Here is a 461,373-nt window from a genome sequence, read left to right on the forward strand (position 1 = left end):
ATCGTGTACGACTACCTGACCAGCCACGGGATCGACGCGAGCCGTCTGGAAGGCCCGATTGGTCACGGCGAAGACAACCCGATCGGCGACAACGCGACCGACGCGGGCCGTGCGCAGAACCGTCGCGTGGAATTGCAGGTCCAGCAGTAATCGGACTTGTTGCAGTGTCACGAAAAAGCCCGGCGCATGCCGGGCTTTTTTTGTGGGTACTGCGGCCACGGATGACCGTCCGTTTGGTTCTCGTGATCATGGATGATTGCAATGGGGTGTTCCGACGCCATTTGAGCTTGCCGATGACTCGTGTACGACAATCCGAACCGCTAGGCGGCAAACGACACGGTGTTGCCCGCGCACTGAGCAAGCTGGGTGTGTGTTCGCGCAGCCAGGCCGAGGCGGCGGTGCGGGCAGGGCGTGTTGGCGTGGATGGCCGGCCGGTGCACGATCCCGAGCATCCGGTGGATGCGGCTCGCCAGAAAATCAGTCTGGATGGCGTAACCGTGGTGGCGACCCAGCGCGTCTATCTCGCCCTCAACAAGCCGCGCGGCATCGTGGTGAGCGCAGCGGACGAACGCGGTCGCGATACCGTATATGACCTGTTGCGTGACGCCGGTTTGCCATGGTGCGGGCCGGTCGGCCGGCTGGACAGGGCCAGCGAAGGCCTGCTGCTGCTCAGCAATGACAGCGTATGGGCGGCCGGCATCACCGAACCGAGTACGCATCTCGACAAGACCTACCACGTGCAAGTGGTGGGGCGGCCAGACGCCGATGCTCTGGCGGCGATGCTGGCCGGTGTTCGCGATGGTGCGGATTTGCTCAAGGCGCGCAGGGTCGCGTTGCTGCGTGCGGGCGAGAAGAACGCCTGGCTGGAAGTGCTGTTGGACGAAGGCCGCAATCGGCACATCCGCCGCCTGCTGGCGGCGCTGGGCTTCGAGGTGCTGCGGTTGGTGCGCGTTGCCATCGGGCCCCTGCAGCTTGGCGAGCTTGCCAAGGGGCAATGGCGCCACTTGAGTGCCGCCGAAGTGGCGGCACTCAGGACGCGTTGAGCATCAGATCACGCCAAGCTGTTTACCCACCTTGGTGAATGCCGCGATGGCGCGATCCAGGTGTTCGCGCGTATGCGCCGCGCTCATCTGCGTGCGTATGCGGGCCTGCCCTTGGGGCACCACTGGGTAAAAGAAGCCAGTGACGTAGATGCCTTCGTCTAGCAGGGCAGTGGCCATCGCCTGTGCCTTGGGTGCGTCGTAGATCATCACGGGTACGATGGGATGCACGCCAGGCTTGATGTCGAAGCCGGCCTTGGTCATCTGCTCGCGGAAGTAGCGGGTGTTTTCCTGCACCTTGGCGCGCAGATCCCCCGCGGAGGCAAGCATGTCGAATACCTTGATCGCCGCAGCCACCACATGCGGCGGCAGCGAGTTGGAGAACAGGTACGGCCGCGAGCGTTGGCGCAGCATCTCGATCATTTCGGCGCGGCCGGTAGTGAAGCCGCCCAGTGCACCGCCCAGCGCCTTGCCCAGCGTGCCGGTGAAGAGGTCGATCTTGTCCATCACGCCGTTGACTTCGGCCGAGCCACGGCCGGTTTCGCCGAGAAAGCCGGTGCAGTGGCATTCGTCGATGTGTACCAACGCGTTGTACTTCGCGGCCAGCGCGGTGATCTGGTCGAGCTTGGCGATGAAGCCGTCCATCGAGAACGCGCCGTCGGTGGAGATCAGCTTGGTGCGCGCGCCGGCTGCGTCGGCGGCCTGCAACTGCTTCTCCAGGTCGGCCATGTCGCTGTTGGCATAACGGAAGCGCTTGGCCTTGCACAGGCGGATGCCGTCGATGATCGAGGCGTGGTTGAGCGCGTCGGAGATCACCGCGTCTTCCTCGCCCAGCAGCGGCTCGTACAGGCCGCCGTTGGCGTCGAAGCAGGCGGCGTAGAGGATGGTGTCCTCGGTACCGAAGAAGCCGGCGATCTGCTTTTCCAATTGCTTGTGCAGGTCCTGCGTGCCGCAGATGAAGCGCACGCTGGCCATGCCGAAGCCGTGCGTGTCCAATGCATCCTTCGCGGCCTGGATCACGTCGGGATGGTCGGCCAGGCCGAGGTAATTGTTGGCGCAGAAATTCAGCACCTTGCGGCCGCCTTCCAGCTCGATTTCCGCGGACTGCGGCGAGACGATTACGCGCTCGGCCTTGAACAGGCCCTGCTCGCGGATGGATTTCAGTTCGCTGGCGTAGCGCGCTTGGCCGGGGTAGCTCATGGTGGAGTTCCGCTCATAGGGAAAGCGCCTATTGTCGGCCTTTTTGCGAGCGCCATCCATGGCGGCCGTACGCGTGGCCGATGCGGATGTGATGCAGAGACCACATCCGGCGATTTTCCCCGTGACGGAGGCCTCTGGTTTTCAGTGTAGGCCGAAGTCGACACGCGTGGTCTTGCCCGCGTCATCGATGCCCTTGGCATCGACCTTTGGCGCCAGCACGAACACGCGATTGTCGGCGAGCTTGCCGCGCAACGCGGCGCGCACCGCATCGGCCCTGCGTTCGGCAAGGTGGCGCAACGCGTCTTCGTCCACCGGCATGTTGGTTTCCAGCAACTTGCGCATCACGTCCGAGGGCTGCGATTTGGTGAGGCCGATGGCGTCGCGCGGCTTGGGGAACTTGGCGTGCTTGTAGGCCTTCTTCAGGTATTTGTCGTACTGGTCCGGTGTGAGCTTGGCAAGGTCGGCGCCTTCGCCAGCCTCCTGTTGCACCAGGTCGTCCACCATCACCTTGCGCAGGCCGCTTTCGTCGAACTTCGGATCGACACGGCCAGTGACGTCCAGCTTCAGAGCGGTTTTCTGCTGGAGGATCTTCACAATCTGGTCCAGCTTTTCCTGCGCCTTGGCGTCCAGCACGGCCGAGCCGGGGGCGAATTCCACATAGCCCAGATCCTGCTGCTTGCCGCCGCCACCCATGGCCGAGGCGATCAGCCGGAACGGGGAGGTCACCGCACGGCCGATCAGGTTGACGAAGGCATGCCAGATCAGTCCGCCCACGCTGAACTGCGGGTCGTCCAGCGAGCCGGATACCGGCACGTCCACGTCGATGTTGCCGTCGGCATCCTTCAGCAGCGCCACCGCCAGCTTCACCGGCAGGTGGCTGATGCCGGGGCCCTGGATGGCGTCGCCGAAGGTGAGCTGGGTAATGAAGATATGGTTGTCGGCGTTGAGCTTGCCGTTGTCGAGCTGGTAGTGCACGTCCATCGTCAGCCGGCCCTTGGTGATCGGATAGCCGGTGTACTTGCCCGAGTACGGCGACAGGTGGGTGAGCTCCACGCCATCGGCCTTGCCCTTCACGTCGAGGGACGCCGTCGGTGCCAGCGGGTTGATCGTGCCGGTGATGTTTACCGGCGCGTTATCGTCGAGCTGGCCCTGCAGGTCCATGTCGGCGGGCGGGCCGCCCGCAGTGCCGAACGCGCCAACCTTGCCGGCTAGGTCGGTGATGTTGGCCGTGTAGTTCGGCTTGATGAAGTTGTCGGTGTAGTTGAGGTAGCCGCGTGCCAGCGTGATGCCGCCGATCTGGATGTCGGCGGCGGGTGCCGCGGCGGTGCCGGCGGGGGTAGGCGAGGCTGTGGTAGCGGCAACCTGCGGTTTCGCCGCGGGTGCCGCGGGGTTCTGTCGCGTCTGGGTCACCGAGACGGGAGCGGCGGCCGGGTTGGCTACCACGTCCTGCATATTGGTGCGGCCATTCGTATTGATGATGACGCGGGCATAGAAATCGTCCAATGCCAGACCGGCTACCGACACATGCGGCACGTCTTCGCCCATGTGCACCGTCAGGCCGCTGGCGTCCAAGGAGTTCCAGCGCAGGAAGTCGTCGCCGGTGAGCTTGTCCTGCACGCGCACGTTGCCCAGCGTGACGCGGCCGCGCCAGTCCATCAGCGCCTGTGGCTGGTGGTCGCGGTAACGCAAGCGACCATCCGCGCTGAGCGTGGCGCTGGTGAGTGTCACGTTGAGCGGCACCGTGGCCAGCGATTGCAGCGGGGCGATATCGAGCCGCGTGGTGCGTACGCGCAGGTTGGCATCCAGCGGTTGCGGGCGCAGCGTGCCGTCCACGCGCAGGCTGCCGCGGCCGATGCCACCTTCCAGTGCCAGCTTCAACGGCTTGCGCATGTCGCTGGAAAGATCATCGAAGTTGGCGTGTGCCAGCTTGAGCGCGGTGCGGTTGTTCTTGCCGGCAATGTGCGGATCAGTGAGCGCCAGCGTGCCGTCGATGCCGACGTGGGCGATGCTCCAGTGCCAACTCGGCGAGGGTGGCGATGGTTTGCGCGAGCCATGCGTCGGCTCGGACTTCATCAGGTCGGTCAGGTCGATGTTGCCGTTCTGCAGGCGCCGCGCCTCGACCTGCAGGCCGTGCAGGGTTACGTGATCGAGTTGCGCTGTGCTGCTGGCGAGATCGAGCTGCGTGATGCCGGCTTCCAGCGATTGCCATGCGAGCGGCGTGCGCTTGCCCTGCTGCAGGGCGAGGTCGTTGATCGTTGCAGTGGTGGTTTGCAGCGTGAGGTTGAAGACCTTGCCCCAGTTGGCTTGCAACTGGCCGTCCGCATTCAGCGTGCCCTTGGTCAGCTCGGCGTCGAGCATCGACGGGGCCAGCGACAGCAAGGGCGGCAGGCCTATGCCTTTCATGCCCAGCTTGCCGTCGTAGTGGCCATTAGCCACATCGAGTTTGCCGCTTGTGGAGAGGTTGCCGCCGTTGAGCGAGGCGGCAGCAATATCGAGTATTGCAGGTGGCGCGGCGACCGTGGATAGCCCGCGCAATGTGCCGTAGATATTGTTCAGCGCTAGCGAGGCTGGTTTGCGGCCACTGGCGTCGGTGTAGTCGAGGTGACTGACTCCCAATGTCAGCGCGGCGATGCTCACCTCAGTGGTCGGTGCGGCGGGTTTGGTAGGTGGTGTGGGTTTCGCGGCATCGCCCCCGGTCAGCGCATCAAAGTTGCTGTGGCCTTCGGACGTGCGGGTGTAGTGCAAGGCGAGGCCGTACAGTTGCACCACACCGAGGCGATAGCGCGACAGCAGTGGCTCCACGTCATCCAGTGTGGCCTTGGCGAGAGCTAGTTCGAACAGCGGCGCACCTGCCGGCGTGGTCAGTGCGAAGCCGTTCAATTGCAACTGGCCGCCAAGACGAATCTGCGGGCCGGACTTTGCCTGCACGAACTGCAGATCGAGCTTGCCGGACAACTGGCCGCTGGGTATCGCCACCGGCAGCTTCGCCGGCACGTAGCCGAGGTAGCGCGGCAGATCGAGGTGATCCAGCGAGAAATTGATGTCCGACTCGAGGCTGTCCGAGAACGGCTTGGTCTGGCCGGCGACGCGCAGCGGGCTGCCGTCTACGTTCATAGCCAGCAGCGGCTGCACGAATACGTCGGTGTCGCGCGGCAGGTTGGCGATGAAAGGGATGCCGACCTGCAGGTGGTCGATGCGGTGCGTGGCGTTGGACACCGCGTCGGCGAACGTGATGTCACCGTCGGTCACGCTGATGTTGGACAGCGCGAAGCGCGCGGGTTGGCTGTCCGGCTTCGGCGGTCCGCCGGAGAACTTGGCGATCAGGTCGGAGAAGTTGAACTGCTGCGGCGCGGTACGCGCAATGTGCAGCTGCGGATGCTGCAGCGAGAGTTCGTCGAGGATTGGCGCCATGCGGAACAGCGAAGTCCACGAGGCATTGACCACGGCGCGGTCGATGTCCACGAACGGCGAATGACCGTCGCGGTCGCCGATGTGCAGCTTGTCCAGTTCCAGCCGCAGGGTGAACGGATCCAGGTGCACCGCGTCCACGCTGACCGGGCGGTCGAGCAGGGCGGTGAGCCGGGTCTGCAGCTGGCTCTTGATGATCGGCGGCGCGACCAGGAAACCGAGCAGGCCGAACACGACCAGCACGATGGCAATCACCAGCGCGGTCTTGCGCGTGCGCCGCGAGCGATACAGCCGTTCGGCGCGGTCGCGCGCCATCGCCAGAGGGGAAGCTGCTGGGCGAGGATCGTTCATGATCGCGGTATCCCGTTGCGCGTCGACCGTGAAAGTTTACGTGAAAGGAAAATCGGCGGCGTGGCCCACCTCCTTCGCGCTTCGCTGCGGCTTGCATGGTCTGTTGCAGGGAGTGGAAACCCACGCCAAACGCAAAGACATGCACCAATTGACCGCTTCAATCCCCGGGAGTAGAAGTCCGGATAGCCACGACAACGCGGCATTTGCAGGAGCGAAGCCATGAAACGTGCAAATGGTGTATTGCTTGGTCTTGCCGTGTCGATGTTGTTCGGAGCGAGTGTCGCCGCCCACGATGCTTCGCCGGCAAGCCTTCCCCAATCGGCAGCCAGTGGCGCCACCCAGGCGCAGTCCAGCGCGGTCACGAATATTCCCCTGCTGGTGATCGTGACCAACAAGGGGCAGGTTCGCGACATCCAGCATGCGCAGCGCCTGCCCACGCAGGTGAACCGGTTGCTCTGGAGCAGCGTGCAGGACTGGACCAGGTCACCCGCACGCGTCAACGGCAAGCGTGTCACGGCGCAGGTTTACATGGATGTGACCTTGCACGCGGAGCCGCGGGCCGACGGCAGCTCCAGCGTCTATTTCACCTTGGCCTCCGTCGGCCCGGTCATGCGCGGCTACTGGAAAATGCGCGGCGACCGCATCAACGGTCCGTGCGAGAAGGTGACGGGCAACATGACCGCTGGCGTCGGCGGTGCTGGCGCCTGGTGCACGTTCAAGCTCACAGCGGGAATTCCGTCGACGGCGACCGAGGCACCTTCCGCCAAATGACGACCATGAAAAACGGGCCGGCTTCAGGAGCCGGCCCGTTTCGCTTGCGTCAATGCATCAGTTCCAGGAACAAACGACCTTGCCGCAGGTGCCGGCGTCCATCAGGTCGAAGCCCTTCTGGAAATCGTCAATGTGGATCTGGTGGGTCAGCACCTTCTGCAGCGGGAAGCCGGTGAGCACCATCTGGGTCATCTTGTACCAGGTCTCATACATCCTGCGGCCGTAGATGCCCTGCAGGGTGAGGCCCTTGAAGATCACCCTGTCCCAATCGATGCCGGCGCCCTTGGGCAGGATGCCGAGCAGGGCGACTTTGCCGCCGTGGTACATGCAGTCGAGCATGTCGTTGAAGGCGCGCGGGTTGCCGCTCATTTCCAGGCCCACGTCGAAGCCTTCCATGTGCAGATCCTTCATCACGTCCTTCAGCGAGGTGTTAGCCACGTTCACCACACGGGTGGCGCCCATGTCCGCCGCCAGCTTCAGGCGGTAGTCGTTGACGTCGGTGACCACCACGTTGCGCGCGCCCACGTGCTTGGCGATGCCGGCGGCGATGATGCCGATCGGGCCGGCGCCGGTGATCAGCACGTCCTCGCCGATCAGGTCGAATTCCAACGCGCAGTGCGCGGCGTTGCCGTAGGGGTCGAAGAACGCGGCCAGCTCGGACGGGATCTGGTCCGGGATCGGCCACAGGTTTGAGGCCGGCATGGTCATGTATTCGGCGAACGCGCCGTTGCGGTTCACGCCGATGCCGATGGTGTTCGGGCACAAGTGCTGGCGGCCTGCGCGGCAGTTGCGGCAGTGGCCGCACACGATGTGTCCCTCGGCCGAGACACGGTCGCCCACCTTGTAGCCGGTGACGCCGGGACCGATTTCCACGATGCGGCCGACGAACTCGTGACCGATGGTGAGGCCGGGCTTGATGACGCGCTGGCTCCACTCATCCCATTTGTAGATGTGCAGGTCGGTGCCGCAGATCGCGGTTTTTTCCAGCTTGATCAGCACTTCGTTGGGGCCGACCTCGGGCACCGGCACCTCTTCCATCCAGATGCCTTTCTCGGCGTGGCGCTTGACCAGGGCTTTCATCGTCTGCGGCATGGGGGATCCAATGGCTGGCCCGAACGGGCGGGGAAGACCACGATTATAAATCCATGGCCGGCATCGCCGCCCACAGGCCGGTTACTGGTCGACGCGCACGTAGTTGCGATGGAACACCACCGGCCGCTGCAGGAAGCCGGGTTGCCATTGTTCGGTGACTTGCAGCGTGTGGCCGTCGGCGGAACGCGACCAGATTTCGTTGAGATGACTGCCGTCGTTGAATTGCAGGGTGAACTGCAGGCCCTGGCCGGCGTCCAGCCGGTGGGCGATCGCATTGCCGTCAAGCGTGTGCTGATCATGGCCGTTCAGCGGCATGGCCAATTGTTCGCCATTCTCCAGTCGTGTCTGCAGAGCATTGGCATCCTGCTGGACGATCAGCACGGAGTCGTTGGCCAGCGTGGGCGGCAGCTTGAGCAGGTCGGCATCGTCGGACGAGTTGCTCGATGATGCGCTGTCCGTCTTGTTGCCGCCGCGACCGTGGCCACCACCCATGTGGCCGCCGCCCATGCCTCCACGGCCGCCACCATGGCCCCCATGGCTGCTCGGCTGGGATGTGCTGGCGCTGGACGATGCACCGGCCGGCGCCACGGTAGGCGACTGTTCGCGCCGCAATTCGCTGCGCAGCATGGCAGTGACCTGGTCCGGGCCATCGCTGCCCTGGTCGCTGAGGCGCCACAGGCCATTGAAGTCGGGCAACGTGGTGATCTGCTGCGAGATGGCCCAGGTGCTTGCGGCAAGCAGGGCAACGGCGGGGAGTGCGGATGTGAGGGCATTGGGCTTGGGCATGCAGAGGCAAACGCGCGAGTCGATATGCCGATTACCTGCGAGCTGCGGTTCTATCCACAGCGGATGTGGATACGCGCGGGACAAGCATGTGGACAACTCCGGTTCGCGCCGCTGCGACAGACACTTGCCTCGCATTGATGAAGTTTTGCGCAGGTGCGTTCGGCTACGCTTGCGCATCCTTTGCCGCATCGCCACGCATGAGCCTCGACGCACGTCCCCTCGCGGTCTTTCTGATGGGCCCTACGGCCTCTGGCAAGACCGCGCTTGCCTGTGAGCTGGCGGATCGCTTTCCGCTGGGGCTGGTCAGCGTGGATTCGGCGCTGGTGTATCGCGGCCTCGACATCGGTGCGGCCAAGCCGGATGCGGCCACGCTGGCGCGTTATCCGCATGCCCTGATCGACATCCGCGATCCGGCCCAGCCTTATTCGGCGGCGGAATTCTGCGACGACGCGCTGGCGGTCATGCGCGAAATCACGGCACGGGGCAGGGTGCCGCTGTTGGTGGGGGGCACCGGGCTGTATTTCCGAGCCTTGCAGCACGGACTTTCCGAATTGCCCGAAGCCGATCCGGTGATCCGTGCGCGATTGACGGACGAAGCCGCGCGTATCGGTTGGCCGGCCATGCATGCGCGACTGGAGCGGCTCGATCCTGCCGCCGCAGCGCGCATCGGCCCCAACGACGCCCAGCGTCTGCAGCGCGCCCTTGAAGTGATCGAGTTGAGCGGACGGCCGTTGTCCGAATTGCAGCGTGGCGGTCATGGCGAGGTGTTTCCCTGGCGCGTACTCAAGCTGGCACTGTTGCCGACGGATCGTCGGCCGCTGCATGCGCGCATCGCGCGGCGCTTCGATGCCATGCTTGCCGACGGCTTTCTCGACGAGGTGCGCGTTCTGCGCGAACGCGGCGACCTGCATGCCGACCTGCCCGCGATCCGTGCGGTGGGCTACCGGCAGGGCTGGGAATATCTGGCCGGCCAAGGCAATGCCGTCGACTTCCGCGATCGCGCCATCTTCGCCACCCGCCAGTTGGCCAAGCGGCAGATCACCTGGCTGCGTGCCGAGCTGGATGCGCGCGTGTTCGATCCGGAGCTTGCGCCGCCGCTCGTGCAGGCTACCGAAGCGGCGCGCCTGTTTCTCGGGACAGCGCACTGAAGCGGTGACCATTCCGTGCGCCGCGACCCGGAAAACCCCCTTCCTTCAAGCCCTTGAACCCGGTTAACATCGATTCCGTTGAACCGGGGCGCCTTTGGCGTTTTTTCCCCGGTTCGGGTGCCGCTTAGGGGAGAACAAGAAATGTCCAAGGGACAATCGCTGCAGGATCCTTTTCTCAACGCCTTGCGTCGCGAGCGCGTGCCGGTGGCCATTTATCTGGTGAACGGCATCAAGCTGCAGGGCACCGTCGAGTCCTTCGACCAGTTCGTGGTGCTGCTGCGCAACCAGGTCAGCCAGATGGTGTACAAGCATGCCATCTCCACCGTGGTGCCCAGCCGCAATGTGCGCATCGGCACCGGCCATGAAGGCCACGAGGCGCATGTCGATGCCGCTCCTGCGGGCGACGCCACGGATGCTTGATTGACGGCCGGCTGGCCCACATGAAGGTGGGGTCGTCCCGACTCCGCCCAATCGCAAAGGCCACCATCCCACGTGTTTGATCGTCAGAAGAAAGGCGAACGCGCCGTACTCGTGCTGCCGCACGCGCGTGGCGGCGGCGATGCCGAACGCCGCGCGGACGAGTTCGCGGAACTGGCCAGGTCGGCCGGTGCCGAGGTACTGGGCAGTGTCTCCGCGCGTGTCGAGGCGCCCAATCCGCGTTTCTACGTCGGCAGCGGCAAGGCCGACGAAGTGGCCGAGATGGTGCGCGCGCTGGGTGCCGACCTCGTGCTGGTCGACCACCTGCTCAGCCCGGTGCAGGAGCGCAACCTCGAAAAACACCTCAGTGCGCGCGTGGTCGACCGTGCCGGCCTGATCCTCGACATCTTTGCACAGCGTGCGCGCTCGCACGAGGGCAAGCTGGAGGTCGAGCTGGCCCAGCTCAAACACGTCGCCACCCGGCTGGTGCGCGGCTGGACGCATCTGGATGCCCAGCGCGGCGGTGCGATCGGCAACCGCGGCCCCGGCGAGACCCAGCTGGAAACCGACCGTCGCCTGCTCGCCGAACGGGTGAAGCAGCTCACCAAGCGCCTCGAAAAAGTGCAGACCCAACGCGGCCAGCAGCGCCGCGCGCGCCTGCGCAACACGGTGCCGCGGGTGGCGTTGGTGGGCTACACCAACGCCGGCAAGTCCACCCTCTTCAACGCGCTCACCGCTGGCGGGGTGTATGCCGCCGACCAGTTGTTCGCCACGCTCGATCCCACCGTGCGCCGGCTTGAGGAGCTGACCTGTGGCCCGGCAGTGATCGCCGACACCGTAGGCTTTGTCCGCGAATTGCCGCATGACCTGGTCGCCGCGTTCCGCGGCACCTTGGCCGAGGCGCGCGACGCCGATCTGTTGCTGCACGTCAGTGACGCCGCCGACGAGGAGCGCGAAGCGCTGCGTCGCGTGGTCGACCAGGTGCTGGAGGAAATCGGCGCGGGCGAGGTGCCGCAGCTGCGCGTCTTCAACAAGATCGATTTGATGGGAAGGGACGACGGTGCCAGTACCGCCACTCCTCAGGAAGGGGCGGTTTCGGATGCGATGGCCCGCGAAAAGGCCATGGAGCCCCGCATCGATCGCGATGCTTCCGGCAAGCCGCAGGCTGTATGGCTGTCTGCCGCCACCGGCGCAGGCATCGAACTGTTGCGCCAGGCGCTGGGCGAACTGCTCGGCGGCGAACGGGTGCAGTCCGAGTTGCGCCTGCCGCTGACGGCTGGGCGGCTGCACGCGCGGCTCAAGGCCATCGGCGCGATCGCCGGCGAACAGGTGGACGAGCATGGCTGGTGCCTGCGCATCGACGCCCCACGCAGCGTGATCGCGCCGCTCAACGGTGGCAGCACGGCGGAAAACGAGCTGCTGCGCGGCTTGCTGGGTAGCGCGACATCCTGATTTCGCGCGGCTCTGCTAGAATGCCAGCCGTTTGTGCGACCGAAAAAGTCTGGTCGCCACATCGACGGCAATCCCTTTACGCCTCATGCGATTTCCTTTACCCACGATGCGTTCCGGTGCAGCTTGCCGGCCTCCCAAGCGCCCCCCAGGAGACTGACAATGGCTTGGAATGAACCCGGCGGCGGGCAGCGCGACCCTTGGAACCGGCAGCGTCCCAACGATGCCGGCCTTTCGCCGAACCGGTGGCTGAAGAACTTCGGCAAGCATTTCGGCAAGCTGGGTCGCGGCCCCGGCGGCATCCTCATCGCGATCGTCGTGATTGCCGCAGTGTTCCTGCTGATGAGCAGCTACACCATCATCGACGCGCGCCAGGTCGGCGTGGTGCTGCGTTTCGGCGAATACTCGCGAACGCTGCCGCCGGGCTTCCACCTCAAGCTGCCCAGCCCCGTCGAGACAGTGGACAAGGTCGAGGCCACGGGCATCCGTTCGGTCAACGACCGTGTTTCCATGCTCACCCGCGACGAGAACATCATCACCATCGACTTCACCGTGCAGTACCAGGTGGACGATGCGTACAGGTACCTGTTCTCGGTGAGCGACCCGGACGGCAGCGTGAGCGCGGCCGCCGAGGCTGCGGTGCGCTCGGTGGTCGGCGGCAGCGACATGGACCAGGTCCTCTCCGCCGATGGTTCGACCCTGGTGACCGAGGCGCAACAGGCGCTGCAGAAAACGCTGGACGGCTACAACAGCGGCCTGCGCGTCACCGAGGTGAGCTTCCAGAACGTGGCGCCGCCGGCCGAGGTGAAAGATGCCTTTGATGACGTGAACAACGCACGCGAAGACAAGCAGAGCATCGAGAACGCCGCGCTGGCCTACGCCAACAAGGTGGTGCCGGTGGCGCGCGGCGACGCGGCGCGCATCGCCCAGGAGGCCGAAGGCTACAAGGCCGAGCGCATCGCACGCGCGCAGGGCGATACCGCGCGCTTCGACCTGCTGCTCAAGGAATACAAGGCCGCACCTGCAGTGACGCGCAAGCGCCTGTGGCTGGAGACGATGGAAGAGGTGGCAGCCGACAACACCAAGGTGGTCGATGGCTCCGGGGGTCGCAACATCATCAACCTGCCGGCCACCCATCGTGCGCACGCCGCTTCGGACGACGGCAGCAAGGCCGCCGCGGTAGCGGCACCCGCAGCGGCGGCCTCCGCCAGCGATGCCGCCTCGGACAAGGGAGCCCAGCCATGAAGAGCGTCGTTGCGATCCTCGTCGTCGCCCTGCTGGCGTTGCTCGGTTTCAACAGCGTGTTCGTGGTCGACGAAGGGCAGAGCGCGTTGCTGCTGCAGTTCGGCCGCATCGTGCACGCCGACTACCAGCCCGGCCTGCACGTCAAGCTGCCGGTGATCCAGCAGGTGCTGCACTTCGACAAGCGCATCCTGTCGCTGGATGCGCAGCCGGAGCGCTATTTCACTTCCGAGAAGAAAAGCGTCAATGTCGATTTCTACGTGAAGTGGCGCATCGCCGACAATGCGCTCTACTACCGCGCCACCGGTGGCGACCAGTTGCAGGCCACGCAGCGACTCACCCCCGTCGTCAAGGATGCGCTGCGCTTCGAGTTCAACGCGCGCACCTTGCAGGAGCTGATCTCCGGCGGCCGCAAGGACATCACTGAGCGCGTGCGCCAGCAGACCGATGCCTCGGCGCGCAAGAACCTCGGCATTGCCGTGGTCGACGTGCGCATCAAGCGCATCGACCTGCCGGACGAAGTGAGTGAGTCGGTGTACAAGCGGATGAAGGCTGAACGCCTGCAGCTCGCCAACGAGTTGCGCTACACCGGCCAGGAAGCGGCGGAGAAGATCAATGCCGACGCCGATCGCCAGGGCAAGGTGCTGCGCGCCGACGCCGAGCGCGATGCCGCCAAGGTGCGTGGCGAAGGCGATGCCGAGGCAGCCGCGATTTATGCGCAGTCGTACAACCAGGATCCCGAATTCTTCGCGTTCTACCGCAGCCTCGCCGCCTATACGAAGGCGTTCAAGGACGGCAACAGCGTGCTGATCCTGAAGCCCGATTCCGAATTCCTGCATTATTTCGGCAACCCAGACGCGGCCAAGCATTGACGCCATCGCGGCCATCGGCGAGCTATTTCAACTTTGCAAATTGAGTGAGAACACCATGGGCAAGTCAGTCGTAATCCTCGGCGCGCAGTGGGGCGACGAAGGCAAGGGCAAGATCGTCGACCTGTTGACCGAACGGGTAGGCGCGGTGGCACGCTTCCAGGGCGGCCACAACGCTGGCCATACCCTGGTCATCAAGGGCAAGAAGACCGTGCTGCACCTGATCCCGTCGGGCATCCTGCGCGATGACGCGCTGTGCCTGATCGGCAATGGCGTGGTGCTGTCGCCACAGGCGCTCAAGCAAGAGATCGAGGAGCTGGAAGCGCAGGGCGTGGAAGTGCGCTCGCGCCTCAAGATCAGCCCGGCGACCCCGCTGATCATGCCGTACCACATTGCCGTCGATAAGGCGCGCGAAGCCGCCGCAGGCAAGAGCGCCATCGGCACCACCGGCCGCGGCATCGGCCCGGCCTACGAAGACAAGGTGGCACGCCGCAGCGTGCGCGTGGCCGACCTGATGTATCCGCACGAACTGCCGGAGAAGATCAAGGCGGCGGTGGAGTACCACAACTTCATCCTCACCCAGTGGCTGAAGGCCGAGCCGGTCGATTACCAGACCGTGCTGGACGACGCGCTGGCCTATGGCGAATTCATCCGCCCGATGGTCGACGACGTCGCCACCATCCTGCACGACGTGCGCAAGGAAGGCGGCCATATCCTGTACGAAGGTGCGCAGGGCGCGCTGCTCGACATCGACCACGGCACCTATCCCTACGTCACCTCGTCCAACACCACCGTGGGCGGCGCACTCGCCGGCACCGGCGTGGGCGCGGGCGACATCGACTACGTGCTGGGCATTTGCAAGGCCTACGCCACGCGCGTGGGTGGCGGCCCGTTCCCGACCGAACTGCACGACGAGATGGGCGAGCGCCTGCGCAAGGTCGGCAACGAATACGGCGCCAGCACCGGCCGGCCGCGCCGCTGCGGCTGGATCGACCTCGTCGCGCTCAAGCGAGCGGTGAAGATCAACGGCATCAACGGCCTTGCCATCACCAAGCTCGACGTGCTCGATGGCCTGGAAACCATCAAGGTCTGCATTGCTTACGAATACCGCGGCAAGCGTCGCGAACTGGCTCCGCTCGATGCGGATGGCTGGGATGAGTGCAAGCCGGTGTACCTGGAGTTCCCGGGTTGGGAAGAGTCCACCGCCGGTATCCGCGAGTGGGACAAGTTGCCGCCCGCCGCCCGTGCCTACCTGCGTTCGGTGGAGGAACTTTCCGGCTGCAAGCTCTCCATCGTCGCCACCGGCGCCGACCGTGACGACACCATCGTGCTGGACGATCCGTTCGCTTGATCGACGCGTGCAAGGTGTGAAGCAAAAGCCCCGCCTTGCGGGGCTTTTGCTTGGGTACACTCGCTTGGATCGGCTCCACGCGCCCCCATTTTGGTTTGCGTCGATCCCGAGTGGAGACTTGCCATGTCCGTGTATCGCAAGACACCCGATGCCCTGGCGCGCCTGACGCCCGAGCAATATCGCGTCACGCAGGAGAACGCCACCGAGTATCCCGGTACGGGCGAATACCTGCACCACACCGCAGCAGGCATCTATGTGGATGTGGTGTCGGGCGAGCCGTTGTTTGCTTCCACCGACAAGTTTGAATCGCATTGCGGCTGGCCCAGTTTCACCAAACCGCTGGAGCCGGCGAGCGTCCGCGAATTGCACGATACCTCGCACGGTATGGCTCGCACCGAGGTGCGCTCGTCGCAGGGCGACAGCCATCTGGGGCATGTCTTTCCGGATGGCCCTGTCGAGCGTGGCGGTTTGCGTTACTGCATCAATTCCGCCTCGTTGCGTTTCGTCGCGCGCGCCGAGATGGAAGCCGAGGGCTACGGCGCTTGGCTGGACCAGGTGGAGGGCGAATGATGGCCTCCGAACGCGCCGTACTCGCCGGAGGATGCTTCTGGGGCGTGCAGGAACTGCTGCGCAAACAGCCGGGCGTGCTGTCCACCCGCACGGGTTATGCCGGCGGCGACGTGCCCAACGCCACCTACCGTCACCACGGCACGCATGCCGAGGCGGTGGAGATCGTGTTCGATCCCGCGCGTATCGGTTACCGCGAGCTGCTGGAATTTTTCTTCCAGATCCACGATCCGAGCACACCGAACCGGCAGGGCAACGATCGCGGCAGCTCGTATCGGTCGATGATCCTGTATGCCGACGAGACGCAGAAGCGCGTCGCCGAGGACACGATTGCCGACGTGAATGCCTCCGGCCTGTGGCCGGATCGCGTGGTCACCGAGGTCCAGCCGCTTGGCGATTTCTGGATGGCCGAGCCGGAGCATCAGGACTATCTGCAGCATTACCCCACCGGCTACACCTGTCATTTCGTGCGCCCGGGCTGGCGCCTGCCGCGCCGGACGGACGGTATCGGAAGCTGATCGCATCAAGACTGCTGACGCCGGCAGTCGCCCTGATCGACAGCACGATGTGGCGCTGGCTGTTCCGTCCAACGAAGAAGGCCCCGCAGGCGGGGCCTTCTTCGTTTTGTCAGCAGCGGAGGCTCAATGCCCCTGGGCGCCGGCCTGCGCGTTGCCGCTGGCCTGTGCCGAGGCGGAGATGCCGCCGCCGAGCGAACCGTTGGCGCTGGCCTGCCCACTGGCGCCAGTCGTGCCGTTCGCGCCGAAGCCGGAACGGGTGTTGGCGCGGGTATTGCCGCTGACGTTACCCGTGGCCGACGTACTGGCCGTCGTGTTGCCGACGGCGCCGGCAGTCTGCGTGCCCAGCGCGCGGACCGAGGACATGCCGTTGACAGCGGCCTGCCGGGCCGAGCCGATGCCCGACTGGGCGGCACCCTCGGCTTCCGTGCGCGCATTGCCGGCTGCAGTCCGCGCGCGATCCACGGTGCTCATGGCGTCCTGATTGGCCGTCGAAGCAGCCGAACGTGCCTGGTTCGCAGCCGCGCCTGCGTCCTTGCTCGCAGCGGAGCCATCGATGCTCCCGGAGGCGGATGCCCCCAACCCGGCCACGCCGTTCAATGTAGCCTGACCCGCACTCGCGCCAGTGGCGCCGGCGAGTTGGCCGGAGCCGTTGGCGGCCGCCTGGCCGCTCGACCGGTTGGCGGTCTGCGTCACGGCATGCGTGGCGGTCGACGCGGTGTGCTGATGCAGGTGCTCGGCACGCAGCTCAGCCGTGCTCGGATTGATGCCTGGCATGCCGAGGTTGCCTGCGCCTTGCGCGGAGCCGCCGAGCTGGCCGCTTCCCATCGCTCCGTGGAGTTGACCGGTGGCACTGCCGACGAGGCCGCCGCCCAGATGCTGGGCATAGGCGTTGGTCATCGAGGCCAGGGCAAGCGCGCCGGTGCACAGGGCGACGCCGAGGGTCTTCTTGCTGAAGGTCGTGTTGCGCATGGTGGAGCCTCCTGCCAGCGGCGAATCCGCGGCTTCCAGAGACCACTACGAGTGCCGGCGGAGCATCCTTCCATGTCGCGCGGCTGTGGTTGTTTCGTGTTCAGTTTCAGGGCAGGAGCAGGCCGTGGCCGCAACGCGAGCCGCTGTCATGGGTATCGGGAGCGCGGGCTTCGCCGATCAGGTTCAGCAATACCTGGGCCGCCGCGCCGGGCCGAGGAGCATTCAGCGCGTGGGCGGCCTTGCGCGCCACGATGGGTGCCGCGAACGACGTACCGCGCAGCATGCCGCGGCCGCTGCCGACCACGCCCGGCGCGCAGAAGGCTACCTGCTTGCCGCTGGCGGACTCGGGCAGCACGCGACCGTCCGCATCGACGGCGCCGACGCCGATCACGGCGGGGTAGGCCGCCGGAAACAAGGGCGGTGCGGCGGGGCCGTCGTTGCCGGCCGCAGCGACCAGCACGTGGCCGCGCGCGATCATCGCCTGCACCGCGCGCGCGAGCACCGGGTTGTCGGGGCCGACCAGGCTGATATTGATCACCGCCACTTGTTCGCGATCCATCCATGCAAGGGCATCCACCAACCCGGCGGTGGCGCCGCCGACCTCGTCACCGCACCACAGGTCAGCGGCATGCAAGGTGTCCGTGTCGCCGGCGACCAGACGAACGGCGACGGCCGTGCCGTGTCGCGAGGCGGTCGGCGTGCTGCAGCCATGCGTTTCGACGCGCGCGTGTGCCAGCGCGGGATCGGCGGGGTCGATCCCGCCGTCGATCATCCCGATGTCGCGTACCGGCGTGGCAGGCATGGGCGAGGACGAGCTCGTGGCAGGGGCCGTGTCGCTGCCGCCCGCCGGGAGGTAGAGATGCTGGTACGCCAACGTCGCATCCGGCGCAGCCCGTTGCAGGATGCGCATGGCTTTTCGCGTACTGCGGTCACGGCTGTCGTGCAGCACGACAAGGTCCAGCCCGAGCGTCGCATCCGTGGTCGTCTGGCGATCCACGGTGAAGCCCTGCGCCTGCACGGCATCGAGTTGGGGGCCTGACATGCCCATGGCCAGAAACTCGCCGCGCAGGATAGGCGCGCCTTGGGGATCCACGGTGACGCGCTGCGGCTCCCGGCGCAGCAGCGCCTCGACCTGCGTCTTCAGGCCAAGGGTCTGCGACCGCCGCAGCAGGTCATCGGCATTTTGCAGGTCCACGCCGGGCACGGTGCCGGGCAGGGGCGTGGCCGGAAGCGGCAGGTTAGGCAGTCTCTGCTGCACCGGGCCCAGCAGTTGCGCATGCACGGGGGGGCTGCCGCCCAGCGCGAGCACGAGGGCCAGCACCGGAATGGACAACGCGGAAGCACGAGGCAAGTGCATCGCCGGACACCTCGGGAGCGACGGGGCCGGATGCTAGCATGCGTTTTCTTTACGCCCTCGAACCGCCCGGTGCGCGCGAGGGAAGGAATCCGTCCCTCCAGGCGTAGTGGAAGGTGATGCGTGCATTCGAGCGATGCCGTGCGCGAAGGGCTGATTGAACTGCTGCCGCGCCTGCGACGCCTGGCGCGGGCGCTGGCAGGGCAGGCGGCCGATGCCGACGACCTGGTGCAGGTGGTGCTGGAGCGCGCGCTCGCGCGATCCGTGCAATGGCGGCCGGATGCTGCGCTGGACAGGTGGGTGTTCGCGATCGCGCGCAATGCCTGGCGGGACGAGTTGCGTGCGCGTGGCAGAGAGCAGCATCTGTTCGCGCCGGAGGAGGCCGGCGACACGGTAGCCGATGGCAGCGAGGCGCGGCACGCGCAGCAGATGGAACTGGCGCAGGCACTGGCGACGCTGCCGCCGGACCATCGCGAAGTGGTGGCGCTGGTGCTGGTCGAGGGCTTGTCCTACGACGAGGCTGCCGTGTTGCTGGAGGTGCCGGTGGGAACCGTCACCAGCCGCCTGGCTCGCGCCCGTGCCACCTTGCAGGCCCATCTCGGGAACGACGCATGACACCGATAGACGACGAGATCTTGCAGGCTTACGTGGACGGCGCGCTCGATGCGGCGGATACCGCGCGCGTCGATGCGGCGCTGGCGCAGGACGATGCGCTGGCCTGCCGCGTGCGACAGTTGCGTGCCCTGGATGCGCAACTGCGGGCTGCGTTCGATCCGGTGCTGGACGAGCCGATACCCGGGCGCCTGTCTGCCCTGCTGCAGCCAACGGCTGCACGGGCCACGCCGTTCACCGTGCTGGAGGGTGGGCGCGATGCGGGTGCCGTTCGTCGTCGTGCGACCCGCCGTTGGTTGGTGCCGGGCGCCGCGCTGGCGACATCGGTGGCTCTGCTCGCCGCAGGCCTGTGGTGGCAGGCAGACAGCGGTTGGGTGCGCACGCAAGACGGACGGCAGTTTGCGGCAGGCGCGCTGACCCGCGCGCTCGACAACCAACTGGCGAGCGAGCCGGATGCACACGCCTCGGTCGCGATCGGCCTCAGCTTCCGCAGCAAGGACGGACAGGTCTGCCGTAGCTTCACCGTCCGCACGCCACCGGTGCGTGCCGGACTGGCCTGCCACACAACAGCGGGTTGGGAATTGCCCGTGCTGGGGCCGGCGGTTCCGTCCGAAGGCGGTGAACTGCGGCAGGCCGCGAGCGATCTGCCGCCCGCCGTGCAGGCTGCGATCGATGCCCGCCTGAGCGGCGAGGTCTTCGACGCGCAGCAGGAACGGGCGGCGCGCGCAGAGGGGTGGCGCTGAAGCACCGGGCATCGCGGCGAGAGCGCCTAACGCTCCTTCGCGAAATTCGCCGTACGCATGCAGAGATCGAAGGCGACGTTGCGCAGGCCGATGCCGGTGCTGTCTACGGCGTAGGCCGGAGCCACGGCTGCACGTACCCTGCAGTCGCGCACGGCATGCCAGTGCAGCGCGTCGTGATCGATGGGGGGCGTGGCGCAGGCGGCAAGGCAAAGGCAGGCCAAGCCGGCAATCGTCAGCTTCTGCATGATGAATTTTCCGAAGTGGCTGGGGTTTGGACGCGCGGCACGTGTGTGACGAGCCGTGCGCGATGGATCACATGTTGCGGAACAGCACCATGAAGGGCTGGCTCACGGTGAGGGTCTCGGGGCGTTGCTTGAGGCGCACGGTGCCTTTGCCGCTGTCGTCGCGGACGATGGAGGCGATGGCTTTCAGGTTGACGATGGTGGAACGGTGGATCTGTTTGAACACGGCTGGGTCGAGTTGCTCCAGCAGTTCGCGGATCGGCTTGCGCAGCAACGCCTCGCCGTCGGCGGTCATCGCCACGGTGTACTTGTGGTCGGCACGGAAGTAGGCGACATCGTCCACCATGATCAGCCGCGTCTCGCGGCCGGTGCCGGCGGTGATCCAGGTGAGCGGCGGCGCAGCACCGGCTTGCGCGGCGCCTTGCGCCAGCTCACGCAGCAGCAGGACGAGGTCGCCGCGCGCGGCCTGGCCGGCGGTGGCGCGACGCTTCAGCCGTTCTATGGTGGCGGCCAGGCGTTCGACCGTGATGGGCTTGAGCAGGTAATCGATCGCGCCACGCTCGAAGGCATCGATGGCGTACTGGTCGTAGGCGGTGGTGAACACCACCTGCGTGGCGGGGCTGGCTTCGGCGGCTGCGGCAGCCACTTCGAGGCCGCTGAGACCGGGCATGCGGATGTCGAGGAAAGCCACGTCCGGCTGCTGCGCGGCGATGGCGTCCAGTGCGTCAGCGCCGTTCTCGCACTCGGCAATCACATCGAGCTCCGGCCACGCCTCGCCGAGCAGGCGGCTCAATGCTTCGCGCAGCAGCGGTTCGTCCTCGGCGATCACGGCGCGGGTCATGGCCGTGATTCCGTCGGGCTCGCTGCGGCCTGTTGCGCCGGCACGGTGAGCGTGGCGGCGACGCCCTCGGGTACGTTGGCCACCACCGCCAGCGAGGCGCGCGGGCCATACACGAGCTGCAGCCGCTCGCGCACGTTTTTCAGGCCGATGCCGGTGCCGCCGCTCGCTGCGCCGAAGCCCTGGCCGTCGTCGGCCACGGTGATCGCCACGCTGCCGTCGTCGCGGCGCGCGAGGATCCATACGCTGCCGCCACCGGGCTTGGGCTCCAGGCCATGCTTGATCGCGTTCTCCACCAGCGTCTGCAGCATCATCGGCGGCAGGGTGATGCCGCGCAGCGCGTCGGGCACTTCGATCTTCATTTCCAGCCGCGCCCCCATACGGATCTTCAGGATTTCGAGATAGGCGCGGGCGCGTTCCAGCTCTTCGCCCAGCGTGGAAAGCGTTTCCTCCGCGCTGGGCAGCGAGTGGCGCAGGTACTGGATGAGATGGCCGAGCATGCGGTCGGCCTGCGCCGGTTCGGTGCGCGTGAGGTATTGCGCGCTGGTCAGCGTGTTGTAGAGGAAATGCGGTTCCACCTGCGCGTGCAGCAGGCTGAGCCTGGCCTGCGCCAGTTCCTTGTCCGTGGCGGTCTGCGCGGCGGCCTGCTGTTCGCGGCGGCGGCGTTCGGCCACCCGGCGGGCGAGGGCGCGGGAGATCGCTTCGGCATTGACCAGGTTGGCGCCGTCGTCCACGCGGAACCAGTCGGTCCACGCGCCGCTTTCCGGTTCGCACACCAGGGTGACGCTGCCGATGCCGTTGCCCGGCGTCACCGTGGCGAAGATCTGGTTGCGTCGGCTGCCCAGCCAGCTGAAGGGATTGAGCCAGCCGACGATGGCGCGGCCATACGGATTGGGACGACGCACCTTGGCGCGCACCTGCAGGCTGTCGCGGGCGCTTTCGATTTCCTCGGTGTAGGGCAGTTCGCGGATCGTCGCATCCAGCATGTCGAATGCCTCGCCGGCCTCGAACGGCAATTCGATCTGGCGGCGCTGGCGGTTGCCCAGCGTGTCCAGGTTCGCGTGGCCGGCGATCAATCGCACGCGGCGCAGGTGGGAGAATGCGCCGGTCACCACCAGCACCAGCACCACGACGATAATGATCTGCGGCAACGGTTCCGTGCCGCGAAGCGGGCCAGTGTTGACCATCAGGATCACGACGAAGAACAGGGCCAGCAACCAGGCCACGACTAGGCGCGCTATGAAGAAAAGACCCTTGATCACGACGGTGTCCCCAGTGATTGATCGGGAACGAGCATAGCGGCCGATTTCGCGGGTTTTCCCACGCATCCGACCAAGTCGGGTTCGGCGGGTGCGGAACGCGCGAAAGGCGGCGCGAAGCATGGACGGCAGGCATGACTTCCGGCCGTTCCTGGCTGTCGCCGCCAGCGCCACCATGGGCGGCAATTCATTCCCGATGCCCTCCAAGGAGAGGTTCCATGCGCAAGTCCCTGGTTTCCGCGATCGCTATGGCGCTCGCCGTGTCCGCCGGCAGCACGTTGGCGATGCCGGCGCAGCCGGCAGCTGCCGTGTCGTCACAGACTCCCACGCAGTTGCCGCGCAATGTGCGCCCCACGCACTACGCGGTGGCCATCACCCCGCATGCGGAGAAGATGAACTTCGACGGCCAGGTGACCGTGGATGTGCAGGTGCTCAAGTCCAGCACCAGCATCACCCTCAATGCCGAGGGCATGACGTTCTCGTCGGTGACACTGGAGCCGGCGTCGGGCAAGGGCACCGCCGTGACGGCCAAGGTCGCGGTGGACGAAAAGACGCAGACCGCCACCTTCAGCTTCGACAAGCCGGTTGCGCCGGGTAGCTACAAGCTGGCGATGAACTACGTCGGCACCATCGGCACCCAGGCCAACGGCCTGTTCGCCATCGACTACCCCACGGCGTCGGGCAACAAGCGCGCGCTGTTCACGCAGTTCGAGAACTCCGACGCGCGCCGCTTCATCCCGTCGTGGGACGAGCCGAACTACAAGGCCACGTTCGACCTCAGCGTCACCGTGCCGGGCAACGAGATGGCGGTGAGCAACATGCCGGTGGCCTCCAAGGCCGACGCCGGCAACGGCCTGCAGAAGGTGACCTTCCAGACCTCGCCGAAGATGTCCACCTACCTGCTGTTCTTCGGGCTGGGCGAATTCGACCGCGTCACCACCACCTCGGACGGCACCGAGATCGGCGTGGTGATGCAGAAGGGCAAGGGCGCGCAGGCGGCCTTCACGCTGGATTCGGCCAAGGCCGTGCTGCACGACTACAACGACTACTTCGGCATCAAGTACCCGCTGCCCAAGCTGGACAACATCGCAGCGCCAGGCAGCAGCCAGTTCTTCTCGGCGATGGAGAACTGGGGCGCGATCTTCACCTTCGAGTACGCCATGCTGCTCGACCCGTCGTTCTCCACGCAGGGCGACAAGATGGAGGTGTTCAACACCGCCGCGCACGAAATGGCGCACCAGTGGTTCGGCGACCTGGTGACCATGAACTGGTGGGACAACCTGTGGCTCAACGAAGGCTTCGCCTCGTGGATGGCCGAGCGCGAAACCGAGAAGGTGCATCCCGAGTGGAACACCGTGCTCGATACCGTGGGCACACGCGAAGGCGCGATGTCGGTCGACGCGGTGGCCACCACGCATCCCATCGTGCAGAAGATCGACACCGTGGAGCAGGCCAGCCAGGCCTTCGACACCATCACCTATTCCAAGGGCGAGGCGGTGATCCGCATGCTCGAGGCCTATGTGGGCCCGGAGAACTGGCGCCAGGGCGTGCACAATTACCTCAAGGCCCACTCCTACGGCAACACGGTGTCCGACGACCTGTGGCATGCGGTGGACGGCGCGGCTCCCGGCAAGCACATCACCCAGGTGGCGCACGACTTCACCCTGCAGCCGGGCGTGCCGCTGATGAAAGTGGACTCGGCCATGTGCAGCAATGGCGAGACCACCATCAAGCTCACCCAGGGCGAATTCACCAAGGATCGCCCGAACAAGCAGCCGTTGCGCTGGCACGTGCCGGTCATCGCGCAGGTGGTGGGCAACCCCGCCGCCAGCACGCTGGTGGACGGTTCCGCCACGCTGAAGCTGAAGGGCTGCGGTCCGGTGCTGGTGAACGCGGGGCAGAGCGGTTACTACCGCACGCTCTACGCGCCGGCACAGCTCGCCGCGCTGAAGCAGGACTTCACCAAGCTCGCGCCAATCGACCAGCTCGGCCTGATGAGCGACACCTGGGCGGAAAGCATGGCCGGCCTCGAGCCGGTGTCGGACTTCCTCGACATGGCCAAGGCCACGCCGGCCAATGCCGATCCGGAAATCTGGGCGGAAGTAGCCGGCAGCCTCGTGGGGCTGGACCAGTACTACCGCGGCGACCAAGCACGTCAGGATCGCTTCCGCGCCTATGCCGTGGCGCAGCTCAAGCCGGTGTTCGCGCGCGTGGGCTGGGACGCCAAGCCGGACGAGAGCACCTCGACCACGCTGCTGCGCACGCAGCTGATCGGCGCGCTGGCCGCGCTGGGCGACCAGGAAATGCTGAAGGAAGTGCGTCGCCGCTTCGACGCACAGGCCACGGATCCGAAGGCGGTGCCGGCAGCCTTGCGCAAGACCATCTTCGCCATCGTGGCGCAGCATGCCGACGCGGCCACCTGGGACAAGCTGCATGCCCAAGCCAAGGCCGAGAAGTCGCCGATGATCAAGGATCGCCTGTACGGCCTGCTCTCCGTCGCCGAGGACAAGGCGCTGGCGCAGCGTGCGCTCGACCTCGCACTCACCGATGAACCGGGTGCCACCAACAGCGCCGGCATGATCGGCGGTGTGGCCTGGCGGCACCCGGAAATGGCCTACGACTTCGCCATGGCGCATCGCGCGCAGGTGGACAAGCTGGTCGATTCCACCTCCAGCAGCCGCTACTACCCGATGCTGGGCGGCAGCTCGTTCGACCCGTCGATGATCGAGAAGATCAAGGCCTACGAGACCACCATCGATCCGTCCGCGCGTCGCCCGGCGGACAGCGTGATCGCCAACATCCAGTACCGCATGATGATCCGCAAGGATCGCCTGCCGGCGGTGGATGCGTGGCTGGCGAAGAACGGGGGGTGAGCGTTCTCACAAGTGACACGACAAGGCCCCGCATGCGGGGCCTTGTTTTTGGTTGCTGGGGCGATGCGATTCGGTGTTGCTCGAGCGAGCTTTTGGTAATTGCCGACTAACCAGCCTGGTTACCTTCATTTCGCTAGTATCGACCAGTCATCGAATACAGGAACCGCACGTCCGTTTTCGGCCAGAAGCGGACAGTCAACGCCTGAGTTAAGCGGCGCGCGGTACGCGCGTCCGATTGGACGACTTGTTAGGCATACGCGCTACGAACCGACTCTATTTTCGCTGCCACCTCTTTAGGCGAAAGCTCAAGCCCCGACACTAGGACCCTTATGGGGTGCCGAGAAAGTGCGATATTTGCGCGCATATACCTGCCTAGATATTTCTTTGGATCTACGACCTTTATAGCCAAAATGGCTCCGCGCCGACCCCCATAAGAAATCTTAGTATCTTCAATTTCTGGCCATGGTATTTCAATTTCACGAAGCCACCCACCTTTGATACCGAGTCCTTTGGCCGTGATCACTAGCGCAACTTTGGGCCTTTCAATGAAAGACATAAGCCTGCTGAAAAGCATTGCGCCGGCGCACAACAGGGCTACTACTACAGACGCACCTAAGTCGACTGAGATAGAGAATGAGACAAAAATAAGAACCATTGCTGGAACAGCAATCGCCCAAAATTGTTCACTCTTTGCACGGTGCACTATCAGCTCTTCCATCGCACTGACCTAATCCCTTTTTGCCTAACTATCGAGTATACGGACACGCCCGTCCGTTTATACATCCCCGGTGGCGCAACGGGATTCTTGCGCAACTCATTAGTTCTTGCAGCGGCTTATCTTTGCCACGCCCGGCAAACAACTGAACGCAAAGCCGGACAGAGGCGCCCGGCCCTAGAACGGCAGCTTTGGGTCGAAAGCCGCCAATGGCTTTGGCGAGCAGCATCATGTCGTTGCCGCCTCGATGGCGTTCAGCGCCGCCTCGACATTACACCGCGGCGTGCCGATGTTCATGCGCACGAAGCCGCCGCCGCCGGGGCCGAAGTCGGTGCCGGGGTTCAGGCCGAGCTTGCAGCGTTGGATGAAGAAGTCGCGCAGCACATCGTCGTCCATGCCCAGCCCGCGGCAATCCAGCCACAGCAGGTAGCCGGCTTCGGGCGAATGCAAGCGGATTGAAGGGACGCGCGTGCGCAGGCGGTCGGCGACGAGGTCGCGTGTGTCGCCCAGGTAGGGCTTGAGCGCATCAAGCCACGCATCGCCTTCGCGCCACGCGGCTTCCGCCGCGGCGATGGCGAAGGGGCTGGCGTCGCCCAGATGCATGGCGGCAACCGTCTTGCGCAATGCGGTGCGCAGGTCATCGCGCCTGGCTACCAGCATAGATAGCGCCAGCCCCGAGAGGTTGAACGTCTTGCCGGGCGAGAGCAGGGCAATGACGCGGTCGTCCACCTGCGCCAGACTGCCCAGCGGGCAATAGCCGGCACCGGGCAACGCGAGGTCGCCGTGCACCTCGTCGGCAATCACGGTGATGCCGTGGCGGCGTGCGATGCGCAGTACTTCGCCGAGCTCGTCCGGCGACCAGGCACGGCCGCCCGGGTTGTGCGGGTTGCACAGCAGCAGGGCGCGCGCGCCGTCGCGGGCCTGCTGTTCGAGTTGCGCGAGGTCCATCGCGTAGCGGCCGCCGGTTTCGCGCAGCGGGTTGTGCAGTAATCGTCGGCCGGCATCCTCCACGGCACGGAAGAAACCGGGGTAGACCGGCGGTTGCACAATCACCGCATCGCCCGCGTTGGTGCATGCCTGCATGGCGGCGGACAACGCGGCCAGCACGCCGGAAGCCGGCACCAGCCAGTCGCGCTCGACGTGCCAGCGATGGCGGCGCATGCACCAGCCGACCAGTGCCTGCTGCAGGCTTTCGGGGTATTGCGTGTAACCGTAGATCGGGTGTCGGGCGCGTTCCTGCAATGCCTCGACCACGCACGGCGGTGCGGCGAAATCCATGTCGGCCACCCACAACGGGCTGACCTCGTCGCTGCCGAATTTCTGCCGGCGTCCGTCGAACTTCAGCGCATGGCTGCCGCGGCGGTCGATGGGCTGGTCGAAGTCGAAAGTCATGGGCGGCCTGCTGGTGCGTGGCTCGTCACCCCGGCGAAAGCCGAGGTCCAGTGCCTTTGCCTCATGCGGGAAAGGCACTGGATGACTCGCTGCGCTCGCCCCTTTGGGGCCGCCCTACGGGCCTTCTGCGCGCTGCGCGCTTGTCCTGCTTGCGCAGGAATGGCGGTGAGGTAGTCCCTGTGCCAGGGAGGCACGTCACGCGCGCCGCCGCCACAGGGTCACCTCGGACAAGGTGTGCTGGAACTTGCGCCGCGTCTCGCGTATCACGAAGGGTACTTCGCGTGGCTCGCCCAGCCGCTCGAAGTGCTGGCCGAGGATCGCGTCCAGCCCGTCCAGCGTGGTGAAGCTTTCGCCGTCCCTCTTGAAGCCGCCCACCCATTCCGCGCGCGGCGTGTGCTCGGCCAGCCACGTGTAGGGCGAGGCGATCATCAAGATGCCGCCAGGGTTCAGCCGTTCGTGGATGGCTTCGAGGAATTGCGCCGGGTTGTACAGGCGGTCGATCAGGTTGGCGGCGAGCACGAAGTCGTAGCCGCTGAATTGCGGCTTGAGGTTGCAGGCGTCGCCCTGGAAGAACTCCACCTTGGCCGCGGTGTCCGCCAGGCCCAGTTCGGCGAGGTTGCGCGACTTGTATTCGACCAGCTCGCCTTCGTCCTGCAGCAGGTAGCGCAGGCTGTCGCCGCCTGCCAGCGCTACGCCCTGGCCGATGAAGCGCGCGGAGAAATCCACGCCGGTCACGTGGCCGAAGTGGCGCGCTAGCTCGAAGCTGGCGCGGCCCGAGGCGCAGCCGAGATCGAGTGCCTTGCGCTTCGGCGAGCCGTCGAGCATACCCATCGCCAGGTCGACCAGTGCCTTGGAGAAATTCGGCACGCCGAAGTAGCTGTCGCCGTAATGGAACTCGGCGTATTCGCTGAGCAGTTTGTCGGTTTCGTAGTGCGAGGCGGGGGCGGGTTTCATGTTTTTGGACACCACGTAACGGAAGCCTGCGTGCTGGAAGAAATGGCGGCGGAAGGCGTAGCGCGAAGCGGCCTCGGCCTCGTTGCCGGTGGCGATCCACGAGCCGCCCTTCATCAGGTTGTGACGTCCGTCGAAGGTGGGGGTGGTGAAGTCGTCGTAGATCGGGTGCACCGCGAAACCTTCGAACGGATAGATCGGCGTTTCCGTCCATTGCCAGGCATTCCCGGCCACGTCGAAGAACTCGCCCTGCGCGAAGCGGTTCACCGCGCAGGACGAGGCCCAGTGTGCGAGGTTGAGGTTCGCGCCCGGCGTTTCCCCATGCGGTGCGCCGCGACGGCTTTCGGCGTACAGGCGGTACCACTCGTCTTCGGTGGGCAGGCGCACCGGCTGGCCGCTATGTGCGGATTTCCAGCGGCAGAACGCCCTGGCTTCGTGGTAGTTCGTTTCCACCGGCCAGTCCCATGGCATGGCCACTTCCTCGGTCATCAGGCGCAGCTTCCAGCCGTCCGCCGAGCTGCGCCAGAACGTGGGATGGTTGGCCTTGGCGAATTCGCGCCAGCCGTTGCCTTCCTCGTCCCACCAGCCGGCCTGGGCATAGCCGCCGTCTTCCACGAAGGCGCGGAATTCACCGTTGCTCACGAGGAAGCGGCTGGCCTCGAAGGCCGCCACCTCGGCTTCGTGCCGACCGTATTCGTTGTCCCAGCCGTAGGTCGCGCTATCGATGGAACGGCCCAGCACGACACTGCCTGCCGGTACTTTCACCAGCGTGTTTTCCGGCGCTGCGCCGCTCTCCGTGCATGGCCGCCATGCGGGATGCGGCTTCACGTAGGCGAGCTTGTGCTGGCGGACCAGCACCGACGAGGTTTCCAGGTGGATGCGTTCGTGCTCGATGCCCATCACGATGGTCCACCATGGATGGTCCCAGCCGATGGGCATGGTCAGCGGCGCTTCGTCGATCAGGCGCAGCACCAGCGCGCGCACCTTGTCGCGGTAGGCCTTCACCTCGGGCACGCCGGGCCAGTCGTAGTGGGTGTCGTCGAGGTCGTCCCAGCTCATCTCGTCCACGCCCACCGCGAACACGGACTCGAGGTGCGGGTCGATGCGCTGCTCGATCATGCGTGCAAGCAGCAGCTTGTTGACGAAGAAGGTGGCGGTGTGGCCGTAGTAGAAGATCAGCGGGTGGCGCAGGGTGATCGAAGGTTCGTACCAGGCTGCGTCGACGGCGAGCGTCTCGAACAGCGACTCGTAGCGGTCGAAGGTGCTGGTGAAGTAGTCGCGCAGCACCTGGCGCATGCGCACGGGATTGGCTTCATGCAGGTTCGGCGTGCGCGGCAGCGGCGCGGTCGCGGCGGAGCGCTGGCTGGGTTCGGCGAGCGTGGAAGCGTTCATGGCGATGACCTCTCGATCCCGGGGAATGGATGGGCGTCAGGCACAGCGGAGTTCGCATTCTGGCACGTGGCAACCGGTGTGATCCGGTCTTGCACCAGGCGGACCCATCCCGGCTACATGCGGGGAGCCGTCGGCGATTCAATGCCGCACCAATAAAAAGCCGCGCACGGGGCGGGGCCGGATACCGTAGGAGCGCATCCTGTGCGCGATCGGGTTCTTCGCGAAGAGCGTTTCGCGCACAGGGTGCGCTCCTACGCGTTGTCGCCAGGCGCTTGCGCCTCGACTTCTTTCTTGTAGGCATCCACCGGGATGCAGGCGCACATGATGTTCTTGTCGCCGTAGACGTTGGCGACGCGGGTCACCGGCGACCAGCACTTCTGCAGTCTCAGCGAGGGCAGCGGGAAGGCGGCCAGCTCGCGCGGGTAGGTGTGGTCCACTCGCTGGCGCTCACCGCGAACGCGGTGAGCGGGGCGTAGCGCAGCGGGTTATCGTCGCGGTCCAGCTTGCCTTCCTCCACCGCGCGGACCTCGTCGCAGATCCGGATCGGTGCAATGCCACCTGGGTGGCATCGCGCAGGCCTGCTGTGCTCATCAGCGTGATGTACATCCACACGATCGGAGGGATCGATGCGCTGCCGAAGAGCGTCTGCCTTGTGCTACTTTCCGGCCAGCATGATGCGGAGGCGAGGCGTCCTTGGCATGGGACGCCGAGCGAACAGCAAGAGTCCATGACAGGGGAAAGCCATGCGGATGCTGTTTGGAATGGTGACGCTGATGGCGGCGATGCTGCTGAGCGCAAGTCATGCCCTTGCAGCGGATACCCAGCCGTTGGCGGTGACGACGCAGCTGCCCACGGATGTGCGTCCGACCCATTACGATCTCGCCATTACGCCTCACGCGCGAGCCATGCGTTTCGACGGCAAAGCGGTGATCGCGCTCGATGTACTGCGTCCCACCGCACACATCACGCTCAATGCGCTGGACCTGGATCTGACCCGAGCGGTGCTGAGCGGCGGCCCTGATCGCGCACACTTCGATCCACCGCGCATCATGCAGGACAAAAAAGCGCAGACGGCTACGTTTGCCTTTCCCGCCAGCCTGCCGGTGGGCCATTACCAGCTGAGCATCGACTATGCCGGCGTCGTCAACACGCAGGCGTTCGGCTTGTTCGCGGTGAATTACCAGGGCAAGCAGGGCCCGCAGCGCGTGTTGTACACCCAGTTCGAGAATGCTGATGCGCGGCGTTTCTTTCCATGCTGGGACGAGCCGGCCTACAAGGCCACGATTGCATTGACCGCGATCGTGCCGAAGGGCGAAATGGCAGTCAGCAATATGCCAGTTGCTGCGCAGGACGATGTCGGCAGCGATCTGCAGCGGGTGCGTTTTGCCGTCACACCGCCGATGTCTACGTATCTGCTGTTCTTCGCCCTGGGCGATTTCGAGCGCATCAGCACCCGGGTGGACGGCACGGATATCGGCCTGGTGGCCCCGCGCAGCGCGGTGGCGCAGGGCCAATTCGCGCTCGCATCCGCACGTGCCATCCTGCCCGAATACAACGCCTATTTCGGTGTGCGCTATCCCTTGCCGAAGCTGGATATCGTGCTTGCGCCAGGCAGCAGTAGCAGTACTGCGGCGATGGAAAACTGGGGCGCAATCCTCTCGTTCGAAGACTACATGCTGCTCGATCCGGCCATTTCCAGCGAGATGAACAAGAGCACGGTATTCAACACGCTGGCGCACGAGATGGCGCATATGTGGTTCGGCGACCTGGTCACCATGCGCTGGTGGGACAATTTGTGGCTGAACGAAGGCTTCGCCAACTGGATGGCCCTGCGCGCCACCAGCAAGCTGCATCCGGAGTGGGAGCAGGACGTCTACAACGTGTGGTTCAGCGAAGGTGTCATGGGCATCGATGCGCAAAAGACCACGCATCCGATCATTGAACCGGTCACTTCGCCCGAGCAAGGCCAGCAGGCCTTCGATTCGATCACCTATGCCAAGGGCGAGGCGCTGATCGGGATGCTGGAGCGCTACATCGGCGAAGATGCCTGGCGCCGCGGCCTGCAGCGGTATATCGCGCGGCATGCCTACGGCAATACCGTATCCGAAGACCTGTGGCAGGCCATGGCGGGCGAGACGACCGAGCCGGTCGCCGCTATCGCGCATGATTTCACTACCCAGCCGGGTGTGCCGCTGCTGCGTGTGGCCGATGCGACATGCCAGGACGGCCAGACCACGGTGCAGTTGAGCCAGGGCGAGTTCTCGGTGGACCAGCCGGACAAAGCACCGTTGCACTGGCGGGTGCCGGTGATCGCCCAGGTGATCGGGCAGCCGCGGGTTCGGCAACTGGTGGTGGGCGGTGCGACGCTGAAACTGCCGGGCTGTGGCGCATTGCTGGTGAACGCGGGACAGAGCGGTTACTACCATTCCCTGTACTCGCCGCCACTGCTGGCGGCGATCAATGCGAATTTCCAGAAGCTTTCGCGCACGGATCAGATGGGCGAGTTCGACAACGCCTGGGCTTTGTCGATGGCCGGCATACAACCGGTATCCGAGCCGTTCGAGCTGGTGAAGGCGGCGTCGCCTGCCAGCAACCCCATGTTCTGGTGGGATGTCGCCCGGCACCTGTCCGAATTCGATGCGAATTTTCGTACCGATCCGGCCGCGCGTGAGCGCTATCGCCGGTTTGCCACGGCACGGCTGGAGGCGGTGTTTGAGCACGTGGGCTGGCTGCCCAAGCCGGGCGAGCGGGCGTCGTACAAGGTGCTGCGTACGCAGCTGATCGCCGCCCTGGCTACCTTGGGCGATGCGCGGATCACCGCCGAAGCACGGCAGCGCTTTCTCAACCTGCCGAAAGCATCCTCCGGCGATTTGCGCCAGAACGTGCTCTACGTGGTTGCGCGCCAGGCCGATGCGGATACGTGGAATCGGCTTCTGGCCATGGCCAGAAATGAGGGAGCACTGCTGGTACGGCAGAAGCTCTATGAGATGCTCGCCCTGCCCGAAGACGAGGGACTGGCGACACGCGCGCTTAATCTGGCACTGACCCCGGAGATCGGCACCAACGGCAGCGCGATGTTCACCAGCGTGAGCTTTCTGCATCCGGAGCTGGCTTTCGATTTTGCGGTGGCGCATCGCGTGCAGGTGGATGCGATGGTCGGACCCAATGACCGTGCAGAGTTTTACCCTGATCTGGCCTGGGGATCGAACGATCCGAAGATCATCGACCGCATCCAGGCGTTCGCCGCGGCGCACATCGCGCCCGATGCGCGCAGCAGTGCCGATACAGTGATAAACATCATTCGCCACGGTGCCGAAGTACGGAAACGGCAGACGCCGCAGATCGATGCCTGGTTGAAGCAGAACGGATGGTGAGGCTGACGCAGCGAACGGCTGCGACGGTCTTCAAGTTTGCATCATCGTGTGTTCCCCGCGCCTGAGCCGTCGTTCCCGCTTTCGCGGGAACGACGGCCTATACCGACGCCGCGCAACAAGAATGCAGTTCCCCAAAAGCAAAACCCCGCCGGGAGCGGGGTCTTGCTTTACTTTGCGCCGCGATGTGCAGACTTACGCCTCGATCTCTTCCTTGTACGCATCCACCGGGATGCAGGCGCACATGATGTTCTTGTCGCCGTAGACGTTGTCGACGCGGGCCACCGGCGACCAGTACTTCTGCAATTTCAGCGAAGGCAGCGGGAAGGCGGCCAGCTCGCGCGGATAGGCGTGCGTCCACTCGCTGGCGCTCACCGCGAACGCGGTGTGCGGGGCGTGGCGCAGCGGGTTGTCGTCGCGGTCCAGCTTGCCTTCCTCCACGGCGCGGATCTCGTCGCGGATCTGGATCATCGCGTCGATGAAGCGGTCCAGCTCGTGCTGCGATTCGCTCTCGGTCGGCTCCACCATCAGCGTGCCGGCCACCGGGAAACTCAGCGTGGGCGCGTGGAAGCCGAAATCGATCAGGCGCTTCGCCACGTCTTCCGCGCTGATGCCGGTGGCGTCCTTGATCGGGCGCAGGTCGAGGATGCACTCGTGCGCCACCAGGCCGTTGCGGCCGGTGTACAGGGTGGGGTAGTGCGCGGCGAGGCGCTTGGCGATGTAGTTGGCGTTGAGCAGCGCCACCTGGGTGGCCTTGCGCAGGCCCGCCGTGCCCATCAGCGTGATGTACATCCACGAGATCGGCAGGATCGAGGCGCTGCCGAAGGTGGCGGCGCTGACCGCCGGGCCGTTGCCGGTGCCCTGCGTGCGCGCGCCGTCGTTGCCCAGCGCGCCCGGCAGGAACGGTGCGAGGTGCGAGCGCACCGCACACGGGCCCACGCCCGGGCCGCCGCCGCCGTGCGGGATGCAGAAGGTCTTGTGCAGGTTGAGATGGCTGACGTCCGAGCCCCACTTGCCGGGCTTGGCCACGCCCACCAGCGCGTTCATGTTGGCGCCGTCGGTGTACACCTGGCCGCCGTGCTGGTGGACGATGTCGCAGATCGCCACCACGTCTTCCTCGAACACGCCGTGGGTGGACGGGTAGGTGAGCATGATCGCTGCGAGGTTGGCCGAATGCTTCTCGGCCTGCACGCGGATGTCTTCCAGGTCGACGTTGCCGTTGGCGTCGCACTTGGTCACCACCACGCGCATGCCGCACATCTGCGCGGAGGCCGGGTTGGTGCCGTGAGCGGATTCGGGGATCAGGCAGATGTCGCGATGGCCTTCGCCGCGCGACTGGTGGTACGCGCGGATCGCCAGCAGTCCTGCGTATTCGCCTTGAGCGCCCGAGTTCGGCTGCAGGCTCACCGCGTCGTAGCCGGTGATCTCCACCAGCTGCGCTTCCAGCCCGGCGATCAGTTCTTCGTAGCCCTGCGTCTGCGCGGCGGGCGCGAACGGATGGATGTTGCCGAATTCCGGCCACGTCACCGGGATCATCTCGGCGGTGGCGTTGAGCTTCATCGTGCACGAGCCCAACGGGATCATCGTGCGGTCCATGGCCAGGTCCTTGTCGGCCAGCGCACGCAGATAGCGCAGCAGTTCGTGCTCGCTGTGGTGGGTGTTGAACACCGGGTGCGTGAGGAAGGCCGAGGTGCGCCGCAGCGCCTGCGGGATCAGCGAAGGCGCACTGGTGTCCAGCGCGTCGATGCTGGGCAGCGTGGCGTCGTCGCCGCCGAAGATGCGCCACAGCAGCTCGATGTCGGTGCGGGTGGTGGTCTCGTCCAGCGAGATGCACAGGTACTCGCCCCAGGCCTTGCGCAGGTTGGCGCCCAGCGCCACCGCGCGCGCTGCGATGGCGTCGGTGCGCTCGCCGGTCTTCAGGCTGATCGTGTCGAACGCGGTCTCGTGGTGGCTGGCGGTGAAGCCGAGCTGCTGCAGGCCGGCCCTGAGGATGGCGGCGAGGCGCGCCACGCGCGTGGCGATGCGGGTGAGTCCTTCCGGGCCGTGGTAGACGGCGTACATCGAGGCCATCACGGCGAGCAGCACCTGCGCGGTGCAGATGTTGCTGGTGGCCTTCTCGCGACGGATGTGCTGCTCGCGCGTCTGCAGGGTGAGGCGGTAGGCCTTGTTGCCTTCGGCGTCGATGGAGACGCCGATCAGGCGACCCGGCATCGAACGCTTGTATGCATCGCGGCAGGCCATGAAGGCGGCGTGCGGGCCGCCGAAGCCGAACGGCACGCCGAAGCGCTGCGAGTTGCCGATCACGATGTCCGCGCCCATCTCGCCCGGCGGCTTGAGCAGGGTCAGTGCCAGCAGATCGCTTGCGAAGATGGCCAGTGCGCCCTTGGCATGGACCTTCGCTACATCTTCGCTCCAGTCCATCAACCAGCCGCTGCTGGCCGGGTATTGGATCAGCGCGGCGAAATAGTCGTCCGCGGCGATCGCGGCGTCCCATTCCTCGGCGGAGTTGACCAGTTTGACCGTCAAGCCCAGCGGCTCCGCGCGCGTCTGCATCACCGAGATGGTCTGCGGATGTGCATCGCCGGACACCACGATCACGTTGCCCTTGGCCTTGGCCGAGCGCTTGGCCAGCGTCATCGCCTCGGCCGCCGCGGTGGCTTCGTCCAGCAGCGAGGCGTTGGCGATCTCCATGCCGGTGAGGTCGGCGCACATGGTCTGGAAGTTGATCAGCGCTTCCATGCGGCCCTGCGAGATCTCCGCCTGGTACGGCGTATAGGCCGTGTACCACGCCGGGTTCTCCAGGATGTTGCGCAGGATGACGTTGGGCGTGTGCGTGCCGTAATAGCCCTGGCCGATGAAGCTCCTGAACACCTTGTTCTTGTCCGCGATGGCACGGATCTTCGCCAGCGCCTCCACCTCGCTCATCGCGACGGGCAACGCCAGAGGCGCGGCGGACTTGATCTTCGCGGGCACGATCGCGTCGGTCATAGCCTCCAGCGAGTCATGGCCGACGGTGCGCAGCATGTGCGCGATCTCGGCGTCGTTGGGGCCGATGTGGCGCGCGATGAAGGCGTCGTGGTTTTCCAGCTCGCGCAGGGAGGGAGTGTTCTGGCTCATGAAGGGCGTCCGAAGTCTGCGTGCATGCCGCACGCGGGCGCCCCTCTGTCCTTTTGCCTGAGAGTTTGGAGGCGTGAACCTCGTGCCCCTTCGGCGGCGGATCGAACCGCTCTCTCCAGAGTGCTGTTGCGCAGGATGGTATGGGGCCTGAGCGATTACGGGCGTTGCGCCTTCGGCAGCGGTGCGCTCTCGTGGAGCGGCCGCTTCTCCCACCATGCGTTTCGCCGGCAATTATACAGGGGAGGGCCAAGCGTAGCGCTATGCTCCGGGTTCCCCATTTCCCGGAGCCGCCATGATCCGCATTGGCGAAATCGACCATGTCGTGCTGCGCGCCATCGACGTCGAGGCGATGCGGCATTTCTATTGCGATGTCCTGGGTTGCCGCGAAGAGCGCCGGCAGGACGAGATCGGCCTGCTGCAGCTGCGCGCCGGTGCGTCGTTGATCGACCTGGTCGGGGTGGAGGGCAAGCTGGGTCGCCATGGCGGCGCGGCGCCGGGCAGGGAGGGCCACAACATGGATCACCTTTGCCTGCGCGTTGAGAAGTACGACGAAGCGGCGATCCTCGCGCATCTCGAGGCACATGGCGTGCGTATCGGCGAGCTGGGTATGCGCTACGGCGCGCGTGGCGAAGGGCCTTCGATCTATTGCTACGACCCGCAGGGGAACATGATCGAGCTCAAGGGGCCGGCATCGGATATCTAGCCGGCCGTGGCACCCAGTGCCGCAGCCAGGTCGCCGCAATCGACGAAATGCCAGTCGGCCAGATCAGGCCATGGGTTCAGCGGCAAGTTCACCAGCACGGCCTGTGCGCCGGCAGCGCGGGCACAAGCCAGGTCGTAGGCATAGTCGCCAACCATGGTCAGCAGGGCAGGATCGATTGCCCAATGTTCGGCCAGGCGGTGCAGCCCGGCGGGGTCGGGCTTCGGTGGTGCGTCTTCGCGGCCCAGCACGTCGGCCGGGTCGAAGCAGTCGGCCAGGCCAATCGCCTCCAGCGAAAGCAGGGCCAGTTCGCGCAGGTTGCGGGTGAGGATGCCGAGCCGGCAGCCGCGCGCCGCGAGCGAGCGGACCAGTGCGATCGCGCCCATGGCAGGGCGCGAAGCCACCGCAAGCCCGCGCTCGTGCTCAAGCAGCCACACGCGCTTCGCATCGGCTTCGTGCGCAGGCAGTGCGGCGATGTGAGCAAGGATGTCTTCGTGGTCGCGAACGCCCAGAGCCTGGCGGATCGCGGCGAAGTCGTGCACGGCGACGGTCAGCGTGCCATCGAGATCGAAAACCCAATGACGCCGGGAGGCAAGGACATGCGGCGAGGACGTCATCGGCAGCTCACCCATTGCGGCGCGTGCGAATCGCAAAAACGACGAAGCCCGCATCGCTGCGGGCTTCGTCTACAATTGGTGCCCAGGAGAGGACTCGAACCTCCACGGTTTTACCCGCTAGTACCTGAAACTAGTGCGTCTACCAATTCCGCCACCTGGGCAGGTGTCGCGCGTGCCTTTCGGGCTGCGTGAGCCGCGTAGATTAGGCATCTGCCCAGCTCCTGTCAACACTTTGTTGACGCTTTCCATTTTTCGGTTGTGCCGCTCGTGGCGCAGCCATCCATACAAGGTAATTTCGTGACCAAGAAGAACAACAAGAACATGCAAGACAAGCGCGCGAGCGCGAAACCGCCGGCCGGCAAGCGCAAGGGCGCCACGCGCGACCCGCAGGCCGAGCGCGAGGCGCAGCGCTACGAGCGCCCCATCCCCAGCCGCGAGGCCATCCTCGCCCTGCTGGAGGAGCGCGGCGAACTGCTCACCGAGGCGCGCATCGCCGAGGTGCTGGCGCTGCACGAATCCGACGACCTGTTCGCGCTGCACAAGCGCCTCGGCGCGATGGTGCGCGATGGCCAGTTGCTGCTGGGGCGCCGCGGCGGCTATGCGCCGGCGAAGAAGCTCGACCTGATTCCCGGCGTGGTGCTGGCCAATGCCGAGGGTTACGGCTTTCTGCGCCCCGACGAGGGTGGCGATGATCTTTACCTCTCGCCGCAGCAGATGCGCGGCGTGCTGCATGGCGATCGCGTGCTGGCCAGCGTGGTCGGCGTGGATCGGCGCGGACGTCGCCAGGGCGCGATTGCCGAAGTGCTGCAGCGGCGCTCGCCGCGGCTGGTGGGCCGCGTGGTGGTGGAGAACGGCGTGACCCTGGTGGCGCCGGACGACCGCCGCCTGCACCAGGACGTGATGATCCCGCCCGGCGAGACGCAGGGCGCGCGCGCCGGCCAGATCGTGGTGGCCGAAATCACCGATCCGCCCACGCCGCATCGCGGCCCGTTGGGCGTGATTCGCACCGTGCTGGGCGAACGCCTGCAACCTTCGCTGCTGATCGAGATGGCCATCGCCAGCCACGACCTGCCGCATGAGTGGCCGGCCGAGGTATTGCGCGATGCAGCCGAGGTGGAGCCCGAGGTCACCGCCGCCGAGCGCGAAGGCCGTGTCGACCTGCGCAAGCTGCCGCTGGTGACCATCGACGGTGCGGATGCGCGCGACTTCGACGATGCCGTATACGCCGAACCCAAGCGTGGCGGCGGCTGGCGGCTGGTCGTCGCCATCGCCGACGTGTCGCACTACGTGCCGGTGGGTACTGCGCTGGATCGCGAGGCGTACGAGCGCAGCACCTCCACCTATTTCCCCGGCTTCGTGGTGCCCATGCTGCCGGAGACGCTGTCCAACGGCATCTGCTCGCTCAATCCCAAGGTGGAGCGGCTGTGCATGGTCTGCGACATGGTCGTCGACGCCGACGGCGAAGTAGCGAAGTCGAAGTTCTATCCGGCGGTGATGCGTTCGCACGCGCGGCTCACCTACGACCAGGTGTGGCAGGCCGTGGGTCTGCGCGAGCCCGGCGCCCTCGACGCGGTGTCCGACGTGCTGCCGCAGCTGGAAAACCTGCATGTGCTGTACAAGGCGATGGCCGCCCAACGCAAGCAGCGCGGCGCCATCGACTTCGAGACTCCGGAAGTGAAGTTCCGCCTCGACCAGCGCGGCGAGGTGGAGTCGGCCGGCGCCACCGAGCGCAACGACGCGCACAAGCTGATCGAGGAATGCATGATCGCCGCCAATGTGCAGGCGGCGCTTTTCCTGGAAAAGAAGAAGATTCCCGCACTGTTCCGTGCCCACGAGCCGCCGCCGGCGGAGAAGTACGAAGACCTGCAGCAGTTCCTGCGCGAGTTCAAGCTGCGCATGCCGCCCGTGGAAGAGGTGACGCCGGCCGATTTCGCCGATGTGCTGCGCCTGGTGGCCGAGCGCCCCGAGCGCGAGCTGATCCAGAGCGTGCTGCTGCGCGCGCAGAGCATGGCGGCCTACCAGCCCGACAACCGCGGCCACTTCGGCCTGGCGCTTTCGGCCTACGCGCATTTCACCTCGCCGATCCGCCGTTACCCGGACCTGCTGGTGCATCGTGCGATCCGCTACGCGCTCACCGGCGGCAAACCGGCCAGCTACGAATACACGCCCGCGCAGATGGCCACGATGGCGGTGCATTGCTCGCAGCGCGAGCGCCGTGCCGAGGAAGCCGAGCGCGACGTGGACGAACGCTACAAATGCGCATGGATGGCCAAGCACGTGGGCGAGGAGTTCGCGGGCGTGGTCACCGGCGTTACCTCGTTCGGCCTGTTCGTGGAACTGGACGAATCCAAGGTGTCCGGCCTCGTCCACATCAGTCAGCTCAGCAACGACTATTACCACTTCGACCCGCAGCGCCACATGCTGAAGGGCGAACGCAGCGGCGCGCAGTACCGGCTGGGTGATCACGTGCGGGTGCAGGTGCTGCGCGCCAGCCTGGAAGACCGCAAGATCGACTTCCGGCTGGCCGCACCGCGCGCTTCCGTCACGCCGCCCACGCGCGTGGCTCGGGCCTACGATTATGCTGCGTCGGGCGAGCGCTATTCGCTGCCCGGCAGCAAGGCGCCGGGCATGGTCGGCAAGGCGGCGAAGGCGATTGGCCGCATGTTCGGCCGGCGCGAGCAACCGGTGTCCCCCACCGTGCCGCCGCCGCGCGATAATCCGCCGCCCGCTGCCGCGCGTTCGCGCAAGCCGGCAGGGCAGGTTGCCGCGGCGAAGGCCGACGGCAAGCCGCACAAGAGCACACAGAAAGCGCCGCGTGCCACGAAGAAATCGGCCGCGCGGCCACCGAAACCGAAAGGCAGGAAATGAACGAACACTGGATCGTCGGCATCAACCCGGTCGATGGCGCACTGAACAACGATGCCGCGCGCGTGTGCGAGCTGCTGGTCGAAAACGGCCAGCGCAACCCGCGCGTGCACGAACTGGCCGAACGCGCCAAGGCACTGAAGATCCCGGTGCATCATCGCCCGCGCGAGCAGCTCGACAAGCTTGCCGGCGAAGCGCGCCATCAGGGCGTGGCGGCGTTGTACGAAGCGCCCGCGATGGCGACGGAAGGCGACCTGCCGGAATTGCTGGAGCAGGCGGGTGGCTCGGCGCTGGTGCTGGTGCTGGACGGCGTCACCGATCCGCATAATCTCGGCGCCTGTCTGCGCAGTGCGGCGGCGGCCAATGTCACCGCCGTGATCGTGCCGAAGGATCGCGCCGTGGGCCTCACGCCGGTGGTGCGTCGCGCCTCGGCGGGCGGCGCGGATCGCGTGCCGTTGATCGCGGTGACCAACCTCGCGCGCACGCTGCGCGTCCTCAAGGATGCCGGCGTGTGGATCACTGGACTGGCTGGCGATACTGACCAGTCGATCTACGGCATCGACCTCAAGGGGCCGGTGGCGCTGGTGATGGGCAGCGAAGGCGAAGGCCTGCGCCGGCTCACGCGCGAGACCTGCGATTTCACGGCGAAGATCCCGATGCCGGGCGCGATGGAAAGCCTCAACGTTTCCGTGGCTACCGGTGTCGTATTGTTCGAAGCCCTGCGGCAACGGAGCGCATCGCGATGACCTTCCACTGGTACGACTGGACCGGCTACCTCGGCGTGCTGCTGGTGCTGCTGGCGTACTTCCTGCTGCAGGCCCGCAAGCTGCATGGCAACAAGCTGGGCTACCAGCTCATGAATATCTTCGGTGCGTTCGGCGTGCTGCTGTCGCTGACGTTCGGCAGCTTCAACTGGTCGGCGTTCCTGCTCGAGGTGGCATGGATCGCCATTGGCATCTACGGCATTGCGCGTGGGGTGAAGCTGAGGCGCCTCGAGCGCTGAAATGCGTCGCACGCATTGCTTGTCATGCCGACGCAGGCCGGCATCCAGCAGCGATCAGCTTGTACGAGCCGCACAATCCCTGGATGCCGGCCCGCACCGGCATGACGATTCCGGTAGTCGGCTGTGGAACCTGCCTCAGTCCCCGCGATCGCCCAGCTTCGGCATTTCCGGGTTCGCCGTGAGGTCGCGCTTGTTGCGCTGGGCGGTGAGCGGCTCGCCGGTGACCTGGTACCACACGTTCTCGGCGATATTGGTGGCGTGGTCGCCGATGCGCTCGATGTTCTTGGCCATGAACAGCAGATGCGTGCACGGCGTGATGTTGCGCGGATCTTCCATCATGTACGTGAGCAACTGGCGGAAGTAGCCGGTATAGGCGTCGTCCAGCTCCACGTCGTCCTTCCACACCTGATAGGCACGCTCGGCGTCGCGGTCGCGGTGGGCGCGCAGCACTTCGCGCACTTCGGCGGCAGCCAGTTCAGCGAGGTGGGCCAGGCCGCTGGTGGGGTTGATCGGGGCGGCCATCGACAGCGGGATGGAGCGCTTGGCCACGTTCGCGGCGTAGTCGCCGATGCGCTCGATGTCGGCGGCGATGCGCAGCGCGGCGAACACGTTGCGCAGGTCGCCCGCCATCGGTGCGCGCAGCGCCAGCAGGCGCACCACGTCGTGGCTGATTTCCTGTTCGAGCTGGTCGATGGCGTCGTCGTTGCCCACCACGTGCTGGGCGGCGCGTTCGTCGCGGCGTTCCACCACGTCGATCGCTGCTTCCAGCTGGCTCACCGCCAGCTCGCCCATGCGCACCAGCTCGCCGGTGAGGCGCGCCAGCTCGTCGTCGTAGCTCTTGATGATGTGTTCTTTGCCAGTGCTCATGGTGTACCTCGTGGTTGTTCCCTTCTCCCTCCGGGAGAAGGTGCCCGAAGGGCGGATGAGGTTCGGGCGGAGTGCTGTGCCAAGGGTTCCCGAACCCTCTCCCGGAGGGAGAGGGCTTCGATGGATCAGCCGAACCGCCCGGTGATGTAATCCTCGGTCTGCTTCTTCGAGGGCTTGGTAAAGATCTTCTCGGTGACATCGAACTCGATGAGGTCGCCCATGTACATGAAGGCGGTGCGGTCGGAGACGCGTGCAGCCTGCTGCATATTGTGGGTGACGATGACGATGGTGTAGTCGCGCTTGAGTTCCTCCACCAGCTGCTCGATGCGGCCGGTGGCGATGGGGTCGAGTGCCGAAGTGGGTTCGTCCAGCAGCAGTACCTCGGGCTTCAGCGCGATGCCGCGCGCGATGCACAGGCGTTGCTGCTGGCCGCCGGAGAGGCCGAGCGCGCTCTTGCCGAGCTTGTCCTTCACCTCGTCCCACAGTGCGGCGCGGCGCAACGCCTGCTCCACGCGTTCGGCCATCTCGGCCTTGCCGAGTTTTTCGTGGTGGCGGATGCCGTAGGCCACGTTCTCGAAGATGGTCATCGGGAACGGCACCGGCTTCTGGAACACCATGCCGACCTTGCTGCGCAGGCGGTTCATCGAATACTTCGGGTCGAGGATGTTCTCGCCGTCCAGCAGCACTTCGCCCTTGGCTTCCAGCTTCGGGTAGATCGCGTAGATGCGGTTGAAGATGCGCAGCAGGGTGGACTTGCCGCAGCCGGAAGGACCGATGATCGCGGTGACCTGCTTTTCCGGGATATCCATGGCGACGCCCTTCAGCGCATGGGCACCGTTGTAGTAGAAGTGCAGGTCGCGCACCGCGATCTTGGTACGCGTGGCGGAAGCCGCGGCGGTGTTCGCCGTGGCGTTCGCGGCACTCGCGGCGAGGTCAGTCATAACGCACCTTGTGGCGGGAGAACAGCATTCGGGTCAGCAGGCTGAGCGCAAGCACGAACAGCGTGATCAGCAGGGCGCCGGCCCAGGCGATGGCATGCAGGTCGGGGCTGGGGTCGTTGGTGTACTGGTAGATCGCCACCGGCAGGCTTTCCATCTTGTCCAGCGGATGCACGGTCATGAAGTTGTTGCCGAAGGCGGTGAACAGCAGCGGTGCGGTTTCGCCCGCCAGGCGCGCCAGCGCCAGCAGAACGCCGGTGACGATGCCGGAAGTGGCTGCGCGCATCAGCACCTGTATGGTCATCTTCCACTGCGGGATGCCCAGCGACAGCGTGGCCTCGCGCAGTGTGCCCGGCACCAGCTGCAGCATTTCGTCGGTGGTGCGCACGATCACCGGCAGGCCGATCAGCGCCAGCGCCACCGAACCGGCGAGGCCGGAGAACGACACCGAACCATGCGTGAGGCTGGACATCGGCAGCACCACGATCACGTAAACGAACAGGCCCAGCACGATGGACGGTGCCGACAGCAGGATGTCGTTGAGGAAGCGGATGGTGGCGCCGAGCCGGGTGCGGTTGGCGTATTCGGCGAGGAAGGTGCCGGCGAGCACGCCGATCGGCGCGCAGATCAGCAGCGCCATGACATCCATGATCAGGCTGCCCACGATGGCGTTGGACAGGCCGCCCTGGTCGGCGTAGGCGGTGATCCGGGTGAACAGGTGCGGAGTGATCGCGCCGAGGCCGCTCTTCAGTGTGGTCCACAGGATCCACGCCAGGAACAGCAGGCCCAGCAGGGTGGCGCAAGCGCTCAACACCAGCGCCACCACGTTGACGATGCGACGGCGCAGGTAGACGGAGGCGGCCATCAGTTGCCCTCCTTGCGCGACAGCCGGCGCAGCATCAGGCGCGCGATCAGCAGCACGATGAAGGTCACCACGAACAGCAGGAAGCCCAGCGCGACCAGCGCCGAGCGGTGCGTGCCCACCGCCTCGTTGAACTCGTTGGCGATGGAGGAGGAGATCGAGGTGCCGGGCATCAGCAGCGAGCCGCTGAGGTCGTAGGCGTTGCCGAGCACGAAGGTCACCGCCATCGTTTCGCCCAGCGCGCGGCCGAGGCCGAGGAAGACGCCGCCGATCACCGCCGAGCGCGTGTAGGGCAGCACGATGTCCCACACCACTTCCCAGGTGGTCGAGCCCAGCGCGTAGGAGGATTCTTTGAGGCGCACCGGTACCGTCTGGAACACCTCGCGCATCACCGAGCAGATGAAGGGCAGGATCATCACCGCCAGCACGATGCCCGCGGTGAGCAGGCCCAAGCCCAGCGGCGGGCCTTGGAACAGCTTGCCGACCAGCGGCAGCTTGCCCAGCGTGTCGGAAAGCGCCGGCTCGATGTTCGCCATGAACGGCACGAACACGAACAGGCCCCACATGCCGTAGATGATCGACGGGATGCTGGCCAGCAGTTCGATGGCAGTGGCTACCGGGCCGCGCAACCAGTTGGGAGCGATCTCGGTAAGGAACAGGGCGATGCCGAAGCTCACCGGCACCGCCAGCACCAGCGCGATCAACGAGGTGACCAGGGTGCCGTAGATCGGCGCCAGTGCGCCGTAGTCGTCGGTGACCGGATTCCAGGTGTCGCTGGTGAGGAAATGGAAGCCGCCCTTGAACAACACCTCGCGCCCGCCCCACAGCGTGGACAGCGCGGCGCCGAGCAGGGTCGCCAGTACCAGCAGCGCACAGCACTTCAGCAGCGTGCGGAACCATGCGTCGTGGCGCGCGTCGCGGCGGCTGCGTTGGTCGACGTCGGTGGCTGGGATCGATGACATGCGATGTTCGCGATGAGGTTTCTCCTTCTCCCTTGGGGAGAAGGTGGCCCGAAGGGCCGGATGAGGGTTCGGGCATGGCGATACGTATCGCCATGCCCGAATCTTCTTCCCAACCCCTCCCCCGGAGGAGGAGGGGTTTCGAGGCTTGCGCTTACTGCTTGATCTCGGTCTTCCAGTAGTTCTCGATCTGGCCGACCAGGTTGGTGGGCAGCGGCACGTAGTCCAGCGAGCGGGCGGCGTCCTGGCCGTTCTCGTAGGACCACTTGAAGAAGTCGAGGATGACCTTGCCGTTGGCGGCGTTCTTCGGCTGCTTGTACACGATCACCCACGAGGTGGCGGTGATCGGCCACGCACCGGCGCCCGGGGCGTTGGTCATCAGCAGGTTGAAGTTCTTCGCGCTCGCCCAGTCGGCGGTGGCGGCGGCGGCCTGGAAGCTGGCCGTGTTCGGCTGCACCACCTTGCCGGCGGCATTCTTCATCACCGCGTAACCGATGTTGTTCTTCAGCGCGTAGGCATATTCCACGTAGCCAATGGAATTCGGGATCTGGCGGATGTACGCCGACACGCCCTCGTTGCCCTTGCCGCCGATGCCGGTCGGCCAGTTCACCGCCGTGCCTTCGCCCACCTTGGCCTTCCAGGTGGCGTCGACCTTGGAGAGGTAGTCGCTGAAGTTGAAGGTGGTGCCCGAGCCGTCCGAGCGATGCACCACGGTGATCTTCGCGTCGGGCAGCTTCACGCCCGGGTTCAGCGCGGCGATGGCCGGGTCGTTCCACTTGGCGACGGTGCCGAGGAAGATGCCCGCGAGCGTCTTGCCGTCCAGCACCAGCTTGCCCGGGGCGACGCCGGTGACGTTGAACGCCGGCACGATGCCGCCGATCACGTCGGGGAACTGGGCCAGGCCGAACTGGCCGAGTGTGGTTTCGTCCAGCGGCATGTCGCTGGCGCCGAAATCCACCGTGCCGGCCTTGATCTGGGCGATGCCGCCGCCCGAGCCGATGGACTGGTAGTTGACGCGGTTGCCGGTCTTCTCCGCGTAGGCGGCCGACCACTTGGAGATCACCGGATAGACGAAGCTGGAGCCCGCGCCGGTGATGTCGGTGGCTTGCGCGGACAGGCTGCCCAGCGCACAGGCGGCGGCAAAGGCGATGGCGCCGAGGCGGAACATGGAACGGGAAGAGGTGAACACGTGGTGGCTCCTTGGTGTGCACGGGGCGTGCGCCCGGTTGCCCGCCATTGCAGCGTCGGCGTGTTGCAATGAAATGAGATGAATGTTTCAGGCAGATGACAATCCGGCAGGCGAGGGCCTCCGGAGGCAGGGCAGGCTCTCAGCCCGCGTCCAAGTCGACCCGGTTGCGTTCCAGCGTTTCCAGTTGCCGCCAGCGATTGACGATGTCACAGAACAGCATGGCGGTGATCTCGGCATCGTAGATCGCCGAATGCGCCTCGCGGGTGTCGAAGTTGCGGCCCGAGGCCTGCACCGCCTTGCCCAGTACGGTCTGCCCGTAGGCCAGGCCACCCAGCGTAGCCGTGTCGAAGCAGCTGAAAGGGTGGAAGGGGTTGCGCTTGTTGCCGGTGCGGCGCACCGCGGCGTTGACGAAACCCAGATCGAACGCGGCATTGTGGCCGACCAGGATCGCGCGCTGGCAGCCGTTGTCGCGTACCGCGACGCGAACCGCCTTGAAGATGTGTTCCAGCGCCAGTTGTTCGTCCAGCGCGCCGCGCAGCGGGTTGCCTGGGTCGATGCCGGTGATTTCCAGCGCGCGCGGGTCGAGATTGGCACCGGGGAAGGGATGCACATGAGCTTGCACGGTGGGCAGCGGATGTACGAAACCCTGCGCATCCATGCCCACGGCGACCGCGGCGATTTCCAGCAGGGCATCGCGCTCGGCGTCGAAACCGCCGGTCTCCACGTCCACGATCACCGGAAGAAAGCCGCGAAAACGTTCGGCCATGCGGCTGGCCATGTTGTTGAGTAACCCCATTGATGAAGCATATCAGCCGTTGCGCACCGGCCGCGAATGCGGTGGGGCACTCAGGGGAGGTGCGCTGTCTTCGATCTGTAACAAAACATCCACATGGCAGTAAAACGGCCAACGCATTCTTTACGTCGACCCCGCTTGGTTGCCAGGGGCTTGAGTGGCGCAACCGTGGCGGTTCAATTCGACCAAGTGGAGAAATTACATGCGTTCCAAGATCCTCGCAGTGGCGATTGCCGCTGGTCTGGGCGTAACCAGCGTCTCGGCGATGGCCCAGACATCCGGCAATCAGAAAGTGACGCTGACCGCCAGCGAACTTGCGCAGATGAAGGCCGAGATCGCGGCGCTGCAGCAGAAGGTCGACGATCTGCAGTCGCAGTCGTCTGCCCAACAACAGCAGCAGCAGCAGACAGCGCAGACCGTACAGGCCACCCAGCAGCAGGTGCAGGCGACGCAGGCCCAGGTGCAGCAGGCCGAGCAGACCGTGGCGACCAAGCTCGGTGACACGCTGGGCGGCTCCGGCGGCGTGAAGTGGACCTTCGGCGGCTTCCTGGCGGCTGAAACGGCGTATCGCTCGCGCGACACCGCCGATGACGTCGCCACCAAGTTCACCGCCGTTCCGTTCATGGGCGGCACGAGCACCGCGCCGATCAACACCAGCACCGGTGCGACCACCAGCTATCCGGTGACCAACGCTAAGAACAGCCAGTTCCTTTACAGCGCGCGCCAGAGCCGCATTTCGATCATGGCGCAGGGCGACATCAACGACTCCACCCATGTGACCGGCTACTACGAGACGGACTTCCTCGGCGGCGCGCAGACGGCAAACATGAATGAGAGCAACTCGTTCAACCTGCGCATGCGCCAGCTGTGGACCAACGTGGATTGGGACGACTACGGCCTGCACCTGCTGGGCGGCCAGGCCTGGTCGCTGCTGACCCTCGACAGCAAGGGCATCACCCCGCTCAAGGAAGTGCTGCCGCCGACCATCGACGCCCAGTACCAGGCGGGCTTTACCTGGGCTCGCCAGGCACAGCTGCGCCTCGTGAAGGATTGGGACAAGACCTGGTGGCTGGGTATCTCGGTGGAAAATCCGCAGACGGCGGGCATCGGCTCCGTGGCCGGTCCGGGCTCCAAGGGATATGCGACGTCGACCGCGACGGTTGGCGCCGGCAGCCTGTATGACAGCCTCAACTCGGTTTCGCTCAACAAGTTCCCGGACGTCATCGTGAAGTTCGCGGCTGATCCGGGCTGGGGCCACTACGAAGTGTTCGGCATCACGCGTGAATTCACCACCCGCGTCACGCCGACGACCGCCAACGGCGGCCCGGCGGCGACCAGCAACCAGACGGCGCATGGCGGCGGCTTTGGTGTGGGCATGGTGCTGCCGCTGGTTCCGAAGGTGCTGGACTTCCAGTTCTCGGGCATGACCGGCAAGGGCATTGGCCGCTACGGCACCACCGGCTTGAACGACATCACCTACGACCCGAGCGGCGCTCCGCATCCGCTGAAGGAAAACATGCTGCTCGCGACGCTGACCTGGCACGCCACCGACGCGCTCGATGTGTATGCCGCCGGCGGCCGCGAACAGCAGGACAGCTATCTGACCGCCGGTGCAAACGGCAAGGCCTTCGGCTACGGCAGCGAGCTCCTGGGCTACAACAACAGCGAATGCATGACCTACGGCGCGCCCAGCGATTGCACGGGCCAGACCCGTCAGGTCGCCGAGCAGACGCTCGGCTTCTGGTGGAAGTTCTACCAGGGCAAGTTCGGCAAGGTGCAGTTCGGCACCCAGGTCTCGCATGTCACGCGCAAGCTGTTCAGCGACATCAATGGCAACGCGCCGTCCGCTCCGGACAACATGGTGTTCACCAGCCTGCGTTACTACCCGTTCTGATCAGCGGGCGACGGAGAAGCGTCAAGGTTATCGTAAGGAGTTCTACCCTGGGACGGAAAACGGCGGGCATGATGCCCGCCGTTTGCTTTTGTGCTTTCTATTGATGCTTCTGCCTTTTGTGCTATCGCAATTGACAAGGCGGTTTCGTCCACCTGCCGGTGGCCGAGTTACTTTTCTCTTGCATGGCCAAGAGAAAAGCAACCCAAAGAGAAGGCCACCCCGAGGCGACGCTCTCCGGGCATCCTGCCCTCCGCCTTAGGGCCGACTTCGCCGTTCGCCATCGTTCCTGCGACCGCGTGGGCCAGCAAAGAGAAGTAACTCGGGCGCCGGCAGGCGACCGAAACCGCTTTGTTCCTTGCAGCAGGCGTTCAATACCGCCCACCGAAACCGAAAGAAAGCTCGACGCTTCCTACGGCTTCGCCGGCGGCTTCTCCAGCATCGCCACCTTCCATCCACCACCCAGTGCGCGCACCAGCGCCACGCTGGCCTGCAACCTGCGCGTGCGCACCTGTTCCGCGGCGCGTTTGGCGTTGAGGTAGGCGGTCTGCGCGGTGACCACGTCCAGATAGTTGATGATGCCCTCGGTATAGCGGTTGGTGGCGATTTGCTGGGCGGCCTGCGCCGCGCTGGCGGCGGCATCCTGGTCGTGTGCTTCGTGGGTGAGTCGGGTGAACAGCGAGAGGCTGTCCTCCACCTGTTCGAAGGCGTCGAGTACGGTGAGCCTGTATTGCGCGGAGGCTTCATCGAACTCGGCGTGTGCCTGACGCGCGCGCGCGCGACGCAGGCCGCCGTCGAACAGGGGCAAGGAGACGAAGGGGCCCAATGCCCAGATGCGGTTGCCGAAGGAGAACAGGTTGCCTTCGCCGGTGTCCTGCCAGCCGTACATGCCCGAGATGCCGATGTCGGGGAAGAACGCCGCGCGCGCCACGCCGATGCCGGCATTGGCGGCGAAGGTGCGCCGTTCCGCCGCGGCGATGTCGGGCCGCCGCTGCAGCAAGGTGGATGGCACCGAGGCGGGGATGGTCGGCGGCTGTATTTCTTCCTGCGAGGCGGGCAGCGTGAAGTCAGGAGCGGGCACGCCGATCAGGGTGGCGATGGCGTGTTCGGTCAGCGCGCGCTGCGCCGCCACCTCGTCGATCTGGGCGTGGGCATCGGACAGCTGGTTCTGCGCGCGCGCCACCGACAGGCCGGAGGCGATGCCGCCCTGCATGCGGTTGCGAGTGAGGGTCAGGCCTTGCTGATAGGCCTGCAGCGAGCTGTCCAGGATTTTCGCCTGGAGGTCGTAACCGCGCAGTTGGATGTATTCGTTCGCCAGCCGGGCTTGCAGGCTGAGCTTGGCCGACGCCAGGTCCGCTTGCGCAGCTTGTGCCTGCGCGTGGCCGGCGGCGACTTCGTTGCGGATACGGCCCCACAGGTCGAATTCGTAGCCGGCGCCGAATTGCGCGGTATCGTCGTCGTATTCGTTGGGCTGGTTGGAACCGCGCAACGGGCGGTTGTTCGATTGACGGTCGTCGCTGGTGCTGCCGCCGACACCGAGGTGCGGGAACAGTCCCGCACGCGCTTCGCTCTCGAATGCGCTGGCGCGTTCGTAGCGAGCCAGCGCGATCGCGAGCGACGGACTGTTCGCATCGAGCAACTGCTCGAGCCGGTCGAGCTCCGGGTCGTTGAACACCGTCCACCAGTCGCCGCGCGGGCTCATATCCGCGGGTGCTGCACGTGTCCACAGGCCGGTGCCTTCCTTGTACGCGGCGGGCACCGGTACCGCCGGTGTCTTGTAGACAGGGGCCAGCGAGCAGCCGGCCAGCAGGCCGGCGAACACCAGTGCCAGCGCCGCCGGTCGAACGCGGCGCATGGCCTTGGAACTTGTCCGTACACTCCCGTCCGCACTGAGCGTGGCGCCAATGCGCGACGCGGGGAGTGGCCATGGATGGCGAGGTTCCGAGGAGCGAGGAAGTCGAATTGCTGTCGACCGCGGCATCTCCGGTGTTTCGACCGCACGAAGCTTCGCTTCGCTGCGCTCGACACGAACGGTTTTGGAGTCCTCATTCGTCGCCATGCGACGACTCCTTGCCGGAAGCCACGCGCACGGTGTCGCCGGCGGCCAGCGAATCGGGCGGATTGTCGATGATGCGGTCGTCCGGCTGCAGGCCGCGGTCGATTTCCAGCGCGCCGCCCAGATCCATCGCGATGTGCACGTCGCGCATCACCACTTTGTTGCCGGGACCGAGCACGGCGATCTGCGGGCCCTGGGCGCGGAAGATCAGCACGGTGGAAGGCACGCTGGTGACGGCCTGGCTGGTGGCCAGCGGCAGCTGCACGTCGGCGTAGTCGCCGGGCAGCAGCTTGCCGTTGTCGTTGGCCACTTCGAATTGCGCCAGCAGCGAGCCGGAAGCCTGGCTCACCGCGTCGGAGGAGCCGATCAGGGTGCCCTGGTAACTCTTGCCCGGATGATCCGGCACGGTCAGCGAGACGGTCATGCCCGGACGGATCGACGATGCATAGCGCTGCGGCACCGCAACGTACAGGCGCATCTTGTCGGTGTCCGCCACGGTGAACAGCGGCAGTGCGGACTGGCTGTCGGCAGTCACCAGATCGCCGATGTCGGTGTTGCGCGCGGTCACCGTGCCGGCGAACGGTGCGGTGACGTTGCGGAACGCTTCGAGTGCGGCGAGGCGATCCAGGTCGGCCTTGGCGGAGAGCACGTTGGCGCCGGCCACGGCCGCCTCGCTGGCCTTCTCGTCGGCTTCCTGCTTGGACACCGAATTGGAGGAAAGCAGGTGCTGCCAGCGCTGGCTGGTCACCTTGGCGAGTTGCGCATTGGCTTGCGCACGCACCAGCACGGCCTTGGCCTGTTCGTATTGCTGGTCGAGCTCGGGTGTGTCGATCACGGCCAGCGTTTCGCCGGCTTCGACGTGGCTGCCGATGTCCTTGTTCCAGCTCTTCACGTAGCCGGAGACCTGCGCATGGATCGGCGCGCTGATCCATGCGTCGATGTGGCCGGGCAAGGTCATCGTGTGCGCACCCATCGAGCCGAGCGGTGCGGCCAGCGCCACGGTGGGGATGGCCTCGGCATCCACCTGCTTCACCAACTGGTGGTAATCGTGCGCGCGAAGCGCCAGGCCGATCGCCGCGGTGACCGCGGCGACCACCAGCAGGCCGATCACCGCCGGGCGCAGGCGCAGCGTGCGCGGATGCGCCGGTGGGGCGTGTTCATGCGACATGGGAGGCTTCTCCGAGCTGCGGAATGGCGGAGGGCGCGTGCTGTTCGCGCCCATGGACGATGCTGAAGACCACCGGGACGAACACCAGCGTGGCGCAGGTGGCGAACATCAGGCCGCCGACCACGGCGATGCCCAGCGGCGAGTTCTGCTCATGGCTCAACGACATCGGCAGCATGCCGATGATCATCGCCAGCGCGGTCATCAGCACCGGACGGAAGCGCGTGAAACCGGCTTCCAGCGCGGCCTTTGTCGCGTCGCCGTGCTCGGCCAGCCGCTCGCGGCAGAAGCTCACCACGAGAATGGAGTTGGCGGTGGCGACACCCATGCACATGATGGCGCCGGTAAGCGCGGGCACCGACAGCGTGGTGTGGGTGGTGAACAGGATCCACACGATGCCGGCCAGCGCGGCGGGCAGGGCGGTGATGATGACGAACGGATCGAGCCAGGACTGAAAGTTGACCACGATCAGCAGGTAAATCATCACTACCGCACCGAGCAGGCCGAACAGCAGACCGTTGAAGGCCGTGTTCATCGTGTGCACCTGGCCGCGCAGCGTGACCAGCGTGCCCTTCGGGCGGCTGCTGGCGAACTGGTCCAGCACCTTCTGCACGTCGCCGGAGACGCCGCCGAGGTCGCGGCCCTGCACCGAGGCATAGATGTCGAAGGTGGGCAGGATGTTGTAGTGCGAGACCACCGCCGCGCTGGGGCCGCGGGTGAAAGTGGCGACATTGCTCAGCACCTGGCTGTCCTTGCCGGCCGAGGCGGTCACCGGCAGGCGCAGCAGGTCGGCCATCGAATCCATCTTGTACTGCGGCGTGGAGGCGACCACCGCGTAGGACACGCCGTTGTGCGGATCGAGCCAGAACACCGGCGCCACCTGGCTGGAGCCGGCCAGCGAGGCGACCATGCTGTTGGTGACGTCACGCTCGGTGATGCCCAGCGTGTCGGCGCGGGTACGGTTTACCTTCACGTTGATCTGCGGATAGCTGGTGCTCTGCTGCAAGCGCACGTCGGCGATGCCGGGGATGTCGCGTAGCCTGCGCATGATCTTCGTCGCATAGGCCTCGTTCTCGGCGCTGTTGCGGCCGGTCACCGTGACGTCCAGCGGGGCCGGCGCGCCGAAGTTGAGGATCTGGCTGGTCATGTCCGCGGGCAGGAAGGAAAACGTCGTGCCAGGGAACTCCCGCGGCAGCAGCTTGCGCAGCTCCGCCACGTAGCCGTCGGTGGGCGCATGGCCTTCGCCGAGCACGATCTGGATGTCGCCGTCCTGCGGGCCGATCGAGCCGGTGTTGCTGTAGATCAGGTTGGTGTTGGACAGCGGCAGGCCGATGTTGTCGATCATCGTCTTCAGCTGGTCTGGCGGGATGACTCTGCGGATCGCGGCCTCGATGTGGTCGAACTCCGCCGCGGTCTCCTCGATGCGCGTGCCCATCGGCGCACGCACATGCAAGGCGATGGCGCCGGAGTCCACCGAAGGGAAGAAATCGCGGCCGAGGAAGGGCACCAGCGCGAACGAGGCAAGCACGAAGGCCAGGAAGCCGCCCACGAACACCCAGCGCAGCTTCAACGCCGTGGCCAGCAGTGCGTAGTAGCTATCGCGTACGCGGGTAAAGCCGTGCTCGAACTTCTGCTGGAACGCCACCAGACCGCGCACCAGCGCACCGTGGCCACGCCGGTGGTGCTGGTCGCCCTCGTGATGGTTGATGTACGGGTCTTCCGGGTGGTCGCCGACGCCGTGCTCGGTGTGGTACGTCTTCAGCAGGTACATCGCCAGCGTCGGCACCAGGGTGCGCGACAACACGAACGACGACGCCATCGCGTAGATCACCGCCAGCGCCATCGGCCGGAACAAGAAGCCGGCAATCCCGTTCAGCATGAACATCGGCACGAACACGATGCAGATGCACAGCAGCGAGACGAAGGCGGGTGTGACGATCTGCTTCGCACCGTCCATGATCGCGGTGCGCACATCCTTGCCCTGTTCAAGGTGCCAGTTGATGTTCTCGATGGTCACCGTGGCGTCGTCCACCAGGATGCCCACCGCCAGTGCGAGGCCGCCCAGCGTCATCACGTTGAGGGTCTGCCCGGTGGCCGACAGCAGGGCGATGGCCGACAGCACTGCCAGCGGGATCGACACCGCGATGATGACGGTGGAGCGCCAGCTGCCGAGGAACACCAGGATCATCACCGAAGTCAGCAGCGCGGCGATGATGCCCTCGCGGGCCACCGAAGCGACCGCGTCCTTCACGAACACCGACTGGTCGGCGAGCTGGGAGATCTTCAGCGACTTCGGCATCGTCTCCTTGATCAGCGGCATCAGCTTCTTGACGCCCGCCACCACCGCCAGCGTCGAGGCGCTGCCGGTCTTCAGGATCGGCATCAGTACCGCGCGACCGCCATCCACGCGCACGATGTTGTTCTGCGGCGGCGAGCCGTCGCGTACGTGCGCCACGTCGCCGATGGTGATGGTGGCGCCGTTAACGGTGCGGATCGGCAAGCTGTTGAGCATGTCGATCGCGGTGGGGCTGTTGTTGAGCTGCACGTGGTATTCGTAGGTACCGATCTTCGCGGTGCCGACCGGGATGATCTGGTTCTGCGCCGCCAATGCGTTCGCCACGTCCTGTGCCGACAGGCCCTTGGCCGCCAATGCCTGCGGGTCGAGGTCGATCGTCACCTGGCGCTGCTTGCCGCCATAGGGCGTGGGGATCGCTACGCCGTTCACCGACACCAGGGTCGGGCGCACTTCGTTCTGTGCGATGTCGCGGATCTTCGCCTCGGACAGCCCCTTGCCCGAGAACGCCATCTGCAGCACCGGCACGGTGGAGGCGTTGTAGTTGATGATGGTGGGCGGCGTGATGCCCGGAGGCATCTGCTTCACCACCGTCTGCGAGATCGAAGTGACCTGTGCGGTGGCGGTGCGGATGTCGGTGCCCGGCTGGAAGAAGATCTTCACGATCCCGGCGCCGGGCAGCGATTGCGACTCGATGTGCTGGATGTTGTTGACCGCGGTGGTGAGCTGGCGTTCGTAGTAGTAGATGACGCGGCCGGACATCTGGTCGGGCGGCAGGCCGTTGTACGACCACACCACGCCGATCACGGGGATGCCGATGTTCGGGAAGATGTCCGTCGGCGTGCGAAGCGCCGCCAGCGGGCCGATGATCAGGATCACGATAGCGAGCACGATGAACGTGAGCGGGCGCGCGAGTGCGGTGCGGACGAGGCCTAGCATGTCGTGTTCCGGAGGGGGCGGACGGCAGCCCGGACGTTCCGGGCTGCATGACATGCTGGCAGCGCATCCTTATGCGAACCTTTTGGCTTACGTGACGGGACAGGTTCGTTCATCGCCGGGATGGTTGAGCGCCGCTTTTTCGGGTGGCAGATGCGTGCGGGCTAACACAAGATTGTCATGAATGAGTGCGGCCACAATTTCGATCCGGAGCGGACGCCACGTTCTCGGATTCCGTGCATGCCGCATGAGGGAGAACCATGTCATTCGACTGGAAATCCGTGGGACGGATGTCAGCCGGGCTCATGGCAGTCGTTCTGGCCACTTGCGGGACAGGTCTGGCCATGTGGCAATCCCACCAGGATCGAGTGAAGCAAAAACTAGGACAGAGCACGCTGCTGCCAATGACGGCAGGATTGGGGTCGGGGCTAGCGATCGGTCCCGTGGACCCGGACCTTCATTGCGTCACCTTGCCGGCAGGCATAAGACTTCTTCCCGGGCACGTAAGCATGGAGACGATGGACAGTCGCTACCATGGGCCCGATTGGTCCGTCGTCAGCGAACACATAAAGCCGGGTGACGACATTTATGCGTACGACAACATCGTGCATGCGCCTCCCGGCATGGCGTTCCCCGGCAACGGCGGTGGCTTTGTGGTTCTGCGCGGGTGGTGCCTGGTCGGGCGGATCATCACCTGGGTGGAATAGCTGATGCCCGCTTCGACGCGCCAGGTCTTTACGGGTGCGTGCTGCCCAACAGGAATTCCACCCGCACCCGCAGCCCCTTTCCGAACGGCGAATCGAGCAGGTCGATGCGGGCATCGTGCAGTTGGGCGGCGCGGCGCACGATGTTGAGGCCGACGCCGTAGCCGCCTGCGGTGTCGTGGGTTTCGCGCCGGAAGCGTTCGAATACCGTTTCGCGGTGTTCGGCAGGGATGCCGGGGCCATCGTCGCTGATGTCGATGGTGGCGACGTCAATGGCATGGCTGAGCGCGACTTCGACCTGGCCGCCCTGCGATACATAGCGCATGGCGTTTTCAATCAGGTTGCGCAGCATCGCGGTCAGCGCCACCTCGTGCCCGGGCACGCGCAGCGGCGTGCCGTCGTGCAGCAGGCTGAGGGTGATGTCCTTGTCGGCGATCAGTGGCGCGAGTTCCTCGATCACCGAGGTGACGATGGCGGTCAGGTCCTGGGGCGAGCGTTCCGTGGCTGCCGCGCCGGCTTCGAGCTGGGCCATCGAGAGGATCTGCTCGATGCGCCGCGCAAGACGGGAGGCGCCTTGCCGCGCGTGTTGCAGGGCGGCGCGGGCGTCGTCCGGACTGCTGGCGATGGCCGCGCTGTCCAGTTGCAGCATGGTGGCGGCCAAGGGCGTGCGCAGCTCGTGCGCCATGTCGGCGGTCATGCGGCGTTCGCGTTCGATGGCATCCTCCAGCCGTTCGAGCTGCTGGTTCAGCGTGGCGATCAGCGGGCGGATTTCTTCGGGCGCCAGCTCGATCGCCACCGGCTGGCGGCTGCCGGGCGTGCGTTGCGCCAGTTGTCCGGTGAGTTCGTCCAGCGGCCGCAGACCGCGTCGTACCGCCCACAGCGCCAGCAAGGCGAGCAGGGGCAGGCCGATCAGCAGCGGCAGGCCGTGTTCCAGCATCAGTCCGCGGTCGATGTTCAGGCGGTTGTCGTAGCGTTCGCCGATGCGGATCAACAGGCCTGCGCGGTTCTGCAGGATGAAGGTACGCCAGAGATAGCCGTCCAGCGTGATCTTGCCGAAGCCGGCTTGCTCGGCGCGGGGCGGTGGCAGGCTGGCGAAGTTGGCGGTGCTCACCATCGGCCGGCCGCGGCCGTCGTAGACCTGGAAGCCCACGTCGGGTTCATAGTTGCGGCGGTGCACGGCGACGATGAGGGCGCGGCCAATGTCGGCGTCCTTGGCGATGGCGGCGTGGTTCGCGCCGGCGTCGCTGTTCTCGATCAGCACGCCCAGCGTGCGTCCGGCTTCCGCGAGCCGGCCGTCGAGCAGCTCGTTCATCTCGCGCCGCTCGCGCTGGTAGCTGATGATGCCCAGCGGGATGAGCACCGCCACCATCACCGCGATGATCAACCAGGTGAGACGGTGGCGCAGGCTGAGCGGTTTCATGCGGAGGCGTTCACTTCGGCTCCCGCGGCAGCATGTAGCCGATGCCGCGCACGGTGCGGATGGTGTCCGCACTGAGTTTGCGCCGCAGCCAGTGCACTTGCACCTCCAGCGCGTTGCCCTCCACCGGATTGTCGATGCCGTACACCGAGTTTTCCAGCGTCTCGCGGTGCACGATGCGGCCTGCGCGTTCCATCAGTGCGCGCAGCAGGGCGAACTCGCGACGCGTCAGCGTGACCGCGGCCCCGCGGAACGCCACGTCGCCGGTGGCGAGGTTCATCCGCAGGTCGCCGGCTTCGATGATGTTGTCGGCGAGCCCGCGGGTGCGGCGGATCAGCGAGCGTATGCGTGCCGACAGTTCCTCCAGGTGGAACGGCTTGACCAGGTAGTCGTCGGCGCCAAGGTCGAGGCCCCGCACGCGGGCTTCGAGGCCGTCGCGCGCGGTCATCACCAGGATCGGCGTGCGGATGCCCTTGCGGCGCGCTTCGGCCAGCACGTCGAAGCCGTCGCGATCCGGCAGGCCGAGGTCGAGCAGCACCAGGTCGGCGCTCTGGTCGTCCAGCCCCAGCATCGCCTCGCGGCCATTGCGCAGCCAGGTCACCGCGCAGGATTGCTGCACGAGGGCATGGCGGATGGCCTCGCCGAGTTCGGCGTCGTCCTCGACCAGCATGATGTGCATGGGCTTGTCCGTGATGGTTGCGGTGGCATTGTTGCCGCATCTTGGACGCCTAGGCTTACACCAACCTTAAGAGCTTTCAGAGTCTTCAGCCTGCCGGCGTCTTGTCCTTGTAGCGGCACAGGTCGCGGATCACGCAATTGGGACAATCCGGCCTGCGCGCCTTGCACACGTAGCGGCCATGCAGGATCAGCCAGTGGTGGGCGTCCTGCTTGAACTCGGCGGGCACCACCTTTTCTAGCTTGTCCTCCACCGCGCGCACGTCCTTGCCGGGCGCGAGGCCGGTGCGGTTGGCGACGCGGAAGATGTGCGTGTCCACCGCGATGGTGGGTTCGCCGAAGGCGGTGTTGAGCACCACGTTGGCGGTCTTGCGGCCCACACCGGGCAGCGCCTCCAGCGCCTCGCGCGTGCGCGGTACTTCGCCGCCGTGCTGCTCGACAAGGATGCCGCACAGCGCGATCACGTTTTTCGCCTTGGCGTTGAACAGGCCGATGGTGCTGATGTACTTCTTCAGCTTTTCCTCTCCGAGCTCGAGGATGGCCTGCGGCGTGTTCGCCACGGGATAGAGCTTTTTCGTAGCCTTGTTCACCCCGACATCGGTTGCCTGCGCAGACAGCACCACGGCCACCAGCAGCTCGAACGGCGTGCTGTAGTCCAGCTCGGTGGTGGGATGCGGGTCCAACTCGCGCAGGCGGGCGAACAGCTCGACCACGTCGGCGCGTTTCATGGGCATGGCGAGCCGCCCCGCGCCGACGTCGTCATGCCAGCGGAAGCTGGCATCCAGTGCCTTGGGTGCTCGCGAGAGGCGCTGGATTCCGGCCTGCGCCGGGGTGACGGCGTGGAGGATGGTCGTTTCATGGCGTCTTGCCCTGTTTGGCGCGTGCCCGTGCCAACGCGGCCAGCACTGGGTTGGTGGATGCGGCGGTGTCCACGGCGGCCTTGCGCGCGGCCAGTTCCGCCTCGCGCTCGGCGGCTTCGCGCGCCAGCCGCGCTTCGCGTTGCCGGAAATGTCCGCGCGCCGCGTCGGCATGCGCCTGGTCGATCTGCGCCAGCGGCATGGGTTCCAGCACGATGCAGTCCACCGGGCAGGCCGGCACGCACAATTCGCAGCCAGTGCAGTCGTCGGTGAGCACGGTGTGCATCAGCTTGGCCGCGCCCACGATGGCGTCCACCGGGCAGGCCTGGATGCACTTGGTGCAGCCGATGCACTCGTCCTCGATCACCCGCGCCAGCATGCGCGGCTTCTCGATGCCGTTGGCGGGGTTCAACGGCAGGGCGGGGCGGTTCAGCAAAGTGGCCAGCTTCGCGATGCCGGCTGCGCCGCCGGGCGGGCACTGATTGATCTGCGCCTCTCCGCGTGCGATGGCCTCGGCGTAGGGGCGGCAGCCGCGATAGCCGCATTGTTCGCATTGCGTCTGCGGCAGGAGCGCGTCGATGCGGTCGGCGAGGGACGGCAGTTCAGTCATGGCGTCCATGCGCTGCGGCCTTGTCCGACGACACGCTCAATTCGGCATAAGTGTCCGGGATCGCTTTCCAGTGGTAGCCGCACGACTTGCAACGTTCCCGCCACTTGAGCGCCGGCCATATCGGCAGGCCGAGGAAGCACCCGAAAAAGAAGGCCCAGCCACGGTAGTTGGGGTTTCCTTCGATGTCGGTGCTCTGGCAGCGGGGGCAGCAATCGTCGCAGTCGAGGCGATAGTCGCCGCGCCGCCAGTGATCGAGAACACCGCGGGCCTGCACCAGGCACGCGTCGGGCACCATGACCAGGAAGCCGCCGAATGCGATCACCTGGTACCACTTGAGCCGGGACAGGCCATTCTCGAAAACGAAGGCGATGCATCCTTCCTCGCGCAGCAGGCCGGCGACGATCTCCGCCTCGGCATGGTCGTAGGATCGATGGACGCACCGCATGCGTGCTGAGGTCAGCGCACCGTGGCGCCGGGCTTCGCGCCCTGATCGGCGTCGAGCAGAAACAGGTCGCTGCCGCCGTCGCCGGCGGAGAGGATCATGCCTTCGGAGAGGCCGAAGCGCATCTTGCGCGGCGCGAGGTTGGCGATGAACACCACGTTGCGGCCGACCAGTTTTTCTGGCTCGCCGTAGGCGGCGCGGATGCCGGAGAAGATCTGCCGCTTGCCCAGCGCACCGGCATCCAGTTCGAAGCGCAGCAGCTTGTCCGAGCCTTCCACGAATTCGCAGGCCAGCACGGTGCCGACGCGCAGGTCGAGCTTGGCGAAGTCGTCGATGGCGACCGTGACCGGTGCATTCGTGGCGGGTGTTTCGGTTGGTGCGGCGGGCTTGGCGGTGTCGTTCATGGGCTTTTTCTTGGGTGGTTCGGCGGCAGGCGCCGGTGCGCCCAGCGATTCCCTGGAGGCTTCGACCATCGCCTCGACCAACTTGGGGTCGAGGCGCGCGAGCAGCGGTTCGAAGGCATGGATGGCATGGCCGTGCAGCGCGCTGCGCGCATCGGCGAAGGTGGCGATGGGCGCAGCGAGGAATTGCTCGGCGGCGGCCACGGTGGCGGGCACGATGGGCTTGAGCACGCCGGCGAGCAGGCGAAAGGCGGCCAGCGCGAACGAGCACACCTGGTGCAATTCGGCACGGCGCGCGTCGTCCTTGGCCAACGCCCATGGCGCCTTCGCGGCGATGTGGCCGTTGACCAGGTCGGCCATCAGCACGAAGCGGCGGGTGAGTTCGGCGAATTCGCAGCCCTCGTACAGGGCGTCGATGCCCTCGTAGTGCGCAAGCAGGTCCTGCCACAGCGCGGAGTGCGCCGCATCGAACGCATCGGCGAGCCTGCCGTCGAAGAACTTGTGCACGAAGCCCGCGGTGCGGCTGGCGATGTTCACCCACTTGCCGACCAGGTGCGAGTTGACGCGTTCCTCGAAGGCCTTGAGGTCGAGGTCCACGTCCACCGGCGTGTCGTTGAGCAGGCTGGCGAAGTAGTAGCGCAGGTACTCGGGGTTGAGCCCGGCATCGAGGTAGGTGCGTGCCTGGATGAAGGTGCCGCGCGACTTCGACATCTTCGCGCCGTTCACCGTGAGGTAGCCGTTCACGTGCAGCGCAGTGGGCACCCGCATCTGCGCGCCGTGCAGCATCGCCGGCCAGAACAGGCCGTGGAAGTTGATGATGTCCTTGCCGATGAAGTGGTGCATCTCCGCGGTGCTGTCCGGTCCGAGGTACTCGTCGAACTTCATGCCGGAGCGGTCGCACAGCGCCTTGAAGCTGGCGAGATAGCCCACCGGGGCGTCCAGCCACACGTAGAAGAACTTGCCCGGTGCGTCGGGAATGGGAAAGCCGAAGTAGGGTGCGTCACGCGAGATGTCCCAATCCTTCAGGCCGCCGTCCAGCCACTCGCGCAGCTTGGCGGCCACACCTGCGTTCGCCACCGGACGGCCGCCGGAGTACTTGCCGGCGAACCAGTCGCGCAGCAGGCTCTCGAACTTGCCCAGCTCGAAGAAGTAGTGCTCCGAGTCCTTCAGTATCGGCGTGGCGCCCGACATCACCGAATACGGGTTGATGAGGTCGGTGGGCGCGTAGGTGGCGCCGCAGTTCTCGCAGTTGTCGCCGTACTGGTCGGGCGTGCCGCACTTCGGGCAGGTGCCCTTGATGTAGCGGTCGGGCAGGAACATCTGCTTTTCGGGATCGAACAGCTGCTGGATGTTGCGTCGGGCGATGTAGCCGCCGTCGCGCAGTCGCGTGTAGATCAGCGAAGCCAGCTCGCGGTTCTCGTCCGAATGCGTGGAATGGTAATGGTCGAAGGCCACCCCGAAGGCGGCGAAATCGGCCTCGTGGCCGACACGGATGCCGGCGATGAAGGCTTCGGGCGTCATGCCGGCCTTCTCCGCGGCCAGCATGATCGGCGTGCCGTGCGCGTCGTCGGCGCAGACGTACGACACCTCGTTGCCCATCATGCGCTGCGCCCGTACCCAGATGTCGGCCTGGATGTAACCCAGCAGGTGGCCCATATGCAGAGGGCCGTTGGCGTAGGGCAGGGCGTTGGTGACGAGCAGGCGTCGTGACATGGTGGGCAGAGCCGTCTGGGAAGCCCCGCATTATGACATGACGGATGTTTTTCCCGGCCGTGGGAGGCTTGTGTGCACCAAGCCGTTCCCCACCCTCCCGTGCGGGGAGGGTGAGGTATGCCCGAGGATGCTCAGTGGCTGGTCACGCTCAGCGTGATGGGGCCTGCCAACTCGGTGTAGCCGCCGTTGTAGCAGTACCAGACGTTGTACGTGCCCGGCGACAGGCTGGAGGTATCGAACGTTACGGTACCGCTGCCGTTGGGCGCGTACTGCCAGCTGGCGGAGCTGCCGTGGCCGGGACTGCTGCCCGTGGCGTAGATGCCGATCCAGTTCTCGCTGTTGAGCTGGCTGGCCGGCGTGGCGTAGTCGAAGTGCACGTAGGTGCCCGCGCTCACGCTCGGCATGGTGCTGGCGAGGCTGGGCGTGGTCACGGCGGTGGTGGTCACGAAGGCATCGTTGATCGGTTGTGCGTACTGGTCGTTGTTGGTGAGCGGTGCGATGCCCAACGCGTTCTCGACGGTCCGGCCGACACTGAAATGGTTGTAGCTGGCATTGCTGGCGTAGCCGGCCTGCACCGCGCCCGGCGAGCCAAACAGAATGGTGGCGATGTGATTGCCGCTGGTGGACTCCGATTCGTCCCAGGTGAGGATCAGCAACGAGCGCTGTTGCGTCCACGCCGGCGAATTGAAGATGGGCTGCAGGGTCTGCTGCAGCCAGCCGTTCTGCACCTGCAGACTTTGCGCCGATCCGTTGCCGGAGGATTCGCCATCGTAATAGTCGTCTGCGGCGATCCAGGAGAAGTTCGGCGTGCTGGCAGCCGACTGCAGGTCGGTGGTGAGCTGGGTGGTGTCGAACAGATGCGCCGCGCAACGCGTGGGGTTCGAGGAAATGTCGGTGAAGTTGATGAACGGCGCGTCGTCAGGCTCGTAGTAGCTGTCGTTGTTGTTGCTGGTGTTGCACGGCGTGCCCATGCCCTGTTCATAGGCCTTCCAGGTCTTGCCGATCCCTTCGAGCCGGTCGCCGATGTGCTGCGCCGTCACCTTGATGTTCGGATAGTAGATGGCACCCTTCACAAAAGTGTCGCCGCCGGCGATCGCCAGGTAGTTCTCGTCGCTGGGGTGGTACACGCCGCTGTAGTTGTCGAGCAGCGTGCCCTGGCGGGCAAGGCTGTTGATGAAGGGCGCGTCGGTGGTGTCGCCGATCACTTGGTCGTAGTCGGTGTTTTCCATCATTACCACGAAGACGTGATCGAAGGCCGGTACCTGCGAGGCCGGTGCCTGCAAGGTGGGCGCCGTGACCGGCGTGGACAGCGTCAGCGAGAGATTGTCGGCGTAGCCGATGTTGTAGGACGCCGAGGTGTCGTTGAACTGCAGCAGCACCGAAATCGTGCGCGTGCCGGCCGGTACGTTGCCGGTGGCGGACTCGGCCAGGAAACCGGTCTTGTCGCCGCGTGCGGACGCGTTCGCGCCGGCAAGCTGCGCGGGCGTGCCCAGCGGATTGCCGTGAGCATCGAGAAAGGTCGCCGTAACCACAGCCTGCCCGTTGTAGCTGGTGTAGCCGCCGAGCCAGCCCGAAAGCGCATAGGTGATGCCGCCGCCGTCGATGGCGCTGGCGGCGCTGGACACGTCCACGTTCTGGCGCAGTGCGGAATCGCCGTAGGGGCCGTCGGCGATGAAGGCATTGCCGCCCGAAGCGTTGCCCGGCGTGCTGAAGCTGCCGATCGAGTAGCACACGGTCGACGGGCTGCCTTGCGTCACCGTCCAGCCCGGCACGGTATTCACTGCCGACCAGTCGGCGGTGCAGGTGCCCGATTCGCCGTTGCCGTTCACCAGCAGGTTGCTGCTGGCGCCGGCTAAGGCGGATGTGGCGAACAGGCCGCTGAGGCAGGCCGCTGCCAGCAGCACACCTGCGTTCGACTTGCGTTGATGTCGCATAGCCCCTCCCTTTGTGGTGTGAGAAGGGCTGGACAGTGCGAGGGAGTGGTTGCGGATGCGCGACGGCTGGATGACAGCGTGCGGCTCATGCGGCGCAATGCGATGCGTTGCGCAGACGGAGTGTCGACTGCTGCGTAAAACGCGATTTTCCGGGATGCTCTCCGCGATCCGGAGAAAGCGTGCGTTTATTGGGTGCGTTCCGCGCGCGGTTGCGCCCCGCCAGGACGGCGCCGAACCCTTGGCGGGAATCCCGCCAAGGGCAATCGCATCAACGCCTCGGGTTATTACGGCGCATTCACGAAGGCCTTCCAGGCCGAATACAGGTTGCCTGCGTTCACCGAGCCGAGACCATTGGCGAAGCTCCAGCCCGGCTGCGCCGCATAGGCCGCGGTGGTCGGGTTGTACTTCGTCGCGCTGGTCGAAGTCAGCCCGATCTTGGTGGATCCGTAGAACCCTTCGAAGTTCGCTATCGTGCCGTAGAAATAGCAGTCCGGCGTGGTCTCCGCGAACGCTTCGACCTCGATGCACTGCGTCGAATTGCCGCCGCCGGTGATGTTGTGGAACACGCATTTGGCGGTGCCCTTGGTGCCGTTGTCGGCATCGCATTGCGCAAGCGTGGACGGCACGGCTCCCGTCGCATCTCCGTATTCGCTCCTGGCCAGCGCGTACAGCGTGGGTGCAGCGTTGCCCTGATCGGTCGACAGACCAGCCTTGGACATGCCCTGGTCGATCAGTGCCTGGATGCCTGCGAACATCGGCGACGACAATGATGTCCCGCCCTCCAGCACCACCGGGGTCGTGAAGTTCTGCGCGCACGGGTAGTCGCCGGTGCAAAGGATGACCCACGAATAGCCGCCATAGGAGCCGGCGAACAGCGAGACGTCGGGCAGGTCACGCGACTGGTCCTTGGCGGCCCCATGCACCTGCCGCTGCCAGGCCGGCTTGCGGTCGACCGACGAGGGACCGCCGCTGCCGCTTTCGGAGGTTGCGTACAAGCCCTCCGGGTCGTAGATCAGCGCGTTCTTGCAGAACTGCAGCGCCGTCAGTCCCACCAGTTGCTGGGCCGCCGTGGTGTTGCCGCAGGACTGGTTCCAGGTGATCTCCGGCACGTAGGACAAGGCCGAGCCATACACCGTGTTGAGCGTGCTGCTGAAGTACTTCTTGGTCGTGCCGTCGAGCACGTCGGCGGTATCCGAGCCGCCGACACCAGTCACGTTGGGCGAGGTGGCAAACGAGTTGGCGTCCACGCCAACGCCATTGATGATGGAGCCGTTGAAGCTCGGGTTGGATCCGGAATCGCCGGTGGAAACAAATACCGAGATCCCTTCCGCGTCGGCCTGGGCCCACATCAGGTCGATCGCCGTCTTGCTGGCGGTATCCGTATAGCCTTCCCCGTATCCATAGCTGGCACTGATGATGTCCGGCCGAGAAGTGGCATTGATCAGGTTGTTCGCCGCCGTATACACGCCGCCGAAGAAATTGGTGCTGCCGGCGTCGTTGCAGGTCGCCACCCAGATGTTGGCACCGGGTGCCATCGCCGTGGACCACTCCGAGTCCAGCACGGTCTCGATGCTTTCCTCGTCGCCTGTGGCATTACCCGGGTCAGTGCAGTTGCCCGTGGATGGCGTCAACTGCGGCTGGAACTGCATGAACGTGCCGCCATAACTGCCGAGGTTGAACTGGCTGACGAAGTTGGGCCAGTCCGAAACATCCATGTCGCTGTCCTCGACCACGGCAATATTGATGCCTTTGCCGGTCAGGCCTTTGTTGTAGAGCGCGGTGGTGTTGTACATCGTGTTCAAGTCATACGGCACGAAACCGCGCGCACCGTTGGTGAACGCCAACGCCATCGGGTTGACCTGGGAGTTCGTGCTGGACGCAGACGCTTGTTTCAGCGTGAAGTTCCGCTTGCCGGCGTTGAACTGCCCTACTTGCGGGGCCACGTGCAACGGTTGCGGACGGAAATCGTTCAAGCCCGCGACACCGACGATCACGTTCTGCAGCGCTGAAGGAATGCTGATGTCACTCGCGTTGGCGATGTGGCTGACCTTGTTGACGGTATAGCGGTTCATTTGCGTATGGAATGCCTGGCGCACCTGGCCAGCCGTGCCGCTGAAATCGATCTGCGACTTGTTCGGATACACACCGTTGACTGTAAAGCCCTGTGAAATGAGCCAGGACTTCACGCTATTGATGTCCGCGTCGGTGATGCCGAAGTTCTCGCCGAATTCGGCGGGCGTCACCCATTGATGGAACTTGGGCGATGAAGGATCGTGCTGCGCAGCAATCAACGACTGCAGTGCCGATTTGCGCAACGCGCTGCGCTGCAGGATGAGCTGCATATGGTTCATGGGCAGCGAGTCAGCCACTGCGGCAGTCGGCGTCAGGGCGCTGATCAGGGCCAGGTGGGTATTGCCCAGCGTGGACACGACGCGATTGTCGACAGTCTGGGTGACACGCGGCGCCTCGGCCGTGTTCAGGCCGGCCAGTGCGGTTGAAGCTTGCGCCACGGCGATCGCCGGCAACGAGGCGAGGGCGACGGCAATGGATACACTCAGCATCACGCGTTCAGTTTTCACGTCTTTTCTCCAAAGAAATGCCAGATGAAAAAAACGAGTCCCCTGTCCCCTGTGATGAAACGGATCATTTGACTGGATGGATTTGTCGAGATCTGCCTCCCTTGCGTCGAACGTGTGCCAGCGGAAGAGCCATCGGATCGCCGTACGGACCCGACGCAGCCACATACGGCGGTCGCGCTGACTGAAAATTAACAACACCCCGTGCCCGGCCGAACGGCCGACAGCATTTCGGAGCATGCGCTCGAACCAGCGACGCAGTCCAGTGCATCGGCCCTTCGTTTACATTCGTGCCTGTCCTGGACGGTGACGAGTGACGATGGATACAAGAAAAGACATGATCGATACCGTGGTATTCGACCTCGGCGGCGTGCTGATCGACTGGAACCCGCGTTACCTCTATCGCCGGTTGTTCGACGACGAAACGGCGATGGAACGTTTCCTCGCCGAAGTCTGCACCAGCGCATGGAACGAGCGGCAGGACGCGGGGCGCTCCTGGCACGAGGCGGTGGACGGCTTGAGTGCGCAGTTTCCGCAGCACGCTGGCCTCATCGCGGCTTATCGCGATGGGTGGGAAGAAATGCTGGGTGATGCCATCCAGGGCAGCGTGGATTTGCTTGCGGAGCTGAAGGAGCGCGGTGTGCGTCTGTATGCGCTGACCAATTGGTCGCATGAAACCTTTCCGCGCGCGAAGAAGATCGAGAGGTTCGGTTTCCTGCACTGGTTCGAAGGTATCGTCGTTTCCGGGGAGGAGCAGCTGATCAAGCCGGATCCGCGCATCTATCAGCGGCTGTTCGAACGCTATTCGATCGACCCTGCACGCGCGCTCTACATCGACGATGCGCGCCGCAACGTCGATGCGGCGTCAGCGCTGGGCATGCATGCGTGGTGGTTCCGCGACTCCGATGGCCTGCGTGGGTGGCTGGCTTCGCACGGGCTGCTACCGGCGTAGGCATCCTGCATAGCGGCACCACGCGCGGAAACAATGCCGCGGGCGAACGGGAAACGCAGGTCAGCGGGTCAGGGCGGCCTTTGCCGTTGGCATTGATCGATCCTCGCGCCGGATCGCATGTGACTACTGCCCCGCGTCTGGACGGCTATCGGGTAGCGTCGTGACGCGGGTTGCACGCCCGTCGTGGCATTGTCATGAAACCGGCGTAGGTGCCGGAATGCTGGCGCTGTTTTGTTGACGCACTGCCTCGATGTGTTGCGGCAAGGCGAGTGATTCATCGTCGCCACGGCCTGCCTGGACATGCTGCAAACCCCTATTCCCAATGTCATTACGCTTCTTTACACGGTGTTGCATACGCGACAGCCGACTCTGGTCAACAAATTGCTAGAGGCTGTCTCGCGTGAGCTCCCTCCGGGGGCGTCTGCGTTACTCGCCGCATGGATGAGGCTTGGTGTGATGAAAGCCGCCAGATCCGACGGCTTGATCGGCAGTCCAACTTCGCACGAGAACCCTCCATGACGATCAATTCGATTTCAAACAACAATCCCTGGCTGACCCAGCTCAGCCAGTCCGCCAGCACCAACGCGGCCAGCGGCAGCGCCAGCACGACGGGTTACGCGCCGCCGCCGGGCGGCCTGTTCAGCTCGATCTTCCAGGCGCTGTCCACACTGGGTGTAGGCAGCAGCACGAGCGCTTCGAGCAGCGGCGCCGGCACGACGACGGGTAGCAGCACGGCCGCTACTTCCTCGACCTCGACGCAAAGCCCCCAGCAAGCCATGTCGGCCTTCATGCAAGCCCTGATGGGCGCGTTGCAGGCGCAAAGCGGCCAGGCCGCCGGCACGGCTTCCACTACTACCGACGGCACCGCTGCCGCGGGGGCCGCGGCGGGGTCATCGTCTACTGCAGCGGCCAGCCCGGCGGCTGCCGGCACCGATGGTGCCGACCAGAGCGGCTGGCATCGCGGCGGTCACCACCACCATGGCGGCGGCCAGATGCAGAGCGACCTGCAAAGCCTGATCAGTCAGCTCGATTCGAGCAGCGGCAGCTCTTCCACATCGACTGCGTCCGCCGCGTCCACCGCATCGTCGTCGTCCACCTCAGGGACCTCCAGCAGCGTGCTCGGTTCGCTGGAGCAAAGCTTCCAGAATCTGGTCGGCTCGCTGGGCGGCGCGGCCAGTGGCGCCACGCTGGGCAATTTCCTGCAGACGCTTTCCAGCGACCTGGGCGGGACGTCCGCTTCCGGCGCGATGGTCAGCACCCAGGCCTGACCCCTAGAGGTACAAGTCCTCATGCCTGCACCGCGCTTGTGCGCTGCATCGGGCTTGGGCGGCAGGATGACTGGATCGGCATGAAAAACGCGGGCCATGGGCCCGCGTTCCGTCGTTGCCGCAGACCAGCTGTGCGCAACGATTTATTGTTCTCGCTTCCACACCTGGCTGCGCCCGAGCAGGGAAAAGCCGATGTAGCCGTGCACGTCGAGTTTCTGGCCGCCGTCCTTCAGCGTGAGCTTCACCTTGTAGATCCTGCCGTTCTTGGGATCGAGGATACGGCCGCCGTCCCACACGTCGTAGTCGCGGGTCACGCCCCACATCACGGTCATGCCGATGATGGGCTGGTCCTTGCGCGCGCCGTCGCATTGGGTGCACTTCGGCGGGTTGCCGTCGCGCGCGATGTCCTCGGGCGTGGCGTTCATCACCTGCAGCACCTTGGCCTGCAGCTCGCCATTGGACTCGGTGATCTGCAGGATCGAGGTCGGTTTGCCGGTGACGTCGTCCACCTGCTGCCAGGTGCCCACCGGCGTGCTCACGTCGGCGGCGGAAACGGCTCCCGTGGCCAGCAGCAGGCCGCAGGCGAGGGTGAGGCGGACAGCATGTTTCATGGTGGCATTCCCCGTGCGTGACAGTATGGTTCGAGCCTGCCGGTGCCGGCCGGAGTCGTCAAGTTGCATCGCGCCAAGCTTTGCCGCATCAGACGAGGCCGTTGTCATGGCTGGCATAATGCATGGCTCCCCACCCCATCCAGACATGACATGACGCAGGCGAACGAAACCCTGGTGCGCCGATTGCTCGGCGAACTGACCGACCCTCACACCGGTGCTTCGCTGGCCGAGGTCGTTCGCGCAGTGGGCGTGGACGGGACGCGGGTGTCGGTGGACCTGCAGCTCGGCTACCCTGCGGGGAGTGCGGCCGAGGCCTTGGCCGCAAGGGCGAAGCAGGCACTGGAAGCCGATCCCGCCATCGAATCGGCTGCCGTGTCCGTCACCAGCCGTATCCAGTCGCACAAGGTGCAGGGCACGCTGGCGCCGCTGCCCAACGTGAAAAACGTCATCGTGGTGGCTTCGGGCAAGGGCGGCGTAGGCAAGTCCACGGTGTCGGCCAACCTCGCGCTGGCGCTCAAGGCCGAAGGCGCCAAGGTGGGCGTGCTCGACGCCGACATCTACGGTCCCAGCCAGCCACGCATGCTCGGCATCAGCGGTCGGCCGGAATCGCCCGACGGCAAGAGCATCACGCCGATGCAGGCGCACGGTTTGCAGGCCATGTCCATCGGTTTTCTCGTGGACGAGGAGACGCCGATGATCTGGCGCGGCCCGATGGTGACCCAGGCGATGATGCAACTGCTTACCGACTCGCGCTGGGAGATGCTGGATTACCTCATCGTCGACCTGCCGCCCGGCACGGGCGACATCCAGCTCACGCTGTCGCAGAAGGTGCCGGTGGCCGGCGCGGTGATCGTCACCACGCCGCAGGACATCGCCCTGCTGGACGCACGGAAGGCGCTCAAGATGTTCGAGAAGGTGGAAGTGCCGGTGCTCGGCATCGTGGAAAACATGGCCACCCATGTCTGCTCGAACTGCGGCCATGAGGAACACATTTTCGGCGAAGGCGGCGGCGTGCGCATGGCCGAGCAGTATCACGTGCCGTATCTCGGCTCGCTGCCGCTGGACATCCGCATCCGCGAACAGGCCGATGGCGGCACGCCCACCGTGGTGGCGATGCCCGATTCCGATCTCGCGGCGCGCTACCGCGAGATCGCCCGCAACGCTGCCGGGCGGTTGTCGCGCCAGCCGCGCAACAAGTCGCTGGGGCTGGGCAAGATCGTGGTGCAGGGTTCCCCCGCCGCATGAGCATTCCGCGGCGCGTGCTCTGCCTGTGCGGCAGCCTGCGCCGCGTTTCCTCCAACCGCGCCACGCTGGAGGCCGCACGCCAACTGGCACCCGCGTCGCTGGAGCTGGCGATTTACGATGGCCTTGCCACGCTGCCGTTGTTCAACCCCGACGACGAACGCGATCCCTTGCCCGCTTCCGTGCTGGCGTTGCGTGAGGCGGTCGGTCGCGCCGACGTGTTGCTGATCGCCTGTCCCGAATACGCCCATGGCGTGCCCGGCGCGTTCAAGAACCTGCTGGACTGGCTGGTGGGCAGTCTGGAATTCCCCGGCAAGCCCGCGCTGCTGCTCAATACCTCGGCGCGCGGCTCGCACCACGCGCAGGAGGCACTGGCCGAGATCCTGTGCACCATGTCCGCCGAACTGCTGACGACGCAGCCCATGCCGGTGGCCTTGCCGGGGGCCGGCTGCACGGCGGAACAGGTGCTGGACAGCGCGGAGCGCCGTGCGGAACTACATAAGGTATTGGACTGCCTGGACTCGGAATTGGGCTGATTTGCCTTGCATGGCGTGCATGACTTTGCTCGTCATCCCGGCGCAGACCGGGATCCAGTAGCGAACACGCTTGCCCAGGCCAGACAGTCACCCGATCCCAGCCTTCGCCAGGATGACGAACGTGGGGCCCTTCGTTTCGTGTGAGCCCTCAGTTTTTCAGATACGGCGCGTGTGGCCGCACCGTCTATCGCATAGGCGGGAGTGGCTCCCAAGCCCTCGACACAGCCTGCTTGTAGTTCCGGCGTATCAAGCCAGGCCATTTCGCTTGGTTCCTTCTCTTGACTCCGGGCATCCTGCCTTCCGCCCTTCGGAACAGCGAAGAGAAGGAACTCGGGCGCCGGCAGGTGATCGAAACCGCTTTGTTCCTTGCGACAACGCAAGCCCCCGCTCCCCAAATCGAAAGCAGCAAAGGCCATGAACCGGCCCCGCGCTGGCGCACCGCCTCCCCGACCATGTATTTTTGCAGTTTTACGCTTGGCCTACCCGGGCCCCACGCCGACCGCGGAGTACACGTGAGCATCAAGTCCGACAAGTGGATCCGCCGCATGGCCGCAGGCCACGGCATGATCGAGCCGTTCGAGCCGGGCCAGGTGAAGCTTGGTGCGGATGGCAACCGCGCGGTCTCGTGGGGCACCTCCAGCTACGGCTACGACGTGCGCTGCGCGCGCGAGTTCAAGGTGTTCACCAACATCAACTCCACCATCGTCGACCCCAAGGCGTTCGATCCGAACAGCTTCGTGGACGTGGTGTCGGACGTGTGCATCATTCCCCCCAATTCCTTCGCGCTGGCGCGCACGGTCGAATACTTCCGCATCCCGCGCGACGTGCTGGTGGTGTGCCTGGGCAAAAGCACCTACGCGCGCTGCGGCATCATCGTCAACGTGACGCCGCTGGAGCCGGAGTGGGAAGGGCACGTCACGCTGGAGTTCTCCAACACCACGCCGTTGCCCGCAAAGATCTACGCCAACGAGGGCGTGGCGCAGATGCTGTTCTTCGAATCCGACGAATCCTGCGAAACCAGCTACCGCGACCGCGGCGGCAAATACCAGGGCCAGCAGGGCGTGACCCTGCCGCGTACCTGAACAGCCATACCGTCCCCGCGCGCCGGCGTTGCCGCGCGCATTAAAATTGCCAAGTCACACGATCGCTTTTCGCAGGAGAACCCGATGATCCGTTTTTCCACCATCCTGACCCGCGCTGCCGCCGCGCTGGTCTTCGGCAGCGTGCTCGTGCTCGCCGGCTGCCACACGAACAGCATCAAGACGCAACAGGCGCAGACGGCCCAGTGGAAGGGCAAGTTCGACACAACGATCGAGGCCTACAAGGAAGGGCAGTTCGTGATCGACGGCGCGGTACTTTCCGCGGTCGATGCCGGCAGTCACTTCGCCTATCTCAAGGACACGGGCAAGATGCCCAAGACCATCCTGCTGGTGCCCAGCGACGATTCCAAGGTGCGCAAGGTGCACCTGCAGTACATGGCGCGCATGTCGATCGACTACGGTTTCACCGTGTACTACGACAAGGACGGCCAGCTCACTGAAATCAACGCGATCAACACCACCGCGCGCGAGCTTGAGGACCACCACGCGCCGGCGACGATCAGCAACGGCCAGGAGTGCAAGACCGCTGCCGGTTGCGATTCCGTCGACCAGGCGGCACAGCAGCAGGGGCAGGGGCAAGGGCAGCACTGATCGGCCCAGCGATTGGCAGAAGAGCCCGCGGAGCGATCCGCGGGCTTTTTCGTGAGGTGGCATCCGGCCTATTTCAACTCTTCGATGTGCCTCTGCATGTCGTCCTTGCGCATGGGGTCTGTTTCGGCAGGCAGCATTCCCTCGAGGATCGCAAGCTGAGCGGCATCGAGCGCCTTCTTGGCCGACGTCCTGACGTCCGGCACAACGCCCACGCCTTCCCAGTCGCCGTGCGTCACCGGATTGATCGGACGTCCCGACGGCACGAACATCATGAAGTGTGCGTCGAGGCGATGCGGTGCACCGGCATGCGCGGCACCGGCCGTGGTTTCGCCGACAAGCCTGGCGCGGCCGGCATTTTTCAGCGCATAAGCGAAGTCTTCGCAGCCCGAGATGGTGTCGTTGCTGGTGAGCAGATAGAGCGGGCGCGCCTGGCCGTAGCGTCTGCCGGGCACGCTCGCCGTCGTCCAGCGTTCCTCCGTGCGGTTCTCGTCGCGGAAATAAATGTCGTTGAGATGGGTCGGCTTGTCGAACAGATAGCTGGCCAGCAGCATCACGGTGTCCGGGTCGCCACCCCGGCATTCGCGCAGGTCGACGATCAGGGCATCGGTATCGCCGAGCAGGGTCATCGCGGCGGCGATGCGACTGGCTGCCTGTTGCGGCCGGCCGAACGCATGCAGTTCGAGCAGGCCGATGTTGAAGTGCAGCCGGCCGACATTGGCGAAGCCGTAGTTGACCTGCTTCTGGTGCAACGCCTCTTCGGCCTGCTCCTGCGGCGACAGGCCGCCGTCCGGGCTCTCGGCAATGGCTTCCTGGAAGTAACGGACTTCCAGGTGCTTGTCGTGGGTCTGGCCCTGCAAGGCATCGGTGAGGACGTCGGCAAATTTCTCTGCGCTTCCGATGCCGTCGAAATCCCCGCGTGACAAGCGTGCGCGCAGGTCTTTTCCGATCATGGCGGCCTTGTCCGGAAAGACATAGCCGCGGTCGAGATTGGCGATCACGTTGTTTATGACCTCGGCGCGCGTCGCCTTGTCGATGACCATGTCCTTCTGCGGCGGCTCGTGCGGAGGGCCTGCATCCGGCCACGCCAGCGCGGCGATGCTGCCCAGCGCGGATATCCCGACGATGGCCGCAGCGGTGGCGATCTTGGCTTTTTTGTTCATCCCACTTTCCTCCCGGTATGTGCGTCGACGACCGACAGGGCCAAGCCTGCGACCACAATGTGGGGGAATCGTGTGCGCCGGCTTCGGCGCGGCCCGCGTCTTACAAGTCGACGCGATAGCCGAGTCCATAGATCGAATGGATGATCTCGACGCCCGGTAGCGCCGTGGCGAGCTTGCGCCGAAGGTTTTTGATGTGCGTGTCGATGGCGCGGTCGCTGACGTCGAGGTTGTCGCGCCGGGCGATGTCCAGCAGTTGCGCACGCGAGAACGCCGTGCCGGGCCGTTTCGCCATCGCTGCGAACATGTTGTATTCGCTTGGCGTCAGGTCGAGCGTCTGTGGTCCGATGCGTGCAGCGTGCGCCGCTTCGTCGATCTCCACGAGCGGGCGTCGTGCCTCAGGGCCGTGCGAACGGCGCAGGATCGTCTTGATGCGCGCGACGAGTTCCCTGGGGCTGAACGGCTTGCAGACGTAGTCGTCGGCTCCCGCTTCCAGGCCGAGCAGGCGGTCGATCTCCTCCACTCGCGCGGTTAGCATGAGGATAGGCACGTCGGAAAACGCACGCACGGCGCGGCACACGGCGAGGCCGTCGAGCCCGGGAAGCATCAGGTCGAGCACGATCAGGTCGGGAGGAGTGCGGCGGATGCCGGCGAGGGCGGCGATGCCGTCGGCGATCACCTCGGCCTTGAACCCGGCGGCGACCACGTAGTCGGCGACTATCGCCGCGAGGTCGCCTTCATCTTCCACGATGAGAATCGTCGGGCTCATGCGCCGTGCAATTTCAGGATGATGGTTGCGCGCAACCCGCCGAGCGGCGACGGGGCGAATTCGAGGCGGCCGCCGTGCGCGGCGAGAATCTGCCTGCCCAGTGCCAGGCCCAACCCACTGCCACCGGAGGCCCGGCTGCGCGAAGCGTCCATCCGGAAGAACCGCTCGCCGAGACGGTCGAGCGACGAGCCGGGTATGCCTGGAGCGGAGTCGTCGATGGTCATGCGCACTTCGTCGGCGGACGCGGTGCCGGCCAGTACGACGTGGCCGCCGGCCGCGGTGTAGCGCGCGCTGTTCTCGAACAGATTGGCGGCGACCTGACGCAGGCGATCGGCATCGCAGATCACGAGGGAGTGGGCAGGTGCTTCGCCGATTTCGGCACCCAGTCCGGCGGCGTGGAATCGATCAGCGAAATCATCGAATACCTCGCGCATGAGCAGCCATGCGTCGTGCGGTGCCATGTCGTAGGCGGTTTGCCCGATGTCGGCGCGGGCCAGTTCGTACAGGTCGTCGACAAGCTTGCCCAGCGAACGCACCTGGCGCTCCATCAGGGCGAGGCTCTCCGGCGTGACGGCGCGGACGCGATCCTGCAGGCTTTCCACTTGCGCGCGAAGTACGGCCAGCGGCGTGCGCAGTTCGTGCGACGTCTCCGCGATCCATTGCCTGCGCGCGCGTTCCGCATCTTCGAGCCGGGTGGCCAGGTGGTTGAAGGCGCTGGCGAGCTCGCCGAGTTCGTCGTTGCGGCGCAAGTCGATGCGGGTGTCGAATCGCGCCTGTTCGAGCTGGCGCGCACCCGCGGCAAGCCGCGCAATCGGCCGACGCAGATGCGCCGCGAACAGCGCTGCGATCATCGCACTCAGTAGCAAGCCGGCCATGCCAACGAACAGCAGGTGGTTTTGCTGGTCGATCAAAAACGCCACGGCCAGTGCATCATCGGGATTCTGCGGCTGCGCCACCACGAGCGAACCGATCCGCTCGCCATCGACGATCAACGGGTGCGCGATCCGGTCTGGCGAGACCAGGGCGACCGTCATGGGATTGGCCAGCACGCCAGCCAGGTAGTTTCCCTGCCGGTCCACCAGGCCGAGGCGGTGGACGACGCCTGCCGCATCGGATTTCGCCTGGAATAGGGCTGCGGTTTCCAGCGAATGCGCATATGCGTCGGACAGCCACGCCTTGCGTTGCGCAGCATCGGCCGGCAGGAACGACCAGTCCTGATGCACCTGGTATCGGGCTTGCAGCGAGGTGCCCAGGCTGTCGAGGAAGCGCGTATCCGTATCGGGCAGGCCGCCGGAGAAATTGTCCAGCAGCTTCCAGCGCGCCAGTTCGATGCCAAGCGCACCGAGCGAAAGCATGGTCAGCCAGACGGTGAAGAACAGACGGTGGCCGATGGACAACTTCAAGGGTGCGAAGTCACTGGCGGCCAGGAGGCACGTCAGCTGGCTTAGTGCGATCCAGGGCATCGCGCAATGCGTTTAACCGGTTCGTCAGGGCCTCGCGATCGTACGGTTCGCGTTTGCCGTGGCCCCATGCCGGTCCGGGCCATGCCGCATCGTCTTGCGTGCGGGCCAATACGTGCAGATGCAACTGGCGCACGATGTTGCCCAATGCGCCGAGGTTGAGCTTGTCGCAGGGTGCCACCGCGCGCAGCGCAGTGGCGCACCAGTTCGCCTCGCGCCAAAGCAGCTGCTGTTCCGCATCGGTGAGATCGGCGACTTCCACCTTGTCCGCGCGGCGCGGTACCAGCACCAGCCATGCGAAGCGCGCATCGTCCATCAGGCGCAGCTCGCATAGCGGCAGCATGGCAACGTGGCGGGTGTCGGCTTCCAGCCGTGGATCGAGCGCAAATGCCGCCTCGCTCATGCGCCGGCCAGCTGCTGGTCGAAGAAGGCCAGTGTGCGTTGCCACGCCAATGTTGCGCTGGGCTCGTGGTAGTGCGGATCGCCGTCGCGGTTGAACGCATGGCCTGCGCCGGGATAGACGAAGGTATCCATCTGCGGCAGTTGCTCGCGGTGCTGCGCCACCGCTTCGGGCGGGATCGACGCATCGTTCTCGCCGAAGTGGAACATCACCGGTGCCTTCGGCGTTTCCACCAGGAAAGGCACGTTGCGTGCACCGTAATAACTCACTGCAGGCAATCCCAGCCGCAACGCGGCGAGCAGGGCGATCGTGCCGCCCCAGCAGTAGCCGGCCACGCCGACCTTGCCGGAGGAGGCGATGGATTCGGCGGCGCTGGCGACGTCCTCCAGCGGGCGGTCCAGCCCCAGCTCGTAAACCAGGGCCTTGCCGCGTGCCATGCCCACCTCGTCGTAGTCCAGTTCCAGCCAGGACTCCAGATGGTCGAAAAAAGCCGGCGCGATGGCGGTGTAACCGGCGGCGGCGAAGCGATCGGCCACGCTGCGGATGTGGGCCGTGACGCCGAAGATCTCCTGTACCACCACGATGCCGCCCTTCGGCTTGCCCTCGGGCTGGGCAAGGTAGCCGCCGATGCACTGCGTGCGCGAGGTGGGGATGTGGATGTGCTGACCCATGGCGGTCGTCTCCCGAGCGGCGGTTGCCGGGATTCTAACCGGCGCGCGTGCCGGTGGTGGGTGAAGGTGCGCTGCCCTGGCCTCCAGGCCGGTCATTCCGGCCTTGGCCGGGACGACCGGCCTGTATCCGGTGCCTTGGCCCAGGCTGCATGGCCGTATAATTCGCCGTTTCCCCATTCCCCACGGTTGTCGCCGCCATGTCGCAGGCCACGCAGAAAATCGGTTTCGTCAGCCTTGGTTGCCCCAAGGCGCTGGTGGATTCCGAGCGCATCCTCACCCAGCTCAAGGTCGAGGGCTACGAGATCGTGCCCAGCTACGACGAGGCCGACGCCGTGGTGGTGAACACCTGCGGCTTCATCGACGCCGCGGTGCAGGAGTCGCTGGACTCCATCGGCACGGCTCTGCACGAGAACGGCAAGGTGATCGTCACCGGCTGCCTCGGCAAGCGCGCCGAGCTGATCCGCGAAGCCTACCCGGACGTGCTCTCGATCAGCGGCCCGCAGGACTACGCCAGCGTGATGCATGCGGTGCACGAGGCGCTGCCGCCGGTGCGCAACAAGTTCCTCGACATCGTGCCGGACACCGGCGTCAAGCTGACCCCCAAGCACTACGCGTACCTGAAGATTTCCGAAGGCTGCAACCACCGCTGCAGCTTCTGCATCATCCCCTCGATGCGCGGCGATCTCGTCTCGCGTCCGGTGGACCAGGTGCTGCTGGAGGCCGAGAAGCTGGTGAAGGGCGGCGTGAAGGAGCTGCTGGTGATCTCGCAGGACACCAGCGCCTACGGCGTCGACCTCAAGTACGCCGAGCGCGAATGGCGCGGCAAGGCGTACCGCACGCGCATGACCGAGCTGTGCGAAGGCCTGGCTGAACTCGGCGTGTGGACCCGCCTGCACTACGTCTACCCGTACCCGCATGTGGACGAGGTGATGCCGCTGATGGCCGAGGGCAAGATCCTCCCGTACCTCGATATTCCGTTCCAGCACGCCAGCCCGCGCATCCTCAAGCTGATGAAGCGCCCGGGCAACATCGACAAGACGCTGGAGCGCATCCGCAACTGGCGCAAGCAGGTGCCCGACCTCACCATCCGCAGCACCTTCATCGTCGGCTTCCCCGGCGAGACCGACGCCGAGTTCGAGGAATTGCTCGACTTCCTGCGCGAAGCCGAACTCGATCGCGTGGGCGCCTTCGCCTACTCGCCGGTGGACGGCGCCAAAGCCAACGAACTGCCGGGCGCCGTCTCCGAGGAGCTGAAGGAAGACCGCCTCGAACAGTTCATGGCCGTGCAGGCGGAGATCTCCGCCGCCAAGCTGCAGCGCAAGATAGGCCGGACCATCAAGGTGCTGGTGGACGAAGCGAACGCCGAGGGCGCTGTTGCCCGCTCGGCCGCCGACGCGCCGGAGATCGACGGCAGCGTGCTGATCTCCGACGGACAGGGCCTCAAGCCCGGCCAGTTCGTCGACGTGGTGGTCGACGGCGCCAGCGAGCACGATCTCACCGCGCGCCTGGCGCATCCGACCCTCAAGATCGTGTAATCACCCATGCGCTACATCGCGCCCGTTCGTGACGCGGTCGATCCGCAGGTGTTCGGGCGGATGCCGCTGGCGGCGTGGCGCGAGTACAGCGGATTGATCGGGGGCCGCGACTGGCCTTCGATCGAGGCGCTCAACGGCTGCCGTCCTGCGGGCATGCACGAACGCTTCGCGGCGCAGAACCGCGAGCTGCTGGCTGACGATCAGCACTATGAACAGCGCATCGCCGAGCGCGGCGAGATCGCCACACGCGAAAACAACTGGCACGACCTGTTCAACGCCCTGGTCTGGCTGCGTCACCCGGCGCTCAAGCGCGCGCTCAACGCGCGGCAGATGGCCGAAATCGTCCACATGGGCACGAAGCAGCGTTCGCGTGCCCAATACGCGCTTACCCACTTCGATGAAGCCGGTGTGGTGATCGCGCTTCGCGATCCGGCGTTGCTCGCGCTATGGGACGCCCACGACTGGCACGGCCTGTTCTGGCGCGAGCGCGCCGCATGGCTGGACGGCCGCATCCAGGTGGAACTGTTCGGCCATGCGTTGCTTGAACACGCGTTGACGCCGAGGCAGTTGCTGGTGGGGAAGGCACTGGTGGTCGTTGGCCCGGACCTGTCGACCGTCGCGGCTCTCGAGGCCTGTGCACAAGCGATTCGTGCGGGCAAGGTACTGTGCGATCCGCTGGAGCTGAGGCCCTTGCCGCTGGCTGGGGTGCCCGGTTGGCATCCGGACAATACGCAGGAAACATTTTGCCATGAGGCTGCGTGTTTCCAACCTGCAAGGGCAGGGCGGCGCTACCCTGCAGCGCTTGAGCTCCGGGACGAAGCGGCTTGCGCCGCCACTTGCGGGCGTGACGGATGAGAAGACGGACCTGAGCCTGCCCGGTTCGATGCGGCACCCCAGGAGAATCGTATGGATGGGATCTGCCAGATCACGCCATTTCTGCATGTGCCGGACATGAGTGAAGCCCTTTCCTTCTTCCATGACATTCTCATGTTCGAGGTCAAGTACCGCCATGGCGACTATGCCTACCTTGAGCTTGAAGGTTGTGGGCTGCGCCTGCTTGAAGAGCCGACGCGCAAACTCACCCCTGACGGAAAGGCCAGGGTCGCCATTTGCATCGATGTCGCGGATGTTGATGCGTTGCATGCGAAGCTCGGTCCCGCGCTCGCCACACTGCCGCCTGATCGTTTAGAGCCGTTGAAGGACATGCCGTATCGCCAACGGGAGTTTCAGGTGCGCATGCCGGACGGCGACTGGCTCAACTTCACGGCGCCCATGGCGTGAATCTCCAGCAAAGCCCGGGCCGACCTGGTTGATTTGCACGTCTGAAGCGGCCCGGGCAATTCCGTTGGAGTGCGTGGACGCCAAGCGTACGATGGCCCGGTGTTGTCGCACTGCAGGCTTTCCAAATGTCACAAGCCCGATCTCCCGTTTCGAGGAAAAGCCGCATCCAGGGCGCCCTGATGGGTGCCTTCATCGGTGATGCGTTGGCTCTCGGCCCGCACTGGTACTACGACCTCGACGCGCTCAGGCGCGACTACGGCGATTGGGTCGGCGACTACACGGCGCCGAAGCCGGGGCGCTATCACGAGGGCCTGCCGGCGGGCGCTTCCTCGCAGGCTGGGTTCATCCTGGCGTTGACGCTGCGCTCGCTGGTGAGCTGCGGGGGTTACGACGAGGCGGATTTTTGCGACCGGATGGATCGCGAGCTGTTTCCGTTGCTGGACGGCACGCCGATGGCGGGGCCGGGTGGCTACACCAGCCAGTCGATCCGCGAGGCGTGGCGCAAACGCCGCGCCGGCCTGCCCTGGGGGCAGGTGGCAGGGCTGGCGGACAATACCGAGGCGGCGGAGCGGGTCCTGACGATCGCACTGCGTTATGCGGGTGAGCCGGCGCAACTGGCGCAGCATGTCAGCAGCAACGTGGCGCTTACCCAGCGCGATCCCACGGTGGGTGCGATGACGCTGGCGTTTGCCGTGGTGCTGGGACAGCTGGCGAACGGCGTGGCGCTGGACGCGGACTTGTCCGGTCGGCTGATGAGCATGGTGAAGTCCGGCGAGCTGCCGTTCCACACCGTGACCAGCGGTGAGCTGGACGTACCGAAAGATGCGGAGGCGCCATTGCAGGCTGGGCAGTTTGCTTCGCCTGATGCCCTGCTCACGGTGTCGTCCATCGCGAAGGCGGCGCACGATCCCGCTGTCGCGATCGAGCCAGCGTCGAAGGTGGGTCTGGTCTACGGCCTGCCATGCGCGGTGTACCACCAATTTCCCGCGGCCTATTACCTGGCAGCACGTTTCCAGGGCGACGTGGAGCAGGGCGTGCTCAACGCGGTGAACGCGGGCGGGCAGAACCAGGCCCGCGCCATGCTCACCGGTGCGCTGTGCGGCGCGATCGGCGGGATCGAGGCGATACCAGGGCGTTTCATCGCGGGGCTGGAAAAAGGCGCGGAATACCTGGCGCTGGCGGAGGCTCTGGCGCTTCAGTCGGATTGACCTGGCGCCGGGAGGCTGCTGATGAAACGTACGTGGACCATCATCGGCGTGCGCGATGTCGCCCGCAGTCTCGCGTGGTACCAGCGCCTGTTCGGCCGGCCCGCGACGGCGCCCGAGCACGACTACTTCGGACAGCTCGTCGACGCGGACGGCACGGTGCTGCTCTGCCTGCACGCGTGGGGCGTGCACGACCATCCATCCCTGGCCAGCCCCGACCTCGCCACGCCCGGCAATGGACTGCTGCTGTTCTTCCGCGTGGATGATTTCGATGCTGCGCTGGAACGGGCGGGCACCTTGGTATCCAGGCTTCAAGAGGAGCCGGCCCAGAATTCGGCCACCGGAACCATGGAGTTCTCGATTCGCGATACGGACGGGTATTACGTCACGATCAGCGCGCTTTCATGATCCGGCGGTGCACCACGTGGGATATGCCGCCAATGGTATATGGCGCATCTCGACGATCACGAGAAATGTGAGCGTCAAAATAAAAAAGAGGCGCACCGCGCCTCCCACTGTCAATTTATACCGTCCGTGGGGACTTGCGGCAAGACTCGAGGCGAAAACTAGAATCGCGGCCCTGTCGATAGGGCAGGATTGCGAGAGGCGATCAGGACGATGTGTAATGACGAATGGGTCCCCGTTTCCCCCGCGAATTGCCATCTGCTGACTGGTCCGTTCTACCACGGTACAAAAGTCAGTTTGTCGGTCGGCGATCTGTTGACGGCGGGTTTCAGGTCCAACTACGACGACAGCGTCGTGATGAACCACATCTATTTCACCGCGGTGCCCAAGGGCGCCGGTCTTGCTGCGGAAATGGCCAGGGGCGAAGGCAGGCCGCGAGTTTATGTCGTGGTGCCGACAGGAGGGTTCGAAGATGACCCGAACGTCACGAACAAGAAATTCCCGGGCAACCCGACACGGTCATACCGAAGCGGGCATCCCTTGAAGATCATTGGCGAGCTTGAGAGCTGGGAACCCCACGACCCGGAATTCATCCGCCAGTTGAGGAGCCGTGTCGAAACAGGCATGGGCGAAATCCTCAATTGAGGGGGCGAAGGAAATCAACTGCCATGAAGGCGATTGGTTCCGCGGCGCATGCCGTCACTTCGCACACGCTTCGTAGTCGACCTCGACCACCAGGAACCGCGTGTGCCCGCCGGGCAGTTCCGCCTCGAACTCGTCGTCCAGCCGCTTCTTCAGCGCCGCGCGGGCCAGCGGCGAATCGATGCTGATCCAGCCCAGCTTCGCGTCGGTCTCGTCGGGGCCGACGATGCGGTAGCGGACTTCCTCGCCGTTGGCGAGGTTCTCCAGCGCGATGACGGCGCCGAAGAACACCGCCTCGCGATCCGCGGGTGCGCCTTCGGCCACCTTGAGTGCGGGGATGCGCTTGCTGAGATAGCGCACGCGGCGGTCGATCTCGCCGAGTTGCTTCTTGCGGTAGGTGTACTCGGCGTTTTCCGAGCGGTCGCCTTCGGCGGCGGCGGCGGCCAGGGCCTTCACCACCTCGGGGCGCAGCGTATGCCAGAGATGGTCGAGCTCGGTCTTGAGCTTCTCGAAACCGGCGCGGGTGATGATGGCCGTGGAGCCGGGCGAGGGTGGGCGCCAACGACTCATGCGCTGGCCTCCCCGTGACCGCGCAGCAGTTGCCACGCGGCGCCAAGCAGCCAGCCCAGCATCAACAGGATCAGCGCCTTCTGGCTGAGGCCGCGAGGCAGTGCGCGCCAGAATGCCTGGACCCAAAGCAGTACGAAACAGAGCGCTGCATAGGGGAAGGCGGGGCGGAACCAGCGCCGCCAGCGTGCGTCGCCGCGCAGCCGCCAGCTTTGCAGCAGCATGGCGGTGGCGGTGCACAGGAAGGCGGTCTGCGCCGCCACACCATGCACGTAGCCGTGCAGCGTGGGCGGATGGTTCCACGTGTCGGTGGTTACGATGGCGGTGAGTGCCAGCGCCGCACCGCCCATGACGAACAGCAGCAAGGGTGCGGCGCTGCGCGCAGCGGGAGCGAGTTCGGAATAGGCGCCCACGCCAAGCAGCGCCAAGGCCAGCGCCATCGCGTAGTAGCCGGCCCGCACCATGCCGCCCCAAGGGCCGATCAGGTAGAAACTGTTGGGTACGCGCATCCAGTCGAGATCGGGGCGCAGGCATTGCGCGGCGATGCCGGTGGCGAGGAAGGCCAGCATGCCGGCGAGTGCGATGGCGGCAGCGGGCTTGCCGGTGCTCATGCGGTGCCCGCCAGTTGCCGTTGCAAGGTGGCGATGTCGTTGCGCAGCGGATGTTCGGGCCACGCGCTCGCCAGCTTTTGCAGCAGCACCATGGCTTCGGTGCGGCGTTCGGCCTGGGCACCCAGCAAGCGTGCGGCCAGCAGGCCGTAATGCGGCGCGCGTTCGTCGCGCGACCAGTGCGCGAGGTAGCCGCGGCCCAGGTGAATGGCGAGGCGTTCCATGCCAAGGCGCGCGGCGAGGTCGGCCAATTCGCCGCAGGTGCGCGGGTCGTCGGGGATGAAGGCGGAATCGGCGGTGCAGCATTCCTGCAGCACGCCCAGGGCGCGACGTGCCTCGTTTTGCGCGACCAACGCGGCGATCCAGATCTGGCCATGTACCAGCAGGTCGTCGCGCAGGCCCTGGCGACGCAGCAGCTCGCGGTAGAGCTGGTGTACCGGCGCGGGTGCGGTGCGCTTGCGCAGGCGTTCGGCCAACTGGTGCAGCGCTGCGGTGGGATCGCTCTCGGCCAGCGTGCGTGCGGCGTCCACCAGTTGGCTGTCCTCGTCCTGGCCGATGGCCTTGGCGAGTTTCGGTGCCTCCGGTTCCAGCCCGAAGCGTTCGTGGCGCTGGTGGATCAACACGCCCATCAGGTGGAAGGCCAGCACGATCAGGTAGGTATAGGCGAAGCCGAACAGCGGTAGCGCCAGGAAGTGCGGCAACAGGTTGGAGGTAAGCGTAGCCACTGCGATAAGCGCGCCCAGCAAGAGGTTGATCGCCACCGGTATGAAATAGGCGCCCTCGAAGCCAAGCGCAATGCGCCACCAGGTCGCCGGGTTCAGCGCATGCAGCACATTGCCCTCGAAGGCCAGCGACATGTCGATGGCCGGCAATGCCAGCACCAGCACGGGAACCAGCAGCCACAGCGTGGCCGGGGCGAGCAAGCCGCAGGCGACGAACAGCGCGCCTGCCACCAGATGGATCAAGGTGAGTGCCCAGCCGGCCGTGCCGGCTTCGTCCACGCCGACATCGGGCGGGTTGGCATAGCCGTTCGCGGTGTACTGCATGCAATCGGCGGCATAGCGCCAGGTGGCGGCCCACACCAGCAGGTTGGCCAGCATGCCGATGGCGGGCAGGTAGCTGGCGTAGTGCGCAATAGCCAGTGCCGTGCAGGTGGCTAGGCCGGCGCCGCGCAACGGGTAGCTGAAGCTTGCGGCAAGGCGTTCACCGAACGGGGTATTGGCGGGCACTACTTCGATGCGCGGCATCGCGGGAGCCTCAGTGCTTGCCGTCGGTGCGGACGCCCACGAGTCCGCTCCTGCCACGACGCGAGTCGGAATCGGTGCGGGTGTGTTCGTTGCCGTCGGGCGAAGGGTCGATCATGAGCAACTCCGTTGTTCCGCGTCTAAGCGGAATTGTAGCCACGGCTTGCGGGGCGCCGGTTCATTGAGTATGCCGATCCCGCCGGCTATGGTGTCGGACTTTCATCGGATGGTTTTTGTCATGCGGTCTGCTCGTCTTGTTCGATCCCTGCGCCTGGCTCCGTTGGCGTCTTCGATGGCATTGCTGGCGGCATGCGCCAACCCGGGATCGGTCAAGCCAACGGCGACGGTGACGGCGTTGTACGCCCAGCTGGATCAGGCTACGCAGGGTTATGAGACGGCATTGCAGCAGGTGCGCGCCGGCAACGACGCCGCGGGGCAGCAGACGCTGAACCAGGCAATCGACACAGTGAAGAACGCTTCGGTCCACTGCGGAAGTACCCCCGGATGCGATCCGCAGCGCTTCTTCTCGGCCTACGACCGCATGCTGCGCCTGAAGGATGGCAGTTTCATCGGCGACGAGAACGCCGACGGCGATCCGCAGACCGGCATGGCGCTGGATCAGCACGGCCCGGCCGCGCTGCCGGAGGCGCAGCGCAGCGTGATCCTGCTGCACGGCCAGAAGCTCTCAGAGCTGATCGCGATGAACGGCGCGGTGAAAGCCGCGTTGCAGATGTGGCTGACGCAGTGGCGGCCGAACCTGATCGATGCCTGGATCAGCTACCAGTACATGCGCAGCGAGATGTGGCCGGCGTACCAGAAGGCCGACCTGCCCGAGGCGTTGCTGTTCGGCATCATGGCCAAGGAATCGGGTGGCAAGGTGCATGCGGTGTCGCGCTCAGGCGCGGCGGGCCCGCTGCAATTCATGTATGCCACCGGCATGCGTTTCGGCCTCACCACCGACGACGGCTTCGATCTGCGCTTCGATCCCGCCGCTTCGGCGCGCGCGAATGCCGAGTACATGGACGAGCAACTGAAGGTGTTCAACGACAACCTCGAGTTGACCATCGCGGCCTACAACACTGGCGAAGGGCGCATGAGCCGGCTGGTGGGCGACGACACCAAGGTGAGTTTCTACGACCCGCGCATCTACAACCAGCTGTCGCAGGAGACCCGCGACTACGTGCCTTCGGTGCTGGCGGCGGCGTGGCTGTTCCTGCACCCGGACAGCTACAACCTGCGTTTTCCGAAGATCGATGGCGAACCCGGCAGCATCACATTGAAGCGACCGGCTTCGCTGAGCGAACTCACCGTGTGCCTGGGTTCGGCCGGCGGCATGGAGGAAGGCTGGTTCCGCACACTGCGTAATCTCAACCCGCGGCTCGACCCGCAGCAGGAGCAGCCGGCTGGCGTGGTCCTGCAGGTGCCGAAGCTGCTGGAACAGCCGTATGCCGCGCGCTGCGTGGACGGCCCGTGGCCCATCCTGGCAGGCGACCTGCATGCCGCTGCCGCACCGGTGGTGGCCGATCCTCTCGCGCCAGCGCGTGCCGCGGGGGCGGTCCGGACGCGTAGCTACAAGGTGCGCCGCGGCGACACCCTGGTGGGCATCGTGCGCCAGCTGCGCTGCTCCAGCGTGCAGGAAGTCGCCGAAATGAACCACCTGCGCCACCAGCACATCACGGTGGGTCAGGTGTTGACCATGCCGGAGTGTCGCTGAGAGATTTGACTCCTCGTGCAGGCGATCAGGCGGAAGCGCTGGCACTCATCCAGCTTTTGACCGGATCGACCGTCGGGCGATGCAGGCGCTTCAGTTCGGTCAGCAACTGCAGCACCTGGCGGTGCTGTGGCAGCAGGCGGTCCTGCGGCGAGTGTTTGGTTTCGTGATAGGCCACGGCCAGCCACAGAGCGACGCCGCGCAGGGCCACTTCGGGATTGTCCGAGCGCGCCCGTTCATAGCCGGCGGCGGTGCCCTGGCCCCATGGCAGGTAGCGCGCTTCCGGTGCCGTGCCGTAGAGATGCGGGAACTCGCTGCGCGCGGCCTGGCCGATCTCGCGCAGGGTCAGCACGCTCAGCTGGGTGCGGCTGCGCTGGGGCAGGGCGCGCACGCAGCGTTCTATTTCGCGCAACTGGCGGGTGAGTTGGTGTGCGCGGAAGAACGCAATGGCTGGGCTCAGCAGTCGCATGGAATTTCCGTCCCCTCACGCCGCATGGTCGCGGCCGACGACGGGAGGATAACGATCCGGTGCTGCCGAGTGCGCCCAGTGCGTCACAAAACGACGCGCTGCGTCAGCCTTGGGGCGCGGAGCCCAGTCGTTGCCCCACGCGTACCGCCTGTTGCGGCGCCAGCGCGTCCAGCTCGGCCATGCCTTCGGGCAGCAGCAGGATCACGGTGGAGCCCATGTTGAAGCGGGCCATCTCGGCGAAGCGTTCCAGCGTGATGTTCTGTCCGGCGAACGACTTGCGTCGGATCGAAGGCGCATAGGGCGGTATCACCAGTCCGTCCCACACCGTGGCCACCGACGAAACGAGGATGGCACCCACCATCACCACCGTGAACGGACCGCGCGTGCTGTCGAAGTGGCAGACCAGCCGTTCGTTGCGTGCGAACAGCCGCGGAATGGCCTCCACTGCGAACGGCGCCACGCTGAAGATGCGCCCCGGCACGTGCACGGTTTCGCGCAGCGTGCCGGTCAGCGGCATGTGCACGCGGTGGTAGTCGCGCGGCGACAGGTACACGGTGACGAAGCGGCCATTGCGGTACGGCGCGGCAGCGGCTTCGTCGCCCAGCAGTTCGGCGGCGCTGTAGTCCTGCCCCTTGGCCTGGAAGATGCGCCCGTCCACGATCTGGCCGGCCTGGCTGATGCGTCCGTCGGCGGGCGAGAGCAGGGCGGCAGGATCTGCATCCGCTTGCCGCGCGCCAGGCTTCAGCTTGCGGGTGAAGAAGGCATTGAAGTGCTGGTAGGCCAGCGGATCGGGCTGCGCCGCCTCGGTCATGTCCACCTCATAGTTGCGCACGATGGTGGAGATCAGCCAGTTCTTCCACGGCGCGAAGGTCCAGCGCGTACCCCAGTAGACCAGGCGCGACAGGAAGCGGTGCGGAAGGGCGTATTGGAGGAATACCTTGAAAGTCATCCGACCAGTATACGGGTGGCGGCGCCTCCCTTTGTGGGTTCTCCCTTCCGCCGGGAAAGGGTTTCGGGCGCGGGGCCGTATAATTGCCGACCCTTTGCATTGCGCACGCCAGGACCAGGCCAGTGACCGCCGAACTTGCAACCATCATCGACTTCATCCGCTACGGCGCCAGCCGCTTCTCGGCCGCCGGGCTGACCTTCGGCCACAGCCACGACAACCCCATCGACGAAGCCACCCACCTGGTGCTGGCCAGTTTGCACCTGCCGCCGGACATTCCGCCGGCCTATGGCGCGGGCCGCCTCACCGCCGAGGAGCGCGCCAATGTGCTGGCCTTGATCGAACGTCGTGTCAACGAGCGCCTGCCGGTGGCCTACCTTGTGGGCGAGACCTGGTTCGCCGGGCTGAAGTTCAAGAGCGACCGTCGTGCCCTGGTGCCGCGCTCGCCCATTGCCGAACTGATCGAGTCGGGCTTTGCGCCCTGGCTGGACGAACGCCACGTGGAGCGCGCGCTCGACCTGTGCACCGGCTCCGGCTGCATAGGCATCGCGATGGCCGAGTACAACCCGGAATGGCAGGTGGACATCGTCGATGTCAGCGACGACGCGTTGTCGCTGGCACGCGAAAACATCGTGTTCCAGCACGTCGAGTCGCGCGTCGAGGCGGTGAAGTCCGACCTGTTCGAAGGCGTGCGCGGGCGCAGGTACGACCTGATCGTCTCCAATCCGCCCTATGTCACCGAAGACGAATACGCCGCGCTGCCCGGCGAGTATGCGCACGAGCCCAAGCTCGGCCTTACCTCGGGCGAGGATGGCCTGGACATCTGCCTGCGCATCCTCGACGAGGCTGCCGACCTGTTGACCGACGACGGCTTGCTGATCGTCGAAGTGGGCGAAAGCGAGCATGCGCTGGCCGCGTTGCTGCCCGAGGTGCCCTTCGTGTGGATCGAGTTCAAGGTGGGGCAGATGGGCGTGTTTGCGCTGGAACGCCGCGACCTGGTCGAACACAGGGCGGCGATCCATGCTGCTGCCGTCGCGCGGCGCTGATTCGGTGCTGCTGGAAACGGCCCGCCTGCGGCTCGACAGTTTGCGCGGCGAGGATGCACAGGCGCTGTTCGCCTATCGCGCCGACCCGTCGGTGAGCCGTTACCAGGGCTGGCGTCCGACTTCCCCCGATGAGACGGTGCGTTTCATCGAGCGCGAGCAAGCGGTGGCGTTCGATACGCCGGACAGCTGGTTCCAGTTCGCCCTGCGCCTGCGCGACAGCGGTGAACTCGTCGGCGACCTGGGCCTGCATTTCGTAAATGCGGATACGGTTGAATTCGGCGTCACCTTGTCGCCGGCCCAGCAGGGGCGCGGGTTGGCCGCCGAGGCGGTACGCGCCGTGCTGGCACTGGTGTTCGACTCCCTGAAGCGTCACCGCGTCTACGCTTCGGTCGACCCGCGCAACCTCGCTTGCGTGAAGTTGCTGGAGCGCCTGGGCATGCGCAAGGAGGCGCATTTCCGCGAGAGCTGGCGCGAGGGCGATATCTGGGTGGATGACGTCATCTATGCGATGTTGGCGGGAGAGTGGAGTGCTCGCATGTGAGGTTTTTGCTGCTGTTGGAGAGGTTTCCTCGCGTTCTTGCTGGTAATGGAGCGGTTTGGCCCCGCCGCGCGGCCTGACCGTCCCCGCCTCACCGCCTCCGAGGGAGGGGCGTGGCGAAGCAGCGTGTTCCCGGCGCGCAGAAGCCACGGTCAGAGCAGGACAAAACCATGCAGGGCAGTGCCAAGCGCTCGCGCTTTTGCTTGTCATCCCGGCGCTGGTCGGACAAGAACGCAGTGCGCAGAACGTCCGCAGGCGCCCCGCAGGACGAGCGTGGCGGGTCATTCAGCCGCGACCACGATTATCCAAGCCACGTTGGCACTGGGTGACCAGTCTCGCTAACACAGTTAAGCTGTAAAGCTTGCTTCCACCCGAATGGACGTCCAAACCCCGTGTCCAGCAATTCCTTCGGCAAGCTCTTCACCGTCACCACTTTCGGCGAAAGCCACGGCCCGGCCATCGGTTGCGTGATCGACGGCTGCCCGCCCGGCCTGGCGATCAGCGAAGAAGAATTTCGCCAGGACCTTGATCGCCGTGCCACCGGCAAGAGCCGCCATACCTCGCAGCGACGCGAAGCGGACGACGTGGAGATCCTCTCCGGCATGTACGAGGGCAAGACCACCGGCACGCCCATCGCGCTGCTGATCCGCAACACCGACCAGCGCAGCAAGGATTACGGCGACATCGCCTCGACCTTCCGGCCGGGGCACGCCGACTACACTTACTGGCAGAAATACGGTATCCGCGATCCGCGCGGCGGCGGGCGCTCTTCGGCGCGGGAAACCACGATGCGCGTGGCCGCGGCGGTGGTCGCGAAGAAATGGCTGGCCGAGCGCCACGGCGTTCGAGTGCGCGGCTATCTTGCCCAGCTGGGCAGCCTTGCACCGTCGGACTTCGATTGGAATGCGGTCGAGCAAAATCCCTTCTTCTGGCCTTGCGCCGAGCAGGTGCCTGAGCTCGAAAAGGCCATGGACGCGCTGCGCAAGTCGGGCGACTCGGTCGGTGCGCGCGTCAGCGTGGTGGCCGAAGGTGTGCCGCCGGGCTGGGGCGAGCCGATCTACGGCAAGCTGGATGGCGACCTGGCGAGCGCACTGATGTCGATCAATGCCGTGAAGGGCGTGGAGATCGGCGACGGTTTCGCCGCGGTTTCCCAGCATGGCAGCGAGCACCGCGACGAAATGCGTTTGGACGGCTTTACGTCCAATCACGCGGGTGGCATCCTTGGCGGCATCAGCACGGGACAGGCCGTGGTGGCCTCGATCGCGCTGAAGCCCACCTCCAGCATCCTGATCCCCGGCCGCAGCGTGAACCTGGCCGGCGAACCGGTGGACGTGGTCACCAAGGGTCGACACGATCCCTGCGTCGGCATCCGCGCCACACCCATCGCCGAGGCAATGATGGCGCTGGTGCTGATGGACCACGCCTTGCGCCACCGCGCGCAATGCGGCGACGTGGGCATCGTTGCGCCGCGCATCCCCTGAGGCGCCGGTACGCTGGAGTGAGCATGGCAGGCAACAAACCGGTCGTCTGGGTGTCGCGCCCCACCTTCGAGAGCGAGATCGCGCGACTGTGGCCGCATTTCGAAGTGCACGAGGAGTCGCAGGAGGTGAAGTTCACCTCCGCCGAACTGGCGACCAGGCTGGCTGCTTGCGACGCCGCCATCGTGGGCCTGAAGGAGCGCATCGGAGCGGCCGAGCTGGCCGGAGCGAAACGGTTGCGCATCGTCGCCAACCTCGGCGTGGGCTACGACAACCTCGACGTGGCCGCGCTCACTGCGGCCGGCGTCGCCGCCAGCAACACCGCCGACGTGCTCAACGAGAGCGTGGCCGACTATGCCTGGGCGTTGCTGCTGGGTGCCGCGCGACGGATCGGCGCCGCCGAACGCTGGCTGCGCGCCGGGCAGTGGCGGGCCACCGAATTCAGGGGCTGGCTGGGCACCGACGTGCGCGGTCGCACGCTGGGCATTCTCGGCATGGGCCGCATTGGACAGGCCATCGCACGGCGTGCGCAGGGCTTCGGCATGCCGGTGCTCTATCACAACCGTTCGCGCCTGCCCGAAGCCATCGAGCGCGAATGTCGCGCCCGCCTTGTGGACAAGGCCACGCTGCTGCGCGATTCCGATTTCCTGGTGCTGGTGCTGCCGCTGACGCCGCAGACACGCCATGCCATCGGTGCCGCAGAACTGGCGCAGATGAAGCCGACCGCGGTGCTGGTGAACGTGGCGCGCGGCGGCATCGTGGACGACGCTGCGTTGGCGGCCGCCCTGCGCGAGGGTCGGCTCGCTGCCGCCGGCCTGGATGTTTTCGAGGGCGAACCGCATGTGCACCCAGACCTGCGCACCCTCGACAACGCGCTGCTCAGCCCGCATATCGCCAGCGCCACGACCGATACGCGCCGCGCCATGACCGCGGTGGCGGTGGACAATGTGCTGGCGTCTTTCGGTCACGGTCCGCACGCGGGCCATCCGCCGAATCTCCTGAATCCCGAAGCGCTGGCTACGGCCGGCGCGACTTCCCATCCCACCCGAAACTAACCTGACGAGCAGCACCCGATGAGCAAGAAGAGCAGTTACAAGGTTGCGATGATCGGCGCCACCGGCGCCGTGGGCGAGACGCTTCTCGCCATCCTCGCCGAGCGCAACTTCCCGGTCAGCGAGCTGGTGCCGCTGGCCAGCGAGCGTTCGGCCGGAGGCAAGGTGGAGTTCGCAGGCAAACAGGTGACGGTGAAGAACCTTGCCGACTACGACTTCGACGGCGTGGACATCGCCTTCTTCTCGGCCGGCGGTTCGGTGAGCAAGGCGCATGCGCCGCGCGCCGCGGCGGCCGGCGCGGTGGTGATCGACAACACCTCCGAGTTCCGCTACCAGGACGACATCCCGCTGGTGGTGAGCGAGGTGAACCCCCACACCATCGCCCAGTACACCACCCGCGGCATCATCGCCAATCCGAACTGCTCGACCATGGGCATGCTGGTAGCGCTGGCGCCGATCCATCGCGCGGTGGGCATCGAACGCATCAACGTGGCCACTTACCAGTCGGTCTCCGGCGCGGGCCGTTCGGGCATGGAGGAACTGGGCAAGCAGACCGCGGCCTTGCTCAATTTCCAGGACGTGGAGTCGAAGAAGTTCTCCAAGCAGATCGCCTTCAACGTGATCCCGCACATCGACGACTTCCAGCCCAACGGCTACACCAAGGAAGAAATGAAGATGGTGTGGGAGACGCGCAAGATCCTGGAGGACGACTCCATTGCGGTGAACCCGACGGCGGTGCGCGTGCCGGTGTTCTACGGGCATTCCGAGGCGGTGCACATCGAGACCCGCGACAAGATCACGGCCGAACAGGCACGCGAACTGATGGAGCAGGCCGAGGGCGTGGTGGTGATGGACGAGCGCAAGGCCGGCGGCTATCCCACCCCGGTGGGCGACGTCGCCGGCAAGGACCCGGTCTATGTGGGCCGCATCCGCGAGGACATCTCGCACGAGCGGGGCCTCGACCTGTGGATCGTCTCCGACAACATCCGCAAGGGTGCGGCGTTGAACGCCGTGCAGATCGCCGAACTGCTGATAGAAGACTATCTGTGAGGCGTGGGGCATGCAGTTGGGTGCTGGCCGGTCTGCTGATAGTGGCTGGGCCGGTCTGCGCACAGACCCATGGGTCTGCGCGTCAGGTGGCGACCGCGGTGGCCAGGCAGCAAGCCGAGGTGCAGCGCTTGCAGAAGGACGTGGCCAAACAGGAATCCGGCAGCCAGGCGGCAGCGGAAAAGCTCAGGCGGCAGGATGCGGAAATCGCCGAATTGCGGCGCCAGTTGCAGGCGGTCCAGCAGGCAAGAGAGGCGGTCGGCAAGGGGCATTGAGCGTCCCCGGGCCGGTCGGGCGTCTTCTCCATTGCTGGAATGCGCGATAGCAATGCGTCGCAAGTCTGCGATCCGCCTATTGTTGATCCGCTTGCATCTAACTAAAGTGCAGCATCGTCCGGCCGAAGCGCCGCCATTGTGGCGGCCTCCCCGGACACTGCGGCTTGTTCGGGGGAGCACCTGATGAATCGTTCGTTGAAACTGCCCTTGCTGGTGGCTCTGGCTCTTGGCAGCGGCCAGGCGTTGGCCATGGACCTGGGGCAGATCCAGGTCAAATCGGCGCTGGGCCAGCCCTTGCTGGCGGAAATCCCGGTACAGCAGGCCTCGCCGGCCGAGCTGCAGCAGCTCAATGTGCATCTGGCATCGGGTGACGCTTCCACCGGGATTCCCCTGCATTTCGCCGTGGTCGACGGCGGCGACGGCCACAAGGTGATCCGCATCACCAGCGAAACGGCTGTCAACGATCCGTTCCTCGACCTGCTGGTCGAGGTCCATGGCGGCAATGGCAAGAGCGTGCGCGAGTTCACCATCCTGCTCGATCCGCCGGGCAGCAGTCCCGCGCCGCAGCCTGCGCGCGTTGCACACGCGGCGAAGCCGGCTGCAGCACCGCGTCAGGCGAGCAGCGCTGCCGGTACGCCATCGTCGGGGCAGGCGGCCAATGGGCGCTGGACGGTCGAGCGCGGCCAGACCCTGTCCACGGTGGCCCACCAGACGGCGCCGGCTGGCGTCGACGTCAACCAGATGTTGCTGGCGCTCAAGCAGACCAACCCCGATGCGTTCTATCGCGACAACATCAATGCGCTGAAGGCAGGCGCGGTGCTGCGCATTCCCAGCAAGGCCGAGGCCGAGGCGATCGCGATAGCCACCGCTGCCGAGGAAGTGCGTCGCCAGAACGGCGACTGGCGCAGCGGTACGGTGGGCAGCGCGCCGACCAACGTGGCCGATGCGGGTACGCGTGCCGGCACCTCCAGTTCGCCCACGGCGACCGGCACAACGGGCGACCACCTGGCGCTGGTGCCGGCCAAGCAGGGCAGCAAATCGGCCACCGACAACAGCGACGCCCTGCGCCAGGATCTGCAGCGCAGCAAGGAGAGCCTTGCCACCCTGCAACAACAGGGCGATGACCTGAAGTCGCGCTTGAAGGACCTCAGCGACATCAACAGCAAGAACCAGCGTCTGCTCGCGCTCAAGGACAACGAAATCGCCGAGCTGCAACAGAAGCTGGCCGCGGCGCGCAAGGCGGCTGGTGCGCCGGCCGAGCCGGCGAACGCGGCGCCGGCGGCAACCGCGCCGGCCGCCACCGCATCGAAGACCGCGACCACTCCGGCCAGCATCGCCCCGCTGCCGGCAACACCGGCCGGCAGCGCGACAGCGGCCATGCAGGCGGCAGCGCCTGCCGCCGCCGCAACGGCACCCGCGGCGAGCAAGCCCGAACAGGCAGCCGCCCCAGCCAAGGCCGAACCTGTCAAGGCAACGCCGGCCAAGCCGGCCGCCAGCAAACCGGCGCCGTCCGACGACGAGCCCTGGTACTCGCAGCTCTGGGCAGAGGTGGCAGGTGGCGTCGTCGTCCTTCTGCTGGTGCTGTGGGCCTTGCTCGGTCGCCGCAAGGCGAAGCCTGCGTCCTCGTTGCCGAAGCTGGCGCCGTCGCTGGCCGATCGCTTTGGCTCGGAGCCGTTGCATGACGCCGACGACGTCGACCAGAACCTGCTGCTCGATCAGCTGGCCGAGCATCCCGACGACATCGGCCTGCACCTGGAGCTGGTCAGCCTGTACTACGGTCGCCGCGACATCGACCATTTCGAGGCGGCAGCTGAAGCCATGCATGCCCACGTTTCCGACCCGCAGCAGGAGGAGTGGCAGCAGGTAGTGCGCATGGGCGAGGACCTGGTGCCTGGCCATCCACTGTTCGCGCACCATGATGGCGCGTCGACGGAAGAACATGAGGCCCACCACGGTTTCGACATCGACCGTTATGCCGCCGAGCCCGTCGCGGCGCCCGCGCCGGCCGGCCCGCCGCCGATGCCGACCAGCCCGGTCAAGGTGAGCGAGTACAACTTCAACTTCGACCTCACGCCTCCGCACGAATCGGCGGCCAAGCACGTCGACGACACCAAACCCGCCGACGAGGCCAAACCGGTCGAGCAACATGCCGCCGCGGACGAAGATGCGACGGTGGTGAGGTCGAGCTGGCAGTTCGACGAGCCGGAGGCCGAACTGCAGCCCGCCGGCCATGATATCGAGTCGCGCGATTTCAGCGACGATCCGGCGGACACCAAGCTGGACCTGGCACGTGCCTACCTCGACATGGGTGATCCCGAAGGCGCCCGCGCCATGCTCGAGGAAGTACTGCACGAGGGCAGCCAGATGCAACGCGACGTGGCCAAGCGCCTGCTCGACGACCTGCACTGATAGTTTCATTGCATTGGTAAAGCACGAACGGGCCGGCTATGCCGGCCCGTTTGATTTTCGCGATCAGGGGCGATCGCAGGGAAGATGCCTGTTACGCTCTCCGCTTTGAATCGACAGCACGATCCATGCGCATCGCCCTGGGCATCGAATACGACGGCACCGACTTCCTTGGCTGGCAACGCCTCACCCATGGCAGCACGGTGCAGGGCGCGTTGGAACAGGCTTTGTCGAAGGTCGCCGCGCAGCCGGTCGAGGTGACCTGCGCAGGGCGAACCGATGCGGGTGTGCACGGCCGCTGCCAGGTGGTGCATTTTGACGCGCCGGTGGAACGCGAGATGCGCGGCTGGTTGCTCGGCGCCACTTCCAACCTGCCGCACAGCGTGGCTGTGCTGTGGGCGCAGCCGGTGGCGGAGGATTTCCATGCGCGCTTTTCCGCCCGCAGCCGGCGTTACCGCTATACCGTCCTGAACCGGCAGGTGCGTGCGGCGCTGGACGCGCGTTATGTCACCTGGGAACGCCTGCCGCTGGATGCCGCTCGCATGCATGCCGCCGCACAGGCGCTGGTGGGCGAACACGATTTCTCCGCGTTCCGCGCAACCTCATGCCAGGCCGCCCATCCGCGCCGTTGTGTGCTGGCGGCAGGCGTGCGGCGCGAGGGCGAGCAGGTGATCGTGGAGATCGAGGCGAATGCCTTCCTGCACCACATGGTGCGCAACATCGTCGGATCGCTGCTGCCGGTGGGGCGTGGCGAGCAGCCGGTCGAATGGGTTGCCGAGCTGCTGGCTGGCCGCAATCGCGAAGTAGCCGGGCCTACCGCGCCATCATCGGGCCTGACCTTCCTCGGTCCGCGTTACGAAGCGCACTGGGGCCTGCCTGCGGAGGTATCGCAATGACCCGCATCAAGTGTTGCGGCATGACCCGCACCAAGGACGCCTTGCTCGCTGCCCGGCTGGGCGCGGATGCGATCGGCCTGGTGTTCACCGCGCGCAGCAAGCGGCGGGTGGCGCTGGAACAGGCGCGGGCGATCCGCCAGGCCCTCCCGCCGTTCGTGGATGCCGTGGCCTTGTTCATGGACGACGAGGCTGCCCTGGTCGAGGAAGTCATCGCGACGGTGCAGCCCGATCTGCTGCAGTTCCACGGCGGCGAGGCCGACGACTGGTGCGCGCAGTTCAGGCGCCCGTACCTCAAGGCCATCGCAATGGGTGAGGGCGCTGCGGCGTTGCCGCGCCTGCACGACTACCCTCGCGCCGCCGCGCTGCTGCTGGACGGCCATGTCGCGGGCGAAGCCGGCGGCAGCGGCAAGGCATTCGACTGGTCGCTGCTGCCGCGTGGCCTTGCGCAGCCGGTGATCCTTGCCGGTGGCTTGCATGCGGGCAACGTCGGCGCGGCGATACGTGCGGCGCGGCCGTGGGCGGTGGACGTGGCCAGCGGCGTGGAGTCGGCGCCGGGCATCAAGGATGCCGGCAAGTTGCATGATTTCATCGCGGCGGTGCGCGCCGCGGACGAAGGGGAAGGCTAGCCATGAGCGAAGGTTCCAGCACGGTGCCGACACCGACCGCGATGGAGGAGTGCCGGGTCGACGCCGATCATCCGTTCGATCCGCGCATCCTGGTCGACCGCGACCGTCCGCTGGTGATCCGCGGCCTGGTGCGCGATTGGCCGCTCGTGAAGCTCGGACTGCAGTCGGACACCGCCTTTGCGCAGCGGCTGGCCGAGCTGGACAACGGCACCGACGTCAGCACCCTGATGGTGGCGCCGGAGGCCGACGGCATCGTCGGCTACTCGGCGGACCTGGGCGAGATGAACTACCAGCACTTCAAGGTGCCGGTGACCATGGGCCTGCAGCGACTGGCCAGCTACAGCCGGCGGGAGAACGCGCCGGCGCTGGTGATCCAGAGCGCGCGCGTGCGCGAATGCCTGCCGGGCTTGCTGGAAGACCACCAACTGCCGTTCCTCGATCCCTCGGTGGAGCCGCGCCTGTGGGTGGGCAACAAGGCCACCACACCCACCCATTTCGACTCGATGCGCAACATCGCCTGCGTGCTGTGCGGCGCGCGGCGTTTCACCCTGTTCCCGCCCGAGCAACTGCCCAACCTCTACATCGGTCCGCTGGATTTCGCGCCCACCGGCGCAGCGATCAGCCTGGCGCGACTGGACCGGCCCGATGACCCGCGCTATCCGCGCCTGAAGCAGGCGCTGGCCGCCGCGCAGGTGGCCGAACTCCACCCCGGCGACGCGATCTACATGCCGCCGCTGTGGTGGCACAACGTGGAATCGCTGCAGCAGCTCAACGCGTTGATGAACTACTGGTGGAGTCCGGTGGACGTGCCCGGCTACAACTCCGGCTACGCGCGCGCGGCGCTGTTTCATTGCCTGCTGGCCTTCCGCGAACTGCCTGCGGCGGAACGGGAGCAGTGGCGCAGGCTGCTGGACTATTACGTGTTCGGCGGCGAGGAAACCGTGGCGCACATCCCAGAGCATCGCCGTGGCGTGCTGGGGCCGCAGACGCCGGAGGTCGTGGAGAAGCTGAAGGAGGGGGCGCGGCAGAATCTCTGACCGCGCCGTTTCACGCCTCAGCCAATTCGTGGCGCAGCCAGTCCGCCAGCGCCGCGAACCGTGCATCGTCGGTGCGCCGGGTTGAAACCAGCGCCCAGCGCGCGGAGGTTTCGCGAAACCCCCACGGTGCAAGCAGCCGCCCGCTGGCGAGGTCGTCGGCCACCAGTGGCTGCGGCGCGATGGCCACGCCCAGCCCCGCTGCCGCGGCTTCCAGCAGGAAGTAGAGATGGGGCAGGGCCTGGGCCTGCTGCAATGATTCGGGCGGCAGGTCCATGGCGCGCGCCCATTCCGGCCACGCCTGCGGGCGCGAGGCGGTATGCAGCAGCGGTTCGTCGCACAGCGCGCTGGCGGGCAGCTCGCGCAGACGGTCGGCGCCGGGATAGCGCGGGCTGAGCACGGGTCCGATACGTTCCGGCGCCAGCTCATGCACCTGCCAACCGCTGGGCCACGGCGGCGCGGCCAGCAACAGGGCAGCATCCACGTTGGCCAGATGGTCGACCACAGGTTCTTCCTGCACAGCCAGATGCAGCGTCAGTGCAGGGAGATCGTGGCGCAGGCGCTCCAGTCGCGGAATCACCCAGCGCGCGAGCACGCTGCCGGAACAGCCGAGAACGCAGGCCGCGGCAGCGCGCTTATTCCGCAACTGCAGCCAGCCCTCGCGCAGTTGCCCGAACGCGGTGCTGCACTGTTCGCGCAGCTGCTGGCCTATCGCGGTGAGCGCGACGCCACGCCCTTGCCGGGCGAATAACGGCTGGCCCAGAGCTTCTTCCAGCGCGCGGACCTGCCGGCTGACGGCCCCATGAGTGACGTGCAATTCCTGTGCGGCAAGGCTCATGCTGCCCAGCCGCGCGGCGGCCTCGAAAGCACGCAGGGCATTCAGCGAAGGCAGGTCGCGATCCGACATGCTGTGAGTCTAGCTCAAGTATCGAGGCGATCTTTTCGCTTTTTCATGGGATGCCAAGGCGTTAAGGTGTGAGCCTGTCGCCGCGCTTCCTTTTGGAGTTCCCATGCCCGAGATCCGGGATTTCCACGCCTTCCCCGACGCCCAGGGCCGCTTCGGCCAGTTCGGCGGCAGCTATGTCGCCGAAACCCTGATGGCGCCGCTGGCTGAACTGACCGAGGCCTACCTGCGCCTGCGCAAAGATCCGGCCTTCGTCGCCGAGCTTGATCGCGACCTCACGCATTACGTGGGCCGGCCCAGCCCGGTGTATTTCGCCGAGCGGTTGACCAGGCACGTGGGCGGTGCGCGCATTCTGCTCAAGCGCGAGGACCTGAATCACACTGGCGCGCACAAGATCAACAACACCGTGGGCCAGGCGCTGGTAGCGCGGCACATGGGCAAGACCCGCATCATCGCCGAGACCGGCGCAGGCCAGCATGGCGTGGCCAGCGCCACGGTGGCAGCGCGGCTGGGGCTGGAATGCGTGGTCTACATGGGCGCCACCGACATCGAGCGGCAGAAGATCAACGTCTACCGCATGAAGCTGCTGGGCGCCGAAGTGGTGCCGGTGACTTCCGGCTCGAAGACGCTGAAGGACGCGCTGAACGAGGCGATGCGCGACTGGGTCACCAACGTGGCCGACACCTTCTACATCATCGGCACCGTGGCCGGGCCGCACCCGTATCCGCTCATGGTGCGCGACTTCAACGCCATCGTCGGCCGCGAGGCGCGTGCGCAGCTGCTGGAGCAGTACGGCCGCCTGCCGGATGTACTCACTGCCTGCGTGGGTGGCGGCTCGAATGCGATCGGCCTGTTCCATGCCTTCCTCAACGATCGCGACGTCCGCATCGTCGGCGCCGAGGCAGCGGGCGAGGGCATCGCCACCGGTCATCATGCGGCGTCCCTGGCCGCCGGCCGGCCCGGCGTGCTGCACGGCAACCGCACCTATGTGCTGTGCGACGACGACGGCCAGATCACCGAGACGCATTCGGTGTCGGCGGGCCTGGACTACCCAGGCGTCGGCCCCGAGCACGCCTTCCTCAAGGACGCCGGTCGTGCCGAATATGTCGGCGTCACCGACGACGAGGCTCTGGAGGCCTTCCACCTGCTGGCGCGCACCGAGGGCATCCTTGCCGCGCTGGAATCCAGCCACGCGGTCGCCCAGGCGATCAAGCTGGCGCGCGAATACCCGAAGGACGGCATCGTGCTGTGCAACCTCTCCGGCCGCGGTGACAAGGACGTGCACACCATCGCGGCGCGTGAAGGAGTGCAGGTATGAATCGCATCGACCGCCGTTTTGCGGCGCTGAAGTCCGCCGGCCGCACCGGCCTGATTCCCTTCGTTACCGCCGGCGATCCGTCGCCTGGACATGCGGTGGCGCTGATGCACGCACTGGTCGAGTCCGGTGCCGACGTGATCGAGCTTGGTGTGCCGTTCTCCGATCCGATGGCCGATGGCCCGGTGATCCAGCACGCCAGCGAGCGTGCCATCGCCAAGGGAGTGGGCCTGGGCGACGTGCTGGGCTGGGTCACCGAATTCCGCCGGCGCGATGCCGATACGCCGGTGGTGTTGATGGGCTATCTGAACCCCATCGAGATCCACGGCTATGCGCGCTTCGCGGCGGAAGCCGTGCAGGCCGGCGTCGACGGCGTGCTGCTGGTGGACTGCCCGCTGGAAGAGTCCGAAGTGCTGGCGCCGCTGCGCGCGGCCGGTCTCGCGCAGATCCTGCTCGCCGCGCCCACCACGGCGCCGGACCGCTTGTCGAAACTGTGCGCGGCGGCCGAGGGCTTTCTCTACTACGTATCGTTCGCCGGCATCACCGGCGCCGCGCGATTGAGCACCACGGATATCGCGGCGCGCGTGGCGGACGTGCGTGCGCACGCGAAGGCGCCGGTGGCCGTCGGCTTCGGTGTGCGCGATGCGGAAAGCGCGAAAGCCATTGCCGCTTTCGCCGATGCGGTGGTGATCGGCAGCGCGCTGGTGGAGCGGTTGGCGGGCGCGGCTTCGGTGGATGAGATTGCCGAGCGCGTGCGTGCGTTCCTGCAACCCATTCGGGATGCGCTCGACGCGCATTGAGTTGCGTTCTTCAGCGACTTTTCTGCGCACGATGGACGATCTCGAGAGTCACTTCGGGCTCCGCTGAAGGAGCGCACCACACGCCGGCGTCCGGTGCTTCCAGCGATCTCGGCTAGAATGCGCGCTTCACTAGAGGCATCGCTATGAACTGGCTGCAGAAAATCATGAACCCGCGTGCGCACACGCAAGGCTCCGGTGCAGGCAAGGGCAAGGTGCCCGAGGGCGTGTGGGAGAAGTGCGCAGGCTGTGGCTCAGTGCTGTACAAGCCGGAGCTGGAGCGCAACCTGATGGTCTGCCCCAAGTGCGGGCACCATCACGCCATCCGTGCCCGTACGCGCCTGCTCGCATTGTTCGACGAAGGCTCCACGCAGGAACTGTGGCCGAGCATGGAGGCCACGGACCCACTCAAGTTCCGCGATTCCAAGAAATACCGCGAGCGCATCGTCGCCTCGCAGAAGAGCAGCGGCGAGAAGGACGCGCTGGTCGCGATGAACGGCCGCCTGAAGGGCCGTCCGCTGGTCGCTACCGCATTCGAGTTCGGTTTCGTCGGCGGCTCGATGGGATCGGTGGGCGGTGAGAAATTCGCCCGCGCGGGCGAGCGGGCGCTGGCCGAGAAAAGTGCGCTGGTGTGCTTCGCCGCCAGCGGCGGCATGCGCATGCAGGAAGGCCTGTATTCGCTGATGCAGATGGCCAAGTCCTCCGCCGTGCTGGCCAAGCTGCGCGATGCCGGCGTGCCCTACATCAGCGTGCTGACCAATCCGTCCACCGGCGGTGTCTCCGCCAGCCTGGGCATGCTGGGCGACATCAACATCGGCGAACCGAAGGCGCTGATCGGCTTCGCCGGCCCGCGCGTGATCGAGCAGACCGTGCGCGAAACTCTGCCCGAAGGTTTCCAGCGTTCCGAGTTCCTGCTGGAGCACGGCGCCATCGACATGATCGTCGACCGCCGCGAGATGCGCGACAAGCTCGCCGATCTGCTCAACCTGCTGGAGAAGGCGCCGCGCGCGGCGTAACGACGGCTTCGCATCCGATGACGCCGCCTGCGGGCGGCGTCGTTCGTTTCGCGGGGAAGGGCGTTTGACCTCGGTCGTGATGATGATGAGACGGTGGGCTCGCGTCCATTCGCTTGCGCTGTTCGCGCTCATGTTTTTGGCCACGACTGAAAAGGCCAGCGCGGCTGCGCGCGAGTCACTGACGCTGCAAACGCCGACTGGAAGCGTGCTGGTCGAGTGTTTCGCCGATAAGGCGGATTTCGCGCGCCCGACGGTCCTTGTGCTGAGTGGCAGCAAGGGGTTCTGGTCGCCGGCTTATGAGGAGATCGGGCGAGCGCTTCGCAGCGAGGGTTTGCGAGCTTGCCTGGTGCACTTTCTTTCCCCGAAGGATGTGAGCGCCATCGGTCGTGCGGGTAGCTCCGATGCCCGCGAGCGCTACTACGCCAAACACCAGTCCGGATGGATCGCAACGATCCGTAGCGTAGCGACTTACTACCATGCGCAGTCTGGGCATGCTGGAAAGGTCGGACTGCTCGGGATATCGCTTGGCGCGGAGATAGCCTTGGCGGTCTCGGCCAACAGTACGGACATCGACGCGCTTGTGATTGTCGATGGCGGATTCCCGGAGGGTTACGCACACCCTGTGCATGCCTTGCCACCGCTCCGTCTGATATGGGGCGACGGGGATAAGACCTTTCCCTTGGCGGTGGGAGCAGGACTCAAGCGAATGGCGAGGCGTCTCGGCGACGAGGCCGACTTCGATATCTACAAGGGCGGACCTGCCTTTTTTCTCGATGCGGCAACACCACAGGCCTGCGCGGCTCATTTGAACGCAGCCCGCTTTTTCGCATCGAGGCTGTAGCGAGGCCAGGTTTCCCCGGCGGCGCGGTGTTTTCCACAGTCAATGTGGATGCCTGCCGAACAAAGCTGTGGACAAGCCGTGTTCACGGCTTTGGCAACAGATACTTGGCACGCATTGACGAATTTCTGCGCAAGCCTTTGCGCGTTTTCCACAACAAATGTGGAAGCACATGGGCATAGCCTGTGGATAGGTGGTGCAAGTGCTTGAGCGCACAGTGGCGCGCGACGCGATGCGCAGATTTTGCTCAGACAAGCATGGTCGTGGCGTGCACCAGCCACAACGACAGTGTGCCAAGCGCACCGCCGATGCCGATCGCAGCGAGCACGTCGCTGGGGTAGTGCAGGCCGAGGATGACACGCGATGCGGCGACCAGCGTGGTGAAGGTCAGCAGCAGCGGTGCCAGCAGCGGGTACCAGGCCAGCGCCACCATGGTGAAGCCCACCGCCTGCAAGGTATGGCCGGAAGGGAAGCTGAATTCGTCCAGCGGCGGCACGTGTGCGATCACGCCGGGGCAGGCGCGGAAAGGGCGCGGCCGGCGCGTGTACCGTTTCAACAGGCGATACAGCTGCAGGGCAGCAATGCCGGTGGCGGCCATGTGCGCGGCCGCGAACAATCCGCGCCGTCCCTCCAAGACGGCCAGGGCCAGCATCAGCGCGTACCAGAACATGCCGTCGCCGAGCCGGCTGACGGTGCCGAAGAACACGCCCACTGCGCGGCGCGTGCCCCAGCGGTTCGCCGCCACGCAGACGCGACGGTCGAAGGCAACGGTTCTAGGCATGGACGATGACGGCATGGTGCTCATGGCGCTGCTCCTCAGCCAGTTCTCGCAACAAGGACTCGAATTCGCGGATGACCTGATCCGGCGACAGGCGCGCCATGCTTTCGTGCGCGCGGCGACCCATGTGGCGGATCAGCCCAGGGTTGCCGGCCAATGTGGCGGTGGCAGTGACGAATGCGTCCGCATCGGCGGGCGCGATGCAGTAACCGTTGTAGCCGTCGCACAGGTGCTCGCGTGCCGCGCCTTCGCGATAGGCGATCACCGGCACTCCGCAGGCCAGCGCTTCAAGGATCACGTTGCCAAAGGTTTCGCTGAGGCTTGGGAAAGGGAACAAGTCTGTGCTGGCGATGTGCCGCGCCAGTGCTTCGCCACGTTGGGTGCCGGCGAAGACGAAATCCGGGTTTGCCGCCTGCAATGCAGCGCGCGCGGGGCCGTCGCCCACCCACACGAAGCGCATGGCGGGCAGTTGTTGTTGCGCAGTACGGAAGGCCCGCACAGCCAGCTCGAGGTTCTTCTCCGCTGCGATGCGGCCCACATACAGCATCACCGGTGTGCCGGCGTCGACGCTCCATTGCGCGCGCAGCGACGGATCGCGCTGGCCGGGATGAAACAGTTGCGTATCCACAGCGCGGCGCAGCAGGCGTGCATTGTCCACGCCGAGCGAGGCGAGCTCCTGTGCCAGCGCTTCGGTGGGCACGAGGGTGGCGGCGGCGCGGCGGTGGAAGCGGCGCAGGTGGCCGCGCACCAGCGGCGTGAGCCAACGCAGGCCGTAGTGGCTGGCATAGCTGTCGAAGCGCGTGTGGAATCCGGAGGCGACCGGGATGCGCAGGGCGTTCGCCACGCGCAGCGCCGAACTGCCCAACGGGCCTTCGGTGGCGATGTAGATGGCGTCCGGGCGTTCCTGCGACCAACGCTCGCGCAGGGTCCGTCCTGCGGGCAGGCCGAAGCGCAGGCCAGGGTAGCGGGGCAGGGCCGCGCCACGGGCGAACACGGTTTCGAAATGGGCATCGGCGGCACTCGGGCACGCCTGACGCGGACGCACCACTTCGACTGTGTGCCCGCGTGCCACCAGACCGGTGGCGAGACCGTACACGGTGAGCGCGACGCCATTGATCTCCGGTAGCCAGGTTTCGCTGACGATGCCGATGCGCATGACGTTGCTCTCGCGTGACCTGCGTACAGCTTCGCGCCGCGGCTTTGCGCAAGGGTGGCGAATACATGACGGGCGGATGACGGTCGCGGTTTTCAGCGGCCGAAGTACACCGCTATCCCGAGTCCGGCTTCCCACTCGGGCGCAGCGCCATCGAGGCGATGGCGCATGCTGGCATCCAATTGCACGCGTGGCGTAAGCATCCATGCCAGGCCGGCGCCGGCGCGGCTGCCTTGGCCAACGCCGGACACGTCCATCACGCCGAATTCGACGTAGCCGCTGAATCTCGGCGTGAAGGCGTAACCATCGCTGACGGCGAGTTGGCGGCTGTCGTGGCCGCCGCTGCGCACGTTTTCCAGGTACAGCGCGAGGCCATTGCGTTCGTCCAATTGCCAGTTGAACTCGGTGCCCAGCAGGTACTGGCGGCGCGGGTTGCGAAAGTCGCTCGCGCCATCAGTGAATTCGATGCTGCCCAGCAGCCCCCAGCTGAAGTTGCCGCGTGCGGGCGGGGCGAATTTCAGCGCCAGGGTGCTGTCGCCGCGTCCGTAGTCGACCGCATCGCCTTGGCTGAGTCGGTTGTAGGAGCTGCCGAATTGCAGTTCCAGCGATTGACCGATACCCAGCCGCAGCAGGCTGTCGGCGGTGTATTGAGCGCTGTCACCGCTGCTGGCGCGGGCGAGACTCCAGTCCGGCAGACCTTGTTCCAGCGTGATGTCGCCGGCGCCCAGCACGACCGGAGTGAAGCCGAGACCGGGACGGTCGTAACCGGGGTTGTCCAGTGCTGACGCAGTCGAGACAAATCCCGCCAGCAACAATGACGGCACGCCGAGCCAGCTGCGGTATCGGCTAAAATCCATGGTTTCTACGCGCCCCCCAGTACATTCCATGACCGTCCGCACCCGTTTTGCCCCCAGCCCCACCGGTTTCCTGCACATCGGCGGCGCACGCACCGCCCTGTATTGCTGGCTGGAGGCGCGGCGCCGCGGCGGCGAGTTCCTCTTGCGCATCGAGGATACCGATCGCGAGCGCTCCACCGACGAAGCGGTGCAGGCAATTCTCGATGCTATGGCATGGCTGCATCTTTCCGCCGACGAGGCTCCGGTTTACCAGACCCAGCGCCTGGCCCGCTACAAGGAAGTGGCCGCGCGCCTGCTGTCCGAGGGCAAGGCGTACTACGCCTACGAGAGCAAGGAAGAGATCGAGGCGATGCGCGAGGCGGCGATGGCGAAGGGCGAGAAGCCCCGCTACAACGGCCATTACCGCGACCGAAACGAGCCGTACCGCGAGGACCCGAACCGCGTGATCCGTTTCAGGAACCCGCTGGAAGGTTCGGTGGTGTTCGAGGACAAGGTGAAGGGCCGCGTGGAGTGGGCCAATGCCGAGCTGGACGATCTCGTCATCTTCCGCTCCGACGGCTGGCCCACCTACAACTTCGCCGTGGTGGTGGACGACATCGACATGGGGATCACCGAAGTGATCCGCGGCGACGACCACGTCAACAACACGCCGCGCCAGATCAACATCTACCACGCGTTGGGCGCGCCGGTGCCGGAATTCGCGCACCTGCCGATGATCCTCGACAAGGAGGGCAAGAAGCTCTCCAAGCGCACCAACTCGGTGAGCGTGATGGAGTACCGCGAGGAGGGCTACCTGCCGCATGCCATCCTCAATTACCTGGTACGCCTCGGCTGGTCGCATGGCGACCAGGAAATCTTCTCGCGCGAGGAGATGACCAGGCTGTTCGATGTCGCCGACGTCAACAAGGCTGCCTCGCGCTTCGATACCGAGAAGCTCAACTGGCTCAACCAGCACTACCTCAAGACCGACGATCCGGCGGCGCTTGCGCCCGAATTCGCCTGGCACCTGGCGCGTGCCGGCATCGATGCCGTGCACGGTCCGCAGCCTGCCGACGTGATCGTGGCCTTGCGCGACCGCGTACATACGCTGAAGGAAATGGCCGAGCGCGCGAAGATCTGGTACGGCCCCGTCACCGATTGGGACGACAAGGCTGTCGCCAAGCACCTGAAGAACGACGGCGCGGTCGCCGTGCTGGAAACGGCGAAGACGCTGCTGGCCGGGGTGGAGTGGCGGCCCGAGCCCATCCATCAGGTCATCGAGCAGATGGCTGCGAGGCTGGAGCTCGGCATGGGCAAGATTGCCCAGCCGCTGCGCGTGGCGATCACCGGCACGCAGGTATCGCCGTCCATCGACCATACCCTCTATCTTTGCGGCCGCGACGAGGCGCTGCGGCGCATCGACCATGCGCTGACGCTGGCGCGCGGCTGAAACAGACGGCCTGGGCAGGCATCCCATGGACGAACTGCTTGCCCGTGCAACGCATGGCGTCGACCCGAATTCTCCGGGTGCGTTCTGGCAGGTTTTCCTGAACCTGTGGGCGATGGTGCCGTGGACTGCGCTGTTCTGGTGGAACCTCGCATTCGTGGCGGTGGGGGCGCTGTTGGGCTGGTGGCGCGGGCGCCTGTGGGAAGGTGTCGCCTGGGCCTGGTTTCTGGGGCCGATCGGCTGGCTGGTGATCTGCTACCGCCCACGCGCCAAGCCCCGGGTCGAACCGCCTCCGCTGAGACGCTGACACGTCACATTGCGCGCAGCGTCGGGCATGTATGATCCCCCGCAAGGAGAATCCACTTGGCCCATGAAGCCGCCGGCAAGCCGCACGCCCATCATTCGCATCCGCACGACGCGAAGGGTTTCGTGCGTGAGGTCGCGCATGTCAGCGAGGAACGTGGCCTGCGGCTTACCCCGCTGCGCATGGAAGTGCTGGAGCTGGTCGCCGCCGCCGAGAAACCGGTGAAGGCTTACGACCTGCTCGACCAGCTGCGCGAACGCCACGGCAATGCGGCGCCGCCCACGGTGTACCGTGCGCTGGATTTCCTGCTGGAACAGGGCTTCATCCACAAGCTGTCGTCGATCAATGCCTTCGTTTCCTGCCATCATCCGGCCGAGGCGCACCAGGTGCCGTTCCTGATCTGCGACGTCTGCTCTGGCGCCGAGGAAGTTTGCGACCAGCGCGTGGCCGAGCTGATCGAGGCGCAGGCCAAGGTGCTTGGTTTCCGCGCCCAGGCACAGACGCTGGAAGTGCATGGCGTCTGCAAGCGTTGCCGCAAAACCTGAAGCCGTCCCGGTCGCCAGCGGACGCGGTCGCTTGTGTGGTGTCGATGTTATAAAGTAACATTTCGGATATGGACAGGATCGAAAGCTCCGCCAATAACGACGGCTTGCTGCTGCACTCGGGTGACGCGGGTGCCGTCGTCGTGGGCGGGGCATCGAAGTCCTCGCGCTGGTGGCAGCTTGCCGACCGCGTGGGCGCCGCGGCTTCATTCCTGTGCGCGATCCACTGCGCGCTGTTGCCATTCGTGCTTACCGTATTGCCGCTGCTCGGGCTGGGCTTCCTGGCGGGGCATCGTTTCGAACGCGACTTCGTGATGTTTGCCGCCTCGTTGGCGCTGTTTGCCCTGATCGGCGGTTATCGCCGGCACCATCAGCCGCTGTCGCTGTTGCTCGCCGTGCCAGGGTTGCTGCTGCTGCTGCTCGGCGTCGTCTGGGTGTCGGAAGAGCGGCACATCATCGTGCACAGCGTGATGGTGACCTGCGGTGGGCTGCTGGTGGCCTCGGCGCACTTCATGAATCTCTATATCGACCGCCGGCATGTGCATGCAGTAGCGCATGTGCACGGCGCGCAATGCGTGCATTGAGTTCCGGCTGACCGCCAAGCGTGGCATGCGCGGCCTGCAGTATCCCGACGGTTTCGGCTACACCGTTTCCGGCCGAGCGGTATTGGAAATCCGCGCGGTGATTGTGTAACGCGGCCGGCGTTTCCTAGCATTTGCGAATGAGCAACGTGCATCCCTGCAAACACGATCACTCGAGTCCTCACGCTGTCGATGCGCGTGATCACCGGCATGACCATTCGGCGCATGCCGACCCGCGTGGCCGCAAACTCCTGCTCGCCTTCGCGCTGACCACCATCACGATGCTGGCGGAGGTGATCGGTGGCCTGTGGTCGGGCTCGCTGGCGCTGCTTACCGACGGTGGCCACATGATGGTGGACGCGCTGGCGCTGCTGATGGCCTACGTCGGCGCGCGTCTTGCGCTGCGGCCAGCCGATGCCCGGCGCAGCTACGGCTACGGGCGCATGGAGGTTCTGGTCGGCTTCGTCAACGCCATCAGCCAGTTCGTGCTGGTCGGCTGGGTGGCGTGGGAAGCGACCCAGCGGCTGCTGCACCCGGGCGAGATCCTGTCGGGCATGATGCTGGCAGTGGCCATCATCGGTTTGCTGGTGAACGTGCTGGTGCTGCGCAGCCTGCACGGACACTCGCACGACGACGTGAACCTGGCCAGCGCCAGCCTGCATGTGCTGGGCGACCTGCTCGGTTCGGTAGCGGCGGTGCTGGCGGCGTTGGTGGTCCGTTGGCTGGGTTGGCTCTGGGCCGATCCGGTGCTGTCGTTGCTGGTGGCCGTGCTGATCCTCGGCAGCGCCTGGCAGTTGCTGCGCCGTTCCGCGCACATCCTGCTAGAGGGCGTGCCGGACGGCATGGACTGGACCGAGCTGGAAGCTGCGTTGAACGGTGTCGATCCGGCGATCAGCGGCGTCCATCACCTGCATGTGTGGCAACTGGCTTCCGGTTCGCGCATGGCCACTCTGCATGCCGAATTGCATGACCCGGCCGATGCCGCGCAGGCGCTGCGCGCAATCAACCGGTTGCTGCAGGAACGCTTCGGCATCCAGCACGTTACCGTGCAGATCGACCCCGAGGACTGCCTGGACCCGCCCCGGGGTTGTGCCGGCCATGGCCACGGTTAAGCCTGGCGCGGGCGGCTATGGTGCCGTCGCCGGCACTGCTATCATGGCAGGCCATCATGTTATTCCTGAGGAGATTCCCATGGGCAAGGGTGATCGCAAGACCCGTCGTGGCAAGACCTACCGTGGCAGCTACGGCAATACCCGCGTGCACGGCGCCCAGCCGGCGGTGGTTGGCGCCAAGCCGACCGTGACCAAGCCGGCTGCCGCAAAGAAGGCTGCGCCGAAGAAGAAGTCGGCCTGAGCCGCTTTCGCCGCGCATCACGAAGAACCCCGCCTTGTGCGGGGTTTTTTGTGGGTGCGTTCCCGGCCCGGAGTCGTTGGCGCAAGTGAGTGGTGACGCTTCGCTGAACAAGGGGCAGGCCCAACGACTTGCGCCGGGCATCTTTGCTACTTACAATGGCCATCCAATGTACTAACGCATTAATACATTATGAAACGTCGATCGCTGGATCCCGAGATGCCCGTCGAGTCGGCCGAACTCAGCCTGTGCCAGGCGCTGCTGTCGCTGAAGGACGCGGATGAGATGAATGCCTTCCTCCGCGACTTGTGCACGCCGGCCGAACTCGAAGTGCTGGTGGACCGCTGGCGCGTGGTGCCCTTCCTGCTGGACGGGGTGGCGTACCGCGAGATCCACGAGCGCACCGCGGTGAGCATCACCACCATCGGCCGGGTGGCGCGCTTCCTCAACCAGGGCAATGGCGGTTATCTCGCTGCCGCGGCGCGGGCGACGCGTCGCCGTGCCACAACGAAGAAGGAACGCGCATGAAACCCCGCGACCGTTTGCGCATCGCGATGCAGAAATCGGGCCGGCTCACCGAGCCGGCGCTGGAGCTGCTCAAGCGTTGTGGCCTCACGTTCCGGCAGAGTCGCGACAAGCTGTTCTGCTTCGGCGAAGGCGAGCCGGTGGATTTGCTGCTGGTGCGCGACGACGACATCCCCGGCCTGATCGCGCAGGGCGTGTGCGAACTGGGCATTGTGGGGCGCAACGTGCTCGACGAGTTCCGCCTCACGGCCGGCCGCGAGAGCGAGCCACTGGCCGAGTTGCGCCCGCTGGGTTTCGGCCGCTGCCGGCTTTCCATCGCCGTGCCGCAGGAGTTCGATTACAGCGGGCCCGCGCAACTGGCCGCCCGGCGTATCGCCACTTCGTACCCGGGGCTGCTGGGCGCATGGTTGCGCGAGCATGGGGTTGAAGCCGGCGTGGTGACCCTGGCCGGCTCAGTGGAAATCGCGCCGAAGCTCGGCACCGCGGACGCGATCTGCGACCTGGTGCAAAGTGGCGGCACGCTGGTGGCTAACCAGTTGCGCGAGGTCGATGTGTTGCTGGAAAGCGAGGCCGTGCTGGCTGGCCCGCAGAACATGCCCGCCGACGAGCGCGGCGATCTGATCGAGCTGCTTCTGAAGCGGTTGGATGGTGTGATCCAGGTGCGTGAATCCCGCCTGCTGCTGCTGCAAACCCCGCGCGCCGCGCTGGATGCGGTGACCCGGTTGCTGCCCGGTGGCCCGCAGCCGACCTTGCTGCCGGTGGCCGGCCAGCCTGACCAGCTGATGCTGCAGGCGCTGTGCGCGGGCGAGGTGAGCTGGCGCCAGCTGGAGGAGATCAAGAAGGCCGGTGCGCGCGAGATGTTCGTCCTTCCCGTCGAGAAAATGCTTGCATGAAAGGCCGGCTGCCATGAACTGGATCGATTGGGATTTGCTCGACGAACCGGGCCGCTGTGCCGCATTGGCGCGGCCTGCGCAATCGCGCGCGGCGGAGCTGCGCGAAGACACGGGCCGCATCATCGCCGATGTCCGTGCCCGTGGCGACGAAGCCCTGCGCGAACTGAGCGCGAAATACGACCGTTGCGCCCTGACGGAACTCGAAGTCGACGAGGCCGAGTTCGCCGATGCTGAGGCGTCGCTGGTACCCACCTTGAAAGCGGCGATCCGCGAAGCCGCCGGACGCATCGAGGTCTTCCACCGTGCAGCTGCACCGCAAGCGGTGGGCGTGGACACTGCGCCCGGGGTGCGCGTGGAGCGCATGCTGCGCCCCATCCAGCGCGTAGGCCTGTATGTGCCGGCAGGCAGTGCGCCGCTGCCTTCCACGGCCTTGATGCTGGGCGTGCCCGCGCGCATTGCCGGTTGCCGCGAAGTGGTGCTGTGCTCGCCCGCGCGCGCCGACGGCCGCTGCGATGCCGCGGTGCTGTATGCCGCGCGCCTCACCGGTGTGCACAAGGTGTTCAAGCTGGGTGGCGCGCAGGCGATCGCCGCGATGGCCTATGGCACGGTTTCCGTACCGAAGTGCGACAAGCTGTTTGGTCCTGGCAACGCATGGGTGACCGAGGCCAAGCTGCAGGTGTCGGCCGAGCCGGAAGGCGCAGCGATCGATATGCCGGCCGGTCCGTCCGAGGTGCTGGTGATCGCCGACGCGGAAGCCAATCCGGTTTTCGTAGCCGCCGATCTGCTGTCGCAGGCCGAACACGGCCCGGACTCGCAGGTGATCCTGGTCAGCGAGTCCGCCTCGCTGCTGGATCGCGTCGAGAGGGAAGTCGCGCGGCAATGCGCCGACTTGCCCCGCGCGGAGATCGCCCGGCAGGCGCTTGGGCAGAGCCGCCTGATTTCGGTGTCGTCGCTCGCGCAGGCGATCGAGGTGAGCAACCGTTACGCGCCCGAGCACCTGATCCTGCAGGTGGCCGCGCCGCGCGCGCTGCTGGCCGGTATCGAAAGCGCCGGATCGGTCTTCCTCGGCGCATGGACGCCCGAATCGGTGGGCGACTACTGCAGCGGCAGCAATCACGTGCTGCCCACCTATGGCCATGCGCGCAGCTACAGCGGCGTGTCGGTGGCCAGCTACCAGAAGCAGATCACCGTACAGGAGCTTTCGGCCGACGGGCTGCGCACCATCGGTCCATGCACCGCCGTGCTGGCGGCTGCCGAGCAACTTGAAGCGCACCGCCGTGCGGTGACTTTGCGATTGACCGAACTGGAGACGACGAAATGAGCGTGCTCGATCTTGCGCGGGCGGAAATCCGCGCCCTGCAGCCGTATTCCTCGGCGCGCATGGAGGCCAGCGGCGGGCGGCTGCTGCTGAACGCGAACGAATCGGCGTGGGCGCCGACCGGCGATGTGGGCACCGGCTGCAACCGCTATCCGCAACCGCAGCCGTCGGCTCTGGTGGATGTGCTGGCGCGTCTGTACGACGTGCGCCGCGAACAGCTGCTGGTGGGCCGTGGCAGCGACGAAGCCATCGACCTGCTGGTGCGGGCATTCTGCCGTGCGGGGCGCGATGCGATCCTGATCCAGCCGCCGACCTTCGGCATGTACGCAGTGAGCGCGCGCATCCAGGATGCCGCCGTGGTCGAGGTGCCGCTGCGCGGCGACTTCACGCTGGATGTGGATGCCGTGCTGGCTGCGGTCACCGATGCAGTGAAGCTGGTGTTCGTCTGCACGCCGAACAATCCTGCCGGCAGCGTGGTGTCGCGCGACGACATCGAGCGCCTGGTGCGGGCGCTGGACGGACGCGCGCTATTGGTGGTGGACGAAGCTTATGTGGAGTTCGCGGACGAAGGCAGCGTGGCCGACCTGCTGGACCGCCACGACAACCTTGCCGTGTTGCGCACGCTCTCCAAGGCCTGGGCGCTGGCCGGTGCGCGTATCGGTTGCTTGCTTGCGCATCCGGATGTGATCGCGTTGCTGCGCCGGATCATGCCGCCGTATCCGTTGCCGCTGCCCAGTGTGGACGCAGCCCTGCTCGCGCTGTCCGGGTGGGGCCAGGCGAACGCCCGCGCGCACATCGACGTGGTGCGCAGCGAGCGTGCGCGCATGCGCGCGGCGTTGGCCCGGCTGCCGGGTGTGCGTGACGTGCTGCCTTCGCAGGCGAACTTCCTCACCGTGCGTTTCGACGATGCCGAGGCCGCGTATCGACGCCTGTTCGACGCCGGCATCGTGGTGCGCGACGTACGCCGCTATCCTGGCCTGGGCGATGCGTTGCGTATCACCATCGGCGCACCGGCGGACAATGCACAGGTGCTGGCCGTGCTGGCCAGCTCGGCGACGGTGCGGGGCGCGGCATGAGCGGACGCAAGATCCTGTTCGTCGACCGTGACGGCTGCCTGATCGAGGAGCCACAGGACGAGCAGATCGACAGCTACGAAAAGTTGGCGCTGTTGCCGGGCGTGATCGCCGCGCTGCAGCGCTTCGCCGCTGCGGGCTACGAGCTGGTGATGGTGACCAACCAGGATGGCCTCGGCACGGCGAATTTTCCGGAGGCGGACTTCCAGGGGCCGCAGGAGTTGCTGCTGCGCATCCTGTCCTCGCAGGGCATACGCTTCCGCGAGGTGCTGATCGACCGCAGTTTCCCGCACGAGGGCCTGGACACGCGCAAGCCCGGCACCGGCCTGATGCGTGGCTGGCTGGCCGACGACAGCTGGAGCCGTGCGGCTTCGGTAATGGTGGGCGATCGCGAAACCGACCTGAAGTTTGCCGCGAACATCGGCGTGCGCGGTTTGCGTGTTGGGCCGCAAGGCACGACGTGGAGCGAGGTGGCACACCTCGTGCTGGATGCGCCGCGCATCGCCGAGGCGGTACGCAATACCAAGGAAACCCGGATCCGCGTGCGCGTCGACTTGGACAAGTTGGCCGAGCCGAAGGTGCATACCGGCCTGGGCTTCTTCGACCACATGCTGGAGCAGATCGGCAAGCACGGCGGTTTCGCGCTGGAGCTTTCCTGCGACGGCGACATCCACATCGACGAGCACCACACTGTCGAGGATTGCGCGCTGGCTCTGGGGCAGGCGCTCAAGCAAGCGCTGGGCGACAAGCGCGGCATCGGTCGCTACGGGTTCTGCCTGCCGATGGACGAGAGCGCGGCGGAGGCGCGGCTGGATCTTTCCGGTCGTCCGTACTTCGTGTTCGAGGGCAATTTTCCGCGCGAACGCGTGGGCGAAGTGGCGGTGGAGATGGTGCCGCACTTCTTCCGTTCGTTGTGCGAAACGCTGGGTGCGAACCTGCATCTCGCGGTGCGCGGCGACAACGCGCACCACATGGTCGAAGCCTGCTTCAAGGTGGTGGCGCGCACGCTGCGCCAGGCGATCCGCCGCGAAGGCGACGAATTGCCCAGCACCAAGGGGGCGCTGTAATGACCGTGGTGCTGGTCGATGCCGGCGGCACCAATATCGGATCGGTGCGTTACGCACTGCAACGCCTCGGCGTGGATGCGGCGCTGACCTCCGATGCCGCGGCGATACGCGCCGCCGACAAAGTGATCCTGCCCGGCGTGGGTGCGGCGGGGCCGGGCATGGCGCGGCTGCGCGAGCTGGGCCTGGTCGAGCTGATGCGCTCGCTGACCCAGCCGGTGCTCGGCGTGTGTCTCGGCATGCAACTGCTCTGCGCGCATTCGGAAGAGGGTGATACCGAGTGCCTCGGCCTGATCCCGGCCACGGTGTGCCGCTTCGCGGAGCGGCCCGGCTTGCGCGTTCCGCACATGGGCTGGAACGGCCTGACCGTGCAAAACGCGCATCCACTCCTGCAGGACCTGTCCGACGGCGAGCAGGCGTATTTCGTGCACAGCTATGCGGTGCCGATGAACGAGTGGACCCTGGCTTCGGCGAATTACGGTGAACCGTTCTCCGCCGTGGTCGCGCGCGGCAACTTCCACGGCATGCAATTCCACCCCGAGCGCTCCGCCGCCGTCGGCGCCAGGCTCCTCAAGAATTTCCTCGCCTTATGACGGGTGTCGTATGACTTTTGCCGTGATTCCCGCCATCGACCTGCGCGGCGGCCGTGTGGTGCGCCTGAAGCAGGGCGACTACGCGCAGCAGACGACCTATTCGGACGATCCGCGCGCCGTGGCTCAGCGCTACGCCGAGGCCGGTGCGCGCTGGCTGCACCTGGTCGACCTGGACGGCGCACGTTCGGGCAGCCTCGACAACCTCGCGGTGATCGAGGCCATCGCCCGCGACGGTATGCAGGTGCAGGCTGGAGGAGGCGTGCGCGAGGAGGCCGATCTGCAGCGCCTGTTCGATGCTGGCGTGGCGCGCGTCGTGGTGGGCAGCGTGGCGATCCGTGATCCCGAGCGCGTGGCTGGTTGGCTGGGAAAGCTCGGCGCCGAGCGGCTCACATTGGCGCTGGATACCCGCAACGCCGAAGGCCGCTGGACCTTGCCCAGCGCGGGTTGGATCAAGGCGGAAACGCGCACGCTGGACGAGCTTGCGCCGTGGTATGCCGCGCATGGCGCCCGCCATCTGCTGTGCACCGACATCGAGCGCGACGGCATGCTGGCCGGCTTCAACCTCGGCTTGTATCGCCACCTTGCCGGCATCGTGCCGCAACTGGCGGTGCAGGCCTCGGGCGGTGTGCGTTCGCTGGATGACATCGTCGCGGCGCGCGAAGCCGGCGCGCGCGGCGTGATCCTCGGGCGTGCCCTGCTGGAAGGTCGCTTCACCGTGGCAGAGGCTTTGGCATGCTGAGCCGACGCATTATCCCCTGCCTCGACGTACGCGATGGCCAGGTGGTCAAGGGCGTGCGCTTCCGCGACCACGTGGCGATGGGCGGCATCGTGGACCTGGCGCTGCGCTACCGCGACGAAGGCGCCGACGAACTGGTGTTCTACGACATCACCGCCAGCCCGGAAGGGCGCAGTGTGGACCGCGGCTGGGTGGAGAAGGTGGCGCGGGTGATCGACATCCCATTCTGCGTGGCAGGCGGCATCCGCTCCGTGGACGACGCGCGCGCCGTACTGCATGCGGGCGCGGACAAGGTGTCGGTGAACTCCCCGGCGCTGGAACGGCCGGAGCTGGTCGCCGAGCTGGCCGCTGCCTTCGGCGTGCAGTGCGTGGTGGTGGGTGTCGATTCGCTGCGCGACGCCGACGGCGAGTGGCGCGTACGCCAGTACACCGGCGACCCGTCGAAGACGCGCGCCCTGGCGCGTCGCACGTTGGACTGGGTGGCCGAGGCGCAGCGCCTCGGTGCCGGTGAGATCGTGCTCAACTGCATGGGCAGCGATGGCGTGCGCCAGGGCTACGACCTCGAACAGCTCGGCGCGGTGCGTGCGCTGTGCCGCGTGCCGCTGATCGCGTCGGGTGGCGCCGGCACCATCGAACATTTCCGCGATGCTTTCGTCGAAGCCGACGTGGACGGTGCGCTCGCCGCGAGCGTATTCCACTCCGGCGCGATTGCGATTCCCGAGCTCAAGCGCTACCTGCAAGGGCAGGGCGTGGCCGTGCGAGCCTGTTAACTCGTCATTCCGCCTTTCGCCGGAATGACGGAGAAACCATACTTTCCTGTATGCCTTGGCGCATATGACTGCAGGTACCGCCCATGAGCGACATCCAGACTGATCTAGCGCGACTCGACTGGCCCAAGGGCGACGGCCTCTTGCCCGCCGTCGTGCAGCACTGGCTGACCGGCGAGGTGCTGATGCTCGGCTACATGAACGCCGATGCCCTGGCGGAAACGCAGCGCAGCGGCCACGTCACGTTCTGGAGCCGCAGCAAGCAGCGTCTTTGGACAAAGGGCGAAAGCTCCGGTCACGTGCTGGCGCTGAAATCCATCCGCGTCGACTGCGACGCCGACACGCTGCTGCTGCAGGCGGAGCCGCACGGGCCGACTTGCCACAACGGAACATCCAGCTGCTTCGGCGACGACGTACGGCCGCCACTGGGCTTTCTGGCCGAGCTCGATGTGCTGGTCGCGCGGCGCGATGCCGATCGTCCGCAAGGCAGCTACACCACCCGATTGTTCGAAGGCGGCGTCCGCCGCATCGCGCAGAAGGTAGGCGAGGAGGGCGTGGAGACTGCGCTCGCCGCCGTAGCGCAAGGCGAAAAGGAGCTGCTGGGGGAGGCGGCGGATTTGCTGTTCCACCTCGTCGTGCTGTTGCGTGCGCGCGGGCTATCGCTTGCCGATGCGGCAGGCGTGTTGGAGCGGCGTCACGCCGCGCGTTGAGGCGTCGCCCCAGAGCTCCTTCAAGCTCTCCGCATTAACTGTATTGCCTGGACAGCGAGCCACAGAAGCAGCTCAGCTTTCGGATATCGCGTGGCAGTCCGCCTGTCGCCTAGGAGAAACGGCTTCCGCGACCCTCTGCACAACTTGCTTGTAGCTCCGGCGTATCAAACTAGGCGGCTTCTGGTTCCTTCTCCCTTGACCATGGGCATCCCGCCCTCGGCACCTCGCGCCGGCTTCGCGGCTCGTCACCACTCCTGCGATGGTATGGGTCGGCACAGGGAAGGAGTTCGGGCAGCGGCAGCGATCGAAATCATCTTCTTACTTGCGACAATGCAGGGTGAGGTCCCCAGTGAATCGGAGATTGTCAGGAAGCCTCAAGGATTCGCCGCGGTGGAAGCGGGCGCTGGCGGCGCCGGCATAAACGGTACGGAGGCGCCGGGCACAACGCCCTTGCGCCAGGCATCCAGTTCGCCTTCGATGCCGTCCCCTACATAGCTCTGCGGTTCCGAGGGCGTGAGCTTGTCATGCTGCTCCCACTGCGCGATCTCGGTTTTGGCCTGGGCGAAGGCATCCACGAAGTTGTCGGTACGGTTCAGGGCATCAACCAGGAACGCGTGGCCGAAGTAGGTAAGGTCGGACTCGGTCCCGCAGCCGAACGAGCTGCGGTCGGTGCGCGCGGAAGTGAGCACCAGCGTGCCGCTGGTGGACAACGGAGGAATGAAGCCGCCGGAATAGCAGGCATTGACCACCACCACCTTCCACTTGAACGGGTGCTCCTTGAGGATCTCGGCGAGGTCCTGCGCACCGATCTGGTCCAGCGGCAGCGGATCCATGTCCACCAGCAGTTCGTGGTCGTCGCTGCCATGGGTGGTGACGTAGAGCATCAGGATGTCGTCAGGCTGCATCACCTTGGAAAGTCCGGTCAACGCGGCTTCGAGGTTGTTCCAGCCGGCAATGGGATGCGTGGAAAGCGAGGCCGGGTTGTTCTCCAGCACCAGCGCGTGCGCGCTGGCGCCGAAGCGTTGGCGGAACAGCTTGGCGGCATATTCGGCTTCGTTGCGGAACACGTCCTGGCTGCCGTCGCCGGCAAAGGCGACCAGGTAGAGGTTGGGCTTGCCGGGAACGCGCGGACCCAGTTTCGCCAGCTCGTCCTGCAGCATCTTGGGCTGGGAGTACAGCACCTGCTCGGGCGTGGGGGCCTGCTGCGGCCAATTGGCGTCGCCCTCGCTGTCCTCGCCGTCGTCGGCGGACGAACTGGACGAAGCGACACTGCCGGCCGCGGCCACCGTCGTGCCGGCAATGGACGGCGGCGCGGCGTGGCTGGGCAGCCACTGCATCAACAGCAGGCCGGCGGCGAAGGCGAGCAGGGCGGTAAGGACGGTGCGCATGCGGCGGCGGGCTCAGAGGGTGATGGCGTCGAAATCGGCGTAGGCGGGGTGGCGTGGTTCGGTGGGTATTGCCTGCGGTGGACGCAGCAGCCAGCCAGTCTGGAAGCCGGCGGCTCGGGCGGCGTCCAGTTCTTCGACGATGTCGGAGAGGAACAGCAGATGTTGCGGTTGCTCGCCGATGGCCCCGGCGATTTTTTCGTAGGAGTCCTGCTCGCGCTTCGGGCCGGTTTCGGTGTCGAAATAGCCGGCGAACAGCGTGGTGAGGTCGCCACTCTCGCTGTGGCCGAAGAATAGCTTTTGCGCCGGCACCGAGCCGGAGGAATACACGTACAGGTGCAGGCCCTTTGCGCGCCACGCGCGCAACTGCGCCGCCACTTCGGGATAGACATGGGCGCGGTAATCGCCGGCCTCGTAGCCTTCCTGCCAGATCATGCCTTGGAGGGCCTTCAACGCGGTGAACTTGCGATCCTCGTCTATCCAGCGCAGCAGCAAGTCGATCACTTCCTTGCGACTGGCCTCGATGTAGTTGGCTTCCTTCGCCGCTTCGTGCAGCCAGTGCTGCACCTCGGGCCGGTCGGCGTGGGTCTCGACGAAGGCGGGCAGGCGCTTGCGCGCATAGGGAAACAGCACGTCTTTGACGAAGCTGATCGAACTGGTGGTGCCTTCGATGTCGGTGACGATGGCGCGGATTTCGGGCATGGCTGCTGCTTGGGGCGGTGAACGAACAGTTTACCCGGCCTTGCGCGTCAAACCTTTTCCTGGGAGGAAGGCAAGGCTCAGGTTGTGACGGGTTGCATGCGCGGGAAGCCTGCTGCGATGTCGCTGCCGGTGAAGTTGGCCACCCAGCCTTCCTTGTTGGTGAACAGGCGGATCGCCACGAAATAGGGCGCCTCGCTCATGTCGAACCAGTGCCGGGTGCCGTCCGGCACGCCGATCAGGTCGCCCTGCTCGCACAGCACCTCGTAGACCTTGCCGGCTATGTGCAGGGTGAATTGGCCGGCACCAGCCACGAAAAAGCGCACCTCGTCCTCGCTATGGGTGTGTTCGGAGAGGAACTTCTGGCGCAGCGCGGCGCGATCCGGGTGATCGGGCGCGAGGCTGATCACGTCCACCGACTGGTAGCCTTCCTCGCGCATCAGGCGGTCGATGTCGTTGCGGTAAGCAGCGATCACCGTGTCCTGGCCGGCGCCGGGAGCGATGGGCTGGTTGGCAGCCCACTGTTCGAAGCGCACCCCCACCTTGCCCAATTCGTGGGCGATGGCCGCGTGCTCGGCATGGAGGGACAGTGGTGTTGCCGGATGGTTTTCGTCGAAGATGCGCAGACGGCTCATGCGTTGAGTCTCCGTAGGTCGAGTTCGCAGCCCAGCAGGAATTCCAGTGCCTCCAGATGGCGTCGCGCCTCGGCCATGTCGCGGCCCCAGGTGTAGATGCCATGGCCATCGATCAGGTAGGCCGCGAGCGGCTTGCCGGCGTCCAGCCATGCGTCGACGCGCGCCACCAGCTCGGGCATATGCTGGGTGTTGGGAAACACCGGGATTTCCAGCACGCTTTCGTGCGTGGTGTGGCCGGCGATGGCCTTCTGCAATTCCCAGCCCTCCAGCCGAATCAAGCCGTCGCGCGCGAACAGCCGAGACGCCACGCTCTGCGTGCGCGAATGGGTATGCAGCACGGCCTGTGCTCCCGGCCAGCGCCGGTAGATCTGGGTATGCAGCGCGGTTTCCGCGCTGGGGCGGGCGTCGGTGCCGACGGCATGGCCTTGCATGTCCACCAGCATGATGTCGTCGCGGCCCAGCTTGCCCTTGTCGCGGCCGGAGATGGTGATCGCGGCGTGTTCCGCATCGATGCGCATCGAGAAGTTGCTGCTGGTGGCAGGCGTCCATCCGGCGAGCGCCAGTTCGCGAGCTGCATCGGCAATGGCCTCGGCTCGCGCTGCGAAGAGGCCGGGTGGAATCGAGTCGGGCAGCTGTTGGCTCATGCAAATGGACGTCCAAACGAGTGCGAAACTATATCACGCATGAAGGGGTCGCCCTGCGGCAACGTGTCTGCACCGAATGCGATCCATTCGCGCCTCGATTTGGACGGTGGGCGTAGCATTCCGGATGTTTCCACCATCACGCGTGGTGGGGGCGTTGGCCCATGACGGAGGTTTCCGATGTCTCGTGACGAAAACAACGAATCGCGTCGCCGTTTCCTTAAGTTGGCTGCCGGCACCACGGCGGCCGTGATGGCAATAGGCGGTCTGCCGCGCGTGGTCCGCGCTGCCGATCTGCCGCACGTGGACGATTCCGACCCGACCGCCAAGGCGCTGGGTTATGTGGAGGATGCCAGCAAGACCACCGATCCCAAGCACAAGGCCGGCGACGCGTGCGCCAATTGCCAGTTTTACTCCGGTGGTCCGACCGGCTACGGCCCGTGCGCACTGTTTCCGGGCAAGGCAGTCAATGCGAAGGGATGGTGCGTGTCGCATTCGCCGAAGGCGAAGTGACCGAGCGATTCAGTCCGTTGCATCGGTGATTTGCGTGAAAGGCCGGCACGAGTTGCCGGCCTTTCTTTTGCGCGTGTTCGGCGCGGGGATCGATTGCCAACGGCTGCGTCGTGCAGTCGTGGAATGCGAAGGGAAGGGCGGCGGGAAAAGTGCTGCCCGGCGCGTCAGGCTTGAGGAGCTACCCACCTGACGCGCCGGGCGGCGATCCGGGGCCCACTGCCAAGTGATCAACCCTCGGACTGAGGATCATACCCCCGGCCGAGGCGAATGGGCTGTGGATAGTCGAGGCTCTTTCGGAAATATTCCGTTAAGTCATTCAAAGACAAGGATTTGTTTTTGAATTTGAAGTGTTCCCTGGTGCGGCGGCACTTCGAGACTGGGCCAGTCATGATCGGCATTGATGGCCGAAAAAGGAATGGTTTTCGGCACATTTTGCCGAAGTTCCGGTTCAGGCACTGGCCTGGGTGCGGCGCAGTTTGCTGTGCCGGTAGCCGTAGCCGAAGTAGATCGCCAGGCCGATCATCGTCCAGCTGATCATCAGCAGCCAGTTGAACCAGGACATGAAACTCAGCAGAGCCAGGCAGCTCAGCACGCCGGCGGGACAGATCACCCACGCCCACGGCACGCGGAAGCCGCGATGCAGCTGCGGGGCGGTGTAACGCAGGATCAGCACGCCCGCGCACACCGCGACGAACGCGATCAGTGTGCCCATCGAAGTGAGGTCGGCCAGCAGGTCCAGCGGAAACACCGCGGCGAGGATCGCGATGCCGACGCCGGTGATCACCGTGTTGATGTGCGGCGTGCGGTGGCGCGGATGGATGCGCTCGAGCACCGGCGGCAAGAGGCCGTCGCGCGCCATGATCATGAAGATGCGCGGCTGCGCGATGATCATCACCAGGATCACGGATGACAGGCCGATCAGGGCGCCGATCTCCACCACCCAGCGCAGCCATGCCAGCTGCGGGATGTTCTTGATGGCGGTGACCACCGGATCGGGCGTGTCGAGCTGGGTGTAGGAAATCAAGCCGGTCAGCACGGCCGCCATCGCCAGGTAGAGCACCGTGCAGATCACCAGAGAGACCAGCGTGCCGAAGGGCAGGTCGCGCTGCGGGTTCTTGCATTCCTGCGCGGCGGTGGAGGTGGCCTCGAAGCCGATGTAGGCAAAGAACACCATCGCCGCGCCGCGCATGATGCCCGACCAGCCGTACTTGCCTGACGCCACATTGTCGGGGATGAAGGGATGCCAGTTGGCCGGGTTGATGTAGCGGTAGCCGGCCACCACCACGATAATGATGAGGCCCACCTTTAGCGCCACCATCAGCACGTTGAGGCCGGCTGATTCCTTGATGCCGACGTAGCACAGTGCCGTCAGCGCCATCACGATGGCGACTGCGGGCAGATTCATCAGATGGCCGGTTGCCACGAGGTGGCCATCGGTGAAAGCGAGCGGTGCATCGGTCAGCGTTGCGGGCAAATGGATACCGACTTCGCCGAGGAGACTGACGAAATAGCCGGTCCAACTGGCCGCGACGGCGGATGCGGAGATCCCGTACTCCAGCACCATGTTCCAGCCGATGAACCATGCCACCAGTTCGCCCAGCGTGGCGTACGCATAGGAATAGGAACTGCCCGAGATCGGGATCAACGTGGCGAACTCGGCGTAGCACAGCGCGGTGAAGCCGCTGCAGATCGCCGCGAGGATGAAGGAGATCAGCACCGCCGGGCCGGCATGCTCGGCTGCCGCCTGTCCGGTGACCACGAAAATGCCGGTGCCGATGACGGCGCCGATGCCCAATGCGGTGATCCCCCAGGGGCCGAGCGTGCGCCTCAGTCCAATGCCATGCGCGCCATCGGCGCTGGAGAAATCAATCTTGCGGGCGAGCAGTTGCTTGAACATGGGACTTCCAAACAAGGAACCGGCACGACGTGGTCGTGCCGGTAATGTGGCGAATGACTTGTGCCTGCGCGAATCAGTCCGCTTCGGTACCGTGGGCCAGGTGGCTCTTGCGGTAGCCGTACAGGTAGTACACCACCAGGCCGATCGCACCCCACACGAAGAAGGTGATCTTGGCTTCGCTCGACAGATTGAGGAACAGCAGCAGGCAGCCGATCACCGCCAGCGGACAGATCACCCACGGCATCGGCGTGCGGAACGGACGCGGACGATCGGGCTGCGTACGGCGCAGTATCAGTACACCCAAGGCGACCATGATGAAGGCGAACAGCGTGCCCGAGTTGGTGATGTCAGCGAGGATGCCGACCGGGAACAGCGCTCCGAACAGCGAGACGAAGGTGCCGGTGATCAGGGTGATCACGTGCGGCGTGTGGAAGCGCGGGTGGATCTTGGCGAGCGAGTGCGGCAGCAGGCCGTCGCGCGACATGGTGAAGAAGATACGGGTTTGGCCATAGGTCATCGTCAGGATCACCGACGGCAATGCGATGCCGGCGGCAAAGGCGATGAAAGCGGCGACTGTGTTGTGGTTGAGCAGGCGCACCACATGGGCCAGCGCCTCCTTGCTGCACACCAGCGCCTGCGAACCGTCGCAGGCCGCAGCAAACGCTGGAGTGCCCGGCTCAAGCGCCAGACCGTTCGGGCCCAGCATGGGCTGCGCACCTACTGAACCCACGGCACCGTAGCTCACGAGAAGGTAGTAGACGGTGCACACGCCCAGCGAAGCGATCAGGGCGATCGGGATGTTGCGATTAGGGTTCTTAGTTTCCTCGGCAGCGGTGGAGATGGCATCGAAGCCGATGTAGGCGAATACGATGGAGGCCGCCGCGCCCAGTACGCCGATGCCTCCCATCGGGCTGCCCCAGCCGTTCGGCACGAAGGGCGTGAAGTTCTGGTCCTTCACCGCCGGCAGCGCGACGAAGATGAAGGCGGTAAGGGCGGCAATCTTGATCAGCACCAGCACGGTGTTGACCTTGGCGGACTTCGAAGTGCCGACCACCAGCAGGCCGGTGACCGCCAGGCCGATCAGGCAGGCCAGCAGGTTGAAGCTGCCGCCATCCATCGGGCCAGCCTGCAGGAAGTGCGGCAGCCCGTACCCCGCATGCGCGAGAAGGCCGTTGACGTAGCCAGCCCAGCCCACGCATACCGTACTTGCTGCGATGGTGTACTCCAGCACCAATGCCCAGCCCACGATCCACGCGACGCCCTCGCCAAGCACGCCGTAGGTATAGGTGTAGGCCGAGCCGGCCACCGGCACCATCGCGGCGAGTTCCGCGTAGGCCAGCGCGGCGAATGCGCAGACCACCGCGGCGATCACAAACGCGATCATCATGCCGGGACCGGCCTTCTGGCCCGCCTCGGCGGTGAGCACGAAGATGCCGGTGCCGATGATCGCGCCGATGCCCAACATGGTGAGCTGGAAGGCTCCGAGCTGGCGGGTGAGGCTTTTCTTTTCCGCCGTGGCGATGATCTGATCGATCGGCTTGATGCGTTTGAACAGCATGTGTTGCTCCCCGGGAAACTACGGCGTCACGCTCGAACGGAAACGCGACGAAAAGGGGCGCGACGAGCCGACGGACGCCCAACCATAGCCGAGCGGTTGGAGGGGGACAAGACGCGATGCAGCTAGAATGCGCTTTGTTTTCCGCGCCTCTGCCACAAGTCATGCCACTTCATTTTCCGCATATCGCTACCGCGCTGGACGACTATCTCGCGCGGCATCCCGAAGAGGGCGAGACCGTCGCCGACTTCGAGGTGTTCCTCGCCTCCCACAGGGCCGTGTTCGAGCGCGGCCATGCCGTCGGTCATTTCACCGGGTCCGCCTGGCTGACGAGTGCGGACGGCGAGCGCGTGCTGCTCACGCATCACGCCAAACTGCGGCGCTGGCTGCAGCTCGGCGGCCATGCCGATGGAGACAGCGAACTGGCGCGCGTGGCCCTGCGCGAAGCCGAAGAGGAATCCGGTCTGGGCGATTTGACGGTCGAGCGGGAGATCTTCGACATCGACCGCCACCGCATTCCCGCGCGCGTCGGTGAGCCGGAGCATTGGCATTACGACGTGCGGTACGTGGTGCGCGCCACCGGCAGCGAGGAGTTTGCGATCAACGCGGAATCGCTGGCGCTGGCATGGCAGCCGGTACGCGAGATCGTGCGTAATCCGCAGGCCGATGACTCGCTGCGGCGCATGGCGGGCAAGTGGCTGGCGCGCTCACCGTAGATGCTCTTCGTGCGCGAATGCTCTGGCGCTTCGATCGGAGCACAAGGCAATCGCGCACAGGGTGCTCCTACCCGTAGCGTTCTGGCGCGGGATTGAGGTGTCCGCAATCCTGGCAGGTGCGCGCCTCGCGTGAGCGGTAGAAACGTTCGAATACGGGCGGGAAATCGCGCTCGATGCTGTCGAGGACGAAGTACTCCTCATACAGCTTGTGGTTGCAGCGCTCGCAGAACCACAGCAGGCCGTCCTTCTCATGTGGCAGACGCCGCCGCTCGATCACCAGGCCGATGGAGTCGGCCATGCGTTGTGGCGAATGCGGCACGCGCGCCGGCAGGTAGAACATCTCGCCGGCATGGATCGGGATGTCGCGCGCCACGCCGTCGTCCTGCACTTTCAGCACCATCTCGCCTTCGAGCTGATAGAAGAACTCGGGGCCTTCATCATGGTGGTAATCGGTGCGCGCGTTCGGGCCGCCCACGATCATGACGATGAAATCCCCGTCCACGATGCACTTGTTTCCCACCGGCGGCTTGAGCAGATGGCGATGCTCGTCTATCCAGCGTTGCAGGTCGAAGGGGGCAGTAAGGGCCATGGAGGATCGGTCGAGTGAGAGGCCAAGTATCGGCGGAGCACGGGTGACGATAGCGCGATTTAAGGCGCCCAATCCAGGCTATGGGCCAGCGAACGGCCGGTGAGGCGGTAGCCGTCCGGGCTGAGGTGGATGAGATCGTGCCCCATCAGGCTGGGGTTGGCATGCGCCCAGCCATAGCTGCCGCCCGGGCCGCCCATGAGATCCTGCCAATTCCACGCCACGCAACCGAAGCGGCTGCCCACGTCGCGCTGTATCTGCTCGATGCGCTGGTGGATGCGGCCGTAGGTGAGCAGCGGCAGCGTGCCGCCCTTGCCCTGGCGCAGCACGCCGCGATCGGGCGGCCCGACGAGCACGCAGGACGCGGCGGGAAATACCTGCCGCAGGTTGCCCAGCGCCCGGCTCAGCATGGTCGCGTACTTGTCTCCGTCGAAATCAGGGTCGGCGCCTTCGTTCGTGCCGTATTCCAGCACCACGCCGTCGTAACTCACGCCGTGCAATGCCTGAGCAAGCGCTTCCGGATTGGCGTTCGCCCAGCCTTTGGCGGTGGCAGACGGGATGCCGAAGAAATCGAACGCGACGTCCGGTACTTGCGTGCGATCGAGAATGAAGCCCTGCAATACCAGCTTGCCTCGCGATAGGCGCAGCTTGAGGGTGGAGATCGGGGCGTCGGCGCGTAGCGCCACCATGTGGCTGGTGGCCGCTGCGGGCAGGGACACCGTACGTTGCACGCGGTCGTCGATGACGTAATCGATGGATGCTCCGGCGGGGGCGCTGTAGACCAGTTGCACCTGTTGCACGTCGGTTTGCCGCGCCGCGTCGCGCAGATCGAGCCAGAGATAGCTGTCCGGGCCGGCATCGACAGTGCGATTGGCCAATGCCGGCCCGATATCCAGCGTCGTCGGCGAGGTGTAGGCAATCTCGGTCGTCCAGCTTGAGCCGATGCAGTAAGCGCGCAGGCCGGGCAGCACGATGTTGGCGCGGCCCATGGTCGGCGGCAGGAAGCGTGCTTCCACGCTGAGCCCCTTGTCGCGCAAGGCCTGGATCAGGGTGGGTGCGAACGGACCGCCGGCAATATGGCTGTCGCCCCAGAAGGCAATGCGACGCGGACGGGTGGCGCTACCCGGTGCGAATCCGGCAATGGTTCCGGCAGCCAGCAAGGGTTGTGTGCGGATGACCGTGCGGGCCAGCGACCCGAGCTCGGCATCGCTGGGCATCTGTGAGCCCACCAGGGCAGCGCGACCGCCGGGATTGGTCGCGGACGGCTTGGGCTGGGCCGGCGACGTGTTGGGGCACACCAGGTCGTTGACGCCACCCACGGGCGGTGCGCCATCCTGCGCCATCAACGGCCGGCAGAAAGACAAGGCAAGCCAGCCAGCGCACCAGGCACTGATCGTCAATAAGCGCGAAACAGATGCCATGCGCCACGTACTCCGGTTATTCAAGAATCCATGCCTGCCAAGGATCCGGGCAGGCCGTTCTGCTTCAGGTAAATGAGGTGTTTCCTGTGCAGCTTCCTGCTGTAGATGCCGTCGGGCGCATCGCCAAGGATGCGTTGCAGGTCGCGCACCACTTCGCCGCGTTCGCCAAGATGGAAGGTCTGGGAAAGCACGCTCTCGCGAGTGTAGGTGTTAGGGGAGCTGGAATGCGGGCGACCCAGCGCCGCTACGCAGCGCCAGCGGACGAAACCGACCGGTTTGATGACCTCGCCCTGCGGATTCGCCCATCCCTGCGTCGAAATGCGGTTGGCCACTTCGATCTGCTGTGCAGGCGTCGCTTCCGCCGGGGTCGGGGCGAATTCGTCGCCGCCCCAGGTTTTCCAGTCATCCTCCGAAATCCCAAGGCCGCCCGAGCGGTGTCCGTTGTTTTTCCAGTTGGCGTCGGTTTCGCACAGCGCCATCTTGCGCCAGTAGGCGTCGCTGGCGGCTGACTGGGCGGCGAGCACCAGGGTCGGCGAGAGGTCGCCTGCCATGTTGGCACTTGCTTGAGACACGAGGGCGGTGTCCGTTGCCGGCGTGTTGTCTCGCGCCAGATGCCCGGTGCGCATGATCTCCGTGATGAACGCGCGCTGCCCGATGGTGGTCAGGTGCACGCCGTCGGAGACGAAGTAGTCGGGCTGGTTTTCGGAGAGATCACTCCAGCGGACTACCACGACGTTGGGAAATTCCGGTGCGACGTGGTCGATGAGCGCGTTGTTCGCTTCCATCCAGCGCCGCGGCACGTGCGTGTTGACCAGCACCACGCGCTTGCAGTCCGACAGCATGGAGAGGATCTGCCGCAGTTGTTCCTCGGTGACGTACCCGTTCGTTCCCAGGTGCACCAAGGCGACGGCACGCAGCGACTCGGCGTTCTTGAGCGCCTTGAGCTGGCGGATGACGTCGGCGGCCTGCCACCCCATCGTGGCGTGCACGTCCACGCCGGGCAGGGTGACCTTCAGCAGCCTGCTGGAACCCAGCAGCACCGAATCGCCTATGGCAGTGAGATCGCCACCGGTGTACGTCTGGACGGTGGGTTCATCCGGTAGCGTCGGCAGGACCGGCGGAACGATTGGCTCGATGGGAATTTCCACCGACGTGGCGGAAAGAGGGGCGAGCTTGCCTTGCAACGCAATGGGCGTTGCCGGCGCATCCAGTGACAGCGCTTCGCGCACGTCCAGTGCGGGCCTCGCTTCGGCAGGGGCGTGCCGCAGGGTCGCGCCCACGGAGCCGAAGGCCAGAGCCATCGACAACGCGATGGCCAGTCGCCCCGACCAGGCGTGGCGACGCTTGCCGGCGAAGATGCGTTCGAGCGCGCCGCGCCGCACCGGCATCTCCAGCCAACGGTAGGATAGTTCGGCGACGGCGAGCGTGAGCATGATGCGCAAGACAAGCGTCTCGCTGTGGCCCAGCCTGCGCAGGTCGATGTCCGGCCGCGTCAGCATGAAGATGGGCCAATGCCACAGGTAGATGCCGTAGGAACGCTCGCCGAGCCAGCGCATTACCGGGTTGTCCAGGCAGCGGCCGAAGGCCATGCCGGGATGGGTGGCCACGGCGATCAGGGTGATGGCCGCGGTGGCTGCTCCCAGGAAGCCCCAGGGATAGAGCACAGGCGAATTCTCGCCCATCACGGCGAACAGCATGATCATCAGGGCGAGCGCCCAGAGGCCGAGCAGCCAGCCAAGGATGCGTAGTGCGATGCCCGGATGTTCGGCCGGCGAAGGTTGCCAGAGCAGCCCAAACGCCGACCCAAGCAGCAAGGCGAAGCCATGGGTGTCGGTCCCGAAATACAACCGGGACGGATCGCCCTGTCCGGGGTAGCCCATCCGCTGCGCAAGCACCACCATCCAGGTCGCCGAGGCGATGGCAAGCAGGATGGCGACGGTCGCCAGCGCGCGCCGGCCAATGCGCGGCAACACGATGAAGGCCAGCGGTGCCCAGGCGATGTAGAACTGCTCTTCGATCGCCAGCGACCACAAGTGCTGCAGCAGCGGCGGCCGGCCGGTGGCTTCGAAGTACGAGGTCTGGCTGCGCAGCAGTTCCCAGTTGGTGGCGTAGAAAAACGAGGCGAAGGCATCGCTGCGCAGGTGGGGCAACGCGTCGCGCGCGACCCGCGCCGCGACGGCCACGACGACAGCCATCATCAGCCAGGCGGCCGGAAGCAGGCGCTTGGCGCGGCGCCAATAAAAGTTGCGCAGACCGAGCCGTCCCGTATCGTCCACCTCGCGGGCGATCAGACCGGTGATCAGGAAGCCCGAGATGACGAAGAACAAGTCGACTCCCAGGTAGCCGCCGCGGGCCCAGTAGAAGTCGGCATGGAAAAGCACGACGGCCGTGACCGCGATGGCCCGGAGGCCATCGAGTCCGGAAAGGCGTGCAGCGGGGACTGGAACAGCTTGCGTGGAGACAACGGCCACCCCTGGATGGCCTTCCACTTCCTGTGGGTACTCGGCGACTAGCATGGAGCTGTTCTTGGGTTGGAGGATGGTGCGAAAAGGATGGTCGCCCATTGTGCTGGGGCGGCGGCCAAAACGGGCGAATTCGGGGCGGCTTGGGGCGCCCTCCCGGTCAAACCTCCAGCGTGGCGAGGTCGCCCTTTTCCTCCAGCCAGGCCTTGCGGTCGCTGGCGCGCTTCTTGGCGAGCAGCAAGTCCATCAGCTTCGCGGTGCCGTCGTCGCCCTCCACGGTGAGCTGGACGAGGCGACGGGTGTCGGGATGGATGGTGGATTCGCGCAATTGCGGCGGGTTCATCTCGCCCAGGCCCTTGAAGCGGGTAACGCTGACCGTGCCCTTCATCTTCTCGCGCTCGATCTTCTGCAGCATCGCCTGCTTTTCGTTCTCGTCGAGGCAGTAGAACACCTGCTTGCCCACATCGACGCGGAACAGCGGCGGCATCGCCACGAACACGTGGCCCTCGCTGACCAGATGCGGGAAGTGCTTGAGGAACAGCGCGCTGAGCAGGGTGGCGATGTGCAGGCCGTCGGAGTCGGCATCGGCGAGGATGACAACCTTGCCGTAGCGCAGGCCGGCGAGGTCGTCCTTGCCTGGGTCGCAGCCGATCGCGACGGCGAGGTTGTGCACTTCCTCGGAGGCCAGCACCGAGGTCGATTCCACTTCCCAGGTGTTGAGGATCTTGCCGCGCAGCGGCAGGATCGCCTGGAACTCCTTGTCGCGCGCCTGCTTGGCGCTGCCGCCGGCGGAGTCGCCCTCCACCAGGAACAGCTCGGTGCGCGAGAGATCGGTGGAGGTGCAGTCGGCCAGCTTGCCGGGCAGGGCGGGGCCTTGCACGATCTTCTTGCGTACCACCTGCTTGGCGGCCTTGAGCCGCGCGCTGGCACGCTCGATGGCGAGCTGGGCGATGCGTTCACCGCTGTCCACGTTCTGGTTCAGCCACAGGCTGAAGGCGTCGTGCACCACGTTCTCCACCAGCGCGGCGGCATTGCGCGAGGAGAGGCGCTCCTTGGTCTGGCCGGCGAACTGCGGATCGAGCAGCTTGGCGCTGAGCACGAAGGCGAGCCGCTCCCACACGTCTTCCGGCGCCAGCTTCACGCCGCGCGGCAGCAGGTTGCGGATGTCGCAGAACTCGCGGATGGCATTGGTGAGGCCGGAGCGTAGGCCGTTGACGTGGGTGCCGCCCTGCGCGGTAGGGATCAGGTTGACGTAGCTTTCTTGCACCAGCTCGCCTTCCGGCAACCAGGCCAGCGCCACGTCCATGCCTTCGGTGTCGCGCGCGATGTGATGCACGAAGAGATCCGCCGGCAGCGCCTCGCCGCCGTCGAGTTCGCCGCGCAGGTAGTCGCGCAGGCCGTCCTCGTAGAGCCATTCGCTGGTCTCGCCGCTGGCTTCGTCGGTGAGCTTCACCGCGAGGCCGGCGCACAGCACGGCCTTGGCGCGCAGCAGGTGCTTGAGTTTCGACAGCGAGATCTTCGGCGAGTCGAAGTATTTCGGGTCGGGCCAGAAGTGCACGGTGGTGCCGGTCTTCTTCTTCGGCACCGTGCCGATCACCTGCAGCTCGCTCACGCGGTCGCCGTGCTCGAAGGCCATGCGGTATTCGTTGCCGTCACGGCGGATGGTCACTTCCACCCGCTGCGACAGCGCGTTCACCACCGACACGCCCACGCCGTGCAGGCCGCCGGAGAAGTTGTAGTTCTTGCCGCTGAACTTGCCGCCCGCGTGCAGGCGAGTAAGGATCAGTTCCACGCCCGGAATGCCTTCCTCCGGATGGATGTCCACCGGCATGCCACGGCCGTCGTCGGTGACCTCGACCGAGCCGTCCGAGTGCAGCACCACCTCGATCGCTTTCGCGTGGCCGGCCAGCGCCTCGTCCACCGAGTTGTCGATCACCTCCTGCGCCATGTGGTTGGGGCGGGTGGTGTCGGTGTACATGCCCGGGCGGCGCTTGACCGGGTCCAGGCCGGAAAGGACTTCAATGTCGGCGGCGTTGTAGCGACTGCTCATGCGTGGGGAATATGCCGGTGGAAACGCCGCAGCATGGCTGCGGGTGGGTGGAGGGTCAAGCCGTTCGACGTGGCGCGATCAAAGTGGAGCGCAATGCCACTCCAGCCAGGCGAGGTCGGCACCTTCCAGCAGCGGCGCCAGTGCCGCGCGCACGGTGGCATGGTAGTCGTCCAGCCACGCGCGCTCGTCGGGGCCAAGCAGGCTCGGTTCCAGTGCACGGCGGTCGAACGGGCACAACGTGAGCGTCTCGAAGGCGTAGTAGTCACCGAACTCGGTGCGCTCGGCTTCGGCTACCACCGCGAGGTTTTCGTGGCGGATGCCGTGGCGACCCGGCTTGTACAGGCCAGGTTCGATGGACGAGATCATGCCCGGCTCCAGCGCCACCAGCGCGCCGCCGGAAATCGGCGGCCGGATGGACTGCGGACCTTCGTGCACGTTGAGGAAGTAGCCCACGCCGTGCCCGGTGCCATGGCCATAATCGCAGCCGGCCGCCCACAGCGGCGCGCGCGCCAGCGCATCGAGCTGCGGGCCGCTGGCGCCTTTCGGGAAGCGGGCGCGGGACAGCGCGATCATGCCCTTCATCACCAGCGTCGCGTCGCGTCGCTGTTCGGCCGTGGTTTCGCCCAGCGCCAGCACGCGGGTGATGTCGGTGGTGCCGCCGAGGTATTGGCCGCCGGAGTCGATCAGCAGCAGGCCCTTCGCCTGCAGCGTGCTGTGCGACGCCTGCGTGGCGCGGTAGTGCGGCAACGCGCCGTTGGCCTGGTAGCCGGCGATGGTGGCGAAACTTTCGCCGATGAAGTCCGGCTGCGCGGCGCGGGCGGCGTGCACGAGGCGGTGCACGTCCAGTTCGGTGAGCGGCTTGCCTTGCGCGAGCTGGTGCTCGATTTCACGGAACGCGCCGGCCAGTGCGGCACCGTCGCGGCGCATCACCTCGCGCACGTGGTCCAGCTCGGCCGGTGTCTTCAGCGCCTTGAACGCAGTGCTGGGGTTGGCGGCTTCGGTGCGTTGCACGGCGGCAGGAATCGTGTTGCTGATCGCGCAAACCACGCGACCGGCATCGAACAGCAGCGTGTCGGCCTTGCCCAGCTCGGCCAGTGCGCCGGTGATGCCTTCGTAGGACGCGATGGCAATGCCATCGGCGGCGAGCTGCGCCACCAGTGCGTCGTCGAACTTGCCGCGCTCGGCGAACAGCGTGGCCTTGCCTTCGGTGGCCACCAGCAGGTGGGCGAGAAACACCGGGTTGCACTCCACGTCGCTGCCGCGCAGGTTGGTGAGCCAGGCGATGTCGTCGAGACTGGAGAGCAGGTGGTGCGTGGCGCCGTGCTTGCGCATGGCGCTGCGCAGTCGCGCGAGCTTGTCCGCGCGGGCGGTGCAGGCCCAGGCGATGGGATGCTCGACGATGCGTGCATGCGGGAGACCGGGACGATCGTCCCAGATCGTGCCAGGCAGGTCGAGATCGGTGCGCACGCGCACACCGTGTTCGGCCAGCTTGCCTTCCATCGAGCGCAGGCCGGCCAGCGACACGCTGTCGCCGGCCACGGCGAGGGTTTCACCGTGATGCAGGTGCGAAGCCAGCCAGTCGAGGTGTTCGGCCGTGTGCGCCACGCGCAGCTTCATCAAGGCGACACCGGTGCCGGCCAGTTGCTGTTCGGCCTGCGAGAAGTAGCGTGAGTCCGTCCACAGGCCCGCGTGTTCGCGCGTGACGATTAGCGTGCCGGCCGACCCGTCGAAGCCGGACAGCCATGCGCGCGCCTGCCAGCGTTCGGGCAGGTATTCGGACAGGTGCGGGTCGGCGCTGGGGACGATCACGGCGGCGACGCCGTGCTGCTGCATGGCCGCGCGCAACGCGGCGATCCGGGCGGGGATGGGCGTGTTCATGCGCGGCACTTTAGCAGGCGCGACAGCGCGGCCCGCCAAATCTCACAACAGATGAATTCGGTCGCCCGGACATCTCGCAGCGAAGGCCGTCTGCCGCTAGAATATGTATTTCCAGCACGGCTGCATCCCATGACCCCCCTGATTTTCGTCACCGGCGGTGTGGTGTCCTCGCTTGGCAAGGGCATCGCCGCGGCGTCGCTGGCCTCCATTCTGGAAGCGCGTGGCCTCTCGGTCACCATGATGAAGCTCGATCCCTACATCAATGTGGATCCGGGCACCATGAGCCCGTTCCAGCATGGCGAGGTCTATGTCACCGACGACGGCGCCGAGACCGATCTCGACCTCGGCCACTACGAGCGTTTCGTCCATACCCGCCTCACCGGCAAGAACTCCATCACCACCGGCAAGATCTACGAGAGCGTGATCCGCAAGGAGCGCCGCGGCGACTACCTGGGCGCCACCGTGCAGGTGATCCCGCACATCACCGACGAGATCAAGCACTGCATTCACGAGGCCACGCGCGGCTTCGACGTGGCGCTGGTGGAGATCGGCGGCACGGTGGGCGACATCGAGTCGCTGCCGTTCCTCGAGGCGATCCGCCAGCTGCGCTCCGAGCACGGCCCGGAAAAGTGCCTGTTCATGCATCTCACCCTGGTGCCCTTCATCAAGGCCGCCGGCGAGATCAAGACCAAGCCGACCCAGCATTCGGTGAAGGAGCTGCGCTCCATCGGCATCCAGCCGGACATCCTGTTGTGCCGCAGCGAGCAGCCGCTGCCCGAGGGCGAGCGCCGCAAGATCGCGCTGTTCACCAACGTGCCCGAGAACGCCGTGATCAGCGCGGTGGACGTGGACGTGATCTACAAGACCCCGTTGTGGCTGCACCAGCAGGGGCTGGACGAGATCGTGGTGAAGCGGCTGGGCCTCGACGCGAAGCCGGCCGATCTCTCCGGCTGGCAGCGCACGGTGGATGCCGTGGTGCACCCGAAGGACGAGGTCACTGTGGCCATCGTCGGCAAGTACGTGGAGCACAAGGACGCCTACAAGTCGCTGGGCGAGGCGCTGCGCCACGGAGGCATCAAGCAGCAGACGCGCGTGAACCTGCAGTGGATCGATTCCGAGCAGGTCGAGGCCGAGGGTGCCGCCAAGGTGCTGGGCGGCATGGACGCGATCCTGGTGCCGGGCGGCTTCGGCAAGCGCGGCTTCGAGGGCAAGATCATGGCCGCGAAGTACGCGCGCGAGCACGGCGTGCCGTACTTCGGCATCTGCTACGGCATGCACGCGGCGGTGGTGGATTTCGCCCGCCACGTGGCCGGCCTGGCCGATGCCGACTCCAGCGAGAACGACCGCAACACGCCCAATCCGGTGATCGCGCTGATCACCGAATGGACGACGGCTGCCGGCGAAGTCGAGCAGCGCAGCGAGCGCTCGGATCTCGGCGGCACCATGCGCCTCGGCGCCCAGGAATGCCGCCTCAAGGCCGGCACGCTGGCGCGCGAGATGTACGGCCAGGAAGTGGTGCGCGAGCGTCACCGCCACCGCTACGAATTCAACAACCGCTACCGACAGAGTTTCGAGGACCAGGGCCTGGTGATCTCCGGCAAGTCGATGGACGACCTGCTGGTGGAGATCGTCGAACTGTCGCCGCAGAAGCACCCGTGGTTCCTCGGCTGCCAGGCACACCCGGAGTTCACCTCCACGCCGCGCGACGGCCATCCGCTGTTCATCGGCTTCGTGCACGCCGCGCGCGAGTACAAGGCGGTGCGCGACGGGCAGAAGCTGGCGCAGGGAGCCGTGGCATGAAGCTGTGCGGGTTCGAAGTCGGCCTCGACCAGCCACTGTTCCTGATCGCCGGCCCCTGCGTGGTCGAATCCGAGCAGTTGCAGCTGGATACCGCCGGCAAGCTCAAGGAGATCACCGGCAAGCTGGGCATCCATTTCATCTTCAAGTCCAGCTTCGACAAGGCCAACCGTTCTTCCGGCACCAGCTTTCGTGGCCTGGGCATGGAAGAAGGGCTGCGTATCCTCGGCGAGGTGAAGCGCCAGATCGGCGTGCCGGTGCTTACCGACGTGCACGAGTACACCCCGTTCGCCGAGGTGGCTTCGGTGGTGGACGTGTTGCAGACGCCTGCCTTCCTGTGCCGCCAGACCGATTTCATCCAGGCCGTGGCCCGTGCCGGCAAGCCGGTGAACATCAAGAAGGGCCAGTTCCTCGCGCCCTGGGACATGAAGAACGTGGTCGCCAAGGCCAAGGACGTCGGCAACGACGCCATCATGGTGTGCGAGCGCGGCGCCAGCTTCGGCTACAACAATCTGGTTTCCGACATGCGCAGCCTGAGCGCGATGCGCGACACCGGCTGCCCGGTGGTGTTCGACGCCACGCACTCGGTGCAGCTGCCGGGCGGCCAGGGCACGAGCTCCGGCGGCCAGCGCGAGTTCGTGCCGGTGCTGGCGCGTGCCGCGGTGGCGGCTGGCGTGGCCGGTCTGTTCGCCGAAACCCATCCCGATCCTTCCAAGGCGCTCAGTGACGGTCCCAACGCATGGCCGCTGGACAAGATGGAAGCGTTGCTGGAAACCCTGCTGGAACTGGACGCCGTGACCAAGCGTCACGGCTTCCTCGAAAACACTTTGTAAGCCCCGGATCGTCCCCTCTCCAAAACTTTGAAGGATTGCAGCCGCATGAGTACCGACATCACCCGCATTCACGCCCGTGAAATCCTCGACTCGCGCGGCAATCCCACGCTGGAGGCCGAGGTCACCCTGGCGGGCGGCGGTTTCGGTCGCGCCGCAGTGCCCAGCGGCGCCAGCACGGGCACGCGCGAGGCGGTGGAACTGCGTGACGGCGACAAGTCGCGCTACCTCGGCAAGGGCGTGAAGAATGCGGTGGCCAACGTCAACAACTCCATCGCCAGCGAGCTGAAGGGGTTCGACGCAGCCAACCAGGGCGGCCTGGACGCCAAGCTGATCCGGCTCGACGGCACGCCGAACAAGGGCAAGCTGGGCGCCAACGCGCTGCTCGGCGTATCGATGGCCGCCGCGCACGCGGTGGCGGCGCAGCGCAAGCAGGCGTTGTGGCAGTACCTCGCGGAGATCAACGGCACCACCGGCAAGCCCGGTGCGCTGCCGGTGCCGATGATGAACATCATCAACGGCGGCGCGCATGCCGACAACAACGTCGACGTGCAGGAATTCATGGTGCTGCCGGTGGGCGTGTCCAGCTTCGCCGAGGCGCTGCGCGCCGGCGCGGAGATCTTCCACGCGCTGAAGAGCGTGCTGAAGGGCAAGGGCCTGAACACCGCGGTGGGCGACGAAGGCGGCTTCGCGCCGGACCTGCGCTCCAACATCGAGGCGCTGGACACCATCCTCGAGGCAGTGAACAAGGCCGGCTACAAAGTCGGCAGCGAGATCCTGCTCGGCCTCGACGCGGCCAGCTCCGAGTTCTTCAAGGATGGCAAGTACGACCTGGCAGGCGAGGGCAAGATCTACACCTCCGAGCAATGGGTCGACGTGCTGGCCGGCTGGACCCGGCAGTACCCGATCATCACCATCGAGGACGGCATGGCCGAAGGCGACTGGGGCGGCTGGAAGCTGCTCACCGACGCCATCGGCAAGAACATCCAGGTGGTGGGCGACGACCTGTTCGTCACCAATCCGGCCATCTTCAAGGAAGGCATCGACAAGGGCATCGCCAACGCCATCCTGATCAAGGTCAACCAGATCGGCACGCTGTCCGAAACGCTGGAAGCCATCGCCATGGCCGACGCGGCGAAGTACGCGGCGATCGTGTCGCACCGCTCGGGCGAGACGGAAGACACCACCATCGCCGACATCGCCGTGGCCACCACCGCGACCCAGATCAAGACCGGCTCGCTGTGCCGCACCGACCGCGTGGCTAAGTACAACCAGCTGCTGCGCATCGAGGAGGCGCTGGGCGCGTCGGCACGCTATGCCGGCCGCAACGCCTTCCCGAACCTGGCCCATCTGCCGGGCTGACGGAAGCACGTTGCCCCATGCTGCGTTGGGTCGCTCTCGTCCTGGTTCTGCTGCTGATCGGACTGCAGATGAAACTGTGGTCCGCGCAGGGCGGTGTGCATGAGGTGGATGCCCTGCGCGTGGCCATCAAGAAACAGACCGACGAGAACGGCCGCCTGCAGCAGCGCAACCAGGCGCTGGCCGCCGACGTGGCCGACCTGAAGAACGGCAATCAGGCCATCGAGGCGCGTGCGCGCACCGGGCTGGGCCTCATCAAGCCCGGCGAGGTGTTCTATCAGGTGGACAGCCAGCCGGCGGGCGCGAGCAGCAGCTTGCCCTTGCCGCCACCAGCCCGCCCGGCAGGCGCCGCCGCGGGCGGCGTCGTCAAATGAGCGAGGCCCTGTGGTGCGTGGTGCCAGCCGCAGGTCGCGGCATGCGCATGGGTGCGGATTGTCCCAAGCAATACCTGCCGCTGGCCGGCAAGCCGCTGATCGCGCATACGCTGGAGCGGCTGGCGGCGCATCCGCGCATCGCCGGCCTGCTGGTGGTGCTCGGCGCGCGGGACGAACTCTGGCCCGGCATCGAAACACTGCATGGCAAACCGGTGCGCGTCGCCATCGGTGGCGCCGAGCGCAGCGATTCGGTGCTGGCCGGCCTCAACGCGTTGCCTTCCGAAGTGGAGAATGCCGACTTCGTGCTGGTACATGACGCCGCACGCCCCTGCGTGCGTGCGAAGGACATCACGCAACTGATCGAGCGCGCTTCCGAAACCGATGGGGGTCTGCTTGGCGCGCCGTTGCGCGACACGCTCAAGCGTGCCGGTGAAGGCGACTGCAGCCTCGCCACGGAGCCGCGCGACCAGCGTTGGCGTGCATTCACGCCGCAGATGTTCCGCCGCGGCGAACTCGTTGCTGCGTTGGGCGCGGTATCGAACCATGGCCGTGCGGTCAGCGACGAAGCGATGGCGATGGAACTGGCCGGCTTCCGGCCGCTGCTGGTCGAAGGCGCCGAGGACAACATCAAGGTCACCACGGCGGCGGACCTCGCGCTCGCCGAATTCCTGCTGGCGAGGACGGCATGAGCATGCGCATCGGCAACGGCTTCGACGTGCACGCCTTCGGCGAGGGCGACCACGTCACCCTGGGCGGCGTGCGCATCCCTCACGCGCACGGCCTGCTCGCGCACTCCGACGGCGACGTGGTGATCCACGCGCTGTGCGACGCCATCTTCGGCGCGCTGGCGCTGGGCGACATCGGCAAGCACTTCCCCCCCTCGGACGAACGCTGGCGCAATGCCGACAGCCGCCAGTTCCTGCGCCATGCCGCCATGCTGGCGGCACAACATGGCTATGCGCTGGGCAACGCCGATATCACCGTGATCTGTGAATCCCCAAAGATCGGCCCGCACGCGCAGGCCATGCGTGAAAACCTTGCCGCCGATCTCGACTGCCAGCTCGGCCAGGTCAGCATCAAGGCCACCACCACCGAAAAACTCGGTTTCACCGGCCGCGGCGAAGGCATCGCCGCACAAGCCAGCGTATTGCTTGAAAGGCACTGAAGCACGAGTACTTCGATCCTCAGTTTCCAGATATGGCACGGTGTGGCCGTATCGTATGAGGGAGTGAACACCCGGATACCTGTCACGCCATGACGACTCAAGAGCTTCCATTCGCCCACGGCACCGCGCCTCCACTGGCAGCGCGCCTGCGCTGCACCCCTGAAGACTTCGTCGTCGAGGAAATCCTGGGCTACGACGCCGACGGCAACGGCGAGCACGCCTTGCTGTGGGTGGAGAAGCGCGGTGCCAACACCGACTGGCTGGCAAGGGAGCTGGCGAAATTCGCCGGCGTGCCGCCGCTGGCCGTGGGCTACGCCGGCCTGAAGGACCGGCACGCGGTGACGCGCCAGGCCTTCACCGTGCAACTCGCCGGCAAACCCGATCCCGACTGGTCGGCCTTCCCGCACGAGAACGTGAAAGTGCTGGCCGCCACTCGTCACGGCCGCAAGCTCAAGCGCGGTGCCTTGCGCGGCAACCGCTTCGTGCTGGTGCTGCGTGAGGCGCAAGGCGAGCGTGAACGCGCGGAACAGGTGCTGGCCGCGATCGCGGCACGCGGCGTGCCCAACTACTTCGGCGAACAGCGCTTCGGCCGCGAGGGCGGCAACCTGGAGCAGGCGCGCGCGATGTTCGCGGGACGCAGGGTGGATCGCGACAAGCGCGGCTTCCTGCTCTCCGCCGCGCGCTCGCAGATCTTCAACGACGTGTTGGCGGTCCGCGTCGAGCGCGGCACATGGGATGCGCAACTGGATGGTGAAATCTGGTCGCTGGCCGGCTCGCGTTCCTGGTTCGGGCCGGAGCCGTACAACGATGTCCTGGCGCAGCGCCTGGCCAAGGGAGACATCCATCCTTCCGGTCCGTTGTGGGGGCAGGGCGAACCACCCACGGCAGGCGAGGCGGGCGAGTTGGAACGCGAAGTCGCCGCAACGCACGATGATCTTGCGCGAGGCATCGCCGCTGCGCGCATGGATCAGGAACGCAGGCCGCTTCGCCTGTTGCCTAAAGACTTGCGCTGGCGCTGGCTGGCCGACGATGCACTGGAATTGTCTTTCGAGTTGCCGGCGGGCGCGTATGCGACGGTGGTGGCACGCGAAGTTGCAGCGTCTGCGTAGACAGGAGGTCGCGGTGGCGAATGACGCGTTGATTGCGCTGATATCGATGGGGATGTTGGCAGTCGCGTTCCTTGGATGGAGGAGTTCACTATCCGAGCGCGAGAACGCCGAGTTGTTCAAGACGACGGGCGAGCTGAAATCGCCCAGATATCGGGTGGTGCTTTTTCTGGCGCTTGGCCTGCTCAGTAGTGTCATCTCCATGGCAACTTTTCATCATGGGCGTGGCGGTGTGACTTGGCCCATGGCTCTGATTGGCCTTGCCGGATCGGTGTTCGTCTGGATCCGCTCCTTTTTTGGCCTTCGTTTGGAACAAAACGACATCCGCTTTGGTTGGCGATGCGGACAAGTTGTTGCCTATACGGATGTGCTCGAACTTGAGCGCAGATCGGATAGTCGTGAAGCACACCTGGTGTTGGTGCTCAGATCCGGTGTGCGGCGACGAATCGGCAGTTCCTTTCCGTGCGAGTGGCTGCTCATAGACGAATTGCAAAAGCGCACGGGATGCACGGTCACTTACTGGCTGGGCAATCGCACCACCGCCAAGCCGGAATGGCTGGCTTTGCAATCGAACTACGAAAAAGCCAAGCCCGGTACGCGGAAATAAGGCCTCGCGTCAACCTTGGAGTAGCACAACCACCGCCCCGGTGCCGCCTTGCGCCGGCCTTGCCGAAGCGAACGCGATCACGTCGTCCCGCCGCCGCAGCAGGCGATCGGTGAGCGTCTTCAATACCGGGCCGGCGGCTTTCGAGCGCAGACCCTTGCCGTGGATGATGCGCACGCAGCGCAGGCCGTGCCGTTTCGCTTCGGCGAGGAAGACGGCGATGCTGGCCTGCGCCGCGGCGGCGTTCATCTGATGCAGGTCGACTTCGTCCTGCACGCTGTACTGGCCGCGCTTCAACTGGCGCAACAGCTTCGGCGGATAGCCGTCGCGCAGATAGTTGAGTTCCTCGCCTACCTCGAGCGTGGCCGGGTCGAAGGCCATCTCCAGCAATTCGCCCGGCACGGCGGCTTCGTCGGCTTCTAGCATGCGCGGCTGCGGCGAGGGCTTCGGTGCGGACGGCGGTGCGGCTTGCGTGTCGATGTGGCGCACTTCGCCGACCGCCTCGCGGAACAGGCGGGCATCGTCTTCGCTGATCGCAGGCGGCCGGCGTTGCATGCCCCGATGCTAGCAAGCAACGGCTCGGGCGCAATGCATGCCGTCGATCCGTGAAACCGCGGTGTCGCTCCGGTAAACTCGGGCGATTGCGGGGTGCGCTTGCCTCTTGGCGATGCGCTGCGGTCGACTCAACACGGATCAGCATGCGAGTTCTTGTCAGCAACGACGATGGCGTGGATGCGCGGGGCATTCATGTGCTTGCCGCGCGTTTGCGCGAGGTGGGCGAGGTGACGGTGGTGGCGCCCGATCGCGACCGTTCCGGCGCCAGCAATTCGCTGACCCTGGACGCGCCGCTGCGCGTATTGCGCATGGAGGATGGCCGTTACCGCGTCGCGGGCACGCCCACCGACTGCGTGCATCTCGCATTGTCCGGCCTGCTCGACCACGAACCCGACATCGTGGTATCCGGTATCAACAACTCGGCCAATCTTGGCGACGACGTGATCTATTCCGGCACGGTCTCGGCGGCGATGGAAGGGCGCTTCCTCGGCTTGCCGGCCATCGCGGTGTCGCTGGTCAGCGAGGATCATCGCGGCGAGCATTACGACTCCGCGGCGACGGCTGTGCTGTTGCTGATGCGCCGCCTGCTGGTCGATCCGCTGCCGGCCGACACCATCCTCAACGTCAACGTGCCGGATCGGCCCTGGCCGGAAATCCGCGGCTTCGAGGTCACGCGGCTGGGGCGTCGCCATCGTGCGGCGCCATGCATCGCGCAGACCGACCCGCGCGGTCGCCCGATCTGGTGGATCGGCCCGGCGGGCGAAATCGATGACGCCGGCCCTGGCACGGACTTCGACGCCGTCCGTCGCGGCCATGTTTCGGTCACTCCCATCCATGTCGATCTCACCCGCTACCAGGCACTGGAAAAGGTGAGCAGTTGGGTGCAATCGCTGGGCAAAGACCAGGCCGCGCCCGGCCACAAGGCGGCTTGAGCGATGAGCATGCACACGCTGCCACCATCGGTATTGAAAGGCGAGGGCATGACCTCGCAGCGCGCGCGCGACCGGCTCGCCGCGCAGCTCAAGGAAAGCGGAGTCCGCGATGCACGGGTGATCGACGTGATCCGGAACCTGCCGCGCCACCATTTCATCGACCAGGCGCTGCATTCGCGCGCCTACGAGAACACCGCGTTGCCGATCGGCCACGGCCAGACCATTTCCCAGCCCTGGGTCGTGGCGCGGATGACCGAAGCGTTGCTGGAGCACTTCGACGAGCGCAAGGAAAAGCCCGGCCGCGTGCTGGAAATCGGCACGGGCTCCGGCTACCAGGCCGTGGTGTTGGCGGCGCTGGTCGAGCAGGTCTACACGGTGGAGCGCATCGAGGAACTGCTGCGCCAGGCGCGGCGGCGCTTCCGTCAGCTCGGCATCGGCAACATCCGTTCGCGCCACGACGATGGCAAGCTCGGCTGGGCTGACGAGGCGCCGTTCGACGCGGTGATCCTCACCGCGGCAGGCGACAGCATTCCCAGCCGCATTCTGGAGCAGCTCAGTCCCAGCGGCGTGCTGGTGGCGCCCGTAGGGTCGCCCAGCAATCAGGTACTGATTCGCCTGCGCGGCGACGGAGAGGGCGATTTCGTGCAGGAAGAACTCGGGGCGGTCAGCTTCGTGCCATTGCTCGGGGGCATCGGCTGATGCGTTTGTTCGGCAGACTCTACGCCCGCGCGCTGACGTGGGCGCGCCATCCCCACGCCGTTCGTTACCTGTGCGGACTCAGCTTCGTCGAAGCCTTCATCTTCCCGATCATGCCGGAGGTGATGCTGGCGCCGATGATGCTGGGAAAGCGGCACAGGGCGTTCTTCTACGCGAACATCAGCCTGGCCTTCTCGCTGCTCGGTGCGTTGGTCGGTTACACGCTGGGGCATTGGGCGTTCGAGGCGTTGAAGCCGCTGCTTGGCACGCTGCATCTGCTGGCGCCCATCGAGCTGGGTGTGCAGAGCCTGCGCACACAGATGGCCGAGCATCGCTGGGGGCTCTATGGCGTGCTGATGCTGGCAGCCTTGCAGCCGGTGGTACCGATGAAGTTCGTGACCTGGGCAGCGGGTATCGTCGGCGTGCCGGTGCTGCCCTTCCTTGCTTGCGTGGCGCTGGGGCGCGGCAAGCGCGTGTGGTTGCTGGCGTTGTTGATACGGCTGTTCGGCGAGCGCGCCGAGCACCTGCTGCACAAATACATCGAATGGATCGGCTGGGCCGTGCTGGTGTTGCTGGGAGCATTGCTGGCGTGGTGGATCTGGCGGCATTGACGGCGGCGGGTCGCATGAAAGTACAGGGGTGCTTCGCTATGCTGGCGCGCATGAATCGATACCGTTCTTTATTGCCGCTCTTCGTTGTATCGCTGCTGCTGTCGGCCTGCAGTACTGTGGTGGTGGAGCCGGCTCCGGGCCAGCAGCACTACGGCGCGCCCGTTGCGCCTGCACATGCCGTGGCGCGCACGCCGATTCCCGGTGGCAGCTATGTGGTGGTCAAGGGCGACACCATGTATTCGATCGCCTTCCGCAACAGCGTGGACTATCGCGACTTGGCGAAGTGGAACGGCATCGCCGTGCCCTACACGATCTGGCCGGGGCAGAAGCTGCGCCTGTCGCCGCCAAACGGCGGCAGCGCACCGCCCTCGCAGGCGGCGACTGCCGTAGCCAAGGCGAACCCTGCATCCACACCAGCTGCGCCGCCTGCTCCGGCCGCGCCGGTCTTCGAGAATGTGCCGGCGGAAGCGTCGGTATCGAATGCCGCGAGCGCGGTAGCGCCGCCGCATGCGCAGGCACCCACGGCAACGACCGCTGCGTCAATTACCGTGCCTGCCGTACCGGCGAGTACCGTGGTGCCCGTCGCGGGTGGCCCCAAGCCTGTGCCACCGCCGGCTCCGGCCCCGACGCCCGTGGTAGCGACCGGCAATTCCCACGCGGCGGGCGGCGTGACCTGGCGCTGGCCGGCCGACGGACAGATCCTCAAACGCTTCACGCCTGGCGACGCGGTGCCGGGTGTCGAGATCGCCGGCAATGCCGGCGACCCGGTGCGAGCGGCGGCCGATGGCGTGGTGGTGTACAGCGGCAATGGCCTGGTCGGCTATGGCGAGCTGGTCATCATCAAGCACAACGACAGCCTGCTGTCCGCCTATGGGCACAACAGCAAGCGTCTGGTTACGGAAGGCCAGCGCGTCAGCGCCGGCCAGGAGATCGCCCTGATGGGTTCCAGCGGCGCCTCGCGCGTGGAGCTGGGGTTCCAGATCCGCAAGGACGGCAACCCGGTCGATCCGATGAGTTACCTGCCAGCGAAGTGAGTTCTTCCTGAATAGCGCGGCCCCGGACAGCCGCCCGTCTGGTCTTTGCGCTCAGGAATGAGCGCCAAGAATGAACGCGGCGACGACACGCCGTCCTTCGCCGGCCAACAGGTTGTAGGTGCGTGCGGCCGCAGCGTTGTCCATCGCCTCGAGGCCGATACCCTTGCGCAGGAAGCCAGCCATGAAGGCAGCCGGTGGAAATGCCTGGCGCGAACCGGTGCCCAGCAGTACCAGCTCCGGTTGCAGGGCGAGCAGGGTTTCGACGTGCTCGGCCCCCAGGCTGCCGATTTCGTGTACCGGCCAGTGTTCGACCGCTTGGTCGGGTGCCAGCAAGAAGCTGTCAGTGAGCTCGCGGTCGATCAGAGTGATGCCGCTCTCGCCGACGCGGCGTACGAACAGGTACCCATCGGGCCGGTCGAGCGAGAGATCCATCAGCGGGGCAGGGCGATCTTCGGCTCGTCGGCATTGCGACGGAACAGCACGGCGACGTGGCCGATCTGCTGCACGGCTTCGGCGCCGGTGCCGGTCAGCAGGACGTCGAGTTGCGCTTGTCGCTCGTCCTTGTCACCACCGGAGAGCTTCACCTTGACCAGTTCGTGGATCTCCAGCGCCGAGCCCAGTTCCTTGACCACGGCTTCGCTGGCGCCCTTGTTGCCGAGCAGGATGACCGGGTTCAGGCCATGGGAAAGGCTGCGCAGGTAACGGATCTGCGACGGAGAGAGGGCCATGCGGTGGCTTCGATTCGCGGGGATTGGGCGGCAAAGGGTATCATGCGCGACCATACCCCTGTAGCGATGTTGTCCCATGAGCCGCAGCAAGAGCAGCGCCGGCTGGCTGCGTGAACATTTCAATGACGTCTACGTGAAGAAGGCGCAGGCTGAGGGCGTGCGCTCGCGCGCCGTCTACAAACTGGAGGAGCTGATCGACCGCGACCGCCTGCTCAAGCCGGGCATGGCCGTGGTGGATCTGGGCGCTGCGCCGGGCGGATGGTCGCAACTGGTGCGGCAACGGTTGGGCGACAGCGGCAAGGTGTTCGCGCTGGATATCCTGCCGATGCAGAGCATCGCCGGCGTGGATTTCCTGCAGGGCGATTTCCGCGAGGAAACCGTGGTGCAGGCGCTGGAGGCGCGGCTGGAAGGGCAGAAGCTGGATCTTGTGCTGTCCGACATGGCCCCCAATATGAGTGGAGTGGCGTTGGCCGACCAGATCCGGGCAATGGCGCTGGCCGAACTGGCGCTGGATTTTTCCCGGCAGTGGCTTAAGCCGGGAGGTGCGTTCCTGATCAAGCTGTTCCAGGGCGCGGGCTTCGACGATTACCTGCGCAGCTTGCGCGCGGACTTCTCGCGCGTGACGATGCGTAAACCAAAGGCCTCACGCGCGCGTTCGCGCGAGGTGTACGCGCTGGCGACCGGCCGCAAGGCCGCCGCGGCGCATCCGGGCGGGAACGGCGCATGAACGAAACAGCGAAACAAGTGTTGCTCTGGGTGATCATCGCGGTGGTGTTGTTCACCGTATTCCAGAGCTTCAACCCGCACGGTGGCGGGTCGTCCAACATGGCCTACAGCGCCTTTGCACAGAGTGTGGACAACGGCAACGTTTCCAGCGCCGTGATCAGCGCCGACCAGCCGGCCAGCATCAGCGGCAAGCTGAAGGACGGCACCAGCTACCGAACCGTGGCCCCGATGCTGGGTTTCTCCACCAATGCGGTGGTGAAACAGATGCAGGACAAGGGCGTGGAAGTCCGTCAGGATCCTGCCGAGAGCTTTTCGCTGATCGGCTTGTTCGTAAGCTGGTTGCCGATCCTGGTGTTCGCCGGTGTACTCATCTGGTTCATGCGCCAGATGCAGTCCGGCGGCGGCGGGCGCGGTGCGATGAGTTTCGGCCGTTCGCGCGCCAAACTGCAGGGCGAGGACCAGGTCAAGGTCAACTTCAGTGACGTGGCCGGTTGCGACGAGGCCAAGGAGGAGGTGGGCGAACTCGTCGAATTCCTGCGCGACCCGTCCAAGTTCCAGAAACTGGGAGGCAAGATTCCGCGCGGCGTGCTGATGGTTGGCCCGCCCGGCACCGGCAAGACCTTGCTGGCCAAGGCCATCGCGGGCGAGGCCAAGGTGCCGTTCTTCTCGATCTCCGGTTCGGACTTCGTGGAAATGTTCGTGGGCGTGGGCGCCAGCCGCGTGCGCGACATGTTCGAGCAGGCCAAGAAGCATGCGCCCTGCATCATCTTCATCGATGAAATCGACGCGGTCGGCCGCCATCGTGGCGCCGGCCTCGGCGGTGGCCACGACGAGCGCGAACAGACCCTCAACCAGTTGCTGGTCGAGATGGACGGCTTCGAAGGCACCGAAGGCATCATCGTGATCGCGGCTACCAATCGTCCCGACGTGCTCGATCCCGCGCTGCTGCGCCCGGGTCGTTTCGACCGTCAGGTGGTGGTGGGCCTGCCAGACGTGAAGGGGCGCGAGCAGATCCTCAAGGTGCACCTGCGCAAGGTGCCGGTCGCCGCCGACGTCGACGCCATGACCATCGCGCGTGGCACACCGGGTTTCTCCGGGGCCGACCTCGCCAACCTGGTCAACGAGGCGGCGCTGTTCGCCGCACGCGAGAACGCGCGCGAAGTGCGCATGGCTCACCTGGACAAGGCGCGCGACAAGATCCTGATGGGCACCGAGCGCCGCTCGATGGCGATGAGCGAGGACGAAAAGAAACTCACCGCCTACCACGAGGCCGGCCATGCCATCGTCGGCCGCCTGGTGCCGGAGCACGATCCGGTCTACAAGGTCACCATCATCCCGCGCGGCCGTGCGCTGGGCGTCACCATGTATCTGCCGGAAGGCGATCGCTACAGCATGAACCGGGTGGCGATCGAATCGCAGTTGTGTTCGCTGTACGGTGGACGCGTGGCGGAAGAGCTGATCTTTGGCACCGACAAGGTGACTACAGGTGCCTCAAACGACATCGAGCGTGCCACCAAGATGGCGCGCAACATGGCCACCAAATGGGGCCTGTCCGACGAGCTTGGCCCGATCACCTATGGCGAGGACGAGGACGAAGTGTTCCTCGGCCGTTCGGTGACTCAGCACAAGAGCATTTCCAACGAAACCGCCAGCAAGATCGACGGGGTGGTGCGCGGCATCCTGGATCGCGCCTATGCGCGCAGCACCCAGCTGTTGACCGACAACATCGAAAAGCTGCACGCAATGGCAGAGGCGCTGCTGCAGTACGAGACCATCGACGCGCGCCAGATTGACGACATCATGGCCGGACGGCAGCCGGGGCCGCCTGCGGACTGGAACCGCAATGCCGGCGGTGGTTCCACGCCGCCGCCTCCGCCGCCCAAGAGCGGTGACTCCACGGTGGGCAAGGTGGGCGATCCGGCGACACAGAACCGCTCCGGCCTGGACGTCTGAATTGGCCGTCTGGACGTCCAGACGGAAGTGGGTGCCGAATCGACCAAAGGGAGCCGCCACGACGGCTCCCTTTGTCGTTTGTGGAGCGGCCTGGTAATCCTGCCCGGCGAGTTTCGACGCGCAGCCGGAATGGAACAGGGCAGAGCACGGATTGCGAACGTGAAAAAAATTCACGAAAAGTGTTGACCTTCGATGCGTGACCCTGAATAATTCCGCTCCTCGCTTCGGCGGCCAGTGAAACCGGTCGACGAAACGATAAGTTCAGTGCGCGCCCGTAGCTCAGTTGGATAGAGTACCTGGCTACGAACTAGGTGGTCGGGAGTTCGAATCTCTCCGGGCGCGCCATTTTGTACTGCAAGTCGAAGCATCCGCGCTTCGTCATGCGCCGCGGAACAGGCTGTTTGCCGATGCCGCGGGATGGTGGGCATGGTGTCCTGGGCGATGCTTGCGGTTTGATGCTTGGTACGATCAACCGTGGTGTTCCGAGGCTCCGTTGATGAAGGCTGTCGCGGGCTCGTTCGGGGTATAGCTCAGTCTGGTAGAGCGTTGCGTTTGGGACGCAAAAGTCGGGGGTTCGAATCCCTCTGCCCCGACCACTGCCTGTTCTGCAAATGGCGTCCGCGCCTGTAGCTCAACCGGATAGAGCATCGGCCTTCTAAGCCGACGGTTGCAGGTTCGAGTCCTGTCGGGCGCACCACTAAATGATTTCATGGTGGACGTAGCTCAGCTGGTAGAGTCCCGGATTGTGATTCCGGTCGTCGTGGGTTCGAGTCCCATCGTTCACCCCAAAATTCAGGTTTCAGGGCCGTTAGCTCAGTTGGTAGAGCAGTTGACTCTTAATCAATTGGTCGTAAGTTCGAATCTTACACGGCCCACCAACACCGGAACGCCGACCCTCGTGGTCGGCGTTTCGCTTTGCGGATGCGGCTGGCGACATGCGTTGCGTGCTTGTGCTGCGGCTTGGCGCGCCCGTACAATGAACCGCTTTAGCGCAGGGTAATCATCGACTTAGGTACTGGCTGGGCGGGTGGGGTTCTGCCATGAAAGCCGGGCACGACAAGCGAAAGTGGCGGAACTGGTAGACGCACCAGATTTAGGTTCTGGCGGGTAACCCCCGTGCGGGTTCGAGTCCCGCCTTTCGCACCAACAGTGATGGTTCTCGGCGCAGCTTACGGTTGCCGCCATGGCGCCCGGTCGGGTGTCACAACAATCAGGTTTCAGGAGACGACATGCAGGTTTCGGTTGAAAGCATCGGCACGCTCGAGCGCAAGCTCACTGTGAAGTTTCCCGCCGAGCGCTACGAGACGCAGGTGGGTGCGCGCATCGCGGAGCTGGGTCGCACGGTGCGACTGAAGGGTTTCCGCCCGGGCAAGGTGCCGGTGGCCGTCATCAAGCAGCGCTTCGGAGAACAGGTGCGTGGCGAAGTGTTGTCCGACCTGATCGGCAGCACGCTGCGCGAGGCGGTGACGCAGGAGAAGCTGCAGCCGATCGCCAACCCCGCCATCGACACCACCGGCAAGCCGGAAAACGGCGAAATTGCCTACACCGCCACCTTCGAGGTGATGCCGGAGTTTCCGTCGATCGACGTCTCCGCGCTGGAGATCAAGCGTCCGCAGGCCGCGGTGAGCGACGCCGACATCGAGAAGATGCTGGAAACGCTGCGCCAGCAGCGCCGCAGCTTCGAACTGGTCGAGCGTGCTTCGGTCGAGGGCGATTTCGTGATGTTCGAGTACGCCGCGCAGGTTGGCGACTACCGCTTCCCGGCGGAAGGCCTGGAGCGTGCTGGCAGCGTGCTGGGCTCGGGTAATCTGTTCAAGGCGCTGGACTCGGCGCTGACGGGTCACAAGGCCGATGACAGCTACGAGGCCGACATCGAATTTCCGGCGGATTTCCGCAACGAGAACTTGGCCGGCAAGACTGCCAAGGTCAGCTTCAAGGTCGTCAAGGTGCAGGAGCCGAAGCTGCCGGAGATCGACGCCGAGTTCGCCAAGTTGTTTGGCATCGCCGATGGCGACCTGGAACACTTCCGCAAGGAAGTGCGGGCGAACCTCGAGCGCGAGCTGAAGGCGGCGCTGATGGGCCGCCTGAAGTCCGAGGTGGCCGAAAAGCTGTCCGACAAGCATGGTTCGCTGGACGTGCCGAACATGCTGGTGCAGTCCGAGGCCCGTGCGATGGCCGCGGGCAGCGTGCCGCGTGGCCAGCAGCCGCCGCCGCAGTTGGTCGAAGCAGCCCTGCCGATGGCGCGCAAACGCGTGATCGCGGGCCTGCTGATGGGCGAGATCGCCCGCAAGCAGGAGCTGAAGATCGATCGCACGCGTGTGGCGGAGCAGCTCGCCGCGATCGCCTCGACCTACGAAGAGCCGGAAAAGGTCATTGAACTCTACAACGGCGACCCCCAGTTGATGTCTGGGTTGCAGAACCGCGTGATGGAAGACCAGGTGGCCGAGTGGGTGGCGGAGCATGCCAACACCACCGTGCAAGACCTGAGCTTCGACGAAGTGATGCGCCCCGCGGGCGCCTGATACAGGCATCCGTCCATCGGGTCTGGCGCACGCCGGGCCCGATGGCATACTCCCTTCAGGCACATCAATCAGAGAGCGCACAGACCATGGAACCGATCCAGAACCTCAACTTGGTGCCGATGGTCGTCGAGCAGACCGCCCGCGGCGAGCGTTCCTACGACATCTATTCGCGCCTGCTGAAGGAGCGCGTGATCTTCCTGGTCGGCGAAGTGAACGACCAGGTGGCGAACCTGCTGGTCGCGCAGATGCTGTTCCTCGAATCGGAAAATCCGGACAAGGACATCCACCTGTACATCAACAGCCCGGGCGGTGCGGTCACGGCGGGTCTGGCGATCTACGACACCATGCAGTACATCAAGCCCGACGTCAGCACCATGTGCATTGGCCAGGCATGCAGCGCGGCTTCCTTGCTGCTCATGGCCGGCGCCAAGGGCAAGCGTTTCTCGCTGCCGAATTCGCGCGTGATGATCCATCAGCCCTCGGGGGGCGCCCGTGGCCAGGCCACCGACATCGAGATCCAGGCGCAGGAAATCCTCTATCTGCGTCGGCGCCTCAATGACATCTATGTGCAGCACACCGGCCAGCCGCTGGAGAAGATCGAGCGGGACATGGAGCGCGACCGCTTCATGAGCGCCGAGGCGGCCCGCGAATACGGCCTGATCGATGCGGTGCTCGACCGCCGTGCCGTCGATTCGGTCAAATCGGCCTGATATTGACCTTGCGATCATCCTGATCGCAAGGTCAAGTGGGTGGCCGTCCATGGCCCCACTCATCGCGGTATCGACCAAGGGGCTTCGCGTCCGCCAGCCGGTGCGGAGCCCTGTGCTATTCTCGGGCCGTAATTGAATTAACCACGGTTTTACCAGCGGGATCGAATATGAGCGACGACCGACAGGGGCGTTCCGGTGACAGCGGCAAGATTCTCTACTGCTCTTTCTGCGGAAAGAGCCAGCATGAGGTGCGCAAGCTGATCGCGGGTCCGTCCGTGTTCATCTGCGACGAGTGCGTTGAGCTTTGCAACGACATCATCCGCGAAGAGCTGGAAGAAAAGGCGGCCTCCGGTCGCACTCAGCTGCCCAAGCCGAAGGAAATCCGCGAGTCGCTGGATCAGTACGTGGTGGGCCAGGCTCGCGCCAAGAAGGCGCTGGCGGTGGCGGTATACAACCACTACAAGCGGATGGAGTCGCGCCAGAAGGGCGACGACGTCGAGCTGGGCAAGTCCAACATCCTGCTGATCGGCCCCACCGGCTCAGGCAAGACGCTGCTTGCCGAGACGCTGGCGCGCCTGCTCAACGTGCCGTTCACCATCGCCGACGCCACCACGCTGACCGAAGCCGGCTACGTGGGCGAGGACGTCGAGAACATCATCCAGAAGCTGCTGCAGAAGTGCGACTACGACGTCGAGAAGGCGCAGTCGGGCATCGTCTACATCGACGAGATCGACAAGATTTCGCGCAAGAGCGAGAACCCGTCAATCACCCGCGACGTTTCCGGCGAAGGCGTGCAGCAGGCACTGCTCAAGCTGATCGAGGGCACGCTGGCCTCGGTGCCACCGCAGGGTGGACGCAAGCATCCGCAGCAGGAATTCCTGCAGGTGGACACCAAGAACATCCTGTTCATCTGCGGCGGCGCGTTCGCCGGCTTGGAAAAAGTGATACAGCAGCGTTCCGAAAGCACCGGCATCGGTTTCGGCGCCGAAGTGCGCAGCAAGGAGCGCACGCAGAACCTGGGCAAGGTGCTGGCCGACGTGGAGCCGGCGGACCTGGTGCGCTTCGGCCTGATCCCCGAATTCGTCGGTCGCCTGCCGGTGATCGCCACGCTGGAGGAGCTGGATGAGCCGGCGCTGGTGAAGATCCTGACCGAGCCGAAGAACGCCGTCACCAAGCAATTCAAGAAGCTGTTCGAGATGGAAGAGGTGGAGCTGGAGTTCCGCCCCGAGGCCCTGCAGGCGATCGCCAAGAAGGCGCTCAAGCGCAAGACTGGCGCACGCGGCTTGCGCACCATCCTCGAACAGGTGCTGCTCGACACCATGTATGAGCTGCCGTCGCTGGAGCACGTCAGCAAGGTGGTGGTGGACGACGCGGTGATCGAAGGTCAGGCCGAGCCCTACCTGATCTACCGGGGCAACCTGCAGCAGCGTGCGGCAGGCGAGGGCGGCGACGCCGCCTGATCGTCGCAGGCTATGCAAACACGGCTCCGGCGTCCGCGTCGGAGCCGTTTTGTTTTGAAGAGTGCAGGGACAGGTGGCGGTCCGCTCGAATCTCGTGAAACATGGACGTTCGCCTAGGTAGGCCGCGCTTGAGTAATTCCCGTTTTGCCACCACTTGACGTGTCATGCGGCCCGGCGCAGTGTCGGGCTCGCCCCACCGTATTGCCGTGAGAAAACCCGATGGCCAAGAACGCCCCCAAGCGCGCCATACTCGATGCGCTGCCCGTATTGCCACTGCGCGATGTGGTGGTCTATCCGCATATGGTCATCCCGTTGTTCGTTGGGCGGGACAAGTCGATGCGTGCGCTGGAGCGTGCCATGGAGGGCGAGCGGAAGATCCTGCTGGTGGCGCAGAAGAGCCCGGATATCGACGACCCGGCGGTGGACGATTTGCATCAGATCGGCACCTTGGCCGGCGTGTTGCAGCTGCTCAAACTGCCCGATGGCACGGTGAAGGTGCTGGTCGAGGGCCAGTCGCGCGTTTCCATCGAAGACTGCCGCGAGGACGGCGGCATGCTGGTGGCCGGTTCGCGCGTTATCGAGCCGGTCTATGGCAGCAAGGACCGCGAACTGGACGTGGTGTCGCGCACCCTGGTGTCGCTGTTCGAGCAACTGGTGAAGCAGAGCCGCAAGCTTCCGCCGGAAGTCCTGGCCAGCCTGTCCGGCATCGAGGACCCCTCGCGTGTGGCCGACTCGATCGCGGCGCACTTGTCCGTGCGCATGGCTGACAAGCAGAAGGTGCTGGAAACGGCCGACGTGGGGGAGCGGCTGGAATTGCTTATCGGCCTCGTCGACGGCGAAATGGACCTGCAGCAGGTGGAAAAGCGCATTCGCGGTCGCGTGAAGTCGCAAATGGAGAAGAGTCAGCGCGAGTACTACCTCAACGAGCAGATGAAGGCGATCCAGAAGGAGCTGGGTGAGGGCGAAGAGGGCCCGAACGAGATCGAGGAACTGCAGAAGAAAATCGAGAACGCCGGCATGCCCAAGCCGGTGCTGGCCAAGGCGCGGCAGGAATTCGGCAAGCTGCGCCAGATGTCGCCGATGTCGGCCGAGGCCACGGTGGTGCGCAACTACCTGGATTGGCTGATCGGCGTGCCGTGGAAGAAGCGCAGCAAGGTGCGCAAGGATCTGGCGCTGGCGCAGGAAGTGCTGGACGCTGACCACTTCGGCCTGGAGAAGGTCAAGGAGCGCATCCTCGAATACCTCGCCGTGCAGCATCGCGTATCGACGATGAAGGGGCCGATCCTGTGCCTGGTCGGACCGCCCGGCGTGGGCAAAACCTCGCTCGGTCAATCCATCGCCAAGGCTACCAACCGCAAATTCGTCCGGATGTCGCTGGGCGGAGTGCGGGACGAGGCGGAGATCCGCGGCCATCGGCGCACCTACATCGGATCGATGCCGGGTCGCATCGTGCAGAACCTCAACAAGACCGGCAGCAAGAACCCGCTGTTCGTGCTGGATGAGATCGACAAGATGTCGATGGACTTCCGCGGCGACCCGTCCTCGGCATTGCTGGAAGTACTCGATCCCGAACAGAACCATGCCTTCAATGATCACTATCTGGAGGTCGACCTCGACCTTTCCGAAGTGATGTGGGTCGCCACCGCGAATTCGTTGAACATTCCCGGGCCTCTGCTCGATCGCATGGAAGTGATCCGTATTCCGGGTTACACCGAGGACGAGAAGCTCAACATCGCGCAGAAGTATTTGCTTCCGAAGCAGCTCAAGGCGAATGGCCTGAGGCCGGAGGAATTGAGCGTCGCCGAGGAGGCCGTGCGCGACATCGTGCGCTACTACACGCGCGAGTCCGGCGTGCGCAATCTCGAGCGCGAGATATCCAAGATCTGCCGCAAGGTGGTGAAGGAGCTCACGTTAGGCGAAGTGCGCAAGGCCAAGGGCAAGACGAAGCCGGTGGCGGCGGCCAAGGCAGCCAAGGGCAAGACAAAGGCCGCGGGGGCCGTGGTCGTGGATTCGTCCAACCTCGACCACTACCTCGGCGTGCGCCGCTTCGACTTCGGCCGCAAGGAGCTGCAGAACGAGGTTGGCCTGGTCACCGGCCTGGCCTGGACCCAGGTGGGCGGCGAGTTGCTTAGCATCGAGGCGTCGGTGGTGCCGGGCAAGGGGCATCTGGTGCATACCGGTCAGCTTGGAGACGTGATGAAGGAATCCATCCAGGCCGCGTTGTCGGTGGTGCGCGCGCGCGTGGATCGATTGGGCATCGACGCCGATTTCCACCAGAAATTCGATATCCACGTGCACGTGCCCGAGGGCGCCACGCCGAAGGATGGCCCCAGTGCCGGCATCGGCATGTGCACCGCGTTGGTGTCCGCGCTGACCAAGGTGCCGGTGCGCTCGGAAGTGGCGATGACCGGCGAGATCACCCTGCGCGGCCGCGTACTGCCCATCGGTGGCCTAAAGGAGAAGCTGCTGGCGGCGCATCGCGGAGGCATCACCACGGTGATCATCCCGGAGGACAACAAGAAGGACTTGGCCGACATGCCGGCCAATGTCACCTCGTCGTTGGAAATCCACCCGGTGCGCTGGATCGACGAAGTGCTGGACATCGCATTGGAGCGCGCGCTGCAGCCGAACGAAGCGAAACCGGAATCGCACACGGCACACGAGGAAAAGCCGGAAGCCGAGGAGGCTGAGTCGCATATCCGCCCGCATTGAAATCACACGCAGGCAAGGCGCCGCCGGGTCGTCAATCGACCTGCGGCGCCTTGTTCATTCACGCCTCCGGAGAATCCGCAAGTGCCGCAGGTGTTTTGCGGGATGCAAAAGTTTCAGCGACCTCCATGTATCGCCCGGAAACCTTGCTGCAGCTTGTATTGCGGTGCTTGGCGAGGCGCTGGTATAAAGGCGGGACCGTGATCCCGGCGCCTGCTGCATGCGTCCGCGATGCGGGGTTGCGTCACGACGCCCAGCGGCTACCAACCATCCATGGCGGTTGCGCGCGCCCATGCCACGGGGCGAGCCTGCCGCAAAACGCACTAGGGAGTTTTCAATGAATAAAACCGATCTGATCAATGCCATCGCCGACAAGGCCGAACTGACCAAGGCCGATGCCGGTCGTGCGTTCGACGCGTTTGTCGAAGTCGTGCAGAAGTCGCTGAAGAAGGGCGAGGACGTGTCGGTGGTGGGTTTTGGCACCTTCACCGTGCGCAAGCGCGCCGCCCGCACCGGTCGCAACCCGCGCACCAACGAGACGATCAAGATCAAGGCTTCGAAGGTTCCCGCCTTCAAGGCTGGCAAGACGCTCAAGGACGCCCTAAACTGAGCGGCTGATGCTCGGTTTCGGGTGCTTAGCTCAGCGGTAGAGCGCCGCCCTTACAAGGCGATGGTCGTAGGTTCGATCCCTACAGCACCCACCAGAAATCTGTGGAGCGGTAGTTCAGTCGGTTAGAATGCTGGCCTGTCACGCCGGAGGTCGCGGGTTCGAGTCCCGTCCGCTCCGCCACGGTTTGCAAGGGCGCCCCAGCGGCGCCCTTGTTGTTTGACGACGTCGCTGGGGAAGCCGTCGTGTTGAATGGTTCAGGCAACGCGCGCCGAGTGCGCCGCACAACACTCGCAGGAAGGTAGGCAATGCTGCAGGCAATTCGCAACAAGATGCACGGATGGCCCGCCGCTGTCCTTCTCGGCCTGGCCACCTTCGCGATGTCGTTCTTCGGCATCGAGGGCTACATCATGTCCCGCGCCGACACCTACGTGGCGAAGGTCGGCAAGCACGAGATCAGCCAGCAGGATTTCCAGGGCCGCATGAACGAGCTGCGCCAGCAGATGAGCGCAGAGCAGGGCGACAGGTTCGACGCGGACGCGTTCGAAAAGCCGGACATGAAGCTGAAGGTGCTGGACGGCATGATCGACCAGCAACTGCTGTTGAAGGCGAACGAGGACTGGGGCGTGCGCGTGCCGGACCAGGCCGTGCGTGACTACATCGCCGGCATTCCCGCGTTCCAGGTCAATGGCCAGTTCGACCCCAATATGTACCGTACCGTGCTGGCCGAACAGCGCAAAACGCCCGACATGTTCCAGGACGACGTGCGTGCTTCGCTGGCCACGCAGGCCTTGCCGAACGCAGTCAACGCCAGCACCATCGTCACCGACGAGGAAATCAACCATTACCTCGACCTGCGCATGCAGCGCCGTGACATCAGCTACGCCGTGCTGCCCAAGCCGCAGCCTGCCGACGCCAGCGTCACCGATGCGCAGATCGCGGACTACTACAAGGCGCACCTCGCGGATTACATGAATCCCGAGCAGGTATCGCTGCAGTACATCGAGGTGAAGGGTTCCGAGCTCAAGCCGGATGCGCCGCCCAGCGACGCCGACCTGATGAAGCGGTACGAGAACGAGAAGCAGCGCTTCGTGTTGCCCGAACAGCGCGAGGTGTCGCACATCCTCGTCAACGTGCCCGCCAACGCCACGCCCGACCAACAGAAGGCCGCGCTGGCCAAGGCCGAGAAGATCGCCACCGGTCTCACCCCGGACAATTTCGCCAAGGTCGCTGTGCAGGACTCGGACGACCTCGGTTCGAAACGCCAGGGTGGTGATCTGGGCTGGCTGCAGAAGGGCGTGACCAACGCCGTTTTCGACAGCGCGATGTTCGCGCTGAAGAAGGGCGAGATCTCCAAGCCGGTGCTGACGCCAGACGGTTACGACATCCTCTGGCTGCGCGACATCCGCAGCGGCGATGCCAAGTCGTTCGCCGAAGTCCGCGACCAACTGCTGGCCGAGGCGACCAGCGGCGACAAGGACCGCAAATACAACGAAGTGGCCGGAAAATTGTCGGACAACACCTATCAGAACCCGTCCTCGCTGGAACCGGCCGCGCAAGCGCTTGGCCTGCCGATCAAGACCACGGCGCTGTTCTCGCGCCAGGGCGGCCAGGGCGTTGCAGCCGATCCCAAAGTCATCAAGGCGGCGTTCGGCAACGACGTGTTGGCACAGGGCAACAACTCCAACCTGATCGAGCTGGGCAATGACGACGCGGTGGTGGTCCGCGTGGCGCAGCACGTGGCTGCTGCAGCCAGACCGCTGGCCGAAGTGCACGACGCGATCAGCAAGACCATCCTCGACCAGCGCATCACTGCCGCCGCGAAGCAACAGGCTGACGCGCTGCTGGCGCGCCTGCGCAAGGGCGAGACGCTGGCGGCAGTGGCCGCTTCCGACAACGCCAACGTGAAGAGCGTGGCCGACGTGGTGCGCATCCAGCCCGACGTGCCCGCGACACTGCGTGATCAGGCCTTCCTGCTGCCACACCCGGCGGACGGCAAGCCGCAGTACGCCGCGGTGGACATGCAGGACGGCAGCTATGCACTGCTGGCGGTGGACAAGGTGCAGGGGGCGGATCTTTCCAAGATGCCATCCGACCAGCGCAACGCGCTGCGCCAGCAGATGACTCAGGCCTACGGTGCCGTGGCAACCGAAGAGTTGATCAAGGCGCTGCGCGCTGGCACCGAGATCAAGATCGCCAAGGACCGGATGTAAGCCGAGGCGCCCCTGTATCATGCAAAGAAGGCGGCCAATGGCCGCCTTCTTTGCATGCGTCGCCACAGCGTGGTGTTGATCATGGTTATTGCGGCGAGCTGACCATGAGTACCTCGCCGGGACGAATGGCCTGCCCTTGCAGATGGTTCCATTGCTGCAAATCACCCACGCTTACCGAATAGTGGTGCGCGAGCTGCCACAGGGTTTCGCCTTGCGCGACCCGGTGCGTGACGGGGTGCGTGGCCGGTCTCGAACCCGTCGCATTGGGCGACGACGCGGGGCCGCTCTCGGCGGCGGCGAAGCTGTTCGCGAAGCCGCCATCGGTCGAATCACCGGCGTTCATGGCCTGGGCAAGCAGCGCATCGTGGAACTGCTGCGCGTGGTTTGCCGGCATCATCAAGTAGGAGGCCACGCTGGCATCCGCGATGTCGTTGCGGAAGGCGGCATTGAGGTCCTTCAATGTGTCCAACGGCATGCCGGCCTTGTCGGCAGCACGCGCCAGCGGCATCGAATGCGGCAGTTGCACCTTGACGAGGTGCTGGCTGGGCGCCAGTACGGGCAGGCTGACATTGAAGCGCCCGGGTTGGCGCACCACGCAGGCCATGGCCAGCAACTTGGTGAGGTGCTCACGGGTGATGTTGTGCACCGGCCAGCGCGGTATCGCTGGTGCCGCCGGCGGAAGACCGTGGCCCTGCACCAGCTGGCGCGCCTTGTACTCGCCGGCGTTGTAGGCGTAGTCGGCGACGCGCCAGTCGCGGAATTCGTCGTAATAGCGGCTCAGCAGCTTCATCACCGCGTCTGCGGTGGATTGCACATCCAGGCGCCCGTCGTAGCGTCCGTTCACACGCAGACCCATCGCGGCTGCGGTGGCCGGCATGATCTGCCACATGCCGGCGGGGCGACCGTTATGGCCGGGAATCGGCCGATAGCCGCTCTCGATCCACGGCAGGAAGGCGAACTCGCCGGCCACACCGTGTTCCGACGCCACCTGCTGCACGTAGATCAGCTTGGGCAACGCGTCCTGTACTTGCTGCTCGAAGCGCTGCGGGTTGCTCGTGTAGCGCTTCGCCCAGGACAGCACTGCGGGGTCTTCATCGCAATCGGCCATCTGGAAGCTGTTGCGCAACCGATTCCAGACGTTGTCGTCGTCTGACGGCGCTTGCGTGGCCGTCGCAGCGGACGTCGCCGCAGCAGCAGGAGCGGGCGCGGTTACCGGTTGGACGGCGGGTGTCGTCGTCGAGGGGCGCGGTGCCGGCGCGGTGGCGCATGCGGTGAGCAGGGCCGAGATTATCAGCGGCAATAGCCGTTTGGGATGAAGGTGTACGTTCATGCGCGGAACACATCCTTGGCTGCGCGGACGGAGGCGAAGCGTGCAATGCGATCCTCGGCTCGGCCGACCTGCCGTTCGCACCAGGCAATCACGGCTGGTTCGTCGATGCGCAGGAACGGGTTGGTCGCCAACTCGCTGGCCATGGTCACGGGCAGGCTGGGGTGCTGCCGGGCGCGAAGCGCGGCCACCTCCTGCCGGCGTGCCGACAGCGCGGCATTGCCGGGTTCGATTTCGTGGGCGAAGCGGCCATTGGCCGCCGTGTATTCGTGCCCGCAACAGAGCAGGGTGGCGGCCGGCAACGCGGCAAGACGATCCAGCGACGCCAGCATCTGCGCAGGCGTACCTTCGAACAGCCGGCCGCAGCCCATGCTGAAAAGGGTGTCGCCGGCCAGCAGCACGCCTTCGCCGTAGTAGGCCACGTGACTCAGCGTATGGCCCGGAACGGCGATTACCTTGTAGTTGGCTCGCGGCTCCGAAAGGGCGATGCTCTCGCCGTCGCGCACGCGCACGGTGGCTGCCTCGATGTGCGCATCCTCGGGCGCGTACACGGAGGCGCCATGTCGTTGGCGCAGCGCGGCCGCACCGCCGATGTGATCAGCATGGTGGTGCGTCAACAGTATCGCGCGCAGCCGCAGCCCCCGTGAGGCCAGTGCCTGCTCCACCGGTGCGTCATCGCCGGGATCGACGACGATGGCGTTGCCTGCGTCGTCGTGCAGCAGCCAGATGTAGTTGTCGGCCAGTGCCGGTAACGGTACGAGGTGCACGGCATGCTCCGCTGCGTTGGTCGAACGTGCAGACGCAGCCGTCCCGGCGTGCGTGAAGCTTCCGACTATAAACAGCCTGTTGCGGCAACTCGTTAGCTTGTCGTTAAGGGGCGTGGGCAGTTAAGCGATATGCATCGGGTCCGCGGGAACGCGACACGAGCGGCGCCTCCAAACGTTACACTGCCGACTGGATTCCAGCGACGACCGTGCGTCGGATCGAATGCATGCCGCTTCAACACGACGACGATATCCAGGCCAGTGCGCCCCTGCGGCGGTTGCGCAGCGGGCAGTGGCGCAGCATGGCGCCGCTGTTGCGGCGCGAGACGGGGCGGCGTGCGCTGCGCATTGGCGTGGCCGACGACGATGCCGTGCCCCCGCTGCCGGACATGGCATGGACACGCCTGTGGCTCGCACGCGACGGCTATCGTGGCGACTTGCGCAGCCACGCCGACGATCCGTTGCCTTTCATCGATGAAGCCTTTGATCTTGTCTGGTTGCAGCATGCGCTGGAACCCGCGCCGCAAACCGCCGCGCTGCTGGCTGAGGCCTGTCGCGTACTCGCACCTGGCGGCATCTTGCTGGTGACAGCCGTGCATCCGCTGGGCGGCTGGGCACCGTGGTTCCGCTGGCACGCGCGCGGACAGCGGCAATCGCTGCAATGGCCGTGGCGCCTGCGCCAGTATCTGCAACGCGACGGATTGGAAGTCGAGAGCCTGCGCCGCCTGGGCGCGTACCGGCCCGGCACCCAGGCGGTCGGCGACGACAGCCGCTGGGGTGGTGCATACCTGATGCTGGCGCGCAAGCAGCGGCGCATCGCCACCCCTCTGAAGCTGCGGCCGTTGCCCGCGCATGCGCCGGTGAATGCGCGCCTGTCGCCAGGTACGCGGCGACATTCCGTCTCTTGATTGTGGAAAACCGTGTGACTGAAGAAGTACAAGCCTTTACCGATGGCGCCTGCCTCGGCAACCCGGGCCCGGGCGGCTGGGCGGCGCTGCTGCGTGCCAAGGGGCACGAACGCCTGCTGGCCGGCGGCGAGGCAGACACCACCAACAACCGCATGGAGCTGATGGCTGCCATCGGTGCACTGGAAGCATTGACCCGGCCCTGTGCCGTGTTGCTCACCACCGACTCGCGCTACGTGATGCAGGGTATCGAGCAGTGGCTGCCGAAATGGCGCGCGAACGGCTGGCGCACGTCGGACAAGAAGCCGGTGAAGAACCAGGATTTGTGGGAGCGCCTCTCCGCCGCCACCGGCAATCACCGTGTGCGCTGGCAGTGGGTGAAGGGCCACAACGGCCATGTCGAGAACGAGCGCGTGGATCAGGCAGCGCGCGAGCAGGCCGAACAACGCAGGAGCCACGCATGAGGCAGGTGGTGCTGGATACGGAAACCACCGGCCTCGAGGTGCGCCAGGGGCACCGGCTGGTCGAGATCGCCTGCGTGGAAATGCTGGGCCGTCGCCTCACCGGCCGGCACTGGCAAACCTACCTCAATCCGCAACGCGCGATGGACGAAGGCGCCAGCCAGGTCACCGGCATCCGCGATGACTTCCTCGTGGACAAGCCGCTCTTTGCCGACAAGGTGGACGATTTCCTCGCCTTCATCGACGGCGCCGAACTCATCATCCACAACGCCAGCTTCGACGTGGGCTTCCTCAATGCCGAGCTGGCGCGACTGGGCGACAGTTTCGGCAGCATCGGCGATCGTTGCAGCGTGCTCGACACGCTGGCCATGGCGCGCGAACGCTATCCTGGCCAGCGCAACAGCCTGGATGCCTTGTGCAAACGCCTCGGTGTGGACAACTCGCGGCGCGACCTGCACGGCGGCCTGATCGACGCACAGTTGCTGGCCGACGTCTATCTTGCGATGACGTCGGGCCAGGTCGCCATGGATCTTGCTTTCGAGCAGCCGCAGGAATCGTCGACCGCCGCGATGGTTGCGGCACCCCTGGTTCTTCGCGGGCGTCCGCGCGTGTTGCGCGCGAGCGCCGAAGAGGTCGCCATGCATGAGCATCGGCTCGATGCACTGGACAAGAGCGCAGGCGGCGCCAGCGTTTGGCGCAAATTGGAAGCCCCCGCAGCCCTTGCGGAAGCCGGCTCAGCTTGAGCGCACAAGGATCGCGGTGATGTTGTCCTTGCCGCCGCGATCCAGTGCATTCAGCAGCAGCTGATCCACGCACTCCTGCGCGGCGAGATCGGTGCGCGCCACGGTGCGGGCGATTGACGCTACATCGAGGTCCTCGGTCAATCCGTCGCTGCACAGCAGGAAACCCATGCCGGGTGCGAGGCGGCCGTGCGCCATGCCCACGTGCAATTGCGCCGCGGCGGTTACACCCAAGGCCTGCGTCAGCACGTTGCGGTTCGGGTGTCGCGCGGTGTGCGCCGGGTCCAGCTTGCCCGCTTCGACCAGTGCTTGCACCAGCGAATGATCGTGACTGATCTGGCGCAACTCGCGACCCAAGGTGTAGATGCGGCTGTCGCCCACCCAGGCCGCCTCGTAGCCGTCGTCCACCAGGCGCAAGGCAGCGATGGTGCTTCCCATGGGCAGGCTGTTGCCTTGGTTGAGCAGTTGCGCCATCAGGTATTCGTTGGCGCCATGGATGGCCTCGGCCAGGCCATGTCCACGGCTGACCAACTCGACCACGTTGTCGCGCACCAGCGCCGAGGCTACCTCGCCGTGCAGATGGCCACCCATGCCATCGGCCACCAGGAACAGGCCGAGCGTGGCGTCGGCGTAATAGGTGTCTTCGTTGCGCGTGCGGCGCAAGCCGACGTGGGTGCCGTGTCCGAATTCGATCATGAGAGGTTGGGTAGGGCTGTTGCGGGGAGCATGACGGATGTCGGTAGGCGGTGCAAAGAATCTCTGTAAAAGCAAAAAGCGTACGCGAGTTTGCGAAGGCACGGTGTGGCGCAGCGTAGAACAGGCAGTTGACGGGTGCGCGCCGCATCGGCCCGTCGCGCGCGATGTGAACGCAGGATCACGGAGGCCTTCACGCGGCGCTTTCGCGCAGCCCGTTATCTAAAGAGGGACAGGGTCGAATCCATGGCCGCCTCGTGCGGTCGAAGCGCATCCGTGCGATGCGGCATCCCCTCACGCTCCTGCCAAAGGACGCCCGCTTTTGAAAAACGGCCTGCTATCCATTCCCTTTCTCCGCCGTCTGCGTATACGTCTGCGCCGTCGCCGGCAGCAGCAGGACGAGCCGGAATCGGCGTTGCGTGACGAGCTGTTCAGCGCCGATCGGATGGATCAGCACGGCGCCGAACTGGCCAGTCGTCACCGCACGAGTGCGCAGACGCGGACCGACGCATTGTTGGCGCGCCTGTCCAGCAATCAACGGCTGCTGGCAGAGGCCAGCGACCTGCTCACGCAAACCATGCGCGACGGCCGTCGCATCACCCCCGCGGCAGAGTGGTTGCTGGACAACTATTACCTGGTCGAGGAACAGATCCGCACGGCACAGCGTCACCTTCCCAAGGGTTACAGCCGCGAGCTGCCGGTATTGTTGAACGGGCCATGTGCGGGTTTGCCCCGGGTATATGAAATCGCCCAGGAAACCATTGCGCACGGCGATGGCCACGTGGATGTCGAAAGCCTGCGCCGTTTCGTCACCTCGTACCAGACCGTGGCTCCGCTTACGCTCGGCGAGCTGTGGGCCATCCCGATCATGCTGCGGCTGGCGCTGATAGAGAACCTGCGCCGCGTGGCCGCACGGGTGATGATCGACTGGGGCGATCGTCGCCGCGCCGCGCACTGGGCCAATCGCATGAGCGAGGTGGCGGAGCGCGATCCCAAGAGCGTCGTGCTGGCGGTGGCCGACATGGCACGCTCGAATCCACCGATGGTCAGCTCCTTCGTGGCCGAGCTGGCGCGCCGATTGCAGGGCCAGAGTCCTGCGCTGGTGCTGCCGCTGACCTGGGTGGAACAGCGCCTGACGGAGTCCGGACAAAGCATCGAACACATGGTGCGGATGGAAGCGCAACAGCAGGCGGCCGACCAGGTTTCCATCGGCAACAGCATCGGCAGCCTGCGCACGCTCTCGGCGATGGACTGGCGCGGCTTCGTCGAGAGCACCAGCCTGGTGGAGCGCGCGCTGCGCGAAGACCCGACGGGTGTCTACGCGGACATGGACTTCGCCACGCGCGACCAATACCGCCGCGCGGTGGAGACTCTGGCGCGGCATTGCACGCTGTCCGAGCAGGCGGTAGCCCAGGCCGCAGTGGCGTTGGCGCGTGAAGGTGGCGGTGGCGAACGGGCTGAGGCGCGCGGCCACGTCGGCTTCTACCTGGTGGACGGCGGAGTGGAGGCACTGGAAGCGCGTGTGGAAGCGCGCGCGACACCCGCGCGGTTTTGGCGTCGGCTGGTGTTTCACGGGCGCCGGCCGGTGACGCTCTACCTGGGCTTGATCGTGCTGCTCACCGTGCTGCTGGCGTGGCCGCTGGTACAGAACCTGCCGCTCGACACCGCCCGCCGCTGGCCCTGGCTGTTGCTGGCAATTCCGGTAGTCCTGGTAAGCAGCCAGCTGGCCATCAGCCTGGTGAACTGGCTGGCGACGGTAATCACCGATCCGCGGGTCCTGCCGCGGATGGACTATGACGAAGGCCTGCCGTCCGACAAGCGCACCCTGGTGGCGGTGCCCGCCATGCTGACGGATGCGGACGACGTCGACGAACTTGCCGAAGGCCTGCTGGTGCGCTACCTGGCGAACCGGGACCGCTACCTGCACTTCGCCCTGCTCACTGACTTCGCCGATGCCGCCGCCGAAAGTCAGCCGCAGGACGAAGCACTGCTGAACCTGATGCGCGAACGCATCGAGGCCTTGAACGAAGCCTATGCCGACGCCGAGGCAGATCGCTTCTTCCTGTTTCACCGTCCGCGCCGGTGGAATCCTTCAGAACGCACCTGGGGCGGACGCGAGCGCAAGCGCGGCAAGCTGTCCGACCTCAATGCATGGTTGCGCGGCGGCGCGCGCGACGCCTTCGCCCTGGTGATGGGCCGCGCCGATGTGCTGGCGGACGTGCGCTATGTGATCACGCTGGATGCGGATACCCAGTTGCCGCGCGAGTCCGCGCGCCGCTTCGTGGGTGCGATGGCGCATCCGCTCAACAGCCTGGTATTCGACCCCACATGCGTGCGTGTCGTCGCGGGCCACGCCATCCTGCAGCCGCGCGTGGGCATCAGCCTGTCCAGCGCGATGCGTTCGGCGTATGCGCGGCTGTTCGGCAGCGACGCGGGCATCGACCCATACACGCGCGCGGTATCGGACGTGTACCAGGACCTGTTCGACGAAGGATCCTTCATCGGCAAGGGCATCTACGATCTGGACGCCTTCGAGAAGGTGCTCGGCGACCGCTTCCCGGACAACCACATCCTCAGCCACGACCTGCTGGAAGGCTGCTACGCGCGCAGCGGGTTGATCAGCGACCTGCTGCTGTACGAGGAATATCCGGCGCGCTACATCGACGACGCCAGGCGGCGGCACCGCTGGATCCGCGGCGACTGGCAACTGCTGCCCTGGTTGCTGCCATGGGCGCCGGCGCGCGGCGGCGGCTGGCGGCGCAATCCGCTCACTGCGCTGTCGCGCTGGAAGATCCTGGACAACCTGCGGCGCAGCCTGGTACCGCCCTCGTTGATGGTCTTGCTGTTGTTCGGATGGCTGTCGTGTGCGACGCAACCCTCGTGGACCCTCGCCGTGCTGATGGTGGTGTTGGTGCCGCTGTTGCTGGCCTCGTTGTTGGAACTGTTCCAGAAGCCGCGCGACGCGGTGCTGGACCAGCATCTGCGCGCCGCCATGCGCGAGGTCGGGCAGCATGCGGCGCGCGCCGCACTCGGCCTGGTGTGGCTGCCGCACGAGGCGCTGTACAGCCTCGATGCGGTGCTGCGTACCCTGTGGCGACTCTTCGTCAGCCGCCGGAACCTGCTGCAATGGAAACCTTCGCGGCAGACCGCGCGTGCGGGGCGCGACGACCCCGCGGTGCTGTGGCGCGCGATGTGGATCGCTCCGTTGCTGGGCGTGCTGGTCGGCGCGACCCTGGCGTGGACCCGGCCGGCCGCGCTTGGCGTGGCCGCGCCGTTCCTGCTGCTGTGGCTGGTGGCGCCCGCGATCGCCTGGCGGATCAGCCGGCCGCAGCCGTCGCAACATTTCGACGCCACGCCCACCGATATCCGTTTCCTGCGCCGACTGGCGCGCAAGACCTGGGCGTTCTTCGAGAGCCATGTGGGTCCGCAGGAGAACTGGTTGCCGCCAGACAACCGGCAGGAGCAGCCGGAGCTGATGATCGCCCACCGTACCTCGCCCACCAACATGGGCCTGGCCTTGTTGGCGAATCTGTCGGCGTGGGACCTGGGCTACCTGAGCGTCGAGCGCTTGCTGCAACGTACGGGTGGCACGCTGCGCACGTTGCAGGACCTGCCGCGCCATCGCGGTCATTTCTACAACTGGTACGACACGCTGTCGCTGCAACCGTTGCCGCCCCGCTACGTATCTACCGTGGACAGCGGCAACCTTGCCGGGCACCTGCTTACCCTGCGCATCGGCCTGCTGGAGCTGGCCGATGCGCCGCTGTTCGAGCACCGCCAGCTCGAAGGCCTGGCCGACACCCTCGACCTGCTGGAGCGCGCACTCGTCGCGGAGGACCGCCGCACCGACGCGCTGGCTGCCCTGCGCCGCGAGCTGGAAGCCGCGCTTGGCCAGCCGCTCGGCAACGTGAAAGCCGCCGTCGCCTGCATGGAACGCCTGACCGACCTTGCCGAGGCCGCCGCGGCCGCGCTGGATGTCGAGCCGGAGGGAGACGCCGACTTCTGGTTGCAGGCACTGCGCGTGCAATGCCACGACGGTTGCGATTGCCTCCGCCCCTTCGTCCACTGGGCGGCCGGGGAGGGCGACCTGGGCATGCCTACGCTGCGCCAGCTGGCGCAGATCGACGAGGTGCAGGCCTCGATCCCGTTGCAGGAGGCGCGCAATCGTGCCTCGGACCTGCTCGCGACGATGGAGCGGCTGGCAGCACAGTGCGGTGCGTTGGCGATGATGGACTACGGCTTCCTGCACGACGCGCGGCGCGAGCTGCTGTCGATCGGCTACAACGTGGACGAGCGCCGGCTGGACTCGGGCTTTTACGACCTGCTCGCCTCCGAGGCACGACTCACCAGCTTCGTTGCCATCGCGCAGGGCCAGCTTTCGCAGGAAAGCTGGTTTGCGCTCGGCCGCCTGCTCACCGTCACCGGTGGCGAGCCGGTGCTGCTGTCGTGGTCCGGCTCGATGTTCGAGTACCTGATGCCGATGCTGGTGATGCCCAGCTACGAAAGCACCTTGCTCGACCAGACCTGCCGCGCCGCGGTGGCGCGGCAGATCGAGTACGGCCACCAGCTAGGCCTGCCATGGGGCGTATCGGAATCGGGCTACAACACGATGGACGTCCATTTCAATTACCAGTACCGCGCCTTCGGCGTGCCTGGCTTGGGCCTGAAGCGTGGCCTGGGCGAGGAACTGGTAGTGGCGCCCTATGCCACGGCGCTGGCGCTGATGGTTGCGCCGAAGGCTGCCTGCGCCAACCTGCAGCGGCTGGCGGAAGAGGGCCTGGAGGGCCGTTATGGATTGCACGAAGCCGTTGACTACACGCCCGCGCGGTTGCCGCATGGACAGCGCGCCACGGTGCTCCGTTCCTACATGGCGCACCACCAGGGCATGAGCCTGTTGGCGCTGGACCACTTGCTGTGCAGCCAGCCGATGCAGCGCCGCTTCGTCGCCGATCCGGCCCTGCAGGCCACCCTGTTGCTGCTGCAGGAGCGCGTGCCGCGCAGCGCGGCCGAATACCGTCATGCCACCTCGGCACCCGCGCCCGAAGCGCTGGCGCGGGGAGCGGAGACGAGGTTGCGCGTGTTCACCGATCCGAACCGCCCGCGGCCCGCCGTGCAACTGCTTTCGAATGGCCGCTACCACGTCATGGTGAGCAGCGCCGGCGGCGGCTACAGCCGTCGCCGCGAGCTGGCCGTGACACGCTGGCACGAGGACATCAGCCGCGACGACTGGGGGCAGTTCTGTTATCTGCGCGACGTGGAGAGCGGCGTGTTCTGGTCCGCGGCGCATCAACCCGTGCGGCGCCGCGTCGGGTTCCATGAGGCGATCTTCTCCGACGCACGCGCCGAGTTCCGCGTGCGCGAGCGCGACTTCGACACGCACACCGAGATCGTGGTTTCGCCGGAGGACGACATCGAGCTTCGCCGCATGCGCGTTACCAACTTCGCGCGTACGCGGCGCACCATCGAGATCACCAGCTACGCCGAAGTGGTGCTGGCGCCGCCGATGGCCGATGCGCTGCATCCGGCCTTCAGCAAGCTTTTCGTGCAGACCGAACTGGTGCGTGCACTGCAGGCCATCGTTTGCACGCGCCGGCCGCGCTCGGCCGACGAGCATGTGCCGTGGATGTGCCACTTGCTTGCAGTGCACGGCGCGGACATCGACGAGATCTCCTACGAGACCGACCGCGCACGCTTCATCGGCCGCAACCGCACTCTTGCCGCGCCGCGTGCGCTCGCATCGGGTGAGGCGCATCGCAAGCTCGGCGACAGCGAGGGATCGGTGCTCGATCCCGTGGTGGCGATCCGCTGCCGCATCACGCTGGAGCCGGAACAGTCGGCGCGGGTGGACCTGGTCACCGGCATGGGCGACAGCCGCGATGCCTGCCTGCGCCTGATCGAGAAATACCGCGACCGCCACCTTGCCGATCGCGTGTTCGACCTGGCCTGGACGCACAGCCAGGTACTGCTGCGCCAGCTCAACGCCAGCCTTGCCGACGCGCAGCTGTACGAGCACATGGCCACCTCCATCGTCTACGCCAATCCGTCGCTGCGCGCCGATCCCGGCATCCTGCGCGCCAACCGGCGCGGGCAGTCCGGTTTGTGGGGGCAGGCGGTTTCCGGCGATCTGCCTATCGTGCTGCTGCATATCTCCGATCCTGCACACATCGAGCTGGTGCGGCAGCTCGTGCAGGCCCATGCCTATTGGCGCCTGAAAGGCCTGGCGGTGGACCTGGTGATCTGGAACGAAGACCACGCCGGCTACCACCAGCAGCTGCGCGACCAGATCATGGGACTGATTGCTTCGGGTGTGGAAGCGAATCTGATCGATCGTCCGGGCGGCATCTTCGTGCGTTCCGCGCAGCAGCTGTCCGGCGAGGAGCGGTTGCTGATGCAGGCGTCCGCACGGCTGGTACTGAGCGACAGCCGCGGTGGCCTGGCAGAGCAGGTCGGGCGCCATCACGTGCAGACGCAACCGGCGCCGTTCCGCGCCACCGAAGCAAAGTCCTCGGGTGCCTTGTCCGCGCCGGCGCAAACACCGGCGAGCGAGGAGTTGATGTTGCGCAACTCCTACGGCGGCTTCGCGCCGGACGGCAGCGAATACGTGGTGACGCTGGCGCCGGGCCGCGCCACGCCCGCACCCTGGGCGAACGTGCTGGCCAACGCGCAGTTCGGCACGGTTGTTTCGGAAAGCGGCGGCGCCTACACCTGGAGCGAGAACGCACACGAGTTCCGGCTCACTCCCTGGGGCAACGACCCGGTCACCGACGCAGGCGGCGAGGCGATCTACCTGCGCGACGAGCAGAGCGGAGAGTACTGGTCGCCCACGCCGCTGCCATGCCGCGGACGGGGCACCTACCGCACCCGTCACGGCTTCGGCTACAGCGTGTTCGAGCACGAGCAGGACGGTATCCGCAGCGAGCTGTGGGTGTACGTGGCACTCGATGCGCCGGTGAAGTTCTCGGTGCTGCGCGTGCGAAACACCAGCGGCCGCACGCGCAAGTTCAGCGCCACCGGTTACGTGGAGTGGGTGCTCGGCGACCTCCGCGACAAGACCGCAATGCACGTGATCACCAGTTCCGATCCCGTCACCGGCGCGCTGATGGCGCGCAACGCCTGGAACATGGAGTTCGTCGGCCGCGTCGCCTTCATCGACGTCGACCACCCTGCGCGCAGCATCAGCGGCGACCGGGCGGAATTCCTCGGCCGCAACGGCAGCCTGCGCCGACCGGCGGCCATGGCGAACGCGAGACTTTCCGGCCAGGTCGGCGCCGGCATGGATCCCTGCGGCGCGGTGCAGGTGGCATTCGAGCTGGACCATGACGACGAGTACGAGGTGATCTTCCGCCTTGGTGTCGCCGCCGATGCCAAGGCGGCCAGCGAACTGGTACAGCGCTTCCGCTATCGCGGCACTGCCGCTGCCGCGTTGGAGGCGGTGCGCATGCATTGGCGCTGGACGCTGGGCAAGGTGCAGGTGCGCACGCCCGATCCGGCGGTGGACGTGCTCGCCAACGGCTGGCTGATGTACCAGACCATCGCCTGCCGCTTCCTGGCGCGCAGCGGCTATTACCAGTCGGGCGGCGCGATCGGTTTCCGCGACCAGTTGCAGGATGCGATGGCGATGGTCCACGCCTCGCCCTATGCGGTGCGCCAGCATCTGTTGCTGTGCGCCGAGCATCAGTTCCCCGAGGGCGACGTGCAACACTGGTGGCACCCGCCGCTGGACCGTGGCGTACGCACGCGCTGCTCGGACGATTTCCTCTGGTTGCCACTGGCCACCAGCCGGTATGTGGAAGTTACCGCCGACACCGGCGTGCTGGGCGAACAGGCGAACTACATCGAGGGACGGCTGCTGGGACCGGGCGAAGAGTCCTACTACGACCTGCCCACGCATTCGGAATTGCGGGAGTCGCTCTACGAGCATTGCAAGCGTGCGATCAACCGTGCTGCCGCGCGCGGTACGCACGGCCTGCCGCTGATGGGCAGCGGCGACTGGAACGACGGCATGAACAAGGTGGGCGAAGGCGGCCGCGGCGAAAGCGTATGGCTGGGCTTCTTCCTGTATCACGTGCTGCAGCGCTTCGTGCCGCTGGCGCGCCTGCACGGCGACGAGGCTTTCGCACAGCGATGCGTGGACGAAGCCGCCACACTGCGCGAGAACCTCGATCGCAGCGCATGGGACGGCGGCTGGTATCGCCGCGCCTGGTTCGACGACGGTACGCCGCTGGGCTCGACGGCCAATCTCGAATGCCGCATCGACTCCATCGCGCAGAGCTGGTCGGTATTGTCCGGCGCGGGTGATCCCCTGCGTCAGCGTCAGGCGATGGATGCGCTGGATACGCATCTGGTGCGCCGCGACGCCGGCCTGGTGCAATTGCTTGATCCCCCGTTCGACACTTCCGCGCTCGACCCCGGCTACATCAAGGGCTACGTGCCCGGCGTGCGCGAGAACGGCGGCCAGTACACGCATGCCGCAGTATGGGCGGCGATGGCCTTCGCCGAACTGGGCGACGGCGCGCGCGCCTGGGAGTTGCTCAACCTCATCAACCCCGTCAACCACGGCCAGGGCGATGCCATCGCCACCTACAAGGTGGAACCCTATGTGGTGACCGCCGACGTGTACGGCGCACCACCGCACGTGGGACGAGGGGGCTGGAGTTGGTACACCGGCTCGGCAGGCTGGCTGTACCGCCTGATCGTGGATTCGCTGCTGGGCCTGCGCGTGGAAGGCGAGCGCCTGCGTCTGCTGCCCTTGCTGCCGCAAAGCTGGGACACGTTCGCGCTGGACTATCGCTTCCGCGAAACCGACTACCACATCGTGGTGCGCCGTGTGCGGGACGGCGAAACCGAACGCTGCGTACTCGACGGCCAATTGCAGGACAGCAACGACATCGCGTTGGTGGACGACGGCCGCGACCATCACGCCGAGGTGTTCCGTGGATGAACGCGATGTTCGCTCCTGTGTGCGGCTTGCATACCTGATCTTTACGCCGGCACATCCATGCTTGCCGACCTCCTCGCCGTCCGGCGGACACAAGGCAATTGACATGTCGGCATCAGGCGCCCAGCCAGCATCGCCGGATCTGCATGGAGCCGTGATGGCGCTGACTGCACCGCTTCCCACCCAGCAGGAATCCACATGAGCACAGACATCAGTCCGCTCGCCGGCAAGCCGGCGCCCGCCTCGATCCTGGTGGACGTGCCCAAGCTGCTCGCCGCCTACGCCAGTCTGCGCCCGGATCCGGCAGTGGCGGACCAGCGCGTGGCCTTCGGTACCTCAGGCCATCGCGGCAGCTCGCTGGAGCGCAGCTTCAACGAATGGCATATCTGGGCGATCAGCCAGGCGATCTGCGAATACCGCAAGAAGAAGGGCATCGATGGCCCGCTGTTCATCGGTTGCGACACCCACGCGTTGTCGCGCCCAGCCTTCGAGAGCGCGCTGGAAGTACTGGCAGCGCATGAGGTGGAAGTGCGCGCTTCCGCCGGTGACGAGTTCACGCCCACGCCGGCGGTATCGCACGCCATCCTGGCGCACAACCGCGGGCGCAGCACGGGCCTTGCGGACGGTATCGTGATCACGCCTTCGCACAATCCTCCGGACAATGGCGGTTTCAAGTACAACCCACCCAACGGCGGTCCGGCCGATACCGGCATCACCGACTGGGTCCAGCACCGTGCCAATGAATTGATGGAGGGCGGCCTGAAGCAGGTGCGACGCGTGCCGTTCGCACAGGCGCGCCGCGCCTCCACGACGCAGGAGCACGACTACCTCGGCGCCTACGTGGCCGACCTCGCCAACGTGGTGGACTTCGAAACCATCCGTGCCGCCGGTGTGCACATGGGCGTGGATCCGCTGGGCGGCGCGGGTGTGCACTACTGGGCGCCGATCGCCGATCGTTATGGCATCGACCTCGCCGTGGTCAGCGAAGAAGTGGACCCGCAGTTCGCCTTCATGACGGTGGACTGGGACGGCAAGATCCGCATGGACCCCTCCTCGTCGTACGCGATGCAGCGCCTGATCGGACTGAAGGACCGTTACGACGTGGCCTTCGCCTGCGACACCGACCACGACCGCCACGGCATCGTGACGCGCAGCAGCGGTCTGATGCCGCCCAACCATTACCTGTCGGTGCTGGTGGATTACCTGTTCCGCCATCGTCCCGGCTGGAAGGCCGATGTCGGCGTGGGCAAGACGGTAGTCAGTACCGCGTTGATCGACCGCGTGGCGAAGCGCCTGGATCGTCGCCTGCACGAGGTGCCGGTGGGCTTCAAATGGTTTGCCGAGGGTCTGTTCGACGGCTCACTGGGCTTTGGCGGCGAGGAAAGCGCGGGCGCTTCGTTCCTGCGCTGCGACGGCACCGTGTGGACCACCGACAAGGACGGCCTCGTGCCCGCGCTGCTCTCCGCCGAAATCACCGCGAGCAGCGGGCGCGACCCCGGCGAGCTGTACGCGGAACTCACCCGCGCACTGGGCGAGCCCTGCGCCGACCGGGTCGAAGCGGTCGCCGATGCGGGGCAGAAGAAACGCTTGTCCCAACTGACGCCGAAACAGGTGAAGATCGATACGCTGGCCGGTGAGAAGATCGAGCAGGTGCTCGACCATGCGCCGGGCAACAACGCGCCGATTGGCGGCATCAAGGTGGCTACCGCCAGCGGCTGGTTCGCCGCGCGCCCCTCCGGCACCGAGGAGATCTACAAGATTTACGCCGAGAGCTTCCTCGACGAGGCGCACCTCAAGTCCATCCTGGACGAGGCGCAGCACATCGTGGACGAGGCGTTGAAGGGATAGCGGCGCATATCCGGCGATCCGGCAGCCGTCCGCGGGTCCACTCAGGTCTTGTCCAGCCATCGGGTCAACCGCGCCCGCACCCGTTCGGTGAGGCGCGAGGCACGGTAGGCGTCGGTGGCGGCGCGGATCACTTCGGCCTGCGTAGGGTAGGCATGGATCACGCGCTCAAGCCTGCGCAGGCCCAGGCCGGCCTCCATCGCCAAGGTGAGGCCGTTGATCATGTCGCCCGCGTTGCGGGCCACCACGGTGGCGCCAAGGATGCGGTCGGTGTGGTCCTGCACGTGGATCTTCGCGAAGCCCTCCCGTTCGCTGTCTATCACCGCGCGATCGATTTCGTGCATGGGTACGGTGTAGGTCTTCACGGGAATGCCGCGACGGTTGGCCTCGCGCACGTAGAGGCCGACGTGGGCGATCTCGGGATCGGTGAAGGTGCACCACGGAATCACCAGCCGGCTGAGGCGTTCGCTTCCGCGGAACAGCGCGTTGGACACCGCCAGGCGCGCGGCGGCCGCCGCGGCATGCGCGTATTTGTGTTCCATGCATACGTCGCCGGCGGCATAGATGCGCGGATTGCTGGTGCGCAGGAAGTCGTCCACCCGCACGCCCGAGGCGCGATTGCATTCCACTTCCGCACGCTCCAGGTCCAATCCGTCCACGTTGGCGACATGGCCGATGCCGGTGAGGATCGCGTCCACCTCGACGGTGCTGTGGTAGTTGTCGCTGACCATCTCGACGAACCGCGTTTCCCCCTGGCCGCGCACGGCGGTGATCCGGTTGTTCAGGCGGATGGCGATGCCGTCCCGGGCCAGTGCATCGGAGAGCAACTGCGCGGCGTCGCGTTCCTCGCGCGGCAGGAACAACGGGCGGTCCTGCACCAGGGTGACTTTCGCACCCAGTCGGCAGAACGCCTGCGCCATCTCGCAGCCCAGCGGGCCGCCGCCGATCACCAGCATGCGCGGCGGCAGCGTGGTGAGGTCGAATATGTTTTCGTGGGTGAGGTAGCCCGTTTCGACCAGGCCGGGAATCGCGGGAATGTTCGGACGCGCGCCGGTGGCGATCAGCGCCTTGGCGAAGTGCAGCATCGTGCCGTCGACACGCAGGCAATCGGTGCCGGCAAAGCGCGCCTCGCCAAAAAAAAAGTCGATGCCCGAAGCCACCAATCGCCGCGCACTGTCGTCATCGGCGAGGCGGGCGCGGATGCGCTGCATGCGTTCCATCGCGCGGCCGAAGTCCGGCGGCGCCGTTTCATCGGACACGCGGGCACCATAGCGCGCCGCGTCGCGCAGATCGGCGCACAGGCGTGCGGTACGGATCAGTGCCTTTGAAGGTACGCAGCCGGTGTTGAGGCTGGTCCCGCCGATCTGTGCGCGCTCCAGCAGCGCCACCCGTGCACCTGCCGCGGCGGCGGCCCGCGCAGCGGCTACGCCGGCGGGGCCGGCGCCGATCACCACCAGGTGATAGCGCGATGCAGGTTCCGGATTGCGCCACTGCGTCGGATGCAGGTGCCCGGTGCGACGGAGCTCGACCTCGTCCTGCGGAAGGGAAGGGGCTGCAGTCGTCATCGGCTCGTTTCCGGCGCGACATTCTCCAGCCAACCGCCACGGAAGCCCGCGCGCCGCAGTCCGCGCACCAGCCAGGGATTGCGGCGCATCAGGCGCCAAGGCAAGCCGCTGCGGTGATTCTCTATCATCATCGCCACGATGCCCTGGTCCAGCCCGTAGTGCCCATCCGACACCCAGGGCCGGCCATGGCTGTCGGCCAGTGAGGGATTGAAGCTGGCAGCCAGGCGATCCCCGCTGAGCATCTCCGGGTACTGCGCCAGCATGTGGCGCAGCCCCTGCAGTGCCAGCTGCGGTTCGAATGGCAGCGAGGCCAGTACGGCCGGTGCCGACACGGTGCCGTCGTCCGGGCCGTAAGGAACGCCGCGCGCCGAATAGCCGAACAGGCGATGCGGTTCGCCGCAGGCATCCAGCCGGCCCTCACTGGGGCCGTCGCACGCCGACAGTCCCCAACACGATTCGCCGTAACCCGCGAATCCGTTCGGATTGCGCCGGGCGTATTCGCGCTGCACCAGCGCTGCCCGGCGGCTGTTTTCGAAATAGTCGCAGCGTTTCTCGTGCATGAAGCGGTCGCGGATGCCGCGGAAATCGATCCACGCATGCGAGTAGTGGTGCACGAACAGCGGTCCGGCATAGAGGAAATCGTGGCCGTACAGGTTTTCCCACTGGTAGGTGAGCGTCCACGCGCGGTAACACTCGTCGGTGATGGCATGGGCGGGCGAACCGGCCGCCAGCGCGTACAGCACGATGGCCTCGTTGTAGCCATCCCAGCCGTAGTGCAGGAAGCCGCATTCCGGCTTCCAGCCCTGGCGTATCGTGGACTTGCCGTCCTGGGCCCAGTGCCAGTCCACGCGCAGGTATATCTCGTCCGCCAGCTCGCGCACGTCGCGTTCGGCCGCGGCATCCGTATCGAAGTATTCACGTGCGGTCAGCATGCCGGCAATCAGCATGGCGGTGTCGATCATCGAAAGCTCGCATGTCCAGGTGCGTCCGCCGGTGTGCATGTCGAGGAAGTGGTAGTAGAAACCCTTGTAGCCGGTGGCATCCGGGCGATCGCTCTGCTCGCTGGCGCGAAAGAAGCGCAGCGCCGCCAGGCTGCGCTGGAGCGCTTCGGCGCGCGACATCCAGCCGCGTTCCACCGCAACCGGATAGCACGACAGTGCGAAGCCCGTCACTGCGGTGCTCGACGGCGAGCCTTCGCGCGAGGTGTCCGCCATCAAGCCGTTGTGCGGATTGCCTGCCTGGGTGAAATAGTCGCAGGCTGCGCGCTGCAGGCGGTCGAGCAGAGACTCGTCGTCCAGCGCGTCGAGGGACGGCCGGCCGGCAGCGGCAGAGGCGGGCGTGGCGGAATATTTTTCTGACATGCAGGGCCAGTAGACGTGAACCGCCTTGCAGCATGCCGCAGCCATTGCATGGAGCATGTGTAGAGGACGCCTAGCCATCGCTTTCACGCCACATTTCTGAGCGGGCCGTAGGCTCGGGTTCTTTCTGCATGCGCGGCCTGAGCTTGGCCGTGCGAAGGATCACCGACCGATCATGGCCTCGTCTTCCCGCGTCGCGCATCCCGTCTTGTGGCTTTCCAACGGCCGTCTCGCCAGCTTCGTGAGCGCTGCCGGCACGGGCGGTTGCCAGTGGAACGGGCAGGCGGTCACACGCTGGCGCGGGGATCCCGTTGGCGATCCCTGGGGCAGCTATGTGCTGCTGCGCGACGAGGACAGCGGCGAGGCCTGGTCCACCGCAACGCAACCGCTGGGTGGAGAGGCGCAGGAATTCGCCGTGGAATTCCATGCTTCCCATGCACGTTTTATGCGCTGTCACGGCATGCTCGAAAGCGTGCTGGACGTCGCCGTGCATGGCGATTTGGACGCGGAGCTGCGTCACCTCACCGTGACCAACCACGGTGACCGGTCGCGCGATCTTTCGCTCACGTCGTATGCGGAATGGGTGCTGGGACCGGCCAACGAAGACGCCACGCATCCGGTGTTTTCCAAGATGTTCGTGCAGACGGAATGGGCGGCCGATGCCGGCGCGTTGCTGGTCACCCGTCGTCCGCGCACGCCGGACGAGACGCGCATGTGGGCTGCGCATGCCATGACCCTCGAAGACGGGGCACCGGGCGCCGAGGCACACGAAAGCGACCGCATGCGCTTCCTTGGGCGCGGTCACACGCTGCACGATGCGCTTGCGATGCGCGCGGGCGCGACGCTGTCCAATCGCACCGGCTGCATGCTCGACCCGGTGCTCAGCGTGCGTCGCCGCGTGAAGCTGGCGCCTGGTGAGCACATCAGCCTGTGTTTCTGGACCGCACTGGCCGACAGTCGCGATGGCGTGTTGTCGCTGTTGCGCTCCTTGCAAACCCCGGGTGCCGCCGATCAGGCACTCCGCAGCGCCGAGGCCCGTAGTGCGTCGCGACGTCGCGCGTTGGAGATCGACGAAGAACAGGCCGCGCGCTTCGATGCCCTGGTCGGTCCGATGCTCTATGCAGACATCGCCTGGCGCGCGCCGACGGACGTGCTGGCGCGCGGGCAGGGCGGCGCGCCGGCACTGTGGAGCGCTGGCATTTCCGGCGACCGTCCCATCGTGCTGCTGCGACTGACGACCAAGGCCGCACTTGAACGCGCGCGCGAACTGCTTAAGGCCCAGCGCTACTGGCAGGCCATGCAATTGGGTGTGGATATGGTGTTGCTGGACTGCGCGGACGGTGCTTTGCACGACGTGCTGCAGCCCATGACGAAAGCCCAGACCGAGCAGCTCAAGTCGAAGGATCTCGCGCATGCGCAATGCTTCGCGCTGGACGACAAGACCTTGCAACCGGCATTGCGCGATGGCCTTCGCACCGTCGCGTGCATCGAGCTGGATAGCACCTCACCGTTGCCGGCACCGCTGCGTGGAACGATGAAGGTGGCTGGTGCGCTCTCGCAGCGCGCACATGTTCCGCCGGCACCTGCGCCCTCGTCGACGCAGGCGGCCACGCAGTCGCGCGAATTCGACAATGGTCTGGGCGGCTTCGTGGACGGCGGCCGCAGCTATCAGGTCGAGCTGATCGGCGAACGCTGCACGCCGGTGCCGTGGATCAATGTGCTGGCGAACCCGCAATTCGGCTGCCTGGTCTCGGCCGAAGGCGGCGGCTATGCGTGGTCGCAGAACAGCCAGCAGAACGCCTTGACGCCCTGGCCGAACGATCCCGTCTCCGACACTCCGCACGAAGTGCTCTACCTGCGCGACGAAGATCGCGGCCTGCTGTGGAGCGTCACCGCCGCGCCGATACGCGTGCCTTCGGCGCATTACCGCGTCACGCATGGCAAGGGCTGGAGCCGCTTCGAGCATATTGCGCACGACGTCGAGGTTGAGCTGCTGCAATGCGTACCCACGCACGACACGGTGAAGCTCTCGCGGCTGCGCCTTCGCAACCGCTCGGCGCAGTCACGTCGGCTGTCGGTCACCGGCTATGTGGAATGGGGTTTGAGTGCCAACGGCGTCGCCGGCGCGCCCTTTGTCGTGACCGAACGCGACACCTCCGGCGCCTTGTTTGCGTGCAATGGCTGGCGCGAGGAGTTCGGTACGCGCGTGGCCTTCGTCGACCTGGGCGAAAAGGCGGCCGTCTGCACTGGCGATCGGCTGGAGTTCCTCGGCCTCTATGGCTCGGTGGGGCGGCCGGCCGCATTGCTCGAGCAGGGTGAGCTGTCCGGCCACACGGGGGCGGGATTCGATCCCTGTGGCGCGCTGCAGGCTGTGCTGGAACTGCAGCCGGAGGGAGAGGCCGAACTACTGTTCATCCTTGGCGATGCCGCGTCGCACGAGGACGCGCGCGCACTGGTGCGCCACTATCGGGAGGCGGGCATCGACTACGCACTGGCGGAAGTGCGCGCGCAGTGGGATGCCATGCTCGATGTCGTGCAGGTGCGCACACCCGATCGCGCCATGGATCTCCTGCTCAACGACTGGCTGCCGTACCAGGTGCTGGCCTGTCGCCTGTGGGCGCGCACCGCGTACTACCAGGCCAGCGGCGCGTACGGCTTTCGCGACCAGTTGCAGGACATCATGGCACTGTGCACAAGCCGGCCCGACGTCGCGCGCGAACATCTGCTGCGCGCCGCCGGCCGTCAGTTTCCCGAAGGCGATGTGCAGCACTGGTGGCTGCCGCCCACCGGCAAGGGCATCCGTACCCGCATCAGCGACGACCGCCTATGGTTGCCGTTCGTCGCTGCGCATTACGTGGAAGTCACCGGCGACACGGCCGTGCTCGACGAGTCGCTGCCCTTCCTGAAGGGCGATCCGATCCCGCAAGGTGCATCCGACGCGTTCTATCTGCCCCAAGCTTCCAGCGATTCCGCCAGCGTGTATGAACACGCTGCGCGCGCCATCGATTCAAGCCTGACCACCGGTGCGCACGGCTTGCCGCTGATCGGCACCGGAGACTGGAACGACGGCATGAACAGTGTCGGCGCACAGGGCCGTGGCGAAAGCACCTGGATGGCCTGGTTCCTGATCGCCACCATCGATGCGTTCGTGCCGCTGGCGGAGTCGCGAGGCCAGGACAAGCGCGCCACACACTGGCGCCAGCATGCCGACGCGTTGCGCGGGGCCATGGACGGCGATGCCGGTTGGGACGGCGCCTGGTACCGGCGTGGGTACTATGACGAAGGCACCCCATTGGGTTCGCACCAGAGCGCGGAATGCCGTATCGATACCATCGCGCAATCGTGGAGCGTCCTCGCCGGCGCCAGCGACCGCGCTCATACCGAGACCGCCATGCAGGCCGTGCGTCAACAATTGCTGATGCCTGACGCGGGCATCGCACGGCTGCTTACGCCCCCGTTCGACCATACCGACAAGAACCCCGGCTACATCAAGGGTTATCCGCCAGGTATCCGCGAAAACGGCGGACAGTACACGCACGGCGCCGTCTGGTCGGTATTCGCCCTCGCCAGGCTGGGGCAGGGCAACCATGCCGGCGAACTGTTCGACCTGCTCAATCCCATCCGTCACGCAGACACCGCCGCAGCATTGGAACGCTATCGCGCGGAACCATACGTGGCCTGTGCGGATGTCTATTCGGTCGAGCCCTGGATCGGTTGCGGCGGCTGGACCTGGTACACCGGTTCGGCTGGCTGGCTGTATCGCGCCGGCGTGGAAGCCATCCTCGGCTTCCACCTGCAGGGCAGCCGGCTGCAATTGTCGCCATGCCTGCCGGCTGCGTGGCCGTACCTGGAGATGCGCTACCAACGCCGTGCTTCCGACGGCCTCGTCACCCGCTATGAGATCGGGGTGGACAATCCGCACCGCTGCCAACACGGCATCGCCAGCGCCTCGCTGGACGACAAGGCATTGGCGATTATCGGCGGTGTGCTATGCGTTCCCCTGGTTGATGACGGCGCCATTCATCGCATCCATGCGGTGCTTGGTGCCTGACGCGGTCTCGACGGACGGCCAGAAGTGACTCAAATCAAAAAGGGCTGCATCCTCTGATTTGGTGAAGAGGACGCGACCCAACAACGGCTGTCATATCACGGTGAAACCAGCCTCGATCAGGGCAGGGTGCCGAGGGCGATCAGGGTCGCCGCAAACACCGCCTGCCCTACGTTGGCCATACGCATCGCTTGATCCTCTCGGTGCTGTTGCGGCTAAAGGTTACGCAAAGGCGCGGAAAGCGGACTCCGCGTCGCTCATGCATTAAGAGCAGCGAAGTTGCTTCAGCGGGCTCCGCCAATAATTTCAACAATTTCGACCGCCTGGTTGATGGGACTTCCGGCCCTTGCGCGCACCTGCCGTTGGTCGCGATGATCGGGCGCTTCAACCGGTTGCATTCGATGCTCCGGCAACGCCCACGGGAAGACAAGGCCTGGTTATGGAACTGGAACCTGAGGTACACGCGCACTCGCACAAATCAGGACACAGCCTGGTCGATCTGATGCTGGCCTTGAGCGCGCTGGTGCTCTCCGTCGTTTCGATGATCATCGCCATCGAGAACCATCACGCCATGAAGCAGTTGGTCATGGCCAACTCGTGGCCTTACCTGCGGCACGAATCCAGCAACGTCGGCAGCAGCGGCGACGCGGTGGCGCTACTGGGGCTTACCAATGCCGGTGTCGGCCCGGCCTTGATCGAGAAGTTCACCGTGAGCTATCAAGGAACGCCCATCAAGACCACTACCGACCTGTTGCGCCACTGCTGTGTCAAAGATGCTGGCGATGTCACTGCGATGAAAGCCAACATGATCACCGGCAGCATGAACGGGCGTGCCGTGGCTGCCAGGGAGTCTGCCTATTTTCTGCAGATGAAGAGGCCAGGCGAGGGGCCGATGCTTGACCACTGGAAAGCGCTGGACGATGCCAGGGAGCATGTTTCGGCAGCGGTTTGCTACCGATCGGTGCTCGGCGATCACTGGGTCACCACCAGCGACGACTTCCGGCCCAGACAGGTGGATTCCTGTGATGTGTTGCCCGGGCCGGCCTATCAGGAATAGCGACGGACGCATGGACGGGTTCATCCGGTGACCACTACGAAGTGGCTGAGTTGGGATGCCGGGGCGACCAGGGGCGCCGCATACGCTGAGCTAGCAGTACGCCATTGCTTCATTCTTTTCCCGGTGATGCCTCGCTGTGCCCCGCAGTGCACTGCTCGTCCGTAGCAGCCATTTATGCCAGCGTTAATGATCTTCCCGATCAAATCGCGGACTGACGGTACACCCACGATCCAGCGAGTCTTGGCAGAACCGATGGCGTGTCCGCGGTGCCGGTGTACGGAGGTCAGGTCAGCGAGTTGACGATGGGTGGCACCCATTTGTGGGTCACCACTACGGATGCCGCGGTGACCCCAAGGTGACCCCGACCCCCCAGAAACACAAATCCCAGCGCATGGCTGGGATCGTGTAGGGCTTTGATATTACTGGCGGAGAGGGTGGGATTCGAACCCACGGTACGCTTACACGTACGCCTGATTTCGAGTCAGGTACATTCGACCACTCTGCCACCTCTCCGGAAGCTGTCGCGTGGTCTGCGCGAGCCGGCGATTTTACGTGCTGGCCGGGGCTGTGGCAAGCGCGACGGGTCGGCTTGCCGCGCCTGCCGTGAGGTTTAGCCGGCCTTCTTCTTCGCCAGCCGCAGCCAGGTGTCGACCACGGTGTCCGGGTTGAGCGACACGGACTCGATGCCCTGGTCCATCAGCCATTCGGCCAGGTCGGGATGGTCGCTGGGGCCCTGGCCGCAGATACCGACGTACTTGCCCTTGGCGCGCGCGGTCTGGATCGCCATCGACAGCAGCTTCTTTACCGCCGGGTTCCGCTCATCGAACAGGCTGGCGACGATGGAGGAATCGCGGTCCAGGCCCAGGGTGAGCTGGGTGAGATCGTTGGACCCGATCGAGAAGCCGTCGAAGATCTCCAGGAACTCTTCGGCTAGCAGGGCATTGGAGGGCACCTCGCACATCATGATGACCTTGAGGCCGTGCTCGCCCTGCTTGAGGTGGTTCTTCGCCAGCACCTCGACCACCTTGCGGCCTTCGTCGAGCGTGCGCACGAACGGGATCATCACCCACACATTGTCCAGCCCCATCGTCTCGCGCACGCGCTTGACCGCCTTGCACTCCAGCCCGAAGGCCTCGGCGAAGCTGGGGTCGACGTAGCGGCTGGCGCCGCGGAAGCCGATCATCGGGTTCTCTTCGTGCGGCTCGTAGCGCGAACCGCCGAGCAGGTTGGCGTACTCGTTGGACTTGAAGTCGCTCATGCGCACGATCACCGGCTTCGGGTACACCGAGGCGGCGATGGTGGCGATGCCTTCCGCGAGGCGATCCACGTAGAACTCGACCGGGCCGGTGTAGCCGGCGATGCGTTCGTCGATCTTCGCGCGGGTCTCGGCATCCTGCTTGCCGTATTCCAGCAGCGCCTTCGGATGCACGCCGATGTGGCTGGCGATGATCATCTCCAGGCGGGCCAGGCCGATGCCGGCGTTCGGCAACATGCCGAAATCGAAGGCGCGCTCGGGGTTGGCCACGTTCATCATGATCTTCAGCGGCGCTTCGGGCATCGCGCCGAGATCGGCGGTGACACGTTCGAATTTCAGCTGGCCTGCGTAGATCGTGCCTGTGTCACCTTCGGCGCAGGACACGGTGACGTCGGCGCCATCGGGGATGGTGTCCAGCGCGTTGTGCGTACCCACTACGGCCGGCACGCCCAGCTCGCGCGCGATGATCGCCGCGTGGCAGGTGCGGCCGCCGCGGTTGGTGACGATGGCGCTGGCGCGCTTCATCACCGGCTCCCAGTCGGGGTCGGTCATGTCGGCTACGAGTACGTCGCCGGGCTGCACCTTGTTCATGTCGGCCAGCGAGCGGATCACGCGTGCCTTGCCGGCGCCGATCTTCTGGCCAATGGCGCGGCCCTCGGCCAGCACCTTGCCCTTCTCGCTGAGATGGAAGCGTTCGAGCTGGGTGGCGTGCGCGCGCGACTTCACCGTCTCCGGGCGCGCCTGCACGATGTAGAGCTTGCCGGTGTTGCCGTCCTTCGCCCACTCGATGTCCATCGGACGGCCGTAGTGCTGCTCGATGATCAGCGCCTGCTTCGCCAGCGATTCCACGTCGGTGTCGTTGATGCAGAACTTGCGGCGCAGTTCGGCGGGCGTCTCCTCGGTCTTCACGCGCTCGCCGGGCTGGTTCGAATAGATCATGCGCAACTGCTTGGCGCCGAGATTGCGGCGCAGCACCGCAGGCTTGCCGGCTTTCAGCGTGGGCTTGAACACGTAGAACTCATCAGGGTTCACCGCGCCCTGCACGACCATCTCGCCCAGGCCGTAGCTGCCGGTGACGAACACCACGTCGCGGAAGCCCGACTCGGTGTCCAGCGTGAACAGTACGCCGGAGGCGCCCACGTCCGAGCGCACCATCAGCTGCACGCCGGCGGAGAGGAACACGTTCTCGTGGGCGAAGCCCTGGTGCACGCGGTAGGCGATGGCGCGGTCGTTGTACAGCGAGGCGAAAACTTCCTTCACCTTGTGCAGCACGTCCTCGATGCCGACCACGTTGAGGAAGGTCTCCTGCTGGCCGGCGAAGCTGGCGTCGGGCAGGTCCTCGGCGGTGGCAGAGGAGCGCACGGCTACGGCGATGTTGTCGGCGCCGGCGTCCTTGCACAGCTTGGCATAGGCATCACGGATCGCCTGGTCGAGGTCGGAAGGCAGCGGCGTCTCGGTAACCCACTCGCGGATTTCCTTGCCTGCCGTGGTCAGCGCGTCCACGTCGTCCACGTTGAGGTCGGCGAGGCGCGCGGCGATGCGCTTGGCTACGCCGCTCTTTTCCAGGTACTGCTGGAACGCGTCGGCGGTGGTGGCGAAGCCGCCCGGCACGGACACGCCGAGCTTGGCGAGATTGCCGATCATTTCGCCGAGCGACGCGTTCTTGCCGCCGACCTTGGCAAGGTCGGTCATGCGCAGTTGGTCGAGCCAAAGCACCAGGTGGTTCAAGGCAATCTCCTAGAGGGAAGGGCGATAAAGAGTGGAATGCACGCGCAGCGAAGGCCCGAAGCGGGCTGCAAAGGATTGGTATTGTCCGCTGTCGATGGTGCGTGGCACAAGAAGACCAATGCCAGCCGGCGTCGCGCCAACTGCATACCAGTCAGGCGGCGGTCAAGCGGCGACAGCATCCGGACCTTGCGATATGGTGCGAGACAGACAGATGACACGGCCTTCGGACTTCCCATGCAGCGCACGGTTTTCTTCATATCCGACTCCACCGGCATCACCGCGGAGACGATAGGCAACAGCATCCTCGCGCAGTTCGAGGGCGTGAGCTTCGACAAGCATCGCTTGCCCTTCGTCGACGACGCGGGCAAGGCCGAGGCGGCCGCGCTGCGCATCAAGACGCACTACGCGAAGAGCGGCGAACGACCCATCGTGGTCAACACCCTGGCGGACCGCGCATTGTGCGAAATCGTGGCCTCCAGCGGCGCGTTGATGCTGGACGTGTTCGCGCCCTTCATCGGTCCGCTGGAGGAGGAGCTCGGCGCCAAGCGTTCCGGCGCGGTCAACCGTTCGCACGGTCTGGTGGATTTCGACAAGTACGAGGCGCGCATCAACGCCACCAACTACGCGCTGTCGCACGACGACGGCATGGACGTGGACTACGCGCAGGCCGACCTGATCCTGGTGGGGGTGTCGCGCTCGGGCAAGACGCCGACCTGCCTGTACATGGCCTTGCATTACGGCGTCAGCGCCGCCAACTACCCCTTGACCGACGAGGATCTGGAAAAACTGGAACTGCCTGCACGCCTGCGGCCGTATCGCGATCGCCTGTTCGGCCTCACCATCGAGCCCGAGCGGCTGGCGCAGATCCGCGAACAGCGTCGGGCCGGCAGCCGTTACGCCACGCTCAAACAATGCCGCTGGGAACTGGAGCAGGCCGACCGGCTGATGCGCCAGGCCGGCCTCCCGTTTCTCAACACCACACACGTCTCGATCGAGGAGATCGCGAGCAAGATCTTCGCGAGCTTCGGTATCGAGCGCACCATGTACTGAAGCCGCACGGAGTAGTCAGCGCCCCATGAGTGCCGTACTCGACGATCGCCACAGTCTTCTGCCGGGACGCTTCGAGTTCCTGATGGGGCTGTACGCGGAGAATTACCACCGGCTGACGCGGCTGTTCGCGCCCCAGCAGCTGGCGCCGGGACAGTACGTATCGGACGTGGACGACAGGCTCAACGTGCACCTGTCGGTGCAGGAGCGCCATCCCTACACGCTGGAGCTGGAGCTCACCTACGATTTCGTCGATGCGCACACCGGCCGCCGCGCGCCGTCGGCGCAACTGCGCATGTATACCGACGCCCATGTGGCGGAGGCGCTGCATTGCCATCCGGGACGGCACCTGTGGCAGGTGCTTGGACCGTTCGCGCCGGCGCACACGGTTTTCCAGCATCGCCTGCAGATGAATGGCTTTCTCGCGCGCTGGCTGGAGTATCTGGCGGAGCAGGGGCATTCGGTGGGTACGCTGGAACCGTTCGAGCCACGCGAAAGCGACAGGGTGTAGCGACGCTTCGTAAAAAAAGCAGCCGTGTGCGGCTGTCTTTTGATACTGGCCTTCACGGACGAGTGCACAAATGCACAACAACAAAAAAACCGCCCGAAGGCGGCTTCTTTGTTGTTAGTGGCGGAGCGGACGGGACTCGAACCCGCGACCTCCGGCGTGACAGGCCAGCATTCTAACCGACTGAACTACCGCTCCACTTTGTTTACCAGCGTTGTGAGCCAACCTTGGCGTCCCCACGGGGATTCGAACCCCGGTCGCCACCGTGAAAGGGTGATGTCCTAGGCCTCTAGACGATGGGGACGTGTTTAGGTTGGTGGAGCCAGGCGGGATCGAACCGCCGACCTCCTGCATGCCATGCAGGCGCTCTCCCAGCTGAGCTATGGCCCCGCCGCTGGAAGCCGCAAAGAATAGGCACGGTTCGCATTTCCGTCAAGCTTTTTTTCAACAAATTTTCACGCAAGTGTCGAAGCGCGACGAGGTGCTTCGCGGAGCGCCAAGTGCGACGCATCGAAGACATCGCGATTAAGCTTCGGACCTGGAAGCTGCACAGAGGAAGACATGCACGAGATCGGCTTCATTCGCGACCTCGCCCTGGTGATGCTGGTCGCCGGCGCCACCACGATCCTGTTCCAGCGCCTGCGCCAGCCGGTACTGCTGGGTTACATCCTCGCCGGCGTGCTGATCGGCCCGCATACGCCGGGCATGCTGGTGGCCGACGCGCAAGCCATCGACGACATCTCCAACCTTGGCGTGGTGCTGTTGATGTTCACGCTGGGCCTGGAGTTCAGCGTGCGCAAGTTGCGCGAAGTCGGCATAGGCGTGCTCCTGGTGGCGGTGCTGGAAGTCGGGCTGATGCTGTGGGTGGGTACAGGCATGGGCCGCGCGTTTGGCTGGAAGGGTATCGACGCCCTGTTTCTCGGCGCGATCATTGCGTTGTCCTCCACCATGGTTGCCACGCGCACGCTGAAGGACACCGGCAAGCAGGCGGAGCCGTTCGCGAAGCTGGTGATCGGATTGCTGGTGGCCGAGGATGTGTTGGCCATCGTGATGCTGACCTTGCTCACCGCGTTGGCGGTGGGCGGCAGTGTGCACGCGGGAACCGCGTTCGCAGTGATCGGCCACCTGGGCTTGTTCGTGGTGGTGGGCATGATCCTGGGCCTGCTGCTGTTGCCGCGGCTGGTGGATTACGTGGCCGGCTTCGGTCGCGACGAAACCTTGCTGGTGAGCGTGCTGGGCATCTGTTTCGGTGCGAGCCTGCTGGCGGCGCAGATGGGTTTCAGCGTGGCGCTGGGCGCCTTTATTGCCGGTGCGGTGGTGGCGGAGGCGCGCAGCGTGGGGCGCGTGCTGCATCTGGTCGAGCCGTTGCGCGACATGTTCGCGGCGCTGTTCTTCGTTGCGATCGGACTGAAGATCGACCCGGCCATGCTGTGGCAATACGCGCTGCCGGCGTTGCTGATCGCCTGTGTGGTGGTCGTTGGCAAGACCCTGGCATGCAGCTTCGGCATCCTCGCCCTGGGGCACGACGCGCGCGCAGCGTTGCGATCGGGTCTGGGCATGGCGCAGATCGGCGAGTTTTCGTTCGTGATCGCCACACTGGGCCTGTCGCTGCATGTGACCAGCGACTTCCTGTATCCCATCGCGGTCGCGGTCTCGGTGCTGTGCATGGCGGCCTCGCCCTACCTCAACCGGTCGTCCGATCGTGTCGCCGATGGTCTGGCGCGCATCGTGCCGCGACCGCTGCACGTACTGCTGGACAGCTACAGCGGCTGGCTGGAAAACCTCGGGCCGGTGAACGAGAACGCCGCGTTGGCGGCGATGTTCCGGCGCCTGTTGTGGCACATCGCGATCAACGTGTTGCTGGTGGTCACGTTGTTCGTGATCGGTGCCTACGTGAATGCGCACGGTTGGGACTGGTTCTCGCGGTTCGGCATCCAGCGCGACCTGCGCCACGCGCTGATCTGGGCTTGCGCATTGTTCCTGTCGCTGCCGATGCTGATCGCGGTGTATCGAAAGGCCGAGGCACTCGGCATGCTGCTGGCCGAGTTGGGCATACGCGAGCGCTACACGGGTGCGTACACGCATGCGATCCGCAAGGTATTGGCGCGGATGATCCCCTTGGCCACGCTGTTCGCGCTGGCATTGCTGGTCGGTGCACTGGGGTCGGCGATCCTGCCGCCGCGCGGGGTGGCGCTGTCGCTGCTGGTGGCGCTGGTGGTGCTGGCGGTAGTGCTTTGGCGCACGCTCGTTAAGCTGCACGCACGCTTGCAGGCGGCCTTGAAAGAGACGCTGGACAAGCCGGAGCCGCCAGCGCCCGAACATTCCCCCTGAATTCCGGGGCTGCTGAACCTTTTCCCTGCTTGATTGTCGCAACTGCACCCGATTGCAAGCCCGGCGCGGGAACCCCACAATGGGCGACCATGCCCCTGCAGTAGGGGCCCGGCCGGCGGCACCGGCATATCCAAACACGAGGGAGTTCCGAATGAAGCATTTTCTGCGTCCTACGCTGACGGCGGTGGCGATGACCGCGGCGCTGGGCCTGTCGGCGGGTGCGTTCGCCGCCCAGACAACCGCCAAAGCGGCTAGCAGTGCCCCTGGCACGGTCGACAAGGCCAAAGCCAGCTACGTGGTGGGCTACCAGCTGGCTGGGCAGATTCCGGAGCCGATGCGCGCCGAGCTCGACCCCAATGCCGTGGCGAACGCGGTGAAGGCTGCGCTCTCCGGCCAGAAGCCGACGATGACCAATGCCGAGGCCGAAGAGGTGATGAAGCCCTTCATGGCCAGGGTCAAGGCCAATTACGAGGCCGAGCGGGCACAGGAGGCAGCCAAGAACAAGGCTGCAGGTGATGCCTTCCTCGCCAAGAACCGTACCCAGCCCGGCGTGAAGGTCACCGCCTCGGGCCTGCAGTACCAGGTCATCAGCCAGGGCACCGGCGCCCGCCCGGGCCCGAGCGACACCGTGAAGATCAACTACACCGGCACCCTTATCGACGGTACCGAGTTTGACGCTTCGTCCAAGCACGGCGATGCCCCGGCCGAAATCCCGCTGAGCGGCGTGATCCCGGGCTTCCGCGAAGGCCTGCAGCTGATGCAGGTGGGCGGCCATTACAAGCTGTACATCCCGGCGGGCCTGGCCTATGGCGCCGAGCCGCAGCCGCCGATGCAGCCCAACGAGACGCTGATCTTCGACGTGACGCTGGTCAGCACCAAGCCCACTCCGGCTGCCCCTGCCGGCAATGGCGGTCCCGGCGGTGGCGACAGCGGCCAGTAAGCGCTGTTGCTCAGTCCATGGCGAGAGGGCGCGAAGCGATTCGCGCCCTCTCGCTTTCCCGTTGCTGTAACCATCGCGCGTTAGAATGCGCGCTCGCGTTTTCCGGGAATCGACCGCACGATGAAAGTCACGATCTTCGGTACCGGCTATGTCGGCCTGGTTACTGGTGCCTGCCTTGCCGAGATGGGCAATCACGTGGTGTGCGTCGATATCGACGCGGGCAAGGTCGACCGGCTGGCGCGTGGAGAAATCCCGATCTACGAGCCTGGCCTTGAGCCCATCGTCAAGCGCAACCACGCGGACGGCCAGATTGATTTCACCACCGACGCCGCGGCCGGCATCGCGCACGGCGACATAGTCTTCATTGCGGTGGGCACGCCGCCTGACGAGGACGGCAGCGCCGATCTCAAGTACGTGCTGGGTGTGGCCGGGACCATCGGCCAGCACCTGGAGCGCCATGCCGTGGTGGTGAACAAATCCACTGTGCCGGTGGGCACGGCCGATCGCGTGCGCGAGGCGATTGCGGCGGAACTCGCGGCGCGCGGTGTCGGTGTCGAGTTCGACGTGGTCTCCAACCCCGAATTCCTCAAGGAGGGGGACGCGGTGGAGGATTGCCTGCGTCCGGACCGCATCGTGATCGGCAGCTCCAGCGCGCGTGCGGTGGCCTTGCTGCGCAAGCTCTACGCGCCGTTCAACCGCAACCATGAGCGTATCGTGGTGATGGACGAGCGTTCCGCCGAACTGACCAAGTACGCCGCCAACGCGATGCTCGCGACCAAGATCAGCTTCATGAACGAGATCGCCAATATCGCCGAACGTGTGGGTGCCGACGTGGAGCAGGTGCGCCAGGGTATCGGCGCCGATCCGCGTATCGGCTATCACTTCATCTATCCGGGCGCGGGCTATGGCGGTTCGTGTTTTCCCAAGGATGTACAGGCGCTGGAACGTACCGCGCGCGGCGCGGGTTACGAGGCGCGCCTGCTCGGCGCAGTCGAGGCGGTGAACCGCGACCAGAAGACCAAGCTGTTCGAGCTGATCGCACGCCACTTCAATGGCGATCTGCGCGGCCGGACCATCGCCCTGTGGGGACTGGCCTTCAAGCCGAACACCGACGACATGCGCGAAGCCTCCAGCCGCCGCCTGATGGAAGCGCTGTGGGCGGTCGGTGCCAACGTGCAGGCTTTCGATCCCGAGGCGCGCGGCGAAACCCGGCGCATCTACGGCGAGCGCGCTGATCTGGTGTTGTGCGAGCATGCGTGGGATGCCTTGCAGGGCGCCGATGCCTTGGCCATCGTTACCGAATGGAAGGCCTTCCGCAGCCCGGATTTCGCGCGCATCCGCGCCGTGCTGAAAACGCCGGCGATTTTCGACGGCCGCAACCTTTACGACCCGGCGACGGTGGAGGAGGCGGGCCTCGCGTATTACGGTATCGGCCGCGGTCGCAGCCTGCAGGCGGTGCGCTGATGGACGCCATAGAACAGCGCCTTGCGGATCTGGAGGTGCGGTTGACCTTCATTGACGATACCGTGCAGGCTCTGGCCGCCGCGGATGCCGAACAGGCGATGCGCATCGTCGAACTGGAGCGGCTGCTGCATCTGCTGCGGCAGGAGTTGCAGAGCGTGCGCCTCGGTTCGGCTTCCGATCCGCACAACGAACCGCCGCCGCCGCATTATTGATACATGTCTCCAATGACGACCAACCTTTGATTCCCGTGATCGTGGATGGTCGGAAAATTGAAAAGTGCGGCGAGGAAGGCCGCCCATACGATCTCCGCGATCATGGATGGTCGCAATTGAAAAGCATCGAGCATCACTGGAACCACGAGCATGAGCGAATCCCTGCGCGATCAGCTGCTGAAGAGCGGCCTCGTCAAGCAAATCCGCGAGGAAAAGCGCGGCAACGAGGGCAAAGGCAGGCCGACTGGCAGGCCTCAAGGTCATGGCGGAAAGCCGCAGGGTCATGGCGGAAAGCCGCAAGGCCATGACGGAAAGCCGCCGTCTTCGCGCCGCAACCAGGAAGAGATCGATCTCGCCAAGGCCTACGCGATCCGGGCGCAAACCGAGGCGAACGAACGCAAGCGTGCCCAGCAGGAAGCCGAGGAACAGGCGCGCGCGCGCCGTGAGCGCAAGCAGAAGATCCAGCAATTGCTGGACGGCAAAGTCTTGAACAAGGCCGAGACCGATCAGGTACGCAACTTTGAATACGGCGGCAAGATCCGCCGTATTCACGTCGATGCTGCCCAACTGGTGGCGCTCAACGCCGGCGAGCTGGCCGTGGTGCAGCAGGCGGGACGTTATCTGCTGGTTGCCCGCGAAATCGCCGAGCAGGTGCGGGCGATCGACGAACATCAGCTGGCTTTGTTGATAGATCCGAACGCTGCCCGCGACGACGACGGTGTGCCGGACGATCTGGTTTGGTGAACCGCTGGCGCTCGCAAAACGCCCGGCCATGACCGGGCGTTTTGCGTCTTGATGCGGGCCGTCTTTCAGACGAAGTCGGTGACAGCCACCAGGGCCGGATGATCCCAGCCTTCCTTGGGCGTGAAGCGGGCGCCGTGGCGCTGCGCCAGTTGCTCCAGCTTTGCCCTTACCTTGTCCGCGCCCTCGCTGCGCACGTACTGGATCGGGCCGCCACGGAACGGCGCGAAGCCGGTACCGAAGATCACGCCGGCATCGAGCAGGTCGGCATCGTCCACCACGCCGTCGGCGAGGCAGGCGACGGCCTCGTTCACCATGGCCAGAATCATGCGATCCGTGAGGTCGGGCGCGGGCTGGTAGTCGGGATCGACCTCCGGTTTGATGGGTTTGCCTTCCTGCCACACGTACAAGCCCTGGCCGTCCTTCTTGCCGCGCTTGCCGGCATCGAGCTTTTCCTCCAGGCCAGGCGGCAATTCCAGACCGAGGAAGGGTGACAGCTCCTTGCCCACCGAGGCGCACACGTCCAGACCCACAGTGTCGGCGAGTTCGATCGGTCCCATCGGCATGCCGAATTGCGTGGCTGCCTTGTCCAGTACCGGGCCGGGCACGCCTTCGTTGTACAGGCGCAACGCTTCCAGCAGGTAGGGCACCAGGATGCGGTTGACCAGGAAGCCGGGCGTGCCTTTCACCGCCACCGGCAGCTTGCCGATGGCCTTGCAGAAGGCCAGTGCGCGCCTCTCGATGGCGGGATCCAACGTGTCGTGGCGCACCACTTCCACCAGCGGCATCTGCGCTACCGGGTTGAAGAAGTGCAGACCGAGGAAACGTTGCGGCGCCTTGAGTTTCTTGCGCAGCTCGTCCAGCGGAATGCTTGAAGTGTTGCTGGCGAGGATTTCGTCGTCCTGGAATTGCGGCTCGATGGCAGCGTACAGCGCCTCCTTGGCCTCGGCATTTTCGTAAATCGCCTCGATGGCGAGGTCGGCGTCCTTTACGCCGACGCCTTCCACATCGGCGCGCAGTCGGCGCGTGGCGGCCTCGATCTTCTCCGGCGTCTTCAGCTTCTTTTCGTAGAGCTTGAATGCACGATCCAGCGCAGGCTGGACGAACTTCATCTCGCGATCCTGCAAGGTCACGTCGAAGCCCTTGAGCGCTGCCCACGCTGCGATGTCGCCACCCATCACGCCGGCGCCCACCACATGTACGTGACCGATGCCATGCTCGGCGCCGGTGCCTTGATTCTTCAGCCGCTCCTGCAAGAAGAAGATGCGGATCAGGTTGCGCGCAGTGGGCGTCTGCGCCAGTTTCGCCACCGAGCGGGCTTCAAGCTTCAGCCGTTGCTTGATGTCCCCGCCGCCACGCTGCCACACATCGATCATTGCGAATGGTGCCGGGTAGTGTTCCCTGCGCACCTTGGCTGCTGTCTGCTTCATCACCATCGGAGCGAGTATCTGCCGCGCCGGCCATGAATTGGTGAGCCACGCTTTGGCCCGTCGCGCGAACGGACGTGCCTGCGGACGGCGCAACAATGCGCGCGCTTCGGCCAGCAGCTCGTCGGGCGGTGCCACGCGGTCGATCACTCCCAGCGTCAACGCGCGCCGGGCCGACGAGGCGTTGCCGGTAAGCATCAATGGCAGCGCCTCGGGTGCGCCAATCAGTCGCGGCAGGCGTGCCGTACCGCCCCAGCCGGGATGGATGCCGAGCATCACCTCGGGCAGGGCGATCCTGGTTTTGTCGTCGTCTGCGGCGATGCGCTGCCTGCAGGCCAACGCCAGCTCGGTGCCTCCGCCCATGCAGGCGCCATGGATCGCGGCTACCGTTTGACAGGGCAGTTGGGCCAGGGCATCGAACACGCGCTGGCCGTTCTCGATGCTCTCAAGCACGCTGCCTTGCTTGGCGTACTCCACGAATTCCTTGATGTCCGCCCCCACCGCAAAGCCGGCGACCTTGGCAGAATGCACGATCACGCCTGCCGGCCTTTCGATGGCCAGTCGCTCGACGATCTGGCCCAGCTCGTCCAGCACGGCGCGGCTGATCGCATTGACGCTGCTGCCGGCGCGGTCGAGGCCAAGCATGACGATGCCGTGCTCGTCCAGGCTCGTCTTCCAGTGGTTGAAGCGCAGTCCTTCGAACATGGCCGGAGTGGGGTGGTGGTGGGAACCCGAACCATACCGTTCCGTGTGGTGGAATGCGAGATGCACCCCCGAATGTGAAGCGGTTCGCCATTCGCGGCACCGGCCAATGCGCAGAATGGGCATAAACCGTGGAGAATGCAGGGTGACGCCGGTTGCCGGCGCCGGATTACCCAGGAAACCGCGATGACATCCTTGATGCGCATGCCCATGCCGTCCTCCGGTCATGACGTGTTCGAGCGCATCCTGGCCGCGCCGGCCGGGGTGGTGGCTCTGCGCAGCCGCGATGGCGAGGCCTTGCTGGAGCAGTTCCGCAGTATTGCCAGGCATAGCGGGCAGGCGGTCTACCTCTGGCAGCCCGGGCAGGGACTGTCCAGCCTGCGCGATGCCTATGCGAGGGTTCCCGATGCGCAGCGCCTCGGCCAGGCGCTGCGCTACATGCAGCAGAGCATGCATTTCGGCATCTACCTGTTGCAGGAGGTGGAGTTGCCTTTGGCTGCGACCGATCTCACCTTGCTGCGGCAACTGGCGCGCGCCACCACTGGGCACCTGCGTCGTGTGGTGCTGCTCAATGCGCCGCGGGCTCTCGTCGAACAGTTGGGCGACCAGATCGCATGCGTCGATGGCGAGCCCGAGGCGCCTGCGCGCCTGCGTTTGCGCGATGGCCGCTGGTTGAGTGGGCAGGCATGAGCGAGGGCATCCTTGTTCTCGCCGAACGGCGCGATCTGCGCCGCCGCCTGTTCGACGTGTTCGACCAAGCGGGCTGTCGGCACATCCACAGTGCGCGCGATGCACAGCACGCGGCGATCGTGCTGGAAGGGCGGCAGTCGCTCGACCTGATGGTGGCCGTGCTCGGCGACGACGCGGCGCAGGCCCGCCAGTGCTGCGAGCAACTGCGCACGCTTAAGGCCTGCGAAGACGTCCCTCTGTTGGCGGTGCTCGACGAAGGGGCATCGTTGCAGCCAGCGCAGTTGCCCGGCGATATCGCCGGTTGGCTGCATGCTGCGCAGATAGAGACCGAGTTGTTGATGCGCTGGAAGCAACACCCGCCCACGGTGTCGATGGCGCGTCCTGCGCCAGCTCCCGGCGCGGCGGAGAAGGCACTGGCCTTGCTCGCGCGCATCTTCGCCACCGGCGGCGGTGGCGCCACCCGGGATGCCACTGCGCGGTTGCTGTTCGACGAGATGGCGCTGGATTACTTCGCGGTGTGGCCGCTGCGCAAGGACGGCGGCGAGTTCCCGGTGCCGCTGCTGCAGCTGTGGAACGGAACCGAGCCAGCTTGGCCGGCGGTCGAGTCGCAGGCGCTGCTGCAACACGTGTTGGCCGGCGAGCCGGTGCTTTGCCGCAGTGACGCGCAACAACGGGTGCCAGACGACCCGCTTCTGCCGTTGCTTGGGCTGTCCGGTTTTGTGGGCATTCCATTGCTGGACGAGCGTAGTGTGGTGCTGGGCGCAATGCTGGCCGGCACCCGACGTGGCTTCGGCGACATGGCCATCGTCGAACCGCTGCTGCGCTGCGCGGCGGCACGCTTCGCGCAAGGGCTGGAACTGGGCCTGACCCGCGAGCAGGGGCGGGCCGAGGGCTTGATCGACGCACTTACCGGCTTGCCGAACCGGCTGCTGTTCGCCGATCGGCTGGAATCCATCCTGCGCGAAGCCGTGCGCAATGGTGAATGCTTTGCCGTGCTGTTCGTGGACCTCGACCACTTCAAGGTGATCAACGACACCCATGGCCACGCCGCCGGCGATCAGGTGTTGCAGGAGATCACCCGTCGACTGCGTGGCAGCGTGCGCGCGTCCGACACGGTCGCACGCTATGCCGGCGACGAGTTCACCGTGGTGGTGCGCCACATCGTGAAGAGCGATGACGTGCAGCGCATCGCCGAGAAGATCCTGCAGACGGTGGCCGAGCCGCTGCAACTGGAAAATGGCGTGTATCTGCAGGTCGCTGTGTCGATCGGCGTGAGCTTCTTTCCCGATGACGCATCCGATGCGGAAACCCTGCTGAAGCACGCCGATGAGGCGATGTACGCGGCCAAGCACCAGGGGCGCAACGCCTATCGCATCTACGAAGTGAGCCCGGAGTACGCGCGCGAGCATGGCATGGCGTTGCGCTCGCGCCTGCGTCATGCGTTGGGCAACGGCGAACTGCGGCTGGTCTACCAACCGCAGGTGGACACCGGCAGCGAGGACATCGTGGGCATGGAGGCGCTGCTGCGCTGGGAGCACCCCGACCTCGGGCCGATCAGTCCTGCGGTATTCGTGCCGCTGGCCGAGGAAACCGGGCTGATCGTGCCCATCGGCGAATGGGTGCTGCGTACCGCTTGCCGGCAGGCCCAGGAATGGGAGCAACGTTACGGGCTGCGCCTGCGTCTGGGCGTGAACCTGTCTGCGCTGCAGCTGATGGAGCCCAAGCTGCCCGCCACGGTGTTCCGCGCCTTGCAGGAAACCGGCCTCGATCCCGCGCTGCTGGAGTTGGAAGTCACCGAAAGCATCAGCATCAAGGCCGCGCCGAACCTGGTGGAGAACCTGCAGGCGCTGCACCGCATGGGCTGCGGGATCGCGATCGACGATTTCGGCACTGGCGCCGCTTCGCTGGACTACCTGCGCAAGCTGCCCGCCGATCGCATCAAGGTCGATCAGAGCTTCGTGCGCAACATCGGCGTGGATCCGGACGACGAGGCCATCGTACGCGCCACCATCGAGATGGCGCACCGGCTCAAGCGCACCGTGGTCGCGGAGGGCGTGGAAACCGAAGCGCATCTTGCCTTCCTGCGCGAACAGGCTTGCGACGAACTGCAGGGTTATCTGTTCTGCCGGCCGCTGCCGGTGGTGTCCTTCGAACGCTTGCTGGCCGAGCGCCAGCAGTTAATGGGTTTGCCGACCGCCGTACCGGCTTGAGCCGGCTGCGCGTCGTCCCCATGCTAGCCATGCGTCAGCAAGGAATCGCTAGACTTGGCGGCAACGCTGAACTTGCGTGCTTGATTCCTGTCTGACAGCGCGCTCGATCTGGCATAGGCTTCGCAGCGGGACATGGCATTGACGACGGAAACGGCCCGTACGGGCGAAAACGAAGTGGATCGGGCTCTGGTCGAACGCGTGCAGGGCGGCGACAAGCGTGCTTTCGACCTGCTGGTGCGCAAATACCAGCACAAGGTGGTGGGGCTGGTTTCGCGTTATGTGAAGAGCCATGCCGAATGCGAGGACATCGCCCAGGAGTCCTTCATACGCGCTTGGCGGGCGATCGGCTCGTTCCGTGGCGACAGCGCGTTCTACACCTGGCTCTACAAGATCGCGGTGAATACGGCCAAGAACCATCTGGTGGCGATGGGCCGTCGGCCGCCCACCGACGATATCGATGCCGAGGAGGCCGTGTTCCTGAGCGGTGCCGAACGCATGCACGACAGCGCCACCCCTGAACGCGAATTGATGCGGCAGGAAATTGAACGTTCGGTATTTTCCACTGTCCAAGCCCTGCCCGAGGAACTGCGGGTGGCCATTACGCTGCGCGAGGTGGACGGCTTGAGTTACGAGGAAATTGCCGAACAAATGGGCTGCCCCATCGGCACGGTGCGTTCGCGCATCTTCCGGGCCCGTGAGGCGATCGACGAAAAATTGCGCCCGTTGTTGACGGGTGGCGAGGAAACGACATGAACCAGCCTGACCAGCACGCGCGTGAACATCTTTCGGCCGGCATCGATGGCGAGCTGGCGCACGAGGAACTGCGCTTCCTGCTGCGCCGGCTTGACCACGACATCGAGCTGCAGCGCACTTGGGTTAGCTATCACGTGGTTCGCGACGGCTTGCGCCGGCAGTTGCCGCCACTGGCCGGATCAGGCTTCGCCTCGCGGGTGATGTTGGCTATCGAGCAAGATTCCGTGGCAGTCGCGGTTGCGGCACCGCGACATCATCGTTGGTTGCGGTGGTCGGCTGGTGGCGCCATTGCCGCCGGTGTGGCCGCCGCGGCGTTGATGGTTTCCCAGCCTGCCGGCAATGCTGATCGGCATGCGGCCCCGCTCACTGCCCGGGCTACGGCTGGTGCCCCGGCGCACAGCCTGCCGACCACGGCGCCACAGCCCGAGGTAGCGGTGGTACCGCAGTGGTTGAGCGGCAACACACCTGGCCTACTCAGCCAGCAGGCCTCGGCCACCTTGGGTGCGCCGGCCAGTTCCCGTTTCTCGCCTTACGGCAGCAACGCTTCGCCATTTCCCGTGCAACGCTACCGCACGCTGGATAACCACGATGGCAGTTACCTGATCCTGCTCGATCCGGCCCAGCAGCCGGCGCCGAATGCCCTGCGCCAGGGTACCGTCAGCGCGCAGTAAGGCCGGTCCGCGTGTCCGCTGCGCAGTCGGATCGCCGTTCCAAATGTCTTCACCCACACACGGCCCGATCCGGGTCGCGGGTGAGGCATGCCTGTTCCATTGCCCGAGTTCAACCAAAGGAGGAGTCATGCATTCGTCCATCCTGCGCAGCACCCGCTTGAGCATACTGCTGTGTTGCGCCTTGGCCGGCACGGCCTTTGTCGTGCCTGATGCGCCGGCCCAGTCTGCCCCGTCCACGGCTTTGTCGCTGCCCGATTTCACGGGCATCGTGCAGAAGAACGCGCCTGCCGTGGTGCAGGTGGAGGCGAAGTACGATGGCCACGACAAGCCAAGCGTGCGTGGCCGGCAGGGGCAGGGCGGCATGCCGGACGACCCGCAGGCCGAGATCCTTCGCCGCTTCTTCGGCATGCCGATGATGCCGTCGCCGGCGGAGCAGGCGCACACGTCGCTGGGTTCCGGTTTCATCATTTCCGGCGATGGCTACATCCTTACCAACAATCACGTCGTTGCCGACGCGGACAAGGTGATCGTGCGCCTGCAGGACCGGCGCATTCTCGACGCCAAAGTGGTGGGTACCGATGCCACTTACGACATTGCCCTGCTCAAGGTGAACACGAGCAGCAGTCTGCCCACGGTGAGCATCGGCGATTCGCGCAGCCTCAAGCCCGGCCAATGGGTCTTGGCGATGGGCTCGCCGTTCGGCTTCGACTACACCGTGACCCAGGGCATCGTGAGCGCGGTGGGCCGCAACCTGGGCAGCCAGGACCAACCCTACACCTCTTTCATTCAGACCGACGTACCGATCAACCGAGGTAATTCCGGCGGTCCGCTGTTCAACCTGCAGGGCCAGGTAGTGGGTGTCAATTCGCAGATCTACTCCAGCACGGGGGGATACCAGGGCGTGGCGTTCTCCATCCCCATCGACGTTGCGATGAGTGCGGTGGATCAGCTCAAGACCAAGGGGTACGTGACACGCGGCCAGCTCGGCGTGCAGGTGTCGGCGGTGAGTGACGACATGGAGAAAGCCTACAAATTGCCGGATGCCTCCGGCGCAGCGGTGGCGGATGTCACCTCTGGCGGCAGTGCCGACAAGGCGGGTATCCAGAACGGTGACATCATCCTTAATTACAACGGGCAGGCCATCCACGATCCTGCGGATTTGCCGCCGCTGGTCGCCATGACCAAGCCGGGCACCCGGGTGCCCTTGGAGATCCTGCGCAACGGCAGCAGGAAGACCGTGCAGGTCACCGTCGGTGCGATGGCGCGTGACAAGGATTCGGTAGACAGCAGCGGCGCCGCGCCAAATCCAGGCAGCAGCGGCTCCAGCATGCTGGGCATCACCGTACAGTCGTTGGACGATGCCACACGCAAGCAGGCTGGCCTGAAACCTGGGCAGGGCGTGTTGGTGGGCGATGTCACGGGCGATCTGGCAGCGCAGGCCGGCCTGCAGCCGGGCGACGTGATCCTGATGGTGAATCAGCAGCCGGTAGGCAGCGTAGAGGCGTTCCGGGCCGCCACCAAGGACGTGAAGGCCGATTCCACCGTGCTGCTGCTGGTGCGCCGCAATGGCCAGAACGGCTTCATCGGCCTGACAGTGCCGGGCGGCAAGTGAGGGTGGCGCGCGCGCCGGCTTGATCGGCCGGTGCGCCTCGCACCACCACGGTTCCATGCGACAATAGGGGGTTCATGTCGCCCTACCGGCGGCATCCCCAAGGTAAGGCTGGCTGTCCGCGCTCCATGGAACTGATCCGCAATTTCTCCATCATCGCCCACATCGACCACGGCAAGTCCACGCTGGCGGATCGCATCATCCAGATCTGCGGTGGCCTGGCCGAGCGCGAGATGGAAGCGCAGGTGCTCGACAACAACCCGATCGAACGCGAGCGTGGCATCACGATCAAGGCACAGTCGGTGTCGCTGCCGTACAAGGCTCGCGACGGCAAGACCTACCAGCTCAACTTCATCGACACCCCCGGCCATGTGGATTTCAGCTACGAGGTGAGCCGTTCGCTGGCCGCCTGCGAAGGCGCGCTGCTGGTGGTGGACGCCGCACAGGGCGTGGAGGCGCAGTCCGTCGCCAACTGCTACACGGCGGTGGAGATGGGGCTGGAAGTGGTGCCTGTTCTCAACAAGATCGACCTGCCCACTGCCGACATCGACAAGGTGAAAGGCGAGATCGAGGCGGTGATCGGCATCGATGCCATCGACGCGGTGGCGATCAGCGCCAAGACCGGCCTCAACGTGACCGAGGTGCTGGAAGCCATCGTGGCGCGCATCCCGCCACCGAAGCCGCGCGACACCGACAAGCTGCAGGCGCTGATCATCGACTCGTGGTTCGACAACTACCTCGGCGTGGTGTCGCTGGTGCGCGTGATGCAAGGCGAGATCAAGCCGGGCGACAAGCTGCTGGTGATGTCCACCGGCCGCGTGCACGAAGTGGATGACGTGGGCGTGTTCACGCCCAAGCGCAAGAAGCTGGACAAGCTTGCGGCGGGCGAGGTGGGTTGGATCAACGCCTCGATCAAGGACGTGCATGGCGCGCCGGTTGGCGACACGCTTACGCATGCTGGCAAGCCTGCTTCCGAACCGTTGCCCGGCTTCCAGACCATGCAGCCGCGCGTGTTTGCCGGCCTGTTCCCCGTCTCGGCGGACGACTTTCCAGCCATGCGCGAAGCGCTGGACAAGCTGCGCCTCAATGACGCCGCGCTGTTCTTCGAGCCGGAAAGCTCCGAGGCGATGGGCTTCGGTTTCCGCTGCGGCTTCCTCGGCATGCTGCACATGGAAATCGTGCAGGAACGGCTGGAGCGTGAGTACGACCTCAACCTCATCACCACCGCGCCCACCGTGGTGTACGAGGTGCTGAAGACCGACGGTACGGTGCTGGCGCTGGACAATCCGGCCAAGCTGCCGCCGGTGCCGCAGATCGACGAGATCCGCGAGCCGATCATCGTGGCCAGCATCCTCACCCCGCCGGACTACATCGGCAACATCATCACACTGTGCGAGGAGAAGCGCGGCGTGCAGCGCTCGATCCAGTACCTGGCCACCCAGGTGCAGATCACCTACGAGCTGCCGCTGGCCGAGGTGGTGCTGGACTTCTTCGACCGCCTGAAGTCCGTGTCGCGCGGCTATGCCTCGATGGATTACCACTTCGAGCGCTTCGACGCCGGTCCCTTCGCGCGCGTGGACGTGCTGATCAACGGCGACCGCGTGGACGCGCTTTCGCTGATCGTGCACCGTACGCATGCGGATCGCCGCGGTCGCGAGCTGGTGGAGCGCATGAAGGATCTGATCCCGCGCCAGCAGTTCGATGTGGCGATCCAGGCGGCGATCGGCGCGCAGATCATTGCGCGCTCGACGGTGAAAGCGTTGCGCAAGAACGTGCTTGCCAAGTGCTACGGCGGCGACGTCAGCCGCAAGAAGAAGCTCCTGGAAAAGCAGAAAGAAGGCAAGAAGCGCATGAAGCAGGTCGGCCGGGTGGAGATTCCGCAGGAAGCCTTCCTCGCCGTGTTGCGTACAGACAAATAAGAAGCGGCACTCTCAGGAGCAAGCATGGAATTCGACTTTTCCGCCATCCTGCTGGCCCTCACCGTATTGTTCGGTGTGGTGTGGGGACTGGACCGGCTGTTCTTCTACAAGAAGCGCAAGGCAAGACTGGACGCGACGGGCAGCGAGTACGTCGATCCGGTAGCGGTGGACTGGGCGCGTTCGTTGTTCCCGGTGGTGCTGGTGGTGTTGCTGCTGCGTTCCTTCGTGGCCGAGCCGTTCCGCATCCCCTCCGGCTCGATGATGCCGACGCTGGACGTAGGCGATTTCATCCTGGTCAACAAGTTCGCCTATGGCCTGCGCATGCCCGCGTTCAACACCAAGTTCCTCGACCTTGGCGAGCCCAAGCGCGGCGATGTGGTGGTATTCCGGTTCCCGGGTTACCTGTGCCGCCGGCCGGATGGTTCGCTGATTCGCGTCGGAGGCGACGAAGGCAATGGCTCGCCGGCTGTCGGCTCGGAGCAAAGTTGCCCGAGCACGATGCTGCCGGTGCAGAACCAGAACTGGATCAAACGCGTGATCGGCCTGCCCGGCGACACGCTGGAAGTCCAGGGTTCCGACCTGCTCGTCAACGGCAAACCGGTGCAGGCCGATGAAATCGGCCCCTTCGTGGGCAACCCGCAGCGCGACGAAGACCGGCTGATGCTGGACATGGGCGCCACGGTCTGGACCGAACACCTGGTGCGCGAGGACGGCAAAGTGGTCAACCACACCATCGCGCGCATGCCGGCCTATACCACGCCCAACTCGATCCCGAACCCGGTGGTGCCGTCCAAGGTGCCGCCGGGCTGCTACCTGGTGATGGGCGACAACCGCAACAACAGCACCGACAGCCGTTGGTGGGGCTGCCTGCCGGAGAAGAACCTGGCGGGCAAGGCCTTCATGATCTGGATGAGCTGGAAGGGCTGGGGCACCGGCGGTGTGGATTTCCATCGCATTGGCAGGATCATCCATTGATGTGATGCGACAGCACGTGCAAGGCGCTCCACCGCTGGCATAATCGCCACGAGCGGCTGCGTGGGGTGCGGCCGTCGCACGCATCCACAATCGGCCTGGCTGGCCGCATGGCGAGGGGACTATGAAAACGAAACAGTCGGGTGTGACCCTTATCGGGTTTCTGATGATCCTGTTGGTGGTGGGTTTCTTCGGCTACATGGCGATGAAGCTGGTGCCTGCCTACACCGAATACGGCGGGGTGGTGAAGGCGATGAGCGGCATAGCCAGCTCCGGTACCAGTGGCCAGTCGCTGGACGAGATTCGTCGCGAACTGCTTCGTCGGATGGATTTCCAATATGTGAATGACGCCACCATCAAGCCGACCGATATCACGATCAGTCGCAATAACGGCGGTACCAATTCGCTGAACGTGTCCTACGACAAGGACATTCCGTTCCTGTACAACATCGATTTCCTGCTGCACTTCCAGAAAAGTGTGCCACTGCAGGGTAACGTGAACCAGTGAGCCGATTCGCTTGCCCCTGAACTATCGTTTCCGAGACCCCGCGCTTGCCGCGCTGGCGCTGACCCATCGCAGCGTCGGCAAGCCGAACAACGAGCGCATGGAGTTCCTCGGCGACGCGCTGCTCGGCGCCTTTGTCGCCGAGATGCTTTACGAGGCGCATCCCAAAGCCAGCGAAGGCGAGTTGTCGCGTCTTCGCGCGCAGCTGGTCAACGGCCAGGCATTGGCGGAAATCGCGCGAAAACTCGAGCTGGGCAATGCGCTGACGCTCGGCCCCGGTGAATTGAAGAGCGGTGGTTTCCGTCGCGACTCCATCCTGGCCGATGCATTCGAAGCCTCGCTGGCGGCAGTTTTCCTCGATGGCGGCCTTGAGGCGTGCCGACAGGTGGTACGCGAACTGTTTGGCGAGCGCGTCGGCGCATTGCCGCGTTCTTCCAAGGACGCCAAGACACGCTTGCAGGAATGGTTGCAAGGCCATGGCCATGCGTTGCCGCAGTACGAATTGATCGACAGCCATGGCGAGGACCACGCCAAGACCTTCGACGTGCGCTGTACGGTGAGCGAGCCGCAAGTGCATAGCGCCGAAGCCAGTGGCTCCAATCGCCGCCAGGCGGAGCAGGACGCCGCGGAGATCGTGCTGGCTCGACTGACCGCGCAGGCGCGCAACACCTGAACATGCGGCGCGTGCCGCCTAGATCACCGTCAGGCGCACTACAATGCCTGCATTCCTTTCAGTAGTCGTCATCCATGGATCACACCCTCGAAACCGAAGCTGACGCCGCGCTGCCACACGACGACTATCGCTGTGGCCTGGTCGCGCTCGCCGGCCGGCCAAACGTGGGCAAGTCGACCCTGCTCAACGCGATGATCGGCTTCCGCCTCTCCATCGTCAGCCCGCGTCCGCAGACCACGCGCCATCGCATCCTTGGCATTGCCAGCAGCGAGGCGGGGCAGATCCTTTATGTCGATACGCCTGGCCTGCATCGCGGCGCCAAACGGGCGATGAACCGCAGCCTCAACCGTGCCGCACGGGCGGCGATCAGCGATGTGGATCTGGTGGTGCAGGTGATCGAGGCCGGCCGCTGGACCGACGAGGACGAGGCGCTGTATGCCGCACTCACCGAACAGAAGGCGCCGCGTATCCTGGTCATCAACAAGGTGGACTTGAGCAAGGACAAGGGCGCCCTGCTGCCATTCGTGGCCTCGCTCAGCGAGAGCCATGTCTACGACGAGATCCACTACGTCAGTGCATTGAAGAAGAAGGGCCTGGCTGAGCTGGAGCGCGCCATCCTCGGCCGCCTGCCGGTGCGTGCACCGGTTTACGGCGAAGACGAGATCACCGACCGCAGCGAGCGTTTCCTTGCTGCGGAGATGGTGCGCGAGCAGTTGATGCTGCGGCTCGACCAAGAACTGCCTTACGCCACCACGGTGGAAATCGAGCAGTTCAACGACCGCCCTGATGGCATCGCCGAAATCCACGCCGTGATCTGGGTGGAACGCGATGGCCAAAAGGCCATCGTGATCGGCCAGGGGGGTGCCCAGCTCAAGGCGATCGGCACGGCCGCGCGCCGCCACATGGAGCGCCTGTTCGAGCGCAAGGTCTTCCTCAAGCTGTGGGTGAAGGTGCGCGAGGGCTGGGTCGACGACGAGGCGATGCTGAAGAAGTTCGGCTACACCGACTGAGGCATGCCAGGCTGCGATGCGCCTCGACCAGCAACCCGCATATGTGTTGCATGCGCGGCCTTACCGCGAAACATCGCTGCTGCTCGAATGCCTGACGCGGGACCATGGCCGGCTGGGCGTGGTTGCGCGCGGGGCACGTGGCGAGCGGGCGCGCCTGCGCCGTTCGCAGTTGGAACCGTTCCAGACTCTGGCACTGGATCTGGTGCTGCGCGGCGAGTTGTCCACGCTGGCCGGCGCCGAAGTGGTGGGCATGCCGTTGCGGCTGGCTGGCGACCATGGTTTTGCCGGGCTCTACCTCAACGAGCTGGTGGTGCGGCTCACCGCACGGCAGGACGCACAGCCGGTGCTGTTCGACGCCTATGCGCGGACACTGACGCGGCTGGCTGCCGGTGAACCGGTGGCATGGACGCTGCGCCGTTTCGAGCGCGACCTGCTGGAAGCCATCGGCTACGGATTGCAGTTGCAGCACGAGGCTGATGGCGAGAGCACTCTGCAGGTGCAGGCGCATTACCGTTACGACGTCGAACAGGGAGCGCTGCGTTGCACCCCGGGAACGCCTCACGCCGTGCGTGGTGCCGACTTGCAGGCACTGGCTGATGACCGCATGCCGGATCGCGCAGGGATGGCTGCCTTGCGCCACCTGATGCGCGAGGTGATCCGCTACCACCTCGGCGGTGGCGAGTTGCGCGCCTGGCGGGTGCTGGCCGGCGTGCAACCGCAACGCTGAGGTCAAATATCCAGTGCCTGCAATGTGACCTGCAAGGCGGTGCGGAACTGTTCGATAGCCTTGAGGGGCGCAGAAGGGGATTCGCGGAGCCGCCGTTGCAGGTGTTCCGCCTCGATCGCCAGTGCAGTGGCGCCGCAGAAGCCGCAGGACGAGCGCAACCGGTGCAGACGATCGCCCAGCGCCGAGTCATCCCGGCCGACCTGACCCAGGTCGCAGTGCAGTTGAGCGAGTTCATCGCGCAGCAGACTGCGCAGCGCCTGCATGGTGGCGGCATCGCCACTGGCACGCAACGCTGCTTCGTTGTCCAGCACGGGAACGGTGCCAGGCAACAGGGCCAGCAGGCGCTGCAGCTCGGCGATGCCACAGGGCTTGCGCAGCACCTCGTGAAAGCCGCCGGCCAGCAGTTCGCGCCGTTCGGCGATGCCCAGCTCGGCGGAACTGGCGACGGCAAGGCAACTGGCGGAGGCGCCACCGTTCGCGTGCAGTGCCGCCAGCACCTCGCGTGCACCTGCACCGGGCATGCGGCAATCGAGCAGCAGCAGGTCGAATGCCTGCTCTCGGGCCAATTGCAAGGCTTGCGTGCCGTCGACACACTCCCAGGCCTCGGCGCCCAGCGAATGCAGGCCATCGCACAGGAAGCGGCGGCTGGCCGCATCGTCGTCGGCCACCAGCACGCGTGGCGAGAGATCGGCGGGTTGGGCCGGCATGACCGTCTCCTTGGTTCAGCTGTTGTTTGGCAGAATGGACGGACATGCGTGCGACTTCAAGCCACCTGCTGTTGTGCCTGTTCCTGCTGCTCGGCCTGGGCCTGCTGCCGACCGCGCGTGCTGACGTCACGGTCGCCGCTAAGCAGATCGATCTGCCGGGCCTTCGCCTGCAGGACGTGAACGCGCAACTCGGCGAGGACCCAGCCGGCGGCCTGCATCTGCAATTGCAGGCGAGCCAAGCCGACGTTGCCGCGATGGGTTGGCGCCACGTGGGTCTGCATCTCGAAGGTCGTCTGCAACGCGATGCGCAATTACGTTGGGTGTTCGACGGCCGGGTGCAACTGCGTGGAGCGCCTGGCGGCGCGTTGGCCGATGCGCAGCTGACTTGGGTGTTGGATCCCGACGCCGACACCATGCAGGTCGAAGTGCAGCAGGACAAAGCACTGGCCAACGCATGGCTGCCGCTGGACCAGCCCAGCCACGCAAAGATCAGCCTGCACCAGTTGCCCGCCGGCTGGTTGCAAGGTGTGTTGGGGCGCTTGTGGCCGGCGCGACTCACCAGCGGTCACGTGGATGCCGACCTTGCGCTGGATGTGGAGGATGCAAGCGTGCAGTCGTCCGGCCAGTTCACGCTGGATGCCGTGGGCTTCGACACGCCTAGCAACGCGATGGCAGGGCAGGGTGTGGCCGGCAGCGGGCGCTTTGGTTTCGACAACAGTGCGGATGGCCGCAGGGTAAACGTTCAGTGCAACCTGGAGGGGGGCGAGCTGCTGCTGGGCCCGTTCTACGCGAAGCTGCCAGCGCATCCGGTGCAATTGGATGTGGATGTGCGCACCCGCCAGGGTACAGTCGAATTGCAGAAGCTCTATATCGACGATATGGATGCACTGCAGCTCGATGGTGCGATGGCGTTCGATGCCAGGGGCAAGCTGCAGAAACTGCAACTGAATCGTTTCCAGGCGAATTTCCCGCTGGCCAGCCAGCGCTATGGTCAGGCTTGGCTGGCCACGCTGGGCCTGCGCGACGCGCGCATCGCCGGGCGCGTCGCCGGCAGCATCGACTGGCGCAGCGACGGTCTGCATGCCTTCGCATTCGATACCGACGGGCTCGACTTGGCCGATGGCGAAGGGCGTTTTGCAGTGAGCGGACTGCATGGCGGCCTGGACTGGTCGTCGCAAGACGATCGCCCCGCCACTACGCTGGCCTGGCAAGGACTGCAGCTCCGTCGAATTTCCGTGGCCGCCGCGACATCGCACTGGCGGGATCGCGGTGGCAGCCTGATCCTGTCGCAGCCGCTCGCCATGCCCATGCTGAAGGGCGAGGTGCGGTTGACCAGCCTGGATTGGCGTCCAGCGCCGGCAAGGGGACAGCGCATCATTGCCAGCCTTGCCGTCGCCGGCGTGGACATGGCAGACCTCAGCCGCATGCTGGATTGGCCGATCATCCCAGGCACGCTAGCCGGTACCTTTCCTTCGCTGCGCTGGGCCAATGATCGCCTGGAGCTGGATGGCAGCCTCGTGGCAGGCGTGTTCGGCGGCACCGTGGAAGCTACGCATCTTTCATTGCAGCAGCCGTTTGGCGACGCGCCGGTGCTGGCCGGCGACTTCAAGTTCGACCAGCTCGATCTGGCGGCGTTCACCAGCGTGTTCGACATCGGCGCCATAACCGGGCGACTGCATGGTGCCGTCGATGACCTGCGCCTGGTGGACTGGCATCCCGTCACATTCAAGGCATCGCTGCTGGCCGACGGCGGCGGACGCATCAGTCAGCGCGCGGTGAACAACCTCGCCGCTTTGAGCGGCGGCGGCGTGGCCAACGGTCTGCAGGGTGCAATGCTGAAACTGTTCAGAAACTTCAGCTACAAACGCATCGGCCTGGCTTGCACGTTGCAAAGCGGAGTCTGTCTGATGGGCGGGTTGGCGAACGAGGAGGACGGTTACACCATCATCGATGGCAGTGGCTTGCCGCACTTGCAGTTGCTCGGCCGCCAGACCAAGGTGGATTGGCCCACCTTGCAGCGACGCCTGCACGAAGCCGCAAGCAGCCGTGCGCCGACGGCTCACTGACCCTCGAATCGGCGATAATGCCCGGTCTGCTCCTGCCGTGTTGAAACCTCGCAGACATGTCCCGATCCAACTCCCGTTCCCGCGCGCCCGTCGCGGAGATTGAAGCCGACATCGCCGACCTCGCCCACGATGGCCGTGGGGTGGCCCGCATCGATGGCAAGGCGGTATTCGTCGCCGGTGCGCTCGAAGGCGAGAGGGTGCGGTTGCGCATCCGTAAGCGCCATCGCCATTTCGACGAGGCAGAGGCGGTCGAGGTTCTCATGGCCTCGCCACATCGGGTCGAACCGAAATGCCCCCACTTCGGCGTGTGCGGCGGCTGCTCGCTGCAACACCTGGATGCGGCCGCGCAGATCATCGCCAAGCAGCGCGTGCTGGCCGACAACTTCGCGCGCATCGGCAAGGTTGAGCCATCCGGTTGGCTTCCACCCTTGGTGGACGAACCCTGGGGTTATCGCCGCAAAGGCCGTCTTTCCGTGCGGGCCGTGGCGAAGAAGGGACGTGTGCTGGTCGGGTTCCGCGAGGAGGCCAACCCGCGCTATGTGGCCGATATCCGTCATTGCGACGTGGTGCATCCTGCGTTGGGTACGAAGATCGAACTGCTCGGTGAGCTGGTCGGTTCACTGGACGCCGCTGCCGACATCGCGCAGATCGAATTCGCCGCCGGCGACGACACCGTGGCGCTGGTGTTCCGCCACCTGCAGCCATTGAGCGATGGCGACCGCGCCGCACTCATCGCCTTCGGCCAGCAGCACGGCTTTGCCATCTATCTGCAGCCAGGTGGCGTGAGCAGCGTGCATCCGTTGTGGCCGGAGGCGCCCAGGCTGGCGTTCAAGCTGTCGCCGGGTGGCGGCGCGGAAGATGTGGAACTGGAATTCCGGCCCCTGGATTTCGTACAGGTCAATGCCGGCATGAACCGGCGCATGATGGCGCGCGCGATGGAATTGCTCGATCCGCAGCCCACCGACCGCGTGCTCGACCTGTTCTGCGGCCTGGGCAACTTCACCCTGCCCATCGCGCGCCGGGTGGCCGAGGTGGCGGGTGTGGAAGGCGAACACGGCCTGGTCGAGCGAGCGGGCGAAAACGCCCGGCGCAATGGCATCGCCAACGCGGGCTTCCACGTCGCCAACCTGTTCGAGGACCAGCGCGGTACAGACTGGGCGTGCCAGCCTTGGGACAAGCTGTTGCTCGATCCGCCACGCGCCGGCGCCGACCAGGTGTTGGCCTACCTGCCGCACAAGGCCACGCGGCGCATCGTCTATGTTTCCTGCCATCCCGCTTCGCTGGCACGCGATGCCGGCATTCTGGTCAATCAGCACGGCTTCAAGCTCAGCGCAGCCGGAGTGATGGACATGTTTCCGCATACGGCGCATGTCGAATCCATCGCCGTGTTCGAGAGGTGATGCCCGTGCTTTTGTCCATGCATGCGAAGATCGGGCGGCGGCGATCCATGGCCGCACCCTTGCCAACGCCGCACCTTGTGAGTGGGATTCTGCAGACTGCTGGCGCCGAACCATGGGTATAGAGATCGAACGCAAATTCCTCCTGCGCGACGACGGCTGGCGTGCGCAGGTTTCGTACAGCGAGCACATTGCACAGGGCTATCTGGTCGGTGCGGCAGCGCTTGCGGCAGGGAACGCGCGCGGTTCGGTGCGCGTGCGCCGCGCGGGCGACGAAGCGTGGCTCAACATCAAGGCCGCGCGACTGGGCATCGAACGCGCCGAATACGATTACGCTATTCCGCCCGGCGATGCCGATGCGCTGCTGGCGACTTTGTGCGATGGCGTGCTGGGCAAACGGCGCCACCACGTCACGGTGGAAGGCGTGCTGTTCGAGATCGACGAGTTTCTGGGCGACAATGCCGGCCTGGTAGTGGCCGAGGTGGAACTGCCGTCGGTGGATGCGCCATTCCCGCGACCCTCATGGCTGGGTCGCGAGGTGAGTGCACTGGCGCGCTATTACAACGTCAACCTGATCGCGCACCCGTATGTCCGCTGGACGGCTGCCGAGCGCGACGCCAACGATGGAGCGAATGCCTGATGCTGCTGATCGGCCTGGCCGGACTCGAAGTCGCCGAGCGTGAACGCGCATGGCTTGGTGCCCCTGGCGTGGCGGGCGTGATCCTGTTCGCGCGCAACTATGCCGACCGTGCGCAATTGATGGCCCTGTGTGAATCCATCCGCGAGATCGGCGGCGAGCACCTGCTGGTCGCGGTGGATCAGGAGGGCGGCCCGGTACAGCGCTTCCGCGAGGGCTTCACCCGCCTGCCGGCGCTGGCGCGCATCGGCGAGGTATACGACTGCGACCCCATCGAGGCGGTGCGTCTCGCCGAGGAGCACGCCTGGGTGATGGCCAGCGAGTTGCGCGCCTGCGGCGTCGACTTCAGCTTCGCACCGGTGGCGGACCTGGCGCGTGGCAACGCGGCCATCGGCGCGCGTGCTTTCCACGCCGATCCCGCCGTGGCCGCCGAACTCGCCGCGGCCTACGTGCGCGGCATGCATCTCGCTGGCATGGCCGCGGTGCTCAAGCATTTCCCCGGCCATGGCTCGATCGCGGTGGATACGCACAAGGCGCAGGCGGTCGATGCGCGGCCGCTGGAACTGATCCGCCGCGATGATCTGCGCCCGTTCGTCGAGTGCATCGCCGCGCGGGTGGAGGCGGTGATGATGGCGCACGTGGTCTATCCCGCTGTGGACGCCCAGCCGGCGGGCTATTCGCGCAAATGGACCATCGAAATCCTGCGCGGCGAACTGGGTTTTGCCGGCGCGGCGATCAGCGACGACATCAGCATGGCTGCCGCGGGCGTCGCTGGTGGCGTGGCCGAGCGAGTGCATGGCCATCTGGACGCTGGCTGCGACCTCGTGCTGACCTGTTTCCCCGACGTGGTGGACGAAGCCATCGCGGCCGTCGCACGCCGCGTGCCTGCGCATCCCGAACGGCTGGCGGCATTGCGCGGCGCCATCGGCGCCAGTTGGGACAGCCTCACCGACAACCCGCAGCGCGACCGCTTCGTCGCGCGCATCACGGCGCTGGACGCCACGCAGGCCAATGCATGAACGACAAGCTTCCATCCTTGAGAGATGCACTGGCGAACGCCGACGTGCTGTTCGAGCGCGCCGAACTGGAAACCGTGATCGCCGAGCTCGGTCGACGCATCGATGCCGCGCTGGACGGCGAGCGCGCGGTGTTCCTTACCGTGATGAACGGCGCCCTGATGTTCGCCGGCCAGCTCGCGCTGACGATACGCACGGATCTCGAATTCGACTACGTGCATGCCACCCGCTACCGCGGTGCGACCAGCGGTAGCGATCTGCATTGGCTGCGCGAGCCGACGGTGGATCTCGCCGGTCGTACCGTATTGCTGGTGGACGACATCCTCGACGAAGGCCATACGCTGAAGGCCGTGCGCGATGACTGCCTGCACCGCGGCGCCAGGCGCGTGCTGATCGCCAGCCTGTGCTGCAAGGATCACGATCGCCTGGCTGAGGGCGTCACCTCCGACTTCAACGGCGTGGTCTTGCCCGACCGCTACGTGTTCGGTTATGGCATGGACTACCACGAGCAGGGTCGCAATCTGCCGGCGATCTACGCATTGCGTTGAGCAGCACTTCCTGGGAACTCGTGCATGAACATTCTGGGCATCTCCGGCAGCCTGCGCCGGGCTTCGTTCAACACGGCGCTGTTGCATGCCGCGCAGGAACTGCTGCCAGTGGGCACGACCCTTGCCATCCACGACCTGCACGGCTTGCCGCTGTTCGACCAGGACGTGGAGGAGCAGGGTGACCCCGCGTCGGTCGCCGCGTTGAAGGAGGCGGTGACCCGAGCGGATGCGTTGCTGCTGGCCTGCCCCGAATACAACGGCGGCATCACCGGCGTGCTGAAGAACGCCATCGACTGGGTCTCGCGGCCAGGCATTGCCAGGACGGTCGCGCCGCTGGCAGGCAAGCGTGCCTGCATCTTCGGGGCCAGCCCGGGCATCACCGGTACGGTGCGCGCGCAGGATCAGTTGCGGCTGGTGCTGCGCCGTGCCGGTGCTGTGGTCGAACCGCAAGGCGAAGTCCTGGTATTCCAGGCGCACACCAAGATCGCCGATGGCCGGCTGGCGGACGAGCGCACCCGCGAACTGCTGGCGCGTCACCTTCACAACTTCCTCGGAACCTTCGCATGAGCAACCACCTGATTGACCTGGCCGTGATCGGCGGCAGTGGCCTGTACAAGTTTCCGGGCCTGGAAAACACCAGCCGGCATGCGGTGGGGACACCGTTCGGTGTGGCCTCGGGTGAGGTGGTGCTGGGTGATTTCGCGGGTAAGCGCGTGGCCTTCCTTGCGCGCCACGGCGAGAGCCACAGCCTGCCGCCGCACCGGGTGAACTACCGCGCCAATCTCTGGGCGCTGCACCAGCTCGGTGCGCGCGCGGTGATCGGCGTCAACGCCGTAGGCGGTATCCGTTCCGACATGGGGCCGCGCGCCATCGTGGTGCCCGATCAGCTGATCGACTACACCCATGGCCGCTACACCAGCTTCTGCGACATCGAGGGAGCCGAGGTGAACCACATCGATTTCAGCGAGCCGTACACCGCTTCGCTGCGCCATCGCCTGCTGCAGGCCGCGCGCAAGACCGGCATCGCGGTAATCGATGGCGGCTGCTACGGCGCCACGCAAGGACCACGGTTGGAAACCCGTGCCGAGATCGCGCGCATGCGGCGCGATGGTTGCGACCTGGTCGGCATGACCGGCATGCCCGAAGCCTCGCTGGCGCGCGAACTCTCGCTGGAATACGCCTGCCTCGCCCTGGTGGCGAATTTCGCCGCCGGTTGCGGCGACGAGGCCGAAATCAGCATCGAGGAAATCTTCGCCCATCTCGCCGCCGCCACCGCCGAAGTGCCACGCCTGTTGGAGGCGATGCTGCGCGCCTGATCGCGCATTAGCGCATTACCGCGTTGCGCAGCATCTTGCGCGGAGTGTGCGGGCAAGCCGCGAATCGGTCCGCGCATATTGCGCTTTGCCCCGGATCATGCGGATACTTCCCAGGCACCAGGACGGTGAGCCAGGGGGATGGTTCGAGCTCGGTCGGGTGCATCCTGTCCATGCTTCCAGAGGTTCCAGCAATGCGTTTCGGTACGGTCAAGTGGTTCAACGACGCCAAGGGCTTCGGTTTCATCGCGCCCGAGGACGGTGGGGAGGACGTGTTCGTCCATTTCTCGGCGATCAATTCCAAGGGCTTCCGCAGCCTGCAGGAAGGCCAGCGCGTGAAGTTCGAAGTCACTCAGGGCCCGAAAGGCGCCCAGGCTTCGGGCGTCGAAATCGCGGGTTGATCTCCATGGGCCGGCCTTGCTTCGGCCATGCAATGAAGTCGAGCCCCGCGCCCAGGCGCGGGGCTTTTTGCTTTGAGAAGTGTGACCATGGGCAACCGCACATGGTTTCCGCGGCGCGATCGCCAGATTTGAAAAAAGCGGCCACGGACGGCTACTCGTTTGATCTCATCACCATGACGATCGCAAAAAATAAGAATGCAGCCACGGACGACTGTCCGTTTGATCTCCGCGACCATGGACGATCGCAAAAACGAAGGAATAGACATGACTGACCGGCGACAATTCCTCAAGACTTCCTTGCTTGGCGCATCAGCGCTAGCGATGGCCAAGCCGCTTGCCGCGGCTGCTTCCTCGGGCGCAACGGGTGCCACGGGCCAGCCCGGCATCGTGCGCGTGGCTTCCACCTGGGATTTCGGCGTGGCGGCGAACCAGGCGGCGTGGACTGTCCTGGGCCAGGGCGGCCATGCGTTGGATGCGGTCGAAACCGGCGTACGCGTCCCGGAGGCCGATCTCAAGAACCACAGCGTGGGCCGCGCGGGTTATCCGGATCGCGACGGCCACGTCAGCCTCGATGCCAGCATCATGGACGCCGAGGGCAACTGTGGCGCGGTCGCCGCGATCGAACACATCGCCCATCCGATCTCGGTGGCCCGGCGCGTGATGGAGCGCACGCCGCACGTGTTGCTGGTCGGCGACGGCGCGCTGCAGTTCGCGCTGGAGCAGGGCTTCAAGAAGGAGCATCTGCTCACGCCCGAATCCGAAAAGGCCTGGCACGAATGGCTGAAGACGGCGCACTACGAGCCGTCGATCAACAGCGAAGTGCGCGATTACGGCAAGACGAATCTCGGCCTGCCCGGCGGCAAGGACAACCACGACACCATCGGCATGCTCGCGCTGGACGCGCACGGCAAGCTGGCTGGTGCCTGCACCACCAGCGGCATGGCGTGGAAGATGCGCGGTCGCGTCGGTGACAGTCCAATTATCGGTGCCGGCCTGTACGTGGACGGCGATGTCGGCGGTGCCACGTCCACCGGCGTTGGCGAAGAAGTGATCCGCAACGCTGGAAGCTTCCTGGTGGTGGAGCTGATGCGCCAGGGCCGCACGCCTACCGAGGCCTGCAAGGAGGCGGTGATGCGCATCATCAAGCGCCGCCCTGAGGCCACCAAGACACTGCAGGTCGGCTTCCTCGCCATGAACAAGGAGGGCGAAGTGGGCGCCTACGCGATCCAGCATGGCTTCACCTACGCCGTGTGCGACGCAAAGAAGCAGGACGCGTTGCTGCCTTCGGCCAGCGTCTATACCACGAGCTACTCATGATCCTCGAAGTCTCTGCCAATTCGGTGGCCTCCGCGCTGGCTGCACAGGCCGGCGGGGCAGGGCGGGTGGAACTGTGCGCCGCGCTGGAGCTCGGCGGCCTTACTCCTTCGCACGCCACCATCGCGATGGCGCGCGAGCGGGTGCGCATCCCGCTGTACGTGCTTATCCGGCCGCGTGCCGGCGATTTCCTTTATGACGACGACGAATGCGAGGCCATGCGCCGCGACATCGAAACCTGCGTGGCGCTGGGTTGCGACGGCGTGGTGCTGGGTGCTCTGGATGCCGATGGCGACGTGGACATGGAGCGCTGCTACGGCCTGATCGCTGCGGCGGGCCATATCGGCGTTACCTTCCATCGCGCCTTCGATCTCGCGAGCGACCCGCATCGCGCGCTGGGCGACGTGATCGCCCTGGGTTGCGAGCGCGTGCTTACTTCGGGCGGCCAGGCCAGCGCGATGGAAGGCGCTCCGCTGATACGCGAGTTGATCGCGCAGGCCCACGGCCGCATCAGCATCATGCCCGGGGCGGGCGTCACCGACCGCAACATTGCCGCGCTCGCCGCGGCCACCGGGGCGCACGAAATCCACGCCTCAGCCAAGCGGCAATTGCCTTCCGGCATGCGCCATCAGCCGCCACGGCTCGGCGACATGCAAGGCGGGGAGCTGCGCAGCGATGTCGAGCAGGTGCGCGCCTTGGTGCGGGCGATGCAGCCTTAGCTTCTCTCGCCTGGGGGAGTCGTGGCCTGGCTTCGGAAGGGCCGAGACCAGGGCCGATTTCCCTACCGCAGCGCATGTTGCCCCACCTTCGCTAAGATGCCGCTTTGCAATTCCCTTGCGGAGCGAGTTCCTGTGATCATCAAACCCAAAGTGCGCGGCTTCATCTGTGTCACGGCCCATCCGGTCGGTTGCGAGCTCAACGTGGCCGAGCAGATCGCCACCACCAAGTCCGCCATCCATGACGACGGCAAGGGCCCGAAGCGCGTGCTGGTGATCGGAGCCTCCACCGGCTACGGCCTCGCTTCGCGCATCACCGCCGCCTTCGGTTATGGTGCCGCCACACTGGGAGTGTTCTTCGAGAAGCCAAGCAGCGAGGACAAGCCCGGTACTGCCGGCTGGTACAACGCTGCGGCGTTCGACAAGTTCGCCAAGAACGCCGGCCTGTACGCGAAGTCCATCAACGGCGACGCCTTCGCCAACGCGACCCGCGAACGCGCCATCGAGATCATCAGGAACGAGATGGGCGGCCAGATCGATCTCGTCGTCTATTCGCTGGCATCTCCTGTGCGCAAGCTGCCGGACTCCGGCGAGGTGGTGCGCTCCGCGCTCAAGACGATTGGCGACACGTTCACGGCGAGCTCCGTCGATACCAACAAGGACACGGTGATCCAGGCCAGCGTTGAGCCAGCCACCGAGCAGGAGATCAAGGACACCGTCACCGTGATGGGGGGCGAGGATTGGGCGCTGTGGATCGAGGCGCTGGGCAACGCTGGCGTGCTGGCGCCGAATGCAAAGACCATCGCCTACAGCTACATCGGCACCGAGATCACCTGGCCGATGTACTGGCACGGCACGCTGGGCCAGGCCAAGCAGCACCTCGACAACACCGCCAAGGCGTTGCGCGGGGGCCATGCCGGGCTGGATGCCCGCGTGGGCGTGATGAAGTCGGTGGTCACCCAGGCCAGTGCCGCGATCCCGGTGATCCCCCTGTACGTCTCCATCGCCTTCCGCGTGATGAAGAGCAAGGGTATCCACGAAGGTTGCATCGAACAGATCAACCGCCTGTTCCATGATCGTCTCTACCGGGCCGACGGGGCTGCGGTGCCTACTGACGACGATGGTCGCGTACGCCTCGACGACTGGGAACTGCGCGAGGACGTGCAGGATGCCTGCAAAGCGCTCTGGCCCACCGTTACCACCGAGACGCTGCGCGAGGTCACGGACTACGACGGCTACAAGCACGAGTTTCTCAAGCTTTTCGGCTTCGACCGCAACGACGTGGACTATGGCGCCGAGGTGGATGCCGATCGCCGCTTCGACTGCGTGGAAATGTAAGAGCCCGCTCCGCTTCATGAAAAAGCCCCGCACAGCGGGGCTTTTTTGTGCGCCGGAATTATCGGCCCGACATAACGCTGTCAGGTGCGAAGTGTCGGATCATCCGTGTGACTGAGCGACTACGCTGCCGTCATTGGGATCGGCCAGCAATTCGACGCTATGTCCATCATTGGACTTCGCCTTTGCACTCCACAAGCCGTGATCGAACTTCACGTCCTTGACGTTCTGGTAGCCGGCGGCAGTCAGCTTGGCGCTGACCTCGTCTTCGTCGAGCTTGGACGGTGCATCGGTAGGATAGACGCGGCCGGAAACGGGGCCGACCGCAAGCTTGACCCACTTCTTGTTGCCGCCACGAGCCTTGCTGCGCCACACACCGTCCTTGAATTCCAGGTCTTTCACTTCCTTGTAGCCGGCATCGGCGATCGCGGTCTTGATAGCGTTCTCGCTCATGGCCCCATTGGGCGGCTGCGTAGACCAAGTGCTTGTGGTGGTGGTCGTGGTGGTGTGGGTCATGGACGACGCGGCCATTGGCGTAGGCGGCGACGTTGGCGAAGGCTGGGTTTGCGCGAAGGCGACACCGCCAATCGACAGTCCAATCAACAGGGGAAGCAGGCGTTTGCTCATGATGCACTCCTTGATGATGGGGCAGGGTCGTGCCGGCAGGGAAAGCTCACGGTTCGGTGTTTGCGATGGATAGACCGTCTGTCGGCTCTGACAGAACAAATGAGACCATCGCATTCCAGACGGTGGTCTGAATAAAAGCGTGGACGGGAGGTGAAAGCCGGCTTCGGTTCAGTTGGTCTGGATTTAGTTCGCAGCGAGGCGGTCACGCATCGGACGCCTGCGGCGGATGGGAGGGGCACATTTCAACGTAGTTGTGCCCTAGCCCAGGTGGGGGCGGCTTTGCAGAGCCCCAGCAATGCGATCGCATTGATGCAATACGTCGCGACCCCATATACTTGAGCGGCCATACCGTTTCCCCGGGGGTGTACTGGCTTCGACGGGGGTAGTGAGATGGCTTGGTGCATGCCGAGGGGGCAGCTTTCCTCGTTAATCCAGCAGCAAACTTATAGTTGCCAACGACGACAACTACGCTCTGGCCGCTTAAGGCCTAGCCCCGAACCCGCTTGTGCTCGTGCTCGCCGGTGTAGGGTCATTATCACGAGATCGCCCGAAGCTGCCGCCTGTCGGTAAGGGTTAAATCAAGCAGGCTGGTCCTTCGATGCGCTTCGCACATCGTGCTGTCGCGGGACGAGATTCAACGGTGAGCTAAGCATGTAGTACCGGGCGTCAAGCGCCTTCGGACGCGGGTTCGACTCCCGCCACCTCCACCAATACAGCCACCTAAGCGAATGATTCGCTCAGGTGGCTTTTTCATTTTGGTGGTGGTTGGGTCTGGACTTGGTGTCGACGATGATGACGGGAATAAGCATATGATTTGCTTAAGGGCGGTCACGTAGGATGTTTGCCAGCGTCAGGGCAGAGTGAGTAGGACCTGGGGCGTTGCCTACATTTCCATGCATATGCCTGCACGACGGCGCTGGCGGAGCACTTTCCCTATTAACGCGACGCGTTTTGTCCGTAGACGTTGGGCCATCGCCCCTGCGCTGATCTAGAGGAACCATACGCTTGCAAGTTGTCTTGCTCATCGTATTGCTGACGGCCCACTTGGCACTGGCGCACTGGTACGGGCATACGGAGGCAGTGCTGCCCCAGTTGGCCATGTTGGCGGTGCAGGGCATGGCGGTGTGGGCGGTATTTACACGCTATCGACGCAGCCCGTCTCTGATACGGCTGCCATGGCTGCTGTTGGCGCTGGCTGTGCTGATGCAGATGCTATGGGACAGTACCAATGTGCTGGCAACAGTGCTGGGCGACAAGGGCGGCTACCTGGCCGCGTTGGCAACGGTGTTGTCGGCCTTGTACGTGATCCCGTGCATGTTCATGTCGACGCGCTTGTTTACGCAGCATGAGCCGCGCACAGTGGTGGCGCTGGATCTGGTGCTGCTGTGCATGGTGGCGGCGCTGGTCTACCAGTTCTTCATCACGCTGTTGAGCGGCCCGCTGGCTTCCGATCCGGCCAGCATCTACGTGGTGGTCTACCTTGCCGACGCCATCGACTTTTCGCTGGCTGCGATGGCGATACTGCGCCTGTTTGGTGCGCGCAGCTTCCGCTGGCGCTTCTTCTACTACGTGGCCAGTGCCTATCTGCTGGTCAATGCATCGGTGGCCTGCATCTACAACCGCGTCGAAATGCACGGCCTGCCGTGGTGGGCGGGTTCATTGATCGATGTTCCGCATGCCTTGCTGCTGGTGGTGGCCTTGCGCCAGCCACCGCGCTGGTTGCGCACTTACCGTCCGTCGCTGGGGGTTTCCCAGACGATCGGCTCGTTTGCGCCGATCCTGCTGGCGATGATGGTGGTGATGCTCGGCATCAGCACTTCGCGCATCAACTTCGTGCTCAGCTTGCTGGTCGGGGCGGCGGCGGTGCTGTTCTATGGCTTGCGTGTCGCATTCATCCAGAGCCGCCATATCGACCAGCAGCGTGCCATCGATCTGAGTACCTGGCGATTGGAACAACAGGTGGGGCGCGACCCGCTTACCGGCATCGCCAACCGGGCCACGCTGGACACGCGCCTGCGCGAAGTACTGGAAGAGGGGCGCAGCACCGGCTGCTTCGGCTCGCTGCTGATGATCGATATCGATTACTTCAAGCAATACAACGACAGCCTCGGACATATCGCCGGCGACGCTTGCCTGATACAGGTGGCCGGTGCCCTGAGTCGCAGCCAGGTGCGTGCACGCGATCTGGTGGCGCGTTACGGCGGCGAAGAGTTCGCCATCGTGCTGGTCGATACCAATGCGGAGGTGGCGCTGGAAGTGGCGCGCCGCCTGGTCACCGCGATCGAGCACCTGCAGATCGCCCATCCGGCCTGTCCTCTTGGACGCCTTTCGATCAGCATCGGAGTGGCTACCCAGACAGAGCAGACGCCGATAGATCCTGTGGCTATGCTGGATCAAGCCGATCATGCGCTATATCGCGCCAAGCGCAATGGCCGCAACCGTTTCGAGGCGGCGACAGGCGATGCCGATCCATCTTCGGCTCTGTACGGCGCCAGCAACGCGTAGCGCACCTGATCTGTCCACGCAGCGTGCGATTCATCTATGCCAGCTGGCTACTGCTGGGTGAAACGTGATTCGCCAGGTACGTGCAGTGTCGCGGGTCGCGCCGTGGCCGACCCTGTAGGGATATCCGTAAAAGGCCGGTAAGCTCGGCAACATCGAGGCTACGGGCTTTTCTTGCTCGAAGCCGCCTCGGGCATTCATCGCAGTCCGGCCTTTGTCGGGGAATGGCCAATTCCTGCCTGTTTAGCGGACACGAGATGTGGGCATCGGCTGACGCATCCAATGGACATGGCATGGCACAGTGCATGGGATCGGCGGTGTTCGACGCCGCCTCGCACCGTGATTCACACGTGAAGAAACACTTGGTGATTGGCAATTTTGTGACGGCTTGCGTTGTTCGATGTACACCCCACGCTTGCATCTGGCGGCGGGGCTGCCTAGCTTGCAGGCAGGAGTGTCCCCGTGGGCGCGATGACATGGTGCATCGGCAACCGAGATATCCATCAAGGAGGAGAGGGCATGATCCAGATTGTTCTGATCGACGACCACGAGCTCGTTCGCACGGGCTTCCGGATGATCCTGCAGCAGCAGCCGGACATGCACATTTGTGGCGAGGCGGCGAGTGCGGAAGATGGCTTGCGCTTGATCCGCAGCCTGAAACCGGAGATCGCTCTGGTGGACGTACACATGCCGGGCATGAGTGGTATCGAGTTGACGGAACGGGTTAGTCGTGCCGACTTGGCCACGCGTATCGTGGTAGTCACCGTGGTGGACGATGGCCGCTTCCCCAAACGCCTGCTCGATGCGGGTGCCTCGGGCTACCTGACCAAGGGTTGCAATGCCGACGAGCTGGTGACTGCCGTGCGGCAAGTGGCTGGCGGCCGACGTTACCTCGCGCCGGCAGTGGCTCAGCAATTGGCACTGGCCACGCTGGATGGCAAAGCCTCGCCGTTTGACTCCCTGTCCAGCCGTGAGCTGGAAGTGGCAATGATGCTGGTGCGAGGCAAGCCCCTGACGATGATCGGTGAGCAACTCAACCTCAGTCCCAAGACCGTATCCACCTACAAGCAACGATTGATGGAAAAGTTGCGCGTGGAGCACGTGCTGGAGCTTGCGCACCTGATGACGACGCACGGTTTGATCGACGCCCCGAATCATCGAGTGGGAACCTGAGCAACCGGCACGGTATGGGCTGACAAAAAAGCCGAACCCCTAGGGTTCGGCTTTTTTGTTTTGATGACGGGTGGCGCTTAGGGCGCCGCGTCGTGTCGAGGCTTTTCCGGGGACTCCGTGGCCACATCGTCGGAAGGTTCGGTCGTGGCAGGCCGCACGGGCGAGGCAGGAGCACTCGTGGTTTCGGCCACGAGTCCAAGCAAATCGCCCTGTTGCGGTTGCGCGGCAGCCGGCGGTGCGGCGTGCTCGTTCCCGGAAGGCTCCGCGTGCGTTTCCACGACGGCAACCGGAGCCGGAGCAGCCGGCACAGCGGTTTCCGTAGGCTTCTCCTGCTCCGCGGCCGGATTCTTCGTTACGGGCTCACGCGACTGCTCCGTTTCAACAGTGGCAGCCTCTGTTCCAGCGGAGGACGACACTTCTGTTTCCGCGGTGGCGGGTGCCATGGGCTTTTCGGGAATCGGCGGCAGTGTCGGCAGACTGAAGGCAGTGGCAACGGCAGCGGCCAGCGGCGCTTCGGTCAGTACTACGCGCACGGGTTCGTGGCGTTCGGCTTGCGGAGGCGCGACACGTGGAGCGGGTGCCGGACGAGGAGCCGGGGAAGTGGCCGGGCTGGGCGAAACGGCTTCGGCGACAGCCTCATCGGCAACGGCAGCAGGTGCCGCCACGGCGGGCGAAGCGGCATCTGCAGGTCTGGCTTCTCCAGCGGCGACGTCCGCCTCGTCGCGATCCTCGTCGTCCAGTTCGCCAGCCTGCTCGGCGCCGGGCAGGCCTGCGGTGGCCTCGTCGTGACGGCGGCGGCGACGCCCGCCACGGCGACCACGACGGCGACGCGAGGAACCTTCGGCGTCGCCCTCGGTGGCGCCGGCCGCCACTTCCTGGCCATCAGTCACCGGGGCAACGGCCAGTTTGGCTTCATCCATTGCTTCAGCAGGAGCGACAGTGGGACGTACAGCCGGTGCTTCCGGTTTCGGTGCTGCGGGCATGGCGGCGACGGGGGCCGGAGCCGCAGGCTTGCGCTCAGGCTGGGGAGCCTTGTTGCTCTCCAGATTGTTGTTGCGCGGCTGCTGTTGGCGGTCTTGCTGGCGCTCTTGCTTCGGTGCCTGGCTGGCCTGCTGCTGGCGCTGCGCGCCTTCGTTGCCCTTGTTGCGGCTGTTCTGCTGCTGTGAGTTCGGCTTGGCCTGCTGCGTACCGCTATCGCGACGTTCGTCACGACGCTGCTGCTGGCGGTTGCCGCTGCTGCCCTGTGCGTTGCGGCTGCGCTCGTCGCGACGGGGTTGTTGCTGCTGGCGGTTGTTGCCGCGCGCGCTGCCGCGGTCGTTGGCGTTCGGCTGTGCGGCGGCCGCAGTCGTGTCCGTCGCTGCGGCGCCGTTGCGGAACCAACCGAACAGGCGGGAAATGATGCCGCCGCTCGGAGCGGAAGCAGGGGCAGGTGCCGCCGCCTGACGACGTGGCGCCTGTTGTTGCTGCACAGGTGCTGCGGTCTCCTCGCGCACGGGTGCGGGGGTGGCGGGCACGATGCCGCTGACGGCGGGCTGCTCGTTGCTGCCCAACGCCTGGCCCATCTTCGGGATCGGCGTGGCGTCGACCGCGGTGAGGCGCTCGTAACTGGGCTTGCTGTGCTCGCCCATGTCCGCTTCCTTGATCCGCTGGATCTGGATATGCGGCGTTTCCAGCTTGTCATCGGCCACGATCACCACGTGCGCCTTGTGGCGCAGCTCGATCTCGACCACGCTGGCGCGCTTCTCGTTGAGCAGGAAGTTGGCCACCGCGGACGGAGCCTGCACCAGCACCTGGCCGGTGTTGTCCTTCATCGCATGCTCTTCGATCAGGCGCAGGGTGGACAGGCCCAGCGACTCCACGCTGCGGATGTGGCCATGGCCTTCGCAACGCGGGCAGACGATCTGGGTGGCTTCGCCGAGGCTGGGGCGCAGGCGCTGACGGGAAAGCTCCAGCAACCCGAAACGCGAGATGCGGCCCACCTGCACGCGGGCACGGTCGAGCTTCAGGGCGTCCTTGAGCTTGTCCTCGACCTCGCGCTGATGACGCGGGCTGTCCATGTCGATGAAGTCGATCACGATCAGGCCGCCGGCGTCGCGGATGCGGCACTGACGGGCGATCTCCACCGCGGCTTCGAGGTTGGTGTTGAACGCCGTTTCCTCGATGTCCGAGCCCTTGGTGGCCTTGGCCGAGTTGATGTCGATCGCGGTGAGCGCCTCGGTCTGGTCGATCACGATCGAGCCGCCGGAGGGCAGGCGCACCTGGCGGTCGAACGCGCTCTCGATCTGCGTCTCGATCTGGTAGCGGCTGAACAGCGGGGTGTCGTCCTTGTACAGCTTGAGTTTGCGCAGCGAGGTGGGCATCACCTGCTGCATGAACTCGCGGGCGTCCTCGTACAGCGATTCCTCATCGATCAGGATCTCACCGATGTCGCTGCGCAGGTAGTCGCGCAGGGCGCGGATGAACAGCTTGGATTCCTGGTAGATCAGGAACGGCGCCTTGCGCTTGCTGGCGGCGTCGGAGATCGAGCGCCAAAGGGTCAGCAGGTAGTCGAGATCCCATTGCAGCTCTTCGGCGTCGCGGCCCAGACCGGCGGTACGCACGATCAGACCGACGTCGTCGGGTACGGTGACGTGTTCCAGTGCTTCCTTCAGCGCCTGCCGATCCTCGCCCTCGATCCGGCGCGAGACGCCGCCGGCCTTCGGGTTGTTCGGCATCAGCACCATGTAGCGGCCAGCCAGCGAGATGAAGGTGGTCAGCGCGGCGCCTTTGTTGCCACGCTCTTCCTTCTCGACCTGGACGACGACTTCCTGGCCTTCCTTCAGCAGGTCGCGGATGCCCGACTTGTGCGGGTTCAGGCCAGGGGTGAAGTACTGCTCGGCGATTTCCTTCAGCGGCAGGAAGCCGTGGCGCTCGGCGCCGTACTCGACGAAGCAGGCTTCCAGGGATTGCTCCACACGGGTGATGCGGCCCTTGTAGATATTGGCCTTTTTCTGCTCGCGGGAGGGGATTTCGATGTCGAGATCGTAAAGGTTCTGGCCATCGACGATGGCCACGCGCAACTCTTCACGCTGAGTTGCGTTGATCAACATGCGCTTCATTGTAGTTTTCCTCAGCTCGCCCGCGCGTCGCGTGCCGCGGTGGCGCCGGGATGGCGGCCTGCCGGGGATCGCGCCGCTGCGGTGGAGCGGCTCATGTGACGGCGCCGTTCCCGGCGCCCGGATGTTCGGGTTGCTGCACCAGCCGCGCCCAAGCCAAACGGGCTTCGGGCAAACGACGGTCCGAACCGTTACGATGAAAGGGAGTCGCGACCGCTGCCTGGGAATCAATCCTTGGGCAGTCGGCGCAATCCTCGCCGGCGTGACGGGCGGGGCCCCGGCCCGAACCGGTCTCGGCGGGCAGGGAATGGCGCTCGCCGAGTATCCTATTTCGACAGGTTTTTTTCAATGCAGACGGCAACTTCCCGCGACGTACCTCAAGGTGTGCGTCAAGTCGCGATCGGACCCGAGCGGGACGGCCAGCGTATCGACAATGCGCTGGCGACCCTGCTCAAGGGTGTGCCGAAAAGCATGATCTACCGGCTGCTGCGCACCGGCCAGGTGCGCGTGAACGGCAAGCGTGCCAAGCCGGATACGCGGCTAACCGACGGCGATATGCTGCGAATTCCGCCGATACGGCAGGCAGAACGCCCCGAAGAGCGTGCGGCGCCAGAGACAATGGTCGCCTCGGTAGCCGGGGCGGTGATCTTCGAGGACAAGCACTTCCTGGTGATCGACAAGCCCTCGGGCATCGCCAGCCATGGCGGCAGCGGAGTCAGCCACGGCGCCATCGAGCTGCTGCGCGCGGCGCGCCCCCACGAATCCCTGGAGCTGGTGCACCGGCTCGATCGCGATACCAGCGGCGTGCTGGTGCTGGCCAAGTCCCGGGCCGGCCTGACCGGCCTGCAGGCGGCGATCCGCGCCGGCGAAGTCACCAAGCAGTACCTGTGCCTGATGGTCGGCCATCCGCCCAAGGCCAAATTCGACGTCAACGCGCCGCTGCGCAAGTTCGCCCTGCAAGGCGGTGAGCGCATGGTGCGGGTCAGCGAGGACGGCAAGCCCGCACTGACCTTCTTCCGCGAGATGGAGCAGTATCCGGGCGCCCGCCTGATGCAGGCCACGCTTGGCACGGGACGCACCCACCAGATCCGCGTGCACGCCGCCCACGTCGGTCACCCATTGGCCGGCGACCCGAAATATGGCGATCGCGAGATGAACAAGCGCCTCCGCGAGATGGGGTTGCAACGGCTGTTCCTGCACGCCTCGCACCTCAGCTTCGAGCTGGATGGGCGCCTTTACAGCTTCTCCGCGCCGCTGCCGGACGACCTGAAGACCTTTCTTGATGTCCTGGCCGTGAAGGGCAAGCACCTGCCGTACATCCAGGCTGCCGCTAGAGAAAGAAACGGGCGCTGACCTCCAGCGAACGCAACAAGCCACCCTCCAGCCCGGCTTCCACCAGCAACGCGCAGGCGGCATGTGCCGCGGCCACCGGCAGCAGTGCGCGCGACCGCTGGAAACACCAGGCCCACCACAATTCGGCCAACAGGCAGAGCTGCATCAGCGCGCCGTTCGGCGTGTGCATCAAGGCGAACACGAGGGCGGTGAGCAGCACGGCAAAAGTGCCGTGCACCTGTTTGCTTTCGAGGCGACGCATCACCACGACCAGCATCAGCCATTGCTGCAACAACGCCCACGACAGATACATAAGCGCATGGCTCAATGCCGGCACCGCGAGCTGGCCACCGAAACGGATGACCAGCAGCAGCGCCAGCGGCAGCAGCGCGAATGGCAACAGCCACGTACGGGGATTGCCCCACCAGCACCAGTTCGCCGGGCGGCGCCGCCGTTCGGTTTGCGCGGCGAACAATACGGCGCCGACGAAGACCAGCACGCTGGGTACGGTCAACCGCAGCCCGAGTTGAAGACCGGCAATCAGCCACAGCGGGCCGGCGAGGCAGGCGAGCAACTCCAGCCATAGGCGCCCAGGCAGGCGTGGCCACCACGATGCCAGCATGAGCAGTCCCAGCAGGTAACCACCGGCACCGATCCATGGCAGCCAGCCATGATCATTGGACTCCCGCATGGTTGCCGGCGCGTCGCCATGCGGCAGGATCAGCGCACCCGGTCGTTGCCGCCACGTCAATTCGCGCAGCATCAATTGGGTTTCCGCCGAGGCGCCTGCGGGCAGGGCGATCCAGGGCACTGCCGGCAACATGGGATCGGCGAGCTGACGTGCCGCCGTCAACGGATCGGGCGACAGCAGCAGTGTGGGCAGCGCGGGGGCGGGCAGGGACGCATCGGGGTGCAGCGCCAGCTCGTCCAGTCGCAAGGAGACGTGTGCAGGAAGTAGCAGTCTCAGGCGCAGCACGTCGATCCGCTTCGGTGCGGAGCAGTCGCTGCCGCCAGCGGTTTGCCAATGCAGGTGGCGCAGATCGACCGCAAGTTGCAGCGGGCCGGCGGCGACGGGAGCGTCCTGCCAACCCAGGCAACCGGGCTGGTCCAGTCGTGGCTGCCAGACAATACCCAATTTGAACGGCGCATCCGCCACGCCGTGCAACGACAGCCGGGGCCAATGCTCCACATCGAGCATGCCGTGCACAGGCAGGCCGATTTCGAACGGCGAGCCGTCGCGGCTGGTGATGCGCAGGGCGCCGCCGGAGGATTCAACATCGGCGGCACCGAAGGCACGCCCGGCAACGAGGTCGTGCGGTTCGCGCAATGGCCAACGCCACAGCGGCTGGCCATGCTCGATCAGCGCAAGCCGGCGGTTCGCCACCTCATGCAGGTGCAAGGCGACAATGCGTTCGGCCAGGGTGCGCAGGCCGAGCAGCAGCAGAACCACCAGCAGCGCGAAAGCCGTGCCGGCAAGCCATCGGCGCACGATGGGGCGCACGGTCAACGTGCCAGCAGCGCCTCGACCTTGGCTGCACAGATGATGTCGTTGAGCGACAGCCCGCCCACGTCGTGGGTGGACCACAGCAACTGGCAATGGCCGTAGCCGGCTTCGATGTCCGGATGGTGATCCTCGTGGTTGGCCATGAAGCCGACCGCGTTGATGAAGCCCAGTGTGCGGTGGAAATCGGGGAAGCGGAAATCCTTGACGATGGCGTGGCCATCGGCAGCAAGCGTCCAGCCGGGCAGCAGCTGCAACAACTGGGTGATCTTGTCCGCACTCAGCGCATGTTCCTTGCCCTTGCGCGGCTGGCAATGCTGGCTGGCGAAATCGTGGATGTTCATGGCAGCTCCATCGGATGCACAAAGGCGAGGCTGCGCAGCGTCGAAGTTGTGCGTGCAAATGTCAAAGCCCGCAGCGCAGGAAAACAGTACTAAAATGGTGCTGATTCGACGGGCCGCGCTGGCGCGGCTGTCGCAACAGTTGCCACAGGTGAGACATGATCGAAATTTCTGAACGCGCCCAGCAGCACTTCCGCCGCCTGTTGGCGCAACAGGGCAACGAAGGCATGAGCATCCGCCTGCACGTGACCGCACCGGGAACGGCCGCGGCGAACTGCGAGCTGGAGTTCTGCGAGCCGGCCGAGTTGATAGGCAACGAGTGGACGGTCGAATGCGCAGGCTTTGATTTCCACGTCGAAGGGAGCAGCGCGCCGTGGCTGGATGGCGCCAGCATCGACTTCGAACCCAACACCACCGGCGGCCTGCTCAACATCCGTGCTCCGAAGATCAAGGGAGACGTGCCGGGGCTGGAAGCTGGCGTGATCGAGCGCGTGCGCTACGTGCTCGATGCCGAGATCAACCCACGGCTGGCCTCGCACGGTGGCCGCGTCACCTTGCTGGAGGTCGATGCCGAAGGCGTGGTGCTGCTGCAGTTCGGCGGTGGCTGCCATGGTTGCGGGATGGTGGATGTCACCCTGAAGCAGGGTGTGGAAAAAACCTTGCGCGAGCGCGTGCCTGAAGTGAGCGCAGTACGCGACGCCACCGATCACAGTGGCGGCAAGCAGCCGTACTACAGCAAGCACGAAGGCAAATCGGCCTTGGGCTGAGGCAGGCATTCGCAGGCGTCCCGATCGTGATAACCCGGCAAGCGGCCGTCCACGGCTGAACTCCTCAAACAGAAAGCCCGCCGTGAGGCGGGCTTTCTGTTTCGGTGAGAGGAGCGCGTCAATCGCCCTGGACGTGTCCCTTCAGCGTGTCGAGCTTGGTCGACTGGCTGGAGAAATAAGCGGCGATGTCCTCGATGTCCTGATCCGACAGCGTAGCCACCATACCCTTCATGATCGGGTTGTTGCGACGGCCGTCCTTGTACTCGTGCAGCACCTGTTGCAGGTATTCGTTGTACTGGCCGGCGAGGCGCGGGTACTGCGGATCGACCGCGTTGCCGTCGGCGCCGTGGCAGGCGAAACAGGCGGTGGCCTTGGTCTTGCCATCCGCAGGGTTGCCGCTGGCAAGCAGCGGAGTGGAGGCGATCGCCAAAACGGCGCCGAACGAAAGCAGGGCAAGTGCGCGTTGCATGCGGGGTCCTTGGTTACTTGGTCGGCGTGATACTGGACAGGTAGGCGGCGATGTCCTTGATGTTCTGGTCGGTCAGGCTTTGCGCCTGGGCCACCATCGTCGGATAGGTGCGGTCGCCACTCTTGTATTCGTTCAATGCATTGATGATGTACTGCTCGTTCTGCCCGGCGATTTTCGGCACGGGGTAATCCGGGTAGGCGTTGGCATAGCCCGGCACGCCGTGGCAGCCGGCACAGGTGTAGACCAGCGTGCGCCCAGCGGCCTTGTCGCCGCCTTCGGCGTGCGCGCTGACGGTGGCCAGCAAGGCAAGAGCGCCCGCCAAGCCAAGTGTGTGCAGTCGAATCATCGAGATCGTTCCCCAGGTGCGGCGGCAGATGCGAATGAATGCAACAATCGTCGCAGTATAGACAGCAGCTCCGGGCACGGACAACCTGCGGTGGCTAGAGCTTGCTCAAAGCCTCCCTACGGATCGCGCCGGGAGCTGTTTGCGCACAGGCCAAGGAAGAACGAAGGCACGCAGGGAGAGCTGCGGACGCACGGCTTTGTGGGGCAGGCAGTGGCCCATTCGCGACGCGGTGATGACATGGGCATCTGCGCAAACGGGCCCCGTCCCGTGGACTGCCTAGCAGCGGCCGCCATGCGACGGTGCGCGACTCGACCAGCCGGCCAGACAAGCACTGCGCCATGCACTACGACCTGACGACTGCGCAACGCGGGCTATGCGGAGATTTCGAACAAGTTTTGCCGCTCAGAACAGGCTGCGGACAATGTGGATGCCCGCGCTGTACTCGCCCACGATGGTGCCGAGGCTGACCAGGAAGAAGTTCAGCAGGGTGCGCGCCACGCGGTTTTTCCACCAGCCGCTCCAGTGCACGATGTCGTCGCGCAGCGTGTCGAAGTCGGCCACACGCGGGCGACGCACCCAGGCTTCGGCCATGGCGCTGATGCCGCCGGCCGGGATGCCTGGACGAAACGGCTTGATCGGCGCGGCGATGAAGGCGGCGAGGATGCTAAGCGGATGTGCGCCCGCAGCGACCGCGCCCAGCGCGGCGAAGCCGCCGGTGAACAGCACCCACGCGGTGAGCACCTGCGTGCCCAGCGCCGCGTTGCGATGGAAGGCGAAGGCGATGGCTGCGAATACCGCCAACACGAGGCCCACGGCCAGCCATTTCGGCCACCGTGCCTTTGGCGGCGACCGCGCCAGATCGGCGGCGATCGTCGCCGGGTCGTCGCGCTGTTCGCGCAACAGTTCGCACATGCCCTTCAGGTGCCCTGCGCCGATCACCACCAGTACGCGGCGCGGTTCGGCAGAAGGCTTGCGCGCGGCTTCCTCGCGCAAGCGCGCGGCCATGTAGGCGTCGCGCTCGCCGATCAGGCTCTGGTACAGCGGCTTGGACTCGCTGGCGAACTCGCTGAAGGCGCTTTCCAGCATGTCGCCCTGCTTGAGCTTCTCGATCTCGCCGGGCTCGATTTCCTCGCGCTCGAACACGCTGGCGAGCAGGCCGCCGAGCAGGCCGAAGCGCTGCCAGAAACCTACGTTGTGCCAAGCGCGCTTGAGCGTAGTGCCAACCTCGCGGTCGATCAGCCACAGCGGCAGGTTGCGCGCGGCGGCGCCTTCCATCGCCGCCTTCATCTCGGCACCGGGCTGGATGCCGGATTGCTCGGCGAGGCGTTTCTGGAAGGTGGAAAGGACCAGGCTGGCAGCCACCATGCCTGCTTTGCCCTGGCGTATCACCTGGAACAGGTCCATGCGCTTGAACGCCTCGGGATCGCGCATGCCCTGTGCGCGGCTATCGCACAACTCCACCGCGACCGCGTCGAAGTGCTCGTGGTCCAGCAGTGCCTCCACCGCCTCCATGCTGGTGCGCGAGACGTGCGCCGTGCCCAGCACCACGTACTCCACGCCGTCGCGCGTCACGCGTTCGATGGGCTGGTCCTGCAGCACGGCTGGCAGGGGAGAAGTGGATTTGGGAACACTCATGCGTAAGGCATATCGGTCACTGGGAAGTCCCCAAGCATGGGGACGCGCCCCGCGCGAAGCAAGTCAGAAGTGTGGCCACGGGAGCCACGCATGTGATTTTCGTCGCTGGGAATAGTCGCCATGAAATTGAAGAGTGCGGCCATGAATGGCCGCCCGTGTGATTTTCGCGATAGGGATGATCGCCATGGAATCGAAGAGTACGGTTATGGGTGGCCGCTCATGTGGTTTTCGCGATCAGCGATCACCGCAAAGGCAAAATTCAGTCCCGGAAACGCTTGAGCAGGTCGCCGTAGGAGTCGATGCGACGGTCACGCAGGAACGGCCAGATGCGACGCACGTGCTCGCTGCGCTGCATGTCGATCTCGACCAGCAGCAGCTCGCGCTGATCGGTGCCGGACCTGGCGAGGAATTCGCCTTGCGGTCCGGCGACGAAGCTGGTGCCCCAGAACTGGATGCCCGCGCCCGTGCCCGAAGGGTCGGCCTCGTGGCCGGTGCGGTTGCAGGCCAGCAGCGGCAGGCCGTTCGCCACCGCGTGGCCACGCTGTACGGTGACCCAGGCTTCGCGCTGGCGATCCTTCTCTTCCTGTGCGTCGTTGGGGTCCCAGCCGATCGCGGTGGGGTAGAGCAGCAGCTCCGCGCCGGCCAGCGCCATCAGGCGCGCGGCTTCGGGATACCACTGGTCCCAGCACACCAGTACGCCAAGCTTGCCTACCGAGGTCTGGACCGGATCGAAACCAAGGTCGCCTGGCGTGAAGTAGAACTTCTCGTAGAACGCCGGGTCGTCGGGAATGTGCATCTTGCGGTACTTGCCCGCGATCGCCGTCGAGCGGTCGAATACCACGGCCGTGTTGTGGTAGAGCCCCGCCGCGCGCTTCTCGAACAGCGAGGCCACCACCACCAGCTTCAGCTCCTCAGCCAGCTTGCCGATGCGGGCGGTACTGGGGCCGGGGATGCTTTCCGCGAGATCGAACAGGTCGACCGACTCGTGCTGGCAGAAATACGGGCCGTTGTGCAGCTCCTGCAGCAACACCAGTTCGGCACCGGCCTTGGCAGCTTCGCGCAGGCCGGCCTCGATCGCATCGAGGTTGGCGTCGCGGCTGCCGCGGTCGGTTTCCTGCAACAAGGCGGCTTTCAGGATTTTGCGGGTCATGGCGATTCGGCGTGAGAGTTTGCGCCGCATAGTGTAACAAGGCCGTCCGCCATGACTGCCGTTTGGGCTACTCTGGATCGCAGCGATGCTTCCCTGACGGAGGTGGCCGATGGTTGGTGCAGACGGACGCATGATCCGGTGCTGCGGCATCGGTGGCGGGTGTGCCGCATGAACGCTGTCGCCAACTGGCTGCTGCGCAAGTACGAACGCTGGAAGCAGGACACGCTGAGTCAGAGCGATTTCCGCCCCAGTGTCAGCATCCTCAAGCTCTCGCTGATGGCCGTGTTCGTGGGTATCGCTGCGGCCTTCGTCGCGTACGTGCTGTACCGGATGATCGGCCTGGTCACCAACCTGGCGTTCCGCCAGCAGTTCTCCTTCGATTTCATCGCGCCGGCCCTGCACGCTCCGTTGTGGGCGATCGTGCTGGCGCCGCTGGTAGGCGGCCTGCTGGTGGGGCTGATGGCGCGCTATGGCAGCGACCGCATCCGCGGGCACGGCATCCCGGAGGCACTGGAGGCGATCCTGTTCCGCCGCAGCAAGATGATGGCGAAAGTGGCGATCCTGAAGCCGCTGTCCGCGGCGGTCGCAATCGGCACCGGCGGCCCGTTCGGCGCGGAAGGGCCGATCATCATGACCGGCGGCGCGGTGGGCTCGCTGTTCGGCCAGATGTTCTATCTCACCTCGATGGAACGCCGCACCTTGCTGGTGGCCGGCGCGTGCGCCGGCATGGCGGCGACCTTCGGCACGCCGATCGCGGCGACCCTGCTGGCGGTGGAACTGCTGCTGTTCGAGCTGCGCCCGCGCAGCACGATTCCGGTGGCGATCGCTTGCTTTGTGGCCGACGCGCTGCGCATGTGGTTGCTCGGCCCCGGCGCGTTGTTTCCGTTGGCGACGGCATTCGAGGTAAGCCTGCCGACCTTCGGCCTGGCCGCAGTGTGCGGCTTCCTCGCCGGCTTGCTTGCCACGGCGCTCACTGCATTGGTGTATCGCGCGGAGGATCTGTTCCACCGCTTGCCGGTGCATTGGATGTGGTGGCCGCTGATCGGCGCGGTGGCGGTAAGCGTCGGCGGCGTGATCGAACCGCAGGCGCTGGGCGTGGGCTACGGCGTGATCGACAGGTTGCTTAACGGCCAGTTGGTAGGCATGGCGATTCTGGTGTTCATGCTGGTGAAGTCCGCGATGTGGGTGATCTATCTCGGTTCGGGCACGTCCGGCGGCGTGCTGGCGCCGCTGTTGTCGCTGGGTGCCGGCCTGGGCGGGCTGGAGTCGATGGTGTTTCCCGGCCAGGATCCGTTGCTGTGGCCCTTGCTCAGCATGGGCGCGATGCTGGCCGGGGTGATGCGCCTGCCGTTCACCTCGATCATGTTCGCGCTCGAGCTCACCCACAACGCCAGCGCACTGCCAGTGCTGCTGGTGTCCTGCACCATGGCCTACGGCGTGAGCGTATTCCTGATGAAGCGCTCGATCCTCACCGAGAAGATCGCGCGCCGTGGTCTGGACATCTTCCGCGAATACACGGTGGACCGGCTCGAGCACATCCCCGTGCGCGAGGTGATGACCACCACAATGATCACCGTACCTGGTGATGTCAGCGTGCGTGAGCTGTCCGAACGTTATTTCGGTCCAGACCAGCGATACCGCGCATTTCCCGTGGTGGATGCCGAAGGCGGCCTGCTCAACGTGGTCAACCGGCAGGACGTGCAGCGCTGGCTGCGGGACGATCCTGCAGGTAGCGCGCGGCTGGCCGAAGTGGTGGACAAGGAACCGGTGGTCGCCTTGCCCGACGAGAGCTGCCAGAGCGTGGCCGTGCGCGCCGCGGTGGAAAAGCTCGATCGCATCCCGGTGGTCGGCCCGGACCGTCGCACCCTGGTCGGCATGGTCACTCGCTATGACCTGCTCAAGCCGTACACGCACTACCACGACGAAGAGAAGGTACGCGAACGCTTTTTCCGCAACGGCAAGCCGTGACGGCGGCGTCGAGAGCGCGAAAACGCAGGACACGGAAAGCCCGGGCCACATGCGCTCCCGCCGATCATTCAACGGCCGTAGGTCAACGTGACATGGGCTTTGCCAAGCGTATGGCCGTGGATCATGAAGCCGGCCAGTGCCGGCGAAGCGCCTTCCGGCAGCTCCATGGAAGGCACGTCCAGCGCATACACGGTGAAGATGTAGTGGTGCGGCGCATCGCCCTTGGGTGGGCAAGGGCCGCCCCAGGCTGCCTGGCCATAGTCGTTGCGCACCGCAAGTGCGCCGGTCGGCAAGTCGCCGCCGGCCGGCAGCGCAGTGTTCGAGGCCGGCAGGTTGATCACCACCCAGTGCCACCAGCCGCTACCCGTGGGAGCATCCGGGTCGTAAACGGTCAGCGCATAGCTGCGCGTGCCGGCCGGTGCGTGCTGCCAGTGCACGGCGGGTGCGCGGTTGCCGCCGGTGCAGCCAAAACCATGGAAGCTGCTGCTCCGGGGCAGGTGGCCGTGTTCGCCATCGACCTGCACCCGGAAGTCGGCGGCATGGGCACCCAGAGCAAAGGCGGATGCAAACAGTGTGGCAATCAGGCGGCGCATGGGGAACCTCGCGGGGACGGAGTGCACGCATGGTGCGTGGCATCGCATCGTCGCGGTGGCTCCAAACGCGCAAGCGCTCGCTCGATCCGCTCAATCACGCAGCTCGGAGGGCAAGCTGCCGAAGCGTTCGCGGAAACGCGCGGTGAAGCGCGAAGGCGAGGCATAGCCGCACTCGACGGCCACTTGCTTGAGCGGCTTGTGCGAGCCCTGCACCAAGGCCAGCCCGTGGGTGAGCCGCACCTCTTCCAGGATCCCGCGGAAGCTTGTCGCCTCTTCGGCCAGCCTACGGCGCAGCGTGGCGGTGCTGAGCGCGAGTTGCGCGGCCACGGCTTCTGCGCGCCACTCGCGTGCGGGCTGTGTGTTGAGCAGCAGGCGAATGCGCTCGCCCAGCCCGCGGTCGCGCGGCATCGGCGCTCGGTAACCGGCCAGCGCCACGGCGGCCACCAGTTCGGCGACACGGTGGCGCAGCAGGTTTTCCGGGAGCTGTTCGGAGACGCCTTGCTCGACGTGGGCAAACGCCTGTTCCAAGGCGCGCTGGACAGGCAGTGCCGCCCAGGGCGGTGCATCGGCGGGCGCCAGGTCGGCAGTCGTCAGCATCGCCTGCGGCAGGCACAGGCAGACGGCGCGATACGCGCCATCGTCCGGCGGCAGGTTCTCCACATGCAGCAACTGTCCAGGCGCCACCGCGGCAAAACCGCCGGCAGGGATTTCGTCCTGACGTTGTCCGTTGCCTATGCGCTTGCGGCCCGCGCGCACCTGGAAGATCGAGAACTCGGCGAAGGGCGCGGCAGCGATGCGCTGGCGCCGCCTTGCGAATATCTCCAGGCGTGCGATGGTCACGCGTGAACTTAATCGACCAGCCCGGCAGGCAACTGCATGGTGATGCAGTGCAGGCTGCCGTTCTGCCAGATCAGCGGACGGCAGGGCACCTGCACCACTTCGCGGTCGGGATGCGCAGTGGCGATGATGCGCGCGGCCTCGTCGTCGACCGCGTCGCCATAGGCGGGCACCAGTACGGCGCCGTTGACGATCAGATAGTTCGCGTACGAGGCGGCGAGGCGACGGCCTTGGTCGATGATGGGCTGGGCCCAGGGCAGCGGGTGCAGCCGATAGGGGCGGTCATCGGTAGTGCGCAATGCGGCGAGTTCGTCGCCCATGCGCGCGAGCTCGTCGTGGTGTTTGTCGCCGGCGTCATTGCAGGCTTGGTACACGATGCGTTCGCCAGGCGCGAAGCGGGCAAGGGTGTCGATGTGCGCATCGGTGTCGTCGCCTTCCAGGTAACCGTGATCCAGCCACAGGATGCGATGGGCGTGCAGGCTGTCCATCAGGACGGCGTCCATCGCCGCGCGACTCTGTTCGGGGTGGCGTTGGCTGAGGCACTTCCAGGTGGTGAGCACGCTGCCGACGCCGTCGCTCTCGATGCCGCCGCCTTCCAGCGCCCAGTCGATGCGGCGGTGGCCGGCCTTGCCGAACACCCCGGCATCGACGAGGCCCGCGATCAGCGCGTCGTCCTGTTCGGCGCCGAACTTGCCGCCCCAGCCGGTGAAACGGAAATCGGCGAGCTGGAAGTTGCCGTCGCCGTCGGCGAGGGTGATCGGACCGGAGTCGCGCAACCAGGTGTCGTCGTAGGGGAGCTCGATGAAACGGATGCGGGCAAGTTCGACACCCGCCGCGCGCAACAGGGTTTCGGCATGGGTACGCACATCGGCATCAGCCACCACCACGATCAGGCGCTGGAAGCGCGTGACCGCTGCGGCCAGCGCCACGTAGGTGGTTTCCACCTCTGCAAGGCGTTCGGCCCAGTCGGTGCCCGCATGCGGCCAGGCGATCAACACCGCGGCTTGCGGCTCCCATTCGGCGGGCAGGCGCCAGCGGGGTTCGGTCATGAGGAGATACTCGTGCGGGTCGGACGGCGCCACCGGGGCGCAGGGCCGCTCATTTTAAGCGATACGCACAGCGCAAAACGGCGGGGCGCCGCTTTGCGCGCCCGAACGGCGCCGCAAGGGCGGCACAGAAGTGTGCGGCATGAAAAAAGCGGCCCGCATTGCCGCGGGCCGCGATTGGGAGCCGGCAATCAGTTCGTGGCGGCCGGATTGGTGTTGTTGCCGGCCGGCGTGTTGAGCACCGAATGGATCACGTGGCTGCCCTGGAAATATACGATGAAGTCCGCGTATTCCCAGCGGTTGATGACCGGATGCTTGCTGCTGTCACCGCCGCGCGGCGCGAGTTTGCGCTGCGGTGCGCCGTAGCGCTGTTCGACCTGCGCCATGCTCATGCCGCGCGTCGGTAGGTTCATGGTGTTCTCCTGCTGCACGCGATGGATCAGCAGGTTGTCGGCGCGGGCCATTTGCGGCGCGGCGAAGCCGCTGAATCCGATAGCGATGGCTGCCAGCAAGGGCAGGTTGTAGCAATGCTTGGACATGATCCCCTCTCCGCACGTGGCGTTGCCGCGCCGTTGTAGCAGAACTGCCGACGACTATCCACGGTTGGTGGCGCCGGGTGTGATCCCCATAGCCGTTATGATGTGCGGCCGATTCGCCCCGATTGAAGTGTTCCCATGATCGCGTTCCGCCATTTTGCCCTGCGCCGCGGCAGCCGCCTGCTGCTGTCCGACATCGACCTGGTGATCCAGAGTGGCTGGCGGCTGGGCGTGATCGGGCGCAACGGCTGCGGCAAGTCCAGCCTGTTCGCCGCGTTGCAGGGGCAGGTGGAGGCCGACGCCGGGGACATCGACCTGCCGGCCAGGCTGCGCCTGGCCTCCGTCGCGCAGGAAACGCCCGCGCTGCCCGATCCGGCGATCGACTATGTGCTGGGTGGCGACATCGAGCTGGCTACCGCACTGCGCGACGAAGCCGACGCCGAGGCGCGCGGCGACAGTGAGGCGATGGCGCGCGCGCATCACCGCATCGAGGAACTGCACGGCTACGACGCCCGCGCCCGTGCTGGCCGCCTGCTGCACGGCCTCGGCTTCGCGCCGGAAACGCACGAACGCGCGGTCAAGGAGTTCTCCGGCGGCTGGCGTGTGCGCCTGAACCTGGCGCGCGCGCTGATGGCGCCGTCCGAACTGCTGCTGCTCGACGAGCCGACCAACCACTTAGACCTCGACGCCGTGCTGTGGCTGGAAGAGTGGCTGCGGCGCTACCAGGGCACCTTGCTGATCATTTCGCACGACCGCGAATTTCTCGACGGCGTGATCGACCACACCTTGCATCTGGTCGATGGCGGCGCGCGCCTCTATACCGGCAACTACAGCGCGTTCGAGCGTCTGCGCGCCGAACAGCTGCGCCAGCAGCAGATCGCGCACGAACGCGAGCAGGCCGAGCGCGCGCACCTGCAGAGCTTCATCGACCGTTTCAAGGCCAAGGCCAGCAAGGCCAAGCAGGCGCAGTCGCGCATGAAGCGACTGGAGAAGATGGCCGGCACCGAGGCGGTGCGCGCCGAACGCGCCTTCCATTTCCAGTTTGCCAGGCCTGATCGCGTGCCCGATTCCATGCTGCAGCTGGAAGAGGTGAACGCCGGCTATCCGGCCGGTTCGCGCGAGGAAGGCAACGATCATCTGCCCGGTCACGACGCGCCCAGCCGCGAGGCCACGATCATCCTGCGCGACGTGCGTTTCCGCCTCGAAGCCGGCGAACGTATCGGTCTGCTCGGCCCCAACGGCGCTGGCAAATCCACGCTGGTGAAAACGCTGGTGGGCGAGCTCACGCCGCTGGCGGGCGAGCGCAAGGCGCACAAGGACCTGAAGATCGGCTACTTCGCCCAGCACACGGTGGAGAGCCTGCGCGAAGGCGCCAGCCCGTTCGACCATCTGCAGGACAAGGCGCCCGGCGTGGCCGCGCAGGCACTGCGCGATTTCCTCGGCACGTGGAACTTTGCCGGCGACCGCGCCTTCGAGTCGGTGGACGGTTTCTCCGGTGGCGAACGCGCACGTCTCGCGCTGGCCTTGATCGCCTGGGACAAGCCCAACCTGCTGCTGCTCGACGAACCCACCAACCATCTCGACCTCGACATGCGCGAGGCGCTGGCCGATGCGCTGGCCGACTTCGACGGCGCGCTGGTGCTGGTGTCGCACGACCGTCACCTGCTCGGCATGGTCAGCGACAGCTTCTGGCGCGTGGCCGACGGCGTGGTGGAGCCGTTCGATGGCGATCTCGACGACTACGCACGCTGGCTGCGGGCGCGCGGTTCGGCGAACAGGAAATCCGCCAAGGTCGAGGCGAAACCTGCGGCAACCGTCGAATCGCCGGAAGAACGTCGCCGCAATGCGGCCCAGCAGCGCGACAGCGAAAAGGCCTCGCGCCAGCGCGTGAAGAAAATCGAGACGCGCGTGGCCGCCATCGACGCCGAGCTGGTTGCGCTGGAAGCTAAGCTGGCCGACCCGGAAACCTACAACGGCCCCACCGCTGCGTTGATGAAGCTCGGCCAGCAGCAGACCGAACTGCGCCGCGAGAAGGAAACGCTGGAGACGGAATGGATGGCCCTCTACGAAGAACTGGAAGCCTGATTGCCGATGAGCGCGCAACCGACGCAGTTGTGGCTGCCGGCGCTGGATCGCTTTGATCGCACACATCCGCTGCGTCGCCTGTTGGTACGCGCGGATCGCGAGGCAGACTGCGGCCATGACCGGCTCGCGGCGCTAGCCGATGCCTTCCAGGCTGGCGCAGCGACGCTGCCGGCGGCGGCGCTGCTGCGCCAGCATCTGGCAGGCGATGCGGGCGACGCCATCTGGCTCAATGCCGATCCCGCCTGGGTACAGCCGGACATGGCCGGTGTGCGCATGCTTGCCTGCGGCTCGATGCCGCTGGAAATGGACGAGGCGCAAGCCTTCTTACAGGTGCTGCAACCGGCCTTCGCCGAAGCCGGCCTGCAACTGGAGGCCGGCGCGCCCAACCATTGGCAATTGCGCCTGGCGCACGAGGTGCGGCTGCCGGATTTCGCCACGCCCGAGCAGGCGTTGGGCGAGGACTTGTACCAGCACTTGCCACAAGGCGCGGAAGGCCGCGTGTGGCGCATGCTGCTCAATGAAGTGCAGGTGTCGCTGCACCAGCATCCCTTGAACGTCGCGCGCCAGTCGCGTGGCCTGCCGCCTGTCAACAGCGTGTGGTTTTGGGGAGCAGGGCGGCTGCCTGCGTCGCTGCAAGGCCGATCTGCTGGTGTGGTCGGCAGCGATGCGTTGCTGCTTGCGCTGGCCGCGCGCGCAGGCATTCCGTTCGCAGGACGCACGCAGGATGCCGTGGCGTCGGTGCCAGCCGGCTGGCTGGTCGACCTGCAGGACTTGCCTGCGGCGGAGTTTGACGAAGCATGGTGCTCGGCCATCCAGACGCTGGCGCAACGACAGCCTTTGCACATCGCATTCGCCAGCGGCGAACGCTGGTCGTGGCGGCCGCTGCACCGCTGGCGCTTCTGGCGTGGAGTGCCGCATTGAGCGTGCTGGAACTGCGGCGGCGCGAATCGCAGGGCGAACCGTCCGGCTGGGACGCCGCCGTGCACCCGGTGTTGCAGCGGGTCTATGCCGCGCGAGGCGTGCTGCGACCCGAAGGCGTGGCGCATCGCTTGCAGCATCTGCTGCTGCCGCAGTCGCTGGGCGGCCTGGATGCCGCCACCGAGCTGCTGGCCGAGGCCATCCGCGACGATTGGGCCATCCTGATCGCCGGCGACTACGACTGCGATGGCGCCACCGGCACCGCCGTGGCCGTGCGCGGCCTGCGCATGCTGGGCGCCAAGCGCGTGGCTTATGCCGTGCCCAACCGCTTCGTGCACGGTTACGGGCTCACGCCCGCGCTGGTCGATTCGCTGCAACCGCGGCCACAACTGATCGTCACCGTGGACAACGGCGTGGCCAGCGTGGCCGGCGTGGCGCGGGCGCGCGAACTCGGCATGCGCGTGATCGTCACCGACCACCACCTGCCGGGCGAGCAGCTGCCGGGTTGCGATGCGATGGTGAATCCCAACCTTGCCGGGGACGGCTTCCCGAGCAAGGCGCTTGCCGGCGTGGGCGTGATGTTTTATCTCCTGCTCGCACTGCGCGCGCGGCTTTACCCGGGCGATCGTCCGGATCGCCAAGGTCGAGAAGAGTCCATCCACGGACGCACTCCCGAAAAGGGCAGACCCGACCTCTCCACCTTGCTCGACCTGGTGGCGCTCGGCACCGTGGCTGACCTGGTGCCGCTGGATTTCAACAATCGCGTACTGGTGGAGGCCGGCTTGCGGCGCATCCGCAATGGCTATGCCTGTGCCGGCATCGCTGCGCTCATCGAGTGCGGCAAGCGCAGTGCGGCCACGCTGTGCGCCAGCGATCTCGGCTTTGCGGTGGGGCCACGTCTCAATGCCGCCGGCAGGCTGGAAGACATGCAACTGGGCGTGGAATGCCTGCTCACCGACGACATCGCACAGGCACGCCGCTACGCCGGGGAGCTCGACGCGATCAACCGCGAGCGCCGCGACCTGCAAGCCTCGATGGTGGCCGAAGCCGAGGCGATGACGGCCGGCCTGAGCGATATCGACGCGGTGGGCGTGGCGCTGTACGAACCCTCGTGGCACGCGGGTGTGGTGGGCCTGGTGGCCTCCAAGCTGAAGGAGCGCCTGCACCGGCCGGTGATTGCCTTTGCGCCGGCCACCCTTGAAGAGTGCGGCGACGGATCGCCGCTTCTTGATTCTTCCGCACAAGAAGTGCGTACCAACCGCTCCGACACCGAACACCTCCGCGGCTCGGGGCGCTCGATTCCCGGTTTCCACCTGCGCGATGCGTTGGCGATGATCGATGCCCGCCAGCCCGGCCTGATCGAACGTTTCGGCGGCCATGCGATGGCGGCCGGCCTGAGCCTGCGCACGGCGGATTTCCCGCGCTTCGCCGCCGCTTTCGACACGGCCGCGCGCGAGCTGATTGCGCCGGAACGCCTGCAAGCGGCTCTTTACACCGATGGCGAACTTCCTGCAGGCAGCCTGTCGCTGCAGCTGGCCTTGCAACTGCGCAGCGCCGGTCCCTGGGGGCAGGCCTTTCCCGAGCCCCTGTTCGACAACGTGTTCGAATGCGCGAACTGGAAGCCGATGGGCGAGGGCCACTGGCGGCTGGGACTGCGCGATCCGCGCGACGGCAGCATGCACGACGCGGTGATGTTCAACGTCGGCAGCGTCTCTCCACCCTTGCGTCTGCGCGCCGCCTACGAACTCGTGGTCAACGACTGGCAGGGCCGCGAGTCACCGCGCTTGCTGCTGCGCCACATCGAGCCGGCCTGAGAGTCTGTTCGCGATCTCCAAGTGCCGGGCGTTGCCATCGAGTGGCAGCGCGCGGCGTAGCGCCTGTCCAGCAACCGTGCGCCGCGTGGCGGCCACTCGATGAGAGCCTAATGAGCCGAGTTTGTTTGCCCATAGGCTGGCCTCATCATTCGATATTGGACAGGCGTCTACTCCTCGCTTCTCAAGGCCGAATCCATCCATGGATTCCCCTGCGTGCCTTCGGCCTTCTTTCGCCTGCGCATACACAGAGCTCTGCGTGCGCGGCACCTGGAGATCGTGAACAGACTTTGAGCTCGCGCGGCGTTCACGACGTACGTCCCACACTGGTCACCCGCTCGTCACGGAGACCCTCATGCTTGAACAGATCGATGGATTGCCGCCCGGTACAGTGGGCTTTCGCGCGCACGGCCAGGTGACCGCGGCGGACTACGAGCAGGTGCTGGTGCCGGACGTGGAAGCGGTGTTCGCGCTCAATCGCAAACTGCGCATGCTGTTCGTGGTGGACCCCGACTTCACCGGCTTCGACGCCGGCGCGATGTGGGACGACGCCATGCTCGGCATGCGCCACCTCAGCGGCTGGGACCGCGTGGCGCTGGTGACCGACGTGCGGTGGCTGCGCACGGCGACCAAGGCGACGCGTTTCCTGGTGCCCGCCGATTTTCGCCTGTTCGCGCTGGCCGGGCTGGAGGAAGCGACGCGCTGGATCGCAGAACCAGCGGAATAGTGCATGCCGCGCCGGGTCACCGGGTCACCGGGTCAGTGCATGGTGAGTACATGGACGGCCAAATGCCTTCATGCCCAATCGTCACTTGCGCAAACGCCAGCCTTCTGTTCTAGTCGTTCCATGACCTTCACGTCCGCCATGTTTCCGAACGCCACCGCGCTTGCCGCGCCGGGCATCGTGGCGGTCGCCAACAATAATCGCGCGAGCAGTAACGCCAATCGTTGGCGGGCCCGCGCGTAGCTGAAAGCAACACCACCAGACACGCGACCAAGGCCCGCCCAGTGCGGGCCTTGGTTTTTTTGTGGGTCTGATTTGTGCGCGGATCCATCCGCGCGAAGGCAAGACCGGCTCTCCATGGCCGTGCATCGACCATTGCGTGGCTCCATCCACGCAAAGCAAAACCGGCCATCCGTGGCCGACTTTCAAATAGAGCTTTCATCACCAGCAAACGAGGAACGCCCACCATGTGTTCGATTTTCGGAATGTTCGACCTGCAACCGGGCGACGATCTCGCCGCCCTGCGCCGGCAGGCGCTGGAACTGTCGCAGCGCCAGCGCCATCGCGGCCCGGACTGGAGCGGCGTGTTCGTGGATGCTGGCGTCATCCTGGTGCACGAGCGCCTCGCCATCGTCGATCCGGCCTCCGGCGCGCAGCCGCTGCGCTCGCGCGACGGCGCGCTGGCGCTGGCGGTCAACGGGGAGATCTACAACCACCGCGAATTGCGCGATACCAGCGGCTATGACTTCACCACAGGATCGGATTGCGAAGTCATCAACGCGCTTTACCGCGAATACGGCGCGGACTTCCTGCACAAGCTCAACGGCATCTTCGCGTTTGCCCTGTGGGACGGCGCCGCGCAGCGTTACCTGATCGCGCGCGATCCCATCGGCGTATGCCCTCTGTACTGGGGGCATGACGAGCAGGGGCGCCTCTGCGTGGCTTCGGAGATGAAGGCGCTGTCCGGCGTGTGCGCCGACGTGGCCACGTTCCCGCCCGGCCACCTGTACGACAGCGCCACCGGCGAGCTGCGCCGCTACTACGAGAAGGGCTGGCGCGACCATGCCGCCACGCGCGGTCACGAAGTGCCTGCGGCCGAGCTGCGCGAAGCGTTCGAGCGGGCCGTGCATCGCCAGCTGATGACGGACGTGCCCTATGGCGTGCTGCTTTCCGGCGGGTTGGATTCCTCGCTGGTGGCCGCCTGCGCCGCGAAGTTTGCCCGCGAGCGTATCGAAGACAACGACAGGAGCGAGGCGTGGTGGCCGCGCCTGCATTCCTTCGCCATCGGGCTGGAAGGTTCGCCCGATCTTGCCGCCGCGCAGATTGCTGCCGATGCGCTGGGTACGGTGCACCACGGTTTCGTCTACACCTTCTGGGAAGGGCTGGACGCGCTGCCCGAGGTGATCCGGCATCTGGAGACCTACGACGTCACCACCATTCGTGCCGCCACGCCGATGTACCTGCTGGCTCGCCGCATCAAGGCGATGGGAGTGAAGATGGTGCTGTCGGGCGAGGGTTCGGACGAGATCTTCGGCGGCTACCTGTACTTCCACAAGGCACCCTCGGCGGAGGCTTTCCACGAGGAAACCGTACGCAAGCTCGACGCACTGCACAGCTACGACTGCCTGCGTGCGAACAAGGCGATGATGGCCTGGGGCGTGGAGGCGCGCGTGCCGTTCCTCGACCTCGAGTTCATCGACGTGGCAATGGGCATGGACGCCACCTACAAGATGGCCGGCAACGGCAGGATCGAAAAGCATGTGCTGCGTGCCGCATTCGACGGTGCCTTGCCGAAGGAAATCCTCTGGCGCCAGAAGGAGCAGTTCAGCGACGGCGTGGGCTACGGCTGGATCGACGGACTGAAGGCGAACGCCGAGCAGATGGTGAGCGACCGCGAATTCGCCGCCGCCGCGGCCCGCTTTCCGTTCAACACTCCCGCCACCAAGGAGGCGTACTTCTACCGCCGAATCTTCGAACAGCATTATCCGGGCGAAGCCAGCGCGGCCACCGTGCCGGGCGGCAAGTCCATCGCGTGCTCCTCGCCGGTTGCGATCGAATGGGATGCGAGCTTTGCCGGCATGGCCGATCCGTCGGGTCGCGCGGTGCGCGGAGTGCACGAAAAGGCGTTGTAACGACGCCGAAGGTTCAAGCGGTTATTCCAGGGCACGCCCATTGCTGTTCGGGATATCCGAACTCCTGTGTCCAGACTCCTGGCACCGCGGACCCTTGCTCCAAACAGTGAAGCCGGGCGACTTGAATTCGCGCGAACGCCGGATAGTGAATCTCTCTCCCTCCGGGAGAGGGGGCGGCAGCCGGGAGAAGGTTCGGGCAGAGCGAGATGCCGTGGCAGGTACGGCCCCTCTCCCCCGGCTCTCTCCCGGGTAGGAAAGGGGAGAAGAGCGGCCGCGAAATATTCCGGGCAGCAATGGATGCACACCGGGATGTGCACTCCATCTGGCGTCGACAGGCCTCAATGTTTCAGCAGACAAGTGTGCTGGCTGTTGAAGTCCACGTAGAGGTCCATGTCGTCGAGCATGGCATGGCCCAGCGCGTAGTCCCATGGCAGGTTCGGACTGCGCGCGGCGACATAGGGCATCCGCAGGGTCTTGCCATCGAGCGTGACCTCCAGCGTGCTGCGCGCGCTGCCGCCACGGCCGCCGCCCATGCTCCCCATGCCTCCGCCGCCCATGCCGCCCATCCCACCCATGCGATGTCCGCCTCCATGGCTTGGTGCTGCCGGCGCATCCTTGTTGCCATAGAGATAGAACGGGCTGTCGAGGCTCAGCATCGCCACGCTTTGCGCATCGTCTATGCCCAGCTGCACAGCCAGGCGCAGGCCGGTGCTTCCGCCTGCATCGCTGGCGAGCAGCATCGCGTCATCGCAGGCCGGGCGGGCGTCGGTCGGGCCGTAGACCTGGATGTTGTCGCGCGCCATGCGGAACGTGCGCAGATACTTGAAGAGGCCCATGCCGATGGCATGGATGTGCGCGCCAGGCACGACCTGCACCGGCACATGCCGGAAGGTGGCGCCGGCGAAACTCAGGCTGTCCAAAGTGGCGAAGGTTGGCGATGCCGGGTGGTCCTTGTCGGCGCTTTCAGCTGCGACCTGGATGCCCAGGCCCTGGGCAGTGTCCTGATCCAGTACGACATAGGCGCTGCTGGTGCCGACACGTAGCGCGACTGGCTTGCCGTTGATTTGCGCGTCGATGGTGTCGTCGTCACTTTCGCGATTGCCATGATGCCTGCCGGCATGTACCGGGATGTCGAAGCCCGTGCTCGGCAGCTCCGCTTCAGTCACCGCCTGCCCGGTCTGCAGGGCTACAAAATGGTTCAGCTGCTCCCATTGCGCGGCCGGCAGCTTGCCCTGGAATTGTTGCGGTAGTTGCTGCATCGCTGTGCTGGCGGCATGGTCCTGACCGGACAGGCGCAGGTTGCCCAATGCGAACAGCGCGCAATACAGCGCTACCTGTGGCTGGTTGTTGATCAGGCCATTTTTGCAGGTTGCGGCCTCGGTGCTGGACTGGGCCAGGCGCCCATGCACGCGGTCCAGCGCCATCGCGGCCAGCACCCGCGTCAGCGGATCGTTTTGTCGGAGGAGTTTGTCCAAGGCATCGGTATCCACCTTGACCAGGGCGGTGTTGATGACTTGCACGGTATCCGCCGGGGTGGCGGCTGGCGGATTGTCTGCCGCAGCCACCGGCATCGCGGCCACGGTGGCGGCAAGCATGGCAAGCAGGGCGAAAACAGGGCGAAGGCGCACGAAGATTTCCCGGATCGATGGCATTCCGAACGCCAACGCGGCAAATCCGGGTCGGTGGACAGGGCCATGTCATGGGGCGCTCTGTTAACATGGACGGCCTTTCTCCACCGTTTTCACCATCCATGATCGAGACCAATCCGATCCTCGCGCAGATCGCGGACCTCACGGCCCGCGTCGAGTCGCTTAGGGGGTATCTTTGACTACGCCACCAAGCGTGAGCGCCTCGAAGAAGTAAGCCGCGAACTGGAAAGCCCCACCGTGTGGGACGATCCGCCGCGCGCGCAGGAACTGGGCCGCGAACGCGCGCGCCTGGACACGGTGGTGACCGGCATCGACGAACTCACCGCCGGCCTCTCCGACGCGGGTGAGCTGGTGGAAATGGCCGCCGCCGACGGCGACGAGGAAACCGTCGCTTCGGTCACGGACGACGTCGGCAAGCTCGAAGCCCGTGTCGGCAAGCTGGAATTCCAGCGCATGTTCTCCGGCAAGATGGATTCGGCGAACGCCTTCGTCGACATCCAGGCCGGCGCCGGCGGCACCGAGGCGCAGGACTGGGCCGAAATGCTGCTGCGCATGTACCTGCGCTGGGCCGAATCGCGCGGCTGGAAGACCGAGCTGCTGGAAGCCTCCGGCGGCGAAGTGGCGGGCATCAAGTCGGCCACGTTCCGCGTCGAAGGCGACTATGCCTACGGCTGGCTGAAGACCGAGATCGGCGTGCACCGCCTGGTGCGCAAGTCGCCGTTCGATTCCGACAACCGCCGCCACACCAGCTTCACCAGCGTGTTCGTCTCGCCCGAAGTCGACGACGACATCGACATCGAGATCAATCCGGCCGACCTGAAGACCGACGTCTACCGTTCGTCCGGCGCCGGTGGCCAGCACGTGAACAAGACCGAGTCCGCGGTGCGCATCACCCACGTGCCCAGCGGTGTGGTGGTGGCCTGCCAGACCGAGCGCAGCCAGCACGCCAACCGCGACCGCGCGATGAAGATGCTGGCTGCCAAGCTGTACGAGCTGGAAGTGCAGAAGCGCAATGCCGAGAAAGATGCGCTGGAAGCGACCAAGTCCGACATCGGCTGGGGCAGCCAGATCCGCAACTACGTGCTCGACCAGAGCCGCATCAAGGACCTGCGCACCGGCGTGGAGCGTTCCGACACGCAGAAGGTGCTGGACGGCGACCTCGACGAGTTCATCGAGGCCAGCCTGAAGTCCGGTCTGGATGCGGGCGCCAAGCGCATCGATGCCTGAGGAATCCGTATCGCGGCTTCAGCCGCGATACGGAAGGTCGCCTGTATAGAGCTTTCCCGGTTCCCAACACAGACGGAGGTAGCCAGCATGAATGCCAAGAAGATTTGCAGCATCCTGTTTGCCTGCGCCGCATTCACGGCGTTTGGCGCGAGTGCGCAGAGCGCAGGCCAGGACATCAAGCAGGGCGCAAAGGACGTAGGCCACGGTGTCGCCACCGGTGCACGGGCGGTGGGGCACGCCACCAAGAACGTCGCCACCAAGGTCGGCCACGGGGCGAAGGAAGCCGGCACGGGTATTGGCCACGGTGCCAAGAAAGCTGGCGTCGCCGTCGGTCATGGCGTCAAGAGCGCCGGTACCGCCATCGGCCACGGTGCTAAGGAAGGCTGGGACGCCACCAAGGACGCGACCAAGAAAGCGTTCGGCAAGGGCAATTGACCGCCTTCTGACCGTTCGCGCTGAGCATTGCTTGCGTAAGCAAGCGAAGTCGAAGCGTCTCGCGCAGTTCCTTCGACTTCGATCCTGCGGACCTGCGCTCGGGACGAACGGTTCTATTTCAGATATGCAGCCACCGGTGCCAGCACCGGCCATCACGGAAGCCTCATGAGCGACGATACCCAAGACGAAAACAAGCTGATCGCCGAACGCCGCGAAAAACTCACGGCATTGCGCGGGCAGGGCATCGCGTTTCCCAACGACTTCAGGATGGACAGCTTCGTCGGCGACCTGCAGGATGAGTACGCCGACAAAGATAAGCACAATGCCGAGGCCATCGAAGCCGCACAGCGTCGCGTGAAGGTGGCCGGCCGCATCGTGCTCAAGCGCGTGCAAGGCAAGGTCAGCTTCGCGCAGATCCAGGACATGACCGGTCGCATCCAGCTGTTCATCCATGCCGGTACCGTGGGCGACGTCTACGATGCCTTCAAGGGCTGGGACATGGGCGATATCGTCGGCGCCGAAGGCGTGCTGATGCGCACCAAGACCGGCGAGCTGTCGGTGAAGGTGGACGCGCTGCGCCTGCTCACCAAGAGCCTGCGCCCGCTGCCCGACAAGCACCACGGCATGGCCGACGTGGAGCAGCGCTACCGCCAGCGCTACGTGGACCTGATCGTCACGCAGGAAGCGCGCGACACCTTCCAGAAGCGCTCGCGCATCATCGGCTTCATCCGCCAGTGGCTGGAAGCCGAACCGCGCCGCTTCATGGAAGTGGAGACGCCGATGATGCACGTGATCCCCGGCGGCGCCACGGCCAAGCCCTTCATCACCCATCACAATGCGCTGGACATCGACCTGTTCCTGCGCGTGGCGCCGGAGCTGTACCTGAAGCGCCTGGTGGTCGGCGGCTTCGACCGCGTGTACGAGATCAACCGCAACTTCCGCAACGAGGGCGTGTCCACCCGGCACAATCCCGAGTTCACCATGCTGGAGCTGTACCAGGCCTACGCCACCTACAACGAGATCATGGACCTCACCGAGTCGGTGATCCGCGATACCGCACGGCACGTGCTGGGCACCACGCACCTGGAGTGGGATGGCGCGCAGATCGACGTCGGCCCGACCTTCCGCCGCTGGACGATGGAAGACGCGGTGCTGGAGCACAACCCCGAGATCAAGCGCGAAGAATTGCGCGACCGCACGGCGATGGCTGCGCACGCGAAGCGCCTGGGCGTGCAGGTCAAGGACGGCTACGGCTGGGGCAAGCTGCTGCTGGAGATCTTCGAGAAGACGGTGGAGCACACCCTGGTCCAACCCACCTTCATCACCCAGCATCCGGTCGAGGTGTCGCCGCTGGCGCGCGAGAACGACAGCGACAAGGGCATCACCGACCGCTTCGAGCTGTTCGTCAACGGCAAGGAGCTCGCCAACGGCTTCTCCGAGTTGAACGACCCGGAAGACCAGGCCGCGCGCTTCCAGGCCCAGGTGGACGCCAAGGATGCCGGCGACGACGAGGCCATGCACTTCGACGCCGACTACATCCGCGCGCTGGAAGTGGGCCTGCCGCCCACCGGCGGCCTCGGCATCGGCATCGACCGCCTGGTGATGCTGCTCACGGGCTCCGCCTCGATCCGCGACGTGCTGCTGTTCCCGTACATGCGGCCCGAGGCCTGAACCTCTCCGCCGGGATATGGCAACAAGGCCCGCGAGTCGCCTCGCGGGCCTTGTGCGTTTCAGGCTGGCAGGCGTCGGACGCGCTGCCGCAGCAGCAGGTTCTGCAGCACGGTCACGCTGCCCGAGCCCAGCCAGTACAGGCCCAGCCCGGCGGCCACGTGCCACACCATGAAGAACGAGATCGCCACCGGCAGCCAGTGCAGCAGGGTGCGTGCCTGCTCGGGCAGCATGGGATTGAGCAGCATCGCGGCCATGCCCAGCATTGCCACCGACAGCGCCAGCCACAGGTCGGGCCGCGCCAGTTTCGGTATCCAGAGGAAGGAACCCATGCTGGTCATGCCCTGGCGGATCGCCGCATAGATGCCCGCGCTCATCGGCGCCTGCACCAGCGCGGTGAGCAAGCCGCTGCCGAGTCCGCTGGTTATACCGTGTTCGCGGTAAAGCGATTGCATGGCGGCTGCATGCGCCGCGGGGTTCTTCGCATGGTGCTCGCGCAGGCGTTCCAACTGGGGCTTCAACGTGGCCAGTCTGCGCTGGCGCAACCAGCCCTGTTCGGCGGCATGCAGGGTCATCGGCAGCAGCGCAAGCCGTACGGCCAGCGCGAGTGCGATCACCGCAAGGCCATAGCTGCCGTCTAGCCCTGCCGCCAGATGGCCCAGCAGCGCGACGATCCCGTTCACGAACATCGTCCACATGTAACGCTCTCCCCAACACGTCGTTGATGACGACACGCAAAGTGGGCATCGCCACGTCCGCTTCAAGCGGGCAATGCACATGACTGGCGGCACAGTCGGGTAAAATTGCGGTTTCGACTCGCAACGGAGCCTTGCCCATGTGGTTCGCGATCATCGCCCAGGATCATCCCGGTTCGCTGGACAAGCGCCTCGCCGCCCGCCCCGAGCACCTGGAACGGCTGAACAAGATGCAGGAAGAAGGGCGCCTGTTGCTGGCCGGTCCGTTCCCGGCGATCGAGTCGGAGAATCCCGGTCCGGCCGGCTTCACCGGCAGCATGATCGTGGCCGAGTTCGCCTCGCTGGCGGACGCCGAGGCCTGGGCGGGCGCTGATCCCTACGTGGCTGCCGGTGTCTACGCCGAAGTGAGCGTCAAGCCGTTCCGCAAGACCCTGCCATGAGCGAAGCGATGGCCGAGCAGATCCGCGTCCGCCTTGCGGCCGCGTTCTCGCCCACCGAGCTGGAGGTGGTGGACGAGGGCCATCTGCACCGCGGCCACGCAGGGGAAGGCAAGGGACATTTCCACGTGCGCATCGTCAGCCCCGCGTTCGCCGGCGTGCTGCCGATCAAGCGCCATCGGATGATCTATGCCACGCTCGATGACCTGATGAACCGCGGCATCCACGCGCTGTCTATAGATGCGAAGTAGAAAATAATTAACAAACAATACGATACAACACATTTCTTCAGTGAAACATCATGTAGAAATGCGTTGCGGCACCGCCCCTCCTTTGGCACAGTGCCCTGTCGCCCAGCCCTTTGGGCGCCCTCCGATTTCCCTGCGATGACCGCATGCGCCTGACCACGATCAAACTCGCCGGCTTCAAATCCTTCGTCGATCCGACCACCTTGCATCTTCCGGCCAACATGACCGGCGTGGTGGGACCGAACGGCTGCGGCAAGTCCAACATCATCGACGCGATCCGCTGGGTGATGGGCGAGAGCGCGGCCAGCCGCCTGCGCGGCGATTCGCTCACCGACGTGATCTTCTCCGGCTCCACCTCGCGCAAGCCGGTGGGTCAGGCCACCGTCGAGCTGATCTTCGACAACGCGGACGGTACGGTGCAGGGGGAGTACGGCCAGTACGCCGAGATCTCGGTGAAGCGCCAGGTGACGCGCGACGGCCAGTCCGCCTATTTCCTCAACGGTGCGCGCTGCCGCCGCCGCGACATCACCGACCTGTTCCTCGGCACCGGCCTGGGTCCGCGCAGCTACTCGATCATCGAGCAGGGCATGATCTCGCAGATCATCGAGGCGCACCCGGAGGAACTGCGCACGCACCTGGAGGAAGCCGCCGGCATCTCCAAGTACAAGGAACGCCGCAAGGAAACCGAGAGCCGCATCAAAGCCACCCGCGAGAACCTCGATCGCGTGAAGGACGTGCGCGACGAGGTGGACAAGCAGCTCGAACAACTCAACCGCCAGGCTCGCGCCGCCGAGCGCTGGAAGGCCTACAAGGAAGAGGAAACCCGCAAGCAGGCCGAGCTGCGCGCGCTGGAATACCGCGCGCTGAAGGGCCAGCACGATGGCGAAGGGGCCGGGCTGTCCGCCGCCGAGATCGAGATCGAGAAGCAACTGGCCGGCCAGCGCGAAATCGAGGCGCAGATCGAGGCCGTGCGCGAACGCCACACCGATGCCGGCGAGCACCTGGGCTCGGTGCAGGCCGAGGTCTACAAGGTCGGCGCCGAAATCGCCCGCGTCGAACAGCAAGTACGCCACAACCGCGAAACCGCGGAGCGCCTGCAGCGCGCGCAGGGCGAGGCCGAGCGCGAACACAACGAACTGGCCGAGCACATCGCCGGCGACCGTGCACAGGTCGAAACGCTGCGCATGGCGCTGGCCGAAGGCGAACCCAGGCTCGAAGCCCTGCAGCAGATGCAGGACGACACTGCCGAGGCCCAACGCAGCGCCGAAACCAAGCTTGCCGACTGGCAGCAGCGCTGGGACACACACACCCGTACCGCCGGCGAATCCAACCGTGCGGCCGAAGTGGAGCGCACCAAGCTCAACTATCTCGATCGCCAGGCCATCGACCTCGCCAGGCGCCGTGAAGCGCTGGAAGCCGAACAGAAGGCCACCGACCTCGTCGCACTGGACGCTGCCGCCGAGCAGATGCATCTGGAGCACGACACCCAGCGCGAGAAGGTGGAATCGCTGGGCAGCCTGCTCGACCAGCACAAGAGCAACCACGAGAAGGTGCTGGAAGAGGAACGCCAGCTGCAGTCGGCGCTCAACGAGTCGCGCTCTCAGCTGCAGACGGCGCGTGGCCGACACTCCTCGCTGGAAGCCCTGCAGCACGCTGCGCTGGGCCAGGAAGAAAACGCAGCCAGCCAATGGCTGGCGCGGCTGGGCCTGGACAAGTCGCCACGCCTCGGCGAGACGCTGCAGGTGGAAGCCGGCTGGGAAACCGCGGTGGAAACCGTGCTCTCCGGCTTCATCGACAGCGTGCTGGTCGATGGCGCACACGCGTTGGCCGCGGACTTCAGTGCGCTGGAAAACGCCGATGTCGCACTGCTCGATGCCGCCGAGGGCGGTGCCAACACTGCCGGCACGTTGGCCGCGCACGTGCGAGGCCCGGCGGCGGCCATGGCCATCCTCGGTCACGTGCTTATTGCCGAGACGCTGGACGAGGCGCACCAGCGCGTTGCCGGCCTGTCCGCGCTGGCGCCGTACCAGTCGGTGATCACCCGTGGTGGCGAGTGGCTGGGCCCGGGTTGGGCACGCGTACGCCGCGCGCAAGGCAACCAGGTGGGCGTGCTGGCGCGCGAGCGCGAGATCCGCACGCTGGCCGAACAGGTCGCCGCGCTGGAAGCGCGCATCGAGGAATGCACCGCCCAGCTCGACGACCAGCGCACCCGCAAATTCGAGGCCGAACGCGCCCGCGACGACACCCAGCGCGAGCTGTACAACGCGCATCGCCGCCAGTCGGAACTCGCCGGTCAGCTGCAAAGCCATCGCGGCAAGCTGGAAACCGCCCGCGCCCGCGGCGAGAAAGTGGCCGGTGAACTGGCAACGTTGATAGAGCAACTGGACGAGCTGCAGGCGCAGACCCGCGAGGCACGCGCGCGGCTGGACGAGTCGGTCGGCCATATGGGCGACCTCGAGGACCAGCGCCGCGAACTGGAGAACGAACGCCGTGCCCTGCTGGAGGCCCGCGAGGCCGCGCGCATGAACGCGCGCGAGGCCGCCGACCAGGCTCACGCGCTGGCGCTGTCGCTGGAATCCAAGCGTTCCTCGCTGGCCTCGCTGGAACAGGCACTGGCGCGCATGGAGAACCAGTTGCGCCAGATCGAGGCGCGTCGAGGCGAGATCGCCGAACAGCTCGCCGCGGGATCCGACCCCATCGCCGAGCTCGAAGCCGAGCGGCAGACCTATCTCGACCAGCGTCTGCTGGTGGACAAGCAGTTGGTGGAAGCGCGCCGTGCACTGGAGGAATGCGATATCGCTTTCCGCCAGTTGGAACAGCGCCGGCACCTTGCCGAACAGAGCCTCGCCAACCTGCGTGAAAACCTTTCCGAAAAGCGCCTCGCCGCGCAGGCCTTGCAGTTGCGCGCCGAGCAGCTGGCCGAAGCCATCGCGGCTTCCGGCCTCGAGCTAGAAACCCTGCTCGCCGAACTGGCGGAGAACGTGGATGCCTCGGAGTGGAAACAGCAACTGGCCGAGCTCGCACAGAAGATCGTTCGCCTCGAACCAGTGAACCTCGCCGCGATCCAGCAGCACGCCGAACAGAGCGAGCGCAAGACCTATCTCGACAACCAGCTCAGCGACCTCACCAGCGCAATGGAGACGCTGGAAGGCGCGATCAAGAAGATCGACCGCGAAACGCGTGCGCGCTTCAAGGAGACCTTCGACAAGGTCAACGCCGGCGTGCAGGAGTTGTTCCCGCGCCTGTTCGGCGGTGGCCATGCCTACCTCGAACTCACCGGCGACGACCTGCTCGACACCGGCGTGGCGATCATGGCGCGGCCGCCCGGCAAGCGCCCGTCCAACATCTCGCTGCTCTCCGGCGGCGAGAAGGCGCTCACCGCGGTGGCCCTCGTATTCGCCATCTTCAACCTCAACCCCGCGCCGTTCTGCCTGCTCGACGAGGTGGACGCGCCGCTGGACGAAGCCAACGTGGGCCGCTTCTCCAGCATGGTGCGCGAGATGAGCGAGCGGGTGCAGTTCATCTTCATCAGCCACAACAAGGCCACCATGGAAGCCGCCAGCCAGCTCTGCGGCGTGACCATGCGCGAGCCCGGCGTATCGCGCCTGGTGCAGGTGGACCTGGCCGAAGCGGCTAAACTGGCGGGCACCGCGTGAGTGCCGCCTGCGGCGCCCGCGTGATTGAACTGAGGAAGTGCGTTCGCCACCCGCGGCGAACGAACCGATGAGGAACCGATGATGACGCTGCAACCCGTGCTTGCCCTTGGCTGGAACCCGGCTGTCGGCATACCGATGTTCATCGTTGGCCTGGTCGTGCTCGCCCTGGTCTGGCTGTTTGGCCAGCCGAAGAAGGAACAGCAGGGCAAGCGGCGCATGCCGCCGGGACCGGTGCCGAACAACACGGGCGGCGAACGCCGCGAACCCACGCTGGGCGAGCGCGGCGACGCCGACGGGCTTTCCTTCAGCGCCACCGATGAACTGCGTTTCGACGAAAACGCGGTGCCGCCGAAGCAGGGCGAGCTCGATGTAGGTCTGCGCGAAGAACTCGAACGCCTCGGCGCCACGCTTTCGGGCGAACGCAGCACCGGTGTGTCGCGCAGCAAGCTGGCCGGGCAGGCTGCCGCCATCGTGGATGCATTGCGTGCGCCGTCGGCCTCGGCCGAACCGGCCGCCGCGCCGGCCGGCAGCGTTCCGGCGGCGCCAGCGTCGGCTCCCGCGGGCGCTGCGCCCGTTTCCGCGCCACAGCCGAACCGGCCGCCGCCGCGCTCCGACCTCGGTCGTCGTCCTGCGCAGATGCCGGTGGAACGCATCGTCACCCTGTTCGTGGTGGCGCGCGAAGGCTCCAGTTTCCACGGCCCCGATCTGATCGTGGCCGCCGAGAAGGCAGGCCTCGAGTTCGGCGACATGGGCATCTACCATCGGCTCGCCGACGGCAAGCGCGAGCTTGGTCCGATCTTCAGCGTCGCCAACATGCTCAAGCCGGGCAGCTTCGATCTGTCCAGACTCGACGTACTGCGCACGCCCGGCCTCAGCTTCTTCATGACCTTGCCCGCGCAGCTGCCCGCGCTCGACGCATGGGACACCATGCTGCCCACCGCGCAGCGCCTTGCCGAGTTGCTGGACGGGCAGGTGCTGGACGAAGAACGCAACGCGCTCGGTCGCCAGCGCATCGCCCACATCCGCGACGAGCTGCGTGGCTGGGACCGCGACCGTCAGGGCGAGGAAATCCATTTCAGACGCTGAGCGTCCGCGGCTTTCACAATCGTGCACCGCCGGAAGCTTTCGGCGCTGTCTATCAAGGCGAGTAGGCCATCGACGGCTGGATGGTGGCCGCGCCCGATATGGGAGAGATCCAGTTCCTCGACGGCCCGGTCATTGCCGTTCGAAGAGCGGCCAGGCACAGGTGACGTGCGAGTGATGTAGGCAGCAATCAGGCTTGCCTGTGCATCGCTATTCAAGCCGATCGATTCAAGCCCGCTCACTGCGCTGCCGATAATGGCCAAGATGCGTAATGGTAAACGGCGTTTAATCGCGCTATGGTTGCCGGGCTCTAGGGGTATGGCAGTCGCTTGCAGCGAATCAACGTGCATGGACCGCCGCAGGTCGGAATCATTCTGCAAACGTGGTGGCCATCCGATATGACGGCACCGGTTTCCCTGCTTGTGTTCAAACTGGACCTGCTGCGACTGGGCGTGTCGCTGGCCGCGGTCGAGCGCGTGGAACACGCCTGTGAGGTCACTCCCTTGCCCGGGGCACCGACGGCCGTGTTGGGCGTGGTCAACCTGCACGGCCACGTGGCCGTGGTGATCGACCTGAGGCTGCGGCTGGGTTTGCCACCGCGTCCAATCAGTCCTGCGGACGCCTTCGTGGTGCTGGCGTTACCGCAGCAGTTGTTCGTACTTCCGGTCAGCGAAGCAGAAGGCGTGACTGCGGTCGATAGCGGGGATTTCGTGCCGGGGGAGGCACTGATCCAGGGCGTTGCCCAGGTACGGGGCCTGGTGAAAACGCCGGACGGCCTGTTGCTGATCGACGACCCACAGCAATTCCTCGATGTCCACGACATGAAGGCGCTGGCCAGTGCCTTGGATGCCCGACGTGCCGGGCAGTGAGTCAACCGTTCTTTGGGAAAGGGTCGGCTCGGTCGTGGAGCGGCTCTTCGGGCTGCACCTGCAGGGCGAGAAATTGCCGGATCTGAAGCGCTCGCTCAGGGGAGCGGCAAGCGAACTCGGCCTTTCCGATGTGGAGGCATGCGCACAGCTGCTGCTGTCGGAAAAGCTCGACGCCGTAGGCGTGGAAATCCTGGCCAGTCACCTCACCATCGGGGAGACCTATTTCTTCCGCGACCAGGAAGCGTTCGCCGCACTTTCGACCCATGTCCTGCCTGCGCTCATTGAGGAGCGGCGCCGCATGGACAGCCGGCAGCTGCGTATCTGGAGCGCCGCCTGCTGTACCGGTGAAGAAACCTATTCGATCGGCATCCTGCTGCGTCAACTGTTGCCGGACATCGGCAGCTGGCAAATCAATCTCCTTGGTACCGACGTCAATCCGCGCTTCCTGCGCAAGGCTGCGGAAGGGGTGTATGGCCAATGGTCGTTTCGTGGAACATCGCCGGATTTCCGCGCCCGGCATTTCCGTCAGCTGGCAGGGGGGCGCTACATACTGTCGCCTGCGATCCGGCGCATCGTCCGCTTTGCACCCTTGAACCTCGCTGACGAGGCCGCGCTGGCCAGCATGCGTGATGGCGGCTTCGACCTGATTCTCTGCCGCAACGTCCTCATGTACTTCACGCCGGCGCAGGCATCGAAGGTAGTCGAGGCACTGCATGGGGCCTTGCGCGAGGATGGCTGGCTGGCGGTCGCGCCGTGCGAGGCCTCGCAGACCCTGTTTGCCGGCTTTCGTGCAGTCCATTGCGACGGCGCGATCTTTTACCAGAAAGGCCAAGTGCAGTATCGCCGCGGAGTTGCTCCAAAAGACGAGGGCGCAACGGAGGTGACACCGGCCAAGACGCTTCCGGCGCGGGTTTACGCAACACATGAAGTGTCGTCCGGTTTTCCTAAACCAGCGACACCGCCATCTGCTCCCAAGCGGCGGCCGCCTCTCGCAAAGGCGAAGGAAACGGTACTTTCCGCGGAGGCAATCGCCGCACGGGCACGGACGTTGGCCGACCAGCGCCGCATGGACGAAGCGCTGGTCTGGTGCGATCGCTGGATAGCCGCCGAAAAACTGGACCCGACGGCCCATTATCTGAGAGGGATGATTCTTGCCGAGACGGGCAACGTGCCCGAGGCCGGCGCCGCATTCGAGCGCAGCCTGTACCTGGCACCCGATGGCGTAATGGCCGGCCTGGCGCTTGCCAATCTGGAGCGCACCCGCGGACGGGAGAAGCATGCGGCACGCCACTATCGCAATGTCCTGGCCTTGCTTGAACAGCTGCCCCCGGACGCCTACCCCGAACATGCCGAGGGTATTAGCGTGCGGCAACTGACCGCCCTGGTCAGGGACTTGATGGTCGTGGGAGACCACGCATGAACTCGTCCGATGGCCTCGACGCCTCTCATGTCATCTTGCGCGAACGTGCGCGACGGCTGGCGCAACGGCCCTCCGACAAGCCGCTCGAGGAGCAGATCGAGGTGCTCGAGTTCACTCTTGCCCACGAGCGTTACGCCCTCCTGGCCAGTCAGGTGAACGACGTGCAGCCGCTCAGGGATCTCACGCCGCTGCCTTGCACGCCATCGTTCCTTCGCGGCCTGGTCAACCTGCGAGGGCGGCTGGTGGCGGTGATCGACCTGAAGCAGTTTTTCGGTCTGCCCGAACCAGGCATCACCGACCTGCACAGGATTGTGCTGCTGCGCAGGGACGAGGTGGAAATCGGGCTGCTGGCTGACACGGTCGAAGGTGTCTCGGCCATCGGCAAGAGCCGCATCCAGCCGGCGCCGTCGACCGTGGGGGGAGTCGCAGCGGAATATATCGTGGGAGTCACGCCGGAACGGCTGGTGATACTGGACACAGACGCCATCCTCAACGATCCGCGTCTTGTCATAGATGAGGACGTGAGTTCGTAAACAACCATAGGCATCAGTAGGGGGTTGCCATGAACGGGTTCAACAACCTCAAGACCGGCACCAAGATGGTGCTCGGCCTCGGGCTTATCGTAGCGCTGCTCGTGCTGTTGGGCGTCATGGCCCAGCACGCCATGGAGGAAATTACGCAGAGCCGCAATGTAGCGGTGGAGGCGAACGCATTGGAGGCGTCGCTCAATGACGATCGCGCCGTCGTCCTGACGCTGCTCTCCATTAGCGATGCGAGCACGCGCAACAATCTGTTCGACGAGGCTGGAAAAAACGGCAGATCCGCAGCCGCCTACCTGCAAGGCATGCGCAACCTCACGCAGATGGAACCGGAACTGGAGACGATGATCGCCCAGTTCGCCGACCAATATGCGGTATATGCGCAGGTTCGCGATGGCCAGGTCCTCGACCTGCTCCGCAAAGGCCAGGTCGAGGCAGCGCGCGCTACCTCGCTGGGGGAACAGAACAGCCGTTACCTCGCCATGCGGGACCTTGCTGAAAAACTTTCGGACCGCGCCTTGACTCTCGGTACGCAGCAGGCCTCGAGTGCCCGCAGCACCTTCGCCGTCGTGGGCGTGCTGGCGTTATTGGCGGCGATAGCGATTGGCTGGTTGCTGACCCGTACGATCGCTGGCCCGCTGCGTTCGCTGACGACGGCAGCCGAACGGATCGCGATCGGCGATCTTCCTTCCGAAGAACTATCGCTGGGCCGCAGCGACGAAGTCGGACTGTTGCATCAGGCCTTCGGGCGCATGAGTCGCTCGCTGCGGCAGATGGCCGGGATAGCGCACAGCATCTCCGAGGGTGATCTTCGCGTCAGCATCGAGCCGCAATCCGAGCACGACGTACTGGGCAAGGCGTTCGCGTCGATGATCCAGAACCTGCGCAACCTGACGGCGGATCTCCACGAAGGCATCAATGTGCTGAGCAGCTCGGCGAGTGAAATTTCGACCTCGACCAGCGAACTCGCCGCCAGCGCCACCCAGACCGCCGTGGCCGTCAGCGAAACCACGACTACGGTGGAGGAGGTCCGGCAGACCGCGCAGATGTCCAGCGAGAAGGCCCGGGCAGTCTCCGATTCCGCCTTGCGGGTGGCCTCCATCTCGGAGGAAGGGCGCAAGGCTACGGATGACACCGCAGTCGGAATGGCGCGAATCCAGCAGCAGATGGAACTGATCGCTGAAAGCATGGTGCGGCTCAGCGAACAGAGCCAGGCGGTCGGCCAGATCGTGGCTACCGTCGATGATCTGACCGGACAGTCCAAGCTGCTGGCCGTAAACGCCTCGATCGAGGCGGCCAAGGCCGGCGAGCACGGCAAGGGTTTTGCCGTGGTCGCGCAGGAGGTCAAAAGCTTGGCCGAGCAGTCGCGCCAGGCCACGGCACAGGTGCGCAGCATTCTCGGCGACATCCAGCAGGCCACGAGCGCGGCGGTACTGGCGACCGAGCAGGGCAGCCACGCCGTAGCCGAAGGCGTACGCCAGTCCACGCAGGCGGGTCAGTCCATCCAGGCGCTCACCGGCAGCGTCAGCGAAGCTTCCCAGGCAGCCGTGCAGATCGCCGCATCCAGCCAGCAACAGCTGGTCGGTGTAGACCAGGTAGCCACGGCGATGGAAAGCATCAAGCTGGCGAGCAACCAGAATGTGGACAGTGCCAAGCAGATGGAAGCGGCGGCGCACGGCATCAAGCTGCTTGGCGAGAAGCTCAAGCAACTTGCCGCCGGCTACCGCCTCTAGCCGGCAATGAACGAACGCGACGCCGAATTCCTGCAACGCCTGCGAGCCGTCTTCCTGACGGAGGCGCGTGACCACCTGCTCGCTATCGGCACCGGCCTGGTGGCATTGGAAAAGGGCGGTTCACCAGTCGAACGCGGACAGCACGTGGAAGCCGTGTTCCGGCACACGCACAGTCTCAAAGGGGCGGCGCGCGCTGCAGGCTTCCCGCGGATAGAAAAGCTTTGCCAGACGCTCGAGGAAATCTTCGCGCTGTGCAAGCGGCGCGGTCGGGTGCTGCCGGCCGGCAATTTCGATGTGCTGCACCGGGCATTCGACATGGTCAGTGCCGATGTGGATGCTGGTGGCGGCACGGTACCGAACCTCTCGCCCGATGCCATTGCCGCGATGCTGACCCAGTTGGAGGCGATCGCCCGGGGCGAGGCTGCGGTCGAATGCGAGCCGGAGAGCCTGCACGAGCCCGAGTCTTCTGCCGAAGAGGCCGTCGATCAGCCGCCTGCCGTGCCCGATGTCGATACCGGTGCGGTGCCGGTGCCGGTGCTGGTGCGTGAGGTGACCAGTACTGTCCGCGTCCAGACACCGCGTCTGGATCGGGTCCTGCTCGCGGCGGAAGAACTGCTGACGGTCAAACAGGCGGGAGCCGAGCGCACTGAAGAACTGCGGCTGCTGGAGTTGCGCTTTGGTCTATGGTCCAAGCACTGGCTGGCAGCGCAGCCGGCACTGCGCCGGCTGCGGAGTCTGGTTGCCACGAGTGATCCCGGCACCCGGATCGAGCTGGAATCGGTAACCAGGGCGCTGGAATTCCTGGAATGGAATTACGGCCATCAGCGCTCCCTGGAAGGTGACGTTCGCGCCATCGCGCGATCGGCCGCGCGCGACAGCCACTTTGCCGGCAAGCAGATCGACGAGTTGCTGGACGATTCGAAGACCTTGCGGATGCTGCCGTTTTCGGCGCTCTCCGAGGCTTTGCCCAAGCTGGTGCGCGACCTCGCGCGTGACCAGGACAAGCAGGTCGACCTGCAGATTTCGGGTGAGGATGTGCAACTGGACAAGCGCATGGTCGAGTTGCTGCGCGATCCGCTGGTGCATCTGGTGCGCAATGCCTTGGACCATGGCGTCGAGCTGCCGGCGAAGCGACAGGCTGCCGGCAAACCGCCTCGCGCGACCTTGCAGGTGCAGGCTCGTCTACTGCATGGCAATCAGATAAGCATTGAAATCGCGGATGACGGTGCCGGCCTCGATCCGCAGCGGCTGCGCAAGGCGGCGCTGCGCTCCGGCGTGCTGGGTGAGGATGCCGCCAGAGAGCTCAATGACGCGCAGGCCCTGGAACTGGCCTTCCGTTCCGACGTGTCCACCAGTCCGATCATCACCGAAATTTCCGGGCGCGGGCTGGGACTCGCCATCGTGCGCGAGCAGGTCGAACGACTGGGTGGGCGAGTCGAGGTGGAGAACCGCGAGCCCTGCGGTGCGCGCTTCCGGATACTGTTGCCACAGAGCATGGCCATGCTGCGCGGCTTGTTCGTGGAGGCGTGCAACCAGGTATTTGTCCTCCCCAGCGCACATGTCGAGCGGGTGATCCAGGTGCCGCGTGCCAGCTCGAAAACCGTTGGCCAGCGCGAAACGCTGACAATCGACGGGCAAGTCGTCGCACTTGCCCGTTTGCACCAATTGCTCGAGATGCCTGCCTTTCAATCGGCAGCCGATCCCATGACCGTCGTGCTTCTGGGCGCAGGGCACCAGCGTGTGGCCCTGGTTGTTGACGAGGTGCTGCACGAGGGGGAAGTCCTGGTCAAGCGCCTGCGGCGACCGCTGGTGCGTGTGCGCAATATCGCCGGGGCTACCGTGCTGGCCTCGGGCAAGCCGGTACCGATTCTCAACGTGGCCGACCTGCTCAAGTCTGCCAGGCACACTGCCGTGCAGGCTCCGGTACGGCCGGAGGCAAAGGAAGGCGGCCGGCCGCTTGCACAACGGGTGCTGCTTGCCGAGGATTCGATCACCTCCAGACTGCTATTGAAGGGCATCCTGGAGTCCGCCGGCTGCAAGGTGAGGGCGGTGGCCGACGGCATCGAGGCCTTCACGGCATTGCGCAGCGAATCGTTCGACCTGTTGGTTTCCGACATCGAGATGCCGCGGTTGAACGGCTTTGACCTGACCTTGCGCATACGCGCCGACCACAAGCTTGCCGATCTCCCGGTCGTGCTGGTCACCGCGTTGTCCCGGCGCGAGGATCGCGAGCGCGGTATCGACGTGGGCGCAAATGCCTATATCGCCAAAGGCAGCTTCGATCAACGTGAATTGCTGGAGGCAGTGCGCCGCCTGGCCGGTGCCCGGGAATCCTCGTGAACAGAAATCGCATCAGCGTCCTCGTGGTAGACGACTCGGAAGTCATCCGGATGCTGCTGGTGCACCTGATCGAACAGGATCCTGCGTTGCGCGTGGCTGGGGCTGTCGGGAGAGGCGACCAGGCGGTGGCCTTCGTGCAGGCCAATCCGCCGGATGTGGTGCTGATGGACATTCAGATGGACGGCATGGACGGATTTGAGGCGACACGCCGCATCATGGAGACCCAGCCCGTTCCGATCGTGATGTGTTCGGCGGTGACCGACGTTTATGCCGTGGCAACCGCCTTCCACGCCTATGATGCTGGCGCCGTGGCCTTGCTGGAAAAGCCGGTCGGCGACAGTCATCCCGACGCTGTGCGTCTGGGCAGGGAACTGCTGCAGACCCTGCACCTGATGTCGGAGGTGAAGGTGGTGCGGCGTTGGGCCCGCAAACCGCAGGCACAGGCGTCGCAACCCCCATCGTCGTCCAGTCGCATCCAGTTCGTGGGCATCGGTGCTTCCACCGGAGGGCCGCCGGCCTTGCAGGCGGTTTTGGGGCGGCTGGACAAGGATTTCCCTGTGCCGATCGTGATAGTCCAGCACATCAGCGCCGGGTTCCTGCCTGGCCTGTCGGAATGGCTGGGGCAAACCACGGCGATGCGCGTGCAGATCGCAGCGCACGGCATCGAGGCGCGCCCGGGCCATGCCTACCTCGCACCCGACGACTTCCATCTGACCGTGGGCGAGCATCGTCGGCTGCGGCTCGAGAAAGCATCGCCGGTACACGGACTTCGACCTGCCGTGGATACCCTGTTCCATTCGATCTCCAGGCAATGCGGGCCCAACGCCGTGGGCGTTCTGCTGACAGGCATGGGGAAGGATGGAGCCCAGGGCCTCCTGGCGATGCGCGACTCGGGCGCGATCACCCTCGTGCAGGACAAGGCCACTTCGGTGATCTACGGCATGCCCGGCGAAGCTGTGGCGCTTGGAGCGGCCAGCCAGGTCCTGCCACTCGACAGGATCGGCGAAGCCCTGCAACGCGTCATCCAACCGCATTCCTACCCCAAGGCGCTTCCGTGAACAGCAAGCAAGCTAGTGGCGGCGACGCAGTCGAGATCCTGGTCGCCGAAGACAGCTCCACCCAAGCCCTCAGCCTGCAGTATCTGCTGGAACAGCAGGGCTACCGGGTGACTATCTGCCAAAACGGCCGTCTGGCGTTGGCCGAGGCAAAACGGCACAAGCCGGACTTGATCATCAGCGACATCGTCATGCCGGAAATGGATGGCTACGGCCTTTGCCGCGCAGTCAAGTCGGACGCCGACCTGAACGATGTGCCGTTTCTGCTGGTCACTACGCTCAGTAATCCGGAAGACGTTCTCAGCGGTCTTGAAGCGGGTGCCGACAGCTTCATCCTGAAGCCTTACGACGATACCTTCCTGCTCAACCGCGTGAATTTCGTGCTGTTGCACCGCCGGCTTCGCCAGTCCGATCGCGCCGACATGGGGGTCGAGATCAGCTTCAAGGGACGCAGCCACTTCATCACGTCCAATCGCCTGCAGATCCTCAACCTGCTGTTGTCCACCTACGAAGCAGCCATCCAGCGAAACGACGAGTTGCGTCGTTCGGAAGAGGAGTTGCGCGAGGCCAACATCGCCCTTTCTGCGGTCAACGAACGTCTTGAGGAAGAGATCCGCCAGCGCCAGGCCATGGAGAAGCAACTGGCCGCCGCCAAGCAACAGGCGGAAATTGCCAACGAAGCGAAATCCGCTTTCCTGGCCACCATGAGCCACGAGATCCGCACGCCCATGAACGGCATCGTGGGCATGGTCGATGTGCTGGCGCACAGCAAGTTGTCCGAGTATCAGACTGACGCCGTGCGCACGGTGAAGGAATCCGCGTTTGCACTCCTGCACCTGATCGACGATTTGCTGGATTTCTCCAAGATCGAAGCCGGCAAGCTCGAGCTGGAGCTCACGCCGACCAGCCTGTGCGACACGGCCGAAGCCGTCTGCGACACCTTGAGCGCGCTGGCCGATCGCAAGGGCGTGGATCTGTTCGTGTTCGTCTCGCCCGAGGGGCCGGCCCAGGTCCTTGCCGATCCGGTGCGCCTGCGCCAGATCATGTACAACCTGGTGGGCAATGCCATCAAGTTCAGCAGCAGCGAGCGGGAGCGGCGGGGGCGCGTCGACATCCGCGTGGAAGTGAGCCGCCAGCAACCCTTGCAGATCGCCTTCAAGGTCAGCGACAACGGTATTGGCATTCCCCGGGAGGCACGCGCCCACCTGTTCGAGTCGTTCCGCCAGGCCGAGGTATCGACCACCCGGCGCTTCGGTGGCACCGGTCTCGGCCTCGCCATCTGCAAGCGCCTGGTCGACTTGATGCAGGGTGAAATCCTCGTTGACAGCATACCGCGCATCGGCACGACCTTTACCGTCCATCTGCCCTTCGAAGCCGTGGCCGGTGCTGCTGCTCCGGGAGTTCCTGATTTGTCGGGAGTGGAGTACGTCATTGTCGATGGCCAGAACGCCCGTGCGGACGACCTGCGCAGCTACCTCCAGTACGCGGGAGCACAGGTAACCGTGGTGACGGACGATGAGGACGCGGTACGGATCTGCGCCGATGCGACCAAACCGATAGTGCTCGTGCACGGTGGCATCGACGAGGCGGGCCGCGCGGCATGGCTGGACCGGTTCGATGCCCAGCCGAACGTGCACCACCTGCTGGTGTCGAAGGGGCGCCGCCGCGTGGCGCGTCTGGTGAGCGCCGGCGTGGTGACGATGGACGGCAATCTGCTGCGTCGGCGCTCGCTGCTGCATGCCGCGGCTGCCGCGGCGGGGCTGGCGTCGCCCGCTACGGAACAATGGCGCTCTTCCAGCCAGCCGGAACCCGAGGCCAGCGCACCCACCATCACCCAGGCGCGCGCATGCGGACAATTGATCCTGGTGGCGGAAGACGACATCACCAACCAGAAAGTGCTGTTGCGGCAGTTGAACCTGCTGGGCTACTCGGCCGAGTTGGCCAAGAACGGGCGCGAAGCGTTGGAGCTCTGGCGCCGCGGCCGCTATGCAATGTTGCTCACCGACCTGCATATGCCAGTGCTGGACGGATACGGGCTGGCTGCCGCCATTCGCCTCGAAGAGCCGCCGCAAAGCCATTCCCCGATCATTGCCCTGACGGCAAACGCCTTGCGCGGCGAAGCCAGCCGTGCGCTCGCGGCGGGAATGGACGACTACCTGACCAAGCCGCTGCAACTGCCTGCGTTACGCAAATTGCTGGAGCAATGGTTGCCGCCGCCCGTAACCAAGGAGGGTCGCCAGGATGCCGAACCTCAGCAGACCGAGCCTGCGCAGGATCGACCGACACTGGACATCAATGTGCTCAAGAACTTGATCGGCGACGAGCCGGCGCTGTTGTACGTGTTGCTCAAGGACTTCCTCGACGCGCTGATGACGGGAATGGCCGCTATCCGGAAGGCGGCGGCGGGAGATGATTTCGGTGAAGTGGGTGCGATGGCGCATCGGCTCAAATCTTCGTCGCGCAGCGTCGGGGCTCTTCAAGTAGGTGACATTTGCGCCGAACTAGAGAACAGTTCGCTTCTTGGTGACAAGGCGGTCACGGTAGGGGCCGTCGCGAACTTCGAAGCAGCAGCCGGGGAGCTGCTGCTGAAACTGCGGGAACAGCTGCATGAGCTGGAGTCCCGCCTGGATGCAAATTCGAATGTTTCCGGATGGAACGGCGATGAAAGCCCTACTGGTAGACGATGACCCTTTTATCCTGAAACTGCTTTCCCTTCAGTTGCGGACAGTCGGGATGCAAGTGGAGATGATCTGTCACAGCAGCGGGCAGGCCGCCCTGGATCTGCTGGAACATGATCGGGACATCGGGATCGTCTTCTGCGACTTGCAGATGCCCGGGATGGATGGCGTGGAATTCGTCCGCCATCTCGTACGCCTCGCGTACGCCGGCAGTCTGGTGCTGGTCAGTGGTGAAAATCCCCGGACGCGGCAGGCCGTGGAGCAGTTGGCCCGTGCGCATGGCTTGCATGTGCTTGGAACCCTGGGCAAGCCGGTGACCACGGAGTCATTGCTTCAAGTGCTGGCTACGGGCAATCCTGCGTCTCCCTCGCCGGATTCGGCTACTCCAGCGCCACGCTATACACCGGCCGAACTCCAGCGGGCCATCTCCCAAGGGGAATTGCGCAACCACTATCAGCCGAAAGTGGAACTGACGACCGGCAAGGTGGTTGGCTTGGAGGTACTCGCACGCTGGCAGCATCCGCGAGATGGCCTGGTGATGCCCTGCCATTTCATTCCGATGTCCGAGGAGCACGGGCTGGTGGGCCCGCTGAGTGTCGAGGTGACGCGTAAGGCGTTGCATGATCTGCGGCACTGGCTGGACGCCGGCCACCGATTCGATTTGGCCATAAATGTGCCTTTGGGTAGTGTTTCGTCGCTCGACTACCCGGAAATCCTGCTTGAGCAAGCGCACGTTGCCGGGGTGCCGATGCACCATCTCGTATTGGAGATCACCGAGACGCAGTTGATGGATGACCCCCAGGTACAACTGGATGTGCTGAGCAGGCTGCGCCTCAAGCAGGTCAAACTTTCCATCGACGATTTCGGCACCGGGTACTCCTCTCTGGCCCAATTGCGTGACCTGCCGTTCGACGAACTGAAAATAGATCGCGGCTTTGTCCATGGGGCGAGCCATAACGCTTCTTTGCGTGCCATCCTCGAAGCCAGCCTTGGCCTGGCACGCGACATGGGCTTGCGCACGGTCGCCGAAGGCGTGGAAGACCGTGAGGACTGGGATCTCCTGCGGGCGGCTGGCTGCGACATGGTGCAGGGCTACTTGGTCGCCAAGCCGATGCGCGGAGATCAGGTTGACGGTTGGCTGGCCGAGTGGGAAACCCGCCGAAGTACCTTGATTCCTCCTGCTTCCGAAGCAAGAGAACATTAGGCTGCGACCTGGCGCCCGAGGCCGAGCAACGTCGGCTAGCGCGACAGGACGTCTTGCCGGGCAGGGTAGTGGCGAATCTGTTTCTGGCAGCACCGCCGGCGGCTCATCCATCTAGGGCAGGGCATGGCCGCTTTCGACTTGCCGGTTCCGCAGTGCTGAAGTGACACTTCCTGGCCGACGATGAGCAACCGTCAAGGTATCGATCGGCTTCGATCGCAGCTGGCTGCCGAAAGAAAGTCGCCGGTCCTGAGCGTAGCGTCATCTGAAAATAGTAGGCGCGGGCGGTGCGGATTTCTCGTAATCTGGTCCAGGGGAGGAGGCATCCACGTCCGTGCCGGATATCCGCCGCGAATACGGCACCGGTTAGCTGTCCCGCCAACGGAATCGGGCTCACCTCAATCCCTGCCCAGCCTTGCGGTGTCAGACACCAGGATAAGGGGGAAGCGCAGTGCGAGTCCCGGGTTCATTTCTGAAGACACCGGCCCTTTTCATCATCTCGGGAATCGCCATCACGCTCGCCACCACGAGCGTGATGGCCTTGTCGCTTTATCAGATGCGACGGGACGCGATGTCACAAGCACGCGATGCTACCGGGAACCTGGCCAGTTCTCTGGAGAAGGAAACCGAGCGCAACCTCGACATCTTCAGACTTGCCATGCGCGAAGTGGAGACCTGCATCGAGACGCCTGCGCTCGAGGGTCTCCCTCCGGATGTCCGGCAGCTCGCGGCATTCGGCACGATCAGGGACGCCAAGCAACTCGGCACGCTGTTCGCGACCGATGCGGCCGGCAACTTCATTCTCGACTCACGCTCGCCTGCGCCGCGGAAGTTGAATGTAAGCGACCGCGACTACTTTCTGGTCCAGCAGCAGAACAAGGACGTCGGCCTCTATCTAAGCAAGCCCTTCATCTCGAGGTCCAGTGATTCCAGGCAGCCAACCATTGCGCTGAGCCTCCGGCTCGACAAGGAAGATGGGCAGTTCGCCGGTATTGTCGCCGGCACGCTTCGCCTCAATTACTTCCATGAAATGTTCAAGGACGCGATCCTTGGCGAGCACGGCACCATCACGCTGTTGCGCACCGACGGCACGGTCCTGATGCGTCAGCCGTACCATCCAGGCGACGTAGGCAGCACGCTGGCAGGGGGCCACTCGTTTCCGCCACTGGTCCAGTCAGCTCAGGGGAGCTACGTCGATATCGCCGTGCTCGACCACGTGGAACGGTTGTACAGCTTCAAGCACATCGGCAAATACCCGCTGATCGTCGTGGTCGGCTTCGCGACCGAGGACATCTACGCTGGGTGGCACAGACGTGCCATCACCATCGGTGCCGTCACGGTGGTGATCGACGTGCTTTCCATCTGGTTGTCGCTGATGTTCGCCAGCCTGTTGCATCGAAGGCTTGGAATGGAACGCCAACTGCAGCAACTGGCCAGGTTTGATTCGTTGACGGGCCTGCCCAACCGGATACAGCTGCAACGGGAGGCAAGCCGCGTACTCGCGCACGCGAAACAGAATGCCTCGAATTTCGCCACGCTGTTCATCGACCTGGACCGTTTCAAGCGCGTGAACGACACCCAAGGTCACGCCGTCGGCGATGAAGTGCTGCGCAAGATCGCGGAGCGCCTTCGCGAACATTTCCATACCGGGGATTCGATCAGTCGCCTCGGTGGCGACGAATTCCTGGCCATTCTGCAGGATTGCGACGTGCTGAAGGCCATGCATGCCGCCGGACGCATCCTGCAGACGATCCGCCAGCCCGTTGTTCTCGATTCGGAACAGGACACCAGCATCACGATCAGTGCCAGCATCGGCATCTCGATGTATCCGTACGACGGGCAGAACACCGATGTCCTGCTGCGCAACGCGGACCTCGCGATGTACCAGGCCAAAAGCAGCGGCCGCAACAGGATCCATTTCTATGCGCCGGAATACGAGCGCAAGGCGAGGGAACACCTCGACCTGGAGATCGCCCTGCAACATGACCTCAAGGCACAGGCGCTCAGCGTTGCCTATCAGCCCAAGGTCGACGCGATGGGCATTCTGTACGGAGCGGAAGCCCTGGTTCGCTGGCGCAACGACAAGATGGATTTCGTTCCGCCGGACTATTTCATCCCCATCGCGGAAGAGAGCGGACTGATTGCGGAGCTGGACGCCTGGGTGCTTGGCGAGGCCTGCCGCCAGCTTGCCGCGTGGCGGGCAGGGGGTTTAGAGGTGCCAAGCATCTCGGTGAACGTATGCGCCATGGATCTCAAACGGCAGGGCTATCCTGACTTTGTCGCCCGGACGCTGGAGGCTCACGGCCTTGCTCCGGGAGACCTCATCCTGGAGATGACCGAACGCGTGATGTTCGACGAGGCAACCGACGATATCCGGACATCCATCGACGAAATCCACGCGATGGGTGTCATGCTCGCCATCGACGACTTCGGCACGGGCTATTCGTCGCTGAACTACCTGCACCGGTTTCCCATCAAGGAGCTCAAGATCGACAAGAGCTTCGTCCAAGGCATCGGTGACAACGCCAAGTCCGAATCCCTCGCGCAAACCATCATCAACATCGGCAAGACCTTGAAACTGACGGTCGTTGCCGAAGGCATAGAGACGCAAGCGCAAAGAGATTTTTTGTGCCGACACAATTGTGACCTGTACCAGGGTTACCTGTTTTCACCGCCACTGTCGCCGGACGACTTTGCGCTCTGGGCAACAGGGCAGAGCGGACTCATCCGTCCAGACGAATGACGTGCCCAATGACGCTGCAGAGTGGCGCAGGTTGTGGATACGGAGTATCCAGTCGAGAGTCAGAGAGGGTGCTTACAAGGGTTTGCATTGGCAGCACCACGCCTTGCGGTACGGCACGGCATCGCAGGCTCAGTGGCTTGGCCACGCACCGCGTTCCGCTGCGCTCAGCTCCAATACGACGGATTTCCCTTCCGTGGCTGACACCATCGCCGCTTCGATCACCGCCATCACGGTAATGGCCTGCCGTGGCGGGACCGGGTTGGGGCCGCGCCCTTGTACCGTGTCACGGAAGGCGGCGTAGTAACGGCTCTGGTCGCCACGGGGTGGGGCAAGCGGCTCGGCGCGGCCGTTGCCGTCGTACAGCAGCAGGTTGTCCGTGTCCTCGCCCCAGCCTGCATCGCCCGGCCGCATGCCAGCGAGCAACTGCGTCTCCTGCGGATCGATCTTCTGCTTCACCACGCTGCCTTGCGTGCCGTGCACGATGAAACGAGGGCTGCCACCGGCCACCAGCATGCTGGCATGCAGGATCACCCGTCGTTGGTCGTACTCGAGTACCACATGCGCCCAATCAACGGCTTCGCCACCGTCGCGCTGCATGGCGAGGCTGGCCTGGACACGGTCAGGCACGCCAAACAGGCACAACGCCTGATCCACCAGGTGTGGTCCCAGGTCATACCAGAGCCCACTGCCTGCGACCGCCTGTTCGCGCCAGCGCGCACGCACCTGCGGGCGAAAGCGGTCGATACGCGATTCAAAATGCGTGACCTTGCCCAGCCGGCCGGACTCCATCAATTGCCGCACGCCGAGGAAACCGGTATCCCAGCGACGATTCTGGAATACCGACAGCACGCGCCGTTCGCGTTCCGCGATGGCAACTAGTTCGCGCGCCTGGGCCAGATCGAGCGCAAAGGGCTTGTCGACCACCACATGCTTGCCGGCTTCCAGTGCGGCGCGCGCCAGCGGCACATGCGTGTCGTTGGGCGACGCGATCACGACCAGATCCAGCCGCGGGTCGACGAAGGCAGCGGCCGCATCGGCGACGACATCGACGTCAGGCAAGTCCGCATGGACCTTGCCGGCATCGCGCGAGACCACCGTATCCAGTACCAAACCGGGAACGCTACAGATCAGCGGTGCATGGAAAGTCTTGCCGGCGAAACCGTAACCGACCAAGGCCACGCGCAGCGGAGCGGTGGAGTCATGCATAGCGGGTCCGGAAACCGAGGGGTGCCGCGATGATAGGCCACGCGTGCCAGCGGGCCAGCTGGTAGATGAGCCTCTGGTGGCAGTTTCGTTATTTTACATAATATACATTATGCGAAAGGACGGTATGTTTCTAGGTGTTGCGTAAACCCAGCTCGGCTCGCTCAGTTTGGTGCAATCGGCACTTATCCTTAGTCAGCAGCGGCTGTTCTCCGCAGAGAAACTTCTACTTCCACGGCAGTAAACCTCTGCAAATGGCGCACATAAAGTTCTGCACCGAGGAATGCAGCGCAGACAAACCTCTAACTGGAGAATGCAGCGCAGTAAAACCTACGCAGCGGAGAACGGCCTTTCCTGACAGGAGCGTGTCTGAAGGCCCTACGGATAAGTGCATTCCCAGGGGGGTAGTTGCGCTGAATCCAGCGCTTTAGTGCACTCAAACCACTGGTTCTCTGCACTCGTTTGGTTGCCAGTCGTCAGGGGTGATATCGCCTGCTGCGCGGTATAGCGGACGCCGGTAGCTGTCGAACAGGAACCGCATACGGGAGGCGTCTCGACCGACGAATAGCCATAGAAATTTTCGGTCGAATTGAAATTTGGATCGGAACGGATAGGTGGGCCCGTCCTGCGTGTCGTCGCCGAAGGCGTCGAACCCAAGCAAGATCAGCAGAGGTTGCACCGCGTGGTCACCGCTATCGACCGCTCCACTTTGCCAGCCGTCGAGTCGCGCCGTAACGGCGTCCAATCGCTCGGCAGGCGCCGGCCGCAAGTCGATGACCTCTGCTGGAATCCCCTGTACGGCTGCAGCTCGCGTCATCGCAACGACAATCGCCTGCTCCGCCTCATCTGAGGGACAGATCAAGCGTGCCGGTATCCCTAATAAGGGTGTCAGACGATGGATGAAGCCTCCAGCGAGCCGCGCTGCGATTGCCTCAAGCGCGGGTGCTGCGGCAGCCATACGGCACTCCTCACGGTTGCTCATGATCGTGGATGATCCTCAGGTCCGTTACTTGGCCTTGGCTGTCTTCGAAGACCTTGCTGATCGCGGACCTCGTTTTGCCTTTGGGTTTGCCTTTGGGCGGGCGCTGGCCTTGGCTAGCAACGTTTCGAGTGCCGCGATGTGCCCCGAGAGACGCGCGACTTCCTTCTCGGCGTTCTGCCATTGCTTTTGTAACGCCTCGCTGCACGCCTCCTGGGTCTGCACCGCTTCACGATAGCTCCGTTCGGCCGCTTCGTGGCGATGCTGCCACTGCTTGGTTTCTTGCCGGGCGCGATCCACTTCCTGGTGTGCCCGGTCCTCAGTGGCTCGGATGTGTGCCGCGGTACGTTCGCGTTCCTGATCCGCAGCAGCAAGGCGGTCGGACTTGTCGGCTTGCAGGGCTTCGAGTTCGCCCGCTTGCCGGTCGACCACCGCCTGCAACCGATCCCGCTGCTGCAGCAGATCTTCCCGCAGGGCGTGACTGTCACGGAGCTGGCTGTCCAGGTTCGCGCAGGCATGTTCGGCCAGTTCCTGGCGCGTTCGTGCCTGAGCCACCGTGGTCTCGGCCTCGGCCAAGGTGGTCGTCCAGTGCGTGCGTTCCTCGGCGAGACGGGCCTCGTTCACCGAAAGGGCGGCCCGATCCTCGGCCATCCGGGCCTGAAGGAGGCGTTCGGCATGCGCCACGGCCAACTGCCACAGCGCGGTCATGGCCTGCCCCGCTTCCGCCGGGAGTTCCGGAAGCTGCAGGACGTTCTGCAAACGCTCCGCCAACCCATTGCGCCACGTGTCCAGCATGCGCGTGATCGTGTTCGGCGAGCCGGTGCCCAAGGCCGCGCGCACTTTTTCCACGGTCGGTTTGTCGCCGGCGGCGACCAGCGTGTCCGCGGCCGCGTTGACCTGGTCCTGGGTGATGCCTGTGCGCATGGAATGGTCTCCTCGATCGGCGCCCTGCCCGCTTGGCTTTGTACTCGCGATAAGTGATGATTATCGTGGGTAGACGCCCTATTTCGTAGTATACATTACATAATATGAAAGATATTTCCATGATACCGACCCTCGCCCAACCGGCGGCCAGCTTGGTTTTGCCGATCCAACTGGCACAGCAAGCGGCCGACGCCGTGCGCGAACTGCTCGCCGAAGCGGCCGCGGCCAACACGACCCGCAGCTACGCCAGCGCCCTGCGCTACTGGGCCGGCTGGCATGCCGCGCGCTACGGGATCGAGATGACGTTGCCGGTACCCGAAGCGACCGTGCTGCAGTTCGTGGTCGATCACGTGGTGCGCCGGTCGGCCGACGGCGAACTGGCCTGGGAGCTGCCGCCAGTCGTCGACCAGGCCTTGGTCGCCGCCGGCCTCAAAGCGAAGCTCGGCCCCTGGACGCTGGCGACGGTCCGTCATCGGGTCGCCGTCCTGTCCACGGCGCATCGGCTCAAGCACGTCACCAATCCGTGCGAGCAGCCGGCGATTCGTACGGTACTCAGCCGGGCGGCCCGCGCCGCGGTCAAGCGCGGCGTACGGCCCCGCAAGAAGACCGCCATCACGCTGATGGAACTACAGGCGATGCTGGCCACCTGCGACGACAGCCTGGAAGGCCTACGTGACCGCGCCCTGCTCTGTTTTGGCTTTGCCAGTGGCGGCCGGCGGCGCAGTGAAGTGGCTGCCGCCGACCTGCGTGACTTGCGCCGCATCGGCCCGCAAGGCTTCATATATCGCCTGGAGCACAGCAAGACCCAACAAGCCGGCGTGACCGCATCGTCGACGCCCGACAAGCCCGTTCTTGATCGCGCGGCCCAGGCGCTGGAGGCCTGGCTGGCCGCGGCCGGCATCAGGGAAGGGGCGATTTTTCGGCGGCTGTGGAAACACCGCCTCGGCCCGGCCCTCTCCCCCGCGGCCGTGGGTGAAATCGTGCAGCGGCGCGCCAAGCTGGCAGGTCTCGAGGGAAACTTTGGTGGGCATAGCCTGCGGTCGGGCTTCGTGACCGAGGCGAGCCGTCAGGGCGTGCCGTTGCCGGCGATCATGGCAATGACCGAGCACCGGGCGGTGACTAGCGTGATGGGTTACTTCCAAACGGGCAGCGCAGCGGATAATCCGGCAGCGAGTCTGCTTGAGGACACTTAGGCGGTTGGCAGAGAGAGTCGGAGACCATACGGTTTCCTGTGTGCCGCGCCAGCTCAAGCCCTGCAGCGGCGGACATCCCAGCCCCGCCGAGTTGACGAACGCATGGACTCTCCCATGGCGCTCGAAAGTTGCACCCCAAGGGCGGCCAGCGCACCATGAGCATCGGCATGCCAAGGACTGGAGAAGCGCCAGCGCCGTGCCAACAGGGGATTCGTTGATTCGTTCCATCCAGCGGTTGCGCCATTTCGGCGTATTTGACGACTTCCGAAAGACGGCGGCGTTGTCGGATTTTGGGTCCAAAAACATCATCTACGGTTGGAACTACTCCGGGAAGACCACCCTTTCCCGACTCTTCGCTGCGCTGGGTCAAGGCAAGCCCTACCCCGAATGCCCCTCAGCCACATTTGAGGTCCAAACCTCAAGCGGGCAATCCGTTACCGAAACCATGCTATCGACTTCCAATCTCAAAGTGGAAGTCTTCAACAGCGATTTCGTAGCGACGAATCTCAGCTGGACCGGGGAGGACTTCCAATCTATTTTGCTGCTGGGCGATGAGTCCATCGAGGCAGAGAAGGCAATCGAACATTGGTCGAAACGATTGAACGAATGCCGTGGGCGTTGGGCAAACACTCGCACCAAGATTAGTGACATCGATGGTCGCATCAGTAGTGCAAAGACTGCTGCCGCCAAAGCCATTAAAACGACCCTTCAAATCGTAGAGGCGTTTACCGCCACACATCTCGGATCTGAAATCACACGTCTGCCTGCCGACCGTCAGCAAGCTGTGTTGTCTGATGAGGCCTATGCGGCAGATATGAAGCTGGCCATGACGAGCGAACAGGAACAGTTGTCGGCTGTTCCATCCATTAGTGCGCCAACGCTCTCCCTGCAGACCCTGCTTCAGGGCGCAATGCCGCTTCTCCAATATCTCCCAGCCATCTCCGCCACGTTGGACTACCTTCGCGCACACGCGGACGTAGCACGATGGGTCGAACAGGGACTGAGCTTGCACGAGGACGCAGCCGCATGTGAGTTCTGTGGTGGCCTTCTGACTGAGGAACGATTGGCGCAGCTGCGCGGGCACTTTTCAAAAGACCTGGCCCAACACAAAGTCTCATTGAACGCGCTGCATGCCCGCGTCAAAACAGCTCAAATCGCCACCGAGTGGCTGACGCCAACCGCCTTTGCTCCTCAGTTTCAGGCAGAAGCATCGACCCTCAATTCAAGGCTCAAACATCTCTGTGAAGTCTACAACGACGACTTAGTTAAGCTGATGGCAGCACTCCAGACGAAAGTAGATGACCCGTTCGTGGATCAACTAGCTCCGATGGTGTTTCCCGATATATCGCCCGTCCTTGAAAACACCTTCACTCAAGCGAAAAACCTAATCCTGCGCAACAACAAGAGCATCGGTAACTTCGGCCAAGAGAAAAAGTCAGCGATTGGCCGACTGAAGGCCCATTTCGCAGCCAAGTTTGCTTTGGACCAGACTCAAGCCAAGGAAAACAAAGACCGAGAGCGTGCCGAGCGTTATCAAGGTCGCCTCAAAGCGCTGGGTGGAGGGATGGCGCAGCAAATCAAAGACCTTCAGGCGAAAATCGACCGTGCGCAAAAGGGCCGGGAACGACTGAACGAGCGCATCGGCGGATTGCTTGGCACGGGCATCATTCAAATCGAAGTGGTGCAGGTGAATGAAACTGACCGCTTTACGTTGCGTAGGCAGGGACAGCCAGCCCGCAACCTGAGCGATGGGGAACGGACAGCGATTGCCTTTGCCTTCTTCCTGACCAAGCTAGAAGAACACAAGTCATTGGATGACGTCATTGTATATATCGACGACCCCATCTCCAGCCTCGATAGCAACCACGTATTTCAGGTCTATTCCATCATTGAGTCGATGTTCTTCAAGCAGGAACAAGTTGGCGGAAGATGGATAACGTCTTGCCGACAGTTGTTTCTTTCGACCCACAATTTCGAGTTTTTCGAGATGCTCAAACGGCTACCCATCAAGGGGCAGACCGAAGCCAGGTATTTCCTCGTCAAGAAAACGAGTCCTACGACATCGACACTAACCGACCTCCCAGCGGCCCTGCGCCAGTACACCTCGGAGTATCACTACCTGTTTAGTGTCATTCGCTCGTTCGTCGAAAGTCCGAACAAAGACGACGTGGGCCAACTGCTGGCCCTGCCCAATGCATTACGTCGTTTCGTAGAACTCTATACCTACATGCGATTGCCTTTGCCTCACAGCACGGTTGAGCAGCGAACGGCCGAGTTGCTTGGCCCGGAAAAAGCACTTCGGATTACCAAGCTGCTGCATCACTTCAGTCATCTTGAAACGGTGGAACGACTTGCGACCCACACCAATGTGATCGCGGACATCGAGGCTGTTGTGGCCGAAGTGATGAATCTCCTCCAAGAGGACCCGGCCCATCTGGCTGCATTGATGGGAGCGCACCCAGAAGCCGCTTAACCGATCAGGCCGATGCATAGCCTAGGCGATATGCCGGTTACGCACTTAAAAGGCGTTCTTGGATGCTTGAACTTGATTGCTCGATATCAACTGGTGCTAGGGATCTGTGACCAATAAGGCGTTAGTGTCGCCCTCGAGTGAAAGTGGCGACTCATCCTCCCCAGGGAGCGGTTTCAGTGATTCGTGAAGCACCCTCTTCCCCTTAGCTCCCGCTCCGACCAATCGGCGGGCGCGAGCAACCACAGACTGAGGGGAATCATTGAGTCGATTCTTCGCCTTGTTGTAAGCCTCTCCCGCCTTCTTCAGGCGTTCATCGATAGACTCAAAGTCCTCGATAAACCCACTAAGCGAGTCCAGCAGCTTTGCCGCCTCCTCACCGATGGTGCTGATCTGCTGCTGTAGCTTGTCGCGGGTCCAAAGCCGTTCAACGACGCGGAGCATCGCCATCAAGGTGTTCGGGGATGCAAACACCACGCGCCTGTTGAACGCTTCGGTCTGTAAGTCCGGGCTGATCGACAACGCTGACGACAACGCGCCCTCGATAGGCACAAAAAGAACTGTCAGGTCCAGAGTATCGGGCCCCATGATGCGGGGGTAGTTCTTGTCCGCGAGATCACGCACATGGGCTCGGAGCGCTGCCGCATGGCGTACTAAGGCTTCCTGCTGGTCCTCAAAGGAATCGGCATTTTGAGCATCGCTCCAGGCAATGAGATTGACCTTGGAATCGACCACAATCTTCCGCTTGTCCGGCAAGGTCACAACCACGTCCGGTCGCACGCGCTGGCCGCTGTCCTCATCGACCGCGTGTCCCTGCGAGATGTAGTTGTGCCCCTCTACGAGCCCAGACGCTTTAAGCACTGTATCAAGAATGAGTTCACCCCAGTCACCCCGGGTTTTCGAGTTGCCTTTGAGTGCACGAGCTAGGGCCTCGGTCGCAGTCGCCATGTTCTGGTTTAAGCCTTTCAACTCGCCGATGGTTCCAACGAGCGTCGCATGCTCCCTGGCCTGTTCGGATCCGAGTTGTTCCACCTTTGCTTGAAAGGTGGCGACTTTCTCTGCAAATGGCTTGAGGGTCGTTTCGAGCCCCTCTTTTGATGCATCCGCACTCGCCTTGATTCGCTGGTCAAGAACGACAGACTTCTCATCAAAGACGCGGCTCGCCGCTTCGGTAAAAGCGGTGCGCATCTGGGTTTCAGCTGTGGCGAGAAACGCTTTGGTTTGCTCAACCGCTTCGAGCGCCGCATCTCGAACGGCCACAGCGGTCGCGTGCTCGGCGCTTAGATCTCGGAGGGCGACGTTGGCATCGTCGAGGCTTTTACGGAGGCCGTCCCGTTCACGGCGAAGCTCGTTGCTTTCTGTGGCTTGGCTGGTGAGATTAGCATCGATAACCGCTGCCGACCGCTGCAACTCCTCCAGTGCCTGGCGCGACTGCTCAAGGCTTGCTCGCGCATCGTTTCGCTCAAGTCGGAGTTGGTCGGCTTCAGCAAATTTTGCGGCGAGGTTGGCCGTCGTCGTTGCCGTGGTCCGCTGCAAGGCCTCAAGGGCCTCGCGCACCTCTGCCAGTAACCGGTCTCGCTCGACAACTGTGCCGGCTAGCTTCTCCAGCGATAACCTGGTTTCTTCAATCTGTGCGCCGAGCGCGGCTTCCCTCGCCGTCGCCGCTCTGAGGGATTCCGTCAATTCGCCGACCTGCTTTTCAGCCCGCCCACTTCGCTCGATAGCATCGGGCAAGCGCGCGGCCTCCCCGGACAGCGCGTCAATCCTTCCCTGCAGATCCCGTGCCTTCGCCCCGGCCTGCCATATGATCAGTCCGACGACGACGGCTGCGATAGCGACGGTCAACAGAACGATCGTCCATCCCCAAATCGGCATGCTGTCCATGGTTCCTTCCTCGGTATTGGCACTGTGCCCCGTCGCATGATACGTCGGGGACAACGCCGCGATCACGGTACGGCCAAATTCAGTTCGATCCCAGATCTGGCAATCTTTAGCCGAAACGGCGAACCCCACCCCCGATAACACGGGCTAATCGGTTCGCTTTTACGTTGTGCTTTGCCGAAAGCTATCCCTTGGCCAAAGTCAGCTCATCGTCTCCATTGCGGCGAGCGACAGCTGGCGTTCCACCGCAGCTGCCGAGTGTCACATCTTGTCCTTGAAGAATGGCGCGAGTTGCCCGGTGGTTTCGTTACAGATGGCTTAACCATCGCCGCATCAGGTTGAACACACAGCTGAGACAGTTCGTTGCGCAGACGCCCGTTGAACGACTCAATGTAAGCGTTCTGGTTCAGCTTACCCGGCTCAATCAAACTCAACAACATGAAGCGTGAGGGAGAGCTGCCCGCGAGCACCCGCTTCGTCAAAGGAACTGCTACTGGCAGTTTTGAGTTGATAGTGCGAGTGGCTGTCGTCAGGGTTGACCAGAATCTGGAATATCCAAGCATTGATGCCGGTACAGTGATCAGGGGGTTTATGCGTCGAAGATCCGTAGATGCGCGAAATCGCACTATTTACCTGCGTCGTCCTAGTGACGGGAGAGTGCTGTGCCCAAAACACCCGAAGACACCCGGCTTGAGAGCTGGCATCGATTCTTCGCGGCCTACGCGAACAATGAAGCGTGGACACTGGCTGAAGCGCCACTGTCTCGGATGGATGATGTTTTAACGCTTCTCAATGCTGCGCATGCCGCGGCTTGGCATTGGCAGGCTGTCGGCAACGTCTTGAACCACATGCGCGCCCTCATGCTTCTTGCCCAGGCGCACGCTGTGGCTGGCCTGGGGCAAAGCGCTTTGCTATATGCAGACGAAATGCGCGCGTACTTTTTGAGTGAAGCTTCCACCCCGGAATGGGAGCAGGCTTTCATGCATGCTGTTCATGCGCGCGCAGCGCATGCCGCGGGGGAGCATGCCCAGCACGCAAGCTCGTACGCTTCAGCAGAAAGTGTCATCCGAGCCCTCACAAACGAAAATGATCGAGCCATGGTTTCTCGTATCTTTGAACAGGTGCCCCGGCCGTGGTTGCCGTCGTGAGGTTGGGCTCTTCCATAACGAGCGTATTGTCGGCCGTGCGGGCGCCCAAGAAAAAGGCCGGTCGAACTCCGACCGGCCTTTTTCACTACTAACTCACTCAATGCTTTTTGGCTTCGTCACGGGCGCGATCTGCAGCCTTCCCTACAGCATTCTGAACTTTGCCAGCGTTCTTCTCAATGTTGCCAGACGCTTCTTTCGCCTTGTTGCCAGTTACTTTGCCTACTACCTCTTTGATGGCGCCTTTGACTTCGTGTTTGGTGCCTTCTGTCCGGTTCTTGTCCATGGTGCGGTTGCTCGCTTTGGCCGCAGGGGCGCGGCCATTTCTTATAGGCGCGAACTGGTCTTCCTCGCGTGAATCTTTGTCGAAAAGCAGCCCACATAGTTCGGATGGTGAAGCGGAGAGTTTGCCAGGCAAATCTGTTCTTGGTGGCCCAATGGCCGTCTATTCTCTTTGACAATACGACACTCACCCAGCAGTGGCATCAAGAGTACAACTCGGCCGCGCCATTCTGAGTGGCGCATCGCCTCTTCGTGTCAACAGCGGTGGTTTGCTTCTCAGGACCGAGCCATGTGGTGAAGAAAGCGCAGGACGCCGGCCTCTAGTTTCCGTGGAAAGTTGACGATCTCGGCTGGAACGAAGTGTTGCAAGGTTCCCTCTTTCCAACCCCTTAAAACGTAGGGATGGACGTAGGAAGCGCGGCATACACTGGGCGTATTGCGCAGTAGGGTTGCTACTTTGGTCATGACAGCGTTCAGTGCAGCCTGATTAGACCGCTCGCGGGCACGCACCGGTGTCTGTGTTAGCAATCCAGCGGCCCTTACCGTGCCCGACCAAGTGCGAAAGTCTTTGGCGGTGAAATTGCCCACCGACGCCTGCTGCAGATAAGCATTGACCATTCCGGAGTCCACAGCGTGGCGTCCTCCCTCAGCATCTAAATACTGAAAAAGGCGTTGCCCGGGCAATTGCTGTACACGACGCAACAACCGGACCAAGCGGTTATCCGGCAGCATCAATTCGATGTGCCGACCGCTCTTGGCACGAAAGCGCAACCACAAGCATCCATGTTCCCGCTTGAGATGTCGCGTGCGTAAGGTGGTAAGACCATAGCTTCCGTTGTCATGGGCGTATTCCTCGTTACCCACTCGGACAAGCGTCTCATCGAGCAAGCGGACCACCAACGCTAGCACCTTGCTTTTAGGCCAACCTGGCAATGCCAAGTCGGCGCGCACGCGACGACGAAGACTTGGAAGGATAGCCCCGAACTCGCGCATATGATCAAACTTGTCCGCATCGCGATGCCGCCGCCAGTCGGCATGATAGCGATACTGTTTGCGTCCCCTCGCATCACGCCCCGTCGCTTGCAGATGGCCGCGCGGATCGGCGCAGATCCACACATCGGTGTAAGCCGGAGGGATGGCCAGCAGGCGGATTCGCTCCAGAACATCTGCACGCGTAACCCGCCGCCCGCGGGTATCGTAGTAGATAGTCCCCTTTCCCTTGCGAGCGCGGCGATACCCTGCCTGGGCATCGCTGGAATACACCAAAGGCCCTGCCACTTTGCGGGTTCGTTCCAGTCTTTTATGGACCCGCTTTTCTACATCTGCCATTTCTATAAAGAGAGAGGGCGCATGACAGTGGCTCGCTTTTGGACGCAGCAATGGCAAAGTCTGGGCTTGTTTGCATGATCACCGCCACGCTTACCCCTGCTCAATCTTCCTTGACCTCGTCGCCTTCACTATTTCGGCTTTTATGCCCGCCACCCGGAGTGTGGTTGTCCTCACCTGTGCCGTTCTTGGCATCACCGCTGCGATCCGTATCTTCCGGCTTTCTGGGAATTTTGGACGTGTCCACTTCATACGTAGAACAGTGGTTCGAGCTCTTGGTCATCGCAAAGTCTTCCTTCTTCTGGATCTGCGCCTTCTGGACTGCTTCCTCGATGTAGCCAAGCATGCTGCCGGTCCTGGTTTCGATGACGCTGTCGAGTAAATAAGATGAAGGTTGGATCAACGGTGCCTAGAGGCTCAGCCGTTCGAGATCACGCTCTTCGTAAGAGCTGGTATGCACCATCACATCCGCAATGAAGTTCATTTGATCTGAAGGCACACACACATAGGGCTTGTCCGGATGGAGCTTCGCGGGTGCCGAGCGACGCAAGGTCCCAAGCAGATCGCACAGGTAGCCGCGAACTTCGGCCGGCTCTGCCAGATGCTGAGTTGCCCAGCTTGCCGCCCGACTGCCTGTCAGGATGGCGTTGCCACTTAGACTGCGTACATGCGCGAAGGCTGCCTCATCGGAGTGATCGTCACCGAAATACCATGGCTTGCGATCCGCGAATGGAGCGAGTCTGAGCAATCGCTCGATCGCATACGCCTTGGTGATGCCGAGTGGCCTGAACTCGATCGCCCTGTCCCTCAATTGGATGTCGCATCCGGGCAGCGCGGGGGCAAGCAGGCTCGCCTGTAGCAGCAATTCCATCCAGGCAGCATCGTCATCGTGCGCATGCAAGGTCATCATGATCCCCTTGTCTTGCAATATGACGCCAGGGATCTTCAGCGCCAGTTCCGTCACTGCAGCACGCATGCGTGGGCGATCCACGATCGGTATCGCCAGGCGCCGAAGCCGGCCGCCACAACGGATCTCCATGCCGTAAAGACCAGCGACGTTCCAGTCTGTATTGCCGAACAAGCAGTCGATATCCTCGATGCTGCGACCACTCACGAATGCCAGTGCACCGTCCAACGCTTGGCGCAGCTCCATGAGGAGCGCCAGCAGCTTTTTGTCTGCGCACGGTTCACGCGAGCCCTTGACGGCGCCAAGCAGAGTCCCATCGATGTCCAGCAGAATGGCAGGACGCATTTCCGGTCGGTCCTCAGGTGTGGCGAGTAGCGCATGCATGGCAAATGTCATTCCTGGGTTCGATGCCTGCTTGGCAGGGTCCTAAGTGATATCCGCGCAGTAGTGAATTCTTCGTTGCCCATCGACATGACCCAGGCTGCCTCTTTGCAACGAAATTTTCGCGGTTGGTCTATGTCACGCTTACCAAGATGCCGCCTCCCTCGCGCTATCCGCAGGGTGCGCTCCAGCCACCTGCTTCCAATGCTCGATACCCTGCGAATCAACCGTTTGCGAAGAATGTCACCGCATCGACTCCAAATTCGCGAGACGATAGCCAGCCGAATGTATGGTGTGGAGCAATGGCAGATCGAACGGTTTGTCAATGACCTGTCGCAAGTTATACAGATGCGAGCGAAGTGTGTCTGAGTCGGGCATTACGCCGCCCCACACCTGTCGTTCTAGATCACGCCTCTTCACGACATGAGGTGACTCTCGCATCAATATCGTCAGTAGCTTGAGGCATATCGGCGAAAGGCTGAGTTCGCGGCCGCCACGCGTCAATCGCAGTGTCTGGGTCTCCAGCTTCAAGTCGCTGACGATCAAGATATTCTCGAAGACCTGACGCCGTTCGCGGCGTATCAAGGCTAGCAAGCGTGCCTCAAGCTCCCTCGATTCAAACGGTTTCGCCAGATAGTCATCTGCTCCTGTACCCAGACCACTTATCTTGTCATCCGTACTGTTGCGGACACTCAACATCAGAATAGGCGTGGCCTTTCTTGCCTCCTTTCGAAGCTTGCTACACAGGCTCAGGCCGTCCAGCCTGGGTAACATCACATCGAGGACGATGGCATCGTAGTCATCTACGATCGCCATGTGCAGCCCCAACACTCCTTCAGCTGCGCGGTCTACTCTATATCCGGCCCTTTCCAGCAGTATTTGGGTCGTCAATGCGACCTGCTCGTCATCTTCCACCAACAAGATGCGGCCCAAGTAGTCACTTGTATCCATACCCCCTCCCCCGCAGATAGCTGCTTACAGCTGGGAGTAGTACTGCCGCACCCGATCCTCAAATCCTGGGTCGGCGAAATCCGGCCAATGATCTTTGTCGAATCCAGGGGCGTTCTCGAGACGGTCCTTGTTGACATTCAAGATGAGACATTTGTTTTCGCCATCGACGGTCAAGGCGTCCCATGGAACAGCAAAGAGCTTGTCGCCAATACCGAGGACTCCACCGTAGGAAAGGACGCCATAACTCACTTCGCCACTCAGCGTATCGATCATGATGTCCTTGAGCTCGCCTAGCGCCTCATTGTCGAGGTTCTTTACCTTATCTCCGGTAAGCGTCGAAGCCGAGAGGAATTGGGTACTTGTGTTCGTCATAGCAATGTCCAAGTTGAAGTGATGGCCAAAACGGCGGGGAGCGACAATGCTGCCTGTCTGGGGATCAAATCCCGGTCGATCACCCAATGGCGAAAATTGACATACTGATAACATCTGCAGCCTCAACCGCTCTGAATCGCATCAGGAGCGTCAGGCGTTTTCACCGAATGCAATCGTGCTCAGCAGTGCAAGGGCATCCTTGCGCGAGTCCAGTCGCGTGTGTTGCACCACGATCGGGACATCCGATTCGAACACGCTGGAGTAATCGGTATCGCGCGGCACCGGTGCTGGATCGGTGAGGTCGTTGAAACGCATGTGCAAGCTGCGCCGTGCGGGCACGACGACGTGATAAGGCCCAACTGGATCGCGGTCTTCGAAATACAGCATGATGCGCACCTTGGCATCGCAATCGCTTGCGTTGAGCATGCAGGCGGCTTCATGGCTGACGAAGCGGCGGTCTTCATCGTCGCTGCTTTGGCCAGGAATGTAGCCCTCGGCGATGGCCCAACGACACATCCCGATGCTCATGACCACCTCCGCTGCAATTTGCGCGCACTGCGTTGCAGCAAATTGTCCGATTTGGCTTGGCGACTCGCGGCGTACCAGCAACCTGCGGCCAGCGCAGCCGCGGTGAACAACGCAGCGCCCAGCAAGGGCGAGCGGTTCCTTTCTATCCAGAGTGCCCGGCTATGGTTTCGTGCGCGCTGGCTGAAGCGACCGCGGGCGCCAGAGTCACCGGCCACCGGCGTAAACAAGTTGTCGGCGCGGTTGGGATCATCGGGCTCGTTGGTCTGCTGACCGCTGTAACCGGTGCGGCCCAGATAGCGATCAAGCAGGCCCGGCACGATTTTCTGTCCCCACTCAGCCATCAACGTTGGGGCGCCCACCGGCACACTGCGCCGGCGATGCGCTGCGGCCCATACGATCGCGCTAGCCGCCACCTCCGGCTCGAAGATTGGTGGTACCGGTTGCGGTCGGTTCGGCATGCGGTTGCGTGCCCATGAGAACTGTGGCGTGTTCAACGCCGGCATCTGCACCGAGGTGATGTGGATGCGGCTGCGGTCGTGAATCAGCTCGCTACGCACCGCGTCGATGAACCCCACCAACGCATGCTTGGCTCCGCAGTAGGCCGATTGCAGTGGGATGCTGCGATAAGCCAGTGCGGAACTCACCTGCACAATGGTGCCGCGGTTACGGGGCCGCATGTGCTTTAGCGCCGCCATTGTGCCGTAGACCCCACCGAGATAGGTGACCTCCGTGACGCGCTTGAACTCCTCTGCATCGATCGCGCTGACGGGCGCGAAAATCGTCACCATCGCGTTGTTGATCCACACGTCGATCGGGCCCAGTTCGTCCTCGATCTTCTGTGCGGCCTGGCCCACGGCCTCCGCGTCAGCCACATCGACGCTGCAGGCCAGCGCACGCACGCCCAGCCGTTCGAGCTCGCGCGCCGTGGCGTTCAATCCCTCTTCGCCGCGGGCCAGCAAGCCCACATGAGCTCCTGCACGAGCGAAGGCGCGTGCGGTGGCACGACCGACACCGGCGCTAGCGCCGGTGATCACTATTACCTGGTTCTTGAAATCGATAGTCATGTACGTTCCTCGTTAGTCGGGGGAGCGCGTTGCGGCGCGGGGGCGGCCGGCGCCGTGCCGTCATGGATTGCGCGTTGCAGTACCTGGGCTAAGTGCAGCGGCATACGCCCGGTGGCCTGACGCACTTGCTCGCGGCAACTGAAGCCGTCGGCGATCAGAAGAGTGTCGGCGCCAGTGCGGCGCACAGCGGGCAACAGCATACGTTCACCAATGGTTTGCGATAGCGCGTATTTGTGCGTTTCGAAGCCGAACGAACCGGCCATACCGCAGCAGCCGGAATCGAGCAGCTCGTAATCCAGGCCAAGCTGCTCGAACACGTGGCAGTCGGCCTCCTTACCCATCACCGCGCGATGATTGCAATGCATGTGCACTACGGCTTTCGCCGCAAGACGGTTGGGAACATAGGCGTTCTTCTGCAGGAATTCGGCCAGCGTATGCGTCTGCTTGCACAGCCGCTTGGCATCTTCATCATGCGGAAATAGGTTGCCAAGCTCGTCGCGGAATGCGGCCACGCAGGCCGGCTCCAATCCCACAATGGGCGTGCCAGCACGGATATCCTCGTGCAGCATGACGAGGTTCCGCTTCCAAAGCTCGGTGGCGCGATCGAGCATGCCCCAGTCGTACAGCGGCCTGCCGCAGCACAGCGGCTGTTTGGGTAGCACCACGGTGCACCCGGCATGTTCCAACACCTCGACTGCAGCGATCGCGGTCTCGGGAAAAAAGTGGTTGGTGAACGTGTCCGGCCAGAGAATCACGCGAAGGCCGTCCGATTTGCCCTCGCTACGCCGGGCGAACCAATCGCGGAAGGTCTGCTTCGCGAACTCGGGCATCTCGCGCTGTGGTGCTATGCCGCCCAGCTTCTTGAGTAGCGGCGACCACAGACTGCTGTGGGTGAAGTAATTCACCGTACGCGGCAGATGCGCTGCCAGTCGTGCCCATATGTGGATCAGGCCCATCGTGTACGCGGCGCGTGGACGCAGGTGCCCCTGGTAGTAGTGGGACAGGAACTCGGCCTTATAGCTGGCCATGTCGACATTGACCGGACAATCGCCCTTGCAGCCCTTGCATGCCAGGCATAAATCTAGTGCCTCGCGTACGTTCTCATCGCGCCAGCCGCCGGTAATCACCTCGCCTTTCAGCATCTCGAACAGCAGCCGTGCTCGCCCTCGCGTCGAATACTTCTCCTCACGGGTGGCCATGAAGCTAGGACACATGGTGTCGTGATGGGTGCGCCGGCAATTGCCAATTCCCACGCAGCGCAGGATGGTGCGACCGAAGTTGTGGTCGTCCTTGGGAAAATGGAAGTGCGTCTGCGACCTCGATGGCGCATAGCCTGTGCCGATGCGCAGGTTTTCAGTAGGTAGGTAAGGATCGACGATCTTGCCCGGGTTCATGTGGCAACCCGGATCCCAAATGCGCTTGAACTCACCGAATGCCTGCACCAGTTCCGCACCGAACATCCGGTCCAGGAACTCGGCCTTGGATTGACCATCACCATGCTCGCCGGACAGTGAACCGCCATAGCTCACCACCAGGTCCGCGGCATCGCCAAGGAAACGATGGAATTTATCGATGCCCGGCTGGGTTTCCAGATCGAAATCAATGCGTGTATGGACACAACCCTGGCCGAAGTGACCGTACAGATCACCTTTGTACGAGTAGCGCTTCAGCAAAGCGCGGAAGTCGCGCAAATACGGGCCAAGCTTCTCCGGAGGCACCGCAGCGTCCTCCCAGCCCTCCCAGGTAATCTGCTTGTTCGGTACATGGGCAGTCGCACCAAGCCCCGACTGACGTACCTTCCAGATCAGCTCTTCCTTGGACTTGTCGTCGTACAGCTTCATATCCAACGGGGCATCTTCCCTGCCCTTGAGCTGCTCCATCAGCTTGTGGGCCTTGCCGTCGGATTCGTCCTTGGTCTCGCCACCGAACTCCACCAACAGCCAGCCGCCGCCTTTGGGCAGCAGCTCAAGGTCGTCTGGATGCAAACCAATCGCCTTCATGTCGGAGACCAGTTCTTCGCCTAATCCTTCCAGCCCCACTGGGCCGGCGGCCAGCGCGTCCATTACGTGGTCTGCGGCGGAGAACACATCGATGTAGCCCAGCACCAGCAGCGACCGTACCGGTGGGCTGTAGACCAGCCGCGTGGTGGCTTCCAGGATGGTGACGCAGGTGCCCTCGCTGCCAACGAGCGCGCGTGCCACGTTAAAGCCGTTCTCGGGCAGCAACTCGTCGAGGTTGTAGCCAGACACACGACGTGGAATTTTCGGATAGCGCGAACGGATCAGCTCGGCATATTTGTCGCGCAGCGCCTTCAGTGCGGCGTAGATTTCGCCGCGCCGATCGCCCTCGCGGATGATCCGTTCCAGTTGCGCATCGGACGTTGCGCCCACGCGCATGCGCAAGCCGTCGTAGGTCAGTATCTCCAGTTCCTCGATGTTCTCGGAAGTCTTTCCACCCATTACCGAGTGCACGCCACAGGAGTTGTTGCCGATCATGCCGCCCAAGGTGTTGTGGGTATGCGTGGACGGATCGGGGGCGAACGTCAGCGTGTGTTTTTCGGCAGCGTCGCGCAGATCGTCCAGGATCAAACCCGGCTCAACCCGTGCACGCTTGTTGGCTGGGTCGAGTTCGACGATGTTGTGCAGGTATTTGGAAAAATCCATCACCACGGCGACATTGCAGCACTGACCGGCCAGCGAGGTGCCGCCGCCGCGCGAAAGCAGCGGTGCACCATATTTTCGGCAAGCGGCCACGGTGGTCACCACGTCCTCGAGTGACTTCGGCAACACCACACCGATCGGCACTTGCCGGTAGTTGGAACCATCGGTGGCATACAGCGCGCGGCTGCCGGCGTCGAAGCGCACCTCACCTGAGATGCCGGCCAGGTCACGCACCAACGCGTTGACGTAGTCCGGCTGTGCTACCCCAGCGCCACGCGCATCGGGCTTCAATGCTTCGGCCTTCACTGCTCGTTTTCCGCTAGCGAATGGGTACCAGCGCTGCAGTCGTCATGACCGCACTGGCAACCGTCGGCCGCCTTCGTGCGCACTGAAGATCCCTCAGCCGCGTGGCGGCACTCCTCACTGCAATACGCCTGCCCATTGGGCACTCTGCATCGGCATCCGTGGCGCTGGCACTGTTCCTGCTCGTGATCGATCTGCATGACATGTTCCCCGCTCACCTGAGGCTGCTCGCTGGCCGGAATCACCGGACCGTCGCGATTCAATGCGCCGCGTAGCGCGCGGCGTCCTGTTCTTTCAAAATCAACCCCAACCCCGGCCGGGTTCGATCTGGGCGCAGCGCGCCGTCGACCGGCAAAAGCGCACCATCAAAGAGCAGTTGCTCGATGCGTACGTGGTCGTGGAAATATTCGGCGTGGATCGCCGGCCGCAGCGCGCACAACGGCTGCGCGTGGATAGCCGGCGCACAATGCGAGGACAACGGCAAGTCGAACGCTTCGCACAGCGCCGCCACGCCAAGCAGGCCGCTGATGCCGGCGCAGCGCGTGGCGTCGGCCTGGAGTACGTCCACCGCGTCTGCCGCGAGCATGCGGCGGAAGTACGCCGAGTCGTAACCGTATTCGCCGGCGGTGATGTCCATGTCGGGTGGTGCGCGGTCCCGCAGCAGGTGCAGGCCATCCAGGTCATGCGAGGGGCGCGGCTCCTCGAACCAGCTCACGCCAAGTTCGGCGAAGGATTGCGCCAACGCCAACGCCTGCTTGCGCGTGTAGGCGCCGTTGGCGTCCACAAACAGGCGCGTACCACCGACAGCGCCGCGAGCCGTCCGTACACGCGCCACGTCGCGATCCGGGCTCCGCCCCACCTTCATCTTGACCATGCCGATGCCCGACTCCACCCAACCGCCAAGCTGTTCGGCAAGCTGCTTGTCGGTATAGGAGGTGAAGCCGCCACTGCCGTATACCGGAATCGCCTCACGCACCGCGCCCAGCAAATCCAGCAGAGACAGGTCCAACAACTTCGCCTTCAGATCCCACAAAGCGTTATCCACCGCAGCGACGGCCATCGAGGCAATGCCGGGGCGACCGAGATTGCGGATCGCAGCGAGCATCGCTGCCCACACGGCGGCAATGTCCAGCGCGTTGCATCCGGTCACGACCTTAGCCAGGGTGTCGCGTATCAATACCGCTGTGGCGCCATCCGCGTAGCTGTAACCCAGGCCGTGTTTGCCCCCAGCGTCGATCTCGACCAACACCAGCGTGGTTGATTCCCACGCCAAGGTACCGTCGGATTCCGGCAGGTCAGTCGGAACGGTGTACACAGACACTTTTGGCATCTGGAGTTTCACCGCATCCATGTCAATGTCCACGATGACCGGGAAGGAAGGTGGCGAGCACCTCCTTGGCGGACTGCCGGATCATGCCGCCCGTGTCCTCGTCGCCCTTGAGCATCGATTCGGCAAATGCTTTGGCCTCTTTCAACGTGATATGTGGCGGCAACGGCGGCACGTCGGGGTCGGTAATCGCCTCGATGACGCACGGTCGATCCGCGGACAACGCGGCGTCGAATGCAGCACCGATCTGTGCGGGATCATTCACCATGATGCCTTTCAGCCCGAGCATCTCGGCGTAGCGCGCATAGGGAAAATCCGGCACATGTTGCGCGGCGTCGAATTTCGGGTCGCCTTCCAGTACGCGTTGCTCCCAGGTCACCTGGTTCAAGTCGCGATTGTTAAGCACCACGATGATGAGCCGCGGATCGGACCATTCCTTCCAGTAGTCGCCTATCGTGATCAACTCCGCATTGCCATTCATCTGCATCGCGCCATCGCCGACGACGGCGATCGCGACACGCTCGGGATAGGCAAATTTCGCTGCGATCACGTAAGGCACACCGGGCCCCATCGTGGCCAGGCAACCTGACAGCGACGCCATCATGCCGCGGCGGATCTTGAGGTCCCGGGCATACCAGTTCGCCGCAGAGCCGGAATCGGCCGCCAGGATGCATTCGTCGGGCAGTCGCGACGAAAGCTCCCAGAATACCCGTTCCGGGTTGATCGGCACCGCCTCGTGCATTGCTCGCGCTTCCAGCACGCGCCACCATTCAGCAACGTTCTTCTCGATCGTCTCGCGCCAGCCACGGTCGGTCTTGCGCTGTAGCAGCGGAATCAGCGCACGTAAGGTGGCGGCGGCATCGCCGACCAGACTGATCTCCATCGGGTAGCGGATCGAGAGCATCGCGGGATCGAGATCGATCTGCACGCCGCGCGCCTGTCCTTCCTTTGGTAGGAATTCAGAATACGGGAAGCGCGATCCGATCATCAGCAGTGTGTCGCACTCCATCATCATGTCCCAGCTCGGCTTGGTGCCAAGCAGACCGATGGAACCGGTGACATACGGCAGCTCGTCAGGCAACGCCGCCTTGCCCAGCAGCGCCTTAGCCACGCCCGCACCGAGCAGCTCGGCAACTTCGATCACCTCATCGGCGGCCGCCAACGTGCCAGCACCAACCAGGATCGCCACCTTGCTGCCCGCATTCAGCAGATCGGCGGCATGACGCAGATCGCCCTCAGCGGGTACCACCCGCGGAGGGCGGTAGCCGAAACCGGAATGGACGGTGCCATGCGCACGTGGTGGAACCGGCACCGCGCCGAGGATCTGCACATCGTTGGGCACGATGATGCAGGTCACCGTACGCTTGGCAATCGCGATGCGCAGCGCGCGATCCACCACATGGCGGACCTGCGCTGGCACCATGATCATCTCCACGTAGTCGCTGGCCACGTCCTTGAACAACGAGACCAGGTCGACCTCCTGCTGATATTGACCACCCAACGCCGCGCGCGCCTGCTGGCCTACGATGGCCATGACGGGCTGGTGATCAAGTTTGGCGTCGTACAAGCCGTTCAGCAGATGGATGGCGCCCGGCCCGGAAGTGGCCATGCACACGCCGACCTCGCCGGTGAACTTGGCGTGCGCACAGGCCATGAACGCGCACATCTCCTCATGCCTTGCGCGCACCAACTTGAATTTGTCGCCTGCGCGATCGATTGCGCCCATCAGTCCATTGATGCCATCGCCGGGAAAGCCGTACAAGCGCTCGATGCCCCATTCGGTCAGTCGGTGCAACAGAAAATCGCTGACGTTTTCGCTCATGGCTCGGTTCTCCGGTTCTGATCGGGGACATGGGTCGTAAGCGACCCGCGCAGGCACCGAACAGGGTCGGCGAATGAAAGTCATCCTGCGCGGCATGTCGTTAGTGGACTATGAGTGCGCCGTGCGTATCTCCATCACACCAGTGACGGGCGCGCTCACGTTCTTTCCTTCAGCACGCATGATCGAGCCAACCGCCGTGAAAGCCGGCGCGTCGCAAACCGCGCACCAACGGCGCACAGTCGCGCATCAAGCGCCAGATCAGGCCATTGCGATAGTTTTCCAGCATCAGCACGATGGGACCCTGGTGCAATCCGTAGTGCCACGGCGAAGCCCAGCCGGCATCGCCGCGTTTGGCATGGAAACTGGGATTGAAAGAAGCGTAGAACCCGAAGTCGTTCCGCGGATTCTCCGTTTCCTCGACCAGATGGCGCAGGGTGGGTACCACCAGCTCGGGTGCGAAAGGCAGTGAGGCCAGCGATGCCCACGGTGCCATCGTTCCGTCGTCCGGTCCGAATGGCGCGCCGCGTGCAGCGTAGCCGGCGAAGCGCAACAGCTTACCTTTCCTTTTTTGCGCCGCCGGCCCTGGGCCATGGGTAGCGGTCAACCCCCAGCACTTCGCCTGATAACCTTCGAAACCACGCGGGTTGCGCCGTGCGTATTCGTATTGCACATACGTGGCACGGCGACTGTTCTCGAAATAATCGATACCCTTCTCCGCCATATAGGCATCGTGGATTCCCAGGAAGTCGATCCAGACATGCGAGAACTGATGAATAAACATCGGTCCGGCATACACGTAGGCCAATTCATAGATCCGCTTCCAGCGGTAGCCGCTCAGCCAGTGGGCATAGACATTGGAGGTGGGTGGATGGCTTGCTGAACCGAGTGCCAGCGCGTACATGATCAGCGCCTCGTTGTAACCCACCCAGCTGGCGCGCTGGAAGCCACGCTCCGGCTTCCACCCCATCGAGATGCCGGCGCCACCATGTTGTGCCCAGCGCCAGTCGACGCTGTCATAGATTGCATTCGCTGCGGTGCGGATTTCGGCTTCTTCACGATGCTCGCCGCTGAAGTACTGCGCACAGGTGAGCATGCCCGCCACCAGCAATGCGGTGTCGATAGTGGAAAGCTCGCAATTACCCGCGCGCCGTCCCGTCCGGAGATCGAGGAAGTGATAGAAGAATCCTTTGTAACCGACGCCATCGGTCGCGCCGGACTGATCCGCCATCAGAAAGAAGCGCAACGTCCCCAAGACCAGCTTGCGCGCCGCGGCGCGTGTCATCCAGCTCCGCTCCACCGCTACTGGATAACAGGACAAGGCGAACCCCACCGCGGCGATGCTGCATGGCGAGTGCGGCTCGGTCGAATCGGGTATCAGTCCGTTGCCGGGCTGGCGGTGATCGATGAAGTATTGGAACGAATCGTGCTGGATCAGGTCCAGCAAATCCTCGTTGCTGGATCCTGTCATTGATTTTTTCACGAAGTTTCTCCCGTGCTGTCGTCATTCGGGACATGCAGCGTGATCGCAGCGACGGCGTGCGGAGGCAGATCGATGTTCAGTGAGAATCCACCGGTCTTCGCGTGCCACCGCAATGGCTCGCGTTGCAGGAGCGCAGCCTCGTGTAGCCGATGTTGCTGCTCGGCGTTTGGATAGTCCGGTGAGCCAAGCGCCTCCCACAGCTTGCGCGGATTGCAATGATCCTCGTCGATGCGCTCCAGCCACGCGCCAGTGGGTGGCTGTGAGCAGGCAAGTTCAATCGTCACTTTCTCGGCGGCGATCGGATGTTCCGGGAACGCGTGGTTGCTCAGCAACACCATCACGACGCCCTCCGCGCGCACCACTGCAGCGTCCACTGTGACATGCGCACCGTCCACCCGAAGCCGTTCGCGACCGAGCCGGTGCAGCATCTGGAACGCGCGATAAGTAGGTTTGGCGATGCCACCTATAGTGAGCAGGCCGAAGCCGCCATGAAACGGTACCGAGGAAAAGTAGTTCTCGGCAAAAATGTCCGAGAACGTCCACCAGCTATAGCACTGCACCAAATCGGCTACGGCCAGGAAGTTCTTGATCATGAAGGCTGCCGCGTATGGCTCGTCATGAAGCCTGAAGAACGGATTGGACGAGCTACACCACTCTGTGTAGTACACAGGCAAAGTGTCTGCTGCGGCACAACTGTCCAGCACGCGCCGATGCAAGATGCCACGCGTTGCCAACGAAAGCTGTTTTTCGGTGTCCTCCCCCGGCTTGCCGAACGCATCGGTTGGGTAATGATGAGTTGATACGAAATCACACGGCAGCTTCGCTCGCCGGCAGAACGCCACGAAGTCCGCGATCCATTCGTCATTGGCAGTGGCGGGGCCGCCCACCTGCAACTGAGCATCGACCGACTTGATGGTAGTCGCGGTGTGCCGGTACAGCTCGAAATAGTCGGCCTGGGTTCCGGTCCAGAACGAGGGAATATTGGGCTCGTTCCATACTTCGAAGTACCACCTGCGCACCTCGTCCAGTCCGTAGCGATCCACCCAATGGCGCAGCAGTCGGTCGATCAGCGCGTCCCAGTCGGCCAGTTTCTTCGGCGGCGTCACGTTGCCGCGATAACTGAATACCGTGGTGTGGCCTGATGCGAGCGCGGTTGGCATGAAACTCAGTTCCACGAACGGGCGCATGCCGATCTCGCGCAGAAAATCGATGATCAGGTCCGCATTATGGAAGCCGTAGTGCAACGTGTCCTGCTCATCCAGCAGAATCGCCATATCGTCGTCGAGCAGACCATGGAAGCGCACATATTCGACACCGAGTTCCTCACGCACGCGGCGCATCTGCTCGCGCCAATCCGCACGCAAGGCCATACGCGCGTGATCGCTACCAATGGTGTGCGACCACACATGGCGCAGGGGGGCGCCTGTCTGGTCGAGGTCGCAATGGAATTCGGGCATCGTTCATCTCCTCCGTTCAGATGTCACCGCCCAGCATGCGGTGCCCCCTTGCGTCGGCATACCGACCGCCGCTAGCACGATCAGCATCGACGACCATGCAAGACCGACCGTCGAGGCAGTGCAGATCAGCGATCCGCCGCGCAAATACATGAAGATCGTCACATGCAATACCTTGTGCTGCGCGGTACCGAGACTGGTGAACGCATCGAATGCCTCGAAGAGAAATCAGTGCACTGCTCGCGCCAGGAAAAATCAGCGACACGATCAATGTGTCGAAGTGCATAGCTGATGCGGATGGCGAGGCCGCCGCGCCGGAGCGGCAACGTTGAGTGTTCATCCTGCGCGTCTCACCAAATAGATCAGCGGAGTCACGAAGACTCGCACGATTTCTTCGAGGAAAAATCTGAGCGTAGGAATGGCGAAGTTAACGCGGTGTGGTTGTTACGTTTTCACGAGAACATGCGTGGCGTTCCGTCACCTCAAAGATGCAAGAGTCCTGCAAGGATCCGTCTACGGACTTTTTCGGAGAATTCACATGCCCATGGTTCGATTTCGACTCATCGGACAACGTGCCGACGCAGATACTCTCATCACTTCGCTGCACGGCATCGACGAAGTCGACCATGTCGAAGAAGTTGACGACTTGATACCCCGTATGCGCGACGATTCGAGCTCGTCGGAGCAGGCCAGTGATAGCGAGGGAAAGGTTTATTGTGTCGAAGTCGAGATTCGCGACGACGAGGTATTCGATACCGTGCGCAGAAAGGCGGAAGACCTTACCCGCCGGCTAGGCGTCGGCATCGAATTCGTTGACGAGTTCTAGAAAACAGCGTATCCGTCGCGGCCACTTCTGGCCTTTACGGGTCACTCGACTCGTCACAGGCATTGTCTGGACTTGATTCGCCACATCCCTTTCCGCCAAACGATTCTGCTTATGGCATTCGGCGGAAAGGACAGGTAGTTTCAGCGAACACAGGACTCAGGCCGCATCCCCGGCAGCGCACATTTCCGCATCAAGATCCGCGAGGCGATAGCCTGCCGAATGAATGGTATGGAGCAGTTGGTTGGCAAATGGCTTGTCGATGATGCGACGCAGGTTGTACAGGTGCGAGCGTAAGGTATCGGAGTCAGGAAGCATATCGCCCCAGATTTCGCGCTCGATGTCGCGTCGGCTTACCACGCGCGGAGACTCGCGCATCAGGATCGCCAGCAGCCTCAGTCCAATCGGCGACACATTGAGCACCTTCCCAGCACGCGTCAACCGTAGGATCGCCGTATCAAGCGTCATATCGCCGACGGTCAGAATCTCGGTAGAGACTTGCCGACGATCGCGTCGAATCAGGGCATGCACACGCGCCGCAAGCTCACTCAATTGGAACGGCTTCACGAGATAGTCGTCAGCACCTGCTTCCAGACCAGTGAGCTTGTCGTCTAGGCTGCCGCGCCCTGTAAGCATCAGAAGAGGAGTGGCTCTGTTTGCCTCACGGCGAAGCTTCCGGCACACCTCCAAACCATCCATCCCAGGCAGTGATAGGTCGAGCACGAGGACGTCATAGCTGCCAGTCACCGCAAGATGCAATCCGCTAGGACCATCAGCTGCGTAGTCGACGGAGTAACCAATTTTTTCGAGAAATTCGCCTAATGGCTCGGAGATCTGGCGGCTGTCTTCCACCAGCAAGATCAGACCTTTCTGGTCATCACGCGTGTTCATGTGAATTCCTGCGATATTGCCCCTGCGCTGATCAGCTTAAGCGGAGAAGAGATGACGGGCGAGTGAAAGGGTTGTACTCGCTTTTGCTCTTGCAGCCGCGACAATTCGACCACCCAAAGTTCATGACGAAGTAACGAGCAGCCCGGAATGATGGAAAGCCACCGCAAAAATCGGAATCCTTCATGCTTCCCTTTACGTTGTCGCCAACCTTGCGAAGCATGCCGATTCCACCGGAACCTGCGCCTTCGCCACAGGAGCCCGTGCCGCCAAGCCAGCCCGGCGAACCGCCAGCGCCGATGCCACCAGCCGCTCCGCCATTTCCGCAACCGGGGCGTCCACCATTGGTCGAGCCGCAACCCGCGCCATTACCAATAGGCGATCCCGTGCCGCCACCTCCCGAACGCCCCACGGCATGAGGTACCGATCACGGCGATACCTTGCCCGATGTCTCCCTCCGCTTCACACAAAGTGGTCTATGTCGCGCTCGGCGGCAACCTGCTGATTGCTGTCGTGAAGTTCATGGCAGCAGCTTATTCCGGCAGTTCAGCAATGCTGAGCGAAGGCGTGCATTCTCTTGTCGATACCACCAATGAATTGCTGCTCCTTTATGGTTTGCGCCGCGCCGCCATGCCTCCGGATCCACTACATCCGTTCGGACATGGTCGCGAACTGTATTTCTGGAGCTTCATTGTGGCGCTGCTGGTTCTGGCAATAGGCGCTGGCCTCTCCTCCTACGAAGGTGTCGTCCACATTGCACGCAATAAGACGATCGATCATTCCGGCGCGAATTACATCGTTCTGCTGGTGTCGATGCTGTTCGAAGGCAGCTCATGGCGTGTCGCACTGGGCGAATTCCGCGCCCGCAAAGGCAAGCTTGGCTACTTCGAGGCGTTTCGCCTAAGTAAGGATCCGACCACCTTTACCGTGCTACTGGAAGACAGTGCGGCTCTGGTCGGTTTGCTAATTGCACTGGTTGGACTGGCAGGTGCGCAACTGCTCAAGTCGCCGGTGTTCGACGGCATTGCCTCTGTGGGCATCGGCTGCGTGCTAGCCGTCTCGGCTCTGCTGCTCGCACGGGAAACCAAGGGGTTGCTAATCGGCGAAACCGCCCATCCAGCCGTAAGCGATGCGATCATGGCGATCGCCGCCGCCGACGCCGACGTGCGCATCGCCAACGGCGTATTGACCGTGCAGATGGGGCCACATCAGGTAGTTGCTGCGCTGAGCGCCGAATTCGAGGATGTGCTTTCCACCACACAGATCGAAGCCTGCGTCCATCGGATCGAAAAGCGAGCCAAAGTGGCTCGCCCGGAGATCATTTCGCTGTTCATCAAACCGCAGACCGCCAAAGTTTGGCGAGATCGCCGTCGCGCGATCGAAGCGAACGCGCATGAACTGGAAAACTGAGCTCTCATCTCCGCTTGGCTGCACGATCAGGTCTATGGACTTTGAGTACAAACCACTTCGATTCGCTCACTGAGCGTCAGTTGTTCCTATGGCGCTTCCGATCCGCCTTCGCATGCCGTTCCGGACTTCTGCCGGGGACGGCTCCATCTCGATCTCGTTCGCTTCGTGTACTGCTCACGTTGTCCGACTGATTGCCATGAACACTCTCTCCCCCATGTATACGGCATAGGTCGTCGATGGTGTGGTATTGACTTTCGTGGACATCACACAAAACCATCGCAGCGAGACCGCATGCGCACGGTTGGCGACTATTGTCGACAATTCGCAGGACGGGATCATCGGTTAAGCCGCGAACGATACAATCACCAGCTGGAATGCCGGGGTCGAGCGTATTCTCCGGCATCGCGTCGAGCAGGCACTGCGCAAGCACTTCGCGATGCTGGTGGCTATGATGCTGGAGGATGTGATTCAGCGCGGGCTTCAGCGTATTGTTGACGGCCCGGTTGAGCAGCGGCTTGGAGCTGGCTACGACGGAATGGATCGATGACGCTGTCCTGGACATCAATCTCGCAGGTGAAGATAGCTTTCTGCTCGCCGCGGAGCTGCGCCGCCGAAAGATCCCGTTCGTGTTCGCCTCCGGTTATGGAAGCGACGGATCGCCGGACGAATATCGTGACGTCGAAGTGCTGCTGAAACCCTATAGCGTGAAGCATATCGAGGAAGTCTTGGATCGCATGCTTGCCGGCGGCCGAACCGGGTAGCCAAATACCGGCACCGCTTCGCACCCATGATGCATGTTGATGGTGTCATGCTGCTATTGGCGATAGGCTGAACACCGGTCGGAACAGATCGTACGAGGGGACTATGGAGGGAGGACTCATGCACAGCCAAACATCCACGCTTGGCCGCGTGTTGGTGATCGAAGACGACCCCGTTGTCGCCATGGTACTGGAGGACGTCCTGCAAAAATTGAAGCTGGAAGTCATCGTCGATCTCAGTCTGGCCAATGCGCTCACGGAGATCGAATCGGGCGAATTCGATGCCGTGTTGCTCGACATGGAACTGCGCGGCGAAAGCGCGCGCCCGGCGCTGCTGGCCATGATGGCGCAAAACGTCCCGTTCGTTGTGATTTCCGGCAGCGACCAGTCTGCCTTGGTAGCGGAGTTCCCGCAGTTATGTGTTTTGATGAAGCCGGTGAGCAGCGCGGAGTTGCAACGCATCGTGCGATCCTTGCTTCGCCACGCGTAGTCAAGCGCCGTCCTTCTGCACGGGGTCTGTTTGCAAGTCCTCTCCCTTACTCATCACTTCGCGAATGCAGCGGGCAAGTTTCGCGGTGCTGAAGGGCTTGGTGATCAGCGGCCATTTCTGAGTCGCTTGCTTGCCGCCTTGGGTCTTATCCGGCGCATAGCCGCTCATCAGCAGAATCTTCAGCTTCGGGCGCATGACGTGGGCGGCCTCCACCAGAGTGCATCCGGTCATCCCAGGCAAACCTAGGTCGGATATCAGCAGATCAACGGACTCCTGCGTCAGGAGCAAACTGAGCGCTTCATCGCCACTAGCCGCTTCCAGGGTGGAATAACCCAACTGGTGCAGCACTTGGACGACGATGCCGCGTACCACCGGCTCGTCTTCCACCACCAGGACCAGTTCGCCCGCGCCTTTGATAAGGTGCAGTTGCGCAACGCGCGGCGTTTTCTGTGGAGCCGCAAGGTTCCGAGGCAGACCAATACTGACGCTGGTGCCCTCGTCCACCTCGCTGCGGATCTCGCAGAAGCCGCCGGACTGTTGCGCAAACCCGTACACCATCGACAATCCCAAGCCTGTTCCACGTCCAACTTCTTTGGTGGTGAAGAACGGATCGAACACTTGATCAACGATCTCTTTCGGGATGCCCGTTCCCGTGTCGGTAACCGTCAGTAGTACGAATTGCCCGCAGTGGAGGTCCGGCCGATGAGCCGCGGCCGACTCGCCGATATCGAGGTTAGCCGAGCGCAGGGTCAGGCGGCCGCCCTCCGGCATGGCGTCGCGGGCATTGATTGAAAGATTGAGCAATGCGCTTTCCAACTGGTTCGCGTCGCACCTGCAGGGCCATAGGTCATCTGCAAGCTCCAAATCGAGCGCAACTGCTTCACCCATGGTGTGCTTCAGCATGTCGCTCATGGACATGACTAATTGATTTGCATCGACCGACTGCGGATCGAGCGGCTGTTTGCGCGAAAAGCTCAACAGTCGCTGCGTGAGCGCGGCAGCGCGCTGGGCGGAATTCAACGCACCATCGATGAAACGAGAAACGTCGCGCGCATCGTTGTCCTTAATTCGCAGATCGATGATCTCGACCGCGCCGATAATCCCTTGCAGCAGGTTGTTGAAATCATGGGCTATGCCTCCTGCCAGCATGCCAACGGATTCCATTTTTTGCATTTGACGCAGTTGCGCCTCGATCGAAATCCTTTCACCGATATCACTGATAAAAAGGTTGAGTGGATCACTGCCCCAGGATGTGCGAGTGCCGAAGTTAAGCTCGACAGTAACAAGATCGCCGCTTTTCGTTCGCAGCTTGAGCGGGATAGCATCATGCTGGAAAATGTTGGGTCCGCTCAACGAAACACGTTCAACAAAGCGGCCGCGCTCGTCATCCGGCACGATCAATTGAATGAGTTCCTTTCCGATCGCCTCCTCGCGCGACCAGCCGAACATCTCGACTGCGGCGGGATTCCATTCGACTATCCTGCCCGCGGGGTCCAATTGAACGAAGCCATCCGGTGCGGTATCGATCACAGCGCGTGCGCGCCGCTCGTTCTCGACGATAGCTTCCTGGTTTTTCATCCTTTCGGTGACGTCCCGGGTAATCTTGGCGAAACCCACCAGATGGCCCTTATCGATAATAGGGTCGACAATCGCGCTCACCCAGAAAAGGCTGCCGTCCTTGCGTAGGCGCCAACCCTCTCCCTCATGCCTCCCCTCACACGAAGCGGTTGCCAGTACCTTCTCCGGCATGCCGTTGGCGCGGTCCTCGGGTGTGTGGAACGTCGAGAAATGCCGGCCGACGATTTCCTCGGACCGATATCCGTAGATCCGTTCGGCGCCCTGATTCCACTGGGTGATGTTGCCCTTCGGATCCAGCATTATGATCGCGTAATCAAGCACGCTCTCCACCAACATGGCGAACTCGCGCTCGCGACGGTGCAGCCTCGTCAATGCCGCCTCTGCTCTGTTGGTCCGATACACCACGCGCTGCTCCAGCGTTTCGTTGAGACTACGAAGCGCTTGCTCTGCATCGATACGCTCGCTGATATCGATCAACACATTCACTGCTCCGACGAGTACGCCCGACTTGTCGAGCAACGGCGTTGGATAGGCCTCGCAAACCACCCGACTGCCGTCTGGCCGCAAGGCGACGATCTGACAGGCATACCGGGCACATCCATCGCGGAGCGTAATCGCCATGGGACACTCATCATGCGGCATTGGTGTTCCATCGGGATGAAGCAACTTCCAGCTGAAGCACCATCTATCTCTTACGGAGGGACGGCGCCCCGCAAGAGCGACCGCGGCCTCGTTAAAGAACATGATGGTTCCATCGACATCCGTGGTGTACACCGCGACAGGCAAAGCTTGCAGCATTTGGCGAAATAGATCGCCCTGCCGATGCTCACATTCTGCGGTCCCGTTCCGCTCGAGTGTCGCAGTCAAGTCACTGAAGAGCGGCGGCCCCTGAAAGCTGCACAGGACGGCTTTGACTGAACCATCCGTCGCCACCAGCGGCGTCAACCTGGCATGCAACGAGAGGCGAACGCCGGGGTCGCTTTCGATTTCCAGTACCGCGTCGCATGCTGGACAGCCGCTCTGCAAGACATCGATCAAGGATGTTCCGACGGCCCCGGCTCTCTGTCCATGTCGCAGCAGATCCCGGAACCGGTCTTCGATCGTCGAATCATCCGGTCTGACACGCTCCAACAGACGTTTCGCATCTTCGTTCCAAGCCAGCAATTGGCCTTGTCGGTCGCAAACGCACGCAGGCCACGGCATCGCCTGCAGCATGCAACGCCCAAGATCGCCGAACCATGCGTCCGCTTCAGATCGGTTCCCTAGTATCCGATGCAGCCAGGTCATCGGCGAAGCCTCGTGTAGATGATGTGAAAGCAGTGCGAACCGCGATGCCGATGCATGTCTTTCCGTGGATTGGCGTCAGACTACGCCGCGCCCGGCGGAATCCACTTCAGCAACTGTCCATCAGAATCTACTGAAAGAATGGAGCAAGTAATACCACTTCAATATCTCGGCCAGGATGCGGCTTTCGGTCTGCTCGCCATCCACGGCAAATTGGGCATCGAGTACGTCGCGCAGAGCACGAGGGGCGGATGGGAACGGCTCGAACGAATTTGAATTGAAGTGTTCTTATTGGACTTGGGCCAACTAGTCGTAGATCTCATGGCCACCCACAACGTTGTGCGTAACAGTCGATGTTGGGCTCCTAGCGCTGACAAAGAGGGGGGGCACAAGCGCTCGATTCTCCGCACATCCGCCGCGCGGTCAATTTCAAAGCGATGCCAGCACGTTGAGCAGAACGTAGGAAAGCGTATCTATCCAGATGAGCCGAGGTATGTGAGGCACTCCTTGCTCAAGACGCGTTCCGAGCCCGCGTCCTGGCGGCCTTTTTGGCAGCAGCTGATCGCCCCGCTGAGCCCTTGGTTCGTGCCGCCTTCTTGGCGGCTGCCGAACGCGATTTCGGCGTGCGCTTGGCGGCTGCTTTCTTGGCGTTCGACGAGAGCGCGGATGAGGAAGCCGCCTCGTGCCCCTCCTTCTCCAGTACGTGCTTAGTCGCCGCGGAGCGCTTCCGTGATGGCTGTTTGCGACGATGCGAGGCTGCTTCGTCCTGCGCTGCCTTCTTCTTCGTCGATTTGCTGGCGGACTTGCTGATCGGGGCCTTGATTCCGGCACGGCGTGCCTTGGAGAGACCAATGGCGATGGCTTGCTTGGTCGATCGCGCGCCGTGCTTGCCTTCACGCACATGCTCGCTTTCCTCCCGCACATATTCCCCGGCTTGCGTGCCCGGAGACTTGCCCTCCTTCTTGTCCTTAGCTGCGGCGCGACGAGTGCGTTGTTCAGGCATGACCATTCTCCCAAGGGACGTGTGCCGACTATCACGACCTGCGTGTCCATGCGTCGTCAATAGACATCGCTCTGATCCATTGTTCACTGGAGCGGAACAAATTGCCGGATAACGTGAACCATCCCGCCATCGGAGCACGGGACCATGGGTACGAAATCGCGAGACACCAGCAAAACCGCCGAGAAGCATCGCGACATAAAGGCGCAGGCCGAACGCAAAACACGCGGTGGCAAAGAAAATCGTGCTCCCGCGCCATCCACAAAAAAGACCAAGACCGGGGACCATCAGCATCCGGAAACACCGTTTCCCGAGCGGCAGCTGACAAAACCAGGCCTGGAGCGCGATCTCGATCCGCGGCCGCAGTTCCTGGCGCCCACCTATACAGGTAGCGGCAAGTTGCGCGGCATGGCGGCGCTCATCACCGGCGGCGATTCGGGCATCGGGCGGGCGGTAGCCGTGTTGTTCGCCCGCGAAGGTGCCGACGTAGCCATCGTATATCTGTGTGAGGACGCCGATGCGGAGGAAACTCGGGATTACATTCAGGCTGAGGGCCAATGCTGCCTCCTGATTCGCGGCGACGTCAAGGAACCCAACTTCTGCAAGCAAGCTGTCGAGGCCACGGTCGAGAAGCTCGGCAAGCTGTCCATCCTGGTTAACAATGCGGCCTTTCAGCAGCACGTGGACGCCATCGAGGACCTCACCGAGGCGCACTTCGACGAAACGCTGAAGACCAATCTCTATGGCTACTTCCACATGGCCAAAGCGGCGTCACCACACTTGGGCAGCAACTGTTCGATCATCAATACCGGCTCGGAAACCGGCTTGTTCGGCAACGACAAGCTGCTGGATTATTCAATGACCAAGGGTGGTATCCATGCCTTTACCAAAGCCTTAGCAGCGAACCTGATCTCGCGCGGAATCCGCGTGAATGCAGTCGCACCCGGGCCGGTATGGACACCGCTGAACCCGGCCGACCAATCGCCTGAACAGATCCGTGACTTCGGCAAATCCAGTCCGATGGGCCGCCCTGCCCAACCGGAGGAGATCGCGCCAGCTTATGTCTTCCTGGCCTCACCCTCATGCGCCAGCTACATCTCGGGTGCGATTCTTCCCGTTATGGGTGGCCCCGCCCCATAACGACTGGCACCAAATAGCGAGGTTGCACGACTAACTGCAAAACGCGATTTCCCGAAGAGGTGAGAGCCCTACCCTGGCATGAGTTCGAATACCGACCTCCATGCCATCTTCGTAGTGCAACTGCATTGCGAACCGTGGTAGCGCGACTTGCACGGGTACGTTCAGACCCATGGGAAGGCATCGAAACCTTGCAACAGAGCTTTGGTCGGAGCGATGGACCAGCAAGCGGAATGGCATTCAGGATGATCAGCCACGCTCACGACGAACTTCCCACCCGTCGTTAACCTCGGCTCTGTAAGCATCAGTAGAACGCCTTCCAGCGGCATTTGCCGAACACAGCGACTGGAGAAACTCATGACCTCATCTGCCGAATCCACCACTCAGACACTCGCCGAAGCACACGAACATCACGACAAGGCTGCCGAACATCACAAGCAAGCGGCGCACCACCACGAGGAGGCTGCCAAGCGCCTTCGTGACCACAACACCGCTGAGGGTGCTCATCACGCCCATTTGGCTCACAGCCACGGACTGTACGCTGCGGAGCATGCCAACCAGGCGTCCAAGAGCTTCGCCAAGCGCCATGGCCTCGGCACTCTCGACCGACGGTAAACGGTACGCATCACCTGCGGCCGCAGCTATTTCGCTGTGGCCGTAGTGCTACCAGCAGCAATTGGACTTTCGCACCGCCAAGTCACGGGATGCCGTCATGCTTCAACTCAATCCACCGCTTCCTATGAATACGCCCAAGGGAGAAGGATTCGCTCATATCCTCATCGACTATGGCCCGGAATCGGACTTGTATTGGACGGTGTTGATCACCGCCAGCGGCGAGATATGGACCTTTGCCAACCGGGACGTCCGGGCCTCGAAGAATATTACCTTGGGCCGTGTCTCGCCCGGCAGCCCGCAAGACGACAGTGCGCCCATCCAGATGCGTCCACGAAACCGCGACGGCTAGATAAACCGTCGTTTCGCACAAGGTGGCGGGGCTCCGTCGTCATCAAGCGACGAGGGAGCACGACTCAATAGCATTCCACCGCGCCAAGAATCTGGGGTGGATCCTGCACCGAGCTCAGAGTGATCCGAGATTGCCCGGGTTAACCAGATGGCCGTGTATCCAGGGGTCTTTACCCATCCCGTGAACCACTCTCGCTAGCGCGGCACGCGCAGCCTCCTTGCTCCCCACACATGAAACTGGAGGAACCGGGCTTGTCGCTGCGCAGGTACACGGAAGGGTCGCGGATCCATCCGGCGGTTGTGGCGGCACTCCCTGATAGCCGAGGCCGCGTCCCCAGCGCTCTTGTCCTCGTCGGAAGATACATCGCTTGCAGGCTTGGACAGTTCCTTTGGCGCGAGATCTTCGAATTGGCGCCTTCGAATTGGCGCAAGCTCGATTGATTCGACCCACACGAAGCGGAAGGCGCGGAAAGCCGCGCCTTTCGCTTCGTTCCATTGATCCATCAACGGTCGTTCTTGTGGCTCTGCTGGCCGGACTTCATATGCTGCTCTTGGCCGCCGCCACGCACAGAACCGCCTGAGTTCTTGGAGTCCTTGGCAGCGCTGGAACTGCGGTCTTCGTTCTTGGGATTCTGCTGACCAGCCTTGATGGGCTGCTCGTGATTGCCGCCTCGTTCGTTGTTCTGGTTGGAATGCGAATGTGTCATCAGTGATCTCCGGAGAGCGCAAGGACGTTACCGACGAAGCTGCGCGAATTCACCGTCGGACGCCAAGTGTCGCGTTCCACTCATCAAGCGCGCATGCATGGGGCGTGAGAACTCCTTGGATCTTCATGAAGCGCGCTTGTCTGCGTCGTTCGTGATGACCGAAAAGCTGCACAAGTTTCACGACGAATGCATCGTGCCGCATTTACAAGTGGGCGCCCCATCAGGAGCTCCGCTCATGAAAAATGCCATCCAGCTACTCACTGACGACCACAAAAAAATCAAGTCACTGCTCGAAGAACTGGCTAACACCTCCACTCGCGCGGTCAAGAAGCGCGCACAGCTTCTGGACGAGGTAGCCACGATGCTGAAGATCCATACGACCATCGAAGAGGAAATCTTCTATCCGGCATTCAAGCAGGCTGGCAACAAGGACGACGCCAAAACGTACTTCGAGGCGATGGAAGAACATCGTGCCGCCGGCGAGCTCGTGCTCCCCGACCTCATGGGCACAAAACCCGATAGCGAGCAATTTTCCGGTCGAGCGAAAGTACTCAAAGAACTTGTCGTCCACCACGCCGACGAGGAAGAACAGGGAATGTTCAAGCGTGCCAAGTCCATCTTCGACAAAGCAGCTCTCGACGCATTAGGTGAGCGTATGCAGGCACGAAAGGCACAGATGCTCGGCGAGTAGCCGCCGCGATCACAGGGCTGGATCGATCGCTCCCTCGCCATCCAACACAGCGCTCCGGTTGTTTCTGGCCATCTGCGAAATTCGATGGCGCGAGCGCCGCAAGCGCAGTTGTTTGAATAGGAAATTAGCTTGAACATGCGCCTGGCGGTTGCAACATTCCTCGTGCTGCCGGCGTGTTCGGCAGGTGCAGCAGCCGATGACGTAGATTATCTGATGCCGCAGTTGATCGGTGCGCAGTACACCTTCATCGATCAGCGCCAAAACAGCCTGCACTCGCCCTATCAAGGGCCATTGAGCCTGCGTCCACAGGCCAACCAGGCACGCTCTCATACCTTTGGCCTTTACTTCGGTCTGCCGATCACACCTCATTGGGCGGCCTATCTGGACGTGGAAATGTTTCGCGGCGGCGGCGTCAGCCACAGCACTGGTTTGGCCGGGCTCACGAACGGCGACGTTGTTCGCGGCGGTGGCGGATCGCTGGGACGCGATGCTTATGTGGCACGGGTGTTCCTTACCTACGACGTTCCGCTAGGCGGCAAAACCATCCCCCTCAAACGAAAAATGGACCAACTGCCGGGTGAGCAAGCGGACCATCGCCTGAGCTTCAAGGCAGGTCTGTTCGCCGTGAACGACGATTTCGACCAGAGCCGCTACGCAGACTCCACACGTACCCAGTTCCTCAACTGGGCGCTATTCAACAATGCGGCGTGGGACTTTGCCGCAGATACGCGCGGCTATACCGTAGGCGGTGTCGTAACCTATGCAGCCGGACCGTGGACGTGGCGCTACGGGCTGTATCAGATGCCCTATCGCGCCAACGGGCAACGACTCGACGCCATTTCGCGCGCACGTGAAATGGACGCGCAGGCGACCTGGCAATCGAACCCGGATGGACCGGCGGTCTGGCTGCTGCTCTATCGCAACACCGCACGCATGGGCGTCTACCAGGTTGCCTTGGCGCGTGCGCTGCAAGCCGGAACCGTGCCCGACATACGCCAGGATGACCACGGTGGCCGGCACAAGTACGGCGTTGCGCTGGGTGCTGATCTGCCCCTAGCAGATCATGGCGATACCGGGCTTTTCGGCCGCCTTGGCTGGAACGACGGCAAGACCGAATCGTTTGCCTTTACCGAAGCGGATCGCAGCGTGAGTATCGGTGGACAGCTCGCCGGAGTGCGCTGGCACCGTCCGGATGATCGCATTGCCCTAGCGCTGGCGGTCAACGGATTGTCACCCGATCATCGTGCCTACCTCGCTGCAGGCGGCACGGGTTTCAACTTGGGCGACGGGCAATTGAACTATCGCACCGAACAGATCCTGGAGACCTATTACGATCTCGCTATCGCCGGCCATGCGTGGGTGACGACCGATCTGCAGCTAATACACAACCCTGGCTACAACCATGACCGGGGGCCGGCGCGCTTCGTTGGTGTTCGCGTGCACCTGGAATACTGATGCTCGTTGCTCCGACCTCACTTGAAGATGCTGGTGGATTCTGATCAATGTCCCGGAAAATCACCCCAAGACAGTTGCCAGCGAAATACGCGGCTGAACTCATCACACTGGGGCATTCGGCAGCAGGCCGCCCCAAAAACGGATTGAGACCTGTGGATGAAGTACGCATGCAAACATGAACGATATCGACTTGCAGCAAGCTGATTTCGCGAAGCAGCGACGCGCTGGCATAGTTACCATTGCCATAGCGATGCCGATTGCCCTGTTGTTGTGGTTAGTTATCGCGTACTTAATGCTACCTTTGACTGGCATGGATGGCATTGGCGAACGGATGCTCTTCACCCTGAAATGCTTTTGCCTTGTGGCTTTGTTCTGCCTAGTGACGGGAGTTGAAGCCGTAGCTCATGAACGGCTGAACTCGCCTGCATTCGATCCGCTGGCAGGATTCGAGACACGACGACTGCGAGTCAACCTATGCTATCTCCAGAACACTCTGGAATAGATCGTCGTGTTTGCTGCGGCCCTGTTCGGGCTGGCGACCTACTCGCCAGATGGAGCTGCCATGCGAGCTGTCCTGGCGACCGCCGTGGTATGGGCGCTGGCACGTTTTGCATTTTGGATCGGCTATCACCGTAGCGCCGCTATGCGTGGCTTGGGCGCACCCGGCATGGCACTCAGCATGATCGTTCTGATCTACGTCGCGAGTCGGATAGGTTTCGACGTAGGCGGCACTTTGGGGCTGCAGTTCCCATCTTGGCGTTCGTGTTGATCGAGGCGGTCTTGTTTCGGACGACGCGTCGTCTGCGAACCATCGATTCCACCTGATCGCACCTTATCGCCTTGGGGCACCTCGGATTGCAGCTCGCATTATTCGGACTCTGCCGAGCCTGCCCATCAATGTCCGTATGGCGGTTTCAAGGATATGCATTCGGACACATCAAAGGGTTGTTCACTTCAGTTTCGCGCGGGCGATGCGTGCACCTGAGGATGCTGAGTATGCCTGCCTTGGTGCTCTCCGTCAGGTGCCCGCGCCTTTCGGAATCCGATTCTCATGGTCGCAAAAGCAGCTGCATTGACAGGCAAGTCGCTCGAAACCGATGAGGGGCGAAAGTCATTTTTTGGCCGCTTAAGTGCTGGCCTGATTACCGGGGCGGCGGACGACGATCCCAGCGGTATCGCGACCTACTCGCAGGTGGGCGCCGCCTTCGGTTACAGCACACTTTGGGCAATCCTCTTGACCATGCCGCTGATGGTGGCCATCCAGGGGGTAAGCGCCGGCATCGGGCGAGTGACAGGACACGGCTTGATGGACGGCATCCGCCGCCACCATCCTAAATCCCTGGTATACGCGCTTACTACATGCATCCTGGTCGCGAACGTGATCAACCTCGCCGCCGACATTGGTGCCATGGGCGCTGCGCTGAAGCTGCTAGTGGGTGGACCGGCACTCGTCTACGCCGCTGTGTTCGGTTTGGGATCGCTGCTCCTGCAAATGTTCATTCCGTTCTCACGTTACTCGCCTTTCCTGAAAGTGCTGACGCTGAGCTTGTTCGCCTACGTCGCCACAGTGCTTGTGATCCACGTGCCGTGGGGAGAGGTACTCAAAAGCATCGTGCGACCAGCGATCACCTGGAACGCCAAATACGCGGTTGGTTTGGTGGCATTGCTTGGTACCACCATCAGTCCCTATCTGTTCTGCTGGCAAGCCTCGCAGGAGGTTGAGGAGATCCGCACTAGCAATGAGCGCGAACCTTTGAATAGAGCCCCGCATCAAGCTCCAGACGCATTGAGGCGCATCGGAGTCGACACCAGCACCGGGATGATTTTTTCCAACCTGATCGCTTTCTTCATCATCCTGACCGCGGCCGTTGTACTCCACGCGCACGGCAAAACCGATATCCAGACCTCATCCGATGCCGCGCAGGCATTGCGCCCCCTGGCAGGAAAATTGGCGTTTGCCTTGTTTGCGGCCGGCATCATCGGCACCGGCCTCTTGGCCGTGCCGGTACTCGCCGGCGCCACAGCGTACGCTGCCTCCGGGGCCTTTGCGCAACGCTCAGGGCTGCAGCACAAGCCGCAGCATGCGAAGTTCTTCTACGGGGTTCTGATCGTCGCCACCGTGATCGGATTTGGGCTGAATCTGACGCCGCTCGATCCGATCAAAGCGTTGTATTGGAGCGCGGTGATCAACGGTGTAGCCGCGGTTCCACTCATGGTCGTGATGATGTGGATGAGTTCCCGGCGCAAGGTAATGGGCGAATTCACGATTCCATGGGCCATGAAGATTTTGGGCTGGTTGGCCACCCTCGCCATGGCTACCGCTACCATCGTTATGTTCGCGACCTGGGGAAAGTGAATGAAGTTCAGTCACGTGCTCTGGACGGTTCGTTCACGTCAACTAAGCGACACATCGCTGATTCTTCCTGTCCATAATTTTCTTCGACCGGATGCGTCATGACCTCCACGAATATCCACGACATCGCAGTCTTGAATGGGCTTGTTCAAACCACGATCGACAGTGTTGACGTCTATGCTGAGGCAGCCCGAAAGGTAAATGACGCTTATCTGAGCGGCAGCTTTTCACGATGGTCGGAAGATCGCAGTCAGGTCGTCGGTGCACTGAAAGCCCATGTCAGCACCTTGGGCGGCGATGCCGAACTTGGAGGCACCACCCTTGGCTCCGCACATCGCTTGTTCGCCAAGCTTCATGAGGCGCTGGTCTCGGGTGACACCCCGATCGTTGACGAAGTCGAGTGCGGGGAAGACCGCATCAAACACAGATTCGAAGAAGCGCTGAGGGATACCGCACTCTCCGTGCCGACCCGGCGAGTCATTGAACGTGCCTACGTATCTGTCCTCGCCGGTCATGAGCAAGCCAGTGCCTTGAAGCGTTCGAGGCGTGGCTAGATCGTGGCCCGAACGCCCCTTCCCTCTCAAAGGAGACCGTCATGAACGAAGACTCCGCTTTCCCATCGAGTCGGAAGGAGCGCGGCGGGATCGGCTATGTGCTGCTGTGGTTGCTGGGGGTACCACTTCCGATATTGGTTCTCATCGCTCTGTTGCGAGGCTGCGCCTGACGCAAGGCGTGGGCTGCATGGCTTATCGACGCAGTGACGGGGAAAGATGATGAATTCGAACATCGCAAGCACCGAACCAGTGGCAGTGGTGGAGCATCCGCGTATGAGCTGGGGCGCCGTGATCGCTGGGTGGGCGATTGCAGTCGGAATGGCATCGCTGTTGTACATCGTCGGTCTGGCCGTCGGGCTTTCAGTGTTCGATCCGGAACGCGCCGCGAACAGCGCCAGGGGGATGGGAATAGGAACGGCTATCTGGATGATCCTTACCTGGGTCGTCTCGCTTTTTCTTGGCAGCATGTTTGCAAGTTGGTTCGACGGCAAGAACGACACGACGATGGGCACGATGCACGGAGTAACGGTGTGGGGTCTCGCCGTTGTGATGAGTGGCCTCTTGCTCTCGGCAGGAATCGGGCACGCCATGAATGCACCTGCGCTGTTCGGTGATCACATGGGATCAGGACAAGCCAACGAGGCAAATGTGCCAATCATTGGAATGCCGGGCTCGCCAGCGGCAAATGCCTCCGCGGACATTCAAGCCCAGTTGGAGTTGGGAGCTCGATCGGCTGACGGCGCCGCCAATGCCACCCCTCGATACGCCATGGCAATACGTACCGAGCCGGGAGCCATCGCCATGGCCACTGACGCAATAATGTCGTCGCAGCCGCAAACGGCGAAAGACATCCTCGTGGCTTATACCGCCATGACACCGCAACAGATCGATGTCACGGTCGCCAATGCGACAGCACGGGCGCAACGGTATCAAACTGAAGCGAAAGCGCTTGCTACACGGACCGCCAAATGCACGAGCGCTGCGCTTTGGGTCGTCTTTCTCAGTACATTCCTGGGCCTGCTTGCGTCAGCCCTGGGTGGCTGTTTGGGAGCAGCGCGGGTTCACCGCGTGTACCACCTTCGAACATACCGTCCCATGACCTCGACCGAGTTGAATTGATCGAATCTATATGCAGGCACGCCCGCATCGGTAGGCGTGCATCCCGTTCTGGCGTACCGACAATGAGGTGCTCCCATGGCTCTCTCCACCATCCTGATCATCGTGCTCATCCTGCTACTGCTCGGCGCACTACCTGCGTGGCCGTATAGCCGCACATGGGGCTATCGTCCCATGGGTGGGTTGGGTCTCCTGCTAATCATCTTGATCGTGCTATTGGCACTGAGGGTGATCTGATGGCCTCGATCTATGATCAGGCTAGCGCGAATACGGTGCGTCCGATCTGACCAAATGATATGGCTGTACGCGTTGCCTAACCACGATAACACGGGCTAACCACCGGCTCTGGCATCTGCCTGGTCAGTATCGACGAGCGGATCGTTTCGGACGGCTCACGAATAGTCTCGTTGCTTGCTGATTCGAACTGCCAGGGCAATCAGCAGTCCTGCAACGATCATCATCGAAACAAGCAGCGTCCAAGGCGGCCTCCCCACCAGCAGCGCGGTTCGCGCATCGAAATAACGCATCGTCAGACCGGACATGATGTGATTGAGGTTCAATGGGTACCGGCTCAGCGGAGGAAAGAGCACGGCGGCTGGATAGAGGATCATGAAGACGAACGAAACGGCCAGCGCCGCGTATTCGCTTTGGAACAACGCTGCCGACAGGAAGGCCACGGCGAAGAACACCGCGCCACTTCCGAACCACAACAGACCGAAGCAGGCCATCTGTCGCAGGGGATACGCGACGTGCGCCAGCTGCGAGCACGCGGCCAGCAGCAACACAGGTAATGCCGACAAGACTGCGACCTGGGTTAGGCCGAGTAGCGCTTGCGCCGACACCAGCCATGCGCGATTCACGGGAAGTGCCAGGGTAAATCCCGCAGTACGCTGCAGTCGCTCACGTTGCAGGCCCCCCAGCGCAAGCACCACGGCCATGATGGTGAACAAGCCGCGTGCCGTTCCCTTGTATATGAGTCGGTAGATGTAACCAATGTACGGGTCGCCGACGAACCGTTCGTCCGGGACGAACACCGCCATCAAGCTGGCGCGGCAGAACACGCCAAACACACAGATTGTCGCCAGCAACACGGCGCTGAACAGAAATCGTCCGCGGCTCTCTCGCCAAGCCTTGAACAACAGGGGCGCCATGGCGTTCATGAAAAATCCCTACGTGCCATGATGGCGCCGGCCATGCCAACGAGGCCCAGCGTCACCAGCGCGTATAGACCCAGCGCCATCCAGGGCAGTTGGGTAACGAGGGCGGCCAGCGAACCTTCTCCGTGGAAAGTCGAAAGCTGCATGCCGTGCATCGTGTCGATCAAATCAAGCGCTGGATAGCGTGCAAGCAGAGGTAAGTCAGCAAGGACCGAGTAGATCGACAACGCCGCCACTGAGGCGATTGCCGGCGAGTAGCCTCCCGGCAAGATGATCGAGAAGAAAAATGCCAGTGCGTACACGACTATGCCGCAGCCAGTCCACAACAGACTGAACTGCAAAGCGTGCGCGAAGGGATAAGCCTCACCGACAAACGGTGACAGCAGCGGAACCAGCAGTGCGGGTAGCAGTGCCAACATCGCAACCTGTGTCAATCCGATGGCTGCCCTGACGGCGGTCAGGCGCCACCGGCTTACCGGCAGCGACAGCGTGAACCCGGCCGTACCTTGTGCTCGCTCCTGCAGCACACCGCCAAGCCCCAGGACGATCACCAGCAGGATGTACAAATCCAGCGCGTTGGCCTTGTAGACCGCATTCCAGATGTATTGCGCATAGCTCAGCGGTTCGCCGGCATGGGTACGCACCTGCCGCTGTAACAACACCACGACGCCGCATAGCCACAGAAGGGCCGCGGCGCTGATGACGAAGCGGGTCCGGCTCTCTCGCCACATCTTGTACCAGAGCATCAGGAAGCTTCCCTGACGATGTCGAGAAAGACATCGCGCAGGTTCACCGACGTCACCTGCACAGTGGCATGGAGCGAGCGTGCGTGAGCCACAATACCGTCGACGTTCGAGCTGGCCAGCACCCAAGTCCGGTGGCCATCACTCCGTATCCGCTCTACGCCGGCTAGATCGAATGTCGGCACCGGACCTGGCGCGACGGATTCCACGGTGATGTTGCGGTAGTTGTTCAGCAGATCGTCGAGCAGCGCATTCAGGACCAGTTGCCCACGATCGATCATCAGCACCCGGTCGGCGATCCGCTCTACCTCGTCCAGTTGATGCGACGAAAAGAGGACGCTGGTGCCTGCATCGCGCACCACCCGCAGGGTTTGCAGTAGTTCGTCGATGGATACCGGATCAAGCCCTTCTGTTGGCTCGTCGAGGATGATGAGCTCGGGTCGGCGCGCTAACGCCAGCAGAAGTGCCAGCTTAGTACGCATGCCCTTGGAGATGGCCTTGACCTTGTGCCCAGTCGGCAACTGGTATTCCCGTAGCAGGCGCGCTTCGATCTCAGGCTGCCAATCCGCGTAGAAGGAACGGGTGAAGCGGATGAGCTCGGCGACGGTCATGTAGCCATAGAGGCCCTTGTCTTCACCCACGTAGGCGATGCGTCGACGGACTTCCAGGCTCTGCGCAGCATCGGCGATGTCGTAGCCCAGCACTCGACCTGTGCCAGCGCTGGGGCGGACCATGCCGAGCAGCATCTTGATCGTGGTGCTCTTGCCGGCGCCGTTGCGTCCGAGGAAGGCTGTGATGTGCTGAGGCTCCACCTGCAGGCTCAGATTGCGCACTGCCTCGACGCCACCGTAATGCTTGGTGAGGCCCCGAGTTTCAACGACTAGTTCGTGGGTCATGCGCGATGGACGCCCCGAGGTTGATTGCCCATGCGTCCCTTACCGCGCGACTTGAATGAGGCGGGCAGCCGGATTTCTGGCACCCATGAAACACGGTCAGCAAAATGCGCTCGCGCTGATAGGGTTTTTGGATCGCGTATACGCCAACCAACGCGATAGCCAACACCGCACTTGCCCGAGCTAGCGCCTTGAAGATGGGGTACGTCGAAAGCGCTCTCCCGAACTCGTAGGACGAGCGCTCCTTGAGCGCAAAGAACATGCACCCAAGGGCCCAAGACAAAGCCGCTCGACGGGATCCGATGTATGCGACCTCGTTAAGTGCCGCTTCGGCCCATTCCCGACGATGCTTGGGCAGCATCCGAGTCGCGAATCGGATCAATGCAGTCGGGAGCGTGTCTGCAACGTTGCGGATGGCCATCAGAGACGCCCCGGTGACAGCTGTCGCCAAGTCTTGCCCGCAGGATTCGAATGCTCGATGGCGAAGCCCACTCCTTCGGCGTTGAGGCGATACAGCTTTCTCTGCGGACGTCCCTGATGCGGGGATGGCTCCCACTTCGAATCGAGTAGGCCTCTGTCGCTCAGGCGCATGAGGATGGGATAGAGCGTCCCTGACGGAAGACCCGTCTGTTCGGATAGATCGTAGCCATGGCGCCATTGCCCCCGTTGTGACAGCAAGGCATCCAGGAGTTGCCGGGTTTGGATTGAAGGCGTTCGCGTCTGAGGCATGATGTAACTCTACATATGTAGCCAAAGAGAGGCAAGCCTTGCCTTGGCGCAGGAATGCCCAGGCCGTACGCACCCTCGCAATAACACCAGCTGCGTCCCCTGCATGATCAAGCGAGCCAAGCAATCTCTGCAGGTGGAAGGCGCGTGGCATCGTGAAAGCTGTCGTTCAATTGGCCGGTAGGACGCCCGCCCTACCCTCGATAACCACCCCTAATCGTTCCTCTCTGGCACCAAGGCCTCACCATAGGCTTTTCAATAGCCGGATAGAGCATTCGATGGCTGTCCGGAACAGTGACGAAAGACGGCGCTTCTCAACAGTCTGCTAAAAGGGATAGTCCCGATGCCCGCGCTGCACAGATACCCAATGTTCGGTGGTGAACTCTTCGATCAGTCCCATTGCGCCGAAACGCCCCAGGCCCGAGTTCTTTTCCCCACCGAACGGCATATTGGCCAGATCGACGGCGGGGGCGTCGTTGATATGGGTCATGCCTGCGTCGATGTGCTGCGCTAGGCGTTCGGCGCGCGCGAGCTCTTGCGTAACGATGGCGCTGGACAATCCGTATTCCGTATCGTTGGCGACAGCGACGGCCTCGTCTTCGTCGCGCACTTTGATGATCGGCGCGATGGGGCCGAAGATTTCATCGCGGCCCAGACTGTCCGATAGCGAGACATTGAGAAAGACATGCGGCGGCAGCACCAAGCCTTCCGCGGGGCCGCCAACGCGCATGATGGAACCATCGCTGCGCGCTTGAACGATCATCTGCAACAAGCGGCTTAGTTGGCGTTGATTGATGATCGGACCCACCGCCGTATCGGGCAGGTTCGGATTGCCGAATTTCAGCACCCTGACGCGTTCGACGAAGGCATCGACGAAACGGTCGTAGATCGCTTGATGCACGATCAGGCGATTGGCACTGACGCACAACTCGCCTTGATGAAGAAAACGCCCGAAGACAGCAATGTCGACGGCGCGCTCGAGCTCGGCGTCATCGAGCACAATCAGCGGATTGTTGCCGCCTAGTTCCAGTTGCACTTTCTTGAGCGTAGGGCCAGTAACAGCGAGACTGGCGATGCGCCGTCCAACGGGGCTCGAGCCGGTAAAGGAAATCACTTTCGAGAGCGGATGAAGTACCAGCGGATCGCCGATCAGCTGATTGCTGCCGGTAATCACGCTGAGGACGCCCGGCGGCAGCCCGGCTTCTTCAAAAATCTTTGCCAGCAGCAATCCGCCCGACACCACGGTTTCCGTGGCAGGTTTCAGCACCACCGCGTTACCCAGCGCGAGCGCCGGTGCAAGCACACGCGAACTCAAATGCATGGGCCAGTTCCATGGGCTGATGACGGTGACGACACCCACGGGCTTGCGATAGATGCGATGTTCCTTGCCAGATATGTCGCCGGGAATGATGCGGCCCCAGACATGCGTGGGCAGCGTGGCGGCTTCCATGATGATGGCGCGTACGGCTGTCCATTCGGCTTCGGCTTTGAGGCGTACGCTGCCCGATTCGCGAATAAGCCACGACACGACTTCTTCGTGCCGTGCGTCCAGAATGGCGGCTGCACGATGCAACAGCGCGCTGCGTTCGCTCGGCGAGGTGTGCGCCCACGCCTGTTGTGCACGCGCGGCCGATTTGAACGCCTCATCTACATCCTCGACGCTGGCTTGCGGCACTTCGACAAGCGTTTCACCGGTGTAAGGATCGAGGTCCTTGTAGACAGAACCGGCCGTACCTGCACGCCACACCCCGCCGATGAACAGATTCCCGAATTCGTAGGCGACCGTGCCCGTACTTTCTCGCTGATTCATGGTGAATACCCAGTCGATGGAAGACCCCCGGCGATGCACGTTGCGTCGACTCATATGGGTCGTCTATCGAATCTAGGCCGCTGTGGCAGCGGACGACTAGCAAAATCCAGCGATTTTTTGCTTCGATCGAGAACGCACCGGCGCCTACCTCTTTGGGGTAGGTACTCGATGGATGGGTGGAACTACCATCAATGCGTCGCTCCCGTTTTCATAACCCTCTGCACGCATGGCGCTCTGCCATTCAAGCTGAAGGAATCCGACGATGAAGAAGAAGACCTGGTTCGTCACTGGCGTTGGCCGAGGTTTTGGCCGTGCGCTTTGCGAAGAACTGCTCAAGCGTGGACACACGGTGGTCGGCACCGTTCGGCACGGCGCATCCGACATCGTGCACCCACAGTTTGTCGAGTTGCATGCGGATGTGTCGGATGAGCGGCAAACGCATGAGGTAGTCGCTCAAGCCGTCGCGAAGGTCAGCTCCATCGACGTGGTGGTGAACAATGCCGGTTTCGGCATGGTCGGCGCAGTGGAAGAGGTGTCCACCGTCGAAGCGCGCAAAGTATTCGAAACGAATTTCTTCGGCACATGGAACGTGATTCGTGCCGCGCTACCGCACCTTCGCGCGAACGGAAGCGGACACATCGTCAACTTTTCCTCCATCGGTGGCATTACTGGATCGATGGGGAACGGCTTGTACAACTCATCGAAGTTCGCGGTGGAAGGTTTATCGGAAGCGCTCGAGGTTGAAGTGAAACCGCTGGGCATCGGCGTGACGATTGTCGAGCCCGGTTACTTCCGCACGGATTTCCTTTCCTCATCGTCGATCCAGCAGGCAGGTACGGTGATCGACGCATATGCCAAGACCGCCGGCCTCACTCGTAGCGCCGTCGCGACGCGCAGCGGCACGCAGCCAGGAAGCCCCGAAAAGGCCGTGGCGGTGATCATCGACGCCGTGGAATCCGAAACGCCGCCGCTGCGCCTGCCATTGGGTCCAGACGCGTTTGCGCGTATCGACGGCAAGATCCATCGCCTGGAGAGGGAGATGGCGCAGTGGCGCACGGTGGCATCCGATACACAGTTCGATACATGAACCGAATAGTCATGTCCGCGCAAGCGATCATTCCCCCAACGATGAGGATCACCGGCCATGTCGGCAACATCTGATCATAAAATTTCCCGACCCCGCGGGTTGTCCGGCCTCTCCTCCGAGGCCGTCCGTGACATAAGCGCAGCCCTCGAAGGAGTGCTCGCCGACGTATTTGCCATCTACCTCAAGACCAAGAACTTTCACTGGCACTTGGCAGGTCCGCATTTTCACGACTATCACCTGATGCTGGACGACCAGAGCGATCAGCTGTTCGCCATGACCGACCCGATCGCCGAACGCGCGCGCAAACTCGGCGGAACGACACTTCGTTCAATTGGCCATATCGCTCGCATGCAACGCGTACCCGATAACGATGCGCCTTTCGTAACGGCAGACGACATGCTCGCCGAGCTGGCCCAGGACAATTCGCACCTTGCTGCCGTCTTGCGTGAAGTGCACGGGGTCTGCGACGTACATGGCGACGTCGCCACGGCCAGTCTGCTGGAGAATTGGATCGACGAGACGGAGCGTCGCGTGTGGTTTCTATATGAAACCTCGCATCCACATTCTCGCGAACGCTGATCGATCCCGCTAATCCACTGTCCTACGTCATGTTTCATAACCGGGATCTATGGATGGTTGGTCTTGTGGCAGCCACGAGACACGATCTTCCACCCTGCATATGTACACCTTCCGTCGTAGCTCACGTCGGTGACGGCGCTCATCCCCCACTGCTGCAACCGAGGCCGATCAGGTTGTAGGCAGCAAATGCCCAGGTTATCCAGTCACGCACCGCAGAGGTGCCCACCATCGACAGCTTGCGCGGCCCGCCGATGGTCTTGATGTAGCCAATGCCCTGCTCGATCAGCTTGCGGATCTTCTGGCTGATGCTGCAGTCACCAGCGCGCGCCACGGCACGCGGCACGGTGCTGTGGCCACCGGTGCTGGTATTGCGCGCGATAGACGGTGCGATCCCGCGTATCCCCAACGTCGCAGCTAATGTCTTGCGTGTCATGTTCCTGGTCAGCACCCAGGGCCGATCCTTGCCTGACGCCAGCCCGGCGAGTGGCTCCAAGATATCGTCCCGTTCACCGTTGCCACTGGCATGACGGGCGTCCAGACCGATGAACTTGCAACAGCAAAGCGCAGGATGCGCTCTGGCGAGATCGACGGACGACCGCCTCCGGCGCAGCACACCGCCAGCAAACTCACCCAGTTCGCCAAAGGTTTCGTGTTGACCGATTTCCCAGAAACAGACGACACTCCCGTGATCAGCGGTTGAAGATGGCCCGGACGGCTGAAGCCAGCCGTCGGCAAAGATCTTTGCGCACGGTCCTGGCCCGACCTGGGGAAACCTTGCACAAGAGCGGCAACGGCATTGCATAGCGCGATGCTTCTGTTCTGTGAGTTCCAGCAACGACGCATCGAGGACTGCCTGGCCGCATGAAAAGTCTTGTTCCAGCGCGTGCCTGCATTGCCGTCCGCCACCTTGCATGCTGGTGCCTGCTGATCTGCGTGGCCATCGCCGCCACCCCGCACGCCAGCGCTCGACCGGCCAGCTCCGGCGAGGTAACTGCCAAGCCGGCATTTCTGCAGTTGTCGCAGCTTCGACGCACCCTGTTCACGGTCAAGGACGGTCTACCATCAACGATCTATGCCATCACCGAGGACAAGGACGGCTATTTGTGGCTTGGCGCACCCACCGGATTGTTTCGTTTTGACGGTCTGAACGTTGAGCCGATGCTGAAAGGCCGGCTCCCCCCCGAAGCGATTACTGCGCTGTATGGCGACAGGGATGGAAATCTTTGGATCGGCGGCGTGCACGGGGCGGTAACGCGTGTCCATAACGGCATCGCCGAACCCATGAACCGCGGCCTGAGCGAAGCCACCATCATGTCGTTCAAGCAGATGGCCGACGGCACGCTCTGGGTAGTGACATCGGGCAGGGTCTACCGGCTCGACGACGGCGCCTGGCGTCCTGCCGGCCCGTCCGAGGGCATCGATGCGAAATTCATGTGGGTCACAGGTACGGGTGTGGATGGGTCCTATTGGATCTTTACCCCAGGCGCCGCGTATCGCCTCCGTCCAGGCACCCGGCGTTTCGAGCGCGACACCGTGGACAAAGGCATTGCAGCCATGGCCAACCTGCCTGCTGGCACCGTCTATCCGAGTGCTGGCGTGACGGCCGATCTCATCGTCGATCAGGCCGGTGCATTGTGGGTACCCACCAACGGCAAGCTAACGCGGCTGCACGCGGACAATCCGTCCGGCCAGCAACAACTTGTCACGGAGAACGTCGAGGCCTCCGACAATCACTCCGACATCCAGGTCACGGCCGACTTCAGCGACAGCCAGGGCAACGTGTGGATTGCCACGACCAATGGACTGGAACAATTTCGTGCCACCCGTTTTGTGCCGCTGGTACTGCCCCTGCCCGTCCTGTGGCCGGCGATGACTGAAGACAGCGATCATGGGGTATGGATTGTCAGCAACTCGGACACACCACCGCTCCGCATCGGCGAGACAGTCACGACGCATCCGGAGCTTGGCGGCTCCGCACCTTGCGTGGCAAGCAGCCCGGATGGCAGCGTCTGGTTCAGTGGTGACAAGGGTATCCAGCACTACATCCATGGCCAGGTGAGCGAGATCCCTGCCCCCCCGGTACCGGGACCACAGGCGCTGCCAGCAAACCTGAAGCAATACTGCGTGGACATGCAGTTGGCGGGCGACGGTTCGCTGTGGGTCTCGATGCGATTCAGCGGCGTCGTCCGCTGGGACGGCCACGCCTGGAACGCCATCGAGCCCCGCATGGCCACGAGCATCCAGCTCGAAGGCACGCGGGCATGGCTTGCCTTCTCCTCAGGCAAGTTGAAATCGGTCGAGCAGGGAAAGACAACTGCCTACTCGGCGCAAAACGGGCTCGATCTGGGCGGGCTCAACAAACTGCGTCAAGGTATCTCCGGCCTCTGGATCGCGGGTGATGGCGGTATCTCGGTCAAAACCGGTGCGCATTTTCACCGGCTTGTTGGCACGCATGGCGAGCGCTTTGAAAACGCGTACGACGTCATCCAACTGCCCGACGGCGACGTCTGGATAGCGTCTCCCCGTGGGCTGTACCGCGTAACCGGCACGGAGATCCGGTTGGCCCTGGCTGCAGCGGATCATGCGGTCGCATACACCTTGTTCGATCCAGCCGATGGCGTGGAAAACCCCAGGCGCCTGCTGGCTTCCGACAATGGTCGCCTGTGGGTTTCAACGCTGCAGGGCTTGGTCTCGATCGATGCACTGCATATGCCATCCATCCCTGCAGCGGCACGCGTATCGATCAAATCAATCAACGATCATGACGTGCGTTTTTCCGGAGCGTCTGTTCCCGCGCTGGAGAAAGGCACCCGAAGCATCACCATCGCTTACACGGCACCCACGCTCTCGACGCCCTCCGAGTCGCATTTTCGCTACCTCCTCAAAGGTATCGACGACGACTGGCAGGTGGCCAGCGATCGACGCGAAGCCCACTACGCCAATCTGGGAACTGGCCACTACTTGTTTCAGGTCGAAGCATCCGACGCCGATGGGGCGTGGACCGGTCAGCCCACCGACCTCGCTTTTCAGATCCTGCCCGAGTTCTACCAGACCTGGTGGTTCAAGGTGCTGTGCCTCGCAATCGCGCTCGCAGGGCTGGGATTGTTGTACCTGATGCATGTAAGGCACATCTATGCGCAGCTCAACGCGCGGACACGTGAACGCGAACGCATGGCCCGGGACTTCCACGACACCATCCTGCAGAACTTTCAAAGCCTGCTGCTGCACGTGGAGGTCGCCGCGCGGAGCGTGACCGAGGACGCCGTCAAGCGAAAACTGGCCAAGGCGCTTTCCGTCACCGAGAACGCGCTGAACGAAGGCCGCGACAAGATCGGAGAACTGCGTTCGTTGACCGAGCCGCTGGAAGACTTGCCCACCGACATTGCTCGCCAGGCAAATCGTCTGAGCGAAATGTATCCCACCGCATTTTCAATGCATGTGGAGGGCAAGCCGCGGCCACTGAACGCAGCGGCGGCCGGCGATGTCCATGCGATCGTCGGCGAGCTGGTCACCAACGCCTTCCGTCACTCGGAGGCAAGCGCCCTGCATGTCGAACTGCATTACGGTCGACGCGAGTTGAACATCACGGTCATTGACGACGGTCGGGGTGCGGACCTTCCAGCCCTGATGCATGGGAAATCGGGGCACTGGGGTTTGCAAGGCATACGTGAAAGGGCGCGCCGGATCGGTGGCCGATTTACCATCGGTACGGCGCCATCCGGAAAAGGAACCCGCGCAACCCTGAGGATTTCTGCACGTTTCGTCTATGCAGGCAGGCACTGGTTTCGCTAGCGACCGCAGTTCACCAGCGGCCGTTTCGCACTCGATGCCGGGATCCTTCAGTCGCTGACAACCCAAGACTTCGAAAGCCGCGACTACCTCTTTGGAAGGAGGCGGCGACGCCCTGCTGCGCCTAGTCTTGCATGGTGGCGAGGCCTTCGGGAATGAACGCCTCCGCCTGGCCAGACCTATCGAATCTGCCGGGAGAGATGCACATGACTCACCCAGGTTTCGGCTCCGCGATCGAATTCGGCAGCCCTTTCACCTTCGAGAAGACGGTCGAGCGACCGTACGAAGCGATCTCGAACGCAGGCATGAAGCTGTTCGCAACCATCGATCAGGCCGCGAACGCGCGCGATGCGGGGCTGAGCATGCCCTCCACGGTCGTCCTCATCTATGGAAAGGCAGAGGGCAGAACGCCCATCACGCTGATCTCGCCGCGCAGTGCCCTGGATCTGCCCTTGCACGTTCTGGTCAGGGAAGACGCCGACCATCGAACCATCGTCGGTTTCCGTCCCATCGTGCCGACACCGGAAACATCGGACGTACCCGCAGCGCTCGCCGGTCGACTGGAGCCGGCGCAGAAGCTTCTCGTGAAGGCGATCGAGTCGTGACCTCCATGGCATCGCTCCGGAAATTCGTCATCGCATGGACGCCGGCACGCCGTGAAACCCGTCCGACCGGTGACAGGCGATGAACGCTACGGCACTCGAACTGCGATCGAGGATCGCGTCCGGCGGCCAGCTCGAGCTATGGCTTGAAGAGATGACCATGCCCGTACCTGCCGAGCCGACCGCGGCATTTGCCAGCCGATACAGCACGGAACGGTCATTGGCCGAAGCACCGGACCCGAACGTGATCCGCACTTACCGCCCGAATACGCCAGGTGAAAGTACTTGCTGATGCAGTCAAAAACACCGCCTGAGTCGTCGACGGACCACGAGTCCATACCCGACTTCGGGCAATGCCACGGATAAATCGAGGAACCAAGGTGAAAACCGCCCCTATCGAAAGCATCAATGTGAAGCGGCGCAACGTGCTGTCTTCATTCTTGTTCGGCTCGATCGCCCTGGCCACCGCACAAATCGCAGATGCGATGGACCGCTCCGGTTTTTCCGCAAAACGGCTCCGTGCCTCGAACTCCACCCAGGAAAATTCACCCATGACCCTTACCTATAAAACTCAGAAAGTAGGCAACGTCGACGTCTTCTATCGCGAAGCCGGCCGACCGGGCTCACCCGTATTGCTTCTGCTGCACGGCTATCCCACTGCCGGCCACATGTTCCGCGACCTGATTCCCCTGCTCGCGGATGACTACCACGTGATCGCACCCGATCTGCCGGGATTCGGCAACACAAAAGCACCTCCTCGCGGGCAGTTCGACTACACCTTTGACCACCTAGCGCAGGTGGTGACGCACTTCACCGAGGCGCTGAATCTGGCGAAATATGCGCTCTACGTTTTCGACTACGGCGCACCAACCGGTTTCCGTGTTGCGGCGGCGCATCCGGAACGCGTGACTGCAATCATCAGCCAGAATGGCAATGCCTACGAAGAAGGTTTGAGCGACGTGTGGGGCCCGTATCAGGCCTACTGGCGCTCCCCGTCGGAACAAACGCGCGAAGCTTGCCGCGATGCGCTTTCGCCGGAAGCGATACGCATGCAGTACCTGCATGGCGCCGACCCTCTCAAGGTATCGCCGGACGGCTATACCCTGGATACCGCGTATATCAGCCGCCCCGGCATGGATGACATCCAGCTGGATCTGATACTCGACTACCGCACCAACGTGGCCCTGTATCCGACGTGGCAGGCATATTTCCGCAAGCACCAGCCTCCACTGCTGGCTGTATGGGGCGACCAGGATCCGTTCTTCCTGCCTGCGGGTGCGAAAGCCTACAAGAGGGATATTCCGGACGCGGAAGTGCACCTGTTGAACACCGGGCACTTCGCACTGGAAACGAACGCAAACGAGACTGCCGGCCTGATTCGCAATTTCATGAATCGCAAGGTGCGCAGCGTGTCGTAAAACTGATCCGAACATGGGTTGTCGTTGTGAACAGCCGCTCATGAGTGTTCGAGCCAGGCGGTGCGGACCGTGGGCTGCTGGACCGGGTTGGCGATGGGAATTGCCGGCTGATCTTCACTCTTGTTGGCGATCAACTACGGACTTCTTCGCCCAATGGTTGAAGCGGCGCCATCCGCGAATTTGTTCCCCGCAAAGCCATACGTCGCTCGCGCAAGCCCTGTCCCAGGTTTGGAGAAACGATCGTGCGGAACAGCCACTCGAACCATCGCTCGTCAGCGATGCCTGCAGCTCGCGAAAGACATGATCGCGATACCGATCGGTCCGCCCACGCGCCTGGTGGTGGTGGCAACACCGACATACTTCGCGACGCGTAGCCCTGTCCGGACCCCGCATGACCTCATGGCGCACGACTGCATCAATATCCGCTTCCTCACCCATGGCGGCCTGTACACATGAGAGTTTGAGAAGAACGGTCACCCGCTCAATGTGCGTGTGGAAGGCCGCCTGACCTTCAACAGCATCGAGCGTATCCACGTCGCAGTTCTTCGGGGCTTCGGCGCCGCGTACCTTCCAGAAGACATGGTCAGCGAGCACATTTTAGGCGGCCGACTGCAACAAGTACTCGACGACTGGTGCCCGCGTTTTCCCGGCTACCATCTGTACTACCCGAGCAGGCGCCAACCCTCTCCCGCCTTTGCATTGCTGGTCGAGGCGCTTCGCTACAGAAAATGAAGCAACGGATGGCGATGGAAGTCCGCCGCCCGGCCCGGAAGCAATTCCCGGCCCCGATAGCTTGGCCTAAGCACCCACAGGCACAGATCCGCTGGCGGCTATTCACGGCTGCCAAGGGAAAGGATGGCTGGCGACGCGGTTCCACGCGCCGCCAGCCACCGGACAGGCGAAGACTGTTCGGACTCGGCAAAAGCGCGCATCTCCCGACCGGGCATCTAGCGCGCCTTGGAGGCATGCACCTCCGCGATATATCCGCCCGGGAACTGCACGATCGCCGAACTGCGATCGCTGCCGTCGTAACGAGGCACCAGCACCTTCGCCCCGTTCGACATGGCCTTGGCCAGCGTGGCGTCGAGATCCTTGACCTCATAGCCGGTGATCTCGTGACCGAACGGGTACGGCAGATGACCATCCGTCACGTTGACTTGCATCTTGCCGAAACCGGAGTCGATGCGGATGCGCCGGTAGGTTTCGCCAGGCTTGCCGATCTCGCCCGCATCGGCCTTGCGATCGTCGGAAACCACCTTCCCGTGCGAGAAGCGCAGCCAGTCGCGCACGAACGTGTCCGCGGTATCGCGCGATACATAGATGCGGTTGTCCGGCACCGTCTCCATGGACGCATAGGAGGGCGCCTTGAAGTGCCAATACAGTTGCATCTTCACGCCGCCGGGCCACTGGATCACCGTGTCGAGACCGATCGCGTCCTTGAACTTATCGACGATCACCTCGGCACCTGCCGCACGCGCCTCCTTGATGGCCTGATCCATGTCGGTCACCAGGTAGCCGGTGCGCTCCTGCCCGAACGGATACGGGATCGGAGTCAGGAAGGCGAACGTCGACAGCATGCCCACGGGCGTCCAGACATATTGTCCTTCGGTGCTGCTGGGCACCGGCAATACATTGAAGGTGCCGCGCGCGGACGGCTTGCCGCCAAACGTGCCGGTGAAACTGTTCACGAAAGCGTCGAAATCGCCGGGGGCGATATAGACATGGGTGGAATCGTATTGCGGGCCGACGGCGACGCTTGAAGCGCTGCTTGCCGCTTCCTTCGCCAAGCCGGTCGAAAGGGGTGCTGCCGACAACAGCGCGACCGAGGCGATGGCGATCGCCATACGGGTGATCTTGGTGCATGACTGGATGTGCATGAAGTGCCTCTCCCGATGGGATGGTGGATTGGATGGGAGCTAGGCGGCAGGTCTTTGGCCCGCATAGCTGAAGAGCGCCGCGAGCGCCAGGCCCGCGATCAGGGCGATGTGTTCCATGAAAACGTTCATCTCGGCGAAGCGCGCCGCGCCGGCCAGCTTCCAGAAGCCGTGTGCCAGGCAGGTCGCGAAAGCCGTGAATATCGCCAGGGCACCCGCTCCCAACCATGCGTGGCGATTGCAGACGATCGCGACCGATCCGCCCAGTTGCACCGCCAGGACGAGCGCATAGAGCAGCCACGACGCGGGCAAGCCTGTGGCATGGAACTCTTCCAGGGTTGCCTGCGGGTGAGTGAGCTTGTCGACGCCGCTCCACCAGTACGGCAAGGTCAGGCCGATGCGTGCGAACCACACTGTCGCCGGCGCCCTCAGGATGACGGCAACGATGGCCGGCATACCGATGGCATACCGCGGCGCATTCACGCTCATACTGCCCAGCAAGCGCATCCGAGCGCACCCCAGAACGACTTCAGGTCCGGCTCCGATACCGGGAGCGTGGCCGACCAGGCCGTCATGTGGTCGTGGCCGTGGATCGAACAGGCACGGGCGCAGCTGCAGGCATTCGCGTGGCTTTGCCGCACCACGGCGGAGCTGGCATCGTCCCAGGCTGCGTAACCGCCGAACATGCGGACGGGCGACCAGTCCGGCATCGCCGGCGGCAAGGGATCCTCATCCAGGTGCCGGAAGCTTCCGGCCGCGAAGACGATCTTGCCGCCGACGATCGTCAGGTCCGAGGTCATATCGGCAATCTCGCTGTCGGCGCAAGCGAAGTAGTCGCGGCAGGGCACGATGAGGTCCGCAAACTGCCCGACCTTGACCTGCCCTTTCTTGCCTGCTTCGTTTGAAAACCAGGTCACGTGCTGGCTCCACATGCGCAGCGCTGTCTCGCGATCCAGGCAATTGCGCTGCGGATAGAGGCGGAGACCGCCCACCGTCATGCCGGTGGTCAGCCAGGCGAGCGAAACCCATGGGTTGTACGACGCGACGCGCGTGGCATCGGTGCCGGCCGAGACCTTGATGCCCTTCTCCAGCATCATGGCGACCGGAGGCGTGGCAGCGGCGGCGGCCGCACCGTACCGTTCGACAAAGTACTCGCCCTGATAGGCCATGCGATGCTGCACGGCGACGCCGCCACCAAGTGCCGCGATGCGGTCGACGGAGGCCTCCGAGATCGTTTCGGCGTGGTCGAAGAACCAGTTCAGTCCCTGCAGCGGAATATCACGGTTGACCCGCTCGAACACGTCCAAGGCGCGGCTGATCGTCTCGTCGTACGTCGCATGCAAGCGCCACGGCCAGCGATTTTCGGCCAACACGCGTATGACATCTTCCAGTTCCCCTTCCATGGCATCGGGCATATCGGGACGCGGTTGCCGGAAGTCCTCGAAGTCCGCCGCCGAATACACCAGCATCTCGCCGGCGCCGTTGTGCCGGAAGTAGTCGTCGCCTTGCTTGTACTTGGAAGTCCTCGTCCAGCTGAGGAAGTCGTCCTTTTCCGCCTTCGGCTTCTGCGTGAAGAGGTTGTAGGCCAGCCGGATCGTCAGCTGGCCGTCTTCGGACAGCTTCTGGATCACGGCATAGTCCTCCGGATAGTTCTGGGAGCCACCGCCCGCGTCGATGGCGCCGGTAACGCCCAGCCGGTTGAGCTCGCGCATGAAATGGCGGGTGGAGTTGAGCTGGTAGTCGAAGGGCAGCTTCGGCCCTTTCGCCAACGTCGCATACAGGATGGCGGCATTGGGTTTGGCCAGCAGCAAACCCGTAGGATTGCCTGCCTTGTCCCGCTCGATATGAGCCCCGGGCGGCTCCGGCGTGTCCCTGGTGTAGCCTACGACCCGCAACGCCGCCGCATTCAGCAGCGCGCGGTCGTAGAGGTGCAGCAGGAACACCGGCGTATCCGGTGCCGCCGCGTTGAGTTCGGCAATGGTCGGCAGGCGCTTCTCGGCAAACTGGTGCTCGGTGAAGCCGCCGACGACACGAACCCATTGAGGTGGCGGCGTGATCGCGACCTGCCGCCGCAGCATGTCCATCGCATCGGCAAGCGAACGTACGCCGTCCCAGCGCAACTCCATGTTGTAGTTCAGGCCACCGCGAATGATGTGCAGATGGTTGTCGATCAACCCTGGCAGCACGCAACGACCGCCGAGGTCGACCTTTCGCGTGGCGTTGCCCGCCGAACCCAGCACGCTCGAATCGTCGCCCACCGCCACCAGTCGTCCGTTGGCGATGGCGACGGCGCTCGCCCGCGGCTTGTCCGGATCGAGCGTGGCAAAACGTCCGTTGTACAGAAGCAGCTCCGGTTCGGTATGCGTATCGCTCATGACGCTGGCTCCTTCTTCCTGGTTGTCGCAGGTGGCTGCGTGCCCTGCGGCGACTGTGCGACGCGATGTGGTTTGACCCGCCGGGTTACCCCGCCGCCACACTCGCCGAAGTGATCGACGTGGTCGCCAGGCGGGATCCGGTGCTGGCCTCTGCGCGGCCAAGTTGCCCCGACCGCCGATGGCTCACTTTTTCGATGAAAGCCCAATCTGTCTTTTGAGTGGAAATCGACACGAAGCCTTCTCCTTGGCTGCCAGCGGTCCGTATCGGACGACCAAGCCGCACTAGCCGTTTTCGAGCAGCGCGACGACGCCTTGGCCGCCATCGGCGCACACGCTGACGATTGCCTTGGATGGGCGCGGCATGGCTGCAAGCTCCTTGACCGCCTGACTCAAATCGCGGGCTCCGGTGGCGCCAAATGGATGGCCAATCGCGACCGATCCACCGTTCGGATTCACCCGCTCCCAGGGGAAGCGGCCGAAGTCACGGGTGACGTGCGTCTTTTCCGCAATCCATCCGGGCTTCTCCAGCGCGGCCACGTTGGCCAGCACCTGCGCCGAAAAGGCTTCGTGGATCTCCCATAGCGCGATGTCCTCGAAAGACAGGCCATGCCGGTCGAGCAGGCGCGGAATGGCATACGAGGGTGCCATCAGCAATCCTTCCTTGTGGAAATCGACTGCCGCGATTTCGTAGTCGAGAAGCCTGACCGTCGGCAAGTTCGCGGGCAGCCGCCTGCGCCCCTGGTCTGACATGACCCACAGGCCCGCCGCGCCATCGGTAATGGACGACGAGTTGCCGGCAGTCAGCGTGCCGAGGCCGCTCTTGTCGAAGGCTGGCTTCAATGCGGCGAGCTTTTCCAAGGAAGTGTCCGCGCGCGGATTCGCGTCCCTGGCCAATTCCGGCAGCGCTATCACCAGGTCACCGAAGAATCCGCTTTCCCAACCGGCAATGGCTTTCTGGTGGCTGCGGTAGGACCACTCGTCCTGCGCCTGGCGGGATATGCCCCATTGCTTCGCCGTCTCTTCCATGTGATCGCCCATGGTGCGACCGGTGATGCGGTTGGCCCAGCCTTTGGTGGGAAGGTTGAAATCCGTCGCTCGCAGGCTGCCCAATGCCGCCACCGCCTGCGCAGGGTCGGTGGCAAAAAGCCCGAGCAGGCGATCGTTGGCCTGGCTGGTCAAGCCGAGCGACGGGCGGCTCATGACTTCCGAGCCGCCCACCATCACGACGTCGACACCCGGGCCGATCGTGCCGGCTGCCGAGAACGCAGCCGTCATGCTGGTACCGCAGGCCAGGACGACGGAATAGGCCGGCACGGCGGCATCCAATTTCGCGTCCATCCAGATTTCGCGCGCGAGGTTGCTCCACCCCAGGTTGGGGATGACCGATCCCCACAGGAAAAGATCAGGCTTTCGGCCCGCGACTTGTTCGGCCATCGCGCGAACGACGGGTACGGACAAGCTCAATGCGTCATAAGCGGCCAGCGCACCGCCGCCGCGTCCGAAGGGAGTACGAAGCCCGGGGGCGAGATAAACAGCTTGCTTGAAGCGTGTCATGAGTCGGTCCTTTAGCCGCAATGCCGCACCAGCGGGTCTGGCGTCTCAAATCTGGAAATGGCTCATGTCTTGACGAATTCCGTCTCGATCAGGAGGGTCACCTCATCCGCCTCCAGAGGCACCCATTCTCCGACGCCGAATTCGGAACGCTTGAAAGTCGCCTCACCCGAAAAGCCCATCCGCCCATGGGTGAAGCCCCGATAGACGACGCTCAGGGATACCGGCTTCTTGACCCCGTGGAAATCCAGGACGCCATCGACGGAAAAGTGATCTCCCGTGATCGTGATCGACGACGACGCAAATGTGATGGATGGGTATTTGCCGTTTTCGAAAAACCGGGTCGCAATTCTCTTGTCGAAAGCCTGGTCGCCGGTGTCGACCGATGCCGGGTCGACGGAAATCTGCAGATTCGAAGCGGTCGCACGAGTGGGGTCGAATGAAAATCCGCCGCTGACTGCATCGAAACGCAGCGTGTAACGCGACAGGTCCATATGTGCGAGCTTCGCAGTGACCGAGGTGTGATGCGGATCGAGCCTGTAGCTGCCTCCCGTCGCCGCTGCCGGATCCCTGGTGAGATTGAGCGTTTTGTACTGGGCCGAAGCGCTCGCATCTTCGGGAGAACCATGGCCCTGCTGGAACGCCGTCGCAGCCGTTGTGAACAGCAGGAATGCGGCAGCGATGGCGACGGAGGCGTTGAAGCTTTTCATCTTCGATCCTAAGTTTTGGTAAGGGCCACGTCCCAGGCACGGCGACGGTGCGCGCTCGCAATTGCGACCACGACGTCACGGTCTCGAACTTGTTTCCGTTGCTCTCGGATGTCCGCCGCTCGTTATCGAGTCGCTGCCCAGCAGATGGCCATTGACGACCGTGCCGTAGGCGGAATTGGAACTGTTGTGAAAGCGCTGGCGCGTTTCGGCGACGGAACCTGTAAAGCGCGGGTCCTGCGGGCGTTCTTGGCTGTCCATGAACGTGGCCACGTCCCAGGCGTCCTGCACGCTCAGGCTCCCGGCCAACCCGAGCGGCATGTTGGCGCGAATGAAGGCCGCGGCGTTTTCGAAGCTCCCCATCCCTGCGCCCCAGTTGAATGAATCGGGGCCCCACAGCGCCGGGAAGCCGGGGCTTCCATCATTGGCCTGACGCCCCGTGCCATGAGCTCCATGGCAAAGTGCACAGTTCTCGTCGTAGACCTGTTGTCCGCGTTTGTAATCTGCGGGCATCGGCGGTTTGTCGAGTTTCGGATAGCCGCGCCCGGCAATGTCGGGGTCTACGCGTGCTCCCCTCGACATCCAATAGGAATAACTCTCCAGCGCGACCAATACCTTGTCTCCCAACGGAGGCGCCTTGCCATTCATGCTGAAGCGAAAGCAGCCCTGCAGTCGTTCTTCGAACGTATTGACGTGGCCATTCTTTGACCGATACGCCGGGTAGGACACATAGGCTCCCCACATGGGGGCGGAGTTCGCCAGGCGTCCCGCATCCAGATGGCAATTGCTGCAGCGGAGATCGTTACCCACATAGGCACTGGCGTGGTGCGCGGGATCTTCGAAAATCTGCTCGCCGAGGCGGACCATTTTTCCGAAGTCGTCCTTTGGCATCGCGTTGAGAGGCGGAGGAATGAAAGCGGAACGCTTGCTGTCGGATGGCGCCTGCGGGGAAGGCGTCGACGCAACGGCGGCCTCCGTCCTTGGTGTGGCATTGCTTACCTTGGCCCTTGTGGATGAGACGTACGCCACCGCGCCGGCAAGGAACAGGGCCGCAGCCGCGGCAATGGAACGGGCGATCGCACTCATGGCTGAACATCTCGCGTAGCGGGCTGCGCCGCGAAATAGGCGGAAACGCCGCGAATGTCGGACTCGGACAACTTGGCGGCGATACGGGGCATCAATCCCATCGGTCCCGCAGGTCGCGCGCCGGCTTTCCAGGCTTCGAGCTGGTTGGCGATATACGTCGCCGATTGCCCTGCGAGCGGCGGGAAATCGTCGCCGATACCGACACCGCGTCTACCGTGGCACAGCACACATGCAGGAAGCCTATCGTCGGCGCGTCCGTGTTCCGCCAGCTCTGCCGCCGCTGCGGGATCGGAACCGGCAGGCTGCGGTGACGAGGCGGGTACCGGGAGCTCGGAATAGTAAGCGGACAATGCACTGACCTCGTCCGGCGACAACGCTTTCGCTATGGAGGACATCACCGCGCTGTTGCGCTGTCCGTCGGCGAGCGTTTCGAGCTGTTGCCGGAGATACCGTGCGGGAAGGCCCGCGAGGCGCGGAAAAGCAGCCAGGCCGTTGCCTTGGCCCTCCGCGCCATGACAGCCCGCGCAGGGCGGAACTCCGCGCTGCGCATCGCCCTGGGCTGCGATGGCCTTGGCGCCGGTCGCGGTCGCTCGGGTGTCGCTCGCACGAATACCCGGCGCAGTCGTTGCGAGGCAAACGCCCAAGAGCATCCAGGCAGCCGGATACCTGTCAATTCGCAGCAGCATGATCCGTCCATCCGTACCTGACGAAGATGCGGCGACCTTCGGGCCCACCGAGAAATTCAAGGAAAGCACGTGCATTGGCCTGCCGTTCGCCCTGGTGGGTAAGCGCCACGCCGCAATCCCGATAAATCAAATAAGGCGGCGACAGCGGGACCACATCCGCCACGCCGGGATGGGCTACCGCCCAGATGGGGAAGATGATCCAGGCATCGATCGAAGGCTGGGCCTGCCAGGCGTTCAGCGCTTCGGCACTGTTCGATGCGTAGCGCACGATGTGCATGCGAAAGGCACGGACGGCGTCGACGTTTCCGCGCGCACCGGCAATGTCTTCCCACATGCCGACCTGCCCTGCCCCCTCCACCACCATTACCTGCATGCCCGGTTTGAGCAAATCTTCGAAGCCGTGGATGTGCCGCGGATTGCCAGGCCGGACCAGAATCCCTGCGGGTCGGACATAGAGGGGATTGACCGTGGCCGTATCGATCACGCCGGCAAACTGCGCCAGAAATCCACTCATCATGTTTTCCGAGCCGCTGTAGATGATGTCGCCGTTCTTTTGAAAATCCGCGCCCCACTTGCCCGTCGGCCCGGCGACCACTTCGACATCGATGCCATGGGCGTTTCCGAACACCTTGGCCGCCTCGCGCATGGCGGGCGCCGGGCCGCCTGGGCCGTATACGTGGAGAACGTCGGCTGCGCTGGCAGCCGAACTCGATGCCAGGGCGATCAGGCCGGAAAACAACAATGACTTAAACATGAGCCGCTCCCATGGCGACGTCGACGGTCGAGGCGTTCAGGGCGAACGTGGTGTATAGCGTTTGAATCCGAAGCGCTCGAATATGGCCAGGCTTTGCTCGGATCGGATGAAGTCCAGCCAGCGGCGGGCCGCTTCAGCGTGGGCCGTACTCTTGACGATTGCCGCCGCGTAGATGGCCGTCGTGTTTTGCGATTCGGGGATCGCAACATGGCCGATGGGATGGCCGATCTGTTCCTGGAAGACGGCTTCCGACTGCCAGGTCACGCCGGCGTCGACGCGCCCTTGCATGATCCAAAGTGGCGTCTGGCGATGATGGATGTGTGTGAGCTCGGTCGTGCCTTGCTTGACCTTCGATTCGTAGATCGTGGTTTCGAGCCGTTCGCCACCGGCCTTGTCCAGGGAGGCCTTGATCTGCCGCGAGATGCCCTCGAACTCCGGGTTGGGCATCGCAAGCGTGATATCGGGCCTGCCCAGGTCGAGAAGCCCCGTAATGTGCTTGGGGTTCCCCTTCGCGACCATGATGGTCATGTCATTGGTGGCGTAAGGTACGGCGGGCGACTGCAGGAGCCCCGCGTCGACCTGCTTCTGTACGGCATTCAAACCTGCCAGATAGACATCGGGCTTTGCCGTCCACGTCATGTTGCCTACGGTCACGGTGCCACCGGCCTTCATTTGATCGACCAACAGCCCGGGCGGAATGGTTTCCCAATAAAGCCGCCCCTTGTATTCGGGATACTTTTCCTCGAAGGCTTTCACAAGCGGTGCCATGGCAAAGAAATAATTGCCGCCGACGTACAGCACCAATGCAGGGTGAGCGGGGTTGCCGTGGAAATCGGCAAGGTTGTCGGCGTCCGGCACGGTAAATTCGAAACCCCGATCGACCGCATCGTTGTTCTGGCCATGCTGCCATGGTGGACTCTGCACTTGAGCCGACTGCGTCGCCTGGGCGGCCCCATCGAGCGCGAGAGCGCTCGTGGCCGAGCAGGCCAGCGTCAGGGCGGCAGCAAAAACCATCTTGATGTGCATGCATTGCTCCTGGCGGGCGTGATGATGACGCCCTTGGCAAGGCCAAGGACAGAAGGCGGATGCCCTCAGAGTTGAACGAGGGAATAGCCCTGGTGTTCCAATGTCGAAATAGTGGTGAGCGCCGACAGTGAGATCGTCACGCTCTTGTCCACCCAGTCGTACTGGTACTTGTGCTCGGCCACGGCCTGCCCGCAGACGGCAACATCTACACCGGCATCGCGCAATTTCCGGATGAGCGGCAAGTTGGGATTGGGCACGCCGTACGCCGCCTTGTAGTGCGCGTCGTCCAGGACCAGTGGCGTCGCAGGGCCGTAGGCGACGGCCACGAATTTCAGGTGGTTCAACGGCACGCCGGATTGGGTATACAGGTTGATCGACCGCGCGACGCGGTCAAGCGATGCGTTGACCTGGCTCGGTGATTCGGCTCCCACCGACAAGGCGAACACGATGCTGTACGTCTGGTCAGGCTGGGGGCGATAGGCGGAATCCGGAAGCCAGTGGATCTTTCCGTAGGGACTGATGGTCGGATTCGACCAGAACTCCGTCGCGTCGGCCGCGTGAGTGACGCCGCCCTGGGCGGCAACGCCCATCGCCATCGAAAGGGCCAGTAGTTTGTTCATTTTCATGAAATTTCACCTTTGCTGGAATTTTGGAAAAGCCATCCGGGGCCGGCAGCCACAGCGGAAAACTATCCAAGGCGACACGGCGCCTCTTGTTGAAAAGCCCCGTAATTGCCGCAATCGGATGCGCCGGTGACACGAGTTTCGATAGCGCTGGCAGCACGCAGTCTTCGGTCATCGATGAGTCAGTGGCTCTGCACGGCAGTGGCGTTTGGCGGCCACACCCGATCGTCCTGCGCGGCATCAAGGGCCGCCTTTTCTTCCAAGATTCCGATCCACGACAGGCTTAGCCTGGGGTTCTGCGTGCCTTCGCGCCGCCGCGGCATGGCCTTTCCGGAATGACGGCCATCCCCATACCGACCAGTACCCGAAGGGACGGAAATGAACTCATGAAAGACAACGGTTTGATGACGATCGACAGCAATGGCACGACGCCGGAAACGCTTGCCCGCCTGGCTCAGGCCATCGAGAAGACCGGCATGGCGATCCTGGCCAGGGTCGATCACGCCGCCGCTGCCCATGCCTCGAATTTGCCGCTTCGGCCCACCGAGGTTTTCATCTTTGGCAATCCGCGCGCCGGCACCCCGCTGATGCAGCTCGATCAAAGGGTCGGTATCGATCTGCCGATCAAGGTCCTCGTGTGGGAAGACGAGTTCGGCAAAACCAAGGTCTCGTACAACACCATTTCGTGGATCGCCTCCAGGCATGACCTCGGACCTTCGACGGGGGCTGTCGTAAAAGCCATGACCGCCGCCATTGAAACGGTCGTGGCCGAGGCGGCAGCTCGACCCGTGCAGGCAAACCCGGCTTTCTGAAGGCCGGGATTCGTTTATGCGGTTTCGCTCATGCAGCGCGTGGTTGCTGTGCTGCTCATTGAAGCATCGGATGCGGCTTCATGGCGCACCCAACGCCGCACTGTGGTGAGTCAAGGATCGTCGCTTTGCACAAGATCCGGGGCGCCATCCGACCTAGCCTGTTCCCCGCAGGCGACGTCTTTATGGAGGCCGTCCCGCCTCACCTGATTTTCGATTCCGCTATCGATGAGGAAGCCTCATGCGAGACGACACGATCCCAGCGGGTGGCCTGCTTACCGGCATGGTGTTTGCCGAAGGCGAGCGTCCCGTGTTCAGTCCTGGCGACAAGGCACGCATTCTGGCGCGATCCCCCGTTGGGCACTATCGCGTACCTACCTACATGCGCGGCAAGTTTTGCACCGTCGAGAAGATTATCGAGCCGGCTGCGGTCGACAACGAAGAAGAAGCCTTCGGTCGCAATGCGGGCTCCAAGCGACATTACTACCGGGTAGCGGTGCCCATGTCCGAGTTGTGGCCGGAATACAAAGGCCCGGCAACGGATGGCCTGCGCATAGAAGTCTACGAAACATGGCTTGAAAGGGTTCCGGCATGAGCGCTCACGATCATTCTTCGCCACACCCGGAGCCGGCCGCTCCGCAGCATGGCGGCGACTATGAAATCATGGAAACGGCGGTGCGTGAGCTGCTCGTCGAGAAGAAGCTGATCGGTCCCGGCGAGATACGCCGGCAGATAGAAGTTCTCGATTCGCGCAGTCCCGCGCTGGGCGCCAAGGTCGTGGCAAGGGCATGGCTCGATGCCGGATTCAGGGGCCGGCTGCTCGAGAACGGGCGGCGCGCGTGCGAGGAACTCGGCATCAGTTTCTACGACGACACGCAACTCATCGTCCTGGAAAATACCGAGAGCGTGCACAACCTCGTCGTATGCACGCTGTGCTCTTGCTACCCGCGTCCGGTTCTTGGCCTGCCTCCCGACTGGTACAAGGTGAAGCCCTATCGCGCCCGTGCCGTATCCGAGCCGCGCAAGGTGCTGGAAGAGTTCGGCACGCACATCCCCGACAACGTCGAAATCCGGGTAAGCGATTCGACTGCCCTGGTCCGGTACCTGGTGCTTCCCCTGAGACCCGAGGGGACCGAGGGCTTCTCGGAAGAGGACCTCGCCGCTCTCGTGACGCGCGACGCAATGATCGGTGTCGTCGCCGCGAATCCCCCCACACGGAGTGCCTAGCCATGCCCGAAACCTACCAATTCGTCAAAAGGCTGCCGAACGATATCGGTGGCTTGCAGGCCGACGCCGTCCAGCAGACGGACCACGTGCTTCTCCCGTGGGAGAAAAGGTGTCACGCGCTGGCCGATGTGCTCGATTTCCACAAAATCATCAACACCGAAGAAAAGCGCCGGGGCGTCGAGGCGTTGGGCGCCGACCTGGTGGGGAAGCTCAGCTATTACGAGCGCTGGATCGTCGCCTTCGCGAACATTCTCTTCGAGAAAAGGATTCTTTCGCCGACGGACCTGGCGTTGAAGATGGACGAAGTCGCTGCGAGACCACGAGACTGACGTGCCCGCGTTCAAGACGAAAACGTGCTTCTTCGAAAAGGATCCGTCAGTCGCGTTGTACAGGCGTGCGCTATCCGAGGCCGTCGGCACGCTGCTGCTCGTGTTCTGCGTGGTCAGCGCCGGGATCGAGGTCCAGCGCATAACCTCCAACCATCTGGCCGTGCAAGCCGTGCTCGCTTTCGTCACGGGCGGCGTTCTATGCGGGTTGGTGGTGGCATTCGGCAATTCGTCGGGCGGCCACTTCAACCCCTTGATCACGGCTCTGCAGTGGTTGAGTGGCGATCGGGATATTCGATGCACGATCGCCTATGTGATGAGCCAGTGCGCCGGTGGAGTTCTTGGTGCGCTGCTCGCCAACTTCCTGCTTTCAGGGGAACGCCCGGCAACCTACCCGCCCGCGGACCTCCTGCATCTGGCGATCGCCGAGGCCATCACCACGGCCGGCTTGATGATCGTCATTTTCGGCTGCATGCGTGCGCAGCGGGCGATGACGGGGCCGTTTGCCGTGGCGGGCTGGTTGACGGCCGCCCTTCTCGCCTTTCCCACATCCTTTATGAATCCGGCCATCGTGCTATCCGCCACATGGGCCGACGGGATCGTGGCACTTCCGTTGTCACGCGCGCTTTTTCTGGCGCCGGCCGAGATCGTGGGAGCCGTGACCGCTCTGGCCGTCATCACGGCTGCCTATCCGCGCTCGAAACAAGCCGCAACAGACAGCCTGCCTACCGACGCGTAGCTCACAGCTCGACGCCCCCCGTTTCGGCCGCCCCAGCTGGCGGCCCTTGACCGGCCGCTGGAACGCTCTCATGAAAAGCATCGTCAATCCCCCGGGGAACGCCTCCTCCATCCAATGCGGCGTCGATCCAACGCACACCAGGATGAGGCTGATCGTCATGTATGCCTTCCTGCTGCTATTCAATCTGACTTCGTGGGTCTGGGCGATACTGGCTTTTGGACACAGGCCCGACCTGCTCGGCGTCAGCCTGTTGGTGTATGGCCTGGGACTGCGCCACGCGGTCGATGCCGATCACATCACGGCGATCGACAATGTGACCAGGAAGCTGATGCAGGACAACAAGCGCCCGACGTCCGTAGGGTTCTGGTTCGCCATCGGCCACTCGTCCATCATCGTCGTCGTGGCCCTCATGGTGGCGAGCGCCGAGCATTATCTGTCGCGATTTGATGCGCTCCGTTCCATCGGAACGCTGGTAAGCACGTCGATATCGGTCGTGTTTCTCATGGCAATCGCCGTCATGAACGTGACCATCTTTTTCTCCCTGTACAGGAACTATCGAAACCTCAAGCAAACGGGACGCTATCAGTCCGAGAAGATCGAAAGCCTGCTTGACCAGCGAGGATTTCTCGCCAGGATACTGACGCCGTTGTTCCGGCTCGTCAGCAAGAGCTGGCACATGGTCTTTCTCGGCCTGGCATTCGGACTGAGTTTTGACACGGCCACCGAAATCGCCATGTTCACCGTCTCCGCGAAGCAGGTTGCCAGCGGCGTTTCCCTGGGAACCATCGCCGTTCTTCCCCTGCTGTTCGCCGCGGGCATGACGCTGGTGGATACCACCGATGGCGTGATGATGCTGAAGGCCTACGAATGGGCTTTCATCAACCCGATTCGAAAGATCTACTACAACATGACCATCACCTTGGTCTCCGTATGCATCGCCGTATTCATTGCGGCCGTGGAGGCCATGGCCATGCTGGCAGACAAGTTCTCCCTAGGAGGTGGCATATGGAAAGCCGTGCAAGGCATCGAGGATCATTTCAATGCATTGGGCTTCTCCATCATTGCGATCCTCCTCGCCGTGTGGATGGTTTCATACCTGGTCTCCCTCTCCAGGACACGGGGCACCGCCGGAATCACGCCGTAGCGCGAACCGGGGTATCCGCCCGTACGCATTCCTTTCCACGGCATACCATGCGTGCATTTCTCGAGCTCCAGGCGCCAAACCCACGAACTTTCCTTTCGTGGGTTTTCCTTTCAAAACTGGACAGATGAAGGTCGGTTCCGGGCCGAGCTCCTGCGCAAGACTTCCTCGAGCGTAGCCAACGCGAATGTGGAAATTTCCGGGATGGCTTATCCCGCCAGGATCCCATGGTGCGACGACGGAAGATTCGATCGCGGAAAGCTCCAGGACCGGAACAAAAGCGAGAAGTCGCCCTGCCAGGCTCGCAAGACGATGCACTCGAATCCACGCAGGGCAGCAAGACGTCGGCCGCCCAAGCGGTAGCGCGCGCCACTGCCGCTCAATACCCTGCCACCCAAGACATCAGAACCTGTATGTCGCGCCGATCTGGCCGTAGCGACCCATGTACGAGTACAGCGATGGATCGAAGTATCCGCGGTTCACATAGGTCCACGATGCATCGTACGGCGGGGCACGATCGAGGATATTGTTGATGCCGGCATAGAGCTTCCAGTTCCTGAAGCCGCCGTAGCTGACAAGCAGATCGAGCTGACTGTACGACGCGACGTTGGGTCCGGAAACAATTTCCTGCGCATAAGGGCCGGTGAATTGCCAGGTCAGTGTCGTTGTCCATTCGCGATGCGTCCAGCTCAACTCAGTATTGCCTTTCCAGCGCGGGAAGGCCCCTCCAAACACCGTATCGTTCGCATCATTGTTTCCCGCCAGGTCTGCCGCGATGCCGTTGATGGGCATCTTGAAGCGCCGCACGTAAGCCCAATCGCCCGACAGGGTGAAGGTTCCGATCTTCGTGGGGAACCCCTGTTTGAACGTCGCCTCGAAGCCGTCGGTACGCAAGTACGCCAGGTTCTCGTACCCCAGGTAATAAATCGTCTGCCCTGGATTGGCATTGACTTCCGCCACGATACTCGGCTGGCCTATTACCTTGGTGACATCGATCTTGTACCAGTCAAGGCCGACATCCGTGCTGGCCGTCGGTGACAATTGGAATCCGACGTTGTAATTCTCGGTGTGCTCGGGCTTCAAGTCAGGATTCCCGACGAAATATTCGTCGACGTTCCGGGCACCTACGGGCTGAGAGGTCACGCTCGCCGTCTGATACAGTTCGATCAACGTTGGCGCACGAAAACCGCGGTCATACGAAGCGTATACCGTCAAGGCATTCATTGGCTGATAGCGCAGCGCAAGACGGGGTGAATAGACTCCGCCAAAATTTCCGTAGTAGTCATAACGTCCCGACTGGCTGAACGTCAATTCGCTCAGGAGCGGAACATCAATTTGATAATAGGCGGCAGCCATATTGCGTTCGCCATTTACCGCCTGGGTGAATGGATTCACAAAGCCGGTGGAGCCGGGAGCTATATATTCGCTCTGATGCTGGAGCTGAACGCCGAAGCCCATGCCGACGTCTCCAGCAGGCATGCTGAGCAGGTTTGATGTCGACGCCGTTGCATCCAGCGTGTCGAGCTTGGAAACGCCCCGGTCACGTGAAGCGCCGAGCACTCCCGGCAAGTCATCGAGGGTTTCAGCGCTAAACGTGGCGGGCGTCACCTCGTTGGTGTAATCCAGAACCGCTGACGCGTTAACCTGGCTGGTAAAGGTATTCGATACCTCGCTTTGCGAATGTCCGTAGGAAGCGGACCAGTCCCAATCGCCGAAATTTCTTGTGCCAAACGAACCTTTCACGCCGGATGAAAAACGATAAAAAACTGAGGTGGTGTCCCAGTCCTGCGCGTCCGGGAAATAATATGTCAGCGCGTTTCCGCCAACCGTGGGCGAGAATGCAGTGAATCCGCGATCTGCATAGTAGAACGATGGCACCAATGCATCTGTACCGAAGCCGGCGAGTCCAGACGCGAGCGAAGTGGTGTTGTAACTTGCCCATAGGTCAGCAAATGCCACAACGTAAACGCCGAGCTTGAAGTCGGCGTGCACTTTGGCGCTTGTATGCTCTACCTGTGGAGCGAGTGACTGGGCTTTGGCGCCGTTCTGGGAGCACACCGTGCCGGGCGTCTGGGTCTGCAGGTTATTTGCCGCAGATGTCATCAGGCCGGTCGGCCCGCATGGACTCAGTGCCTGCGGGCCCGAAGCTGTCGTGAAGAAAGAACTGGGCTGAGCGAAGAGGCCGCCAGGCAGCTCAGCGTAGTTTTCATTGCTCGTCATACCCCGTTGCGCGAGGGTGACGCCGCTGGCGTGATAGACATCAAGCGCCGCCGTCACATTGAAACGGTCCACATTCAAATCGCCGATGCCACCCAGCAGGCTGAAGTTCGTCATACCCTGGCCACCATGCTGCGCGCCCCCAAGGCTGCCACCGAGCTGAAGGCCCTGGAAATCCTTCTTTGTGATGATGTTGACGACGCCGGCAATCGCGTCCGAACCGTATTGCGATACCGCACCGGTTTTGACAATCTCGATGCGGTCGACCGCATTGATCGGCACCGTATTGATATCGAAAAATGTATCGGTGCCTCCAACTCCAAACGCGTAGGGCGCGGCACGCTGACCGTCTATCAGCACGAGGCTGTATTTCATGCTCATGCCGCGCAGCGCGATTCCTGCGCCGCCTGGCGCCTGGTTCATCAGCACCGTGTCCTCGCCCCAACTGCTAGCAGAATTGGCGCTGATGTCTCGAAGAAAATTCGACACCGTGGTGGCGCCGCTACGCTGGATGTCATTCTGCGTGACCGACTGAACCTGGTTGAAGCCAGTCCTGTCCGAACTGCGGATGAGCGAACCGGTCACCTCGACCCCTTGCAGCTGGGTAACCTTATCGCCGGATGGTCCCGTGGTCGCAGCGCCGGAAGGCACGGCCAAGGTCGACGCTGCCGCCGACACGCTTGCGGAAGCGCCCTGCAGGCTCTGCGCCAACACGGGCGCAGCAAATACGACCGATGACGTCAACTGGGCCAGGATCATTTTCTTGATGACTGCCATCCCCTTTTGCTCCATTTTCGACTCATCGCTTCTCAAGGATTAAGGCGGCGAATGCCGCTTCGAGAGCCGCGCCCACGTCGAGGCCGCGTCGGTGGAAAGACCTGACAATCCACGGGTTCGCGCTATCTCACGAACTGATGCTGCCGACGCGGTTGGCGACCTTCATTGCGGACTGAAAGGCTGCTTGCGCGGGTGTCACCACGCTAACCACTCGACCGACAGGGCGCGTCATCCTTTCGAGGAGGCGGCAATCGTTTCGAAGGAGGTGTGCCAGCTACCCCTGAAGGGCTACGCCTTGGTGTTGGTCTGGTCCGTATCGACCGCTGCTGCGTATTTCATCGATACCAGGGGGAGCGCTTTATAGAAGCTCACGCCGCGATACACGGGCGGAAGATCTCCAGCTACCGAGGAAAATAGGCCGCCCGCGTGGCTTCAGCCATCGAAAACCGTTCCAGCGTCAAGAATCGCTTTAACGCGCAAGAACTGGCATGAACTCTCCGGGACTCTGGCTACGTCGGCCTTTTGTCATGGCCAGCTACCTACCCGGCGAGCGTTTCAGCCACCCAACGGCAGCACCGCGCCTGATGGTCCGTGCTTCCACAGGAACCCTTCGTGAGGGAGGTAACTGCGCACGTGAAGCCGCCAAAAATCGCTGGTGAAGCGTCCACGAGCAGAAGCCCAGCCTTGCGCCAGGGCTTGCCTTATGGCGCCGTGATGGCCACCGCCGGCGCATCGAGCATGGCTGGTCGGTGCGGGTTGCCGAGTCTGGTTGCGCCACTGCTCGCGCTGGCCGTGCTGCAGGCAGTGTGGATACCGGTAGCCGGCACATTGCGGCATCGGGCCGAGTTTCGTTGTGGATGGGCGTCCTGGCTGGAGATCGGCCCCGCAAGCGAGCACACGGGAATCCACACCGTGCCGCTTGGCATGGCGGTGATTACCAGCGGAATGTCCGGGTTGAACTCCAGCCTCGCTGCATGGCCATGGTTGCCACCACCATTTGCGTGGCTGGTCGCGACATGGCTGTTGACGGTCGCGGGGGGCGGCCGATTCGCGTGCTCGCTGGCAGTCCATGGCTTGCAACTGAAGGCGATGGATGGAACGTGGTTCCTGGTGCCGGCCACCCTCCTGGGTGCGGCGATAGCCACGGGCGATGTCGCCACATTCATGTGGGGACATGCATTCGCCACGCTGGAAATACTGGCCCTGATGAGCGTCGCACTCGGCTGGCTCGGTTACTGCGCGGTCGCCGTCGTGGCGTTGGCGCGATTGCGGCGCTTCGGTTTGGAGAACGCGCCGCTGGCGCCGTGGTGGATTGCCATGGGTTGCGCGGGCCTGGCAGCGGCTGCGCTGGGCCGGGTGTCCCACATCGTTGCCGGTGAGGTGCACCTGCGGACGCTACTTTCGGAAACCATGGTGGCAACCAGCATCTTCTCCATCGCCTTGTGTGTGCCAGTGCTACTCGGCAGCGCACGGTTTTTACTCCGCTACTGCCGGTTTCGTAACGCGGCTGTCTGGACACCCACTTTTTCGACGGCGGTATTCGCACTGGGAAGCTTTCAAGTAGGGAGCGACCTGCCCTCGGCGTTCTTTCGGTCGATCGGGTTCGCGGCAGGCCTGGCTACGCTCGTGTTCTGGACGGTCACGGCAGGCTGGAACCTTCCAAGGCGTATGAGCATGTGTTGATTGCACGCTGCCTACTCCTTTCGGATGTGGCGACTCGCGGCGAGCCACCTTTATAACTGCCGCATGAAAGCAGGCATGACTCGCATACCAGGTGCCGAACTCGGCAGCATCGTCTTTATCGGTGTTATCGCGGCGGCTGCACGAATGACGGGTTTTGACCTTCTGATGTTTCCGGAGTTCGGAGCGCTCTCCAACGACATCATGAAGCGCCCGTACGGCACCTGGGCGACGGCGCCCGTCATGCTCGTCATTACGCCGCTGGTTACTGCAGTGGCGGGACTCTGGATTACCGATCACCTGGCGTTCGGAGTGGCGTCCGTGTTGCTCGACGTGGTCGTTACCATGGGCGTGATCGAGTTGATTCAGTCACCGATCGCTCCGGGCATTTCCGCCGGTCTGCTGCCGCTGGTTCTTCAAGTGCACAGCTGGTGGTATCCCCCTGCCATTACGGTGGGCACGGGCGCGCTGGCCATCACCGGCATCGTCCATCGCAGGTTTCAGCCGAAGCCTGCGGTTTCCCTGGCGCGCGATGAAGTGGACGACGACTTGGAAAAGGCCGCAGCGAAGCCAGTATGGCTACTGCCCTTTGCACTCGTATTGACTGCCCTCGCTTATTTGGCAACGTGGACCGGGCGGCACTTTTTGCTGTATCCACCGCTGGTGGTCATTGGCTTCGAGATGTTCGCGCACCCGCTCGTATGCCCGTGGGCAGATCGGCCTTGGCATCTTCCTCTGGCCTGCACCCTGAGCGCGTTGATCGGGGTGAGTCTGGTTACCTGGCTCGGAGCGGGCGTGCTGGCGGCGATGCTGAGCATGGCTGCCAGCGTGGTGACGCTGCGGGTACTCGCTTTGCGCGCACCGCCGGTGCTTGCCGTAGGCCTGCTGCCGATGGTGCTGAACTCGCCCGACTACAGCTTTGCCGCCAGCGTCCTGGTCGGCACATTGATCCTCACCATCTCATTCCGTCTTTGGCAAGCCACCTGCTTGCGCTTTATGGGACTTCACCTGCCGGCAGACCGTTGATCGCCCACAAGCTCAGCCATCCTGGCCAACCAGCATCTCCCAGGCCCCGCTGCAAACAGGGATGTCAAGGATGGCACCGCGCCTCGGCGCCGGTCACGTCGCCCCATGGCGCCGAAAGGAAGCCGGGCTCGTGCCTATCCGACGCTGAAAGGTCTTGATGAAGGCCGACACGGATTGGTAGCCCACCTGCTCGGCCACCGCATCGACCGACAGGTTGCCGGTAAGCAGCAGATCGCAGGCCAGCTGCATGCGTATCGAGGTGAGCAGGTCCATCGGCGACGCATCCGCTTTCTCGGTGAAGTGCCTGGCGAAGGTTGCGCGCGACATGTTGGCCTTGTGCGCGAGCGACTCGACCGTCCAATCGCGACCGGGCTCCTTCATCATGGCCAGCAACACGGCGCTAAGGCGATGGTCGATCAGCAAGCCAAGCAGCGAAGGGGCGAGTCCCTCCTGCGAGATGTAACGGCGCAGCGCAAGCACGAACAGCACTTCGCTGAGTGCCTTGGTGATGGCAAGCGAGCCCTGATCCAACCGGGCGGCTTCCCGGCGCAACGTGGTGACGATGCTGTCCAGCAAGGCCATGCCTTCCAACTCGGCCATCGGGACATACAAGGCGTCCGGCAAGGTATTCATCAGCAACTGCGCGCCGCCGTGGCCGTAACTGAAGTGGCCGCACAACAGATCCATATCCACGGGACCCGCGGTATTGCTGCGCTCCGGCAACGGCCCGTCGTTGTCCACGCCCGCTTCCGCGGAGGCGCCATGGCCGGTGCCTTGCACCACGTGAGCCGCGCCACGCGGCAACAACACGAAATCGCCGGTATGCAACTCCAGCATTTCACCCTTGGGCAACAGCAATTGCGCCGTGCCCCGCAGCATCAGATGGAACGGTGCCTTGCCGGGTTCGAGCTGCTCGTGATCCAGCGCGAAGCTGCCCGCCATGCGGCAGCGCAAGTCCAGGCTGCCTTGGACACCGGACACTGCGATCAGCTTGCTAAGCGCATCCATGAGACGATTGAGCCACTTATTGAGATAAAGACATGCTAACACTCTCCGCATGGCGTGAAAAACTATCCACACCTGAGAGGCCGAAGGGTCGGTCTCCACCTGATAGAGGGCATAGCCATGTTGGATTGGAAGAACTACCGCAAACAGCTCGTCGCCCGGATCGGCGAAATCGGCGCCAGCAGCCCGGACACGCTGGCCGGCTACCAGACGCTTTCCAAGGCCGGCAACAAACACAACCTCCTCGGTGCCAAGACGCGCGAGTTGATTGCGCTGGCGGTGGCGGTCACCACCCGCTGCGACGGCTGCATCACCGTGCACGTCGCCGAGGCGCTCAAACACGGTGCGACCCAGGAAGAGATCACCGAAGCGCTCGGCGTGGCGGTGGCTCTCAACGCGGGTGCCGCGATGGTGTACTCGGCGCGGGTCATCGACGCCGTCAAATCGCACGAAGCGGCGTGACCGGGAATCCGGAAACCCGAATCGTCAATTCGCATCCTGATCGTCCTATCGGCCAAGGATGGCCGGTACGACACTCCAGAAATACACCATCAACCTGGGCTTCACCATGGCAAACGAGATGTCCATGCGAGCGGCGGTGCTCGAGCAGCACAACGCACCGTTCAAACACGCGCAGATCGCCCGGCCGACCATCGCGCCCGGGCATGTGCTGGTCCGGGTCAGGGCAAGCGGCGTCAATCCGCTGGACCTGAAGATCCGCGCCGGAATGGCGGCCCATGCCAAGCATCCGCTCCCGGCCATCCTCGGCATCGATATGGCCGGGGTTGTCGAGGCGCTCGGCGAAGGCGTGGCGTCCTTCAATGTGGGCGACGAGGTCTACGGCATGACCGGCGGCGTCGGCAACGTGCAGGGCTCGCTCGCGCAATACGCCGTGGTCGATGCGCGCCTGCTGTCCGTCAAGCCGAAATCGCTGAGCCTGCGACAGGCAGCCTCCATGCCGCTGGTCTACATCACGGCATGGGAAGGCCTGATGGATCGCGCAAACGTGCGCGAGGGGCAATCGGTGCTCGTGCAAGGCGGCGCCGGCGGTGTGGGCAATGCGGCAGTCCAGCTTGCCAGGGCCGTGGGGGCACGCGTGTTTGCCACCGGCTCGCCGGGCAGCGCGGACATCATCCGTCATTACGGCGCCATCCCGATCGACTACACCAGCGCCACCGTCGACGAGTACGTGGCCCGACACACCGACGAGGTGGGCTTCGATCTGGTGTACGACACCGTCGGCGGCAGCAGCCTGGACGCTTCATTTTCCGCCGTGCGCCGGTTTGGGCACGTGGTGAGCTCGCTGGGATGGGGCAGCCACGCATTGGCGCCGCTTTCATTTCGCGCCGCGACCTATTCCGGGGTTTTTACGCTGCTTCCCTTGCTGAGCGGACAAGGCCGCGAGCATCACGGGGAGATCCTTCGTGAAATCGCCAAACTGGTCGACGCAGGGAAAATTCACCCACGCGTCGACGAACACCGCTTCGGCCTGGACAGCGTGCACGACGCACACGCTCTGCAGGAAAGCGGCAAAGCCGCTGGAAAGATCGTGGTCGACATCGACTGACATTCGGGGAGCCGGCTCTTCGGGCACCTCGCCGTCGGCCGCCCCGCGAATGAAGCGTAGCTGCGTAGAGATACCGCACACCTGCTCCACTCTGCCCTGGGGAAGCCTGGCGGCATCCGTTATCCAACCACAGGGGTAAATTCCATGCCGTTCGTCAACGTAAAGCTCGTCGATGGTGTGTTCACCAGCGAAGAAAAGCATGCCATGGCCAAGGACCTCACCGACGTGATGGTGAAGTACGAGGGATCCGAGGCCTTTCGCGAGGTCGTATGGGTGCTGATCGAAGAGCTCCACACGGATGGCTGGCATATCGGAGGCCGCCCATTCGCCGGACCGAAGTCGCTGATGGAAAACCTTGGCAATTCGAAGAAAATCTACGAGATGATCGACGGCAACCCTGCCAGCAGGGAAGAGTTCTCCGCGATCCTTCCGCCGCACAAAAAATAGGCGCATGCGCACCTGGCCTCGCTGCCGCATCGGAAACAGGCAGCGAGGTTCGCGCCGACGCTCAGCGCTCGATAATGCCCCGCCTTTGGGCAATCTGGACTGCCTGCGTGCGCGAGATCGCGCCAAGCTTGCCCAGGATGTTTTTCATGTGGACCTTGACTGTCGCTTCGGAGATGCGTAGCAGCTCCGCCACGTTGCGGTTGGGCAGTCCGCTGGCAACGTGCTTCAGGACCGTGGTTTCCCGCGAAGTGAGGTCCTCGTCGATGGCGTGGTCGGCAATCGCGGCCGCTATCTCGCGCGGGATCACTCTCTTGCCGGAATGCATGGTCCGGATGGTATCGATCAGGTCGTGCCGCACCGAGCTCTTGAGGAGATAGCCGCGCGCTCCCGCCTTCATGGTGCGGAGCGCCTGCGCGTCGCCGCGAAACGTCGTCAACACCAGGATGACGACGGCAGGAAATTCCTCGTGCAGGGTGCGGATGGCTTCTTCACCCGACATGCCCGGCAGCTCCAGGTCCATCAACACGATGTCCGGCCGGTGTTTGCGGTATTGCTCGATCGCCTCTTCGCCTGATCCCGCGGTCGCGACGAGCTTCATGTCCGGCTCGATCTCGAGCACCGCGGCAAGACCATCCAGCATGATCGGATGGTCGTCGACCGCGAGGATGCAGATGATCGGATCAGGCGAGCTCATGGCAATTCCCCACTTGACGTCCAAGACTAGTCGGGGGCATCCGGTTTGCTATCCCGCCCTTTGTTTTCACGCCGATGTTGCGCCCGATCGAGACCTTTTTCCAGCCATTGCTCCGCCCGATCCAAGGCCTCGGCCAGCTCCTTACGGATGGGGTGGGCCGGCGGCAATCGACGTGCGATGGCTTCGAAGCGAAGCAGCATGCCCTGCCCGGACTGAAGCAGGGACTCCTGTTCCGCGTTGGCCTCGCATTTCAGCGCAGCCTGCTCGGCGCGCGATTGTGCCTCAAGCCGCGCGTGCCGGCGCCGCCAGCGGATCAGTGCCCCAAGCATCAGCAGCATTCCCAGAGCACCCAGCAGACTCGCTACAACCCACCACGCCCCAGGACAGGTCCACGTAATGGCATGCATGCTGATACTCCTCTCGCTCCCGTGCTTGATACCTCTCGCCACTCAAATCGGGATCACCCGGAAGTGGTAGCCGACGTGCTTTCCGGCCAATGGCCGCGCATCGCCGCACGATCCCGGCAACGGTAGGCACCGGGGCTCAGGCCCAGTGTTTTCAGAAACACATGACTCATGTGGCTCTGATCGCAGAAGCCGCATTCGGCGGCAACAGCCGCCAGACTTCGACTGGCGTCGCGCAACAGCTGCTGCGCCCGCTCCAGGCGCTGCATCACTATCCATCGGTGGGGGGGCATGCCTACCGAACGCCGAAACGCCTTGCCAAAATGCGATTTCGACAAGCCGCAGGCCGCGGCGACATCGGCAAGCAAGGTCGAGCCGTCCATACCCGAGATCAACATGTTCTTGGCCAGTGTTGCTTGCCAGGGGCGCAAGCCCCCACTTTCTGTTTGGGAGTCGCCGGCGACGGCGTGGGCCTGTCGCAGGGAACACAAGGCAGTCACCAGGTGGCGGACGAAGGGTTCGGCGCCACGGCATCCTTGCGTCAAAGCCGCCAGGATGGCGCTGCCGAGCACACGCTCCGCGCCTATTTCCTGCACGTCAGGCGGCAGCTTGCGCGCCACCTCGAGGCAGACCGGAACGTGCAGATAAATCGCGCTGCAGGACGAGGCGTCGGCCGGTGTACGCGCGGGGATATAAGCCACCGCCAGGCCACGCGCCGTCCGCGCCACGTTGATGCGGATGGATGGTGCGCCATCCGGCGTCGGGCGCTCCCGCTCCGACGCGGACTCCACAGCTCTCTCGAGACACGAGTAATGCATTGATGACGACCCTCTCCTCAGCCGGTGCAATTGCCGATGGCATGCTGTGCTTCCGTGCATTCATCGCGCCGGCAAAGTTAGGTCAAGGTCTGGACGGCCAAATCGCCGGAAAGATCGAGACAGCGCTACCTCTTCCGGGTAGCCGTGACATGCGGCCGCGCGGATACCACCAAAGTGCTAGTGATGACACCGCTTCGGAGGGATGCCGGCTTCCAACCCGCTTGAGTAAATTGACGCCGCAACTTAGGACGTACCCGATTTGGTCTCCTCGGAGGTTTCGATCCCATGGCTGACGGCAGCGACTTCTACGCCTCTTCCTTGAACGAGGGCGTCATTGCCTCGCTGCATGGGGTGATCCAGGACGCGTCCCGGCATGCTGGGGGCTACGAAGACTTGATCAGACACCTCGAGCTTGCCTGCGCTGCCTTTGAGACCGAGCGGGCCAAACGCCATTCGCTGGTTTTCCGCGAGACGCGTGGCGCGCTAAGTACGCGCCAGTTGGCCGTCGCCAAACACGAGTTGGCAGAGATGGCATTCAGCAGCCATGTGTCGGCCCGGGTAGCCCGGGCCCTGTCGATGTCAACGGGACATTTTTCCCGGCTGTTCAAGGCATCCACCGGACTTTCCGTGCATCAATGGGTCATCGACCTGCGCATGGATCGCGCCAAGACACTGCTGCTCGAAAACTGTGACCCTATCGCAGAGATAGCGCTGTGCTGCGGCTATACGGAGCAATGCCATTTCACCCGTACCTTCACGCGGGAAGTCGGCGTCAGTCCAGGATCATGGCGTCGAATGTTCACCGCCCTTCCCTGCGAGTAAGTCGAGAATCCCTCGCTCGGTCTCGCAGACGGCGCGTGGCCAGCCAGATCCGAATGCCGTCCCGAGGACGATCGGCACCGGATGTCGGCCCACAGCGTACTGCTTCGTCGCTGCGATCCACGGTGCCCACCGGCGCGCGAAATGGGCCCGCGCGGAGCGTGAGAACCGATTGCGTTGAAGTGACGAACCGTTGAGTTGAACTAGCGCGGCGCCCGCCATCCCCAACCCACCATAGGAAATGCCATGTCAACCTGGTTCATCACGGGAATCTCCCGCGGCTTTGGCCGGACCATGACCGAAGAACTGCTCCGCCGCGGACACACCGTCATCGGCACCACGCGAAACGGCAAGGGGCCGTTCGAGCACAACAACCTGCGGGTGTTCCGGATGGACGTGAATGACCCGAGCGAAGTCACCGCCATCATGCAAGCGGCCGTACAGGCCGCAGGGCGCATCGATGTGGTGGTCAACAACGCAGGTTACGGATTGGTAGGCGCCGTCGAGGAAGTGTCAGACGCCGAAGTGGATCACGTCATGGCGACGAATTTCGGCGGCACGCACCGCGTCATCAAAGCCGCGCTGCCCTTTCTTCGGGCCCAGGGCTCCGGGCACATCGTGAATTTCTCTTCCGTTGGCGGCTTCGCGGGGTCGGCAGGATTCGGCATCTACTGCGCCTCGAAATTTGCCGTGGAAGGCATGTCCGAAGCGCTGGCGATAGAGCTGAAGCCGTTGGGCATCAACGTCACCATCGTCGAGCCAGGCTATTTCCGCACCGAATTTCTTTCGCGCGACTCGGCCGTCGTAGCCGCCACACACATTTCGGCATATGCCGACACGGCGGGTTTGACGCGCAGCAATGTCAGTGTGGTGGACGGACGTCAGGCGGGCGACCCGGTCAAGGGCGTCGCCGTGATCATCGATGCCGTGGAATCAGGCAAGCCGCCCTTTCGTCTTCCGCTGGGCGCAGACAGCATTGCCCGTATTGAACAGAAGATGGCCCAAGTGCAAGCCGACATCGCGGCTTGGCGCGATCGAACGACCGCGACAGCGTTTGATGACTGACGAACGCCATGCGGAAGCAGGCGAGGCGCAGCTCCGTGACTTCAGATTGGAGTGCATTCGCGCATCAAGAATCGCCTAGGACCCGCCTGCACACGTACCCTCGATAACGGTCGCTAATCATTAACTCCACGCAGGTAGCTAGATTGCGAGCACAAGACATCGCTTGCCACTTTCGTGATCAGTCTCTCTGATGAAAGTTTTACGAACCACAAGGCAACCGCGTCTACCTCCCCACTTTCTTTGCGGGAGGTAGACGCCATAGTTGTCACCGCATACGTGCTCCGAACCCAACCAGTCACCTCTGGCTGGCCTAGGATCGGCCTTAGCCGTCTGATATCGAAAGCGTGCAGATCCGGTAAGACGGGCCGATTTAGGGCGTGGCAACGAACCCATGCCGCGTGCCGGCATTGTCGAAGTACTCCCCTGCGATCACGCCGAGATTGTTGATGGCAGTCGCGAGGGTTGCTGCAGCTCCAGGCACGTCCAGGTTCTGAAACTGCCCTCGCGTTTCAATGAAACCATGGATATCGCCGGAAGCGTCTACGTAATAGCCGACGGCCTGCCCTGCGTCGTTGATCTCGAAGATGACCGTGGCTGCGGCACCCGGCACGTCGATTGTCGAGAACTGCCCATCTGCACTGCGGTAGAAGCCGTGCGTCTGGTCTGGATCCGTATCCCAATAGCCGACGATCTCGCCTTTGTCGTTGATGCCGAGCGGATAGGTTTCGCGTGCGCCGGCCACATCGATGGGTGTGTCGTGCCCCCCTTCACGAAGTACGCCATGGTAGGTTCCGTCGGCATCCCAGTACACGCCGGCTATCGCACCGAACAGATTGACTTGGTCCACATTCGAGTTGAGATGACCCGGAAAGTCGACTGTGGAGAAATGCCCGCGCTGAATCAGGAAGCCGTGCTGAAGTCCCGTTGCATCCGCATAGGCGCCAAACGTCGTACCGAAGTCGGTGGGCCCCCCGGCGGCGCTGAAATAGTCACCCAATACCCCCGGATCCAGCGGTTCAAAGTGTCCATGGCGATAGACCATGGCGTGAGCTGCGCCAGTGCCCACCGAATATTGACCACTCAGCTCGTTCAGATCGTTGATTCCCCATAAGGTCGTCTGCGACGCGCCCGGGTAGTCGAACGTCTGATAGCTGTAGGTCCTCGAACCGCTTGTCGAATCAGCGGCCGATGTACCATGCCGGCAAGGGGCCATGGCGGCGGCGTCCTGTACACGGGCGTGGGCATCGGCACAGGCAGCCGCTATCGTGGTGGGTGCAAATGGGGTTGTATCGTTTTCGGTGCTTGTCGCAGCGCTGCTGGAGCCGGCAAAGACCAGGGTGAGCAGACCGGCCGCCGCGATGAACCGGTTACGTGAAGAGTGATGGCTTGACATGACTTCAATCCTTGTTTTGGGGAGATGGGCGATGGCGTGCCGACAGCTTGCGGTCACCTCGAATGGCGCCATCCCTCCTTACAGCGCAAATGGCTCGCCTCTTCCGACATGGCCGGAACACTTCCCGGTAACAGGCCAATAGCGCACATGACCACCGAGGCCCGAATCAGTGAAATTCTTGCGGACGGCGATCCGGTTGCTATGGATGCGCTGATCCCGCAGGTCTATGCCACGCTGCGCCAGCTTGCGCACCGGCAACGGGCGTACGAAGCCGCACACACGCTACAGACGACTGCGCTGGTCAACGAAGCCTGCCTGAAGTTGCTTGACAGCAGCGGCACCACCTTCGCGGATCAAGCGCACTTGTATGCGTACATGAGCCGCACGATGCGTCACCTCCTGATCGACCGCGCAAGGCGGAAGATGGCGCAGAAACGGCAAGCACCCGAGATGACGGAGGGCGTGTCGCCATCGAACATCATCGACGTACTGGCACTCGACGAGGCTTTGACGAAGCTCGCGGCGTTGGATGAGCGTCTTGCACGCGTTGCCGAGCTGCGATTGTTCGCCGAGCTTTCGAGCCCGGAAATTGCCGACGCCATCGGCGTCAATGCGCGTACTGTCGAACGCGACTGGTTGAAGGCGCGCACGTTTCTTGCAGCCTGCCTGGCTCCGGAAGTATGAGGCGATGTCGGTAGTCGCCACTCGATTGCGCTATATGGGCATATAACCGACTAGAAGCCGCCGATGAGCATCGACTTCATCCAGCGATGGCACGAGGCCGAGCCGCTGCTCGACCGTCTATTGGAGTTGCCTGCTACCGAACAGGCCGATTGGTTATGCAGAAACTGCGAAGACGCGACGCTCCGCGTGCTCGTTACACAGGCCCTCAGTCAGGTACCCATCGCGGAGGTGCTCGAGCGAGGCGTGGCGCAATGGATGCCGGCGTCGGTTGGCTACTCGGCCGATAACCTGCCTGTCATTCCCGGTTACCGTCTGCTTCGGTTCGTGGGTGCCGGCGGCATGGCCAGCGTATTCGAGGCAGAGCGCGAGCTACCAGGCGCCCCCCAGAAGGTCGCCCTCAAGCTGTTGCGTATCGATGTCCACGATGCCGAAGAGCAGAGACGCTTCCTTCGTGAGCAGAGCATCCTTGCGCGACTCCAGCATCCACACATTGCTCAGCTGCTCGACGCTGGATTCACACCAACCGGCACACCGTTCCTGGCACTTGAATTTGTTGCAAGCGGCAACCTTGTCCAATATTGCGAAAAGCGCGGCATCGACGTGCGAGGACGCCTCGCGCTGTTTATAGACGTGTCCAAGGCCGTCGAACATGCACATCGCAGCCTGATCGTGCATCGCGACCTTAAGCCAAGTAACGTGCTCATTGGCGAGGATGGCTGCGTCAAGCTCGTCGATTTCGGCATCGCCAAGCTCATCGCCGGCGAAGGTGAGAGTGTGCAGACGCGCACCGAAATGCGACGTCTGACACGCGCATATGCGGCGCCGGAACAAATCATCGGCCACGCCACGACAACCTTGGTCGATGTGTACGCACTCGGTGTTCTGTTGGCTGAGATTCTATCGGGTCTTCAACCACGCAGACTTGACAACTACGTCGTTGCGGCGACGCCGGTATTCGACGATGGGCAATTGCGGCAAAGGTTGGGCGTCGACCTTTACGCGGTCGTGCACGAAGCGACACGGCCGGACCCCACTCGCCGTTATGCGAGCGCTGCGGCACTGCGTGAGGATATCGAGCGCTACCTCGATGGCAAACCGTTGCATGCCAGGGCGGATACTTTTGCGTATCGCGCGCTCACTTTCACAAAGCGACATGCTCTGGCTGTCTCCGCCAGCATCGTCATGGTAATGCTGCTCGCCGGCGCAACAGCAGCCGGCCTGTATGAATCGTACCTGGCGCGCCATGCCGCCAAGGATGCGCACGCGCAAGCACTCGCGGCCCAAAGCGAGGCGCAACGCGAGGATGCGCTCAAATCGTTCATGGAAGGTCTTTTCGACAATGTGTCGCATGGGGCAGAGGCGAGTGCCGAGGTCTTGCTCGCGCAAGGACGGGATCGCGCCGATCATGATTTCGCGAAACAACCCGCGCTTCATGTTGAAATTCTTGCATTGATCGGTGACCTCGAGCGGCGTAGTGGTCACGCGGATCGTGCGCAACAACCGCTCGAAGAAGCGGCGTCACTGGCACAAGCACAGTTTGGCGCTACTGACAGACGAACCTTGCATGTCGAATACCTGCTCGCCGAAGAAGCCGATGAACTCGGTCACGTTCGCAGCGGCAGATTGCGTTTGCAGAACGCAATAGAGGCGTTCCAGTCCGGCCCCGACCACAACTCGCCGGAAGAAGTGCAGGCTCTTGCGTGGCTTGCCGGTCTTGACGAACGTCTGGGCGAGTCGGAAAAAGCTATCGATATCGGCACGAAGTCCGTTGCGCTCGCGCACCGGATACTTCCAACCGGCAGTGATGCCCTGACCGAGGCAATAACGAACCTGGGCTGGATATGGATGGACGCCGGCCACCCTGACCGAGCTGAGCCATTGTTGCGCGAGGCACTCGCGCGCAAGCGCGCTCGATTCGGCGCCAGGCATCCGCAGGTCGCTGATGCAATGACGCTTCTTACAACGGCGCTGCTCCCGCTTGGCCGCTATGGCGAGAGCGAAATGCTCATGCGCTCTGCCCTCGGCATTGACGAAAGCGCATACGCAAGTCCCAATGCCCATGTCGCCGGCGACCTCAACAACCTTGCGAATGTCCTCGTACGCGAAGGCAAATTTTCCGAGGCAGGCGCATTCTATGAAAAATCACTGGAGCTCGATGGAAAGCTCGCAGCGGCATCATCGCTGGGCGAGGCCATAACGCTAGGCCACCTGGCGCATGTCCGCTTCAGTCAGGGTTCTTACGCAGATGCAGAGACGGGCTTGCGCGATGCCATCAACCGGAAGCAGCGTCTCCTTGGTAAGGATTACGGCGACAACGGTCAAAGCGGCGATAGCGCGAGCCTGGCGGAAATCCTTATGGCGCGCGGGCGGATCGGCGAAGCCAAGGGAATGGCCAGCCACGCATTTGCGGAATCAAGGCAGCGCCATCGTGGTGCGCATCCAGATGTCGCGTTCGCGCTTACCGTAGAGGCAGAGATTGCCGCAGCAGGCGGTGCCCGCGAACGTGCTGCCACCTTCGCTAGCGAAGCTGCCGCGATGTATGCCGCACTTGCGGATCAAAGTTCGGAAAATGCTATCAGGGCACGCATTCTGTACGGTGAAACACTCCGATCGCTCGGCCATTGCATGGAAGCAAAGCGGGAATTTGAAGGTGCGTTCGCGGCAGCCAACATGATCACGCCGAAGAAGGCCTCGCTTATCGCGCACATCGATGCGGACCTCGCTGGCACGGAAGCTTTGCTGGGTGATCGAACTGCAGCCGAGCGGTTACACACGGAGGCAGAGACATTGCTCGCAGGAATTGGCAATGAGCAGAATAGTGAGCGCGACGCGACGATCCGCATACTCGCAGCCAATCGTGAGCCACCGATCAGATTCGCATATTTGCCACTGTAGATCAGGGCTTGGCACGCGAATATTCGCCGAGGAAAGCCATTGACCACGTAGAACCGTGGTCGGTGGATTTCTCCCATGTCTGCTCGACTTTATTGGCGCTGATGCGAACGATCCTTACGCGGTTAAGCACCATGGTGCCATCTGCTCCGGTGCTGGGGCCTGTGAATTCCGCCTCGCCTGGCGAGGCTTTCCCATCCGTGAACACGTGCACGCGTCCTTCGTTGTCGACAAACAAACCGTGCCAGCTTTTGTCGTCGGCGCTGTAGGCGAACATGTTTTCGCCACGGTGGCCGCGCCCGCCGTCCCAGCTTTCGATCACCATGCATTGGTCGAGGGTTAGGGATACCCGGCTGCGTGACGCCGGTGACGATCCGGCTGCACCGACGTCCCAATTGCCCAGCCAAAAATCCAGTTGGCGGCTTGCGCTGTCGGAAGCACATGATGGGGCCGCCGTCGTGCCGAATACATGCGGCGCCAAACAGAACATCAGGGCCGCCATGGTGACGGAAGCAAAGTTGCGCGCTTGCTTTGCCATAAAGTGCTCTCCTCTGGTTGGGGGCGAATGGATGCCAGCATAGTCATCGCCGGGCGTCGGAAATTTCGATAACATGCCAATAAATGTCGAAAAATCGACAAGCTGCCGTATTCGACCACCTTGTGGGCCACGGTGATGCCATCGTGACGCTCACGCGCAACTACGCCGTAAACCACGTCATTTCGCTGCACTTTCACGATCGGGATCAGTTGGTCTACGCCACACGTGGCGTCATGACCGTGCAAACTGAAGAAGGCACCTGGGTCGTACCCACGCATCGCGGCGTCTGGATACCTAAGAGCATTGTGCACACGATCACCATGTCAGGACCGGTCGCCATGCGCACGCTTTATCTCAAGCCGCGCATGGCGAAGGACTTGCCTCGATCATGTTGCGTGATAAACATTTCACCGCTGCTGAAAGAGCTGATTGTCGAAGCATGTGCGGCGGGCACACTCACGAACCGTGTGCTCAGGCAGCGACATCTGGTCGACGTGATCGTCGATCAGTTGCGGGTTGTGCAAGCGGTGCCGTTGCAGCTTCCCAGTGTTTCGGACCCACGCGCCAAACGTGTGGTTGAAGCCTTGTCGGCGGATCCCGGCAATCGTCGATCGCTGGCGCACATCTGCGAAACCAGTGGCGCCAGCCGCCGGACCATCGAACGGATATTCCAGGAGGAAACTGCGATGACAGTAGGCAAATGGCGCCAGCAGCTGCGCTTGATGCATGCGATGCGCTTGCTTGGCGAAGGGATGAAAGTCACCTACGCCGCACAAGAAGCCGGCTATAACGCCCCGAGCGCGTTTATCGCAGCGTTTCGCAAAATGCTGGGCACCACGCCCACGCTTTATTTTGAAAGAACCGCAGATGAGCACGCCTCTTCGATCCGCCGTTCCCGCGCCCAGCGATCACGATAGCTTGTGAGGAGCTATAGCCTTCGGGACCTTCGGCCATGAGCAGTCGCGCAAGAAGTCCACTTCGGTGTGTCCCTGCGAGACGGCCATATCGATTGACCTGCTTCAATCGATTACCAAGGCTTAGCCCTTCGGCAATGGGCGCAGGTTGGTTGCCCTCCCCTGCGCTCGGTTAGCCGGAAATCCGATCCCAGATCGCGTCTGAATCAACATCGGCGAGGATGTCGTAGCCCGTTTTCCCGTCGAAGTGCTCCTACGACGCCCCCCGTTTTCAGTAGTGCAGGATTTGGAGCTCGGGTTTCGTCATAGTGGTTGGCGAGGCTGGTTGCCCGGTACGGGCGACTGCCCCGCCCTTGAGGGATTCCTTGGCCGTTGCTCGTCGTTTTCTCCCCGCCATGGTGAGGCTCAGACGATCCAAGATACCCGCGATAACCCTTCCCAATCGCAAAACATACCTAACTGCAGACTATTCGGTACATTGCCAGGCAGTGGCCCTGCCGCATGTTCAATCACACGCCCAAGCTTGCCTGAGGCGACACGGCCCCCATCTCGAGAGCTTCGCGCCCCGTCACGCGCTTCATGACACCTCCCCTGTGCCGCCTCACGCAGCCCCTGCCGCTCCACCGAAAGAACTCGCCCGCAGTTTTCTGGGCGTGTTCCGGTACAGCGGGCGTGCGCTGGAACTGGTCTGGAGCACCAGCCGCGCGCTGACCATCGCACTGGCCCTGCTCACTCTCATTGCCGGCCTGCTACCGGCTGGCATTGCCTACGTTGGCGCACACATCGTCGACGCCGTGCTCGGTGCCAGCAAGTTGTGGGCAGCACACGGGACAGCCCCGCTGCGATCGGTATTCGAATGGGTGGTGCTGGAGGGCGTGCTGGTGGCGGCGATGGCCGGTGCGCAGCGCGGCCTGTCGTTGTGCCAGTCGCTGCTGCGTGCGCAACTGGGCCAACGCGTCAATGTGTTGATCCTGGAAAAGGCGCTGACGCTCGAACTGGCGCACTTCGAGGATTCGGAGTTCTACGACAAGCTCACCCGCGCGCGACGCGAGGCGTCGAGTCGGCCGCTGTCGCTGATCACCCGAACATTCGGCTTGGGCCAGAACGCGATCTCGCTGCTCAGCTACGGCAGCCTGCTGTTCCGGTTTTCGCCATGGGCGGTAGCGGTGCTGCTGCTGGCCGGCTTGCCGTCATTCTTCGCCGAGACGAAATTCTCCGGCGACGCGTTCCGGCTGTTCCGCTGGCGCTCTCCGGAAACACGCATGCAGCTGTATCTGGAAACCGTGCTGGCGCGCGAGGACCACGCCAAGGAAGTGAAGCTGTTTGGCCTTGGCCCCTTGTTCCTGCAGCGCTATCGCGACATCTTCCACATGTTGTATCGCGCCGATCGCGATCTGGCCGTGCGTCGCGACAGTTGGGGCTTCGGCCTGGGCCTGCTCGGCACGTTTGCGCTATACGGCGCCTACGCATGGATCGCCGCCAGCACCGTGATGGCGCGCATCACCCTGGGCCAGATGACGATGTACCTGTCGCTGTTCCGTCAGGGCCAGTCGGCGGTGTCGGCGATGCTGTCGGCGATCGGCGGCATGTACGAAGACAACCTCTACCTGTCCACGCTGTACGAGTATCTGGAAACGCCCGTGCCCGCAGCCACCGGCACCGTGCGGCATGGCGCCACACCCGAGGACGGCATCCGCTTCGAGCGGGTCAGTTTCACCTACCCTGGCGCCGGCGAACCGGCACTGCGCGACATCGACCTGCATATCCGTCCCGGCGAATCGTTGGCCCTGGTAGGCCAGAACGGTTCGGGCAAGACCACCCTGATCAAGCTGCTCACTCGCCTGTACTCGCCTGACAGTGGCCGCATCCTGCTCGACGGCACCGATCTGCGCGAGTGGGATGAATCCGTCCTGCTGCAGCGCATCGGGGTGATCTTCCAGGACTTCGCCCGCTATCAGATGCGCGTGGGTGAGAACGTCGGCGCTGGCGATGTCACCCATTTCAATGACGAAGCGCGCTGGCGCGAAGCCAGCGACAAGGGCATGGCCAGCGACTTCATCGACAGCCTGCCGGCAGGCTTCGAGACGCCACTGGGCAAATGGTTCAACGACGGGCGCGAGCTGTCCGGCGGGCAATGGCAGAAGATCGCCCTGGCCCGCGCCTTCATGCGCTCACGCGCCGACATCCTGGTGCTGGATGAACCCACCGCCGCGATGGACGCGCAAGCCGAAGCCACCATATTCGAACACTTCCGCGAGCTCTCCGGCGGCCGTATCGCCATCCTCATATCGCACCGCTTCTCCACGGTGCGCATGGCCGACCAGATCATCGTGATCCAGGACGGCCGCATCATCGAGCGTGGCAATCATGCGCAGTTGATGGCCGAGGAAGGCCACTACGCACATCTGTTCTCGTTGCAGGCACAGGGATATCGGTAAGCTGTCACTTGGCAAGTCGTGGCAAGCCGTAACGACCGGCGACTTGGCAGGCAAACCTCGAAAAACCTCCCACGCTGTCATTCCCGCGTAGACAGGTGGTGAAGCTCCCGCTCTGAGTAGCGGACGGATTTAGCAGACTTCTTGAGAAGACGACGTCGGCTCTGTCAATGAGCAAACCTTCGCGTTGCTTCAGGGGTCGTTCCCGTCCAGTCCTGGAAGGCGCGGAAGAACGAGTTGGGATCCTCGAAGCCGAGCAGGAATCCGATCTCTCCGGCGGAGAGTTCGGTCTGCATCAGGTAGTGCCGGGCAAGCGCCTCGCGGGTGCCGTTGATCAGGGAACGGTAGTTCTCGCCTTCCTCCTCCAGTCGGCGCTGCAATGTCCGCTTGCTCATCGAAAGGCGAGCAGCGACCGCTTCGATCCCCGATTGCCCGCCCGGTAGCAACTCAAGCAGTGCCGAGCGAACGCGCTCGGCGGTGCTGGCATTGCCGTCGAGTTCGCCCAAGCGCTTGCGCAGATCGGGTTCGAACACCTGCCACATCGCATCGTTGGCGGTGAGGAACGGCCGCTTTGCATCGGCGGCCGTGAATCCGATGCTTGCGGCAGCGCCTTGTCGAGGCGCCACGCCAAAGAACTTTGCGTAAGCCTTGGCCTGCGCGACGGCCGGAAGCTGCGGCATGATCACACGCAGTGCCGCGACGGGTTCGCGCGTGGCCAGACGCGCAAGCCGCAACAGGAATGCAAGCTCGCTGGCCACCACTACGAACGGCACCTGCGATTGCGCCTCCAGCCAATGCGGCGTCAGGGTCAGCGTGCCATCGCGGCCCACGTCCACCGTCAGGCTCATCGGCGCGATCAGCTTCTTGTATGTCGAAAGCCGCTGCCCCGCCTGCAGCAGGTTCGCGCTGCAAAGCGCCGCGAAAATCGGCGGACTGAAAGACTCGGCCTGGATCGCCTCCACCAGGCGCAGCGGCAGCAACGGGTCACCTGCTTCGGCCTGCAGGCTCTCCCAGAAGCGGAAATACTCCGCCGTGGTCAGACCGCTGTTGGGGCGTGCCAACAGTTCCTCCGTAAGGCCGGCGCGGCGCAACAGGGTATCGCTGCGGATACCCAGATCCTTCAGTAACGGACGCCAGCCTGGATCGACCGGAAAGGTGCTGTTGCGTGCCATGTCAGCGGAACTGGCTCATGATCAGGCGATCATAGACGCGGTCGCCAAAGTATTTGCGCACGAACATCAGGGGCCGCGCCAGGTTGCCGGCCACGTAGCGTGTCTTCGGGCGACGCGCCTGCACGGCACGGCTAATGGCCTCTGCCACGACGCTCGGTTGCGACATCGGCGCCTTGGATCCGGCGATGGCGTGCGCCAGCTTGCCATAGGGGCCACCCCCAGAGCGATCCAGCATCGGCCGGGTCATCACATCACCGAACTCCGTGGCAATGATGCCCGGCTCGATCACCACCACGTCGATGCCAAATGGCTCCAGCTCGATCCGCAGCGCATCGCTCCAGCCTTCTACCGCGTGCTTGGTCGCGTGATACCAGGCACCCAGCGGGGTGTAGATCTTGCCGCCCATCGACGAGACGTTGACGATGGTCCCGCGCCCTCGCTCTCGCATTGCCGGGATCAGCAACTGGGTCAGGCGTGCCAGACCGAACAGATTGACCTCGAACTGCGCCCGCGCATCGTCCAGCGCGGTCTCCTCGACCGAACCGTAGATGGCGTAGCCGGCATTGTTGACCAGTACGTCCAACGCGCCGTGCTTCTTCTGGATACGCTCGACCACGGCTGCAACGTCGGTCTCCTGGGTAATGTCCATGCGAAGCGGGATTGCACCCTGTGCCTCCAAATCCTGCATGGCCTCCACGCGCCGCGCCGCGACGTAAACCGTATGACCCTGCTGCAACAGGCTACGTGCGGTGGCGTTGCCGATGCCGGACGATGCACCGGTGACGAGGATGATGCTCATGGCTGGAACCTTGGGCTGCGCCCGTTGGGAATGTGATGCCACTTTGAGCTGCATCACGCGCCACGAAACTAGCGGACAGCGCCAATCCGCTCGCTAAAGGTGCCAGAGCGATCCTAGTCTGGATCACAGCCATTCAGTGTTCAGCCGCCCGGGTTGGGTGGTCGAGAGCGGACGTTCACCCTGCCCCCGATAACACGGGCTAATCGCTTTACCCTGATCGAGCAGCCGGCCCCGCTGCTGGATCAGGTTGCGCCGTTCATCCGTGCTCAAGGAGGCTTAGTGGGCACTCGCAAAGACGAGGCACGCGTCCGGTTTGCCGGAAGCCTCCACCCATACGTGGGTGGTGCTGCGAACGAACTGCTTCGGGACGCCGATGTCTTCGTTTCGCAAGAACGGCGCATACACCATCACGTGAGGTGGATACAGCACCGTCGCCCTCCCCGTTTTCGGGTCCAGCCGCACGAAGTCGCGGGAGAGCATATAGGCGATACCGGGCTTTGCGGGTGGCCGCAAACGTCCGGCGTGATATTCGGCGTCGATCATGCGATCGACATCCGGGCCGGCCGTGCCGCTCGCCATGATTCGCGCGCGTTCGAGGCTTGCCTGGAGCGTGGTGCGCGAACCCTCGGCGTCATAGCAGACCGGCGCGGTCACGTGAGTATCGCGTTCGACGAGGCAGTTGAACCCGTTGTGGCTGGCTCGGACCAGGACGAATCCGGAATGCTCCAGTACATAGACACCGGCGTCCGCCTGCAACTCCTGCGGTGCTGCGCTGAGTGCCATGGTGATTTCCTGGTTCCGGTCGAGCTGCGGAATATCCATGGGTAACGTCTCCGCCATCGCGTTGGTTGCGGACAGCAACAGCGACAGGGTGGTGGCGAAGCCAAGCATGCGATGAATCATCAGATAGCTCTCTTGCAGTGTTGATATTTGAAAGCGCGCAGACAGGTGCGGCCACGATCCGGTCATGTCGCTTTCCATGCGAAGCCAGGCCGCCACTTGAGGTTCACGCCCAGCGTGCCCAGCACGATCAGCAGGACACCCGTCACCTGGACCACTGCAAGACGATGCCCGTACAGCAGATAGTCCAGCAGCAGCGCCACCAACGGATAGATAAACGACACAACGGCGATGGTCGCCACCGGCAGGCGTGGGTAAGTGGAATAGAACAGCACATATACGATGCCGCTATGGATCACCCCAAGGCCCAGCAACCACATCCAGTGAAGCCCCATGTGGAACACGCTGCGGCTGCTGAATCCGGCGAGCATGGCAACGCCGACCCAGCACTGGATCATGACCAGTGCGAACGGACGTTCCTTGCCGACTTGGCGCGACATCAACAGCGATGCACCACATAACAGCGCTGCGAGGAACGCCAATCCGACACCGACGAGATAGGACGATTCGGCATCGCGGAACAGATGGAGAGGGTCACTGGCGCAGACCACTCCGACGAAGGCAAGTGCGGTCCACGCCAGATCGGCGGGCGGCGTACGTTCGCCCTGCATCAACGCGGCGAGGACCAGCATCACGAACGGGTAGCACTGATAGATCAATGTGGCGACACCGATCGACGAGCGCGCCATGCCGCCGAAGAATGCCACCCAGTTGAGTACCAGCAGCACCCCGCTCAGCACCGCGCCACGGAGCAGCGCACGCTCGCGCCACAGTCCCCGCAGATAGCCCTTGGCCAGCCCCCAGCCGAGCAAAAACAAGCCGCCAAACAGACAGCGGTAGAACACTGCGGTAACCGCGTCCTGGTGGCTTTCATGCACGAACACGCCCACCGAGCCGATCAGGCACTCGGCGAACACCAGTTGCAGGACGACACCGCGCGTTTCGTTGGACCGGGATGAGGGAACCATGGTCGGCTGGATCTTCCGGAGCGATGAAAGGCAGCGTAGGACCTTCGATGCGACAGATACAGATTCAGATAGAATCGAAATAGACAAGTACAGATGGGGTGTCCCCTTGCTTCTCTATGAACGCGTTGCGACGGCTCTGCGCACGCAAATCGCTCACGGCACGCTGCGGGCAGGCGAGCGCTTGCCGTCGATTCGGCACCTGGCGCAGGGACACGGTGTCGGTGTCGCCACGGCGGTCCAGGCGTACCTGCAACTGGAGCGCGAAGGCCTCGTTGTTGCACGGCCGCGCTCGGGGTATTTCGTCCGTGCATCGACGACACTGCCGCCGGCACCGCGGCCCGCAAGGAACCGCGCACCGGGCGAAATCAAGAACCCCGCGTTGCTCGATGCCACGGAAGCAGGTGCGCATGGCGCCCTGCTACCGCTGCACAGTGCGACACCAGCCTTCGATCTGCTGCCGCAAGCCGCGCTGAAAGCATCGGTGTCGCGCTGCCTGCGCCGTGCGCCCGCGGCGGTGTTCGATTACGCGCCGGCGCAAGGCCACTTGGCGTTGCGACGCCTGATCGCCCAGCGTTATGCCCAGGTAGGTGCGCCGGTATCGCCCGAGGAAATCGTGATCACCGCCGGTGCGATGGAGGCCATCAACCTGGCGTTGCGCGTGACCACTTCTCCGGGCGACGTGGTGCTGGTGGAAACACCGACTTACCACGGCATCCTTCAGACCGTCGCCGCATTGCATCTGAAGGTGCTGGAAATTCCGAACCTGCCGGGTCGTGGCATCGATGTAGCTCGTCTGGACCACCTGCTGCAGCAGAACGCGGTGCGCGCGGCCGTTCTGGTGCCGAACTTCAACAACCCACTGGGCAGCCTGACGAGCGACGCCGACAAGCAAGCCTTGGTGAGCCGTTGCGCCCGGCACGGCGTCATCATCATCGAGGACGATATCTATGGCGAGCTGGCCTGGTCCGGGCAACGCCCCTCGCCGCTTCGCCGGTGGGACACCCACGGCATCGTGATCAGCTGCGGCTCGTTTTCCAAGATGCTGGCGCCTGGTCTGCGCCTCGGCTGGCTGGCGGGCAACCCGTGGACAGACGCTTTGGTGCGTGCCAAGTTCTTCTCCACCATGGGAGGCACCAGCCTTACCCAGCTGGCCATGTCGGACTACCTGCAGCGCCACGATCTGGAGCGGCATCTTCGCCGCCTTCGCCGAACGCTGGCAGACAACGGGCAGCGCCTGCTGGAAGCGATCGCGCGTTTCTGGCCTGCCGATACGCGTGTATGCGAGCCACAAGGAGGCATGTCGTTGTGGGTGCAGTTGCCCGAGCGCAGCGACAGCCGTGCGCTGTTCGAGGCAGCCTTGTCGAAGGGGATCCGTATCTCGCCTGGCGTGCTGTTTTCCAGCCGTGGCGACTACGTCGATTACGTGAGGCTCAGTTGCGGCCTGGTGTGGGATCAGCGACTGGACCGGGCCATGAAGGAACTCGGCATGTTGGTGGCCAGACTCGGCGGGTCGAAGGTCAAGGCTCCGTAGCCTGCCGCGTCGAGGATCGGAAATTGTTTAGTTGGCACCGACGCCCAATTGGACAATGCCCTTTTGCTTCCACAACCGTATCTGGGCAAGTTGGGTCATGGCGACATCCTTCGATCCAGGAGGGGAGTTTCATCGGGAGAAGCTGGCTCGATACCGGAACCAGAATGAAACGATCGCGATGGATCGCATTGATGCGCTCTCCTAACCTACTGCCTTCATTGCAGATCCAAGGAAGCGTTGGACGATCTCCGGCAGCATCGGATCGACGGGGATCGTGTAGTGGGTGGTGTTCGGCACGATGGCGAGCTGGTTTGCGGGTCGCAGGGAGCCATCGATCCCGGCATCGCGCTGGCCGCCTCCCAGCGCCTTCCAGAACTCCACCATGTGTTCGGGCCGGATGGCGTCTGCGTCGGCATAGACCAGCAGTGTGCGTGCCTGAAGCTTGGCGACCTCGGCGCTCCAGTCGAAGGGACGTTTGGTCATGTCGCCGACCTTCCTGAAGAGGTTGGTCCAATCGACATCGGGATAGGCTTTCCCTAACGGGGATGCCTTGACGCCAGGGCCGAGCGTGGCGGCGTTCGCCTCCAGCTGTTTGAAGGCCTCCACCCCTTCCGGATAAAAGCCGTCCTGCTTCATCGCCGTGGACACGAGCACGAGCCGGTCGACCACGTCCGGATGGCGGATAGCGGTCTGCAGTGCGACGCTGGAGCCCAGCGAGTAGCCCATGACGTCGGCCTTGCCGAGGTTCAGATGGCCGATCAGGGCGGCAATGTCGTCACCCATCGTTTCACTGCGCAGTGGCCTGGCGGTGTCTGGCGTGCGCCCGTGTGCCTGGAGATGGGGGGCGATCACCTGCCGACCCTTGGCCAGTACGGCCAGATTGCTCCCGAAGCTGTCCGGGTCGATGCCGCCGTGGAGAAGAATGAGCGGCTTGCCGGCGCCATGCACGCTGTAGAAGAGATGCTGGCCATCGACGTCGGCAAAATGCTCGTTCGACATGGTGGGAGTCTTCCTGGCTTGAATGGGAAAGACCGCAGTCAGTACTGCGGTCGCCATGGCAGTCTTCAGGAAATCGCGTCTGAGCATATCGTCCTCACATGGCGCCGAACGGGTCAGCGCCGTGGTGATCGTGCGTTTTTATCGCCATCCCTTCCATACACCGGCGACTGCGGCGTGGTCACGATCTGCCAGCGAGCAACTCATCCAACTGCGCGAACTGTTCGGGCAGGCCTTCCGCCGAGCCGGCGAGGGCTTCGTCGAGGGCCGCTTCCGTGGGGTAGATTTCGTGAAAGGTGAGCAGCGTCTTGCCGGCGTTTTCTTCGAACGTTACCGTGGTCACGGCACCCTGGTCGCTGTCTTCGTTCGTCCATACGAGACGCTTGTGCGGCGTTACTTCTTTGTACGTGCCGAAGAACGCCATCGGTTGATCGAAGTCCGGATGGCTGAACACGAGGCGATACGTACCCCCGGTGCGAATATCCATGTCGCACGAGACCAGCGACATGCCCACCGACTTCGGAACCCACCACTGCTTGAACAATTCGGGTTTGCTCCACGCTTCGAAGACGATGCGCGCGGGGGCATCGAACGTTCGCGTCACGACCAGTTCGCGGTTGGACTTGCGCTCCACAGTGGTGCGGTTCATGGCGGCGGAACTACCTTCTTTTGCTTCTGGCATTTGCCTTCTCCTCGCGTTTCAAGTGGTCGACAAGCTCGTCCAGCGCGTCGAAGCGCGCGCTCCAGAGTTCGCGGTGCCGCTCGATCCAGGCGGTCTCTTCTTCCAGCCGGCGCAGTCCGAGCTTGCAGGTTCGTACGCGCCCGACCTTCTCCGTGGTCACGAGTCCCGCCTGCTCCAGGATGCTGACATGCTTCTTCATGCCCGTGAGGGTCATGCGAAACCGTTGGGCGAGGTCGGTGACTGAGGCATCTGCACGCCCGAGCTGCTCCAGCACGCCGCGCCGGGTGACATCGGAGAGCGCGGCGAACGTTGCGTCGAGGCGGGCTTGATAGTGAACCATTTGGTTCACTGTAAGGTGCGCTTGGGTGATTTGCAAGCGGATGACCTTACGGGCGCAAATCGCATGTAGCTCCCCTGTCGCTCCGAACCCAAGCTGCGTATGCCGAGCTTGGGTAACGTTCCGAGCGTCGGCTTTATGGCAGCCAGATCAAGACATCGGGGTCCCTCAGGGTTGAAAGCAGATGGCGGCCCCGCCCCGATTACCGTTACTAACCAGGGAAGCACTGCTTCACATTGGCTCAAATCAACAAAGACGTTTCAGAGGGCATTGAGGGGCCTCCAATCGATGTCCCGCGTGTTGCCTAGAATTGCTTGGTGAAGCCAACACTCAACGCGTTGTCGCTCAGGTGATTGGAGAACTGCCCCTGGTAATCCAGGTACAGACCCCACGATGCAGCCGCCTTCGCGGTGATGCGTGCGCCCACCGTGGCCATGCCGCGGCCCAGGTTGTCGGCGGGCATTGCGAACACGGTGCCGTCTTGCGAGGTTTCCTGCACCACCGGCGTATTGTCGCTGCGTGAGTTGTAGCGATAGCCGACGTCGAGCTGCGGCACGTAGCTGACACCTTGTGCGACGAATGCATGCGTGAAGGAGACCTGCGCATACGGCTGCATGGTGTTGTACGTGGTGCGTGCGCCGTTGACCGCGAAGACGTAAGCGAGCGGGTTGTTGCTCGGCACGGTTTCACCAAAGGCATTCATGGTCTGGTGCTGATAAAGCGCACCCACGACCGGCGTGACTTGCCACTGCGCGGCCGTCAGCGGCCATGCGGCCTGCAGCGCAGCCGATGTGATGCTGCCATCCGGATCGGCAATCGCGTGACCGATACCTGTTGCGCGATTCACCCCATAGCTGCTGTGCGCTGCGTCGAGCACGCCCGAAAGCACGACGGGGCCCGCATCGCCGAACACGTACAAGCCGCCATGCACATGGTCGATGCTGCCGTTGCCACCGTCGTGATCGTTGCCATTGATGCGGTCGTAGCCCGCTTCCACACCAATATGCACCACGTCAGCCACGGCGTGATCCCAACCACCCTGCAGGCCGAACGTTGTGCTGTTCAGACCGTTGCTGCCCGAGAGCGAATCGGTGCCGCCGCTGTATTGCATCCACAAGCCACTGTTGCACGAGGAGGTGACGGCGTTGGTGTGCGCCCCGTTTGCCGTACCGCATGAGGTGTCGGCCGGACGCAACGTTGCCCCCATCACGGTGACCAACGATTGTTGTCCGACCAGATCGACGCTACGTATCAGGTTCGCGTATACGTCGCCGTCGTGCGGCTGGACAACGGTCGGCGGCGCTATCGGTGTTCCCGGTGCCGCCAGCGTCAGCGCGACCGCCGTTGCGCCGTACGACACCTTTGCGTCAAGACCCGTGGGCACCGAGCCCGTCGCGTTTGTCGTCGCGAAGGTTCCGCTCACTGCGTCGGCCCGCAACAACGTATACGTCGCACCGGTGTAGGTACCTGGCGCGTAAACCAGGCTCAGCGTGCCGGCAAGCATGGCGTTGCCGTTCACTACCAACTCGGAGGCTTGCGTCGGCGTGATATCGATCTGCATCGATGCATCGCCGTTCTGCGTGTAGTTGCCGTTGATGGTCAACACGCCCACCGAACCACCCGGCCATACCGTGCCGTCGCTCGTGACATTGCCATCGATTGCGCCGTGACCGCGCAGGGTACCGCCTGCGTCTACCGTTACGCTGCCTGCAATGGATGCACCGCTGTGCGCGCTGTCGCCTACTTCCAACGTACCTGCTTGTACGGCCGTGCCGCCGGTGTAAGTGTTTGCACCATCAAGAATCAGCGTGCCGCTGCCGATTTTCGCGAGGTTGCCCGAGCCGCTGATCGCACCGTTGTAGATGCCGCTGGTCGACTGGTCGAGCGTGAGGTTGGCGCTGCCGCCACCTACCGGCGAGAACGTCACGTTGCCGACGATGCTGGCGGTGTTACCAACCAGCGTGCCGTCGGTGATCGTCCACGACTGGTTCGCGTTGCCGGTGCCGCTCAACGTCCACGTGCTGCTGCCGCTCTTGCCAAGATTCGCGAAGCCCTGAATCGCTGCGCCGCTGCCTACCACACCCATTGCACCCAGATTGAAGGTTGCGTTGGCGCTGCCGCCAAGCACGAAGACGTCGCCGCCATTCGTGGTGCCGCTCGTGCTCACCACATTGCCGGTGAACACATAGCCCGCTTCCACGATCAGCGTATTTCCGCCGCCGCTCAGATCCACCGCATCCGCCTGAGCGCCGCTTGCGCCCGAGCCACCGGCGATATGGCCGCTGTTGATGACGGTCGAGCCGCCGGTCGAGACGACGCCTACGCCGCCATACGCACCTGCGCCTCCGCCATTGCCACCGTGCACCGAACCGGCATTGGTCAACGTGAAGCCGGTGCCGGACACGCCCACGCCACCGTTGCCGCCATTGCCGGCGATGGCGCCCGTACCGCCAATACCGCCATTGCCGCCAAGGATCGAGGCGTCGGCATCGTTGGTAATCGTGTCGCCCGTTCCGGCGCTAATGCCGGCGCCCCCCACTCCGCCCGCGCCGCCAACCCCTTGCGCTCCGGCCAAGCCATTGGATGCGCTGAAGGAATAGCCACCACCACCGCCCGCACCGCCGTTGCCGCCGGCACCGCCGTTGCCGCCGGTGACGGTAGTGCCGAGACCCGTGTTGGTGAACGAGCTTGCGCCGATGAGGACGACGCCCGTACCGCCGGCGCCGCCCGCGCCGCCGGCACCGCCGGCCCCGCCGTTGCCGCCGGCGTGCCGATACGAATAACCACCCGCGCCACCGGTGCCGCCCAACCCGCCTTGACCACCCAAGCCGCCCTGCAGGGCCCCGCCATTGGTTAGAGTCACTCCCGCGCCCACGATCGCCGCACCGCCGTTGCCACCCGCACCGCCCGCACCGCCCGTGCCACCGGCGCCGCCAGCTCCAGCCACCGCTGTCCCTCCGTTGGCCGACTCAGACCCCATCCCGCCGATGCCGCCGGCGCCGCCGTAACCACCCAAGCCGCCGGTGATGGTGCCCTGGTTGGCAAGCGAAATCGTGCTGCCGATGACGGCTGCGCCGCCATTCCCGCCGCCGCCGCCGGCGCCGCCGTAGCTGCCGCTGACACCCACGGTCCCGGTGCTCGCCATACCACCAAAATTCCCGGCGCCACCCGTGCCACCTGAGCCGCCGCCGCCGCCTTGGAGTATTCCTCCGGCACTGTTGGTCACCGTGGCGGCGTAACCGCTGACCGCCGAACCGCCGCCGCCACCGGCACCGCCTGCGCCACCCGGCCCGGTGGAACCCAGCGTGGACGTGTCGTCGCTGGACGACGATCCGCCGAATCCACCGTTGCCGCCCATGCCACCATTACCGCCGGTACCGCCCTGGATGAACGCGGAGTTGGTAGCGGTGAAGTCACCACCCTGCACGCCCGAGGCGCCATAGCCGCCCATGCCACCCGCGCCACCGGCACTGCCGGCGCCGCCGTGATTGCCGCCGTAGCCGCCATTGCCGCCCACGCCGCCAGCGCCACCGACTCCGCCGTAGCCGCCGTAGATCCTCGCGTTGTCGCTGTTGGTCAACGTGAATTGGCTGCCGGATACCGCGGCGCCGCCGGCGCCGCCCTGACCGCCGAGCGCACCGGCGTAGGTGCCGCCGCCATTTCCGGTCGAGTCGGTACCGCCGTCGCCAGCACTCCCGCCGGCACCGCCCAGGCTGCCGGCACCGCCGGACAAACGGCCCCGGTTGGTGAGCGTAAAGCCGGTGCCCGACACCGCATATCCACCCGCACCGCCGGCACCGCCCTCGCCGCCGGCGCCCCCGTGATAATTCGTATAGCCACCCGAGCCGCCACTGGCCCCATTGCCGCCGGCGCCGCCGATGCCACCTACGCCACCGAGGATCGAGCTGCTGTTGTTGGTCAGCGTGAAGCTATAGCCGCTGACCGCCGCCGCACCGGACACGCCAAACTGGCCGGACGTGCCGCTGAAACCACTGTAGGTGCCATTGCTGCCGTGCGAGCCGTTGGCGCCCGAGGTACCGGCCACGAAGACGCCACCGCTGCCCGCGCCGACCGTCAAAACGGTACCGGAGGACATTTGGAAGCCGCCCGTGAAGGCACTGCCGAAGCCGTCTAGATCCAGTTCGCCGCCTTGAACCGACCACGCCCCGACGGTGGTGACGTTCCCGACACTATCGAGCGTCCAGGTTCCCGAGCCGGTCTTTTCGTAATGGTTGAAACCCTGGTACTGCGCACCGCTACCGTAATCGCCGATCGAACCAGAGAGCGTCGCGTTGGCGCTGCCATCCAAATCGAGCGTGTCGCCGCCATTGGTGGTACCGCTGCTGCTGACCACATTGCCGGTAATGCTCGAACCCGATTCCAGCACCAGCGTGTTGCCGCCGCCGCTCAGATCGATCGCGTCGGCCTGCGCGCCGGAAAAACCAACACCGCCGGCGATGCTGCCATTGTTGATGATGGTGGAACCGCCCGTCGCCACAACGCCGACACCACCCGCACCGCCCAGATAGCTGGTACCGGCTGCGCCACCATTGCCACCGACGATGCTCCCGTTATTGGTCAGTGTTGAACCGACCAACGCTACGCCAACACCACCCCCGCCAGCGATTCCGCCTGTGCTGTTGCCGCCGGCGCCGCCAGTGATCGTTGCACCGGCGCCATTGGTGACCGTACTGCCCGTGCCGGCATACACGCCCGCGCCACCACCACCACCGCCACCGCCATAGCCCGGCGAGCCAGAGAGGCCGCCATTGCCCCCCCTGCCGCCCACGATGCTGCCCGGATTGGTGAAGGATGTACCGCTGACGGACTGGCCCACGCCACCGCCGCCACCACCGCCACCGCCGCCGTAAGTTGGACCAGTAAGGTCGCCACCGCCACCGCCGCCCCCACCATTGCCCAGCGTGCCCAATCCGCCGCCAACACCTGCCCCCCCGGGTCCTGCGCTACCGGCTCCACCGGTGTTGTTGGCACCCTGGCCCGCTGAACCCACGCTACCGCCCGAACCACCTGCGCCGCCACCGTTGGCGTAGGCACCGGATGTGACAGCCCCGGCACCGCCTGCACCCGATTGACCGCTGGCAGTACCAGCACCACCGTCCCCGCCATTCGCACCGCAAACCGCGGTCGTGCTGGGCACGCAAGTCTGCGCCATCGCCGGCGTCGTGATCGCCGCCAAGGCTGCACTCATCGCGATCGCCAACAGGCGCGACTTCAACTCCCGTTTCGAAGACACGCTCGCACCGTTGACCACGCCGCCTTGCGGCGCGTTTGCCAACTCCGACGCAACTTGCATGACGCAGAGTGTGCGGTTGAAAACAAGGTGGTAAATGCGATTCACGATGTGTCCCCTGTTGATTTTTATTCGTTTGATTTATGCATCTTGGTTAGCCGATTGCCTTGTGCATCCCAGTGCAGCGGGCAAGCGGCCATCGATCTGAAAAAGTCGTCAATTGCACGTACGTGCGCGCTTCAAACCACCCGCACCTGGCGCGGATTCAGCGCGAGATCGAGCCAGAAGGCATCGCTTTCGAAACGACGAAACACATCCGGCGGCAACACGCTGGTGCGCTCGCGTACAGCGATTTCTTTGCGCGCGGCATGCAATCCCGGCGCGCAGGTCGAATTCATCGGCGTGATAGCTGATGTCGTCGAAGCCGTGCTTGCAGGCGGGCTCGCCGATGAAGTCATAGATTGAGGCAATCGCGCGTGCCGGATCGCTCGTCGGCGTTTCGTAACGCAGCAACATCAGCTTGGAGGCTTCATCGCCGTAGAAAGCCTCTTTCAAACCGTTGTACGCGCAGCCAACCATGCCTTCGCCGTTGGCCAACCCTTCGACGCGCGAATACACGGTTCCGCCAGGCACATAGTTGAAGATGGACGAAGGCTTGAAGGCGTCCTTGCGGATCAGCCGTTCGATGCTGTCGATGATCCATGACACGTGCCGTACGCAGGCGATGCCCCTGCCGTGCTGGAACAGCTCTTTCAGATGGCGCATCTTGGTGCACCACGCTTGGTGTCGAACACTACCTCGGCGCCGTATTCGGGGCCGTAGTAGTTGTCGAACAGACCCTTGAGCATCCGACGGCGCTGCTCATCGGAGATGAAGACCGAATAGTTGAAAGCACTCCCGATTGGGCCGCCCATCCCCCCATGGAATCGCGGGTTCTGGCTCAAGATCGCTGACAGCAGCGTGGCCCCGGACCTGGGAAGGTCCGAGACAAAGTGAACAGATCGCACATGCATCCCAAAGACATGTAGTCGCGAAGCACAGCAATGACCGTGCCACCGTCAACAAAAGTGAGACCTACGGCACATATGGCGGCTCAGCGAGGCCGCAAGTAATTGCTATCGACCGGGAGCACTCTTCGAGTCATCTTGTGACCCGGCGCGACATGTGACCAATCGAGCGCCTGCACCTCATGTCCTCGAGCAAACCCCTTTTGACACGGTTCTGTTCTTGGGTAACCGGTCTCCGTCATGGGTCGAACGCGGTCCTGCTCTAGCCCCCGATAACAGTCCCTGATCGCCCTGCCCTCATGCCTCACGCAAGGGCTCCGGCCGCGAACCCATATTCTTCGGCCCAGGTGCATGGCTGGCTGGCGCCCAGTCCCTAGGGCTGTGTCGTGGCGTGTTCCAATCTTCGTACCTGAGCGGTACGACGATATCGAGCTGCAGACTCTTCACCGTGACTGGATAGAACCTGTTGGGCCAAGAGCATTCGTGCCAGTTGTCGCAGGAGCGTTGACAGTCGTGTCTCGCGGTTTGCGGGTAGGCGCATACTTTTGGATTAGGCAGGCTGGCTTTGTTGCCCTCGGAGAAAAAGGACAGGCGGTAGCCGACCGACTCGCCAATGATCGTGACCCGATCGCCGCCGGCGTCTTTGACGAATGCGGCAGCCGTGATGGCGGCGGAAAAGGCTTGCGCGTTGGTGAGTACGAAGATGCGACCGCCTGGCGCGAGCAAGTCCGACAGCGCATGTGCGAAATGCCAGGTGTCGATGTATTCGCCACCGCCATCGCCATCGCCACGCAGGTCGAGTATCACGGCGCAGGGCGGGTTTGCGCGAAGCGTTGCCTCCGCCGCGACGAGAAACGGCACAATCCGGTGGCTACCGACGTCCACGCCACGCGGATCTCGACGCTAGCTATGCGGTAGATGTTCCGCTTACGACAACACGGGTGAGTCGCCCTGGATTCAATGTGCGGTCATGGTTTGATCAATCCACCCTGCATAAAAGCCCACCCGCGCCGCCGCAAAGCGCTGCCCGCATACGCCCATGCGGAATGAACCATCCTGCATTTGCCGCACGACGCGCTCCACTTCGCTGGCTGTCCCATCCAGGCCGTGAGTGACGCCGGCCAGGTAGGTGTGACCAGCCACGAGGACGGTGACTGGGCCGCCGCTGTCGCCGCCCGCTGTGGCGCCGCTGAGGGCCGGGGCGCCGGCACTGCAGTCGAATACGTAACGCAGCCAGGGCCCATCAGTCTGGGTCAGGCGATTCTGTGCGCGCCGCAGTTGAGTGCGATGACTTTCACTATCCGGCGCACCAGTTAGCTCGGTGCCGGTGGCGCCCGCGCCGTAAACCGTGCTCAGCATGCCGGGCTTGGCGTTGCCGCGATCGATCGGCATCGGCGCAACGTCGGTCACGGGCTCGGTGAGTTCCAGCAGGGCAATGTCGTGCATGCTGGCCATCGCCGCCATGTACTGGTGCACAAAGATGTCGGGTTTCGCCGTTTTGACCTGCTTGAACATCTGCTGCCAGGCGATTCGCGCAGCGGGGTAATCAGGGTAAACAACGATGCGGCTCACTGCCCGTCGCCTTCCGTTCACGGTCACGAAATGCTCTTCAGGCATGATTTGCATCATGTGCACCGCATGGGCCGCAGTAATCACCCAGCGTGGGGCAATCAGCGTGCCGTGACCTTCGTCGGGCAGATCGACCAGCGCGGGCATGGTTCGCGGGTCGACGCGGTAACGCGCATCGGGCTGCTCGTGGCGTGTCACGATAGCATTGGCGCTTGTACTGAGCAGCAACAGTGGAAGAGCGAGACGCAGGATGATCTTCACGTGGTTCCTTCGGTTGGCGTGATTGATTCGTTTGGCGCAACGGTTGGTCATCCGTGGATGGCTTCAGAGACGCCGTGGATGGCTCCGGTCTTGTGCATGCGCAGCTTGGTGTCCTGATCCGCAACATGCGCGTCCGCCACGCCGGGTCTACTCGCTGCAGGCAGCAATCAATGCCACGGCACGCGCGATGTCTTCGTACGTCGTGGGTGCGCCAACGGATAGGCGCAACGCACCCACGGTGGCAGCACGTCCCGTACAGCGCCGGAACGCGTCAATGCTGAAGTTGCCTTCGAGTTTGTCGAAGCAGTGCTCCACGCCTATGGCATCGAGTCCGAATGCTTTCTCGGCCGTCCCGGGATTGCAGAAGCAGCCGCCCCGAATGGCGACGCCGTGTTCTTGCGCCAGCTGTTCGACGTGCTCGTAGCGCAGCACGCTGCCGTCGTTCTGCAATACGTTGAAGGCGACGATGCCGCCCCGCTGCTCCATATCCGGAGGGCCATACAGACGCACCAGCGGCGCGCCATTGCTGTGCCGTAGCGTCGCTGCCAGTGCCAGGAAATGTCGCACGAGGGACTGAATATGGGCGCGCAGGCACGGGCGCGGCATGCTGGCGAGAAAGGCGAATCCGGACTCGATGGCGGCGAGGTCGAGGAAGTTGGGAGTTCCGTCCTCGAATCCCCCGTATCCCGGCTTGAGAGCGTGCCGCCCGTGCGCAATGGACACGAACTCCACCGTTCCACCCGAGAACCACGGCCTCCGAAGGCGACCCAGAGCCGACCTTTTCGCTATCAACGCGCCGACACCGGTCGGCAGGCCGAATAGCTTGTAGAACGAACACACGACGAAGTCCGCGGAGTGCTCCCTCAGGCTGAGTGCGCCGGACGGCCCGGCCGCCGCCGCGTCGACCAGAACATCGCATCCGAGTGCCTGGGCCTCTTCGACGAGCGACAGGTCGTGGAGCACGCCGGAAAAGTTGGACTGCTGCGGGAATGCGAACAAGCTCCTGCCTTGTCGTTCGATGCTCGCTCGCAGGTTCGCGGATCCGTGGTCGAGTCGGAGTTGCGCATCCAGCGGCAACACGCTGACGGTTGCCTGTGTGCGCCTGGCAAACTCCCGCATGCCGGTGACGGAATTGTGGTTGTCGGCCGAGAGAATGAGCCCGCGGCGCAGCGAAAACGGATAGCTCTCGGCGACGAGCTTGATGGCTGCCGTCGCATTGGCGGTAAAGCAGACGTCGTAGATGTCCGGATCGGCATCGAAGAAGGCCAGTGTCGCGGCACGGGCGGCCGCTTGCGCGGCGGCGCTGTTGCGTGATGCGAGATGCTCCGAATGGGGATTGCCGAAAATCCCCTGCGCCAGCCGCTCGCCATGCGCTCGTGCCTGCGAGGCACCGTACAGCGCGCTCGCCGCGTAATCGAGATAGGCGATGCCGGCAGCATCCAGGCGTGCGAATTCGCTGGCGCGAAGCGCGGCGAAGTCGAAGGCGTCGGCCGCATCGGTGGATTCCATGGCACGCGTCAGCATCCGCGCCTCCGCGAGCCATGCCCGATCCGCGTCGCACTCGCAACGTTGCCGCCCTGCTCCGCCCCGATCCGGGGAGAGCCGCCGAAGTAATGGCTCAATGCCTCGATCCGTGAACGCTCCGCGGGCGAGGCATTGGGCGGCAGCAGTGGATACAGAACCTCGTCGCGCCAGTCGGCAAGGCCGCCCGGCACGAACACCGCCTGGGTCACGCCGAGCGAGCGCAGCATCACCCAGGCCTGGCCCGCATGCGCCCCTTCCTGCGAGTAAAGGACGATGGTCTGGCCGGGCGCAAAGTGCGACTTCGCCAACTGGTCGATCGGCACGTTCTCCGCCGTCGGGATCGGGTCATCGCGAAACTCAGCGGGCGAACGCACATCGATGACGCGGAGCCCGGGCCGGCGATCGCGTATCCACTCCGCAAGCTGGCGCGCACTGACGTGGTCGGAGCCTTCATCGATCGCCCGCGCGATTGAATCCAGATCCAACCCTCGCGGCTGCGTGCGAAAGAGACTGCCTGCGAAAGGCGCTCCCAAACCCAATGCAAGCGCACTGATGCCCAGTTGTCGCACGAGTTTCATGGTCCTGCCTCCCGCTTTGCGATCCATGTCAGCACCGAAACGGCGACCACCGTGACCAGCGCCACCATGACTCCGTAAGGCAGGCCCGTGAGGCGTTGGAGTGTCAACGGGCCATACGGCGTCGAGCGATAGAAAGGTTCGATCGCGGGAAAGGCCATGCCGACCAGCAGCACGCCTGCGAACAACCCAAGCATCGTCGCGGCACCTTCGACGCGGCCGCTGGCCAACGCTACGCAGGAGGTGCCCGGGCACAGGCCGCTCAGCACGAAGCCGAGCCCGAAGACCAGTCCGCCGAGGAGTTGCGGAAGCAGATACGTATCGGGCACGTAGAACGCTGCGGAATCAAACACGCCCAGCCGGCCGCCCCAGAAGGCACCGAGCATCGCGGTCAGCATCGCGCTCAGCATGACCTTGAGTACGGTGAAATCCCGCAGATAGAACTGGCCGGCGAGCTTCGGCGGATCGCCCAAACCGGCGCATTCGAGTGCACAGCCGAATGCCACGCCGATACCTCCCGCGACCAGCAGATCGTTCATGGCCAGAGCCTGCGCACGAGTGGTGCGGCGAGGAAACCTGCCAGGAACAATGCCGCCATGAAGATCCAGGCACCGACACTCAGCACCGCACCGCCGCTCAATGCGAGGCCGCTCGTGCAACCGCGTGCCAGCGCCGCCCCGATGCCCATCAACGTGCCGCCGGCGACTCCGGCGAACAGCTTGCCGGCGGACGGACGGATGGCGTGGACGGACGTCAGTCGCGTTCGCCCTGCCAGCGCCGCCGACGCGGTGGCGCCGATCAGCACACCGATGATTTCAACGACAATCCAGGCAGTCCACGGCGATCCGTCCTGGAGGTAGCTGAGGAAGTAGGCACTATGTGCCGCCGCTTCCGGCGAGACGGTGCCGACGACACCGCTGGCCACGCTCGCGAATGCACCGGACGCGCCCAGTCCCTGCCCCGTCAGTGCGAAGCAGGCAAGCAGCAGCAGGCCGAGGCAAACGCCCGTCAGGTGAGGTTCGGCATAAGGACGGCGTGTGCGCATCGTCAGCGCTCGACCGGCAGATTACGCATCGTCCAATCTTCGAATGAGCCGTCGTACAGCACGGCATCGATCCCCGCGGCACGCGCTGCGAACAACACCGCCGTTCCCTGCTGGCCGATGTGGCAATAGGCAATCACCCGATCGCCCGTCTTCACCCCGGCCTTGCGGAACAAGGCCAGCAGTTCGGCCGGTTTCTTCAGGGTGAGATCGTCGTTGGTGATGTCGGTGTACGGCAGGCTGTGCGCGCTCGGAATGTGGCCGCGGCGGAGGTGACCATCTGCTCCGCTCTCTTCCAGGCCGTCGTAGTACATCGCGGCACGCGCGTCGATCAGCACGTAACCTGGTTTGCGGGCGTGTGTCTGCACAAACGCCGCATCGACGACGGTTGGCTGAAGATTGAAGGGTGCCAACGTTCCTGGCGTAACTGCGACGGCCCGGTCAGTAACGGGCCGGCCTTCGCGGCGCCACTTCGGCATGCCGCCGTCGAGCAGGTCGGCGCGCGCGCCCAGTCCGGCCGATTGCAACGTGAACCATACTCGCGTCGACGCGGAGACCTGGTCGTTGCCGAAGTACACCACGACGCGGGAACCGTCGGAGATGCCCAGGTCCTGCAGTCGCTGGCGCAATGCCGGTGCCGTCGGCAATTCCAGCGAAAGCTTGCTCGACGTGGCGGCGACGTCGTCAAGATGGACGAAGCGCGCGCCGGGGATATGCATCGCCTTGTCTTGCGACGCTTCGCCAACCTGCAGCAACACGAGGTTGGGGTCGTGCAGGTGACTGGCCAGCCACGCGGTGGATACCCATGGCTCGGTTTGCGTGGCGTCCTGCGCAGCGGCTTGCGCGTGCAGGCAGTACGGCATGGCCGTTGGTCCGACGAGGATCGCGAACGCTATGGCAGCCTTCGCCAGAATCTTGATCTGCATGGTTACTCCCGATGTCGTGTGTGCCGCAGATATAGGGCACGCCCGAGCGCAGCGGGATGGACATGCGACGGAACCGGTCGACGATGCGATGAAACGGCCCTGCTGCGGATGGTTCGTGTGCGCACCGGCGCATGCTTTGCTAACGTGTCACGCATGGATTTTCCCAACGACGACCTGCATGCCCGAGTGCCGCAAAGCGTGATGTCGGACCTGGATGGTTGGGCGCTCTATCAACGCTTCCGCACCTTCACCTGGCCCTGGTTGCTGCGCCGGGGAATCGTGCTGTGGCCGCTGGCAGTCGTTGCCGGTTGCACGTATGGCCTCTGGCATGCGTCGGGCACGGGGGCATGGGGCGACTGGCCCGGACTGGCACTGCGGGCTTGCTCCGCATCGCTGATCACGGTCTCGACTGGCCCCTTCCTCGCGACGCTGATTCGATATCGGCGCTTTCCGGTCACCTTGGAACGCGTGCTGGTGGTCCTGGCGATCCTGCTGGGGCTCTGGCTCGGGGCCGTCGCCCTGAACTGGGTGGGCGCCTATCACGCCCATCTCATGCAGGCCTATGCCGGGCACCACATGCGAATCAACTGGCTAGGCATGGCCGTTTCAAATTTTCTCGGCTCCACCGTCAATGCATCTGTGTTTGCCCTGATCCTGGCTGGCGGCGGTTACGCAACGCTCTACTATCTCGGCGAGCGGCGGCGCATCGCCCAGTTCGCAGCCGCCCGCCAGATCGAGAACCTGCGTGCGGAACGGAATGCGGCCGACATGCGGCTGGCCCTGCTGCAGGCGCAGGTCGAACCGCATTTCCTCTTCAACACGTTGGCATCGGTGCGGTCGCTGATCGCCAGCGAACCCGGGCGCGCGGCGACAACCATCGATGCGCTTGCGGCCTATCTGCGCATCGCCTTGCCACGCATCCGCACGACGGGCATCGAAGAAGCCACGCTCGGTCGGCAGATCGATCTTTGCCTGGGCTATCTCGAGATCATGAAGGTCCGCACGGCTGGCCGCATCGAGGTTCGTGTCGATGCGAGCGACGAGATCCGGGCCATGTCCTTCCCCCCATTGATCCTGCTGACGCTGGTGGAGAACGCGATGACCCACGGCATCGAGCCGAAGCTCGGCCCCGGCAGTATCGAGATCATCGCCGGCGCCGCGGACGGCTTCCTGAGCGTGCACGTCCAGGACGATGGCCGAGGCTTGCAACCCGGCACCACACCCGGCCTGGGCCTCGCGAATGTTCGCGCCCAGCTTCACGACCGTTTCGGAGCGCGTGCGCGCTTCGAGATCGCATCACGTACCGGAGGCGGGGTGAGTGCAAGCATCCACATTCCGCTCGCGTCCCCATGACCGCACCCATCACGGCCCTTGTCGCCGAAGACGAAGAACCGCAGCGAACGGAGCTGCGCGGCATGCTGGCACGACTGTGGCCGGAACTGGTCGTCATCGCGGAATGCGACAATGGCGCCACCGCGCTCGATGCATGGACATCGAAGAAACCGGACGTCGTCTTCCTCGACATCCGCATGCCGGGACTCAGCGGCCTCGAGGTGGCGCAGCAGGCCGTAAGCCCCGCCCAGGTCGTCTTCATCACCGCGCACGACGAATTCGCGATAAAGGCGTTCGATGCCGGCGCCATCGACTACCTGCTCAAACCGATCCGCGCCGACCGCCTCACTGAAACGGTGGCACGCTTGCGCAGTCGTCAGTCGGCCACGCAGGTCGATCTGACGGCGTTGATCGACAGCCTCGCGGGCCGGTTGAAGCCCGTGGAGACGATCAGCTGGATTACCGCCAGCATCGGCGACACCCTCCGGATGATCCACATCGGCGATGTCATTCTTTTCCAGTCCGAGGAAAAGTACACCCGCGTCGCCACCGCCACCGATAGCGCATACATCCGTACGCCGCTGAAGGATCTGATACCCAAGCTCGATCCTGAAGTCTTCTGGAGGGTCCATCGCAACGCCATCGTCCGCGTGTCGGCGATCCGGCAGGTCAAGCCGGACGGGGATGGCCGCCTGGTGGTCTGGCTGCACGGCATTGCCGAGCCGCTTCGCGTGAGCGACGCATTCCGCCACCGCTTTCGCGCCATGTGATGTGGTGTACGGAACAGAGATCGGCCATCGAGAGCCCGGACGTCTCAATGGCTTGGCCTGCAAGCACTGCGGCCAAACGAGTAACAGGTCCACGGCCCTGAGCCGCTCCGGACAACACGCTACTCGCGATAACACGGGCTAACCGTTGGGGTGGCCGCTGTTGCTGAATCTCATGATGCTGTTTGCGCCAGTCCGCGTATGACCAACACGCATGGCCTTGCTTCAAACAGCGTAAGAGTGATGCGTCCGCCGCCGCGGCGTGGGCTGCGGCGGCGCAAAGAACTCCGGAGTTGATCAGTCAGGGAAACACTGGTGTCCATGAGGACCCGGATGACTACCTGGCGGACAGATCAGTCCCGTCCTTGCATCTTCGACACAGCCGTTCAACGCAGCAAGCATCAGGACGCAAAGAACGAGCAGCATACTTTGCTTAAAAGTTTTCATAATTAGTCCTCCCTCTTTCGTTGATAGCCAACCGCTCCGTTACGCGAACGGCATGCCTACAAAACGCGACTAATTAGCGCAGGCCGACCGCCGTCATGTTGCTGAGTAGCTGACTGTTCAGCGTAGAGCCCAAAATTCAAACGTTGCAGCCTGCCCAATGGCAGCGGCGCGGGATCAAGCTGCACCAGCAAACAACCGCAGCACCTCCCGCCACATATCGGAAGGGCACTCGGTTCGACGTTCGTCTCACTCCAAGGCGACGTTAGTGAACATCTGATTTCGGGAAGACTGTTGGGAACGTCCTCGCCAAATTTCAACCTACGCGCTCGCCCGACATCTCATCGGACGGTACGACGTAGCCTCAGAACTTCCAGTCGAGGCTGATGCGCGCGGCCTGGTCAGAAGCACGATGCCCGAACTGTCCCTGATAGCTGGCGTCCGCCGATACCGTAGGCGTGATCGTGAAACTGATGCCGCCGCTGATGGCCGCTGCATCCTGCGCCACCGGCAGCCCGGCGACCTCGAAGCTGTCGCCGCCGCCGGCGAAGCGCTCGGTAGTGGTGGGCAGCGTGTCGCCCCACGCTCTCTGCCAACCCAGGCTGGCGTGCGCATGCAAACCGTGGTTGGGCGCACCCAGGTCGAAGGTGGCGCGCAGACCCAGCGTGGCGTAACCCACGCCGCTGTCCTGCGATGCCACGTCGAGCGCGGCCGGCGTGCCGCTTTCGCCAAATGCCGGCGTGTGCAGGTTGTCATAGGCCAGGTTCGCGAACGGCGCCAGCATGGCGTTGCCAAACGCGATCGGCCAGCTCGCATCGACATAACCCTGCGCGGCATGGGCGTGGTAATCGCTTTGCGCCGTTCCCGCGAACGATCCGAAGCCGATGAAGCGGTTCGTGTCGACGTGTTGCAGGCCGTAGATCGCACCGCCCTGCCATTGCAGCGGGCCGGTTTGTGCCATGCCATAGATGCCGATGTGCTGGTCGAGTACATGCGAGGACGAGCCCAGCGTGGCGATGCGCGTCGTGCCCTGGCCGGAGCCGATGATCGCGCCCAACCTCGCATCGTCACCCACCGGCAGATCGGCGCCCACCAGCATGCCGCTGCCATTCGCGCTGAAGCTGGATGCATTGCCGTCACCGTCATGGCTGCCCCAATGGCCCCACACCGAGGTCCACGCGGTGACGCCATGATCGTCGGTGACATTCAGCCCGTTGGCGTTGTTGGTCATCCCGGCGAGGTGTTGGCCGATCGCATCGCGCACGTAGCGATCGTCGTCCTGGATCGCCGTGCGCGTGGAAGCGTGGATTTCGCCGTTCAACTGGTCGAAGGCGCGACGTGCGGCGGGCGCGTCCAGCACCACCAGCGCACTGTAGGCTGCGTTGGCGAAACCCAGCATGTCTGCCGCTGTCGCGACTGCTCGCTGGTTGGGTGTCTGCGCCACGGTGCTGAAGTTGATGTCATTGCGCTGCAGCGACAGCGTCACCGTAGTCGTGCCGTAGGCCAGCATGGGTGTCAGGAACGGCAGGCTGCTGCTTGCCGAGGCGAATTGTCCGTTGATACCGCCCGCAGCGGTGAGCACGGTATAGCTGGTACGCGACATCCAGGTGCCGGCATCAGCGAGCACCAACGCCGTGCCTGCCAGGTTGGCCGTGCCGCCGACGCTCAGCAGACTGGCCTGGCCAGCGGGCGTGGCTTCCACTTCGAACACGCCGTCGGACGCCTGGGTGTAGTTGCCCCGAACCGTCAACGTGCCGATCGAGCCGCCTGCCCACAGGGTGCCGTCGTTGGTGACGTTGCCGCCGATCGTGCCGTGGCCACGCAAGGTACCGCCGCTTGCTACCGTAACGTTGCCGCCAAGCGTTGCCAACGGCGTGCCGGCATCGCCGACTTCCAGCATGCCGGCCTGCACCGTGGTGGTGCCGGCGAAGCCGCTGCTGTTGCCGTCCAGGATGAGCGCACCAGCACCCTGCACCACCGTACCGCTGCCGGAAATCGCACCCGTGAATTCGAACGCGTCGCTACGGAGAAACGCGAGCACGCCATGGACGCCGATGGTCACGTTGCCCGCGATGGTGCCTGTGGTGCCGTTGTTGCCGATCTGCAACGTGCCTTGATTGACCGTGGTGCCACCAGCGTAGGTGCCGGTGCCAGCAAGTACCAGATAACCTGCGCCATCCTTGATCAGTGCACCCGATCCGTCGATGTTGCCCGACACAGTGAGGTTGCCGACGGTGTCGAACGTGCCGCCGCCTGCCAAGGTGATGTTGCGCGCCGTGTTGAACGAGGCCGTGTTCGCCAGCGTGCCGCCGTTGAAGGCGAGACTGCCCGACGAGTCGCCCAGATTGGCATCGCTAGACACCGACAGCGTGCCACCGGAGATCGTGGTGCCGCCAAGATACGTGTTGCTGCCCCCGAGGGTCTCGGCCCCGCCGGCCAGCGTGATGCCACCGTTGCCGGTGATGGTGCCGCTGAAATTGCCGGCTGCATTCGTCAGCGTCAACACCTGGCCGCCGAGGCTCACCGTGCCGTTGCCGTCGAGTGAAACGATCGACGCGCCGTTGCTGGTGCTCGTGATATCGAAGATGGCGCCGCTGGCGACATTGACGTCAGACGAATGGGCCAGTGCGCCGCCGCCCGACAACGCCAGCATGCCGCCATCGATCACAGTGGCGCCGGTATAGAGATTGGAGCCGGACAGCGTTTCGTTGCCGCTGGCGAGCGTGAGCCTGCCGGCGCCAGAGATCGTGCCGGCAAAGTTGCCGCTGGCCTGGGTCAGCGTGAGCGTCTGGTTGCCGAGACTGACGACGCCACTGCCGTCGAGCGACACGATGGACGCACCGCTCTGGGTATTGCCGATATCGAAGGTGGCGCCGGTGGCGATACTCACGTCCGCGGAATGGGAAATGTTCCCGCTGCCCGACAGGGAAAGGGTACCGGCGCTGATGGTGGTGTCTCCGGCGTAGGTATCGGCACCGGTGAGCGACAGCACGCCTGCGCCGCTTTTCGCCAGGCCACCGCTACCCGTCAATGCCTGCGCTACCGTGAACACATTGGCGGCATTGTCGATATCAAAGCCGCCACCTGGATTGCCCCAGACCATGCTGCGCGCCGTCTGGTTGAAGGTGGTGCCGGTGACCTCCAGCGTACCGCCTTCGAAATCCAGCGGGTTGGTGCTCGCGCCGAGGTTGGCATCGGAGGACACCGACAGAGTGCCGCCACTCAGTACGGTCGTGCCCGTGTAGCCATTGACGCCATTGAGCACCAGCGTTCCGCCATCGGTCTTGTTCAGGCCGTTGACGCCGTCCAGTACGTTGTCGATGGTGGCGGTGTCGCCGCTGCTCACGCGAAGGACCGGCGCTGCGCCGCCCTGCCCCACCAGATCGATGGCGCCGCCCGTCAGGTGGTAGCCGTCACTGACGAACTGCATGCCGGTGGCGCCGACCGTGCCGTTGGTGTCGTCCACGGTGACCGTGCCGGATGCGCCACCGAAGATCGCAAAACCCGGCTGTGGCGACATCGGGCCGACATACTGGCCGGTGGTGTCGGACCAGGTGTTGGAAGACAACGACCACGTACCGCTGCCGCCGCCCAGCTGGGTCGGGCTGGCCAATCCGTTCGCATCCCACTCGTTCAGTGTGACGCCAAGCGTGTCGACCAGGTTGATCTGCTTGCTGACGGTGAGTATCTGCAACGTCATGCCGCTCGGCGGCGCAAAGCCGCCGCCGGTGATGCTCAACGAGCCGCCCCATTCAAAGAGGTTGTACAAGCCCGGCCCCATGCTGCCGAGATTGTTGACGTTGAGCGTGGAACTGCCGATCGACAGATTGCCGTTCACCATGACGTGATCGCTCTGGCCGGGCGTGCTGAAGTTGGGGCCGGGCGAGCCGAAGTCGAAGTTCAGCAGCGAGCCGGCGCCAATGGTGAGATCGCCGTTGACGGTCAACGTGCCCGCGGCGAGCGCACTGCCCGGCGTGAGCGAGGCGCCATTGGCAAGCATGACGCTGCCCTGCACGGTGCCATAACCGCCAAGCGTGCCTCCGTTGACGCTGACATCGCCGCCCACGGTAGCCGTGCTGTGCGAGCTGTCGCCGATGAGCAGCGTGGAACCGGATGCCACCGTGGTAAGACCGTTGGCGGTGTTGACGCCATTGAGGGTCAGCGTGCCGGAACCGCTCGTGGTCAGCGTACCGGTACCGGAGATCACGCCATCATAGATGCCGCTGCCGGTCTGGTTGAACACCAGTGCGGCGTCATTGACGATGTTGCCTTGCAGGCTGTTCGCATCGCCTTGCAGCGTGCCGGCGCTGATTGTCGTGCCGCCGCTGTAACTGTTGCCTCCGGCCAGTGTTAGCGTGCCGGTGCCGGTCTTGGTCAACGTGCCGCTGCCAGAGACTGTGCCGACATAAGTGCCATTGGCGGCCTGGTTGAATACCAGTGCGGCGTTGTCGGTGATGTCTCCCTGCAGGCTGTTCGTATCGCCCTGCAAGGTGCCTGCACTGACTGTCGTGCCGCCGATGTAACTGTTGCTTCCGCTGAGTGTCAGCGTGCCCGTACCCGTCTTGATCAACGTACCGTTGCCGCTGATATTGCCCGACACCGTCAGGTCGGCATCCGTCTGCAACGTTCCGGTGCCGACCAGGCTGATGTTGCGGGTGGTCACAAACACACCGTCGTTCTCCAGCGTGCCCCCGTTGAAAGCCAGCACAGCGGTACTCTGTCCCAGGTTGGCATCCGCCGAGACGACGAGCGTACCGCCGTTGAGTGTCGTCGCCCCGAGATAGGCGTTGGCACCGGAGAACGTCTGAATGCCGCCATTGAGCGTGACGCCGCCCGTGCCGGAGATCGCTCCGCTGAAATCGTCGTTCGCGGCGTTGTCGATCACCAGCGTATGCGTGCCCAGCGTCACCGTGCCGTTGCCGGAAATGCCGGCGACGGTAGCCGTCGCGCCACTGGTACCGCTGACATCGAGTGCGCCGCCATCGGCAACCTCAGCACCTTGAAGGTTCCCGTTGCCCGTCAGCAACACCGAACCCTGATTGATGGTGAACGCCCCGCTGAACGTGGACAGGTCACCCGAAAGCGTGAGCGGGCCCGCGCCGTCCTTGATGACCTGACCCGTGCCGCTCACCGAGCCGGCGAAGCTGCCCGCGGCAGCCTGGTTGAAGTCCACCACGGGCGTTCCGATGCCATTGCTCGCGAACGTCAGGTTGCCTTCGAAGGCGCTGGCGCTGCCGGTCAACACGCCCTGCTGGACGGTCCAGTCGGTGCCTGCGTTGCCTGTGCCGGTCAACGTCCAATTGCTGTTGCCGGTCTTGGTGTTGCTGGCAAAGCCATTGATCAGTGCAGCATCGAGGGAACCGTTGACGTCGCCCGCCAGCGTAAAGATGTCGCCGCCGCCGGTGCTGCCGCTGATGCTCTGGATGTTGCCGGTAAACGAGGCACCCGACAGGACCACCAGCTGGTTCCCGCCGCCGGAGAACAGCAGCGAGTCCGCCTGCATGCTGCCGTTGCTGCCGCCGGCAATGCTGCCGTCGGTGACAACCGTGACTCCACCCCAGCCGCGCACGCCGACACCCGGCGTACCGTCCTGTGCGCTCGGTATAGCGGAGGCAGTGTTGGCGTTGCCGCCGATGATCGTGCCCGCGTTCTCCAGCGACGAACCCACGCCCACGAGGTTGACGCCCGCGCCGCCGCTGCCGTAGCCGCCTGGCAGGTTCCCGCCATCCTGGTAAATCCCGGCGTTGCCCCCCAGGCCGCCGATGATCGTACCGGTGCTGTTGTTGGTAATCGCAGCACCGACGCCAAGTACCAGCAGGCCATCGCCGCCACCGCCGCCACTGCCGGCATACCCGCCATTGCCTCCGGCCCCGCCAGCGCCGCCAAGCAACCTGCCGTTGTTGATGAGGGATACGCCACCCGCACCCGCGGCAATGACCGCACCCGCGCCGCCGCCGCCACCGCCGCCGGGGTCGCCATTCGTGGCATTGCCGTTCGAAGCCGAGGCGGTCGCATCACCACCCCTGCCGCCCGCGCCACCGGCGATGGTCGTGGTAGTCCCCACAATGGGGGACGAATTGCCGTCGTTGATGTAAACGCCAGCCCCGCCACCGCCACCGCCGCCGCCTACGATGCTTGATCCGGACTCCGCCTGACCGGCGCCGCCGGTACCACCGGTGACGGACGAAACGACGCCCGGCGAACCGATCGCCCCTGCGCTGCCGCCCGCTCCACCGGTCGCAGTGATATTGACCGAACCTACGTCAAAGACCCCATCCGCGCCATTGCCACCCGTGCCGTTGGTGGCGGTGCTTCCCGCGCTTTCGCTGGTGTTGGGATTCCACACGATCGCGTCGCCGCCGGTGCCGTTGCCGGCGCCGCCATCCGGACTGCGGCCGGGGCGTCCGCCAATGCCACCCGACGCGCCGCAACCCGACGGGTCGCTCGACGTACAGGTCTGACTCCATGCCGGCGCGGTCACGCAAGCCAACGTCATGGTGGCGATTGCCAGCGCAAGCGGACGGCGGCGCAGGACGCGTGTTGCGGATGCGCCCGAAGACGAACCTTTCGTTCGCGTCAGCTCGGACGTCACCTGCACGACGGCCAGCGCCCGATTCCATATGAGTCGATACACACGGTTCATTCGATTTTCCCTGTCATGCGCCGCATCGCACGGCCGGCATGTAATAGCTATTGAGATTCGCGGCCGTTCAACGCCGCCGAAAGAGCCCTTCGCGCGAAAGGCCTTCGCGCACCAACGTTCACTGGAACATGCGCATGCCCCGCCTGTGCGCACTCACGCCGACGCGCTAATCGTGATCCATGCCGGACATAGCATCAACCACGATCCAGAAGGCGTCGTTTTCGAAGCACCGGAAGATATCCGGGGGCAATACCGTCGTGCGTTCTTGCCCTTGCACTCTTCCGCCAATCGTGTGAAAGCGGCGCCACCGCGGTCCAGCGTTTTGAAGTATCGGCAAACGCGTCCGCGATATTGAAGAGGCGCCGGACGGCTCGCTCTGGATGCTGGAAGATGCCGAACCCGGCGGCCTGCCACCTCACACCGGAATAATTCGGCGAATCAGCCGCCGCTTCGGGCACGCAATTGAAAAGAATCATCACACCGGGACGGCATTCGGAGCGCTAGGATGTTCGGGGTCACTCATTCGGGTGCAAGGAAACATGCAGATGATGAAGCTGGCATCCGGGGTCTTTCTTGCAGCTCTGCTGACAAGCGCCGCCCATGCGCAAACCAATGCGGGCGAACAGAAGTCCGACCCCAACCTTCCCTTCACCGTCACGAAGGTGGCGAGCTTCGATCTGCCTTGGCGCATCGCGTTTTTGCCCGATGGCCGCATGCTCGTGACCGAGAAGGTCGGCCGCGTCGATCTGGTGACTCCGCAGGGCGCCAAGACCGAGATCGGTGGCGTCCCGCCGAGCTATGTCGAAGGTCAGGACGGCATGCTGGGTGTCTTCCTCTCGCCGCATTACGCCATCGACCACAATGTGTATCTCACGTATGTCGCACCGGGTGACTACGGCGGCGGCGTAGCTCTGGGCCGTGGTCGGCTCGTGCTGGATGGCAAGCAGCCCCGGCTGGACGGTTTCCAGGTGTTGTGGCGGCAGATGCCCACGGGCAAGGGCGGTCAGCCCGGCGGCCAGATCGCGTTCTCGCCGGACGGCAAGTACCTGTTCCTCACGCTGGGCGACCGCCAGCGCTTCACTCCTGCGCAGGATCCCAACCAACCGGTGGGCAAGATCCTGCGGCTGACGCTGGACGGCAAACCCGCGCCGGGCAATCCGTGGGCAGGAAAGGTCGGTGCCCGCACCATTCCGCTGATCGATCCGGCAGCCGATACCGAGAAAGCCAAGGCCGCGCCGGTAGTCAGCACCTATACGTTCCCCGGGCCCAACCTGACGCCGGCGGAAACCTGGACCACCGGCCACCGCACCCCTTATGGCCTCGCCTTTGCTCCCGATGGCCAGCTGTGGGAACTCGAGCATGGCCCGCGCGGCGGCGACAGGCTGAACCTGATCGAGCGTGGCAAGAATTACGGTTGGCCGCTGGTCTCCTATGGCATCAACTATGACGGCGTGCCGATTCCCAGCCCGGATACGCGACCCGATCTCGCCAAGGCGGTGATCTATTGGACGCCGGTGATCGCGCCGGGCAATCTCATGTTCTACAAAGGCAACCTGTTCCCGCACTGGAACGGTAGCGCCTTGCTCAGCGGCCTCGTCAGCGAGGCCATCGTTCGCGTCACGTTTGACGGCAAGGGCGGCGCCACCGCGGTCCAGCGCTGGAGTATCGGCAAACGCGTCCGCGATATCGAAGAGGCGCCGGACGGCTCGCTCTGGATGCTGCAAGACGCAGATCCTGGCGGCCTGTTCCATCTCACACCGAAATGACTCGGCGAATCAGCCGGTGCTCGGGCACACGGACTGACACGAAGTCCAGGGACGCCGATACAGCGACAGGACGGATGAGGCGACAAACGTGACCGGAATACGATCGGGCGACATTCTCGCGGCCAGTCGCCCTGCTCCTGATAACTCGGTCCAGTCATCTGGCTCACCATCATGCCTTATCCCAGAACTGTCCCGAACCAGGTCTGGAAGCTGACGCGTCCCGGACCGACTCAGACAACCGATCGCACCACGCCGCCGTCCACGCGCATGGCGGCACCCGTGGTCGCCGAGGCCTGCTCCGAGGCGAGATACACTGAAAGGTTTGCCACTTCGTCCACGCTGGCCAGCCGCTGGATCAGTGAACTGGGACGGTGAGTGGTGATGAATTCCTTCTCTATCTGCGCCTGCGGCACGCCGCGCTCGGCAGCGATCTTGCCGAAAAATTCGCCCACGCCTTCGGACAGGGTCGGGCCGGGCAGGATGGCATTGACGGTGACGCCGGTGCCGGCGAGGGTCTCGGCCAGGCCGCGCGACACCGCGAGCTGGGCGGTCTTGGTCACGCCGTAGTGCACCATCTCGGTCGGAATCTGCACGCCCGACTCGCTGGACACGAACTGGATGCGTCCCCAGCCGCGCTGAGCCATGCCTTGTGCGTAGTGCCGCGACAGCCGCACGCCGCCCATTACGTTGACCTCGAAGAAGTGCTGCCAGTCGGCATCCGGAATATCGAAGAAAGCCTTGGGCTCGAAGATGCCCAGGTTGTTGACCAGAATGTCCACATCCGGCACCGAGCGGATCAGCACCTCCGCACCTGCAGCCGTGCCGAGGTCGGCGGCGACACCGTCAAGCCTCGCCTGCGGCAGTTCCTTCCTGACTGCGGCGAGAGCCGCATCGACACGCGCCTGCGTGCGGCCGGTAATGACGACGCGCGCGCCGGCGCCGGCCAACCCCTTGACGATGGCCAGGCCTATGCCGGCAGTGGAGCCGCTGACGATGGCGGTACGGGTGGAGAGATCGATATGCATGAGGGAATCCTTGGGTGCGTACAGATGATTCACTGAGAGATGTTCATGGAACGTGGCGGCTCACGTATGGCTGCAACCCGCATGCGGCATATCTGCCCGACGACGCCGTCCTCTTCACGTTGATATTGAAGGTGGTGTCTACATGCGTCTCGCTCAACCCGCCCGGCGCATCGACTTCGTAGAAGCCGGCGTTGGCGCAGAGCACGCCAGGACGAGCGTGGTCGCGGTCGATGCACTCGCAGACGAGACGGGTGTCGTCAAACCGGTCGCCTGAGGCCCCAACGGAGCTAGGTGGGCGAGGCCGAAGACATCGCCGAACTGGTTTCATATCCGGCCAGAGCGTCGCCCCGATATATGACGGGCTCAAGCCTCACCATCGATGGCGGGATGACGCTTTGATCCCGTGATGAAACAGGCAGCGGAAAAAAAAGCAGCCAGGGTCCGCGTATTCAGTCGAAAGCCCATCCTCGTCGTGCCCTCGATCCCTTCACCTGATCGCGCACCGGGCTTCAAGGTAGAGTTCACGTCCGGCGACAGGCGGCGACAGGCGGCGACAGCGTTGACCAGACCATCCTCCATCGGCCATGACACCGCGCTCGTATTGTTCCGGCGCGACCTGCGCCTGGCCGATCACCCGGCGCTCGACGCAGCCTGCGCCGGGCACGAACGCATACTTCCGCTATACCTGCACGCGCGGGACGAGGAAGCACCGTGGCAACCCGGGGGTGCCAGCAGCTGGTGGCTGCATCATGCGCTCGAGGCGCTGCAGCAACGCCTTTCGGCGCAAGGCGCGACCTTGCATATCGCCGGCGGCGACAGCCTTGCCAGGTTGCGTGCGCTGATCAAGGCCAGCGGCGCGCGCGCCGTGTACTGGACCCGCCGATACGAACCGGCCGCCATCGCGCGCGACACCGCACTCAAGGCGGCTCTACGCGCCGATGGCATCGCCGTCCATAGCTTGCCCGGCAATCTGTGGTGTGAGCCCTGGCAGCTGGCCACGGCGGAAGGCCTGCCCTATCGCGTATTCACTCCGTTCTGGCGCAAGTTGCGCGCGCAGTTGCCGGCCGAACAACCGTTGCCGGAAGCCCATGCCCGCCAGTGGCTGCAACTGTCTGGCAGTCTGCCGCTGGATGCGCTGGAGCTCCTGCCGCGAATTCCCTGGGCCGGCGGATTGGCCGCGAGCTGGAAGCCTGGCGAAGCGGGCGCGCAGGAATTGCTGGAAGTGTTCGTCGACGATGCCCTGGCCGACTACGCGAACGGTCGCGACCTGCCGGCGCGCCACGGCACCTCGCGCCTTTCGCCGCACCTGCATTTCGGCGAAATCACCCCGCGCCAGATCCTGCACGCCTTGCAGGCGCGCACCCAGCGCATGGATGCGCGACGCCGTCCCGATCTCGAACCCTACCTGCGCGAGTTGGGCTGGCGCGAGTTCGCCCATCACCTGCTCTACCACTTCCCGCAGACACCGACCGAAAACTTCAATCCGCGCTTCGACTCGTTCCGCTGGGCGGATGACAATCCTGCGATCTTGCGCCGCTGGCAACTGGGATGCACCGGCATCCCGCTCGTGGATGCCGGCATGCGCGAGCTTTGGCATACCGGCTGGATGCACAACCGCGTACGCATGATCGCTGCCAGCTTCCTTACCAAGAATCTGCGCCTGCACTGGCAGCACGGCGCGCGCTGGTTCTGGGACACGCTGGTGGATGCGGATCTCGCCAACAACACGCTTGGCTGGCAATGGGTCGCCGGTTGTGGCGCCGATGCCGCGCCTTATTTCCGGGTGTTCAACCCCCACACGCAAGCGGCGAAATTTGATCCGGAGGCGGCTTATCTGAAGCGCTGGCTGCCGGAGTTAGCCAAACTGCCCACGAAGCTGTTGCATGAGCCGTGGCGCGATCCGGATGCACTCACCAACTGCGGCTATCCCGCACCGATCGTGGATTTAAGCGCCACACGGGAAGCAGCGTTGCGTCAATGGCAGGCGCTTCCACCGCGCTGAGCAAACCTCCATCGCGCCGCATCCAATACTGCGTATATCCCGTATGCATCCAAAGGCGGCTGATCATGCCGCGCAACTACCGGGTGCCTCACATGAAACGCATGCGAGTCATGATCACCCTGAGCTTGCTGGGCATGCTGTCGCTGGCGGCCTGCGCAGGGGCGACCGATCCGATCCAGCCGGTGCAGGGTGTGGATCTTTCTCGCTACATGGGCCGCTGGTACGTGATCGCTTCCATTCCGACACGCTTCGAGCGAGGCGGTCACAATTCGGTCGAGACCTATAGCCGCAACGCGGACGGCACGATCTGCACCTGGTTTCGGCAGCGGCCCGGCAGCTTCGAAACGCCGGTCAAGCTGTTGCATTCGACGGCTAGCGTAGTAAAGGGCAGCGGCGATGGTGAATGGCGCGTGCGCTTTTTCGCCTTCCTGAGTACCCAGTACCTGATCGGCTGGTTGAAGCCGGATTACGGCCAGGTGATGGTGGTGCGCGATGCGCGTGACTACCTCTGGTATATGGCGCGCACGCCGCGGGTATCCGATGCCGACTACCAAACCATGCTGGAGCGGGCCAAGGGCATGGGCTACGACATCGCAAAAATCCAGAAGGCACCTCAGCAGTGGCCTGAGCAAGCTACGGACAGTCAGACCTTTGTCGGAGCCTGTCCATGAAATATCTCGTCGCATTTTTGGCCTGTGCCGTGCCAGCCCTTCGCCTGGTTGTCCAATAGTGGCGTGTGGTGCCGACCAATGACGCGATTTCCGCGCGGCACCCGAATTTGATCGAGGCCGCAGGCTATCCCTTTGCAAACCGGGGCCTATCTTCGTGCTTGGACTGACGGTAGCGGATTTCGCGATGGTCTAGTGTGGATTGCATTACAGGCCGACCAGCGGCTGCAGCTTGCGCGCCAGCCAGCCAGGGAAACGCAGCGGCGCATCCAGCGCAGCAACGCACACACAAGGTACGCCTGGCGCGGTGATCGGCTGGTGTTCAATCTCATTGTCGAGATCGGCCACGTCACCGGGAGCAAAATGACCAAGCGCGTCGTTGTAGGCGCCTTGCAGAATCTGGGTAAGTTCGGTGCCTTGGTGGCTGTGCATCGGCATGCTCTTGCCCGGAGCGATCTTGAGCAGGATCAGGGTATCGCCACTGCCACGTGCGGCCCGGATCATGTGCACGCCCGGCGCCATCCAACGCCAGCGCAGCGCTCGCCATGAGCGGCCGAAATACGGCTGCAGCGGCGATGGCAGGCAATCCGCGGCAGGGGCATCGTTCGACGACGCGGGCGCAGCGGCCTGGGATGCTTCGATCTTCGGTTCCTCGTCGAGCAGGCCTAGCATCGCTTCGCGCAGACGGGCACCGCGCGCGGTGTCTCCCACTGCGGGTTGCTGCTGCCCCAGCAAGGCACCTCCGATGCGTTCGGCGCCGGACAGTCGTTCGCGGCAGAGTCCGCATACTTCCATGTGCGTGGCCGCCACGGCGACCATCTCCGGCGACAGCGCGCCGGCGGCGAAACTGAGCACGGTGGCCTCGTCGAGATGATGGCGCGGGTTCATGCCTGCCCCCTCACACCGAGCTGCAGGCGCAGGAACGCGCGACGCAGGCTGGATTTCACGGTGCCCAGCGGCATGCCGAGTTCCTCGGCGATTTCCTGGTGCGATTTGGCTTCGAAATAGGACATGCGGATCAAGCGGGCCTGGATGGCCGGAAGGTGTTCAATGCGTTGCTGGAGTTCGACCTGCTCGGCGTGGCTTTCGGCCGAGGAAAAACCGCTGGCGTCGTCCTTGTCCACCCACCCAGGTTCGTCGTCCATCGGTACCCAGTACGGCTCGCGGCGCACCCGGTCGATGTGCAGGTTGCGCGCGATGCGGAACAGCCAGGTGGAAAGGCTGCTGCGCGTGGCATCGTAGCGTCCCGCGGCCTGCCATAGGCGCAACAAGGCTTCCTGCGCCAATTCCTCGGCCACCGCCTCGGGGCAGCCCAACCCCTTCAGGTAAAGCCGCGTACGCGGCGCGAAGTGGTCATAGATGCGCATGAAGCTGTCGCGGTCGCGCCGCAGCGACACTGCTGCCATCTGCGCGGACCAATAGCCTGCATCGCGCACTTGTGGGTCGCTGCTCGACATGGCCCTCGCCACCTCGAATGGCGACAAGCTTGCTAGATGGGATTCGGGTTTCATCTTAGGGCATGGCAACGATGGATGCTCTCGGGGACTCATACGCATCCGGGCGCCTTTTGGATGCAGCACCTATCCGGTGATGGCGTGCATCCATTTGGCGATCACGCTCGTATGGATAGACAACCTGCCATTGGATCGCCGCCATGCCCGCCCGTCCCGTCCTAGCTGCAAGCATGGCCGCTGCGTCTGTCCACCGTCGGCACAGGCTGCGCCAATGGTTCGATACGGCGGAAACATCGGAGGCGATGGATGATGCACGCGCCGACCGTATCGACTGGCTGCGTGCAGCGCCGTTCGTAGCTCTCCACCTGGCTTGCTTCGGCGTGATCTGGGTAGGCGTGTCGCCGACGGCGCTGGCTGCGGCTGCGGTGCTGTATGTGTTGCGCATGTTCGCGCTCACCGGCTTCTATCACCGCTACTTCTCGCACAAGACCTTTCGCACCTCGCGCGCAGTGCAGTTCGTGTTCGCCGTGATCGGCGCCACCTGCGTGCAGCGCGGCCCGCTGTGGTGGGCCGCGCACCACCGCAATCACCATCGCCACGCCGACACCGCGCTCGATCCGCACTCGCCCAGTGTGCACGGCTTCCTATGGAGCCACATGGGCTGGTTTCTCACGCCGCGAGCATTTCGCACCGAACTGGAGCGCGTGCCGGACCTGGCGGCGTATCCGGAGTTGCACTGGCTCGACCGCTACGACATCGCCATGCCGGTGCTGCTGGCAGTGGCGCTGTACGTGCTGGGCGCCTTGCTGCAGCACGTGGCGCCGCAACTGCATACCAGCGGCGCACAATTGCTGGTATGGGGGTTCGTGGTATCCACGATAGTGCTGTTCCACGCCACAGTGACGATCAATTCGCTGGCGCATCGCTTCGGCTCGCGCCGCTTCGCCACGCGCGACGACAGTCGCAACAATCCGTGGCTCGCCCTGCTCACCTTCGGCGAGGGCTGGCACAACAACCACCATTACTTTCCCGGCAGCGCGCGACAGGGCTTCCGTTGGTGGGAAATAGACCTGACCTGGTACGGCCTCAAGCTGATGGCGCTGCTCGGCCTGGTACACGACTTGAAACCGGTGCCCGCATGGGTGCTTGGCAAGGCGGAGCACTGAGATGCGCATCGCCGTGATCGGATCGGGCATCGCGGGTCTGGCCTCGGCATGGCTGCTGTCGCGCCGCCACTCAGTGACGCTGTACGAGGCGAACGACTACCTCGGTGGCCACACGCACACGCACGATATCGAGCTCGCCGGCCGCCATTACTTCGTGGACACCGGCTTCATCGTGCACAACCCGGTGCATTACCCGTTGCTGACGCGGTTGTTCGAGGAACTCGGCGTGGCCTCACAACCCACCACGATGAGCTTCGCGGTGCACAGCGAAGCTAACGGGCTGGAATACAACGCCACCTCACTGGATACGCTGTTCTGCCAGCGGCGCAACCTGTTGTCGCCGCGCTTCATCGGCATGGTGCGCGACCTGTTCCGGTTCTACCGCGAGGCGCCTGCCCTGCTCGATGGCTCGCACCAGGGGCCTACGTTGGGCGACTGGCTCACCGAACACCGCTACGGCGCAGCGTTCCGCGACGAGCATCTGGTGCCGATGGCCTCGGCGCTGTGGTCGTCACCGCCTGCGCAGATCCTGTCATTTCCGGCACGCTACCTCGTGCAGTTCATGGCGAATCACCAGATGCTGCAAGTGGCCGAACGACCGGAATGGCGCGTGGTGCGCGGCGGCTCGGCCACCTACGTGCAAGCTCTACGCAGGCGCTGGAAAGTGGACGAACGTCTGAACAGCACCGTGCGCGGGATCCTGCGCGGTACGTACGGCGCAACCGTGACAAGCGGCACAGGTAGCGAATGTTTCGACCACGTAGTGCTCGCCTGCCACAGCGACCAGGCACTGGCTTTGCTGACCGACGCCACCGACCGTGAGCGCAGCATTCTTGGGGCGATTCCCTACCAAGCCAACGACGTGGTGCTGCATACGGACGCCACACTGCTACCCAGGCGGCGAAAGGCCTGGGCCGCCTGGAATGCCTTTATTCCACGCAAGCCGGAAGCCCCATGCACGGTGAGTTACTGCATGAACCTGCTGCAGGGGCTCGATTCGCCCGAACCGCTCGTAGTCACGCTCAATCGCAGTGACGCGATCGATCCGGCCAAGATCCTACGCCGCCTGTGCTATCACCATCCGGTCTACACGCACGCCTCGGTAGCCGCGCAGGAACGCAAGTCGGAAATCCAGGGCGTCAACAACACCTGGTTCGCCGGCGCGTACTGGGGATGGGGCTTTCACGAAGATGGTATTCGCAGCGCGGTGGAACTGGCTGCCGCGTTTGACGTGCGCTGGAACGACGCCGGGCTCGCCGAGCCGCCGCGCCCGGCCAGGGAAGCCGCATGAGCGAAACACTGCACAGCGCGGTGTACGAAGGCACGGTATGGCATCGCCGGATGACGCCGCACCCGCACGCCTTTGCCTATCGCATGGCGCAGCTGTACCTGGATCTCGACGAGGTGGATCGCGTGTTCGCCAACCGTTGGCTGTGGTCGAACGGGCGCCGCAACCTCGCTGAATTCCGTCGCAGCGACTACCTCGGCGCGGCCTGGATGCCGCTGGCCGATGCGGTTCGCCAATGCGTGCAGCAGGCGGTGGGCCGTCGCCCGGCCGGGCCGATCCGCCTGCTCACGCATCTGCGCTACGGCGGTATCGTCTTCAACCCGGTGAGTTTCTACTACTGCTACGGCGAGGACGGTTGCACGCTGGAGTGCATCGTCGCCGAAATCACCAACACGCCATGGCGCGAACGCCATGCCTATGTGCTGCCGCGCGACACCGCACGAGACCACGGGAGCCTGCTGCGCTGGGATTTCCCCAAAACCTTCCACGTCTCGCCGTTCATGCCCATGGACCGCGAATACGACTGGCGCTTCAGCGTGCCCGGCGACGACCTGCAGGTGCATATGAACGTGCTGCGCGACGGCGAACCCCAGTTCTGCGCGCACCTGCGCATGCAGCGTCTGCCGCTCACCGGCGCTTCGCTGGCGCGCGTGCTGTGGCGCTACCCGCTGATGACGGCGCAGGTGGTGGGCGCGATCTACTGGAACGCGCTGCGCCTGTGGCTGAAACGAAACCCCTTCCACGACCATCCGCAACTTCCGCGAGGCGCGCCATGAATGCCGTCGTCCATCACGATTCCCGTGCCTCCATCGGCGGTCTCGACCGTTTCCTGCGCGAGCGCCTGCTCAGGCAATTGGCAGGTTTTGGCCATGGCCGGCTGACCTTGCGCGATGCGCTGGGCACCGTGCTCATCGGCACGCCGGCTGGCGAGCCCGCGGATCTGTCGGTGCCGATCGACGTGCTCGATCCGGGCTTCTATCGCACCGTTGCGACCAACGGCAGCGTGGGCGCCGGCGAGGCCTGGATGGACGGCCACTGGCACTGCAGCGACCTGGTCGGCCTGATCCGCCTGTTGCTGCGCAACCGCGACCTGCTCGACGGCATGGAAACCGGGTTGGCGCGCTTCGGCGGCATGGCGATGCGCGCGGTGCACGCCTTGCGGCGCAACACGCGCGACGGCAGCCGCCGCAATATTTCCGCGCATTACGACCTGGGCAACGACTTCTTCGGACTGTTCCTGTCGGGCGACCTGATGTACTCCTCCGCCTACTGGGCAGGCTCCGACGACACGCTGGAAGCCGCATCCGCTCGCAAGCTGGATCTGATCTGCCGCAAGCTCGACCTCAAGCCCGGCGATCGCGTGGTGGAGATCGGCACCGGCTGGGGCGGCTTCGCGTTGCATGCGGCGAAGCACTACGGTTGCCACGTCACCACCACCACGATCTCGCGGGAGCAACATGCGCTGGCGCGCGAACGGATTGCGGCGGCAGGCCTGAGCGACCAAGTCCACGTGCTGCTGCAGGATTACCGTGACCTCGACGGCCAGTTCGACAAATTGGTGTCCATCGAGATGATCGAGGCCATCGGGGCCGAATACCTGGACGCGTACTTCCATCAGCTCGGACGCCTTCTCAAGCCCGACGGCGTGGCCCTGCTGCAGGCAATCACCATCGAAGACCACCGCTACGCGCAGGCATTGAAGTCGGTGGACTTCATCAAACGCCACGTGTTTCCCGGCAGCTTTATCCCCTCGCTGAGTGCGATGCTCGCAGCCAAGGCACGCAGCAGCGACCTCGGCCTGATCGCGCAGGAGGATTTCGGCGACTCCTACGCGCGCACACTGCACGCCTGGCGCGAACGCTTCATGGCGAAATTGCCCGAGGTGCGCGCACAAGGCTTCGATGAACGCTTCATCCGGATGTGGGAGTTCTACCTCGCCTACTGCGAGGGCGGCTTCCGCGAACGGTCGATCGGCGTGTCGCACCTGCTCATGGCGCGTCCGCGCTGGCGGTGGGATGGCTCTTGCACGGAGCGCGGCGCGGCATGAGTTTCTGGCTCATCCTGATCGCCTACGAAGCGGTATGGTTCGTCGCCGTGATCGGCGCTGGGCACGGGCAATGGTGGCCGGGCGTGCTGGGTGCGCTCGCCTTCGCGGTTTGGCGGCTGCGGGCATCGGTGCACCGGCGCACGGAATGCCGGTTGGTTGCGACGGCACTCCTGCTCGGCCTGATCCTGGAAAACCTGTGGGTGCGTGCCGGGCTGGTGGGCTACGCCACGCCATGGCCGTGGGCCGAGTCACCGGCGTGGCTGATGTCGCTGTGGCTGGCCTTTGCACTGACCATTGTGCCGTTGTTCGGTTATCTGCATACGCGGCCCCTGCTGGCCGCCGTGTTCGGCGCAATCGGCGGACCGCTGGCCTACCTGGGTGCCGCACGCGGTTGGCATGCGGTGTTGCTGCCCGCGCCGATCTGGCCGAGCTTGCTGGCTCTTGCCTCGGGTTGGGCCGTCGCGTTGCCGTTGCTCACCACGCTCGCGCGACGCTGGCTGCAGGCTGACGTCGTACGGGACGCGGCATGAACGCGTGGCTGATCCTGCTGCTGGTGTGGGTGCTGGCCGCACCGATGATGGCGCTGGGCTGGCACTGGCAGCGGCGGCATACCAACACGGGCGTCGTCGACGTGTTGTGGGCCACCGGCCTATGCGGCGCCGCGGCGCTGCTGGCCTGGTTCGGTCCCGGTGCGACGGCGCCGCGTCTGCTGCTCGGCCTGCTGAGCGGCTTGTGGGGCTTGCGATTGGCGCTGCACCTGTGGCGGCGCGTGGGCCACGAACCGGAGGATGGCCGCTATCGCACCATGCGCGAGCATTGGCGCGGCGACCAGCGCATACTGTTCGCGTTCTTCCAGTTCCAGGCGATGCTGATTCCGCTGTTCGCCCTGCCCTTCGTGGCGGTGGCGACGAACGCAGCCGTCCGTCGCCCATGGCTGATCGCTGGCGTAGTGATCTGGATCGCCGGCGTGCTCGGCGAAGCCGTCGCCGATGCCCAGCTCGCGCGCTTTCGCGGCCAGCCGCAACATCGCGGCCGGACCTGTCGCTGCGGGCTATGGCGCTATTCGCGCCATCCGAACTACTTCTTCGAATGGCTGCACTGGTTCGCCTACGTCGCGCTCGCGGTCGGCTCGCCGCTGGCCTGGCTTGCGTGGAGCGGACCGGTGCTGATGTTTCTCTTCCTGCGCTTCATCAGCGGCATCCCGTTCACCGAGGCGCAGGCGTTGCGTACCCGCGGTGAGGACTACCGCGCCTACCAGCGCAGCACGCCGATGCTTTTCCCGTGGTTCCCAAAACGCTCCACCGGCCTGAGGACCGAATGATGCATACCGTTGCCCAGGACACCCTGGAACTGTCGGCCGAGCACGCGGCAGCCGGCGTGCTCGGCTTGGCCGAACGCGGTCTGTTGCCCGACGCGCTGCTGCGCCTCGGCATCCGTCGCATGTGCGCCGGGCGCCTGCGCGAGGAACGCGCCGGCGGCCTTTCCGCGCAGGCAGAGCGGCAGTCGCGGCTGATCGACATGCTCAAGCGCAGCCCGCTGGCCATCGAAACGGCGGCGGCCAATGCGCAGCACTACGAATTGCCGTCGGCGTTCTTCGAACGTTGCCTCGGCCCGCGCCTGAAGTACTCGTGCTGCTACTACCCGCGCGGCAACGAGACGCTGGCCGAGGCAGAGGATGCGATGCTGGCACTGTACGGCGAACGCGCCGAGCTGGCCGACGGGCAGCGCATCCTTGAGCTCGGCTGCGGCTGGGGCTCGTTCACCTTGTGGATGGCCGCACGCTATCCCAACGCGCACATCACCGCTGTCTCCAACTCGCACCGCCAGCGTCGCCACATCGAGATGCAATGCCGGCTGCGCGGCCTGAGCAACGTCCACGTATTGACCCAGGACGTGAACACGCTCGCCATGGCGGAGGAGCAGTTCGACCGCTGCGTCTCCATCGAGATGTTCGAGCACATGCGCAACTACCAGGTGCTGATGCAGCGCATCGCCAGCTGGCTGGTGCCCGGCGGCAAACTGTTCGTGCACATCTTCGCGCACCGTGAGCTGGCGTATCCGTTCGAGACGGCGGGTGCGGACAACTGGATGGGTCGGCACTTCTTCACCGGCGGCCTGATGCCCGCCGGCGACACCTTGCTGCATTTCCAGCAGGCGCTCGCCATCGAACAGCGCTGGTCGGTGGATGGCACGCACTACGAGAAGACCGCCAACCACTGGCTGCAGCGTCAGGATAGCCAGCGCGAGGCGGTGATGGCCGTGCTGCGCGAGGCCTACGGCGAACACGCTTCGTTGTGGTTCCAGCGCTGGCGCATGTTCTGGATGGCCTGCGCCGAATTGTTCGGCTATGCCAACGGCCAGGAATGGCTGGTAGCGCATTACCGCTTCATTCGGCCATGAGGCCTGGCTGCGTCGTGCGAACCTTCCGCGCGCTTGTACTAGGAATGGCTTTGTTTTCCAGCGTCGCCTCCGCGGGCACGCTGCCGCCGATCCAGCCCGTGCCGCACGTGGACCTTCCGCGTTTCATGGGCACCTGGTACATGATCGCCGCCATACCCACTGTATTCGAACGCAATGCGTGGAACGCGGTGGAAACCTACACGTTGCAGCCCGACGGCAATGTCATTACCACGCTCTGCTTCAACAAAGGCGCCGCCGACGGGCCGCTGAAACAGATCCATTCCACCGCCTACGTGCGGCCCAATACCGGCAGCAGCGTGTGGGGAGTTCAGGTGTTCTGGCCGATCAAGGCACAGTATGTCGTGGCGTGGCTCAAGCCCGATTACAGCGAAATGATCGTCGCACGCGATGCGCGCGACTACACATGGGTGTTCGCGCGCACGCCCACCGTGACGGCGGCGGACTGGGCATCGCTGCGGACGCAGGTCGCGGCGATGGGCTACGACACATCAGCGCTCCGAAGGATCCCCCAATCATGGGTGGCTACGCCTGACAGCGCGCTGCACTCTGGACAGAGCAGGCAAATCACCCTGCCCCAGCGATAACCCGGTTCAAACGGAAAGTGATTAACCGTCCTTGCACCGACTGATAGTAGCCACTGCAACTTTAGCCATGAGCAGACCGTTGCCGCGTTCCACATGCTCGTGCGCAAGGTAGACGTCGGGAATCATCGACCTGATCGAAAGCCTCTAGCTCGACCAGAGCCATGGCGCACAAATCACGGATCCTTGATCCATCGATCCACCCCTATGGGTTCCCTTCGAAGACCAGAAGTCCAAGCTGCCCTATTCAGATAACACGGACTAATCGCCCTGTCCGAGGCCCCTCTTTCGGCCAGAAGCAGACATCGCTGCGGCGATTCGCAACCATGAAGGCGTTTAGGGAGGAAGGGCACCAAAGCCCCTGCGAGGCGGGCATTCAAGCCTTCATTGGGCCAGGTAGAAATCCATCGGGATAAGCTCGACGGCCCAACCGCCTGCTTCGCCCAGCATGGCAGCCGGATGCATGGATGCGATACGCAGCGCCTCGTCGTGGCTGTCCGCCTCGATGATGAACAGGCCGCCAACCACTTCCTTCGATTCGGTGTAAGGCCCGTCACTGACGTGCGTCTTGCCGTTGCGCGGGCGAAGCGTCCTCCAGTTGTCCAGATCGCCCAGCGACGCGGAAACCAACACCTTGCCGGTAGCGCGCATCTTCTCGTCCAGTGCAGGGCATTGGCTTACCAGTTCCTTGACGTCGTCTGACGCCATTGCGGCGAATTTTTCGGGAGTGAAGTAGGCCAGGCCGAGGTATTTCATGGGAGATCCTTTGAGTGGAGGTGCCCTGGCGACGAAGCTGCTGATCGGAATTCGACAACGCTCGGAAAACTTGTAGCGGGTCTCTGCCTGCCCGTCTTGGGTCATGCAGGCTTCGGCCCATCCCCGGCAATCCCATCCGTTCGCATTGCCCGGATCACGGCGAATAAAGCGACGTGCACTTTCCGCAAAGACCGCTCCGCCTCCTGTGTGATGGTCATTCTGGCTCTCAAACGCCCACAAACGCACACAGGTCGGCGTGCAACTGCTCTGCATGCGTATACATGAGACCGTGCGGCGCGCCTTCGTAGACCTTGAACGTGCAGTGTGGGATCAAGGCCGCCGTGGGAGGCCCTGCCAGGTCAATCGGGATGGATACATCCTTAGTCCCGTGAATGAGCAAGGTCGGAACCTCGATCCTGGAAAGTTCTGCGCGAAAGTCCGTGCCCGTGACGGCGCGGTTGCACTCGATCGCCACGGGCAACGGCGTTTCCAGCAAGAGTTTCGCGCCCCATTCCATCATCTGCTCCGAGGTCTCGGGCGAGAAAAAAGCTGGCGTATTGTCGACGACCCATCGGGGAAAATCCGTCCGCCAAAGGGCCCGGACCATCTCGAATTTTTCTTCCGGAACGCCTGCAGGGTTGTCGGCGCTCTTCGTCAGGTACGGCAATACCGGCGCAAGGAGCACGATACGCTTTACCCGACTGCTGCCGTGGCGTGTGAGGTAGCGAATGATTTCCGAACCGCCCATCGAGTGACCGACCAGCGTCAGTTCCCGGAGATCCAACGCACTGATGACATCCGCCATATCGTCTGCAAGCGTGTCGTAATCGTATCCGCCGGGAGGGCAATCGGAGCGACCGTGCCCTCTGCGGTCGAAAGCGATGCACCTCATCCTGTCGCCGAGCGACGCGAACTGGTAATCCCACATCCGGCTCTGCAGCGCCCAGGAGTGCACGAAGAGCACGGGCGCTCCCTGCCCCCATTCCCGCCAATACAGGGAAACACCATCGCGCGTCTCGATCTGCGAACTCGGCTTGCTCATATCTTCTCCTTACCGTGGCATCAGGTGGTTGGCTGGATGGGAGTGAGGCTAGCAAGCGGTACTGACAGGTTCTGTCAGCAGAGTCGAGGCACATTTGGATGCACGGGTTCCGGCACGGCGTCGTCCTGTCGATGACTTGCCTGGGCATTGAATCCGCTGCGCTCCCTCACTAGTCACTAGCGAGATTCGCACACCTTGGCATCCGCCCCCGATCGCCCTGCACTACTGCCCGTTTCATCGTCCCTCGCAGCCACCCGATTTCCCGACCATGGCCAGCGATGCAGCTGAAACAAGCAACAGTTTCCATACCGTCTTCTTGCCGTGAATGCCCCCTGCAGCATGCGTGACTTTGAGCATTGGTGGCTTACTCTCAGCGGGGAATAAATTGGAGCAGGCGACCTGAAAATCGGATTCGACATCTCGATCGGCAAAGCGAATGTGACGATCCCGGCCGGAGCTGGCCACGCTTCGATCGCGAAACTCTACGGAACTATCCCGTGCCCCCCATTGAAACCGAGCGGCTCCGCATCGAACGATTCACCCTCGACGACGCTGGCTTCGTTCTCGAGCTGCTCAACGAGCCCGATTTCATCGAGAACATCGCCGACAAGGGAGTACGTGACATCGCCGGTGCCGAGGCGTATCTGCGCGACGGGCCTATGGCGATGTATGCCAGTCACGGGCATGGCCTCTGCATGGTGCGCTTGAAGCAAGACGGAGAACCGGTGGGGATGTGCGGCTTGATCCGCCGTGACACGCTCGACTATCCGGATATCGGCTACGCCTTCCTGAAACGCCACCATGGCCGTGGTTATGCCAGCGAATCCTGCGCCGCCGTGCTCGAACATGCGAGAAGGCAGTTGGATATGGCGCGCATCGTGGCGATTACCGCGCCACGGAATGCCGCATCGATCCGCGTGCTCGAAAAGCTCGGATTCCGCTTCGAAGCGGAGATGAGCATTCCCGGGTACAGCGAACCGAGCCGGTATTTCATCAGCGACCCATGAAAGCCGAGCCTGCCATGCAACTCGTCTCGAGGAAGCCGATGCCTGCCGGACAGACCGATGGCAAGCGACCGTCGGCGCAGCATGCTCCGCTGCGGCAGGTCGAGCACGGGGTCGAGGTACTCGACAATCTGCGACGAGCGCGTCATCGCCATCTGGACGCGTATGCGACCGTGGTCGTCAGCGGAACCTTCGAGGAATCCAGCTATGCCGGCCGCATCCGCGCGACCGCCGGCGACGTGCTCGTGCATCCGCAGCTCGACGCCCACGAAAACCACCACGTCTCATCCACCGTCAAGCTGATCCGGTTGCCGTGGATCGATCGCTGCGGAACCGGCGGGTTGTACAGGCTGAAGGACTTGGACGAATTGGCGCGCGTCGCCGAAACCGACGTGCCCGAAGCAAGCGAGCGCCTCGCCCATGCCGTTCTCCATGGACTCTCGATCCCCTGCGGACTGCGCAACGACTGGCCGGACCAGCTTGCTGCAGACCTGGCGAACGACGTGTCAATGTCGCTTGGCCATTGGGCGAGCAGGAACGGTTTGGCACCCGAAACGGTGTCGCGCGGCTTTTCAAAGGCCTACGGCACCACGCCCGAAGTGTTCCGGGCCGAATTGAAGGCAAAGGCGGCCTGGTTTCGCATCACGCATGCAGACGATCGTCTCGGCGAGATCGCCGCCGAAGCGGGGTTCGCCGACCAGGCACACATGACACGATGGATCCATCGGCTTACCGGCCTTTCGCCCACGACATGGCGCGGGCTCGCAACCGGGCGTCGCTACCTCAGTTGAGTCTTTTCCAGACAAGGTCTTCGTTGTTGCGACGCTCGACATAGGCAACCACCTTGCCCTGGCCGTCGTATTTGAAGAGCTCGCGGCCTTCCACACCTTTGCTGAAGAAAATGTCCGCCGCTTCGGGGATCAGTTGCCGTTTCTGCTTGCCGATTTCCTGCGCATAAAGACTGGACCCCTCCCGGGAGATCGTGAGAGTCACACCCGGACCAAGCTGGTATTGACCGACATAGCGCGGGTACCTGCCCATGTCCGGCACTCCCGGGTTCGGATCGGCGTAATAGCGAAACGTCTGCTCGGCGATGATCTGCCATTTCCCGTTGCGCCTTATCCACGTATCCGTCCCGTGATAGCGCGCCGTGTTGAGCTGGCCGAAGATGGTTTCCGTCTCGTTGAGGTCGTAGCCGAGCACGATGGTGTCCCCGACCGTGCGGCTGACCGGGTTCACCAGATCGAGTGTTCCGACATCCCCTTTCGACAGCGGCGTGATCTCCTTCAACAAGCGCGCCTTGTCCATGCTGCGCCCGCGCTCATCGAAGACCAGCGCATCGTCGGCGAACTGCTCGTCGAACGGCTTGGGGTTTCCGGCATCGACGGCATGCATGCGCTCCTGTGTCAGGCGCACCAACTCTTCCTGGGTCATCGTGCCCGAATCCTGTGCGTAACAGGCCAGGCATGCTGCCATCAGCAGCGGCATGGACATCAGCGAAAGCTTGGTCACGGGCGACGCTCCCTTGGCTTGGCAATGGAAAACACTTGAGATGACGATCGAGGCCGGACGACGCCGGTATGCCTTGCACTGGCGGTGGTCACTTCTTGTCCAGGCCCTCAAGCACGTGCTGCGCGTCCACGCGGTCGTCCATGATCACGGCCCTCCTGGCATCGCGCTCAACTTCCGGCCTGAACTGCCTGAGCCCGAAGGTGCCGACCAGCTGTACGCCGATTTCGTGTATCTCCAGGAAGGAGTCCTCGATGGCATCACCGACGAGCTGAGTCACCGCTTGCCTGTCGTCGGGAGGCAATGAGTCCTTCAACGTCTGCAGGTGCGTCAGAGCGACTAGGCGGACGCGTTTCGGAGGTCCAGGCTTCGCATAGGTGAAGACGACGTGCGTGGCCTGCGGCGTCTTCATCGCAGCCAGCCCGTTCAATGCACCGATCGTCACGTTGATATCCCGGGTGGAAGCCAACACTGCCCGCAGTGCATCAAACGCCCTGGGACTGCCGGAGCGGCCGATCTGCTCGGCCGCCGCGGCCTGCACCGCATAGCTTGGGTCGTCCCGCATCGCCTTCAGCAACGCCTGCCGCACGCCCGGGTCGCCGAGGAAATGGCCCATCGCGCCGACCACCGCGGTGCGCACCTGGCTATTGTCTTGTCCCAGTGCGGATAACAACGCCCGCTTTGCCTGTTCGGCATGGCTCTGCCCCAGGCTGGATGCTGCTTCGATGCGGACCCCGTAGAACGTGTCGTTGTTCAACACGCTGTCGATGGCCTGCACGCAACAGTCCTTGTCTGCCGCGGCATGCTCGCCCAACTGCTTGACCGCCCACAGGCGACTCATCATGTGCGGATCGTGCAACGCCTGTACGCCGAGCTCTTCGTCCGGCTTGGGAAATGCGACCGTCTTGAAGAGTACGTCGTCAGGATCGAAATCGACCCACTTGGGCTTGAAGACCAACGGAATGTCGAACTCCTGGTTCGCGGCATCATCTCGCACCTGCCTGTCGACCTGCCGGTTGTTGTCGCCGAAGAAGGCGAGATGGATCGGCATATCGAAGATCGGCGTGTTCGCATTCACCTCCCGTGTCTGCGCCACTTTCACGATTTCCATCCGACGTGCCGGGTCGTAGCTCGCCGAGACGCGATAGGCAGGGTGGCCACCCTTGAACACCCACTCGTAGAAGAACCAAGAGAGGTCCTGCCCGCTGCTGGACCGGATGCTGCTGATGAGATCAGCCGTATCGGCAGTCTGGGCATGATGCGCGGCAAGGTAATCGTTGAGCGCGTGGAACATGATTTCGTTCTGCGACGCCGGGATCGTCATGGCGCTCTCGCCGTCCAGCACGTAGCGCATCATGTCCAGCACGGAAGCGCCTTTCTCGTGGGTGATCTGCTCGAGCATGTCCATCGGATCGACATATTTGCGATAGACGATCGGACGGTTGTTCTCCGTCGCATCGGCATGAAGGGCGGCTTTCTGGTCGCCGTAGATTTCGTAGCGGTATGCGTCGTTGCTCTCGTGGTACTGCGTATACAGCGCGGTCAGGTACGTGGCGAAACCCTCGTTGAGCCAGATATTGGCCCAGTCCCGGCCTTGCACGTAATCACCGAACCAGTGCTGACCGAGCTCGTGCGCGACAAGGATGGTGCTGGGATAGTCTGCTTCGGCTCTCGCATCGTGCAGCGCCTCGTCGACCAGGGTCGTGGCGCTGACATTTTCCTGACCGCCGAAAATGAAGTCGTGCACGGTCACCTGATCGTATTTCTCGTAGGGATATCCAATGCCCGTGGCGCGCGAGAAGAATCCGATCATGTCGGGCGTGAGATGGAAGGTGCGTAACGCCGTCGCGTCGTCGACGCGCCGATCGACGAAGTAATCCACCGGCTTGCCGTCGTAGCTGTCATGCAATTGCTTCCATGGACCGATCGCCAGGGACAGCAGATATGCGCTATGCGGAACATGCTCCACCCAGTCGTACGTCACCTGGCCGCCTGCATGCTTCACGCTCTCCAGGGTGCCATTGGAAACGACGACTTGCCCTTCGGGTACGGTGGTGATCGTTTCGCTGGTGGCCATGTCGTTGGGATAGTCCCAGCACGGAAACCAGTGGTGGTTGAACTCGGGCTCCCCCTGCGTGTAGATCTGCGGCGGCACACCCGGGTCGTCCTTGCCAGGATTGACGAAGTAAAGTCCGGCGCTGGGAACGCCGTGATAGACGATGCGGATACCCAGTGAGTCCGACGGACCGTAAGCGCGCTGCAAGCTGATCCAGAGACAGCTGTTGTCCGTGTCGTGCGGCAGTGCCTCGACAGCACCGTCGGTGCGAACGAGCGCCACGGACTCGATCGTCATGTCTTCGCTGTTGATGCAAAACCGGTCGAACCCGGCAGCAAAGGGCCGGATGGTGACAATCTCGTCACCGAATACTTCCCGTCTGGCCTGGTCGAAGTGGAGCCGCAGCTTGTAGTTCTCGACGTGGTAGCTCCGGCTCGGTGCCCAACGCATGGCCGCAGGACTGTCCGCGTCCGGCGCGGCGTGGAGCACTCCGGTAAAAAGCAGCGCCAGGAGCAGACCCATGCGCCGGAATCCGGTGCGCCACCATGAACTGCGCACCACAGGTGTTCCCCGTACTCGGAAGTCGCAGCGCAACCGGGAGGGGCTCGGAGCAAGCGGCATGGCATCGTTGGCAAGGAAGGATATGTTCATTGCGCCGTAAGTTGCCTGCCGGAACCGTCGGTGTCTTGAACGCATTTGACGCTCACCGGCGAATGGCGCTTTCGCGGGCCGATGACCCATGCACGGCGGTACGAAAGCGAGGCGGTAAGCTTCGGCATCCCGCCCTGGCCGACCTCCGATGCGCAGACCGCGATGGCGTCCCGGATATCGCCCGGTCTTCCTCAACATTCTTCGGCCGGCGACAGCTTCCCATAGCAGGCGAGGCGCTCTTCCAGCGTCCCCGTATGCAGTTCAAAAAGATGGTTGTCGAAGTCGTAGAAATAAAGCGACTCCCCTTCCCCATCCTTCCTGGGTCGCGGAGGAAGGATGTCCAGGCCCATTGCCTCGATCTTCGGAATACAGGCTGCAAGATCCTCGCGGTTAACGCGGAAGGCAACATGCTCATAAGACCTGCGCTCGCGCGAATCGCCTTCCATCACGGCAATCCACAAGCCATTCAACAGGAAGAACTTCTCGCGCGAAAGAGAAAAATTGCGTTCGATGCTGTCGTAGATTTCGCGTGCCCCGAGCACCTCGCACAAGACCGCCTTCATGCGATCCAGGTCGCGCGCCATGAAGGTGATGTGGCTGATGGCATGCATGCATCTTACCCATGTCGAAGCTGGCAACCCCGCGGCATCCCCCCGACAAGGTCCAACGATCAGGCGCGAACAGTGTCGATGGCCAAGGCTACACGAGTTTCAACAACCAGAGTGGAAGCTAGATTTTTCAAGTGATAACAGCACAAGAATTTTTGAATATCTCAGTTGCCACAGGTTGGGTTCCAGAATTGAGCGGAAGGCTACTTTCTTGAGGGCGAGAGTTGGCGCTACGAGTGGCGAGGACAGCCGTTATGCGGCCGGAGGCTGGAAAGGTCTTTTTGTTGGCTTTGGTTCTGGCTTGGCTACTGGGACAATTAACGCATGACGAAACTGCAGACCGAGTGACGGATGCGATATTAAGCGCCACGGCCGTGTCAAATAATCTCCTTGGGATTGCGTTAGATCTAAATTCGGCTAACGCTACATTTAGCCATCAAGGCGCATCATTAACGAATGGACAATCTTCAAGAGTTGGTATAACCTACCAGCAATATATTACGTAAAAATAGTTGATTGCTTTCTATTCACTACAAGGATCGAAGATATGGTGTTTAAATTTTTGAATTTTCCATCCCTATCTCTCGGGGCTATTGTGATTTTTTTATATACACATGCGTGACGGTAGCGGTGACGGTGAGTGCTGGTTTTGGTCAGGGCGCCCTTGCCGTCTTAGGTCTATTTCCCCTTTTGGCCATTGTCTGGTATTCAGCGTTTATTATGGAATCAGATCTTGTTATCGATGATACTGGCATTTCCAAGGTATTTAAGGGTAAGACGCTCCAGTCGCTTGACTGGGAAAACATTAAATCATTTAAGAATTTAACCATTGTGGCGCCCGGTGGAAAGGTGAGCAGATTTTTTCATGTACACCCAATAAAAAAATCAAAGATTCACATCTTAAGCGGCGGGAGAGTGGTCTTCTCTAGTCGTATGTACAATTTTGAAGAATTTGTGAAATTAATAAACGGATATATTAAATTTTATAGAATAAGAGTTGACGTGGTTAATAATGGAGAATGCATTTCACGTAATGAAATATTTGTCTATAATTTGATATGACGCGGGTATATTGAATTACATTCAGAGGCAACATGACTTGCATGGGACACCGCGCCTTCCGACAGGGTGGGTACGATCCGCGCTCAGGCGGGGGCCTGCGCTGCGACCTGTTTGAAGTAGGCTGGCGGGCCCACTCTCTCCATGCGTCGGAAGGTGCTTAGCTTTTCCGATCCATGCTTGATGGGACCGGTAATGAATGGCATCCGACGACTCGGCGTCTGGATGCCACCCCTCCGATCTCATAGGGGCCGGGCATTCGCTTTCTGCCGCCTTATCCAACCATCAGGACATGCAGCCATGGGCAACACACAAACAGCACAAGGCATTGCGCAGATCCGTTCGGCACACGATGTGCCTACCACGCTCCGACGTCTGGAAGACATCTTCAAGGCCCATGGCCTCACCGTATTCGCGCGGATCGACTTCAGCGGCGATGCCACGCGTGCGGGACTGTCGATGCGGCAGGAAGAGATGCTCATCTTCGGCAACCCCAAGGCCGGCACTCCCCTATTGCAGGCATCGCCCTCGGTCGGCCTGGATCTCCCGCTCAAAGCCCTGGTCTGGCAGGACGAGCAGGATGCGGTGTGGATCGCCTATAACGACGCTGCTTATGTGCTCCAGCGGCATGGCCTATCCTCTTCCCTCGCAGCCAACATCGCAGGCGCAGCAGCGCTGTTGGCGCAGGCAGCCCAGTAAAAGTCACCCGCCTGAGCTTGGAGCGGCGCGCTGCCCATGTAGTGGGGCTGGTGCTGCGCCGGATACGGCGCGCCCGTATTCGCTGACCGTTTTCGTCTTGAGCTTCACGTTCAACGGAGCCAGTTTGACCGACCGCTTCCTCTCACTGTCGATGACTTGCCTGGTCACCTTCCGTATTCATGGCACTCTCGAGGCAGTACGCCCTCCAGTGGAACGCCCAGTTGTGCATAGGCATCCAGCACATCGGCCAGTCGCTGGCGCCGCTCATGCAGCGACAATGGAGATGCTTCGTCGCGCATCAGTTGGATGGTCCATTCGTAAAGCTTCTCGCGTTCAGCGCACAGCCGCGCCTGCCACCACGACCGTGCCGGCCGGTGCACGGTACGCCCTTCTCTCTCGTCGGTCTCAACTTGCGCGAGCACCATCTCGTAAGCGCCGCGATACCACTCCCTCTTGCCGGCAGCAGCCCGTGGCACCGTGATCGGCTGCATCGCGTTCCATTCGCGCAGCAGGCGATGCAGCGCCGTCTCGCGTGCCTGTGCCTGCTTGCGGGAATCGAACTCGACCAGCACGCTGCGCGAAAGGTCGAAGAACTCGTAGTAGCGGTGTGAGAACGCGAGCGCCCGCGCGAACGGATCGTGCGAGATCCCGACCTTGAGGATGTCCTCATAGGCCAGGGGCAGCACGTAGAGGTAGCAGATGCTCACCGCCGGTCCGGCTTCATGCGTCCCGCGAGATGGGCCAGGAGGCGTGCGCCACCGGTGCGGTCCTTACGCGGAAGGCCGCGCTGATCCGCGCCGGCTGTTCGCGCCGGGTCTTCGGGATGCCGTGCTCGTGGGTGAGCTGGGAGGCATGGCTCATGCACAGCAGGCTGCCTGGCGCGAGGTCGACCGCGAGCGTCTCGCGACGGCCGCCGATGGCACGGATCAGCATGCGGCGGGTCGACCCCAGCGACACCAGCGTGATCGGTTGGCCGACCGCCAATGAGTGCAACTTGTCGTGATGCATCGCCACGCTGTCGCGGCCATCGCGGTAGAAGTTCATGCCGACATGGCTGTACGGCGCGGGCACGAACGCTTGCACGCGCGCCAGCATGTCGGCCAAAGGCAGCGTGTCGGGCAGCGCGTCGAGTGGGTAAGCGGCGAGCAGTCGCGGCACGTCGACGACGCGGTCGTACATGGGGCGCTGCAGCGAAGACCACTCGGCATTCGCCCGTAGGCGTTCGAACCACAACGTGGCCGTGCCCATGTCGACAAAACGTGGCCAATAGCGGATGCCGCCTTCGGCATCCGATACCAGTGGCTGCATGGATGGCGCGAACAGGTCGTCCGTCAGGGCGGAGAGCGCGCGCATGGTCAGTGGAAATCACGCGAAGTGGTGCGCAGCTCGCCGAGCAGCTGACTCAGGTCGTGCAGGTCCCAGGCGATGAGATGCCGTACTCCGTCCACCTGCTCCCAGCGCCCGCGCACGAGCATCAGGCGCGCGCCCACCAGGGTCTTGCGCCGGCGCAGTGCCACGTCCGGCCAGACCACGATATTGACCATGCCGTGCTCGTCTTCCAGCGTGACGAAGACCGTGCCTTTGGCGGTGCCCGGGCGCTGCCGCTGGGTAACGATACCTGCCACCTGGACGATGCGGCCGTGTGGCAAGCCACGTAGCTGATTGGAATCGAGCACGCGCTGCTGGCGAAGCCGATGGCGCAACAGCGAAAGCGGATGCGCCTGCAGAGTCAGACCGGTGATGCGGTAGTCCGACAGCACATCCTCGCCCGTTGTCGGTGCGGACAAGATCACTTCGTCCTCGTCAGGGCTGCCTGGCAACAGCGGGCGACGCTGCTCGATGCCGGCCACCGCCCAGCGTGCTGCATGACGGTGCCCGGCCAGCGTCTGCAGCGCACCCGCCTCCGCCAGTACCCGGCGTGCCTTCTCGTCCAGTCCGGCGCGCTGGCACAGATCGCGCACATCGCGGAATGCTCCTTGCGCACGCGCCGCGACAATCGCCTGCGCCATCGTCTCCGACAGTCCTGCCACCTGCCGCATGCCCAGCCGCAACGCGGGCTGCCCATCGTCGTCCATGCCTTGTCGCGCGTGGCCGCCTTCCAGCGTGTTGTCCCAGGCGCTGCGGGTCACGTCGACCGGACGGATCTCCACGGGAGGTCGCGCCCCTGCGCTGCGGCGCGCGTCCTGCACGATCTGGCTGGGCGAGTAGAAACCCATCGGTTGCGCGTTGAGCAGTGCACACGCGAACGCGGCCGGCTCGTGCCGCTTCAGCCAGCAGCTGATGTAGACCAGCTTGGCAAACGAGGCCGCGTGCGACTGCGGGAAACCATAGGAACCGAAGCCCTTGATCTGCTCGAAGATCTGATCGATGAAGGCGGACGAATAGCCCTTGCCCTCCATCAGTTGACGGATACGCACGCGATGGGGCTCCATGTCGCCACCGTGCCCCCAGGCCGCCATCGAACGGCGCAGGCCATCGGCCTCTTCCGCCGAGTAGCCGGCGTGGATCACCAGCTCCATCACCTGTTCCTGGAACAGCGGCACGCCCAGGGTGGGCTTGAGGATGTCCTCGATCTCCGTGGAGGGGTATACCACCGGCTCCTTGCCTTGCCGGCGTCGCAAGTAGGGATGCACCATGCCGCCCTGGATCGGGCCGGGCCGCACGATGGCGACCTCGACCACCAGGTCGTAGAAGGTCTTTGGCTTCAGGCGCGGCAGCATGCTCATCTGCGCGCGCGATTCGATCTGGAACACGCCGATGGTGTCGGCGGCCTGGATCAGCGCGTAAGTCGCCGGATCGCCAGGCGGCAGCCGTGCCAGGTCGATGCGGTAGCCGCGATGCCGCTCGACCAGCTCGACTGCCTTGCGGATGCAGGTCAGCATGCCGAGCGCCAGGCAGTCGACCTTGAGCAGGCGCATCGTCTCCAGGTCGTCCTTGTCCCACTGGATGATGGTGCGCTCGGCCATTGCCGCGTTCTCCACCGGCACCACGGTCGACAGCGACGCATCGCTGATGATGAAGCCGCCCACGTGCTGCGACAGGTGCCGCGGATGACCGCGCAGTTGGGCCGTCACCGCCAGCACGCGCGCAATCAGCGGATTGTCCGGATCGAAGCCGGCATCGCGCAGGCGCTGCTCCATCGGTGTCTCACCGTTGCCCCAGCCATAGCATTCGGCGAGCAGTCCCAACTGGTCCGGCGGCAACCCGAAGGCCCTGGCAACGTCACGCACCGCGCTCTTGCCGCGGTAGCGAATCACGGTTGCAGCCAGCGCCGCACGCGCACGGCCGTACTTCGCATAGACGTACTGCAACACTTCCTCGCGCCGTTCGTGCTCGAAATCCACGTCGATGTCGGGCGGCTCGTTGCGCGCGCGCGACAGGAAGCGCGCCATCAGCAATCGGCTCTCGGCGGGGTTGACCACCGTGATGCCCAACGCATAGCACACCGCCGAATTGGCGGAGGAGCCGCGGCCCTGGCACAGGATGGCGCGCGAGCGGGCGAAGCGAACGATGTCCTCGACGGTGAGGAAGAACGCCTCGTACTTGAGTTCCGCGATCAGCGCCAGTTCGTCCTCGATCTGTGCCGCGACCGCGGGCGGCGCGCCTTCCGGCCAGCGCGCGCGCAGGCCCGCTTCGGTCAGGGCGCGCAGCCAGCTCGTCGGCGTGTGGCCGTCAGGCACCAGCTCGGCTGGATAGGCATAGCGCACCTCGTCCATGCGGAAGGTGCAACGTCGCGCCAGCTTCACGGCCGCATCGAGCAAGGCGTGTGGATAGATGTTGCACAGCGCACGCCGCGTGCGCAGATGGCGCTCGCCGTTGCGGAACAGATGCTCGCCGCAGTCCGCCAGCGACGTGTTGTGGCGAATCGCGGTCATCGTGTCCTGCAGTACGCGTCGGCGTCGCACGTCCATGTGCACGTCGCCGGCAGCCACCGGCGTCATGGCCAGCCGCGATGCCAGGCCGAGCAACTGGCGCAGGCGCGCGGCATCGTCCTGTTCGCGGTGCAGCTCCACGGCAAGGTGAGCGCGCTCGCCCAGCTGTTCCTGCAGCCAGCGTCCCTGCGCCTCGTCAGGTTCCGCCGCCGGCAGCCATAGCGCGAATAACCCGCAGCCGGCCCCGTCCTTCGGATTTGCCGCCAGGACACTCGCCACGTTCTCGCGCGTCAGCTGGTACTCGCCCTTGCGCGCCGCACGCCGCGCGAGGGTGATCAGCTCGCACAGTCGGGTGTAGCCGGCCAGCGTCTCGACCAGCAGCACGAAGCGGAGCCCGCAAGCCAGCGTGAACTCGCTGCCGACAATCAGCGTGAGTCCGGTGGCGCGTGCGGCCTCCAGCCCACGCACGATGCCGGCCAGCGAACACTCGTCGGTGATCGCCAGCGCCTCGTAGCCGCATTGCGTTGCGCGCGAAAACAGTTCTTCCGCGTTGGCCGCGCCACGCAGGAACGAGAAATCCGACAGGCAGTGCAATTCCGCGTAGGCCGGGAAGCTGTCCGCCTGCACATCGTCGTTGGCCGCCGTCCGATGCAGCCGCTGCGCCACCGTCCACGCGCGCGGTGGGCGGCCACCCGGCGTATCGGGTGCCACACCGTTCACCAGCTCGTCCCCGCTCACGCAAACCACCCGTGCAGCATCCAGCCGCCCTGCTCGCCCGGCGGTGCGAACGCCCAGGCCCGCTGCCCCTGCGAAGTCTCCAGGATGTAGTAGTCGCGGCGCGCCTCGTCGCCGTCCCACCAGCCGCTTTCCAGGCGTTCCGGGCCCGCAACGATGCGCAGGCGCGCATCGCGCAGCGGAATGGGCTTGGGTAGCAGCCATAGCGGCCGCGACGGGCGGACCGGCGCCTGGCCGATGCATGCCGCCGCTCCTTCCACGCGTCGCCAGGCGCGCTCCGGGCGCGGGTCGCTGGTCGGTGCCACACGGTGCACGGCCGTGTCGCCAAGGCGGGCACGCAGGCGCTCGCGCAGTTGCGGCCACGGCAGTGCCTGGTGCGTGCGCACCTCGAAGAGATCCCGTGTCGCCGGCACGAACGGCGGCAGTTCCCGCGCGAGCAGCCGCATCGCCACCACGGGGCGGCCGAGCTGCACCCGCTCCAGCCGACCGCGGGTCAGCTCGAACAGCATCGCCGGCTCGCGTTCGGCGGCCAGCAGGCCGACCTCCACGTCGGTGTGCGTTCCCTCGTGCTCCAACCGCAGTACGAAGCGCTGCACGCCACCGTCCCGGATCGACAGGCAGGTGCACAGGTCGCCGATCATCCGGCGCAGCGGGAACAGCAGCGCGGTGTGGCTCTCCACCTCACACTCCAGCTCGATCCGGCTGTCGAAGCGGTCGGGTGGCGCGTAGTAAGCCAGCGGATCATCCGCATTGCCGTACAACCGATCGAGGTGCTGGAGCAGGAGCAGGCCGAATCGGCGGCGCACACTATCGGCGGGCAGCGCCCGCACGGCGCGCAGCTCGCGCAGGCCCATCCGATGAAGCCGCTCGCCCGCGTCATCGGGCAAGAGCGCACGACGCACCGGCACGCGATCCAGCAAGTCATGCAGGGCGGCGGGATCGACAACCGCCAATCCATCGCGGAGGCCGGCCAGCACGCGCGCAGCACGTGGCGTCGGTGCCATGGCGATGCGATGCGTGAAACCCAGCGCGCCGAGTTCCTCGCGCAATCGCGCCTCGATCCGCGGCCAGGGTCCGAGCAGGCCGAAGCTCGCGCGCACCTCCAGCACGATGCAGCCCGGCCACTGCGCACTGACCTGCGAACTGTGGCGATAGGCCCAGGCGGCGAGGAATCGTTGCCAGCATGCCTCGGCCTGCGGATCGTAGTCGACCATCGCGACATCAGGCAGCAAGGCGTGGGCCGCAGTCAGACGCATGCCCGCGCGCAGGCCGGCCGCGGCCGCGGCCGGATTGACCGCGTGCAGCGTACGCAGCTGTGCCGGCCCACCGATCAGCGCCAGCGGCGCGGAAGGATCAGGCAGACGGCGAAGGACAGCGTCCAGCGCCAGCTGCGGCAACAGTATGCAGGCCCACAACATGCGCGCGCCTCACCACGCCCCCGCGGCGAAGGCCTGCGCCGGCACCGGGCCGCCGCGGCACTTGCGCACATGCCAGGCACCGGTGCGCTGACCGTCGCGGCTGTATTCCAGGCGCAGTGCCGCAGGCGACGGGTTGTCCGCATGCGAGCGATCGCGCAGTGCGAAGCCCACGCAGCCACCGCTGTCGGCCGCCACCTGCAGGCGGCGCAGCGCCGCGGCGTCGGCCTGCAGCGGCCAGCCGACGACCGCTGCACAAGCGCCACTGCGCAGGCATTGCTCGAACGCCCATAGCGCATCGCGCGGTGTCGCATCGATCACTTCCAGTTGCAGCAGGTCCACACCGGCGGCCTGCCAAGCCGGGGCATAGGGCAGATACGGCGGCGCGACCAGGACGACTGTGGCGCCGGCCCGGGTGAAGCGCGCCAGCGTGGGCAGCAGCAGCGACAGCTCGCCGACGCCGTCGGCCGGCAGCAGCAACTCGGTGAGCGCGCGCCGCGGCCACCCGCGTTGCGGCAACAGCACGTCGAGATTCGCATGGCCGGTAGACTCGCCACCCGCGGTGCCGGCCGTGGCGCGACCGGCATGCCACAGGGTCTGCGTGGCCAACAGGGATTCGAGCGCGGCAATACCCGCCATGTCAGCCCCGACGCACCAGGCCGCAGTAGATGCCTTCGATCGCGAAGTCCTGGCTGGGCGAGACCACGATGGGTGCATAGGCCGGGTTGCGCGGCAACAGCCGGATACCGTCGCGCTTGCGCTGCAGGCGCTTGATCGTCATTTCGCCATCGACGCGGGCGACGACGACCTGCCCGTCCCGGGCTTCCGGCGTGCGGTGCACGCCGACGAGGTCGCCATCGAAGATGCCATCGTCGATCATCGAATCACCCTGCACCCGAAGCAGGTAATCCGGGCGACGGGCGAACAGGCGTCCATCCAGCCAGAGTTCCTGGTCTTGGCCGAGGTCCGGTCCGATCGGGGCACCCGCGGCGACGCGGCCCAGGATCGGCAGTGCCACCACGTCCGGCCGCCCCGCCCCAGGCAGGCGGATACCGCGCTTCTGATTCGGCACCAGCTCGATCAATCCGGCTTCGGCCAGCGCCAGCACGTGTTTCTGCGCGGCGTTGCGCGAGGCGAATCCGAACGTTTCGGCGATCTCCGCGAGGCTGGGCGGCTGCCCGGCAGCGATCCGGCGCTGGATAAAGGCGAGGATCTGATGGCGTCTGGAGGGTTCGGGGGACATGGTGTACATTTGTACACCTCGCCGTGACGAATTGCGAGTCCCCTTCCGCCCACGTCCACCTCATTCCACGTCGACACCGGATGGTTACGGTATCCCGTTGACCTCCTTGATCCCGAGGTGGCGCTGTCGGACAAGAACGGATGACAGCTCGCCAGGCTGTTCCGCAAAAGGTATCCGTCCGTCCCGATTCTCTTCGTGACCGGACATGCGAATGCTCGTCCAGGATGGGTGACTTGGATGGGTGACTTGGCGTTTGGACGTCCATCCCATCGCCTGGCAAACGGCAGGCGCCCTATAACCAATGGCTATATGAACGACCCGAATCTTCATGCCATCCGGTCTTTAAACCGATTCAAAGATGCGATTACATCGACATCCAGCCCGGCACCTCGCGACGTGACGCGAGGCAAGCCGGCAGGCCGCCAGGAACGGCTCCCTCCCCTCTTCCTGGCATGGGGTCATGCATTGCCAATCCCAGCCTGCACCCTGCGCATGGATGCGCCGGGCGGCCCCCACGTCCCGTCCCCTCGAGAGAAATCAGCCCTTGAATCGCTCCAGCCTTCCCCGACTTCGTCTTGGCGCCCTTGCCGTGGCCACCCTGCTCGCGCTCAATGCCGCGCCCGTACTGGGCCAGTCCACCACCGGCAGCATCTTCGGCCAGGTGCCCGATGCCCGCGGCGACAGCGTCCTGATCAAGAGCAGCACCGGCATCAGCCGCACCGTGACGGTGGACAGCCATGGCCATTACAACGCGACGGAACTCCCCCTGGGCACCTATGCGGTGTCGCTGCTGCGTGGCGGCAACGTCGTGGACACGCGCAATGACATTTCACTGCGCGTGGGTGCAGGCACCGATGTTTCGTTCGAGGCGGCCAAGAACCTCGGCGCGGTCAACGTCACGGCCAATGCCACGCCCGCCATCGACGTGACCACCGTGGACTCGCGCACCGTCATCACATCGCAGGAACTGGCCAGCCTGCCGCTGGCCCGTTCGGCCGAGGCCATCGCCCTGCTGGCGCCCGGCGTGGTCAACAACAGCGGCGGCTACACCGGCCCCACCGGCCAGTCGCTGGCGACCTTCGGCGGCTCGTCGGCCAGCGAGAACGCGTATTACATCAACGGCTTCAACACCACCGAACCGCAACGCGGGCTGGGCGGCCTCACCCTGCCCTACGGCGCCATCGAACAACAGGAGATCTATACCGGCGGCTATAGCGCGCAGTACGGGCGGTCGGACGGCGGCGTGATCAACGTGGTCGGCAAGCGCGGCACCGACGAGTGGCATTTCGGCGCGCAGGTGCTGTGGCAGCCGGAGTTCGCCCAGGCCAATGGCACCAACACCTACTACACCAACGGCCTGCCCGCCTCGCCCATCGCCGGCAGCCTGTACGACCCGAACAGCAAGAACCGCGAATGGACCACCACCTACGACGCCTACCTCGGCGGCCCGTTGATCAAGGACAAGCTGTTCCTGTTCCTGGCCGCCGAAGCATCGAGGCAGGAAGGCGACACGGTGAACAACGTGAGCAGCGCCTCGCCCTACGTGAGCTACCACTACGATCTGCCGAAGTGGTACGCCAAGCTGGACTGGAACCTCACCGACAGCAACATCCTGGAAGTGACCGCCGCGTCCAACAAGGACGAGACCTCCGGCAGCATCTACAACTACGACTACAGCACGCTGGCGCGCGGCAGCTTCATCAACGACGCGGACAACACCAAGACCGGCGGCAACCTGTACACCGCCAAGTTCACCAGCTACGTCACCGACGACCTCACCTTTTCGGCGCTGTACGGCAAGATGAACCTGGCCAACTACGACGTGCCGGGCAACTACGACAGCGACCTCACCTACGTCACCGGCACGCAGAACCAGAACCCGGCCTACCTCGGCGGTGGATCGCCCATCGGCAACAGCCAGGTCACTTCCTCGCTGTACAACCCGAACCGCCACGACACCACCAATAACCTGCGCATCGACCTGAGCTACCAGTTGGGCCCGCATACGCTGTCGGTCGGCATCGACAACCAAAACTCGCGCGCCATCGACCAGGGCAGCCAGACCTCCGGGCCCGGCTATTACTGGGACTACGCCTACACCACGACACCCACCGTCGCGCTGATCCCCAATCTCGGCGTGGGCGCGCCGGCCAATTACCCGGGCGGTGCGTCGGGCTATTACGCCATCAAGTATGTCGACAGCTCCATCGCCAGCGTGCGCTCGGCACAGCGCGCGCAGTACATCGAGGACAAGTGGCAGCTCAACGACCGCTGGCTGCTCTCGCTGGGCCTGCGCAACGACCAGTTCACCGACTACAACGCCGATGGCCAGCCCTACATCCGCCAGCGCAGCGCGCAATGGGCGCCGCGCCTGGGCTTCAGCTGGGACGTGAACGGCGATGCCAGCTTCAAGGTCTACGGCAACGCCGGCCGCTACTACCTGGGGCTACCGCTCAATCCCGCGTTGAACGCCGCGGGCGCCTATGTGGCGACCCAGCAATACTTCACCTACAGCGGCATCGCCGCCGACGGAACGCCCACCGGCGTCACCGCGTTCTCCAATCCGGTGTCGCCCAACAACACCTACGGCGTGCTGCCCGACCCGAAGACGGTGACGGCGCAGAACATCAAGTCGGAGTACCAGGACGAATTCATCCTCGGCTTCAACAAGACCCTCGGCGAGGCGTGGACCTACGGTGCCAAGCTCACCCGGCGCGTGCTGCGCAACGGCATCGACGACTACTGCGACGTGGCCACCATCGAGGCCAAGGCCGCGGCGCTGGGCTACGACGTCAGCGCCACCAACAGCTGCTATCTGATCAACCCGGGGCGCGCCAATACCTTCACCGTGGTGGATACCAGCGGCGCCTATCGCAGCGTCACGCTGTCCAATGCCGAGTTCGGCTTCCCGCAGCTCAAGCGCCAGTACGACGCACTGGAAACCTTCCTGGAGCATCCGTTCGACGGCCACTGGTACGGCAAGATCGACTACGTGCTCTCGCACAGCTACGGCGACACCGAGGGCCAACTGCGCTCGGACATCCAGCAGACCGCGGCGTCCACCAGCATCGACTGGGATTTCCCGGAACTGATGTCCTACAGCAACGGCGCGCAGAGCAACGACCACAGGCACCAGATCAAGCTGTTCGGCTACTACCAGTTCACGCCGGAATGGCTGGTGTCGGGCAACCTGTCGCTGGTGTCGGGCAACCCGCGCAACTGCCTGGGCTTCTACGGCCCGAACCAGACCGACCCGGACGGCTACGGCAGCTATTACCACTGGTGCGGCGGCCAGCCCTCGCCGCCGGGTACGCACCGCCTGCCGTGGAACAAGCAGGTGGACGTGGGGGTCACGTATCGCCCGGCCTTCGCCGACCACAAGCTCAGCCTGTCGCTGAGCGTGTTCAACCTGTTCAATTCGCAGGCCATACTCAACGCCTATCCGTACTACCAGATTTCGCCGAACACCCCTGACCCGCTGTATGGTTCGGCCGTGGTACGCCAGCAGCCCCGCTTCGCACGCCTGAGCGCCACCTATGATTTCTGACGCCACCACCCGCAAGGCCATTCCCATGCGCTTCCCAAGCTTGCTCCGCCAGGCGACGCTGGCGTTCTCCTTCGTACTGCTGGCTCCGGTGCTGGCCCACGCGGCCGACGAACAAGCGCCCGCCACCGTCGCCGAGGCACTCAAGGAAGCCGCGCAGCAGCATCGTCCGGTCCTGGTCGATTTCTCCGCGGTGTGGTGCTACTCCTGCTACTACATGGCCAGTCACGTGCTGACCGGGCCGGAATGGAATGCGGTGAAGCACAAAGCCATCGTGGTGGAATCCGATGCCGATTCGCCTGATGCGCAACTCTGGATGAAGAAGCTCAACATCAGCTTCCTGCCCAGCTACGTGGTGCTCGATGCCAACGGCAACGAGCTTGGCCGCATCGCGGCAGAACAGCCGCGCGACAAGTTCTACGCACGCATCGACGCCATCCTTGCGCACGGCGATACGCTGCAGGACTTCGAGAAGCAGGCCAGGCAGGGTTCCGTCGATGACGTCGCCAACGCACTGGAGGCTTACCAGGCCCGCAACGACGGCGTGGCAGGCCTGGGCTGGTTCGCCAGCCTGCCGGCCGCCACGCAAAAAGCCGCGCGCAAGCAGCCCCGCGTCACGCTGGCGCTCGACCAGCTCACCCTGCTCAAGGCAAGCGACGCCAACAACGACCCGGCCGTGATACGCAGCGCGCAGAAAGTGCTGGCGCAGAATATCGGCTGCCAGCGTCCCTATGTGCTGGACAACCTGCTCGAAGCCAGCGCCAAGCTCCCCGAGGCCAGGCGCAAGGCGCTGTTGGCACCGCAGCGCGCGGCACTGGACGATTACGTCAACACCCAGGTGCTGGTCCCTTCACCCGCCTGCGCCGACCAGCGCAGCGCCGTGCTCACCAGCGCCGACGTCGACAAGCTGCTGGGCGACAGCGCCGCCGAAAAGGCCGTGCTCGACCGCGCCATCGCACTCACCCGCCAGCACCTCGGCACCAACCTCGCCAGCGATCGCAACCAGGCCGACAACCTGCGTGCCTATCTCGTTCGCGCCGGACGCAAGGACGAACTGGATGCCGTGCAGCGGCAGCTGATCGCCGCCTATCCCGACGATTACGTCTACGCCTACCGCTATGGCCGCAGCCTGCTGGATGGCGGCAACCCGGCGGAAGCGCTGCCCTATTTGAACAAGGCGGCGGACAAGTCCTACGGTGCCAACCGCCTGGCCGTAACCTTGCAGCAGGTACGCGCGCTCAAGGCACTGCACAAGGATGCCGAGGCCAGGAAGCTCGCCAGCGACGTGCTGGCTGCCAACGGCCCGTGGTACCCGAGGCAGGCAGCCGCACTGAAGGCGGAGCTCCAGTCGTAACGTGATGCCAACGGACAGCCACGTCGCATAGGCGTTTTCTCGTCTCCGCATGGGAGAGAAAGCGCCTTGGTCGTGGAAGCACCGGCCTCAGTTCTTGGGTGCGCGTAAGGCTGGCGCCAGGACCTTGAGTTCAGTCCATGACTGAGGCGTTCTCTCCGTCCATGCCGCCCCGCCCTTGTTCCAGGAGTCCGTTCAAAATCTTCTTTCCAACGTGCGGAAGAGGGCGTCGGGCCTTGCTAGCAGTGCGAAGTCCGTGACAGCCGTTGCGCCGATCTTGTTCTTGCACAGTACCCGCTTCCGAAGATCGACCATTCCGCGCAGAAACGCGCCGACGCCCGATTTTTCACGCAAAGTGCGCCTGCTGCCGACGTTGTCGCTCAACTTTCCGCGGGAGCCGGATTGAAGAAGATTTCCCGCACCTCGGCCACGCCAGGAATCACCTTGGCGCCTTTGCGCACCCACGCCAGCACGTCGTCCAGACTCTCGGTTTCCAGTATCGAAAGACCTCCCACGAACTCTTTCGCCTCCGCATACGGTCCATCGGTGACGACCACTTCACCGTCGGGCTGCGATCGGATTGTTACGGCCTTCGGGCTCAGGCCGCACGCGAACTTCCTGACGCCAGCCGCAATCATTTCCCGATTGAGCGCGTGGATGGCATCGATGGTCTCTTTGGTGACAAGCGACGGATCGAAGTCATCGGGAATGTAGGTAGAGATCAGATATTGCGGCATTTTCGTCTCCTGACAGGGCATCGACCGGACGGGTAACCAACCTTTGCCATAGCGACGAACGGCGCGGCCGGAATTCGACAAGCTGCCCGGAAAAATCTCGGCTATTTCGCATCAAAACGTGGATCGGCTGCCCAGCCATCTTTCCGATTGGCCATTGGGCTTCTCTGTCGCCTCTGGCGCCTTCAGGATTTCCCGTCGGCTCCTTGCAAGATTTCCGAACCGGGCGGTTGGATCTCACGCCCGGGACCTGCTCCGGAGAAGGCGCCTCGTCGCCGCTTCAAGCCACGTTTTGGACGCCGGTCTTCGTTGCGACCGGAAGAGCGTACTGCGCCGCCTCTTCCAGCAAACCGGTCACGGCATCGACATGCGGGCATTCGGACAAGTCGAGCGGGTTCGGGGCCAGCAACCCGGGGAGGCACAGGACAATGATGCGAGCCCCGGGCATGCGCTGGTGCAGTCTCGCGGCAAGCGCATCCACGCGCTCGCGCATCGCCTCGGTTCCGGTATCGACCAGATAGATCAACGCGACCGCACCGGGGGTGAGATCCGGGTGCGGCTCGTCGTCGAAGTTCTGCAGATCGTCGATTGCCAGATGGCGCGCATCGACACGCAATCCGCGCAACACGCGCGTCAGCAACTCCGTGGTCAGGTCGTCGTAAGCTGTTCCCATCCCCATGCAAATCGCGATCGAACCGGCGGGCACCGCCAGCGAGCCCTGCCAGCGCCCATGCGTCTCCTCGCGGCGTTGCCGGAGCTGGCGCCCGATATTCGCCTCGTTGAGGACACCCGGGCGACGCCGGCGCCATGACCGCGTCCGCCCTTCCCCGCTCAGCGTCTCGATCACCGCCACGATGGTTTCGCGCAGGATCCTCAGCTGCTCGGCGCGAATCACCCCGCGTTCGAGGTCCATGCGACCGAACTGCAGGGCCGGCAGCACGATGGCGTCGCAGTAGGCACCGAAGGTTCTGCTCCTGAGATAGCGGCGTGCCTCGTCCAGGATTTCCTGGGCGTCGCCGGAAAGCGCCCTCTGGTAGAGCCGCTGCGGCATCGTCAACGCAGGCGCGTCGCCCAGCAGGATGGTCAACAGATCCAGGGCTTTCACGTGCCGGCCTGCCGCCACCAGGCACAAGGTCAATGGCGTGGACATCACCAGACCGATCGGCCCCCACAACCAGCTCCAGAAAATCGCGGCGACCACCACCGCCAGCGGCGACAGTCCCGTGGTGTGTCCGTAGAGCAGCGGCTCGATCACTTGCGACACGATCAGTTCCACGACGGCGAACAGGATCGCCGTCATCGCCACCAGCGACCAGCCCGGCACCACGGCGGCGGCAAACAGCACCGTCAATCCGGCCACCAGCCACACGCCCACATAAGGCACAAACCGGAATATCGCCGCCAGCGCCCCCCAAAGCAGCGCATTGGGCAAGCCGATCCACCACAGGCCGGCCCCGATCGCCACGCCGACGGCCGTATTCACCGAGAACGTCGATATGAAGAAGCGGGAAAGGCGCTCCGCCGCATCGTTGATCGCCATGGTGGTGGCGCGCAGGTCGGCGCCCCCGGCCAGGCGGATGAAGCGGTCGCGCAAGGATTCGTGTTCCAGCAGGACGAACGCCAGAACCACCAGCACGATGCCGCCCGTCTGCAACGGCACCCATGCCACCGTCAGCAGGTGCGAAAGCATGGTCAGCGACGTACCCGGAATGGCGGCCGATGCATCGGAAGGGACGACCGCTGGACTGGGGACTGTCGCGACGGCAGCAGTCTGCTCCGGTCCGGCAGGCAAGGTCGCCGGCTCGATGACGCGGCCCAATTCGCCTTGCATGCTTTCGAAACGGTCTACCGTCAGGCCACGCAGGGTTTGCAACTTGGCGTGGATGGTGGACTGATACTGCGGCAGGCTTCGCGCCAGGTGCGTCGCCTGCGAACCGAGCACGAGAGCCATCCCGAGCGTGATGCCCAAGGTGACGAGCACCACCAGAAGGACGGAGAGGCCATGCCCGAGCCCAAGCCTCAAGCCAAGCCGCACCCAGGGGTTCAGCAGCGCGCCGAGAAACAAGGCAAGCATCACGGGAACCAGCACTTCGCGCCCGAAGTACAGCAGAGCAAGCATCGCGGCGGTGGCCAGTATCCCCATCGCCTGCAACCTGGGTGCGGCAACCTCGTTCGTTGACATCTTTACCCCTTTGGCCGGACACCGAGAGCAGCTTAGCCTCCGCCAGCGCCGTTTGCTTCAATCGCGCCTTTACGTCCCCCCGGTTCCCAGACACGGCGCAGCGCATCGTCTGTCGCACGGGCGAAAGCACTCCCCAAATCCGCGACACAACGCACCGGCAGTCCCGGCGGCTTGAGCCAGGCCGCTTCTCCGGCTTGCTTCTCTTTGGTCAGGGCATCCTGCTCTCGACCCATCGGCCAGCCTCGCCGTTCGCCATCGCGCCCGCGACGGCATGGGCCAGCAAAGAGAAGAAAACCTGACGCCGGTAGGCATCCGAAACCACCTTGTTCCTTGCAATGACACAAACGTCCGCGCCGCAAGCTCGAAAGAATGGACAGGAAAGGACGGTTGGATACGCACCCCATCGCGATGGCCCCACCGCAAGAAAATTCATCGTTGCCGCGCCTGCCATGAGGGAATATCTTCAGCGACTTGTGCTCGCTCGAGGTGCCTGCGACAAGCAGCGCCGGGAGCTTGCACCTCTTGATCCGGTCCTGAGCTTTCTGCCGCACGCAATGCATCCAAGCGATGTCCGCGCGGCGGCGGCGTCCAGAGTCGAAGCATGAGGGGACGCGGAGTTCGTCTTTCGCCAGGTTCAAGCGGCCATGCCGCTTGGCAGAACAATGCATGAGGAGAGTACGGGTTCGCCATGGTTGCCTTGCCGTTTGTCCGCATCCCCGTGGCGCAAGCCCTGCGATTCACCGTGCCGGCCGCCGCCATGCTGCTTGCGGCTTGCGCGGTGGGCCCGAATTTCAAGGCGCCTGCGCCACCTGCCGTCAGCAGCTACACCCCGCATCCCGTTGCGGCGACGGCTGCCACGCCAGGCGTGGCAGCCGGCTCGGCCCAGCATTTCGATTCGGGCGCGGACATTCCCGGCGACTGGTGGACGCTGTTCCATTGCGCGCCACTCGACGCGCTGATCAAGCAGGCGCTGGCGCACAACCCGGACCTGAAGGCCGCGCAGGCAGCCCTGCGCGTGGCGCACGAGAACATGCTGGCGCAACGCGGCGCATTCTTCCCCAGCGTGTCGGCGAACCTGTCGGCCAGCCGCCAGCGCCAGGCCGGTTCGCTGGCTCCCGTGCCGGATTCCAATGCCTTCCTGTACAACCTGTACACGCCGCAGCTCTCGATTTCCTACACGCCCGACGTGTTCGGCGCGAACCGGCGCTCGGTCGAGTCGCTCAAGGCGCAGGAGCAGTCCGCACGCTTCCAGATGATCGCGGCCTGGAACACGCTGGCCTCGAACGTAGCGGTGGCGGCGATCCAGTTGGCCGCACTGCAGGCGCAGATCGACGCCACGCGGCAATTGGTCGACGAGAACACGAAGATGCTCGACATCCTGCGCTACCAGTTCGCCAAGGGTTACGCGAGCCGGGTCGATCTGGCCGCGCAGGAATCCCAACTGGCGCAGACCGAGGCAACACTGCCGCCACTGGAGAAGCAACTGGCGCAACAACGCGACCTGCTTGCGGTGCTGGCGGGCCGCTTCCCGTCGCAGGCAGCCGGCGACCAGATCACGCTGGACAGCCTGCACCTGCCCGAGGCTCTGCCGCTCTCCCTGCCTTCGGCCCTGGTGGCGCAACGGCCGGACGTGCGCCAGGCGCAGGCCAACCTGCATGCCGCCAGCGCCGAGGTCGGCGTGGCCACGGCTGCGCGGTTGCCTAACCTCACGCTCACCGCCGACACCGGCAGCACCTCGCTGGAGTTTTCCAAACTGTTCACCGGGGGCACCGGCTTCTGGGACATGGCGGCAGGCATCACCGCACCGATCTTCGAGGGCGGCACCCTGTTGCACCAGCAGCGCGCGGCGAAGGCCGCCTTTGTCGAGGCCGACGAGCAATACCGCAGCACCGTGCTTGCGGCGTTCCAGAACGTCGCCGACACGCTGGTCGCACTCGATCAGGACGCGAAGGCGCTGCAATCCGCGGCAAAGGCCGAGCAGGCCGCGAAGCTGACGCTGGACCTCACCGAGCACCAACTCAAGGCCGGTTATGCCAGCAACCTGCAATGGCTGACCGCCGAACAAACCTGGCAGCAGGCACGAATCACCCTCGTGCAAGCCCAGGCCAATCGCTTCGCCGACACGGCCGCGCTGTACCAGGCGCTGGGTGGCGGCTGGTGGCACCACTCCGATCTGAGCACGCAGTGACGATGAATAAACCTGCCTCGCCCTTCCCTGCCTCCATGCGCCATGGCGCTGCGCTCGCGGTCCTGCTCGCGGCTGTCGCACTTGGCGCCTGCTCGTCCAATACGGGCGAACCGGAGTCCGCTGCGACGACGCCGCAGAACGTCACCCTGACCCAGGCGCAGCAGCAGAGCATCCATCTGTACACGGTCGAACCCTCGTCCTACCAGACCGTGATCAACACCACCGGCATGGTGGATTTCGACCACAACCGCTCGACCGACGTGCTCGCGCCGATCTCGGGGCCGGTCGCGAAACTGCTGGTGACGCTGGGCCAGACGGTGAAGCAGGGAGAGGCGCTGGCCCTCGTGGATTCGCCCGACTTCGCCGCCGCGATAGACACGTACCGCAAGAACCTGGCCGCGGCCAAGGCGGCCGACCAGATCGCCTCGACCGACCGCGACCTCTACGCACACCAGGCGGTGTCGCAGCGCGAATACGCGCAGGCGCAATCCGACGCGGCTGGTGCCGATTCCGACCGCGATGCGGCGTTGCAGGTGCTGGTCGGCTTGCACGTCGACCCGAAAACCATCGCCGACATCCAGGCCGGCCGGCCGGTCACAGGCGGCTCCGGCGTGATCCGCGCCCCGATCGCTGGCACCGTCGTCGTCAAGTCGATCACGCCTGGGCAATTGCTGTCGGCGGGAACCACCGACTGCTTCACCATCGCCGATACCTCGAAGATGTGGGTGATGGGCCAACTGTTCGACCGCGAATTCGGTGCGGTGAAGGTAGGTGATCCCGCCGAGGTCGAAATCGGCGACGGCGACAAACCCGTCGCCGGCAAGGTCACCAACGTCGGCTCGGTGATCGACCCGAATACGCGTTCGGCGACCGCCCGCGTCGCGGTCGACAATGCGGACGGTGTATTGAAGCAGCAGATGTACGTCTCGGTGCGGATCCGGTCGCGCGACGCACGGACGGGCATCCTGGTCCCCGTATCGGCGGTATTGCGCGACGACGAGAACCTGCCCTTCGTCTACGTGGTCGCGCAGGACGGCGGCTATGCACGCATGCCCGTTACGCTGGGCGAGCGGATCGACGACCGTTACGTGATCCCGCAAGGCCTCCATACCGGCGACAAGGTGGTCATGGACGGCGCGATCTTCCTCAATTTCATCCAGACCCAATGATCGCCGCCCCGCCCCCCGACGCATCGAAGCGCGACGCTTCGATCATCAACCGCATCGTCGCCTTCGCGTTGCAGCAGCGCTTGCTCATCGTGCTGCTGTCGTGCGCGCTCACGGTCGCCGGCATCTGGGCCTACAACTCCCTGCCGATGGATGCGTATCCGGATCTGTCGCCACCCATGGCGGAAATCATTACCCAGTGGCCCGGCCATTCGGCGGAGGAAGTCGAACGCCTGATTTCGGTGCCGGTGGAACTGGGAATGAACGCGATCCCGGGCCTGGTGACCAAGCGCTCGATCTCGCTCTACGGGCTGTCGGACGTCACGCTCACCTATGCCAACGGCGTCGACGACTATTTCGCGCAACAGCAGGTGTACAACCGCCTGCCTGGCATCACCCTGCCCAGCGGCGTCACGCCATCGCTCTCGCCGATGTCGCCGCCGTCCGGCCTGGTCTACCGCTACGTGCTGCAGAGCTCCGACCGCTCGCCGATGGAGCTGAAGACCCTGGAAGACTGGGTGATCGCGCCGCAGTACCGGTCGGTGCCTGGCGTCGCCGACGATTCCGCGTTCGGCGGCGGCAACATGCAATACCAGGTGCTGCTCGACCCGGTGAAGGTCGCTGCGCTGGGCCTCAGCGTGACGCAGATCGAAGCCTCGCTCACCGCGAACAACAGCAACGCCGGCGGCGGCTTCTACCAGCAAGGCGGCCAGTTCTTCTACGTGCGCGGACTCGGGCGGATGGTGACGCTGGAGGACATCGGCAACGTGGTGCTGGCCGTGCACAACGGCACACCCGTGCTGGTGAAGGACGTGGGCAAGGTCGAGATCGGCATTGCACCGCGCCTGGGCGAGTTCGGCTACATGGGCCAGGACGACGCGGTCGAGGGTGTGATCCTGACGCTGACCGGGGCCAAGACCCAGAACGTGCTGCAGCGTGTCGAGGCCAAGACCAAGGAACTCAACGACGAGATCCTGCCGAAAGACGTCAAGATCCATCCGTTCTACGACCTCACCGACCTGATCCAGCAGACCAAGGAAGTGGTGCGGCACAACCTGCTGGTCGGGATGCTGCTGGTGATCGCGGTGCTAGTGTTCTTCCTGTACGACTTGCGCGCCGGCCTGATCGTCGCGGTCACGATCCCGCTGGCCCTGATGTTCGCGTTCTGCGGGCTGCACCTGCAGAACGCCTCGGCGAACCTGCTCTCGATCGGTGCGGTGGACTTCGGCATCCTGGTGGATGCCGCGGTGGTGATGGTGGAAAACATCTACCGCCAACTCGCTCTGCGCCAGGGCACTTCGCTGGACATCGGCGGCGTCATCCGCGACGCGGCGGCCGAGGTCGATCGCCCGCTGTTCTACGCGGTGGGCGTCATCGTGGCCGGCTTCCTGCCGATCTACGTGTTGAGCGGGCCGTCCGGCACGCTGTTCAAGCCGATGGCCGACACCATGATCTTCGCGATCGTCGGCTCCCTGATCGTCACGCTGACCCTGCTGCCGGTGCTCTGCGCGTGGTTCATGCGCAAGGGCGTGCGCGAACGCCGCAACACGATCTTCGAGTCCATCAAGACGCGCTATGCGAAATGGCTGGATACGTGCCTGGCGCATCCGTGGCGCATCACGATCGCCACGCTCGCGCTGCTCGGTCTGTCTCTGCTGCTGGTGCCTTTCATGGGCGCGGAATTCATGCCGCAGCTCGATGAAGGCGCCTTGTGGGTGCGCGCGACGATGCCCTACACGATCTCGTTCGACGAGGCCGCGAAAATCTCGCCGCAGATCCGCGAAGTTCTGCGCTCCTTCCCGGTCGTCACCACGGTGGCATCGGAACTGGCGCGTCCCGATGACGGCACCGATTCCACCGGCTTCTTCAACGACGAATTCTTCGTCGGCCTGAAGCCGTATTCGGAATGGCATGGTGCCTACCGCGACAAGCAGGCGCTGATCGCCGCGATCGACGCCAAGCTGCAGAAATTCCCTGGCATCCAGTTCAACTACACCCAGCCCGCCGAAGATGCGGTGGACGAGGCCGAGACCGGGCTGAAGAGCGCGCTGGCGGTGAAGGTGTACGGGTCGGACCTGCGCACGCTGCAGGCCAAGGGCAAGCAGATCAAGGCGGTGATGGAGAAAGTGCGCGGCATCACCGACGTGACGCTGGTGCACGAGCTGGGCCAGCCCAATCTCGCGATCAAGATCGACCGCGCCAAGACCGCGCGCTACGGCATCAACGTCGACGACATCAACAATCTGATCAATACCGCGGTCGGCGGCGACGTCGCCACCGAGGTGGTACAGGGCGAGAAGCAGTTCGACCTGGTGGTGCGCCTGCTCCCGCAGTACCGCAACAACCCGCAGCAGATCGGCGACATCCCGGTCGCGACACCGGGCGGCCAGCAGATCCCGTTGAAGGAATTCGCCGACATCACGGTCGAGAACGGCGCCTCCTTCATCTACCGCGAGAACGATTCGCGCTATATCGGCGTGCAGTTCTCGGTGCAGGGCCGCGACCTCGCCGGCGCGGTGGAGGATGCGATGGCGCAGGTCACGAAGCAGGTGAAACTGCCCCAGGGCTATCGTCTCGACTGGGGCGGCGAATACAAGGAATACACGGCCTCGCACCGGCAACTCAACATCGTGTTGCCGCTCACGCTGGCCGTCATCTTCCTGCTGCTGTTCGCGCTGTACGGCAACTTCAAGTTCCCGCTGATCACCGTGCTCGGCGTGCTGCTGTCGGCGCCGGTCGGTGGCATCGTCGCTCTATGGCTCACGCACACGCCGTTTTCCGTGTCATCCGGCATCGGCTTCCTGGCGCTGTTCGGCGTGTCGGTGCAGACCGCAGTGGTCTATATCTCCTACGTCAACGAGTTGCGCCTGGGCGGCACGCCGATCGACGAGGCCATACGCGAGGGAGCGATCCTGCGCCTGCGCCCGATCATGATGACCGCGCTCGTGGCCGCGCTGGGCCTGTTGCCGGCCGCCATCGCGGTCGGCGTCGGCACCGACACGCAAAAGCCGTTCGCGCTGGTGATCGTCAGCGGCCTGTTCACGCGGCTGGCAATCAGCATCTTCCTGATGCCCGCCCTGTACAGCCTCGTCGCGCGCAAGGACGACCGCCTGCAGGTGTGATCCTTCGTCCGAGGCGGGCTGCGCCGGCATCGGCGAGCCGGCCTGCAGGCTTAGGTTCGGCAGTCGGCGCGACGTGGCATCCGCTTTGGAGAAGCCTATCGACACGGAACGGTACGCACGCGTACCGTCCGCGGTCGAGCGTTCCGCGCTCAAGCTTCCCTCGCAACGACCGATACGCATGGCAGCAACGCGCGCGCTATTCGGAGTCATACATGCTGGTTCTCGTCGGATCGTTGGTCGTCATCGGTTGCGTGCTGGGCGGCTACGTGCTGTCGCATGGCCATCTGTTGGCACTGTGGCAACCTTACGAACTGCTGATCATCTTCGGTGGCTCGATCGGCGCCTTTCTCACCGCCAACTCCAGCAAGGTGGTGAAGGCCGCGCTGCACGACATGGCGGCCCTGTTCAAGGGGCCGGCCTACCGCCGGCAGGATTTCGTGGACCTGCTTTCGCTGCTGTACGACATCTTCAGCGCCATGCGCAAGGAAGGCCTGCTCGGCATGGAGGCGCACATCGAGGACCCGCAATCGAGCCCGCTGTTTGCGGCCTACCCGCGGCTGCTCGGCGAACGGCACATGGTTGAATTCATCACCGACTGCCTGCGCCTGATCGTTGGCGGAAACATGGAGGCGATCGAGCTGGAGTCGCTGCTCGACGCCGAGGTGGAGACCCACCACATGGAGGCCGAGGTACCCGCGATGGCCGTTTCGAAGATGGCCGACGCGCTGCCGGGCTTCGGCATCGTGGCGGCCGTGCTCGGCATCGTCACCACCATGTCCAATCTCTCTGGCGATACCTCCAAGATCGGCGAGCACATCGCCGGCGCGCTGGTCGGCACCTTTCTGGGCATCCTGCTGTGCTACGGCTTCATCGGCCCGTTGGCAGCAGCCATGGAGGCTCGCGTGCGCGAGGACGGCAAGGCCTTCGAATGCGTGAAGGTGGGCCTGATGGCCAACCTGCGCGGCTACAACCCCAAGGTCTCCGTCGAGTTCGCCCGCAAGGTGCTCTCCGCGCACGCTCGCCCGAACTTCCAGGACCTGGAGGAGCATCTCGGCAAGGTGCATTCCGGAGCCGGCGCGTGAGCGACGCCGCCCCGCCAATCATCATCAAGCGGGTGAAGAAGCGCGGCCACGGTCACCATGGCGGTGCCTGGAAGGTCGCCTACGCCGACTTCGTCACCGCGATGATGGCGTTCTTTCTGGTGATGTGGATCATCGGCGTCGGCACGCGCGAGCAGAAAGCCGCGATCTCCGAATATTTCCGCAACCCCAGCGCCACGCCAGGCACTGCCACGGTGGCGCCACCCGGCAAGGCCGGGCCCGGCGGCGCCAGCGACTCCCTGATCCAACTGGGCGGAGCGATGGATCTCTCGCACGGCCCAGGCAAGGATAGACACAACGGTCCGGTTGGCGCTCCCTCGAAGGACGAGATCGAAAAGCGCGCCCGCGAACTCGATCGTGCCCACCTGGAAGAACTGAAAGACGAACTGAACGCAGCGATCCAGAAGAGCCAGGCACTGGCGCCGTTCAAGGACCAGTTGCTGCTGGACATCACATCCGAGGGACTGCGCATCCAGATCGTGGACAAGCTCAACCGGCCGATGTTCGACCTGGGTAGCGCGCGGCTGCGGGACTACACGCAAACGCTGCTGGCGGAACTGGCCAAGTTCATCAACCGCGTGCCCAACCACATCAGCATCACCGGCCACACCGACGACGCCTCCTACGACAACAACAATGGCTACAGCAACTGGGAACTGTCCACCGACCGCGCCAACGCCGCGCGTCGGGCCCTGATCGCCGGCGGCATGCTGGACGACAAGGTGACCCGGGTGGTGGGCCTGGCCGCCTCGGTACCGCTGGACAAGGCCAACCCCAGTGATCCGATCAACCGGCGCATCAGCATCATCGTGATGACCAAGGAAGCCGAGGCCGAGGCGCTTTCACGCGGCATGGTGGACAACGCTCCGCAGTCCAACCGCGATACTCCGGCTTCGCCGACACCGGCGCCTTCTGTTCCGCCCGTGTCAGCAAATGATGCACATGTGCCGCTGGCGTCGCCCGGACCACCGTCCGCGGCCATCGCCACGTTGCCTGAACCGCCAACCTTGCACGCCGCGGGAAGCAAGCAAGGCGCCGGTTGAACGGGACCCGTCGCGGGCCGCCGCTTCCGCGGGCTGACATGCGCATCCTGGTCAGCTGGTTTGCCGCTGGAAGAACGACTGCCGGAGCTTCTTCAGTGCAGGGTGATCGTGGGCCAATTCACCGTCGTGCAGAAGTCCAACGACGGCTCGGCCCTGACCATCGAGGCGCAACGGCTCAGCGCCGGGCTTTGAAGAATTCCCGCAACATGGCCGACGACTCTTCGGCCAGCAGGCCACCCTGCACGGAGAGGCGGTGGTTGTGGCGCGGATCGATCAGGGTGTCGAACACGCTGCCGGCGGCACCGGTCTTGGGGTCGGTAGCCGCGTAGACCACACGGCCGATGCGGGCGTGTATCAAGGCCATCGCGCACATCGCGCATGGCTCCAGCGTGACATAGAGCGTGGCGCCGACAACGCGGTGGTTGGCGAGTCTTTCGCCGGCCGCGCGCAAAGCCATCACCTCTGCATGGGCAGTGGGATCGTGCAAGGTGATGTTGCGGTTCCAGCCCAGCCCGACAATTTCGCCGCCCAGCACCAGCACCGCACCTACCGGCACCTCGCCCTCGGCGTCACGGGCATGCGCGGCGAGCTGCAGCGCGCGGCGCATGTGGGCCTCGTCTTCGGCGGTGAAAGGCTGGCGGGTTTCTTCGGTCATGTGGGCAAACGGTAAACGATCACGAGAAAGCCGGCACTGCGCCGGCTTTCGGGGGCAAGCCAGAACCTATAAATAGACTCACTCCCACTCGATGGTCGCCGGCGGCTTGCCGCTGATGTCGTAGACCACGCGGGAAACGCCGCGCAGTTCGTTGATGATGCGGTTGGAGACCTTGCCGAGGAAGTCGTACGGCAGGTGCGCCCAGTGCGCGGTCATGAAGTCGATGGTTTCCACGGCGCGCAGTGCGATCACCCATTCGTAGGCGCGCGCGTCGCCCACCACGCCCACCGATTTCACCGGCAGGAACACGGCAAAGGCCTGGCTGGTCTTGTCGTAGAGATCCCAGGCGCGCAGCTCTTCGATGAAGATGGCGTCGGCGCGCGCCAGCAGTTCGGCGTACTCCGGCTTCACTTCGCCGAGGATGCGCACGCCCAGGCCCGGGCCGGGGAACGGATGGCGATAGACCATCGCGCGCGGCAGGCCGAGTTCCACGCCGATGCGGCGCACCTCGTCCTTGAACAGTTCGCGCAGCGGCTCGATCAGCTTGAGCTTCATGTGCTCGGGCAGGCCGCCCACGTTGTGGTGGCTCTTGATGACGTGGGCCTTGCCGGTCTTGCTGCCGGCCGACTCGATCACGTCGGGATAGATGGTGCCTTGTGCCAGCCACTTCACCTGGCCGTGGCCGGCGGCGGTGACTTTGGCGGATTCCTCGTCGAAGATCTCCACGAACAGGCGGCCGATGATCTTGCGCTTGGCTTCCGGGTCGGCCACGCCTTCCAGCGCCTTGAAATAGCGCTCGACGGCATTGACGCGGATGACCTTGACGCCCATGTGCTCGGCCATCGTGGCCATCACCTGGTCGCCCTCCTGCCAACGCAACAGGCCGGTGTCCACGAACACGCAGGTCAACTGCTCGCCGATCGCGCGGTGCAGCAGCGCGGCGACCACCGAGGAATCCACGCCACCGGAAAGGCCGAGCAACACGTGGTCGCTGCCCACCTGCGCGCGCACGCGGGCGATCTGGTCTTCGATGATGTTGGCCGCGGTCCACAGCGTGGCGCAGCCGCAAATGTCGGTGACGAAGCGCTTGAGCAGCGCGCTGCCCTGCTTCGTGTGTGTCACTTCGGGATGGAACTGCACGCCGTACCAGCGACGGGCCTCGTCCTCCATCACCGCGACGGGAATGCGGTCGGTGCTGCCGGTGATGGCAAAACCCGGCGGCGCCTTGCTGACGTGGTCGCCATGGCTCATCCAGACGTCGAGGCGGTGCGCATCGCCGTGATCGGAGAGACCGTCGAACAGCCGGCTTTTCGCCACGATGTCCACTTCCGCGTGGCCGAACTCGCGCTGGTCGGCGGCTTCCGTGGCGCCGCCCAACTGCGCGGCCAAAGTCTGCATGCCGTAGCAGATGCCGAGGATGGGCAGACCGGAGTCGAACACTTCCTGCGGCGCGCTTGGTGCATCTGGCAGCGTGGTGGATTCCGGGCCGCCGGAAAGGATGATGCCCTTGGCGCCGAACGCGGCGATCTCGGCCGGGTCGTGATCCCACGCCCAGATTTCGCAGTACACGCCAAGCTCGCGCACGCGACGCGCGATCAGCTGCGTGTACTGCGCACCGAAGTCGAGGATGAGGATTTTGTCGCTATGGATGTTGGTCATGGCGGCGTTGATCGGAAATCGAGAGAGAAAGGCCGGAACGCCGCAACGCTCTGACCTGCGAAAGTCTTCATGACCGTCATCCCGGCGAGGGCCGGGATCCAGTGACTTTTTTCGTGGCACCTGAGGCACTGGACTCCGGCCTGCGCCGGAACGACAAGAGGGAGCGCAAGCGCCCCCGCATTCGTCAGGAATTCAGCCGGTAGTTCGGCGCTTCCTTGGTGATCTGGATGTCGTGCGGATGCGCTTCGGTCACGCCGGCCGAAGTCACCTTCACGAACTGCGCCTTGTTGCGCACGTCGTCGATGGTGGCAGCGCCGAGGTAGCCCATCGAGGCACGCAAGCCGCCGATCAGCTGGTGGATAATGTTGCGCAGCGAACCGCGGTACGGCACGCGGCCTTCGATGCCTTCGGGCACCAGCTTGTCGGCGTCGGCTTCGTTGTCCTGGAAGTAGCGGTCCTTGGAGCCCAGCTGCATCGCGCCGATGGAGCCCATGCCGCGGTAGCTCTTGTACGAACGCCCCTGGAACAGCTCCACCTCGCCCGGCGATTCCTCGGTGCCGGCGAACATCGAGCCGAGCATGACCGAGCTTGCGCCCGCAGCCAGCGCCTTGGGGACGTCGCCGGAATAGCGGATGCCGCCGTCGGCGATCAACGGAATGGAATCCTTCAGCGCCGTGGCCACCATGTCGATGGCCGTGATCTGCGGCACGCCCACGCCTGCCACCACGCGGGTGGTGCAGATCGAACCGGGGCCCACGCCCACCTTCACCGCATCGGCGCCGGCGTCGCGCAACATCAGCGCGGCGTCGCCGGTGACGATGTTGCCGGCCACCACCTGCACCTGCGGGAACTGCTTCTTCACCCAGGCCACGCGATCGATCACGCCCTGCGAATGGCCGTGGGCGGTATCCACCACCAGCACGTCCACGCCGGCCTCGACCAGCGCCTCCACCCGGCGCTCGGTGTCGCCGCCCACGCCCACCGCGGCGCCGACCAGCAGCGCCTCGTTGCGGTCCTTGACCGAATTCGGGTTGTCACGCGCCTTCTGGATGTCCTTCACGGTGATCAGGCCGCGCAGTTGGAAGTCGTCGTTGACCACCAGCACCTTCTCGATGCGGTGCTTGTGCAGCAGCTGCAGCACCTCGTCCTGGCTGGCGCCTTCCTTCACCGTCACCAGGCGCTCCTGGCGGGTCATGATGTTGCGCACCGGGTCGTTGGGCTTGCGCTCGAAACGCATGTCGCGGCTGGTGACGATGCCGACCAGCTTCTCGCCTTCCACCACCGGCACGCCGGAGATGTTGTGCGCACGGGTGAGCTTGAGCACCTCGCTGATCGAGGTGTCCGGGCTCACGCTGAAGGGGTTGCGGATCACGCCCGCCTCGAACTTCTTCACCAGGCGCACTTCGGCGGCCTGCTGCTCGAGCGTCATGTTCTTGTGGATGATGCCTATGCCGCCCTGCTGCGCCATGGTGATGGCGAGGCGCGCTTCGGTCACGGTGTCCATCGCCGCGGAGACGATCGGGATGTTCAGGCGCAGATTGCGGGTGAACCGGGTGGAGGTGTCCACGTCGCGCGGCAGCACGGTGGAATGGCCCGGAACGAGGAAGACGTCGTCGTAGGTGAGAGCCTCGGCGAGAATGCGCATGGTATGCCCCGCTGCAAAGAGAGGATTATACGCGGCACTGCAGCATGCCGCCAGCGCGGCAGCTGAATCTCAACGCGCTTCGGCGGCTTCCAGCGTGTTTTCCATCAGCGTGGCCACGGTCATCGGGCCGACGCCGCCGGGTACCGGCGTGATCCAGCTGGCACGTTCGGCGGCCGGTGCGAATTCCACGTCGCCCACCAGCCGACCGTCGTCGAGGCGGTTGATGCCGACGTCGACCACCACGGCGCCAGGCTTGATCCATTCGCCCTTCACCAGCCCCGGACGGCCCACGGCGACGATCACGATGTCGGCCTGGCGCACATGGCCTTCCAGGTCGCGGGTGAACTTGTGGCAGCAGGTGGTGGTGCAGCCGGCAATCAGCAGCTCCAGCGCCAGCGGACGGCCCACGTGGTTGGAGACGCCAACAACCACGGCATGCTGTCCGCGCACCGGTCGGTCGGTGTGGCCAAGCAGGGTCATCACACCCTTGGGCGTGCACGGACGCAGGCCGAAGCGACGCAGCGCGAGGCGCCCCACGTTCACCGCCTGGAAGCCGTCCACGTCCTTGGCCGGATCGATGCGGTCGACCAGCGCATCCTCGTCGATGTGCTCCGGCAACGGCGACTGCACCAGGATGCCGTGCACCTCCGGATCGGCGTTGAGCCGATCGATCAGCGCGAACAGTTCTTCCTGGGTCGTGCTGGCCGGAAGGTCGTAGTCGAACGAGCGGAAACCCACCTGATGGCAGGCCTTGCGCTTGTTGCGCACATACACCGAGGACGCCGCGTCGTCGCCCACGAGCACCACGGCCAGCCCGGGTGCAGGACGGCCCTGGGCCTTGCGCTCGGCGACGCGCCTGCCGATCCGATCCAGCAGTTCCTGCGCGATGCGTTTGCCGTCGAGGATGCGTGCGCTCATGGGGCTTTTCTGTTTGCAAAGCGCAACATTATCCTGACTGTCCGCCACCCGCACAAACCTACTTTGCCCATGCCCTTACAAAATCCCCCCGGACCCGCGGAGCTCGCTATCCCGCCACTCGCCTTGCGTCCCTGGCGGGACGATGACGCGCAAGCCTTGCACGAGGCCATCCGGGAGTCGCTGGACAGCGTGGGGCGATGGCTGCAGTGGTGCCACGTGAACTATGACCTGGACGCCGCGCGCCAGCGCATCGCCGCCTGCAAGCAGGGCTGGGATGCAGGCGGCCAGTACGCCTTCGCGGTATTCGACGCGACCGGGCGGCTGGCGGGTGGTGTTGGCCTCAACCAGTTGGACGAACGCAATATGCGCGGCAATCTCGGCTACTGGATGCGCACTTCCGTCAACGGTCGTGGGTATGCCGCGCACGCTGCACGCGCTGTTGCGGTATTCGGCTTTGAAACGCTGGGATTGCAGCGGATCGAGATTGTCGCGGCCACAGGCAACCTCGCCAGCCAGCGCTGTGCCGAGCGCATCGGCGCCAGGCGCGAAGGTATTGCAAGAAGCCGCGTGTTGATGCACGGGCAATCCGAAGATGCCGTGGTCTACGGGTTGGTGCCGACCGACCTCGATCAGCCGGCCGCGGCGCAGAATGCGGCGATGTCTTCGTAACCCGTGAAACATGCGCCCACTCCGCAGCCCGGGCAAGCCGGATCACGCGGCAGGCGCGTCTCGCGGAAACGCATGCCCAGCGCGTCGAAGGACAGCAGGCGGCCGACCAGGGAGTCGCCCAACCCGAGGATCAGCTTGAGCGCCTCGGTGGCCTGCAGCAGGCCCACGATGCCGGGCAGCACGCCGAGCACGCCGGCTTCGCTGCAGTTCGGCGCATCGGCCGCCGCCGGCGGCTCGGGAAACAGGCAGCGGTAGCACGGCGAATCCGCCCGGCGCGGATCGAACACGCTGACCTGGCCGGTGAAGCGCTCCACCGCGCCGTAGACCATCGGCAGCTTCAGTCGCTGCGAAGCCGCGGCGAGCAGGTAACGTGCGGGGAAATTGTCGGCGCCATCGATCAGCACATCGTGGCCTTCGAGCAGACGTTCCACGTTGCCGACATGCAGGCGTTCGTTGCATGTCCGGATGCGCACGCGCGGGTTCAATGCACTCAGCGCGATACGTGCCGATTCGGTCTTGGCCATGCCCACGCGCGCGTCGGCGTGGATCACCTGCCGGTGCAGGTTGGAACGCTCCACGCGGTCGTCGTCGATCAGCGTGAGTTGCCCCACGCCAGCCGCGGCGAGATACAGCGACGCCGGCGCACCCAGGCCGCCGGCGCCGAGCAGCACGACCTTCGCTTCCGCGAGCCTTGCCTGCCCCGCTTCGCCCACTTGCGGCAGGCGCAACTGGCGCGCATACCGCTCGGCCGCATCGGCATCCAGTGCCCCGGTAACGATGGGCAAGCCCTCACTTTTCCAGCGCTCAAAGCCGCCGGCCACAGAACGCACGTCGCGATAGCCCATGCGTTGCAGGGTTTCCGCTGCCAGCAACGAACGCACGCCGCTGCCGCACAAAGTGAGGATGGGACGTGCGCGATCCGGCTCGGCCTGCTCGATGCGCAGTTCCAGGAAGCCACGCGACAAGCCCAGCGCATCCGCCGGCGTGCCGGCGGCGCGTTCGCCGTCCTCGCGCACGTCGACCAGCAAGGCGCCTTGCGTCTGGCACGCGAGCGCATCGGCAGGAGACAGCTCGGGAATGCGACCGCGGAGCTCGGCCAGCAAGGTGTCGCGATGGGTATGGGGAGGCATGTGCGAAGTGTAGCGCGCCGTCCCCCTCTCCCCAGCGGGGAGAGGGTCGGGGTGAGGAGACGGGCTGGCGATGAAGGAGCTACGAAGCGTGCTTCGATGGTGTGCTTTTGCGAGCACCCACCCCTCACCTCAATCCTCACCCCGGCGGGGAGAGGAAGCAAACGGGCCAAGCGGGTTCGTGCTTTCCGCGAAGTGGCGACCTGCAACCGGCGCGGGTGCCATGGATGCCGGTTCGATTGAAGTGGCCTATTTCTTGCGCTTCTTCATCTCACGGATCATGCGCTGGCGCTTGCGCATCTGGCCTTCAGTGAGCACGTTCTTCTTGCCGGCATAGGGATTCTCGCCCTCGCGGAACACGATGCGGATCGAGGTGCCTTCGAGCTTGTAGCGCTTGCGGAAGAAGTTTTCGAGGTAGCGCTGGTAGGCCGGCGCGATGTGCTTGGTGCGGCTGCCATGGATCACGATAGTCGGCGGATTGCTGCCGCCGGGATGGGCGAAGCGCAGCTTGGGTGCATGCCCGCGCACCAACGGCGGCTGGTAGTTCTGGTAGGCCTTTTCCAGCGAACGGGTGAGGTCGGACGAATTCAGTTCCTTGGTCGCGGAAGCATGCGCGCGCACGACGGCCCGCATCAGCTCGCGCAGACCGGAGCCGTGCAAGGCGGAGATGTAGACGTGCTTCGCCCACTCCACGAACTGCAGGCGGCGCGCCAGCGCTTCCTGGCAGCGTTCGCGCTGGTAGGCATCGAGGCCATCCCACTTGTTCACCGCGATCACCAGTGCCCTGCCCTCGTCCAGCGCGTGGCCGATCAGGGTGAGGTCCTGGTCCGCGAGGTTTTCGCGCGCGTCGATCAACATCACCACGACCTGCGCGGCGGCCATCGACTGCAGGGTCTTGATGACGCTGAACTTCTCCACCGCTTCCTCGACGCGCGCGCGGCGACGGACGCCGGCGGTGTCGATCAGGGTGTACTTGCGGCCGTCGCGCTCCAGCGGCACGCGGATCGGGTCGCGCGTGGTGCCGGCGACGTCGGAGACGATCAGCCGGTCTTCGCCGAGCAGGCGATTGATCAGGGTGGACTTGCCCGCGTTCGGTCGGCCGACGATGGCGACGCGGATGCTGTCGCTCTCGTCCGGCGCAAGTTCCCCGTCCGTGTCCTCCGGCAACAGCGGCTGCAGCGTGGCGAGCAGGCGATCGGTGCCGCGGTTGTGCGCGGCGGACAACGGCAGCGTGGCGGCGATGCCGAAGGCGGCGAACTCGGCCAGCGCGGCCTGCTCGTCGAGGCCGTCGGTCTTGTTGACCGCGGCGATGATGGGCTTGCCGCTACGGCGCAGCTCGTCGAGGATGGTGCGATCCTGCGGCAGCAGGCCGTCGCGCGCGTCCAGCACGAACACCAGCGCCTGCGCTTCGTCGATGGCGAGGCGCACCTGCTGCGCAGTGAGCGCATCGAGGCCTTCTTCCACGCCGGAAAGACCGCCGGTATCGACCACCACAAATGGTCGCTCTTCTACGAGATGGCAGATACCGTAATGGCGATCGCGCGTGACGCCCGGCAGGTCGGCCACCAGGGCGTCGCGGCTGCGCGTCAGCGCGTTGAAAAGGGTCGATTTACCGACATTGGGGCGACCGACCAGGGCGACGACGGGCAGCATGACAGCGCATGGTTCCCGGCGATCAGTGCGCAGCGAGGCGGTAAGCGCCGATATGGCCCTTCACATCCTCGACGTACACAGTGTCGCCCACTACCAGCGGCTGGGCCTGGATCGGCTTCTTGGACAGGCGGATGCGCGCGGCCAGTGCGCCGTCGCTGGTCTGCAACCAATGCACGAAACCGTAGGCGTCAGCGACCACCACATAGTTGCCCTGCACCGCGGGGCCAGTGAGCCAGCGGTACTTGAGCTTGGCGTCCTTCCACATGTCGGAGCCGCTGCTGCGGTCGAATGCCCACACTTCGCCCTGGTCGTCCACGCCATAGAGGGCACTGCCTCCCAGGCTCAGCGAGGTGTAGGTGGAGAACGGGTGCGACCACAGCGGGCGGCCGCTGGGGCCGTCGATCGCGGTGAGGTCGCCATGATAGGCGGAACCATACAGCGTGCTGCCATCGAGCAGGATCGTGCCGTCCGCGTCGTCGAGACGCTCGATATCGGTACGACCGTCGCCATTGGCCAGCCGCTGTTCCCACAGCTTCTCGCCGTTGTCCTGGCGCAGCGCGACCAGCTTGCCGTCGTCGCTACCGATGAATACCACGCCGTTCGCCGCCAGCGGCGTACCGTAGCCGCGGAGGCTGAGCGAGGGCACGGTACCCTGGTCGTAAACCCAGCGGCGCTTGCCGGTGGCGGCGTCGAGGCCGTACACGCGGCCGTCCTGGGTGCGCGCGATCACCAGATCCCCGCTGATCGCCGGTGCGGCGGTCACTTCGGAATCCAGCTCGGACGACCACAACGGGCTGCCGTCCTTCGGGTTCATGCCGTAGACATACCCGTCCAGTGTTCCCACCGCGAGCAGGTTGCCGGCCACGGCAGGGCTGCCGGCATAGGAGCCGTCGGGAATCGCCTTCCCTTTCTTGCCGCCGAAGCCGAACCAGCCCTTCTTGACCTTGGTGGTCTTTTCCCACAGCTGCTTGCCGCTGGCGGCGTCGAACGCGGCAATCTTGCCGTCGGTGCTCACCGCATACAGCACGCCGTCAACCACGGTCGGACGCAGGCGCACACCGCTGATGCCGGCGCCATCGCCAATGCGCGCCGTCCAGACCTTGCTGACCTGTACGGTGGGCGTGAAGTGCTTGTCCAGCGGGGTCGGCGGCTCGATGTTCTTCTTCTTGAACGAATTACAGCCAGCCAGCAGCGCCAGCGAACCCAAAGCAAGCAGCCATGCGCTCTTCTTCACCACGTCTTTCATGCACCCTGCTTCCCGGCCACGGCCAGATCGTCGATTTTCATCTGCAGGACGGCGTGTTGCGGCGCGTCCTCACCCAATGCCGCCATCGCCGCCTGGTATGCCCTGCGTGCGTCGTCGGCGCGTCCCAACTTGACCAGTGCGTCGCCGCGGAGTTCCTGATTCAGGCCGGTGTAATCGCCGGCCGGCATGGCTTCCAGCGTGGCCAAAGCGGCCTGACCGTCGCCCTTGGCCAATTGCACGCGAGCCATGCGCAACTGCACCAACGACTTCAGCGCCGGACTGGCGGCATGCGCCGCAGCCCACTGCAGCGAAACGATGGCTTTGTCGAACTGCTTGTCCTGCACTTGCTGCTTCGCACGGTCGCTGACCGCAAACAGTGCATAGGGCGACTTGGCGTAGTCCTTCATCAACTCGTCGACGAAGGCCGTTGCAGCATCCGGCTTGCCGCTGGCGATCGCCACATCGGCCTGCTGGTACAGCGTGGCCGCAGCGGCCTCGCTATTGGCCTGGTGCTTGCGCCACTGCTGCAGACCGAAAATGCCGACCAGGCCGATCGCGATGCCAACGGCGATGGAGAGACCGTTTTCGCGCAGCCATTTCTGGACACGTTCGCTTTGTTCGTAATCGTCGTATGCGTCGAATGCCATGCTTCACCGTTCGTGGGTGCCGCGCGCTATGCGCACGCCGGCCGGAGGCGAGAAAACGGCTCGCCTTCACCCTTCGCCCGAAGTCGGACGAAGAATGGGCAAGCATAACCGAAATGAATGGTTCGCAGGCGCGGCAGCGCGCGTCAGAGAACGGCTGCAGTAGCCTTGCCGGCAGCAATCTGCATGCGGAAATGCGCCACGTTGGCATGGCGCAACGCATCGAGTGCCACGGGTTGGCCGTCGATGCTCATCTGCGCACCATCGGCATTGCCGATGCGCACATCCAGCGGTTGGTCGCTGCGCCATGTCTTGCTGGTTCCGGCGGGCAGCAGACCGTATTCCAGCCGCGAGCCATCCTGCCCGACCACCTCGACCCAACTGGCAGCAGTCAGGCTCAGCGTGATGCTGTGGCCACCCGTACCGACGGTAGCCGCCGTGGCGCCTGCACTCTCCGCTGGCGCCGGTACGCTGGCCTTCGGCGATGCCAAGCTGCCATTGTCCATGCTCGGGAACGGCGCCATCGAAGCCATCAGCGGCTGGTCGTCCGAAGGTTGCGCATCAGGGGCTTTTGCCACCAGGGTCGGCGCAGTCGACTTGGCTGGCGCCGCAACCTGTTGCGTGTCCTGCTGGGCCACCGGCGAGGCGTCCAGCGGAGTCAGGTGGCTGAGGTCGCGATCCAGCGTGCTGCGCACACCAAACCAGACCGTGGGTACCGCGATGACCAGGGTCAGCACCACATAGGTGGCAGCGGTGGCATAACGGTCGAACAGGAAACGCGAGTGCGAAATGCCGCCGGTGGCGACAAGTGCCGGCTCGACATGGTGGGCACGCGCCAGTTCGGCCTGGATCGCCGTATCGTCGATGCCCAGGTACTGGCTGTACTTGCCGATATAGCTGGCCAGGTAGACCCGCGAATCGATGCCGTCGTGCTCGCCATGCTCCAGCTTGCGGAGGATGCGCAGCGGCAACCTCAAGGCATGCGCGCAAGCCCCCAGCTCAAGCCCGCGAGCTTCGCGCGCCGCGCGCAGGCGATTGCCGAAGGCGACATCGGGGTCGGCTTGCACAACCATTGCAAAGCTGGCTTCCGTGTTTCCATCCTGCTGGGCGAACAGATCGGGCGCGGCCGGATCTTGGCCGGACTGGGAAGGCTGCATGTTGTTCATGGACGACTGGCGGTGGCTTTCAGGGCGCGGGCCTGTTCCGAGTCCGGGAACTGGCCCTGCAAACGCCCGAGATAAGACTGGGCTGCATCCGTATTGCCCAAGCGCGATTCGATATCGTAACCAAGCTTGAGGGAGGCCGCAGTCGGCTTGCCCAACGCATCGAAGCGCTGGATGAAAGCCCTGGCACGAAATGCATCCCCTTGCGTATAGAGTACTTCGGCAAGGTGGAAAAGTGCATCGCCATTGCCCGGATTTCGCGCGATTGCGTCACGAAAACTCGCTTCTGCGCCGGCCTGATCACCCATCTTCAACTGGCAGATACCGGCGTTGGTAAGTGCCATATCCGGCGTGGCGTAGAACGGGTCGGCCACGGCCTTCCTGAAATAGCCGAGGGACTCCTGCTCCTTGCCGGTGCTGCACAAGAACTGGCCCAGATTGTTGTTCACATCGCCCTTGTCCGGGGCGAGCGCAACCGCTTGGCGGTAATTGGTCTCCGCCTCGGGGAGCTTGTTGATCTTCTCGTAGACGAACGCGATCACGGTGTGAGCAGGGATGTAGTTCGGGTCGAACTGCAACGCCAGCTTCAGTTTGTCCAGCGCCCCTTCCAGATTGCCCGCGGCCAGGTAGTGCTGGGCCAGGTCGGTATGGATACGGGCTGCATCCTCGCGCTGATCGGCTTTGCTGGCCTTGGGGATATGGTCGGTCGGCCCGGGGCCGTTGCCGTCGTTGTGCACTGTCACGCAGCCGGCCAGCGCCAGCATGAGGCTGAGTCCAACCAGCGATTTACAGCGCATGCGCCTCCCCTTGTTCCACGCGTTGGCGAATCCCCGCACTGCGGCGGGTGCGATCGTTCACTTGCCCGGCCAGCTGGCCGCAGGCGGCGTCGATGTCGTCGCCGCGGGTGCGACGCAGCATGGTGAGAATGCCGGCATTGAGCAACTGGGTCTGGAACGCTCGGATGGTTTCGGCATCGGAGCGCTCGAAGCGCGTGCCCGGGAAGGGATTGAACGGGATCAGGTTGACCTTGCAGGTCGGCAGCTTGCGCATGAAGCGGATCAGCTGCTTCGCATGCTCCGGCTGATCGTTCACGCCCTTCATCAAGGTATATTCGAAGGTGATCGAGGTGCGTGGCTTGCGCGCGATCCAGCGCTGGCAGGCCGCAGTGAGCTCGGCCAGCGGATAGCGCTTGTTGAGCGGCACCAGCTCGGTGCGCAGCTCGTCATTGGCCGCGTGCAGCGACACCGCCAGCGACACGTCGATGACTTCCGACAGCTTGTCGATCATCGGCACCATGCCGGCGGTGGACAGCGTGACACGCTTGGATGCAAGGCCGAAGCCCAGGTCATCGCGCATCAGGCTCATCGCCCGCACCACGTTGTCGAAGTTCGCCAGCGGCTCACCCATGCCCATCATCACCACATTGGTGATGCGACGGTTCTGGTGGGTGACGTTGCCCAGCTGCTTCGCCGCCACCCACATCTGGCCGATGATCTCGGCGGTGGCGAGGTTGCGGTTGAAACCCTGCGCGCCGGTGGAGCAGAACTGGCAGTTCAGCGCGCAACCGATCTGCGAGGAGACGCACAGCGTGCCGCGGGTGGGTTCGGGGATGTACACCGCCTCCACCGCGTTGCGGCCGTCCATGCCCAGCAACCACTTGTGCGTGCCGTCGGCAGCAGCCTTGTCCACCAGGGTCTGCGGAGGGCCGACGTGGCAGCTCGCCTCGAGCTTGGCGCGCAGCGCCTTGCCCACGTCGGTCATGTTGCCGAAATCGGACTCGAGGTGGTGGTAGATCCACTTCATCACCTGCTCGGCGCGATACGGCTTCTCGCCAAGCTGCGCGAAGAAATCGCGCAGACCCTGACGATCGAAGTCGAGCAGGTTGACCTTGCCGGCGGCGCCGGGCTGATCGGATGGAATGGCGGCTACCTGGTTCATGTCCTTGTTTCAGAGTGCGGCCATGGATGGCCGCTTTTTGATTTTCGCGTTCACGGATGAACGCTTTGGTTTAACTCGTGCGGCCGTGGACGGCCGCTTCTTGATCTTTGCGTTCTAAAGGTGAACGCATTACCTCGCGTGCACTTCGGTAGAAGCGAAGAAGTAGGCGATCTCGACTGCAGCCGTCTCGGCAGCGTCGGAACCGTGCACGGCGTTCGCGTCGATGGAGTCGGCGAAGTCGGCGCGGATCGTGCCGGGCGCGGCTTCCTTCGGATTGGTGGCGCCCATCAGCTCGCGGTTCTTGAGGACGGCGTTCTCGCCCTGCAGCACCTGGATCATCACCGGGCCGGAGATCATGAAATCCACCAGCGCCTTGAAGAACGGACGCTCCTTGTGCACGGCATAGAAACCTTCGGCTTCGGCGCGCGACAGCTGCTTCTGCTTGGCGGCGACAACCTTGAGACCGGCCTTTTCGAAACGGGCGTAGATCTCGCCGATCACGTTCTTGGCGACGGCGTCAGGCTTGATGATGGAAAGGGTGCGCTCCAGCGCCATGGGTGTGCTCCGGTAAAGGGGATCGAAATGTGAAGCCGGCATCGCGCCAGGAATGGCCAAAACCGACTTGGAATGCGGGTTTAGAACGCGAAGTTTGACAGATTCTATTCCATTCGCAAGCCGAAGTAGGGCCGGCGCCCCTCATGGTTTGACGCCGACCAATCCGCACGCGTATGCTCAAACGATCGTTTGAATCCTTCCCTTGGCCACGTGGATTGACCCGACCCGTGAACCGCACCGGCTCCACCAAGGAACGCATACTCGGCGCCGCCGAGACCCTGTTCGCTCAACGTGGCTTCGATGGGGCCTCGCTGCGCCAGTTGACCAGTGCCGCCGGGGTCAACCTCGCGGCGGTCAACTACCACTTCGGCTCCAAGGAAAAACTGGTCGAGCAGGTGTTCCGGCGCCGGCTGGACGCGCTGAACGCCCAGCGCCTCGCCGCACTGGCCAAGGTCGCAGGCAAACCCGACACACGGTTGGAAGATGTGCTCGATGCCTTCATCCGCCCCGCCCTGGAGCTGTCGCACGAGGACGAAGGCTCGCTGTTCATGCGCGTGCTGGCGCGAGCCTTCGCGGAGCACGACGACGGCCTGCGCAAATTCCTGTCCGAGAACTATGGGCATGTGATGCGCCAGTTCACCGCCGAGTTCGCCCGCCTGCTGCCGCGACTGAGCAAGGAGGAACTGTACTGGCGCATCGACCTGGCGACCGGCGCGTTGACTCATGCCATGTCCGGCTTCGGCATCATCCAGCGCAAGAGCGACGTCAGCGAACGCGCCCATCGCGAGCAGACCGTGCAGCACCTGATCCGCTTCGCTGCCGCCGGACTCAACGCCACCTGACTTATCGCGCCGCCACGACCGCGCCACCGCTTCGATCAACTTCGTTTCGCATGCTGTCCTTCATCCGGAGACTTCCATGACCGCTTCATCCACCACCACCCCGACGCTGCGCATCCGCAAGGCGGCCGTGCTCGGCGCCGGCGTCATGGGTGCGCAGATCGCCGCGCATCTGACCAACGCTGGCGTCGAAACCGTGCTTTTCGACCTTGCCGCGAAGGAAGGCCCCAAGAGCGGCATCGCGCTGAAGGCCATCGAACACCTGAAGAAGCTCTCCCCCGCCCCACTGGCCGACGCCAACCTCGCCACCGCCATCATCCCTGCCAACTACGACCAGCATCTCGCCCTCCTGGAAGGCTGCGACCTGATCGTGGAAGCCATCGCCGAGCGGATGGACTGGAAGCTGGATCTCTACAAAAAGATCGCCCCACACGTCTCGCCCACCGCGGTGCTGGCGTCAAACACCTCGGGCCTGTCAATCAACGGTCTCGCCGAGGCACTGCCGGAGGAGATACGCCACTGTTTCTGCGGCGTGCATTTCTTCAACCCGCCGCGCTACATGCACCTGGTCGAAGTGATCCCGACCCGCCTCACCGACCCGAAGGTGGTCGAAGGCCTCGAGGCCTTCCTGGTCACTACCGTGGGCAAGGGCGTGGTGATCGCCCGCGACACGCCCAACTTCATCGGCAACCGCATCGGCGTGTTCTCGATGCTGGCCACCATGCACCATACCGAACAGTTCGGCCTGGGCTTCGACGTGGTGGACGCGCTCACCGGCCCCGCCGTGGGCCGCCCGAAGAGCGCCACCTACCGAACCGCCGACGTGGTGGGCCTGGACACCATGGCGCATGTCATCAAGACCATGGCCGACACCCTGCCCGACGACCCGTGGCATGCCTACTTCAAGGCGCCCGCATGGCTCTCCGCGCTGATCGAAAAGGGTGCGCTGGGCCAGAAGAACGGCGCCGGCTTCTACCGCAAGGCCGGCAAGGACATCGTGGTGCTCGACGTCGCCAAACAGGATTACCGCGCCTCCGAGCAGAAGGCTTCGGACGAAGTCACCGCCATCCTGGCGATCAAGAACCCCGCCGAGAAATTCGCCAAGCTGCGCGCCTCGCAGGACAAGCAGGCGCAGTTCCTGTGGGCCACCTTCCGCGACCTGTTCCACTACACCGCCTACCATCTCGCCAACATTGCCGACACCGCGCGCGACGTGGACTTCGCCATTCGCTGGGGCTACGGCTGGAAGCTTGGCCCGTTCGAGACCTGGCAGGCCGCCGGCTGGCAGCAGGTGGCGCAGTGGGTGCAGGAAGACATTGCCGCCGGCAAGGCCATGAGCAGCGCGCCTCTGCCCGCATGGGTGCTGGACGGCCGCGACGGCGTGCACGGCAAGGACGGCTCCTGGTCGGCTGCCAACGGCAAGTACAAGCCGCGTTCCGCGCACCCGATCTACCAGCGCCAGCTGTTCCCCGATCCCATCCTCGGCGAGAAGCTCGACCAGGGCAGCACGGTGTGGGAGAACGACGGCGTGCGCCTGTGGACGCTGGGCGACGACGGCGTCGGCATCATCTCGTTCAAGACCAAGATGCACACGGTCAACGACCAGGTGCTCGACGGCATCCAGCACGCCATCGGCGTCGCCGAGGAAAAGCTCAGGGCCGTGGTGATCTGGCAGAACGGCGAGCCGTTCTCCGCCGGCGCGGACCTGAAGGGTGCACTGTGCCTGCTGCAGGCGGGCAAGTTCGACGACTTCGAGCAGATGGTCGCCAACTTTCAGCGCACCAGCATGCGCATCAAGCATGCGCTGGTGCCGGTGGTCTCCGCCGTGCGCGGGCTCGCACTGGGCGGCGGCTGCGAGTTCCAGATGCACTCCGCGCGCACTGTGGCCGCGCTGGAAAGCTACATCGGCCTGGTCGAGGCCGGCGTGGGCCTGCTGCCTGCCGGCGGCGGCCTGCATGAGCTGGCCGTACGCGCGGCCAAGGCCAATCCGGCCGATCCGTTCGAGTCGCTGAAGAAGGTGTTCGAAACCGTGGCGATGGCCAAGGTCTCGCCCAGTGCCATCGAGGCGAAGAACATGGGCCTGCTGCGCGACAGCGACGTCATCGTGTTCAACGCCTACGAACTGCTCTACGTGGCGAAGAGGATCGCACTGTCCCTGGCCGAATCCGGTTACCGACCGCCGCTGTATCAGCGTTCCGTACCGGTCGCCGGCGACGTGGGCACCGCCACCTTCAAGGCCTCGCTGGCCAACCTGCAGGCCGGCTACTTCGCCTCCGAGCACGACATCGCCATCGCTACCCGCATCGCCGACTGCCTGTGCGGCGGCAACGTGGAGCGCGGTTCGCTGGTGGACGAGGAGTGGCTGCTGGAACTGGAGCGCAAGCACTTCGTGGAGTTGGCCAAGACCGAGAAGACCCAGGCCCGCATCGCGCACACCATGACCACCGGCAAGCCGCTCAGGAACTGACCGGACTTCACAAGCACGTCATCCCGGCGCAGGCCGGGATCCAGTGGCGGAAACCGATCGCTGTCGAAACTGGATTCCGGCCTACGCCGGAATGACGAACAAAACAAACCAAGGCGCGTCGCCGCACCTCTGCGCGACGCCACGGAGCAAGAACCATGAGCAAGCAAGTGCAAGACGCCTACATCGTCGCCGCTACCCGTACCCCGGTCGGCAAGGCGCCGCGCGGCGTATTCCGCAATACCCGCCCCGACGACATGCTGGCCCACGTCATCAAGGCTGTGATGGCACAGGCGCCAGGCATCGATCCACACCGCATCGGCGACGCCATCATCGGCTGCGCCATGCCGGAAGCCGAGCAAGGCATGAACGTGGCACGCATCGGCGTGCTGCTGGCCGGCCTGCCCGACACCGTGCCCGGCGTCACCATCAACCGCTTCTGCTCATCAGGCCTGCAGGCCGTGGCGATGGCCGCCGACCGCATCCGCCTCGGCGAAGACGACCTGATGCTCGCCGGCGGCACCGAGAGCATGAGCATGGTGCCGATGATGGGCCACAAGATCGCGATGAACCCCGCGATCTTCAGCAACGAGCACATCGGCATCGCCTACGGCATGGGCATCACCGCCGAGAACGTGGCCAAGCAGTGGAAGGTCAGTCGCGAGGCGCAGGACGCCTTCGCCGTGGAAAGCCACCGCCGCGCGCTGGCCGCGCAGGCAGCCGGCGAGTTCAACGACGAGATCAGTCCCTTCCAACTCGACGACCGCTACCCCGACCTCGCCACCCGCGGCATCGCCACCGACAGCCGTACCATCGCCGCCGACGAAGGCCCGCGTGCCGGGACCACGGCCGAGGTGCTGGGCAAGCTCAAGACCGTGTTCCGCAACGGCCAGTTCGGAGGCACCGTCACCGCGGGCAATTCCTCGCAGATGTCCGATGGCGCCGGCGCCGTGCTGCTGGCCAGTGAGAGGGCGATCAAGGAATACAACCTGCAGCCGCTGGCCCGCTTCGTGGGCTTCTCCGTGGCCGGCGTCAAGCCCGAGATCATGGGCATCGGCCCCAAGGAAGCGATCCCGAAGGCGCTCAAGCAGACCGGCATCACGCAGGACCAGCTCGACTGGATCGAACTCAACGAAGCCTTCGCCGCGCAGGCCCTGGCCGTGATGGGCGACCTCAAGCTCGACCCCGCCAAGGTCAATCCGCTGGGCGGCGCCATCGCTCTGGGCCACCCGCTCGGCGCCACCGGCGCGGTACGCATCGCCACCCTTCTGCACGGCCTGCGCCGCCGCAAGCAGAAGTACGGCATGGTGACCATGTGCATCGGCACCGGCATGGGCGCGGCAGGCATCTTCGAAGCGGTTTGACGGGTGCCATTGAGCTTGGCGATCTTCGTCAGGCTGCAAAAGTCAAAGAAGGCCACGCTTGGCTGCACTCTTCGAAAGCGAAAACGGCGCCCATCATCGGGCGCCGTTTTCGTGTCGGGAAGATCAGTTCCGCAGCTTATCCACCATCCGTTTCCAGAACGAAGGTTTGGTCTGCAGCGACTGACTATCGGAGGGCTTCGGGGGTATATATCCAGGCTGCATGGCCTGGCAATCCGACAAGAAGGGTTGTGTGAGTTTTTGGACTTGTGCCGGGGCAACCCAGAAACCCACGCGAATCGGACTACCGGTGATCTCGAACCATATGCCCAGTGACATCGCCTGTAACACCGGCGTGAGCTGGGTGAACGGCATCTGGCGCGAGAACACCAATGCGTCGCCATCCGCATGGGGGCGGTCACCCTGATGCTGTTGCCACGCCTGGTCGCCCACCTGGAAGTAGGCATACATGGCGCGCGCAGCCAGCAGCTCCGTGCGCTCGGAACCCACGACGTAGCGGGCAGTCAGCGTGACCTGCCCGGGCGAGCATTGCAGCGTCACCTGATTCTGCCTGCCGTGCACCATCTGTGACAGCAGCAACGAGGGCGGCGCGCCCGGTGCATTTTGATAGGACGCCTCCAACGGCAAGCGACCGTTGTTGGCCACCTGTGTGGCAACCAGCTTTTCCGTGTTCCACCATGCAACGCCATTCACCACCAGACCGGCCACCTGTGCGAAATCGGCCGGACGCACGCCCATCGACTCTACATAGCTGTCCGTGTCCGCCGCTTGCGAAGAAGGATCGGTGGCGCGGTTCGCCTGCAGGTTGTCGTGCAGACCAATGCGGTCGGAGCCACTGGGCGACCAACGGTACACGCCGCCCAGGTAGGCATAGGCGCAGGCGTCAAGACAGGTTGCCGGAAGCGCTGGCGAATTGCCGGTATGCCAGGTTCCCAAATGCGTGTTGAAGCGCGAAGTGCGGAACAGCTTGCCTAGCTCCATGCCAGCCGCGATGTCGCCTGCAGACGAATCCAGATACACGTCCGAGCCAGGCATCAGCTTCCCCGCGTCCAGCAGTTGCCGCACCTGCGCCACGGCCGCGTCGTTGATGGTACCGGCGAGATAGGCTTGCGGCGCCTTGGCCACGCGCAGCGTCATGCTGTCGTTGCGCACATGTACGTTGAGCGGACCTGCCGCCGTCGGCGGAGATTTCGCGAAAAGCGGAAGCATCAACAGGCTTCCGGCCGCGATCAACAGAAATCTCGTGCCATGTTTAGCAATGGAATCGGGCAAGTGGCTCGCCTCGTCTGGAACAAAGAGGCGAAGTGTCGCCCAATCGCGCTTGGCCTTGCATGAATGCAGACCACGCAGGTGTTCAGCGCAACTGACTGTCCTTGCTGCCGCGGCGGTTGTAGAGATTGGCAGCATGCTCTGCGTCGTGGGCCTGCTGGCAGCTCACACACAAGCGCACGCCGGCTATTGCAGTACGTCGTGCCGCTGGAATCGACGCGCCGCATTCCTCGCAATGGCTGAGACTGGGACCGCGCTTCAATTGATTGCGGGCACGCTGCACCGCATCGGCGACTGTGGCGTCGATCTGATCCTGTACGGCGCCATCGCCGGCCCATCCGGTCGCCATGGGAACCTCCGCGAGTTATGGCTGATTACACGATATGCGGGTGCCGCGCTCGGATTTCCAGCCGTTTCGGGGTCGCCGCCAAACGACGGATGATGCACCCGCTCGCCTCTTTGTCGTGTGAATCACTCACGCTGGAACTTGCGGAATAGCCGCGAACCGCGTGATTACGTCAACTGAACAGATAGCTGACGCCGCACTCCGCTTGCTGCTCGCTTCCGGCACAGCTGTGCCGGAGCTCCTCGTAGGGTACCAATTGCTGTTGCAGCCATTCGCGCATCTGCGGCCCGAACAGGCCCTCGGCCTTGCGCTTGGCCTTGCCAGGCAGGCCACTCACCGCGTCGTGCTTCCACGGTTCGTTGCGCAGGTCGGCAATGGGCTGGTTGCAGCTGGCGCCAAGCTTGGCTCTGGCGTCGATGTGCAGGAAGGCGCACAGGCGCCGCCACTCGTGGTGCATGTCGCGGGTAAGGTCGTCCAGGAAAACGAAATGGTGGTGCGGCTGCTGCGCGTGCCTGGCATGGATCTGCGCGGCACGGTTCCAGCGACGCGACCAGGGCACGAGGCCAATGCCCATGGTGTTGAAACCTGCGTAACGCAGGCTCGCATCCGTAATCGAAGCCAGTACGTCCTCGCCAGGGCGGATCACGTGCACGAAACGCGCGTCCGGCACGTGTCGCTCGATCTCCGGAATGTAAAGCAAGTGGCTCGGCGTTTTTTCAACCCAGGCCGTACGTCCCTCGGCCTGCGCCCGTGCATCGAGCGATCTTATAAAACCGCGCACGCAACTGCCGGTGCGCAACGGCCACTCCGGGAGAGCGAACATGTCTGGATCGATGTCGCGCAAGGGTTGCAACGCCCCGCGCGCCTGCTTGCGTGCGAAGCCGAGGTGCTGTCGCAGGCGGCGTCGCTGCGGCTTGGCATCAAGATCGCCCCAACGCCACGCCAGATCACCATACAGGTGCTCGAAAAACGCTGTTTCCGGCATGGTCAGAATCGTCGGATGCCGCGCCAACATCGCCTGCACGAGTGTAGTGCCGGAGCGAGGGCAGCCGACGATGAAAATGCGCTGCATGGTGATGCATACCTCTTTTAACGGCCGTACACAAACCTGACTGTACGCCAACGAGCAAGATCGTACGCGGTTGAATGCGTCATGTCACTTTACAAAACGCAACAGGTAATGCTCCTGGCAAAGTGCCGAGGGGCTCGATCCGCGTGTTTGCTAGGCTGCAGCCTTCACAGCGACGGAGCCTGCCATGACGCAAGGCATCCACACCATCGATACCGGCTTTGTGCGACCGCGCTTCGACGCGGCTTATCTCATCGTGGAAAACGGGCGTGGCGCATTCGTCGATTGCGGCACCAATCATGCAGTGCCGCGCATGCTGGCTGCTCTGGAGGACGCCGGTCTCCGACCAGAGGATGTGGACTGGCTGATCCTTACCCACGTACATCTGGATCATGCGGGCGGCGCTGGCGAACTGATGGCATGCCTGCCGAACGCAAAACTGGTGGTGCATCCGCGCGGTGCGCGGCACATGGTCGATCCATCCCAACTATGGGCCGGAGCCAGTGCGGTATACGGCGAACAGGTGATGGAATCGACCTACGGCCGGCTGCGCCCCGTGCCCGTCGAACGGGTGGTCGAAGCACCGGACGGTCACAGCGTCGATCTCGCCGGCCGGAGCCTGCACTGCCTCGACACACCAGGCCACGCCAAGCACCACCTTGCAGTGCATGACGCACGCACCAACGCCTGCTTTACCGGCGACGTGTTCGGCCTTTCCTACCGTGAGTTCGACACGGCGAACGGTCCCTTCGTGCTTCCCACCACCTCGCCGGTGCAATTCGATCCCGAAGCACTGCACGCTTCCTTGCGCCGCCTGGTTGCTTTGAACCCATCGGCGGTATACCTCACCCATTACGGCCGCGTCGAAGAAGTTGGCCGTCTGGCCGGCGACCTGCATGCACAGATCGATGCCATGGTGGCAATTGCGCGTGCCGCACATGGCAAACCAAACCGGCACGCGAGTTTGGTCGAGGCGCTCACTGCACTGTATGCGGCGCGCGCCATCGCGCATGGCTGGACCGAAGGGCGCGATGCGCTCGCTTCATTGCTGGCCATGGATATCGAATTGAACGCGCAGGGTCTGGAAGTTTGGCTGGATCGCGCTTGACGACACACCACGCCTGAAAGCCGCGAGCCTTACTTCAGTACCTTGCGATATACGTGCTGCGTCTTGACCCGCGCATACCCGAGATTTTCGTAAAACGGGTGCGAACGCTCGCGCGCCACGTTGGAACGCACGCCGATCGACTCGAAGCCCTGCGCGTGTGCCCATGCTCGCCATCGGCAACCAGTGCGCGCCCGATGCCCGTGCCGCGCGCCGCCGCATCCACCACCAACCCGACGATCTCGATACGTTCGCCCGATTCCAGCGTGAGACGGCGCTCGATCGCGATCCAGCCGAGCAGCCCACCATTCCCGTCTTGCGCCACGGTCACGTGGTGTTGCGGCAACGGCAGGATCGCGCGCAATCGATCTTCCATAGCGGCCACGCCCAGCGGAT

At 64.2% G+C, this 461,373-nt stretch carries 399 protein-coding genes, 13 tRNA genes, 1 other RNA gene, 3 pseudogenes and 1 riboswitch (1 of these 417 only partly in view); of the genes and pseudogenes, 229 read left to right on the plus strand and 187 right to left on the minus strand.

Annotation, left to right across the window (positions count from 1 at the left end; genetic code table 11):
* The coding region (locus ISP25_RS00055) for an OmpA family protein (protein WP_404612058.1) at positions 1-150 on the plus strand (150 nt) is incomplete at its 5' end.
* A gap of 143 nt (positions 151-293) precedes the next feature.
* Positions 294-1,043 (plus strand): pseudouridine synthase, encoded by a 750-nt coding sequence (locus ISP25_RS00060; protein ID WP_404611409.1) that lies wholly within the window; start codon positions 294-296, stop codon positions 1,041-1,043.
* Positions 1,044-1,046: 3 nt separating this feature from the next.
* Here the strand turns inward: ISP25_RS00060 and kbl are convergent, their stop codons facing one another.
* Both kbl and ISP25_RS00070 read right to left on the minus strand, forming a co-directional pair.
* The gene (gene kbl / locus ISP25_RS00065) at positions 1,047-2,240 is read right to left on the minus strand and encodes a glycine C-acetyltransferase (protein WP_404611411.1); all 1,194 of its coding nucleotides are present in this window, start codon (positions 2,238-2,240) and stop codon (positions 1,047-1,049) included.
* A gap of 141 nt (positions 2,241-2,381) precedes the next feature.
* Positions 2,382-5,999, minus strand: coding sequence for a DUF748 domain-containing protein (locus ISP25_RS00070; RefSeq protein ID WP_404611413.1), 3,618 nt, complete (start codon positions 5,997-5,999; stop codon positions 2,382-2,384).
* 219 nt (positions 6,000-6,218) lie between these two features.
* Between ISP25_RS00070 and ISP25_RS00075 the strand changes: the two genes are divergently transcribed.
* A complete protein-coding gene (locus ISP25_RS00075; protein WP_404611415.1) occupies positions 6,219-6,770 on the plus strand; it encodes a hypothetical protein in 552 nt (183 codons plus the stop codon).
* 57 nt (positions 6,771-6,827) lie between these two features.
* On the opposite strand, the gene tdh is transcribed toward ISP25_RS00075, so the two are convergent.
* Positions 6,828-7,862, minus strand: a complete 1,035-nt coding sequence (tdh, locus tag ISP25_RS00080; protein WP_192160175.1) for an L-threonine 3-dehydrogenase — start codon at positions 7,860-7,862, stop codon at positions 6,828-6,830.
* 81 nt (positions 7,863-7,943) lie between these two features.
* Entirely contained in the window at positions 7,944-8,648 is a 705-nt protein-coding gene (locus ISP25_RS00085) for a hypothetical protein (protein WP_404611417.1), read from the minus strand.
* Between the two features lie 197 nt (positions 8,649-8,845).
* Here ISP25_RS00085 and miaA point away from each other — a divergent pair, with 197 nt between their 5' ends.
* The 8 genes from miaA (at position 8,846) to msrA (ending at position 16,209) form a co-directional block, all read left to right on the plus strand.
* The gene (gene miaA / locus ISP25_RS00090) at positions 8,846-9,796 is read left to right on the plus strand and encodes a tRNA (adenosine(37)-N6)-dimethylallyltransferase MiaA (RefSeq protein WP_404611419.1); all 951 of its coding nucleotides are present in this window, start codon (positions 8,846-8,848) and stop codon (positions 9,794-9,796) included.
* A gap of 141 nt (positions 9,797-9,937) precedes the next feature.
* A complete protein-coding gene (hfq, locus tag ISP25_RS00095) occupies positions 9,938-10,216 on the plus strand; it encodes an RNA chaperone Hfq (RefSeq protein WP_192160185.1) in 279 nt (92 codons plus the stop codon).
* Between the two features lie 72 nt (positions 10,217-10,288).
* The gene (gene hflX, locus ISP25_RS00100) at positions 10,289-11,665 is read left to right on the plus strand and encodes a ribosome rescue GTPase HflX (RefSeq protein WP_404611421.1); all 1,377 of its coding nucleotides are present in this window, start codon (positions 10,289-10,291) and stop codon (positions 11,663-11,665) included.
* A gap of 159 nt (positions 11,666-11,824) precedes the next feature.
* Positions 11,825-12,907, plus strand: a complete 1,083-nt coding sequence (gene hflK / locus ISP25_RS00105) for an FtsH protease activity modulator HflK (RefSeq protein ID WP_404611423.1) — start codon at positions 11,825-11,827, stop codon at positions 12,905-12,907.
* Entirely contained in the window at positions 12,904-13,776 is an 873-nt protein-coding gene (gene hflC, locus ISP25_RS00110) for a protease modulator HflC (RefSeq protein WP_192160193.1), read from the plus strand. Before hflK ends, hflC begins: the two co-directional genes overlap by 4 nt.
* A gap of 55 nt (positions 13,777-13,831) precedes the next feature.
* Complete coding sequence (locus ISP25_RS00115) at positions 13,832-15,124, plus strand: adenylosuccinate synthase (protein WP_192160195.1); 1,293 nt, start codon at positions 13,832-13,834, stop codon at positions 15,122-15,124.
* 123 nt (positions 15,125-15,247) lie between these two features.
* A complete protein-coding gene (msrB, locus tag ISP25_RS00120; protein ID WP_404611425.1) occupies positions 15,248-15,694 on the plus strand; it encodes a peptide-methionine (R)-S-oxide reductase MsrB in 447 nt (148 codons plus the stop codon).
* Positions 15,694-16,209, plus strand: coding sequence for a peptide-methionine (S)-S-oxide reductase MsrA (gene msrA / locus ISP25_RS00125; protein WP_404611427.1), 516 nt, complete (start codon positions 15,694-15,696; stop codon positions 16,207-16,209). Before msrB ends, msrA begins: the two co-directional genes overlap by 1 nt.
* A gap of 123 nt (positions 16,210-16,332) precedes the next feature.
* On the opposite strand, the gene ISP25_RS00130 is transcribed toward msrA, so the two are convergent.
* Both ISP25_RS00130 and ISP25_RS00135 read right to left on the minus strand, forming a co-directional pair.
* On the minus strand, positions 16,333-17,178 hold the full coding sequence (locus ISP25_RS00130) for a hypothetical protein (protein ID WP_404611429.1): 846 nt from the start codon (positions 17,176-17,178) through the stop codon (positions 16,333-16,335).
* Between the two features lie 106 nt (positions 17,179-17,284).
* Positions 17,285-18,535 (minus strand): S8 family serine peptidase, encoded by a 1,251-nt coding sequence (locus ISP25_RS00135; RefSeq protein WP_404611431.1) that lies wholly within the window; start codon positions 18,533-18,535, stop codon positions 17,285-17,287.
* Positions 18,536-18,655: 120 nt separating this feature from the next.
* Here ISP25_RS00135 and ISP25_RS00140 point away from each other — a divergent pair, with 120 nt between their 5' ends.
* Positions 18,656-19,147, plus strand: coding sequence for an RNA polymerase sigma factor (locus tag ISP25_RS00140; protein ID WP_404611433.1), 492 nt, complete (start codon positions 18,656-18,658; stop codon positions 19,145-19,147).
* On the plus strand, positions 19,144-19,887 hold the full coding sequence (locus ISP25_RS00145) for an anti-sigma factor (protein ID WP_404611435.1): 744 nt from the start codon (positions 19,144-19,146) through the stop codon (positions 19,885-19,887). Before ISP25_RS00140 ends, ISP25_RS00145 begins: the two co-directional genes overlap by 4 nt.
* Before the next feature lie 26 nt (positions 19,888-19,913).
* Here ISP25_RS00145 and ISP25_RS00150 read toward each other — a convergent pair whose 3' ends face one another.
* The 3 genes from ISP25_RS00150 to ISP25_RS00160 all read right to left on the minus strand — a co-directional run bounded on the left by ISP25_RS00150 (position 19,914) and on the right by ISP25_RS00160 (position 22,229).
* Positions 19,914-20,132, minus strand: a complete 219-nt coding sequence (locus ISP25_RS00150) for a hypothetical protein (RefSeq protein WP_404611437.1) — start codon at positions 20,130-20,132, stop codon at positions 19,914-19,916.
* A gap of 67 nt (positions 20,133-20,199) precedes the next feature.
* Positions 20,200-20,970, minus strand: coding sequence for a LytR/AlgR family response regulator transcription factor (locus ISP25_RS00155; protein ID WP_192160212.1), 771 nt, complete (start codon positions 20,968-20,970; stop codon positions 20,200-20,202).
* Complete coding sequence (locus ISP25_RS00160; RefSeq protein ID WP_343227599.1) at positions 20,967-22,229, minus strand: sensor histidine kinase; 1,263 nt, start codon at positions 22,227-22,229, stop codon at positions 20,967-20,969. The genes ISP25_RS00155 and ISP25_RS00160 overlap by 4 nt, the downstream gene beginning before the upstream one ends.
* A 215-nt stretch (positions 22,230-22,444) precedes the next feature.
* Here ISP25_RS00160 and ISP25_RS00165 point away from each other — a divergent pair, with 215 nt between their 5' ends.
* Complete coding sequence (locus ISP25_RS00165) at positions 22,445-25,099, plus strand: M1 family metallopeptidase (protein ID WP_404611439.1); 2,655 nt, start codon at positions 22,445-22,447, stop codon at positions 25,097-25,099.
* A gap of 247 nt (positions 25,100-25,346) precedes the next feature.
* Here the strand turns inward: ISP25_RS00165 and ISP25_RS00170 are convergent, their stop codons facing one another.
* The 4 genes and pseudogenes from ISP25_RS00170 to ISP25_RS00185 form a co-directional block, all read right to left on the minus strand.
* Entirely contained in the window at positions 25,347-25,817 is a 471-nt protein-coding gene (locus ISP25_RS00170; RefSeq protein WP_404611441.1) for a hypothetical protein, read from the minus strand.
* Between the two features lie 225 nt (positions 25,818-26,042).
* Positions 26,043-27,206 (minus strand): MalY/PatB family protein, encoded by a 1,164-nt coding sequence (locus ISP25_RS00175; RefSeq protein ID WP_404611443.1) that lies wholly within the window; start codon positions 27,204-27,206, stop codon positions 26,043-26,045.
* A 195-nt stretch (positions 27,207-27,401) separates the two neighbouring features.
* On the minus strand, positions 27,402-29,549 hold the full coding sequence (gene ovoA / locus ISP25_RS00180) for a 5-histidylcysteine sulfoxide synthase (protein WP_404611445.1): 2,148 nt from the start codon (positions 29,547-29,549) through the stop codon (positions 27,402-27,404).
* Positions 29,550-29,800: 251 nt separating this feature from the next.
* Positions 29,801-30,099, minus strand: a pseudogene (locus ISP25_RS00185) (hypothetical protein); the annotation flags it as partial.
* Between the two features lie 193 nt (positions 30,100-30,292).
* On the opposite strand from ISP25_RS00185, the gene ISP25_RS00190 reads away from it, so the two are divergent.
* Positions 30,293-32,923, plus strand: a complete 2,631-nt coding sequence (locus tag ISP25_RS00190; protein ID WP_404611447.1) for a M1 family metallopeptidase — start codon at positions 30,293-30,295, stop codon at positions 32,921-32,923.
* A gap of 192 nt (positions 32,924-33,115) precedes the next feature.
* Here the strand turns inward: ISP25_RS00190 and gcvP are convergent, their stop codons facing one another.
* Entirely contained in the window at positions 33,116-36,037 is a 2,922-nt protein-coding gene (gcvP, locus tag ISP25_RS00195) for an aminomethyl-transferring glycine dehydrogenase (protein ID WP_404611449.1), read from the minus strand.
* A gap of 35 nt (positions 36,038-36,072) precedes the next feature.
* A riboswitch (glycine riboswitch) is annotated at positions 36,073-36,166 on the minus strand.
* A 163-nt stretch (positions 36,167-36,329) separates the two neighbouring features.
* On the opposite strand from gcvP, the gene ISP25_RS00200 reads away from it, so the two are divergent.
* Complete coding sequence (locus ISP25_RS00200; RefSeq protein ID WP_192160225.1) at positions 36,330-36,740, plus strand: VOC family protein; 411 nt, start codon at positions 36,330-36,332, stop codon at positions 36,738-36,740.
* On the opposite strand, the gene ISP25_RS00205 is transcribed toward ISP25_RS00200, so the two are convergent.
* Both ISP25_RS00205 and ISP25_RS00210 read right to left on the minus strand, forming a co-directional pair.
* Positions 36,737-37,354: an HAD family hydrolase gene (locus ISP25_RS00205; protein ID WP_404611451.1), complete on the minus strand. Its 618-nt coding sequence runs from the start codon at positions 37,352-37,354 to the stop codon at positions 36,737-36,739. The genes ISP25_RS00200 and ISP25_RS00205 overlap by 4 nt on opposite strands.
* A 76-nt stretch (positions 37,355-37,430) precedes the next feature.
* Positions 37,431-37,515, minus strand: a tRNA-Leu gene (locus ISP25_RS00210).
* Positions 37,516-37,675: 160 nt separating this feature from the next.
* On the opposite strand from ISP25_RS00210, the gene rnr reads away from it, so the two are divergent.
* Genes rnr through ISP25_RS00225 form a run of 3 tightly spaced genes read left to right on the plus strand, consistent with a single transcriptional unit; the run spans position 37,676 to position 41,222 of the window.
* Positions 37,676-40,222, plus strand: a complete 2,547-nt coding sequence (gene rnr, locus ISP25_RS00215; RefSeq protein ID WP_404612060.1) for a ribonuclease R — start codon at positions 37,676-37,678, stop codon at positions 40,220-40,222.
* Entirely contained in the window at positions 40,219-40,965 is a 747-nt protein-coding gene (gene rlmB / locus ISP25_RS00220) for a 23S rRNA (guanosine(2251)-2'-O)-methyltransferase RlmB (RefSeq protein WP_404611453.1), read from the plus strand. Before rnr ends, rlmB begins: the two co-directional genes overlap by 4 nt.
* Positions 40,962-41,222, plus strand: coding sequence for a CBU_0592 family membrane protein (locus tag ISP25_RS00225; RefSeq protein ID WP_404611455.1), 261 nt, complete (start codon positions 40,962-40,964; stop codon positions 41,220-41,222). Before rlmB ends, ISP25_RS00225 begins: the two co-directional genes overlap by 4 nt.
* Positions 41,223-41,357: 135 nt before the next feature.
* Here ISP25_RS00225 and phoU read toward each other — a convergent pair whose 3' ends face one another.
* From phoU to rnt, 6 genes are all read right to left on the minus strand, one after another.
* On the minus strand, positions 41,358-42,089 hold the full coding sequence (gene phoU, locus ISP25_RS00230) for a phosphate signaling complex protein PhoU (RefSeq protein ID WP_192160231.1): 732 nt from the start codon (positions 42,087-42,089) through the stop codon (positions 41,358-41,360).
* 125 nt (positions 42,090-42,214) lie between these two features.
* A complete protein-coding gene (gene pstB / locus ISP25_RS00235) occupies positions 42,215-43,030 on the minus strand; it encodes a phosphate ABC transporter ATP-binding protein PstB (RefSeq protein ID WP_404611457.1) in 816 nt (271 codons plus the stop codon).
* Positions 43,023-43,892, minus strand: a complete 870-nt coding sequence (gene pstA / locus ISP25_RS00240) for a phosphate ABC transporter permease PstA (protein WP_192160233.1) — start codon at positions 43,890-43,892, stop codon at positions 43,023-43,025. The genes pstB and pstA overlap by 8 nt, the downstream gene beginning before the upstream one ends.
* Positions 43,892-44,851: a phosphate ABC transporter permease subunit PstC gene (gene pstC, locus ISP25_RS00245; protein WP_404611459.1), complete on the minus strand. Its 960-nt coding sequence runs from the start codon at positions 44,849-44,851 to the stop codon at positions 43,892-43,894. Before pstC ends, pstA begins: the two co-directional genes overlap by 1 nt.
* Positions 44,852-45,002: 151 nt before the next feature.
* Complete coding sequence (gene pstS, locus ISP25_RS00250) at positions 45,003-46,016, minus strand: phosphate ABC transporter substrate-binding protein PstS (protein WP_404612062.1); 1,014 nt, start codon at positions 46,014-46,016, stop codon at positions 45,003-45,005.
* 160 nt (positions 46,017-46,176) lie between these two features.
* On the minus strand, positions 46,177-46,803 hold the full coding sequence (gene rnt / locus ISP25_RS00255) for a ribonuclease T (protein WP_404611461.1): 627 nt from the start codon (positions 46,801-46,803) through the stop codon (positions 46,177-46,179).
* Between the two features lie 229 nt (positions 46,804-47,032).
* Here rnt and ISP25_RS00260 point away from each other — a divergent pair, with 229 nt between their 5' ends.
* Positions 47,033-48,724: a hypothetical protein gene (locus ISP25_RS00260; RefSeq protein ID WP_404611463.1), complete on the plus strand. Its 1,692-nt coding sequence runs from the start codon at positions 47,033-47,035 to the stop codon at positions 48,722-48,724.
* A gap of 409 nt (positions 48,725-49,133) precedes the next feature.
* Here ISP25_RS00260 and ISP25_RS00265 read toward each other — a convergent pair whose 3' ends face one another.
* From ISP25_RS00265 to ISP25_RS00275, 3 genes are all read right to left on the minus strand, one after another.
* Positions 49,134-50,576: an efflux transporter outer membrane subunit gene (locus ISP25_RS00265; protein WP_404611465.1), complete on the minus strand. Its 1,443-nt coding sequence runs from the start codon at positions 50,574-50,576 to the stop codon at positions 49,134-49,136.
* Between the two features lie 190 nt (positions 50,577-50,766).
* Positions 50,767-51,945, minus strand: a complete 1,179-nt coding sequence (locus ISP25_RS00270) for an efflux RND transporter periplasmic adaptor subunit (RefSeq protein WP_404611467.1) — start codon at positions 51,943-51,945, stop codon at positions 50,767-50,769.
* Complete coding sequence (locus tag ISP25_RS00275) at positions 51,935-55,174, minus strand: efflux RND transporter permease subunit (protein ID WP_404611469.1); 3,240 nt, start codon at positions 55,172-55,174, stop codon at positions 51,935-51,937. Before ISP25_RS00275 ends, ISP25_RS00270 begins: the two co-directional genes overlap by 11 nt.
* A gap of 257 nt (positions 55,175-55,431) precedes the next feature.
* On the opposite strand from ISP25_RS00275, the gene ISP25_RS00280 reads away from it, so the two are divergent.
* Positions 55,432-55,878: a hypothetical protein gene (locus tag ISP25_RS00280; RefSeq protein WP_404611471.1), complete on the plus strand. Its 447-nt coding sequence runs from the start codon at positions 55,432-55,434 to the stop codon at positions 55,876-55,878.
* A 28-nt stretch (positions 55,879-55,906) separates the two neighbouring features.
* Here the strand turns inward: ISP25_RS00280 and ISP25_RS00285 are convergent, their stop codons facing one another.
* The 8 genes from ISP25_RS00285 to ISP25_RS00320 form a co-directional block, all read right to left on the minus strand.
* Positions 55,907-57,295: a sensor histidine kinase gene (locus ISP25_RS00285; RefSeq protein ID WP_404611473.1), complete on the minus strand. Its 1,389-nt coding sequence runs from the start codon at positions 57,293-57,295 to the stop codon at positions 55,907-55,909.
* A 10-nt stretch (positions 57,296-57,305) separates the two neighbouring features.
* Positions 57,306-57,971 (minus strand): response regulator, encoded by a 666-nt coding sequence (locus tag ISP25_RS00290; protein ID WP_192160244.1) that lies wholly within the window; start codon positions 57,969-57,971, stop codon positions 57,306-57,308.
* An 85-nt stretch (positions 57,972-58,056) separates the two neighbouring features.
* Entirely contained in the window at positions 58,057-58,695 is a 639-nt protein-coding gene (gene nth, locus ISP25_RS00295; protein WP_404612064.1) for an endonuclease III, read from the minus strand.
* Positions 58,696-58,822: 127 nt separating this feature from the next.
* On the minus strand, positions 58,823-59,434 hold the full coding sequence (locus tag ISP25_RS00300; RefSeq protein WP_404611475.1) for an RnfABCDGE type electron transport complex subunit B: 612 nt from the start codon (positions 59,432-59,434) through the stop codon (positions 58,823-58,825).
* The gene (locus tag ISP25_RS00305) at positions 59,427-59,879 is read right to left on the minus strand and encodes a putative signal transducing protein (RefSeq protein ID WP_404611477.1); all 453 of its coding nucleotides are present in this window, start codon (positions 59,877-59,879) and stop codon (positions 59,427-59,429) included. The genes ISP25_RS00300 and ISP25_RS00305 overlap by 8 nt, the downstream gene beginning before the upstream one ends.
* 11 nt (positions 59,880-59,890) lie before the next feature.
* Complete coding sequence (gene metG, locus ISP25_RS00310) at positions 59,891-61,990, minus strand: methionine--tRNA ligase (protein ID WP_404611478.1); 2,100 nt, start codon at positions 61,988-61,990, stop codon at positions 59,891-59,893.
* Positions 61,991-62,121: 131 nt separating this feature from the next.
* On the minus strand, positions 62,122-63,924 hold the full coding sequence (locus ISP25_RS00315; RefSeq protein ID WP_404611480.1) for an alkaline phosphatase family protein: 1,803 nt from the start codon (positions 63,922-63,924) through the stop codon (positions 62,122-62,124).
* 284 nt (positions 63,925-64,208) lie between these two features.
* On the minus strand, positions 64,209-66,503 hold the full coding sequence (locus ISP25_RS00320) for a S53 family peptidase (RefSeq protein ID WP_404611482.1): 2,295 nt from the start codon (positions 66,501-66,503) through the stop codon (positions 64,209-64,211).
* A gap of 316 nt (positions 66,504-66,819) precedes the next feature.
* On the opposite strand from ISP25_RS00320, the gene ISP25_RS00325 reads away from it, so the two are divergent.
* On the plus strand, positions 66,820-67,452 hold the full coding sequence (locus ISP25_RS00325) for an HAD family hydrolase (protein WP_404611484.1): 633 nt from the start codon (positions 66,820-66,822) through the stop codon (positions 67,450-67,452).
* A 515-nt stretch (positions 67,453-67,967) separates the two neighbouring features.
* A complete protein-coding gene (locus ISP25_RS00330; protein WP_404611486.1) occupies positions 67,968-68,720 on the plus strand; it encodes a hypothetical protein in 753 nt (250 codons plus the stop codon).
* 143 nt (positions 68,721-68,863) lie between these two features.
* Here the strand turns inward: ISP25_RS00330 and ISP25_RS00335 are convergent, their stop codons facing one another.
* Entirely contained in the window at positions 68,864-69,331 is a 468-nt protein-coding gene (locus tag ISP25_RS00335; RefSeq protein WP_404611487.1) for a DUF2147 domain-containing protein, read from the minus strand.
* A gap of 150 nt (positions 69,332-69,481) precedes the next feature.
* Between ISP25_RS00335 and apbC the strand changes: the two genes are divergently transcribed.
* The 4 genes from apbC (at position 69,482) to ISP25_RS00355 (ending at position 72,800) form a co-directional block, all read left to right on the plus strand.
* Entirely contained in the window at positions 69,482-70,576 is a 1,095-nt protein-coding gene (gene apbC / locus ISP25_RS00340) for an iron-sulfur cluster carrier protein ApbC (RefSeq protein ID WP_404611489.1), read from the plus strand.
* Positions 70,573-71,109 (plus strand): NADPH-dependent FMN reductase, encoded by a 537-nt coding sequence (locus ISP25_RS00345; protein ID WP_192160268.1) that lies wholly within the window; start codon positions 70,573-70,575, stop codon positions 71,107-71,109. Before apbC ends, ISP25_RS00345 begins: the two co-directional genes overlap by 4 nt.
* Positions 71,110-71,621: 512 nt before the next feature.
* Positions 71,622-72,191: a dCTP deaminase gene (gene dcd / locus ISP25_RS00350; protein WP_404611491.1), complete on the plus strand. Its 570-nt coding sequence runs from the start codon at positions 71,622-71,624 to the stop codon at positions 72,189-72,191.
* Between the two features lie 84 nt (positions 72,192-72,275).
* Positions 72,276-72,800, plus strand: a complete 525-nt coding sequence (locus tag ISP25_RS00355; RefSeq protein WP_404611493.1) for a hypothetical protein — start codon at positions 72,276-72,278, stop codon at positions 72,798-72,800.
* A gap of 68 nt (positions 72,801-72,868) precedes the next feature.
* Here the strand turns inward: ISP25_RS00355 and ISP25_RS00360 are convergent, their stop codons facing one another.
* From ISP25_RS00360 to ISP25_RS00380, 5 genes are all read right to left on the minus strand, one after another.
* On the minus strand, positions 72,869-73,960 hold the full coding sequence (locus tag ISP25_RS00360; RefSeq protein ID WP_404611495.1) for a S41 family peptidase: 1,092 nt from the start codon (positions 73,958-73,960) through the stop codon (positions 72,869-72,871).
* Between the two features lie 100 nt (positions 73,961-74,060).
* Positions 74,061-74,726, minus strand: coding sequence for a response regulator (locus ISP25_RS00365; protein WP_192160273.1), 666 nt, complete (start codon positions 74,724-74,726; stop codon positions 74,061-74,063).
* Positions 74,723-76,129 carry an ATP-binding protein gene (locus ISP25_RS00370; RefSeq protein ID WP_404612066.1) on the minus strand — a complete coding sequence of 469 codons (1,407 nt, stop codon included), beginning with the start codon at positions 76,127-76,129 and terminating at the stop codon, positions 74,723-74,725. The genes ISP25_RS00365 and ISP25_RS00370 overlap by 4 nt, the downstream gene beginning before the upstream one ends.
* A 10-nt stretch (positions 76,130-76,139) precedes the next feature.
* Positions 76,140-76,589 (minus strand): HIT domain-containing protein, encoded by a 450-nt coding sequence (locus ISP25_RS00375; RefSeq protein ID WP_404611497.1) that lies wholly within the window; start codon positions 76,587-76,589, stop codon positions 76,140-76,142.
* Positions 76,586-77,257, minus strand: coding sequence for a dienelactone hydrolase family protein (locus ISP25_RS00380; RefSeq protein ID WP_192160276.1), 672 nt, complete (start codon positions 77,255-77,257; stop codon positions 76,586-76,588). The genes ISP25_RS00375 and ISP25_RS00380 overlap by 4 nt, the downstream gene beginning before the upstream one ends.
* 197 nt (positions 77,258-77,454) lie before the next feature.
* Here ISP25_RS00380 and rimO point away from each other — a divergent pair, with 197 nt between their 5' ends.
* From rimO to arr, 6 genes are all read left to right on the plus strand, one after another.
* Entirely contained in the window at positions 77,455-78,792 is a 1,338-nt protein-coding gene (gene rimO / locus ISP25_RS00385; RefSeq protein ID WP_404611499.1) for a 30S ribosomal protein S12 methylthiotransferase RimO, read from the plus strand.
* A 6-nt stretch (positions 78,793-78,798) separates the two neighbouring features.
* Positions 78,799-79,647, plus strand: a complete 849-nt coding sequence (locus tag ISP25_RS00390) for a DUF3025 domain-containing protein (protein WP_404611501.1) — start codon at positions 78,799-78,801, stop codon at positions 79,645-79,647.
* Between the two features lie 51 nt (positions 79,648-79,698).
* Complete coding sequence (locus ISP25_RS00395) at positions 79,699-80,073, plus strand: bleomycin resistance protein (RefSeq protein WP_404611503.1); 375 nt, start codon at positions 79,699-79,701, stop codon at positions 80,071-80,073.
* A 179-nt stretch (positions 80,074-80,252) separates the two neighbouring features.
* Entirely contained in the window at positions 80,253-81,281 is a 1,029-nt protein-coding gene (locus tag ISP25_RS00400) for an ADP-ribosylglycohydrolase family protein (protein ID WP_404611505.1), read from the plus strand.
* Positions 81,282-81,302: 21 nt separating this feature from the next.
* Positions 81,303-81,686, plus strand: a complete 384-nt coding sequence (locus tag ISP25_RS00405) for a VOC family protein (RefSeq protein ID WP_404611507.1) — start codon at positions 81,303-81,305, stop codon at positions 81,684-81,686.
* 210 nt (positions 81,687-81,896) lie between these two features.
* The gene (gene arr, locus ISP25_RS00410; protein ID WP_192157818.1) at positions 81,897-82,328 is read left to right on the plus strand and encodes an NAD(+)--rifampin ADP-ribosyltransferase; all 432 of its coding nucleotides are present in this window, start codon (positions 81,897-81,899) and stop codon (positions 82,326-82,328) included.
* A gap of 54 nt (positions 82,329-82,382) precedes the next feature.
* Here the strand turns inward: arr and greB are convergent, their stop codons facing one another.
* Genes greB through ISP25_RS00425 form a run of 3 tightly spaced genes read right to left on the minus strand, consistent with a single transcriptional unit; the run spans position 82,383 to position 84,747 of the window.
* Entirely contained in the window at positions 82,383-82,895 is a 513-nt protein-coding gene (gene greB, locus ISP25_RS00415) for a transcription elongation factor GreB (RefSeq protein WP_404611509.1), read from the minus strand.
* Positions 82,892-83,503, minus strand: a complete 612-nt coding sequence (locus ISP25_RS00420; RefSeq protein WP_404611511.1) for a DUF998 domain-containing protein — start codon at positions 83,501-83,503, stop codon at positions 82,892-82,894. Before ISP25_RS00420 ends, greB begins: the two co-directional genes overlap by 4 nt.
* Positions 83,500-84,747, minus strand: a complete 1,248-nt coding sequence (locus tag ISP25_RS00425) for a hypothetical protein (RefSeq protein WP_404611513.1) — start codon at positions 84,745-84,747, stop codon at positions 83,500-83,502. Before ISP25_RS00425 ends, ISP25_RS00420 begins: the two co-directional genes overlap by 4 nt.
* A 235-nt stretch (positions 84,748-84,982) precedes the next feature.
* On the opposite strand from ISP25_RS00425, the gene ISP25_RS00430 reads away from it, so the two are divergent.
* Positions 84,983-86,458 carry a transglycosylase SLT domain-containing protein gene (locus ISP25_RS00430; RefSeq protein WP_404611515.1) on the plus strand — a complete coding sequence of 492 codons (1,476 nt, stop codon included), beginning with the start codon at positions 84,983-84,985 and terminating at the stop codon, positions 86,456-86,458.
* Positions 86,459-86,483: 25 nt separating this feature from the next.
* Here the strand turns inward: ISP25_RS00430 and ISP25_RS00435 are convergent, their stop codons facing one another.
* Together ISP25_RS00435 and asd are read right to left on the minus strand one after the other, a co-directional pair.
* Positions 86,484-86,924 carry a hypothetical protein gene (locus ISP25_RS00435; RefSeq protein ID WP_192157811.1) on the minus strand — a complete coding sequence of 147 codons (441 nt, stop codon included), beginning with the start codon at positions 86,922-86,924 and terminating at the stop codon, positions 86,484-86,486.
* Between the two features lie 103 nt (positions 86,925-87,027).
* Positions 87,028-87,873 (minus strand): archaetidylserine decarboxylase, encoded by an 846-nt coding sequence (gene asd, locus ISP25_RS00440; RefSeq protein WP_404611517.1) that lies wholly within the window; start codon positions 87,871-87,873, stop codon positions 87,028-87,030.
* Between the two features lie 122 nt (positions 87,874-87,995).
* On the opposite strand from asd, the gene prmB reads away from it, so the two are divergent.
* The 10 genes from prmB to ISP25_RS00490 all read left to right on the plus strand — a co-directional run bounded on the left by prmB (position 87,996) and on the right by ISP25_RS00490 (position 98,271).
* Positions 87,996-88,916 carry a 50S ribosomal protein L3 N(5)-glutamine methyltransferase gene (prmB, locus tag ISP25_RS00445; RefSeq protein WP_404611519.1) on the plus strand — a complete coding sequence of 307 codons (921 nt, stop codon included), beginning with the start codon at positions 87,996-87,998 and terminating at the stop codon, positions 88,914-88,916.
* Entirely contained in the window at positions 88,891-89,457 is a 567-nt protein-coding gene (locus tag ISP25_RS00450) for a GNAT family N-acetyltransferase (protein WP_404611521.1), read from the plus strand. Before prmB ends, ISP25_RS00450 begins: the two co-directional genes overlap by 26 nt.
* Before the next feature lie 389 nt (positions 89,458-89,846).
* Positions 89,847-90,935, plus strand: coding sequence for a chorismate synthase (gene aroC / locus ISP25_RS00455; protein WP_404611523.1), 1,089 nt, complete (start codon positions 89,847-89,849; stop codon positions 90,933-90,935).
* Positions 90,936-90,958: 23 nt separating this feature from the next.
* The gene (locus ISP25_RS00460; RefSeq protein ID WP_404611525.1) at positions 90,959-91,987 is read left to right on the plus strand and encodes a 2-hydroxyacid dehydrogenase; all 1,029 of its coding nucleotides are present in this window, start codon (positions 90,959-90,961) and stop codon (positions 91,985-91,987) included.
* Positions 91,988-92,005: 18 nt separating this feature from the next.
* On the plus strand, positions 92,006-93,034 hold the full coding sequence (locus tag ISP25_RS00465) for an aspartate-semialdehyde dehydrogenase (RefSeq protein ID WP_404611527.1): 1,029 nt from the start codon (positions 92,006-92,008) through the stop codon (positions 93,032-93,034).
* Complete coding sequence (locus ISP25_RS00470) at positions 93,031-93,306, plus strand: hypothetical protein (protein ID WP_404611529.1); 276 nt, start codon at positions 93,031-93,033, stop codon at positions 93,304-93,306. The genes ISP25_RS00465 and ISP25_RS00470 overlap by 4 nt, the downstream gene beginning before the upstream one ends.
* A 183-nt stretch (positions 93,307-93,489) precedes the next feature.
* Positions 93,490-95,715, plus strand: a complete 2,226-nt coding sequence (locus ISP25_RS00475; RefSeq protein WP_404611531.1) for a FimV/HubP family polar landmark protein — start codon at positions 93,490-93,492, stop codon at positions 95,713-95,715.
* Positions 95,716-95,840: 125 nt separating this feature from the next.
* Entirely contained in the window at positions 95,841-96,608 is a 768-nt protein-coding gene (truA, locus tag ISP25_RS00480; protein ID WP_192157794.1) for a tRNA pseudouridine(38-40) synthase TruA, read from the plus strand.
* Entirely contained in the window at positions 96,605-97,234 is a 630-nt protein-coding gene (locus tag ISP25_RS00485; protein ID WP_404611533.1) for a phosphoribosylanthranilate isomerase, read from the plus strand. Before truA ends, ISP25_RS00485 begins: the two co-directional genes overlap by 4 nt.
* A 2-nt stretch (positions 97,235-97,236) precedes the next feature.
* Positions 97,237-98,271 (plus strand): cupin-like domain-containing protein, encoded by a 1,035-nt coding sequence (locus ISP25_RS00490; protein WP_404611535.1) that lies wholly within the window; start codon positions 97,237-97,239, stop codon positions 98,269-98,271.
* Positions 98,272-98,281: 10 nt separating this feature from the next.
* On the opposite strand, the gene ISP25_RS00495 is transcribed toward ISP25_RS00490, so the two are convergent.
* Complete coding sequence (locus ISP25_RS00495; protein WP_192157790.1) at positions 98,282-99,175, minus strand: LysR family transcriptional regulator; 894 nt, start codon at positions 99,173-99,175, stop codon at positions 98,282-98,284.
* Between the two features lie 103 nt (positions 99,176-99,278).
* On the opposite strand from ISP25_RS00495, the gene trpB reads away from it, so the two are divergent.
* The 4 genes from trpB (at position 99,279) to ISP25_RS00515 (ending at position 103,141) form a co-directional block, all read left to right on the plus strand.
* On the plus strand, positions 99,279-100,490 hold the full coding sequence (trpB, locus tag ISP25_RS00500) for a tryptophan synthase subunit beta (RefSeq protein WP_192157788.1): 1,212 nt from the start codon (positions 99,279-99,281) through the stop codon (positions 100,488-100,490).
* On the plus strand, positions 100,487-101,287 hold the full coding sequence (gene trpA / locus ISP25_RS00505) for a tryptophan synthase subunit alpha (protein ID WP_404611538.1): 801 nt from the start codon (positions 100,487-100,489) through the stop codon (positions 101,285-101,287). The genes trpB and trpA overlap by 4 nt, the downstream gene beginning before the upstream one ends.
* A 143-nt stretch (positions 101,288-101,430) precedes the next feature.
* Entirely contained in the window at positions 101,431-102,300 is an 870-nt protein-coding gene (accD, locus tag ISP25_RS00510; RefSeq protein WP_192157784.1) for an acetyl-CoA carboxylase, carboxyltransferase subunit beta, read from the plus strand.
* Between the two features lie 64 nt (positions 102,301-102,364).
* Positions 102,365-103,141 carry a dienelactone hydrolase family protein gene (locus ISP25_RS00515; RefSeq protein WP_404611540.1) on the plus strand — a complete coding sequence of 259 codons (777 nt, stop codon included), beginning with the start codon at positions 102,365-102,367 and terminating at the stop codon, positions 103,139-103,141.
* Between the two features lie 244 nt (positions 103,142-103,385).
* Here ISP25_RS00515 and ISP25_RS00520 read toward each other — a convergent pair whose 3' ends face one another.
* The 3 genes from ISP25_RS00520 to ISP25_RS00530 all read right to left on the minus strand — a co-directional run bounded on the left by ISP25_RS00520 (position 103,386) and on the right by ISP25_RS00530 (position 105,926).
* On the minus strand, positions 103,386-103,943 hold the full coding sequence (locus ISP25_RS00520; RefSeq protein ID WP_404611542.1) for a phosphatase PAP2 family protein: 558 nt from the start codon (positions 103,941-103,943) through the stop codon (positions 103,386-103,388).
* Positions 103,912-105,072, minus strand: a complete 1,161-nt coding sequence (locus tag ISP25_RS00525) for a glycosyltransferase family 4 protein (RefSeq protein ID WP_404611544.1) — start codon at positions 105,070-105,072, stop codon at positions 103,912-103,914. Before ISP25_RS00525 ends, ISP25_RS00520 begins: the two co-directional genes overlap by 32 nt.
* Before the next feature lie 92 nt (positions 105,073-105,164).
* Entirely contained in the window at positions 105,165-105,926 is a 762-nt protein-coding gene (locus ISP25_RS00530; protein WP_192157781.1) for a transporter, read from the minus strand.
* A gap of 28 nt (positions 105,927-105,954) precedes the next feature.
* Here ISP25_RS00530 and gltX point away from each other — a divergent pair, with 28 nt between their 5' ends.
* The 15 genes from gltX (at position 105,955) to hisIE (ending at position 117,808) form a co-directional block, all read left to right on the plus strand.
* A complete protein-coding gene (gene gltX / locus ISP25_RS00535) occupies positions 105,955-107,355 on the plus strand; it encodes a glutamate--tRNA ligase (RefSeq protein ID WP_404611546.1) in 1,401 nt (466 codons plus the stop codon).
* 25 nt (positions 107,356-107,380) lie between these two features.
* Complete coding sequence (locus ISP25_RS00540) at positions 107,381-107,659, plus strand: hypothetical protein (RefSeq protein WP_404611548.1); 279 nt, start codon at positions 107,381-107,383, stop codon at positions 107,657-107,659.
* A gap of 56 nt (positions 107,660-107,715) precedes the next feature.
* Positions 107,716-108,201: a transcriptional repressor gene (locus ISP25_RS00545; RefSeq protein WP_192157775.1), complete on the plus strand. Its 486-nt coding sequence runs from the start codon at positions 107,716-107,718 to the stop codon at positions 108,199-108,201.
* 68 nt (positions 108,202-108,269) lie between these two features.
* Positions 108,270-108,782, plus strand: coding sequence for a MerC domain-containing protein (locus tag ISP25_RS00550; RefSeq protein ID WP_192157773.1), 513 nt, complete (start codon positions 108,270-108,272; stop codon positions 108,780-108,782).
* Positions 108,783-108,919: 137 nt separating this feature from the next.
* Entirely contained in the window at positions 108,920-109,891 is a 972-nt protein-coding gene (locus ISP25_RS00555) for a cation diffusion facilitator family transporter (protein ID WP_404611551.1), read from the plus strand.
* A gap of 79 nt (positions 109,892-109,970) precedes the next feature.
* The gene (locus ISP25_RS00560; RefSeq protein WP_077483554.1) at positions 109,971-110,132 is read left to right on the plus strand and encodes a 30S ribosomal protein THX; all 162 of its coding nucleotides are present in this window, start codon (positions 109,971-109,973) and stop codon (positions 110,130-110,132) included.
* Between the two features lie 189 nt (positions 110,133-110,321).
* Positions 110,322-110,657, plus strand: a complete 336-nt coding sequence (locus ISP25_RS00565; protein WP_404611553.1) for a YerC/YecD family TrpR-related protein — start codon at positions 110,322-110,324, stop codon at positions 110,655-110,657.
* A complete protein-coding gene (hisG, locus tag ISP25_RS00570; protein ID WP_404611555.1) occupies positions 110,654-111,547 on the plus strand; it encodes an ATP phosphoribosyltransferase in 894 nt (297 codons plus the stop codon). The genes ISP25_RS00565 and hisG overlap by 4 nt, the downstream gene beginning before the upstream one ends.
* Before the next feature lie 13 nt (positions 111,548-111,560).
* Positions 111,561-112,868, plus strand: coding sequence for a histidinol dehydrogenase (gene hisD / locus ISP25_RS00575; RefSeq protein WP_404611557.1), 1,308 nt, complete (start codon positions 111,561-111,563; stop codon positions 112,866-112,868).
* Positions 112,865-113,941, plus strand: coding sequence for a histidinol-phosphate transaminase (gene hisC / locus ISP25_RS00580; RefSeq protein ID WP_404611559.1), 1,077 nt, complete (start codon positions 112,865-112,867; stop codon positions 113,939-113,941). The genes hisD and hisC overlap by 4 nt, the downstream gene beginning before the upstream one ends.
* A complete protein-coding gene (hisB, locus tag ISP25_RS00585) occupies positions 113,938-115,005 on the plus strand; it encodes a bifunctional histidinol-phosphatase/imidazoleglycerol-phosphate dehydratase HisB (RefSeq protein ID WP_404611560.1) in 1,068 nt (355 codons plus the stop codon). Before hisC ends, hisB begins: the two co-directional genes overlap by 4 nt.
* Positions 115,005-115,595: an imidazole glycerol phosphate synthase subunit HisH gene (gene hisH, locus ISP25_RS00590; protein ID WP_404611562.1), complete on the plus strand. Its 591-nt coding sequence runs from the start codon at positions 115,005-115,007 to the stop codon at positions 115,593-115,595. Before hisB ends, hisH begins: the two co-directional genes overlap by 1 nt.
* A gap of 10 nt (positions 115,596-115,605) precedes the next feature.
* Positions 115,606-116,334, plus strand: a complete 729-nt coding sequence (hisA, locus tag ISP25_RS00595) for a 1-(5-phosphoribosyl)-5-[(5-phosphoribosylamino)methylideneamino]imidazole-4-carboxamide isomerase (RefSeq protein ID WP_404611564.1) — start codon at positions 115,606-115,608, stop codon at positions 116,332-116,334.
* Positions 116,328-117,101 (plus strand): imidazole glycerol phosphate synthase subunit HisF, encoded by a 774-nt coding sequence (hisF, locus tag ISP25_RS00600; protein ID WP_192157758.1) that lies wholly within the window; start codon positions 116,328-116,330, stop codon positions 117,099-117,101. Before hisA ends, hisF begins: the two co-directional genes overlap by 7 nt.
* Before the next feature lie 83 nt (positions 117,102-117,184).
* A complete protein-coding gene (gene hisIE / locus ISP25_RS00605; protein WP_404611566.1) occupies positions 117,185-117,808 on the plus strand; it encodes a bifunctional phosphoribosyl-AMP cyclohydrolase/phosphoribosyl-ATP diphosphatase HisIE in 624 nt (207 codons plus the stop codon).
* A gap of 374 nt (positions 117,809-118,182) precedes the next feature.
* Here hisIE and ISP25_RS00610 read toward each other — a convergent pair whose 3' ends face one another.
* The 4 genes from ISP25_RS00610 to ISP25_RS00625 all read right to left on the minus strand — a co-directional run bounded on the left by ISP25_RS00610 (position 118,183) and on the right by ISP25_RS00625 (position 121,171).
* Positions 118,183-119,196, minus strand: a complete 1,014-nt coding sequence (locus ISP25_RS00610; protein ID WP_192157754.1) for a C13 family peptidase — start codon at positions 119,194-119,196, stop codon at positions 118,183-118,185.
* Positions 119,197-119,208: 12 nt separating this feature from the next.
* On the minus strand, positions 119,209-119,895 hold the full coding sequence (gene mtnC, locus ISP25_RS00615) for an acireductone synthase (RefSeq protein ID WP_404611568.1): 687 nt from the start codon (positions 119,893-119,895) through the stop codon (positions 119,209-119,211).
* A gap of 77 nt (positions 119,896-119,972) precedes the next feature.
* Positions 119,973-120,527 carry a 1,2-dihydroxy-3-keto-5-methylthiopentene dioxygenase gene (locus ISP25_RS00620; protein ID WP_404611570.1) on the minus strand — a complete coding sequence of 185 codons (555 nt, stop codon included), beginning with the start codon at positions 120,525-120,527 and terminating at the stop codon, positions 119,973-119,975.
* Positions 120,524-121,171 (minus strand): methylthioribulose 1-phosphate dehydratase, encoded by a 648-nt coding sequence (locus ISP25_RS00625; protein ID WP_404611572.1) that lies wholly within the window; start codon positions 121,169-121,171, stop codon positions 120,524-120,526. Before ISP25_RS00625 ends, ISP25_RS00620 begins: the two co-directional genes overlap by 4 nt.
* Positions 121,172-121,348: 177 nt before the next feature.
* Here ISP25_RS00625 and ISP25_RS00630 point away from each other — a divergent pair, with 177 nt between their 5' ends.
* Complete coding sequence (locus ISP25_RS00630) at positions 121,349-121,681, plus strand: high-potential iron-sulfur protein (protein WP_192157746.1); 333 nt, start codon at positions 121,349-121,351, stop codon at positions 121,679-121,681.
* A gap of 448 nt (positions 121,682-122,129) precedes the next feature.
* Here ISP25_RS00630 and ISP25_RS00635 read toward each other — a convergent pair whose 3' ends face one another.
* Both ISP25_RS00635 and ISP25_RS00640 read right to left on the minus strand, forming a co-directional pair.
* Positions 122,130-123,578: an amino acid permease gene (locus tag ISP25_RS00635; RefSeq protein ID WP_404611574.1), complete on the minus strand. Its 1,449-nt coding sequence runs from the start codon at positions 123,576-123,578 to the stop codon at positions 122,130-122,132.
* Between the two features lie 73 nt (positions 123,579-123,651).
* Positions 123,652-125,136, minus strand: a complete 1,485-nt coding sequence (locus tag ISP25_RS00640; RefSeq protein WP_192157742.1) for an amino acid permease — start codon at positions 125,134-125,136, stop codon at positions 123,652-123,654.
* Positions 125,137-125,297: 161 nt separating this feature from the next.
* On the opposite strand from ISP25_RS00640, the gene ISP25_RS00645 reads away from it, so the two are divergent.
* Positions 125,298-125,849 (plus strand): NUDIX hydrolase, encoded by a 552-nt coding sequence (locus ISP25_RS00645; protein WP_404611576.1) that lies wholly within the window; start codon positions 125,298-125,300, stop codon positions 125,847-125,849.
* Positions 125,850-125,916: 67 nt separating this feature from the next.
* Here the strand turns inward: ISP25_RS00645 and ISP25_RS00650 are convergent, their stop codons facing one another.
* The 5 genes from ISP25_RS00650 to ISP25_RS00670 all read right to left on the minus strand — a co-directional run bounded on the left by ISP25_RS00650 (position 125,917) and on the right by ISP25_RS00670 (position 134,246).
* Positions 125,917-126,438 carry a 3-hydroxyanthranilate 3,4-dioxygenase gene (locus tag ISP25_RS00650; protein ID WP_404611578.1) on the minus strand — a complete coding sequence of 174 codons (522 nt, stop codon included), beginning with the start codon at positions 126,436-126,438 and terminating at the stop codon, positions 125,917-125,919.
* Positions 126,439-126,497: 59 nt separating this feature from the next.
* Positions 126,498-127,856 (minus strand): GDSL-type esterase/lipase family protein, encoded by a 1,359-nt coding sequence (locus ISP25_RS00655; RefSeq protein ID WP_404611580.1) that lies wholly within the window; start codon positions 127,854-127,856, stop codon positions 126,498-126,500.
* Positions 127,857-127,876: 20 nt separating this feature from the next.
* On the minus strand, positions 127,877-130,372 hold the full coding sequence (locus ISP25_RS00660; protein WP_404611582.1) for an acyltransferase family protein: 2,496 nt from the start codon (positions 130,370-130,372) through the stop codon (positions 127,877-127,879).
* A 106-nt stretch (positions 130,373-130,478) separates the two neighbouring features.
* On the minus strand, positions 130,479-132,368 hold the full coding sequence (gene parE / locus ISP25_RS00665; RefSeq protein WP_404611584.1) for a DNA topoisomerase IV subunit B: 1,890 nt from the start codon (positions 132,366-132,368) through the stop codon (positions 130,479-130,481).
* 78 nt (positions 132,369-132,446) lie between these two features.
* Positions 132,447-134,246 (minus strand): aminopeptidase P family protein, encoded by a 1,800-nt coding sequence (locus tag ISP25_RS00670; protein WP_404611586.1) that lies wholly within the window; start codon positions 134,244-134,246, stop codon positions 132,447-132,449.
* Positions 134,247-134,375: 129 nt separating this feature from the next.
* On the opposite strand from ISP25_RS00670, the gene ISP25_RS00675 reads away from it, so the two are divergent.
* From ISP25_RS00675 to ISP25_RS00710, 8 genes are all read left to right on the plus strand, one after another.
* Positions 134,376-136,046 (plus strand): CTP synthase, encoded by a 1,671-nt coding sequence (locus tag ISP25_RS00675; RefSeq protein WP_192157726.1) that lies wholly within the window; start codon positions 134,376-134,378, stop codon positions 136,044-136,046.
* Complete coding sequence (gene kdsA, locus ISP25_RS00680; protein WP_404611588.1) at positions 136,043-136,876, plus strand: 3-deoxy-8-phosphooctulonate synthase; 834 nt, start codon at positions 136,043-136,045, stop codon at positions 136,874-136,876. The genes ISP25_RS00675 and kdsA overlap by 4 nt, the downstream gene beginning before the upstream one ends.
* Positions 136,877-136,921: 45 nt before the next feature.
* Positions 136,922-138,235: a phosphopyruvate hydratase gene (gene eno / locus ISP25_RS00685; protein ID WP_404611590.1), complete on the plus strand. Its 1,314-nt coding sequence runs from the start codon at positions 136,922-136,924 to the stop codon at positions 138,233-138,235.
* Between the two features lie 17 nt (positions 138,236-138,252).
* The gene (ftsB, locus tag ISP25_RS00690; protein ID WP_192157720.1) at positions 138,253-138,606 is read left to right on the plus strand and encodes a cell division protein FtsB; all 354 of its coding nucleotides are present in this window, start codon (positions 138,253-138,255) and stop codon (positions 138,604-138,606) included.
* Positions 138,603-139,295 carry a 2-C-methyl-D-erythritol 4-phosphate cytidylyltransferase gene (gene ispD, locus ISP25_RS00695; protein ID WP_404611593.1) on the plus strand — a complete coding sequence of 231 codons (693 nt, stop codon included), beginning with the start codon at positions 138,603-138,605 and terminating at the stop codon, positions 139,293-139,295. Before ftsB ends, ispD begins: the two co-directional genes overlap by 4 nt.
* Before the next feature lie 2 nt (positions 139,296-139,297).
* On the plus strand, positions 139,298-139,771 hold the full coding sequence (gene ispF / locus ISP25_RS00700) for a 2-C-methyl-D-erythritol 2,4-cyclodiphosphate synthase (RefSeq protein WP_404612068.1): 474 nt from the start codon (positions 139,298-139,300) through the stop codon (positions 139,769-139,771).
* A gap of 89 nt (positions 139,772-139,860) precedes the next feature.
* Positions 139,861-140,880, plus strand: a complete 1,020-nt coding sequence (gene truD, locus ISP25_RS00705) for a tRNA pseudouridine(13) synthase TruD (protein ID WP_404611595.1) — start codon at positions 139,861-139,863, stop codon at positions 140,878-140,880.
* A 13-nt stretch (positions 140,881-140,893) separates the two neighbouring features.
* Complete coding sequence (locus tag ISP25_RS00710) at positions 140,894-141,484, plus strand: hypothetical protein (RefSeq protein ID WP_404611597.1); 591 nt, start codon at positions 140,894-140,896, stop codon at positions 141,482-141,484.
* A gap of 9 nt (positions 141,485-141,493) precedes the next feature.
* On the opposite strand, the gene ISP25_RS00715 is transcribed toward ISP25_RS00710, so the two are convergent.
* Positions 141,494-142,036 (minus strand): Smr/MutS family protein, encoded by a 543-nt coding sequence (locus ISP25_RS00715; protein ID WP_404611599.1) that lies wholly within the window; start codon positions 142,034-142,036, stop codon positions 141,494-141,496.
* A 143-nt stretch (positions 142,037-142,179) separates the two neighbouring features.
* On the opposite strand from ISP25_RS00715, the gene surE reads away from it, so the two are divergent.
* Genes surE through ISP25_RS00735 form a run of 4 tightly spaced genes read left to right on the plus strand, consistent with a single transcriptional unit; the run spans position 142,180 to position 145,309 of the window.
* Entirely contained in the window at positions 142,180-142,968 is a 789-nt protein-coding gene (gene surE / locus ISP25_RS00720) for a 5'/3'-nucleotidase SurE (RefSeq protein ID WP_404611600.1), read from the plus strand.
* Positions 142,969-142,971: 3 nt separating this feature from the next.
* Positions 142,972-143,667, plus strand: coding sequence for a protein-L-isoaspartate(D-aspartate) O-methyltransferase (locus ISP25_RS00725; protein WP_192157707.1), 696 nt, complete (start codon positions 142,972-142,974; stop codon positions 143,665-143,667).
* On the plus strand, positions 143,667-144,275 hold the full coding sequence (locus ISP25_RS00730) for a YqaA family protein (protein ID WP_192157705.1): 609 nt from the start codon (positions 143,667-143,669) through the stop codon (positions 144,273-144,275). The genes ISP25_RS00725 and ISP25_RS00730 overlap by 1 nt, the downstream gene beginning before the upstream one ends.
* 50 nt (positions 144,276-144,325) lie before the next feature.
* The gene (locus tag ISP25_RS00735; RefSeq protein ID WP_404611603.1) at positions 144,326-145,309 is read left to right on the plus strand and encodes a peptidoglycan DD-metalloendopeptidase family protein; all 984 of its coding nucleotides are present in this window, start codon (positions 144,326-144,328) and stop codon (positions 145,307-145,309) included.
* Between the two features lie 51 nt (positions 145,310-145,360).
* Here the strand turns inward: ISP25_RS00735 and ISP25_RS00740 are convergent, their stop codons facing one another.
* Positions 145,361-145,741 carry an Mth938-like domain-containing protein gene (locus ISP25_RS00740; protein ID WP_192157703.1) on the minus strand — a complete coding sequence of 127 codons (381 nt, stop codon included), beginning with the start codon at positions 145,739-145,741 and terminating at the stop codon, positions 145,361-145,363.
* Positions 145,741-146,037, minus strand: a complete 297-nt coding sequence (locus ISP25_RS00745; RefSeq protein WP_404611605.1) for a YhbY family RNA-binding protein — start codon at positions 146,035-146,037, stop codon at positions 145,741-145,743. Before ISP25_RS00745 ends, ISP25_RS00740 begins: the two co-directional genes overlap by 1 nt.
* Before the next feature lie 76 nt (positions 146,038-146,113).
* Between ISP25_RS00745 and rlmE the strand changes: the two genes are divergently transcribed.
* The 16 genes from rlmE to ISP25_RS00825 all read left to right on the plus strand — a co-directional run bounded on the left by rlmE (position 146,114) and on the right by ISP25_RS00825 (position 158,937).
* Positions 146,114-146,764 (plus strand): 23S rRNA (uridine(2552)-2'-O)-methyltransferase RlmE, encoded by a 651-nt coding sequence (gene rlmE / locus ISP25_RS00750; RefSeq protein ID WP_192157699.1) that lies wholly within the window; start codon positions 146,114-146,116, stop codon positions 146,762-146,764.
* Entirely contained in the window at positions 146,761-148,716 is a 1,956-nt protein-coding gene (gene ftsH, locus ISP25_RS00755; protein WP_192157697.1) for an ATP-dependent zinc metalloprotease FtsH, read from the plus strand. Before rlmE ends, ftsH begins: the two co-directional genes overlap by 4 nt.
* 268 nt (positions 148,717-148,984) lie before the next feature.
* Positions 148,985-149,061, plus strand: a tRNA-Arg gene (locus tag ISP25_RS00760).
* A 174-nt stretch (positions 149,062-149,235) separates the two neighbouring features.
* A tRNA-Pro gene (locus ISP25_RS00765) sits at positions 149,236-149,312 on the plus strand.
* 24 nt (positions 149,313-149,336) lie between these two features.
* Positions 149,337-149,413, plus strand: a tRNA-Arg gene (locus ISP25_RS00770).
* 15 nt (positions 149,414-149,428) lie between these two features.
* A tRNA-His gene (locus ISP25_RS00775) sits at positions 149,429-149,504 on the plus strand.
* A 14-nt stretch (positions 149,505-149,518) separates the two neighbouring features.
* A tRNA-Lys gene (locus ISP25_RS00780) sits at positions 149,519-149,594 on the plus strand.
* Positions 149,595-149,776: 182 nt separating this feature from the next.
* A tRNA-Leu gene (locus ISP25_RS00785) sits at positions 149,777-149,862 on the plus strand.
* A gap of 83 nt (positions 149,863-149,945) precedes the next feature.
* Positions 149,946-151,238 carry a trigger factor gene (gene tig / locus ISP25_RS00790; RefSeq protein WP_404611608.1) on the plus strand — a complete coding sequence of 431 codons (1,293 nt, stop codon included), beginning with the start codon at positions 149,946-149,948 and terminating at the stop codon, positions 151,236-151,238.
* 86 nt (positions 151,239-151,324) lie between these two features.
* On the plus strand, positions 151,325-151,948 hold the full coding sequence (gene clpP, locus ISP25_RS00795; protein WP_192157693.1) for an ATP-dependent Clp endopeptidase proteolytic subunit ClpP: 624 nt from the start codon (positions 151,325-151,327) through the stop codon (positions 151,946-151,948).
* 167 nt (positions 151,949-152,115) lie between these two features.
* Positions 152,116-153,408, plus strand: coding sequence for an ATP-dependent Clp protease ATP-binding subunit ClpX (gene clpX / locus ISP25_RS00800; protein ID WP_192157691.1), 1,293 nt, complete (start codon positions 152,116-152,118; stop codon positions 153,406-153,408).
* A 219-nt stretch (positions 153,409-153,627) separates the two neighbouring features.
* Positions 153,628-156,120 carry an endopeptidase La gene (gene lon / locus ISP25_RS00805; protein ID WP_404611610.1) on the plus strand — a complete coding sequence of 831 codons (2,493 nt, stop codon included), beginning with the start codon at positions 153,628-153,630 and terminating at the stop codon, positions 156,118-156,120.
* Between the two features lie 334 nt (positions 156,121-156,454).
* Entirely contained in the window at positions 156,455-156,727 is a 273-nt protein-coding gene (locus ISP25_RS00810) for an HU family DNA-binding protein (protein ID WP_192106112.1), read from the plus strand.
* Positions 156,728-156,746: 19 nt separating this feature from the next.
* Positions 156,747-156,821, plus strand: a tRNA-Val gene (locus ISP25_RS00815).
* A gap of 9 nt (positions 156,822-156,830) precedes the next feature.
* Positions 156,831-156,907: transfer RNA gene (locus ISP25_RS00820), tRNA-Asp, on the plus strand.
* A gap of 125 nt (positions 156,908-157,032) precedes the next feature.
* The gene (locus tag ISP25_RS00825; RefSeq protein ID WP_404611613.1) at positions 157,033-158,937 is read left to right on the plus strand and encodes a SurA N-terminal domain-containing protein; all 1,905 of its coding nucleotides are present in this window, start codon (positions 157,033-157,035) and stop codon (positions 158,935-158,937) included.
* Between the two features lie 85 nt (positions 158,938-159,022).
* On the opposite strand, the gene ISP25_RS00830 is transcribed toward ISP25_RS00825, so the two are convergent.
* Entirely contained in the window at positions 159,023-160,267 is a 1,245-nt protein-coding gene (locus ISP25_RS00830) for a transglycosylase SLT domain-containing protein (protein WP_404611615.1), read from the minus strand.
* Positions 160,264-161,031 (minus strand): hydroxyacylglutathione hydrolase, encoded by a 768-nt coding sequence (gene gloB / locus ISP25_RS00835; RefSeq protein WP_404611617.1) that lies wholly within the window; start codon positions 161,029-161,031, stop codon positions 160,264-160,266. The genes ISP25_RS00830 and gloB overlap by 4 nt, the downstream gene beginning before the upstream one ends.
* 224 nt (positions 161,032-161,255) lie before the next feature.
* Here gloB and ISP25_RS00840 point away from each other — a divergent pair, with 224 nt between their 5' ends.
* The 3 genes from ISP25_RS00840 to dnaQ are packed head-to-tail and all read left to right on the plus strand — an operon-like array spanning position 161,256 to position 163,137.
* The gene (locus tag ISP25_RS00840; protein WP_192157683.1) at positions 161,256-161,936 is read left to right on the plus strand and encodes a class I SAM-dependent methyltransferase; all 681 of its coding nucleotides are present in this window, start codon (positions 161,256-161,258) and stop codon (positions 161,934-161,936) included.
* A gap of 14 nt (positions 161,937-161,950) precedes the next feature.
* Positions 161,951-162,397, plus strand: coding sequence for a ribonuclease HI (rnhA, locus tag ISP25_RS00845; protein ID WP_192157681.1), 447 nt, complete (start codon positions 161,951-161,953; stop codon positions 162,395-162,397).
* Positions 162,394-163,137, plus strand: coding sequence for a DNA polymerase III subunit epsilon (gene dnaQ / locus ISP25_RS00850; protein ID WP_404611620.1), 744 nt, complete (start codon positions 162,394-162,396; stop codon positions 163,135-163,137). The genes rnhA and dnaQ overlap by 4 nt, the downstream gene beginning before the upstream one ends.
* Here dnaQ and ISP25_RS00855 read toward each other — a convergent pair.
* Positions 163,129-163,830, minus strand: a complete 702-nt coding sequence (locus ISP25_RS00855; protein WP_192157678.1) for a PP2C family protein-serine/threonine phosphatase — start codon at positions 163,828-163,830, stop codon at positions 163,129-163,131. The two genes, dnaQ and ISP25_RS00855, sit on opposite strands and share 9 nt — an antisense overlap.
* A 442-nt stretch (positions 163,831-164,272) precedes the next feature.
* Here ISP25_RS00855 and ISP25_RS00860 point away from each other — a divergent pair, with 442 nt between their 5' ends.
* Complete coding sequence (locus ISP25_RS00860) at positions 164,273-172,768, plus strand: GH36-type glycosyl hydrolase domain-containing protein (RefSeq protein WP_404612070.1); 8,496 nt, start codon at positions 164,273-164,275, stop codon at positions 172,766-172,768.
* Between the two features lie 195 nt (positions 172,769-172,963).
* On the plus strand, positions 172,964-174,613 hold the full coding sequence (pgm, locus tag ISP25_RS00865) for a phosphoglucomutase (alpha-D-glucose-1,6-bisphosphate-dependent) (protein WP_404611622.1): 1,650 nt from the start codon (positions 172,964-172,966) through the stop codon (positions 174,611-174,613).
* A 41-nt stretch (positions 174,614-174,654) separates the two neighbouring features.
* Here the strand turns inward: pgm and ISP25_RS00870 are convergent, their stop codons facing one another.
* The gene (locus ISP25_RS00870) at positions 174,655-176,175 is read right to left on the minus strand and encodes a mercuric reductase (RefSeq protein ID WP_404611624.1); all 1,521 of its coding nucleotides are present in this window, start codon (positions 176,173-176,175) and stop codon (positions 174,655-174,657) included.
* Complete coding sequence (locus tag ISP25_RS00875) at positions 176,172-177,536, minus strand: glucoamylase family protein (RefSeq protein ID WP_404611626.1); 1,365 nt, start codon at positions 177,534-177,536, stop codon at positions 176,172-176,174. The genes ISP25_RS00870 and ISP25_RS00875 overlap by 4 nt, the downstream gene beginning before the upstream one ends.
* A gap of 172 nt (positions 177,537-177,708) precedes the next feature.
* Between ISP25_RS00875 and ISP25_RS00880 the strand changes: the two genes are divergently transcribed.
* Positions 177,709-181,584, plus strand: coding sequence for a GH36-type glycosyl hydrolase domain-containing protein (locus ISP25_RS00880; RefSeq protein WP_404611628.1), 3,876 nt, complete (start codon positions 177,709-177,711; stop codon positions 181,582-181,584).
* 343 nt (positions 181,585-181,927) lie between these two features.
* Entirely contained in the window at positions 181,928-182,638 is a 711-nt protein-coding gene (locus ISP25_RS00885; RefSeq protein WP_404611630.1) for a hypothetical protein, read from the plus strand.
* Positions 182,639-183,061: 423 nt separating this feature from the next.
* Here ISP25_RS00885 and ISP25_RS00890 read toward each other — a convergent pair.
* Both ISP25_RS00890 and ppsA read right to left on the minus strand, forming a co-directional pair.
* Positions 183,062-183,151: transfer RNA gene (locus ISP25_RS00890), tRNA-Ser, on the minus strand.
* Positions 183,152-183,248: 97 nt separating this feature from the next.
* Positions 183,249-185,621, minus strand: coding sequence for a phosphoenolpyruvate synthase (gene ppsA / locus ISP25_RS00895; protein ID WP_404611631.1), 2,373 nt, complete (start codon positions 185,619-185,621; stop codon positions 183,249-183,251).
* A gap of 234 nt (positions 185,622-185,855) precedes the next feature.
* Between ppsA and ppsR the strand changes: the two genes are divergently transcribed.
* Both ppsR and ISP25_RS00905 read left to right on the plus strand, forming a co-directional pair.
* Positions 185,856-186,671: a posphoenolpyruvate synthetase regulatory kinase/phosphorylase PpsR gene (gene ppsR, locus ISP25_RS00900; RefSeq protein WP_192157664.1), complete on the plus strand. Its 816-nt coding sequence runs from the start codon at positions 185,856-185,858 to the stop codon at positions 186,669-186,671.
* Positions 186,672-186,696: 25 nt separating this feature from the next.
* On the plus strand, positions 186,697-187,179 hold the full coding sequence (locus ISP25_RS00905; protein ID WP_192157662.1) for a DUF1249 domain-containing protein: 483 nt from the start codon (positions 186,697-186,699) through the stop codon (positions 187,177-187,179).
* A 118-nt stretch (positions 187,180-187,297) separates the two neighbouring features.
* Here ISP25_RS00905 and ISP25_RS00910 read toward each other — a convergent pair.
* The 3 genes from ISP25_RS00910 to ISP25_RS00920 all read right to left on the minus strand — a co-directional run bounded on the left by ISP25_RS00910 (position 187,298) and on the right by ISP25_RS00920 (position 187,566).
* Positions 187,298-187,374 (minus strand) — tRNA-Asp (locus ISP25_RS00910).
* A 30-nt stretch (positions 187,375-187,404) separates the two neighbouring features.
* Positions 187,405-187,480: transfer RNA gene (locus ISP25_RS00915), tRNA-Glu, on the minus strand.
* Positions 187,481-187,490: 10 nt separating this feature from the next.
* A tRNA-Ala gene (locus tag ISP25_RS00920) sits at positions 187,491-187,566 on the minus strand.
* A gap of 171 nt (positions 187,567-187,737) precedes the next feature.
* Between ISP25_RS00920 and ISP25_RS00925 the strand changes: the two genes are divergently transcribed.
* The 5 genes from ISP25_RS00925 to ISP25_RS00945 all read left to right on the plus strand — a co-directional run bounded on the left by ISP25_RS00925 (position 187,738) and on the right by ISP25_RS00945 (position 192,867).
* On the plus strand, positions 187,738-189,507 hold the full coding sequence (locus tag ISP25_RS00925) for a cation:proton antiporter (RefSeq protein WP_192157660.1): 1,770 nt from the start codon (positions 187,738-187,740) through the stop codon (positions 189,505-189,507).
* Between the two features lie 151 nt (positions 189,508-189,658).
* Positions 189,659-190,447 (plus strand): FKBP-type peptidyl-prolyl cis-trans isomerase, encoded by a 789-nt coding sequence (locus ISP25_RS00930; RefSeq protein ID WP_192157658.1) that lies wholly within the window; start codon positions 189,659-189,661, stop codon positions 190,445-190,447.
* Between the two features lie 120 nt (positions 190,448-190,567).
* Positions 190,568-191,911: a UDP-glucose dehydrogenase family protein gene (locus ISP25_RS00935; RefSeq protein WP_192157656.1), complete on the plus strand. Its 1,344-nt coding sequence runs from the start codon at positions 190,568-190,570 to the stop codon at positions 191,909-191,911.
* The gene (locus tag ISP25_RS00940) at positions 191,911-192,123 is read left to right on the plus strand and encodes a SlyX family protein (protein ID WP_192157654.1); all 213 of its coding nucleotides are present in this window, start codon (positions 191,911-191,913) and stop codon (positions 192,121-192,123) included. Before ISP25_RS00935 ends, ISP25_RS00940 begins: the two co-directional genes overlap by 1 nt.
* Before the next feature lie 150 nt (positions 192,124-192,273).
* Entirely contained in the window at positions 192,274-192,867 is a 594-nt protein-coding gene (locus ISP25_RS00945) for a DUF2058 domain-containing protein (RefSeq protein WP_404611635.1), read from the plus strand.
* Between the two features lie 65 nt (positions 192,868-192,932).
* On the opposite strand, the gene ISP25_RS00950 is transcribed toward ISP25_RS00945, so the two are convergent.
* Complete coding sequence (locus ISP25_RS00950) at positions 192,933-194,996, minus strand: 3-hydroxyacyl-CoA dehydrogenase NAD-binding domain-containing protein (RefSeq protein WP_404611637.1); 2,064 nt, start codon at positions 194,994-194,996, stop codon at positions 192,933-192,935.
* Positions 194,997-195,179: 183 nt separating this feature from the next.
* On the opposite strand from ISP25_RS00950, the gene ISP25_RS00955 reads away from it, so the two are divergent.
* The 11 genes from ISP25_RS00955 (at position 195,180) to recO (ending at position 206,732) form a co-directional block, all read left to right on the plus strand.
* Positions 195,180-195,683 (plus strand): hypothetical protein, encoded by a 504-nt coding sequence (locus ISP25_RS00955; RefSeq protein WP_404611639.1) that lies wholly within the window; start codon positions 195,180-195,182, stop codon positions 195,681-195,683.
* On the plus strand, positions 195,680-197,893 hold the full coding sequence (locus ISP25_RS00960; protein WP_404611641.1) for a putative bifunctional diguanylate cyclase/phosphodiesterase: 2,214 nt from the start codon (positions 195,680-195,682) through the stop codon (positions 197,891-197,893). Before ISP25_RS00955 ends, ISP25_RS00960 begins: the two co-directional genes overlap by 4 nt.
* Positions 197,894-198,025: 132 nt before the next feature.
* Positions 198,026-198,646 (plus strand): RNA polymerase sigma factor RpoE, encoded by a 621-nt coding sequence (rpoE, locus tag ISP25_RS00965; protein ID WP_192157645.1) that lies wholly within the window; start codon positions 198,026-198,028, stop codon positions 198,644-198,646.
* Entirely contained in the window at positions 198,643-199,317 is a 675-nt protein-coding gene (locus ISP25_RS00970; RefSeq protein ID WP_404611643.1) for a sigma-E factor negative regulatory protein, read from the plus strand. The genes rpoE and ISP25_RS00970 overlap by 4 nt, the downstream gene beginning before the upstream one ends.
* Positions 199,318-199,444: 127 nt before the next feature.
* Positions 199,445-200,929 (plus strand): DegQ family serine endoprotease, encoded by a 1,485-nt coding sequence (locus ISP25_RS00975; RefSeq protein ID WP_404611645.1) that lies wholly within the window; start codon positions 199,445-199,447, stop codon positions 200,927-200,929.
* A gap of 125 nt (positions 200,930-201,054) precedes the next feature.
* Positions 201,055-202,845, plus strand: a complete 1,791-nt coding sequence (lepA, locus tag ISP25_RS00980) for a translation elongation factor 4 (protein ID WP_192157639.1) — start codon at positions 201,055-201,057, stop codon at positions 202,843-202,845.
* Positions 202,846-202,869: 24 nt separating this feature from the next.
* Positions 202,870-203,820 (plus strand): signal peptidase I, encoded by a 951-nt coding sequence (gene lepB / locus ISP25_RS00985; protein WP_404611647.1) that lies wholly within the window; start codon positions 202,870-202,872, stop codon positions 203,818-203,820.
* A 121-nt stretch (positions 203,821-203,941) separates the two neighbouring features.
* Positions 203,942-204,325: a DUF4845 domain-containing protein gene (locus tag ISP25_RS00990; protein ID WP_404611649.1), complete on the plus strand. Its 384-nt coding sequence runs from the start codon at positions 203,942-203,944 to the stop codon at positions 204,323-204,325.
* Positions 204,326-204,335: 10 nt separating this feature from the next.
* Positions 204,336-204,995: a ribonuclease III gene (gene rnc / locus ISP25_RS00995; protein ID WP_404611651.1), complete on the plus strand. Its 660-nt coding sequence runs from the start codon at positions 204,336-204,338 to the stop codon at positions 204,993-204,995.
* Between the two features lie 74 nt (positions 204,996-205,069).
* A complete protein-coding gene (gene era / locus ISP25_RS01000) occupies positions 205,070-206,005 on the plus strand; it encodes a GTPase Era (RefSeq protein WP_404611653.1) in 936 nt (311 codons plus the stop codon).
* 16 nt (positions 206,006-206,021) lie between these two features.
* Positions 206,022-206,732 (plus strand): DNA repair protein RecO, encoded by a 711-nt coding sequence (gene recO / locus ISP25_RS01005; RefSeq protein WP_404611655.1) that lies wholly within the window; start codon positions 206,022-206,024, stop codon positions 206,730-206,732.
* 2 nt (positions 206,733-206,734) lie between these two features.
* Here recO and ISP25_RS01010 read toward each other — a convergent pair whose 3' ends face one another.
* Positions 206,735-207,439, minus strand: a complete 705-nt coding sequence (locus tag ISP25_RS01010) for a response regulator (RefSeq protein WP_404611657.1) — start codon at positions 207,437-207,439, stop codon at positions 206,735-206,737.
* Positions 207,440-207,483: 44 nt separating this feature from the next.
* On the opposite strand from ISP25_RS01010, the gene ISP25_RS01015 reads away from it, so the two are divergent.
* From ISP25_RS01015 to fabV, 11 genes are all read left to right on the plus strand, one after another.
* The gene (locus ISP25_RS01015) at positions 207,484-209,505 is read left to right on the plus strand and encodes a hypothetical protein (RefSeq protein WP_404611659.1); all 2,022 of its coding nucleotides are present in this window, start codon (positions 207,484-207,486) and stop codon (positions 209,503-209,505) included.
* A 56-nt stretch (positions 209,506-209,561) separates the two neighbouring features.
* Complete coding sequence (gene rlmD / locus ISP25_RS01020; protein ID WP_404611661.1) at positions 209,562-210,905, plus strand: 23S rRNA (uracil(1939)-C(5))-methyltransferase RlmD; 1,344 nt, start codon at positions 209,562-209,564, stop codon at positions 210,903-210,905.
* Between the two features lie 112 nt (positions 210,906-211,017).
* Positions 211,018-211,542 (plus strand): CYTH domain-containing protein, encoded by a 525-nt coding sequence (locus ISP25_RS01025; protein ID WP_404611663.1) that lies wholly within the window; start codon positions 211,018-211,020, stop codon positions 211,540-211,542.
* Positions 211,542-212,558 carry a beta-N-acetylhexosaminidase gene (nagZ, locus tag ISP25_RS01030; protein ID WP_404611665.1) on the plus strand — a complete coding sequence of 339 codons (1,017 nt, stop codon included), beginning with the start codon at positions 211,542-211,544 and terminating at the stop codon, positions 212,556-212,558. The genes ISP25_RS01025 and nagZ overlap by 1 nt, the downstream gene beginning before the upstream one ends.
* Positions 212,555-213,103 carry a hypoxanthine-guanine phosphoribosyltransferase gene (locus tag ISP25_RS01035; RefSeq protein WP_192157617.1) on the plus strand — a complete coding sequence of 183 codons (549 nt, stop codon included), beginning with the start codon at positions 212,555-212,557 and terminating at the stop codon, positions 213,101-213,103. The genes nagZ and ISP25_RS01035 overlap by 4 nt, the downstream gene beginning before the upstream one ends.
* 24 nt (positions 213,104-213,127) lie before the next feature.
* Entirely contained in the window at positions 213,128-213,670 is a 543-nt protein-coding gene (locus ISP25_RS01040; protein ID WP_404611667.1) for an NADPH-dependent FMN reductase, read from the plus strand.
* Entirely contained in the window at positions 213,667-214,419 is a 753-nt protein-coding gene (locus ISP25_RS01045; protein ID WP_192157614.1) for an S-methyl-5'-thioinosine phosphorylase, read from the plus strand. Before ISP25_RS01040 ends, ISP25_RS01045 begins: the two co-directional genes overlap by 4 nt.
* Before the next feature lie 191 nt (positions 214,420-214,610).
* On the plus strand, positions 214,611-214,817 hold the full coding sequence (locus tag ISP25_RS01050; RefSeq protein WP_049620931.1) for a cold-shock protein: 207 nt from the start codon (positions 214,611-214,613) through the stop codon (positions 214,815-214,817).
* A gap of 321 nt (positions 214,818-215,138) precedes the next feature.
* Positions 215,139-216,134 carry a N(4)-(beta-N-acetylglucosaminyl)-L-asparaginase gene (locus ISP25_RS01055; RefSeq protein WP_404612072.1) on the plus strand — a complete coding sequence of 332 codons (996 nt, stop codon included), beginning with the start codon at positions 215,139-215,141 and terminating at the stop codon, positions 216,132-216,134.
* Positions 216,131-216,850 carry a copper homeostasis protein CutC gene (locus ISP25_RS01060; protein WP_404611670.1) on the plus strand — a complete coding sequence of 240 codons (720 nt, stop codon included), beginning with the start codon at positions 216,131-216,133 and terminating at the stop codon, positions 216,848-216,850. The genes ISP25_RS01055 and ISP25_RS01060 overlap by 4 nt, the downstream gene beginning before the upstream one ends.
* A gap of 132 nt (positions 216,851-216,982) precedes the next feature.
* Positions 216,983-218,185: an enoyl-ACP reductase FabV gene (fabV, locus tag ISP25_RS01065; protein ID WP_404611671.1), complete on the plus strand. Its 1,203-nt coding sequence runs from the start codon at positions 216,983-216,985 to the stop codon at positions 218,183-218,185.
* Positions 218,186-218,284: 99 nt separating this feature from the next.
* Here the strand turns inward: fabV and ISP25_RS01070 are convergent, their stop codons facing one another.
* Positions 218,285-218,809, minus strand: coding sequence for a PepSY domain-containing protein (locus ISP25_RS01070; protein ID WP_404611673.1), 525 nt, complete (start codon positions 218,807-218,809; stop codon positions 218,285-218,287).
* 358 nt (positions 218,810-219,167) lie between these two features.
* Between ISP25_RS01070 and ssrA the strand changes: the two genes are divergently transcribed.
* The 3 genes from ssrA to ISP25_RS01085 all read left to right on the plus strand — a co-directional run bounded on the left by ssrA (position 219,168) and on the right by ISP25_RS01085 (position 222,484).
* Positions 219,168-219,519: a transfer-messenger RNA gene (gene ssrA, locus ISP25_RS01075) on the plus strand.
* A gap of 295 nt (positions 219,520-219,814) precedes the next feature.
* Positions 219,815-221,314: a GGDEF domain-containing protein gene (locus ISP25_RS01080; RefSeq protein WP_404611675.1), complete on the plus strand. Its 1,500-nt coding sequence runs from the start codon at positions 219,815-219,817 to the stop codon at positions 221,312-221,314.
* 516 nt (positions 221,315-221,830) lie between these two features.
* Entirely contained in the window at positions 221,831-222,484 is a 654-nt protein-coding gene (locus ISP25_RS01085; protein ID WP_404611677.1) for a response regulator, read from the plus strand.
* Positions 222,485-222,561: 77 nt separating this feature from the next.
* Here ISP25_RS01085 and ISP25_RS01090 read toward each other — a convergent pair whose 3' ends face one another.
* Positions 222,562-225,582 carry an Rne/Rng family ribonuclease gene (locus tag ISP25_RS01090; protein ID WP_404611679.1) on the minus strand — a complete coding sequence of 1,007 codons (3,021 nt, stop codon included), beginning with the start codon at positions 225,580-225,582 and terminating at the stop codon, positions 222,562-222,564.
* A gap of 345 nt (positions 225,583-225,927) precedes the next feature.
* On the opposite strand from ISP25_RS01090, the gene ISP25_RS01095 reads away from it, so the two are divergent.
* Positions 225,928-226,932 (plus strand): RluA family pseudouridine synthase, encoded by a 1,005-nt coding sequence (locus ISP25_RS01095; protein ID WP_404611681.1) that lies wholly within the window; start codon positions 225,928-225,930, stop codon positions 226,930-226,932.
* On the opposite strand, the gene ISP25_RS01100 is transcribed toward ISP25_RS01095, so the two are convergent.
* Both ISP25_RS01100 and ISP25_RS01105 read right to left on the minus strand, forming a co-directional pair.
* Positions 226,910-228,400: a CPBP family glutamic-type intramembrane protease gene (locus ISP25_RS01100; RefSeq protein ID WP_404611683.1), complete on the minus strand. Its 1,491-nt coding sequence runs from the start codon at positions 228,398-228,400 to the stop codon at positions 226,910-226,912. The genes ISP25_RS01095 and ISP25_RS01100 overlap by 23 nt on opposite strands.
* Positions 228,401-228,414: 14 nt before the next feature.
* Positions 228,415-228,756 carry a 4a-hydroxytetrahydrobiopterin dehydratase gene (locus ISP25_RS01105; protein ID WP_192157596.1) on the minus strand — a complete coding sequence of 114 codons (342 nt, stop codon included), beginning with the start codon at positions 228,754-228,756 and terminating at the stop codon, positions 228,415-228,417.
* A gap of 155 nt (positions 228,757-228,911) precedes the next feature.
* On the opposite strand from ISP25_RS01105, the gene ISP25_RS01110 reads away from it, so the two are divergent.
* Positions 228,912-229,520 carry an NfuA family Fe-S biogenesis protein gene (locus ISP25_RS01110; protein WP_404611685.1) on the plus strand — a complete coding sequence of 203 codons (609 nt, stop codon included), beginning with the start codon at positions 228,912-228,914 and terminating at the stop codon, positions 229,518-229,520.
* 118 nt (positions 229,521-229,638) lie between these two features.
* On the opposite strand, the gene ISP25_RS01115 is transcribed toward ISP25_RS01110, so the two are convergent.
* The 4 genes from ISP25_RS01115 to ISP25_RS01130 form a co-directional block, all read right to left on the minus strand.
* Entirely contained in the window at positions 229,639-229,989 is a 351-nt protein-coding gene (locus tag ISP25_RS01115; protein ID WP_192157592.1) for a c-type cytochrome, read from the minus strand.
* A 13-nt stretch (positions 229,990-230,002) separates the two neighbouring features.
* Positions 230,003-230,335 carry a c-type cytochrome gene (locus tag ISP25_RS01120; protein WP_404611687.1) on the minus strand — a complete coding sequence of 111 codons (333 nt, stop codon included), beginning with the start codon at positions 230,333-230,335 and terminating at the stop codon, positions 230,003-230,005.
* A gap of 402 nt (positions 230,336-230,737) precedes the next feature.
* Complete coding sequence (locus tag ISP25_RS01125) at positions 230,738-231,970, minus strand: TraB/GumN family protein (protein ID WP_404611689.1); 1,233 nt, start codon at positions 231,968-231,970, stop codon at positions 230,738-230,740.
* A gap of 259 nt (positions 231,971-232,229) precedes the next feature.
* The gene (locus ISP25_RS01130) at positions 232,230-233,120 is read right to left on the minus strand and encodes a carbon-nitrogen hydrolase (RefSeq protein ID WP_192157586.1); all 891 of its coding nucleotides are present in this window, start codon (positions 233,118-233,120) and stop codon (positions 232,230-232,232) included.
* A 168-nt stretch (positions 233,121-233,288) separates the two neighbouring features.
* Here ISP25_RS01130 and ISP25_RS01135 point away from each other — a divergent pair, with 168 nt between their 5' ends.
* The gene (locus ISP25_RS01135) at positions 233,289-235,088 is read left to right on the plus strand and encodes a chloride channel protein (RefSeq protein ID WP_192157584.1); all 1,800 of its coding nucleotides are present in this window, start codon (positions 233,289-233,291) and stop codon (positions 235,086-235,088) included.
* 68 nt (positions 235,089-235,156) lie between these two features.
* Here ISP25_RS01135 and ISP25_RS01140 read toward each other — a convergent pair whose 3' ends face one another.
* From ISP25_RS01140 to ISP25_RS01155, 4 genes are all read right to left on the minus strand, one after another.
* A complete protein-coding gene (locus ISP25_RS01140) occupies positions 235,157-235,681 on the minus strand; it encodes a YbhB/YbcL family Raf kinase inhibitor-like protein (RefSeq protein ID WP_404611691.1) in 525 nt (174 codons plus the stop codon).
* A gap of 90 nt (positions 235,682-235,771) precedes the next feature.
* Positions 235,772-236,521 carry a helix-turn-helix transcriptional regulator gene (locus tag ISP25_RS01145; RefSeq protein ID WP_404611693.1) on the minus strand — a complete coding sequence of 250 codons (750 nt, stop codon included), beginning with the start codon at positions 236,519-236,521 and terminating at the stop codon, positions 235,772-235,774.
* An 8-nt stretch (positions 236,522-236,529) separates the two neighbouring features.
* Positions 236,530-237,567 (minus strand): agmatine deiminase family protein, encoded by a 1,038-nt coding sequence (locus ISP25_RS01150; RefSeq protein ID WP_404611695.1) that lies wholly within the window; start codon positions 237,565-237,567, stop codon positions 236,530-236,532.
* Positions 237,568-237,755: 188 nt separating this feature from the next.
* Positions 237,756-238,103 carry a hypothetical protein gene (locus ISP25_RS01155; protein WP_404611697.1) on the minus strand — a complete coding sequence of 116 codons (348 nt, stop codon included), beginning with the start codon at positions 238,101-238,103 and terminating at the stop codon, positions 237,756-237,758.
* 135 nt (positions 238,104-238,238) lie between these two features.
* Between ISP25_RS01155 and abc-f the strand changes: the two genes are divergently transcribed.
* The 5 genes from abc-f (at position 238,239) to asnB (ending at position 245,770) form a co-directional block, all read left to right on the plus strand.
* A complete protein-coding gene (abc-f, locus tag ISP25_RS01160; RefSeq protein ID WP_404611699.1) occupies positions 238,239-240,185 on the plus strand; it encodes a ribosomal protection-like ABC-F family protein in 1,947 nt (648 codons plus the stop codon).
* A 6-nt stretch (positions 240,186-240,191) separates the two neighbouring features.
* The gene (locus ISP25_RS01165; RefSeq protein ID WP_404611701.1) at positions 240,192-241,106 is read left to right on the plus strand and encodes a phosphoglycerate mutase; all 915 of its coding nucleotides are present in this window, start codon (positions 240,192-240,194) and stop codon (positions 241,104-241,106) included.
* Positions 241,058-242,917, plus strand: a complete 1,860-nt coding sequence (locus ISP25_RS01170) for a single-stranded-DNA-specific exonuclease RecJ (protein WP_404611702.1) — start codon at positions 241,058-241,060, stop codon at positions 242,915-242,917. The genes ISP25_RS01165 and ISP25_RS01170 overlap by 49 nt, the downstream gene beginning before the upstream one ends.
* Positions 242,918-243,269: 352 nt before the next feature.
* Positions 243,270-243,641: a SpoIIAA family protein gene (locus ISP25_RS01175; protein WP_192157566.1), complete on the plus strand. Its 372-nt coding sequence runs from the start codon at positions 243,270-243,272 to the stop codon at positions 243,639-243,641.
* 464 nt (positions 243,642-244,105) lie between these two features.
* The gene (asnB, locus tag ISP25_RS01180) at positions 244,106-245,770 is read left to right on the plus strand and encodes an asparagine synthase B (RefSeq protein ID WP_404611704.1); all 1,665 of its coding nucleotides are present in this window, start codon (positions 244,106-244,108) and stop codon (positions 245,768-245,770) included.
* A 338-nt stretch (positions 245,771-246,108) separates the two neighbouring features.
* Here asnB and ISP25_RS01185 read toward each other — a convergent pair whose 3' ends face one another.
* Complete coding sequence (locus ISP25_RS01185; protein ID WP_404611706.1) at positions 246,109-247,422, minus strand: aspartyl protease family protein; 1,314 nt, start codon at positions 247,420-247,422, stop codon at positions 246,109-246,111.
* Positions 247,423-247,520: 98 nt separating this feature from the next.
* Here ISP25_RS01185 and prfB point away from each other — a divergent pair.
* From prfB to lysS, 3 genes are all read left to right on the plus strand, one after another.
* A protein-coding gene (gene prfB / locus ISP25_RS01190) for a peptide chain release factor 2 (RefSeq protein ID WP_192157559.1) occupies positions 247,521-248,646 on the plus strand; the annotation gives its coding sequence in 2 pieces (ribosomal slippage) (positions 247,521-247,595 and positions 247,597-248,646; 1,125 coding nt in all).
* Positions 248,647-248,733: 87 nt separating this feature from the next.
* Complete coding sequence (locus ISP25_RS01195) at positions 248,734-249,081, plus strand: hypothetical protein (protein ID WP_404611709.1); 348 nt, start codon at positions 248,734-248,736, stop codon at positions 249,079-249,081.
* A 165-nt stretch (positions 249,082-249,246) separates the two neighbouring features.
* The gene (gene lysS / locus ISP25_RS01200; RefSeq protein WP_404611711.1) at positions 249,247-250,752 is read left to right on the plus strand and encodes a lysine--tRNA ligase; all 1,506 of its coding nucleotides are present in this window, start codon (positions 249,247-249,249) and stop codon (positions 250,750-250,752) included.
* Positions 250,753-250,811: 59 nt separating this feature from the next.
* On the opposite strand, the gene yidC is transcribed toward lysS, so the two are convergent.
* Complete coding sequence (gene yidC / locus ISP25_RS01205) at positions 250,812-251,447, minus strand: membrane protein insertase YidC (protein ID WP_192157553.1); 636 nt, start codon at positions 251,445-251,447, stop codon at positions 250,812-250,814.
* Positions 251,448-251,584: 137 nt separating this feature from the next.
* On the opposite strand from yidC, the gene ISP25_RS01210 reads away from it, so the two are divergent.
* From ISP25_RS01210 to zipA, 4 genes are all read left to right on the plus strand, one after another.
* Positions 251,585-251,884, plus strand: a complete 300-nt coding sequence (locus ISP25_RS01210; protein ID WP_192157551.1) for a YciI family protein — start codon at positions 251,585-251,587, stop codon at positions 251,882-251,884.
* The gene (locus tag ISP25_RS01215; protein WP_404611713.1) at positions 251,881-252,132 is read left to right on the plus strand and encodes a BolA family protein; all 252 of its coding nucleotides are present in this window, start codon (positions 251,881-251,883) and stop codon (positions 252,130-252,132) included. The genes ISP25_RS01210 and ISP25_RS01215 overlap by 4 nt, the downstream gene beginning before the upstream one ends.
* A 143-nt stretch (positions 252,133-252,275) precedes the next feature.
* Complete coding sequence (smc, locus tag ISP25_RS01220) at positions 252,276-255,785, plus strand: chromosome segregation protein SMC (protein WP_404611715.1); 3,510 nt, start codon at positions 252,276-252,278, stop codon at positions 255,783-255,785.
* Positions 255,786-255,866: 81 nt separating this feature from the next.
* On the plus strand, positions 255,867-256,871 hold the full coding sequence (gene zipA / locus ISP25_RS01225; protein ID WP_404611716.1) for a cell division protein ZipA: 1,005 nt from the start codon (positions 255,867-255,869) through the stop codon (positions 256,869-256,871).
* On the opposite strand, the gene ISP25_RS01230 is transcribed toward zipA, so the two are convergent.
* Positions 256,841-257,218, minus strand: a complete 378-nt coding sequence (locus ISP25_RS01230; protein WP_404611717.1) for a hypothetical protein — start codon at positions 257,216-257,218, stop codon at positions 256,841-256,843. The genes zipA and ISP25_RS01230 overlap by 31 nt on opposite strands.
* Positions 257,219-257,266: 48 nt before the next feature.
* On the opposite strand from ISP25_RS01230, the gene ISP25_RS01235 reads away from it, so the two are divergent.
* The 9 genes from ISP25_RS01235 to ISP25_RS01275 all read left to right on the plus strand — a co-directional run bounded on the left by ISP25_RS01235 (position 257,267) and on the right by ISP25_RS01275 (position 271,446).
* Positions 257,267-257,737 (plus strand): chemotaxis protein CheW, encoded by a 471-nt coding sequence (locus ISP25_RS01235; protein ID WP_404611719.1) that lies wholly within the window; start codon positions 257,267-257,269, stop codon positions 257,735-257,737.
* Positions 257,715-259,157 (plus strand): CheR family methyltransferase, encoded by a 1,443-nt coding sequence (locus ISP25_RS01240; protein ID WP_404611721.1) that lies wholly within the window; start codon positions 257,715-257,717, stop codon positions 259,155-259,157. Before ISP25_RS01235 ends, ISP25_RS01240 begins: the two co-directional genes overlap by 23 nt.
* Positions 259,154-259,690 carry a chemotaxis protein CheW gene (locus ISP25_RS01245; protein ID WP_192157539.1) on the plus strand — a complete coding sequence of 179 codons (537 nt, stop codon included), beginning with the start codon at positions 259,154-259,156 and terminating at the stop codon, positions 259,688-259,690. Before ISP25_RS01240 ends, ISP25_RS01245 begins: the two co-directional genes overlap by 4 nt.
* Before the next feature lie 29 nt (positions 259,691-259,719).
* Positions 259,720-261,429: a methyl-accepting chemotaxis protein gene (locus ISP25_RS01250; RefSeq protein ID WP_404611723.1), complete on the plus strand. Its 1,710-nt coding sequence runs from the start codon at positions 259,720-259,722 to the stop codon at positions 261,427-261,429.
* Positions 261,430-261,435: 6 nt separating this feature from the next.
* The gene (locus tag ISP25_RS01255; RefSeq protein ID WP_404611725.1) at positions 261,436-263,769 is read left to right on the plus strand and encodes a hybrid sensor histidine kinase/response regulator; all 2,334 of its coding nucleotides are present in this window, start codon (positions 261,436-261,438) and stop codon (positions 263,767-263,769) included.
* Complete coding sequence (gene cheB / locus ISP25_RS01260) at positions 263,766-264,827, plus strand: chemotaxis-specific protein-glutamate methyltransferase CheB (protein WP_404611727.1); 1,062 nt, start codon at positions 263,766-263,768, stop codon at positions 264,825-264,827. Before ISP25_RS01255 ends, cheB begins: the two co-directional genes overlap by 4 nt.
* The gene (locus tag ISP25_RS01265) at positions 264,824-267,511 is read left to right on the plus strand and encodes a response regulator (RefSeq protein WP_404611728.1); all 2,688 of its coding nucleotides are present in this window, start codon (positions 264,824-264,826) and stop codon (positions 267,509-267,511) included. The genes cheB and ISP25_RS01265 overlap by 4 nt, the downstream gene beginning before the upstream one ends.
* The gene (locus ISP25_RS01270) at positions 267,486-268,706 is read left to right on the plus strand and encodes an EAL domain-containing response regulator (protein WP_404611730.1); all 1,221 of its coding nucleotides are present in this window, start codon (positions 267,486-267,488) and stop codon (positions 268,704-268,706) included. The genes ISP25_RS01265 and ISP25_RS01270 overlap by 26 nt, the downstream gene beginning before the upstream one ends.
* Positions 268,707-269,274: 568 nt before the next feature.
* Positions 269,275-271,446 (plus strand): bifunctional diguanylate cyclase/phosphodiesterase, encoded by a 2,172-nt coding sequence (locus ISP25_RS01275; protein ID WP_404611732.1) that lies wholly within the window; start codon positions 269,275-269,277, stop codon positions 271,444-271,446.
* A 129-nt stretch (positions 271,447-271,575) separates the two neighbouring features.
* On the opposite strand, the gene ISP25_RS01280 is transcribed toward ISP25_RS01275, so the two are convergent.
* The 3 genes from ISP25_RS01280 to ISP25_RS01290 form a co-directional block, all read right to left on the minus strand.
* A complete protein-coding gene (locus ISP25_RS01280; protein WP_404611734.1) occupies positions 271,576-272,652 on the minus strand; it encodes an oxidoreductase in 1,077 nt (358 codons plus the stop codon).
* Between the two features lie 433 nt (positions 272,653-273,085).
* A complete protein-coding gene (locus tag ISP25_RS01285) occupies positions 273,086-273,631 on the minus strand; it encodes a hypothetical protein (protein ID WP_404611736.1) in 546 nt (181 codons plus the stop codon).
* Positions 273,632-273,655: 24 nt separating this feature from the next.
* The gene (locus ISP25_RS01290) at positions 273,656-274,552 is read right to left on the minus strand and encodes a DNA-binding protein (RefSeq protein WP_404611738.1); all 897 of its coding nucleotides are present in this window, start codon (positions 274,550-274,552) and stop codon (positions 273,656-273,658) included.
* A 104-nt stretch (positions 274,553-274,656) separates the two neighbouring features.
* Between ISP25_RS01290 and ISP25_RS01295 the strand changes: the two genes are divergently transcribed.
* Entirely contained in the window at positions 274,657-275,745 is a 1,089-nt protein-coding gene (locus tag ISP25_RS01295; RefSeq protein WP_404611740.1) for a site-specific integrase, read from the plus strand.
* Positions 275,746-275,959: 214 nt separating this feature from the next.
* On the plus strand, positions 275,960-278,218 hold the full coding sequence (locus ISP25_RS01300; RefSeq protein ID WP_404611742.1) for an AAA family ATPase: 2,259 nt from the start codon (positions 275,960-275,962) through the stop codon (positions 278,216-278,218).
* Positions 278,219-278,314: 96 nt separating this feature from the next.
* Here the strand turns inward: ISP25_RS01300 and rmuC are convergent, their stop codons facing one another.
* Positions 278,315-280,099, minus strand: coding sequence for a DNA recombination protein RmuC (rmuC, locus tag ISP25_RS01305; RefSeq protein ID WP_404611744.1), 1,785 nt, complete (start codon positions 280,097-280,099; stop codon positions 278,315-278,317).
* Positions 280,100-280,455: 356 nt separating this feature from the next.
* Positions 280,456-280,533, minus strand: a pseudogene (locus tag ISP25_RS01310) (integrase core domain-containing protein); the annotation flags it as partial.
* A gap of 225 nt (positions 280,534-280,758) precedes the next feature.
* Here ISP25_RS01310 and ISP25_RS01315 point away from each other — a divergent pair.
* A complete protein-coding gene (locus ISP25_RS01315) occupies positions 280,759-281,244 on the plus strand; it encodes a hypothetical protein (RefSeq protein ID WP_192160452.1) in 486 nt (161 codons plus the stop codon).
* Between the two features lie 97 nt (positions 281,245-281,341).
* Here the strand turns inward: ISP25_RS01315 and ISP25_RS01320 are convergent, their stop codons facing one another.
* The 13 genes from ISP25_RS01320 to ISP25_RS01380 form a co-directional block, all read right to left on the minus strand.
* Positions 281,342-281,659 (minus strand): CsbD family protein, encoded by a 318-nt coding sequence (locus ISP25_RS01320; RefSeq protein ID WP_404611746.1) that lies wholly within the window; start codon positions 281,657-281,659, stop codon positions 281,342-281,344.
* Positions 281,660-281,799: 140 nt separating this feature from the next.
* The gene (locus ISP25_RS01325) at positions 281,800-282,909 is read right to left on the minus strand and encodes a DNA topoisomerase IB (RefSeq protein ID WP_404611748.1); all 1,110 of its coding nucleotides are present in this window, start codon (positions 282,907-282,909) and stop codon (positions 281,800-281,802) included.
* Between the two features lie 43 nt (positions 282,910-282,952).
* Complete coding sequence (locus ISP25_RS01330; RefSeq protein WP_192160450.1) at positions 282,953-283,195, minus strand: hypothetical protein; 243 nt, start codon at positions 283,193-283,195, stop codon at positions 282,953-282,955.
* A 63-nt stretch (positions 283,196-283,258) separates the two neighbouring features.
* Positions 283,259-284,152: a trehalose-phosphatase gene (gene otsB / locus ISP25_RS01335; RefSeq protein ID WP_404611750.1), complete on the minus strand. Its 894-nt coding sequence runs from the start codon at positions 284,150-284,152 to the stop codon at positions 283,259-283,261.
* Between the two features lie 228 nt (positions 284,153-284,380).
* On the minus strand, positions 284,381-285,088 hold the full coding sequence (locus tag ISP25_RS01340; RefSeq protein WP_192160442.1) for a response regulator transcription factor: 708 nt from the start codon (positions 285,086-285,088) through the stop codon (positions 284,381-284,383).
* 24 nt (positions 285,089-285,112) lie between these two features.
* Positions 285,113-285,460, minus strand: a complete 348-nt coding sequence (locus ISP25_RS01345; RefSeq protein ID WP_404611752.1) for a PRC-barrel domain-containing protein — start codon at positions 285,458-285,460, stop codon at positions 285,113-285,115.
* A gap of 150 nt (positions 285,461-285,610) precedes the next feature.
* On the minus strand, positions 285,611-285,988 hold the full coding sequence (locus tag ISP25_RS01350) for a sensory rhodopsin transducer (protein WP_404611754.1): 378 nt from the start codon (positions 285,986-285,988) through the stop codon (positions 285,611-285,613).
* A complete protein-coding gene (locus ISP25_RS01355) occupies positions 285,985-287,052 on the minus strand; it encodes an SDR family oxidoreductase (RefSeq protein WP_404611756.1) in 1,068 nt (355 codons plus the stop codon). Before ISP25_RS01355 ends, ISP25_RS01350 begins: the two co-directional genes overlap by 4 nt.
* On the minus strand, positions 287,049-290,018 hold the full coding sequence (locus ISP25_RS01360; RefSeq protein ID WP_404611757.1) for an FAD-binding and (Fe-S)-binding domain-containing protein: 2,970 nt from the start codon (positions 290,016-290,018) through the stop codon (positions 287,049-287,051). The genes ISP25_RS01355 and ISP25_RS01360 overlap by 4 nt, the downstream gene beginning before the upstream one ends.
* Positions 290,019-290,274: 256 nt before the next feature.
* Positions 290,275-291,345, minus strand: coding sequence for an enolase C-terminal domain-like protein (locus ISP25_RS01365; protein ID WP_404611759.1), 1,071 nt, complete (start codon positions 291,343-291,345; stop codon positions 290,275-290,277).
* A 22-nt stretch (positions 291,346-291,367) separates the two neighbouring features.
* On the minus strand, positions 291,368-293,164 hold the full coding sequence (locus ISP25_RS01370) for a thiamine pyrophosphate-requiring protein (RefSeq protein ID WP_404611761.1): 1,797 nt from the start codon (positions 293,162-293,164) through the stop codon (positions 291,368-291,370).
* A 169-nt stretch (positions 293,165-293,333) separates the two neighbouring features.
* The gene (locus ISP25_RS01375; protein WP_404611763.1) at positions 293,334-294,632 is read right to left on the minus strand and encodes a glucoamylase family protein; all 1,299 of its coding nucleotides are present in this window, start codon (positions 294,630-294,632) and stop codon (positions 293,334-293,336) included.
* Positions 294,633-294,640: 8 nt separating this feature from the next.
* On the minus strand, positions 294,641-296,101 hold the full coding sequence (locus tag ISP25_RS01380) for a GH39 family glycosyl hydrolase (RefSeq protein WP_404611765.1): 1,461 nt from the start codon (positions 296,099-296,101) through the stop codon (positions 294,641-294,643).
* Positions 296,102-296,636: 535 nt separating this feature from the next.
* Between ISP25_RS01380 and ISP25_RS01385 the strand changes: the two genes are divergently transcribed.
* Entirely contained in the window at positions 296,637-296,924 is a 288-nt protein-coding gene (locus ISP25_RS01385) for a hypothetical protein (RefSeq protein ID WP_404611767.1), read from the plus strand.
* A 156-nt stretch (positions 296,925-297,080) separates the two neighbouring features.
* Here ISP25_RS01385 and ISP25_RS01390 read toward each other — a convergent pair whose 3' ends face one another.
* The gene (locus ISP25_RS01390; RefSeq protein ID WP_404611769.1) at positions 297,081-297,812 is read right to left on the minus strand and encodes a response regulator transcription factor; all 732 of its coding nucleotides are present in this window, start codon (positions 297,810-297,812) and stop codon (positions 297,081-297,083) included.
* A gap of 444 nt (positions 297,813-298,256) precedes the next feature.
* Here ISP25_RS01390 and ISP25_RS01395 point away from each other — a divergent pair, with 444 nt between their 5' ends.
* The 3 genes from ISP25_RS01395 (at position 298,257) to ISP25_RS01405 (ending at position 300,467) form a co-directional block, all read left to right on the plus strand.
* Positions 298,257-299,219 (plus strand): cation diffusion facilitator family transporter, encoded by a 963-nt coding sequence (locus ISP25_RS01395; RefSeq protein WP_404611771.1) that lies wholly within the window; start codon positions 298,257-298,259, stop codon positions 299,217-299,219.
* A 515-nt stretch (positions 299,220-299,734) separates the two neighbouring features.
* A complete protein-coding gene (locus ISP25_RS01400) occupies positions 299,735-299,980 on the plus strand; it encodes a response regulator (RefSeq protein WP_404611773.1) in 246 nt (81 codons plus the stop codon).
* Between the two features lie 148 nt (positions 299,981-300,128).
* Complete coding sequence (locus ISP25_RS01405) at positions 300,129-300,467, plus strand: response regulator (RefSeq protein WP_404611775.1); 339 nt, start codon at positions 300,129-300,131, stop codon at positions 300,465-300,467.
* Here the strand turns inward: ISP25_RS01405 and ISP25_RS01410 are convergent, their stop codons facing one another.
* Together ISP25_RS01410 and ISP25_RS01415 are read right to left on the minus strand one after the other, a co-directional pair.
* Positions 300,468-303,332 carry a hybrid sensor histidine kinase/response regulator gene (locus tag ISP25_RS01410; RefSeq protein ID WP_404611776.1) on the minus strand — a complete coding sequence of 955 codons (2,865 nt, stop codon included), beginning with the start codon at positions 303,330-303,332 and terminating at the stop codon, positions 300,468-300,470.
* Between the two features lie 508 nt (positions 303,333-303,840).
* Positions 303,841-304,332 carry a DUF6496 domain-containing protein gene (locus tag ISP25_RS01415; protein WP_404611778.1) on the minus strand — a complete coding sequence of 164 codons (492 nt, stop codon included), beginning with the start codon at positions 304,330-304,332 and terminating at the stop codon, positions 303,841-303,843.
* A gap of 144 nt (positions 304,333-304,476) precedes the next feature.
* On the opposite strand from ISP25_RS01415, the gene ISP25_RS01420 reads away from it, so the two are divergent.
* From ISP25_RS01420 to ISP25_RS01430, 3 genes are all read left to right on the plus strand, one after another.
* Positions 304,477-305,469 carry an SDR family oxidoreductase gene (locus ISP25_RS01420; RefSeq protein ID WP_404611780.1) on the plus strand — a complete coding sequence of 331 codons (993 nt, stop codon included), beginning with the start codon at positions 304,477-304,479 and terminating at the stop codon, positions 305,467-305,469.
* A 354-nt stretch (positions 305,470-305,823) separates the two neighbouring features.
* The gene (locus ISP25_RS01425) at positions 305,824-306,081 is read left to right on the plus strand and encodes a hypothetical protein (protein WP_404611782.1); all 258 of its coding nucleotides are present in this window, start codon (positions 305,824-305,826) and stop codon (positions 306,079-306,081) included.
* Between the two features lie 97 nt (positions 306,082-306,178).
* Complete coding sequence (locus ISP25_RS01430; RefSeq protein ID WP_404611784.1) at positions 306,179-306,430, plus strand: hypothetical protein; 252 nt, start codon at positions 306,179-306,181, stop codon at positions 306,428-306,430.
* Between the two features lie 502 nt (positions 306,431-306,932).
* Here ISP25_RS01430 and ISP25_RS01435 read toward each other — a convergent pair.
* Positions 306,933-307,136: a hypothetical protein gene (locus tag ISP25_RS01435; protein WP_192160416.1), complete on the minus strand. Its 204-nt coding sequence runs from the start codon at positions 307,134-307,136 to the stop codon at positions 306,933-306,935.
* A 97-nt stretch (positions 307,137-307,233) separates the two neighbouring features.
* On the opposite strand from ISP25_RS01435, the gene ISP25_RS01440 reads away from it, so the two are divergent.
* The 8 genes from ISP25_RS01440 to ISP25_RS01475 all read left to right on the plus strand — a co-directional run bounded on the left by ISP25_RS01440 (position 307,234) and on the right by ISP25_RS01475 (position 313,542).
* Positions 307,234-307,827: a hemerythrin domain-containing protein gene (locus ISP25_RS01440; protein WP_404611786.1), complete on the plus strand. Its 594-nt coding sequence runs from the start codon at positions 307,234-307,236 to the stop codon at positions 307,825-307,827.
* A 135-nt stretch (positions 307,828-307,962) separates the two neighbouring features.
* Complete coding sequence (locus tag ISP25_RS01445; RefSeq protein WP_404612074.1) at positions 307,963-309,282, plus strand: carbohydrate porin; 1,320 nt, start codon at positions 307,963-307,965, stop codon at positions 309,280-309,282.
* 175 nt (positions 309,283-309,457) lie between these two features.
* Complete coding sequence (locus tag ISP25_RS01450; protein WP_404611788.1) at positions 309,458-309,784, plus strand: hypothetical protein; 327 nt, start codon at positions 309,458-309,460, stop codon at positions 309,782-309,784.
* A 549-nt stretch (positions 309,785-310,333) separates the two neighbouring features.
* Positions 310,334-311,638, plus strand: a complete 1,305-nt coding sequence (locus tag ISP25_RS01455; protein WP_404611790.1) for an NRAMP family divalent metal transporter — start codon at positions 310,334-310,336, stop codon at positions 311,636-311,638.
* Positions 311,639-311,736: 98 nt separating this feature from the next.
* On the plus strand, positions 311,737-312,189 hold the full coding sequence (locus tag ISP25_RS01460; protein ID WP_404611792.1) for a PA2169 family four-helix-bundle protein: 453 nt from the start codon (positions 311,737-311,739) through the stop codon (positions 312,187-312,189).
* Between the two features lie 41 nt (positions 312,190-312,230).
* The gene (locus ISP25_RS01465) at positions 312,231-312,359 is read left to right on the plus strand and encodes a hypothetical protein (protein WP_404611794.1); all 129 of its coding nucleotides are present in this window, start codon (positions 312,231-312,233) and stop codon (positions 312,357-312,359) included.
* Between the two features lie 49 nt (positions 312,360-312,408).
* Entirely contained in the window at positions 312,409-313,308 is a 900-nt protein-coding gene (locus ISP25_RS01470) for a hypothetical protein (protein WP_404611796.1), read from the plus strand.
* Positions 313,309-313,383: 75 nt separating this feature from the next.
* Positions 313,384-313,542, plus strand: a complete 159-nt coding sequence (locus tag ISP25_RS01475) for a DUF3309 family protein (protein ID WP_192160408.1) — start codon at positions 313,384-313,386, stop codon at positions 313,540-313,542.
* Between the two features lie 155 nt (positions 313,543-313,697).
* Here the strand turns inward: ISP25_RS01475 and ISP25_RS01480 are convergent, their stop codons facing one another.
* The 5 genes from ISP25_RS01480 to ISP25_RS01500 all read right to left on the minus strand — a co-directional run bounded on the left by ISP25_RS01480 (position 313,698) and on the right by ISP25_RS01500 (position 318,688).
* Entirely contained in the window at positions 313,698-314,465 is a 768-nt protein-coding gene (locus tag ISP25_RS01480; RefSeq protein WP_404611798.1) for a hypothetical protein, read from the minus strand.
* Positions 314,462-315,208, minus strand: a complete 747-nt coding sequence (locus tag ISP25_RS01485) for a hypothetical protein (RefSeq protein WP_404611800.1) — start codon at positions 315,206-315,208, stop codon at positions 314,462-314,464. Before ISP25_RS01485 ends, ISP25_RS01480 begins: the two co-directional genes overlap by 4 nt.
* Positions 315,208-316,101, minus strand: coding sequence for an ABC transporter ATP-binding protein (locus tag ISP25_RS01490; RefSeq protein WP_404611802.1), 894 nt, complete (start codon positions 316,099-316,101; stop codon positions 315,208-315,210). The genes ISP25_RS01485 and ISP25_RS01490 overlap by 1 nt, the downstream gene beginning before the upstream one ends.
* A gap of 417 nt (positions 316,102-316,518) precedes the next feature.
* Positions 316,519-316,827 (minus strand): PadR family transcriptional regulator, encoded by a 309-nt coding sequence (locus ISP25_RS01495; RefSeq protein WP_404611804.1) that lies wholly within the window; start codon positions 316,825-316,827, stop codon positions 316,519-316,521.
* A gap of 322 nt (positions 316,828-317,149) precedes the next feature.
* Entirely contained in the window at positions 317,150-318,688 is a 1,539-nt protein-coding gene (locus ISP25_RS01500; protein ID WP_404611806.1) for an aldehyde dehydrogenase family protein, read from the minus strand.
* Positions 318,689-318,896: 208 nt separating this feature from the next.
* Here ISP25_RS01500 and ISP25_RS01505 point away from each other — a divergent pair, with 208 nt between their 5' ends.
* Together ISP25_RS01505 and ISP25_RS01510 are read left to right on the plus strand one after the other, a co-directional pair.
* The gene (locus tag ISP25_RS01505) at positions 318,897-319,721 is read left to right on the plus strand and encodes an SDR family NAD(P)-dependent oxidoreductase (RefSeq protein ID WP_404611808.1); all 825 of its coding nucleotides are present in this window, start codon (positions 318,897-318,899) and stop codon (positions 319,719-319,721) included.
* 57 nt (positions 319,722-319,778) lie between these two features.
* Positions 319,779-320,300: a Dps family protein gene (locus ISP25_RS01510; RefSeq protein ID WP_404611810.1), complete on the plus strand. Its 522-nt coding sequence runs from the start codon at positions 319,779-319,781 to the stop codon at positions 320,298-320,300.
* A 139-nt stretch (positions 320,301-320,439) separates the two neighbouring features.
* Here the strand turns inward: ISP25_RS01510 and ISP25_RS01515 are convergent, their stop codons facing one another.
* Positions 320,440-320,733: a hypothetical protein gene (locus ISP25_RS01515; protein ID WP_404611812.1), complete on the minus strand. Its 294-nt coding sequence runs from the start codon at positions 320,731-320,733 to the stop codon at positions 320,440-320,442.
* Positions 320,734-320,823: 90 nt separating this feature from the next.
* Here ISP25_RS01515 and ISP25_RS01520 point away from each other — a divergent pair, with 90 nt between their 5' ends.
* The 3 genes from ISP25_RS01520 (at position 320,824) to ISP25_RS01530 (ending at position 324,694) form a co-directional block, all read left to right on the plus strand.
* Positions 320,824-321,000: a hypothetical protein gene (locus tag ISP25_RS01520; RefSeq protein ID WP_404611814.1), complete on the plus strand. Its 177-nt coding sequence runs from the start codon at positions 320,824-320,826 to the stop codon at positions 320,998-321,000.
* Between the two features lie 161 nt (positions 321,001-321,161).
* A complete protein-coding gene (locus tag ISP25_RS01525; RefSeq protein WP_404611816.1) occupies positions 321,162-324,092 on the plus strand; it encodes a sensor histidine kinase in 2,931 nt (976 codons plus the stop codon).
* 152 nt (positions 324,093-324,244) lie between these two features.
* Complete coding sequence (locus ISP25_RS01530) at positions 324,245-324,694, plus strand: DUF302 domain-containing protein (RefSeq protein WP_404611818.1); 450 nt, start codon at positions 324,245-324,247, stop codon at positions 324,692-324,694.
* Between the two features lie 214 nt (positions 324,695-324,908).
* Here ISP25_RS01530 and ISP25_RS01535 read toward each other — a convergent pair whose 3' ends face one another.
* The gene (locus tag ISP25_RS01535) at positions 324,909-325,244 is read right to left on the minus strand and encodes a hypothetical protein (RefSeq protein ID WP_404612094.1); all 336 of its coding nucleotides are present in this window, start codon (positions 325,242-325,244) and stop codon (positions 324,909-324,911) included.
* On the opposite strand from ISP25_RS01535, the gene ISP25_RS01540 reads away from it, so the two are divergent.
* From ISP25_RS01540 to ISP25_RS01550, 3 genes and pseudogenes are all read left to right on the plus strand, one after another.
* Complete coding sequence (locus tag ISP25_RS01540; protein ID WP_404612076.1) at positions 325,177-326,109, plus strand: alpha/beta fold hydrolase; 933 nt, start codon at positions 325,177-325,179, stop codon at positions 326,107-326,109. The genes ISP25_RS01535 and ISP25_RS01540 overlap by 68 nt on opposite strands.
* Before the next feature lie 300 nt (positions 326,110-326,409).
* A complete protein-coding gene (locus ISP25_RS01545; protein ID WP_404611820.1) occupies positions 326,410-326,565 on the plus strand; it encodes a type 2 periplasmic-binding domain-containing protein in 156 nt (51 codons plus the stop codon).
* 15 nt (positions 326,566-326,580) lie between these two features.
* Positions 326,581-326,841: pseudogene (locus ISP25_RS01550) on the plus strand (LysR substrate-binding domain-containing protein); the annotation flags it as partial.
* A 215-nt stretch (positions 326,842-327,056) separates the two neighbouring features.
* On the opposite strand, the gene ISP25_RS01555 reads toward ISP25_RS01550, so the two are convergent.
* From ISP25_RS01555 to ISP25_RS01600, 10 genes are all read right to left on the minus strand, one after another.
* Complete coding sequence (locus ISP25_RS01555; RefSeq protein ID WP_450088472.1) at positions 327,057-327,986, minus strand: glyoxalase; 930 nt, start codon at positions 327,984-327,986, stop codon at positions 327,057-327,059.
* 39 nt (positions 327,987-328,025) lie between these two features.
* Entirely contained in the window at positions 328,026-328,490 is a 465-nt protein-coding gene (locus ISP25_RS01560; protein WP_404611822.1) for a DoxX family protein, read from the minus strand.
* A complete protein-coding gene (locus tag ISP25_RS01565; protein ID WP_404611824.1) occupies positions 328,469-330,358 on the minus strand; it encodes an amidohydrolase in 1,890 nt (629 codons plus the stop codon). The genes ISP25_RS01560 and ISP25_RS01565 overlap by 22 nt, the downstream gene beginning before the upstream one ends.
* A gap of 282 nt (positions 330,359-330,640) precedes the next feature.
* Complete coding sequence (locus ISP25_RS01570; RefSeq protein WP_404611826.1) at positions 330,641-331,912, minus strand: thiolase family protein; 1,272 nt, start codon at positions 331,910-331,912, stop codon at positions 330,641-330,643.
* A 62-nt stretch (positions 331,913-331,974) separates the two neighbouring features.
* On the minus strand, positions 331,975-332,619 hold the full coding sequence (locus ISP25_RS01575; protein ID WP_192157447.1) for a YceI family protein: 645 nt from the start codon (positions 332,617-332,619) through the stop codon (positions 331,975-331,977).
* Positions 332,620-332,694: 75 nt separating this feature from the next.
* A complete protein-coding gene (locus ISP25_RS01580) occupies positions 332,695-333,702 on the minus strand; it encodes a c-type cytochrome (protein WP_404611828.1) in 1,008 nt (335 codons plus the stop codon).
* Positions 333,699-334,388: a c-type cytochrome gene (locus ISP25_RS01585; RefSeq protein WP_404611830.1), complete on the minus strand. Its 690-nt coding sequence runs from the start codon at positions 334,386-334,388 to the stop codon at positions 333,699-333,701. The genes ISP25_RS01580 and ISP25_RS01585 overlap by 4 nt, the downstream gene beginning before the upstream one ends.
* Complete coding sequence (locus ISP25_RS01590) at positions 334,372-335,142, minus strand: substrate-binding domain-containing protein (RefSeq protein ID WP_404611832.1); 771 nt, start codon at positions 335,140-335,142, stop codon at positions 334,372-334,374. Before ISP25_RS01590 ends, ISP25_RS01585 begins: the two co-directional genes overlap by 17 nt.
* Positions 335,143-335,178: 36 nt before the next feature.
* Positions 335,179-336,168: a substrate-binding domain-containing protein gene (locus ISP25_RS01595; RefSeq protein WP_404611834.1), complete on the minus strand. Its 990-nt coding sequence runs from the start codon at positions 336,166-336,168 to the stop codon at positions 335,179-335,181.
* Positions 336,169-336,233: 65 nt separating this feature from the next.
* Positions 336,234-336,794, minus strand: coding sequence for a DsrE family protein (locus tag ISP25_RS01600; RefSeq protein WP_225578345.1), 561 nt, complete (start codon positions 336,792-336,794; stop codon positions 336,234-336,236).
* Positions 336,795-337,177: 383 nt separating this feature from the next.
* On the opposite strand from ISP25_RS01600, the gene ISP25_RS01605 reads away from it, so the two are divergent.
* The 6 genes from ISP25_RS01605 (at position 337,178) to ISP25_RS01630 (ending at position 341,036) form a co-directional block, all read left to right on the plus strand.
* Positions 337,178-337,603: a DUF302 domain-containing protein gene (locus tag ISP25_RS01605; protein ID WP_404611836.1), complete on the plus strand. Its 426-nt coding sequence runs from the start codon at positions 337,178-337,180 to the stop codon at positions 337,601-337,603.
* Between the two features lie 238 nt (positions 337,604-337,841).
* Positions 337,842-338,195: an SH3-like domain-containing protein gene (locus ISP25_RS01610; protein WP_404611838.1), complete on the plus strand. Its 354-nt coding sequence runs from the start codon at positions 337,842-337,844 to the stop codon at positions 338,193-338,195.
* Complete coding sequence (locus ISP25_RS01615; RefSeq protein ID WP_192157439.1) at positions 338,192-338,827, plus strand: nitrile hydratase subunit alpha; 636 nt, start codon at positions 338,192-338,194, stop codon at positions 338,825-338,827. Before ISP25_RS01610 ends, ISP25_RS01615 begins: the two co-directional genes overlap by 4 nt.
* Before the next feature lie 2 nt (positions 338,828-338,829).
* Positions 338,830-339,156: an SH3-like domain-containing protein gene (locus ISP25_RS01620; protein WP_192157437.1), complete on the plus strand. Its 327-nt coding sequence runs from the start codon at positions 338,830-338,832 to the stop codon at positions 339,154-339,156.
* A 1-nt stretch (position 339,157) separates the two neighbouring features.
* Positions 339,158-339,892 carry an aquaporin gene (locus ISP25_RS01625; protein ID WP_192157435.1) on the plus strand — a complete coding sequence of 245 codons (735 nt, stop codon included), beginning with the start codon at positions 339,158-339,160 and terminating at the stop codon, positions 339,890-339,892.
* Between the two features lie 70 nt (positions 339,893-339,962).
* Positions 339,963-341,036, plus strand: a complete 1,074-nt coding sequence (locus tag ISP25_RS01630) for a HoxN/HupN/NixA family nickel/cobalt transporter (protein WP_225578343.1) — start codon at positions 339,963-339,965, stop codon at positions 341,034-341,036.
* Between the two features lie 399 nt (positions 341,037-341,435).
* On the opposite strand, the gene ISP25_RS01635 is transcribed toward ISP25_RS01630, so the two are convergent.
* Positions 341,436-344,027: a TonB-dependent receptor gene (locus ISP25_RS01635; protein ID WP_404611841.1), complete on the minus strand. Its 2,592-nt coding sequence runs from the start codon at positions 344,025-344,027 to the stop codon at positions 341,436-341,438.
* A gap of 684 nt (positions 344,028-344,711) precedes the next feature.
* Here ISP25_RS01635 and ISP25_RS01640 point away from each other — a divergent pair.
* On the plus strand, positions 344,712-345,710 hold the full coding sequence (locus ISP25_RS01640) for an SLAC1 family transporter (RefSeq protein WP_404611842.1): 999 nt from the start codon (positions 344,712-344,714) through the stop codon (positions 345,708-345,710).
* 63 nt (positions 345,711-345,773) lie between these two features.
* On the plus strand, positions 345,774-346,733 hold the full coding sequence (locus tag ISP25_RS01645) for a hypothetical protein (protein WP_404611844.1): 960 nt from the start codon (positions 345,774-345,776) through the stop codon (positions 346,731-346,733).
* 93 nt (positions 346,734-346,826) lie between these two features.
* On the opposite strand, the gene ISP25_RS01650 is transcribed toward ISP25_RS01645, so the two are convergent.
* Positions 346,827-347,741, minus strand: coding sequence for a cupin domain-containing protein (locus tag ISP25_RS01650; protein ID WP_404611845.1), 915 nt, complete (start codon positions 347,739-347,741; stop codon positions 346,827-346,829).
* A 117-nt stretch (positions 347,742-347,858) separates the two neighbouring features.
* On the opposite strand from ISP25_RS01650, the gene ISP25_RS01655 reads away from it, so the two are divergent.
* From ISP25_RS01655 to ISP25_RS01665, 3 genes are all read left to right on the plus strand, one after another.
* Positions 347,859-348,200: a carboxymuconolactone decarboxylase family protein gene (locus ISP25_RS01655; protein ID WP_404611846.1), complete on the plus strand. Its 342-nt coding sequence runs from the start codon at positions 347,859-347,861 to the stop codon at positions 348,198-348,200.
* Positions 348,201-348,324: 124 nt separating this feature from the next.
* Entirely contained in the window at positions 348,325-349,305 is a 981-nt protein-coding gene (locus ISP25_RS01660; protein ID WP_404611847.1) for a zinc-dependent alcohol dehydrogenase family protein, read from the plus strand.
* Between the two features lie 144 nt (positions 349,306-349,449).
* Complete coding sequence (locus tag ISP25_RS01665) at positions 349,450-349,752, plus strand: tautomerase family protein (RefSeq protein WP_192157425.1); 303 nt, start codon at positions 349,450-349,452, stop codon at positions 349,750-349,752.
* Positions 349,753-349,813: 61 nt separating this feature from the next.
* On the opposite strand, the gene ISP25_RS01670 is transcribed toward ISP25_RS01665, so the two are convergent.
* From ISP25_RS01670 to ISP25_RS01680, 3 genes are all read right to left on the minus strand, one after another.
* The gene (locus tag ISP25_RS01670; protein WP_192157423.1) at positions 349,814-350,446 is read right to left on the minus strand and encodes a response regulator transcription factor; all 633 of its coding nucleotides are present in this window, start codon (positions 350,444-350,446) and stop codon (positions 349,814-349,816) included.
* 26 nt (positions 350,447-350,472) lie between these two features.
* Positions 350,473-350,784: a hypothetical protein gene (locus ISP25_RS01675; protein WP_192157421.1), complete on the minus strand. Its 312-nt coding sequence runs from the start codon at positions 350,782-350,784 to the stop codon at positions 350,473-350,475.
* A 122-nt stretch (positions 350,785-350,906) separates the two neighbouring features.
* Positions 350,907-351,470, minus strand: a complete 564-nt coding sequence (locus tag ISP25_RS01680) for a helix-turn-helix domain-containing protein (RefSeq protein WP_404611850.1) — start codon at positions 351,468-351,470, stop codon at positions 350,907-350,909.
* 483 nt (positions 351,471-351,953) lie between these two features.
* Between ISP25_RS01680 and ISP25_RS01685 the strand changes: the two genes are divergently transcribed.
* The gene (locus ISP25_RS01685) at positions 351,954-352,490 is read left to right on the plus strand and encodes a helix-turn-helix transcriptional regulator (RefSeq protein ID WP_404611851.1); all 537 of its coding nucleotides are present in this window, start codon (positions 351,954-351,956) and stop codon (positions 352,488-352,490) included.
* Between the two features lie 243 nt (positions 352,491-352,733).
* A complete protein-coding gene (locus ISP25_RS01690) occupies positions 352,734-353,552 on the plus strand; it encodes an SDR family NAD(P)-dependent oxidoreductase (protein WP_404611853.1) in 819 nt (272 codons plus the stop codon).
* 370 nt (positions 353,553-353,922) lie between these two features.
* Here the strand turns inward: ISP25_RS01690 and ISP25_RS01695 are convergent, their stop codons facing one another.
* Positions 353,923-354,945, minus strand: coding sequence for a hypothetical protein (locus ISP25_RS01695; protein ID WP_404611855.1), 1,023 nt, complete (start codon positions 354,943-354,945; stop codon positions 353,923-353,925).
* Positions 354,946-354,969: 24 nt separating this feature from the next.
* On the opposite strand from ISP25_RS01695, the gene ISP25_RS01700 reads away from it, so the two are divergent.
* Both ISP25_RS01700 and ISP25_RS01705 read left to right on the plus strand, forming a co-directional pair.
* Positions 354,970-355,629, plus strand: a complete 660-nt coding sequence (locus ISP25_RS01700) for an ECF-type sigma factor (protein ID WP_404611857.1) — start codon at positions 354,970-354,972, stop codon at positions 355,627-355,629.
* 63 nt (positions 355,630-355,692) lie between these two features.
* Positions 355,693-358,524: a protein kinase domain-containing protein gene (locus ISP25_RS01705; RefSeq protein WP_404611859.1), complete on the plus strand. Its 2,832-nt coding sequence runs from the start codon at positions 355,693-355,695 to the stop codon at positions 358,522-358,524.
* A gap of 1 nt (position 358,525) precedes the next feature.
* Here ISP25_RS01705 and ISP25_RS01710 read toward each other — a convergent pair whose 3' ends face one another.
* Positions 358,526-359,059, minus strand: a complete 534-nt coding sequence (locus tag ISP25_RS01710; protein WP_404611860.1) for a hypothetical protein — start codon at positions 359,057-359,059, stop codon at positions 358,526-358,528.
* An 83-nt stretch (positions 359,060-359,142) separates the two neighbouring features.
* Here ISP25_RS01710 and ISP25_RS01715 point away from each other — a divergent pair, with 83 nt between their 5' ends.
* The gene (locus tag ISP25_RS01715) at positions 359,143-359,976 is read left to right on the plus strand and encodes an AraC family transcriptional regulator (protein WP_404611862.1); all 834 of its coding nucleotides are present in this window, start codon (positions 359,143-359,145) and stop codon (positions 359,974-359,976) included.
* Positions 359,977-360,626: 650 nt separating this feature from the next.
* Positions 360,627-362,411 (plus strand): ABC transporter ATP-binding protein, encoded by a 1,785-nt coding sequence (locus tag ISP25_RS01720; protein ID WP_404611864.1) that lies wholly within the window; start codon positions 360,627-360,629, stop codon positions 362,409-362,411.
* A 164-nt stretch (positions 362,412-362,575) separates the two neighbouring features.
* On the opposite strand, the gene ISP25_RS01725 is transcribed toward ISP25_RS01720, so the two are convergent.
* From ISP25_RS01725 to ISP25_RS01740, 4 genes are all read right to left on the minus strand, one after another.
* Positions 362,576-363,580, minus strand: a complete 1,005-nt coding sequence (locus ISP25_RS01725; RefSeq protein WP_404611866.1) for an AraC family transcriptional regulator — start codon at positions 363,578-363,580, stop codon at positions 362,576-362,578.
* Between the two features lies 1 nt (position 363,581).
* Positions 363,582-364,379: an oxidoreductase gene (locus ISP25_RS01730; RefSeq protein ID WP_404611868.1), complete on the minus strand. Its 798-nt coding sequence runs from the start codon at positions 364,377-364,379 to the stop codon at positions 363,582-363,584.
* A 276-nt stretch (positions 364,380-364,655) separates the two neighbouring features.
* Positions 364,656-365,348 carry a hypothetical protein gene (locus tag ISP25_RS01735; RefSeq protein WP_404611869.1) on the minus strand — a complete coding sequence of 231 codons (693 nt, stop codon included), beginning with the start codon at positions 365,346-365,348 and terminating at the stop codon, positions 364,656-364,658.
* Positions 365,345-366,247: a DMT family transporter gene (locus ISP25_RS01740; RefSeq protein ID WP_404611871.1), complete on the minus strand. Its 903-nt coding sequence runs from the start codon at positions 366,245-366,247 to the stop codon at positions 365,345-365,347. Before ISP25_RS01740 ends, ISP25_RS01735 begins: the two co-directional genes overlap by 4 nt.
* A gap of 106 nt (positions 366,248-366,353) precedes the next feature.
* Here ISP25_RS01740 and ISP25_RS01745 point away from each other — a divergent pair, with 106 nt between their 5' ends.
* Entirely contained in the window at positions 366,354-367,778 is a 1,425-nt protein-coding gene (locus ISP25_RS01745; protein WP_404612080.1) for an aminotransferase-like domain-containing protein, read from the plus strand.
* 201 nt (positions 367,779-367,979) lie between these two features.
* Here ISP25_RS01745 and ISP25_RS01750 read toward each other — a convergent pair whose 3' ends face one another.
* The 13 genes from ISP25_RS01750 to ISP25_RS01810 all read right to left on the minus strand — a co-directional run bounded on the left by ISP25_RS01750 (position 367,980) and on the right by ISP25_RS01810 (position 381,948).
* Positions 367,980-368,834 carry an alpha/beta fold hydrolase gene (locus ISP25_RS01750; RefSeq protein WP_404611873.1) on the minus strand — a complete coding sequence of 285 codons (855 nt, stop codon included), beginning with the start codon at positions 368,832-368,834 and terminating at the stop codon, positions 367,980-367,982.
* A gap of 121 nt (positions 368,835-368,955) precedes the next feature.
* Complete coding sequence (locus ISP25_RS01755; RefSeq protein WP_225578338.1) at positions 368,956-369,423, minus strand: SRPBCC family protein; 468 nt, start codon at positions 369,421-369,423, stop codon at positions 368,956-368,958.
* 10 nt (positions 369,424-369,433) lie between these two features.
* Entirely contained in the window at positions 369,434-369,832 is a 399-nt protein-coding gene (locus tag ISP25_RS01760; protein WP_225578337.1) for an ArsR/SmtB family transcription factor, read from the minus strand.
* Between the two features lie 265 nt (positions 369,833-370,097).
* Positions 370,098-375,152, minus strand: coding sequence for an ESPR-type extended signal peptide-containing protein (locus ISP25_RS01765; RefSeq protein ID WP_404611875.1), 5,055 nt, complete (start codon positions 375,150-375,152; stop codon positions 370,098-370,100).
* 108 nt (positions 375,153-375,260) lie between these two features.
* Positions 375,261-375,809, minus strand: coding sequence for a hypothetical protein (locus ISP25_RS01770; protein WP_404611877.1), 549 nt, complete (start codon positions 375,807-375,809; stop codon positions 375,261-375,263).
* Positions 375,797-375,958, minus strand: a complete 162-nt coding sequence (locus tag ISP25_RS01775; RefSeq protein WP_404611879.1) for a hypothetical protein — start codon at positions 375,956-375,958, stop codon at positions 375,797-375,799. Before ISP25_RS01775 ends, ISP25_RS01770 begins: the two co-directional genes overlap by 13 nt.
* Positions 375,959-376,348: 390 nt before the next feature.
* Entirely contained in the window at positions 376,349-376,912 is a 564-nt protein-coding gene (locus ISP25_RS01780; protein WP_404611881.1) for a hypothetical protein, read from the minus strand.
* Between the two features lie 96 nt (positions 376,913-377,008).
* Positions 377,009-377,881, minus strand: a complete 873-nt coding sequence (locus ISP25_RS01785; RefSeq protein ID WP_404611883.1) for a S1 family peptidase — start codon at positions 377,879-377,881, stop codon at positions 377,009-377,011.
* 147 nt (positions 377,882-378,028) lie between these two features.
* Positions 378,029-379,405 carry an aminotransferase class V-fold PLP-dependent enzyme gene (locus tag ISP25_RS01790; protein ID WP_404611885.1) on the minus strand — a complete coding sequence of 459 codons (1,377 nt, stop codon included), beginning with the start codon at positions 379,403-379,405 and terminating at the stop codon, positions 378,029-378,031.
* Positions 379,399-380,010 carry a rhodanese-like domain-containing protein gene (locus ISP25_RS01795; RefSeq protein ID WP_404611886.1) on the minus strand — a complete coding sequence of 204 codons (612 nt, stop codon included), beginning with the start codon at positions 380,008-380,010 and terminating at the stop codon, positions 379,399-379,401. Before ISP25_RS01795 ends, ISP25_RS01790 begins: the two co-directional genes overlap by 7 nt.
* The gene (locus tag ISP25_RS01800) at positions 379,980-380,519 is read right to left on the minus strand and encodes a YeeE/YedE thiosulfate transporter family protein (protein WP_404611888.1); all 540 of its coding nucleotides are present in this window, start codon (positions 380,517-380,519) and stop codon (positions 379,980-379,982) included. Before ISP25_RS01800 ends, ISP25_RS01795 begins: the two co-directional genes overlap by 31 nt.
* Positions 380,516-381,025 carry a YeeE/YedE thiosulfate transporter family protein gene (locus ISP25_RS01805; protein ID WP_404611890.1) on the minus strand — a complete coding sequence of 170 codons (510 nt, stop codon included), beginning with the start codon at positions 381,023-381,025 and terminating at the stop codon, positions 380,516-380,518. Before ISP25_RS01805 ends, ISP25_RS01800 begins: the two co-directional genes overlap by 4 nt.
* Before the next feature lie 2 nt (positions 381,026-381,027).
* A complete protein-coding gene (locus ISP25_RS01810) occupies positions 381,028-381,948 on the minus strand; it encodes a sulfurtransferase (protein ID WP_404611891.1) in 921 nt (306 codons plus the stop codon).
* Positions 381,949-382,101: 153 nt separating this feature from the next.
* Between ISP25_RS01810 and ISP25_RS01815 the strand changes: the two genes are divergently transcribed.
* Positions 382,102-383,301: a sensor histidine kinase gene (locus ISP25_RS01815; RefSeq protein WP_404611893.1), complete on the plus strand. Its 1,200-nt coding sequence runs from the start codon at positions 382,102-382,104 to the stop codon at positions 383,299-383,301.
* Positions 383,298-384,050: a LytR/AlgR family response regulator transcription factor gene (locus ISP25_RS01820; RefSeq protein ID WP_404611894.1), complete on the plus strand. Its 753-nt coding sequence runs from the start codon at positions 383,298-383,300 to the stop codon at positions 384,048-384,050. Before ISP25_RS01815 ends, ISP25_RS01820 begins: the two co-directional genes overlap by 4 nt.
* A gap of 805 nt (positions 384,051-384,855) precedes the next feature.
* Here ISP25_RS01820 and ISP25_RS01825 read toward each other — a convergent pair.
* Positions 384,856-391,134 (minus strand): autotransporter-associated beta strand repeat-containing protein, encoded by a 6,279-nt coding sequence (locus tag ISP25_RS01825; protein WP_404611896.1) that lies wholly within the window; start codon positions 391,132-391,134, stop codon positions 384,856-384,858.
* Between the two features lie 380 nt (positions 391,135-391,514).
* Between ISP25_RS01825 and ISP25_RS01830 the strand changes: the two genes are divergently transcribed.
* Positions 391,515-392,900, plus strand: coding sequence for a PQQ-dependent sugar dehydrogenase (locus ISP25_RS01830; protein ID WP_404611898.1), 1,386 nt, complete (start codon positions 391,515-391,517; stop codon positions 392,898-392,900).
* A 230-nt stretch (positions 392,901-393,130) separates the two neighbouring features.
* Here ISP25_RS01830 and ISP25_RS01835 read toward each other — a convergent pair whose 3' ends face one another.
* On the minus strand, positions 393,131-393,925 hold the full coding sequence (locus ISP25_RS01835) for an SDR family NAD(P)-dependent oxidoreductase (RefSeq protein WP_404611899.1): 795 nt from the start codon (positions 393,923-393,925) through the stop codon (positions 393,131-393,133).
* A 559-nt stretch (positions 393,926-394,484) separates the two neighbouring features.
* Between ISP25_RS01835 and ISP25_RS01840 the strand changes: the two genes are divergently transcribed.
* Together ISP25_RS01840 and ISP25_RS01845 are read left to right on the plus strand one after the other, a co-directional pair.
* Positions 394,485-395,927, plus strand: a complete 1,443-nt coding sequence (locus ISP25_RS01840) for a cryptochrome/photolyase family protein (RefSeq protein ID WP_404611901.1) — start codon at positions 394,485-394,487, stop codon at positions 395,925-395,927.
* Positions 395,928-395,992: 65 nt separating this feature from the next.
* Positions 395,993-396,598, plus strand: coding sequence for a lipocalin family protein (locus ISP25_RS01845; RefSeq protein WP_404611903.1), 606 nt, complete (start codon positions 395,993-395,995; stop codon positions 396,596-396,598).
* A 204-nt stretch (positions 396,599-396,802) separates the two neighbouring features.
* Here ISP25_RS01845 and ISP25_RS01850 read toward each other — a convergent pair whose 3' ends face one another.
* Together ISP25_RS01850 and ISP25_RS01855 are read right to left on the minus strand one after the other, a co-directional pair.
* On the minus strand, positions 396,803-397,483 hold the full coding sequence (locus tag ISP25_RS01850; RefSeq protein WP_404611905.1) for a ChrR family anti-sigma-E factor: 681 nt from the start codon (positions 397,481-397,483) through the stop codon (positions 396,803-396,805).
* Positions 397,480-398,052, minus strand: coding sequence for a sigma-70 family RNA polymerase sigma factor (locus ISP25_RS01855; protein ID WP_404611907.1), 573 nt, complete (start codon positions 398,050-398,052; stop codon positions 397,480-397,482). Before ISP25_RS01855 ends, ISP25_RS01850 begins: the two co-directional genes overlap by 4 nt.
* A 197-nt stretch (positions 398,053-398,249) precedes the next feature.
* Here ISP25_RS01855 and ISP25_RS01860 point away from each other — a divergent pair, with 197 nt between their 5' ends.
* From ISP25_RS01860 to ISP25_RS01895, 8 genes are read left to right on the plus strand one after another with little or no spacing between them, the layout of a single operon-like run.
* Positions 398,250-399,215, plus strand: a complete 966-nt coding sequence (locus ISP25_RS01860; RefSeq protein WP_192157347.1) for an acyl-CoA desaturase — start codon at positions 398,250-398,252, stop codon at positions 399,213-399,215.
* 1 nt (position 399,216) lies between these two features.
* Positions 399,217-400,506, plus strand: coding sequence for an NAD(P)/FAD-dependent oxidoreductase (locus tag ISP25_RS01865; RefSeq protein WP_404611909.1), 1,290 nt, complete (start codon positions 399,217-399,219; stop codon positions 400,504-400,506).
* Positions 400,503-401,279, plus strand: coding sequence for a DUF1365 domain-containing protein (locus ISP25_RS01870; RefSeq protein ID WP_192157343.1), 777 nt, complete (start codon positions 400,503-400,505; stop codon positions 401,277-401,279). Before ISP25_RS01865 ends, ISP25_RS01870 begins: the two co-directional genes overlap by 4 nt.
* Complete coding sequence (locus ISP25_RS01875; RefSeq protein ID WP_404611912.1) at positions 401,276-402,550, plus strand: class I SAM-dependent methyltransferase; 1,275 nt, start codon at positions 401,276-401,278, stop codon at positions 402,548-402,550. The genes ISP25_RS01870 and ISP25_RS01875 overlap by 4 nt, the downstream gene beginning before the upstream one ends.
* Positions 402,547-403,080: a DUF2878 domain-containing protein gene (locus ISP25_RS01880; protein WP_404611913.1), complete on the plus strand. Its 534-nt coding sequence runs from the start codon at positions 402,547-402,549 to the stop codon at positions 403,078-403,080. The genes ISP25_RS01875 and ISP25_RS01880 overlap by 4 nt, the downstream gene beginning before the upstream one ends.
* Positions 403,081-403,091: 11 nt before the next feature.
* The gene (locus tag ISP25_RS01885) at positions 403,092-403,871 is read left to right on the plus strand and encodes a DUF1295 domain-containing protein (protein WP_404612082.1); all 780 of its coding nucleotides are present in this window, start codon (positions 403,092-403,094) and stop codon (positions 403,869-403,871) included.
* Positions 403,871-404,950, plus strand: a complete 1,080-nt coding sequence (locus tag ISP25_RS01890) for an SAM-dependent methyltransferase (RefSeq protein WP_404611915.1) — start codon at positions 403,871-403,873, stop codon at positions 404,948-404,950. The genes ISP25_RS01885 and ISP25_RS01890 overlap by 1 nt, the downstream gene beginning before the upstream one ends.
* Before the next feature lie 44 nt (positions 404,951-404,994).
* On the plus strand, positions 404,995-405,555 hold the full coding sequence (locus ISP25_RS01895; RefSeq protein WP_404611917.1) for a lipocalin family protein: 561 nt from the start codon (positions 404,995-404,997) through the stop codon (positions 405,553-405,555).
* Between the two features lie 381 nt (positions 405,556-405,936).
* Here ISP25_RS01895 and ISP25_RS01900 read toward each other — a convergent pair whose 3' ends face one another.
* From ISP25_RS01900 to ISP25_RS01910, 3 genes are all read right to left on the minus strand, one after another.
* Entirely contained in the window at positions 405,937-406,308 is a 372-nt protein-coding gene (locus ISP25_RS01900; RefSeq protein ID WP_404611919.1) for a YciI family protein, read from the minus strand.
* A gap of 226 nt (positions 406,309-406,534) precedes the next feature.
* Entirely contained in the window at positions 406,535-407,350 is an 816-nt protein-coding gene (locus tag ISP25_RS01905; protein ID WP_404611921.1) for an alpha/beta fold hydrolase, read from the minus strand.
* Positions 407,351-407,584: 234 nt separating this feature from the next.
* Complete coding sequence (locus ISP25_RS01910) at positions 407,585-407,815, minus strand: hypothetical protein (protein ID WP_192157326.1); 231 nt, start codon at positions 407,813-407,815, stop codon at positions 407,585-407,587.
* Between the two features lie 32 nt (positions 407,816-407,847).
* Between ISP25_RS01910 and ISP25_RS01915 the strand changes: the two genes are divergently transcribed.
* Together ISP25_RS01915 and ISP25_RS01920 are read left to right on the plus strand one after the other, a co-directional pair.
* A complete protein-coding gene (locus ISP25_RS01915; RefSeq protein WP_192157324.1) occupies positions 407,848-408,357 on the plus strand; it encodes a GNAT family N-acetyltransferase in 510 nt (169 codons plus the stop codon).
* A gap of 14 nt (positions 408,358-408,371) precedes the next feature.
* Positions 408,372-409,145 (plus strand): helix-turn-helix domain-containing protein, encoded by a 774-nt coding sequence (locus ISP25_RS01920; RefSeq protein WP_404611923.1) that lies wholly within the window; start codon positions 408,372-408,374, stop codon positions 409,143-409,145.
* On the opposite strand, the gene ISP25_RS01925 is transcribed toward ISP25_RS01920, so the two are convergent.
* From ISP25_RS01925 to fosX, 3 genes are all read right to left on the minus strand, one after another.
* Positions 409,138-409,866 carry a nuclear transport factor 2 family protein gene (locus ISP25_RS01925; protein ID WP_404611925.1) on the minus strand — a complete coding sequence of 243 codons (729 nt, stop codon included), beginning with the start codon at positions 409,864-409,866 and terminating at the stop codon, positions 409,138-409,140. The two genes, ISP25_RS01920 and ISP25_RS01925, sit on opposite strands and share 8 nt — an antisense overlap.
* Before the next feature lie 88 nt (positions 409,867-409,954).
* Positions 409,955-412,441 (minus strand): M1 family aminopeptidase, encoded by a 2,487-nt coding sequence (locus ISP25_RS01930; protein ID WP_404611927.1) that lies wholly within the window; start codon positions 412,439-412,441, stop codon positions 409,955-409,957.
* Positions 412,442-412,761: 320 nt separating this feature from the next.
* Positions 412,762-413,181 (minus strand): FosX/FosE/FosI family fosfomycin resistance hydrolase, encoded by a 420-nt coding sequence (fosX, locus tag ISP25_RS01935; protein ID WP_404611929.1) that lies wholly within the window; start codon positions 413,179-413,181, stop codon positions 412,762-412,764.
* A 615-nt stretch (positions 413,182-413,796) separates the two neighbouring features.
* On the opposite strand from fosX, the gene ISP25_RS01940 reads away from it, so the two are divergent.
* Both ISP25_RS01940 and ISP25_RS01945 read left to right on the plus strand, forming a co-directional pair.
* A complete protein-coding gene (locus ISP25_RS01940; RefSeq protein WP_404611931.1) occupies positions 413,797-414,240 on the plus strand; it encodes a hypothetical protein in 444 nt (147 codons plus the stop codon).
* A gap of 297 nt (positions 414,241-414,537) precedes the next feature.
* Complete coding sequence (locus tag ISP25_RS01945; protein ID WP_404611933.1) at positions 414,538-414,936, plus strand: DUF302 domain-containing protein; 399 nt, start codon at positions 414,538-414,540, stop codon at positions 414,934-414,936.
* A gap of 164 nt (positions 414,937-415,100) precedes the next feature.
* Here the strand turns inward: ISP25_RS01945 and ISP25_RS01950 are convergent, their stop codons facing one another.
* From ISP25_RS01950 to lexA, 6 genes are read right to left on the minus strand one after another with little or no spacing between them, the layout of a single operon-like run.
* Complete coding sequence (locus ISP25_RS01950) at positions 415,101-415,643, minus strand: GIY-YIG nuclease family protein (RefSeq protein ID WP_404611935.1); 543 nt, start codon at positions 415,641-415,643, stop codon at positions 415,101-415,103.
* 13 nt (positions 415,644-415,656) lie between these two features.
* Positions 415,657-416,289, minus strand: a complete 633-nt coding sequence (locus ISP25_RS01955; RefSeq protein WP_404611937.1) for an alpha-ketoglutarate-dependent dioxygenase AlkB — start codon at positions 416,287-416,289, stop codon at positions 415,657-415,659.
* A 2-nt stretch (positions 416,290-416,291) separates the two neighbouring features.
* A complete protein-coding gene (locus ISP25_RS01960; protein WP_404611939.1) occupies positions 416,292-419,546 on the minus strand; it encodes an error-prone DNA polymerase in 3,255 nt (1,084 codons plus the stop codon).
* The gene (locus ISP25_RS01965) at positions 419,543-420,961 is read right to left on the minus strand and encodes a Y-family DNA polymerase (protein ID WP_404611941.1); all 1,419 of its coding nucleotides are present in this window, start codon (positions 420,959-420,961) and stop codon (positions 419,543-419,545) included. The genes ISP25_RS01960 and ISP25_RS01965 overlap by 4 nt, the downstream gene beginning before the upstream one ends.
* Before the next feature lie 9 nt (positions 420,962-420,970).
* Positions 420,971-421,597 (minus strand): translesion DNA synthesis-associated protein ImuA, encoded by a 627-nt coding sequence (imuA, locus tag ISP25_RS01970; protein WP_404611943.1) that lies wholly within the window; start codon positions 421,595-421,597, stop codon positions 420,971-420,973.
* Position 421,598: 1 nt separating this feature from the next.
* Positions 421,599-422,201 (minus strand): transcriptional repressor LexA, encoded by a 603-nt coding sequence (gene lexA, locus ISP25_RS01975; protein ID WP_404611945.1) that lies wholly within the window; start codon positions 422,199-422,201, stop codon positions 421,599-421,601.
* 496 nt (positions 422,202-422,697) lie between these two features.
* Between lexA and ISP25_RS01980 the strand changes: the two genes are divergently transcribed.
* Together ISP25_RS01980 and ISP25_RS01985 are read left to right on the plus strand one after the other, a co-directional pair.
* Positions 422,698-425,748, plus strand: a complete 3,051-nt coding sequence (locus ISP25_RS01980; protein WP_404612084.1) for a TonB-dependent receptor — start codon at positions 422,698-422,700, stop codon at positions 425,746-425,748.
* A complete protein-coding gene (locus ISP25_RS01985) occupies positions 425,738-427,099 on the plus strand; it encodes a thioredoxin family protein (RefSeq protein ID WP_404611947.1) in 1,362 nt (453 codons plus the stop codon). Before ISP25_RS01980 ends, ISP25_RS01985 begins: the two co-directional genes overlap by 11 nt.
* A 192-nt stretch (positions 427,100-427,291) precedes the next feature.
* Here ISP25_RS01985 and ISP25_RS01990 read toward each other — a convergent pair whose 3' ends face one another.
* The 3 genes from ISP25_RS01990 to ISP25_RS02000 form a co-directional block, all read right to left on the minus strand.
* A complete protein-coding gene (locus ISP25_RS01990; protein ID WP_404611949.1) occupies positions 427,292-427,480 on the minus strand; it encodes a hypothetical protein in 189 nt (62 codons plus the stop codon).
* Positions 427,477-427,833 (minus strand): YciI family protein, encoded by a 357-nt coding sequence (locus tag ISP25_RS01995; protein WP_192157296.1) that lies wholly within the window; start codon positions 427,831-427,833, stop codon positions 427,477-427,479. The genes ISP25_RS01990 and ISP25_RS01995 overlap by 4 nt, the downstream gene beginning before the upstream one ends.
* 277 nt (positions 427,834-428,110) lie before the next feature.
* Positions 428,111-430,012 (minus strand): AI-2E family transporter, encoded by a 1,902-nt coding sequence (locus tag ISP25_RS02000; protein ID WP_404611951.1) that lies wholly within the window; start codon positions 430,010-430,012, stop codon positions 428,111-428,113.
* A 688-nt stretch (positions 430,013-430,700) separates the two neighbouring features.
* On the opposite strand from ISP25_RS02000, the gene ISP25_RS02005 reads away from it, so the two are divergent.
* From ISP25_RS02005 to motB, 5 genes are all read left to right on the plus strand, one after another.
* A complete protein-coding gene (locus ISP25_RS02005) occupies positions 430,701-432,200 on the plus strand; it encodes an efflux transporter outer membrane subunit (RefSeq protein ID WP_404611953.1) in 1,500 nt (499 codons plus the stop codon).
* Between the two features lie 2 nt (positions 432,201-432,202).
* Positions 432,203-433,369, plus strand: coding sequence for an efflux RND transporter periplasmic adaptor subunit (locus tag ISP25_RS02010; RefSeq protein WP_404611955.1), 1,167 nt, complete (start codon positions 432,203-432,205; stop codon positions 433,367-433,369).
* The gene (locus ISP25_RS02015) at positions 433,366-436,488 is read left to right on the plus strand and encodes an efflux RND transporter permease subunit (RefSeq protein WP_404611957.1); all 3,123 of its coding nucleotides are present in this window, start codon (positions 433,366-433,368) and stop codon (positions 436,486-436,488) included. The genes ISP25_RS02010 and ISP25_RS02015 overlap by 4 nt, the downstream gene beginning before the upstream one ends.
* Before the next feature lie 212 nt (positions 436,489-436,700).
* A complete protein-coding gene (gene motA, locus ISP25_RS02020) occupies positions 436,701-437,570 on the plus strand; it encodes a flagellar motor stator protein MotA (protein WP_192157288.1) in 870 nt (289 codons plus the stop codon).
* Positions 437,567-438,631, plus strand: coding sequence for a flagellar motor protein MotB (gene motB, locus ISP25_RS02025; protein ID WP_192157286.1), 1,065 nt, complete (start codon positions 437,567-437,569; stop codon positions 438,629-438,631). The genes motA and motB overlap by 4 nt, the downstream gene beginning before the upstream one ends.
* A gap of 175 nt (positions 438,632-438,806) precedes the next feature.
* Here motB and tadA read toward each other — a convergent pair whose 3' ends face one another.
* From tadA to folD, 4 genes are all read right to left on the minus strand, one after another.
* Positions 438,807-439,286, minus strand: coding sequence for a tRNA adenosine(34) deaminase TadA (gene tadA, locus ISP25_RS02030; protein WP_404611960.1), 480 nt, complete (start codon positions 439,284-439,286; stop codon positions 438,807-438,809).
* A 78-nt stretch (positions 439,287-439,364) separates the two neighbouring features.
* Positions 439,365-440,945, minus strand: coding sequence for a glutamine-hydrolyzing GMP synthase (gene guaA, locus ISP25_RS02035; protein ID WP_404611962.1), 1,581 nt, complete (start codon positions 440,943-440,945; stop codon positions 439,365-439,367).
* Positions 440,946-441,129: 184 nt separating this feature from the next.
* Positions 441,130-442,590: an IMP dehydrogenase gene (gene guaB, locus ISP25_RS02040; RefSeq protein ID WP_192157280.1), complete on the minus strand. Its 1,461-nt coding sequence runs from the start codon at positions 442,588-442,590 to the stop codon at positions 441,130-441,132.
* Positions 442,591-442,659: 69 nt separating this feature from the next.
* The gene (gene folD / locus ISP25_RS02045) at positions 442,660-443,508 is read right to left on the minus strand and encodes a bifunctional methylenetetrahydrofolate dehydrogenase/methenyltetrahydrofolate cyclohydrolase FolD (RefSeq protein WP_192157278.1); all 849 of its coding nucleotides are present in this window, start codon (positions 443,506-443,508) and stop codon (positions 442,660-442,662) included.
* A 69-nt stretch (positions 443,509-443,577) separates the two neighbouring features.
* Between folD and ISP25_RS02050 the strand changes: the two genes are divergently transcribed.
* Positions 443,578-444,177: a GNAT family N-acetyltransferase gene (locus ISP25_RS02050; protein WP_404611965.1), complete on the plus strand. Its 600-nt coding sequence runs from the start codon at positions 443,578-443,580 to the stop codon at positions 444,175-444,177.
* Here the strand turns inward: ISP25_RS02050 and moeB are convergent.
* The 8 genes from moeB to ndk all read right to left on the minus strand — a co-directional run bounded on the left by moeB (position 444,138) and on the right by ndk (position 452,503).
* Entirely contained in the window at positions 444,138-445,307 is a 1,170-nt protein-coding gene (moeB, locus tag ISP25_RS02055; RefSeq protein ID WP_404611966.1) for a molybdopterin-synthase adenylyltransferase MoeB, read from the minus strand. The two genes, ISP25_RS02050 and moeB, sit on opposite strands and share 40 nt — an antisense overlap.
* Before the next feature lie 246 nt (positions 445,308-445,553).
* The gene (gene der / locus ISP25_RS02060) at positions 445,554-446,957 is read right to left on the minus strand and encodes a ribosome biogenesis GTPase Der (RefSeq protein WP_192157273.1); all 1,404 of its coding nucleotides are present in this window, start codon (positions 446,955-446,957) and stop codon (positions 445,554-445,556) included.
* 22 nt (positions 446,958-446,979) lie between these two features.
* On the minus strand, positions 446,980-448,203 hold the full coding sequence (gene bamB / locus ISP25_RS02065) for an outer membrane protein assembly factor BamB (RefSeq protein WP_192157271.1): 1,224 nt from the start codon (positions 448,201-448,203) through the stop codon (positions 446,980-446,982).
* Positions 448,200-448,850, minus strand: coding sequence for a YfgM family protein (locus ISP25_RS02070; RefSeq protein WP_192157269.1), 651 nt, complete (start codon positions 448,848-448,850; stop codon positions 448,200-448,202). Before ISP25_RS02070 ends, bamB begins: the two co-directional genes overlap by 4 nt.
* Before the next feature lie 143 nt (positions 448,851-448,993).
* Positions 448,994-450,013 (minus strand): helix-turn-helix domain-containing protein, encoded by a 1,020-nt coding sequence (locus tag ISP25_RS02075; RefSeq protein WP_404611969.1) that lies wholly within the window; start codon positions 450,011-450,013, stop codon positions 448,994-448,996.
* Positions 450,010-450,774, minus strand: coding sequence for a type IV pilus biogenesis/stability protein PilW (gene pilW, locus ISP25_RS02080; RefSeq protein WP_225578327.1), 765 nt, complete (start codon positions 450,772-450,774; stop codon positions 450,010-450,012). The genes ISP25_RS02075 and pilW overlap by 4 nt, the downstream gene beginning before the upstream one ends.
* Positions 450,775-450,796: 22 nt before the next feature.
* On the minus strand, positions 450,797-451,948 hold the full coding sequence (gene rlmN / locus ISP25_RS02085; RefSeq protein WP_192157263.1) for a 23S rRNA (adenine(2503)-C(2))-methyltransferase RlmN: 1,152 nt from the start codon (positions 451,946-451,948) through the stop codon (positions 450,797-450,799).
* 129 nt (positions 451,949-452,077) lie between these two features.
* A complete protein-coding gene (ndk, locus tag ISP25_RS02090) occupies positions 452,078-452,503 on the minus strand; it encodes a nucleoside-diphosphate kinase (RefSeq protein ID WP_192157261.1) in 426 nt (141 codons plus the stop codon).
* A 173-nt stretch (positions 452,504-452,676) separates the two neighbouring features.
* Here ndk and ISP25_RS02095 point away from each other — a divergent pair, with 173 nt between their 5' ends.
* The 3 genes from ISP25_RS02095 to ISP25_RS02105 all read left to right on the plus strand — a co-directional run bounded on the left by ISP25_RS02095 (position 452,677) and on the right by ISP25_RS02105 (position 457,170).
* A complete protein-coding gene (locus ISP25_RS02095; protein ID WP_192157259.1) occupies positions 452,677-453,345 on the plus strand; it encodes a TetR/AcrR family transcriptional regulator in 669 nt (222 codons plus the stop codon).
* A 76-nt stretch (positions 453,346-453,421) separates the two neighbouring features.
* Entirely contained in the window at positions 453,422-455,809 is a 2,388-nt protein-coding gene (locus ISP25_RS02100) for a 3-hydroxyacyl-CoA dehydrogenase/enoyl-CoA hydratase family protein (protein ID WP_404611972.1), read from the plus strand.
* 155 nt (positions 455,810-455,964) lie between these two features.
* Entirely contained in the window at positions 455,965-457,170 is a 1,206-nt protein-coding gene (locus tag ISP25_RS02105) for an acetyl-CoA C-acyltransferase (RefSeq protein WP_404611974.1), read from the plus strand.
* Between the two features lie 123 nt (positions 457,171-457,293).
* Here ISP25_RS02105 and ISP25_RS02110 read toward each other — a convergent pair whose 3' ends face one another.
* The 3 genes from ISP25_RS02110 to ISP25_RS02120 all read right to left on the minus strand — a co-directional run bounded on the left by ISP25_RS02110 (position 457,294) and on the right by ISP25_RS02120 (position 459,875).
* A complete protein-coding gene (locus tag ISP25_RS02110; RefSeq protein ID WP_404611976.1) occupies positions 457,294-458,397 on the minus strand; it encodes a hypothetical protein in 1,104 nt (367 codons plus the stop codon).
* A 145-nt stretch (positions 458,398-458,542) separates the two neighbouring features.
* Complete coding sequence (locus ISP25_RS02115) at positions 458,543-458,806, minus strand: DksA/TraR family C4-type zinc finger protein (protein WP_404611978.1); 264 nt, start codon at positions 458,804-458,806, stop codon at positions 458,543-458,545.
* A gap of 169 nt (positions 458,807-458,975) precedes the next feature.
* Positions 458,976-459,875, minus strand: coding sequence for a sulfotransferase family protein (locus ISP25_RS02120; protein WP_404611980.1), 900 nt, complete (start codon positions 459,873-459,875; stop codon positions 458,976-458,978).
* A 184-nt stretch (positions 459,876-460,059) separates the two neighbouring features.
* Here ISP25_RS02120 and ISP25_RS02125 point away from each other — a divergent pair, with 184 nt between their 5' ends.
* Positions 460,060-460,980, plus strand: coding sequence for an MBL fold metallo-hydrolase (locus ISP25_RS02125; protein WP_192157247.1), 921 nt, complete (start codon positions 460,060-460,062; stop codon positions 460,978-460,980).
* A 34-nt stretch (positions 460,981-461,014) separates the two neighbouring features.
* Here ISP25_RS02125 and ISP25_RS02130 read toward each other — a convergent pair whose 3' ends face one another.
* On the minus strand, positions 461,015-461,373 hold the 3' portion of the coding sequence (locus tag ISP25_RS02130) for a GNAT family N-acetyltransferase (RefSeq protein WP_404611982.1). It continues 70 nt past the right edge of the window; 359 of the gene's 429 nt are visible here — the last part of the coding sequence; its start codon lies off the right edge, out of view; it ends in the stop codon at positions 461,015-461,017.

This window comes from Rhodanobacter hydrolyticus (genome assembly GCF_044904645.1).

Excerpts from the sequence above, each read along its gene's own strand:
- ISP25_RS00060 (WP_404611409.1), top strand. The coding sequence starts at position 294 with ATGACTCGTGTACGACAATCCGAACCGCTAGGCGGCAAACGACACGGT.
- kbl (WP_404611411.1), bottom strand. The coding sequence starts at position 2,240 with ATGAGCTACCCCGGCCAAGCGCGCTACGCCAGCGAACTGAAATCCATC.
- ISP25_RS00070 (WP_404611413.1), bottom strand. The coding sequence starts at position 5,999 with ATGAACGATCCTCGCCCAGCAGCTTCCCCTCTGGCGATGGCGCGCGAC.
- ISP25_RS00075 (WP_404611415.1), top strand. The coding sequence starts at position 6,219 with ATGAAACGTGCAAATGGTGTATTGCTTGGTCTTGCCGTGTCGATGTTG.
- tdh (WP_192160175.1), bottom strand. The coding sequence starts at position 7,862 with ATGCCGCAGACGATGAAAGCCCTGGTCAAGCGCCACGCCGAGAAAGGC.
- ISP25_RS00085 (WP_404611417.1), bottom strand. The coding sequence starts at position 8,648 with ATGCCCAAGCCCAATGCCCTCACATCCGCACTCCCCGCCGTTGCCCTG.
- miaA (WP_404611419.1), top strand. The coding sequence starts at position 8,846 with ATGAGCCTCGACGCACGTCCCCTCGCGGTCTTTCTGATGGGCCCTACG.
- hfq (WP_192160185.1), top strand. The coding sequence starts at position 9,938 with ATGTCCAAGGGACAATCGCTGCAGGATCCTTTTCTCAACGCCTTGCGT.
- hflK (WP_404611423.1), top strand. The coding sequence starts at position 11,825 with ATGGCTTGGAATGAACCCGGCGGCGGGCAGCGCGACCCTTGGAACCGG.
- hflC (WP_192160193.1), top strand. The coding sequence starts at position 12,904 with ATGAAGAGCGTCGTTGCGATCCTCGTCGTCGCCCTGCTGGCGTTGCTC.
- ISP25_RS00115 (WP_192160195.1), top strand. The coding sequence starts at position 13,832 with ATGGGCAAGTCAGTCGTAATCCTCGGCGCGCAGTGGGGCGACGAAGGC.
- msrB (WP_404611425.1), top strand. The coding sequence starts at position 15,248 with ATGTCCGTGTATCGCAAGACACCCGATGCCCTGGCGCGCCTGACGCCC.
- msrA (WP_404611427.1), top strand. The coding sequence starts at position 15,694 with ATGGCCTCCGAACGCGCCGTACTCGCCGGAGGATGCTTCTGGGGCGTG.
- ISP25_RS00130 (WP_404611429.1), bottom strand. The coding sequence starts at position 17,178 with ATGCGCAACACGACCTTCAGCAAGAAGACCCTCGGCGTCGCCCTGTGC.
- ISP25_RS00135 (WP_404611431.1), bottom strand. The coding sequence starts at position 18,535 with ATGCACTTGCCTCGTGCTTCCGCGTTGTCCATTCCGGTGCTGGCCCTC.
- ISP25_RS00145 (WP_404611435.1), top strand. The coding sequence starts at position 19,144 with ATGACACCGATAGACGACGAGATCTTGCAGGCTTACGTGGACGGCGCG.
- ISP25_RS00150 (WP_404611437.1), bottom strand. The coding sequence starts at position 20,132 with ATGCAGAAGCTGACGATTGCCGGCTTGGCCTGCCTTTGCCTTGCCGCC.
- ISP25_RS00155 (WP_192160212.1), bottom strand. The coding sequence starts at position 20,970 with ATGACCCGCGCCGTGATCGCCGAGGACGAACCGCTGCTGCGCGAAGCA.
- ISP25_RS00165 (WP_404611439.1), top strand. The coding sequence starts at position 22,445 with ATGCGCAAGTCCCTGGTTTCCGCGATCGCTATGGCGCTCGCCGTGTCC.
- ISP25_RS00170 (WP_404611441.1), bottom strand. The coding sequence starts at position 25,817 with ATGGAAGAGCTGATAGTGCACCGTGCAAAGAGTGAACAATTTTGGGCG.
- ISP25_RS00175 (WP_404611443.1), bottom strand. The coding sequence starts at position 27,206 with ATGACTTTCGACTTCGACCAGCCCATCGACCGCCGCGGCAGCCATGCG.
- ovoA (WP_404611445.1), bottom strand. The coding sequence starts at position 29,549 with ATGAACGCTTCCACGCTCGCCGAACCCAGCCAGCGCTCCGCCGCGACC.
- ISP25_RS00190 (WP_404611447.1), top strand. The coding sequence starts at position 30,293 with ATGCGGATGCTGTTTGGAATGGTGACGCTGATGGCGGCGATGCTGCTG.
- gcvP (WP_404611449.1), bottom strand. The coding sequence starts at position 36,037 with ATGAGCCAGAACACTCCCTCCCTGCGCGAGCTGGAAAACCACGACGCC.
- ISP25_RS00200 (WP_192160225.1), top strand. The coding sequence starts at position 36,330 with ATGATCCGCATTGGCGAAATCGACCATGTCGTGCTGCGCGCCATCGAC.
- ISP25_RS00205 (WP_404611451.1), bottom strand. The coding sequence starts at position 37,354 with ATGACGTCCTCGCCGCATGTCCTTGCCTCCCGGCGTCATTGGGTTTTC.
- rnr (WP_404612060.1), top strand. The coding sequence starts at position 37,676 with ATGCAAGACAAGCGCGCGAGCGCGAAACCGCCGGCCGGCAAGCGCAAG.
- rlmB (WP_404611453.1), top strand. The coding sequence starts at position 40,219 with ATGAACGAACACTGGATCGTCGGCATCAACCCGGTCGATGGCGCACTG.
- ISP25_RS00225 (WP_404611455.1), top strand. The coding sequence starts at position 40,962 with ATGACCTTCCACTGGTACGACTGGACCGGCTACCTCGGCGTGCTGCTG.
- phoU (WP_192160231.1), bottom strand. The coding sequence starts at position 42,089 with ATGAGCACTGGCAAAGAACACATCATCAAGAGCTACGACGACGAGCTG.
- pstB (WP_404611457.1), bottom strand. The coding sequence starts at position 43,030 with ATGACTGACCTCGCCGCGAGTGCCGCGAACGCCACGGCGAACACCGCC.
- pstA (WP_192160233.1), bottom strand. The coding sequence starts at position 43,892 with ATGGCCGCCTCCGTCTACCTGCGCCGTCGCATCGTCAACGTGGTGGCG.
- pstC (WP_404611459.1), bottom strand. The coding sequence starts at position 44,851 with ATGTCATCGATCCCAGCCACCGACGTCGACCAACGCAGCCGCCGCGAC.
- pstS (WP_404612062.1), bottom strand. The coding sequence starts at position 46,016 with ATGTTCCGCCTCGGCGCCATCGCCTTTGCCGCCGCCTGTGCGCTGGGC.
- rnt (WP_404611461.1), bottom strand. The coding sequence starts at position 46,803 with ATGGCCGAACGTTTTCGCGGCTTTCTTCCGGTGATCGTGGACGTGGAG.
- ISP25_RS00260 (WP_404611463.1), top strand. The coding sequence starts at position 47,033 with ATGCGTTCCAAGATCCTCGCAGTGGCGATTGCCGCTGGTCTGGGCGTA.
- ISP25_RS00265 (WP_404611465.1), bottom strand. The coding sequence starts at position 50,576 with ATGCGCCGCGTTCGACCGGCGGCGCTGGCACTGGTGTTCGCCGGCCTG.
- ISP25_RS00270 (WP_404611467.1), bottom strand. The coding sequence starts at position 51,945 with ATGTCGCATGAACACGCCCCACCGGCGCATCCGCGCACGCTGCGCCTG.
- ISP25_RS00275 (WP_404611469.1), bottom strand. The coding sequence starts at position 55,174 with ATGCTAGGCCTCGTCCGCACCGCACTCGCGCGCCCGCTCACGTTCATC.
- ISP25_RS00280 (WP_404611471.1), top strand. The coding sequence starts at position 55,432 with ATGTCATTCGACTGGAAATCCGTGGGACGGATGTCAGCCGGGCTCATG.
- ISP25_RS00285 (WP_404611473.1), bottom strand. The coding sequence starts at position 57,295 with ATGAAACCGCTCAGCCTGCGCCACCGTCTCACCTGGTTGATCATCGCG.
- ISP25_RS00290 (WP_192160244.1), bottom strand. The coding sequence starts at position 57,971 with ATGCACATCATGCTGGTCGAGGACGACGCCGAACTCGGCGAGGCCATC.
- nth (WP_404612064.1), bottom strand. The coding sequence starts at position 58,695 with ATGAAACGCGCCGACGTGGTCGAGCTGTTCGCCCGCCTGCGCGAGTTG.
- ISP25_RS00300 (WP_404611475.1), bottom strand. The coding sequence starts at position 59,434 with ATGACTGAACTGCCGTCCCTCGCCGACCGCATCGACGCGCTCCTGCCG.
- ISP25_RS00305 (WP_404611477.1), bottom strand. The coding sequence starts at position 59,879 with ATGCGGTGCGTCCATCGATCCTACGACCATGCCGAGGCGGAGATCGTC.
- metG (WP_404611478.1), bottom strand. The coding sequence starts at position 61,990 with ATGTCACGACGCCTGCTCGTCACCAACGCCCTGCCCTACGCCAACGGC.
- ISP25_RS00315 (WP_404611480.1), bottom strand. The coding sequence starts at position 63,924 with ATGCGACATCAACGCAAGTCGAACGCAGGTGTGCTGCTGGCAGCGGCC.
- ISP25_RS00325 (WP_404611484.1), top strand. The coding sequence starts at position 66,820 with ATGGATACAAGAAAAGACATGATCGATACCGTGGTATTCGACCTCGGC.
- ISP25_RS00330 (WP_404611486.1), top strand. The coding sequence starts at position 67,968 with ATGACGATCAATTCGATTTCAAACAACAATCCCTGGCTGACCCAGCTC.
- ISP25_RS00335 (WP_404611487.1), bottom strand. The coding sequence starts at position 69,331 with ATGAAACATGCTGTCCGCCTCACCCTCGCCTGCGGCCTGCTGCTGGCC.
- apbC (WP_404611489.1), top strand. The coding sequence starts at position 69,482 with ATGACGCAGGCGAACGAAACCCTGGTGCGCCGATTGCTCGGCGAACTG.
- ISP25_RS00345 (WP_192160268.1), top strand. The coding sequence starts at position 70,573 with ATGAGCATTCCGCGGCGCGTGCTCTGCCTGTGCGGCAGCCTGCGCCGC.
- ISP25_RS00355 (WP_404611493.1), top strand. The coding sequence starts at position 72,276 with ATGATCCGTTTTTCCACCATCCTGACCCGCGCTGCCGCCGCGCTGGTC.
- ISP25_RS00360 (WP_404611495.1), bottom strand. The coding sequence starts at position 73,960 with ATGAACAAAAAAGCCAAGATCGCCACCGCTGCGGCCATCGTCGGGATA.
- ISP25_RS00365 (WP_192160273.1), bottom strand. The coding sequence starts at position 74,726 with ATGAGCCCGACGATTCTCATCGTGGAAGATGAAGGCGACCTCGCGGCG.
- ISP25_RS00375 (WP_404611497.1), bottom strand. The coding sequence starts at position 76,589 with ATGAGCGAGGCGGCATTTGCGCTCGATCCACGGCTGGAAGCCGACACC.
- ISP25_RS00380 (WP_192160276.1), bottom strand. The coding sequence starts at position 77,257 with ATGGGTCAGCACATCCACATCCCCACCTCGCGCACGCAGTGCATCGGC.
- rimO (WP_404611499.1), top strand. The coding sequence starts at position 77,455 with ATGTCGCAGGCCACGCAGAAAATCGGTTTCGTCAGCCTTGGTTGCCCC.
- ISP25_RS00390 (WP_404611501.1), top strand. The coding sequence starts at position 78,799 with ATGCGCTACATCGCGCCCGTTCGTGACGCGGTCGATCCGCAGGTGTTC.
- ISP25_RS00395 (WP_404611503.1), top strand. The coding sequence starts at position 79,699 with ATGGATGGGATCTGCCAGATCACGCCATTTCTGCATGTGCCGGACATG.
- ISP25_RS00400 (WP_404611505.1), top strand. The coding sequence starts at position 80,253 with ATGGGTGCCTTCATCGGTGATGCGTTGGCTCTCGGCCCGCACTGGTAC.
- ISP25_RS00405 (WP_404611507.1), top strand. The coding sequence starts at position 81,303 with ATGAAACGTACGTGGACCATCATCGGCGTGCGCGATGTCGCCCGCAGT.
- arr (WP_192157818.1), top strand. The coding sequence starts at position 81,897 with ATGTGTAATGACGAATGGGTCCCCGTTTCCCCCGCGAATTGCCATCTG.
- greB (WP_404611509.1), bottom strand. The coding sequence starts at position 82,895 with ATGAGTCGTTGGCGCCCACCCTCGCCCGGCTCCACGGCCATCATCACC.
- ISP25_RS00420 (WP_404611511.1), bottom strand. The coding sequence starts at position 83,503 with ATGAGCACCGGCAAGCCCGCTGCCGCCATCGCACTCGCCGGCATGCTG.
- ISP25_RS00425 (WP_404611513.1), bottom strand. The coding sequence starts at position 84,747 with ATGCCGCGCATCGAAGTAGTGCCCGCCAATACCCCGTTCGGTGAACGC.
- ISP25_RS00430 (WP_404611515.1), top strand. The coding sequence starts at position 84,983 with ATGCGGTCTGCTCGTCTTGTTCGATCCCTGCGCCTGGCTCCGTTGGCG.
- ISP25_RS00435 (WP_192157811.1), bottom strand. The coding sequence starts at position 86,924 with ATGCGACTGCTGAGCCCAGCCATTGCGTTCTTCCGCGCACACCAACTC.
- asd (WP_404611517.1), bottom strand. The coding sequence starts at position 87,873 with ATGACTTTCAAGGTATTCCTCCAATACGCCCTTCCGCACCGCTTCCTG.
- ISP25_RS00450 (WP_404611521.1), top strand. The coding sequence starts at position 88,891 with ATGCTGCTGCCGTCGCGCGGCGCTGATTCGGTGCTGCTGGAAACGGCC.
- ISP25_RS00460 (WP_404611525.1), top strand. The coding sequence starts at position 90,959 with ATGGCAGGCAACAAACCGGTCGTCTGGGTGTCGCGCCCCACCTTCGAG.
- ISP25_RS00465 (WP_404611527.1), top strand. The coding sequence starts at position 92,006 with ATGAGCAAGAAGAGCAGTTACAAGGTTGCGATGATCGGCGCCACCGGC.
- ISP25_RS00475 (WP_404611531.1), top strand. The coding sequence starts at position 93,490 with ATGAATCGTTCGTTGAAACTGCCCTTGCTGGTGGCTCTGGCTCTTGGC.
- truA (WP_192157794.1), top strand. The coding sequence starts at position 95,841 with ATGCGCATCGCCCTGGGCATCGAATACGACGGCACCGACTTCCTTGGC.
- ISP25_RS00485 (WP_404611533.1), top strand. The coding sequence starts at position 96,605 with ATGACCCGCATCAAGTGTTGCGGCATGACCCGCACCAAGGACGCCTTG.
- ISP25_RS00490 (WP_404611535.1), top strand. The coding sequence starts at position 97,237 with ATGAGCGAAGGTTCCAGCACGGTGCCGACACCGACCGCGATGGAGGAG.
- ISP25_RS00495 (WP_192157790.1), bottom strand. The coding sequence starts at position 99,175 with ATGTCGGATCGCGACCTGCCTTCGCTGAATGCCCTGCGTGCTTTCGAG.
- trpB (WP_192157788.1), top strand. The coding sequence starts at position 99,279 with ATGCCCGAGATCCGGGATTTCCACGCCTTCCCCGACGCCCAGGGCCGC.
- trpA (WP_404611538.1), top strand. The coding sequence starts at position 100,487 with ATGAATCGCATCGACCGCCGTTTTGCGGCGCTGAAGTCCGCCGGCCGC.
- accD (WP_192157784.1), top strand. The coding sequence starts at position 101,431 with ATGAACTGGCTGCAGAAAATCATGAACCCGCGTGCGCACACGCAAGGC.
- ISP25_RS00520 (WP_404611542.1), bottom strand. The coding sequence starts at position 103,943 with ATGAGCACCATGCCGTCATCGTCCATGCCTAGAACCGTTGCCTTCGAC.
- ISP25_RS00525 (WP_404611544.1), bottom strand. The coding sequence starts at position 105,072 with ATGCGCATCGGCATCGTCAGCGAAACCTGGCTACCGGAGATCAATGGC.
- ISP25_RS00530 (WP_192157781.1), bottom strand. The coding sequence starts at position 105,926 with ATGGATTTTAGCCGATACCGCAGCTGGCTCGGCGTGCCGTCATTGTTG.
- gltX (WP_404611546.1), top strand. The coding sequence starts at position 105,955 with ATGACCGTCCGCACCCGTTTTGCCCCCAGCCCCACCGGTTTCCTGCAC.
- ISP25_RS00540 (WP_404611548.1), top strand. The coding sequence starts at position 107,381 with ATGGACGAACTGCTTGCCCGTGCAACGCATGGCGTCGACCCGAATTCT.
- ISP25_RS00550 (WP_192157773.1), top strand. The coding sequence starts at position 108,270 with ATGGACAGGATCGAAAGCTCCGCCAATAACGACGGCTTGCTGCTGCAC.
- ISP25_RS00555 (WP_404611551.1), top strand. The coding sequence starts at position 108,920 with ATGAGCAACGTGCATCCCTGCAAACACGATCACTCGAGTCCTCACGCT.
- ISP25_RS00560 (WP_077483554.1), top strand. The coding sequence starts at position 109,971 with ATGGGCAAGGGTGATCGCAAGACCCGTCGTGGCAAGACCTACCGTGGC.
- ISP25_RS00565 (WP_404611553.1), top strand. The coding sequence starts at position 110,322 with ATGAAACGTCGATCGCTGGATCCCGAGATGCCCGTCGAGTCGGCCGAA.
- hisG (WP_404611555.1), top strand. The coding sequence starts at position 110,654 with ATGAAACCCCGCGACCGTTTGCGCATCGCGATGCAGAAATCGGGCCGG.
- hisD (WP_404611557.1), top strand. The coding sequence starts at position 111,561 with ATGAACTGGATCGATTGGGATTTGCTCGACGAACCGGGCCGCTGTGCC.
- hisC (WP_404611559.1), top strand. The coding sequence starts at position 112,865 with ATGAGCGTGCTCGATCTTGCGCGGGCGGAAATCCGCGCCCTGCAGCCG.
- hisB (WP_404611560.1), top strand. The coding sequence starts at position 113,938 with ATGAGCGGACGCAAGATCCTGTTCGTCGACCGTGACGGCTGCCTGATC.
- hisH (WP_404611562.1), top strand. The coding sequence starts at position 115,005 with ATGACCGTGGTGCTGGTCGATGCCGGCGGCACCAATATCGGATCGGTG.
- hisA (WP_404611564.1), top strand. The coding sequence starts at position 115,606 with ATGACTTTTGCCGTGATTCCCGCCATCGACCTGCGCGGCGGCCGTGTG.
- hisF (WP_192157758.1), top strand. The coding sequence starts at position 116,328 with ATGCTGAGCCGACGCATTATCCCCTGCCTCGACGTACGCGATGGCCAG.
- hisIE (WP_404611566.1), top strand. The coding sequence starts at position 117,185 with ATGAGCGACATCCAGACTGATCTAGCGCGACTCGACTGGCCCAAGGGC.
- ISP25_RS00610 (WP_192157754.1), bottom strand. The coding sequence starts at position 119,196 with ATGCGCACCGTCCTTACCGCCCTGCTCGCCTTCGCCGCCGGCCTGCTG.
- mtnC (WP_404611568.1), bottom strand. The coding sequence starts at position 119,895 with ATGCCCGAAATCCGCGCCATCGTCACCGACATCGAAGGCACCACCAGT.
- ISP25_RS00620 (WP_404611570.1), bottom strand. The coding sequence starts at position 120,527 with ATGAGCCGTCTGCGCATCTTCGACGAAAACCATCCGGCAACACCACTG.
- ISP25_RS00625 (WP_404611572.1), bottom strand. The coding sequence starts at position 121,171 with ATGAGCCAACAGCTGCCCGACTCGATTCCACCCGGCCTCTTCGCAGCG.
- ISP25_RS00630 (WP_192157746.1), top strand. The coding sequence starts at position 121,349 with ATGTCTCGTGACGAAAACAACGAATCGCGTCGCCGTTTCCTTAAGTTG.
- ISP25_RS00635 (WP_404611574.1), bottom strand. The coding sequence starts at position 123,578 with ATGTTCAAGCAACTGCTCGCCCGCAAGATTGATTTCTCCAGCGCCGAT.
- ISP25_RS00640 (WP_192157742.1), bottom strand. The coding sequence starts at position 125,136 with ATGCTGTTCAAACGCATCAAGCCGATCGATCAGATCATCGCCACGGCG.
- ISP25_RS00645 (WP_404611576.1), top strand. The coding sequence starts at position 125,298 with ATGCCACTTCATTTTCCGCATATCGCTACCGCGCTGGACGACTATCTC.
- ISP25_RS00650 (WP_404611578.1), bottom strand. The coding sequence starts at position 126,438 with ATGGCCCTTACTGCCCCCTTCGACCTGCAACGCTGGATAGACGAGCAT.
- ISP25_RS00655 (WP_404611580.1), bottom strand. The coding sequence starts at position 127,856 with ATGGCATCTGTTTCGCGCTTATTGACGATCAGTGCCTGGTGCGCTGGC.
- ISP25_RS00660 (WP_404611582.1), bottom strand. The coding sequence starts at position 130,372 with ATGCTAGTCGCCGAGTACCCACAGGAAGTGGAAGGCCATCCAGGGGTG.
- parE (WP_404611584.1), bottom strand. The coding sequence starts at position 132,368 with ATGAGCAGTCGCTACAACGCCGCCGACATTGAAGTCCTTTCCGGCCTG.
- ISP25_RS00670 (WP_404611586.1), bottom strand. The coding sequence starts at position 134,246 with ATGAACACGCCCATCCCCGCCCGGATCGCCGCGTTGCGCGCGGCCATG.
- ISP25_RS00675 (WP_192157726.1), top strand. The coding sequence starts at position 134,376 with ATGACCCCCCTGATTTTCGTCACCGGCGGTGTGGTGTCCTCGCTTGGC.
- kdsA (WP_404611588.1), top strand. The coding sequence starts at position 136,043 with ATGAAGCTGTGCGGGTTCGAAGTCGGCCTCGACCAGCCACTGTTCCTG.
- eno (WP_404611590.1), top strand. The coding sequence starts at position 136,922 with ATGAGTACCGACATCACCCGCATTCACGCCCGTGAAATCCTCGACTCG.
- ftsB (WP_192157720.1), top strand. The coding sequence starts at position 138,253 with ATGCTGCGTTGGGTCGCTCTCGTCCTGGTTCTGCTGCTGATCGGACTG.
- ispD (WP_404611593.1), top strand. The coding sequence starts at position 138,603 with ATGAGCGAGGCCCTGTGGTGCGTGGTGCCAGCCGCAGGTCGCGGCATG.
- ispF (WP_404612068.1), top strand. The coding sequence starts at position 139,298 with ATGCGCATCGGCAACGGCTTCGACGTGCACGCCTTCGGCGAGGGCGAC.
- truD (WP_404611595.1), top strand. The coding sequence starts at position 139,861 with ATGACGACTCAAGAGCTTCCATTCGCCCACGGCACCGCGCCTCCACTG.
- ISP25_RS00715 (WP_404611599.1), bottom strand. The coding sequence starts at position 142,036 with ATGCAACGCCGGCCGCCTGCGATCAGCGAAGACGATGCCCGCCTGTTC.
- surE (WP_404611600.1), top strand. The coding sequence starts at position 142,180 with ATGCGAGTTCTTGTCAGCAACGACGATGGCGTGGATGCGCGGGGCATT.
- ISP25_RS00725 (WP_192157707.1), top strand. The coding sequence starts at position 142,972 with ATGAGCATGCACACGCTGCCACCATCGGTATTGAAAGGCGAGGGCATG.
- ISP25_RS00730 (WP_192157705.1), top strand. The coding sequence starts at position 143,667 with ATGCGTTTGTTCGGCAGACTCTACGCCCGCGCGCTGACGTGGGCGCGC.
- ISP25_RS00735 (WP_404611603.1), top strand. The coding sequence starts at position 144,326 with ATGAATCGATACCGTTCTTTATTGCCGCTCTTCGTTGTATCGCTGCTG.
- ISP25_RS00740 (WP_192157703.1), bottom strand. The coding sequence starts at position 145,741 with ATGGATCTCTCGCTCGACCGGCCCGATGGGTACCTGTTCGTACGCCGC.
- ISP25_RS00745 (WP_404611605.1), bottom strand. The coding sequence starts at position 146,037 with ATGGCCCTCTCTCCGTCGCAGATCCGTTACCTGCGCAGCCTTTCCCAT.
- rlmE (WP_192157699.1), top strand. The coding sequence starts at position 146,114 with ATGAGCCGCAGCAAGAGCAGCGCCGGCTGGCTGCGTGAACATTTCAAT.
- ftsH (WP_192157697.1), top strand. The coding sequence starts at position 146,761 with ATGAACGAAACAGCGAAACAAGTGTTGCTCTGGGTGATCATCGCGGTG.
- tig (WP_404611608.1), top strand. The coding sequence starts at position 149,946 with ATGCAGGTTTCGGTTGAAAGCATCGGCACGCTCGAGCGCAAGCTCACT.
- clpP (WP_192157693.1), top strand. The coding sequence starts at position 151,325 with ATGGAACCGATCCAGAACCTCAACTTGGTGCCGATGGTCGTCGAGCAG.
- clpX (WP_192157691.1), top strand. The coding sequence starts at position 152,116 with ATGAGCGACGACCGACAGGGGCGTTCCGGTGACAGCGGCAAGATTCTC.
- lon (WP_404611610.1), top strand. The coding sequence starts at position 153,628 with ATGGCCAAGAACGCCCCCAAGCGCGCCATACTCGATGCGCTGCCCGTA.
- ISP25_RS00810 (WP_192106112.1), top strand. The coding sequence starts at position 156,455 with ATGAATAAAACCGATCTGATCAATGCCATCGCCGACAAGGCCGAACTG.
- ISP25_RS00825 (WP_404611613.1), top strand. The coding sequence starts at position 157,033 with ATGCTGCAGGCAATTCGCAACAAGATGCACGGATGGCCCGCCGCTGTC.
- ISP25_RS00830 (WP_404611615.1), bottom strand. The coding sequence starts at position 160,267 with ATGAACGTACACCTTCATCCCAAACGGCTATTGCCGCTGATAATCTCG.
- ISP25_RS00840 (WP_192157683.1), top strand. The coding sequence starts at position 161,256 with ATGCCGCTTCAACACGACGACGATATCCAGGCCAGTGCGCCCCTGCGG.
- dnaQ (WP_404611620.1), top strand. The coding sequence starts at position 162,394 with ATGAGGCAGGTGGTGCTGGATACGGAAACCACCGGCCTCGAGGTGCGC.
- ISP25_RS00855 (WP_192157678.1), bottom strand. The coding sequence starts at position 163,830 with ATGATCGAATTCGGACACGGCACCCACGTCGGCTTGCGCCGCACGCGC.
- ISP25_RS00860 (WP_404612070.1), top strand. The coding sequence starts at position 164,273 with ATGGATCAGCACGGCGCCGAACTGGCCAGTCGTCACCGCACGAGTGCG.
- pgm (WP_404611622.1), top strand. The coding sequence starts at position 172,964 with ATGAGCACAGACATCAGTCCGCTCGCCGGCAAGCCGGCGCCCGCCTCG.
- ISP25_RS00870 (WP_404611624.1), bottom strand. The coding sequence starts at position 176,175 with ATGACGACTGCAGCCCCTTCCCTTCCGCAGGACGAGGTCGAGCTCCGT.
- ISP25_RS00875 (WP_404611626.1), bottom strand. The coding sequence starts at position 177,536 with ATGTCAGAAAAATATTCCGCCACGCCCGCCTCTGCCGCTGCCGGCCGG.
- ISP25_RS00880 (WP_404611628.1), top strand. The coding sequence starts at position 177,709 with ATGGCCTCGTCTTCCCGCGTCGCGCATCCCGTCTTGTGGCTTTCCAAC.
- ppsR (WP_192157664.1), top strand. The coding sequence starts at position 185,856 with ATGCAGCGCACGGTTTTCTTCATATCCGACTCCACCGGCATCACCGCG.
- ISP25_RS00905 (WP_192157662.1), top strand. The coding sequence starts at position 186,697 with ATGAGTGCCGTACTCGACGATCGCCACAGTCTTCTGCCGGGACGCTTC.
- ISP25_RS00925 (WP_192157660.1), top strand. The coding sequence starts at position 187,738 with ATGCACGAGATCGGCTTCATTCGCGACCTCGCCCTGGTGATGCTGGTC.
- ISP25_RS00930 (WP_192157658.1), top strand. The coding sequence starts at position 189,659 with ATGAAGCATTTTCTGCGTCCTACGCTGACGGCGGTGGCGATGACCGCG.
- ISP25_RS00935 (WP_192157656.1), top strand. The coding sequence starts at position 190,568 with ATGAAAGTCACGATCTTCGGTACCGGCTATGTCGGCCTGGTTACTGGT.
- ISP25_RS00940 (WP_192157654.1), top strand. The coding sequence starts at position 191,911 with ATGGACGCCATAGAACAGCGCCTTGCGGATCTGGAGGTGCGGTTGACC.
- ISP25_RS00945 (WP_404611635.1), top strand. The coding sequence starts at position 192,274 with ATGAGCGAATCCCTGCGCGATCAGCTGCTGAAGAGCGGCCTCGTCAAG.
- ISP25_RS00950 (WP_404611637.1), bottom strand. The coding sequence starts at position 194,996 with ATGTTCGAAGGACTGCGCTTCAACCACTGGAAGACGAGCCTGGACGAG.
- ISP25_RS00955 (WP_404611639.1), top strand. The coding sequence starts at position 195,180 with ATGACATCCTTGATGCGCATGCCCATGCCGTCCTCCGGTCATGACGTG.
- ISP25_RS00960 (WP_404611641.1), top strand. The coding sequence starts at position 195,680 with ATGAGCGAGGGCATCCTTGTTCTCGCCGAACGGCGCGATCTGCGCCGC.
- rpoE (WP_192157645.1), top strand. The coding sequence starts at position 198,026 with ATGGCATTGACGACGGAAACGGCCCGTACGGGCGAAAACGAAGTGGAT.
- ISP25_RS00970 (WP_404611643.1), top strand. The coding sequence starts at position 198,643 with ATGAACCAGCCTGACCAGCACGCGCGTGAACATCTTTCGGCCGGCATC.
- ISP25_RS00975 (WP_404611645.1), top strand. The coding sequence starts at position 199,445 with ATGCATTCGTCCATCCTGCGCAGCACCCGCTTGAGCATACTGCTGTGT.
- lepA (WP_192157639.1), top strand. The coding sequence starts at position 201,055 with ATGGAACTGATCCGCAATTTCTCCATCATCGCCCACATCGACCACGGC.
- lepB (WP_404611647.1), top strand. The coding sequence starts at position 202,870 with ATGGAATTCGACTTTTCCGCCATCCTGCTGGCCCTCACCGTATTGTTC.
- ISP25_RS00990 (WP_404611649.1), top strand. The coding sequence starts at position 203,942 with ATGAAAACGAAACAGTCGGGTGTGACCCTTATCGGGTTTCTGATGATC.
- era (WP_404611653.1), top strand. The coding sequence starts at position 205,070 with ATGGATCACACCCTCGAAACCGAAGCTGACGCCGCGCTGCCACACGAC.
- recO (WP_404611655.1), top strand. The coding sequence starts at position 206,022 with ATGCGCCTCGACCAGCAACCCGCATATGTGTTGCATGCGCGGCCTTAC.
- ISP25_RS01010 (WP_404611657.1), bottom strand. The coding sequence starts at position 207,439 with ATGCCGGCCCAACCCGCCGATCTCTCGCCACGCGTGCTGGTGGCCGAC.
- ISP25_RS01015 (WP_404611659.1), top strand. The coding sequence starts at position 207,484 with ATGCGTGCGACTTCAAGCCACCTGCTGTTGTGCCTGTTCCTGCTGCTC.
- rlmD (WP_404611661.1), top strand. The coding sequence starts at position 209,562 with ATGTCCCGATCCAACTCCCGTTCCCGCGCGCCCGTCGCGGAGATTGAA.
- ISP25_RS01025 (WP_404611663.1), top strand. The coding sequence starts at position 211,018 with ATGGGTATAGAGATCGAACGCAAATTCCTCCTGCGCGACGACGGCTGG.
- nagZ (WP_404611665.1), top strand. The coding sequence starts at position 211,542 with ATGCTGCTGATCGGCCTGGCCGGACTCGAAGTCGCCGAGCGTGAACGC.
- ISP25_RS01035 (WP_192157617.1), top strand. The coding sequence starts at position 212,555 with ATGAACGACAAGCTTCCATCCTTGAGAGATGCACTGGCGAACGCCGAC.
- ISP25_RS01040 (WP_404611667.1), top strand. The coding sequence starts at position 213,128 with ATGAACATTCTGGGCATCTCCGGCAGCCTGCGCCGGGCTTCGTTCAAC.
- ISP25_RS01045 (WP_192157614.1), top strand. The coding sequence starts at position 213,667 with ATGAGCAACCACCTGATTGACCTGGCCGTGATCGGCGGCAGTGGCCTG.
- ISP25_RS01050 (WP_049620931.1), top strand. The coding sequence starts at position 214,611 with ATGCGTTTCGGTACGGTCAAGTGGTTCAACGACGCCAAGGGCTTCGGT.
- ISP25_RS01055 (WP_404612072.1), top strand. The coding sequence starts at position 215,139 with ATGGCCAAGCCGCTTGCCGCGGCTGCTTCCTCGGGCGCAACGGGTGCC.
- ISP25_RS01060 (WP_404611670.1), top strand. The coding sequence starts at position 216,131 with ATGATCCTCGAAGTCTCTGCCAATTCGGTGGCCTCCGCGCTGGCTGCA.
- ISP25_RS01070 (WP_404611673.1), bottom strand. The coding sequence starts at position 218,809 with ATGAGCAAACGCCTGCTTCCCCTGTTGATTGGACTGTCGATTGGCGGT.
- ISP25_RS01085 (WP_404611677.1), top strand. The coding sequence starts at position 221,831 with ATGATCCAGATTGTTCTGATCGACGACCACGAGCTCGTTCGCACGGGC.
- ISP25_RS01090 (WP_404611679.1), bottom strand. The coding sequence starts at position 225,582 with ATGAAGCGCATGTTGATCAACGCAACTCAGCGTGAAGAGTTGCGCGTG.
- ISP25_RS01095 (WP_404611681.1), top strand. The coding sequence starts at position 225,928 with ATGCAGACGGCAACTTCCCGCGACGTACCTCAAGGTGTGCGTCAAGTC.
- ISP25_RS01105 (WP_192157596.1), bottom strand. The coding sequence starts at position 228,756 with ATGAACATCCACGATTTCGCCAGCCAGCATTGCCAGCCGCGCAAGGGC.
- ISP25_RS01110 (WP_404611685.1), top strand. The coding sequence starts at position 228,912 with ATGATCGAAATTTCTGAACGCGCCCAGCAGCACTTCCGCCGCCTGTTG.
- ISP25_RS01115 (WP_192157592.1), bottom strand. The coding sequence starts at position 229,989 with ATGCAACGCGCACTTGCCCTGCTTTCGTTCGGCGCCGTTTTGGCGATC.
- ISP25_RS01120 (WP_404611687.1), bottom strand. The coding sequence starts at position 230,335 with ATGATTCGACTGCACACACTTGGCTTGGCGGGCGCTCTTGCCTTGCTG.
- ISP25_RS01125 (WP_404611689.1), bottom strand. The coding sequence starts at position 231,970 with ATGAGTGTTCCCAAATCCACTTCTCCCCTGCCAGCCGTGCTGCAGGAC.
- ISP25_RS01130 (WP_192157586.1), bottom strand. The coding sequence starts at position 233,120 with ATGACCCGCAAAATCCTGAAAGCCGCCTTGTTGCAGGAAACCGACCGC.
- ISP25_RS01135 (WP_192157584.1), top strand. The coding sequence starts at position 233,289 with ATGAACGCTGTCGCCAACTGGCTGCTGCGCAAGTACGAACGCTGGAAG.
- ISP25_RS01140 (WP_404611691.1), bottom strand. The coding sequence starts at position 235,681 with ATGCGCCGCCTGATTGCCACACTGTTTGCATCCGCCTTTGCTCTGGGT.
- ISP25_RS01150 (WP_404611695.1), bottom strand. The coding sequence starts at position 237,567 with ATGACCGAACCCCGCTGGCGCCTGCCCGCCGAATGGGAGCCGCAAGCC.
- ISP25_RS01155 (WP_404611697.1), bottom strand. The coding sequence starts at position 238,103 with ATGTCCAAGCATTGCTACAACCTGCCCTTGCTGGCAGCCATCGCTATC.
- abc-f (WP_404611699.1), top strand. The coding sequence starts at position 238,239 with ATGATCGCGTTCCGCCATTTTGCCCTGCGCCGCGGCAGCCGCCTGCTG.
- ISP25_RS01165 (WP_404611701.1), top strand. The coding sequence starts at position 240,192 with ATGAGCGCGCAACCGACGCAGTTGTGGCTGCCGGCGCTGGATCGCTTT.
- ISP25_RS01175 (WP_192157566.1), top strand. The coding sequence starts at position 243,270 with ATGCTTGAACAGATCGATGGATTGCCGCCCGGTACAGTGGGCTTTCGC.
- asnB (WP_404611704.1), top strand. The coding sequence starts at position 244,106 with ATGTGTTCGATTTTCGGAATGTTCGACCTGCAACCGGGCGACGATCTC.
- ISP25_RS01185 (WP_404611706.1), bottom strand. The coding sequence starts at position 247,422 with ATGCCATCGATCCGGGAAATCTTCGTGCGCCTTCGCCCTGTTTTCGCC.
- ISP25_RS01195 (WP_404611709.1), top strand. The coding sequence starts at position 248,734 with ATGAATGCCAAGAAGATTTGCAGCATCCTGTTTGCCTGCGCCGCATTC.
- lysS (WP_404611711.1), top strand. The coding sequence starts at position 249,247 with ATGAGCGACGATACCCAAGACGAAAACAAGCTGATCGCCGAACGCCGC.
- yidC (WP_192157553.1), bottom strand. The coding sequence starts at position 251,447 with ATGTGGACGATGTTCGTGAACGGGATCGTCGCGCTGCTGGGCCATCTG.
- ISP25_RS01210 (WP_192157551.1), top strand. The coding sequence starts at position 251,585 with ATGTGGTTCGCGATCATCGCCCAGGATCATCCCGGTTCGCTGGACAAG.
- ISP25_RS01215 (WP_404611713.1), top strand. The coding sequence starts at position 251,881 with ATGAGCGAAGCGATGGCCGAGCAGATCCGCGTCCGCCTTGCGGCCGCG.
- smc (WP_404611715.1), top strand. The coding sequence starts at position 252,276 with ATGCGCCTGACCACGATCAAACTCGCCGGCTTCAAATCCTTCGTCGAT.
- zipA (WP_404611716.1), top strand. The coding sequence starts at position 255,867 with ATGACGCTGCAACCCGTGCTTGCCCTTGGCTGGAACCCGGCTGTCGGC.
- ISP25_RS01230 (WP_404611717.1), bottom strand. The coding sequence starts at position 257,218 with ATGCACGTTGATTCGCTGCAAGCGACTGCCATACCCCTAGAGCCCGGC.
- ISP25_RS01235 (WP_404611719.1), top strand. The coding sequence starts at position 257,267 with ATGACGGCACCGGTTTCCCTGCTTGTGTTCAAACTGGACCTGCTGCGA.
- ISP25_RS01240 (WP_404611721.1), top strand. The coding sequence starts at position 257,715 with ATGCCCGACGTGCCGGGCAGTGAGTCAACCGTTCTTTGGGAAAGGGTC.
- ISP25_RS01245 (WP_192157539.1), top strand. The coding sequence starts at position 259,154 with ATGAACTCGTCCGATGGCCTCGACGCCTCTCATGTCATCTTGCGCGAA.
- ISP25_RS01250 (WP_404611723.1), top strand. The coding sequence starts at position 259,720 with ATGAACGGGTTCAACAACCTCAAGACCGGCACCAAGATGGTGCTCGGC.
- ISP25_RS01255 (WP_404611725.1), top strand. The coding sequence starts at position 261,436 with ATGAACGAACGCGACGCCGAATTCCTGCAACGCCTGCGAGCCGTCTTC.
- ISP25_RS01270 (WP_404611730.1), top strand. The coding sequence starts at position 267,486 with ATGAAAGCCCTACTGGTAGACGATGACCCTTTTATCCTGAAACTGCTT.
- ISP25_RS01275 (WP_404611732.1), top strand. The coding sequence starts at position 269,275 with ATGTCACAAGCACGCGATGCTACCGGGAACCTGGCCAGTTCTCTGGAG.
- ISP25_RS01280 (WP_404611734.1), bottom strand. The coding sequence starts at position 272,652 with ATGCATGACTCCACCGCTCCGCTGCGCGTGGCCTTGGTCGGTTACGGT.
- ISP25_RS01285 (WP_404611736.1), bottom strand. The coding sequence starts at position 273,631 with ATGAGCAACCGTGAGGAGTGCCGTATGGCTGCCGCAGCACCCGCGCTT.
- ISP25_RS01290 (WP_404611738.1), bottom strand. The coding sequence starts at position 274,552 with ATGCGCACAGGCATCACCCAGGACCAGGTCAACGCGGCCGCGGACACG.
- ISP25_RS01295 (WP_404611740.1), top strand. The coding sequence starts at position 274,657 with ATGAAAGATATTTCCATGATACCGACCCTCGCCCAACCGGCGGCCAGC.
- rmuC (WP_404611744.1), bottom strand. The coding sequence starts at position 280,099 with ATGGACAGCATGCCGATTTGGGGATGGACGATCGTTCTGTTGACCGTC.
- ISP25_RS01330 (WP_192160450.1), bottom strand. The coding sequence starts at position 283,195 with ATGCTTGGCTACATCGAGGAAGCAGTCCAGAAGGCGCAGATCCAGAAG.
- otsB (WP_404611750.1), bottom strand. The coding sequence starts at position 284,152 with ATGACATTTGCCATGCATGCGCTACTCGCCACACCTGAGGACCGACCG.
- ISP25_RS01340 (WP_192160442.1), bottom strand. The coding sequence starts at position 285,088 with ATGGATACAAGTGACTACTTGGGCCGCATCTTGTTGGTGGAAGATGAC.
- ISP25_RS01345 (WP_404611752.1), bottom strand. The coding sequence starts at position 285,460 with ATGACGAACACAAGTACCCAATTCCTCTCGGCTTCGACGCTTACCGGA.
- ISP25_RS01350 (WP_404611754.1), bottom strand. The coding sequence starts at position 285,988 with ATGAGCATCGGGATGTGTCGTTGGGCCATCGCCGAGGGCTACATTCCT.
- ISP25_RS01355 (WP_404611756.1), bottom strand. The coding sequence starts at position 287,052 with ATGACTATCGATTTCAAGAACCAGGTAATAGTGATCACCGGCGCTAGC.
- ISP25_RS01365 (WP_404611759.1), bottom strand. The coding sequence starts at position 291,345 with ATGCCAAAAGTGTCTGTGTACACCGTTCCGACTGACCTGCCGGAATCC.
- ISP25_RS01370 (WP_404611761.1), bottom strand. The coding sequence starts at position 293,164 with ATGAGCGAAAACGTCAGCGATTTTCTGTTGCACCGACTGACCGAATGG.
- ISP25_RS01375 (WP_404611763.1), bottom strand. The coding sequence starts at position 294,632 with ATGACAGGATCCAGCAACGAGGATTTGCTGGACCTGATCCAGCACGAT.
- ISP25_RS01380 (WP_404611765.1), bottom strand. The coding sequence starts at position 296,101 with ATGCCCGAATTCCATTGCGACCTCGACCAGACAGGCGCCCCCCTGCGC.
- ISP25_RS01385 (WP_404611767.1), top strand. The coding sequence starts at position 296,637 with ATGCCCATGGTTCGATTTCGACTCATCGGACAACGTGCCGACGCAGAT.
- ISP25_RS01390 (WP_404611769.1), bottom strand. The coding sequence starts at position 297,812 with ATGAACACGCGTGATGACCAGAAAGGTCTGATCTTGCTGGTGGAAGAC.
- ISP25_RS01395 (WP_404611771.1), top strand. The coding sequence starts at position 298,257 with ATGTCTCCCTCCGCTTCACACAAAGTGGTCTATGTCGCGCTCGGCGGC.
- ISP25_RS01410 (WP_404611776.1), bottom strand. The coding sequence starts at position 303,332 with ATGACCTGGCTGCATCGGATACTAGGGAACCGATCTGAAGCGGACGCA.
- ISP25_RS01415 (WP_404611778.1), bottom strand. The coding sequence starts at position 304,332 with ATGCCTGAACAACGCACTCGTCGCGCCGCAGCTAAGGACAAGAAGGAG.
- ISP25_RS01420 (WP_404611780.1), top strand. The coding sequence starts at position 304,477 with ATGGGTACGAAATCGCGAGACACCAGCAAAACCGCCGAGAAGCATCGC.
- ISP25_RS01425 (WP_404611782.1), top strand. The coding sequence starts at position 305,824 with ATGACCTCATCTGCCGAATCCACCACTCAGACACTCGCCGAAGCACAC.
- ISP25_RS01430 (WP_404611784.1), top strand. The coding sequence starts at position 306,179 with ATGCTTCAACTCAATCCACCGCTTCCTATGAATACGCCCAAGGGAGAA.
- ISP25_RS01435 (WP_192160416.1), bottom strand. The coding sequence starts at position 307,136 with ATGACACATTCGCATTCCAACCAGAACAACGAACGAGGCGGCAATCAC.
- ISP25_RS01440 (WP_404611786.1), top strand. The coding sequence starts at position 307,234 with ATGGGGCGTGAGAACTCCTTGGATCTTCATGAAGCGCGCTTGTCTGCG.
- ISP25_RS01445 (WP_404612074.1), top strand. The coding sequence starts at position 307,963 with ATGCGCCTGGCGGTTGCAACATTCCTCGTGCTGCCGGCGTGTTCGGCA.
- ISP25_RS01450 (WP_404611788.1), top strand. The coding sequence starts at position 309,458 with ATGAACGATATCGACTTGCAGCAAGCTGATTTCGCGAAGCAGCGACGC.
- ISP25_RS01455 (WP_404611790.1), top strand. The coding sequence starts at position 310,334 with ATGGTCGCAAAAGCAGCTGCATTGACAGGCAAGTCGCTCGAAACCGAT.
- ISP25_RS01460 (WP_404611792.1), top strand. The coding sequence starts at position 311,737 with ATGACCTCCACGAATATCCACGACATCGCAGTCTTGAATGGGCTTGTT.
- ISP25_RS01465 (WP_404611794.1), top strand. The coding sequence starts at position 312,231 with ATGAACGAAGACTCCGCTTTCCCATCGAGTCGGAAGGAGCGCGGCGGG.
- ISP25_RS01470 (WP_404611796.1), top strand. The coding sequence starts at position 312,409 with ATGAATTCGAACATCGCAAGCACCGAACCAGTGGCAGTGGTGGAGCAT.
- ISP25_RS01475 (WP_192160408.1), top strand. The coding sequence starts at position 313,384 with ATGGCTCTCTCCACCATCCTGATCATCGTGCTCATCCTGCTACTGCTC.
- ISP25_RS01480 (WP_404611798.1), bottom strand. The coding sequence starts at position 314,465 with ATGAACGCCATGGCGCCCCTGTTGTTCAAGGCTTGGCGAGAGAGCCGC.
- ISP25_RS01485 (WP_404611800.1), bottom strand. The coding sequence starts at position 315,208 with ATGCTCTGGTACAAGATGTGGCGAGAGAGCCGGACCCGCTTCGTCATC.
- ISP25_RS01490 (WP_404611802.1), bottom strand. The coding sequence starts at position 316,101 with ATGACCCACGAACTAGTCGTTGAAACTCGGGGCCTCACCAAGCATTAC.
- ISP25_RS01495 (WP_404611804.1), bottom strand. The coding sequence starts at position 316,827 with ATGCCTCAGACGCGAACGCCTTCAATCCAAACCCGGCAACTCCTGGAT.
- ISP25_RS01500 (WP_404611806.1), bottom strand. The coding sequence starts at position 318,688 with ATGAGTCGACGCAACGTGCATCGCCGGGGGTCTTCCATCGACTGGGTA.
- ISP25_RS01505 (WP_404611808.1), top strand. The coding sequence starts at position 318,897 with ATGAAGAAGAAGACCTGGTTCGTCACTGGCGTTGGCCGAGGTTTTGGC.
- ISP25_RS01510 (WP_404611810.1), top strand. The coding sequence starts at position 319,779 with ATGTCGGCAACATCTGATCATAAAATTTCCCGACCCCGCGGGTTGTCC.
- ISP25_RS01515 (WP_404611812.1), bottom strand. The coding sequence starts at position 320,733 with ATGACACGCAAGACATTAGCTGCGACGTTGGGGATACGCGGGATCGCA.
- ISP25_RS01520 (WP_404611814.1), top strand. The coding sequence starts at position 320,824 with ATGACGGGCGTCCAGACCGATGAACTTGCAACAGCAAAGCGCAGGATG.
- ISP25_RS01525 (WP_404611816.1), top strand. The coding sequence starts at position 321,162 with ATGAAAAGTCTTGTTCCAGCGCGTGCCTGCATTGCCGTCCGCCACCTT.
- ISP25_RS01530 (WP_404611818.1), top strand. The coding sequence starts at position 324,245 with ATGAACGCCTCCGCCTGGCCAGACCTATCGAATCTGCCGGGAGAGATG.
- ISP25_RS01540 (WP_404612076.1), top strand. The coding sequence starts at position 325,177 with ATGGACCGCTCCGGTTTTTCCGCAAAACGGCTCCGTGCCTCGAACTCC.
- ISP25_RS01535 (WP_404612094.1), bottom strand. The coding sequence starts at position 325,244 with ATGGGTGAATTTTCCTGGGTGGAGTTCGAGGCACGGAGCCGTTTTGCG.
- ISP25_RS01545 (WP_404611820.1), top strand. The coding sequence starts at position 326,410 with ATGATCGCGATACCGATCGGTCCGCCCACGCGCCTGGTGGTGGTGGCA.
- ISP25_RS01555 (WP_450088472.1), bottom strand. The coding sequence starts at position 327,986 with ATGCACATCCAGTCATGCACCAAGATCACCCGTATGGCGATCGCCATC.
- ISP25_RS01560 (WP_404611822.1), bottom strand. The coding sequence starts at position 328,490 with ATGCGCTTGCTGGGCAGTATGAGCGTGAATGCGCCGCGGTATGCCATC.
- ISP25_RS01565 (WP_404611824.1), bottom strand. The coding sequence starts at position 330,358 with ATGAGCGATACGCATACCGAACCGGAGCTGCTTCTGTACAACGGACGT.
- ISP25_RS01570 (WP_404611826.1), bottom strand. The coding sequence starts at position 331,912 with ATGACACGCTTCAAGCAAGCTGTTTATCTCGCCCCCGGGCTTCGTACT.
- ISP25_RS01575 (WP_192157447.1), bottom strand. The coding sequence starts at position 332,619 with ATGAAAAGCTTCAACGCCTCCGTCGCCATCGCTGCCGCATTCCTGCTG.
- ISP25_RS01580 (WP_404611828.1), bottom strand. The coding sequence starts at position 333,702 with ATGAGTGCGATCGCCCGTTCCATTGCCGCGGCTGCGGCCCTGTTCCTT.
- ISP25_RS01585 (WP_404611830.1), bottom strand. The coding sequence starts at position 334,388 with ATGCTGCTGCGAATTGACAGGTATCCGGCTGCCTGGATGCTCTTGGGC.
- ISP25_RS01590 (WP_404611832.1), bottom strand. The coding sequence starts at position 335,142 with ATGTTTAAGTCATTGTTGTTTTCCGGCCTGATCGCCCTGGCATCGAGT.
- ISP25_RS01595 (WP_404611834.1), bottom strand. The coding sequence starts at position 336,168 with ATGCACATCAAGATGGTTTTTGCTGCCGCCCTGACGCTGGCCTGCTCG.
- ISP25_RS01600 (WP_225578345.1), bottom strand. The coding sequence starts at position 336,794 with ATGAAAATGAACAAACTACTGGCCCTTTCGATGGCGATGGGCGTTGCC.
- ISP25_RS01605 (WP_404611836.1), top strand. The coding sequence starts at position 337,178 with ATGAAAGACAACGGTTTGATGACGATCGACAGCAATGGCACGACGCCG.
- ISP25_RS01610 (WP_404611838.1), top strand. The coding sequence starts at position 337,842 with ATGCGAGACGACACGATCCCAGCGGGTGGCCTGCTTACCGGCATGGTG.
- ISP25_RS01615 (WP_192157439.1), top strand. The coding sequence starts at position 338,192 with ATGAGCGCTCACGATCATTCTTCGCCACACCCGGAGCCGGCCGCTCCG.
- ISP25_RS01620 (WP_192157437.1), top strand. The coding sequence starts at position 338,830 with ATGCCCGAAACCTACCAATTCGTCAAAAGGCTGCCGAACGATATCGGT.
- ISP25_RS01630 (WP_225578343.1), top strand. The coding sequence starts at position 339,963 with ATGAAAAGCATCGTCAATCCCCCGGGGAACGCCTCCTCCATCCAATGC.
- ISP25_RS01635 (WP_404611841.1), bottom strand. The coding sequence starts at position 344,027 with ATGGCAGTCATCAAGAAAATGATCCTGGCCCAGTTGACGTCATCGGTC.
- ISP25_RS01645 (WP_404611844.1), top strand. The coding sequence starts at position 345,774 with ATGAAAGCAGGCATGACTCGCATACCAGGTGCCGAACTCGGCAGCATC.
- ISP25_RS01650 (WP_404611845.1), bottom strand. The coding sequence starts at position 347,741 with ATGGATGCGCTTAGCAAGCTGATCGCAGTGTCCGGTGTCCAAGGCAGC.
- ISP25_RS01655 (WP_404611846.1), top strand. The coding sequence starts at position 347,859 with ATGTTGGATTGGAAGAACTACCGCAAACAGCTCGTCGCCCGGATCGGC.
- ISP25_RS01660 (WP_404611847.1), top strand. The coding sequence starts at position 348,325 with ATGCGAGCGGCGGTGCTCGAGCAGCACAACGCACCGTTCAAACACGCG.
- ISP25_RS01665 (WP_192157425.1), top strand. The coding sequence starts at position 349,450 with ATGCCGTTCGTCAACGTAAAGCTCGTCGATGGTGTGTTCACCAGCGAA.
- ISP25_RS01670 (WP_192157423.1), bottom strand. The coding sequence starts at position 350,446 with ATGAGCTCGCCTGATCCGATCATCTGCATCCTCGCGGTCGACGACCAT.
- ISP25_RS01675 (WP_192157421.1), bottom strand. The coding sequence starts at position 350,784 with ATGCTGCTGATGCTTGGGGCACTGATCCGCTGGCGGCGCCGGCACGCG.
- ISP25_RS01685 (WP_404611851.1), top strand. The coding sequence starts at position 351,954 with ATGGCTGACGGCAGCGACTTCTACGCCTCTTCCTTGAACGAGGGCGTC.
- ISP25_RS01690 (WP_404611853.1), top strand. The coding sequence starts at position 352,734 with ATGTCAACCTGGTTCATCACGGGAATCTCCCGCGGCTTTGGCCGGACC.
- ISP25_RS01695 (WP_404611855.1), bottom strand. The coding sequence starts at position 354,945 with ATGTCAAGCCATCACTCTTCACGTAACCGGTTCATCGCGGCGGCCGGT.
- ISP25_RS01700 (WP_404611857.1), top strand. The coding sequence starts at position 354,970 with ATGGGCGATGGCGTGCCGACAGCTTGCGGTCACCTCGAATGGCGCCAT.
- ISP25_RS01705 (WP_404611859.1), top strand. The coding sequence starts at position 355,693 with ATGAGCATCGACTTCATCCAGCGATGGCACGAGGCCGAGCCGCTGCTC.
- ISP25_RS01710 (WP_404611860.1), bottom strand. The coding sequence starts at position 359,059 with ATGGCAAAGCAAGCGCGCAACTTTGCTTCCGTCACCATGGCGGCCCTG.
- ISP25_RS01715 (WP_404611862.1), top strand. The coding sequence starts at position 359,143 with ATGTCGAAAAATCGACAAGCTGCCGTATTCGACCACCTTGTGGGCCAC.
- ISP25_RS01725 (WP_404611866.1), bottom strand. The coding sequence starts at position 363,580 with ATGGCACGCAACAGCACCTTTCCGGTCGATCCAGGCTGGCGTCCGTTA.
- ISP25_RS01730 (WP_404611868.1), bottom strand. The coding sequence starts at position 364,379 with ATGAGCATCATCCTCGTCACCGGTGCATCGTCCGGCATCGGCAACGCC.
- ISP25_RS01735 (WP_404611869.1), bottom strand. The coding sequence starts at position 365,348 with ATGACCGGATCGTGGCCGCACCTGTCTGCGCGCTTTCAAATATCAACA.
- ISP25_RS01740 (WP_404611871.1), bottom strand. The coding sequence starts at position 366,247 with ATGGTTCCCTCATCCCGGTCCAACGAAACGCGCGGTGTCGTCCTGCAA.
- ISP25_RS01750 (WP_404611873.1), bottom strand. The coding sequence starts at position 368,834 with ATGGCGACCGCAGTACTGACTGCGGTCTTTCCCATTCAAGCCAGGAAG.
- ISP25_RS01755 (WP_225578338.1), bottom strand. The coding sequence starts at position 369,423 with ATGAACCGCACCACTGTGGAGCGCAAGTCCAACCGCGAACTGGTCGTG.
- ISP25_RS01770 (WP_404611877.1), bottom strand. The coding sequence starts at position 375,809 with ATGCGCCATCTGAAAGAGCTGTTCCAGCACGGCAGGGGCATCGCCTGC.
- ISP25_RS01775 (WP_404611879.1), bottom strand. The coding sequence starts at position 375,958 with ATGGGCGGCCCAATCGGGAGTGCTTTCAACTATTCGGTCTTCATCTCC.
- ISP25_RS01790 (WP_404611885.1), bottom strand. The coding sequence starts at position 379,405 with ATGCTGACGCGTGCCATGGAATCCACCGATGCGGCCGACGCCTTCGAC.
- ISP25_RS01795 (WP_404611886.1), bottom strand. The coding sequence starts at position 380,010 with ATGGATCGCAAAGCGGGAGGCAGGACCATGAAACTCGTGCGACAACTG.
- ISP25_RS01800 (WP_404611888.1), bottom strand. The coding sequence starts at position 380,519 with ATGAACGATCTGCTGGTCGCGGGAGGTATCGGCGTGGCATTCGGCTGT.
- ISP25_RS01805 (WP_404611890.1), bottom strand. The coding sequence starts at position 381,025 with ATGCGCACACGCCGTCCTTATGCCGAACCTCACCTGACGGGCGTTTGC.
- ISP25_RS01810 (WP_404611891.1), bottom strand. The coding sequence starts at position 381,948 with ATGCAGATCAAGATTCTGGCGAAGGCTGCCATAGCGTTCGCGATCCTC.
- ISP25_RS01815 (WP_404611893.1), top strand. The coding sequence starts at position 382,102 with ATGGATTTTCCCAACGACGACCTGCATGCCCGAGTGCCGCAAAGCGTG.
- ISP25_RS01820 (WP_404611894.1), top strand. The coding sequence starts at position 383,298 with ATGACCGCACCCATCACGGCCCTTGTCGCCGAAGACGAAGAACCGCAG.
- ISP25_RS01825 (WP_404611896.1), bottom strand. The coding sequence starts at position 391,134 with ATGAACCGTGTGTATCGACTCATATGGAATCGGGCGCTGGCCGTCGTG.
- ISP25_RS01830 (WP_404611898.1), top strand. The coding sequence starts at position 391,515 with ATGCTGGAAGATGCCGAACCCGGCGGCCTGCCACCTCACACCGGAATA.
- ISP25_RS01835 (WP_404611899.1), bottom strand. The coding sequence starts at position 393,925 with ATGCATATCGATCTCTCCACCCGTACCGCCATCGTCAGCGGCTCCACT.
- ISP25_RS01845 (WP_404611903.1), top strand. The coding sequence starts at position 395,993 with ATGCCGCGCAACTACCGGGTGCCTCACATGAAACGCATGCGAGTCATG.
- ISP25_RS01850 (WP_404611905.1), bottom strand. The coding sequence starts at position 397,483 with ATGAACCCGCGCCATCATCTCGACGAGGCCACCGTGCTCAGTTTCGCC.
- ISP25_RS01855 (WP_404611907.1), bottom strand. The coding sequence starts at position 398,052 with ATGTCGAGCAGCGACCCACAAGTGCGCGATGCAGGCTATTGGTCCGCG.
- ISP25_RS01860 (WP_192157347.1), top strand. The coding sequence starts at position 398,250 with ATGCCCGCCCGTCCCGTCCTAGCTGCAAGCATGGCCGCTGCGTCTGTC.
- ISP25_RS01865 (WP_404611909.1), top strand. The coding sequence starts at position 399,217 with ATGCGCATCGCCGTGATCGGATCGGGCATCGCGGGTCTGGCCTCGGCA.
- ISP25_RS01870 (WP_192157343.1), top strand. The coding sequence starts at position 400,503 with ATGAGCGAAACACTGCACAGCGCGGTGTACGAAGGCACGGTATGGCAT.
- ISP25_RS01875 (WP_404611912.1), top strand. The coding sequence starts at position 401,276 with ATGAATGCCGTCGTCCATCACGATTCCCGTGCCTCCATCGGCGGTCTC.
- ISP25_RS01880 (WP_404611913.1), top strand. The coding sequence starts at position 402,547 with ATGAGTTTCTGGCTCATCCTGATCGCCTACGAAGCGGTATGGTTCGTC.
- ISP25_RS01890 (WP_404611915.1), top strand. The coding sequence starts at position 403,871 with ATGCATACCGTTGCCCAGGACACCCTGGAACTGTCGGCCGAGCACGCG.
- ISP25_RS01895 (WP_404611917.1), top strand. The coding sequence starts at position 404,995 with ATGGCTTTGTTTTCCAGCGTCGCCTCCGCGGGCACGCTGCCGCCGATC.
- ISP25_RS01900 (WP_404611919.1), bottom strand. The coding sequence starts at position 406,308 with ATGAAATACCTCGGCCTGGCCTACTTCACTCCCGAAAAATTCGCCGCA.
- ISP25_RS01905 (WP_404611921.1), bottom strand. The coding sequence starts at position 407,350 with ATGAGCAAGCCGAGTTCGCAGATCGAGACGCGCGATGGTGTTTCCCTG.
- ISP25_RS01920 (WP_404611923.1), top strand. The coding sequence starts at position 408,372 with ATGCAACTCGTCTCGAGGAAGCCGATGCCTGCCGGACAGACCGATGGC.
- ISP25_RS01930 (WP_404611927.1), bottom strand. The coding sequence starts at position 412,441 with ATGGGTCTGCTCCTGGCGCTGCTTTTTACCGGAGTGCTCCACGCCGCG.
- fosX (WP_404611929.1), bottom strand. The coding sequence starts at position 413,181 with ATGCATGCCATCAGCCACATCACCTTCATGGCGCGCGACCTGGATCGC.
- ISP25_RS01945 (WP_404611933.1), top strand. The coding sequence starts at position 414,538 with ATGGGCAACACACAAACAGCACAAGGCATTGCGCAGATCCGTTCGGCA.
- ISP25_RS01955 (WP_404611937.1), bottom strand. The coding sequence starts at position 416,289 with ATGCGCGCGCTCTCCGCCCTGACGGACGACCTGTTCGCGCCATCCATG.
- ISP25_RS01965 (WP_404611941.1), bottom strand. The coding sequence starts at position 420,961 with ATGTTGTGGGCCTGCATACTGTTGCCGCAGCTGGCGCTGGACGCTGTC.
- imuA (WP_404611943.1), bottom strand. The coding sequence starts at position 421,597 with ATGGCGGGTATTGCCGCGCTCGAATCCCTGTTGGCCACGCAGACCCTG.
- lexA (WP_404611945.1), bottom strand. The coding sequence starts at position 422,201 with ATGTCCCCCGAACCCTCCAGACGCCATCAGATCCTCGCCTTTATCCAG.
- ISP25_RS01980 (WP_404612084.1), top strand. The coding sequence starts at position 422,698 with ATGCGCCGGGCGGCCCCCACGTCCCGTCCCCTCGAGAGAAATCAGCCC.
- ISP25_RS01985 (WP_404611947.1), top strand. The coding sequence starts at position 425,738 with ATGATTTCTGACGCCACCACCCGCAAGGCCATTCCCATGCGCTTCCCA.
- ISP25_RS01995 (WP_192157296.1), bottom strand. The coding sequence starts at position 427,833 with ATGCCGCAATATCTGATCTCTACCTACATTCCCGATGACTTCGATCCG.
- ISP25_RS02000 (WP_404611951.1), bottom strand. The coding sequence starts at position 430,012 with ATGTCAACGAACGAGGTTGCCGCACCCAGGTTGCAGGCGATGGGGATA.
- ISP25_RS02005 (WP_404611953.1), top strand. The coding sequence starts at position 430,701 with ATGGTTGCCTTGCCGTTTGTCCGCATCCCCGTGGCGCAAGCCCTGCGA.
- ISP25_RS02010 (WP_404611955.1), top strand. The coding sequence starts at position 432,203 with ATGAATAAACCTGCCTCGCCCTTCCCTGCCTCCATGCGCCATGGCGCT.
- ISP25_RS02015 (WP_404611957.1), top strand. The coding sequence starts at position 433,366 with ATGATCGCCGCCCCGCCCCCCGACGCATCGAAGCGCGACGCTTCGATC.
- motA (WP_192157288.1), top strand. The coding sequence starts at position 436,701 with ATGCTGGTTCTCGTCGGATCGTTGGTCGTCATCGGTTGCGTGCTGGGC.
- tadA (WP_404611960.1), bottom strand. The coding sequence starts at position 439,286 with ATGACCGAAGAAACCCGCCAGCCTTTCACCGCCGAAGACGAGGCCCAC.
- guaA (WP_404611962.1), bottom strand. The coding sequence starts at position 440,945 with ATGACCAACATCCATAGCGACAAAATCCTCATCCTCGACTTCGGTGCG.
- guaB (WP_192157280.1), bottom strand. The coding sequence starts at position 442,590 with ATGCGCATTCTCGCCGAGGCTCTCACCTACGACGACGTCTTCCTCGTT.
- folD (WP_192157278.1), bottom strand. The coding sequence starts at position 443,508 with ATGAGCGCACGCATCCTCGACGGCAAACGCATCGCGCAGGAACTGCTG.
- ISP25_RS02050 (WP_404611965.1), top strand. The coding sequence starts at position 443,578 with ATGCCCTTACAAAATCCCCCCGGACCCGCGGAGCTCGCTATCCCGCCA.
- moeB (WP_404611966.1), bottom strand. The coding sequence starts at position 445,307 with ATGCCTCCCCATACCCATCGCGACACCTTGCTGGCCGAGCTCCGCGGT.
- der (WP_192157273.1), bottom strand. The coding sequence starts at position 446,957 with ATGCTGCCCGTCGTCGCCCTGGTCGGTCGCCCCAATGTCGGTAAATCG.
- bamB (WP_192157271.1), bottom strand. The coding sequence starts at position 448,203 with ATGAAAGACGTGGTGAAGAAGAGCGCATGGCTGCTTGCTTTGGGTTCG.
- ISP25_RS02070 (WP_192157269.1), bottom strand. The coding sequence starts at position 448,850 with ATGGCATTCGACGCATACGACGATTACGAACAAAGCGAACGTGTCCAG.
- ISP25_RS02075 (WP_404611969.1), bottom strand. The coding sequence starts at position 450,013 with ATGAACAACATGCAGCCTTCCCAGTCCGGCCAAGATCCGGCCGCGCCC.
- pilW (WP_225578327.1), bottom strand. The coding sequence starts at position 450,774 with ATGCTGGCGCTGGCCGGCTGCGTGACAGTGCACAACGACGGCAACGGC.
- rlmN (WP_192157263.1), bottom strand. The coding sequence starts at position 451,948 with ATGAACCAGGTAGCCGCCATTCCATCCGATCAGCCCGGCGCCGCCGGC.
- ndk (WP_192157261.1), bottom strand. The coding sequence starts at position 452,503 with ATGGCGCTGGAGCGCACCCTTTCCATCATCAAGCCTGACGCCGTCGCC.
- ISP25_RS02095 (WP_192157259.1), top strand. The coding sequence starts at position 452,677 with ATGCTCAAACGATCGTTTGAATCCTTCCCTTGGCCACGTGGATTGACC.
- ISP25_RS02100 (WP_404611972.1), top strand. The coding sequence starts at position 453,422 with ATGACCGCTTCATCCACCACCACCCCGACGCTGCGCATCCGCAAGGCG.
- ISP25_RS02105 (WP_404611974.1), top strand. The coding sequence starts at position 455,965 with ATGAGCAAGCAAGTGCAAGACGCCTACATCGTCGCCGCTACCCGTACC.
- ISP25_RS02110 (WP_404611976.1), bottom strand. The coding sequence starts at position 458,397 with ATGCTTCCGCTTTTCGCGAAATCTCCGCCGACGGCGGCAGGTCCGCTC.
- ISP25_RS02115 (WP_404611978.1), bottom strand. The coding sequence starts at position 458,806 with ATGGCGACCGGATGGGCCGGCGATGGCGCCGTACAGGATCAGATCGAC.
- ISP25_RS02120 (WP_404611980.1), bottom strand. The coding sequence starts at position 459,875 with ATGCAGCGCATTTTCATCGTCGGCTGCCCTCGCTCCGGCACTACACTC.
- ISP25_RS02125 (WP_192157247.1), top strand. The coding sequence starts at position 460,060 with ATGACGCAAGGCATCCACACCATCGATACCGGCTTTGTGCGACCGCGC.